We start from the raw sequence: 352,539 nt of genomic DNA on the forward strand, positions 1-352,539 counted from the left end.
TGGAGCTGGCGCTCCCATTTCGGCGCAGCCCGTCCGCCCGGGGGATCGGGCGGCATGAGCAGGGTCGCATCACCCTCCGGCGGGTGGGACGCCGCCCGCCAGACCCACAGCCGCCGGCCCTCGGGTTCGGTGGGGATGCGTTCCACGTCAGGTTCCGGCCACAGGTACGGGAGGTCCTCCGGAGTGCCGGGGAACCGGCTGCGGTAGATCTCCGGGGCCTTCTGGATCAGGTTGGAGCGGTGGCTCACGTGGAGTGCGGCTTCACCCAGCCAGGGAGGCATCGGCACGTCGGGGTCCTCGAGCACGTGCGGCGCGAACTCCAGGATCAGGCGGTGCGTGGAGTCCGCGTGGCCGCGGGAGACCCATTCGGACACCATCGCGAGCCCGTACAGCGTGAGGGCAGGCACGTGCCCCATCCACATCCGGATGGCGGGATGCCGACGCCACCCGTAGTCGGGGATCACGAGGGCGCGGAGGGCCTGCAGGGTCTCGACCCGCTGCTTGCCGAGCCTCGCCTGGTCGAGGACCCGTGCGCTCGCCCCGAAGTCCGGATACGGCAGGAAGGTCTGCATGGCGCCAGTGTTCCACGCGGCAGAGGCGCCCTGCCCGGAGGACTAGATCTCCCAGGGAGCCTTGACCGGGAAGTACTTCTCGAGGAAGTCCGTGACCAGATGGGCACGTTCCTCCGCCTCGACCTCGGGGAAACTGCCGTCGTTCAGGCAGAAGAAGTCGTGGTTGCGCTTGTCGAGCATCTTGTTCAGGCTCTTCAGCCCGGAGCGCTGCGTGGTGTCCACGTAGAGGACGCGGGCCAGCTCCTGCGTGACGGCACGGCCCGTGAGCAGCGCGTAGTAGTGGTAGAGCGAGTTGGTGACGGAGATGTTGTCCTTGGCGCGGAACCGGGACGCCGCCGTCGCCTCGAACTCCGCGGCGAATTCCGTCTCCATCTCCAGGAGGACGCTCTTGCGCAGCGGCGCGGCGGTGTGTTCGAGGTGGCGCGTCGTGATCCGGCCGAAGCGCTCGTGCAGCAGGCGCCGGTTGACCCGGGCGGCGTTCTCGAAGCCGCTGCGTTCGGCGTCGTTCTCGCCGAGGCCGATCCTCGTGTCCGCCTCGATGAACTTGGTGACACCGCCGGGGGAGAAGAACATGTCCGGTGCCACGGGCCGGCCGAAGAACATGTCGTCGTTGGAGTAGAGGAAGTACTCCGAGAGGCCCGGGATGTGCTGCAACTGGGCCTCGACGGCCTGCGAGTTGTGGGTGGGGAGGACCGAGGGGTCCTTGAAGTGCTCTTCCGAGCGGACGAGCGTCACCGAGGGATGGTCGGCGAGCCACGCGGGCCGGTCCGAGTCCGTCGCGATGAAGATCCGCCGCACCCACGGCGCGAACATGTAGACCGACCGGAGCGCGTACTTCAGCTCGTCGATCTGGCGGAAGCGGGCCTCGTGGTCGTCGCCCTCACCCACCACGACCCCCTGCATGCGCGCTGCCCGGGCGGCCCGGTACTCGGGGCTGCTGCCGTCCACCCAGGAGAAGACGAGGTCGACGTCGAAGTCGATGTCCGTGGCGTGATCGGCGAACATGTTGTCGATGGTCGGCCAGGTGTGGCCGTGGCGCTCCACCTCGCCGCGCACCACCTCGGCCGCAGGCAGGGTCCGGCGGGTCAGGGAGTTCTCCACGGGCAGTTCGATTGCGGTCTCGCCGAGCGCCCACAGTTCGATCTGCACGCCGGCGGAGGGGCCGTAGGCGAGCCCGCCGAGCGGTTCGATCCGGGGGCGGAAGAGGCGGAAGATCCGGGCCTTGCCGCTCTTGGAGAGCTCGCCGTCACTCACCAGGAGCGTGGTGCGGCGCTTGGTGTCCACGGTGCGCGAGTAGAAGGGCTCGTCGCGGCACGCCTCGACCAGGGCCGCGCGCAGTCGCTCCCGGTCGGCGAGGTCGACGGCGATGACGGGCCGCTGGTCGTTGCCCCGGACGAGGAGGAACCCGATGCCGGCGTCGTCGAGTGCGGCGCGGATGAAGAGGAGGTCCTCGACCATGGCCTGGTGCGGTGTCCGGTCCTGGTTGATGAGGGTGAAGCGCCGCTTGATGGTGGTGATGTCCGAGCGGCCCTCGAAGCGGGCCACCGCCGCGCGAGACGCCGATTCGAGGATCTCGGCTTCATTCTCCGGTTCGGGTGCACCGAAGTAGATGTCGTGTTGGGCAGCGATGTCGGTAATCGGATCCTCCTGGAGTGGGTTCGCTCCCATGATAGGGCCTGACGGCAGGGCCTGGATGCGGATGGGCACCCTACCCCTCCCGGGAGGCGCAGTCCAGCCTTCTGCGCCGGGTCCGCCTGCTCGCCCCACTCCTTCGACGTATGTCCCCGGTGCGATCCGTGCCCCGGGTGGCGCGCGACGGTGTCGATCCGGACGCCGACGCCGGCGCGGGGGAACCGTCAGGAGGCGCGGTAGAGCTCGCCCACCGGCACGTCGTCCGTCAGCCGGTTGTCCGGCCCGGGCAGTGGACAGGCCCAGGCCTCGTCGTAGGCGCACGAGGGGTTGTAGGCGAAGTTGAGATCCACCACGAGGCTGCCCGGAGTGCGTCCCTCGCCGAGGTGCGCACCCTTGACCGTGTCGAGGACGTAGCGCCCGCCGCCGTAGGTGCCGCCGGGCCTGCCCGCCGTACCGTCGCGCAGGGGGAGGAAGAGTCCGCCGCCGTAGGAGGCGAGCTTCCACAGGGCCAGCCGGCCGAGGCCTGGCAGGGTCAGCGTCCCGAGACGGCGGAAGGGGACGACGCCGTCGGTACCGGTCGCCACGTCCATGACCTCGCCCGCGCCGTCGTCGTCCACGGGCGCCTCGAACCGGAACGCCGGGTCGTAGGGCGCGATCTCGAGTCCCGGAAAGGACTCCTTCGCGGACGCCGAGAGCGCCGACGCGGGGTGGTCCCGGAACAGGACGTCGCGGCCCATCCGCCACAGCGTGTGCGCCGCCTCGGGGGACTCCGTCGCGGCGCGTTCCCGGACGTCGTCGTAGAGGCCGAAGACGCGGCGGCGCCAGTCCGCCGTCGCGAGGGCCGTGGTGAGAGCCGTCATGCCCTCAGGCTACCCCCGGCAGCGCGGCCCTTGGTTGCCCCGGCGTACTGTAACTGGGGTGACTCTCGGCATCTTCTTCATCGTGCTCGCCTCCATCCTCGTGGGGGCCGTGGCGCAGCGCATCGCCGGACTCGGGTTCGCCCTCCTGATCGCCCCGTTCCTCGTCATCATCCTGGGACCGCACGCGGGCGTCCTGCTGGTGAACATCTGCGGAGTGGTGTCCTCCGCGATCATCGTGGGCCGCGTGTGGAGGGACATCGACTGGAGCATGTTCCGCTGGCTCGTCGTCCCCTCGCTCTTCGGATCCGTCCCCGGGTCCTTCCTCGCCGTCGCCGTCCCCTCGGCGCCCCTGTCCGTCACCGTGGGCGCGGTGGTGCTCGTGGCACTGACCATCTCGCTGGTGCTGCAGCGTTCCGACGTGGTGGTGCGCGGCAACCCCCCGAAGGTCGTCGCCGGTTTCACCGCAGGCCTCACCAACTCGATGGCGGGCGTCGGCGGCCCGGCGGTCAGTGCCTACGCCCTGCTGTCGCGGTGGCCGCAGCGGCAGTTCGCAGCGACGCTCCAGCCGTTCTTCGTGTGCATCGGCACCGTCACGCTCGTCGCCAAGCTGCTGCTCGATCCGTCCCAGGCGCCCGTGCTGGCGCCCTGGATGTGGATCGCTATCGGGGTGGTGATCGTGGCGGGCATCTTCACGGGGGAGAAGCTCGCCCGGTTCGTCCGCGACGATCAGGCCCGGCTCTTCGTCGTCGTCATCGCCTTCATCGGCGCGGGCCTCGCCGTCATCAAGGGGCTCGCGGACATCCTCGGCTGAGGCACGGGCCCGCCTGCCGGCCCGTGCAACCCCGGACCGCTCCGCGTCGCTCGCCGGCCGCGACACCCGCCGGTGGCACCATTGGAGGTGATGAAACTCCCCACCAAACCCCGTGCCCTTCCCATGCCCCTGTGGCTGCAGGGAGTGTTCGAGCTCGGGCAGGCCGCCGTGATCTCGGCCCTGCTCGTCGTGCTCCCGGTCGCCGCGGTGTGGCTGACCGGGGGCTTCGCGGACCGCAGCCCCGAATCCGCCGCGCGGCTCGCCGGCCAGGGCTGGCTCGTGATGCACGGGGTGCCCCTGGTCCTGCAGTTCCCGGCCGGCGTCGCGGGGGACCGGGCGATGGCGGGACTGCTGCACGTGGTGCCGCTCGGGCTCGTCCTCATCCCCCTGCTGCTGGCCTGGCGGGCCGGGCGCCGGCTCGCCCGCGCCTCCTACACGGACCAGCTCTGGCAGGCACTGCTCGGTGCGCTCCTCACCTACGCGGCCATCGGGGCCGGTGTGGCGTACCTGTCCACCACCCCTGATGCCGCCGCGCCACTGGCTGCCGGCGCGCTGATCCCCCCGGTCGCCGCAGGGATCGGGCTGATCACGGGCGCCTACCGCGAGGCGGGGGCCTGGAGCCGCCTCGTGGGGGTGGACTTCGCCGCCTGGGTCGGGCGGACGAGCCAGCACTCCCGCTGGGCCGGTTCCTACGCCTGGTCGGTCCTCCGCTCCGGGTTCCTGGCCGTGCTGGTGGCCCTGTCCCTCTCCGCGACACTCCTCGCGGTGGCGATCGGCCTCAGCTGGGCGGGCATCGCGGCCGTCTACGAACGGCTCGACGGCGGGATCGCCGGCGCCTCCGTGGTGACCCTGTTCCAGCTCGGGCTCCTGCCCAACCTCGCTGTCTGGACCATGTCCTGGTCCACGGGGGCAGGATTCGCCCTCGGCACGGGCAGCTCCCTCACGCCGCTCGGCAGCGCTGTCGGGCCGCTGCCCGCCCTGCCGATCCTGGGGGCACTGCCGGCCGGAACGCTCGAGTACGGCTACGCGGCCCTCGCGATCCCCGTCCTCGCAGGACTCCTCGCGGGATGGTGGTTCTTCCGGGAAGGCGAGAACCACTTCGACGAATGGCTCGTCCTCCACAGTCCCCGCCGCTGGCTCACCGCGACGGCGTCCACCCTGGCGCTCGCGGTGCTGATCGGCATCACCGCGGGTCTTGGTGGTGCGGTCGTGGCGCTGCTGTCGCGGGCCTCGCTCGGGCTCGGGCGGTTCACGGACCTCGGCCCGGACCCGCTCGTCGTCGGTCTGTGGCTGGCCGCCGAGGTGGCGGTGGGAGCGCTTCTGGGCCACGCCGTCGGGCCCCTGCTCGAGCGGGAACCGCGCCGCCGCTGAGCCCGCCCGTGCTCAGCCCAGGCCGTCGAGCCGCTGCAGCCCGTCCTGGCATTCCTCCTGGGCCTGCAGGGTGAGGGCGCGCGCCATGCAGTCCTCGTAGGTCCTGGTCACGGACCAGAGCAGTACCGAGGCGGCTGTGCCCGCGGCGAGGAAGAGCGCGGCTGCGAGCCCCATCGAGGTGGCGAGGACCACGAGCCTCGGCAGCTTGAGCCTGATCGCCTTGACGAGCGCGACGACGCCGGCCGCCAGCGCGAAGAGCGAGAGCACGAGCGTGAGGACCTTCCACGGCAGCACGAGGCTGCTGGTCAGCACGCCGAGGAGGAGGGCCAGCAGGAAGAGCCGGAGCCAGAGCCGGGCGGACGCCATGGCACCGGCCGCGCCGCCGTCGTGCCCCGTCCCCCCGGTTCCCGACGGGCCCGCGCCCCGCTGTCCCGTGCCGTGCTGCGTCATCGTCGCTCCGTTGCCATGGTTCAACCCTAGGCGAGGCCAGACCCTAAGGTTGAGCCATGCGCATCGTCGTCCTCGTCTCCGGCACCGGATCGAACCTGCAAGCCGTCATCGACGCCGTCCGGGCCGGATCCCTGGACATCACCATCGCCGCCGTGGGTGCCGATCGTCCCGGCACGGGCGGGGTGCGACGGGCAGCCGACGCCGGCATCCCCACCTTCGAGGTGGACTTCCGGAGCCACGCCGAACGGTCCGGCTGGAACCGGGCGCTGACTGAGGCCGTCGCGGCCCACGAGCCGGACTACGTGGTGTCCTCGGGCTTCATGCGGATCGTCGACCAGTATTTCCTCGACCGCTTCCCGAACCGCTACCTGAACACGCACCCCGCACTCCTGCCGAGCTTCCCCGGTGCCCACGGCGTGCGCGACGCGCTCGCCTACGGGGTCAAGGTCACGGGCTGCACGGTCATGATCGCGGACGCCGGCGTGGACACGGGACCCATCCTGGCCCAGACCGCCGTCCCCGTCCTGCCCGGTGACACCGAGGAGACCCTGCACGAGCGCATCAAGGTGGAGGAGCGCGCGCTGCTGATCGAGACGCTGCGCTCGCTCGCCGCCGACGCCGACACCGGAGGACCGGCCTCCGACGACACGGTGGGTGCCTGAGGTGCCACTCGTTGCCAACGCCGTCTACGTCGACGGCCGGAAGCGCATCAACCCCGAGACCCTCGACCAGACGTTCGAGCTCATGCGGGACAGCGGCGGTATGGGCTGGATCGGCCTCTACCGTCCCGAGGCCGCGGAGATCAGCGCTGTGGCCGCCGAGTTCGGCCTGCACCCGCTGGCCGTCGAGGACGCCACCAACGGCCACCAGCGCGCCAAGCTCGAACGCTACGAGGACACCCTGTTCGTCGTCCTCCGGCCGGCCCGCTACCTCGACGCGGAGGAGAAGGTGGAGTTCGGCGAACTGCACGTCTTCATCGGCCGCGACTTCGTGGTGACGATCCGCCACGCCGAATCGCCGGACCTCGGGATCGTGCGCCGCCGCCTCGAAGCGGACCCCGAACTCCTCGGAACCGGCCCCCAGGCCGTGCTCTACGCCCTGCTGGACCAGGTGGTGGACGAGTACGAGCCGGTGGTACTGGGTCTGGAGAACGACATCGACGAGATCGAGAACGAGCTGTTCGGGGGAGCGCCGGACGTGTCACGGCGCATCTACGAGCTGCACCGCGAGGTGATCCTCTTCCAGCGTGCCGCGCAACCGCTGCAGAGCATGATGGACCTGCTGCTCCGGGGCTCGGACAAGTACCAGATGGACGCCGAGCTCAGCCGCAACCTGCGCGACGTGCAGGACCACGTGATCCGCGTCGTCGAGCGCATCAACACCTTCCGGACGCTGCTGCAGAATGCGCTGACCGTCCACTCCACACTCGTGGCGCAGCGCCAGAACGAGGAGATGACCCGGCTCACGGAGACCTCCCTCACCCAGGGCGAGGAGGTCAAGCGCATCTCCTCCTGGGCGGCCATCCTCTTCGCGCCGACCCTGATCGCCTCGATCTACGGCATGAACTTCGACGTCATGCCCGAGCTGCACTGGCTGCTCGGCTACCCCTTTGCCCTCCTGCTGATGGCGGCGATGGGCGTAGGACTGTGGTGGACCTTCAAGCGGAACGACTGGCTCTAGGACACCCCGGGGCCACCGCCCGATCGGCCTCCTGCTGCCTGCGCGCCAGGTCGGCGGGTACACCGGGACGCTCCGGCAGGAGCTCCTCGGGCCACCGCTTCAGGTGCCGCTCGGAGCCGACGGTTCGCCGTGTCCGCCGGCACGCCGGGTTCGACGCGGCCGTGTTCCACCTGCGGGCCGCGAGCCCGAGCCGCTCGTCGTCGGGCACCCCGTTCGGGAAGGCCCCCCGAGGGAGGGCGTCGGTGCACACGGGGACGGCCGGGACCCGAGGGCCCCGGCCGTGCTCCTGCCGCCGTGCGGGACGGTCAGCGCGTGCCGATCACCTTGCTCCGGTGGTCGTAGACGAAGGTGACCGGACCGCCCGGGTGCGTGAGGGCGATGTTGGCGCCGTCGAAGGCTCCGCCGGCGCCGTAGTTCTCGGTCCAGCTCCGATCGAGTGCCGCCTTGTACTCGTAGGACGCGGCCGGCAGGTCTGCGACCTCGAGGACCCAGGTCTGCGTGGCGTCGTCGAACGTCATCTGCGCCTCGTCGCAGGCGGGATCCCAGTCGTTCCCGCAGCCGAGCTCGGAGTCGAGGCTGCCGGCGACCGCCACGGTGCCCGGCTGGTCCACCAGGGAGCCAACGGTCACGGTCCTGACGTCACTCACCGACGTGCCGAGCACCGCCCGGTACTGCACCTGGGTGCCCTCCGCGAGGTCCAGTGCGGCGAGATCGTCGACCGCGGTGTAGGTCGGTGACGAGTCATCGGTGCCGATCGCTGCCCAGTCCCCGCCCGCGATGCTGCGTTCGAGCGTCACGGCGTAGTCGGAGTTCTCCGGGCTCGCGGTGGCGGTCACCTCGACGTCACCCTGTACCTGTGCGCCCTCGGCGGGCAGGCCCATCGTCAGCCGCGGCTGCGGCACGGTGGCCGGCGCCGTCGTCGAGGTCCGGGTGTGGCGTGCGTTGTCGAGGACCACGGCGCGGTACTCCACGGCCGATCCTGCGGGCAGGGCGCTCGTGTCGTGGTAGACGCTGTAGGGCGCGTTGTCGTCCGTGCCGATGTTCGTCCAGCCCGATCCTGGTGTCCGCGCCTCGAAGGTGACCTCGTAGAACGAGGAACCGGCGACGTCGGCGGCCACCCTCATGCGGCCGTTGTCCTCGGCGGCGGGTGCCGGCTGCTGCAGTCTGATGGCCGGCGCGGCCTTGGAGTTCGGGATCTTCCCCGAGAGCTCGTAGACCACGGAAGACAGCGCGGGGACGGTGACGCTGAGGGTGCCGTCAGCGGCGGACCGCACGCGCTTCGCCGCGTCGCCGTAGACGAGGCCGAAGGAGCGCTTGCCCGCGTAGGTGGGGATCGCGGCCGTCTTCGGCTCGGTGCTGTTGTTCAGTGCCACCACGTACTCGCGCTGGTCCGTCGCATCGGTGCGGGAGAACGCGTAGATACCCGGGCCGTCCGAGGCGTACCGGTGCTGGTGGGCGCCGTCGCGCAGGGCCGGATGCTCCGCCGTCACATCGGCCAGCGCCGCGATGCCCCGGTAGAGCGGATGGGTGGTGTCGAAGTTGTCGGTCGCGTGGGTGGCGTCGGTGCCGAGGAGGTCGTCGTCGAGGTACTCGCCGACCTGGCTCGCGAACAGCGTCTGGCGGGCGTCCTGGTCGCCACCCGGTCCGGTGAAGCCCTGCTCGTCGCCGTAGTAGATCACCGGGTTGCCGCGGGAGAAGTACATCAGTTCGTGGGCGAGTGTGTCCCGTGCCAGCAGCTCGTCCTCGGCGGCGCCCGGGTTGTCGGCCGCGATGAAGCCGCCGATCCGCCCCATGTCGTGGTTGCCGAGGAAGGTGGGCAGGCTGTACGCGTTGGAGTCGGCGTCGGTGTACCAGTCGTCGCCCCCGAAGAAGGTCTCGAGGTCTGATGCCGGGGCACCCTGCGATGCGTAGCCGCGGGCTGCCGCCTGGAAGGGGAAATCGAGGACGGACTGCATCCTGTTGCGCGTGGTGAACTGCGAGGTGAAGGACTTGGTGGTGTCGAAGACCTCGCCGAACATGAAGAACTCGTCCTTGCCCTGCTCCTGGGCGTAGGTGAGCACCTCGGGGCCGAAGGCCTGCCAGAACTCGTTGTTGACGTGCTTCATGGTGTCGATCCGGAACCCGTCGACGCCGAAGTCCGCGATCCAGGTCTTGTAGATGTCGATCATGCCGTCGACCACGCGCGGGTTCTCGGTGGCGAGGTCGTCGAGGCCGAAGAAGTCGCCGTAGAAGGAGTCCTCACCGGCGAAGGTCGTGTCGCCACGGTTGTGGTAGAGCGTCGTGTCGTTGAGCCATGCGGGTACCTTGAGGTCCTTGTCGGCCTCGGGGACCACCGGGACGTAGGGGAAGGAGGTTGCCGGGTCGAGCTCCGGGAACGTGTCGGTACCGGCATAGTCGCGGTCGTCGAACGCGTTGCCCTCGGCGTCGCGGTAGGGCACCTCGTCCTTCGAGACGTAGGGCGCCCGTTCGCCGGCGTCGTACGCGATCACGTCCGCGGTGTGGTTGGTGATGATGTCGAAGTAGACCTTCATCCCGCGCTGGTGGGCGGCGTCGATGAGGGCCTTGAGGTCCTCGTTGGAGCCGAGGTGCGGGTCGATCTGCGTGAAGTCGGTGATCCAGTAGCCGTGGTAGCCCGCGGAGTTGTCCTCGGGCTGGACAGCACGGTTCTTGAAGCTCGGGGTGAGCCAGATGGACGTGGTGCCCATGCCCTGGATGTAGTCGAGCTCCTGGAGCAGGCCCTGGAGGTCTCCGCCGTTGTAGTAGCCCTTGCGGCTGGGGTCGAAGCCGGACACCGACGGATCGGCTCCCAGCCCGCCGTCGTCGTTGGCTGTGCTGCCGTTCTGGAACCGGTCGGCCATGACGAAGTAGAAGTTCTCGTCGGTGACGGCGGTGCGGAGGGAGTGCTGGGCGGTGACCGGGGGATTCCCGGGCTCCTTCGGGGCGGCGGCGGCGGGCAGTGTCGTGATCGAACCGGCGACGAGGGCGGTCAGCACGACGACGGTGGCGTGGCGGGGTCTCACAGGGTCTCCTTCGTGGGGTGGGACCAGCGTGTCCCACGTCACAGGGGGAGTCAATCCTTGGGCGCAAATTACGTGAAACTTATCTCCAGCGCTGCGCGCGATAAGGTGCCTAAGGCTACTTTCCCCTTTCGACAGGACCATCATGAACAGCACGCGCCGCACCGTGGCCGCAGCCATCACCCTGCTCGCCCTCACCGGGTGCGCCGGAACCGCCGAGCAGGCACCCGCCGCCTCCGCGGACACCCGCCCCTCGCCGGCCAGCTCCTCCGCGGCCGCCGTCAACATCGAGCGGCCAGCGACGAACGACCTGGTGGGGGAGCCCACCGCCGACGGCGCCCGTGCGTTCCTCTACTACTACTTCGACCTGAAGGCCTACGTCCTGCAGACCGGGGACGCCGCGGCGATGCTCGAGCAGCTCGACGGCGCCGCCTCCGAGCAGGCGGAGGCGGAGCGGCTGCAGGGCGTGTACGACGACGGCGGCTGGGTCCTCGGTGGCCAGCCCAAGGTCGAGAACGTCCTCCTCACCACGCCCGAGGAGGAGGTCGTCGAAGGAGCGGAGGTCACCGCCCTGATCCCGGTGAACCCCGACGCCTACACCGAGTTCGCCGAGGACGGCTCCGTCGCCGAGCAGCGCCCCTTCACGCCGGAGGGCACCATCTACACGGCGACCGTCCGGTTCGACGACGGCGCGTGGAAGGTCGCGTCGCTCGAGGAGACGCCGGACGCGGAACTGCCCGAGGCCTGATCACGACGACGGGAGGCTGCCACCCGCGCGGGTGGCAGCCTCCTGCCTGTAAGGATCGGCCGCCCGTCAGGGAAGTGTGGCGTCGCGGGTCTCGGGGGCGTTGGACGCCATGGAGAGGACGGCCAGCAGTATCGGGCGACCAGTCAGGAAAGTGTGGCGGCGCGGGTCTCGGGGGCGTTGAACGCCATGAAGAGGACGGCCAGCAGCACCAGGCCGCCCGTCAGCGCGAAGGTGAGCGGCAGGCCGAGGTAGGGCCAGAGGAGGCTCCCGAAGATCAGCGGGACCAGACCGGCCCCGATGCGCGAGATGGTCGAGGCCCAGCCGAACCCGCTGCCCCGCAGGTCGGTCGGATACAGCTCCGACACGTACGTGTAGAGCACGGGGATGGCCACCTGCACCACGAAGCCGAAGGCCAGCAGCCATGCTGTCGCGACCGCGGGCAGGTCGAGCGTGAGCGCGAACACCACGAGGAGCGCCGCGGACCCGGGGCCCGTGATCGCGAGCAGCCACTTGCGGCCCACACGCTCCACCAGCAGCGCGGCCGCGATCACGCCGAGGAAGCCGACTCCGGTCATGAACGTGGTGGTGATGAAGGCGACGGACTGTGCGTAGCCGGAGGCGATGAGGATGCGCGGCATCCAGGTCAGTGCGCCGTAGTACACCAGCAGGATCGTGAGGAAGAGGCTCCAGGCGGTCAGGGTGATGCGCCAGTTGTACCGCCACAGGCCGGTCAGCTGCCCGGAGATGCTGCCGATCGAGAGCTTCGGTGTCTCCTCGGGCTCGGGCAGGCGCCACTCGCGCTGCCCGCCTCCCGTCCGGGCCACGAGCTCGTCGATGACGGCCCGCGCCTCCTCGCGCCGTCCCCGCTGGACAAGATAGAGAGGGGATTCGGGTACCCCGCGCCGTACCCAGAACACGAGGAGGGCGGGGAGCACCATGACGAGCATCGCGTAGCGCCACTCACCCGTCTGCGCCACGACCGCCGTCGTCACCACGCCGCAGAGGAAGGCGCCGATGGGCCACCAGGCGTCCATCGCCGTCAGGACGCGCCCGCGCTGGCGCCGCGGCGTGAACTCCCCGACCAGCGCGTAGTCCACCGGGATGCAGCCGCCCAGGCCGAACCCGGCGAGGAACCGGAAGATGCAGAACCACACGATGTCCGGGGAGAAGGCACCGAGGACGGTGAAGACCGAGAAGACGAGCAGCGTCAGGGTGAAGGCCCGCTTCCGGCCGATGAGGTCGGCCACCGACCCCCACGCGAAAGCGCCGACGGCCATCCCGATCAGGTTCGAGGTGGCGATCCACGCCGACTGGCCGGACGTCAGGCCCCAGTCGCCGATCAGCAGGGGGATCAGATAGGCGTTGAGGGTCACGTCCCACGCGTCGAACATGAAGCCGAGGCCGCCGATGAGGAAGATCTTCCCCTGGACCTTCCAGCGCCAGGGAAGATCCTGCACCACCTGGTCGCCGGTGGGGAGCTGCGTATTGATGCTCATGATGCCTTCGTGGAGGGGCCGGATACTGCAGAAACTGTACCGCCGCCGGTGGGAGCGGGCCGCCGGATGGCCGACGTCGTTCCTTGCCCGGGGCCGGTGCTGTCCGGGCCCGCGGCTGGGCCGAGAAGACAGACGTGACCGCCAATGACCCCTTGTGCCGGTCATGTCTGCCCTCTCGACGATGGCCGACGTCGTTCCTTGCCCAGCGCCGTTCCTTGCCCGGCGCCGTTCCTTGCGCCGGTGCTGTCCGGGCCCGCGGCTGGGCCGAGAAGACAGACGTGACCGCCAATGACCCCTTGTGCCGGTCATGTCTGCCCTCTCGACGGGCGATCACTGGGCCGACCCTGTGGAGAACGTCGATGCTCCGATGCGCGGGCGCACTATGGGGCGATGCCGACAGATCCTTACGCAACGGCCCTGCTGAACCTGACCTCGACGCGGTGCTTCTCGGTGGAGGCTGCCCGCGACCTCGGGATCCCCGCCAGTGTGCTCCGCCGCTCCCACTACCGGCGCACGACACGGAGCCTCCGTGTTCTCGATGCTGCACCCGCCGATCTGTCCGACGTCGTCGCCTGCCTCGCAGCGCTGACGCCGGGCACGGTCGCGAGCCACCAGACGGCTGCGGTCCTGTGGGGGCTGCCGCTTCCACGCCGATCGGTGGATGGACTCCTGCATCTCACCCGATCGACGGGGTGCTCGCGGCCGCGCAGGTCCGGCGTCGTGGGTCACGTCGCGAGGCTGGGCCCGGGCGACGTCGCCACGGCGTACGGGGTGCCGCTCACCTCGCCCGAACGCACCTGGTGCGACCTGGCCGCGACACTTCCAGTTCCGGAACTCGTCGCACTGGGTGACGCGCTGCTTCGCCGATGGGATGCTCCGCGGCGGCCCGCAGCCATCAACGCACCGGACCCTCTCAGCAGCGTCGAGGCGCTGGCGGCAGTCCTTGCCCGGCGATCGGGCGCGCGGGGACTGGCTACCGCGCGAAAGGCGCTGCCGCTCCTCCGATCGGGAGTCGACTCCGCGCCGGAGAGCCTGCTCCGGTTGCTCATCACCGACGCAGGACTACCCGAACCAGAGGTGAACCAGTGGATCCTGGACAGCGCTGGGCGGCGCGTGTCGCGACCGGATCTGCAGTACCGCGCGCGGTGCATCGCCCTCGAGTACGAAGGGGAACACCACCTCACCGACCCTCGCCAATGGGCGCGGGACATCGAGCGTGACGACCGCCTGCGGGCACTCGGATGGATCGTGCTGCGCTTCACGAAGAGACATCTAGGCGCCGGCCGCGACGACGGGCTGGAGCGGATCCGGCAGGCGCTGGCGCTGCGAGCGTGACCCGCGGCACCGACGCCGGCGATTTCCGTGTGGCTCCCTTACGACGTTCGCCAGGACGAGAGGACAGAAAAGACCGGGGGACGACGTATTCATCGGTCTTTTCTGCCCTCTCGACGCGAGACCCGGTGAGAGAAGCCCGGCGCGAGACCCGCACCTTGACGCTCACCGCCGGCAGGCCAGGAACGCTGCCGCGGCCCCTTCCATTCGACGCCGGGAGCGGCACCTATACACTTGTGGGCGACCCCCCAGCGAAGCAATGTGACGGAGATCTGCGTGAGCCTGACCCACCTCGACCGTGTCCCCATCCGCCGAGCACTGATCTCGGTGTTCGACAAGACCGGTCTGGAGGAGCTGGCGCAGGGCCTGCACCGCGCCGGCGTCGCCATCGTCTCGACCGGCTCGACGGCGCAGCGCATCGCCGCAGCGGGCGTGCCCGTGACCGAGGTGTCCGAGGTCACCGGTTTCCAGGAGACGCTCGACGGCCGGGTTAAGACCCTCCACCCGAAGGTGCACGCCGGGATCCTCGCCGATCGTCGCCGCCAGGAGCACATCGACCAGCTCGCCGAGCTCGACATCGAGGCGTTCGACCTCGTCGTCGTCAACCTCTACCCCTTCGTCGAGACCGTGCGGTCCGGCGCTGAGCCGGACGCCGTCGTCGAGCAGATCGACATCGGCGGACCCGCCATGGTCCGCTCCGCGGCGAAGAACCACCCCTCGGTCGCGATCGTCGTGGACCCCGCGCGGTATGCGGACGTCGTCACGGCCGCCGGTGAGGGCGGCTTCGATCTCACGGCACGACGCCGGCTGGCCGCGCTCGCCTTCGCCCACACCGCGGCCTACGACACCGCCGTCGCGTCCTGGACGGCCGAGCAGTTCGACACGGACGAGGAAGCCTTCACCTTCCCGGGGTACGCCGGTCTCGCCCTCGAGCGGTCCGAGGTACTGCGCTACGGCGAGAACCCGCACCAGCAGGCCGCGCTGTACGTCGAGAAGGGAGCCACGCCCGGCATCGCCCAGGCCGACCAGCTCCACGGCAAGGCCATGAGCTACAACAACTTCGTCGATGCCGACGCCGCGCTGCGCGCCGCCTTCGACTTCGACGAGCCCGCCGTCGCGATCATCAAGCACGCCAACCCGTGCGGTGTGGCCGTCGGGAGCGCAGACGCGGAGGATCCGATCGCGGACGCCCATGCCAAGGCGCACGCCTGCGACCCCGTGTCGGCGTTCGGTGGTGTGATCGCCGCGAACCGCGAGGTGACCGCGCGCATGGCCGCCACCGTGAAGGACATCTTCACCGAGGTCGTCATCGCTCCTTCCTTCTCCGGGGAAGCCGTGGAGATCCTCTCGCAGAAGAAGAACATCCGCCTCCTGACGCTGCCCGACGGCTACGGCCGCAATCCGGTCGAGTTCCGTCAGGTGTCCGGGGGAGTGCTCATGCAGGTCGCGGACACGCTCGACGCCGACGGCGACGACCCCGCACGCTGGACGCTCGTCGCCGGTGAGGCTGCCGACCCGGCGACCCTCGCGGACCTCGCCTTCGCCTGGAAGGCCTGCCGCGCCGCGAAGTCGAACGCCATCCTGCTCGCGTCCGACGGCGCGTCCGTCGGAGTGGGCATGGGGCAGGTCAATCGTGTGGACTCCTGCCGCCTCGCCGTCGAGCGGGCCAATTCCCTCGCCGGGACCGCGCGGGCCCGCGGGTCAGTCGCCGCGTCCGACGCTTTCTTCCCCTTCGCCGACGGATTGCAGATCCTGCTCGACGCCGGCGTCCGCGCCGTGGTCCAGCCGGGCGGCTCGGTGCGCGACCAGGAGGTCATCGACGCGGCGAACGCGGCCGGGGTCACGCTGTACCTGACCGGAGCCCGTCACTTCTTCCACTGACGCCTCAACGGGTCGCCGGGCGGACACCACCGCGCGGCGACCCGCGCCCGTCAACGCCGCCGTTCCGGGGCGCATACCGTTAGGTGATGCCCGAAGGACCTCGGTAGGTTAGAGCAGATGGGCAACCCCCAACCGACCGCACAACGCAAGAGCACCAGGGAGAAGCCACCCATGGCCAAGATCATCTACACCCACACCGACGAAGCGCCGATGCTGGCCACCTACTCGTTCCTGCCGATCATCGAGGCGTTCGCGTCCACGGCGGGCGTCGAGGTGGAAACCAGGGACATCTCGCTCTCCGGCCGCATCATCGCGCTCTTCAACGACCGCCTCCCCGAGGACCAGCAGGTGGCTGACGCGCTGGCCGAGCTCGGCGCCCTGGCGAAGACGCCGGACGCCAACATCATCAAACTGCCGAACATCAGCGCCTCGGTACCCCAGCTGAAGGCTGCGATCGCCGAGCTGCAGTCGCAGGGCTATGCCCTCCCGGACTACCCCGACCACCCCGCCACCGACGAGGAGAAGGACGTCCGCGCGCGGTACGACAAGGTCAAGGGCAGCGCCGTCAACCCCGTCCTGCGCGAGGGCAACTCGGACCGCCGCGCCCCGGCGTCGGTGAAGAACTACGCGCGCCAGAACCCGCACAGCATGGGGGCCTGGACGCCGGAGTCGAAGACGAACGTGGCGCACATGACGAGCGACGACTTCCGTTCCAACGAGCAGTCCGTCGTCATCCCCGCCGAGACGACCGTCAGTATCCAGCACGTCGCCACCGACGGCACCGTCACCGAGCTCAAGGGCGCCTTCCCGGTGCTGGCGGGAGAGGTGCTCGACGGCACGGTCCTGCGCGCCGATGCCCTCAACGCCTTCCTCAAGGCCCAGGTGGCCCGGGCGAAGGACGAGGGCGTACTGTTCTCGGCCCACCTCAAGGCCACCATGATGAAGGTCTCGGACCCCATCATCTTCGGCCACGTGGTTCGCGCCTTCCTGCCCGAGCTGTTCGAGACCTACGGCGAGCAGCTCGCGACGGCGGGCCTCAGCCCGAACAACGGCCTCGCCTCGATCATCGGTGGCCTCGACAAGCTCCCCGAGGACGTACGCGAGGGTGTCCAGCAGCTCATCGCCAAGGGCATGGAGGACGGCCCGGCGATCGCGATGGTCGATTCCGACAAGGGCATCACCAACCTGCACGTCCCCAGTGACGTGATCGTGGACGCTTCCATGCCGGCCATGATCCGCAGCTCCGGCCACATGTGGGGGCCGGACGGCGAGGAGGCGGACACGCTCGCCGTCATCCCCGACAGCAGCTACGCCGGGATCTACCAGGTCGTCATCGACGACTGCCGCGCGAACGGCGCCTTCGACCCGACCACCATGGGCACGGTTCCCAACGTGGGCCTGATGGCCCAGGCGGCCGAGGAGTACGGCAGCCACAACAAGACGTTCGAGATCCCTGCCGCCGGGAAGGTCCAAGTCGTCGACGCCGACGGCGCCGTGCTGATTGAGCACGACGTCGCTCCGGGTGACATCTGGCGCGCCTGCCAGACCAAGGATGCCGCGATCCAGGACTGGGTGAAGCTCGCCGTCACGCGCGCCCGCGCCTCGGCGACGCCGGCCGTCTTCTGGCTCGACAAGGGCCGCGCCCACGACGCCAACCTCATCGCGAAGGTCGAGGAGTACCTGGCAGCCAACGACAGCGACGACGTGACGCTCGAGATCATGACGCCGGTCGACGCCACCGCGTTCACGCTCGAGCGCATCCGCAAGGGCGAAGACACCATCTCGGTGACGGGGAACGTCCTCCGCGACTACCTGACGGACCTCTTCCCCATCCTCGAGCTGGGCACGAGCGCCAAGATGCTCTCCGTGGTGCCCCTCATGAACGGTGGCGGGCTCTTCGAGACGGGCGCCGGCGGGTCCGCTCCCAAGCACGTGCAGCAGCTCGTCAGGGAGAACCACCTGCGCTGGGACAGCCTGGGCGAGTTCCTCGCCCTCGCGGTCAGCTTCGAACACCTGGCGACGACGACGGGGAACGAGCGCGCGCAGGTCCTCGCCGACACACTGGACCGAGCCACGGGGACGTTCCTGCTCGAGAACAAGTCGCCGAGCCGCCGCGTGGGCGAGATCGACAACCGCGGCAGCCACTACTTCCTCGCCCGCTACTGGGCCGAGGAGCTGGCGAAGCAGGAGCAGGACGCGGCGCTGGCCGAGAGCTTCGCGCGCGTCGCCGAGGCGCTGACCGGCAACGAGGACACCATCGTGGCCGAGTTGCTCGAGGTCCAGGGCCGCCCGGCGGACATTGGCGGGTACTTCCACCCGGACGTCACGAAGGTCAGTCAGATCATGCGCCCTTCCGCGAAGCTGACCGAGGTCCTCGCGATCCTCGCCCCGTAACACCCCACCGAGGGATCGACAGCCGGTGGTCCGCTTGTGCGGACCACCGGCTTCTTCGTGAAACCCGTCATTTACAGGCCGCACTCCGCGGGTCTATGGTTGCACCACGGTCTCAGCCTGGGGGTGCATGTGCGATGAAGATGCGGAAGCGTCGGTCTCTCGCCACCTCTGTGCGCCTCTCACTCCTCGTCGGCGCCGGTGCCCTCGGATGGATGGCCCTCGGTGCGTCGGGCGCCTCCGCCGCCGACCTCCCCGCCGAGCGCGGCCTGCTCGGGTCCGTGACGGACGTCGTCGAAACGACGGCGGCTCCCGCCCTCGCTGCTGTCACAGAGCCCGCTGCCCCGCTGGTGGCCGCGACAGGTCTGCAGCAGACACCCGTGCTTCCGCTCGTCAGTGACGTCGCCGCCCGCGTGCCCCAGCTTCTCTCGGAGCCTGTCGGCTCGGTGCTGTCACCCGTGACGACGACGGTGGACCGGACCCTTGCGCAGGTGCCCGTCGTCGGACAGATCGTTCCGACGGGAACGGTCACCGGGATCACCACGCCGGTGACCGGCATCGTGGACGGCGCCGTCGGTGGCGTCGTCGAGCCCGTACTCGGGGTCGTTGCTCCCGTGACCGATATCGTGGCCCCCGTGGTCGAGGCGCTGCCCGTGCCAGTGGCCGTACCGCCGGTCGCCGTGCTGCCGTCCCCGGTGGTGACCGCTCCTGTCGCCGTCGTGCCGCAGGCGCCCGTCCCCGCCGAACCGGTTGAAGCCGTCGCAGTTCCGGAGCCGGCCGTGCCGACTGCCGGCTCCGCGCAGACTCCGGTCACCAGGGACGCCTCGGCCGATCCCGCGCAGGCGGCGAGCCGGATCGCGACCCCTGCGGCGATCGGAGCGATTGGCTCTCTTCCCGCTGACCTCGTTCCCTCGGCCCCGGTATCGACCGTTCTCGAGCGTCTGGTCGAGCCACTCACCAGCGTTGCGGGCGCGACCCTGACCGCCTGGGTCGCCTCGACCGACGAAACGTCCGGGGCCCTCCCGACCGTCCTGTCGTCCTTCTCGGGCGGGACGTCGTCCATGACGGGTGCGGGTTCGGCGGCACCGCTCGCGGCACTCGCTGCAGCCGCATTCCTCGTCGTCCTCCTGCTGACCGGACGGCGCGGTCACCCCGCGAACGCTGACCTTCCGTCCGGCCCCAGTTTCGATCCCGGCTCTTCTCCCGATTAGTGGTGGCCTCGCCGTGCTCTCGCGCGGCTGACGGCTCACGGTGCCACACGCACCTCCACACCACTTTCATCACCAGGGAGAACATCATGCGTACATGCGTGCAGCGAGGCCTCTACGGAGTCCTCCTAGCCGGGGGTGTCGTCGTCCTCGGAGCAGGAGCAGCGACAGCTGCGGACCTGTCATCATCGTCGACGACATCACTGACGGCGCCAACCACCGGGATATTCACAGCGGGGGCGGAGGCAGGCCTTGCCGCCGCCATCGTTGCGCCACTGCAGGCGGGTACGACCAGCGGGGCGATCATCGACATCACCGCGGTGGCCCTCGGCGCCTCATCCGGCGCCTCTCCAGGCCTCGCGGGCTCATCCGACGGTCTGTTGGACGGCGGCCTCCTCAATGGGGGCCTGCTGAACGGGAACGTGGTCTCTCCGGAGGTCGTGGTACCCGTGAACGTGTCGGGAAATTCGCTGTCGGTGGTCGGGGATTCATCGTCGACCGGGACGTCGGGTTCGACCGGTTCGACCAGCGGTTCTGCCCCGGTGCCTGCCCCGGCCCCAGTCGGGAACAGCCTCCTCGGCGGGGGTCTGCTGGATGGGAACGTGATCTCTCCTGAGATCGTGGTGCCCGTGAACGTGTCGGGGAATTCGGTGTCGGTGGTCGGGGATTCATCGTCGACCGGGACGTCGGGTTCGACCGGTACCGGAGGCACGGGTGGGACCGTGGGGGGTCCGACCGGTGGGTTCGTCGACGGCGGGATCCTCGACGGCGGGATCCTCGACGGCGGGATCCTCGACGGTAATGTCATCGCACCTGTGGTCACTGTTCCGGTGAATGTCAGCTGCAATGGCGTGACCCTGATCGGTGACAGCTCCTCGCATTGCACCACCGGCTCGGCCGGGGGCACGACGGGTGGCAGCACGGGTGGGACCGTGGGGGGTCCGACCGGTGAGCTCGTCGACGGCGGGATCCTCGACGGGAATGTCATCGCACCTGTGGTCACTGTTCCGGTGAATGTCAGCTGTAATGGCGTGAGCCTGATCGGTGACAGTTCCTCGGATTGCACCACCGGCTCGGCCGGGGGCACGACGGGTGGCAGCACGGGTGGGACCGTGGGGGGTCCGACCGGTGAGTACGTCGACGGCGGGATCCTCGACGGGAATGTCATCGCTCCAGTGGTCACTGTTCCGGTGAATATCAGCTGCAATGACGTGACCCTGATCGGTGACAGCTCCTCGGATTGCACCACCGGCTCAGCCGGGGGCGCGACGGGTGGCAGCACCGGCGGAAACACCGGCGGGAACACCGGCGGTGGCATCCTGGACGGCGGGATCCTCGACGGGAATGTGATCGCTCCTGTGGTCACCGTTCCGGTGAATGTCAGCTGCAATGGCGTGAGCCTGATCGGTGACAGCTCCTCGGATTGCACCACCGGCTCGACCGGGGGCACGACGGGTGGAAACACCGGTGGAAACACCGGCGGAAACACCGGCGGGGGCATCCTGGACGGCGGGATCCTCGACGGGAACGTCATCACACCGGTGATCACCGTGCCGGTCGTGATCGGATGCAACGGACTCACCCTGATTGGGGATAGCAACACCGAGTGCGGGACGGGCTCAACCACGCCGACGACGCCGACGACGCCGACGACTCCGACGACGCCGACGGCGCCGACGACGCCGACCACCCCGACGACGCCGACCACCCCGACGACGCCGACGACTCCGACGACTCCGACGACTCCGACCACGCCGACGACCCCGGCCAGTCCGACGACGCCGACCACCCCGACCGATCCCGCAGATCCGGGTACCGGCGGGGCCCCCACGGGCCCCACGACCCCCGGATCAGTCCCCACGGGAACAGGTACACCTGCACCGGGCACCGTCTCGGTCGCCAGCGGCACCGTGAAGGTCACCGCTGCGGCCGCGTCGCTGTCACCCGGCAAGACAGCCGGCCAGGCGGCGGGGGCAGTCACCGCCCCGACGGCGCTGGCTTCGACGGGCTTCGCCGAGCAGCACATCGTCCTGTTCGGCTCGCTCCTGGTGCTCGGTGGCCTGGGTGGGCTGGTGCTCGCGCGCCGCGGCAGGGCATCCGTCTAGGCGGATCTGACGGGACGAACGAAAGGACGGGCCCCGGCAGCAGTGGCTGCGGGGGCCCGTCCTTCGGCGCGCCGGTTGGCTCAGGCGTCGTCGTTGGCGTACCGGAGCCCGATCTGCGCCCGGACGTCATCCAGCAGGTGCATGGTCCTGAGAGTGTCACTGATCGGCATCGTCGGGCTCTCCGTCAGGCCCTCCTGGATGCAGCGGGTCACCTCGCGCAGCTCGTAGGTGTACCCGGCGCCCACCTGCTCGAAGTGCTCCACGCGGACCTTGTCGGGCCCTGCATTGATCGTCAGTTCCCGGGGGTTGTGCAGCGGTCCGCCGCCGGTCTTCAGCCAGCCCTCGGACCCGCAGACGGTGGCCTGACCCGGGCAGGACGCGATGAACGACGACGACAGCTGCGCATAGGCTCCGTTCCCATAGCTGAGCGTGACCGCAGCCTGCAGGTCGACGCCGTCGTCGTTGAGGGTGCCCACCGCAGACACGGAATCGGGGAAGCCGAGCGAGCCGAGCGCCCAGGTCAGCGGGTACACGGTGAGGTCGAGGAGGGCGCCGCCTCCGGCCTTCGGATCCCACAGCCGGCTCGTCGGATCCTCCGGCGCCGCGAAGCCCAGATCGCCCTGCACCCACCGGATGTCACCGAGCTCGCCGGCGTGGATGATCTCCCAGGCGCGGTTCACGCTCGGCAGGAAGCGGGTCCACACCGCTTCCATCATGAACAGTCCGCGCTCGGCGGCGAGGGCGGCGAGTTCCTCGGCCTCGACGGCATTGATCGTGAAGGGCTTCTCGCACAGGACGTGCTTGCCGCCGGTCAGTGCAGCCTTCGCAACGTCGTAGTGCTGCCCGTGCGGCGTGGTGATGTAGACGACGTCGACGTCGGGGTCATCCACGAGGCGCTGGTAGCCGGCCACGTCGCCGTCGTTGCCGTAGCTGGTGGCGAAGCCGAAGCGCTCGGCGAAGGCTGCTGCGCTCTCGGCACTGCGGGAGCTGACCGCGTGGAGCACGGCATCCTCGAGCAGGGCGATGTCCGCCGTGACCTTGGAGGCGATGCCGCCGGTGGCGATGACGCCCCACTTCAGGGGTCGGCCCGTCGCCGTGATCGGGCTGGGGGCGCCTGCTTCCGCGCAGGGGGGAACGGCGATTCTGGTCTGAGGGTTCATGGACCTATCCTTGCCGCTGACGGGTGCCGCGTCCATCGGCCTGCGCCGGATGGGCGAGGAACCGCACTCGCGTGCATCCTTCCCTCCGGCCGGTGCACGAAAAGATGCCCCGGCCGAAGCCGGGGCATCTCCTCAAAACTGCTGTCGCTCGAACCTGGACTACGGGTTCGTGATCGCCGACAGCGTGGGGTCGTCGGCGTAGGCGTCCGCCGCGTTGTCCTTGGTGACGATCTGCGGCTCGAGGAGGAATGCGGGAACGGTCTTCACGCCGTTCTCGTAGGAGTCGGGATCGTTGATCTCGGGCTCCTCGCCGGCCTGGAGGTTGCCGACCATGGTGATCGACTGCTCCACGAGTGCGCGGGTGTCCTTGTTGATGGTGGAGTACTGCTTGCCCTCCATGATGGACTTCACGGACTCGACCTCGGAGTCCTGGCCCGTGACGACCGGCAGGGTCTTGCCGGCACCTTCCACGGAGGTCAGGATCGCACGGGCGAGCGTGTCGTTGGGGGAGAGGACGCCGTCGAGCTCGGTGGAGCCGTAGCTGCCGGAGAGCAGCGTGTCCGCACGCTTCTGGGCGTTCTCGGCCTTCCAGCCCTGGGTGACAGCCTGCTCGAAGGTCGTCTGCCCGGAGGCGACGACGAGGTTGCCGTTGTCGATCTCGGGCTGGAGGATGCTCATGGCGCCGTCGAAGAAGACCTTCGCGTTGGCGTCGTCGGGTGATCCGGCGAAGAGCTCGATGTTGTAGGGGCCTTCGGGCTTGGCGGCCTTCATGCCGTCGAGGAGGGCCTGGCCCTGCAGCTCGCCGACCTTGAAGTTGTCGTAGGCAACGTAGTAGTCGACCGCGTCGGTGTTCAGGAGCAGGCGGTCGTAGGCGATGACCGTGATGCCGGCCTCCTTGGCCTGCGCGAGCTGGGTGCCGAGCTGGGCGCCGTCGATGGCACCGACGATCAGGACCTTCACACCGTTGGTGATCATGGAGCTGATCTGGTTCTGCTGCTCGGAGACACCGCCGTTGGCGAACTGCACGTCCGGCTCGTAGCCGGCCTCGGTCAGGCCGTCGTTGAACAGCTTCTCCGCGAGGACCCAGTTCTCCGAGGTCTTCTGGGGCAGTGCGACGCCGATGGAGGAACCTGCCTCGAAGCCCGTCGCAGCGGCGGATTCTCCGCCTTCCGTGGCCGGGGCCGCTTCTTCGCGACCGCAGCCGGTCAGCGCCAGTGCTGAAATCGCAGCGATCGCTGCGAAGGACTTTGCGAACTTACGCATTGCTTTCTCTTTCTGTTGCTCGTGCTCTGGTGGACGGGTGGAGCATTGGGTCCGGGTGCCCGGTAGTGGCGGGCGCCTAGACGTCGTGGGAGATGACTTCCTTCGTTCCGACGGCCTGCTCCGTGGGAGCGGGTTTCGGGGCTTCGGCGTCGGCCTTTCGGCTGCCGCCACCTCCGCCGAAGTTCCTGGTGAGCAGGCCGATGATCGACGGCTTGCCCTGGCTCTTGTTGTAGACGTCGAAGGCGACCGCGACGAGGAGGACGATGCCCTTGATGATCTGGGTGTCGTCGGCGCCGGCTCCGAGCAGCTGCAGGCCGTTGTTGAGGACGGCCATCACGAGTCCGCCGATGATCGAACCGACCACGGTGCCGACGCCGCCGGTCACGGCCGCGCCACCGATGAAGACCGCCGCGATGGCGTCCAGTTCCCATCCGACGCCGTCGGACGGCCCGGATGCCGTGGACCGGCCCACGAAGATCATCCCGGCGAGCGCCGCGAGGATCGACATGTTCATCATGACCATGAAGTTCACGCGCTTGCTCTGCACGCCGGACAGCTCGGCGGCGTGACGGTTGCCGCCGACGGCGTAGACGTGGCGGCCGAGGATGGTCTTGTTCGAGATGAACGCGTAGATGATGACCAGGACGCCGAGGATCAGGCCGGGGACGGGGAAGGAGGTGCCCGGACGGCCCGTCGCGAAGAGGTACGTCGCGTACAGGATGACGGCGGAGAGCAGGACGACCTTCACGATGGGCACCCAGGTGGGGGGCACCGTCGCGCCGATCTTCTCGAGCTTGCGACGGCCGCGGACTTCGCTGTAGACGACGAACGCGACGAGTGCGAAGCCGATCAGCAGGGTCAGGTTGTTGTAGCCGAGATCCGGTCCCACCTCGGGGAGGTAGCCCGCACCGAGGTAGCGGAAGCCCTCGGGCACCGGCACGGTGAGGGAGTTGCCGACCGACTGGTTGGCACCCCGGAACAGGAGCATCCCCGCGAGGGTCACGATGAAGGCCGGGATGCCGACGTAGGCCACCCAGAAGCCCTGCCAGATGCCGATGACCGCACCGAGCACGAGGCCGAGGAGGACGCCGAGGTACCAGGGGATACCCCAGTCACGCATCGCGATGGCGACGACGATGCCGACGAAGGCCGCGATGGAGCCCACCGAGAGGTCGATGTGCCCGGCGATGATGACGAGCACCATGCCGATGGCGAGGATCAGGATGTAGGAGTTGCCGTTGAACAGGTTCATCATGTTCACGGACGTGAGTGTCTTGCCGCCGGTCTGCCACTGGAAGAACACGACCAGCGCGACCAGGGCGAAGATCATCCCGAACTGGCGGGTGTTCCCGCCGAAGATTTGTTTGAAGGAATTCATGGTGTGTCTTTCCTAGGAGCGTCGGTCAGGCAGCGGTTCGGCTGGCGGTCATGCGTTTCATCAGGGACTCCTGATTGGCGTCCTCGCGGGTCAGTTCCCCGGTGATGGCGCCTTCGAAGATCGTGTAGATGCGGTCGGAGAGGCCGAGCAGTTCAGGCAGTTCGGAGGAGATGACGATGACGCCCTTCCCCTGGTCCGCCAGTTTCTGGATGATGCCGTAGATCTCGTACTTCGCACCGACGTCGATCCCGCGCGTGGGCTCGTCGAGGATGAGCAGATCGGGGTCGGTGAACATCCATTTCGCGAGGACCACCTTCTGCTGGTTCCCGCCGGACAGCTTGGCCACACCCTCGTTGACGCTCGGCGTCTTGGTGCGCAGCGACTTCCGGTATTCCTCGGCGACGCGGAACTCCTCGTCCTTGTCGACGACGAGGCCGTGCGTGATGCGCTGCAGGTCGGCCGAGACCGTGGTGGTCTTGATGTCGTCCAGGAGGTTCAGTCCCAGCGACTTGCGGTCCTCGGTGACATAGGCGAGGCCGGCCTTGATGGCCTGGGGCACCGAGCGCAGCGTCACCTCCTTGCCGTCGATGAGGATCTGCCCGGACTTGAAGTTCCCGTAGGAGCGGCCGAAGACCGAACGCACCAGCTCGGTCCGCCCGGCGCCCATCAGCCCGGCGAAGCCGACGATCTCGCCACGTCGGACGTGGAAGCTCGAGTTCTTGCAGACGAGGCGGTCCGCCACGGTGGGGTGGGCCACGGTCCAGCCGCGCACCTCGAAGAACGTCTCGCCGATGTTGGGCGTGTGGTCGGGGAACCTCGACTCGAGCGAGCGGCCCACCATGCCTCGGATGATGCGGTCCTCGTCGACGCCGTCGTCCTTGACGTGAAGCGTCTCGATCGACTTGCCGTCGCGGATGATGGTGATCGAGTCGGCGATCTGCTCGATCTCGTTGAGCTTGTGCGAGATCATGATGCAGGAGATCCCCTTGGACCGCAGGCCCGACATGAGGTCCAGCAGGTGCTGGGAGTCCGATTCGTTGAGGGCCGCCGTCGGCTCGTCGAGGATGAGCAGCTTCACGGACTTGTTGAGTGCCTTCGCGATCTCGACGAGCTGCTGCTTGCCCACCCCGATGTCCTTGACCTTCGTGATCGGGTCCTCGCGGAGCCCCACGCGGGCCATCAGCTCGAGAGTGGTCCGGTTCACGTAGTCCCAGTCGATCACGCCGAACCGGGTGGGCTCGTTCCCGAGGAAGATGTTCTCGGCGATGGACAGCTCGGGGATCAGCGCGAGTTCCTGGTGGATGATCACGATCCCGGCCGCTTCGCTGGAGCGGATGTCCTTGAACTGGACCTCCTGGCCCTGGAACACGATGTCGCCGGAGTAGTCGCCGTAGGGGTAGAGGCCCGAGAGCACCTTCATGAGGGTGGACTTCCCGGCACCGTTCTCGCCGCAGATGGCGTGGATCTCGCCGGCCCGGACCTCGAGCGAGACGTCGGAGAGGGCTTTGACTCCCGGGAACTCCTTGGTGATGGAGCGCATCTCCAGGATGGTGTGGTTGTTCATGGGGCCTCCCGCGGCGACGGCGTTGTCTTGGTGCAGGCCAACCTCGACCCGAAAGAATTGAACACGCTGGTATGCCTTGTCGTCAACTGTTGAACACAAAGCACGGAGAAAACAGAGGAAAACTTCAGGCTGAGCTGGCGAGCGCGGGAGCGAGCCCCTGCTGTGCCAGGACGACGGCGGCCGCTCCGAGGGCTTCGGCGCGATCGCCGAGCGAGGACATGCAGACGTTCGTCGTGTCACCGATGATCGGCACGGCGTGCCGGGCGAGGCCACGCCGCACGGGCTCCAGCAGGATCTCCCCGAGACCGGTCAGGGGCCCCCCGATGACGATCGTCTCGGGGTTGATGAGGTTCGCCATGTGCGCGAGTGCGCGGCCGATGGCCACGCCGGCGTCGTCGATCACGCGCAGCGCCGCGGTATCACCGGCGAGCACCCAGTCGATGATCCGCTGCGTGTCCACCGTCTCGTTGCTGCCCCGGCCGAGGAGTTCGATCATGGTGGACGTCGATGCCACCGTCTCGAGGCAGCCGCGGTTGCCGCACCGGCAGATGACACCCTGTTCGTTGATGGTCGTGTGGCCCAGCTCGCCGGTCACCCCGACGTTGCCGTAGTACAGCGAGCCGTTCAGCACCAGCCCGGCACCGATGCCCGATCCCACCTTCATGAACATCAGGTTGTCGACAGCACTGTGTGGGCCCCAGGTCACCTGTGCCAGGGCGCCGAGGTTCGCGTCGTTGTCGATGAAGACGGGAACCCGCAGTCGTTCGCTGAAGGTCTCGTGGATGTTGATGCCGACCCACTCCGGCAGGATGGCGCCCTGCACCACGGTTCCGGTGCGCCTGTCGATCGGCCCGGGGATGCCGATCCCGGCACCGAGGAGCGCGCGGCGGCGGATGCCCCCGTTCTCCAGGAGGGAATCCAGGAGGTCGGACGCCGCGGTCAGTCCGTCGACTGCACTGTGCCCGAGGGGGAGCGCGACGGACGCCTCCTGCAGCACGCGGTAGTTCGGGCTGGCGAGGACCACCCGGAGGTGGCGGCGCCCGATGTCGATCCCCGCGGCGACCTGCCCGTTGTCGTTGAGGATCACCGAGAGGGCGCGGCGGCCGGAACTCGTGGTGGGTGCGGTACTGACGATGCCGGTCGCCGCCATCACCTTGACGATGTTGGAGACCGTCGCCGTCGAGAGGCCGGTCTGCCGGGAGAGTTCGGCCTGGGTCTGCGGCCCGCCGCTCATCAGTGCCGCGATGACGCGCTGCTGGTTCTGCTCGCGCAGTGCGGACTGGGAGCCCGGCTTGGGAAGCGGGGCGCTCAGGCTTGTCCTCGCCGTCGAGGGGGAGTCTGCGGGCATGATCCCAAGGGTGCCGTAGCTCCCGCTTGTAGTCAAGAAGTTAACGCTTGGCGGTACTCATGGGCGAGAAGCCTGTAGTCGGCAGCGTTCGCTCGGACGCCGTCCACCTCGCCGTCGTCCAGCGTCCGGCGCACCTTCGCGGGGACACCGGCGACCAGGGAGCGGGGCGGGACCACCGTGCCCTCGAGCACGACGGCGCCGGCCGCCACGAGGGAGCCGGTACCGATGACGGCGCCGTTCATGACGGTCGCGCTCATGCCGATCAGGCAGTCGTCCTCGATGGTGCAGCCGTGCACCACGGCACTGTGGCCGACACTGACGCGGTCGCCGATGCGCGCCGGGAAACCCGGATCGGCATGCACCACCACATTGTCCTGGAGGTTCGTCCCCTCCCCGACGCTGATGGAGGAGGTGTCCGCGCGCAGGGTGGCGCCGAAGAACACGCTCGCGTGCCCGCCGATCGTCACCTCCCCGATGAGGGAGGCGGTGGGGGCGACGAAGGCGGAGTCGGAGACGCGGGGAGTCCTGCCGCGGAAGGTGTGGTTGGCCATGCCGCCAGCCTAGGCGACCCCTCCCGCGGCGGCGGGACGATCAGTTGAAGACGATGGTCCTGCGGCCGTCGAGGAGGACGCGCCGTTCCGCGTGCCACTGCACGGCCTGCACCAGGGCGCGGCCCTCGAGTTCCCGGCCGATCGCGGTGAGCTGCTCGGCCGTCCGCGCGTGGTCCACGCGGATGACCTCCTGTTCGATGATCGGGCCCTCGTCCAGGGCACCCGTGACGTAGTGGGCTGTCGCACCGATGAGCTTGACGCCGCGGGCATGGGCCTGGTGGTAGGGCCGTGCCCCCTTGAAGGACGGCAGGAACGAGTGGTGGATGTTGATCGCCCTGCCCAGGAGGTCCCCGCAGAGCCGGTCACTGAGGATCTGCATGTACCGCGCCAGGACCACCAGTTCGATGTCGTGCTGCCGCATCAGCGCACGCAGTGCGTCCTCCGCCTCGTCCTTGGTCTCCGGCGTGACCGGGATGTGGTGGAACTCGATGCCGTAGAAGGCGGCGAGGTCCTCGAGGTCCCGGTGGTTCGACACGATGACGGGGATGTCGATGGCGAGGGTGCCCGAGCGGTGCTGGAAGAGGAGGTCGTTGAGGCAGTGCGCTGCTTTCGAGACCATGATGAGGGTCCGGGTCCGGCGGGAGGCCTCGTTGAGCGACCACTCCATGCCGAACTCGCGGGCCACCGGTTCCAGGGCGGTGCGGAGCGCGTCCGCGGACGCCTCCGTGGTCAGGGCGACGCGCATGAAGAACGTGCCCGTCTCCGGGCTGCCGTACTGCTGGGATTCCGTGATGTTCGCGCCGAGTCCCACGAGGGCGCCGGAGACGCCGTGGACGATTCCCGGCCTGTCGGGGCAGGAGAGCGTCAGGGAGTAGGACGAGGGCGGACGGGAGGTCTCGGGGGAGGTCACCTACGCCAGATTACCGGCCACTGCCCGCCCGGCGCCCGCGCGGAGCCGTGTGACGGCGGCGACCGCCGCCGCGCGTCCGGCGCGGGAGGCCCCGAGGGTCGAGGCGGACGCACCGTAGCCCACGAGCAGGAGTCGGGGCTCCTTCGCCACATGGACCCCGTCCATCTGGATGCCGCCCCCGGGTTCGCGGAGGCGCAGCGGTGCGAGATGGTCCAGGGCGGCGCGGAACCCGGTGGCCCACAGGACGGCGTCGACGGGTTCCACCGACCCGTCCGCGAAGACTGCCGAATGCTCGCGGAGTTCGGCGAGGGGCCCGCGGGAGACCAGGATCCCGGCGTCGATCCCGGCCCGGTACTGCGCCGTGAGCGACAGCCCGGTGACGGAGACGACGCTGGCGGGCGGCAGCCCCGCGGCGGTCCGTGCGTTGACCGCCGCCTCGACCTCGCGACCCCACTCCGGATCGAAGGCGCGGCGCGTGAACGACGGCGGTCGGCGTGTCGACCAGACGGGTGCAGCTCCGGCCTCGTGGAGCTGCAGGACGAACTGCACCGCGGACGTACCGCCGCCGACGACCAGCACGCGCTGTCCCTCGAACTCCGCTGCCGAGCGGTAGTCGTGCGTGTGGAGCTGCCGGCCCGCGAAGACGTCCCGGCCGCGGTAGTAGGGCCAGTACGGGCGGTCCCAGGTACCGGTCGCACTGATGACGACGTCGGCGATCCATGTGCCCGCCGTCGTCGTGATGCGCAGCGGTCCGTCTCCGTGGCCGGACGAACCGGCCGGCCCGTCCTCCGGCTCCACCGCCAGGACGGAGACGGGACGGTGCACGGGGAGGTGGAAGGTCCGCTCGTACGCGCCGTAGTAGCGGGACACGACATCGGCCGCCGGTTCCTTCGGGTCCGGTGTTCCGAGCGGCAGGCCGGGCAGGTCGTGGAGCGCGTGGGCGGCGTCGAAGGTGAGGGCGGGCCAGCGGTGCAGCCAGGCGCCACCGGGCGCCGGATTCGCATCGAGGACGACGACGTCGCGCTCTGCCTCCAGCCCCCGGCGCAGGAGGTGGTAGGCACTGCTGAGGCCGGCCTGGCCGGCGCCGATGACGAGGACGCGCACGCGCCCGGCGCCACCGGTCCCTGCGCCCGCCTGCACCGGCGTATCACCGGGGGTTGTCCGGTCCATCGCGTCCCACCTCTCCTGGCGGTCCCGGTCTCCGGGCCCGCTCACTCTCAGCGAACGGCCGGGCAGTGGTGACTATTCCGGGCTCCGCGTCATCGCGTGGCGGTCGCCGCTCGGGAGCGGCTAGCATGGGAGCGTCGCGACTGGCGTAGGGTGGGCAACCACCAGGAAGCGGCGTGGAGCTGCCGCCGTCCTCCGGGCGCGGCGCGGACTTCCAGTGCAGACCACGGATCGCACGCCTGGGCCGCGGGTCACGTTTCATGAGCGGCCGGGGCACGGACCAGCGGTCCGACGCCCGCCCGCGACTCAAGCTGACCTCGTGCGAGACCCAGAGAAGGATCAACCGATGACCACGTCGCCCATGGCCCCGTCCCACTCCGCAGCGGATACCGTCACCAACGCGCCCCTGTCCGAGGTGGATCCCGAGATCGCCGCCGTCCTCCGGGACGAGCTCGCGCGTCAGCGCGACACCCTCGAGATGATCGCGTCGGAGAATTTCGCTCCGCGCGCGGTCCTCGAGGCCCAGGGCAGTGTCCTCACGAACAAGTACGCCGAAGGGTACCCGGGACGTCGCTACTACGGCGGCTGCGAGCACGTCGACGTCGCCGAGAACCTCGCGATCGAGCGCGTCAAGGCGCTCTTCGGTGCAGAGTTCGCGAACGTCCAGCCCCACTCCGGCGCCCAGGCGAATGCCGCCGCACTCTCCGCGATGATCAAGCCCGGTGACAAGATCATGGGCCTCTCCCTCGCCCACGGCGGACACCTCACGCACGGCATGAAGCTCAACTTCTCCGGGAAGCTCTACGAGGTCGCGGCGTACGGCGTCGAGGAGGACACCCACCGCCTGGACATGGACCGCGTGCGGGCCCAGGCGGTCGCCGAGAAGCCGCAGGTGCTGATCGCCGGCTGGTCGGCCTACCCGCGGCAGCTCGACTTCGCCGCCTTCCGCTCCATCGCCGACGAGGTCGGCGCTCTCCTCTGGACCGACATGGCCCACTTCGCCGGACTCGTCGCGGCCGGCGTCCACCCCAGCCCGGTGCCCTACTCCGACGTCGTCACCTCCACGGTGCACAAGACGCTGGCCGGTCCCCGCTCCGGGGTCATCCTGGCCAAGCAGGAATGGGCCAAGAAGCTCAACTCCAACGTCTTCCCGGGACAGCAGGGCGGTCCGCTCATGCACGTGATCGCGGGCAAGGCCACGGCCTTCAAGATCGCCGGATCGCCCGAATTTCGTGAGCGCCAGGAGCGTGTCCTCGAGGGCGCTCGCATCATCGCCGAGCGCCTCACCGGGTCCGACGTCGCCGAGCACGGCGTCTCGGTCCTCACCGGTGGAACCGACGTCCACCTCGTCCTCGTGGACCTCCGCAACTCCTCGCTCGACGGGCAGCAGGCCGAGGACGTTTTGCACTCCGTCGGCATCACGGTCAATCGCAACGCCGTGCCGTTCGATCCCCGCCCGCCCATGGTGACCTCCGGCCTCCGCATCGGCACGCCGGCCCTCGCGACCCGCGGCTTCGGCGCCGCCGAGTTCACCGAGGTCGGGGAGATCATCGCGGCCGCCCTGAAGCCGTCGCCCGACGTCGTGGCACTGCGCGCGCGCGTCTCCGCGCTCGCGGCGGACTTCCCGCTCTACCCGGGCCAGGAGGAGTGGTAGATCCGATCCCACGCGCCGCCCTCTCCTCGAGGGCGGCTGCGTCACCGGACTTCGACATCCCCGCCGCGGAATGCTGCTTCACCGGCTGCTGCGACCGCGGCAAGGCATTCCTGCTCGAACAGCTGGACGAGCGACCAGAGAAGGATCCCTCCCATGAACAACGCCCGCATCCTTGACGGCAAGGCGACCGCCGCACGCATCAAGGAGGAACTGACCGAGCGCGTGAGCGCCCTGCGCGAGCGTGGGGTGACCCCCGGGCTCGGCACCGTCCTCGTCGGCGACGATCCCGGAAGCCACTCCTATGTCGCGGGCAAGCACCGCGACTGCGCCCAGGTCGGCATCACCTCGGTCCGGCGCGACCTGCCGGACACCATCACCCAGGAGGAACTCGAGGCAGTCCTCGACGAGCTGAACGCCGACGACGCCACGACCGGCTACATCGTCCAGCTGCCGCTTCCCGCCCATATCGACACCAACGCCATCCTCGAACGCATCGATCCGGCGAAGGACGCGGACGGCCTGCACCCGACCAACCTCGGGAAGCTGGTCCTCAACGTCAACGCGCCGATGGACTCACCCTTGCCGTGCACCCCGCACGGCATCGTCGAGCTCCTGCTCCGCCACGACGTCGAACTGAAGGGCCTCGACGTGCTCGTCGTCGGCCGTGGTGTGACGGTCGGCCGCCCGCTCGGACTGCTGCTCACCCGGAAGCAGATCAACGCGACGGTGACGCTGGCGCACACCGGGACGGCCGACCTCGCCGATCATCTCGGACGGGCCGACGTCGTCGTCGCCGCGGCAGGGATCCCGCACATGATCGGCGCGGACCAGGTGAAGCCCGGGGCGATCGTCCTGGATGTCGGCGTGAGCCGGGTGGAGGACCCGGAGACGGGCAGGGCGAAGCTCACGGGCGACGTCGATCCCGCCGTCGCCTCGGTGGCGAGCTGGCTGTCGCCGAATCCCGGGGGAGTGGGGCCCATGACCCGTGCCATGCTGCTGACCAACGTCGTCGAGGCGGCGGAGCGTTCGGCTGCCGGCAGCTAGTCCGCGCAACACCCATTGGCTTCTACCAATGGGAGTTCTCGCCTAGGCTGGGCGAGTGCCCACACTCTCCGCCGGTCCGCCGGTCATCTCCGCCCGTCAGCTGAGCAAGCACTACGGTGACTTCAAGGCCGTCGACGGCATCTCCTTCGAGGTCCCCGCGGGGGAGTCCTTCGGTCTGCTCGGGCCCAACGGTGCCGGTAAGTCGACGACCATGCGCATGATCGGCGGGGTGTCACAGCGGACCTCCGGAGACCTCACCATCATGGGGCTCGATCCCGAAGAGCACGGCCCGGAGGTGAGGGCGCACCTCGGGGTGGTGCCGCAGCAGGACAACCTCGACGAGGAACTCAGGGTCCGCGACAACCTCCTCGTCTACGGCCGCTACTTCGGTCTGCCCATGAGCTACCTGAGACCGAAGGCGGACGAGCTCCTGGAGTTCGCGCAGCTCACGGAGAAGGCGTCCGCGAAGGTGGACGCGCTCTCGGGCGGGATGAAGCGCCGCCTGACCATCGCGCGGTCGCTCATCAACGAGCCGAAGATCCTGCTGCTCGACGAACCCACCACCGGGCTCGACCCGCAGGCCCGGCACATCCTCTGGGACCGGCTCTTCCGCCTCAAGGAATCCGGCGTGACCCTGATCCTCACCACGCACTACATGGACGAGGCGGAGCAGCTCTGCGACCGGCTGGTGGTCGTCGACAAGGGCCGGATCATGGCGGAGGGATCCCCTGCTCAGCTCATCCGCGAGCACTCGACGCGGGAGGTGCTCGAGCTGCGCTTCGGCTCGGAACGCAACACGACCGTCGCCGCCGAACTGCAGGGCATCGGTGCCCGGCTCGAGCCGCTGCCCGACCGCGTCCTCATCTACGCCCAGGACGGCGAAGCCGCCCTCGAGCAGGTCATCTCGCGGGGCCTCCGTCCGATCACCTCCCTGGTCCGCCGCTCCTCGCTCGAGGACGTCTTCCTGCGCCTGACGGGGAGGAGCCTCGTTGACTGAGCGGGTGCCCACCACCGACGGCGCGGTGACGGCTCCGCCGTACCGGCTGCACGCCCACAAGCCGGAGGTCTCGGCGTCCCGGGCGCGCGCGTTCGGCTCCTGGTACTACGCCGAGCACGTCCTGCGGTCCATGAACAGTTACCGGTGGACCCTCCTCGCCTCGAGCATCGGGACGCCGGTGATGTACCTCTTCGCCATGGGGATCGGCCTCGCGACCCTCGTCGACCGGAACTCGGCCGGCGCCTTCGGCGAGGTCAGCTACCTCGCCTTCATCGCCCCGGCCCTCCTGGCCTCCGCGACGATCATGACCGCGGCCACCGAGTTCACCTATCCCGTGATGGACGGCTTCAAGTGGCGGCGCGTCTACTACGGCCCGCACGCTTCGCCCCTGAACACCGACCAGATCGTGCAGGGCCACATCATCGCCGTCACCGTCCGGCTGACGGTCACCACCATCATCTACTTCGTCATCGTCGCGGCGTTCGGAGCCTCACCGTCCGCCGCCGGCCCCGTGGCCATCCTCGTCGCGGTGCTGAGCGGCCTCGCCTTCGGGCTCCCGCTCATGGCCTACTCGGCCCGGATCGAAGAGGACAAGGGGCAGTTCGCGCTCGTCATGCGGTTCATCGTCACGCCGCTGTTCCTGTTCTCCGGGACCTTCTTCCCGCTCGACACCCTGCCGGTGTTCCTCCGCTGGATCGGCTGGATCTCGCCGTTGTGGCACGGCACCGAGCTGGGCCGGGCGCTGACCTACGGCTACGAACTCCCCCTCTGGCTCGCCGCGGTGCACGTGCTGTACCTCGTGGTGCTCGCCGTTGTCGGACTGAAGCTGGCCCGCGCGGTGTACGCGAGGAGGCTGGGGAAATGAGCGTGCACCTCACCGCGCAGGACTACGCGCTGGAAGGGTCCAGGCGACCGCTGGCGGCGCTCTACTCCCGTAACGCCCGGGCCGTGATCGCGCGCGGACTGCTCGCCACGCGCAGCAGCAACTGGCTGGTCATGGTCTCCGGGTTCTTCGAACCCGTGCTCTACCTCGTGTCCATGGGGGTGGGACTGGGAGCGCTCGTCGGGTCGGTCGAGGGCCCCAACGGTGAGCCGATCAGCTATGCCGCCTACATCGCGCCGGCACTCCTCGCGGTGTCCGCCATGAACGGGGCGGTCTACGACAGCACGTGGAACGTGTTCTTCAAGATGAACTTCGCCAAGCTCTACCAGGGCATGCTCTACACGTCGTTGGGTCCGCTGGACGTCGCGATCGGGGAGATCTTCCTGGCCCTCCTGCGCGGCGCCATGTATGCCACCGGCTTCACCGCGGTCATGGCGCTCATGGGCCTCATCACCACACCGGTGGCGTTGCTCATGATCCCGGCGTCCGTCGTGATCGCCTTCGGCTTCGCGTCCTTCGGAATGGGTATCACGAGCTTCATGAAGACCTTCCAGCAGATGGAGTGGGTCAACTTCGTGATGCTGCCGATGTTCCTGTTCTCGGCCACCTTCTATCCGCTGAGCGTCTACCCGCAGGGAGTCCAGTGGTTCATCCAGGCCCTGCCGCTGTGGCACGGCGTGGAACTGCTGCGTCAGATCAGCATCGCCTCCTTCACCCCTGCCGCGGCGGTCCACCTGAGCTACTTCCTGGTGATGATCGCCGTCGGCATGCTGCTCACCACCCTCAGGCTGCGGAAGCTGTTCCTCAAGTAGGTCCGGCGGTCTGCGGTCAGGACGCCCGGGACGCAGGACGTGGGACACCGTATCGATCCGGAGTCCTGCCTTGGACGACGGCGGCGGCGGGGCTGTGGCCCCGCCGCCGGTCGGAGCGTCCTGATGCCGCCCGGGTAGCCGGCCCTAGAGAACCAGGGTGGCGTACACCACGTAGTTGTCGTCGAACTCGCCCGTGTCGGGGTTGTAGCCGTCGCACGTGATCAGCCTGAGCTCAGAGCCGGGCGTGTTCCCGTACACCGTGAGGGTCGGGAAGTCGTTCTTCTGGTACGCCTCGCCGCGCTGGAACTCGAACACCGCGGTCGTCCCGTCCTCGCGGACCACGGTGATCCGATCGCCGGCCTTGAGGGCGCGGAGATCGGCGAAGACACCCTTGCCACCGTCGGTCGCGTTGACATGGCCGAGCATGACGGCCGGTCCGCGGTCGCCCGGGGTGGGCGACTGGTCGTACCAGCTCGCGGGTGCTCCGGGTCCGTCAGGTGGCACCTCGAGACTGTTGTTCTCGCGGAGGCCCAGGGCCAGCAGGTCGGTGCGGACACCGATCGAGGGGATCTCCAGCGTGACCGGGGCGGAGGCGGGAAGGACGTCGGGACCTTCGGATGCGACCGGGGCGGGTGCCGCAGCGGGCGCGGAGGACGGAGCGGCAGTGGGCACGGCCGTGGGCGCGGGGCTCGGTGCCTCGATCGGTGCCGCGCTCGTCACCGCGGAGGACGACGACGGGGCCGGCGTCGAAGCGGGAGCATCGGCCGATCCGCAGCCGGCGAGGAGAAAGAGGGCGGCCACCGCCGGGGCCGTGAAGCCCCAGCGATGGCCGGTGTTCCTACTGATCATGTGGGATCAGGGATTATGCGTTGTGTGCTGCGCGGCGGCGCACTGCGAAGGTTCCACCGGCTGCTGCCGCGAGGACCAGGCCGCCACCGAGGGCGATCATGCCCGCGGAGTTGGAGGAGGACTCGGTAGCGACACCCGTGTCGGCTCCGCCGGCAGGCATGGCGCCCATCTGCGTCTTCACGAGCGTTCCACACAGGGCGGGGGAGGTCGCGCCGAGGGGGAGCTCGGGTGCGATCTCGGACGGGCTGCCGAAGACCTCGGAGGAGACGCCGGCGGTCGCCGGGTCCAGGCCGTGCACGACGACGACGGCTACGCCGGCCTCGAGCGACTTCTGGGTATCGGCGTCCAGGGTGATGGTGCGCTGGATCGAGTACGTTCCACCCTGGCCACCGAGCTGGAGGTTCAGGCCCTCTGCCGGAGTGGTGGCACCCGACGTGGTCAGCGTGGTCTGGATGGCGCCGTATCCGGGTACACCCTCGGCGACGTTGACGATGCCGTCGCCATTGGCGTCATCGGCGGGCGTGGGGCACTTGCCTGCCGCACCGCCGTGGATGTGCTGGACGTGGGGGTACGGGGCGTCCATGAAGGTCTGGGCGAGGCCCGAGACCTGCAGGTTGACCGTGGCCTGATCGCCCACGACGTCGAGGGTGATGGTGCCGGTGCCGGTCGTGCCGTTCAGCTGGCCGAGGGTCGAGGAGTAGGAGCCGTCAGCGGCCATCGCGGGGGAGCCCGCGAGAGCGACTGCGCCGATGGCGAGGGCCGGTACTGCGAGGAAGCGCATCTTCTTGTTCATGGGAAAGTCCTCCATAGTGCGAATGAGGCGCACCGTGGGGCGCGCACGACTGTACTTCGGGGTGATCCCGATCACGGATGGGAGCGGATGGGAAAAAACTTCGAAACCCCTGTGAGTTCGCCTGCGGTGGAAGACCGGGGGGTCGGTCGGCCGATGCGGGAGAATGGCCTGATGCAGTCTCTTGGAAGCAATGGGCGGCCTCAGGGCCGGGGTGTGAGCATGCGCATGGGCACGGCCGGGATGGCCGTCATGGTGGTCGTGTTCCTCGTGGCGGTCGTCTTCGCGGCCAACCAGAACGATGTGATCGGCTGGTTGGTCGCCATCATCTCCCTGGGCTGGCTCCTGATCTTCAGCTACGTGGTGCTGAGTCTCCGCTCCGCGGCACGGAAGGCCGCGGACCGGATCCAGGCGCACGGCGGGTTCGGCGGTGCCGGTGCGTCACCCGCGGGTCCGGTGGCCGTCGACAGGGCGAGGGACCTGAAGCTCGACCACAGCTTCAAGATCGTCCAGGTGCAGGTGGGCGTCGTGCGCGAGTACCTCGGCAAGGACGAGGGCATGGTGGAACGTGCACTCGAGACCATCGAGATCACCTCGCACAACGCGAGGTCCATGATGAAGGGCTCCACCGAGGGTCCGGTGGAGGGCACGGTCGTCGACTGAGCACCTCCCGACCGAGGTGAAGGGACACACCCTCCGGGGTAAGGTTGATCGAGTGAGTCCGGCATCGAACCCCCTGCAGGAACCCCTGCGTATCGCGTCCGTGAACGTCAACGGGATCCGCGCCGCCTACAAGCGCGGCATGCAGAAATGGCTGGACGGACGGGATGTCGACATCCTCTGCCTGCAGGAGGTACGGGCTCCCGACGCCGTGGTGCGGAGCCTCCTCGGCGAGGGCTGGTTCATCCTCCACACCGAGGCCGAGGCCAAGGGGCGGGCGGGGGTCGCGATAGCGTCCCGCCAGGAGCCTTCCGCCACCCGCACGACCATCGGTGACAGCTACTTCGACACGTCCGGTCGTTGGGTCGAAGCCGATTTCGAGGTGGGGGGATCGATCCTCACCGTCGTGAGCGCCTACGTCCATTCGGGCGAGGTCGGGACCCCGAAGCAGGATGACAAATACCGGTTCCTCGAGGCGATGGTCGCACGCCTGCCACAGCTCCGAGACGCAGCCGACCATGCCGTGGTCATGGGCGACCTCAACGTGGGTCATACGCAGCTCGATATCAGGAACTGGAAGGGCAACGTGAAGAACGCGGGCTTCCTTCCCGAGGAACGCGCGTACTTCGATCGTTTCTTCTCCGACGAATGCGGCTTCGTGGATGTCGCCCGGAACCTCGCGGGCGAGGTCGACGGGCCGTACACCTGGTGGTCCTGGCGGGGCAAGGCGTTCGACAACGACACGGGCTGGCGGATCGACTACCAGCTGGCCACCGAGGCGCTCGCGCAGAGTGCAGCCACCGCCGACGTCGATCGGGCACCGAGCTGGGATACCAGGTTCTCCGACCATGCCCCGCTCGTCGTCGACTACCGGATCCAACCCTCCAGGAACTCCTCTGATGACTGAACAGCACCACACGCCCGCCCCCGCCCGGCGGCAACGGATCCTCTCCGGCATGCAGCCGTCGGCAGGATCCTTGCACCTCGGCAACTACCTCGGTGCGCTCGTGCACTGGGTGCGCCTGCAGGAAACCCACGACGCGGTGTTCTTCATCCCCGACCTGCATGCGATCACGGTCCCGCAGGACCCGGCGGAGCTCATGCAGCGCACGCGGACGACCGCCGCCCAGTACATCGCTGCGGGGGTGGATCCCGACCGTGCCACGCTGTTCGTCCAGTCCCAGGTCCCCGAGCACGCGCAGCTCGCGTGGGTGCTCAACTGCCTCACGGGATTCGGCGAGGCGTCCAGGATGACGCAGTTCAAGGACAAGGCGTCGAAGCAGGGCACCGATTCCGCCAGCGTGGGACTCTTCACCTATCCCATCCTGCAGGCCGCCGACATCCTCCTCTACCAACCGGACGGAGTCCCGGTGGGGGAGGACCAGCGCCAGCACGTGGAATTGAGCCGGGACCTCGCGCAGCGGTTCAACACGCGCTTCGGCGAGACCTTCGTGGTGCCCCAGCCCTTCATCCAGAAGGAGACGGCGAAGATTTACGACCTGCAGAACCCGACGGCCAAGATGTCGAAATCGGCACCGTCGCCCGCCGGGCTCGTCAACCTGCTCGACGACCCGAAGGTCACGACGAAACGGATCAAGTCGGCGGTCACCGACGCCGGGACGGAGATCCGCTTCGACCGTGAGGAGAAGCCGGGCATCTCGAACCTGCTCGCGATCTTCTCGTCCCTATCCGGGCGAAGCATCGCCGAGCTGGAGGACGAGTACGCGGGCCGGATGTACGGGCACCTGAAGGTGGACCTCGCCGACGTCGTCGCCGAGACCCTCGCACCCATCCGCACCCGGGCCGAGGGGCTGCTCTCGGACCCCGCAGAGCTCGATCGGCTGCTGGCGAAGGGTGCCGCGAAGGCCCGTGAGCTGGCGGCGCCGACGCTCGCGGAGGTCTACGCACGCGTGGGATTCCTTCCCGCGGCGGGAGCCCGCTGACCCATGTGTGCTTCCACGGGTCTCCCCGGCCGGTTGGCGACGCCGTCGTCTCCGCCGGGACCGAGCGGCAGCTGCGTGGGCATCACCATTCCGATCCCCGAACCGCTCGCGGGTGACCTCGAGGCCTGGCGCGCGTCGTTCGGCGACCCCATGGCAGCCGTGGTGCCCCCGCACATCACCCTGATCACGACGACGCCGGCCTCCGACTGGGAGGCGACGATCGAGCACGTCCGGGCGGTCGCGCAGCACCAGCGGCCCTTCAGGGTCAGGCTCTGCAGCACCGGCTCCTTCCGGCCGGTCTCACCGGTGGTGTTCCTCAAGCTGACCGACGGCTTCGACGAATGCGTAGCCCTGCATGCGAGGCTGCAGACGGGCCCGCTCGAACGTGACCTCGAGTTCCCCTTCCATCCGCACGTGACCGTCGCGCATGATGTCTCGGAGGCAGGAATGGATGCGGCTGTGGAGGAACTGGAGTCCTTCGAGGCGTCCTTCGACGTCCGGTCCATGGGACTGTACGAACACGTGCCGTCGGGGTTGTGGAAACTGAGGGAGGAGCTACGTTTTGGCGAAGTCGCTGACGGCTCCGAAACCACCACCCGTTGAGCAGCCCTCCCCGGCGAACCTGGCGGATCTGCGCCGGAAGGTGATCGATGCCCAGGTCCGGGTCGGGAGGCTGAAGCGCTCCGGCGATGGCGGCGCGGGTCTCCTCCTGGCGAGGGTGGATCTTGCGATCTCGCGGTTCTACACGCTGAGGCCCGTGCGCGTGGTCCTGCTGTACAACGAGCGCCGCGGCCCGTTGATGGCGGCGGGGCTCGCCTACCGCCTGTTCTTCGCCATCTCCGCCCTGCTCGTCGTGGGATTCGCCGCGCTCGGGCTGGTGGTCGCCGGCGACGAGAGCCTGCGCGAACTGTCCGTGGACGCCCTCGATAAGGCGGTACCGGGGCTGATCGACCTGCAGGACGACGGGGGCGGCCTCGTCACTCCCACCCGCCTCTTCGACGCGACCAGTGGCCTCGGCTGGGCCATCGTCGTATCCTCGGCCGTCATGCTCGTGACGGCGCTCGGCTGGATCGGTGGCATGCGCCAGGCGATGCGCGGGATCTTCGCGCTGAAGCCCGTCGCCGCGCCGCCAGTGGTCCTCTGGGCGAAGGACCTCGGGACCCTCGCGGTCCTGGGTGTGATCATGGTCGTGACGACCGCCCTCGGCGTCGTGGCGACGAATACGCTGGGAGCCCTCCTGAGCTTCCTCAACCTGACGAGCGTGAGCCAGCTCCTGACACAGATGGCCGGATTCGCGGTGATGATCCTGCTGGACATCCTCGTGGCCGTGGTCCTGTTCCGGTCCGCGTCCGCCATCGAGATGCCGCGTCCGGTCCTGATCCAGGGTGCGGTGATCGCCGGAGTCGGCACCACGCTGCTCCGCACCTTCTCCACCCAGATCCTTGGAAGCTTCGGCAACAATCCGCTCCTGCTGTCCTTCGCCGTGATCCTCGCGCTGTTCGTCTGGTTCTTCCTCTTGAGCCAGGTGTACCTGGTGGCGACGGCCTGGTGCGCCGTCGGGACCGCTGACGCCGAGACCGACGCCGAGCGGCAGCACCACGCGAAGGGCGGCACCCTCCGTCAGCGCAGCCGCCGGGGGAACCGCACCTGACCGTCCGCACCTGACCGTCCGCACCTGACCGTCCGCACCGGACCGTCCGCATCTGCAGGGAGACGACGAAGGCGGCCCGTCGTGTGACGGGCCGCCTTCGGGCGGAGCATTGTGGTCAGGACCGGACGCCGCATCCGGCGTCGGTTCCCGAGCAGCGAGTCAGACCTTGCGGGTCAGGATCGCCTGCTTGACCTCCGAGATGGCCTTGGTGACCTGGATGCCGCGAGGGCAGGCCTCGGAGCAGTTGAAGGTGGTCCGGCAGCGCCAGACACCCTCCTTGTCGTTGAGGATCTCGAGGCGCATGTCCCCGGCGTCGTCCCGCGAGTCGAAGATGAACCGGTGGGCGTTGACGATCGCGGCCGGCCCGAAGTACTGGCCGTCCGTCCAGAAGACCGGGCAGGAGGAGGTGCAGGCTGCGCAGAGGATGCACTTCGTGGTGTCGTCGTAGCGGTCGCGCTCCTCGGCGGACTGCAGGCGCTCCTTCGTGGGCTCGTGGCCCTTGCTGACGAGGAACGGCATGATCTCGCGGTAGGACTGGAAGAACGGCTCCATGTCCACGATCAGGTCCTTCTCCACCGGCAGTCCCTTGATGGGTTCCACCAGGATCGGCTTGGACGTGTCGAGATCCTTCAGCAGCGTCTTGCAGGCCAGCCGGTTGCGGCCGTTGATGCGCATGGCATCGGAGCCGCACACGCCGTGCGCGCAGGACCGGCGGAAGGAGACGGAACCGTCGTGCTCCCACTTGACCTTGTGCAGGGCGTCCAGCACGCGGTCCGTGCCGTACATGGTCAGCTGCCATTCGTCCCAGTGCGCCTCGTCGGACACCTCGGGGTTGTAGCGCCGGACCTTCAGGGTGATGTCGAAGGTGGGGATCTCTCCACCGCCGCCGACGCCGGGCGCGAGCTCGACCTTGGAGGCCGGCTCCTTTTCCATCGTTTCGGTGCTCATCAGTACTTACGCTCCATGGGCTGGTATCGGGTGAAGATCACCGGTTTGGTCTCAAGGCGAACGCCACTGGTCTCGGTGGCGCGGGGGTCCTTGTAGGCCATGGAATGGGTCATGAAATTCTCGTCGTCCCGCTCGGGGTAGTCCTCACGGAAGTGGCCACCACGGGACTCCTTGCGGTGCAGGGCAGCGGCAGTCATGACCTTGGCCATGTCCAGGAGGAAGCCTAGTTCGACGGCCTCCAGCAGGTCGAGGTTGAACCGCTTGCCCTTGTCCTGCACGGTGATCCGCGTATAGCGCTCCTCCAGCGTATCGATCACGCGCAGGGCCTCGACGAGCGTCTCTTCGGTGCGGAACACCTGGACATTCGCGTCCATGATGTCCTGCAGCTCCTTGCGGATGAGGGCCACGCGCTCCCCGCCCTCCGAGCTGCGGGCCCGGTTCAGGAGCTCCTCCGTCTCGGTGGTCGGGTTCTCGGGGATCTCCACGAAGTCGGCGGTGAGGGCGTACTCTGCCGCAGCGAGGCCGGCGCGCTTGCCGAATACGTTGATGTCGAGGAGCGAGTTGGTGCCGAGGCGGTTCGAGCCGTGCACGGATACGCAGGCGACCTCACCGGCGGCGTACAGGCCGGGTACCACCGTGTCGTTGTCCGAGAGCACCTCCGCCTTGATGTTCGTCGGGATGCCACCCATCGCGTAGTGCGCCGTCGGGAACACGGGCACGGGCTCTGTGTAGGGCTCCACGCCGAGGTACGTGCGGGCGAACTCCGTGATGTCGGGCAGCTTCGCGTCGATGTGTGCGGGTTCGAGGTGGGTCAGGTCGAGGAGGACGTAGTCCTTGTTCGGCCCGGCTCCGCGTCCTTCGCGGACCTCGTTGGCCATCGACCGGGCGACGATGTCGCGCGGCGCGAGGTCCTTGATGGTGGGGGCGTAACGCTCCATGAAGCGCTCACCCTCCGAGTTGCGGAGGATCGCGCCCTCGCCGCGTGCGGCCTCCGAAAGGAGGATGCCGAGGCCTGCGAGGCCGGTCGGATGGAACTGGAAGAACTCCATGTCCTCGAGGGGGATGCCCCTGCGGAACGCGATACCCATGCCGTCGCCCGTGAGGGTGTGGGCGTTGGAGGTCGTCTTGTAGACCTTGCCGACACCGCCCGAGGCGAACACCACGGACTTCGCCTGGAAGACGTGCAGTTCGCCGGAGGCGAGGTCGTAGGAGACGACCCCGGCCACGCGCTTCTGGATGCGGGTGACACCGTCCTCGGTGACCTCCTGGTCGACCATCAGCAGATCGAGGACGTAGTACTCGTTGTAGAACTCGACGTTGTGCTTGACGCAGTTCTGGTAGAGCGTCTGGAGAATCATGTGACCCGTACGGTCCGCCGCGTAGCAGGAGCGCCGGACGGGTGCCTTGCCGTGGTCCCGGGTGTGTCCGCCGAAGCGTCGCTGGTCGATCCGGCCCTCGGGCGTGCGGTTGAAGGGCAGACCCATCTTCTCGAGGTCCAGGACCGCCTCGATGGCTTCCTTGGCCATGACTTCGGCCGCGTCCTGGTCCACCAGGTAGTCACCGCCCTTGACGGTGTCGAACGTGTGCCACTCCCAGTTGTCCTCTTCGACATTCGCGAGTGCGGCGCACATGCCACCCTGTGCTGCGCCGGTGTGGGAGCGGGTCGGGTAGAGCTTGGTCAGCACGGCGGTGCGAGCCCGCTGGCCGGACTCGATAGCTGCGCGCATTCCCGCGCCGCCCGCGCCGACGATGACGACGTCGTACTTGTGGACCTGCATGCTGGTCGCTCTTTCTGTTGAAACCGGTGAGGATGCATGAGGCCGCCCCAGTGGGCCTGTCATGCGGGAACTGCCGACCTGCGGCAGGGACGGACTGCGGGGTGGCGTCAGGGAGCGGGGCAGTAGTCCGCGACGTGAGCCACACCGTCGATCACGGGGCACGGATCGAAGGTGAAGATCACGAGGGTGCCGAGGACCACGATGACGACCGTCGAGGTGTACAGGACACCCTTGAGCCACATGCGGGTGCTGTTCTTCTCGGCGTAGTCGTTGATGATCACGCGGATGCCGTTGGTGCCGTGCAGCATCGAGAGCCACAGGAGCGTCAGGTCCCAGATCTGCCAGACCGGGTCGGCCCACTTGCCGGCGACGAAGCCGAAGTCGATCCCGCTGATGCCGTCACCCGCGACGAGGTTGACGTAGAGGTGGACGAAGATGAGTACCACGAGGATGGCTCCGGAGAGGCGCATGAACAGCCAGGCGACCATTTCGAAGTTCCCGCGGGAGCCCGGGGTGCGTGAGTAGCCGGGGGAGACGCGGCCGGAGCGCGGGCTCTCGATGGTTGGGGTAGCCATGGGTACTAACCTCCGAAGACGTGCGAGAGATGGCGGATCGAGAAGGCGATCATGACGACGGCCCAGAGGCCGATGACGCTCCAGAGCATCTGGCGGTGGTACTTGGGACCCTTCTTCCAGAAGTCCACGAGGATCACGCGGATGCCGTTGAAGGCGTGGAAGACGATGGCCGCGACCAGTCCGAGCTCCCCGAGACCCATGATGGGGTTCTTGTAGGAGGCGATCACGGCGTCGTACGCCTCGGGCGAGACCCGGACGAGGGACGTGTCCAGCACGTGGACCAGGAGGAAGAAGAAAATCACGACCCCGGTGATGCGGTGGGCGACCCAGGACCATTGGCCTTCGCGGCCACGGTAGAGGGTGCCCGCTGGTGTCAGCGACTTAGTCAGTGTCTTCGGCATTGAAATTACCTCCCTGCATCGCCTGGGCGTTAGCGCGCTATACGCAGGGATACGCCGGTGCGACAGCACTCTTCGATAAGAATAATCTAGGCCGGTGACACTCCTGGATCAATTTAGGGGCCCCTCACCTGTGACCTTGTTAACACCGGAGGGCGGCCGGTGGTTCCGGGCCGCCCGGGCGCGTCGGTTACCGTGGAACGGATGAGTACCGAGAGGGCGGCTGCCCGTACCCCTGACAATGTGTTGGAGCGCTTCCACGGCGTGATCCCCGCCGGAGGGACCGGCACCCGGCTGTGGCCTCTGTCGCGTGCCGCGGCGCCGAAGTTCCTCCACGACCTCACCGGCTCCGGGAGCACGCTGATCCGCGCGACCTACGATCGCCTGCGCCCCCTCTGCGACGGCCGCACCATGGTCGTCACCGGCATCGTCCACCGCCGGGCCGTCCTCGAGCAGTTGCCCGAGATCGAGGACATGAACCTCGTCCTCGAGTCCGAGCCCAAGGACTCCGGTGCGGCCATCGGGCTCGCCGCGGCCATCCTCCACCGGCGGGATCCGGGCATCATCATGGGATCCTTCGCCGCGGACCAGGTGATCGCCCCGGTCGAGGTCTTCCAGGATGCGGTGCGCGAGGCGATCCACACGGCCGCCGAGGGGTACATCGTGACCATCGGGATCAAGCCGACGCACCCCTCCACCGGTTTCGGCTACATCAGGGCCGGCGAGCCCCTGGCGATCGACGGCGCCCCCAGCGCGCGCGCCGTGATCGAGTTCGTCGAGAAGCCCTCACAGGAGGTCGCGGACGGCTACATCGCCGGCGGCGACTACTCCTGGAACGCGGGCATGTTCGTGGCGCCGGTCGACCTCATGCTCAAGCACCTCTCGGCGAACGAGCCCGACCTCTACGCCGGCCTGATGGAGATCGCCGAGGCGTGGGACACCCCGCAGCGCGTCGAGGTGGCCCGAAGGGTCTGGCCGACGCTGCCCAAGATCGCCATCGACTACGCGGTGGCCGAACCGGCTGCGGCGGCAGGTGACGTCGCCATGATCCCGGGTGAGTTCAACTGGGACGACGTCGGCGACTTCGCCGCGATCGGCCGACTGAACCCGGCCGAGGAGAACAGCGAGCTGACGGTGATGGGGGAGGGCGCACGCGTGTTCTCCGAGAACGCCTCGGGCATCGTCGTGTCGGACACCAAGCGCGTGATCGCCCTCATCGGCATCGACGACGTCGTCATCGTCGACACGCCGGACGCCCTGCTGGTGACCACCAAGGAGCACGCGCAGGAGGTCAAGAAGGCCGTCGAACGCCTGCGGGCCAGCGGCGACACCGACGTCCTGTAGCGGACAGGTCCCCGACCGGGCCGGCCTGGCCGGACGGCGTGACCCGTGGGAAGGGGCACACGCCCCGGGACGTGGCGTCGGGCGGCCGCCGGCCCTCGGAGGGGCGCGGAGGTCCCATGACGCGGCCCCGACACAGGAGTGCTGGTCGCCGCGCCACCGGTCGGTAGGCTGAGGACGTGGAAACGTCCAGCACCCAGAGCCCTCCGGCCTCCCGCGTCGGTGCCTCCCTCGATCCCCTGCTCGACGAGCTGACCGACATCCGGCGTGACATCCACCGTCACCCGGAACTGTCCTACAAGGAGCACCGCACCACGGACCTCGTCGTGGCCCGGCTCGCGCAGGCGGGTCTGTCCCCCCGGCGCCTCGAGGGGACCGGCGCGTGCGTCGACATCGGTAGCGGCCCCCTGCGGCTCGGTCTCCGCGCCGATATCGACGCGTTGCCGATCATCGAGGAGACCGGCCTGCCCTTCGCGTCCGCATCGACGGGCGTCACGCACGCCTGCGGCCATGACATCCACACCACCGTGATGCTCGGCGTCGCCCTGGTCCTCGCGGACATCGATGCCGCGACACCGCTCCCCGGCACGGTGCGCATCATCTTCCAGCCCGCCGAGGAGATGATGCCCGGGGGAGCGATCGACGTCATCGCCCAGGGCGTGCTCGACGGCCTGCCACGCATCCTCGCGCTGCACTGCGACCCGAGGATCGACGTCGGCCTGGTCGGCACGCGCATCGGTGCGATCACCTCGGCATCGGACACGATCCGGGTGGAGCTGAGCGGACGCGGCGGGCACACCTCGCGCCCGCACCTCACCGAGGACCTCGTCTTCGCGCTCGCGACCATCGCCGTCAACGTGCCGGCCGTCCTGTCCCGCCGGATCGACGTGCGCAGCGCCGTGTCCGTGGTGTGGGGCCAGATCCACGCGGGCTCCGCGCCCAATGCCATCCCCGCGCACGGCTTCATGTCCGGCACGCTCCGCTGCCTCGACGGCGAGGCCTGGGAGTCGGCCGGGGAGCTTCTCGACCGGGCCGTCCGTGAGGTCGCCGCGCCCTTCGGCGTCGACGTGAAGCTCGAGCACATCCGGGGGGTCCCGCCGGTGGTCAACCAGGAGGCGGAGACGGGCCTCCTGGAGGCGGCCGCCCGGGCCGAACTCGGGTCGGGCGCCGTCGTGCTCACACCGCAGTCCATGGGAGGCGAGGACTTCGCGTGGATGACGCAGGAGGTCCCCGGCGCCATGATGCGCCTCGGGACGAGGACCCCGGGCGGCGAGACGTTCGACCTCCACCGCGGCGACTACACGCCCGATGAGCGTGCCATCGGGTACGGCGTGAGGGTCATGGCGGCGGCGGCCCTGCAGGCGGTCCTCGAGCGCTGACCGCAGGCTGGGCGGCTGCGTGGGCTCCGTCGGGGCTCCGTCGGGGGTTCCGCCCGGGGCGCGGAGCGGCAGGTCCGCCGGACCCGGCTGTCCTCAGCGACCTGCGCATAACGAAAGCCGAACGATCGACCGCCCTGGACGGCCCGTGTAGTGTTCCGCGTCACTTGGCCCTTAGGATGTTCGCATACGTGCTGCACCGACGGTGTCGCGGCGCCACGGTCTTCAGTGAAAACAGAGCCTCGGATCAATCGTGACCCGTGATGGACACTCACTGGCAGTCGTCCCCGTGGCGCATTTCTTTCCTGGAGGCATTTTGAAGAACTCACTGCGCACTTTCTCGCGCGGAACCGGCCTGTCCGCCGCCGTCCTCGGCGTCTCGGCCCTCGTCCTCTCCGGCTGCGGTGCGCCGCCCGCCGAGGACGCCCCCGCCGCAGGCGGTAGCAGCGCCGCTGCAGGCACCGACTACCTCGGCTGCATCGTCTCCGACTCCGGTGGATTCGACGACCGCTCGTTCAACCAGTCGAGCTACGAGGGTCTGAAGAAGGCCGAGACGGACCTCGGCATCCAGACCAACCAGGCCGAGTCGCAGGCCGAGACGGACTTCGGCCCCAACGTCGACCAGATGGTCCAGGGCGGCTGCAACCTCATCGTGACGGTGGGCTTCCTGCTCGCCGACACCACGAAGGAGGCCGCGGAGGCGAACACCGAGACGAACTTCGCGATCGTCGACGACAACTCGATCGACCTCCCCAACGTCAAGCCGATCATCTACGACACGGCCCAGGCGGCGTTCCTCGCCGGGTATGCGGCAGCGGCGACGAGCGAGACCGGGAAGGTGGCGACGTACGGCGGCATCAACATCCCGACCGTGACCATCTTCATGGACGGCTTCGCCGAAGGCGTGAACTACTTCAACGAGGAGACCGGCGGCGAGGTCGAGCTCCTGGGCTGGGACAAGGAGAGCCAGAACGGCACCTTCGTCGGCAACTTCGAGGACCAGGCAGCCGGCAAGACCAACACCCAGAACTTCATCAACGAGGGTGCGGACATCATCATGCCCGTCGCCGGTCCGGTCGGTTCCGGCACGCTCGACGCCGTCATCGAGGCGAACGCGGGCGGCAAGGACGTCAAGGCCATCTGGGTCGACTCCGACGGCTACGAGACCGCCGGCAAGGGCGAGGAGTTCATCCTCACCTCGGTCATGAAGCTCATGGGCGACGCCGTCGAGGACGTCATCAGCACCGACGTCGACGGCGAGTTCGACAACACGCCGTACGTCGGCACGCTCGAGAACGGTGGAGTGGCCCTCGCGCCGTTCCACGACCAGGAGGCCAACGTCCCCGACGACCTGCAGGCCACGCTCGACGGTCTGACGGAACAGATCGTCGCCGGCGAGATCGCGGTCGACTCGGCCGCCAGCCCCCAGTAGGACCGCGCCACACGAGTACCACCGCACCGCCTTCCTCCCCGCGGAACCCCCGCCCGGAGGAAGGCGGTTTGCGTTTGTCCCGGCTGCGTGTCCGCAGGCCGCACCCGGTATCCTTCACGTGACTTCCGCTCGATTCCGACGCGAAGACAACAGAACAGAACAGGCTGGTTGAGTTGTGAAACTCGAACTGATCGGCATCACGAAGCGCTTCGGATCGCTCGTCGCCAACGATCACATCGATCTCGTCGTCGAACCGGGACAGGTCCACAGCCTGCTCGGCGAGAACGGGGCCGGCAAGTCCACGCTCATGAACGTGCTGTACGGACTGTACGACCCCACCGAGGGTGAGATCCTCGTCAATGACAAGCCGGTGACCTTCAAGGGTCCCGGGGATGCGATGGCCGCGGGTATCGGGATGGTGCACCAGCACTTCATGCTCGTCCCGGTCTTCACCGTCGCGGAGAACGTCGCCCTCGGCAACGAGGCCACGAAAGCCGGCGGCATGCTCGACCTCCAGGAGACGCGGACGCGTATCCGCCGGATCTCCGACCAGTACGGGTTCGACGTCGATCCCGATGCCGTGGTCGAGGACCTGCCCGTCGGGGTGCAGCAGCGCGTCGAGATCATCAAGGCTCTCGTGCGGGACGCCGAGGTCCTGATCCTCGACGAGCCGACCGCAGTGCTGACGCCGAAGGAGACCGACGAACTGCTCGGGATCATGGCGCAGCTGAAGGCCGACGGCAAGTCCATCGTCTTCATCTCCCACAAGCTCCGCGAGGTCAAGGCCGTCTCCGACGTCATCACCGTCGTGCGGCGCGGCAAGGTGGTCGGCACCGCGGACCCGAGCGCCCCGACCACGGAGCTGGCCTCCCTCATGGTCGGCCGGTCCGTGAGCCTCACCCTCGACAAGAAGCCGGCCACCCCCGGTGAGGTGACCTTCCGGGTGCAGGACCTCACGGTGCAGGCCCCCAACGGGCAGCACGTCGTCGACGGGCTCAGCTTCGAGGTCGCCGAGGGGGAGATCCTGGCGATCGCGGGCGTGCAGGGGAACGGCCAGACGGAACTGACCGAGGCGATCATGGGTCTCCAGGACCACGTGACCGGGTCCATCACGCTGAACGGCAACCAGTTGCTGGGCCGCAGCGTGAAGGAGGTCATCCGTGCCGGTGTCGGGTTCGTCCCCGAGGACCGGAGCGTCGAGGGCCTCGTGGGCACCTTCTCGGTGGCGGAGAACCTCATCCTCAACCGGTACGACGACGCCCCCTTCGCCCGGGGACTCTCGATGTCGCAGTCGGCGATGGAGCAGAATGCCCAGGCGAAGATCGCCGAGTACGACGTCCGGACGCAGTCCGCCCAGTCCGCGGCCGGGACCCTGTCCGGCGGCAACCAGCAGAAGGTGGTCATGGCGCGCGAGTTCTCGCGTCCCCTCAAGCTGTTCATCGCCTCGCAGCCCACCCGCGGCGTCGACGTCGGATCCATCGAGTTCCTGCACCGCCGCATCGTCGCCGAGCGCGACGGCGGCACCCCCGTCATCATCGTGTCCACTGAGCTCGACGAGGTCCTCGAGCTCGCCGACCGGATCGCGGTCCTGTACCGCGGTCGCCTCATGGGGATCGTGCCGGGCACGGTCTCGCGTGATGTCCTCGGCCTGATGATGGCCGGCATGCCCGCCGACGAAGCGCTCGCGCAGGCACACGACGTACAAGGAGGAGACCTGTGAACCGGCAGGACGACCGGCCGGTGGACCCGGCCACCGGCGGGGGAGCACACCCCACCCGACGCGACGCGAAGGACGCCGCCCGGCAGGACGAGATCCGGCTCGAGACGGCGGCCGAGACAGCGGGCGGCGAGGTGCCGCCCCCGGCCGTGCCGGCCACCACGGCGGGCCTCGGGGTCGGTCCGGGCGCCGAGGCACCCCTCATGCAGCGCATCATGACCGGCAACGCGCTCGTCGCCTTCCTCTCCGTGGTGCTGTCCCTCATCCTCGGCGGCCTGCTCATCGCGGTGACCGACCAGGAGGTGGCGAGTGCGTCGTCGTATTTCTTCAGCCGTCCGCAGGACACCATCGCTGCCGCCTGGACGGCGGCCTCGAGTGCCTACATCGCGCTCTTCCAGGGCTCGGTCTTCAACTTCGAGGGCGACACCTTCACCCGGATGATCTACCCGCTGACCCAGACCCTGACCGTGGCGACGCCGCTGATCTGCGCGGGCCTCGGCGTGGCGCTCGCCTTCCGCGCGGGCCTCTTCAACATCGGTGCGCAGGGCCAGATCCTCATCGGGGCGACATTCGCCGGCTGGGTCGGCTTCACGCTGCACCTGCCGGTCGGGATCCACCTGCTCCTGGTGATCCTCGCGGGAATGGTCGGCGGTGCCCTCTGGGGCGGCCTCGTCGGACTCCTCAAGGCACGCACGGGCGCCCACGAGGTGATCCTCACCATCATGTTCAACTACATCGCGACGAACCTGGTGCTGTACTTCCTGAGCACGCCGGCCTTCCAGCGGCCCGGTTCCACCAACCCCATCAGTCCGCAGCTGGACGCGACGGCGGTGTACCCGCCGTTGCTCGGGGCCTCCTTCCGCCTGCACTGGGGCTTCGTCGTCGCCGTGCTCGCCACGGTCTTCGTCTGGTGGCTGCTGAACAGGTCCACCGTGGGCTTCGAGCTCCGCGCCGTCGGTGCGAACCCGAGCGCCGCGCGGACCGCGGGCGTGAATGTCAGCAAGGGCTACATCCTCGCCATGGCGATCGCCGGTGCACTCGCGGGCCTCGCGGGTGTCGCCCAGGTCTCCGGCACCGAGAAGGTCCTGACGTCGGGCGTCGCGGCGAGCTTCGGGTTCGACGCGATCACGGTGGCCCTGCTCGGGCGGTCCTCCCCCTGGGGCACCTTCGCGGCAGGCATCCTGTTCGGGGCCTTCCGCGCCGGTGGCGTGGCCATGCAGGCCTCCACGGGGACGAGCATCGACATCGTCCTCGTCGTGCAGTCGCTGATCGTCCTCTTCATCGCGGCGCCGCCCCTCGTCCGGGCGCTCTTCCGCCTCCCCGCCCCGGGCGCCACGCGTGCCGGCAAGGGCGGCTCCTCCACCTCCACGACCCCGACGCCAGCCTCGACCGGAGCAGCAGCATGAGCACAGCAACCACCAGCGCACCGGCGCGCAGCGCGAGCGACGCGACCGTCCGGAGCTGGAAGAACCCGATCATCCTGTCCGTCGTGGCACTCTTCGCGCTCTTCGTCTTCGCCGTCGGAGCGCCGGGCAACGACGTCACGTTCCGGTTGTCCGAGGAGAACGATCCGATCGTCCTCCCGTCGATCGTCGTCTCGGCGCCCGTCATCGGGTGGGTCGCGGCCCTGGCCATGATCGTCCTCGCCGTCCTCGCGATCCTCCGGACCCGGTCCGGGCGGAAGATCCCGGTCTGGGTCCTGGCGGTCTTCGCCGTCCTGTTCCTGATCGCCTTCCTCACGTGGGTGGTCGGCAGCGCCCGGACACCGAATGTCGCCCTGTACGGGCTCCTCGCCGGCTCGGTGACCCTCGCGGTGCCGCTCATCTTCGGCTCGCTCTCGGGTGTGCTCTGTGAGCGCTCGGGCGTCGTGAACATCGCGATCGAGGGCCAGCTCCTCTTCGGGGCGTTCGCAGCCGCCGTCGCCGCGTCGCTCTCCGGCAGCGCGTTCGTGGGCCTCCTCGCGGCAGCGGTCGCCGGAGTCCTCGTCTCGCTCGTCCTCGCGGTCTTCAGCATCTGGTACGTCGTCAATCAGGTGATCGTCGGCGTCGTCCTGAACGTGCTCGTCTCCGGGCTCACGGGTTTCCTGTTCTCCGCCGTCCTCAGCGAGGACTCGGAGCGCTGGAACTCCCCGCCGCGCCTGCCCGTCATCGACATCCCGTTGCTCGCCGACATCCCCGTGATCGGGCCGATCCTCTTCCAGCAGACGATCGTCGGCTACCTCATGTACATCGCCGTCGCCGTCGTGTACGTGGCGCTGTACCACTCGCGGTGGGGCCTTCGGACCCGCGCAGTGGGCGAGCACCCCAAGGCCGCCGACACGCTGGGCGTCAACGTCAACCGCATGCGGTTCATGAACGTGCTGCTGGCGGGCGTCGTGGCGGGTATCGGCGGATCCTTCTTCACGCTCGTGGCCGTCTCCGGCTTCGGGCGGGACATGACGGCGGGGCAGGGCTACATCGCGCTGGCAGCCCTGATCTTCGGCCGCTGGAACCCGATCGGTGCGTTCTTCGCGGCGCTGCTCTTCGGCTTCGCCACCAACCTCTCCAATGTCCTCAGCCTGCTCGGCACCCCAGTGCCGGACCAGTTCCTGCGCATGCTGCCGTACGTGGTGACGGTGTTCGCCGTCGCCGGGCTCGTCGGCCGGTCCCGCGCACCGGGCGCGAGCGGCATTCCGTACATCAAGGGCTAGGAGGCTCCGCATGACCGAGAACGACATCCCCTGGGAGGACCTCGCCGCCGCCGCGCGAACCGCGATGGCGAAAGCGTACGTCCCCTATTCCACGTACCCGGTAGGGGCGGCGGCTCTGCTCGACGACGGCCGGATCATCTCCGGCTGCAACGTCGAGAACGCGTCCTACGGGCTGACCCTGTGCGCCGAGTGCGCCCTCGTCAGCGCGCTCGCGATGAGCGGGGGCGGACGCATCCGCGCCTTCAGCTGCGTGGACGGCGAGGGGAACACCCTCATGCCGTGCGGCCGCTGCCGGCAGTTGCTGTACGAGTTCCGGGCGCCCGACATGGTGCTCATGACCGTCAGCGGCATCCGCACCATGGACGAGGTCCTGCCCGACGCCTTCGGGCCGCAGCATCTCGCCTGACCCGGGCCCCGCCCGACCAGCGCCGCGAGGGGCGCGGCCCTTCCGGCCGCGCCCCTCGCACGTCACGGCCGCCCCATCGGCCGCCGGCACCATGTGACCCACGCCCGACCACCGCTCGACCAGAGGACACCACCATGACTGAAGCCTTCGACGCCGTCGACATCATCCGCATCAAGCGCGACCGCGGCACCCTGACGCCCGAGCAGATCGACTGGACCATCGACGCCTACACGCGCGGCGCCATCGCCGACGAGCAGATGTCCGCCCTGAACATGGCCATCCTGCTCAACGGGATGGACCGCGCCGAGATCTCTCGCTGGACCGCCGCGATGATCGCCTCGGGGGAACGGATGGACTTCTCCTCCCTGGGTCGGCCGACGAGCGACAAGCACTCGACCGGCGGGGTCGGGGACAAGATCACTCTTCCGCTGGCACCGCTCGTCGCGGTCTTCGGTGTCGCGGTACCGCAGCTCTCCGGTCGCGGCCTCGGTCACACGGGTGGCACGCTGGACAAGCTCGAATCGATCCCCGGCTGGCAGGCGCACCTCAGCAACGAGGACATGATGCGCCAGCTCGCGGAGGTGGGAGCGGTCATCTGCGCCGCCGGGACCGGCCTCGCTCCGGCGGACAAGAAGCTGTACGCCCTGCGCGACGTCACGGGCACCGTCGAGGCCATCCCCCTCATCGCCTCCTCGATCATGAGCAAGAAGATCGCCGAGGGCACGGGGTCGCTCGTCCTCGACGTGAAGGTGGGCAGCGGGGCGTTCATGAAGAACGTGGACCAGGCACGTGAACTGGCCGAGACGATGGTGGCGCTCGGGAAGGACGCCGGCGTCAACACCGTCGCGCTCCTGACCGACATGAGCACGCCGCTGGGCCTGACGGCCGGCAACGCCATCGAGGTCGAGGAGTCCGTCGAGGTGCTCGCGGGCGCTGGTCCGTCCGACGTCGTCGAGCTCACGGTCCGCCTCGCGGAGGAGATGCTCGCCTGCGCGGGTGTGCACGACGCCGATCCGGCCGCTGCGCTGAAGGACGGCCGCGCCATGGACGTCTGGAACCGGATGATCGAGGCGCAGGGCGGCGACCCTCGTGCCACGCTCCCGGTCGCGAAGGAGTCCGAGGTGGTCCTGGCGCCGACCGACGGAGTCCTCGTGGGTCTCGATGCCCTCGCCGTGGGCGTCGCGGCCTGGCGCCTCGGAGCCGGGCGTGCCCGCAAGGAGGACCAGGTGCAGGCCGGCGCGGGTGTGCGTCTGCACGCGAAGCCCGGTGCCACCGTCCGTGCGGGCGAACCCCTCATGACGCTGCTCACCGACACTCCCGACAAGTTCGATCGCGCCCGCGAGGCTCTCGCCGACGCCGTCCTCATCGCCCCCGAGGGATCACGGACCGCCCAGCAGCTCATCATCGACCGGATCGCCTGAGGGTCCCCGCCCGGTTCCCGCCCGGTTCCCGCCCGGTTCCCGCCCGGTTCCCGCCCGGTTCCCGTCCCGTCTCAACGCAGCACTGCTGGTCCCCGCTCCGGGGCGCGTCGGGGATGATCCCTAGGGGGTCCGACGGCCGGCCTCATCCCCAGGGGTGAGGCTCGCCGTCGCCGATGTCGGCCGGAAGGGCGACGACCCGGAGGTGGGCCCCCGGGTAGCGTCGACGGCAGGCGCACGGCAGCGTATCGCGGCTCGCCCCGAGCCGCGCCGCCCGGCGCCATGTCCCGTCCCGACCATCCCGCGGCATCCTCCGCCGGGACGGCGCCGGTGGGGCGGACGAGCGGCAGGAGCCACTGGATGGACGAGATCATCAGTGCACTGGACGGCATCAGCGGGTTCGTCCTCGCTGCGGCCGAGCAGCCCTGGGTCTATTTGCTGGTCCTCGTCTGCTGCCTCGTCGACGGGTTCTTCCCGCCGTTCCCGAGCGAGTCCGTCGTCGTCGGCCTCGCCTCCCTCGTCATCACGCAGGGCGTCCCCGATCCGTGGCTGCTGATCCTCGCCGCGGCCCTCGGGGCGTTCCTCGGTGACAACATCGCGTACATGATCGGCCGGGGGATCGGGACCACCCGGTTCCGGTGGATGCGGCGGCCCCGCCCGCAGCGCTCCTTCGCCTGGGCGGGCCGGGAGCTGTCGAAACGTGCCGCCTCACTCATCCTGGTGGCCAGGTTCATCCCGATCGGCCGGGTGGCCGTCAACCTGACCGCGGGAGCAACCGGCTACTCGCAACGGCGCTTCGTCGCCCTGACCGCGCTGTCCGGCATCGTCTGGGCGGGCTACTCCGTGGGCATCGGTGCCGTCGCCGGTACGTGGTTCCAGCACAACCACCTGCTCGGTGTGGCGGTGGCGATCGGGATCGCCGTGGTCATCGGGTTCGTCGTGGACCGGGTCATCGCGCTCGTGCGGGGATCGACGCCCCTGCAGGAAGCTGTCGAGGCGCACCAGGACGAGCCCGAACCAGCGCGCGAGACGAGCCCGCCCTGAAAGGGATCGCGTAGGCTGGTCGCCGTGACCCAGACCCAGAACGACGCCGTCCCCACCGCTGCCGTCGACATCCAGACCCTGCCGAAGATCTCCCTCCACGACCACCTGGACGGCGGCCTCCGTCCGGCCACCATCCTCGAGCTCGCCGCCGAGATCGGCCACGAACTGCCCGCCGCGGATGCCGAATCGCTCGGTGCGTGGTTCCGCGAGTCGGCGGACTCCGGCTCGCTGGTCCGGTACCTCGAGACCTTCGACCACACCATAGCCGTCATGCAGACGCGCGAGGGACTCATCCGGGTGGCCCGCGAGTTCGTCGAGGACCTCGCGCTCGACGGCGTCGTCTACGGCGAGGTGCGCTGGGCTCCCGAGCAGCACACGCAGAAGGGACTGTCCCTGGACGAGGCCGTCGAGGCCGTGCAGGAGGGCCTCGAGGCCGGGGCCGCCGCGGCGATCGCCGCCGGCCGGGTCATCCAGGTGGGACAGCTCATCACCGCCATGCGTCACGCGGACCGTGGCCAGGAGATCGCGGAACTCGCCGTCCGCCACCGCGACCGCGGTGCTGTCGGCTTCGACATCGCCGGAGCCGAGAACGGCTTCCTGCCCTCGCGCTTCGCCGAGGCGTTCACCTATCTCGCCTCCGAGCAGTTCCCGGTGACCATCCACGCCGGCGAGGCCGCCGGCCTGGACAGCATCAAGGACGCCCTCGTCGCGGGCCGTGCGCTGCGCCTGGGGCACGGCGTGCGCATCGCCGAGGACATCGAGATCGAGGAGTCGGAGGACGAGCAGGCCGGTGACAGCGAGGAGATCGGGATCGCGAACCTCGGGCGCGTCGCGTCGTGGGTCCGTGACCGGGGCATCCCCCTGGAGCTGTGCCCGTCGTCGAACCTGCAGACCGGGGCCATCGAGGCCTTCGGGACCACGATCGACAGCCATCCCTTCGACCTGCTCTACCAACTCGGCTTCAAGGTCACGGTGAACACGGACAACCGGCTCATGAGCGGTGTCACGCTGACCGGCGAGTTCGAACTGCTGGTCGACACCTTCGGCTACGACCTCGCGGACCTCCTCGATCTCACCCTCAACGCCGTGGACGCCTCGTTCCTCCCGCTCGAGGACCGCGATGCCCTCGCCGAGCACATCGCCGAGGCCTTCGACGCCGCTGCCCGCCAGGCATCCGCCTAGCAGCGCCGTGCAGCACGAGGCCCCGTCGACGCCGGCCGCCGCGACCGGACCGGGCGTGGCGGTCGAGCGGCTTGTCGAGGTGGTGGACCTCCTGCGCAGGCACTGCCGCTGGACGGCGGCCCTGACCCACGAAGCGCTGCTCGCCTACCTCGTCGAGGAGACCTACGAACTCTACGAGGCGGTCGACGACGTCGCGCGAGCGTCCGTGCCGTCACCCGGGCTCGTCGACGAACTGCGCGGCGAACTCGGTGACGTGCTGTTCCAGGTGGTGCTGCACGCCCGGTTGGCGGCCGAGCAGGACCACTTCGATCTGGCGGACGTCGTGGCGGGCCTGACGGCGAAGCTGGTGCGCCGCAACCCCCATGTGTTCACCGCGGACGGTGCCCTCCTGGAGCTGCCGGGAACTGCGGCGGGTCCAGGAGGTGCAGCGGGCGCGCCGGTTTCGGCCGAGGAGATCGTCGAGACCTGGCACGCCGTCAAGCGCCGCGAGAAGCCCTCGCGCACATCGCCGTTCGACGGTATCCCGCACCACCTGCCCGCCTTGGCGTTCGCCGCCAAGACGCTGGCCCGGGCGGGCGAATCCGCCGGGCCGTCGGAGGGTGCACCGGGCGGTCGACCGGAGGGTGGTCCGGAGAGCCGATCGGTCGGTACGCAGCAGGGAGAGGTTCCGCCCGGCGACGAAGCCACCCTGGGCCAGGCCCTCCTGGAGCTGACACGCCGGGCGGTCCACCTCGGCCTCGATCCAGAGCGCGCGTTGCGCCGGGCCGTGCTGGAGTACCAGGCGGGCTCGGAGCGAGGGTGAGACCGGCCGTGTCGCTGAGGCATCTTGATCGCCGCCTGACCGGTTCCCCGCACGCGCGGTGCAGCGTGGACGGGGCGATGCGGCGCCGCGTCACACGTCGGGTTCCCACCCGACGTCCGGAAGCCGCGTGAACTAGGCTGGGAGCAACACCTCCGTTGCTCCGACAAAGACGTCCCAACACGATGTGAATCCCGATACTCCAACGAAGAGGAGCAATTCCATGGCCATTATCGATGCCATCCACGCGAGGGAGATCCTCGACTCCCGCGGCAACCCCACGGTCGAGGTCGAGGTCCTGCTCGACGACGACACCTTCGGCCGCGCGGCGGTCCCCTCCGGTGCGTCCACCGGAGCCTTCGAGGCCAACGAGCGTCGCGACGGCGAGAAGGACCGCTACCTCGGCAAGGGCGTCCTGCAGGCCGTCGAAGCCGTCATCGAGCAGATCCAGCCGGCCCTCCTCGGCTTCGACGCCGCGGACCAGCGCGCCATCGACCAGGCGATGATCGACCTGGACGGTACGGAGAACAAGTCGAACCTGGGCGCCAACGCGATGCTCGGCGTGTCGCTCGCCATCGCCCGCGCTGCTGCCGAGTCCTCCGCCCTGCCGCTCTACCGCTACCTCGGCGGCCCCAACGCGCACGTGCTGCCCGTGCCCCTCATGAACATCCTCAACGGTGGTTCGCACGCGGACTCCGACGTCGACATCCAGGAGTTCATGATCGTTCCCCTGGGCGCCCAGACCTACTCCGAGGGCCTCCGCTGGGGCGTCGAGGTGTACCACGAGCTCAAGTCCGTGCTGAAGGAGAAGGGCCTCGCGACGGGTCTCGGTGACGAGGGTGGCTTCGCGCCGAACCTCCCGTCCAACCGCGATGCCCTGGACCTCATCACCACCGCCGTCGAGCGGGCCGGCTACACGCCCGGGACCGATATCGCATTCGCCCTCGACGTCGCCGCCTCCGAGTTCTACGAGGACGGCGCGTACCAGTTCGAGGGCAAGGCGCTCAGCACCGAGGAGATGAGCGCCTACTACGTGGAGCTCGTCCGCGACTACCCCCTGGTCTCCATCGAGGATCCCCTCGACGAGGACGACTGGGAGGGCTGGAAGCACCTGACCGACGCGATCGGCGACAAGGTGCAGCTCGTGGGTGATGACCTCTTCGTCACCAACCCCGTCCGCCTGGCCAAGGGCATCCAGAACCAGACGGCCAACTCGCTGCTGGTGAAGGTCAACCAGATCGGTACCCTCACCGAGACCCTGGACGCCATCTCGATGGCCCAGCGCGCCGGCTACACGACGATCACCTCCCACCGCTCCGGCGAGACCGAGGACACGACGATCGCGGACATCTGCGTCGCGACGAACGCCGGACAGATCAAGACCGGAGCGCCCGCGCGGAGCGAGCGCGTCGCGAAGTACAACCAGCTGCTGCGCATCGAGGAGGAGCTCGACGACGCCGCACGCTACGCCGGTCGCTCCGCCTTCCCGCGTTTCACCGCCTAGGTGATCCTCGGGTGAGCGGCTGGGCGGTTACCCTCGTTAGACGGGTTCCGCGAGGAATCCGACGCGAACCGACGCGACTGCACTGACGAGGAGCTCCATGACTGCCCGCCGCCCTAACGTGCCGCGAGCCGGCCGACCGACGCCAGTGGCGGACGATCGGCCGGTTCCCGGAGCGGCCAAGGGCCAGACCCCACCGCACGGAGATCACCGGTCCGGCGTGGCCACGCCCGGAGCCGGCTCCCGGCAGGGGACGCATCCGTCCACCTCCCGCGGGTCGGAGCCCCGGTCCGGGGGATCGTCGCAGCGGGCGCCCGGGGTGCCGCGGACGGTGGGCCCCTCCGCGACGAAGGATCCACGGGACGCTGCGAAGACTGTTCCGGCCCGGAAGGGCACGGCCCCTGCGGGGGCAGGCTCCACCCGGAAGCCCGCGACGACGACTCCCTCGGACGTGCGTGCGGCCGAGAGGTCCCAGCTGGCCGCGAGCATCCGCCGCGGCCGCCTCGGATCGCGCCGCGCGGAGTCGCCGATCCAGCCTGCCGAAGAGGCGACGCCCATCCCGGCGAAGTCGTTCTCCGGCCGGCTGCTGGCCCTCGCCGTCGTCCTGATCGCCGTGATCGTGCTGCTGGCACCCTCGGTGAGCCGTTACGTCCAGCAGCAGTCCGAGCTCGACGCCCTCCGCGCGGACATCGCCCGGCAGGAGCAGCAGCAGGCGGACTACCAGTCGGAACTGGCCCGGTGGGACGACCCCGCCTTCGTGAAGCAGCAGGCGCGCGAACGGATCTTCCTCGTGATGCCCGGCGAGACCCGCTACCTCGTCAAGGGCAGCGAGGGCATCGAGAAGGGGACGGGCGAAGGATCGGCCGCCGAGCCGGCCGATCTCCCCTGGGTCGATTCCCTGTGGAGCTCGGTGGAGCGCGCCGCGACGGATTGAATCCGGGTGGATCGGGCGTCGGGACGAGCGGCCGAACCGGTCGTGCCTGACCGGCACGGCGGAGACCCGGCACGGCCGGGAAGTGGCACGGCCGGGAAGTGGCACGGCCGAGAATCGGCGCTCGCGGAGCGCTCCCCAGGAAGGAACAGCGTGACCCAGCAGGACCACGACGACCAGCACGACCAGGACGGTCAGCCCGACGGGCGGGCCGGACAGTCCCGGCAGCCCGATCAGGGTGGACCCCGCGACGATCCCAGGCCCCCGAGTGAGCATGACCTCGACGTCCTCAGCCGACAGCTCGGACGCCCGGCGCGTGACGTCGTGGAGATCGGCGCGCGGTGCGTCTGCGGCAACCCGCTCGTCGCCACGACGGCACCCCGCCTCTCGAACGGCATCCCCTTCCCGACCACCTACTACCTCACCCACCCCGTCGTGACAGCGGCGGTGTCCCGTCTCGAGGCCGAGGGTGTCATGACCGAGATGAGTGAGCGCCTCACCGCCGATGCCGGTCTCGCAGCGGGCCACCGGAAAGCGCATGCGGCGTATCTCGAGGCCCGGAACGACGTCGGGGCGCGTGCCGGGACCGGCGCGGTTCCCGAGATCGACGGGGTATCGGCCGGCGGCATGCCGACGCGCGTGAAATGCCTCCACGTGCTGGTGGGCCACGCGCTCGCCGCGGGGCCGGGAGTGAACCCCCTCGGGGACGAGGCGATCGAGCGGATCGCCCCGTGGTGGACACGGGAGCGATGCTCCTGCGACGGTGCCTGGGACACCACCGGCCAGGCTCCCGACGCCGACCTCAGCAGGCACACCCGGACCCAGGGGCTGACCGCCGAGGAACTCGCCGCGAAGCGGGACGCCCGACGGCGCGGGGGAGCAGATGCGCCCGACACCACCCACACCCCCGACACGTCCGACGTACCCGGGACCATCGCACCCTCTGAGGAGACGTAATGCGCACAGCTGCCATCGACTGCGGGACCAACTCCATCCGGCTCCTGATCGCGGACATCGAGGACGGCGTGCTCACCGATGTCGTCAGGCTCATGCGGGTGGTCCGGCTCGGTGAGGGGGTGGATGCGACGGGGCGTCTCTCGGAGGCCGCACTCGAGCGCACCTTCACCGCTGCCGAGGAGTATGCGGCGCTGATCGAGCAGCACGGTGCGCCACCGGTGCGGTTCGTCGCCACCTCGGCCTCCCGTGACGCGGAGAACCGCCTGGTCTTCGTCGACGGCATCCGGGAGCGGCTCGGCGTGGAACCCGAGGTCATCACGGGCGACGAGGAGGCGCGGCTCTCCTTCGACGGAGCGGTCAGCGTCCTCGCGACGGCGGACGACGAGACGGTCCTGGTGATCGACCTCGGCGGCGGCAGCACGGAGTTCGTGGCCGGGACCGCCGGCGGCCTGATCGCGGCGCGCAGCACCGACATGGGCTGCGTCCGCTTCACCGAGCGCTTCCTCCAGGACGACCCGCCGACCGAGGCGCAGATCGCGTCGATGAGCACCGCGGTGGGCCTCCTCATGGACGAGGCAGCGGCACAGGTGCCCTTCGAGCGGATCACGAAGCTCGTCGGTGTGGCCGGGAGCGTCACGACGGTCACGGCGCATGCCCTCGACCTGCCCGCGTACGAGCCGGACTCGATCCACGGGGCGGAGCTGACGGTCGACGCCATCTCCACTGCCGCAGCGGACCTCCTGCACCTGGCGTGCGGGGACCGGGCGGCGCTTCCCTACATGCACCCCGGACGGGTGGACGTCATCGGTGCCGGCGCCCTCATCTGGATGTCCATCGTGCAGCGGGTGGCAGAGGCCACCTCCGGCCGCGTGTCGACGGCCGTCACCAGCGAGCACGACATCCTCGACGGGATCGCCCTGAGCGTTGCCGCGCGGGGCGTGTGACCTGATGGACACCCGGGCAGCCCGGGCGGCAGGCTCCGTCGTCCTGTCGTTCGCCCTGCTCCTGCCCGGAGCCGTGCAGGCCTCCGCCGACGACATCCGGGCCAAGGAGTACTGGCTCGAGGACTACGGCATCGCACAAGCCTGGAAGAGCACGCGAGGGGAGGGCGTCACCGTCGCCGTGATCGACAGTGGTGTCGACGGTACCCACCCCGACCTCGTGGGTGCGGTGGTGGGCGGGACGGACGCCTCGGGTGCCGGTGACCCCGGCGGGCAGCGCGGCCTCGGCGAGGTGCAGGGCCACGGGACCCTGGTCAGCACGCTCCTCGCCGGCCGCGGGCACACCGCTGCCACCGATCCCGACGTCCCGCGACCCGAGGGCTCCGGCGCTCCGACGGCCACCGCCGGAGCGGACGATGACCGGGACGACGCCGGCGGGGGTGCGGAGGATCCCGCGGCCCGTGCTCCGGAGACCCCGGCGCCCGGGCCCTTCGCCCAGTACGGCGAAGGTCCGGACGGTATCGTCGGCGTCGCGCCCGCAGCAGACCTGCTGGCGATCTCCCTGTGGATCGAGGGCCCCGGCAGCGGCCCCAACCCGGCGGGGATCCCGGTGGACGAGCAGGTGCCGAAGGCTGTCCACTGGGCGGTCGACAACGGGGCCGATGTCATCAACATGTCCCTGGGCAGTACCAGCACCGCGTGGCCCGAGAGCTGGGACGAGGCGTTCCTGTACGCCGAGCAGAACGACGTCGTCATCATCGCCGCCGCCGGGAACCGCGCCGGAGGACTGACGCAGGTCGGAGCGCCGGCGACGATCCCTGGTGTGCTCGCGGTGGCGGGACTCGACCGGGCGGGCCGCGCGAGCGCCGAGGCGTCGTCCGAGGGCATCAGCATCGCCGTCGCGGCCCCGTCAGAGAACCTCGTGGGAGGGCTGCCGGGCGGGCTGTACGCCGACTGGTCCGGGACATCGGGGGCCGCCCCGCTGGTGTCCGGGGTCGCCGCCCTCATCCGCTCGCGGTACCCCGAGCTGTCGGCTGCGGAGGTGGTCAACCGGATCGTCGACACGGCGCGGGACGCCGGCGAGCCCGGCTTCGACACGCTGTACGGCTACGGCGTCCTGGACGTCGCGGCGGCGGTCGGCGAGGACATCACGGTGCCCCAGGAGAGCCGCCTCGGCACCATGGCCGACTGGATCGAGCTGTACCGGCGCCACAATCTGACGCCCACTGCGCCACCTGCCCCACCGAGCGAGGAGCCGGCCGAGGTCATCCCCGCCCCGGCGCCTCCGCAGGCGCAGGACCCGCTGCGTCCGATGCACGATGTACCGGCCTTGGTCGTCCTGGGTTACGGCGGGCTGGCGCTCGCCGTCGTGCTCGCCGGGGCCCTCCACGTGACCCGCGTCCGACGGCGCCAGGCCGCCCTCCCGGAGGAGGTCGCCGATGACGCCGAGCCGGGCGGATCGGCGGCTAACGAGCGGGCCGACCGGGGAGTTCCGGAGGCACCCGCGAGCTAGTGAAGATTTTCACAAAGTCCGGTAGCATCGAGGAATGGCATCGAATCCACATTTCTCCGACCGCCCGCGCATCCTCGTCGTCGGCGGCGGTTACGTAGGCCTCTACGTCGCGCACAGGCTCCAGAAGCAGGTCAAGAACCACGGCGGCATCGTCACGCTGGTCGACCCCCTTCCCTACATGACGTACCAGCCCTTCCTCCCCGAGGTCGCGGCCGGCAGCATCGAGCCACGCCATGCGATCGTCTCGCACCGCAAGCACCTGAAGAAGACGGAGTTGATCTCCGGCAAGGTCACCTCGATCAACCACGCGGGCCGCACGGCCACCATCGCCCCGACGGGCGACGGTGAGCCCTTCGAGCTGGCCTACACGGACGTCGTCGTCGCCGCCGGCTCCATCACCCGCACCTTCCCCATCGACGGTCTCAAGGACCAGGGCATCGGGCTCAAGACCATCGAGGAAGCCGTCGCCCTGCGCAACCGCATGTTCGAGCGCATCGAGACCGCCTCCGTCCTCCCCGAGGGCCCCGAGCGGGACCGTGCGCTCACGTTCGTCGTCGTCGGCGGTGGGTTCGCCGGTATCGAGACCATCACCGAGATGGAGGACGCCGCACGCGACGCAGTGAAGGCCAACGCCCGGCTCGACCGGTCGGACCTCCGCTTCGTCCTCGTCGAGGCCATGGGACGCATCATGCCCGAGGTCACCGCCGAGCAGGCGGAGTGGGTCGTCGGCCACCTCCGCTCCCGCCAGATCGAGGTCCTCCTCAACACCTCGCTCTCCAGCGCGGTCGACGGCACCCTGAAGCTCATCAACATGCCGGACAAGACCCCGGCCGACCAGTTCGAGACCGACACCCTGATCTGGACCGCAGGTGTCCAGGCCAACCCGGTGGTGCGCTCCACCGACTTCCCCGTCGATGAGCGCGGTCGCGTCCGCGCCACTCCCGAGCTGCGCATCACCGGCGACGACGGACCCATCGACCATGCATGGACCGCCGGTGACGTCGCGGCGGTGCCCGATCTCACGGGTGGGGGAGTGGGGGGCTTCTGCGTCCCCAACGCCCAGCACGCCGTGCGCCAGGCGAAGCTGCTCGCCGCCAACATCCTCGCCGCCAACTACGGTATCGGCGAGGTCAAGGAATACCGCCACACCAACCTCGGCGCGGTCGCGGGCTTCGGCCAGTTCAAGGGTGTCGCGAACATCATGGGCTTCGGCTTGAAGGGCTTCCCGGCCTGGCTGGCGCACCGTGGGTACCACGGCTTCGCCATGCCGATGTACGAGCGGAAGGCGCGCGTCATCATCAACTGGAGCATGAGCTTCCTCTTCGGTCGCGACCTCGCCCCGATCTCGGACCTGCAGGAGCCGAGGCGCCAGTTCCGCGAAGCGGCCACCCCGCCGCCGAAGAAGGACACCGCCCTGCAGAGCCAGCCTCCGACGCCCGCCGGCAAGGCTGCTTCGGCGAAGGCCTCCGCCTGACGCACGGCCCGAGTACCCCTGCATGAAACGACGGCGGCTCCTCCCGAGGGGCCGCCGTCGCCGTGTCCGCCGATTGCCGTGCACGCCTGATCGGCGCCGCCCGGGCGGACGCCCTCACGGGGTAGGCTGATCCGGCGGCCGGCCCCAGTAGCCCAATGGCAGAGGCAGCAGACTTAAAATCTGTTCAGTCAGGGTTCGAGTCCCTGCTGGGGCACCGGAGGCTCCTCCCGGACCGGTAGGCGGGCGCCCCTCCATGGCGAGGCCTTGCACTCCGGCGGTGCCGACTGTCAAGAGTGCCGATCATCGCCTGTGACGAGCGTTACAAGGATGTAACCCGATTCGCTTACCTCAGACACAAATGTGGATTAGCTTTTCCTACAAGCCAGGAACACCTGGCGATCGCATCAAAGGCAGCAAGAGCCTTTCGGTCGAGGAGAACAATTCATGACTGCAACACGCAACTCCGCGCGGTTCGGCATCGGGGAGAATGCCCCGCGCGCGGCGAAGGTCGCTGCCCTGAGCCTGGGTATCGCGCTCTTCGCCTCAGGCTGCGGTGGCGGCGGGACCACGGGTTCCGAGGGTGAGGGTGGCGACACCGAGACCACCGCTGCGGCTGCCACATCGGCCCTGGCATGCCCCGAGAGCGAAGGCGGCACCGGCGAGGAGCAGGGCGAGAAGGGTGACCCTGCAGCCGTACCGGCCAGCACCACCACCAGCCCCACCCCGCTCAAGCTCGGCTCCATCCTGCCCACCACCGGAACGCTCGCGTTCCTCGGCCCGCCGGAGATCGCCGGCGTCAACCTCGCTGTCAACGAAGTCAACGAGGCAGGCGGCGTCCTCGGCCAGGACATCTCGATCACCCACCGCGATTCCGGTGACACCACGACGGACATCGCCACGCAGTCCGTCACGGACCTGCTGTCCCAGGACGTCAGCGCCATCATCGGTGCCGCGTCCTCCGGCGTCTCGAAGACCGTCATCAACCAGATCACCGGCGCGGGAGTCATCCAGTTCTCGCCCGCCAACACCTCGCCCGAGTTCACCGACTGGGACGATCAGGGACTGTACTTCCGTACGGCTCCCTCCGACGTCCTCCAGGGCCGCACGCTCGGCAACTACATCATGACCTGTGGTGCCCAGACCGTCGGCATGATCACCCTCAACGACTCCTACGGCACCGGTCTGCAGACCAACATCCAGGAGACCGTCGAGTCCGCCGGCGGCGAGGTCGTCGCGAACGAGATGTTCAACACCGGTGATTCGCAGTTCTCGAGCCAGGTGGACGCCATCGCGGCGGCCAAGCCCGACGCGATCGTCCTGATCAGCTTCGACGAGGCCAAGAGCATCATCCCGCTGCTGGTCGCCAAGGGCGTCGAGGCGAGCTCGATCTTCATGGTCGACGGCAACACCACCGACTACAGCAAGGACCTCGATCCCGGAACCCTCGAAGGGGCCCAGGGCACCATCCCCGGCCCGTTCACCGGTACCGGCTTCCAGGAGGCCCTGGCCACGGTCGACCCGGCCCTGACCAGCCTGGCCTACGCCGGGGAGAGCTACGACGCCGTCAACCTGATCTCGCTCGCAGCGGAAGCCGCCGGCAGTGTCGAGGGTGCCGAGATCGCCAAGCAGCTCGAGAGCGTGTCGAAGGACGGGACGAAGTGCTTCGACTTCGCCGGTTGTGTCACACTGCTGCGCGGCGGCGAGGACATCGACTACGACGGCATCTCCGGACCGGTCTCCTTCGACGCGAAGGGTGATCCCACCGAGGCTGCCATCGGTATCTACAAGTACGATGCCGACAACGTCCCCCAGCCGAGCCGTTCCGAGGTCGGACAGCTCTAGGGTTCGCGCCGGGGCACTGCCCCGGTCGTCGACAGCAGTACAGAGGCCCCGGCCGCTTCCGTGAAGCGGCCGGGGCCTCTGTCATGTCCTCGGGCAGTCAGGCGTCGCCCGGCGCACGCCTGGACAGGGCGTAGGAGGGCTCCCGCACCCGCCGGGCCCATTCATAGGTCCGGGCACCCGCGAGCGGGTGGAGGACGGCGTCGAAGCGCAGGTCCGTGTCCTCGGCAGCGGGACCGAGGGTCAGCGTGAGTGTTCCGAAGTGCTGCCATGGGCCACGCGGTGTCGCGAAGTAGAGGCCCAGGTGCCAGGACGATGATCCCAGCGAGCGGCGGAAGGCGGGTAGGGACGAGGGAAGGCCCGCGGGGCCGACGGTACGGGCGCCGAGCAGGACGGGGCCGTCGTCGCCCCGATAGGGCATCATCGTGCCCAGCGGCGCCCGTGAGACGCTGAGCCGCGGGAGGAGCAGGTAACGGCCCGGGACGGACCACCCCGTGGAGGACAGGAGGACGTCCGAGAACGTGGACGGTGCTGGACCCGACTCGGGGTGATGCAACCGCAGGGCGAGCCCGATCACGTCCGGTAACCTGTCGGGCGTTCCCGCGGAGCGGGAGATCCGGGCCGTCGCCGGGCTCCGGCCGGGCGCGTCGATCCAGGAGATACCGCTGCGGAGCCCGTGCGCATGCACCACCACGTGCCCCTCGAGCCGGAGCCCCCTCGTATGGATGGGGCGGTTCCTGCGCACCTGCTTGATGCCCCTGAAGAGGACCTCGAAGCCGGTGCCGATCGCGCTGCTGAAGATCCGTGCCATGTGCCGGGCGTCCCTCCCGAAGTGTCGCCTGTCGTCTCCTTCAACGTAGCGGGCCGGGAACGACGATGGGCGGGACCGTCTCCGGTCCCGCCCATCCTTGCCATCCGCCGCATCGTCCGCAAGCACCGGGCGTCCGGGGTTCCGTGACGCCCGCCCCGCCGGACGTCCCGCGGGTCGGCGACTCCCTGCCGTCAGGGCGTCGCCGTACCCCTCGGCTCCGCCCTAGGCGGTGTCGGCGAGTGTGCCGAGGTAGAGCTGGATGACCTTCGGGTCCTTCATGAGCTCGCGGCCCGTGCCCGTGTAGGCGTCCTTGCCCTGATCCAGGACGTACGCGCGGTCGCAGATCTGCAGGCACCGCCGGGCATTCTGCTCGACCATGATCACCGACACGCCCGCGCGGTTGATCTCGTGCACGCGGAGGAAGGTCTCGTCCTGCTTGACCGGGGACAGGCCGGCCGACGGTTCGTCGAGGAGCAGCACCGCCGGGTCCATCATCAGGGCCCTCCCCATCGCGACCATCTGGCGTTCGCCGCCGGAGAGCGACCCGGCGCGCTGGGCTCGCCGCTTGCCCAGCTCGGGGAACAGCCCGGCGACGAACTCGAAGCGCTCCTTGAAGTCCTTGGGCCGCTGGTACATGCCCATCTGGAGGTTCTCCTCGATGGTCAGGGTGGCGAAGACGTTGTTGTTCTGCGGCACGAAGCCCACGCCGCGGCTCACGAGCCGGTTCGCCTTCAGCCCGGTGAGATCCTGGCCGCGCACCACGACGGTGCCGGAGTGGACCTTGACGAGCCCGAACATCGCCTTGAGCAGCGTGGACTTCCCCGCGCCGTTCGGGCCGATGATGCCGATCAGCTCACCCCGGCGGGCCTCGATGCTGCAGCCGTTGAGGATGTTCACGCCCGGGAGGTAGCCGGCGACGAGGTCCGTGACCTTGACGACGGAGTCGCCCTCGAATTCTGCCTCGGTCATCGCTTCGTCTCCTCATCCGTGTGCGTGGGTCCGGCGGCGTGCGCGCCGCCGACCTCGGTGACGCCGTGCCCGAGGATTCCCTCGTCCTCGGTGCCGACCACCGACTCGGCGTCGTGGGCCAGCTCCTCCTCCAGGCGCTCGATCCCGGTGGAGTCACCGAGGTCGACGTCGTGGTGGGCGCCCAGGTACGCGTCGATCACCGCCTGGTCCTTCATGACGATGTCCGGCGGCCCTTCCGCCACGACCTTGCCCTCGGCCATCACGACGACCCAGTCCGCGATGTGCCGGACCATGTGCATGTCGTGCTCGACGAAGAGGACGGTCATGCCCTCGGCCTTCAGGTTCTTGATGTGGTCCAGCAGCGACTGCGTCAGTGCCGGGTTGACGCCGGCCATCGGCTCGTCGAGCATCACGAGCCGCGGCCGGACCATCAGGGCCCGTGCCATCTCGAGGAGCTTGCGCTGGCCGCCGGAGAGCGAGGCCGCGTAGTCGTCGCGCTTGGTGTCGAGCTTGAACTTGGTCAGCAGGACCTCCGCCTGCTCGGTGATCTCGCGCTCACGTCCACCCCAGATGCCCTTGAAGAGCGCCCGGGCCAGGCTCTCGCCCGGCTGGTCCGTGGCGCCGAGCCGCATGTTCTCCATGACGGTGAGCTTGCCCATGACCTTGGTGAGCTGGAAGGTGCGCACCATGCCCATGCGGGCCACCTTGTGCGAGGCGACCTTGGCCAGCGGCTTGCCGTCGAACTCCCAGTCCCCACTGTTGGGGACGTCGAAGCCGGTCAACAGGTTGAACAGCGTGGTCTTGCCGGCGCCGTTCGGACCGATGAGTGCGGTGATCTTGTGGCGGGGGATCTCGAGGTGCTCGACGTCGACCGCGTTGATCCCGCCGAAGCTCCGCGTGACGTTCCGTGCGATGACGATGGGATCCCGCTTGCGGCAGCCCGGACGGGTCTCCTCCTCGGTGATCGGCGAGGCGTCGGTCATGTAGTCGTGGCCGCCACCGACGGCGTCCACAGGGGCGTCGGCGGCGTGCGCGCCGGCGGGCTGGGTGCCACCGGCGGAGGGTCCGCCCGGTGCGGGATTGCCGTGCTCGTTGTCGGAGGTCATGCGAACGCCAACTCCTTCTTGTTACCCAGGACGCCCTGCGGCCTGAAGACCATGAGCAGCATCAGTGCCACACCCACGAGGATGTAGCGCAGCTGACCCGCCTGCGAGTTGGACAGGAACGTGATGGCGCCGATCTCGATGGCGCCGTACAGCAGCCCCTGCGTGAGGGAGAGGACCACCCAGAAGATCATCGCTCCGATGACCGGCCCGAGGACGGTGGCCATGCCGCCGAGGAGGAGGCAGGTGTAGAGGAAGAACGTCAGCTCCGTGGCGTAGTTGGCCGGCTGCACCGCGCCGCGCGGCAGGGTGAAGATGATGCCGGCCAGCGACCCGAGCACACCGCCGATGACGAGGGCCTGCATCTTGTAGGCGTACACGTTCTTGCCGAGCGAGCGGACCGCGTTCTCGTCCTCGCGGATGCCCTTGAGGACACGACCCCAGGGGCTCCGCATGAGGAGCCACACGACGAGGCACGCGACAATGACGACGGTCCAGCCGACGATGCGGATCCAGAGATCGCGCTCGTTCATGGCCAGGGGGCCGACGTTGTAGGTGCCCGGGGAGAACGGGTTGAGGGAGAAGAAGCCGCCCTCGAAGGCCGCGAGTCCGTTCGCGGAACCGGTCACGTCCGTGAGCCCGTTGGTGGTGACGATGTAGCGGATGATCTCCGCCGCGGCGATCGTGACGATGGCCAGGTAATCCGCCCTGAGGCGCAGGGTCGGGATGCCGAGGACGATCGCGAAGACGACCGAGGCGAGGATCGCCACCAGGACCGCCACCGGGAGCGGCGCGTTGAACGTCAGCGTCGAGATCGCGTAGCCGTAGGCTCCGACGGCCATGAACCCGGCCTGCCCGAAGTTCAGGAGGCCCGAGTAGCCGAAGTGGACGGCGAGTCCGAGGGCCGCAAGGGCGTAGGCCGCCGTCGTCGGGCTGATCAGCTCGCCGAAGGCGTTGATGAGGATGTTTCCGAAGTCCATGAAGAGTCCCTAACCTATGCGCTCTCGGCGGCCGAGGATACCCTGCGGCCGGAACAGGAGAACGAGAATCAAGATCAGCAGCGCTCCGACGTACTTGAGGTCTGCCTCGAGCCAGATCGTGGAGATCTCCACGAAGAGGCCGACGATGATGGAGCCGACGAGGGCGCCGAAGACCGTCCCCAGGCCGCCGAGCGTGACGCCGGCGAAGATGAGCAGCAGGATCTGCTGGCCCATGTTGTAGGAGACACCCGGCCGGTAGTAGGCCCACAGGACGCCACCGAGCGCAGCCAGCATGCCGCCGATGACCCAGACGATCCTGATGACGCGGTCGACGTCGATACCCGATGCCGCGGCCAGGGCCGGGTTGTCGGCGACGGCGCGCGTGGCCTTGCCGATGCGCGTACGCAGCAGCAGGAACGCCACGACCAGGATGATCACGAGGCTGACGACCAGCGACGTGAGGTTGTTGCGGGAGATGGACACCGAGCCGAGGTCGATGATCGGGCTCTGCGAACCCGGCAGCTGCTGCGTCGCACCGCCGAAGAAGAACTGGATGATGTACCGCAGGGCCAGGGCGAGGCCGATGCTGACGATCATCATCGGCACCAGGCCCGTCCCGCGCCGGCGCAACGGCTTCCAGAGCCCTGCATCCTGCACGTAGCCGAGAAGGCCTCCTCCGACGACCGCGAGGACGATCGACACCGCGATCGGCAGCCCCATCGCCGCGAAGGCGAAGGCGAGGACCGCACCGAGGGTGACCATCTCGCCGTGCGCGAAGTTGGTCAGTCCCGTGGTGCCGAAGATGAGGGAGAGGCCGACGGCGCTGAGTGCGAGGAGGAGACCGAAGCTGAAGCCCGCGAGGGCACGCTCGGCCAGCGTCTCGAGGAACGGCGTCTGCTGCGCGACGATGCCCTCGCCGAACAGGAACAGCGTCGAGGCGCTCGAGGTGTTGGCAAAGGTGACCTCACGCGGGTTCTCCTGGCCCTCCGCCAGGGCGATGCCCTCGGGCAGGGTCTCCTCGTCGATCGCCACCTCGTACGTCCCCTGCTCGGGTACGCCGATGCTCCAGGCACCGTTGGGACCGGACGTGGCCTCGCCGTCGAAGCCGTTGCCGGTCGCCGTCACGGTGACGTCCGCGATGGGGCCGTCGACGCCGCGCAGCACCCCGCTGATGCGATTGTCGAATTCCTGGGCCTGGACGCTCGTAGGGGTCTGCTGATGGACTGCCGTGGCGCTCATCGCGTGCGCGGGCGGGTGGGTGAACGCCTGCGCCGCGGGGGCGCCGACCAGCACGAGCAACAGGAGACCGAGCATCAGGAGCAACGACCTCCTGATCCGTGCAGGCGTCGATAGGGTGAACAAGATGGGAACCTCCACGGTGGGGGCAGACCCGGCGGCTGTGCACCGGGAGCAACAGTTGTGACGAGTGTCACGGACGTGGGGATCATGTTACTAGCGGCATGTTTCGGCAATTCGCAAAAGTGCCGGGACAAGGTAGCGATTCGGTAACGAAAGTTTTACCAAGGAGCCTTCCTGTTGTAATTCCGCAGCTCGACGGGAAGGCGTGCCGGTCGTCGAGGGAACAAAAAATGGGCCGGACCGTTGCCATTGGTAGGGTTGAACAACCACGCAGCCCCCTATTGGAGGACAAAGACACCATGGCACTTGGCGCTAATCCGGTCTTCAACGGAAAGACCTTCCGTTCCGCGACCCGAGGCAACCAGGCGGCAGGATTCGGCACCGCGACCTATGCCGGGCAGGCGGTCGCGAACCAGCAGCAGCTGGAGCACATGTACAACCAGCCGTCGGCGGGTCCGGCCCAGACCGGACGGATGACGTTCGACGACGTCATCGTGAAGACGCTGCTCTGCCTCGGTGTCGTCCTGGTCGGTGCGGCGATCCCAGCGTTCGTCCTGCCCGGGCTCGCGCTCCCCCTCATGGTGGTCGGAGCCCTCGGTGGATTCGTCCTCGGGCTCGTCAACGCCTTCAAGCGGGAGCCGTCTCCCGCGCTGATCATCGCGTACGCGGCCCTCGAGGGTCTCTTCGTCGGTGGCTTCACGATGTTCCTCGAGGCCCAGTTCCCCGGGATCGCGATGCAGGCCGTGCTCGGCACGCTCGTGGTCTTCGGCGTGACCCTCGCGCTGTTCAAGAGCGGCAAGGTCCGCGCGACCCCGAAGGCGATGAAGTTCTTCATGATCGCGATGATCAGCTACGCGCTGTTCTCGCTCGTGAACCTCGGGCTGATGCTGTTCAACGTCACCGACGATCCCTGGGGCCTTCGCGGCGCCGAGATCGCGGGGATCCCGGTCGGTGTGATCATCGGTCTCCTGGCCATCGGTCTGGCTGCCTTCTCCCTGATTATCGATTTCACCTCGATCAGTGAGGGCGTCCGTCAGGGCGCGCCGATGAAGTACTCCTGGACCGCTGCTTTCGGCCTGACCGTCACGCTGATCTGGCTGTACGTCGAGATCCTCCGCGTCCTCGCGATCCTCCGCGGCAGCGACTGAGGCTCACGCACCTGGCTCCGGGCAGATCCGGGGCCGAAGCGCTCTTCTACGACGAAGGACCCGCAACCGGAGGGTGCGGGTCCTTCGTCGTTCCCGGGCGGGATCCGACCGGGTCTGCTCTGCTCAGGCCACCCGCGCGGCGCCGGCGCCGGGAAGCACGCTGAAGATCACCGGGGACCGGAATCCGGCGGCGGAGAACGCACCTTCGACGGCGTCCCGGATGGCGGTGACGTCACCGACCCGCGCCAGCGCGATCGCCGCACCGCCGAAGCCGCCACCCGTCATGCGCGCCCCGATGGCTCCCGCGTCGAGCGCGGTGTCCACGGCGGTGTCGAGTTCGGCGCAGGAGATCTCGAAGTCGTCCCGCATCGATGCATGGCTCGCGATGAGGAGCGGGCCGATCTCCGCGGGTCCCTTCTCGCTGAGCACCCTCACGGTGTCCTCCACCCGGGCGTTCTCCGTCACGATGTGCCGGACGCGCCGGAACGTCTCCTCGTCCAGCAGCCCCGCGGCCTCCGCGAGGTCCTTGACGGACAGGTCCCGGAGCGCAGGGACTCCCATCAGCTCGGCGCCGAGTTCGCAGGAGCGGCGGCGGGCCGCATAGCCACCCGTCGAGTGCGAGTGGCTGACCCGGGTGTCGATGACCATGAGCTCCAGTCCGGCGCCCTCGAGGTCGAGCGGCACGAGCCGGGATTCGCCGGAGCGGCAATCGAGGAACACGGCATGCCCCGCCTCGCCGAGCAGCGATGCGGACTGGTCCATGATGCCGGTCGGCGCCCCCACCATGCGGTTCTCGGCGAGCTGCCCGATGCCCGCGAGTTCCCGCCGGGAGATGCCGGCGTGTGCGAGGTCATTGGCGGCGACGGCCACGGAGCACTCGAGGGCGGCCGAGGAGGACAGTCCGGCGCCCACCGGCACCGACGAGTCCACCAGGAGGTCCATGCCCTGGATCCGGTAGCCCGACTGCTCCATGGCCCACAGGACGCCGAGCGGGTAGGCGGCCCAGCCGTCCACGCCGCCTTCCTCGAGACTGTCGAGGTCCGCGGTCACGGGAGCCTCGTCCGGCGCGAAGGTCGAGGCGACGCGGACCAGGCGGTCGGTGCGCAGTGCCGCGGCGACGGTCGTCGAGTGGTTGATGGCGAAGGGGAGGACGAAGCCGTCGTTGTAGTCGGTGTGTTCGCCGATGACGTTGACGCGGCCGGGGGCGGCCCACAGGCCGTCCGGCTCCGTGCCGAACCGATCGGTGAAGGCAACTGCGAGGTCGTGCGGTGTGGAGGTCATGCCTGGTCCTTCCGGGCTGGTGCAGAGCGTGGTGCCGATACCTGAACCGGCGTGAGCGGCGTGGCTGCGCGGAGCGCGTCGGCGACCTTCTCGGGGGTCGTGTCGTTGATGAAGGCGCCCATCGCCGCCTCCGAGCCGGCGAGGAACTTGAGCTTGTCGGCAGCCCTGCGCGGCGAGGTCAGCTGCAGGTGCAGGTAGCTCGCGGGGCGGAGCACGTCATCGATCGGTGCCTGCTGCCAGGCGGCGATGTACGGCGTAGGAGTGGGGTAGAGGGCGTCGAGCCGGCCGAGCAGTTCGAGGTAGACGGTGGTGAGCTCGTCGCGCTCCTCGCCGGTGAGGCCGGCGATGTCCGCGACCTGGCGATGGGGAACCAGGTGCACCTCGAGGGGCCAGCGGGCCGCGAACGGCACGAAGGCGCTGAAGTGCTCTCCTTCGATCACCATGCGGTCACCGGATGCCCGCTCGGCCGCGAGGGCCTGGCCCATCAGGGTCTGCGTCCCGTCGGAAGCCTCGAAGAACGCGTGCGCCCGGGCGGCGAGGGTCGCCGCACGCGGCGGGATGAACGGGTAGGCGTAGATCTGGCCGTGCGGGTGGAGCAGGGTCACACCGATGTCGGCGCCGCGGTTCTCGAAGCAGAAGACCTGCTTGATGCCCGGCATCGCGGACAGGGCCTCCGTCCGGTGGGCCCAGGCGTCGATGACGGTCCTGGCCCGCTCGGGACTCAGCGACCCGAAGGACCCCTCGTGGGCCTGATCGAACGCGACGACCTCACACCGGCCGAAGGCCGTCGTCGTCGTACCCCATTCCGGTGCGTCCGGCAGGTGGCCGAGGTCGGGGCCGAAGGAGGAGAACCGGTTCTCGAACACCACCACCTCGTAGTCGGAGGCGGGGATCTCGGACAGGTTCGCGGGCGTCGTCGGGCACAGGGGGCACTGATCAGCGGGGGGCAGGTGCGTGCGCGACTGCCGGTGCGCGGCGACGGCGATCCACTCGCCGGACAGTGCGTCGAACCGGGCGGTGCCGGACGGGCCTCTCGGCGGGAGTCCGCGGGCATCGCGGACGGCGGCGGCGTCGCGGTGCCGCGCGGCGCTCTCCTCCCGCGCATCGAAGTAGATCAGCTCGCGCCCGTCGGACAGGCGGGTGGGGGTGATGTGGGTCATGGGCGTTCTTCCGGATCGGGGTCGGGGACGGGGTCGAAGAGGATGCGGGTCAGGGCGGTGTAGTCGTCACCGGGCGGATGGTCGGTGACGAGCACCGCGGCGGCGTTCAGCGGAGCCACGCGCGCGAGGCTCACGACGCCGATCTTGCTGGCGTCGGCGAGGACCACGAGTTCTCCGCAGGTCCGCGCGAACGCCTGGTTCGTGTCCGCCTCGGCGAGGTTGGGGGTGGTGATGCCGGAGGACGCGTCCACCCCGTGCGCCCCCATGAAGCAGAGGTCCGCCCGCAGGGAGGAGATGGCGCGCGTGGCGAGCGGACCGACGAGCGCCTTCGACGGCGTCTGCTGGCCACCCGAGAGCAGGACCTGAGGCCGGTCCCCGCCCGGCGCTCCGGCGTCGAGCCGGTGCAGTTCGTCCGCGAGCGGCAGCGAATTGGTGATGACGGTCAGACCTGGTACCCGGGCCAGGAGGGGTGCGAGGGCGTAGGTGGTACTGCCGCCCGTGATCGAGACCGTCATGCCCGGGCTCAGCAGGGACACGGCCGCCTCGGCGATCCGCTGCTTCGCCTCCCCGCCACGGGTCCTGTTGACGTCGAAGCCCGCCTCCACGGAACTCAGGCTCCCCGGGCGGACGGCTCCGCCGTGGACCCGGACGAGAGCGCCCCGCGCCTCGAGGACGTCGATGTCCCGCCGGACGGTCATCTCCGACACGCCGAGGTCGAGGGCCAGGCCGCTGACGCGGACCGCAGGACGCCGGACCAGCCGGTCGAGGATCATGGCGTGGCGTTCCGCTGCGAGCACGACTGTTCCTCCCGTCCTTCCTCTCCCGATCATCCGAACGAGTCCGCACGGAAACGAACAAAACCTATCATATGGCGTGACGCCACCACCAGAGCCGGGCGATCGGGATCACTGGGCGCAGTAGCATCGCTGCATGACCACGCCGGCCCCCGATGCCACCTCCGCCGTCACCTCCGCTGCCGTCTCCGACCCGTCGACCGGGCACTCCCCGCACGCGCCCCGACCCGCCAGCGGCATCAATGTCACCCTGCGGTCGGGACCCGCCACCGTCGTCGTCGCGAGCCTGGCGGCAGCCCTGCGCTCCTACGAGTACGACGGCGTCGCGCTGACGGAGACCTGGGGCGATGCCGACATCCCGGCCGGAGGCGGCGGGATCCTCCTCGCGCCCTGGCCGAACCGCGTGGCGGGCGGGCGCTGGATGCTGGACGGGAAGGAGCAGCGGCTCGACATCACGGAGCCCTCGAAGGGCAACGCGAGCCATGGGCTGCTCCGTAACACCGGCTACCGGGCGGTGGACGTCGGGCCGTCCAGGGCCGTCCTCGAAGCGGAGATCTTCCCGCAGCACGGGTATCCGTTCCACCTGATGCACCGCGCCACCTACGAGCTGACGGAGGAGCAGCTGACCGTGACCCAGCACCTGAGCAACCTCTCGGCCACCCCCGCTCCCTTCGCACTCGGAGCGCATCCCTACCTGAAGATCTCCGGCGTACCGACCGAGGACCTGACGCTGACGGTGCGCGCGGACAGCCGGTTCGAGACCGACGAGCGATCCATCCCCACGGGCAAGGTCGCCGTCGCCGGCCAGTACGACCTGCGGCACGGGCAGCGCATCGGCGACATCCGCTTCGACACCGCCTTCACCGACCTCGCATCCATGCGGGAGCGTCATGAGCACGTGCTCTCGGCTCCCGACGGCCGCAGCGTCACCCTCTGGGCCGAGGCCGCCTTCGCCTACGCCCACGTGTACATCAGCACCAGCTACCCGGGCGTGGACACCGCCGTGGCGATCGAGCCCATGACGGCACCGGCCGATGCGCTCAACTCGGGCGAGGGTCTCCGGTGGCTGCAGCCGGGTGCCTCCTTCGCCGCTTCATGGGGCATACTGCCAGGTCTCGAATAGGGGAGGGGCCGGCCTTCTATGGAAGGATTGGCCCCATGCAGCGCCTCCCCGGAGCGAAACCACAGCGCGTGCTCCAGCGTGCTGTGAGCCGCGGCGCTGCGGCACTGCCCGAGCCCCTGCCGCAGCCTCCCACCGGGCTGCGTCCCCGGCGTGTCGAGGACCGGAGCGACGTCCCCTTCGCCCTCCGCGTCGCCGCCTCCTGGTCCTGGCGCCTCGGGCTCGTGATCCTCGTGGCAGGAGTGCTCATCTTCCTGCTGAGCCAGGTCTCCCTGCTCGTCATACCCCTCATGATCGCGGGTCTGGTCGCGGCACTCCTGATGCCGCTGAAGAACATCCTGCGGCGTCGGCTGCCGAACGGACTGGCCGTCGGCGCGACACTGGTCACCTTCTTCGGTGTGATCACCGGTGCGCTGCTGCTCGTCGGCCAGCAGCTCGCCGTCGGGTTCGCCAGCCTGTGGAGCCAGGCGCGGGAAGGTCTCCAGCAGACGCTCGACAGCCTGGCCCAGGGTCCGCTCCGGCTCACCACGTCGCAGATCGACCAGTACCTCCAGGACCTCGGCGGTGCCGTGCAGAACAACAGTGCCTCGATCCTCAGCGGCGCCCTGTCCTTCGGCACGACCGCGGGGCACGTCGCGGCAGGGACCCTGCTCACGGTGTTCGCCCTGATCTTCTTCCTGCTCGACGGCGGTCGTATCTGGCGGTTCGTCGTCGGGCTCGCGCCCTCGAGGGCCCGCGCAGCCGTGGACGGCGCGGGCCGCCGCGGTTGGACGTCGATGGCGAGCTACGTCCGCGTGCAGATGCTCGTCGCGGCCGTCGACGCCGTCGGGATCGGGGTAGGCGCAGCCATCATCGGTGTCCCGCTCGCCCTGCCGCTCGGGGTGCTGGTCTTCCTCGGCTCCTTCATCCCGATCGTCGGCGCGCTCGCCACGGGATCCGTCGCCGTCCTGCTCGCGCTGGTGGCGAACGGCTGGGTGAACGCGCTGATCATGCTGGCCATCGTGCTGCTCGTGCAGCAGGTGGAGGGCCACATCCTGCAGCCCCTCATCATGGGACCCGCCGTCGCGCTCCACCCGCTCGCCGTCGTCCTCGCGGTGGCCGGAGGGACGCTGCTCGCAGGGATCCCGGGTGCGCTGTTCTCCGTGCCGGTCCTCGCGGTGCTGAACACGTCCGTCCGCTACATCGCGCACCGGGCCTGGGAGTACGATCCGGTCGTGACGGTGGAGGGCGGACCGTACACCGGTGGATCCGGGATTAGGGAGCCGGCGACGGCGGGGCACGAGAGCCCCGCAGCGCCGGCCAGCACCCCGGATCCCCGCGCCTCCGAGGCGCCCCTCCTCCAGGAAGAGACCGCACCGTGACCGACCAGACCGTCGCCCTCCGCACGAGCACCCCGGGTTCGCCCGACCCCACCCACGCCGGCAGCGCCGTCCGCACCCACCCCGACGCCGCCGTCCCGGCCCTCTCGGTCACGCTCGCCGACGTCGAGGCGGCCCACCGCACGCTCGACGGCGTCATCGCGCGCACACCCATCGAGCAGTCACGCGCGCTCGGACGGCTGACCGGGTCCACGGTGTCCTTCAAGTGCGAGAACCTGCAGCGCGCCGGATCCTTCAAGGTCCGCGGCGCCTACAACCGGATGGCGAAGCTGACAGAGGCCGAGCGAGCCCGCGGCGTGGTCGCCGCCTCGGCCGGTAACCACGCCCAGGGCGTGGCGGTGGCCGCCGCCCGCCTGGGCATCTCCGCACGGATCTACATGCCGCTCGGCGTCGCCCTGCCGAAGCTGGCGGCGACCCGCGGGCACGGCGCGGAGGTGATCCTGCACGGCCACACGGTGGACGAGGCGCTCGCCGAGGCGAAGAGGTACGCGGACTCCACCGGCGCCGTGTTCGTGCACCCGTTCGACAATGTCGACGTCGTGGCGGGTCAGGGCACCATCGGGCTCGAGATCCTCGAGCAGGTGCCCGACGTCGACACGATCCTCATGGGTGTCGGCGGCGGCGGACTGCTGGCCGGCGTCGCCGTGGCCGTCAAGGCGCGGGCGAAGGAACTGGGCCGCGAGATCCGCGTCATCGGTGTCCAGGCGGAGAACGCGGCGGCGTATCCGCCGTCCCTCGCGGCGGACGCGCTCGTCCCGCTCACCAAGGTCTCCACGATCGCCGACGGCATCGCCGTCGGCCGGCCGGGCCAGCTGCCGTTCTCGATCATCCGCGAACTCGTCGACGACGTCGTCACCGTCAGCGAGGACTCCCTGGCCCGCGCCCTGATCTTCCTGCTGGAACGCTCCAAGATGGTCGTCGAGCCGGCCGGTGCCGTCGGCGTGGCGGCCCTGCTCGACGGCAAGCTGACCGAGGACGGAGCCGATCCGGGGAACACCGTCGTCGTGCTCTCGGGCGGCAACATCGACCCGATGCTGATGCTCAAGGTCATCCAGCGCGGACTCGCGGCGGCGGGACGCTTCCTCGTGGTGCGCATGCTGCTCGACGACCGGCCGGGATCCCTGGCCACCATCTCGCGCATCATCGCCGAATCGGATGCGAACGTGACTGGCGTGGACCACACGCGCGTGGGCGGGTCGATCAGCATGGGCGACGTCGCCATCACCATCAACATGGAGACCAAGGGCGACGAGCACTGCGAGCAGGTCCTCAGCAACCTGCGCGCCGAGGGCTTCCAGCCGGTGGTCATCCAGGGCTGATCGACGGCACCATGACACTCCTCGCGCGTCGCGCCCGCACGGGCCTGATCACCGTCCTCGGACTCGTCGGCGTCATGTGGGCCGTGTTCTTCCTGAATCTCCTGCTCGGCAACCGTCTCGTGCGGACGCTCGGGATCGGACCACGCGAGGTGGACGGACTCGACGGCGTCGTCTTCGGCCCGTTGCTGCACGGCGGCGTGGAGCACCTCGCGAGCAATTCCTTCCCGCTCGTGGTGCTCGGCTTCCTGGCCTTCCTCGAGGGCGCGCGGCGTTTCGTGGTCGCGGTCGGGATCAGCTGGCTCGTCTCGGGCCTCGGCACGTGGGTGTTCGGCGGGGGACTGACCATCGGTGCGTCCGGCGTCGTCTTCGGCCTGTTCACCTACATGATCACGCGCGGCTTCTACAACCGGGACTGGAGGCAGCTCCTGCTCGCCGTCGTCCTCTTCATCGCCTACGGGTCCATCCTGTGGGGCGTCCTGCCGACCGTCGGCTCGAACATCTCGTGGCAGGCGCACCTGTCCGGGGCCGTCGGCGGGGTGATCGCGGCCTTCCTGCTCAAACGGAAGCGGCCCGCCCCGGTGGGGGCGGACCGCTTCGCGTCGGACCGGTAGCGCGCGGGGATCAGCCGGCGTACGGGGTCGCGGAGATGATCTCGACGGTGATCTGCTTACCGTTCGGCGCGGCGTAGGTGACGGTGTCGCCGGCCTTGGTGCCCTGGATCGCGGCACCCAGCGGGGACTTCTCGCTGTACACGTCGATATCGGTGTCGCCTGCGACCTCGCGGCTTCCGAGCAGGAAGTTCTCGACGTCGCCCGCGATCTTGGCGGAGACCATCATGCCGGGCTCCACGATGCCGTCGTCGGCAGGCGCCTCGCCGACGTGCGCGTCGTTGAGGAGTTGCGTGAGCTGGCGGATCCGGGCCTCGGACTTGCCCTGCTCCTCCTTGGCGGCGTGGTATCCGCCGTTCTCCTTGAGATCGCCCTCGGAGCGGGCCTGCTCGATGCGGGCCACGATCTCGGTGCGCCCGGGACCGGACAGGTGTTCGAGTTCGGCCTTGAGCCGGTCGTAGGACTCCTGCGTGAGCCAGGCGGCGGCGCTGTTCGTGGACACGGATAACTCCTTAGGTACGGCCTCCGCCTGGTGCGGCGTGGCTCATGGTCGCTCCGCCGGCGGTGACACGGGGTCACCGCCCGGCAAGCAAACACCCCGCCTCGTGGGACCGGTTGCCCGGTACGCCGGTGAAGCGGGGCGATACGTATCCGTCCATTCTAGAGCGGGGCGGGCCAGAACCCAAGAAGTACCGGTCTCTAGCTCAGTCCTCGACGACCCAGCAGGCGTTGACGCCACCGGAGACGCCCGGCGAATCCGTCCGCACGTCCGTCCGGTGCGCCGTGGTGCCGCCGCCGTTGGCGCCGTCGTCCGCGCTGTTCGGTCCGATGGTCACGACCGTCCAGCCGACCACCGCATAGTTCTCACTGAGGACCTGCACCGCGCACTGGGCCGTGGCCGCGCGGTCCTTGGTGACCTCGAAGTCCACGCTGGCCCGTCCGTCGCCGATCAGGGCGAACCCCACATCCTTGGAGGACACCTCGGGGCTACCCGTCGTCAGGGCGACGGCGGCGACGGCCGCCACGGCGGCGAGGAGCACGGCGACGACCAGCGTCCGCACGCGGCCGAGGGGTTTCCTCGGCTTTGGGGTGCCGTAGCGATTGGCTACTCTTGGTGGTGGCGCATAGGAGGAGCTCACCCCTCCATTTTACCGCCCACCGATGGCGTCCCGATCCGGTCGCCGTCCCACTCGCAGAGCCAGGAGCACGTGTTGCCAAGCCACGATCAATCCCGTGTGTCCCGCGAGGGCTTCCGCCTCCTCGCGGTCCACGCCCACCCCGACGACGAATCGAGCAAGGGTGCGGCCACCATGGCCGGCTATGTCGCAGCAGGTGCGGAGGTCATGGTCGCCACCTGCACGGGTGGCGAGCGGGGGGACATCCTGAACGCCGCCATGAACGACGATCCGCGCGGCAAGCGGGATCTGCCCGGGCTGCGACGGGTCGAGATGGCGAACGCCGCCGCGGAGCTCGGCATCCAGCAGCGCTGGCTGGGATTCACGGACTCAGGCCTGCCCGAGGGGGATCCGCTGCCGGACCTGCCGTTCGGGTGCTTCGCCCTCCAGCCCCTCGAGCGTGCCGCGGCGCCTCTGGTGAAGCTGGTCCGCGAGTTCCGCCCGCACGTGATCATCAGCTACGACGAGAACGGCGGGTACCCGCACCCCGACCACATCATGGCGCACCGTGTCGCCGTGGAGGCGTTCGAGGCCGCGGCGGATCCTGCCCGCTATCCGGGGACCGGTGAGGCGTGGGGCACGTCCAAGCTGTACTACGACCGCGCCTTCAACCCCGAGCGTTTCCGAGCGCTGCACTTCGCGCTGGAGGAGGCCGGGCTGCAGTCGCCGTACGCGGAACGCCTGGCGCAGTGGCTCGAGGCCGACGCCGAGGGCCACCAGCCCCCCGTCCCCGTCCACCCCACCACCACGCAGATCGACTGCGGCGACTACTTCGGTCACCGGGAGCGGGCCCTGCTGGCCCATCGCACGCAGGTGGATCCTGAGGGCTTCTTCTTCGCCGTGTCGGTCGAGATGCAGCAGAAGGTGTGGCCCTGGGAGGACTATTCGCTGATCACCTCGAGGGTGGAGACGCAGCTGCCCGAGGACGACTTCTTCACCGGCATCACCGCCGGCTCCTAGGCCCCGCAGAATTTCTATCGAGCGTAGAATTGCAGGCGGCGGATCACCCCGGCCCGCTGCGAGCTCCGAAAGTGGTACCTGTGTTCCTTGATCTCCGCCTGGCCGCGACGACCACGCCCTCGGGCGACCCGACCCTGCGGCCGGGGCTCGACCCCGCGTCGGTGACCCCGGGTACCCTCGGCTTCCTCGCGACCCTGTTCATCGTGGTGCTGGTGATCTTCCTGATCCGGGACATGGTCAAGCGCATCCGCCGCGTGCGCTATGCCGCAGAGGTGGAGCAGGCGCGCGCGGAGCGCACCGGACGCACCGGTGATCGTCCTGCAGAGCCGGGTCCGTCGTCGACCACCGACGGACCTGGCGACGGGCCCGCCGGTGGAGCTGCGGGACCTGCCGGCGGATCCTCGGAGCGCCGGGACGGGCCGGACCGGCCGATGCCCGGCGGGAAGCACGGCCCCGACCGCCAGGGGTAGTAGCGGTCAGCCCCCGACCGGCTGCAGGACGGCGCGCATGATCGCGATGAAGTGCGCCGCGAAGGCTGCGACGGTGAAGGCGTGGAACAGCTCGTGGAATCCGAAGACCCGCAACGAGAAGTTGGGTCGCTTGATGCCGTAGAACACCGCTCCCGCGATGTAGAGGGCACCGCCCACGCAGATCAGGATCCCGGCCGCGAGGTCGGCGGCGAAGAAGTCCGGCATGTAGAAGACCGAGCCGAGCCCCAGTGCCACGTAGATCGGCACGTACAGCCAGCGGGGTGCGTCCACCCACAGATTCCTGAAGAGGACCCCGGCGATCGCCCCGCTCCAGATGATCCACAGCAGCATCTCGGCCTTGCCGCGTTCCAGCAGCGCCCACGCGAGCGGCGTGTAGGACCCGGCGATGACCAGCATGATGTTCGTGTGGTCCAGTCGCTTGAGGACCACCCTCACCCCGGGGCTCCAGTTGCCGCGGTGGTAGACAGCGCTCACGCCGAAGAGCAGGATGCCCGTCAGGGCGTAGATGCCGGATGCCACCTTCAGCCCTGGCGTCGGTGCGAGGGTGATCAGCACGATCCCGGCGGCGATCGCCAGCGGAGTGGCGACGGCGTGGATCCAGCCCCGCCACAGCGGCTTGGTCGCCAGGGCATCGGCGAGCGGACCGGTCACCGAGGCGACGGTGTCCTGCAGGGTCGAGGGACGCGCATCGACGGGTTCCGAGGGGCCTGGGGCAGGGACCGGAGGGCGCGGGGTCATCCCCGGATTCTAGCCCACCGCGCCTGATGCCACCCGGCGGTAGCCCTGCCCGCGGCCCCCACGCTCGGCAGGAATGCAGCCCTTTGTCAGCCAACTGCCGGTACGGTAGGGACAGGTGCGCGGGGCGGATTCGTCCTGCGGGATGTGCAGCCTCCGGCCGGACCGGAGCGGGACCAGGGGAGGGCAGCCGGGCGTGACGTGGAACTTCCCCGAGGTCGGCTACAGCTTCTACGAGCGCAGGCTCCAGCGGAACCTCGCTCCCGAGCGGATCCCGCACCACATCGGCGTCATGGTGGACGGCAACCGGCGCTGGGCCAAGCTCGCGGGGGCTCCGACCAGTCACGGGCACCAGGCCGGGGCGGACAAGATCCACGAGTTCCTCGGCTGGTGCGAGGAACTCGGAGTCGACGTGGTGACGCTCTACATGCTGTCCACGGACAACATGGGCCGCCCCCAGGAGGAGATCGACCAGCTCCTGGACATCATCGCCAACACGCTGGACCGCCTCGGCGAGAGCAATCGTGTCCGTGTGCAGCCCGTGGGAGCGCTCGACCTCCTGCCCGAGGACCTCGGCGCGAAGCTCGTGAGCCTGGCGGCCTCCACCGCGACCATCGACGGCCTGCACGTGAACGTCGCCGTCGGCTACGGGGGGCGTCGTGAGATCGTGGATGCCGTCAAGGAACTCATGCGCGATGCCGCGGGCAAGGGGGCCTCGCTCGAGACCCTGGCCGAGGAACTGACCGACCAGCACATCTCCTCCTTCCTCTACACGCGCGGCCAGCAGGATCCGGACCTCGTGATCCGGACGTCGGGCGAGCAGCGCCTGTCCGGATTCCTGATGTGGCAGAGCGCCTACAGCGAGTTCTACTTCTGCGAGGCGCTGTGGCCGGATTTCCGGCGCGTCGACTTCCTCCGGGCCCTGCGTGATTTCGGTCGCCGGCAGCGCCGCTTCGGATCCTAGTGTTCACCGGGTCTTGACCTCCGACACGCTGGACAGGACCTGTGTCACGCGGATCGACGGCGTAAGGTCGAGCCATCGACGGCAGCCCAGAACCGTCGACGGAAGGCCGCTGATGACGCCGACGATGCTGACAGGCATCTCGTACGAGTCGGGGAGGCCGCGTCCGGCCTCCGGGCCGGAACGCACCACCTCAACCCTACGAATTCGGGGTGTGCCCACCCCGGAGCGGAGTCCACGTGGCCACACCGATCACCTCCCAGCAGGACCCCACCACCGGTACCGCCGCGCACGTGGCGCATGACACCGGCTCCGCTTCCACCTCACGCCGGAGCTACGTCATCGACACCTCCGTCCTGCTCTCGGATCCCCGCGCGGTCCTGCGGTTCGCCGAGCACGAGGTGATCCTGCCCGTCGTCGTCATCAGTGAGCTCGAGGGCAAGCGGCACGATCCGGAGCTGGGGTACTTCGCGCGGAAGGCGCTGCGCCTGCTCGACGATCTGCGCGTCGCGAACGGCGGTCTCGACCGGGACGTGCCCCTCGGCGACGAGGGCGGCACGCTGCGTGTCGAGCTGAACCATGTCTCGGCGGAGGTCCTGCCCGTGGGGTTCCGCAGCGGGGACAACGATGCCCGGATCCTCGCCGTGGCGAAGAACCTGTCCGTGGAGGGAAGGGCCGTCACCGTCGTCTCCAAGGATCTGCCGATGCGGGTCAAGGCGTCCGCGATGGGTCTGCAGGCCGACGAGTACCGCAACGAGTTCGTGAAGGACTCCGGCTGGACCGGCGTCGCCGAGCTCGACGCGACCGTCGAGGAGGTCAATGCCCTGTACGACCACGAGGCCGTCTTCGTGCCGGCCGGCGCCGAGCAGCCGGTCAACACGGGTGTCATCATGCTCTCGCCGCGCGGCTCCGCCCTGGGGCGCGTGGGTGCGGACAAGCAGATCCGGCTGGTCCGCGGCGACCGCGACGTCTTCGGGCTGCACGGACGGTCCGCGGAACAGCGCCTGGCGATCGACCTGCTCATGGATCCGGACGTGGGGATCGTCTCCCTCGGTGGCCGCGCGGGAACCGGAAAGTCCGCCCTGGCCCTGTGTGCAGGCCTCGAAGCGGTCCTGGAGCGTCGGGAACACCGCAAGGTGGTGGTCTTCCGGCCGCTCTACGCCGTGGGCGGCCAGGAACTCGGTCACCTGCCCGGGAGCGAGAACGAGAAGATGAACCCCTGGGCGCAGGCGGTCTTCGACACGCTCGGGGCCCTCGTTTCTCAGGAGGTCGTCGAGGAGGTCATGGACCGCGGGATGCTGGAGGTGCTGCCGCTCACGCACATCCGCGGACGCAGCCTGCACGACTCCTTCGTGATCGTCGACGAGGCGCAATCACTCGAGAAGAACGTGCTGCTCACCGTCATGAGCCGCATCGGGCAGAACTCCAAAATCGTCCTGACGCACGACGTCGCCCAGCGGGACAACCTGCGCGTCGGCCGGCACGACGGCATCGCCGCCGTCGTGGAGACGCTCAAGGGGCACCCGCTCTTCGGCCACGTCACCCTGACGCGATCCGAGCGCTCGCCGATCGCGGCCCTCGTGACGGAACTCCTCGAGGGCGCCGAGATCTAGGTGATGGCGGGGCGGGCCTCCTGTCCACAAGTGCGCGGGCAGGGGGCGACGCCGTCGGGCGGTCCCGTAGCGTGGGGGCGTGATCACCGCACTCGCCGCGTATCTGGGGGACGCGCCCGTCGCCTTCGGGCTGCTGGTCGCGGCGCTCACCGCCTTCATGGTCGTCGGCGTGCGCCTGAGCGTGATCGACCGCCGCACGCACCGGCTCCCGAACGGCATCGTCCTGCCGTCCTACCCCGCGGCGGCCCTCCTGCTCTCAGCGGCCGGTGGGAGCGCGGGTGAGTGGCACCGGGTGCTCGGCATGCTCGGCGGGGCGGCCGTGCTCTGGCTGGCCTTCGGGGCGCTGCACCTGCTGTACCGGCAGGGACTGGGCTTCGGCGACGTCAAGCTGGCCGGGCTGCTCGGTCTCTACCTGGGTTTTGCGGGCTGGGCCGCGGTGTGGTGGGGTCCGTTCCTCGCGCTCCTCCTCGGGGGCGCGTGGAGCCTTGTCCTCGTGGTCACCCGGAGGGCCACGCTGCGCTCCACGGTGGCCTTCGGTCCGTTCCTCGTCGCGGGTACGGCGCTCGCGCTGGCTGTACTACCCTGACAGCCGTGCCCACTCCAGACTTCGTCCTCGCCCTCCGCAGCAAGATCGGCCATGATCCGCTCTGGCTCCCCGGCGTGGGCGGCGTGGTGTTCGACGGCGACGGCCGGGTCCTCCTCGGCCAGCGCGCCGACAACCGGGCGTGGACCATCATCACGGGCATGGTGGATCCGGGGGAGGAACCCGCCGTCGCCCTGCGCCGCGAGGTCGAGGAGGAGACGGGGGTCCTCGTGGAGGTGGAGCACCTGCTGGACACCGGCGTCGTCGGGCCCATCACGTTCCCGAACGGGGACGTCTGCACCTTCCTGAACCTCGACTTCCGGTGCCGAGCGATCGGCGGGGAGGCGCGCGTCAACGACGATGAGTCACTCGACGTGCGGTGGTTCCACCTCGACGACCTGCCGGACCTCAATCCGAGGCACAGGGCCCTCGTCCTGGGCGCCGGGGACTTCGACGGCCGAACCCGGTTCGTGTCCTGATGAGGCGGCGCCGGGCGGCGCCGCCTCATGCGTGTCAGGGGTCCGAGCGGTGGGGCGCGCCCGCCGGGTCCGTGAGCGGGGCAGGAGCATCCGGTACGTCCGGCCCGTGCGGTGCGGTGGTTCTCGACGCCGCCACCCCCGCCAGTCGCTCACGCTCGAGCCGGACGGCCTCCTCGCCGCCGATGGCCTCGCCGCGGGCCACCATGCCCGAGGTCGCGGACAGCGGGATCTCCCGCAGCAGGAGCGCCAGGACCAGGGCGATCACGAGGAACGGCACGAGGTAGAGGAACACCGGCGCCAGGGACTCCGCGTAGTCGCTGACCACCGCGTTCCGCACCTGGTCGGGCAGGGCGTTCAGGGCCGCGGGATCGAGGGTCGACGTCGCCTGGCCGGCCGCCTCCGGGCTCGCGCCGAACGCTGAGAACGTCCCGTTCAGGCGCTCGGACAGCCTGCTGGTGAAGATCGCGCCGAAGACGGCGACGCCGAGGGACGCGCCGACCTCGCGGAAGTAGTTGTTCGTGCTGGTCGCGACACCCACCATGGTGGGTGCCACCGAGTTCTGCACGACGAGGACGATCACCTGCATGATCAGGCCGAGTCCGGCGCCGAAGAAGAACAGCATGGTGCAGATGATCCAGATCGGTGTGCTCGCGGTCAGCGTGGACATCCAGAGCAGCGTGGCAAGGGTCACGGAGACGCCGATGATGGGGTACTTCCGGTACCGCCCGGAGCGCGAGATGGCGATGCCCGAGTAGATGGACGTGCCCATGAGGCCCACGATCATCGGCACGAGGAGCAGCCCCGAGACGGCGGCCGAGGTGCCGGACGCCATCTGCAGGAAGGTGGGCATGAACGCGAGGGCGGCGAACATCCCGAGACCGAGCGTCAGGCCGATGCCCGTGCTGGTCACGAAGGTACGGTTCCGGAAGAGTTCCAGCGGGATGATCGGGTCCTCGGCGCGGCGCTCCACCAGCACGAAGGCCACGACGGCGATGACCAGGCCGGCACCGAAGGTCCAGGTGAGCGGCGACGTCCAGCCCTCGGCGGCGTCGCCGCCGAAGTCGGTGAAGAAGATGAGGCACGTGGTGGCGAGGGACAGCAGGACGACGCCGGCGATGTCGATGCGCTTGGTGGCCTTCTTCGACGGCAGGCGCAGCGTGAACCAGGCGATCGCGAAGGCCGCGATCCCCACGGGGATGTTGATGTAGAAGGCCCAGTTCCACGTGAGGTGGTCCACGAAGTACCCGCCGAGCAGGGGGCCGGCGATGGCGCTGAGGCCGAAGATGCCGCCGAGGGGACCCATGTACTTGCCGCGCTCGTTGGCCGGGACGATGTCCGCGATGATCGCCTGAGAGAGGATCATCAGTCCGCCGCCGCCGAGGCCCTGGATGGCGCGGAAGATCACGAAGGCCCAGAAATCGGTGGCGAAGGCGCACGCGATGGAGGCGACCGTGAACAGCGCGATGGCGAAGAGGAAGAGGTTCCGGCGACCGAGGATGTCGCCGAACTTGCCGTAGATGGGCATCACGATCGTGGTGGCGAGGAGATACGCCGTGGTGATCCACACCTGGTGTTCCACGCCGCCGAGTTGGCCGACGATGGTCGGCATGGCGGTGGAGACGATGGTCTGGTCGAGGCTGGAGAGCAGCATTCCGGCGATGAGCGCCGAGAAGATGATCCAGATGCGCTTCTGCGTCAGGAGGAGGGGGCCGTCCGGCGCCGTCGTCGTACTCATGCGGGGTCCTGGTTCTCGATCGGTTGGAGGGGGAAGAGATGGCGCAACGCATCGATGTTCCGGCGGAACACCGTCGCGTAGGTGTGGGTGTTGCCCTCGGCGAAGAACTCGTCGAGGGACCGGCGGGCGAGCCCGCCGAGGACGAAGGTGGCCACGCGGGGCATCGGATGGTCCGCGGGCAGGCCCTCCCGCTCGACGATGACATCGGTCAGGAGCTGGGCCTTGGCCTCGGCCCGGGCGAACATCCTCGCGAGGAGCTGCGGTTCGCGCTGCAGGACGGCGGACAGGGTGCGGTACTCCTCGCGGGAGATGGCCATCCTGTCCCCGAAGTCCGAGAAGAGGAGCGTCAGGGCCTCCAGCAACGGCACGGGCGGCTCGGCGCCGCCCGACGCCAGGAAGGATTCGAGGAGTGCCTCCTCCGGCCGGCCGTCCTCGGAATGACCGAGGACGGCGTCCTCCTTGGCGGAGAAGTAGTTGAAGAACGTGCGGCGCGAGATGCCCACCCGCTCGCACAACTGGTCGACGGTGAATCCGGTGAGCCCGCCCTCGAGCGTCAGCGCCCTGGCCTCCGAGACCAGGGCGGACCGGGTCTGGAGGCGCTTGCGTTCACGCAGTCCCGGTTCCGTGGTTGTTGCACTGTCAGGCATGAAGTACATATTTGCACTATGTGATTCAAGGTGCAAATCCTTGTGGTACAGAGAAGGGGTGCACCGCAGCAGCGGCGCACCCCTTCGATGGAAGCTCCGGGATCAGCCCTGGGGCGGTCGGGTCATCGAGAGCACGTCGAGGGCGGTGTCGAGCTGCTCCTCCGTGAGCTCGCCCCGCTCGACGAAGCCGAGGGCGATGACCGCCTCGCGGACGGTCAGGCCCTCGGCCACGGCCTTCTTAGCGATCTTCGCTGCATTCTCGTAGCCGATGTACTTGTTCAGCGGCGTCACGATCGACGGCGACGCCTCGGCGAGGAATCGGGCCCGCTCGACATTCGCGGTGATGCCGTCGATCATGCGGTCGGCGGAGACCCGCGTGGAGTTGCTGAGCAGGCGGATCGACTCGAGGACGTTGCGGGCGATCACGGGGATGCCCACGTTGAGCTCGAAGGCGCCGTTGGTGCCCGACCACGCGACGGTGGCGTCGTTCCCGACCACCTGGGCGCAGACCATGATGACCGCTTCGGCGATGACCGGATTGACCTTGCCCGGCATGATCGAGGAGCCAGGCTGCAGGTCGGGGAGGGCGATCTCGCCGAGACCGGTGTTCGGGCCGGAGCCGAGCCAGCGGAGATCGTTGTGGATCTTGGTCAGTGAGACCGCGATCGTCCGCAGCATCCCCGAGATCTCGACGAGGGAGTCGCGGTTCGCCTGGGCCTCGAAGTGGTCGCGGGCCTCGGTCAGGGGGAGACCGGTGTCCTCGGCGAGCAGGTCGATCACGCGGGCCGAGAAGCCTGCGGGGGTGTTGATGCCCGTGCCGACGGCTGTCCCGCCGAGCGGCACCTCGGCCACGCGCGCGAGCGAGGCGTGGATGCGCTCGATCCCGTAGCGGACCTGCGCGGCGTAGCCGCCGAACTCCTGCCCGAGCGTCACCGGGGTGGCGTCCATGAGGTGGGTCCGGCCGGACTTCACGACGGTGCTGAACTCGGCGGCCTTCCGCTCGAGCGCCTCGGCGAGATGCGTGAGCGCCGGGACCAGGTCCTTGACGAGTGCGGAGGTGGCGGCCACGTGGACCGAGGTGGGGAAGACGTCGTTGGAGGACTGGGACGCGTTGACGTGGTCGTTCGGGTGGACCGTCGTCGTGCTGCCCGCGGCCTCGAGCGCGCGGGTCGCGAGCGTCGCGATGACCTCGTTGGCGTTCATGTTCGAGGACGTGCCGGAGCCGGTCTGGTAGATGTCCACCGGGAAGTCGCCGTCGTACCGGCCCGACGCCACGTCCTCGGCGGCAGCCTCGATGGCCCTGGCGCGCTCCTCGTCGAGCACACCGAGCTCGGCGTTGGCCGTGGCGGCGGCCTTCTTGATACGGGCCAGCGCCTCGATGTGCGCACGCTCCAGGGTGGTGCCGGAGATGGGGAAGTTCTCGACGGCGCGCTGAGTCTGGGCGCGGTAGAGGGCATTGACCGGGACGCGCACCTCACCCATGGTGTCGTGCTCGATGCGGTACTCCACGGCATCCTCCGTACCCGGCGTCGCGCCGGTCGGGGAGCTGGGATCAGGACTGGCTGCAGGCGTTGGAGTCATGCCGCAATTCTCGCCGTTCGCGTTACGGTGCGCCAAATCCCGACACGAGCACGGCCTTGCCCTCGTCGAGGCGGTAGGAGACGCCGATGACGGCCACCTCTCCCCGCCCCACGGCATCGGCGATCACCCGGGAACTGTCCACGAGACGCTGTGTGGTCTGCTTCGTGTGCTCGATGACCGTCTCGTTGAGGTCCGTCACCCCGTCGCGCCGCGCGGTGAGCACCGAGGGTGTGATCCGCTCCACGAGGTCACGCAGGAACCCGGTGGGCATCTCTCCCGAGTCGACGGCCTGCATGGTGGCCGTCACCGCGCCGCAGCTGTCATGGCCCAGGACCACGATCAGCGGCACGCCGAGCACGCTCACGCTGTACTCGAGCGAGCCGAGGACGGCGTCGTCGATCACCTGGCCCGCGGTCCGCACCACGAAGACGTCACCGAGACCGAGGTCGAAGATGATCTCGGCGGCGAGGCGCGAATCGGAGCAGCCGAAGATCACCGCGAACGGGTTCTGCGTGTTCACCAGGGCCGTGCGGCGGGACGCGTCCTGGTTGGGATGCGAGACGTCCGAGGCGACGAAGCGGTCGTTGCCCGCCTGGAGGCGGGACCAGGCGGCGGCGGGGGTCAGTTGCTGGGTCACGCGCCCACTGTACTGTCCGCCCCTCGAGGCGGTGCGCTCAGGACCCGTCCGAGTCCGAAGATGACAGCCGTTCGGCCTCCTCGACGGCATTCCGCCGCACGTCGTCGATCACGGCCTCGCCCATGGTGTCGAACTCCGTGAGCGACGCCTCGCCGTTGAGGATGACGGTGGACCCGTCGATCTCCGAGGTCAGCACGCTGTCGCCGTTGGGGGCGTCGAGCAGCTCCCAGTCGAGTCCACCGATGGTCCGGGTGCCCGAGACCTGGGCGTCGCCGATCCGCTGGGCGGTCCATGTCGGGTTGGCATCGTCCGTCTGGGTGAGCTGGATGAACCCCGTGTCGGAGGTCAGGAAGCCGACCTCCCAGAAGTCGACGCCGTCGCTCCTGCCGGTGACCCAGCGCGCGTAGTTGGAGGACCAGCCCTCGGGGAGATCAGGAGAGGCCGGCAGATAGCCGGCGTCCCCGGCGGCCTGGCGGGCGATCGTGCTCACATCGATGTCCCGCTTGTAGGTCTCGGCCGTGTACGTCGGGTTGAGGAAGTAGACGGGGAGCACGACGGCGATGGTCGCGCCCGTGGCGATCAGCATCCCGCGCGCGGACGAGCTGGCACGCTTGGCCTGGTTCGGGGTGAGGGTGATGGGCGGTGCGTCGTCGTTCAGCTCCGCCTCGAGGCGCGCCTCGTCGGCCGCCCGCCGCGCACGGTCGCCGGCGCCGTCCTGTCCCTCGACCGGACCGTTCCCGGCCCCGGTGATGTCCCGTTCCCCGCCCTGAGTGCTCACCGATCCATTTTCGCTGATGCGGAGCGCCCCGCCTAACCGGCCGCCGCGTCCCGAGGTGCACGTATCCACCGTCACAGGGTGGGAGGCACGGGGCCCGCCTATGATGGCACCACGGAACAGGCACGCCTGCGCGCTGCCGAGCCACCTTCGACGATGAGGATAGACGTGTCCCAGAACGCGACCAATGCCCAGTATTCGACGCTGTCACCGGCCCTGGCGGTCGGGGACGACGAACCGGACCGGAACCTCGCCCTCGAACTCGTCCGCGTCACGGAGGCCGCCGCCATCGCCGGTGGGCACTGGGTGGGCTTCGGCGACAAGAACCTGGCCGACGGCGCCGCCGTGGACGCCATGCGCTCCCTCCTGCAGACCGTGCACTTCAACGGGATCGTCGTCATCGGCGAGGGCGAGAAGGACGAGGCGCCGATGCTGTTCAACGGCGAACGCGTCGGGGACGGCAGCGGGCCGGAGTGCGACGTCGCCGTCGACCCGATCGACGGCACCCGCCTGACGGCGCTCGGCATCAACAACGCGCTCGCGGTCCTCGCCGTGGCCGAGCGGGGCTCCATGTTCGATCCCTCGGCGGTCTTCTACATGGAGAAGCTCGTGACGGGTCCGGAGGCGGCCGACATGGTGGACCTGCGCCTGCCGGTCAAGCAGAACCTGCATCTCATCGCGAAGGCGAACAACAAGAAGGTCAGCCAGCTCAACGTCATGATCCTGGACCGCGACCGGCACAAGCCCCTCGTCGAGGAGATCCGCGCTGCGGGGGCGCGGACGAAGTTCATCATGGATGGCGACGTCGCCGGCGCCATCGCTGCGGCCCGGGAGGGCACCGACGTCGACGCCCTGATGGGGATCGGCGGCACGCCCGAGGGCATCGTCGCGGCCTGCGCCATCAAGTCCCTGGGCGGCGTCATCCAGGGCCGGCTCTGGCCCACCAGCGATGACGAGAAGCAGAAGGCGCTCGACGCCGGCCACGACCTGGACCGTGTGCTGTCCACCAACGACCTCGTCACGAGTGACAACTGTTACTTCGCCGCCACGGGTATCACCGACGGCGACCTGCTGCGCGGGGTGCGCTACAGCAAGGACAAGGTGCTGACGCAGTCGATGGTCATGCGCTCGAAGTCCGGGACCATCCGCGTGGTGGACGGCGAGCACCAGGCGCACAAGTGGGAGACCTACGCCCGCGTCAGGGACTGAGGCGCGGCCCCCGGGCCGGGCCGACTACGCCGCCGCGCCGCTATAGGCTGATCGGATGAGCCTTTCCGTCACGCCCTGCTCCGACCCCGATCTCTGGGACGCCACCGTCGACCGCCTCGGGGGACACCCGCAGCAGCTGTGGGGATGGGGCCGGACCAAGGCGGCGCACGGGTGGAGCGCGGACCGCGTGCTCGTCGCCGAGGGCGGCGAGGTGATCGCTGCGGCGCAGCTGGTCCTGAAGAAGCTGCCCGGGCCGCTGCACAGCCTCGCGTACATCCCCCGCGGCCCGGCGACGGCCGAGGGGCGGGGGGTGGAGGTGCTCCAGGCCGTGGCGGGATACGTCCGTGCCGCGCACCGGTCCGTGGCGCTCTCCGTGGAACCGGACTGGGACGCCGACAGCGAGGTGATGCGTGGCCTGGCCGCCGCAGGGTGGAGAAGCAGCACCAACACCATCCTCATCGGGCGCACCCTGATCCTCGACCTGTCGCACACCGAGGACGAGCTGCTGGCCGGGATGTCCAAGAAGCACCGGCAGTACATCCGGAAGTCCGGGCGCGAGGGCCTCGACATCCGGCGGGTCGGCCGCGGCGAGCTCGGTGCCTGCCTCGACGTCTACCGGCTGACCGCACAGCGCGCCGGCTTCGGCATCCACGAGGACTCCTACTATCTGGACATCTTCGACAACCTCGGCGACGCCTCGCCGGTCTACGCCGCGTTCCGGGGCGAGGACGTCGTCGCGTTCCTCTGGATCTCCGCGAGCTCCACGACGAGCTTCGAGCTCTACGGCGGCATGACCGACGAGGGGGAGCGGCTCCGCGCCAACTATGCGCTCAAGTGGTTCGCCATCCAGGCGATGAAGGCCCGCGGCGTGACGCGCTACGACTTCAACGGGCTGCTCAACGACGGCGTATCCCGGTTCAAGATGGGCTGGGCGGGTCACGAGAACCAGCTCGCGGGCACCTGGGACCTGCCGCTCTCGCCCTTCTACCCCGTCTTCAGCCGCGCCCTGCCGCTCGCCAAGCGAGGCATGCAGGTGGGGCGGCGCCAGGCGTCCCGAGCGCTGGAAGCGGTCCGCAAGGTCCGGGCCGGGCGCTAGGAGCAGGGACCTCCGCACCACCACGCGTGTCATCCATTGACGTCGCGGACGCGCAGGAGCAGGATGCACCCAGAGAACCGGGCCTCATCCGGGAGGTGTCGTGCGTCGACGGGTCTGCATCGTGCTGGTGATCCTTCTGGCATGCGCGGGATGCGGGTTCTTCCCGCCGGCACCACCGGTGGTGGAGGGCCCCCGGCTGCGGTCGGTCGACGGGGGGCCGGGCTACTACGCCGGGTTCGCCCCGACCCTGCCGACGTCCCCCGAGTACTTCCCGGTCGCGGTGTGGCTGGAGAGCGTCGTCGAGCCGGGCGATGTGCAGCTCGACCGCCAGATGGGCATCAACACCTATGCAGGGCTCACCACCAACTCCGACCTGGGACAGGTGGAGCGGGAGGGTTCCTTCGCCCTGACCGGCTGGACGGCATCGGGGGCGTCCGGGTTCATGCTCGCGGACGAAGCGGACATGTGGGCCGGGGCAGGATCAGCCCCGTGGAGCGGCATGTACCCGGGAGAGGGTGACATCTGCGTGCCTGCATCCTCGTCCTGCGGCTTCACGGTCCAGGAGTCCCTCGCCGGGACGGCGCCGCCCGGCATGCTGGTGTACACGAACTACGGCAAGGGCGTGACCTTCTGGCAGTCGGACAGCGACGCGGGACGGTTCGTCAACGAGTTCCAGGACGTGGTGTCGGCGGACAACTACTGGTTCACGGATCCGTTCATCTGCGGCCCGTCGGAAGGGGGCGCAGCGCTCAACGGTGGCCAGCCCCTTCCCGCCGAGGAATGCCGCAGCGCAGCCAACTACGGCTGGACGATCGACCGGATGCGCGAGCTGGTGGAACCTGAAGGCAGCCGCCCGGTCTGGGCCCTGGTCGAGGTGGGGCATCCGTTCCAGGAGCCGGCCGGCGGCTCGATCGAGGGGCCGGAGATCAGGGCCGCAGTGTGGAGCAGCATCATCCATGGTGCCCGGGGGATCGTGTACTTCAACCACAGCTTCGGTGGCGACTGCACCACCCAGCACGTGCTGAGGGGACCCTGCGGGGACACCGTCCGGCCCTGGGTCGAGGGCATCAACGCCCAGATCGCACTGCTCGCGCCCGTCCTCAACGCCCCGTTCGCCGACGGGGTCGCTGCAAGCAGCCAGGACGTCGACCTCGCGACGAAGCTCCATGACGGCGCCCTCTTCGTCCTGGCGGCCTCCACGGGGGACGGAGCCCAGGAGGTCACGATCGATGTCGCCTGCAGCGGTGCGCTCACCGCTGTGGTCATCGGTGAGGAACGGAGCGTCCCCGTGACGGACGGCGCGATCCGCGACGTCTTCACCGATGCCAACGCCGTACACCTCTACGAGCTCGTGGGCGGAGATACCTGCGGCCTCGGCGACGGATCATGACGACGCCGGGCACCTAGTCAAGCCCTGCGTTCGGGTCTACATTTGGTTCCACTTCAGGTAGTAGATGACCGGACCGATTCTGGGGGTCTGTCCTCTTCACCAAGGGGCCGGAATGCAGTGTGTGACGTTGGGTGGCGTTCGGATCGACCTGTTGGACACGGAGGACGCCGTCCGGCGCATCGCCTCCCATGCGCACAACACTCCCGCTGATCTGATCCAGGGGCCCCTGGCGGTCATCTCGGCCAATCTCGACCATATCGCCCATTTCGGGACGGAGGGGCGGTGGTTCGACACCCTCGATCTGTCCCGGGACGACGGACCCTCGAACACCCAGTGGCTGACACTCGTCGACGGCGCACCGCTCGCAGCCGAGGCCGAGCGCCTGACCGGACGGTCGTGGCCCCGCCTCGCCGGGAGTGACCTGATCGGTCCGCTGCTGGACCAGGCCGAGGCCGACGGGACGACCGTCGGTTTCCTCGGAGGGTCGGCACTGATCCAGCGACTCCTGTCCCGGACCCTCACCAGGACACGCCCCGATCTGGTCATCGCCGGCATGTGGTCGCCGGACCGCGCCGTCCTCGCCGACCCGGCCGCGTCACGCGATCTCGCGCAGTCGATCCGGGAGGCGCAGGTGCAACTGCTCGTCGTCGGGCTGGGCAAGCCGCGCCAGGAACTGTGGATCGCGGAGTACGGACAGCTCACCGGCGCCAACGTCCTGCTGGCCTTCGGTGCCGTCGTGGATTTCCTGGCGGGCGGCATCAGACGGGCGCCGCGCTGGGCGAGCTCGAGGGGCCTGGAATGGGCATGGAGGCTCGCCCTCGAACCCCGACGCCTCGCGCGTCGGTACCTCATCGACGATCCTCCCAGCTACTTCAGGATGCGCCGCGACAGTTTCGTGCCCGAGCCCACTCCCCATGCGACAGTTGCCGCTGTCCCCGTGTCCCCGCTGATCGGCGGCACTCCGGACGGCTCCTTCGCGCCTGCCGGGGAGGCGGTCGACGTCGTCGTCCAGGTGGTGACCTACAACAGTGCGGAGCAGCTCGAGGGCCTCATGGCGAGCCTGCGCCGCGAAGCGCGGCTCCTCCGGCTGCGGGTCGTGGTCGCCGACAACGACTCGACGGACGGGACCCTGGCCGTGCTCGCCGCGTACCCCGATGTCATCGCGCTCCCGACCGGTGGGAACCTCGGATACGCGACAGGCATCAACGCTGCGATGCGAGTGCCGGGCGACAGCGCGGCGGTCCTCGTCCTGAACCCGGACCTGACGGTGGGACCGGGAGCCATCAGCAGCCTGTATGCGCGGATGGTGCGGTCCGGGGCGGGCATCGTCGCACCCCTGCTGCTCGACGACGACGGAGAGATCTACCCGTCACTCCGCCGTGAACCATCGATCGCCCGCGCGCTGGGTGATGCTCTGTTGGGCAGCCGGGTCCGGGGCAGGCCGGGCCGGACGGCCGAGATCGACGCCGAGCCGGAGAGCTACCGTCACCCGCACCGCATCGACTGGGCGACCGGGGCGGCACTCCTCGTCCGGTCCGACCTGGCCTCGCAGCTCGGCGACTGGGACGATCGTTTCTTCCTCTACTCGGAAGAGGTGGACTACTGCAGGAGGGCCCGAGCCTCGGGAGCCGCAGTGTGGTTCGAACCTGCTGCCCGGATGACGCACTCCCGCGGCGGATCCGGGGCGTCGCCGGAATTGAATGCACTGCTGGCGGTCAACCGGATCAGGTACATCCGCAAGCACCATCCGCCGCTGTACGCGGCGGTGTTCAGGGCGGTGGTGGTGCTCTCGGAGATGGTGCGCGTCACCCTCCCGGCCCACCGCGGCGTCCTCGCGATCGTCATCGACGAACAAGGCTGGGATCTTCTGCCCGGACCGACGGGCTCGAGGCAGGACGCCCGGTCTGCTGACTTCCCCCGGGGGTCGGTCATCATCCCCGCCCACAACGAGGAAGCGGTCCTGGCCCGGACGCTGGCGCCGCTGGCGCCGCTCGCGGCCGCCGGTCGGATCGAGCTCATCGTGTCCTGCAACGGCTGCACGGATGGGACCGTGGGGATCGCGCGCAGCTTCGAGGGTGTGCGGGTGACGGAGGTCCCGGTCGCCTCCAAGACCGCTGCTCTGAATTCTGCCGACGAGGTGGCCACGGTATGGCCCCGCATCTACCTCGACGCGGACATCGAGGTCACCCCGGCCGCTCTGGGCCTGGTCCTCGATCGATTGACGACCGGGGAGGCCGTGGCAGCCCGACCGACCTTCCGCTACGACTCCTCCGGCGCGAGCTTTCCCGTCAGGGCGTATTTCCGGGCCCGCCAGCGGATCCCGGCTTTCAGCAAGGCGCTGTGGGGAGCCGGTGTCTACGGGGTGAGCGAGACAGGTCATGCTCGCTTCGGGACCTTTCCGGCCGTGACGGCCGACGACCTCCTGATCGACAATCTCTTCGGTGCCTGCGAGAAAGCAGTCGTCAACGGACCGCCGGTGCGGGTCAGGACGCCACGCACAGCCTCGACCCTGCTCGCCGTCCTGACGAGGGTGCACCGCGGTAACAGTGAACTCGCCCATCAGGACCTCCACGACCGTGGCAAGCGGGCGGACGACGCCGTGTCCTCGCCAGGGCGCACCCTGTTCGCTCTCGTGACATCGGTCCGCGGACCCGTCAGCGCACTCGACACCGCAGCCTACGTCGCATTCACGACGGTAGCCCGGGCCCAGGTGCTGGTACGGAGCGCGGCCCGACCCGCACGAGGAGGAAGGCAGGGGGCATGGGAGCGGGACGAGAGCAGCAGGCGACGGTAGGACCAGCAACCGGTGACGCTGTCACACGACCGGGCGGTCCCGACCGCCCGGTCCCGCTGCTCCTGCGGATCTTCGCCTTCAGCGTCTTCTTCTTCCCCTCGAGCATGGTGATCGGCCCCCTTGGCGCTGTCGGCACCGTTCCGATGATCCTCGGCGGACTCCTCCTCGCGCTCTGGTTCGCCTCCGCGGTGTTCGGTCTCCACGACCCCTTGGCCGCCCGACATCCGGCGCGCCTGGCCGTCGGGGTGCTCCTGCTGGCGACCTTCGCCTCCTACGTCGCCCTGTACTCGGGATGGTCCGGCACCAGTACCGTCGCCGGCCGGGCATCCGCCGATCGCTGGCTCATCCTGCTGCTGGTGAGCGCGGGGATCGTGATGGTCGTCGCGGAAACGGTCAGGACCCTCGACCACGCCCTCGTCCTCGTGCGGGCTGTCCTCGCGGGGGCCTACTTCTGCAGCCTGGTGGCGCTCGTGCAGTTCCAGTTCGGGATCGATCCCGTCCAGTGGCTGCAGCAGGCGATGCCGGGCTTCACCTACAACGGTGGTGACACGACCTTCCAGCTCCGAGGCGGGCTCGTCAGAGTCGCTGGAACAACGTTCTCACCGATCGAGCTGTCGGTCGTCTGCGCCGTGCTCCTCCCGCTCTCCATCTGGCGGGCGATCTACGACCACAGAGGGAGGATGTGGCTGCACTGGGTGGGAACCGGACTCCTGGTGTTTGCCATCGCCTCCACCGTGTCACGTTCCGGCATCCTCGGCCTTCTCATCGTGCTCCTGATATTCCTCCCGTTCCTGCCATCAGCAGCGCGCCGCTGGGCTATGATCGCCGTGCCGACAGGTTTGGCCGGTCTCTTCCTCGTGATGCCGGGGCTGGTCGGTACGCTGTTCGCGTCCTTCACGGCCGGTGCTGACGATCCGTCCATCAGCACGAGGACCAACAACTACCCACGTGTGGTTGCTCTCGTGGAGGAGCGTCCGCTCGTCGGTGCCGGGCCAGGGAACTATCTGCCGGACAACGCACTCCACATCCTCGACAACCAGTACCTCAACAGCCTCGTGACTATCGGGACACTCGGGCTGGTCGGCATCTCCTGTTATCTACTGGTCCCTGGCCTCAGTGCGCTCATGGTCGCTCGGACGGTAGGAAACCCTCAGCTGAAGGTACTCGCCGGGGCGGTCTCCGCCGGGACACTTGCTGCAGGTCTTTGCTCGCTGACCTTCGATTCGATGTCATTTCCGGTCTTCGCGCTGATCTACCCCGTACTCGTCGGTCTCTCGGGAGCCGTCTGGCTCCTGGCAGGATCGACGTCCGCTTCCGATGTCGGAGGAGACGCATGGACCCGATAGCCGTTATCAGGACGTTCTGGCAGTTCAAACTTCTGGTGCTTCCCGTCATCCTGGTCACGCTCGGGGCAGGTGTCTTCGTGTATCAATTCGGTCCTCGCTCCTATGAGGCCACCGCGAGCTACGCCTTGGTGAATCCGGCGATTCCCACGGACGCAGAACTGGTGGCGGATCCCCGGCTTGCGGAACTCAATGACGACAACCCCTACCTGAGGTCAGCGGACCCAAGCCTGGTGACGAACGTCCTCATCACCCGATTGAGTGCCGATTCCGTGAGTGATGCCCTCGAGGACGCGCGACTGGGGACGGAATACCTGGTGGCCCGGGGAGTAGGCGGCAACGGCTTCATCATCGACATCACGGGGGTCGGAGACAGCCCTCAACAGTCCCTGGACACCACCAACGCTCTGGGCGCCATGCTCGAGGACGAGCTCTTCACCCTTCAGACGATCAACGGTGCCGACCAGCGATATCTCTTCACGGCTCTTGCCGTGGCACCACCGGACCGAGCTACCGAACGGTTCTCCAGCAGGTTGCGGGCGGTCATCGTGGTCGCCCTCGGTGGAGCGGTGCTGCTGGTCGGCGCGGTATCCGTCGGCCGGGGGATGGCCAGCGAGGCGATCAGGCGACGGTCCGAGAGGGCGGTCGATCGGACGCCGTACCTCGGCCCGACCGGCTCTGACACCGGTGACGACCAAGGGAGCGTCAAAGCGACGGGACGGCGTTAGCGGTCAGCAACGGAGAAACGCTGAAGGGCGCGGCGTCGGTCTGCCAGGAGGGTGCGAGACTTCGCGGAAATCATCACTGCAACGTCAGTTGGGCGCACGCCGACGAGCAGGTCGTCGAGTGCTGGTGCGTCGAGTGGGACCTCCTCGTAGTGATTGAGGCAACGCATGTCGGCCGTCACGTCGATGCCGTCGAGTCCAAAGACCTCCTCGATGAAGACGCCGTAAAGGATCATCTCCGAGAAGTGCAGTTCGGCGCCGACGGCTGTCGCCCAGTCCGTGCCGGTCTCCCGTTCGATCCGAGTGAGCATCGACCGCACGACGTCCGGTACCCAGACGCACGGACAGCAGATGTAGTCAGGGAGTACCGTCCTGTCGTCCGGCGGCAATCCGAGGAGACGTCTGGCTGTCTGGTGCCACAGGCGGTGTCGTGGAAGTGACCCGTCAATCCCTGCATCCACCCTGAAGAGGGAGGCCGAACCGGAAGGAGTGAAGGTCGAGCCGCTGAATGGTCGGATGAGGACGATGTCGGAGTCGACCAGCAGGACGACGTCCGCCCGCAGGGAAGAAGCCAGGGACAGCTTGATGATCTGCTGGGCGATCCAGCCTCGGACCGGCGGATAGGGGTGGCGGACATTGATCCAGGCATTGATCGGCGGCACGCGGAGCATCGACCGCGGCAAGAAGTGGTCGGCGCAGTGGATCGTCGTCCGGTCACCAGAGAGGGAGCTGAACAGTGCCAGGTCCTGCTTCGGAACAACGATGTGGTGGTGGACGTTCTCCTGCGAGAACTGCAGCACCGATCGAACGAGGTCGCCGCAGAGCTCCCTGTCCGGCGCATAGCTTGGGGTGACGATAGCGAGGCTGGTGCTGTCGGGCCGGCTGCCTGCCGGGTGGTGATCAAGCTTCTGGTCCATCGCGCCGCCCTCCTATTTTCTTTGGATGTCCCGAAAGTCTTCGGGGGATGATTCCACTGTTGGTTGCTGGCGCCTCGATCATCTCCATCAGCTCGGATGCCCGTGCTTCCCAGGTGTGTCGAGCGGCAAAGTTGCGTCTGCGCTGCTCCTGATGTCCGTCGTGCCGGTTCGCGACCGCCTTCGTGACGAGATCGGCGAACGTTGATGGATCTCGCCCCACGGCCACCAGATCCGAGGCGAGCCAACGGACGGAGGGCAGGTCGGTGGACACCACACCGAGGCCGGAGGCGAGGTATTCGAGGGTCTTCAGGGGGAAGCTCGCCCGGTTGAAGGGGGTGTCGGCATAGGGCGTGAGTCCGGCGCCGAGCCGATCGAGGTGCCACGCCACCTGTGAGGGCGGGAGGCGCCCGGACCAGGTCACATTCGACGAGCGGAGCAGGGCGTCCAGGCGCACCCGACAGACACGGGTAGCCTCTACTCGTGGCCCGATCAAGGTCATCTCCACGCCCGTGTCCCGCACGGCCTCGAGTGCATCCAGGTCCAGTCTTTCGTTGAGCTGGCCGACGACGCCGGCTGTGGCTGCGCGGTGCGCCGGCGACCCCGTCCGGTCCTGCCGAGGACAGCCGTTGGCGAGGACCCTGGTCCTCGGCGCATCCGGTCGTGCACCGCCTACCATCGCATCGAGGGTCGCTGCGAGAACGGGAGAGACAGCGGCGACGATGTCGGCCATCTGCATATTGCGCGTCATCGTCGTGCGGACCGCGGTGAAGGAGAAGCCGAGCTGGCGGGAGCCTCCGAGCCAGTCGTCGGTGACGTACAGGACGCGTGTACCTGCGACGCCGCGAGGGAAGATTGCCAGGGGGAACGAGGTGAGCACTGCCGTCGACGTTCTTCCGAGATCGATCAATGCACCGCGTACCGCTCGCGCCAGCAGCGCTGCGGTGACCCGTCGGACGCCCTGTCTCGTCAATCCGGGCGGTGCGACGACCACGAGCCGAGCCATGCCTTCCGTGATGCGGGACAGCCGATAGGTCCTCCTCCCATCTGCCGGTCGCCAGGGCCGAGGCGGATCGACCCACAGCACGGGGATCTCCCGAGCCACCTCGGTTGCGAGGCGGCGGTCCGTCCCGGGCACGGGCGCGTCCCAGGAGGTGCCCGCGATCCACACGACAAAGCCCTCGCCCGGCATCGCGTCAGCCCGCCACCGGGGACGGCGCAGCGTCCTCCCGGCCGGCCACGGGATGCGCGTTGAAGTCCTCGTCCGCCGCCCTCCCGACCATGCGGCGGGCATACCGCGCCGCCGTGTGGTGAAGGAAGCGCGCCCCGGCTGCGGCGTCGTCGTACCCTGTTTGACCCGCGGGGCGGGCGAGTGCCTCCTCGTAGAAGCGGATCTGCGTTCGTGCCGCCTGCGTGAGGGAGAAGTGCTCCTGCACGGTGGACAGAGCGAAGGTACCCAGCCTCGTCCGGAGGGAGGGATCGATCAGGAGAGGCCCGAGGATCGCCCCCAGGTCATGCCCACGGCCCGGTGCGGACCCGACGCCGTACCAGCCCTGCCAGAGGAATTCCGGGAGTGAATCCTCCGAGAGGAGCTTCCAGTAGCCCTTCTCGCCCTGCACGATCAGCGGGGCGCCGAAGGCCATGGCGCGTAGTGCGGAGCCACCCATCCCCAGAGCGATGTCGGCCACAGCATACGCCGGCCTCGGGTCGTCGAGCGCCCCGGTGAGGATCACCGTCCGGCGGCCCGTGGAGCGGTTGATCAGGCCGGCATGACGGGCTACTTCCTCCTCCGCCGGCCCGTCGCCGACAATCACCAGCTGGAGCGGGACCATGGCGGAGAGCGCGGCGGCTGTGTCCATGGCGTTCAGGATCCCCTCGAGTTTCAGCTCCTGCGCGAGGCGGGTGACGAGGACGACCGTGGGCACCGAGGGCTGGATCGACCATCGGGCGCGGAAGGCATCCTGGCCGACCTGCAGTCCGGGCCTGTTCAGGGCCAGGTCGACGGGGGGCTCCATGAGACCGACCGTCGAGCGTCCGAAGGCCGTTTCGGCGGCCGCGATCTGTCGGGTGCCGACGAGCAGAGGCACCTGCCGGGGGATGAAGGGAGCGACGGCCATGGACAGCACGGTGGCGACGGCCGGCGTCGCCGGCCGGAGGCGCGAGGCCAGGACGCACTCGAGGGCAGGGGGCCACTCGTACCCGTGGAGGACATCCATCCCCACCCGATCGATCCGGTGCAGGAGGGCGTTGACCACGGCGGGTGAGGGACGCCGGCGGGGCTCGGGTGCCGGCAGGACCTCCAGGCCGAGGCTCGCGCATCGGCACACCAGCGGACCGTCCTGAGCGAACACCACCACCTCGTGACCGAGGTCCTGCACGGCCGCCGCGAGTTCCAGGGCGTTGAGCTGGCTTCCGCCCAGCGACATGCTGTGGGGGTAGACGAGGATCCTCATGATGGTCGGGACTCCTTCACATCACCGTGGGAAACATCGGATCGGCCGATCGCCTGCAGCATCCGCAGGGTGTCCCGCCGCCGGAGGAGGAGGGCCGCGGAGAGTGCGGCGGACACCAGTCCGCCGAGGGCGAGGGAGACGAGCGGTGGGAGGCCGGCGCCGACCAGGGCCGTCCCGGAGAGCCATGCAGCGCCGCCGGCCAGCATCGGTTGCCACGTGCAGGACAGGATGCCGAGGAGACTGACCCCGGTGAGCCGCAGACGCCAGAGATAGAGGGGCAGCAGTACCAGGGCGGAGACCGCTGCCTGTGCCCCGGCAAGCCCTGCGACGCCCCCGAACCGGGCTCCGAGCAGGAGAGCCGGCACAAGGGCCAGCAGGGAGGATGCCTGGATCCAGAACACCGTCCCTGACAGCCCGAGCACCACCAGATAGTCGTAGGCCAGCTCGTAGAACACCCTGCACACGGCAGAGGCGACGAGCCAGGACAGGGCGGCGGCGGTAGGGACCCAGGCGGTTCCGTAGACGAGATCCACCAGTGGCACCGCGGCGGCGGCCAGGAAGGCCACGAGGGGCACCGTCACGGCAGCGAGGGCACCGACGATCGCCAGCAGCGCGGCGCGCAGATGCACCGGATCGTCCTGGAGGGTCGCGAAGGCCGCCGGAGCCACCCTGCGGAGCGGCTGCGAGAAGAGACTCACGGGCCACCCGGACAGATTGAAGGCCATCACGTAGAAGGCGAGCGCGCTGGTACCGAGGACGGCACCGGCGGTCAGTTGGTCCGCGTATCCGACGAGGAACACGATGAGGCTGGTACCGGCCAGTGGAAGCCCGAAGCGCAGCAACCCTCCGACCCGCGTCCGGTCGAGACCGAACCGATAGGGCAGGGGGGAGGCCCGGACGAACATCACCGCTGAGATGAGCGATCCGGCCAGCCGCCCTACCGCCAGGGACATGGCTCCGGCACCGAGTAGGGCAAGTGCCACCGAGATCGCGGCTCCTACCCAGACGTTGGTCTGGTCGATGGCCATGCGGGTGCGTTCACGGAAGTGACGCTGCAGGAGGGCCGCCGGTGTCGCGGCGGCTCCGTTGATGACGACACTGAGGATCAGCAGCCGCACCACACCGGTGGCCTCGGGATCACCCATCACGCGCGTGAAGGCGGGCGCCAGCAGGAAGGCCGCCGCGAAGAACGCCGTGCTGCCCGCAACGGAGATCGTATTCACCGTCGACGCGATGAGCACCGGGTCTCCCCGCCAGCGGACGATCGCGAGGCTCACGCCGAGTTCGTTGAAACTGAGGACCGCGAGGAGCGCCACGAGGGCGACTGCGAAGGTGCCGAAGGCCTCCGGGCCGAGCACGCGTGCGAGCACGATGCCGATGCCGAAGGTGCCGAAGCGGGACACCACGGTGTTGAGCATGCTCCATCCGAGGGCTCCTGAAGCACCTGTCCCGTCCGTGGCCGGTGGTGCCGTCCGGCTCGTCATGCCGAAGCCCGATACCCCTCGGCCAGTGCCGAGCCCAGGACGTGCACCACGTACTCCTGCTGCTCACGGGTGATGTGGGGATGCATCGGCAGGGAGAGCATACGATCTGCCGAGGATTCCGACTCGGGGAAGGAACCTCGCACGTGATGCAGCTCCCGGTACGCCGCAGTGAGGTGGACCGGGACGGGGTAGTGGATGGCGGCGCCGACCCCCCTCGCCCTGAGACGGCGCGCCACCTCGTCGCGGTGGTTCACCCGGACGACGTAGAGGTGCCAGACGTGGACGTTCCCGGGGCTCGTCCGCGGCAGGACCAGCCCGGGGACATCGTGCAACAGTTCGGTGTAGTAGGCGGCTGCCGCTCCGCGCAGGGCGTTCCAGTACCGTAGGCGCCGCAGTTTGGCATTGAGCACCACGGCCTGGACCGTGTCGAGGCGGGAGTTCATGCCGATGACCTCGTGCACGTACTTCTCCCGGCTGCCATGGCTGGCCAGCAGGCGCACCAGGTCCGCCGTGGCTCCGCTGTCGGTGGTCACGCCTCCGGCATCGCCGGCCGCGCCGAGATTCTTGCCCGGGTAGAAGCTGGTCGCGGCCGCGAACGTGCCCGATCCGACACCCTGGCCGAAGCGCGTGGCACCCTGGGCCTGTGCCGCATCCTCGACGATGACGGCACCCCATCTCTCGGCGACGGGCGTCAGCCGTTCCACGGGTGCCATCTGGCCGAAGAGATGGACCGGGACGATGGCCTGGGTCCTGGTCCCGGCAGCCCGTTCCACGTGCGCCGGGTCCATCAGCTGATGCTGCGGATCGACGTCGACCAGCACCGGGACCGCGCCGATGCGGGACACGGCCTCCGCTGTGGCGATGAAGGTGTTGGCGGGCAGGATCACCTCACCGCCGCGTGTCACCCCGCCGGCTCGCAACGCCAATTCCAGCGCTTCGGTCCCGTTGCCCACGCCGACGCAGTAGGCACTGCCCGTGAAAGCGGCATAGGCGGTCTCGAACTGCCTCACCGCGGGCCCGCCGATGAAGGACGTGGTCGCGAAGACCTCCTTCAGGCCGAGCTGGATCTCCTCGTCGACCTCCGCCTGCTGTGCTGCCAGATCCATCAGCGGGACCGGACCCTGGAACACCTTCACAGCTGCACCCCTGCCCTGCTCCACCGTTCACGGCGGACGACGTTCCCGGCCCGCATCACGTGCCGGAAGCGCATCATCTCCACGGCGCTGCGGGTGAGGGACGGCAGGGCGGCGCTCCGCGTCACATGCCGGTCCGCGACCTCCTCGTAGATGGAGGCGAGATTCCGACCCGCATCATCCAGTCCGTACCTGTCCTCCACCAGCATCCTGCCGAAGGATCCGAGCTGCCGTCGCCTGGTCGGGGAGTCGAGCAGGAGGAGCAGCGCGTCCTTCAGATCCCGGGCACCCCGCCCCCCGTCACCGAACCAGCCGTCCTGGACGAACCCGCGGGCGGAGCTCGGTGTCAGAACCTGCCAGAAGCCCGCTGCACCCTGCACGATCAGGGGCTTGCCGAAGGCCATGCCCCTGATCGCCGACCCACCCATCCCGATCACCACGTGGGCGGCGTCGTAGACCTGGGCCGGATCCTCCTGGTAGCCGAGGATCTGCACGACCGTCCGCTGGTGATGTGTGTTGACGCGTTCCGCGCGCAGGCGCGCCTGGCGGTACCCCTCGCCGTCGCCGGCAATGAGCAGCCGGACGGGGTAGTGCTCCGCCAGCTGGTCCGCCAGGGCGATCACGGCGAGGACACCCTGCAGCTTCTCCAGCTCCGTGGTGAGCATGGACACCACGGAGATGACGAGCTCGCCCGGAATGACGCCCCACCGCGCACGGGCGGCGACGACATCCGACGACCGGTTGCGTTCCATGTCGACAGGCGGTTCGAGCAGGTGGACGCTGTGCCGTCGTCGCCCCTCCTCGGCGGCGAGGGCCGGTGTGCCGACGGTGATGGGGGTGTGTGTGGGCAGGAACTGCGGGACCTCCATCGACATCACGGACATGAGCACCGGTGTGTTGCGGCGCAGGCCCGCCCCGAAGGCGGCCTCGACGCAGGGCGCCCACTCGAAAGCATGCACCAGATCGATCCCGCGCTGCTTCACCACGTCTGCCAGCCGGGCGACTGCGTCGGAGCTGACGCGATCGGACCGAACGGCGCGGATGCGCTCGAGACCGGCGTCCTCGACGAGCTGCGCCAGGATACCGTCGGGCGCGTAGACGAGGACGTCGTGACCGTGGCGACGCACGGCCGCTGCGAGTTCGACGGCGCTGAGCTGGCTCCCGCCCATGCCCAGCTGGTGGGGACACACGAGCACCCTCATGATGCACCGACCGGGAACGACGGAGCGGACTGTGCCACCGGCCGCGCGGTGCGTAGCGGCCTGGCCGGCACCCCCACCCAGGTCTCACCGGCGGGAAGGTCATCGAGGAGTGCGGCGGCCATGCCCAGAGTGCTTCCCGGTCCGACGCATACATGCTGGCGCACCGTCGAGCCCATCCCGAGGTACGCGGCGGCACCGACGTGCACGGCGCCCCCGAGGCGGACGCCCGCAGCAAGCGTCGCGTAGTCGCCGACGACGTCGTCGTGCGTGAGGACCACCTGCGGCATCGCGACCACGTGGCGTCCGACGGTCACCGAAGCCGTGAGAACCACCCCGGCGAGGAGGATGCTTCCGGCGCCGACGACCGAGCCTGAGCCGATTCGCGCGGTCGGATCGATGACGGTGGCGAACCGGTCGCCGGACACCCCCTGGGCGTGCAGACGTTCCACGGCGGATTCCCTGCCGCGACCCGAGCCGATGCAGACGAGGAACTGCACGGCAGGAAAGGAACCGGCGTCGTCGAGCGTGCCGAGGACGGGGACTCCCTGCAGGTGCGCGTGCTGCAGGTGGGGCGCGTCGTCCAGCAGTCCGATGACGGTATGCGAGCCGGTGGCGGTCACCACGGCGAGGACCTCCCGGGCGAGGCCACTCCCTGCGACGAGGACCAGGCGTGTCACCGGGTACTCCGGGATGCTGATCGGACGCAGTCGATGACGCGCGCCTGGTCGGATTCCGTCATCCCGTGGAACAGGGGGAGGATGAGCGTCGAATCGGTCAGGCGGTCCGTCACCGGGAGGTGGGCCCCGGAGCCTTCGAAGGCAGGCTGCCGGTGTGCGGCCATGATCCCGCGACGGGCCGAGATGTCCGCCTGGGCGAGATCCTCGAGGAGTCCGTCCCTGCCCCGAGGGAAACCGTCCAGCAGTTCGATCCAGAAGGACTGGAAATTGCCCGTACCCCAGGCCGGATCGCGGACGGCCCGGATCCCGTCGAGGTCGTCGAAGGCCTTGGTGTAGGTCGCAGCCAGCTCCCGGCGTCGGCGGACGATCTCGGGCAGGCGGCCGAGCTGGACGAGCCCGATGGCGGCCTGCACGTCGGTCATCCGGTAGTTGTAGCCGATCTCCCCGTACCGCTCGGCCGGCGCGAGGATGCTGGCGTGGCGATCAGCGGCCGAGACACTCATCGAGTGTTCCCGGAGTCTTGCCGCCCGCGTCGCCCAGTCCTCGCGGGACGAGGTGAGCATCCCCCCTTCGCCCGTCGTCAGGACCTTCCGGGGGTGGAAGGACCAGACAGCCAGTTCCGCCCCTGACCCGACGGGGCGGCCGCGGTACGTCGCGCCGGCTCCGCAGGCGGCGTCCTCGATGACGGTGATCCCCCGGGGGTCGCACAGTGCACGGATGGGACCGAGGTCGACCGGCACCCCGCCCTGGTCCACCACGATCACCGCCTTCGCGCGCTCCGTGAGGACTGCTTCGAGGGTCTCAGCGGTGACGTTGCCCGTCGTCGGGTCGACGTCGGCGAAGACCGAGCGCGCTCCCGCATACGTGGGGGCATTCGCCGTCGCGATGAAGGAGAAGGAGGGGACCACCACGTCGTCGCCGTCGCTGATCCCGGCGACCACCAGGGCGAGATGGAGTGCCGCCGTGCAGCTCGACGTGGCGACGGCGTGTCCCGCCTGCATCGTTCGCGCGAAGCTGCCCTCGAACGCTGCCACCCTCGGTCCCTGGGCGATCCACCCGGAGTGGAGAACCTCCGTGACGGCGTCTATTTCCTCCTGGCCCAGCCAGGGGGTCATGACGTTGATGCGGCTCATCGTGCCTCCACCAGGTTCCGCCCGGCAGCAATCTCCTCGCGCAGGGGACGCCACCATTCGACGAGTGCCGTGAGACCCTCGACGAGCTGCACCCTGGGGGTGAAGGTCAGGTCCGTCCGGGCTGCGGTCGTATCGGCGAGTCGCCGCGCCACGCCATTCACAGCCCTCTCCGGACCGTGCTCCACCCTCAGGTCCGAGCCCATGACGTGGAGGAGGCACTGTGCGAGTTCCAGGAGGCTGGTCTCGGTCCCGCTCGCGATGTTGTAGACGCCCTCCCGGACCTCTCCGGCGGCGGCGAGGAGGTTCGCCCGCGCGATGTCCGTGGTGAAGACGAAGTCCATGGTCTGATCGCCGCTCCCGAAGATCAACGGCGGCAATCCGTCGTCGATCCGTTCCATCCAGCGCACCAGCACCTCTGTGTACGCGCCGTGCACATCCATGCGCGGGCCGTAGACGTTGAAGTAGCGCAGGACGCAGTAGTCGAGGCCGTACATGGACCGGAAGCTCCGGAGAATCCCCTCGTTGAACGATTTGGCAGCCCCGTAGAACGTGTCGTTGTTGTGGTGGTGGTGCCGTTCCCCGGTGGGGAACTGCTCGGCCAGGCCGTAGACCGAGGCGCTCGAGGCGGCGACGAGCTTTCCGACGCCCGTGGACGCAGCGGCCTCGACGACGTTGAACGTGCCATTGACCAGGACGTCATTGGCCAGGCGGGGATCCTCCGCGCACTGGGTGATGCGCAGCGCCGCCTGATGGAATACCAGATCCTTGGCGGCCGTCAGGGCATGGACGAGATCCCGGTCCCGGATGTCCCCTTCGACCAGGCGGACGCGCCCGGTCGCGAGGGCGCCCTCGAGATTGCTCCGCCGGCCGCGGACGAGGTTGTCCAGGACGTCGACCTGATCCGCACCTGCTTCGAGCAGGTGGTCGACGATCGTGGAACCTATCGTTCCGGCACCCCCGGTCACCAGTGCCCTTGCTCCTTCGATCCTTGTCATGGCCGTCCTTCCACCAGTCCCATGTGCTCCGGGCGCTCGGTGCGACCGGCGTTCGCCAGGCTTCTGCTGGCGGCTTCCAGTACCGACAGGACACGGAGACCGGCGTGGCCGTCCGTGAGTGCCGGTCGGCGTCCCCGGATCGCCGCAGCGAACTCGGAGACCATGTCCGCGAGGGCCTCGCGTTCGGGAAGGGCGGGAGACCACGTGTCGCCGAGCCGGTAGGAGACCTGTGCCGCTACCCGCCGACTGCCACTGCCGGAGGCGTCGCGCCCCAGGTCGACACCGCGGTCGTAGACACTCAGCCGCTGCTGGGGGTTGAGGTCGTCCCACACCAGCGTCCGTTCGGAGCCGCCGATGACCACCTGCCTGATCTTGGTAGGGCTCAGCCAGTTCACCTGCACGTGCGCCATCACGGAGTTCGGGAGCGGCATCATGAGGTGACCGAGGCAGGACCTCCCCGTACCCAGGGGGTCGCCACCGAAGGCTGACACGTCGTCCGGGTGGAGACCTCCGGGGAGGATGAAGTCGAGGATGGAGAGATCGTGCGGAGCGAGATCCCAGAACACGTCGACGTCGGGTTGCACGAGCCCCAGGTTGATGCGGGTCGAGTCGATGAACAGCAGGTCGCCGAGCCGTCCGTCGGCGATGAGGTCCCGGATCTTCGAGACCGCAGGCGTGTAGCAGTACGTATGGTCCGTCATGAGCACGAGGGAGTTCATCGACGCGGCGTCCACCATCTCGCGCGCGCTCCGCACCGTGTCCGCCAGAGGCTTCTCGACCAGGACGTGCTTTCCCGCGAGGAGCGCCGCCATGGCGATCGGGTGATGCGTCCGTGCGGGCGTGGCGATGGCGATGGCATCGACGTCGGACGACAGCAGGTCGGGCAGGGACGAGAGTGCCCGGACCCCACCGAGAGGATCGGCGACGCGGTGGGCACGTGCCAGGTCGAGGTCGCAGACGGCGGCCAGGTCCCAGTCCACGCTCGATGCGAAGTTACGGGCAAGGTTGGGACCCCAGTAGCCTGCGCCGACCACGGCGACCCGCAGGGGCCTCCCGCCCGGGGTCACTGGTCCACCGTCCGGCCGTGGCTCGGCGCGACGCCCCGCGACCGGTCTACCCTGTGACGATCGATCTGCATACGACGATGTATGGCTTGACGCATACCAACCCCTCTTGGTACGGGCGAATGGTGCAGTGGGGCAAGCATATGAATGGGCCGAGGTGCTCACACGAGTAGTAACTACGCAGGGAGCGCCTCGACGGTACTCGACCTGCGGCGGTGCACCTGCGCCGCCCTGTCGATCCCGGGTAGCCGGTGGGAGGCCGGCCGCGCCCGCGGCGGTCCGCTGGTACGGACGCATCCCGGGGACTAGGGTTCGGCACACCGGGAACCCAGGGGCGCTCCTGCAGGAGACGGGCCTCCTGCCAAGAGGTCCGGCCCGATACCACGAAGGAGTGGCCATGAACCGCATCGAGGACACCGCCGATGTCGCGGGTGACGCCGAGATCGGAGCCGGAAGCACCATCTGGCACCTGGCGCAGATCCGGGAACGCGCTCGACTGGGGGAGGGGTGCAGCGTGGGCAGGGGTGCCTACATAGGGCCGGGCGTGCGGGTGGGCAGGAACTCGAAGATCCAGAATTACGCCCTGGTGTACGAGCCGGCGGTGCTCGGCGACGGTGTCTTCATCGGTCCCGCCGTGGTCCTGACCAATGACACCTTCCCGAGGGCCGTCACCCCCGCAGGCGACCTCAAGGGCGCCGAGGACTGGGTGTCCGTCGGGGTCAGGATCGGAGACGGGGCCTCGATCGGAGCCCGGGCGGTGTGTATCGCCCCGATCTCGATCGGGGCATGGGCCACCGTCGCTGCCGGTGCCGTGGTGACGCGTGACGTCCCGGCACACGCGCTGGTCGCGGGAGTGCCCGCGCGCAGGATCGGGTGGGTCGGGAAGGCCGGGCGTCCGCTGACGACGTCGGACGGAAACCTCTGGACCTGCCCCGAGACAGGAGAGCGGTACACGGAATCCGACGGGGAACTGCATTCGGAGGCCTCCCTGGGCCGGATCCGCTCCGACGAGGGTGGCTGACGCCTCCGGTCCCGGTCGAGCGCCGCGGCCCGCCGCCGGCAGCTCCTACAGGGCCCGGCTGTCCCCGACCGTGACGGCGAAGGCGAGGACCGGGCCGTCCGTCGACCCGTGGGCGTCGGCGGCCGGCCGAACGATCAGGGGGGCCTCGCCGGCGGCAACGAAGGCGCTGGCGCCCCGGGGCACGAGGAGCGTCGCGTTCGGGGTGTCGAGCAGGACCGCCCCGCTGACCGCCAGGACCACCACGGGCCCGTTCTGCACGACCGGGACGTGCGCGGGGGTGAGGCTCTCGCCCGCCGGCAGCGCGCTGGTGGCGGAGCCGTCATCGGCGCCGTCGGCCGAGCGTCCTCCCGGACCTGCCGAGGGATCGGTCAGGAGGATCCGCTGGAGCTGGAACTCGTCGAACGGCGGGCGGTACAGCTCCTGATCGAGCAGCGTGAACTCGGCCACGAGCGACGGCGGCGCGAGCGGTTCGAAGACCACGGTGGCGAGGAGCTCGCCGGTGTCCACGTGCTTGGGGGTGAGCCCGCCGCGCAGGACGTTGTCCGACGACGCCATGACCTCGATCCCCAGGCCGCTGAGATAGGCGTGGATGTTCCCTGCCGGGAGGTAGAGGGCCTCGCCCGGATGGAGGGAGACGCGGTTGAGCAGCAGGGCGACGAGCACGCCCGGGTCACCGGGGTACTGCTCCGAGAGCTCTGCGATCGTCGCGAGGTCGCGGTCCACCGCGCCTGCAGGTTCCGCAGGGGATCCGGTGCCGGCCGCCCGGCGGGCGGATGCAGCGGCGACGTCCCGGACGATCTCCGCGGGCGCTTCGAGGAGTGTGGTGAACGCCGAGCGGAGCGACGTCTCGCCGCCCGTGGCGAGGAGCGCCGAGACGGCGTCGAGGAGGTCGTGCGAGCGTGAGCCCGGCGCGACGGCGGCGGCGAGCACGGTGAAGATCCCGACGGACTCGGGCAGGGGCCGGAACCCGCAGAGCGCCTCGAACGGCGAGAGTGCGTAGATCATCTCCGGCTTGTGGTTGCGGTCGCGGTAGTTGCGGTGGGGCGCGTCGGCGGGGATCCCGGCGGCCTCCTCGGCGTCGAACCCTGCGCCTGCCTGCTCGAGGCTCGGGTGGACCTGCAGCGACAGCGCGGAGCCGGCGGCGAGCACCTTGAGCAGGAAGGGCAGCCTGCCGTCGTACCGGTCCGCCACGTCGTCGCCCAGCAGTGCACGGGGATCCTCGCCGATGAGGTGGTCGAGGCCGCGGCGCGAGCCGTCCGCGCCGACGACGGCCGAAGGGGAGTCGGGATGCGCGCCGATCCAAAGTTCTGCCTCGGGGCCGCCCGACGGCTCACGGCCGAGCAGATCCGCGATGGCCCGCTCCGAGCCCCAGGCGTAGGGCCGGAGGGTGTTGTCGAGGAGGTGCATCGTCGGGGATCCTTCGGCTGGTGGGTCGGGCGGCGTCGTGCGGCGTCTCGGCGACGACGGCTGAGCTGGCTGGCTGCGGGCTGCGGCGGGTGGTCAGCCGCTCGGAAAGGGCATGCCGCGGTGGGCGGCCGTCATGCCGGGGAACACTGCCCGTTGTCCGAGAGCAGCTCGCCCAGCGTGAGGTCGTCGCCGATCGTCGCGAGTTCCTGCAGATACTCCTCGGTGATGCCGTCGTCGGTGCTCTGCGCGGGCACCTGAGCGGGTACCCGGGAGACGACGACGGCCCGTTCCAAGTGGAGTGGCGCCATGGCCGCGGAGTCGGCCCCCTGCGCGAACATGTCCTGCACGCGGCTGTGGATGGCGTCGACGTCGGGGTAGGTCACGAAGTTCTCCGCGGGGGTGCCGAAGTCGGGCGGGCCTATGGTGAGGCGCCTCGTCTCCTGGCCCTGTGCTTTGAGTCCGAGGTCCACGAAGCTCGCCAGCTGGTCCTGGGGGATGTCGGTCTCGACGATCTGCGTCCCCGCGGCGGCGATCGACTGGAACCGCGTCAGGACGGTCGCGGGGTCGAGCTGCGCGATCATGGCCTGCTGGACGCACTGCTGGCGGGCGATGCGGTCGTAGTCCGTCACGAACTCCCGCGACCGCGCGTACCAGAGCGCGTGGTAGCCGTCGAGCGTCTGCACACCCGGCTTGATCCAGCCGTCCGGTGGATAGTGGCGGATCGGATCGGTGCCGGGGATCTCGCCCGCGGTGATCGGGACCCACCCGCCGGCATCGATCCGGATGCCGCCCATCGCGTCGACGAGTTGCTCGAAGCCGCCCATGTCGACCAGGAGGTACGCCTGGACGTCGATGCCCAGCACGCCGCTCGCGGCGTCCATCATGGCCTCGGCCCCGGGGTCCGCCGCGTCGGGGTAGAGGTCCGTGTAGTTCTGCGCCACCTCGGTGTAGAGGCTGTTGATGATGCAGGGGTCACCGCAGTTGTACCCGTCCGGGTAGACGTCCCACAGGGGGGAGTCGGCGGAGAACGGGGCGTTCTGGAAGTTGCGCGGGATGCTGAAGGTGACGGTCGATCCGCTCTCAGCGTCGACGCTGATCACGGAGATGCTATCGGGTCTGCGCCCCGTCCGGTCCTCCCCGGCGTCCCCGCCCATCAGCAGGAAGTTGTACCGGCCGTCCACCGGGTCGAAGGCCGGCCCGGACTGGAAGATGGAGCCCACCGTCGACCGGCCGACGGTGAGGACATAGGCGCCGTAGAGGAGTGAGCCGCTGGTCAGCAGCATCAGGAGCGCCAGGGTGGCGGCGACCAGCGGACGGACCCCGCGCTCGAGCAGGGGCAGGCGGATCAGCCGCAGCGTGTTGACGAACACGAGCGCCCAGCCCAGGGCGATGCCGAGCAGGACGGCGATGAGGACGAGGGACCACCAGCGGTGGGTCACGATCCCGACGACGAGGGTCCGGTCCGTCACCGCGAGCACCAGTCCGAGGACGAGGAGTGCCCAGGCCGCGAAGGTGGTCCTCAGGGAGCGGCGTCCGAGCCGCCGGTCACCGGCGACGATCTGTGCCGAGCCCGGCAGGACGAGGGTCATGACGAGCAGGACGAACGCCCGCTTGGTGCGGACGGCCGGTGGCGCGGACTGCGGGTACCGCACCGGGTCGGTGAGCCCCCTCGTCCCCGTGCCGGGGGAGCCCTCGACCCGCGTCCCGGCGATCATGCGCCCTCCGCCGTCGAGCCGGCGATCCGGGTCCTGAGCGCGGCGCCCTTCTCCTCCGCACTCACGCGCAGGGCGTCCGCGAAATTGACGAGGCGGTCACGGAGCATACGCGCCTCGGCGTCGGTCCCGGCCGCGAGCATGCGGACGGCGAGGAGGCCCGCATTGCGGGCCCCCCCGATGGATACCGTCGCCACGGGGACCCCTGCCGGCATCTGCACGATCGAGAGCAGTGAGTCCATGCCGTCGAGGTACCGCAGCGGGACGGGGACGCCGATCACGGGCAGGGGAGTCACGGAGGCGAGCATCCCGGGGAGGTGTGCCGCGCCGCCGGCGCCCGCGATGATGACGCGCAGGCCGCGCTCGTGGGCGGTCCGCCCGTACTCGATCATGGCCGTGGGCATGCGGTGCGCGGATACGACGTCTGCCTCGTAGGGGATGCCGAACTCGGCGAGGGCGGCCGCTGCGGCCTCCATGACCGGCCAGTCCGAGTCCGAGCCCATCACGAGTCCTACCTGGGCGTTCGTCACTGCGTTCCCTTCGGTCAATCCTGGTGGGTCGAGGGCGGCGCCGTGCCGTCGCGGAGGATCGCGGCGACCGTCGTGGCCCTCTGACGGACGGAGGCGAGCGGTTCCCCCGGGCTCGCCAGCGCGTTCACGTGGCCGATCTTGCGGCCCGGACGGACGCCCTTGCCATAGAAGTGCACTTTAGCGGATGGTCCTGAGGAGAGTGCCGAGGCGTAGGCGGCGTAGATGTCCGTGTTCTCCCCGCCCAGGACGTTCTTCATGACGGTGTGCTCCGCCACCGGATCGGTCGATCCGAGGGGGAGGTCGAGGACGGCGCGGAGGTGCTGCTCGAACTGGCCGGTCAGGGAGCCGTCCATGGTCCAGTGGCCCGAGTTGTGCGGACGCATGGCGAGCTCGTTGACCAGGAAACCGGGGTCCGTACCAGGCGTCTCGAACAGCTCGACCGCCATCACCCCGGTGACCCCCAGCTGTTCCGCGAGCTGGAGTGCCGCCCTGGTGACGGCGTCCGCGATGCCCTGGGGGAGGTGCGGCGCCGGGGCGAGCACCTCGTCGCACACGCTGTCCACCTGGATGGACTCGACGACGGGCCAGGTCACGGCCTCGCCGGAGGGTCGGCGGGCCACGAGGACGGACAGTTCACGGCTGAAGGGGACGAACTGCTCGACGAGCAGTTCCCCGCCCGTGAACCACGGCTCCGCCGCCGTCAGGGCTTCCTCGTCGCGGAGGACCAGCACGCCCTTGCCGTCGTAACCGCCCCGTGGGGTCTTGAGGACCACGGGCCAGCCGGACTCGGCGGCGAACGCCGCAAGCTCCGCAGTTCCCGTCACCGCACGCCAGCGCGGGTTCGGCAGCCCGAGCTCCTCGACCGCCCGGCGCATCACGAGCTTGTCCTGCGCGTGCAGGAGCGCGGCAGGCGACGGATGGATCACCACACCCTCCCGGGCGAGCTCCTCGAGGAGCTCGCCCGGGACGTGTTCGTGGTCGAAGGTCACGACGTCCACCCCGGCGGCGAAGGAGCGGAGGGCATCAGGATCCCGGTAGTCGCCGATCTCCGCGCGCGCCACGGCGGCGACGGCGGAGACGTCCGGTCCTTCCGCGAGGACACGGAGTTCGAGGCCGAGTTCTGTGGCGGGGCCTGACATCATGCGAGCGAGTTGGCCGCCGCCCACCACGCCGATCACGGGAAAAGTCACCATCACAGGGTACCCACGCAGCCTTCGGACGCCTTCATCGGGCGTCCGGCGCATGCACTGTCGGAGGGCGGCAGTGCGGGCGGGGGCGGGGCGGCTCCCGGTGAGCTCCCAGCCGGTGTCCGGCCGATTCCTGACGCGGCGATGTCATGATGCCCGTAAAATGGTCCGAAACACGCCATGCAAGGGTCAGCCGGGCGGTCAGCCCAGCCGACCCCCATGTCGATCGATCCAGGGGAGCGCAGGAGCAGCACGCTTCCCGCGGTGCACGGTGTCCGTCCCCAGACCGCGGAGGTAAGCAGTGGCAGGAATCATGGACAGGATCAGGGGCCTCGCGTCCCTCTTCTGGCGCGAGGTGGCGAAGTTCGGCGCCGTCGGAGGTGTGGCCTTCGTCATCGACAACGGCCTGTACTGGTATCTGATCCACGGGCCGATGAGCGGCAGCGAGGTCAAGGCACGCTTCGTCTCGGCCGGCGTCGCGACGATCTTCGCGTGGGTGGCCAACCGGTACTGGACCTTCCGTCGGCGGCGTCAGCCGAATGCGGCGCGCGAGCTCGTCATGTTCGTCTTCATCAATGTCATCGGTATGGGCATCGCCGCGGGCTGCGTGGCGATCGCGAAGTACGGCTTCTCGGTGTCGGACACCAGGACCATCTTCGTCGTCGGCATCGCCGGCACGGTCCTCGCAACGCTCGTGCGCTTCGTCGCCTACCGCTTCTGGGTCTTCAACGTCGAACTCGACGAGGAACCCGAGTTCAGCCACGACCAGGAGATCCTGCACCCGCACGCCGCACCTGCCCCATCCACCCCGGAGGCGACCCGGCAGGGCGATCACCGCCCGGTCAGGAAGGCCCCAGCCGGTCAGTGACCCGCTCGCCGGCGAGCATGCGGTCGGTGACGGGGACGCCTTCCTCCACCAGCACGAGAGTCCCTTCCTCCTGCCACACCGCGAGGGCGACGGCGAGGGACCGCAGCGGATCGGTGCCGGCTTCGAGGAGCACCGTGGCCGGGCCCGCCGACCGGTCCGCGGTAGGGATGCCGGCCGGCGCCAGCAGTTCCGGAGCCGTGATCGCCCTCCCCGCGTGGACGACCAGGACGGGATCGACGGCGTCGTCATCCTGCGAGGACATCGGATCCCCGAAGAAGACGTCCCCGTGGGAGCGGACCTCCGCGGCGTAGTCGACCGCTCCGCGGGGGAGCGGCCCGTCCCAGCGCAGGGCGAGTGATCCCAGCGCGACGCAGGCCAGCAGCCTCGGCGGATCGAGCGGCGAGCGTTCACGCGAGGTCATGACGATGTCCGCATCGTCCGGGCCACTGCCTGTCGCCGGACCGCCGTCGCGCGCCTCCTCGGCACCGAGGACGACGACCGCCCCGACCTGCCAGCACGCAAAGGCCAGCGCCAGCGTCTTCCAGTGGGGCGGGAGGTCGAGCGCAATCCTGGTGGACGCGGTGGCATCGAGCTCGTCCACCAGCAGGTTGGCGCTCTTGGCCACCCAGTTGTCGAAGACACGGCCGGACAGCTCGATCCGGCCGTCGGTACCGTGCCAGACGAGCCGGGGTGACGAGGTGCTGATGGACCGCATCCTGGTCAGGACGTCGGCGGGTGTGCGTGGCATGAGAGCCTCTTTCGGAAGGGTCGGTCGACGGCGGCGGGCCGGCGCAGGGAGGGGCCGGACCGTTCGTCCGACGCGCCCGCCAGAACAGGTAGTCGGGTCGGCGTGGCGCCCGTGATTCTCCGGATCCGACTCTATAAGATCACCCCCGTCGCTTGACGTGCATCGACTTACACCCGTGTAATTAGACATCGGATTTGTTCCAGCAGCGGGGCGCGAGGGTCGACCCATGCTTGATGTTGGAACGGCAACACCGGGAAGGCTGACCATGGGGCAGGCAGAACGCACACAGGAACGACCAGACATCGCAGCGCAGGCTTCTGCCCGCTACGGCTCCAGGGGTGTTCCTGCCGACTGGTTCCTCGATCCCGCAGATCCGCTCGCCGGCGATCGCTACCGGGCGGGCTCGCTGTCCACGCTGGAGGACCAGGCCACCGCCTTCCTCGCCGCCCACGAGGCGCTCGCCGACCTCCCGGACATCGAGGAGGGTCCCAGCAGCCTGCTCGTCCTGCCGACCCCGGGTCCCGCCACCTCTCCTGTCCTTCCGGGCGTCCGCGAGGACGCCACGCCGTCGGCCGCACCGGCAGCCCGCCCCACCTGGATCGGGCTTCCCCTCGCGCCGGGCAACGTCGACGACGACGGCGAGCTGTCGTGGCAGGCAGACTCACTGTGCGCGCAGACCGATCCCGAGGCGTTCTTCCCCGAGAAGGGCGGCTCCACGCGTGACGCCAAGAAGGTCTGCGGGTCCTGCATGGTGAAGTCCGAGTGCCTGGAGTATGCCCTGGAGAACGACGAGCGCTTCGGCATCTGGGGCGGTCTCTCGGAGCGCGAGCGCCGCAGGTTGCGGAAGCGAGCGGTCTGATCCGGCACAACCTCCGCGTCACCGCCGTTGTCGTAGCCCACAACGGTGCCGAGTACCTTCCGGAGACCCTGGAGGCACTTGAACGCCAAAGCCGCCCGGCCGACTTCTGCGTCGGCGTCGACGCCGGATCAACGGACCGCTCCGCCTCGATCCTGCAGCTCGACCTGCCGGTCGGGAGCCCCGTGGTCGGCGCCCCGGCGCGAGCGGGCTTCGGCACGGCCGTCCGCTCGGCGGTCGCCGAGATCCCCTCCCGCCCGTCCGGTGTGGAAGCCGATGACGACTGGCTCTGGCTGCTGCACGACGACGCGGCCCCGGAACCGGATGCCCTCGCCGAGATGCTGCTCGCCGTCGAGCGCGCGCCGTCCGTGACGGTGGCGGGGGCGAAGCAGGTCGCCTGGGACGATCGACGCGAGCTGGTCGACGTCGGACTGTCCATCAGCAGATGGGCGGAGCGCCTGACCCTGATCGACGTGGACGAGCATGACCAGGGCCAGTACGACGCCCGCAGCGATGTCTTCGCGGTGAACTCCGCCGGCATGCTGGTCCGCCGCGACGTCTGGGACGAGCTCGGCGGCTTCGATCCCGCACTCCACGGCGTGGGCGACGACGTCGACCTCTGCTGGCGGAACCGCCTCGCCGGTCACCGCGTCGTCGTGGTGCCCTCCGCCACAGTCCGCCACGGGGTCGCGAGGCCCCATCCCGTCTCGACGCCGCACGCCGCACGCTCGGCCGAGGTGTACCTCAGGCTCAAGCACGCACCGTTCTGGGCCGTTCCCTTCCTCGCCGCCGGCGCCGTACTCGGCGGCGTGGGACGATTCCTGCTCGGCCTTCTGGCCAAGGACCCGGCGCATGGAGCAGGGCAGCTGCTGGGCAGCCTCGCCGGCGTCTCGCGGCCCGTCCTCCTGTTCCGTTCGAGGCGCTCCGTGGCCCGCACGCGGCGTCGGCCCCGTTCCATCGTCAGGCCCCTGATCACTGCGCGTCGCGACGTCTGGTCCCATCGGAGATCGGTTCTGGACGCCTTCACGTCGCGCGGTGCCGCCGGCGGTCAGCAGGCGCCCCAGCACCTGGAAGAGTACGTCCCGTCGGGCGACAGCAATGACGACTTCGCCGCCCTCGCGGCCCCTGCGAGGCCCTGGGTGGGCCTGGGAGCGGTGGCCGCCGTGGTGCTGCTGCTCGTCACGGCGTTCGTGGGCCTGCACAGCCTGATCGGTGCCCCGGCGCTGGCCGGCGGCGCCCTGCTCCCCGTCGCGGCGACACCGGGTGCCGTCTGGGACAGTGCGACGTCGTGGTGGACGGTCCTCGGCACCGGCATGGCTGCCCACGCGTCCCCGTTCGCGTTCGTGCTGTGGCTGCTGTGCCTGCTCGCGCTCGGTTCGGCCAACACTGCCGTGGTGGTCCTGGTCGTGTGCGCCTTGCCGCTCGCGGGCCTCTCCGCCTGGTTCGCCGCCGGCGGGCTCACGAGGTCACGAGGGCTCCGGCTGTGGGCGGCGCTGCTCTGGGGCGCCGCGCCGACCCTGCAGGTGGCGCTCGGCAGTGGCCGCCTCGGTGCGCTCATCGCGCACATCCTGCTGCCCCTGGCGCTCCTCGGGGCGGTCCGGGCCGTCGGCGCCGCGCTGGGGTCGCGTCCTGTTCCGGAGGGTGTCTCCGCGCCCGGGACCGGCGGGGTCCGCAGCTGGACCGCCGGGGCGGCGACCGGTCTGCTCCTGGCGCTCGCGACGGCGTCCGCCCCTTCACTGATTCCTTTCGTGGCCGTCGGACTGGCCTGTGCGCTGCTGATCGGACGGCGACGGACCCGCACGCTCTGGTGGGCGCTGCTCCCGATGGTCGCGCTGCATCTGCCCTACGTGCTGTCGGCGATCGGTGATCCCCGGGGGCTGCTCGGAGATCCCGGCGTCCCCACGCCCTTCGAGGCGGCAGCGCCCTGGCAGCAGCTCCTCGGGTTCCCCGTGGACTTCGACCCGATGCTGCCGCTCGCCGGAGCGGATCTCCTCGGGCAGGGTCCCTGGGCCCTCGTCGCGGCTGTCCTGATCGGTGCACCGGTGGTGCTCCTGGCCGCGGCCGCCCTCTTCCTCCCGGGGGGACGCGGCACGGCGGTCCGGTGGTTCTGGGTCCTCGCGGTGCTGGCCTTCGCGCTCGCGGTGGCCTCGTCCGCCCTGCCCGTGGCCGCCGGTGCGACCAGCCTGATCGGGATCTTCCCCGGACCGCTGACCTCCGTCCTGGTCCTGTGCCTGCTCGCTGCGGCCCTGTCGGGCCTGCCCGGGCGGCCGGACGACGTCGTTCCTCCGCGCCAGGAGTCTGCACGACGCCGCCGCCTCGCTGCTGTCGCGGGAGGGCTCGCCCTCGCTGTCGGGCCCGCACTCAGCCTCGGGCTGTGGCTCGCCCCGGAGCTCGCGGGTCCACCCGCCGGCGTCGTCGAACCCGTCGTCATCCCGGGCAGTCCCACCGAGGCGGCGCCGCTGCCCGGGCCGGGCACCACCGCCTTCGGCACCGCGCTCGGCCTCGAATCCGCAGCCGAACGTCCGCTGCCCGCCACTGCCGCGGACCGCGGGACCGGGGCCGACCGGACGCGCACGCTGGTCATCACGGTCGACGACGACGACACGGTGGGCGCCTCGCTGATGCGTGGTGCCGGGACGACCCTGGACGCGCTCAACCCGCTGTACGCCGCGAGGGACCTGCAGGGTGGCGGCCCCGTCACCGTGCGCGAGGACAGCGCGTCGGCACGGATCCTCCGCACGAGCGTCGCCATGATCGTCGGCGCCACCGGCGCGGATCCCCGGAACGACCTGCGGGACCTGGGAGTCGGCTTCGTGGTCCTCCAGCAGTCCGACACCGCAGGAGATTTCCTGAGTGCCCGGATCGACTCCGTGCCCGGCCTCACGGCCGTGGGGGACACGGATTCCGGCCGGCTGTGGCGTGTCACGCCCGCCACGCTCGAGGACGGGACCGAGGATGCCGGCGGCAGCACGGCCCGTGTCCGGGTGCTCGACGCCGACGGACTCACCCTTGCCGCGGTACCCTCCGGCCCGCTCCAGGCAGAAGGCGTCATCGATCCCGGGCCCGCGGGCAGGACGCTCGCCATCGCGGAGGAGGCCGATCCGGGGTGGCAGGCGACGCTCGACGGTCGACCGTTGGAGCGCTCGTCCGATGGCTGGCGCCAGTCCTTCGCGCTGCCGGCCGAGGGCGGGGACCTCCGGGTGACCTACGCGAGCCCGTACCAGCCGTGGTCCGAAGCCGTCCAGGCCGTCGTGATCGGCCTGACGCTGCTCCTTGCGATCCCGCTCCCGACGAGGCAACCGGTGACGAAGACCCGGAGCGCGCGCGGCGCCCGGAGGAATTCCGCCCGCCCACCGGTGGACGGACGCCCCGGATCCCGACCCGCGGACCGTGACGCCCGGACATCCGACGGCCAACCCGACGGCGACGGTGCGGGACGCGATGACGACAGGGTCCAGCCGGTGGCCAGTGGAAGTGGGTCCGTGTGATGTGGGGACGCAAGAGGCAGGCCGCGCCGACAGGCGACGCTCGCTCGGGAAGTGATGCGCAGGCTCCTGGCGGAAGGACCGAGGATTCAGCAGCGGACCGCCCGCCAGCGGGCACCGGGGCGACGGCCGCGTCGACGATCCCGTCGTCTGGTGCGGCGGTAAACGGCACCGCCACTGATCCTGCAGCCACCTCCCCTGACCGTGTCGCGTCCGCCGTCGAACCCGCCGTCGAACCCGTCGCCGAGCCCGTCGCCGGGCCCGTGGGGCGCGTTGATGACGCCGTCGAGCCCGTCGCCGACCGTGACCCTGACGCCCCCGATGCTCCGGAGCTCCCCGTCGTCGAGCCCCGGACCGTTGGAACCCCCTCCCCACCGGTCGACTCCGCGGTGGCCGCGCGCGCCGTCGCCCGGGACAGGGCGGCAGGAACCGGCACCGCCGCCGGTCGCCGGGCCCGACTCGGGGTCGCTGCAGGTGCCGCGACCGGCGTCGTCCTGCTGGCCGCGACGGCTGGCATCGCGTCCGGCGCCGTGGGAGACGTGCTCCCGCGTCCCTCGGCGCAGACCCTGGCCGTCCCGGCCGCTGCGGTGCCCGCGGGCGACTACTCGGCCGTCTGCCCGGCGCCGCCCCGTCTCCTCGAGGCGACGGTGGACGGCGGCGATCCGCAGTTCAGTCCGGCGTCCTCGACCGCGAAGACCACGGCGTCGGGCCTGGTGCTCAGCGACCTGAGTGCCACCGTGACCGGAAGCGGACTGGTGCCGGTGGGCGGTGAGGAGCCGCTCGCGCTCATCCAGCCGTTCGCGTCGGAGTCCTCGCAGGTGGGCGACGCGCCCGCCAGCAGCGGTGAGGACGGACTCACGACCCGGATCGCTGGGACGGTGGGCGCGGTGGCGGTCGACGCACCGTCGGTCCTCCGGGCCCAGCCCCAGGGTGGGCTCACGCCCGTCGCGGCGGCGACCACCACCTACTCGGCGAAGGACGGCGACCTGCGCGGCCTCGCAGCCACCGCGTGCCAGGTGCCGTCGAACGATTTCTGGCTCATGGGGGCGTCGACGACGGTGGGGGAGACCTCCGTGCTCACCCTCACCAACCCGACGGTCACCCCCGCGACGGTGACTCTCGAGCTGTTCGGACGGGAGGGCCCCATCGATGCGGCCGGCCTGCGCGGCCAGCTCGTCGCCCCCGGCGAGACACGGCAGGTCGTGCTCGCGGGACTCGCCGGCAACCAGGACCATGTTGCACTGCGCGTCCGCAGCGACGGCGGACGCATCGCCGGCATCATCCAGCAGAGCGTGCTCCGCGGACTCACGCCCGGCGGTATCGAACTGCTGTCACCGACCGCCACCGCCGGGGTCACGCAGGTGGTACCCGGCGTCGTCGTCCAGGATCCGGACACGGCCCGGCGCATCCGCGAGCAGGAGGGCTACGCGACCGCCGCCCCTGAGCTCCAGGTGCTCGTCCCGGGGTCGAGCGACGCGGTGCTCGACATCAAGGTGTACGGCCCGGACGGGGAGGTGCCCCTGCCCGACGGCGGTGTCGCGACCGCCGCTGCCGGCTCCGTGACCACGGTTCCGCTCGCCGCGTTGCCGGAGGGCAACTACACGATCGCGGTGACCGCGGACGTCTCCATCGTCGCCGGTGCGAGGGTCACGCGCGGCATCGACGACGGCGACGCGGTCGACTTCGCGGGAGCGCGCTCGGCCGTACGGCTCGGTAGCGACCATGCCGTGGCCCTGGCCGAAGGGGTCGACACCGCTCTGGTGCTGGGGGCACCGACGGGCAGGGGAGAGGTGACGCTGACGCCCGTCTCGGCCGACGGCGCGCTCGGTCAGCCGATCGTCATCGGCATCGCCGGGGGTACCTCGATCACGGTGCCCTCGTCCGCGCTCGGCGCGACGGCGGCGGGAGTGGTGATCAACGCGACGGGCGATCCGGTGTACGGCGCGCAGGTCATGACGACGCGGGGCGCCGTTGCAGGGCTCTCGGTCGCGAGCGTCGCACCCAGTGCCGGCGGACCGCTGAGCATTCCCGTGGAGCTGGGCTACTGACCGGGTGATCGCGCACGGAAGCGGTCCTGGTGACGCCCTCCGGGTGCGGCGGGGGACCCGCGTACCGGCGGGAAGCGGTAGCCGGGCGCCGGTGGACTCAGGCCTGCGAGCGCCCGTAGGCCGGGTCCACGGCTTCGGGAGAGAGACCCATGAGTTCCGCGGTCTGCTCCACCACGACATCGTGCACCAGCTCGTTGACCGGCATGAGCGACTTGGCAGCCATGAGGACCGGGTGCCGGTAGATGGTGATGACGGCGGGCCGGCCGGGAGCGGCCGGGGTGCACGAGCCGAGCAGGTCCTTCAGCTCGTCGGCGGTCATCTCCTCGAGGCCGTCCGGGATCTCCTGCACCACGATCTGGAGGTCGTGGATACGCTCGCCCCACAGCCGCTCGAGTCGCTGCGCGGACTCCATCACCCAGTCGTCGAACTGCTCGGACCGGGAGCGTGATCCCGGGAGGTGGGGCGGGAGCAGCGTCCCGCGCATCCCACGGCCCCGCCGGTTACGGCGGCGTTCGTAGAAGGACCTCGCGGGACGTCCCTCGGCGGACGACGGATCGGTCAGATTGACCGAAAAAGTGGGCTCATCCTGCATGTAAAGACTCTAAGCCTTCGATCACGGGCCCGCACTCCATCGGTCGGCGGACACCGGGCGGGTGCGCCGGTGGCGGCCGATGATCTCGCAGGCCGGTAGGCTTGCCGATCGTGGGATCACTCCGTCAATGCTCCAGATCAGCCTGCCAGCGGTCGGCGGTTGCCACTCTGACCTATGTCTACGGTGACTCCACCGCCGTCCTCGGCCCGCTGGCCACCTACGCCGAGCCGCACACGTACGACCTCTGCGCCATCCACGCTGAACGACTGACCGTCCCGCGCGGATGGGAGGTCGTCCGACTGACCCTTCCCGATGCCGTGCCCGAGCACAATTCGGACGATCTGCTGGCGCTCGCGGACGCCGTCCGCGAAGCCGCGGCGGAGCCAACCGCCGAGCCGGCCGTACCCCAGCAGCGGGGCAGCAGGGCCCCGATGGAACCGCCCGCGGGCGCCGGTCCCCGCCGCGGCCACCTCAGGATCCTCCGGGAGCCCTGAGGCAGGTCCCGCGGTCGTCGGACAAGGAGTCCGTCGATTGAGGCCGTCGGAAGGCCCCGCGGTAGAATCGACGGAGTGTCTCCATCCCCGAGCGAAAGCTGAACCATGGCGCATCTCCCAGCACGGCTGCTCGACGTCCTCCGGTGTCCCGTGACGGGCGCGAAGCTCATCCAGGACGGTGACGTGCTCAGGTCGGCTTCGCCGGGGCCCGACGGCGAGACCCCTACCTACGGGCTCGACGAAGGCATCCCGGTGCTTCTCCGCGCCGAACTACTGGACGGTGCCGCCCGCTCCTGACGACGGAAGCATCCCCGTGAGCAGCACGGCCCCGCACACTCCGAACCACAGCTAGGAACCGCAGACCATGACGTTCGACTTCAAAGTTGCCAACCTCTCGCTCGCCGAGGCGGGGCGCCACCAGATCCGCCTGGCGGAACACGAGATGCCGGGCCTGATGGCCCTCCGCGAGGAGTTCGCCGACGCGCAGCCCCTCGCCGGCGCGCGGATCGCTGGTTCGCTGCACATGACCGTGCAGACCGCCGTCCTCATCGAGACGCTGACCTCCCTCGGTGCCGAGGTCCGCTGGGCCTCGTGCAACATCTTCTCGACGCAGGACGAGGCCGCCGCAGCCGTCGTCGTCGGAACGGGCACCGCGGACGAGCCCGCCGGCGTCCCCGTGTTCGCCTGGAAGAACGAGACCCTCGAGGACTACTGGTGGACCGCCACGCAGATCCTCACCTGGCCCGGCCAGGCGCAGGGACTCGGCCCCAACATGATCCTCGACGACGGCGGGGACGCGACCATGCTGGTGCACAAGGGCGCGGAGTTCGAGGCACTCGGGGCGGTTCCGGCCAACCCGCAGGAGGGCGACGCCGACTACTCCCACGAGTACACCGTCTTCCTCGACACCGTCCGCTCGACCTTCGAGTCGGAGCCGCACAAGTGGACGACGATCGCCGCCGGCATCAAGGGCGTGACCGAGGAGACGACGACGGGCGTGCACCGCCTGTACCAGCTCGCGGCCCAGGGCAAGCTCCTGTTCCCGGCCATCAACGTCAACGACTCCGTGACGAAGTCGAAGTTCGACAACAAGTACGGCATCCGCCACTCGCTCCCCGACGGGCTGAACCGGGCGACGGACGTGCTCATCGGTGGCAAGGTCGCCGTCGTCTGCGGCTACGGTGACGTGGGCAAGGGCGCAGCCGAGGCGCTGCGTGGCCAGGGCGCCCGCGTCATCGTCACGGAGATCGACCCGATCTGCGCACTGCAGGCGGCGATGGACGGCTACCAGGTGACCACGCTCGAGAAGGTCCTCGACCAGGGCGACATCTTCATCACCACCACGGGCAACAAGGACGTCATCATGGCGCGCCACATGGCGGGCATGAAGCACCAGGCGATCGTCGGGAACATCGGCCACTTCGACAACGAGATCGACATCGCCGGGCTCGCCCGCATCTCCGGGGTCGAGAAGATCGAGATCAAGCCCCAGGTGCACGAGTGGGTCATCCCGGCGAACGAGGCCGAGGGTGTCGAGCAGCACTCGATCATCATGCTCTCGGAGGGTCGGCTGCTGAACCTCGGCAACGCGACCGGCCACCCCTCGTTCGTCATGAGCAACTCCTTCGCCAACCAGACCATCGCGCAGATCGAGCTGTACACGAAGTTCGAGCAGGATGACGCCGAGGGCAAGCGCGAGTACGAGAACGAGGTGTACGTCCTGCCGAAGATCCTCGACGAGAAGGTCGCCAGGCTCCACCTCGACGCACTCGGGGTCGAGCTGACGGAACTCACCAAGGGCCAGGCCGAGTACCTCGACATCGATGCCGCCGGGCCGTACAAGCCGGAGCAGTACCGCTACTGATCGCCGGATCCGTCCGGCGTATCGACGGGTCGGCAGCCGCCGGAGTCCGAGGGCTCTGGCAGCGGCCGAATCGTTGTCGGAAACGGGCCGGTACCTGCGGAACCCGGCAGCGGCCGTCGCGTAAAATCGCTGGGGGCAGCTACGGTGAGGGGCACACGCATGCGCATGAAACAGGAGTCCGGCAGGGATGCGGCACGCCGTAAGGGCTGGAAGGTCGCGGCGATCGGCGCTGCCGCGGTCGTGGTGATCGGCGGTGGCGTGGGCATCGCCACGGCGTCGCCCTGGGACGACGGGACGCCGTCGTCCTCGTCCGGCCCCTCGTCAGCACCTTCGTCGACATCGCCCACCTCGGCCGGAGCCGGTGCCGATCCCACGGCCGGCACCTCGCCGAAGCCCGCCGACCCTTCGGTGACCACAGCAGCCCCGGCACCGGACGCCGCGCAGCTCATCGTCGGTCTCACCCCGACCGATCAGGCCTACTCCGTGAATCCGGCCACCGTCGCCGCGATCACCGTCACGGGTGGCACCCTGGAGGCGGTCGAGCTCGTCCCGCGACTGGGCGGAACCGCTGTCGCCGGCGAGATCTCCGCGGAGGGCGGCTCCTGGACGGCGACCGAGCGCCTCGCCTTCAACACCGAGTACGTGTTCTCCTACACGGTCCGCGACTCCGCCGGCCGGTCCCAACGGCAGACCTCGTCCTTCGTGACCGTCGAACCCGCCAATGAAGCGGATGCCGCGATGTTCCCGCGTGACGGCAGCACCGTCGGCACCGGCCAGCCGCTCGAATTCACGTTCAGTGAGCCCGTCGTGAACCGGGCCGAGGTGGAGAAGGCCATCACCGTGACGAGTACGAGTGGCCAGCCGGGCGCCTTCTACTGGATCTCCGACACCAAGGTCCGCTACCGGCCGGAGACCTTCTGGGCCCCGAACAGCACCATCACGGTCACCGCGAACCTCTTCGGTGTCGACCTCGGCAACGGCATGATCGGCAACGGTGACACCGCCATGACGGTGAAGACCCACAACACGCGGCTCGCCGTCGTCGACAACGCCACGAAGACCATGAACGTCTACCTCGACGGGACGCTGGACCGCACCTTCCCCGTGACGCTCGGCACCGAGGACTGGCCGTCCACCGAGGGCTACATGGTGGTCATGGAACACTACGAGTCGACGAGGTTCACGGCCGAGTCGATCGGGTTGAAGCCGGGCGATCCCGCCTACTACCCGCCGACGGTGGTGAACCACGCCAGCAGGCTCAGCCTGGGCGGTGCCTTCGTGCACGAAGCGCTCCCCGCCGCGCAGGTGGCGCTCGGCAGCATCAACGTCTCACACGGCTGCATCGGCATGTCGCCCGAGGGCGCCGAGTACTTCTACAACACCTTCGGCCCGGGCGACGTGGTGCAGATCCTGAACACCGACTACGGACCCATGTACGTGTGGGACGGGTTCGGCGACTGGAACGTCCCGTGGAACGAGTGGGTCAACCAGCCCTAGGACCCGTCCACGGTCCTGCCGGAAGGCTCCGCGCGCTCGCCGAACGGCAGCGTGTGGAGCCTTCTCGCTGTCGCCTCCGCCCGCTCGCGCTGGCGCAGCATCGAGGCGTAGTCCCGGTCCCGACGCGCCGCGATCACGGCGTGCACGAACTCCTCCGGGTGCGTGTCCGACGGCGGTGCCGGGGAGACGTGGTGGCTCGCCTCGGCTGCCAGGTCGAGTGCGAGGGTGTGCCGCGCCTGCGGGGTCAGTTTGGGCGCCTGGGAGAGGAACTGCGACATCCGGCGGGCGAGGGCATCGGGCAGCCGCCCGATGTCCGCGGTCGCCGACCACTCCTGCAACCGCGGCGGCATGACCGCCAGGGCACGTGGCCTCGCGACAACCCGCTCCCGCATGGCGTAGGTCCCGGCCAGGAGGTCACCGAGCCGCTTCGAGCGCTCGTTGAACAGCGAGACGAGGAACGCGAGCGAGCCACCCAGCATGTAGATCTCGAGGATCGCCAGCATGCCCCGGATGAACGCGTGCCGGAACCGGATGGCCCCGCCGTCGTCGCGCACGATCCGCAGCCCCATCACCAGCCGACCCAGCGATTTGCCGCGCGTCAGGGTCTCCACGGTCACCGGCACGACGACGAGGAGCATGACCACGAGGACGAGCAGCAGGGCCGTGGTCAGCGCCTCGTCGAGCACACCCCCGAAGACGTTGCCCACCAGGAGGACCAGGAGGATCGCGACGACGAACTGGGCGATGATGTCGATGAGCACGCTCAGTCCCCGCGCCGCGAATCCTGCCGGCTTCAGTTCGAGGACGACGGCCTCCCCGGTGACGACCGAACTCATGACTACCCCCTGATCACCGGCCGCGGACGCGGCGTGTCCACCCAGCCTAGCGGCGCCGCCGACGGCGCCACCGTGCCCTCGCCGGCGACCCCCTGGCCCGCGCGTCCGCGGGCTATAGGGTGGGCGCATGGACGTTGACGCATTCATCGCCGTGCACCGCAGCGACTGGCAACGCCTGGACGACCTCGTGCGTCGCCGGCGGCTCGACGGGGCCGAGTCGGACGAGTTGCTGGTGCTCTACCAGCGCGTGTCGACGCACCTGTCGATCATCCGGTCCGTCGATCCGGAGAGTGCGCTGTCCGGTGCGCTCTCGACCCGGCTCTCGCGGGCCAGGACCCGCTTCACGGGTGCCCGCTCGAACGTCATGGAGGACGTGGCGCAGTTCTTCGTCATCTCCCTGCCTGCTGCCTTCTACCGCATCCGCTGGCTCACCGCCGCGGTGGGCGTGATCTTCATCGCCGTCACGTGGCTCTACGCCGCCTGGGTGGTGAACACGCCGGGCGTCATCCCCGCGCTCGGGACGGACGAGGACCTCCGACAGTTCGTCGAGGAGGACTTCGTCAACTACTACTCCGAGAACCCGGCGGCCTCGTTCGCCGGGCTGGTCTGGACCAACAACGCCTGGATCGCCCTGCAGGCCGTGGCCTTCGGCGTCACGGGGATCTGGCCTGCCTTCATCCTGTACCAGAACGCCCAGGGCATCGGTCTGGCCGCGGGCATGATGGCCTCCTACGATCGGCTCGACGTCTTCTTCGTCTACATCCTGCCGCACGGCTTCATGGAGCTCACGGCCGTCTTCATCGCCGCCGCCGCGGGCCTCCGGATCTTCTGGGCGTGGGTGGCACCCGGCCGTCGGCCCCGCTCCGCCGCCCTGGCCGAGGAGGGGCGCGCCCTGATCACGGTGGCGCTCGGGCTGGTGCTCGTGCTCCTCGTCTCGGGCCTCGTCGAAGGTTTCGTGACACCGAGCCCCCTGCCTGCCTGGCTCCGCCTCGGCATCGGGTTCCTCGTCTTCGCCGCCTACTGGGCGTACACGCTGATCCTGGGACGACGGGCCGTCGCGGCCGGGCACCGCGGAGACCTCGGCGTCGTCGACCGGGGAGACGCCGTCATCACCGCCTGATCCCACCGCAGTGGAGTGCCGGGGAGTCTCCGGGCCGCGCGCGGGCATGCCCGGTATGGTCGGATGACGCCGACCGAGTGCCGGCGGGCATCGAACGAGGAGACAGCGCAGTGGCAGAGACCGAGAGTACCCGAGCAGCGGCCGGCGAGCGGCGACCGGACCACGACGACGCCGGGGCGGGTCTCGGCACCGACGAGGCCTCGTCCGCGGCCGGCGATGACCGCAGCGCCGGTCCCGGTGCCGACGATGCCTCGTCCACCGGCCCGCGGTCCGGCGCCACCGATGCATCGGTGTCCGACTACGGCGGGATCGCCCAGCGTCACACCCTGCCCATGCGGAGGGCGTCGACCATGCCCGACGTCCCGGGCAGCCACGACGGGGAGGCGGAACGGGAGCGGGCGTCCGGTATCCCCGTTCCGGCTGATGCGTCGGCCATGGACGCGTCTCCGTCGACAGCCGTCACTCCGACCGTCGATCCTGCCGGCGAGGGAACGTCGTCGGGCGACGCCCCACGGGAGGGGCCGCCGGCTGACGACCGCCACACGGCCGGCTTGACCGGCGTCGCTCCGACCGCTGCAGGGGCGGCGGCAGGGTCCATCGCCGGTGCATCGACGGCCGCGGGGTCGCCCGCAACCGGGTCGCCTGCGACCGGGTCCCCGGTCGCCGGGTCGTCTGCTGCAGGGCGGGCCGTGAGCGGCTCGTCCGACACGGGCCGTGCATCGACGGCTGCGGCACAGACTGCACCGGACGATTCGCCGGACGACTCCCCGAACAACTCGCCGGACGGTCGGGAGCGGCCCCGATCCAGGGTCGAGCCCACGACCGACACCGGTGCGCTGTCGGTCCGGCCACCGGACGAGGACGTCGCCCGCCGGGCCGCGGTCCGGGACCAGGCCGTCTTGGCGAAGCCGGCCCTCCCGCGCTTCCTGCAGGTCGTCGTCGCCCTGTTCTTCCCCGTCATCGTCGTCGCTGCCGCCGTCCGCGCCGTCGCGACGTCGTCCTTCCTGTGGCTCGAGTACAACCGGCCGGGGTTCCCCGCCGACCAGTTCGGGTTCTCGCTCGACGATCGGATGACGTACGGCTCCTACGCGCTGGACTACGTCCTGAACTTCGCGCCGCCCCGCTACCTCGGCGGGCTCGTGACGCCCGAGGGGGAACCGCTGTTCCTCGAGTCGGAGGTCGGGCACATGGCCGATGTGAAGGGGGTCCTCGGGCTGTCCTTCTTCATCGCGCTGGTGATGTTCGTCCTGGCCGTGATCGCGTGCGTGTATCTCGCCCGGCGGTACAAGGGCGGCATCAGGCGAGCGCTGTTCTCGGGGGCGGTCCTCACGCTGGTCGGGATCGTCGCGCTCACGGTGCTGGCGGTCATCGGATGGCAGACGTTCTTCACCCAGGTGCACGCCCTGTTCTTCGCTGACGGGACGTGGACGTTCCGGGTCGACGACACGCTCATCCGCCTGTTCCCCGAACAGTTCTGGACCGATTCGGCCGTGACCATCGCGGTCCTCGTCCTCGCGGCGACGATCCTCACGCTCGTGGCGACGTGGCCGACGAAGGCGCGCCGTGATCGCTCGATGCTCGCCCAGGACGCCGCCCAGGCCAGGTACCGCGAGGCGCTGGAGAAGTCCTGACCCGTCGTCCTCGCCGGACGTGGCACGCCGCGTGCCGGACCCGGCCGGACTCCGCCGTGGACAGGGCGCACCCCTCCTTCGGGGCCGCGGGCCCCAAAGGGGGGGTCAGCGCTTCGCGTAGAGCTCGTCGAGTGCTGCTGCGTGGTCGGCGACGACGGCGGCCCGCTTCAGTTTCAGCGTCGGTGTCAGGTGGCCCGACTCGACGGTGAACTCCGCCGCCAGGACCGTGAACCGCCGGATCTGCTCGGCACGTGACACCGTCGCATTCGCGGCGTCGACGGCGGTCTGCAGTTCCGAGCGCACCTCGGCGTCCCGTGCGGCTTCCTCGACGGTCAGTCCCTTCCTGCCGCGGCCCGCGGCCCAGCTGTCCAGTGCTTCCCGATCGAGGCTGACGAGCGCTCCGATGAAGGGTCTGCCCTCGCCCACCACCACGGCCTGTGCGACCAGCTGGTGCTCCCGGAGCCTCTCCTCCAGCGGACCGGGTGCCACGTTCTTGCCGCCGGCGGTCACCAGGAGGTCCTTCTTACGGCCCGTGATGGTGAGGAAGCCGTCCTCGTCGAGCGATCCGAGATCACCGGTCCGGAAGTAGCCGTCCTCGGTGAAGGCCTCCGCCGTCGCCTCGTCGTTCCGGAAGTAGCCGGCGAAGATCCCCGCGCCCCGCACCTGCACCTCGCCGTCGTCGTCGAGCCGGACGCTCGTGCCGGGCATCGGGATGCCGACGGACCCGACGCGCGTGAGCGCCACCGTGTTCACGGTGCACGGCGCCGTGCTCTCCGTCAGTCCGTAGCCCTCCTGGATCATGATGCCCGCGCCGCGGAAGAAGTGTGCCAGGTGCTCGCTGAGCGGGCTCGCCCCTGACACGGTGTAGGTGACCTCGCCACCGAACACGGCGCGAAGCCGCGGGTAGAGGATGCGGTCGAACAGCGCGTGGGAGCAGCGCAGGAGGGGGGATGGACCGCGACCGCCCCGACCGCGCGCATCGAGGGCGCGTGAGTAGGCGACGGCGGTGCGCTCGGCCGCAGCAAAGAGCCGGCCCTTGCCGGACTCCTCGGCCCGCTGCGCAGCGGTCGCATGGATCTTCTCGAAGATGCGGGGGACGGCGAGGAGGAACGTCGGCCTGAACGTCGTCAGGTCCTCGAGCAGCTGGGCGGCCGACCCGGAATGGGCCAGCGTGATACCGCCGGTGAAGCAGACCACCTGGACGGCACGGGCCAGCACGTGCGCGAGCGGCAGGAACATGAGCGTCCGGGCGTTCTCCTGCTTGAGGAACTCCGGCAGGAACTCGAGGGTGTTGACGGCGAAGAGGGCGAAGTTGCCGTGCGTGATGACGCAGCCCTTGGGCCGTCCGGTGGTCCCGGAGGTGTAGACGATCGACGCGGCATCGGCCAGACCCCGCGAGGAGCGGGCGTCCTCGAGCCGTCCGTCGGCAACCGACGCACCGTCCGCCATCAGGGTACCGAGCGTCGGGGTGGCAGGATCGACCTGCGCGTCGCCGTCGGCTTCGCCCGGATCGACGGCGCCCAGGGTCAGCCGGACGACGGCCGTCGTCTCCGTGCGGCCGCTGCGCGCCGCGGCGTCGAGGACGACGTCCGCCTTCGCCCGGTCCTCCACGAGCACGACGGCGGGCCGGGCGTCCTCGAGGATCCAGGCCACCTGATGCGCTGACGACGTCTCGTACACGGGGACCGTGACGGCTCCCGCGAACCAGATGGCGACATCGGCGAGCGTCCACTCGTACCGCGTCCTCGACATGACGGCGACGGCGTCACCCGGCTGGACGCCGTGCGCGATCAGGCCCTTCGCCACCGCGGCGACCTGCTGGAGGAAGGACGCGGCGGAGACGTCCGTCCACGTACCACCGGTCCGCCGTGCGTAGAGCGGGCGCTGCGGATCGTCGTCGTGCGTCCGCAGGAGCAGGTCCGTCACGTTGCCGGTCGGGGGGAGGTCGACCAGGAGGTCGGTGATGGCTTCGCGCACCAGGGCTCGCTTTCGTTCCGCAGGCAAGGGGAGGGGTCGGTCCTAGATCCAGCTGGGCAGCCACATGCGTGATCGCCACTGGTCGTAGGGGATGATCTCGGCTGTCCAGATGGGCAGGAAGTAGGCCGACAGCGCGACGGCCGCGACCAGGAAGACCCCCACCAGCACGATACCCCGGCGGCGTCGGGCCGCGTCCGCTCCCGGTCCCCCCAGGACCAGGCCGAGGCAGTACACGAGCGCCAGCACGAGGAACGGCTCGAAGGCGACCGCGTAGAAGTAGAAGGTGGTGCGCTCCGGATACAGGAACCACGGCAGGTACCCTGCAGCGACGCCCGTCAGGATGGCTGCGGCCCGCCAGTCGCGGCGGCCGATCCAGAAGAAGAGCAGGACCACGAGGGAGAGCGCGGCGCTCCACCAGATCAACGGGTTGCCGAGCACGGTGACGGCCTGCGAGCAGGAGTCGGTGCCGCATCCGCCGGGCGTCTCGTAGAAGAACGACGTGGGGCGCCCGACCACGAGCCACGACCAGGCGCTCGCCTCGTAGGGGTGGTCGGAACCGAGGCCCTGATGGAACGTGTAGGCGCTGCGGTGGTACTCGGCGAGGGATCGCAGTCCGTCCGGCACCCAGCCCCAGCCATCGGCGGGGTTCGTCGCGGCCCAGGTGCGGTCGTAGGCGTCTGTGGAGCGGAACCATCCGGTCCAGGTGGCGAGGTAGGTCAGCAGCGCGACCGGCACGAGCGACACGAAGGCGAGCAACCCGTCCTTCAGCGCTCCGCCGAGCACCCAGTGATGCACTCCGGCGATACGCCGGGCGCTCATGTCCCAGGCGACGGTCAGGAGGCCGAAGGCCGCGATGAACGGGATCGCCGACCACTTGGTGCCGAGCGCCAGGCCCAGGCAGATACCGGCGGCAACCCGCCAGGGACGCAGCCCGAGGAACGGTCCGTAGGCGAGGTGCCGCGGGGCGGGGACGCCGTCGTCGCGCTGTCCTGCCAGCGAGGCGAGGCGGCGCGCGAGGCGCCGTCGTCCGTCGTCGCGGTCCAGCAGGAGCGCGGCGAAGGCGAGCAGGAGCCAGAAGCTCAGGAAGATGTCCAGCAGCGAGGTCCGGGACTCGACGAGGTGGTGACCATCCACGGCGAGCAGCAGCCCCGCTGCGCTGCCGAGCAGGGCCGAGCCGAACATGCGCTGCGCGACCAGGGCGAGCACCAGGACCGAGAGGGTCCCCACGAGGGCGGCCGAGAAGCGCCACCCGAAGGCGTTGTCGGAGCCGAACAGGAGCATCCCGAACGCGATCATCCACTTCCCCACCGGCGGATGGACCACGTAGTTGGGGGAGTCGAGCAGGACGTCGGGATTCCCCGCGTTGAAGGAGTCGTTGGCGTCCTCGGGCCACGCGCGCTCGTAGCCGGACTGCAGCATCGAGTAGGCGTCCTTGACGTAGTACGTCTCGTCGAAGACCAGGGTGCCGGGCTCGCCCAGGCGCACGAACCGGAGGACGCCGCCGAGCAGCGCCATGATCAGGGGCAGGATCCATCGGTGCGCCCCGCCGGGCGCCGCGAGGCCGAGGAGCCGGCTGCTCAGCGCGCCGTACCCGAAAGCAAGAGCCGGGGGCCTGACCCACGAGACGCCGCGGTGCGGAGAGTCCTCTCGGGGACGGACGGCGGTAGGGCTCACCCTGTCATGCTACCGGCGGTGCCTGCACGCTCCCGGCAGGCCGGGAGGTGCGGAGGACACCGCGGCATCTCCCGTCGTGGTGCGTCCCGCGGCGGCACCGTCAGGGCCTCTGCGGTGCGGCTAGGCTGGGGCCGTGAACCAGCCATACGACGACTCCGTGTCCGACCCGTCCGACGACGCCACCGAGGGGATCGCCGTCGACACCGCCCGGGACGAGACCGGGCAGGAGTCCGCCGGAGCTGGCGCCGACGCGCAGGAGGACGCGCAGGAGGACGCGCAGGAGGACGCGCAGGAGGAGCCTCAGGGACAGGACGACCAGGGACAGGACGACGACCAGGACGACGACGCGCGGCCCGACGACGGGACCACCGTGGCCCGCGCGCCCATCACCGCGTACCGCGGTACGGCGGGGGACGGAAGCGGCCGCGGTCGGATCGTGCTCGCCGCGACCCCCATCGGCAACATGGGCGATGCCACGGAGCGCCTGATCGGCCTGCTCCACACTGCCGACGTCGTCGCAGCCGAGGACACGCGCCGTCTCCACCGGCTCGTCCAGGCGCTCGGCGTGACCGTGACCGGGCGGGTCATCAGCTACCACGAGCACAACGAGGCCGAGCGCACCCCGGAGTTGCTGGACCTCGTGCGTGACGGCGCCACCCTCCTCATGGTGACGGACGCGGGCATGCCCTCCGTCTCCGATCCGGGCTACCGGCTCGTCGAGGCCGCCGTCGCGGAAGGGCTGGACCTGACCTCCGTGCCCGGAGCCAGCGCGGTGCTGGCGGCGCTCGCGCTGTCCGGTCTGCCGACGGACCGGTTCTGCTTCGAGGGCTTCCTCCCGCGGAAGCCGGGCGTGCGGGCGGGCCGGCTCGCCGATCTCGCCAGTGAGCGCCGCACCATGGTCTTCTTCGAGGCACCGCACCGGCTCGAACCCATGCTGCGGTCCCTGCAGCAGGCTTTCGGATCGGACCGTCGGGCCGCCGTCGCGAGAGAGCTCACCAAGGTGCACGAGCAGGTGGTGCGTGGTCCGCTCCTGGAACTGCTGCAGTGGGCCCAAGCCGGTGAGGTACGCGGCGAGGTCGCCGTCGTCGTGTCCGGCGCTCCCGAGACGGCGCCCACCAGGCCCGAGGACCATGTGGGCAGTGTGAATGCGCTGATCCAGGGCGGGATGCGGCTGAAGGACGCGGTGGCCGCCGTGGCCGCGAACGGACAGGTGAGCAAGCGGGAGCTGTACGCCGCCGTGATCGCCGCACGCTGAGCTCTGTGCATTCGTCCAAAGGAAGTGCCCCAGCGGGGTGCAGCCTCCACTGGACACCCCTCCGACGCCAGGTCTAGCGTGAGCGGGAATGCCCCTCGTGGCATACCCACCCACCGTCGCGAAGGAGAACCAGCATGGCCGTCACCGCCGACCAGGAGAAGGCAGTACTCGACAAGGTGCCCACGGGGCTCCTCATCGGCGGACAGTGGCGGGACTCCTCGTCCGGGGCCACCTTCGACGTGGAGGACCCCGCGACCGGCAGGACGCTCCTGACACTGGCCGACGCGACGCCGGAGGACGGCATGGCCGCGCTCGACGCCGCCGTCGCAGCACAGGCCGAGTGGGCACGCACGGCACCGCGTGAGCGCGGGGAGATCCTGCGGCGGGCCTTCGACCTCGTGACCGCGAGGGCGGACGAGTTCGCCCTCCTCATGACACTCGAGATGGGCAAGCCGCTGGCCGAGGCACGCGGTGAGGTGACCTACGGCGCGGAGTTCCTGCGCTGGTTCTCCGAGGAGGCCGTGCGCGCCAACGGCCGCTACTCGATGGCACCGGACGGCAGGTCACGACTGCTGGTCAGCAAGAAGCCGGTGGGCCCATGCCTGCTGATCACCCCCTGGAACTTCCCGCTGGCCATGGCCACGCGCAAGATCTCCCCGGCCATCGCCGCCGGCTGCACCATGGTGCTCAAGCCCGCCAACCTCACGCCGCTGACGTCCTCGCTCTTCGCGACGGTGCTGCAGGAAGCCGGGCTCCCGGACGGGGTGCTCAACATCGTGAACACCACCACGGCCGGTGACGTCACCGGGCCGCTCATCGAGGACCCGCGCCTGCGCAAGCTCTCCTTCACGGGGTCCACGCCCGTGGGACGCAGCCTGCTGGCTGCCGCGTCGAAGAACGTGCTCCGGACCTCCATGGAGCTCGGCGGCAACGCCCCGTTCCTGGTGTTCGAGGACGCCGATCTCGATGCCGCGGTGAACGGCGCCATGCTCGCGAAGCTCCGCAACATGGGGGAGGCGTGCACGGCGGCCAACCGCTTCATCGTCCACGAGTCCGTCGCGGACCGCTTCGCCGAGGCGCTGGCCGCGCGCATGGGGGCCGTGACCCCTGCCCGTGGCACCGAGGACGGGTCGACCCTCGGTCCCCTGATCGACCGCAGGAGCCGCGACAAGGTGCACGAGCTCGTGTCCTCCGCCGTCGGCGACGGGGCGACGGCGGTCACCGGTGGCAGCCCGATCACGGGTGACGGCTACTTCTACGAGGCCACCGTCCTCACCAACGTGTCCCGCTCCTCGCGCATCCTGAAGGACGAGATCTTCGGGCCGGTGGCCCCGATCGTCACCTTCAGCACCGAGGACGAAGCCGTGGACCTGGCGAACGACACCGAGTACGGCCTCGTTGCCTACGTGTTCACGAAGGACCTCAACCGCGGACTGCGCATCGGCGAGCGGCTGGACACCGGCATGATGGGCCTCAACGCCGGGGTCGTCTCCAATGCCGCGGCTCCCTTCGGCGGTGTCAAGCAGTCCGGGCTCGGCCGCGAGGGCGGCGCAGAGGGCATCGAGGAGTACCTGTACACCCAGTACGTGGGTATCGCGGACCCGTACGCGTCCTGATTCCGCGCTCCTTGAGCGTCAGGAGGCCGGCTCCCCGAGAGGGGGTGCCGGCCTCCGTCACCATGGGGCCCGGTTCCACCCGTCCGTCTCTGCGGGCGATGCGTTGCCGGCGGGCCGGCCCGGCTACCCGCGGCGCGAACCGGACCGGAAGCCGTTGAGCAGCGACTGCGGGAACAACCGGGCCTTGACCCTCGTGGACCAGGGGCTTCCACGCCGCAGCGCACGGGTGACGGTATCGACGTCGTCCCACCGCGGTGCGGAGGGACGCGCGAGCCTGGCCGAGCCACCGGTGCCGCCCGCGCCGAACCGCCGGCCCGGCGGGATCGCTCCGTCCGCCGCCGGGATCCGTTCGGCGTACTCCTCGTGCTCGTAGGCATTCCTGAGCCGGGCCAGCGACTCCGCAGGCTCGCCCGCGAGATCCGCCTCGCGGGTCAGGCGGGCTGCGAAGGTGCGCGGGGTGTCGGTCTCGTCGAGCGGGTGTCCGTAGTCGCCGGCGATCTCCGTCGTCTCGGCCCAGGCCGCGGTCGCGGCTCCGTCGACGGCCGACACGTCCGCGACGGCGACGGTCCGGCGGCGTGACCGGGTCCTGGCCGTGCGCAGCAGCAGGGGGACGAGGGCGAGCAGGGCGATCCCGCCGAGAGCGGCCGCGCCGGCGCCGGGCGAGGCCTCGTTCTGCGGTCCGGCACCCGGGCCGCCCGCCGCAGCATCCGAGGGTTCCGCCGACGCTTCGGCCTCCGCTCCGACCCGGGGAAGGCTTCCCGGGTTCAGGGCGTCGGAGTCGTCCGCACGGGGTCCCACCGGCGAGAAGGCCCGCTGCGCGTAGGTCGGCACCACGCCACGGGACGGCGTCGGTTCGAACTGGACCCACCCGATCCCCTCGAAGTACAGCTCGGGCCAGGCGTGGGCATTGCGGGAGTCGACGACGAACTCGTTGAGCTCGGTGCCGTCGGGGCCCTCCTCGGTGTCGCCGGTCGGGCTTCCCGGCGTGTAGCCGACGGCCACCCTGCTGGGGATGCCGGCCGCCCGGGCCATCACGGCCATGGTCCCCGCGTAGTGCACGCAGTATCCCGACTTCGAGTCGAGGAAGCGGGCCATGACATCCATGCCGCTGCCGTCGTACCCGCCCTCCACGGGGGCCTCGACCGAGTACGTGAACTCCGGTCCCCGCAGGTAGTTCTGGATGGCCATCGCCTTGTCGTAGGGGTTCACGTACTCCCCGGTGATCTCGTCGGTCCTGGTGCGGACGATCTCCGGGGTGTCGTCGGGCAGCTCGCTGAAGATCGCGGGAACGGACTCGCTGTCCGACGGCCCGATCGCCCCCAGCCCCTCCCGCGTGAGCGCCGCGGAGCGGGTTTCCACCAGGTACTCCTGCCGGGCCGTCGAGCCGCCATCCGTCGCGAGGATGGACAGATTCGCCGGATCCCAGGCCCAGCTGCCCGCGAGGTTCGAGACACCGACGGGTGCGTACGGAGACAGCAGCCAGGGGCTCGCATAGCTCTGCGTCGTGATGCGCGTGAAGACCTGCTCGGTACCGGCGCCAGCAGCAGGCGCCCCCGTCTCCGTGCCGATCTCCTCGACGCCCGCCTCGCGTTCGCCCCTCCGCTCGTCCGGCTCCCAGCGGCGTCCGCTGAAGTCCTCGAGCGTCACGGCCCGCAGGTAGACCGGGGTGTCCGCGTTGGTGGAGTAGGCGATGCGCCCGAAGCCCGTCGGGTTCCGGAGGTCGTTGCCGAGGGTGACGGCGGGATTCAGCCCCGTGGCATTGCCCCACAGGTTCAGGCGCGCGCCCTGCGGGAAGGCTCCCGAGGTGAAGCCGGGCACGAACATCGGCAGGACCACGGCGACGGCCAGGGCCGCGGCTCCGATCATCGCGCTGCGCCCGGCGAAGCCCGAAGACGCTCGCGCCCCGCCCGACGCGAGCCGATTCCCCCGCCACTGCGCGACGGCGAGGAGGAGCAGGAACGCGAGGACCGTGGTGATGAAGGCGAACATGCCCACACCGGTGGGCTTCACGACGGCCGGCGAGATCATGACCGTGATCAGGGCCAGGCCGCTGGCTGCGGGCATGCGCAGGGTGGTCGAGAAGAGGTCGACGACGATCGCGATGAGCCCGAGCGCGGCGCAGACGATGAGGAAGATCCCTGCACTCGGCAGGACGGGAGCGACCTGGGACACCACCGTCTCCTCGGCCTGGGCGAGCAGGCGCTGCAGTTCCAGCGAGGTGCCCGGACCGGGTACCACCCCGAGGATGCTCTGGCGCGGGAAGAACTGGGCGGTCAGGGACCCGATGAGGGCGAGAACCCCCACGAGAGCGGTGATGATGCTGCCGAGGCGGAGCGCCCGCGTGGCGGCCATCGCCACCAGGACGGGGACGAGGGTGCCGACCACGGGCGCGAGCCACGTCCAGGGTTCGACGACACCGTTGAGGCTCGTCGCCGCCGCGAGCACCGCGAGGAGGCAGGCACCCGTCACGGCCCAGTGCCACGGGTCGGCCGACGGCGACCGTCGGGGAACGGCCGGCGCGGTGCCCGGAGCCGTCGCGGGGCGGGTGAGAGTCAAGGTCATGCTGATCCCCTGGAGATGTCGCGTGCGGGTCGGTGCTGCTCGGACGGGCGCCCGGCGCCCGGGGCGGCGCCTGCTCCGGAAGGAACGGGACCGGCGAGCTGCTCGAGACCGGCCCAGACCGTGGGAAGGGATGCCATGGGTGACGCCGCGGTCGCATGCCAGCCCGCATCGCGCAGGATGTCGATCTGTCTCCGGGAGTCCGCGGGGCGCTCGGTCGCGATGATGGCGTACGACGGGGAACTGCCGTCCGCCGCAGAGGCGAGCGCCTTCGCTTCCTCGGTCGTCAGGACCCCGACGACGGCGATGAGGGGGCCGCGGTGCCGCGTCGCGGCGAGCTTGTCCAGGAGATCGTCGCCGTACGCCGCGTGGTGGGCTGTCTGGGCAGCTTCCGCCGTCGACCGCCGGATGCGTCGTGCCGCCGCCCGCGCGGCCTCGCCGGCCCGGACCGCGCTGCTACCGGTGCCGTCCTCTGCCGAGGACCGCCTCCCGGTTTCCGGCGCGAGTTCCAGGGCGGCCAGGCCCTCGGCGATGCCGGCGACCGCGCCCTGGCCGTGGTGCTCCTCGTCGGACGGGAACGGCGCGGAGGCGGAGTGCAGCAGTGCAGGCGCCCCGTGGTGGTCGAGGAAGCGCAGGGCGTAGTTACGCTCGAGGAGGTGCGCGCTGATGGACATGACAGCGGTGACCGCCCACTCGAACGTCGGCGACGTCGTCAGGCCCGTGCCGTCCCCGCTGCCGAAGGCGGCACTGAACCCCGTGGCGAAACCGTGGTGGCGCTGGTCCATCAGCAGGGTTGCCTGCGGCGTGGTCACGGATTCCTCCTGCCGGACCATCAGTTCGCTGTGGCGGGCGGTGGCGGCCCAGTGCACCCTCCGCATCGAGTCGCCGTGCCGGTATTCACGCGTCATGACGTCGTCGTCGCTGGGGTTGGCCTGCCGCCTGGTCGCCGCCATGCCGTCACTGCCCCGCGAGCCGGACAGCGCGGTGCCGAGCAGGTCCACCGGCGCTGGCGTCACGACCAGCGGATCGCTGCCGCCGAGGACATGGCGCGAGATGCACAGTCCGAACGGGTCCGTGAACTCGGCCGTCACGGGCCCGATCCCGTACACGCCCCGGGAGGCCGATCTGAGCCGGTACTCGTAGAGGGACACGCCGTCGCGCGTGGGGTTGCGTGACGGATAGGTGAATTGGGGGGCCTGCCCGAAGCGGGCCGGGAGTCGCTCCTCCATCGCAACCGTCGCACCGCCGGCCACCGAAGCGGTCAGCGAGAGGGTGACGGTCGTCGTCGCCCCGATCTCCATGGACTGCGGCTGGAAGCGTCGCGCCGCGGTGAAGCGCGGCTTGACGATCCGGAGGACGATCAGCGAGGCCAGGGGCAGGGCGAGCAGCAGCACGCCCACGTACAGGAGGTCACGCCGGCCCAGGATCTGCGCCGCCAGCAGAGAGACGATCGCGGTGAGGACGAAACCCCAGCCGCGCACGGTCAGGATGCGCGAGGGGAGCTTGTCGAGGAGGGCCATCGGAGATCCGCCGGATCTAGGAGGGGACCGAGTCGGGGGTCGCACGCGTCATCGCCGCTGCACCTCGCGGGCCACGGGGACGCGCGCGAGGACGTCCGCGACGATGGTGGATGCGGTGTCTCCGGCACTGGTGGCCTTGCGGTCGAGCAGGAGGCGGTGGGCGAGGACGGCGTCGGCGATCGCGGCGATGTCATCGGGCAGGACGAAGTCGCGCCCCTCGAGGGCTGCGCCCGCCTTCGCGGCGCGGAGGAGCTGGAGCAGGGAGCGGGGGCTCGCGCCGAGCCGCAGCCTGGGGTGCTCGCGCGTGGCGCGGCCGATCGAGACGGTGTAGTCCTTGACCGCGGGCGAGACGTAGACACCGCGCACCTGCCGCATCATGCCCGCGATGTCCGCGACGCTCGCCACCGGCCTGATCGCCTCGAGGGGCGAGACGGACTGGTGGGTCTCCAGCATGTCCGCCTCGGCCCGCGCATCGGGGTAGCCCATCGAGATGCGCGCCATGAAACGGTCCCGCTGGGCCTCGGGCAGGGGATAGGTGCCCTCCATCTCGATGGGGTTCTGCGTGGCGACCACCATGAACGGCGCCCCGAGCGGGTGCGTATGGCCGTCGACGGTCACCTGGTGCTCCTCCATGCACTCGAGCAGCGAGGACTGTGTCTTGGCGGAGGCCCTGTTGATCTCGTCGCCGATGACGATGTTCGCGAACACGGGTCCGCGCCGGAACTCGAAACGCCGCGAGTCCTGGTTGAAGATCGAGACGCCCGTGACGTCGGACGGCAGCAGGTCGGGGGTGAACTGGATCCGGTTCACGGTGCAGTCGATCGTCCGCGCCAGGGTCTTCGCCAGCATGGTCTTGCCCACCCCCGGGACGTCCTCGAGGAGCAGATGGCCCTGTGCCAGCAGAACCGTCAGGGCCAGCCTCGCCGCTTCGGGCTTCCCGTCGATCACGGTGTCGATCGCATCGAGGATGCGGGTGCTGATCTCGTGGAATCCTGCTCCCGGGACGTCCGGGGCCGCCGATCGCGGATCGTCGGCGACCTCGGCGATGTTGTGCTGGACGTCCATGGGTACCTTCCACGCGAGAGCCTGCACCGGGACCGTCGGCCGGGGCGGCCGGGATCGACGACACAGGGGACGGCCGCGACCGATCCGGCGCGGGGCAGGACAGACCGGGCTGCTGGATTCAACAGATTACTAGCTCAACTTGTCCCCGGGGCGATAAGTTCCGCGCGCTGGCTAGGCTTGAAGGTATGTGTGACAGTGCGAACGCGGCCGGCCGCGGCCTGACCGTCGGGGAGACCCCGCCCGCCTATCGGGAGCCCGAAGAGGCCGACGCGTCCGGCTCCGGCGAGCCCGCGGGGGAGGTGCGACGGCGACGGAAGGGTGGCTTCCCGCCCCTGCCGGAGCCGCTCGCAGTACCGGTGATCGACAACCACACGCACTTCGACGTCCGGGACGGGGCCGTCACGGTCCCGATCGGCGAGGCCCTCGACGCGGCCGAGGCGGCCGGGGTCCGCGGCGCGGTCCAGGTGGGGACCGATCTGGAGTCCTCGCGGTTCACGGCCGCCGTCGTCGAGCAGGATCCCCGCCTGCTCGGCGCGGTGGCGCTGCACCCCAACGACGCCCCGCTCCTCGCCGAGGGAGGGACGCTCGACGACGCCCTGTCGGAGATCGAGCATCTCGCGGCGGGCGACAGGATCCGGGCCCTCGGTGAGACCGGCCTGGACTACTTCCGGACCGGGGAGGAGGGACGCGGGGGCCAGCTGAGGTCCTTCCGAGCCCACATCGACATCGCCAAGCGCCTCGACAAGGCGCTCCAGATCCATGATCGGGAGGCGCACGACGACGTCGTGGCCACCCTGCTGTCCGATGGGGCACCCGACCGCGTGGTGCTGCACTGCTTCTCGGGCGATGCCGACCTGGCCCGTGTCTGCAACGAGCAGGGCTGGTTCATGTCCTTCGCAGGCACCGTCACCTTCAGGAATGCCGCGAACCTGCGGGAGGCCCTGCTCGTCGCGGACCCGGGGCTCGTCCTGGTGGAGACCGATGCCCCGTTCCTGACGCCGCATCCCCACCGCGGCCGTCCGAACGCGAGCTACGTCATGCCGAACACCGTGCGGGCGATGGCGGAGGTCGTCGGCTCCGGCGTGGACGCCCTGTGCTCCCGGCTCACCGCCAACACCGAAGCGGTGTACGGGAGCTGGGACGCTCCGTGACGGCCATGCTGCTCCGAGCCCGGCCGGCGGGTCGCATCACCGGAGGAGTCGGCGGATGATCGACGTAAGTAGCCCGATCCGGCGAACCGAGTAGCACCCCGCAGAAGGCGGGTGGGCGGCACTCGTGCCACGCCGCACACGCGCTCCGTAGCCTCGATGCAGGGACTCCCGCCCGCCTGTGCCAGCACGCCGGCCGGCGGGTATCCCCTCGCCGCCCTTCTTCTGAGACCGGAGGGGCCGGCGCACACGGTGGCCTCCCTTCCCAGCGAGGAGGCCGCTCCCGAGCGGGTCGGCGGCGCCGGGCACCCTCCTGAGACCAGGGTTCCCATCAGGCGTCGCCGACTCCCTCCACCGGATCTCCGCTCACCCGCCCTCGACCGTCCGCTTCGGCACCCGCCGGCTCCGGGTCCGGATACCGGCGGGTGCCGAAGCGGATGACCGCCGTCCGCCGGGCCGTCCGCCGGGCCGGATACGATGGCGGAGTGACTTCGACCCCTGCCGCGGGCCAGCCCGCGCCCCTCCTCGGCGCCGCCGACATCCGCCGACTGGCAGCAGAGGTGGACATCCGCCCCACCAAGACCCTCGGCCAGAACTTCGTCATCGACGGCAACACCATCCGCAGGATCGTCACGGCGGCCCACCTCGCTCCGGACGAGACGGTGCTCGAGGTGGGACCAGGGCTCGGATCCCTGACCCTGGGCCTGCTCGACGCCGCGGAGCGGGTCGTCGCCGTAGAGATCGATCCGGTGCTGGCCGGGAAACTCCTGGGGACGATCGCGCAGTGGCGGCCGGACCGCACGGCGGCCCTCGACGTCGTCCTCGAGGACGCCCTGCGCGTTACGGCACTGCCGCACGCGCCGACCGCCCTGGTCGCCAACCTGCCCTACAACGTAGCCGTCCCCGTGGTCCTCAACCTCCTCGCGCGTTTCCCCACGCTCCGGCACGGCCTCGTGATGGTGCAGGACGAGGTGGCCGACCGGCTGGCAGCCCCGCCGGGGTCGAAGGTGTACGGCGTGCCCTCGGTCAAGGCGGCGTGGTACTCCAGCATGACGAAGGCGGGGGTGATCGGGATGAACGTCTTCTGGCCGGCGCCGAAGATCGCCTCCGGCCTCGTCCGGTTCACGCGGCGCGAGCCCCCGGTCACGACGGCGACCCGGGAGCAGGTCTTCGCGGTCATCGACGCGGCGTTCGCGCAGCGGCGCAAGACGCTCAGGGCGGCGCTCGCCGGCTGGGCAGGGTCCCCGGTGCTGGCCGAGCAGGCCCTCCGCGCCGCGGGCGTCGACCCCACCGCGCGGGGCGAGGTGCTCGACATCACCGCTTTCGCGCGCATCGCCGAGGCCAAGGTCGACGCCACGGTCGACGCCGGAGCCGGAGCCGGAGCCGGACCCGACACCGACGCCGCGCCGACCGCGCCGACCGCGCCGACCGCGCCGGGGCCACCCGAGGCGTCCGCTGCGGGCTGACGCCGTCGGCTAGGTTGGTGGACATGGTCTCGGACAGAACTCTCGACATGCGCACGGACTTCGCCCGTGCGCGCTCCGTCCGGGTGAAGGCCCCTGGCAAGATCAACGTCTCGCTCCGGGTGGGCCCTCCCCGGGAGGACGGCTACCACGGCATCGCGAGCGTGTTCCTCGCCGTCTCCCTCTACGAGGAGGTGCTGGCGACCGAGACCCCGGGTCAGGGGATCAGCGTCACCGTGAACGGGCAGGGCACGCTGAACCTGCCCGCGGCGAGCATCCCGCTGGACCGCAGGAACCTTGCCGTGCGCGCGGCCGAGCTGCTGGCCGAGGTGAGCCCCGGCCACACCGGGGTGCAGCTGGACATCACCAAGCGCGTGCCGATCGCGGGCGGAATGGGCGGAGGATCGGCCGATGCCGCCGCGGCCCTCCTCGCTTGCGACGCCCTGTGGGGCAGCGGGTTCTCCAGGGACGAACTTGCGAAGATCGCCGTGGACCTCGGTGCGGACGTGCCGTTCGCGCTGGTCGGTGGCACCGCCGTCGGCCTCGGGGTGGGGGACCAGCTCACGCCGGCCATCTCCAAGACGCCGCTGCACTGGGTCCTCGTCACCTCCGACTACGGGCTGTCCACGCCGGAGGTCTACCGGACTCTCGACGCGATCCGGCTGCGGGACGGTGTGGAGCCCGACCCCCAGCCCGGCATCGATCCCGCGATCCTCGGCGCCATGCGGGCCGGGGACGCGTCGGGCCTGGCGCCCCTGCTGCACAACGACCTCCAGCAGGCCGCGCTCGAACTCGCTCCCGCCCTGGGAGATATCCTTGAGACCGGCAGGACCGCCGGAGCACTGGCCGGGATCGTGTCAGGATCCGGGCCCACCGTCGCCTTCCTCACCCAGAGCTCGGGTCACGCAGCCGAGCTCGAGGTGCTCCTCGCATCGGAGGGGCTGCAGGCGACATCCGTCCACGGTCCGGCCCACGGGGCCCGCATCTCGCAGGACCCCCAGGGCTGATCCGGGGCCACCCCCGGATCAGCACACCACACCGCTCAACCGAAAGCAGTATCTTCGTGGCACACCTCCTCGGCGCGGAATCCCTCAGCGTCGCCTTCGTCACCCGCACCATCCTCGACACCGTGTCCCTCGGGCTCGAGGACGGCGACCGTATCGGCATGGTGGGGCGCAACGGCGACGGCAAGTCCACGCTCATGCGCCTCCTCGCCCAGCGGAGCGTGCCCGATTCCGGCCGCGTCACCAAGCGGCGGGACGTGTCCGTCGGCTACCTCGACCAGTCGGACGTGCTCGACGGCGACCTCGAGGTGGGTCGCGCGATCGTGGGCGACCAGGCGGACCACGAGTGGGCCTCCAATCCGAAGATCCGCGATGTCATGGGCGGTCTCGTCTCGGAGGTCGACTGGCACGCCCGCGTCTCCTCCCTGTCCGGCGGGCAGAAGCGCCGCGTGGCGCTCGCGAAGCTCCTCATCGGTGACGACGACGTCATCATGCTCGACGAGCCCACCAACCACCTCGACGTCGAGGGCGTGGCCTGGCTCGCGAAGCACCTGAAGCAGCGGTGGCGCCCCACCGAGGGTGGGCTGCTCGTGGTGACCCACGACCGCTGGTTCCTCGACGAGATCTGCAACCACACGTGGGAGGTGCACGATGCCATGGTCGACGACTTCGACGGCGGCTACGCAGCTTACGTCCTCGCCCGGGCCGAACGCGACCGCATGGCGTCCGTCGTCGAGTCCAAGCGCGTGCAGCTGGTCAAGAAGGAACTGGCCTGGCTGCGGCGCGGCGCACCGGCCCGCACGGCGAAGCCGAAGTTCCGGATCGAGGCGGCGAACGAACTGATCGCGGACGTCCCCGAGCCGCGTGACTCCCTGGCGCTCAGCAAGATGGCCATGTCCCGGCTCGGCAAGGACGTGCTGGATCTCGAGGACGTGAGCCTCGCCATCACCGACGGCGAAGGCCGGGATCGGACGCTGTTCGACCGGATCACCCTGCGCCTGGCGCCGGGGCAGCGGCTCGGGCTCGTGGGCGTGAACGGTTCGGGCAAGACCACCCTGCTGCGCCTGCTCAACGGCGAACTGCAGCCGACGGCGGGCAAGGTCAAGAAGGGCAAGACCGTCCAGACCGCGGTCCTGTCGCAGGAGGTCCGTGAGCTCGACGACGTGAACGACCTGCGGGTCATCGAGGTCATCGAGTCGGAGAAGCGCGTGTTCGCCGTCGGGGGCAAGGAGGTCTCGGCGAGCCAGCTCGTGGAGCAGCTCGGCTTCACCAACGAGAAGCAGTGGACGCGGGTGAGCGAGCTGTCCGGCGGCGAGCGCCGTCGCCTGCAGCTGCTGCGCCTGCTCGTCGGCGAACCGAACGTGCTGATGCTCGACGAACCGACCAACGACCTCGACACCGACACGCTCTCCGCCATCGAGGACGTCCTCGACGGCTGGCCGGGGACCCTCGTAGTGGTCTCCCACGACCGCTACCTGCTCGAGCGCGTGACCGACTCCCAGATGGCGCTGCTCGGCGACGGGCGCCTGCGCGACCTCCCCGGCGGCGTCGACCAGTACCTCGACCTGCGGAACGCCGCGGGCCCGATGACCGCCACCGGCAGCGCCGCCTCCCCGGCCGTCAGCGGTGGATCGGCAGGGACGTCGTCCGAAGCGGATCTCCGGCAGGCGCGCAAGGACCTCGCACGGATCGAACGGCAGATCTCCAAGGTCGATGCCCAGAAGGGCAAGCTGCAGGCACAGATGGAGGAGGCCGGGGCGAAGTCCGACGCCGACTTCGGGGTGATCGCGGGGCTCAACACGCGCCTTCAGGAGCTCCAGGCCGAGATCGAGGACCTGGAAGGCCAGTGGATGGAAGCCGCCGAGGTCCTGGGGGAGTAGGCCGGCCTCTCAGGGGAAGCGGTGCCGTTCTGACCGGGGTGGGTACCGTCGAGCGTGGATTTCGCCCTGGGGCCTGCAGGTGCGCAGACCGTGGCGGATGCCCGCAGGCTCTTTCGGTATGTGGTTCTCGTGCCAGGAGTGTGGCTGGAGTGCGGCTGGAGTGTGGCTCGAGTGGGGTAGGAGTGAGGTCGGTGACGTCCCGCCAGGTAGCCGGAGGCTGCAGGGACGAGTAGAGGGGGATCGATGGCGCGTGGCGTTCACGCTCCTGCAGGAGCCCGATCACGCCTAGGGTCAGAGGCGACGTGCGGCACCAGTCCGTGTGCCGTTGGATGTACCGGTCCACACAACGCATCTCAGTGCGGTGTACCGGGTACGGGATCGACTCAGGGGACATCGATAGTGACCACCAGTGACAACTCCATCCCTACCGTTCGGCTGCCGTGGGCAGACGCCACGAGGGGAGCCGGCGTGATCGCCGTGGTGGTCTTCCATGTCCTCATCTGGGTCCATGACCCGGTGTTCGGCACCGAGACAGCGGCGGGTCCAGTCCTGTCCCGGGTGAACGCACTCCTCGGGACCCTGCGCATGCCCGTCCTGTTCGCTCTGGCGGGGATCCTGGCATCGCCGTCCCTGATCAGGGGAGGCGATGCGCGCAAGGCCCTGTCGAGGAGTGTCTCGAGCTACTACCTCTATGTCGTCTGGCTCCTCATCTATCTTCTTCTGTTCCTCCTGGTCGGGACTCCCGGCAGCCCGCACTACTTCGACAGCTTGAACGGCTTCCTGACCCAGCTGGTCGTACCGGATACGACACTGTGGTTCATCTTCGCGTTGGCTGTGTACATACCGGTCGTCCTCGCCGCGCGCGCCATCCGTCTTCCCCCACCGGTGTTGCTCGTCCTCGCCGTGGTGGTGTGGTTCGTCCTGCAGTCGGAGGGCGACGGCAGCCTCCTCGAACGGTGTGCGGAGCACTTCGTCTTCTTCGCCTCCGGCGTCTTCGGTGCTGCGGCCCTCAGGAGAGCCGCAGCAGCCCCGCTCTGGCTGGCGGGGCTGTTCTCTGCGGTGTTCCTGGCATTGATGGCCCTGCGGACCACTGATATCGGAGCGCAGAATGAGGCCCTCGAGTTCATGAGTTCGCTCGCCTCCATACCGGCCATGGCTGCCGTGGCGCATCAGGTGTGCCGGATCGCGCCGGTGGCGCGCGCTGCAGGGTTCATCGGTGCGCGCACCCTTCCGGTGTACGTGCTCCATCCGGTCGTGATCGTCTGCATCCTCGCTTTCGGGCGCCAGGAAGCGCTGGGGCCGTTCGTCGATTCGTTCGTCGTCGACGCCCTCTACCCCCTCGTCCTCTCGGCAGTGATCATCGTTGTCTGCCTCACCGCCGAGAACCTCCTTGCGCGAATTCCCGGCAATCCGCTGTTCGCCCTGCCCGAGTCCGTCCGACGGAGGATACTGGGCCCTCGCCGGCAGGACACCACGGCGACTCGCCGCCGGGGGAGGGCGCCGCTCGATGCCGGAGCCGGCGCCGCCGGCGGGTGATCGGCTCGCCGAAGGGTGCGGGGCGTGGCAAACTAGATAACCGTGCGCAGGTGCCCCGCGCCGGGGTCCAGCTGCCGCATGGTCCGCCCTGGTGTAATGGCAGCACCCCAGCCTTTGGAGCTGTGGAGTATAGGTTCGAATCCTATGGGCGGAACGGCGCAAGCCCCGGTACCGGTCCCTCGCGGACGGCGGATCCGGCCACCACACCACAGGTAGGAGTGCCCGCTTCGTGAGCCCCCAGAGTGAAGAGACGGTGACGCCGGCGGCGTCCACCGCCCAGAAGCCGGCGGCGGTCATCGTCCTCGCCGCGGGAGCCGGGACCCGCATGAAGTCCCGCACACCGAAGATCCTCCACCCGCTGGGCGGTCGGTCCATGATCGGTCACGCGCTCGCCGCGGCGCGGGGCCTGGACCCCCACCACCTCGCCGTCGTCGTCCGGCACGAGCGCGAGCTCGTCGCCGCGCACGTCGCGGGTGTCGATCCCGAGGCCCTGCTGGTCGACCAGGACGACGTCCCGGGGACCGGCCGCGCGGTGCAGGTGGCCCTCGAGGCGCTGGACACGAGGGAGGGCACCATCGGGGGCACCGTGGTGGTGACCTACGGCGACGTACCCCTGCTCGAGGCCGCGACCCTGCGGGACCTCGTCGAGGTGCACGTCCGGGACCGGAACGCCGTCACCGTGCTCACTGCCGAGCTCGACGACGCCACCGGCTACGGGCGCATCGTCCGGAGCCCGGACGGCACGGTACTCGGCATCGTGGAGCACAAGGATGCCTCCGAGGAGCAGCGGACCATCCGCGAGGTGAACTCGGGGATCTATGCGTTCGACGCCGACGTCCTGCGCAGCGCGCTCGGCCGGATCGACGCCGGCAACGCCCAGGGCGAGCTGTACCTGACCGATGTGCTCGGCATCGCACGGAACGACGGCGGCAGGGTGGCAGGACTGATCGTGCAGGACCGCTGGCAGGTCGAGGGCGCCAATGACCGCGTCCAGCTCGCCCGTCTTGCCGCCGAGCTGAACCGCCGCATCCTCGAACGGTGGATGCGCGCGGGCGTGAGTATCGTCGACCCCGGCAGCACCTGGATCGACGTCCACGTGGAGCTGGCCGAGGATGTCACGGTCCTGCCGGGAACGCTGCTGCACGGCACCACCACGATCGCCAGGGACGCCGTCGTGGGTCCCGACACGTCCTTGACGGACGTGTCCGTCGGGCAGGGAGCCCACGTGACCCGGACCCACGGCAGCGGCGCCAGGATCGGCGACGGGGCCAGCGTCGGTCCCTTCACCTACCTCCGGCCGGGAACGGTACTGGGCGAGGACGGCAAGATCGGCGCGTTCTACGAGACCAAGAACGTGGTGGTGGGCCGCGGCTCGAAACTCTCGCACCTCGGCTATGCGGGCGATGCGGAGATCGGTGAATACACCAACATCGGCTGCGGCAACATCACCGCCAACTACGACGGTGTCGACAAGCACCGCACCGTCATCGGGTCCCACGTCCGTACCAGCTCGAACACGGTCTTCGTCGCGCCGGTCACGGTGGGCGACGGCGCCTACACCGGTGCCGGCGCCGTCATCCGCAAGGACGTCCCCGCCGGGGCGCTCGGACTGAGCGTCGTGGCGCAGCGCAACGTCCCGGGCTGGACCTCGGAGAAGCGACCCGGCACAGCTGCGGACGAGGCGGCGCGCGCGAGCATGGCCGGAACCGACACATCAGGCCCACAGGCAACGAAGGAACCACAGGAAAGCGGTCAGTCATGAGCGAGATCACGGCACGCGGCGAGAAGAAACTGGTGCTCGCCTCCGGGCGTGCACACCCCGAACTGGCCGAGGAGATCGCGTCCTGGCTCGGCACCGAACTGCTGCCGGTCTCCGCCTACGACTTCGCCAACGGCGAGATCTACGTACGCTCCGGCGAGAGCGTGCGTGGTACCGACGTCTTCGTCATCCAGGCCCACCCGGCGCCCCTGAACAACTGGCTCATGGAACAGCTCATCATGGTGGATTCGCTCAAGCGGGCCTCGGCCAAGCGGATCACCGTCGTCTCGCCGTTCTACCCCTATGCGCGGCAGGACAAGAAGGGGCGCGGACGTGAACCGATCTCCGCCCGCCTCGTCGCCGACCTGTACAAGACGGCGGGAGCGAACCGCCTGATGTCCGTGGATCTGCACACCTCCCAGATCCAGGGGTTCTTCGACGGCCCCGTGGACCACCTCATGGCCATCCCGCTCCTCGCCGACTACATCCGGACGAGGGTCGACGCCGACAATGTCACGGTCGTCTCGCCCGACACCGGACGGGTGCGCGTCGCCGAGCAGTGGGCCGAGCGGCTCGGGGGGGCACCCCTCGCGTTCGTGCACAAGAGCCGCGATCTCACGGTTCCGAACCAGGCCGTGTCCAAGCAGGTCGTCGGCCAGGTCGAGGGCCGCACCTGCGTGCTCATCGACGACATGATCGATACCGGGGGCACGATCTCCGGGGCCGTGCAGGTGCTGAAGAACGCCGGGGCCAAGGATGTCATCATCGCGGCGACCCATGCGGTGTTCTCCGATCCGGCGGCGCGTCGACTGGCCGAGTCCGGGGCCCGTGAGGTCGTCGTCACCAATACTCTGCCGATACCCTCCGAGAAGCGCTTCCCCCAACTCACGGTCCTGTCGATCGCACCCCTGATCGCCCGTGCCATCCGCGAGGTGTTCGACGACGGATCGGTGACGAGCCTCTTCGACGGCAACGCCTGAACGGATGCCGTGCCCTGCTGAAGAGCAAGGGCAGGCGTCGAGAGCCCGGATACCCCTACGCACAAGGCCGACAAAGCCGAGTGCGTAGGGAAACGACGGAAGTCGAGTAGTGTTTCGTCGCCATACGTGGAAAAAACAAGTAAGAATACTGATGATTCCGTAGCAGCCACTCGTGCTGCCCCCATCCTCCCTTCCTACGCTGAGTTTCAGACACCTGTCACAAGCTGGGAAGAAGTAGGTCCTTCATGCGGTCTCACAGTCTCGTACACACCCTTGTCCCTCCACCTGCTGCAGCCAGGCCGACCAGGTGGCACCCGGTGCAGGCGCCACCGGGGCACCCGGTGCAGGTGCTACCAGGGGCCTCGGTGCGCTTCATCGGAAGGATGGCCGAGACGGAATCGGCCCTGCAGGCCGTCCGTGATCCGGATTCGTCGGGTGCTGTGGTCGTGGGCCCCCCTGGCGTCGGCAAGACCGCCCTGCTGCACCAGGTGCTGCGCTCCCTCGACGGCAGCTACGTGGTCCGCGTCCGCGGGATCCGGTCGTCCGCGTCCTTCTCCTACCGGGCGCTCGGTTTCCTGCTCTCCGAGGTACCGGGCACCGTGACGCATCCGGCTCTCGTCCTCTCGGCAGTCTCGGCACACCTGCGTGAGGAGGCGGGAGGTCGCCGCATCGTCTTCGCCATCGACAACGCGGAGCACCTCGACAAGGCATCCTCGACACTGATCGGTCAGCTTCTTTCCGGTGACAGTGCCTCCGCCGTCCTGACCGTGACCGATTTCGCCCAGGCGGACCCGGTGTTCATGGGCCTCTGGCGGGCCAGCTCGCTGCGCCGGATCGACCTGAGGCCGCTCTCCTTCGAGGACACGGTGCTTTTCGTCGCCTCCGAACTCGGAGCTCCCGTCAGTCGCGAGGGCGTGGAGGCGTTGTGGTCCGTAGCCGGTGGGAATGCGCAGGCCACCCGTGCGTCCCTGCAGGGTTTCGTGCAACGCGGCGTGTTGGCGCGGCGCGGTGAGGCGTGGGTCCTGTTGCCGAACCGGAAGGGGATCGGACACGACGTGGTGAGCACTTCACCACTCCTGCGCACCCTCACCCGCAACCAGCGGCGAATCGTCGATCTCGTGTCGCTGGCCGGCGGGCTGCCGTGGCAGGATGCCGCTCGGCTCGCCGATCCGTCAGAGCTCGACGCGCTGCAGGACGCGGGCATCCTCGTGGTGCTGGCGGATCCCGAACCCTGCGTGAGGCTCGCCGCCGATGGCCTGGCGGATGCTGTGGCGGAACAGGTCCCCGAGGAGGAAGCAGCCCGTCTGTACCAGGATCTCCGATCCCGGCCCGGAGCTGCCCGGTATCTTGCCGACGATCCGGCTCGCGAGGTGGGCTGGCTGATTCAGGCCGGTCTGTCCGTCGACGTCCAGCTGGGTGTCACTGCGGTCGAGACCCTGAACCGGAGCGGACAACACCGGCGAGCGGCCGATCTCATCCGCATGATCACCACTCGCCGGCAGTCACCCGAGCTGGCCCTCGAGGCGATGATCGCTGCCCTCGGTCAAGGACATCTCAAGGATGCCACCGTCGCATCCGCGACGCTCTCTGCTGCCGAGGTCGAACTCGACCGGGAGGTCTTGATCAGGTACCTGGTGGAGGAGAGCCGCCTGCGTCGGCTCCACGCCGTCGGCGATCCGGCCCTACCACTGGATCGGGCCGACGAGCGGCTCACATCGTGGGGGCTCGACCGGATCGGGCAGCCCCCTGGAGATGCGCAGGACCGCTCGGAGTCCGTGAGTCTCGGCCGACGCGTGCTCGTCGCCCGTGCCGAACTGGCGTCCTTCGAGGGTCGGTACCGGGACAATCTCGCCGACCTCGAGGGGGTGCGTCAGACGGAGCTGTCCTCGTCCAGCGGCCGCGAGGAGTGCGCGTCGCTGGTGGCCCTCCAGTCCCTGCTCCTCGAGGCCATGGTGCTGCAGGAGCCCACGGAGCCCGCACTGCGACTCGCGGGAGTCCTGGCCCGTAACCTGTCGCATCCCCAGGTGGCGCACCAGGCGGCGGATGCCGCTCTCCTGCGGGTGGAGGTGGCTTTCCTCGTCGCAGGCAACTGGGCCGCGGGGCGGATGATCTTCTCGGGCTCCCGACCCTCCTCCAGTTCGTGGTCGCTCCATCGGGGTTCCCTCGCCGATGTCGCTGTGGCGCTGGATCTCATAGCGCGCGAGCGCGTTCGGGACGCGACCGCGCTGCTCGAACCCGTCGTCGAGCAGCTACGCGTCGCCGATCGCTACGGACTGCTGCCCCTGGCCGAAGCTGTCCTCACCTACTGCGATGCCCTGACCCCAGCACTGGATCGCGGGGTGGCGCACCTTCCGCCGGCTGGTCGTGCGAAGGGCAGCCCCTGGATGGTCCGGCGCGCTACGCGGCACTACCAGTTGCTGTCGCAGGCCTTGACCGGGTCCCGTGCCGAGGTAGCCCTGCAACTTCAGGAGCGGGTCCCGAGCGATCGTCGCCGAGGAGCGACGATGTGGGCCGTCAGCAGCCTCCTCTCCGCCCTGCGACTCGGAAGCAGAGCGGCAGCCGCGGAGCTCGAGGCATTGTCAGAGAATCTCGACGCCCCTCTTGCGGAGGTATGCCTGCTCTACGCCAAGGCCATTCTGCAGGCGGACACGGGTCTGCTCATCCGGGCCGTGGAAGCCGCGGCCGCGTCCGGCGACTATCGTCTGGCAGCAGACATTGCCAGATCAGGGATCGATCAGGCTCTGGCCGATGACGACCGGACGGCGTATCGCCTCATCCACCGCAGGCTGAGGGAGGTGCTTCCCGAACGGCTCAAGGATGGACTCGGTGTCACAGCCCTCGGCCTGCTCACCGCCCGCGAGCGGGAGATCGCCGTGCTTGCAGCCACAGGACGCAGCAATCGAGCCATCGCGCAGCACATGTACGTGTCGGTCCGGACGGTCGAGGGGCACCTCTATCAGGTGTATTCCAAGCTCAGCGTCAACACCCGGGCCGAACTCGCCGAGCTGTTTCCCGCGGAGATCGATTCCTGATGTTCTCGGCGCTGTCCGGTGACGTGCCGCTCGTCGGCCGGAAGGCGCTCATCACGGCGATCGAGCAGGCCGTTCGCGAGGCGGACGTGTACGGCGCTTTCGTGTACGGCGAGATCGGGACCGGCAAGAGTGCGATGGCCCGCCATCTGCACGCTCGGCTTCAGGGTGAGTTCGTGCCGTTCCTCCTGTCGCCCGCCTCGGCGCTGGTCACCATCCCCTACGGAGCGCTCGCCCCCTTCCTCGTCGAGGCATCATCAGCGGACATGGCCTCGCCCCTCGCAGTCCTGCGCCGGGTCATGGCCTTTCTCCGAACCCGGGCGGCGGGTCGTCGCGTCCTCGTCCTCGTCGACGACGCCCACCTGCTGGATGATGACAGCAGTCACCTCCTGGCGCAGCTCGTCACGTCCCGGACCATAGCCCTCGCTGCATTCGCCCGCCCCATCACGCCGGTCTCCGACGAACTGGCATCGCTGTGCCGGGACGGCCTCCTCGAACGATTCGAGGTCGGTCCCCTCGGATCGGCCGACGCCCTGGATCTGTGCCGCCAGGTCCTCGGAGGTCCGATCGTCCGCGGCGCGAGCGAGCGTCTCCGCGACGAGGCGTCCGGCAATCCGCTGTTCCTCAAGGCGATCCTCGACGAGGCCCTGGCCCGGGGGAGCCTCATCCGTCCGGACGGCGTGTGGACGCTCGACGTGGAGGAGGTTGCCCTTCCCGCGTCACTCCTCGATCTGGTCCGCTCGATCGCCCTCGGGCTGAACGAGATCGAACGTAAGGCCTTCGACCTCGTGGCGCTTGCCGGTGTCGTTGCCTTCAACGATCTGGTCCGTCTCACCAGCGAGGGGGCCGTGTCCTCCTTACTGGATGAAGGGCTCATCAGGAGCGTCTGGGAAGATCCTGCCTACGCGACGCAGGCGTACTCGCTCTACGGACGGATCGGGCTGTCTCTCGTGCCCGTCGGTCGCAGCAGCAGTCTCCACGATGAACTTCGCTCCATCGTCGGCCCCGGCGGGAACCTGCCCGCATCGGCCGTGATCCGGGACGTCCTGTGGCGGCTCGACTGCGGTGAGCAGGTGCCCGATGAACACCTCCTCCAGACGGCGGAGTCGGCGCTGGCGGGCCTCGATGCCCGGGCAGCCCTCCGGTGCGTGAGTGCCGTTCGGAACGAGAACCTCCTCGGGCTCGCGGACATTCTCCGTGCTTCAGCGCTGATGGAACTCGGCCGGACCACCGAGTCCCGTAGCGCCGCGGACAGGTGCCCGGAGGCGACGGTCGGACCGAAGCAGGTCGCGGCCGCAGGAATCCTGGCGGTCCGCCAGGTGGTCGCGGACGGGGAGGACCCCGTCGCCCTGACGGACGTGCTCGACTGGTGGTCCTCCTGTATCCGCTCCTGGAAGGAAGGCCCACTGCCCGCGGAAAGGGGCAGTCCGGCAGAGGAGGATCCGGCGCTGACACCTCTTCGGGCGGGGGAGGGACCGCCTTCGGCCGATGCCGTGCGGGAGTGCGAACATCACCTCGTGGTGGCTCGCGCCTTCTCGTGGAACATCCTGGGCGAGTACTCCAGGACGGTCGAGGTTCTCGCCGGCTTCGTGACGGAGGGACACGCGAATCACCGCGTCACAGTCCTCGCCGAGGCCACCCTGGCTGAGGCCCTCGGCGCACTCGGACGCGGAGTGGAGGGGCGACGGCACAGCCTCGCGGCTGTGGCCGCAGCCGGCCGACACCAGCAGCCCATCCCTGACCTGCATCGTGGCGCCTTCCTCCGCCACGTGAGCCTGCTGGTGCACAGCGGTGACTTCCGGGCAGCGGAGGAGGCCCTCGCGACCTACACGCCGGGCGAGAGCCGTGACTACTTCTTCATCGGTGGTGGCCTCGCGGTCGTCGACGCAGTTCTTGATGCGCGGCGCGGCTTCTTCCGCGAGGCACTCGCCAAACTCGGTCCAGCCCTCGCCTCGCTGAGGGTGTCGGACCAGGAAGCCCTCCTGCCGTACGCGCTCGGGGTGACCGCGTGGACGGCGGCCGCCCTCGGTGAAATCAGTGTCTCGACCCAGTGCTCGAGGGAACTCGCAGTCCTGCGACACCGCGGCAGCCGCCAGTACGAGCTCTTGGGCCGCGCCTTCGACGCAGCTGCCCGGGCCTTGCTCCGAGCGGATGACGCGAGCGTCCACACGTTGTCGGGGCTCGCCCTTGCCGCTCGCCGACACGGATGGTCCAGTGCCGAGAAGGACATCCTCGAACTGGCCACTGCGCTCGGCGACGACCAGGCGCCCCACCAGCTCCGCGACGTGACCGTTGCCGTCGAGGGTATGGAGGCGGAGGTCCTGCACCACTACGCATCGGCCCTCGTCCGACGCGATGCGAAATCACTCGTCATCGCCGGCGACCGTGCCGAAGTCCTGCAGAAGTACCTGCTGGCGACCGACGCCTGTCGCAGGGCCATGGATGTCTATGGAATGCAGGGCGACGCCCGGTCGAAGCGGGTCCTGGCAGCAGTTCTTCGACGGCGACAGAGCCATATCGACGGCGGCCTGGCGGAGGAAGCCTACGACTCCGACGGCACCACGCCGCTCACCTCACGGGAGAAAGAGATCGCTCTCCTGGCCATCCGGGGCCTGTCCAATCGGGAGATCGCGCGTGCCCTGACGGTGTCCACCCGGACCGTCGAAGGCCACCTCTATCGCATCTACGTCAAGCTGGGCATCAGTCGGCGGGACGAGCTGACGGCGGAACTCGAGACCGTTCTGCGGGCCACCTAGCCGATGCGGTCTGCGCAGGTAATTCCCAGGACTGATCTGAGTAGTTCGACGATTGATTAGGGTCTGCACTACTCGTGATCACGTTTCTCTACGGACCTAAAGTAGGAGGTGTTGGACAGGATGTCATCGGATCACCCGAGCGTCCTGGACGGCCCACGTTCTGGGTCGGCGGCGTAGGAGTTCTCTTGAGACCAGGACTTCGTCCCCAGCCGCCGCCGACCCTCACTCTCACCCTATCGTCGGCACCACCTCCTCGCGAGGGCTGAAGATAACGAATTGACCCCCTGTTCACGAAGAGGGGGCTTTTCGTTGTCTTCGAGGTCCAGTGCTTCCTGCATCAGCTCGACGCGCTGTCGTCGCCGTCGCTGACCCTGTCGAACGACGAACACGAACCCGGGTCCTTGCCCAGAGCCCTGATCGTCCGGACGGTTGTCCGAGAACCGTCGTGTCAGGCCTCCGAGGGCTTTCCGCCGCGACGGGTGGAGAAGACGGCAAGGGTGCCGACGGTCAGGACGCCGAGGCCGGCAGCTCCCCACAGGGTCGTGAAGGATCCGAGGCCGGTGTTGGCCGGCCCCTGCGCCGACGCCGCAGCATGCGTGGTCACCCGGCCGGTCACCGTGACCCTGACCCGGAGAACGTCGGTGCGCCACACGGGCGGGGCGGTGCAGGTGCCAACGCCGCCGCGGGAGGAGGACGGCAGACGAGCACGGCTCCCGGATGCAGGCGTCCTGGTGCTCGAGCATCTCGCGGGTGAGCGCATACGGCAGCGGCCTGCTGTCGACGGAGGCGTGGAGGTCAGGAACACCCGGGGCCCAGGTCCGCCGTCTGCAGGACGTCCTGCAACCGCTGGACTGTGGGCGTGACGGAAACCGCGGGCTCGTCCTCCTGCGACACGTCGACGAAGGGGAGATCGACGATCGTCGTCTGTTGTGGAGCGAGGTGAGTGGTGATCACTCCTACGGGCCGGTCACCGTGGAGGAAGGAGGCCACGGGTACCTCGGCTCCGTCGACTGTCGCCGTGCCGAGCGCGGACCGCTCAGGGCCGTAGCCCACCACGTCGGTCCGGACGGTCCCCGGTTCCACTCCGAACGCTCCCGCTCCGGTGACGTAGGCCGGGAGGCTTTCCGCAGCATCCGCGGGGGCGGTATTGGTCATGGTCACTCGAACGGTGTACCCGCGGCTGCCGTCTGTCGTGCACGATCCGATGAGCTGCACCGTGCGCTCGACGTAGTAGTCCATCTTCGCTCCGGTGCCGTCGTTGAAATACACGCCGAACGCCGCGCCGTCCTTGGACGGTCCAGTGATCCGGCCGCCCAGTGCCGTCGGACCGATGACGTCCTGCTCGGCAGGCACATCCGACCAGACGTAGAGCCGCTGCTCCTGACTACTCCTCCTCAGGGAGTCGACGATTCCGGCGCTGTCGCCCTGGCCCTCGGCGAGGGCGGTGAAGACCTGCCCGGCGACCGACGCGAAGTATTCGTCCTGGACGGCCGGGTCCTCGATGCGGGCGTACACATCGGAGAGCAGGGTCGGAACCACGTTCTCCGACGTCAGCGAGGTCGGTAGCCCGGAGGGGACGATGAGGTCGACGAGTCCCCCTTCTCCCGACGCCGCGAGCTCGACGGGACCGGTGGACGCCAGGATGTCAGCGAGGACGACGGCGTCGAGCGCTATCACCCCGTCGATCGTGGATCCCGGATTCCGACGTTCCCACATGGCCTGTGCGGTTGTCGCGACGGTCGGGAAGTCAGGTGTGAGATTGGTGCTCTGGAAGAAGGTGCCCATCTGGCTGGAGTAGATGCGCTCCTGCTCGGCATCGACCTCGATGGGCGGATCGAAGCGGCCCAGGTCAGCACCACTGCCCTGCCCGATCAGCTCGATCGAGCCTGCGTCCGTCCGGATCAGGGCATAGGCGCCGGAGATCCCGCCGGTCGCCCGGATCTCCGCACTGTTCTGGATGAGGACGAGATACGTCCTCGGTCCGTCGGCCCCCAGCATGGGCGGGAGCACCTCGGCTGCGGCCGCGGCACTGTTGAGGGCCCGGCGTGCACCGTCCATGGTGTCGATCGCCTGCAGAAGAGGGTTGGCAACCTCCGGGAACAACTGCTCGCGATCGATGTCCTCCAGCCGCTCGTAGCTCAGCTGCGTGGTTCGAGCAGCCCCTGCCAGGGTGGGGGACACCTCCTGCAAGGGCGCCACGTCGATTCTTCCCTGGTCCGGGGTGAGGCTGTCCCAGTCGAGGGAGTCGAATCTCCCGAGCATGGGAGCGACCGCCTGCTGCACGATATCGTCGGCCGAGACGGTGACTTCGGTGATGGCCGAGAGGTTCGGGCCGAGGATGGGCATGATCGACGCCGCTCTCCAGAGCGGGTCAGTTCCTGCGCGGCGCGCCTCTGTCGTGTGTGACTGCAGCTGGTCGAGTGACCGCTGGGCTGCCGCACCATCTCCGGAGACGAGTTCCGTCTGCAATCGCGGCAGGACATCCGCCGCGGCCTCGAGGTTCGATCTCACCTGGTCCGCGCGGAAGGCGACCCAGGCGATGATCATCAGGGCCAGGAGGAGGAGGGCGAACAGAACGGCGGCGATCCGCACGAGGCGGTGCCTGGTCAGATGGGTGGACGCGAGCTTCGACCGGTTGTCCTCACCGAAGTAATAGGCACTTCCCTCGGCGTACTTCCCCGTGTTCCTGGTGTTGCGTACCACTCGGTAACCCCTTGTCTCGCCTGACGGACGTGCTGCCGAGAGGTGGTTGAGACAGGACCAGTCCCGGCATGGACAGCTCGGTCGATCCTGGCGGAGACAGTCCTTCGACAGGGGCGACCTCCTCACATAGTAGGTCCCAGCGGATGCCGCAGATCGCCGGCCATCCTCGAGAGGGTCCGATGAGGCGAGGGCCGCCCGATTCCCTTAGGGTCGACCGTCGGCGCGCCAGGCGGCCGGGTCGAGCACGTTCCGGCCGTCGACAACGATGCGTCAGCGCCCCGGCCGTCAAAGGAACGGGAGGCAGGTGGTCTATGGGTGAGAAGGCGCCGGCGGTTGGCCGGACGGATGATGACCGTCGCGGCTCGCGCTCCTGCGGCGCCGCCGCCCCCGCATCCGGAGCATGATCCAGGCGAAGAGGGCGCCCACCCCGGAGCCGGCCGTATTCGCAGCGACGTCGTAGGGGCTGGCGACCCGCTCGGGCAGGGCTGCGAGCTGTGTGAACTCTATTCCCGCTGACAGGGCCAGCCCCACCACGGGGCCGAGCCGGCGCCAGCCCTGCGGTGCCAGGATGAAGAAGAACAGTCCGAGCGGGACGAACATGATGACGTTCGCCACCGTCTCGACGAATCGGTAGTCGAACCAGGACGGCCACCCGGCTCGCTGCAGATCGGCGAGGGCTGCACGCAGGACCGTCCCGCCATCCCGGTCCACGGGTCGTGGTGAGAGCACGACCAGCCCGAGCGTGACCAGCCAGAGGATGCACAGTGCCAGCGTGATGCGTCGGTAGCGCGTCGAGGGCAGGGGTGCGGAGGACAGTGTGGTGATCCTTCGGACGGGGGCTGACGACGACGGTCGCGGCGCCCTGGGACATCGACCAGTATCGCAGGACCGCGGCCGGCGCGGCGCCGCGCACGGCGTGCGGTAGGATGATTGGCGATGCCTAGGCGAGGGAGCGGCCTGCGGATCCCGGTCTGTCCGGAGATCATGCGGCGAACTCCGTGATCGACGGTGGCTAGCGACGTCTCCCGGACTGCAGTGCGCAGCCCGAGCGGTGTCCTGGACCAGCCCGAAGCGCGTTCCTCCCGCCGTGGCTTGAGTCCCGACGGCGGTCCACCGGACTGCCGCCCACGTCACCAGGAGAATCCATGACCGATCAGAAGCTCGCAGCGCACGTCCGTACCGAATTCGGCAAGGGCGCTGCCCGCCAGGCCCGCCGCGCCAACATGATCCCCGCGGTCATCTACGGCCACGGCGCGGACCCCATCCACGTCCTCCTTCCCGCCAAGGCGACGACCCTCGCGGTGCGCACCGCCAACGCCCTCCTCACGCTCGACGTCGCCGGTGAGGACCACCTCGCGCTCGTCAAGGACATCCAGCGCAACCCGATCAAGCAGATCGTGGAGCACCTCGACCTCCTGACCGTGCGTCGCGGCGAGAAGGTCGAGGTCGATGTCGCCATCCACATCGAGGGCGAGCCTGCAGCGGACGTCGTCTCCAACCTCGAGGCCAGCACGGTCCTCGTCGAGGCCGAGGCGACCCACCTGCCCGAGACGCTCACCGTGAGCATCGAGGGACGCGAGGTCGGACAGCACGTCCTCGCCTCGGACATCGTCCTGCCGCAGGGCGTCACCCTGCTCACCGACCCCGAGACGCTGATCGTCAACCTCATGCCCCCCGTGGTCCAGGACCTCGGCGAGACCCCTGAGACGGACGACGACGTCGAGGGCACGTCCGAGGGTGCAACCGCGGCCGACGCCGACGCCGACGCCGTCATCACCGACGCCGACGAGCAGTAGGCAGGATCCGCACGGTGTCCACTGACACCTGGCTGGTAGCCGGGCTCGGGAATCCCGGGCCCGGCTATGCCGGCAACCGGCACAATGTCGGGCAGATGGTCCTCGATGTGCTCGCCGGACGCCTCCGTGGCAGATTCACGACGTCGAAGGTCCAGGCCGTCACCCTCGAGGGCAGGCTCGGTCTCGGCGGACCGCGCGTCGTCCTCGCGAAACCGTCGACCTACATGAACCTCACGGGCGGACCCGTCTCCGGGCTCGCCCGCTTCCACGGCATCGAGCCGGACCACGTGATCGCCGTCCACGACGAGATCGACATCCCGTTCAACACGATCAAGGTGAAGCTGGGTGGGGGAGAGGGCGGGCACAACGGCCTCCGTGACATCAGCAAGGCGCTCGGAACCAAGGACTACTACAGGGTGCGGGTCGGCGTAGGCCGGCCGCCCGGCCGCCAGGACGCCGCCGACTTCGTGCTGAAGGACTTCGGCACCGTGGAGAAGAAAGACCTCCCATTCCTCGTCGATGACGCCGCAGATGCCGTCGAACAGGTCATCACGGACGGTCTCCTCGCTGCTCAGCAACGCTTCCACCCTCAGAAGTAGGAGCGGGAGCAGCGCAGAACCTGCGCAGACCCTGCGCGCCGACCCAGCCCGTACGAGCCTCCCCACGCAGCGGCTGCCTGTAAAGTGAGCCCCTTGGGACGAGCGCTGTGGGGCGAGACTTCATGCTGAGGTGGAAACGGGGAGCCGGTCGAGGACCGATGACGTCGGTGGCTGGGCCGGCGTCGGCCGCACCGGAGCCTGCCCTGTGACGGTCATCGACGGCCGCTGGCCCTTCGCCGGACGAGAGGGTGATGTCCGGGATGCCATGACGGTCCTCGCGGCGGAGGCCGGTCACGGAGTAGTGCTCGTCGGACCGTCCGGCGTGGGCAAGACGATCATCGCGCAGCAGGTGCTCGCCGCCCTGTCCCGGCACTTCGATCACATCTACCTCCGCGGCTCCGCTGCCCACTCCACGACACCCTACGGAGCCCTCAACGTCCTGCTCGCAGAGCTCGACGAGGACACCGCGCGCAGTCCGCTCCTCGTCCTCAGCGCCCTGCAGCGCAAGTTCGCCGGCGCGACGGCCAAGCGCCCCACCCTGATGCACATCGACGGCGTCGAAGACATCGACGAGCTCTCCGCGACGGTGATCGCGCATCTCGCGCGGGTCGGCGCCGTGCGACTCCTGGTCACCTGCGAGGACCTCCTACGGGCGCCGGGGGAATTCTTCGACCTCTGGAAGGACGGCGTCCTCGAGCGCTTCGACATCCACCCGCTCACGCTCGCCGCGGCCACGGAACTGCTCACGGCAGCCTTCGGCGCCCCGGTGTCGCGCTCCGCCGCGCAGGAACTCTGGTCAGCCAGTGGCGGCAACCCCAAGTACCTGCAGATGGCGACGAAGGCCGACGTCGTCTCCGGCCACCTGTTCTTACGCGACGGGGTATGGGTGACGCAGGATGCGCCGCGTCCCGACTTCGGGCGGTCGGTCACCGACGGGACCGCCACAACACTTGCGGCGCTGCCCCCTGACGACCGCGCCGCGGTCGAGGTGCTCGCCGTCTCGGGCAGCCTCCCGGTCGTCGTCCTGCTGAAGGCAGTGCCCGCGGCCACTGTCGACGCCCTCCAGTCCGACGGTGTCATCACGGTCGACGTCGGCGCCGCACCCCTCGTCCGTCTCACCTACGGGGTGTTCGCCGATGTCGTTCGCGCGCAGCTGCTGTCCGGCGCCGGCAGGGAAGCGCTCAGGACCGTCGCGGGACTCCGCGACGAGCCAGAGGTCCCGGTGCAGGGCCGCATGACGCTCGCGCTCTGGGCCCTCGACAACGCCGACGCCCCCACGGCGGCGGAACTCGTGGGGCTGGCACACCTCGCCAATGACCACCGCATCGAGGGAGCCGCCCGTCGACTGCTCGATGCAGTCCCCGCCGACGACTTCGGCAGCACCGCCGTCGTCGAGCGGACGCGGCAGCTCTGGATCGAGGGACACCTGGCCGAGGCCCTCGGAACCGTGGAGGCGCTGCTGGCGGATGACGAACTGTCCCTCGGGGACTGGGTCGATGCTCGCCTGCTGGCTGCACGGTTGCGGGTCCGCACGCACGGACGGGAGCGCGGGACCGAGGACCTCCTGCACGACGTCACCTCGCGGCTCGACGGCGAGGCCGAGGATGACGTCGTGCTCGAACTCCGCGGCAGGACCGATGTGGTACGGCTCGAGCTGGATGTGTTCGAGGGTAGGTTCGATAAGGTCGCCGCGCGCGTTCCGGAGCTCCTCGCCACGTGGGCCGAGGACACGCGCTGGAACATCCGGATCCGGAGCCTCGTCAGTGTCGTCGATGCAACCCTCGGATCCCAGGAGCAGGGGGTCGCCGTCGCCCGCACGGTCACGTCGAGGCTCGTCAACTCCCCGTCCGACCCCCTGGACAGGGAGGCGGCGATCGCGCGTCTCTACGAATGCCTCTTCCTCGCGGGGCACTGGAACGAGTGTTTCGACCTCGCGACCGACGCGGGAAGCCGGTTCGATGGTCGACTCTTCGGCGGATCCCCCTGTGAGTTCGCGGAGGGCGTGCTGCTGGCCTACCTGGGCCGGAGCGGCCAAGCGCTCGAGAAGCTGCTGCCCGCCATCAGCCAGTTCCGCATCCGCGACCGGCACGGGTTCCTCCCCCTGGCCGAGGCCGCAGCCGCTTATGCCGAGGTGCTCGAGAGCGATCCCGAGGCCGCCGAGGACCACCTGCAAGCCATCGACCTGAACGGCCGACGCTACTCGTGGCACCTGCGCGAGGCCGTGCGGTATTTCAGCCTCCTCGCAGAGGCCTGGCTCGACACCCCTGGAAGAATCGCCACCGAATTCATGGAGCACGCCCTGGAGCTCGGCGCCAGGGGCTATCGCGGCGCGGAACTGTTCTTCCTCAGCCAGTCCGTGCAGCTCGGGCGGCACGAGGCCGCCGAGCTTCTCGCCGCCACGGCCGCGGCGGCCGACGGGCCACTCGCTGACCTGGCGGCGGGCTTCGCCGAAGGCCTGGCAACGCGGGATCCCGGCGCGCTGAAAGCGGTGGCACTCCTCGCCGTCGACGCCGGCAACCACAATCTCGCCGGAGACATCGCCGCCCTCAGCATCGAGCACCTCTCCGACAACGACGACCCCATGATCCGTGTGCACGCCGAGCAGATCCTCCGGAAGACCTCCACTCCGGCCCGACGCAATGTGCGGCGGAAGCTCCTCAGTGAGCGTGAACGGGCGATCGCCCGTATGGTCGCCCGCGGCGTTCCCAACAAGGAGATCGCCCAGCAGGAACACATCTCTCCGCGGACCGTCGAGGGCCACGTGCACCAGATCATGTCGAAGCTCGGACTCTCGAGCCGCAAGCAGCTCTCCCTCGTCTTCGGACAGCAGCAGTGACCGGCATGGGCGCTGCGATCGGCCTCGTGGGGAGGGAACGGCACGTCAGGGAGATCGTCGCCGCACTGGACGATGCGTCCGGTTTCGGTGCGATGATCATCGGCGAGGCGGGAGTGGGCAAGACGGCGGTGGCACGCGCCGTCGTCGAGCACCTGCGCTGGTCCGCCCCGGTGCTCCGGGTCACCGGCGGCTCGTCGCTGCGCAACATCCCGTTCGGTGCGCTCGCTCCTTACCTGCACACCCTCTCGGTCGCCGACGCCGACTCGCCGGTGGCGATCCTCCGTGCCGTGATGAGTCACCTGTCAGCGGAGCGGGCGCGCTCGCAGCGACCTCCGCTGATCATCGTCGACGACGCGCACGAGCTGGACGCCGGCTCGAGTGCCCTCCTCGCCCAGCTGGTCAGTGCGCGTCGGGCCAAGATCCTCGTGCTCACCCGTGCCAGCCCCACGCTTCCGCCCGAGTTCGTCGCCTTCAGCACCGACGGGCTGCTCGCTCGGTCCGAGCTGCACCCTCTCGGCGTCGAAGCCGTCGCCGAGCTCTGCGCCACGGTGTTGAACGGTCCCGTCCTCACCGGCACCAGCCACACCCTCGCCCTCATGACCGGCGGCAACCCCATGTTCCTCCTCACCGTTCTCGAGCAGGGCAGGACGGAGGGCTATCTCGAACAGCGCAACGGCTTCTGGCGTCTGTCCGACGAACAGCCCGTGGTGCACGTGCGGCTCGGCGACCTGATCCGCTCGCAGCTCCGGGCCCGCAGCAAGGACGAGGTCGAGGCCCTCGAGGTCGTGGCCTTAGCGGAGCCGATAGCTCTCGACGCGTTGGTGCACTGCGTCGATGCTGTCGCGCTCAAGAGCCTCCGGGACGATCGGCTCGTCACCGTCGGACCAGCGCCCGATCAGCCGGTGTCCCTCGAGCACCCGCTCTACGGGGAGGTTCTTCGCAGCCAGGTGCCTGTGGCGCGCAGCCTCGAGATCCGGCGTCGTGTCCTCGCCGCACTGGAACCCGGGACGCCATCGCTCAACGCCTTCCTGAGGACGGTGTCCTGGGGCCTCGACTGTGGCGTCCCGGCCGACGACCGCACGCTGCTGCGCGCAGCCGCCGTCGCCAACGCGCTGCGTGACCACGGCCTCGCCCTCAGGGCCGCCCGCGCCGTCTCGGCACCCGGTCTGCACGGGCACGCGCTCACGGAGATCGCACGGGTACAAGCCGGGCGCGGCAATGTCGGCTACGCCCAGGAGCTCGTCGGCGAGGCGCTGCGCGGCTGCACCGACCTGCGCGTCGCGAAGGACGCGACCTTGCTCTCCTTCGAACTCAAGCTCAGGACCGGGGCCCCGTACGCGGACCTGCGTGACGACGTCGACCGCTGGCGGTCCCTCATCGCCACCCTGGATCTGCGCGACGGCCTCCGGGTCACCGAGGACGCCCTCTTCCGTGCACGGCTCGGCATCCGCCTCCTCGAGACCCACGTCCTGATCCTCGAGGGTCACCTGGAGGGCGTGGAGGAGGAGCTTCGGGACATCATCGCCGAGCCACGGGGCTCGGCGGAGACCCGCCTGGGGGGTCTGGTCCTGCTCGCGGAGGTCCTCGGCAGCATGGGGCGATCAGTCGAGGGGAGTACCTGCTCGGGCGAGGCCCTCGCGATCATCGAGGCGGAGGGTGCCACCCTGCTCGGCTACCGCGAGTTCGCGGCCGCGCGGCACGTTCTCCTGCTCGCCACCAGTGGGCGCGCCGCCGAGGCGAAAGCCGTGCTGCAGACCTGCTCCCGCGCGCACCCCCGCAGTATCGTCTACTTCGCGGGATGGGGAGACGTCGTCGACGGCATCGGAGCGCTTCGGGCCGGCCACAACAGGCAGGCGCGCGACCACTTCCTGTTGGCGCTCGAGGCCCTGCAGGAATCGGATGTGATCCAGGTCATGACGTTGCTGCTCGGGCTGGCCGCCTATGCCTGTGCCCTCGCCGGCGACACGCCCCGAGCCGAGGCGCTGATGGTCGAGTTCGAGCGGACTCCCGGGCGTGGCTCACGATCCATGCGGCTCGGGGGTCGTATCTTCCTCACGGCGACTGCGGTGCTGCTCGGTGAGACACCCGGAGCACGCGCCGACCTCCTCTCCATCGCGGCGACGGCCGAGAAGGAGGGGCTCAAGGAGCTGGCGGGAACGGCCCTCCACGTCTCCCTGCTGCTCGGCGACCTCGGCGCGGTATCCCCCATCATCCGGGTGCTCGAAAGCGTCGAGGGCTCCGGCGCGTCGGACCTGCTCGATCTCGCCCTCGCCGCCCGGGCGAAGAACGCCGAGGCGATGGTCTCCGCAGCCACCATCGCCGGCGAGCACGGCAATACGGCCTTCGAGTTCGTCGGTCTCTCGCTCGCGCTGCAGCTGATGGGTGAACAGGGAGCAACCCGGCAGGCACGCAGCATCCAGCGGCGTGTCGTGACGCTCGGTGAGCAGCGCGAGGGGCCGGTCCCGACGCCCCTCGCCTCGGTCTCACCCGCCGCCAGCACCCCCCGGCTCACCCCGACGGAACGCAGGATCGTCGACCTCGTCCGGGAGGGCTATTCCAACCGTGAGATCGCTGACGCCAAGAGCGTCTCGGTACGAACCGTCGAGGGGCACCTCTACCGGATCTTCGCCAAGCTCGGTGTCAACCGGCGTGAGGACCTGAGGGACTCCTGAACGCCTGTTCCGCGTAGGTGGACGTGCTGCCGCGCAGTAGTGCCGAGTAGTGCACAGGTAGTCCACGCGTAAGCCGTCCAGGACAAACACGTAGGGCGTACTCGTGTGCGCTCCGATACCGATCCATAGAGTTTCCGCAAGAGCTTTGCAGGCAAAGCTGGGGAAATTTTTGAAGAATCGGGTCTCACTCATGGGTTGTCCATCCTGCGGAACCAGCCACTCCACTCAGGTAGGCGCTCTCCACCACTTCCTCCCGGAATCGGGGGACGCCCGTCGCTCGGTCGCGTCCCGCCGGTTCATCTGCGGGGCCGCCGCTACAGCGGTCGCCTCGCACCCACGAACGGAGCCGGCGATGTCAGGACCTTCTGAGACCAAGGTCCGTCCCCAGTCGTCGTCGGCTCCCCGGATCCATCCGCTGCGCCGTCAGGTCGCTCCCGTCGACTCAGGGGTATCGCGATGACGCAGATGCACAGCGCAGTCGGAAGCTTCACAGCGGTTCCCGGCCTGTCCACCGTCCAGGAACCACTGCCGATGTCGGGCGCCGCCTGGCGCCGCCGCTACCAGATCTCCCTGCTCGCGACCGACTCCGTCCTGATCCTCGGAATCCTCCTGCTCACCGTCAACGTGCTGACGCTCGACGCGAGCGGTGCCCGCATGGCCGATGTCCTCGGGCTCGGCGGTGCGATCGCCGCCGGCTGGATGACCATGATGGCATTGTTCCGCACCAGGGATTCCCGCCTGGTGGGAACGGGTGCGGGGGAGTACAAGAAAGTCATCCGTGCCAGCCTTGCCACGTTCGCTGCGACGGCTGTCGTCGCCGTGCTGCTGGACCTCGAGCACTACCGTAGCCTCCTCGTGCTGGCGCTTCCGGCCGGCACCGTCCTGCTCCTGTCCAGCCGTTGGCTGTGGCGCCAGTGGCTGCTCCATCAGAGCCGCCTCGGCCACCACCTCTCGAAGGTGGTCGTCGTGGGCCGGCCGAAGGACGTCCGGTACGTCGCAGCGCAGCTCGCCAAGAAGTCAGGTGCCGCCTACGCCGTCGTCGGTGCTGTCTACGAGGGCAAGTCGAACCCGGCGGCCCTTCACACGGGAAACCGTCTCGTCCCCGTGGTCAGCGGCCTCCGCAAGGTGGAGGACTTCGTGGCCCACACGGGCGCTGACGCCGTGATCGTGGCCGGGCACCTCCGGAAGGGCAGCTCCTACATCCGCGAGCTCGGCTGGAGGCTCGAGGCTTCCTCGACCGAACTGGTCCTGGCTTCGGCGCTCACCAATGTCGCCGGCCCGCGTATCACCATGCGCCCCGTCGAGGGGCTCCCGCTCATGCACGTGGAGCTGCCGCAGTTCGCGGGCGGCCGCCACCTGATGAAGCGGGCGCTCGACGTCGCCGTATCAGCCACTGCCCTCCTCATCCTCGCGCCCCTCTTCCTGGCACTCAGCATCGCGATCCGCCGGGACAGTCCGGGTGGGGCGTTCTTCAAGCAGGAGAGAGCGGGCAAGGACTCGGCCGTCTTCACCATGTACAAGTTCCGCTCCATGGTGACCACGGCCGAGGACGAACTCGAACTGCTCAAGGACCAGAACCAGGGCAGCGGTGTGCTGTTCAAACTGCGGGACGATCCCAGGGTCACGAGGATCGGGGCCGTCATCCGGAAGTACTCGCTCGACGAGCTGCCCCAGTTCTGGAACGTCCTGCGGGGTGACATGTCGCTCGTCGGTCCGCGGCCGCCCCTGTTCAGCGAGGTGTCCGGATACGAGGAGCACACGCGCCGCCGCCTCCTGATCAAGCCCGGGCTGACCGGGCTGTGGCAGGTCAGCGGCCGCTCGGACCTCGACTGGGACGAGAGCGTTCGCCTCGACCTGTACTACGTGGAGAACTGGTCGGTCGCCGGAGACCTGATCATCATGTGGCGCACCTTCAAAGTGATGCTCAAGCCCGTCGGCGCCTACTGATGACCGTCGACCCGACCCCGTCCGGCCTCACCACGCCGACGGGCGCCACCCTGGCGCCCGTCCGCACCAAAGGAACCTCCATGGGAATACGCATCGGTTACGCCGCCGGCGCCTTCGACCTCTTCCACGTCGGCCACCTCAATCTGCTTCGCCATGCGAAGAGCGAGTGCGACTTCCTCATCGCCGGTGTCGTCTCGGACGAGCTCCTCGAGAAGAACAAGGGCAAGCGCCCGGTGATCCCGCTCATCGAGCGCCTGGAGATCGTCCAGAGCGTCCAGTTCGTCGACCGCGCTGTCGCTGAGACCGAGCCGACCAAGTACGACATGTGGAAGCAGCTCGGCTTCAACGTCTTCTTCAAGGGGGACGACTGGAAGGGCACTCCGAAGGGTCTCGCCCTCGAGGAGACCTTCGGCCGGGTCGGTGTGGAGGTCGTCTACTTCCCCTACACAGTCCACACCTCCAGCTCCTTCCTGCGGCGGACGCTGGAGCTCCTCAACGCTCCGGCCGTCCACGAAGCCGCTCTCTGACGCTTCACCGTAGTCCCGGCTCCAACGCGGAGTCGTCACCGACCTGACTGGGAGTCAAACCATGTACCTGCTGTCCTCTCGATCGAAACCGCTGCGCATAGCCCTCGTCGGGACGCGCGGCGTCCCCGCCCGCTACGGCGGATTCGAGACCTGCGTCGAGGAAGTCGGCCAGCGCCTCGCCGCCCGCGGTCACGAGGTGGTCGTCTACTGCCGCACGACGGCGGAGACCAACCACGCCGAGACGGAATACAAGGGCATGACCCTGGTCTACCTGCCCGCTCTGAAGAAGCGTTCGCTCGAGACCCTGAGCCACACGGGCCTGTCCGCCGGACACCTCTTCTTCAAGCGCGCCGACGTCGCCGTCGTCTTCAACTCGGCGAACTCACCCTGGTTGCCCGTCCTCCGCGCAGCCGGTATCCCGGTGGCAACGCACGTCGACGGGCTCGAGTGGAAGCGCGCGAAGTGGGGCACGCTCGGGAAGCGCTACTACCGGGCGGCCGAGTCGCTCGCCGTCCGATGGTCGGACGCCCTCATCGCCGATGCTGCCGGGATCCAGGACTACTACCACCAGGAGTTCGGCGTCGAGAGCACCTACCTCGCCTACGGTGCACCCATCCTCGAGTCCGGTGCCTCGGATCGCCTGGCCGAACTCGACCTGGTCGTCGGGGGCTATCACCTGGTGGTGGCCCGGTTCGAACCGGAGAACCACGTCCACGTCATCGTCGACGGATACGTCCGGAGCAACGCCGAGCTGCCACTGGTCGTCGTCGGGTCCGCACCGTACTCCGACGACTACACGCGCCTCGTCGAATCCCTGGGTGACGAGCGGGTGCGCTTCATCGGCGGCGTGTGGGACCAGGAACTCCTCGATCAGCTGTACGCCAATGCCCGGATCTACTGGCACGGTCACTCGGTGGGAGGCACCAATCCGTCGCTGCTGCGCGCGATGGGCGCAGGGGTGGCCACCAATGCGTTCGACGTCAACTTCAACCGCGAGGTGCTGGGCGTCAACGGCGAGTACTTCGCCGATGCCGCCGCCATCCCGGCGCTCGTCCACGCAGCCGAGGAGGACGAATCGGAGGCGCTGCTCCGGGGCAAGAAGTCACAGTCCGATGCCCTCGCCTACGACTGGGACCGGGTGGCCGAGGGCTACGAACAGCTCTGCCTGTCGCTCGTCGGACGTCGGGGCGCCCGCGGCCGCCGTTCCGGTGCCTTCCCCCTCGACGCCGAGGTCACCGAGCACGAGTCGGTGCGGGCATGACGGCCACTGCTCCGGTCCGGGATCTCGCGGACGAGACCTATTGGGGCACGGTCGCACGCCTGGCGTCGGCGCAGAAGGGTGCGTCACGGACCGCTCCGGCGTACTCGCGCTTCGTCAACCGGAAGCTCGGCCGGCTCCTCGCTGCCTGGGCCTACCGGGCCGGCCTCACCCCCAATGCGGTCACCGGGATCAGCGCGACCTTCACCGCCGTGGCGATCCTCCTGCTTCTGGTCCTCCCTCCGTCGCTGCCACTGGGCCTGGCCGTCGCCGGCGCGCTCGTCCTCGGCTACGCCTTCGACTCCGCCGACGGTCAGGTCGCCCGACTCCGCGGCGGTGGAACACCGGCAGGGGAGTGGCTCGACCACATCGTCGACGCGATCAAGACCACGGCGCTGCCGATTGCCGTGTTCGTGTGCCTCCAGCGCACCGATCTTCCTCGGGCCTGGCTCGCAGTACCGCTCGTCTACGCCGTCGTGGCGAGCGCGACGTTCTTCGGGATGATCCTCACGGAACAATTGCGCAGGCAGAACGGACATGCGGGGATCACCGCAGCGTCCGGCGGCATCAAAGACCTCATCACCGGCCTCCTCGTCCTTCCCATGGATTATGGCGTCCTCTGCATCTCGTTCGTCCTGCTCGGCGCGCCGGGGCTGTTCCTCGCCCTGTTCTCACTTCTCACAGTGGGCAGTTTCCTCTTCCTCTGTCTTGCCCTGCGCAAATGGTTCCGCGAGATCAGCGGATTCAGGGGTGCGGGTCCCGTCCTTTCTCCCTCCGTCATCAGAGAGCAATCATGAACACCGAACCCAGCAAGCCCTCCACCAGGCGGACCAGGGGAGTGGCCCTAGGGGCCATCGCCGCCGGTGTGGCCCTCACCGGGTCCCTGGCACTCACGGGCGTGACACCGTCGTCCGCCTACGAGGCCGTCTTCGCAGCGCAGAACCAGCCGGCGAAGGTCGTTGCGGCAGAGACGCCGTCACCCGCACGAACACCGAGCCCGGCTGCTTCCAGGAATCCGGACAGTCCGGCGGACGCGGGCGCAGGGTCGGCTTCGTCCGACGCCGCCAAGAAGAAGGCCTCCGCGATGAACGAGGGCGTGGGCGTCGTCCCGCCGAAGCCGAAAGCGGATGACGCGGAGCTGGGAAGGACCCCCCAGAAGAAGAACAAGCCGGTCAAGATGACGGACAAGGTCCAGGTGCTCGACGGCTTGACCGTCTCGGTGGCCGGTCTTGCCGCCGTGCAGGGCGTAGCGGACGAGCCGGGCGAAGTGGCCGGCGACGCCGTGAAGGTCTCCGTCACCCTCTCCAACACGAGCGCGGAGGCAGTAGATACCTCCGGCGTCCTCGTGGACATGGAGGCGGGACCGGATGCCGTGCCGGGCCTCGCCCTCAGGGGCTCGGGGGCCACCACGCTTCCCGCCTCGATCGAACCGGGAGCATCCGCAACAGCGGACTACGTGTTCGTCGTCGAATCGAACAAGCGGGCCCGCGTGTCCGTGCTCGTCAACTACAGCGTCTCCGCGCCCGTCGCCGTCTTCGAAGGCACCGCGCCTCCAGCCAAGGGAAAGAAATGACACTCTTCGACCGCTCCAGGGTCGCATCATCGGCCGTCGTGCCCGCGCGCCGCTCGGTCCGCCTGATGTCCGGCATCGTCGCCGCACTGATGGGCGTGTCGTTCGTCGGTCTGTCCACGCTCCCGGCGGCGGCCGACAGTCGGCCGGCCGAGCCGACCAGTCCGAGCTCGCCGGTCACGGCGTCGCCCGACGTCCTGCCCACGGTCCAGGTGGACGGTGTCGTCTGGCAGCAGACCGTCATCGGGAACACCGTGTACGCGGTCGGGCAGTTCACGACGGCCCGGCCCGCAGGCTCCGCAGCCGGCGTCAACACGACTCCGCGAGCGAACATCCTCGCCTTCGACATCCGGACCGGAGCGCTGATCACGAGCTTCAACGCCTCGCTGAATGCGCAGGCGCGCAGCGTCACCGCCTCGCCCGATGGCAAGCGGATCTACGTCGGTGGCGCCTTCACCCAGGTCAACGGCACCGACCGTCGGTACGTCGCGGCGCTCGATGCGAGCACCGGTGCCTTGATCACGAGCTTCGCACCGCTGGTCGCCTCGAGGGTCAATGCCATCGTGGCCACGCCGGACGCGGTCTATCTCGGTGGATGGTTCACCGGCGTCGGTTCCGCACGGCGGGACAAGGTTGCCGCTGTGTCGCCGACCAACGCCGCGCTGCTTCCCTGGAACCCGACGGTCACCGGTGGCGACGTGACGTCGATGGTCGTCTCACCCGATCGCACGAAGGTCGTCGTCGGCGGAAACTTCACGACGGTCAACGGGGCCACCAATGCAGGGTGGGCCTCGATCAACGCCTCGACGTCCGCCGTCGAGCCCTGGGCCGTCAACAGCTTCATCAACAACTCCGGTACGGGTGCTGCCATCACCGGACTGACCTCCGATGCCGACTACGTCTACGCATCCGGCTACGACTTCAACGGAGTCGGCACGGCTTTCGAGGGTGTCGTGGCAGCACGCTGGTCCGACGGCGCCGTGAACTGGCTCGAGGACTGCCATGGCGACACCTACTCGGTCTGGAGCACCCAGGACGTGGTCTACTCGGCCGGCCATGCGCACTACTGCGGTAACGTCCAAGGCTTCCCCGAGACGAATCCCCGGAGCTACAACCACGCGCTCGCCTTCGGGAAGACGCCGGTGGCCACCATCACCCGCGACACCCAGGGGTACCGGAACTTCGAAGGCAACCAGCATTCAGCCCTGTTGAACTGGTGGCCCACCTTCACCGTCGGGTCCTTCACGGGCCAGTACCAGGCGACTTGGTCCGTCACGGGAAATTCCGAGTACGTCGTCATGGGTGGCGAGTTCCCGACGGTCAGCGGAGTCCGCCAGCAGGGCCTGGTGCGCTTCGGCATCGGGACGAAGTCGACCAACAACAAGGCACCGGAAAAGGCAGGAAAGGCGGCCAACCCGGCAGTCATCTCCGTCAAGGACGGGGAAGCCCGCATCACCTGGGCCTCGAACTGGGACCGTGACAACAAGAAGCTGACCTACCGTGTCTACCGCGACGGCAACTTGACAGCGCCCATTCACGAGACGACGGGCGAGTCGACCTTCTGGCAGATGCCGACGCTGAGCTACATCGACAAGGGCCTGGCTCCGGGGTCGAAGCACACCTACCGGATCTTCGCTCTCGATGCGTACGGGAACGAGGCACGCTCGGAGAGCGTCGAAGTGACGATCGCCGCCGCAGGCTCGGTCAGTCCGTACGCGACCTCGGTCCTCGACGACGGAGCCTCGTCCTACTGGCGCCTCGGTGAGGCAAGTGGGACGAACGTCGTCGACTGGGCCGGCTTCAACGACCTGACGGCCGCCGCCGGTGTGACCCGCGGTGAGGCCGGGGCCATCGCCCAGGACGCCGACAAAGCGAGCACGTTCAACGGCACGGACACCGGCGCCGCCGCGGGACGCACACCGCAGGAGGCACCGAACACCTACACGTCGGAGGCCTGGGTCAAGACGACCACGACGTCCGGTGGCAAGATCCTCGGCTACGGCGGATCCCTGACCGGGAACTCCGGCTCCTACGATCGTCAGACATACATGGACAACGAGGGGCGCATCTGGTTCGGCGTCTACCCGAACACCGTCCGTACCCTCAACTCGTCGAAGAGCTACAACGACGGACAGTGGCATCACGTGGTGTCGTCGCTCGGTCCGGCCGGAATGGCGCTGTACATCGACGGAGTCCTCATCGGCAAGCGTGCGGACACCACGAGGGGCCAGGGCTTCCAGGGGGTGTGGCGCGTCGGAGGTGACAACCTCGGTGGCTGGCCCAACCAGCCGGCGAGCTACTACTTCAACGGCGTGATCGACGATGTCGCGATCTACCCGACCGAGCTCACCCGCGCGCAGATCCAGGCACACTATTCGAACAGCGGTCGCGAGGTCGCTGGACCGAAGAAGCCTGCCGACGCTTACGGTGCTGCCGTCTACTCGGCTGAACCGGAGCTCTACTGGCGACTGAACGAGGCCGATGGTTCCACCGCCGCCGATGCTTCTCAGGCAGGCGTTCCCGGGACCTACGTCTCCGGCATCACTCTGGGGAAGGCCGGTGCCCTGAAGGACGTCTCCGACGGTGCCGCGGAATTCAACGGATCGTCAGGTCTGCTGTCGAGCACCAAGCGCTATGACAACCCCAGCGTGTACAGCCAGGAGCTGTGGTTCAACACCACGACGGCCAACGGCGGCAAGCTCATCGGTTTCGGTGACAACCCGAACGGCCTGTCGGGCAATTACGACCGACACGTCTACATGGAGAATGACGGACGCCTCACCTTCGGTGTGTGGACCGGCCGGACGAATCTCGCGCAGTCGACGGACGCCTACAACGACGGCAAGTGGCACCACATGGTAGCGACACAGTCCGGCGACGGGATGGTTCTGTACGTGGACGGCAAAGCCGTCGGGACGAACCCCCAGACAAGCGCCCAGGGCTACAGCGGGCACTGGAAGATCGGTAGCGACAACACCTGGGGGCCGCAGCCGTTCTTCGCCGGGACGATCGACGAGGTAGCCGTCTACTCACGGGCCCTCGGGGCCACTGAGGTCGCGGACCACTACCGCCTCGGCGGAGGGACCACCACCGTTCCGAACAAGGCTCCTGTGGCTGCTGCGTCGGTGACGGCGACGGAGCTGACGGTTGCTGCTGACGGGTCGGCGTCCTCGGATGCTGATGGGACGGTCGCGTCGTACAGCTGGAACTTCGGGGACGGTTCTGCTGCGAAGACGGGTGCGACTAGTTCGTGTGCGAGTTCACGCTGTTCCGAACAAGGCTCCTGTGGCTGCTGCGTCGGTGACGGCGACGGAGCTGACGGTTGCTGCTGACGGGTCGGCGTCCTCGGATGCTGATGGGACGGTCGCGTCGTACAGCTGGAACTTCGGGGACGGTTCTGCTGCGAAGACGGGTGCGACGGCGTCGCACACGTATGGTGCGGCGGGGACGTACTCGGTGGTGCTGACGGTGACTGATGACAAGGGTGCGACGGACACTGTGACGAAGTCCGTCACGGTCACGGCGCCTCCNCGCACACGTATGGTGCGGCGGGGACGTACTCGGTGGTGCTGACGGTGACTGATGACAAGGGTGCGACGGACACTGTGACGAAGTCCGTCACGGTCACGGCGCCTCCCGCCCAGACGGTTGCAGCCAAGGACCTGTTCGACAGGAGCACCGCGAATGCCTGGGGCACCGCGGAGGTCGGCGGCGTCTGGACCATCTCCTCGTGGGCGGCCGCCAAGTATTCGGTCGCTGCAGGATCCGGAATCATGGCGACGTCGGCCGGGGCCACCCTCGCCGCACAGCTCAATGCCGTATCGGTCCTGAATTCCACCACGACGAGCGTGTTCTCCGTCGACAAGGTGGCGGACGGCGGCGGTCTTCAGGTGAGCGTCATCCCCCGCAGGGTCCCGAATGCCGGCGAGTACAGGGCGAAGGCACTGCTGCAGAAGAACGGGGCAGTGACGATCGAGTTGAAGAAGAAGGTCGGCACGACGGAGACGCTCATGCTGGCTCGTGCAGTCTCCGGTCTGACCTATGCGGCAGGTGACGTCCTCACCATGAAGGTGGACACGTCGGGCGCCGGCAGCACGACGGTCGCCGCGAAGATCTGGAAGGCCGGGACACCTGAGCCCGCTGCCTGGCAGATCGTGTCGAGCGACTCCACCGCAGCCCTCCAGGCACGTGGAAGCGTGGGTGTCGAAACCTATCTGTCGGCTTCGTCGACGAACGGCCCGGTCGCGTTCCGGCTGCAGGATCTGGTGACAGTTCCTTCGCCATAACCGCACGATGACGACAGGGACCTCATCCCGGATCTCCGGGGTGGGGTCCCTGCCCTATGACCCGGGGACCCTTCCCCTATATTTGAAGAGCCCGGACCATCGCTGGCCGGCTGGAGCCGATGGGGTGGAATGTGATCCGCAGGGACGACGTAGGCCGGACGAGAACTGTACTCATCGCTCATCCGAGTGCAGATCTCTACGGCTCCGATCGAGTGCTTCTCGAGACGATCGCAGGATTGACCGCCGCCGGCCTGCACGTCGTGCTCACCGTTCCGGACCATGGCCCCCTCGTTCCGGAGGCGGAGCAGAGGGGCGCTACCGTGCGGCTCTGTCCCACCCCGGTGCTGCGGAAGGCTTTTCTCAGCCCGTCCGGGCTTCTCAGGCTCACCGGGGAATCGCTGGCGTCGCTTCTCGCCGGCGTCCGCCTCGTCCGCGAGACGCGTCCGGTCGGGGTGTACGTGAACACGATCACCATCCCGCTCTGGTCCGTCGTCGCTTCCCTGACGCGTACGCCGCTCCTGGTGCACATCCACGAGGCGGAGAGCACTGCATCCTCCGTCGTGCGGAAGCTCCTGGCCTCTCCGCTGTTCCTGGCCGACTCCCTCATCACGAACAGTCGTTTCAGCGTCGACGTTCTCGCCTCCTCCTTCCCCCGCCTGGCGCGGAAGTGCAGAGTCGTTGCGAACGGCGTGGCCGGCCCGCCCTCCGTCGACGCCGCCCGACCAGGCATTTCGGGACCCGTCCGCCTCGTCTACGTGGGACGGCTGTCCCACCGCAAGGGCCCGGACCTCGTGATCGAATCGCTGGCCCACCTCCGGAGTCGGGACATCGAGGCGGACCTGCAGGTGGTGGGCGCCGTCTTTCCCGGGAACGAAGCCTATGAAGCCGACCTGCGTCGGCGGATCGATGAGCTCGGGGTGGGCGACCGTGTTCACCTGCGCGGCTTCCAACCGTCCGTGTGGCCGTTCATCGCGCGATCAGACATCGTGGTGGTGCCCTCCCGTGTCGACGAACCCTTCGGTAATACGGCTGTCGAGGCGATGCTGGCCGCACGCCCTGCCGTCGTGAGTGATACGTCGGGTCTGCGCGAAGCGTCGGCAGGGTTCGGTTCGGTGCTGCGGGTCGCTCCCGACTCGGCAGCGGGCATCGCCGATGCGGTGGCGGACATGGTGGCGTCCTGGCCGACCTACCGCGAGGCCGCCGTCGCCGATTCGGTGGCGGCCGAGAGCCGGAACGGCATCGCCGCCTATCGGACCGAGATCGTCCGCGAGGTGGAGGCCTTGAGCCGAGGGAGGAAGCCTTGACGAACTGGGCCGGGACCAGGGCCATCACGCCCTCCCACCTCAGGGACCTGACCACGCACGACGACGTCGCGCGAGGACAAGCCTGGAAATTCCTCGAGCGTCTCGTGGCAGCCGCGGTGCTCATCCTTCTCGGCTACCGCTTCAATCTGCCCTACGGACTCACCATCGGGTACGTCGCCGCACTCGCACTCCTGCCGGTGTGGATCCGCGTCGCCACAGCGCAGCGGGCCGGCGCGCTGGTCTACTTCCTCGGCGCGGTCACCGCGATCAGCGGCGTACTCCTGGGCGTCTACTCGTCCCAGGACCACGTCATCAGTCCGAACGCCGGCATGATCTCCCTCATGCTGCTCGTGGGGATCCTGGCCGGCGCAGGTGCACTGCTGTGGGCCAGGACCCTCATGCGAACCGGCTGGGCCGTGACGTTCTTCGGTCTCGGCATGCTGTTGCACGTCACCCCTGGAAGCGAGAGCTTCGCCCTCAATCCCTGGAAGTTCGGCTTCGGTCTTCCCGCCATGGTGATCGCGCTCGGACTCGCATCGCTCACCGGCAGGCGCTGGGCGGAGGCGCTCGCGTTGATCGCCCTGTGCGCGACCTCAGCCCTCAACGATTCACGGTCGGCGTTCGCCATCCTGATGCTCACTCTGCTGGCGGTCCTGTGGCAGGGCCGTCCCCGTTCAGCGACCGGCAAGACCTCGTCTGTGGCGACGGTCATCGCGGTGGGAGCGATGGGTTACGTCGTCTACGCCTTCGGGCAGGCCCTGATCCTCGACGGCTACCTCGGTGAGGACACCCAGGAGCGATCCCTCCGCCAGGTCGAGACCTCGGGGTCCATCCTGCTCGGTTCGCGTCCGGAACTCGGTGCCACAGCCGGCCTGATGGGGGATCGTGTCCTGGGCTTCGGGCTCGGCGCCGTACCGACGCCCGGGGACATCCTCGCCGCGAAGGAGGGGATGACCCGTCTGGGGTACGACCCGAACAACGGTTACGTGGAGAGATACATGTTCGGCAGCAGGTTCGAACTGCATTCCGTCGTGGGCGATCTCTGGGCCGATTTCGGCATTCCCGGGCTGATCTTCGCCGCGGTGCTCATCGGCGTCATCATCGTCATGTTCAGTCGCCTGCTGACCGACGGCCGCGCCAGCGCACTCCTCGTCTTCGTCGTCGTGCAGTCCGCCTGGAACCTGTTCTTCGCCCCGCTATACAGCGCCGTCCCGACGCTCATGCTCCTGCTGGGGCTGCTTCTGGCACGCGAGGACACAGTGCGCCGTGACCGGACCTCCTGATCCGGTCACAGCTCCGGTAGGGAGGTGCGACACCGCCTCGGTGCAGCGCCGTGGCTCCTAGCGTGTGGGGCCTGGCTGCTCCTTGCTGCCGTAGTAGGCCGTCCGACTCGCGGCTTTCCCGCCGGTCAGGATGACTCCGAGCGCATCCGACCCCACGCCTTCGAGGGATTGCAGGGTCTTGGCCAACTGACCTCTCCTGGTGCGATGCTGACGCGTGACGATGACCGCGCCATCGGTCAGCCGTGCGAGCGGGAGGGCGTCCGCGACGAGAAGGATCGGGGGTGAGTCGATGACGATGAAGTCGTACACGTCCGACAGTTCCTTCACCAGATGAGCCATGCTGTCGGAGCTGAGGAGTTGATTGGGATTGGGGGGCACGACGCCGCAGGGCAGGACATCGATCGATTCCCAGGGCTCGATGACGCTGGACAGGCTCGCTCGGCTCGACAGGACCGTCGTCAGGCCCACACCGCCCTCGATGCTGCAGAATTCAGCCACGGAGGGACGGCGGAGGTCCGCGTCGATCAGCAGGACCTTGTGGTTCCGCTCCGCAGCAGCGAGAGCGAGATTGATCGCCGTCGTACTCTTGCCCTCACCGGGAAGCGGTGACGAGACGACGATCGACCGGAGTGACTTGTCCGGGTTCAGGAACTCGAGGTTCGTCGCCAGCAGCCGGTACGCCTCGGCCACATTTCCGTTCGGGTCGGACGTCAGCACGATCGACCCGGAGTCCGCCCCACGTGTGCGCGGGATCGTACCGAGGATAGGGAGATCCGTGAGTCGGGCGACGTCCCCTGCATCGTGGATCCTGGTGTCGAGGAGCTGTCGGGCGAGGGCCACGACGATACCGGCCACCAGGCCGACCAGTGCTCCGGCGGCGATGAGGAGACGGGTGTTCGGGGCGAAGGCGAAGGTCGGTGCCTGGGCGGTCGCAACGGTGCTGATGCTGATGGTGGGGCTACCCGACTCCGTCTTCGGGCTCATGTCCGTCACCACCCGGGCAAGCGAATCAGCGACGCCGTTGGCGATGTTCGCGGCCCCGGCCGGCGACTCACTGACGGCCGTGATGTTGATGAGAACCGTGTTGAGGGGTGTCTCCGCGCTGACGGCGTCCTCCAGCTGAGCAGCGGAGGAGTCGAGGTCGAGGTCCTCGATGACAGGGTCGAGGACGACCGGCTTGGTGGCCAGTTCGGTGAACGAGGCCACCAGATTCTGCGTATAGGTCGATCCCTGGACGAGTTCGCCCGTGGTCTCACCACGATTCGAACTCACGAAGACGCTGCTGACCGCGCGGTATTGCGGTGCCGAGAGGCTCGCGTAGGCGAACGCCGCAAGGGCGCCGAGCAGGCAGAGCGCCACGATCGTCACCCAGCGTTTCCTGAGGGCTGCAACGTAATCCCTGAGCTCCATGTATGTCGTCTCCCCTTCAACACCCCGGTCCGCGGGTGCACACATGCTCCCTACGGTGTACAACGTCCGATTCAGCTTGTCATACTTACCTAGCCTGCGGCCGAGACGCGTCCGTCATCACCCCGAAAGGAGTGATCCCGGCGTCCTGTCGCCGCCCATCGCCACCACGAGGAAGCCCTTGTTCACGATCCTTGTCGCCTGCACGGCGAACATCTGCCGCTCCCCCCTCGCCGCTTTCTCACTCGGGCAGCGGCTTGGGCAGGCGGGGCCGGACGGGCTCTTCGCGGTCACGAGTGCCGGGACACGAGCGCGCACAGGAGACAGGATCTGTCCCTGCGTCGGCGAGGAATTGGCCTCCGATCATCCAGGACGTCGGTATGCGGAGGGCCACACCTCCCGGCGGGTCACCGAAGCGGCGATCTCGGCGGCTGATTTGATCCTCCTGCCGGATTTCGAGAACAGGACCCGGATAGCCCTGCTTGACCCGGTTGCTCGCCACCGGTCCTTCACGTTCCGTGAGGCCGACAGGCTGCTCGCGTCGCTGGCAGTGGAGGGGATTCCACCCCTGCGCGATGTGGTGCCGGTGATGCACGCGATCAGGAGCAGGGCCGCGATGTCCGCGGGCAGTCGCCGGTGGCCTCAGCTCCGGAGGCCGTCCGACGGCCTCGACATCCTGGACGGCCACAATCTCGGTTCCCGTCGGCACCGGCGGACCGTTCGGGATGTCGGCCTGACGTCGTCCTCGATCGCTGCACGACTGGAGGAGTCAGCGCTGGTCGATCAGGTCTGATCGTCGCTGCCGTCGTCGGGCCGTCCGTTCCCGCGCGTGCAGCGCGAGGCCCGCGTACGTCCCGGTGACAGCCGCCCGCATCGGAGCGGCAGATCGGAGGAGTTGTCTGCGCCCGCCCTGCAGCAGGACGTCCCACGCCGCGACGGGACTGTTCAGGACCCACCGTCGGCGGTCCTTCGCCTCGAGGTGCTGTGCCGCGAAGAGCAGACGGTTGCGGATGTTGTAGAAGTAGTAGACGGAGGACTTGCCCCTCGCCGATCCTTGGTGTTCCTCCCCATGGGTGCCGCCCTCGTCGTGCACGGCGCGCGCCTCCTCGAGCAGGGTCAGCCTCCCGCCGTTCCGCACGACCCGCATCGACAGGTCGATGTCCTCCCAGTAGAGGAAGTAGCGTTCGTCGAAGCCGCCGACACGACTCCAGAGGTCGAGGGTGACCAGAAGGCAGGCGCCACTCAACCAGGGCTCGAAGCGTTCCCGGGGGTAGCCGGCCCTGTGCCGTGTTGCCCTGCTCCGGCCGAACCCGAGATGGAGGTCCGCGCCCGCGAACCACACCGCGCCGGACGATGTGAGGATCGTCGGAGCGACCAGGGCGAGCGGGTCCGCATCCACTGCCGACACCATCAGCCCGACGCTCTGACGATCGATCGTCGCGTCGGGGTTGAGAAGGAGGAATCGTGTGTTGCCCCGCCGGGTGGCTTCCTCGACGCCGAGGTTCATCCCCGCCCCGAAACCCGCGTTCACGGGGCTGGCGACCAGGGTCCATGTGTTGTCCGCGCAGAGGGCGGAAACCGCCGCCTGTTCCGTCGCTGACGTGTAGTTGTCGACGACGACGACGTCGGCTTCGGGAACGGACCGCGAGACCTGCACGAGGTTCGACGCGAGCAGGAGGTGCGACCCGTAGTTCACGACGACGATGGCCAGCGCCCCGCGCTCGGCTGGAGATGTCATGGCCCAACCCTATAGCGGACCACGGTCGCCGCCGATGTCCCCGGACCCTGCGCTAACGCGACGAACGCCGCGCCATCCGACGCGCGACGTCGAGGATCGCGAGTGCATCGCGTCGGAAGGGCGGGAGCGCCGCACAGACGACGGCGCACGCACTGCCGGCAGTGAGCAGGGCGGCCAGGATGGACACGATGGCCGCCTCGTCCTGGAGCCACAGGGTGGTCAGCCACGATGCGGCGACGGCCACCCCGGACAGGGCGACGATCCGGAGCGCGCCCAGGTACAGCCCCCTGGTGGGGATGGTGGTGAAGCGCGACAGCCACCAGAAGGTGGCGGGCCAGGTCAGGGCCGGGGCGAGCGCGTAGCCCACAGCGACACCGATCACGCCCCAGTGGCTGCCGACGAGGATGAGTGCGAGCCGGACCGACGACGAGAAGATGGAGTCCTGCAGGAGCCGGAACGTGAGGGCCCGTGTCACGTACACCCAGTAGCCCACGAACGCGAGGATCTGGAAGACGCCGGCCACGGCCAGGAGAGCGAGCAGGGGTGCGACGCCGCTCCATTCCTCGCCGCCCAGGAAGAGGACCGTGATCGGCGCCGCCGCTCCTGCTGCGACGCCGAGCACGAATCCGAGGCTGTGCCCCATCGCCACCTGTCCGCGGAGCAGAAAGGCTCCGTAGGCGGCGTCGTCGTCCTGGATCTTGGCGAGCACAGGTATCGCGACGCGGGTGATGGGCGAGCGGACCTGGTTCAGAGGATTCATCAGCAGCTGGAATGCACGGCTGTAATTGCCGAGAGCGACGGCGCCGGAGCGGAGACCGATGATGAAATAGTCGGCATTGTTGCTCACATAGTTGATGAGCTGTGTGACCACGATGTTCCAGCCGAACCGGAGCATGCCGTCCATCGGCACGGAGGTCCGGGGGAGCCCGGGCAACCACCGGGCACCCCACGCGACGATGACCAGCATGACGCTGTACTGGATGAGCTGCTGGCCGACGAGCGCCCACAGGCCGGCGCCGCTCAGGGCCAGCCAGACGGCTCCGCCGAGTGCGACGATCGGGCTGGCCACGTCTGCGACGGCGAGAGTGGAGAAGGCGAGTTTCCGGTTCAGATCCGCCCGGTACTGGGTGGCGACCCCATTCAGCACGAACGTGGCGGACAGTACCTGCGCGATGTCGACGAGGGCCGGCTGCCCGTAGATCGAGGCGATGACAGGGGCCAGGGCGAAGACGGCGACGGCCAGGATCAGCCCGATCCCGGAATTGATCCAGAACAGGTTGGTGCGTTGTGCTCGGGACAGGGTCTTCGCCTGGATGGCGGCGGTGGAGAGACCGAAGTCGCGGAAGATGTCTGCTACCCCGATGACTGCTGCGACCATGGCCAGCAGTCCGTAGTCGGTCGGGGACAGCAACCTGGCGAGAATTGCCACCGACAGGACCTGGACGGCGATACGCAGGACCTGCCCGGTCATGGTGACGAGGATGCCGCTCGCTGCGCTCTGTGCCAGCGACTTGCCCTGACCTTCTTCTCTGTCGGACACGTCTAGTGGAATCCCCTCAGACCTGGAACAACCGACGGACAGCTCGTAGCGGGCAGGCTCGGCGACATGGGCGCTGGAGATCCCTTCCTGGCTTCGGGCACCCCCAAGCCGCGCTCGAAGGGTTCTTGGTGCGTGCAGGCGAAGGACGTGCTGGGCCGGGGTCCAGGCCTGCCTGTGCTCCGATCAGACTAGCCGACCGGCCGAGTGGGACAGGCTCGAGCGGCCGGGTCGGACGAAGGACGGCGTCCGTCGATGGACGAGATGCCGCCGTCGCCCCGTCCTTCTGGCGCACGACACTCTGGTAGGGTTCTGTCCGATCACTGGCTCTTCATGCGGTAGGAGGAGCAGTTAGCGAGTCTCCAGGTCCGTCCGGGCGCGTCAGCCGGATTGGCCGCAGTCAGTGACAGTCCGTCGCGGGGAACGATCGGGCACACAGTCCTCCACAGCACCGCACCACGTCATCATCGTCGTAACTAAGAACTGGGCTTAGTTGCTGCACGCGCGCCCGTACTCCGATCAGGAGGCCGGGCGCGCGATCGCATCTACTAAAGGGTTCTTATGCACAAGACAGCCACTGGCTTCATCAGTACGGTGTCCGCTCTTCTCCTGTTACCTCTCGGCGTCCCCACTGCCTCAGCGGCCACGTCGGCCGACGTGTGTTCGGCCATGACGCAGGCGACCTACCGGAGCATCAACCCGACGTCGGGTGTCACCCTGCTCACGACGTCCCCTCGCGAGATCACCAACGCCGCCGAGCGGTACGGCTTCACGGAGGATCAGCAGGTCGAATTCGAGGCAGCCACCCGCGGGGGTGACGGCCTCGTGCCCGTCTACCGCCTCTACCGGGACGGGGCGTTCAGCTGGATGGCGGACCGCGAGGGCGAAGGTGAGTTCGAGAGCGCCCAGAGCAAGTATGGCTACACGAGCCAGCAGATCGACTTCTATGCCTCTCCGATGGCGCTCGACTGCACCGTTCCCGTTCATCGTCTGCTCAAGGGTGACATCCACCGTTTCGTCGCCGATGACGCTGAACGGGCGGCACTGACGGCGAACGGCTGGACGGACGAGGGTGCGAAATTCTGGGTGGCCGACGCCGATGCTGCCCCGGCACCCGCTCCGGCACCGGCGCCGGCGCCTGCTCCTGCTCCTGCTCCTGCTCCTGCGCCTGCGCCTGCGCCTGCACCGGCTCCTGCACCGGCTCCGCTTCCGTCCGGCCAGATCGCCTGGGCCAGTGTGGCGCGGGCCGGGGACGACATCAACGACGTCCTCGCCAAGCCCGAACTGACCGGCAAGGTGCTCAAACTGCCCGCCGGTGTCTTCGAGGTGTCGAACTTCCTCAACGGGTCCGAGGCGGTCGTCGTCCCTTCGAGGGTCAAGGGCATCATCGGTGAGGGCCGTGACACGATCATTCGCATCAGAGCCAACAGCTCGACCTACGGATGGACCGTTCCGGCGCAGGGGACCGGGCTGACCAATCAGCTGTACATCATGAGGATGTCGGACGGCCAGAACCAGATCTTGTCCGACTTCTGGCTGCAGGGTACGGAGCAGGGCCACCTGTACAACGGGCTGATGGTGGGCCGGTCCGGTCCGGGAACCAGGGTCGAGGACGTCCTCATCACCGGGATCCCGGGGAACAGCGGAGCGCCCCCCGGGGAGACCTTCGGCCTCAACTGGTGGAGGGGGTCCGATTCGGTCACGCGCAATGTCGAGATCGACGGATTCCGCTGGACAGGGAACTCGTTCGCCGCCCGGGCGAAGGGCGCCAAGGTCGGCGCCTCGCCGATCGGCTACAACAGCCACGACAATGCGCGCCTCTACGATGTGAACACCCATGACGCCGAGTACGGCATGCCCACGTTCTGGCTCTCGAACAATGCGGAGACCTGGAACCTCCAGTCCATCCGCAACGTGATCGGCATCAATCACGAGGAGAGCTTCGGGATCGTCCATCACCAGCCGGTCATGTACGGATCGAAGACGCGGCGCCATGTGAACTTCATGTCCAACAGGTCCGACGGTCGTCTGACGATCATCGGCTCCACGAACGACGAATGGATCAACCCGAGTGTCTCCGGCCCGGTCGGCAAGGGGAAGAAGATGCTCATCCAGACGCCGACGAACTACACCGGCTCGAACACGAACCGCATCTTCACTCCGCCGAAGATCGTGCTCGACGACGGCGTGACCTCGCACCCCTACCTCTGGGCACACTAGCTCCGGCTCGGATGATCGACCGAAGGGCTCCGACCGCACGGCGGTCGGAGCCCTTCTGCAGTCCCGGGGCGCTTCTTAGGCTCCACTGGGATGCCCCGCACCACCGCCGAGTGGCAGGATTAACGCAGACAATCCTTGCGTAATTGCCGCGAGGGTGCAGACGCATCCGAGGAGTATCCGTGCCCGTGATCGAAACCCCCGTCACGCTCACCCCGTCCGACGCCGGGCTGACGGACGCCGAGGTGCATCGCATCCGCAACGACTTCCCGATCCTCGGCACGGAGGTCAACGGCAGGCCGCTCGTCTACCTCGACTCGGGCGCCACGTCGCAGAATCCTGTGAGCGTCATGGAGGCGGAGCAGGAGTTCTACGAGCAGCGCAACGCCGCCGTGCACCGCGGCGCCCACTCCCTCGCCGTCGACGCCACCGACGCGTACGAGGACGCGCGCGCCGCCGTCGCCCGGTTCATCGGAGCGCGGACGAACGAGCTGGTGTGGACCTCGAACGCCACGGAGGGGATCAACCTGGTCGCCTACGCGATGTCCAACGCCTCGCTCGGCCGCGGAGGGGACACCGCGCGCCGGTTCGCCGTCGGGCCCGGGGACAGCATCGTGGTGACGGAGCTGGAGCACCACGCCAACCTGATCCCGTGGCAGGAACTCGCCGCGCGCACCGGCGCCGAGCTCCGCTTCATCCCGGTCGACGACGCCGGTGCGCTGCGCCTCGACGAGGCCCGGCAGGTCATCACCTCCTCGACGAGGATGGTCGCCTTCTCGCACGCCTCGAACGTCCTGGGGACCATCAGCCCGGTGGCGGAGATCGTGGGGCTCGCCCGCGAGGTCGGCGCCCTGACGCTCCTCGACGCCTGCCAGTCGGTGCCGCACCTGCCGGTGGACGTCAAGGCCCTCGACGTCGATTTCCTGGTGTTCTCCGGCCACAAGATGCTGGGACCCACCGGCATCGGCGCACTCTACGGACGCGCCGAACTGCTGAACGCGATGCCGCCCTTCCTCACGGGCGGCTCCATGATCACCACCGTCACCATGCAGGGCGCCGAGTACCTGCCCTCGCCGAACCGGTTCGAGGCCGGGACGCAGCGCATCTCGCAGGCGGTCGCCCTCGGTGCCGCGGCCAATTACCTGGCGGAGACCGGCATGGAGCGGATCGAGGCCTGGGAAGCCACGCTGGGGAGGCGTCTCGTCGCGGGTCTCGAGGCGATCGACGGCGTGCGGGTCCTCGGGCCACGGGCCGATCAGCCACGGATCGGACTGGCGGCGTTCGACGTCGACGGCGTGCACGCCCACGACGTGGGCCAGTTCCTCGACGACCAGGGCATCGCCGTCCGCGTGGGCCACCACTGCGCGCAGCCGCTGCACCGCAGGTTGGGGCTCACCGCCACCACCCGCGCCAGCACGTACCTCTATACGACGACGGACGAGGTGGACGCCTTCCTGGCGGCCGTCGCCCAGGTCCGCCCCTTCTTCGGAGCAGAGTAGATGAGCTCAGGACTCGAACAGCTGTACCAGCAGATCATCCTCGACCACGCGAAGGCGCGGCACGGCTCGCCCCTGGCAGCGTACGACGGCGACGGCAGGGTGGGGGAGTCCCACCAGCTGAACCCTGTGTGCGGGGACGAGATCACCCTCCGCGCCGCCGTGCTGGACGGCAGCGTCGCGGCGGTGACATGGGACGGTGCCGGATGCGCCATCTCGATGGCCTCGGCGTCGGTGCTCGCGGACCTCGTGCAGGGCCTGCCGCGTGACGAGGCCATCACGCTCGTCGATGCGTTCCGCGAGGTCATGCGGTCCCGCGGCCGGATCGAGGCCGACGAGGAGGTTCTCGGGGACGCTGCGGCCTTCTCGGGTGTGTCCCGGTTCCCTGCGCGCGTGAAGTGCGCCATGCTCGCCTGGGTCGCGCTCGAGGAGTCCCTGCTCGCCGCCAACGGCTAGGTCCCGACGAGCCGGCCCACGGTGGTGCGGGCAGGACCCCCGCTCACCGCGTGGGCTGCGGGATCACGACGGTGAAGCACGACCCACGGCCCGGCTCGCTGGCCACCGAGATGGAGCCGCCGTGCTCGCTGACGATGCTCTTGGTGATCAGCAGGCCCAGCCCGACGCCCGGCACCGCCGAGGTACGCACCGACGGGGAGCGGAAGAAGCGGTCGAAGACCTGGTGCAGTTCCTCGGCCTCGATGCCGATCCCCGTGTCCTCGACCTCGATGACGAGGCCGTCGTCCCCGAGGGAGGCGTCCAGCGTGATGCTTCCGCCGCGCCTGTTGTACTTCACGGCATTGGTCAGCAGGTTGTCGACCGCCTGGGCGAGGCGGGCCGGGTCCGCGACCGCCTGCAGGGACGAGGGCGCCCGGTTCTCGAGATGGACCCCGGCCCGCACGGCCCGCAGATGGCCGGAGGATGCCGCATCGGCGAGGATACGGCCGACGTCCGTGGCGATCGGGATGACCTCGAAGGTGCCGGCGTTGATCGCGAGCAGGTCCTCGACCAGCTGTTCGAGCCGGAGTGCATTCCGCCGGGCGATCTCGAGGTAGCCCTCCACGCCCTCGGGCAGCACGTCCCCCAGCTCCAGCGTCAGGTCGAGATAGCCGAGGATCGACGTGAGCGGGGTGCGGAACTCGTGCGAGACGTTCGACAGGAAGTCGTCCTTGGCCTGCAGGGCGAGGAGCAGTTCGGTGACGTCGTTGAAGGACACGACCGTCCCCGCGAAGGCGCCGTCGTCGTCGTACATGGACTGCGAGAAGATGCTGAGCGCACGCTGGGACCGTCCGGCGCCCACCCACACCTGTTCGCCCTGCAGGTCCTCGCCCATGATGGCCCGGCGCACCGGTCGGATCTCCGGCGGGATCGGCGTGGTCCTGTCCGCACCGAAGATGAGCAGCTCGCTCTCCCGCGGATCGGGCGTGTCCGGGGGTGCGGCTGCCGCATGGCCCTCGCGCTGGCGGGCATTCATCAGGATGTCGTTGCCGTCACGGTCCACGGCGAGAAGTCCCACGCTCACCGTGTCCAGCACGGTCCCGAGGAGCCGTTCGCGGTCGCGGCCGGCCTCGATGCTCTCCCGCAGTGCTGCCTGGGATGCCCGGAGTGCGTCCTGCCGTCGCCGGTTGTCCTTCGCCAGCGCACTCACGAACCCGGCCAGACCCGTGAGCATGATGGGCAGGAGGATGGGATCGATGAGGCCGCGGAGTGTGAGCACCTCGGTGCGGAGGAGGAACGGCAGCCAGATGACGAGGAGGGAGGCGACGACGGCGATCGTCACGGCGGTCGCGGTGCGGACCCTCGACGCGGCGATCCAGACCGTGGGCAAGGCGGCGAGGAGCCCGACGCCCGTGAGGCTGTCTCCAGCGGCCGCCCGGGTGAGCGCGATGGCGACGAAATCGACGAGCGGGACGATGATGACCCAGCGGCTGGGGATGCGCGACCACGGCAGCGTGCAGCACAGTGCGAAGACGGCCAGGTTCAGGATCCACCCTGCGACGAAGACGGGGACGGAGCGGAGCTCCTCGCTCTGCAGCAGCCCGAGCACGACCGTCATGGAGAAGGTGCTGGTGAGGGCCAGTTCGCTCAGGATGATCCGGCGCCTGTTACGCGGCCGGCGGGGACCCCGCACGGCCTCGACCGGACCATGCCCTGCCTGCACCACCCCCGGTTCGGCCATGGATCAGTCCGCGCGGTTCTCGAACACGTCGGGGACGCCGTCCGCATCGGTGTCGACCTTCTCCTCCTCCTCGATGCGGCGGTAGTGCTTGTTGCGCAGGCGCAGCACCACGCTCGCCAGGAGCGCCGCCAGGAGGGATGCCGTGAGGATGGCGACCTTCGCGTGGTCGTCGTGCTCGCTGCCCGCCCCGAAGCTGAGGTCGTTGACGAGCAGGGACACGGTGAACCCGACCCCGGCGAGGATCCCGACGCCCAGCAGGTCCCACCAGCTCAGTCCCGGATCGAGGTCGGCCTTCGTGGTCCTCGTGACGACGAACGTGGTCAGGAGCACGCCGATCGGCTTGCCGAGGACGAGCCCGAGCACGACCCCGATCAGGACCGGATCCGTGAGCGCGGACGCGAAGCCCTCCGCGCCCCCGATCGCCACACCCGCGGAGAAGAAGGCGAAGACGGGTACGGCGAAGCCCGTCGAGAGCGGGCGGAAGCGATGCTCGAGGACCTCGGCCAGTCCCGGCTTGTTGGGGCGGGGCAGCAGGGGCCTGCCCTCGGACCTCCGCAGGACGGGCACGCAGAACCCGAGCAGCACCCCGGCGACCGTCGCGTGCACCCCCGACGCGTGCATGAGCGCCCAGGTGGCGACACCCAGCGGCAGGAGGACGAGCCACGGACCCCGCGTGGTGCTCCCGAAGAACTTCGGCCGCCGCTGGGCGAGCAGGGCGAAGAGGCCCAGGGGGAGCAGCATCCAGAGGAGGAAGACGAGGCTGACGTCCTCCGAGTAGAAGAACGCGATGATCGCGATGGCGATGAGGTCGTCCACGACGGCGAGTGTCAGGAGGAAGACGCGCAGGGCACCGGGCAGGTGCGAGCTGATGACCGCGAGGACGGCCAGGGCGAAGGCGATGTCCGTGGCGGTGGGGATGGCCCAGCCGCGGAGCGTCTCGGGGGAGGACAGGTTCACGGCCGTGTAGATGAGCGCGGGCACGAGGACACCGCCGAAGGCGGCCGCGACGGGGACGATCGCGCGGCTGAGCCGCCGCAGGTCCCCGGCTACGAACTCACGCTTGAGTTCGAGGCCCGTGAGGAAGAAGAAGACCGCGAGGAGACCGTCGGAGGCCCAGGTACCCACCGACAGCTTCAGGTGCCATGGTTCGTAGCCGAACTCGAAGTCCCGGATCGCGAAGTAGGACTCGGAGAACGGCGAGTTGGCCCAGAGGATGGCAAGGGCGGCCGCGACGAGGAGCAGGATGCCCCCCACCGTCTCCTTACGCAGGATCTCCGTGATGCGGAGGTGCTCCGCATAGCTCGATCGCTGGAGGATCACCGGGTGGGCGCCTGCCGGCTTCGCTCGATCGTCCTGGGTCATCGGGTCTCCTCGGGGATGCAGCGTGCAGGCATGGTCCGGTCTCAGGCGATGAGGGCTCGCACCCCGATGACGGCAGTCGCCGCGCCGAGGATCATCGAGGTGGAGATCAGCATGAGGTGGACCGTGAGGAACCTGGTCGCCGCGCCCTTCTCGTCGCGGGCGCGCGGGTCCTTGAGGATGCGGCGCAGGAACGGCGGCCAGACGATCAGGGTCCAGACGCCGGAGAGGATGAGGATCAGGGCAAGGGGTGTGGGCAGCTGCATGGTGGTCGCGGAACTCTCGGGTGGGGTGGCTACGGTCGTGTCAGCGGTTCTCGAGCCAGGTGCGGGCCTCGGTCGCCTGCACGTTGAGGGCCTTGCCGATCATCGGCTCGGCGGCACCGGCGATCTTCCCGCCGAGGAACGGGATGGTGGAGGAGACGGTGCCCTGGAGGTCGACGACGGTCCCGCCGCCCTGCGCCGTGAGGCGCTGCACCGCTGCCACGGAGAGGGGGACGCCCGCGACGGTCATCTGCAGTGTCGCCTCGCGGGAACCGTCGGCGGTCGGCGCCGCCCACTGCTCGGTCTGGGTGACGGACAGGGTTTCGCCGACGAACTTGCGGGCCATGTCGGGGAGGCGATCGGTCGGCATGGTGCGGACCGCCGTCAGCGTGAACGCGCCGGCGGTGTCCCCGTCCACCGTGAGCGACTCCAGGGTGCCGCCGACATGCTCGCTCATGTGGCGGACAAAGCCCTCGTCGGTGAACACCCCGAGGACCGTCGCCGGGTCGTAGGGGAGCGTGGTCGATGCGTTCAGGGCCATGGGTTCTCCTGGGGTCGTCGAGATGCCGGGCGGGCAGGGTCTGCCAGCAATCCTACGGCCTGCCGGTCAGGGGGCGCCGGGCGGGCCCCGAAAGCGTCAGGCCCCCTTGGTAGTCTGGGAGTATCCCCGGGAACGATTCGTCTTCCCGGGCTTTCGTGCTGTCCCAGCCCCTCGGCAGCCGCGTCGAGCCGGCGCGGACCATGGGCCGGTGGCAGAGGAGACCACGCCTGAGGAGCCCCAGACAGATGAGCCTGAACGGATTGCGCGCGGCGCTCGCCGAGGACGCGTCCTACGCGCGCGTACGCACCAACGCCTCGCGCCCGGTCGACCAGCGCAGCGCCGACCTGCAGATCGGGGCGCCCGCGGGACTGCGCGCGCCCCTGATCGCGGAGATGGTCGACGGCCTGGCGGGCCTGTCGGCACCCGACGTCGGCGCTGCCACAACCCCCGATGCCGGCGCAGCGGTGCCCGTGGTGCTCGCGATCACGGCGACCGGCCGCGAGGCGGAGGACCTGGCCCAGGCGCTCCGCAGCTACCTGCCCGAGAGTGCCATCGAGGAGTTCCCCAGCTGGGAGACCCTGCCGCACGAACGCCTGTCGCCGCGCTCGGACACGGTGGGCCGCCGGCTCTCGGTCCTCCGGCGGCTCGCCCACCCGGGCGGGTCGCCGATCAGGGTCATCACCGCGCCCATCCGCGCGGTCGTGCAGCCACTCGTCGCCGGTCTCGGCGACCTCGAGCCCGTCGCGCTCAAGGTGGGCGACGAGATCGCCTTCTCCGAGGTGGTCACGGCGCTCGCCGACGCGGCGTACGCGAGGGTCGACATGGTCACGCACCGGGGCGAGTTCGCCGTGCGCGGGGGGATCATCGACGTCTTCCCGCCGACCGAGGACCACCCGGTCCGCGTCGACTTCTTCGGCGACGAGGTGGACCAGATGCGCTGGTTCGCCGTCGCCGACCAGCGCTCCCTGACCACGGGGGAACCTCCGGTGGCGCTGTATGCGCCGCCCTGCCGCGAGATCCTCATCACGCCGTCGGTCATGTCCCGTGCGGCGAAACTGCAGTCCGAGCTCCCCGCCGCGGCGGCGATGCTGGAGAAGATCGCCGGAGGCATCGCCGTCGAGGGCATGGAGTCCCTCGCCCCGGTGCTGGTGGACGCCATGGTGCCCTTCGCGGGCGAGCTGCCCGCGGGGTCCATCGCCGTCGTGATCGAGCCGGAGAAGGTCCGCGCCCGCGCGCACGACCTCGCCGCCACGAACGAGGAGTTCCTCGCCGCCGCGTGGTCCACGGCCTCCGACGGCGGCGCCGCCCCGCTCGACCTCGGCGGCGGTCTCGGCACCGACCTGCAGGAGGCGAGCTTCCGCTCGCTGACGGAGACGCGGTCGACGGCGCTCGCCCACGAGGTGGCCTGGTGGGGGATCACCTCCTTCGGCGCGGACGAGGAGCTCGCCGACGTCGACAGCTTCACGCTGCACGCACGCGAGCCGCGCGGATACCAGGGCGACGTCGCCGAGATGATGGACTTCATCGGCGGACGTGTCAGGGACCAGTGGCGCGTCGTGGTCGCGACCGAGGGACCCGGGCCCGCCCAGCGCCTCGCGGAGCTGTTCCACGACAACGACATCCCCACGAGCCGCGTCGACTCCCTGGACGCTCCTCCCCAGCCCGGCATCATCGAGATCACGACGGCGTGCGCCGGGCGCGGGTTCGTGGTGGACGGACTGAAGATCGGGCTGCTCACGGAAGCGGACCTGCTGGGACGCACCAGTGCCTCGGGTACGCGCGACATGCGGAAGATGCCCTCGCGGCGCAGGAACGCCGTCGACCCCCTGCAGCTGAAGGAGGGCGACTTCGTGGTGCACGAGCAGCACGGTGTGGCCCGCTTCGTCGAGCTGATGCAGCGCTCCACCGGTGCCGGCCCCACGCGGACCACCCGCGAGTACCTGGTCCTCGAGTACGCGCCGTCGAAGCGCGGTGCCCCGGGGGACCGCCTCTTCGTGCCGACGGACCAGCTCGACCAGGTGACGCGCTACGTCGGCGGGGACGCCCCGGCGCTGAGCAAGATGGGCGGCTCGGACTGGAGCAAGACCAAGAACCAGGCACGGAAGGCCGTCAAGGAGATCGCGGGCGAGCTGATCCGCCTGTACTCGGCGCGCATGGCCTCCCGCGGTCATGCCTTCGGTGCCGATACGCCCTGGCAGCGCGAGCTCGAGGAGGCCTTCCCCTACGTCGAGACGCCGGACCAGCTGACCACCATCAACGAGGTCAAGGCGGACATGGAGCGTGAGGTGCCGATGGACCGGCTCGTCTCGGGGGACGTCGGCTACGGCAAGACCGAGATCGCCGTCCGTGCCGCGTTCAAGGCCGTGCAGGACGGCAAGCAGGTGGCCGTGCTCGTGCCGACCACCCTCCTGGTGCAGCAGCACTTCGAGACGTTCTCCGAGCGGTTCTCCGGCTTCCCGGTCCGTGTCCGCGCCCTGTCGCGCTTCCAGACGGCGAAGGAGTCGCGGGAGACCGCCGAGGGACTCACCTCGGGTGCCGTCGACGTCGTCATCGGCACGCACCGCCTGCTGTCCAAGGAGATCACCTTCAAGGACCTCGGGCTCGTGATCGTCGACGAGGAGCAGCGCTTCGGCGTGGAGCACAAGGAGGCGCTCAAGAAGATGCGCACCAATGTGGACGTCCTCGCCATGAGTGCGACGCCGATCCCCCGGACGCTGGAGATGTCCCTCACGGGCATCCGGGAGACCTCGACGCTCGCGACCCCACCGGAGGAGCGCCACCCGGTGCTCACGTACGTCGGCCCGTACACGGACAAGCAGGCCTCCGCCGCGATCCGGCGTGAACTCATGCGCGAGGGCCAGGTGTTCTTCGTGCACAACCGGGTCTCGTCGATCGACCGGACCGCGGCGCACCTCAAGGAACTCGTGCCCGAGGCGCGGGTCGCCGTCGCGCACGGGCAGATGACGGAGTCCCGCCTGGAGCAGATCATCGTGGACTTCTGGGAGAAGCGGTTCGACGTCCTCGTGTGCACCACGATCATCGAGACGGGCCTCGACATCTCCAATGCCAACACGCTGATCGTGGACCGTGCGGACTCCTACGGGCTCTCCCAGCTGCACCAGCTGCGCGGCCGCGTGGGGCGGGGCAGGGAGCGGGCCTACGCCTACTTCCTGTACCCGTCGGAGAAACCGCTCGGGGAGGTGGCGCTCGAGCGGCTGAAGGCCGTGGCGTCCCACAACGAACTCGGTGCCGGCATGCAGCTGGCCATGAAGGACCTCGAGATCCGCGGCGCCGGGAACCTGCTCGGTGGTGAGCAGTCGGGCCACATCCAGGGGGTTGGATTCGATCTGTACATCCGCCTGGTCGGCGAGGCGGTGGCGTCCTTCCGCGGCGAGGCCGAGGAGAAGGCAGCGGAGATGAAGATCGAGCTGCCCGTCAACGCCCACCTACCGCACGAATACGTCCCGGGGGAGAGGCTCCGCCTGGAGGCCTACCGGAAGCTGGCCGCCGCCGTCACCGAGGAGGCGATCGACGCGGTGGTCGCCGAACTCGAGGACCGCTACGGGGAGCCGCCCGCTGCGGTCGTGAACCTGATCTCGGTGGCCCGCTTCCGGGTCGCGGCACGGGCCCTCGGGCTCACCGACGTGGCGCTGCAGGGCAATTTCATCAAGTTCGCCCCGGCCGAGCTGCCGGAGTCCAAGCAGATGCGGCTCACCCGCATATATCCGGGCGCCACGGTGAAGCCCGCCATGAACGCGGTGCTGGTACCCAAGCCGAAGACGGCGCGGATCGGCGGTCGGGACCTCGTGGATGCCGAGATTCTCGACTGGGCGAAGAACGTGCTGGAAGCGGTCTTCACCCCCTAGGTCCCCGGACCGACGCGAAGAGGCCGTCCCCCTCGGGGGACGGCCTCTTCGCATCGTTCAGGTCGTTCAGGCCGGTGTCGGCGCGGTGTGCCCGGAGCTCAGGAGCCGACGCCCGCCGATGTCTCCTTCTCGTCGGTCCGGTTGCCCTCGGCGAGGTTGTAGCCGGTGTCCGCGCGGCCGAGGATGCCCTGCGGGATGAAGAAGACGAGGAACGCGACGACGACGATCACGGCCATGGGCCAGATGTCCTGCGGCGTGAACCAGGTCAGCAGGTAGATGCTCAGCAGGAATGCACCGAAGATGACCACGAACCATACGATGTTGCTGACGAGGTGACCCTTGCCGGCGTGGGCGGGCTGGCTCTCGGCGTTGACCTGGTGTGACATGTGTTCTCCTAGCGTGCTGTGACGGCCGGTTCCGCGCTGTCCTGGCTGGTTCGCCGTCAGTAGCCTGCGGCGCCCTGTTCTCCCTTAACGATAGCGACTCCCGAGCTCGCTCCGATACGGGTTGCGCCGGCGCCGATCATCGCGCGGGCGTCCTCGAGCGAGCGGACCCCGCCCGAGGCCTTGACGCCGAGGTCCGGGCCGACCGTCCTCCGCATGAGGGCGATGTCCTCGACGGTCGCCCCGCCGCCGTTGAACCCGGTGGAGGTCTTCACGAAATCCGCTCCTGCCTCGACGGCCGCTTCGCAGGCCAGCACCTTCTGCTCGTCCGACAGCAGGGCGGTCTCGATGATGACCTTGAGGATGGCACCGTTCTCGTGCACGGCGTCCGCGACGGCCCGGATGTCCTGGACCAGGACGTCGCGTTCACCGGCCCGTGCAGCGGCAATGTCGATGACCATGTCGATCTCGTCGGCGCCGTCGGCCACGGCGCCGCGCGCCTCGACGACCTTGACCTCGGTGGTGCTGGCCCCGAGGGGGAACCCGATGACCGAACAGGTGAGGACGCCGGTGTCCTTCACCGCGGTGCGGACGGTACTGACCCAGAGCGGATTGACGCAGACGGACTTGAAGGAGTACTCGACCGCTTCCCGGCAGACGGTGAGGATCTGCTCACGGCTGGCTTCGGGCTTGAGCAGGGTGTGGTCGATGAAGGACGCGAGGGAGGCATCGGTAGACATGGCGTCCATCCTTCCATGCCGCCGCCCGTACCGCGGACGGCTGCCGCCCCCGCGGCAGGAGGGGTTCAGAGCCCGAGCGCCTCGCCGACGTCCCGGCGTACGGCCTGCAGCCGGAGGCGGGCCGCCTCCTTGGCGGCGGAGAGCTCGGCCGCAGAGCCGACCGGCTCGACGACCTCGAGGTAGCACTTGAGTTTCGGTTCGGTGCCGCTCGGCCGGATGATCACGCGCGTCTCGTCCTGCGTGACGTAGAGCAGCCCGTCGGTGGGAGGCAGGTGGGCCGAGCCCTGCGCGAGATCCTCGGCCGTGGTCACCGGCGAGTCGGCGAAGGACGACGGCGGGTTCTCGCGCAGCCGGTTCATCATGGCCCCCAGCAGTCCGAGGCTGCCGACGCGGACGGACAGCTGGTCCGAGGCATGCAGGCCGTGCACCAGGAAGGCGTCGTCGAGCAGGTCGAAGAGCGTGCGGCCGTCGGCCTTGGTGGCCGCGGCGAGTTCGGCGAGGAGGAGGCCGGCGGAGATGCCGTCCTTGTCCCGGACGAGCTCGGGAGCCACGCAGTAGCCCAGCGCTTCCTCGTAGCCGAAGGAGAGCCCGTGCACGCGCGCGATCCACTTGAAGCCGGTCAGCGTCTGGACATGATCGATCCCCGAGACGGCGGCGATCCGCCCGAGCAGGCGGGAGGACACGATCGAGTTCGCGAAGACCCCGCGTGCGCTGGCTCCTGCCGACGGGGTGTCCCGTCCACCCGAGCCGAGGCGGGCGGCGAGATGCAGGCCGAGCAGGGAGCCCACCTCGTCACCGCGGAGCATGCGCCAGACACCGGTGGACGGTTCCCGGGCGGCGAGGGCCACGCGGTCGGCATCGGGGTCGTTGGCGATCACGAGGTCCGCTCCGGTCTCCTGGGCCAAGGCGAGGGCGAGATCAAGTGCGCCCGGCTCCTCGGGGTTCGGAAAGGCGACGGTGGGGAAGTCCGGGTCCGGCTCGGCCTGGCGCCGGACGACGGTGACGTCGTCGAAGCCGGCTTCCGACAGGACGGCCTGCGCCGTGCGTCCACCCACGCCGTGCAGCGGCGTGAGGACGATCCTGAGCCCGCGCGCCGTCGACGCCGGATCGGCGAGGGCCGCGACGGCGGAGACGTAGTCGGCCTCGATGCTTCCGGGCAGGACGGTCCAGCCCTCCGGGGCCAGGACGATGTCCGAGAGCGCGCCGGCGGCGTCGATGTGCGCGGCGATACCCGAGTCGTGCGGTGCCACGATCTGGACGCCCCGGGCGTCCTCCTCCACGGCGCGTCCGCCGAGGTACACCTTGTAGCCGTTGTCCTGCGGCGGGTTGTGGCTCGCTGTGACCATGATGCCGACCTCGCAGGCCAGCGTGCGGATCGCGTACGCGAGCACCGGTGTCGGCAGCTCGGTCGGCATGAGGAAGGTCTCGATCCCGGCGGCTGTGAGGATCGCCGCCGATTCCTCGGCGAACACCCTGGAGTTGTGCCGGGCGTCGAAGCCGACGACGGCGCGCGGGACGTAGGCGCCGGCCGCGAGGTCGAGGACGTGGGCGGCGACACCCGCGGCTGCACGGCGCACCACGACCCGGTTCATCCGGTTCGGACCCGCGCCGAGTGCTGCGCGCAGTCCGGCCGTGCCGAAGGCGAGCGGACCGGAGAAGCGGTCACGCAGATCCTGTTCCGCGGCTGCCGCCGGCGCTCCGCCGTCCCGAACCCGCCCCACGAGGGTCCGAAGTTCGTCAGCCGTCCTCGGATCGGGGTCGGCGGCGGCCCAGTCGTCGGCCGTGCTGAGGAGGGTGTCCAGTTCCGGGGTGGTCATGCGGGTCCCTAACGGTGGATCGTCGACGGCGGCCGGACGGGCACCGGTCGTGCTGCGGTGGTCCGGCCGCCGAGCCCTCCAGCGGGGTGGGCGGGCGGACGGAAAGCGGTCAGATGGTCGCGACGATGTCGGCGAGCAGGCGCGAGATCCGCGGGCCGGCCGCCTGGCCCGCTTCGAGGACCTCGGTGTGGCTGAGGGGGACGGGGCTGATGCCGGCGGCGAGGTTCGTGACCAGCGAGATGCCGAAGACCTCCATGCCGGCATGACGTGCTGCGATGGCCTCGAGGGCCGTGGACATGCCCACGAGATCGGCGCCGATGCGCTGGGCGTACTGCACCTCGGCCGGGGTCTCGTAGTGCGGTCCGGTGAACTGTGCGTAGACCCCCTCGTCCAGCGTCGGGTCCACGGTGCGGGCGAGGGCGCGCAGCCGGGTCGAGTAGAGGTCCGTGAGGTCCACGAAGGTGGCTCCCTCGAGGGGCGACGACGCCGTGAGGTTGATGTGGTCGCTGATCAGGACGGGGGTGCCGGGCTGCCACTGCTCCTGCAGCCCGCCGCAGCCGTTCGTCAGGATCATCGTCGTCGCACCCGTCGCCGCTGCCGTCCGCACGCCGTGGACGACGGCGCGGACGCCCTTGCCCTCGTAGTAGTGGGTGCGCGCGCCCAGGACCAGGGCCCGCTTGCCGTTGGGGGTCAGGATGGAGCGGATGGTGCCGGTGTGGCCCACCACGGCGGGGGCGGAGAAGCCGGGGATGTCCGCGGCGTCCAGCGTGTGGGTGGTCTCGCCGATGAGCTCGGCCGCCTCGCCCCAGCCGGAGCCGAGGACGAGGGCCGTGTCATGCCGGTCGATGCCGGTTGCTCGGGCGATGTGGCCGGCAGCGTCGCGGGCCAGGTCGAAAGGGTCGGGGGAGGAGTCGGAAGTCACCGCTACAACTTACCCTCTGCCCATCCGCCGCACCCACAGGCACAGGGTGTCGCGGCCGGGTGGCACACGGTTCGCTGTTCCGACGTGTCGGTGGCATGCGCGATGATGGACGCGTGACCAATCAACTCGATCTCAGCTCACTGCGCCTGGCGATCCTGGGCGGCGGACCCGGCGGTTACGAAGCCGCGATGGTGGCGTCCTCGCTCGGCGCCCAGGTGACCATCGTCGAGAGCCAGGGACTCGGTGGTTCCGCTGTCCTGACGGACGTGGTCCCGTCGAAGACGCTCATCGCGACGGCCGACACCATGACGCGTTTCACGGACGCGAGCGGGCTCGGTGTGCGCTTCTCCGCCGACAGCGCGGTCTCGGCGGACCTCGACAAGGTCAACCAGCGCCTGCTCAAGCTCGCGGTCGAGCAGTCCTCGGACATCCGCGCAACGCTCGAGCGCCTCGGCGTGCGCGTCATCATCGGCACAGGGAAGCTGCTGGACAACCACCGCCTCGAGGTGGAGTCGGAGGGAGACACCCTGATCGTCGAGGCCGACGCCGTCCTCCTCGCGGTCGGCGCGACGCCCCGTGAGCTCCCCAGCGCCATGCCCGACGGCGAGCGCATCTTCAACTGGACCCAGCTCTACAACCTCCGCGAGATCCCCGAGCACCTCATCGTCGTGGGTTCGGGCGTCACCGGGGCCGAGTTCGCCAGCGCCTACAACGGCCTCGGGTCGAAGGTCACCCTCATCTCGAGCCGAGACCGCGTGCTGCCCGGCGAGGACGCGGACGCCGCGGAGGTCCTCGAGGGGGTCTTCAAGGACCGCGGCATGACCGTCCTCTCGCAGTCGCGGGCCAACGCCGTCGACAGGACGGAGAACGGCGTGGTGGTCCACCTCGCGGACGGCCGGACGGTCGAGGGAAGCCACTGCCTCGTGGCGGTCGGGGCCGTGCCGCGGACGGCCGGTATCGGGCTCGACGAGGCGGGTGTGGCCGTCAGCGAGTCCGGACACATCCAGGTGGACGGCGTCTCTCGCACCACGGCACCCAACGTCTATGCGGCAGGGGACTGCACGGGCGTGTTCGCCCTGGCGTCGGTCGCAGCGATGCAGGGCCGGATCGCCATCGCCCACCTCATGGGTGATTCGGTCAGTCCGATCAAGCTGAAGCAGGTCGCATCGAACATCTTCACCTCACCCGAGATCGCCACGGTCGGCGTGACGGAGGAGGACATCGCCTCGGGTCGGTACCAGGGTGACGTCGTGAAGCTGTCCCTGCACACCAACGCCCGGGCGAAGATGATGAACGTCAAGGACGGGTTCGTGAAGGTGATCTCCCGCAAGGGCTCGGGAACGGTGATCGGCGGTGTCGTCGTCGGGCCCCGTGCCTCGGAGCTGATCTTCCCGCTGGCGCTCGCCGTGACGAAGAAGCTGCATGTGGACGACGTCGCCAATACCTTCACGGTCTACCCGTCGCTCACGGGGTCGATCTCGGAGGCCGCGCGCAGGCTGCACGTCCGCATCTAGGGCGGGCGGCGGCGGGATCGGAGCGCCCGGAAGAGTTCCCATGGTCCAGAGTGTGGACACGCTTATCCAGCAGGTGGACACTGGTGGTCTGATATCCGGGTACTCCTGAAGCACGGGCTCCGGGCTGCGCCGCTCCTCGGGGTGCCTGCGGTCCGGTGTCCAGCCCGAGAAAGCCGACTCCATGACCTCCTCCACAGCCGCTGACCGAAGCGGAACCACGAAGCCCCTGAACTCCCGGGGGCGGGTGATCTTCGCCAGCCTCATCGGCACCACCATCGAGTTCTACGACTTCTACATCTATGCGACGGCCGCCGTCCTGGTGTTCCCGGCCCTGTTCTTCCCGAACCAGACGTCGGCGAACCAGCTGCTCAGCTCCTTCGCCGTCTTCGGCGTCGCGTTCGTCGCCCGGCCCCTCGGCTCCATCCTCTTCGGGCACTTCGGTGACAAGATCGGCAGGAAGGCGACGCTGGTCGCCTCGCTGCTGACCATGGGCATAGCGACCTTCCTCATCGGTGTGCTGCCGACCGCCGAGGGCGCGGGCTGGATCTTCTGGGCGCCGTTCCTGCTCGTGGTGCTCCGCTTCCTCCAGGGTCTGGCGCTCGGTGGCGAGTGGAGCGGTGCCGCCCTCCTGGCCACGGAGAACGCACCCGAGGGCAAGCGGGCCATCTTCGGGACCTTCCCGCAGCTGGGTGCACCGATCGGCTTCATCCTCGCCAACCTGCTGTTCGTGCTGCTGAGCACCACGCTCTCGGCGGAGGACTTCATGGCCTGGGGCTGGCGCGTGCCGTTCCTGCTGAGTGCTGTCATGGTGATCATCGGCCTGTACGTCCGGTTGAAGCTCATCGAGAGCGCCTCGTTCCAGAAGGTCCAGACCGAGGGCAAGGTGGTCAAGCTCCCGCTCGGCACCGTGTTCCGCTCCCACTGGCGTCCGCTCCTGCTCGGCACCTTCATCATGTTCGCCACCTACGTGCTCTTCTACTTCATGACTGCCTTCACGCTGACCTACGGGACGGCGCCGTCCTCGCTCGAGCAGGCGCAGGCCCGCGCCGAGGCCGCCGGCAAGACACTGACGCAGGCGCAGATCGACTCCTTCGTGCCCGGCCTCGGCATGAGCCGGCCGGACTTCCTGTGGATGCTGATCATCGGTGTGGTGTTCTTCGGGATCTTCACCATCATCTCCGGCCCGCTGGCCGAGCGCTTCGGCCGCCGGAAGATGCTGCTCGCCACCACCGTGGGCATCGGGGTCTTCGGACTGCTCTGGGCGCCGCTGTTCGCCGCGGGCACGGCGGGCGCCATGGTGCTGCTGATCGTCGGCTTCACCCTCATGGGCCTCACCTTCGGGCCGATGGCCGCCGTCCTTCCCGAGCTGTTCCCTGCCAACGTCCGCTACACGGGCTCCGCCGTCGCCTACAACGTCTCGAGCATGATCGGTGCAGCACCCGCCTCGTTCATCGCCGTGGCACTCTGGCAGGCCGCGGGCGGCAGCACCGTACTCGTCGGCGCCTACCTCAGCGTGGCCGCCGTGGCCACGTTCATCGCCCTCTTCGTCTCCCGCGAGACCCGCGACCACGACTACGAGAACAACGTCGCCTAGCTCGCACCGCATCACCCGACGGCGCCGCACCCACCAGGGTGCGGCGCCGTCGTCGTTCCGGGCTCGTGAGCCGACGGGTCGGCTTGCCCGGGGTGGCTGTGCTTGCGCGCCGCCGCCACGGCCCCCCTACACTGGAAGCACAGCAGGCTTAGCACCTGCCCGGACGCAGCCGCTGCTCGCCCGGAGGCGGAAGACGGGGTAGTAGGAACGGGCGACATGGAACAGCAGGCTCTGGCCGGGAGGTACGCGCTGGGTAAGCGCGTCGGCACCGGCGGCATGGCGGAGGTCTTCACGGCCCGGGACACCCGCCTCGGGCGGGACGTGGCCGTCAAACTGTTCAGGCCCGGCACCGCCGACGGCCTGGAACGCGGATCAGCGGAGGCGCGCATGCTGGCGCGACTCGATCACCCCGGGCTGGTGCGGGTCCTCGACATGGACAACGGTGAGGACGCGCAGGACGGCGCCTACCTCGTGATGGAACTCGTGGACGGCCCGGATCTCGGCGTCCGGCTCCGGACCTCCGGACCGCTCGGCCGCGAGGAGGTCCGGACAATGGCCCTCGATCTTGCCCGGACGCTGCAGTACATCCACGGCCAGGGCATCGTGCACCGCGACCTGAAACCCTCCAACATCCTGACGCGCGAGGCGGATCCCCACAGCGGGCTCTTCGGCTATCTGCTCACGGATTTCGGGATCGCCCGGTTCTTCGACGGAGGCCGTATGACGGCGACCGGGCAGGTCATCGGCAGCGCCGCCTACTTCAGCCCGGAACAGGCACGGGGCGACGGCGTGGGCCGGCCCTCGGACATCTACTCACTGGGGCTGGTGCTGATCGAGGCCCTCACGGGTGAACGTGCCTTTCCCGGCACCGGTATCGAGAGCGCCCTGGCCCGGCTCCACCGGAGCCCGTCCATCCCGCACGCCGCAGGGCCCGCCCTCTCGGCCCTGCTCATCTCGATGGCCCTGGACGACCCCGACGATCGACCGGACGCCGCAGGCGTCGTCCGTGCCCTCACCGTCATGGGCCCGCAGCGCGGAGCCGACGCGAGCGGCGCGTCGAGGGGGCCCGCCGGCACGTCGTCGACCGAGGTGCCGGCTGCTGCCTGGACGGCGCCCGGTCCCCGGGGCGCGGCCTCGCCGGAGCCGCGCACCGCGGCGATGCCCGTTGCCGCCGGGCCATCCGCGTCGCTCGACCCGCACACTGCGGTCCTCCCTCCCGCCGCCGAGCGCGCGCCGTCACCCGATGCACGCACGGCGGCCGTGCCCGCGGCCGTCGAGTCCCCGTCGTCGACCCATCCACGCACGGCGGTCCTGCCTGCCCCCGAGCTACCGTCGCCGTCGCCCCTGCCGTCGACGGCGGTCCCGGCACGGCCTGCACCTGCGGTGACAGCATTACCGGCGCCGTCGGACCGCGTCACGGACAGCGTCTCGGGCCTGCGTCGCGTCGGCGCTGCGGAGCGCCCCTGGAGTGACCGTGCCCCGGACACTGCGCAGCAGGCGCAGGGGGTTGCCCCGACCAGGGTGTCGGACGCCGTGGACCAGGACCACCCCGACGGCGCGGGCGAGACCCGGGATCCGCGTCCATCGTCCCGTCCCGTCCTTCGTCGCTCCGCCCTGCCGTGGGTCCTGGCTCTCCTCGCCGTGCTGGCCCTGGCGGCCGCAGGCCTCTGGATCATGATGACGATGACCGCGGACGGCTCCCCGCCCGGGATCGAGCCCCTGCCGGCGGTGCCGGGCGAACCGGGCGAGCGGCTCCAGGAACTCTACGAAAGCGTGCAGTGATGACCCGGTACAGGATCGGCGTCCTTCCGGTGCTCGCCGCTGCGGCACTGCTCCTCGGCGGGTGCGGCGCCGAGCCGATCGATCCCGCGACGGCGGGGGACCTCCAGGCGGAGGTGCGCACCATCGCTGCCACCGCAGCCGGAGGCGACAGCACCGGGGCGATCGCCCTGGCCGAACGCCTCCGGGCGGAAGTGGACGGCGCCCGCGACGCGGGAACGGTGAACGAGGACCGTGCCTCGCTCATCGGCATGCACATCGATGCCGTGATCGCCTCCCTCCGGGCCGCGGAGGAGCCGGCCGACGGTGCTCCCGCGGGGACCCCGGCGCCCGAGCCGGCCCCGACACAGACCTCGGGCCCTCCGGCGCCGGCAGGGACGACTCCGGCCCCGGCGGACCCGGCACCGGAGTCGCCGGTCCCGGCTCCGGTCTCGGAGGCACCGGCGGCACCTACACCCGGCGAGACGGACGAGAACGAAGCCGAGGAGAACGAACCGGACGAGGACGCGGGGGACGGGGGAGCGGTTGATCAGGGGGCAGTGACGCCGGGTGACGGCGGGCAGGGGGCTGACAAGGCCGCCGAGCAGCAGCGGAAGGCCGAGGAGAAGGCCGCCGAGCAGGCCAGGAAGGAGGCCGAGAGGGCCGCCGACAAAGCTGCGGACGAAGCCCGGGGCAAGGGTAACGGCGGCTGACGGTCCGGGACGGACCGGCTCAATCGCCGATGGTGGCGATCACCGATCCCGCCGAGACGGTGTCCCCGGGTGCCGCGGTGAGACCGGACAGGGTTCCGGACTTGTGGGCGGTCAGGGGTTGCTCCATCTTCATGGCCTCGAGCACGACGATCAGGTCACCCTCACGCACCGCATCGCCGTCGCTGGCGGCGACCTTCACGATCGTCCCCTGCATGGGCGAGGTCAGCTCGTCCCCGCTGACGGCCGTCTTCCCGGCCCGGGCACGGGCGGACTTCTTCGACTTGGCCGGCGTGCCGGTCCGGCCGTTCGGGGATGCTCCGAGGCCGGCAGGAAGGACCACGTCGAGGCGGCGGCCGCCGACCTCGACGGTGACGCGCTGGCGGGTGTCCTCCTCCGGCGTCGGCTCCGCCGGGCCGGTCCACGGCTCGATGGTGTTGGCGAAGCCGGTCTCGATCCAGCGGGTGTGCACGGAGAACGGCCCGCTCTCCGGGGCGAAGGCCGGATCGGCGACGACCGCGGCGTGGAAGGGGAGCACGGTCGGCATGCCCTCGATCACCATCTCACCGATGGCCCGCCGCGCGCGCTGGAGCGCCTGTTCGCGGGTGGCGCCGGTGACGATCAGCTTGGCCAGCATGGAGTCGAAGTTGCCACCGATGACCTCTCCGGCCTCGATCCCGGAATCCACGCGGACACCCGGTCCGCTCGGGAGCGTGAACGTCTGGACCGTGCCCGGAGCGGGCATGAAGCCACGGCCGGCGTCCTCCCCGTTGATCCGGAACTCGAAGGAGTGGCCGCGGACAGCCGGATCCCCGTATCCGAGTTCCTCGCCGCGGGCGATCCTGAACTGTTCCCGCACGAGGTCGAGCCCGGTGACCTCCTCCGAGACGGGGTGCTCCACCTGCAGGCGGGTGTTGACCTCGAGGAAGGAGATGGTGCCGTCCTGTCCCACGAGGAACTCGCAGGTGCCGGCACCCTGGTAGCCCGCCGCACGGAGGATGGCCTTGGACGCCTCGTACAGCCGGGTGTTCTGCTCAGCAGACAGGAACGGAGCCGGCGCCTCCTCGACGAGCTTCTGGTTGCGGCGCTGGAGTGAGCAGTCACGCGTCGAGACGACGACGACCGAGCCGTACGCGTCGGCGAGGCACTGCGTCTCGACGTGCCGGGGTGCGTCGAGGAAACGCTCCACGAAGCACTCGCCGCGGCCGAAGGCCGCCGTCGCCTCGCGGACCGCGGACTCGAACAGTTCGGGAATCTCCTCGTGGCTGCGCACCACCTTGATGCCACGTCCGCCGCCGCCGAAGGCCGCCTTGATGGCCAGGGGCAGCCCGAACTCCTGCGCGAAGTCGACGACCTCCTGCACGGATTCGACCGGGTCCTTGGTCCCCGGGACCAGGGGGGCGCCCACACGCTCGGCGATGTGCCGGGCCTGCACCTTGTCGCCGAGCTGCGAGATGGACTCGGGCGACGGCCCGATCCAGGTGATCCCGGCGTCGATCACGCGCTGCGCGAACTCGGCGTTCTCGGAGAGGAAGCCGTACCCGGGATGGATGGCGTCGGCCCCGCTGCGCCGCGCGGCGTCGAGGATGCTGTCCATGACGAGGTACGACTCCGCCGCGGTCTCGCCGCCCAGAGCGAAGGCCTCGTCGGCCATCCGGACGTGGAGGGCGTCCCGATCCGGATCGGCGTAGACGGCGACCGAGGCGAGGCCCTCGTCCCGTGCCGCCCGGATCACGCGCACGGCGATCTCCCCGCGGTTTGCCACCAGCACCTTCGTCATGGGCCTGAGTTCCCGCGAGCGACCGGCGGGGCTGCTCGGGGTACCGGTGTCGGACGACTCGGACGGGGCTGCGGGGGACTGGCTCATGGGGGATTGAACTCCTTCTTCTCAGATCGGAGCCTAGCCCGCCTTTGTCGCTTCTGCCCATGGATCGTGGTCCGAGGGAGTGTTGTGTGCCGATCCTTTGTAGGGAACCTACAACGCCGGCGCGTCGCCCCACAAAGCGGTGATGGGCACCCCGGCAGAGTGGAGCAACGCTCGCAGGGTGGAGATGCTGAGCCCGACGACGGCGTGCGGGTCCCCGTCGATGCGGTCGATGAACGCACCGCCGAGGCCGTCGAGGGTGAAGGATCCCGCGCACTGCAGCGGTTCCCCGCTGGCCACGTACCGCCGCACCTCGTCGTCGGTCATGGCCCCGAAGTACACCGTTGCCGAGGACACTGCGCCGATGGTCGCACCCGAACCGCCGTCACGCGTGTCCACGAGCCAGTGGCCCGTGTGGAGGACGCCCGACCGTCCGCGCATGCGGCTGATGCGCTCGATGGCCACGGCGGACTCGTAGGGCTTGCCGTGGGCCTCGCCGTCGAACTCGAAGACGGAATCGCAGCCGATCACCAGTGAGCCATCGGCGTCGGGCAGTGACGCGACCGCCTCCGCCTTGGCGCGAGCGAGGAGCAGTGATGTGTCGTGCGGGTCGAGCTCGCCGTAGGCGGCGACGACGGCGGGTTCGTCGACGTCCGAGACGAGGACGCGGTGCTCGATGCCCGCCTCGGCGAGGAGCTTGGTGCGGGCAGGCGATCTGGAGGCGAGGATCAGGCGTGCGGTCATGCCCCAAGCCTAGGGCCGGGGACGCCGGGGCCGGTCGCCGTCCAGGCCGGGGCCCGGTCCCGGAGCGACGGCGCGCCGGGACCGGTAGAAATCCTCACCACTGGTGTGCGACGTCGACCACCACCCTCGAACCGGTGCCCGGGCCGGGCAGGACCATGACACGGACGGGAAGGCGCGCCCGCACACCGAGGCCGAGCGTCGTCCGGCCCTCGTAGCTGCCGGCGAGGGCCACCTGGCGGAACGTGGAGTAGCCCGCCACGTCCGTGAGCTCCGTCCGGTTCGCCGGTGAGTAGGTGGCCCGTCCTGCGGCGTCGTAGGCCGGCGCGCGGACCGTGAGGGAGATGCGTGCACCACCCCTGAGGGGGACGGTGGCGCCCGAGCCCGGCTGGGCCACCTGGTCCACGTAGGCCACGCGGTACCCGGAGACGGGGCCGCGGGCATCGATGACGAGCCGGTCGAAGCACGTGTGCCGGCCGGAGCGCACGTCGGTGATGGGAGCGGAGGAGGAGGTGGGGGCGGTCTTGGCCGTCGAGCCCCACGTGATGCCGCAGTATGCGGCGGATGCCGGCGGCGCCCCCGCGAGGCCGAGGCCTGCGGTCAGGGCGAGGACGGCGAGTGCGGCGGGGATCTTCCCCGTCGTGCGCGATCGGTTCATGGCGCACCACCTTGTCGAGCTGGATAGGTGAGTCCATGGTCCGCCTACCGGGAAGGGAAAGCGCCGCTGTGCCGTCGAACGGCGCCGAATCGTTAGCGGGGAACGGCTGCGGCCCGCCCCGGTGGTCGGGGCGGGCCGCAGTCAGCGACCGGAGGGGGTATCCGCGGTCAGCGGGCCACCGAGATGCCGTCGTTCGTGGCGGAGGCGGCGGTCTCCACGTCGACCTCGTCGATCGTGCTGTCATCGGCGAATGGATCACCGTTGCGCTGCGCGTTGTAGAGACGGGTGTCCAGGATGCCCTCCCGCTTGGCGACGATCGTGGGGATGAGGGCCTGGCCCGCGACGTTGACCGCGGTACGCCCCATGTCGAGGATCGGGTCGACGGCGAGGAGCAGGCCGACGCCGGCGAGGGGGAGTCCCAGGGTGGAGAGCGTGAGGGTCAGCATGACGACTGCGCCCGTGGTCCCGGCGGTCGCGGCCGAGCCGAGGACCGACACGAGCGCGATCAGCAGGTACTGCGTGAGCGTCAGGTCGATGCCGAAGAACTGGGCCACGAAGATCGCCGAGATGGCGGGGTAGATGGCCGCGCAGCCATCCATCTTCGTCGTCGCACCGAGGGGGACGGCGAAGGACGCATAGGCGCGGGGAACGCCCAGGTTCCGCTCCGCCACACGCTGGGTCAGCGGGAGGGTGCCCACCGAGGAGCGCGACACGAAGGCGAGCTGGATCGCCGGCCACGCGCCGGAGAAGTACTGGCGGACGGACAGCCCGTGGGTCTTGACCAGCACCGGGTACACGGCGAACAGCACGAGGGCCAGGCCCACGTAGATGGCGAGGGTGAACTTGCCGAGCGAGCCGATGGTGTCCCAGCCGTAGACCGCGACCGCGTTGCCGATGAGCCCCACCGTGCCGAGCGGTGCGATGCGGATGATCCACCAGAGCACCTTCTGGATGACGGCGAGGGCGGACGCGTTGAAGGTCAGGAAGGGCTCGGCCTGCTTGCCGACCTTGAGCGCGGCGATACCGACGGCGATGGCGACCACCAGCACCTGCAGGACGTTGAAGTTCAGCGCCGTGGTGACCGAGCCCGATTCGGCGACACTGGAGGATGCCTGCAGTCCGAGGAAGTTCGCCGGGATGAGCCCGGTGAGGAACGCCCACCAGCTGCCGGTGGTCCCCGTGTACTCGTCCGGCTGGGTGGCGCCCGTGCCGGCTCCCGGCTGGAAGACGACTCCCAGCGCGATCCCGATGACCACGGAGATGAGGGCCGTGATGGCGAACCACAGCAGGGTCTGGCCGGCGAGGCGCGCGGCGTTGTTCACCGCACGCAGGTTGGCGATCGAGCTGACCACGGCGGTGAAGATGAGGGGGACGACGGCGGCGCGCAGCAGGGCCACGTAGCTCGAGCCGAGGGTGGCGAGCGTGGTGCCGAGTCCGTTGGGCGTCTCGGCCGTGTGGCCGGTGTTCTTCGCGAGGAGGCCGAGGGCCAGGCCGACGACGAGGGCGGCGATGATCTGCGGACCGAACGAGGTCACCCAGCGGGGCAACGGTCGCCGCGTGGGCACGGAGGTGGTTTCAGTAGACACGCCGGAAACACTAGGGGTCGGCGTATACCGGGACGAAGTGCAGGTTGCGAAATGTTACGCACCGTCTATCCGCAGCGGGACGAGGCCCGACCGCCGGCCGCCGCCATAACGGGCGGGCGGGCCTGCAGGCCCGCCCGCGTGTGACGAAGCTCGCGCTATGCGACCAGCGCTCGCCGCAGGGTGTCGAGTCCCACCGAGCCCAGGTTGAGGGCCCGGGTGTGGAAGGCGCGGAGATCGAAGGAGTCGCCTTCGGCGTCGCGCACCTCGTCCCGGACCTGCTCCCAGAGGCGCTGGCCGATCTTGTAGGCGGGGGCCTGGCCGGGCCAGCCGAGGTAGCGGGTGAACTCGAAGGCCAGCTGTCCCTCGCTGATGGCGATGTTCTCCTTCAGGAAGGCGTACCCCTTGTCCGGCGTCCAGGTGCCCTCGCCCCATCGCTCCGGCATCTCGAGTTCGAGGTGCACGCCGATGTCGAACACCACCCGCGCCGCCCGCATGCGCTGCGCGTCGAGCATGCCGAGGCGGTCGCCGGGATCGGACAGGAAGCCGAGCTCCTGCATGAGGCGCTCCGCGTACAGCGCCCAGCCCTCGCCCTGGCCCGAGACCCAGATGGCGTTGCGGCGCCACGGGTTGAGCAGGGCCCGCTGGTAGGTGGCGGTCGCGATCTGGAGGTGGTGGCCCGGGACCCCCTCGTGGTAGACGGTGGTGGTCTCCTTCCAGGTCGTGAAGGAGTCCTCGCCCTCGGGTACCGACCACCACATCCGGCCCGGACGCGAGAAGTCGTCGCTCGGGCCGGTGTAGTAGATGCCGCCCTCCTTCGTGGGTGCGATCCTGCATTCGAGGCGCCGCATGATGTCCGGGATGTCGAAGTGCACGCCGGCCATCGCGTCCACGGCTCTGTCCGAGAGGGTCTGCATCCAGGCCTGCAGGGCGTCGGTGCCCTGGAGCTGCCGGGCCGGATCGGCGTCGAGGAGGTCCATCGCCTCGCGGATGGTCGCGCCCGCCCTGATCTCCTCGGCCACCGCCTCCTGTTCGGCGATGACGCGATCGAGCTCCTCGACACCCCATCGGTAGGTCTCCTCGAGGTCCACGGCCGAGCCGAGGAAGCGCCGGGACATCAGGGCGTAGTGTTCGCGGCCGACGGCGTCCTTCTCGGGGGCATCCGGGAGCAGGTCGTCCTGCAGGAAGGCGGCGAGGGTGCGGTAGGCGCCGCGGGCTGCACCGGCACCCGTTCGGAGCTGCTCCCGGAGGGACTCCGGCAGCGGGCCGTCGTCGGCCCGGTCCGTCGCGCCGAGGGCGTCGAAGAAGCCGCCGTCCTCCGCGTACTTCGTGGACTGCTCGATCACGATCTCGACCTGGCGGCGGGCGGCGACGAGCCCGCGCTCGCGGCCCGTGCGCAGTGACGAGACGTAGCCGTCGATGGCGGCAGGGACGGCGGACATCCGGCCCGCGATGTGGCCCCACTGCTCCGCGGTCGCGGTGGGCATGAGGTCGAAGATGGCGCGGATGCCCTGGGCCGGGCAGGCGATGTTGTTCAGCTCGGAGTAGTCCAGCCCGGCCTCGTGGATCTCGAGGTCGAGGCCGAGGCGTTCGCGCATGGCGTCGAGGGTCACGGCGTCCACGTCGTCCGACGGTGCGAGGTCCTCGAGCAGGCGGAGCGTGGTTCCGGCGGCCTCGGTGAGTGCCTCGATGCCGGCCGGTGAGTAGTCGCGGTACTCCGTCTCGCGACCCGGGAGTCCCAGTTCGGTGGCGAAGTCGGGCATGAGCTCCAGGAGGGTCTCGTAGTACGAGGTGGCCACGGCGTCGATGGCGGTGGACGGGCGGTCGGGCTGCTCGCCCGGGGCGGGGGCTGGGGTGGTGTGGGTCACGTTCCGAGCCTACTGCCGACCGGTTGCCGGAGGCCACCAAGCCCGGCGCGAATCACCGCACGCGGGTCCGAGGGGCGCGACCGACCGGCTCGGTGGGTCGGGGGCAGGTGGAGCGGCAGGGCCACCCACCTGTAGGTTTGCCTTGAGCAGCTGTCGGACCGCGCCGACGACAGCGAAGCCTTGGTCTGTGCGCGGTGGAGATCGTCGACGGCGTGTACGGGTTCACTCGCTGCCGGAACGGGGGAAGGTCCTGAATGAGCGGCACGTTGAGGGTACTGCAGGTGTTCCCTGCAGGCAGAAGCACCACGAACCCCTATCTGGTGATGCTGGCGGACGCGCTGCGGGGCCATGACGGCGTAGCGGTGAGCAACTTCACGTGGCGCTCCTCGCTGCTGTCCTCCTACGACGTCGTCCACCTGCACTGGCCCGAGAACCTGGGCTCGGGGCACAGTCCCCTGAAGCGGGTGGTGCGCCAGGTCCTCACCCTCCTCCTCGTCGCGAAGTGGCGCCTCAGCCGGACCGCCGTCGTGAGGACCCTGCACAATGTGCACCCGCCCACCGGCATCTCGCGGCGGGAGAGGGGCCTGCTCCGCCTGATCGATCGCGTGACCGACCATTTCATCATCCTGAACGTCCACACCCCGGTGACACGCGGCCGTCCGGCGACGCTCGTCCCGCACGGCCATTACCGCGAGTGGTTCGATCGTCATACCCGGTCAGAACTGGTGCCGGGGCAGTTCGGCTTCGCCGGGCTCATCCGCGGGTACAAGGGCGTCGAACAGCTTGTCACGGCGTTCCGGTCGGTGGGGCAACCGGGTACGTCGCTGCTGGTGGCAGGCAATCCCAGCTCGCCCGACCTTGCGAGAGATCTGCGGGAACTGGCGGGAGACGCCCGGAATATCCATTTCGACCTGCGATTCCTCCCGGACGAGGACCTCGTACGGGTGATCGGGACGTCCGAACTGGTGGTCCTGCCGTACCGGTTCATGCACAACTCGGGCGGTCTCCTCGCGGCCCTGTCCCTGGAGCGGCCGGTCCTGGTACCGCGCAACGAGGTGACCGCGGACATAGCCGTCGAGGTCGGCCCCGGGTGGGTGCACCACTTCGACGGCGACCTCAGTGCCCACGACCTCGAGTCGGCGCTGCGCAGCGTCCGGGACACACCGCCGACCGCTGCTCCGGACCTCGGCGCGCGCGAATGGCCCGAAGCGGGTTCGCTGCACGTCCAGGCCTATCGATCCGCGCTCGCGCTCGTCCGAGGACGCCGGGCGAGCGCGCGCGGGACCGGTACGCGATGAGGACGCGCCTCGACGTCGTCGTCGGAGTCCTGACCTTCAAGCGGCCCGCAGCGCTCGATCTCACGCTCGAACGGATCCTCGCCCAGGTGACGGAGCTCGATCAGGTCGGCGGTGTGGACGTCGGTGTCCGGGTCGTCGTCGTCGACAACGACCCCCAGGCCTCCGCTCGGGGCGTGGCCGAGAAGTACCCGTCCATCACCTACGTCGTCGAACCGGTCCCCGGTATCTCCGCCGGCCGCAACCGTGCGCTGGACGAGGCCGCCGACGGTGACGTGCTCGTCTTCATCGACGACGACGAGACACCGCTCGAGAAGTGGCTGTCGTCGCTGATCGAGACCTGGCAGTCGACCGGCGCTACCGCCGTCATGGGGCGCGTGGTCTCCGTCTTCGAGACGACGCTCGACCCCTGGATCGCAGCGGGAGGCTTCTTCGTGCGGCGCAGCATGCCGTCGGGAACGCCGATCACCGTTGCGGCAGCAGGCAACCTCCTGCTGGACCTGCACCAGATGAGCCGCATCGGTGCCCGGTTCGACCCTGCCATGGGGCTCACAGGAGGCGAGGACACCCTGCTGAGCCGGCACATCATCGAGGGTGGCGGAACGATCGTCTGGTGTGACGAGTCGGCCGCCCTCGACCACGTGCCCGCGTCGCGGACCACCAGGAAGTGGGTGCTGACCCGGGCCTGGAGCCATGGCAACACGGCGACCCTGGTGGACCTGAAGATGAGCGCAACCCCCGGCTCCCGTTCACGGGTGCGGGCGAAGGCCCTGGTGAAGGGGAGCACCCGGATTGCCGGCGGTACGGCTCGCTGCGCGTGGGGGGCGCTTCGCGGGAACCTGCGCGATCGCGCGCGCGGCCGTCGGGCGATCTACCGCGGTGCAGGCCTCATGTCAGGAGCCCTCGGCATCGCCTACCTCGAATACGCGCGGGGTTCGCGCTGGAAATGGCGGCGGGACGTGGAAAGCGGGTCCGGGTCGTGACCGCACTCGGTGCGGTGCGCGGGTCACTGCTGGCGACCGCCAAGCGGCACTCGGGAGTCATCGGATCCACGGTGGCCGTCTCCACAGTGGCCCCGGAGATCGTCCTCACGTTCGACGACGGGCCGGCGCCACCTGTCACCGAGCAGTTGTCCGCGGTCCTCGCCCACGCCGGAGCGACGGCGACGTTCTTCGTCCTCATGACGAGGGTCGCCGCGCACGCGTCCGTGCTGCAGGAGCTCGTGAAGCAGGGCCATGAGGTGGCCCTGCACGGAGTCGATCACCGGCGGATCACCGGTCGCCCGTACCGGGAGCTGACGGAGGAGTTCCGCCGCAGCAAGGGTGACCTCGAGGACATCACCGGGGTTGCCGTCCACTGGTTCAGGCCGCCCTACGGCGCCCAGGGATCGCGCGCCTGGCTTGCTGCGCGCAGGAGCGGACTCGAGCCCGTGATGTGGAACCGCAGTACTCGCGATTCGGCGCACGTCGATGATGCGGAACGCTTCAGGGCCGCGACGGCCGGAGCGCGCGCGGGCGACATCCTTCTGGCTCATGACGGATTCGCCGCGCTCCAGGACGGGGTGGACGACGGTCCCGAACCCCACCTCGACCGGTCCGATCTGCTGGCTCGGGTGCTCGGCGAGTACCAGCGCCTCGGTCTCGCGGGCCGCTCGATGAGCGATGCCCTCCTGCAGGGCACCCCCGTACGTCGAGCATGGTTCAGTGCAGCTCTCTGACCCGGACTCCACACCTGAAAGGCCGCTCATGCCCGTCACCCATCCGCTCCTCGAGAACGACCACATGTCCGCCTGGCTCGGGATCTCCGTCGAGGCGGCGGAGTCCGGCAGCGCGCGCATCTCGATGGTGCTCCGCCGGGACATGGTGAACGGCTTCGGGATCGTGCACGGCGGCGTGCTCTTCGCCTTCGCCGATACGTGCTTCGCCCTGGCGTGCAACGACCCGGCGGGCACACCGGGGGTCATCACCGTCGCGTCCGGGGCCGACGTCACGTTCCTCGCGCCGGCCTACGAGGGCCAGACCCTCACCGCCGTCGGGTCGGTCCTGTCGAGCACCGGGCGGAGCGGCCTGTACGACGTCCACGTCACCTCGGCGGACGGGGCGGTCGCGGAGTTCCGCGGCCGGAGCCGCACCATCCCGGCGCGGTGACCTGATCCGGCCCGCGGTATCCCCGGCGCGGCCCGGAACGGGGCGCAGCCAGGGCCGCTGCCCCGACGCCGCGCACGCCCTCGGACGGGCTGCTCGGCGGACGGACGGACGCCGTCAGCGGACGCTGCGCCGCCATGAGCCGGGGCCGGGGGTCGGCCCGAGCCGCAGCAGGGCACGGCGCAACCAGGACCGCCCCTGGTCCGGGGCCTCCTCCACCTCGCCGGTATCCCGGAGGGCGAGGACGACGGCGGTGAGCGCCGCCAGCTCCTCGTCCGTCGGCGCACCCGAGACCACGGAGAGCACGGCGCCCTCGGCGTCGTCGACGGGATCGGCCGAGGCCGCAGCATCGCCGTCGTGCCCGTCCCGGTGGCCGCTCACAGCGGGATGTTCCCGTGCTTCTTGGCGGGGTTGGATGCCCGCTTGTCACGGAGCGCCCGCAGGCCGCGGACGATGTGGAGCCGGGTGTCCGACGGCGCGATGACGGCGTCCACGTACCCGAGCTCCGCTGCCTGGTACGGGTTGAGCAACTCCTCCTCGTACTGCTGGACGGCGTCGGCGCGCGCCGCCTCGACATCACCCCCTGCGTCGGCCACGGCCTTCAGCCGGCCGCGGTACAGGATGTTCACCGCGCCCTGCGCGCCCATCACACCGATCTGCGCGGTGGGCCACGCGAGGTTCAGGTCCGCCCCGAGCTTCTTGGAGCCCATGACGATGTACGCGCCGCCGTAGGCCTTGCGCGTGATCACCGTCAGCTTCGGCACTGTGGCTTCCGCATAGGCGTAGAGCAGCTTGGCGCCGCGGCGGATGATGCCCTGGAACTCCTGGTCCTTGCCCGGGAGGAATCCGGGCACGTCCACCAGGGTCAGGATGGGGATGTTGAAGGCGTCGCAGTGGCGGACGAAGCGGGCCGCCTTCTCGGAGGCGTTGATGTCGAGCGTGCCGGCGAACTGCAGCGGCTGGTTGGCGACGATCCCGATGGTGTGGCCCTCCACCCGGGCGTACCCGGTGACGACGTTCGGTGCATAGAGGGCCTGCAGCTCGAGGAAGTGGCCGTCGTCCACCACCGCGGCGATGACGGCGTGCATGTCGTACGGCTGGTTGGCGGCGTCGGGGATGAGCGCATCGAGGGCGAGGTCCTCCTCGGTGGTGTCCGGCTCCTCGACGAACTCCGTCAGCGGGGCCTCTGCGAGGTTGTTCGAGGGCAGGAAGTCGAGGAGCTCGCGGACGAAGCCGATGGCGTCGGCCTCGTCGGTGGCGAGGTAGGCGGAGGTTCCCGTCGTCGTGTTGTGCTGCCGGGCGCCGCCGAGGGTCTCCATGTCGACGTCCTCGCCGGTGACGGTCTTGATGACATCGGGACCGGTGATGAACATGTGCGAGGTCTTGTCCACCATGACCACGAAATCGGTGAGCGCGGGGGAGTAGGCCGCACCGCCGGCGCAGGGACCCATGATGAGTGAGATCTGCGGGACGACGCCCGAGGCGTGCACGTTGTTGCGGAAGATGTCCGCGAACATCGCCAGCGAGGCCACGCCCTCCTGGATGCGTGCCCCACCGCCGTCGTTGATGCCGATGACCGGGCAGCCGTTGCGGAGCGCGAACTCCTGCACCTTGACGATCTTCTCGCCGTTGACCTGGCTGAGGGATCCGCCGTAGACGGTGAAGTCCTGGCTGTAGACGGCGATCAGCCGTCCGTCCACCGTCGCGTAGCCGGAGACCACGCCGTCGCCCAGTGGCTTCTTCCGCTCCATGCCGAAGGCCGTCGAGCGGTGGACGGCGAGGGCGTCGAATTCGACGAAGGAGCCTTCGTCGACCAGCAGGTCGATGCGCTCGCGCGCCGTGTTCTTGCCGCGCGCGTGCTGCTTCTCGATGGCCTCGGGACCTGAGGGCTGCTCCGAGAGCGCGGTGCGCCTCCGGAAGTCGGCGAGCTTCCCGGCCGTCGTGGTGAGGTCGGGCTGCAGGTCCTGGTGCATTGGTACTCCGGTCGGCGGGTGGCGGGGGTATGCGCTGCGTCACTGGAGGTTTCCGACAACGTCCGGCGCAATTCACCCAGTCTAGTGACGCCCACGGCGCCCGCTGTTGTAGGAGCCCTACAGTTTCCCTCCCCATCGATTAGCCGGCCGAGCGATGTTACCCGCCGGTAACATCGGTGCGTCGCACGCCGCTCCCGCTGGGGGGAGTGCTTAGGCTGGTGCCATGACTGCACGCGACGAAGCTCAGGAATCACCCGCCACGGATGCCGGGGCGGACCGTCTCCCGACCCTCGCCGGACGCACCATCATCATGTCGGGCGGGAGCCGCGGCATCGGCCTCGCCATCGCCCTGAGGGCGGCCCGCGACGGCGCGAATGTCGCCATCATGGCCAAGACCGGCGAGCCGCACCCCAAGCTCGAGGGCACCGTGTACACCGCCGCGGAGCAGATCGAGGCGGCCGGCGGGGCCGCGCTGCCGTTCGTCGGCGACGTCCGGAACGACGACGACGTCCGCGCCGCCGTGGACGCCACCGTCGGTCGCTTCGGCGGGATCGACATCGTGGTCAACAACGCCTCGGCGATCGATCTCTCGAAGACCCCCGACGTCGACATGAAGCGCTACGACCTCATGGCGGACATCAACGTGCGCGGCACCTTCATGCTGAGCAAGTTCGCCCTCGACGCCCTGAAACGGTCGGCCAACCCCCACATCCTGACCCTCTCGCCCCCGCTGAACCTCGCCCCGAGGTGGGCGGGCCTGCACCTCGCCTACACCATGGCCAAGTACGGCATGAGCCTGACCACCCTGGGGCTCGCGGAGGAACTGAAGGACGACGGCGTCGCCGTGAACTCCCTCTGGCCCGCGACGTTGATCGACACGGCAGCCATCCGCAACATGCCCGGCGGGACCCGCATGGTGCAGGCCGCCCGCAGCGCCGACATCGTCGCCGACGCCGCGCACGCCGTGCTCGTGCGGGCCGCACGCGACTGCACCGGCAACTTCTACACGGACGAGCAGGTCCTCCGCGACGAGGGGGTCACGGACCTCACCGGGTACAGCCTGGGAGCGACCGAGGACCGGCTGGTGCCTGACATCTTCCTCTGATCCCTCTGATCCCTCTGATCCCTCTGATCCCTCTGATCCCCCTGATCCCCCCGACGCCCCGCTCCGGTGGGGAGGGCGCCCGGCCGGATAGGATCGAAGGCATGTCCTCCCGCTACTCCAATCTCGAGCGCCCCGGCCTCGACCCCGGTGCGCTGAGGACAGCCCTGTGCATGCCTGCCGGTCCGTTCCCGCGCCTCGACATCGTCGAGCGGACCGGGTCCACCAACACGGACCTCGTGGACCATGCCCAGCGGGAGACCGCTGGATGGCCGGATCTCAGCGTCCTGTGCGCGGAGGTACAGACCGCCGGCCGCGGGCGGCTCGACCGCAGCTGGACCGCGCCCGAGCGTTCCTCGCTCTTCGTCAGCATCCTGCTGCGTCCGTTCAACCGGCACGGGCGCCCCGTGCCGACCGCCGCCTACGCGTGGCTCTCCCTGCTGGCCGCGCTCGCCCTCGCCGAGAGTGTGGAGGACCGGACGGAGATCGCACCACAGCTGAAGTGGCCCAACGACGTGACGGTCGACGGCCGCAAGCTCGCCGGTGTCCTCGCGCAGTTCGTCCCGGGCGCGGGTGCCGAACCCCCCGCCGTCGTCGTCGGGGTGGGCCTCAACGTGAGCCTCACCGATGACGAGCTGCCCGTCCCGACCGCCACGAGCCTCCTGCTCGAGTACGCCGGCACCACCGACCGCAACATCCTGCTGAAGTCCTTCCTCCGCACGTTCGCCGACCGGTACCGGGCCTTCTGCGATGTCGACGGCGACGCCGACGCGGACTGGGACGGCGGACCCTCCCTGCAGGCCCGGGTCGCCGCCCGCATGGCGACGCTCGGCCAGGACGTCCGCGCGGACCTGCCCGGCGGGTCCCTGACGGGCCGCGCCCTGCGCCTCGACGGACACGGCGCCCTGGTGATCCGGGACGACGACGGCGAGCGGCACACCGTCTCGGCGGGCGACGTCGTACACCTCCGCCCGCAGGTGTAGCGGTGCGCATCAAGCTGCTGCCGGGGGAACGGGTCCTCGTCCGGACCCGGCCCTCGCCCCTGCCTCTTGTGGGGCCGGTGATCCTCGGCTTCGTGCTCCTCGCGCTCGGCGGGTTCGGCCTCGGCTTCCTCATGCGCCGCGACGTCGCGGATCTCGGGGACTGGCAGCCCGTGCTCCTGCTGGTGCTCCTCGCGGTCGTGGTCCTGCTGCTGCTCCGGGTGCTCGTCCGTCCGCTGCTCGGGTGGTCCAGCAACCGGTTCGTGCTCACGAGTATGCGCCTGATCCACCGCAGGGGTGCGGCCCGGCGGTCGGAGCACCAGATCAACCTCTCCGCCATCTCGCAGCTGCAGACCGAGCAGGGTCTCATCCAGCGCATGGTGGGCAGCGGGACCCTGATCGCCGACCTCGGGTTCGACAGGGCGCACGCCTACCGGGACGTACCGCAGATAGCCCGCTTCAAGCAGTTCGTGGTGCAGGCGATCAGCGACCTGCCCCTGACCCGCATGTTCGATGGTGTAGACATGGAAATCGATCCGCAGTACGCCCGGGGCGGGGCGGGGCGGAACCAGGACGGTCGGGCGCGCCAGGAATGGCCGCACCACGAGGGCAGGAGCGAGCGAGCGTGACAGTCGAGGACCGCCACGGCCCGGGCGCCGCCTCCGGCGCATCGGACCGCGCGCCGGTGAGGGCAGCGGACAGCGCCCCGGCTCCGGCCACCCCGCCGGGGGATACGCGCGACAGCGCCCCGGCTCCTGATCCGGCCACCGCACCTGCCGTCCCGACGGAGGCGCGGACGGACACGAGCCGCCTCGACGACGCGCCTGAGGCCGCGGCCTCGACGGCGTCGAAGGCGGTCTGGCAGCTGCAGCCGGACATGGCGACCGCCGGTCCGGAGGAGGCGGCGCCGGCCGGGCCCATCGAGCTCGACCGCGAGACCATCCGCCGGCTGGAGCGTGAACTGCTGGGAGCCGAGCGCACGCTGAAACGCCGTGACATCGCGGCGGGCGCAGGGGTCTCGCTGCTCTCGGCGCGGAAGCTGTGGCGCGCCATGGGCTTCCCGAACATCGGCGACGACGACATCGCCTTCACGGAGAAGGACCTCGGGGCCCTGACCACCATCATCGACATGGTGCGCCAGGAGCAGCTCACCGAGGACGCGGCGATCTCCATCACGCGAGCGGTCGGCCAGATGACGGACCGCATGGTCGTCTGGCAGATCGAGGCGATCGTCGAGGAGATGGTGGCCCAGCGCGGCCTCACCGACGCCGACGCGCGCAAGACCCTCGTCTCGGAGCTCCCGGACCTGATCGACCCGCTGGAGCGGACCCTCGTCTACGCATGGCGGCGCCAGATGAACGCCGCCGTGCAGCGGCTGGCCCTGCGCGCGGAGTCGGGGCTCGCGTCCAGCGAGGCGGGCCGTGACGGCGACGAGCAGGACGCCCCGCTGCCCCTGGCCCGCGCCGTCGGTTTCGCGGACCTCGTGTCCTACACGAGCCTGTCCCGCCAGATGAACGAGCGCACCCTGGCCCAGCTGGTGCAGCGCTTCGAGAACAAGAGTGCAGAGATCATCTCCGTCGGCGGCGGCCGCCTCGTGAAGACCATCGGTGACGAGGTCCTCTACATCGCCGAGTCACCCGAGGCGGGTGCGGAGATCTCACTGGCGCTCGCCAAGGCGTTCACGGAGGACGAGTTCCTGCCCTCCGCGCGCTGCTCCCTCGTCTGGGGACGGGTGCTCTCCCGGCTCGGTGACATCTACGGGCCGACGGTCAATCTCGCAGCGCGCCTCACGGCGCTCGCGGAACCCGGGGAGGTCCTCGTGGACGGGTCCACCGCCGCCACGCTCGACACCAACGAGAAGTTCGTCCTCACGCCCCACGCGCCCCGCCAGGTGCGCGGCTTCGGGGAGGTGCGTCCGGTCACCCTGGCGCGCGGGACCGGCAGCGGACTCGTCCTCGACTGAGCACCGGGCGCCTCCCCGGCCGAGCGTCAGCATGCAGCCGCCCGGCCGCCCGGAGCGGAAGCCGGTGTAGCGGCGACCGGACGCCACGCCTCCGCCCCTGGCGTTCCCGCCGGACGCCCCGCGTTGGCACAACCGGCACGCCGTGCGACACTGCTAGCGACCATCCATGCGCCCGTCGCCCGTCCTCCGGGGCGTGCTCGCCGCGCGTCGGTGGCCCGCAGTACCGATCAAGTGGGGCACAAGAGTGAAGTTCGTAGGTCTCAGACGCGCGCAGGCGAAGCATCGCCGCGCCCTCTCGACGGCGGTCGCCACTGCCGTGACGGGTGGCGTCGTCGCCGGTGCGCTCCTCTATCCGGGCTTCGCGACCGCCGATGTCGACCTGAACGACGGCGGCGTGTGGGTCACCAACGAGAACCTCGGAATGGTGGGCCACCTCAACTACCAGTCACGCCTGCTCGACGGGGGGTACGCGGCCAACAGCGACGCCTTCGACCTCCGCCAGGAGGCGTCGACGGTCTTCAACATCAACACCGACCAGTCGAAGGTCAGCCCCGTCGACATCGCCAACGTGGTGCGCGGCACGGAGGTGCAGCTGCCCGGAGCGGCCGAGGTGGCCATGGGCGGCACCACGGTGGCCGTCACCGACCAGACATCCGGGACCGTCTGGATCACCACCGCCGCCGACCTCGCAGGCTTCGACGACCAGGAGGAGGAACCCGTGTCCTCCGGGCCGGGCTCGGTGGCCGCCGTCTCCCCGACCGGTCGCGTGGCGGTCGCGAACCCCGAGGACGCCACCGTCACCACCTACGATGTCCGGCAGGACGGTACGTGGGAGGAGCCCGACGTCCGCGAGTTCCCTGAGCTCGCCGACTCCGGTGACCTGCAGGTCGCCGTGATCGGGCAGGACGCGGTGGTCTTCGACCCGGCGTCCGGGCAGGTCCTCCTCCCCGACGGGACGCTGGTGGCGTTCGACGGCACCGAGCGGGCCGAGTTGCAGCAGAGCGGGCCCGCGGCGGACGCCGTCGCGATCGCGACCGAGACCTCGCTCATCCAGCAGCCGCTCGACGGCGCCGACGCCGTGGTGACGGACATCGGCAACGGCCGGCCCGCAGCGCCCGTGGTGCAGGGGACGTGCCTGCACGCCGCGTGGGCCGGAGCCGCCACCTACCTCCGCGACTGCCGCGACGACGCCGACGACCAGCGCCAGGACATCCCGAACATCGGGGTGGAGTCCGAGCTGGTCTTCCGTGTCAACCGCGAGGTGGTGGTGCTCAACGACACCGCGGCCGGCGACGTCTGGCTCGTCCAGCAGAACCTCGAGCTGGTGGACAACTGGGGTGACATCATCCCGCCGAAGGACGAGTCCGACGAGCAGGACGAGGAGTCCGCGAGCGAGAACCCCGTCAACACGCTGCCCGACCGCTCGGGCGAGAACCGCCCGCCCGTCGCCACCGACGACAGCTTCGGGGCGCGGGCCGGCCGGACCACCATCCTCAACGTCCTCGACAACGACACCGATCCCGACGGGGACCTGCTGACGGCCACCCTGGCGGGCGAGCAGCCGGCGTCGGGCACGGTGCAGAGCATCTACGACGGCGCCGGCATGCAGATCGTGGTGCCCGAGGACGCGCCGCAGGGCAGGAGCACCTACCGGTACGAGATCGAGGACGGACGCGGTGGGACGGCCGGCGCGTCGGTCACGGTGGACGTCCGCGGTCCCGACACCAATGAGGCGCCACGCGCGAAGCGGCCCACGACCATCCTCGTGGAGCAGGGCCGGAGCGTCAGCCAGAACATCCTGAACACGTGGGAGGACCCCGACGGCGATGACCTGTTCCTGGTCAGCGCCGCGCCCACGCCCGACGGCGACCAGGTCCGGACCCGCTCCGACGGGCTCCTGACCTTCCGCGACGTCGGCAAGAGCCAGGGCGTCAAGGAGGTCGCCGTCGTGGTCTCGGACGGTGCCGAGCAGGTCGAGGGCACGATCGTCTTCGACGTCCGTGCCAACGGCGTCCTGCCCCCGGTCGCGAACTTCGACCACTTCACCGCCGTCGTGGGCCAGGAGGTGCAGCTCTCACCGCTGCAGAACGACCTCGACCCGGCCGGCGGGCAACTGAGCCTCGCGCGGGCGGAGGCCACGGGTGGGGACGCCCCGATCGCCCCCGACTACGAGACCGGGACGATCGCGTTCACACCGTCGGCCGCGGGCACCGCCTACGTCGAGTACCTGGTGACGAACGGCCCGCAGACCGCTACCGGTCTCATCCGGGTGGATGCCCGGACCAGCGGGATCGAGGGAGCGCCGGTGGCCGTCCGCGACGTCGCGCTCCTGCCCCGCAACGGCGACGTCCTGGTGGACGTCCTGGCCAACGACACCGACCCGACCGGCGGCGTGATGGTGGTGCAGTCCGTGAGCACCCCGGACGGGTCACCGCTGGACGTCGCCCTGCTGGACCACGACATCCTCCGTATCCACGACGTCCGCAGCCTCAACCAGCAGACCACCCTGACGTACACGGTCTCCAACGGCACCGCCTCCGCGACGGGCGAGGTCAGCGTGCTGTCCGTGGCGGGACCGGAGACCCTGCTCCCGCCGCAGGCCACGCCCGATGCCGCCACGGTGCGCGTGGGCGACGTCGTGAACATCCCGGTGCTCGACAACGACACGCACCCCAACGGGGACGCCCTCACCCTCGATCCGGTGCTGGCCCAGTCCGTGGACCCCGCCGACGGCCGCATCTTCGCGTCGGAGAACGTGCTCCGCTTCGTCGCCGGTGAGACCGCCAAGACCGTCTACGCGATCTACGACGTCAAGGACAGCACCGGGCAGGTGGACTCCGCGGAGGTGCGGATCACCATCAAGGCGCGCGACGACGCGAAGAACGCCCAGCCGGTCCCGCGGAACCTGGAGGGCCGCGTGATCGCGGGGTCCACCATCCGCATCCCCGTGCCGCTGGACGGCATCGACGCCGACGGCGACTCGGTGTTCCTCACCGGGATCGACAGCGCGCCGCGCCAGGGGGCCGCCGTCCCCGGTACCAACTACATCGACTTCACCGCTTCCGCGACGGGCGCCGGGACCGACTCCTTCACCTACCGCGTGCGGGACCGCTTCGGCCTGGAGAACACCGGGACGGTGCAGGTGGGCATCGCGCCTGCGGCGGAGTCCAACCAGCAGCCGGTCGCGGTCGACGACGGCGTCCTGCTGCGGCCCGGGCGGGCCATCGCCGTCGAGGCCCTGCGCAACGACTCCGACCCCGACGGAGATCCCCTGCGCCTGGTCCCGGAGGCGCTCTCCGCGGAGCCTGCCGGGATGGCGCCGGAGATCCGCGACGGCCGCATCCTGTTCACGGCGCCGGAGGAGCAGGGCACCTTCACGGTGCGGTACCGGGTCACGGACGGCCGGGGCGGGAGCGCCGACGCGGCGATCACCGTCACGGTCGACCAGAACGCCGAGCTGCTCCTGCCGATCGCCCGCGACGACCGCGTGGAGCCGTCCGAGACCAGGGGGGAGACCGCCGTCGTCGTCCCCGTCCTCGACAACGACGAGGATCCCGACGGTGTCCGCGAGGACCTCGAGGTGACCGTCGACCCCGCCTACGAGGGCGTCACGGTCGGCCGGGACGACGTGGTGACGGTCGATCTCACCGCCGAGGACCAGCTCATCCCGTACGAGGTCGAGGATATCGACGGGGGAGTCGCCCGCGCCGTGATCTGGGTTCCCCGCCTGGGTGAGCAGTACCCCACGCTGCTCTCCGACGCACCCCTCGACGTGACGGCCGGCGAGGACCTCGTCCTCGACCTCGGTGCCCTCGTCGAGGTACGCGAGGGGCGCACTCCGCGCGTCACCGTCGCCGAGAAGGTCGTGGCCATCGGGGTCGACAACCAGGCCGAGCTGATCCGGGACCCGGGCACGCTCGTGTACGGCGCCGACCTCGACTATGCGGGCCGCGGGTCGATCACGTTCGAGGTGACGGACGGCAGCGGACCGGACGACCCCGAGGGGCTCAGCAGCACGCTGACCGTCCTGACGAACGTCATCCCCGCCGCGGAACGGAACATCCCCCCGACGCTGACCTCCGGGTCGCTCGAACCGGCGATCGCGGAGCCGGCGGCATCCCTCGACCTCCGGCAGCTGGCCGGCGACGCCAACCCCGAGGACGTCGACTCGCTCGCGTTCGCGGTCGAGGGCGAGGTCCCGCCGGGGTTCGACGCCACGCTCGACGGGTCCGTGCTCGAGGTCCGCGCGACGGATGCTGCGCGCCCCGGGACGGTCGGCCGCCTCGGCATCTCCGTCACCGACGGCCAGGAGACGGCCATCAACGTCGTGGAACTCACCGTCCTCGCGTCCAGCCGCCCGCTCGCCGTCGCGAACACCGACGTGGTCCCCAAGGCCATCCAGGGTGAGCCCGTCACGGTGCCGGTCCTCGAGAACGACGCCAACCCGTTCGAGGACACGCCGCTGACCGTCGTGGACGCCACCGCCGACGGGAACGGCACCGCCACCCTGCAGGGCGACGCCGTCGTCGTGACTCCCGCAGCGGACTTCGTGGGCAGCATGACGGTCCAGTACACCGTGGGGGACAAGACCGGGGACAGCAACCGGTACGCGACCGGGCAGATCCGCCTCACCGTCGAGGGCACGCCGGGTGCGCCGGGCACGCCCACCGTCGAGTCCGTGCGCAGCAGGACCGCCGTGATGTCCTGGGATCCGCCGGCCAGCAACGGCTCACCGATCACCGGCTACACCGTGACGGGAACCAGCGGCGTGACCCAGGAATGCCCCACGACCACCTGCACCATCACGGGGCTGACCAACAACGTCGAGTACGTTTTCCAGGTCACGGCCACCAACGCGAACGGTACCTCCGACCCCTCGCCCGCGAGCGCCCCGGCCCGGCCCGACACCAAACCGGACCAGCCGGCCCCACCCACGCTGGTGTTCGGGGACCGATCGCTGACGGTCGACTTCACGCCGCCCACCAACGAAGGGTCCCCGATCGAGGGCTACGAGCTGCAGATCTCACCCGCCCCGCCCCGCGGCGCGACCCAGCGCTCCGTTGCGGGCAGCCCCGTGGTCTGGGAGGGCCTCGAGAACGGGACGGCCTACCGGGTCCGCGTCCAGGCGCGCAACGCCGCCCCCGACCCGTCCGACTGGAGCGACTACTCCGCCGCCGAGACGCCCGCCGGGCTGCCCGGGGTGCCGCAGGCGCCGACCACGACGCGCGCCCAGTCCGTCGGTGCACAGAGCCAGCTGTCCGTCGACTGGAACGACGCCGACCCCAACGGCGCCCCGGTGACGAAGTACCAGGTGCAGGAGTTCCGCGGGGGCGCCCTCGTCCGGACGCTCCCCGAGGCTCCCGCATCCCAGCAGACCATCACCGTGGACAACGCGGAAGCCGACTACTCCTACGCGGTGCGCTCCTTCAACCGGGCCGGCTGGTCGGAGTACGGTGCGCAGTCAGCGCCTCGGCGCGCGGTCGGCAATCCGGCACCACCGGCCCCGCCGCAACTGGTCGAGGCGGAGACCGGTGGAGCGGGCCGCGCCGTGACCATCACCTTCACCCCGCTCTCCGCCGCCCAGCGCAACGGCGCCCGCGCGGGCGAGGTCTCCTACGAGGCGAGCTTCAACGGTGGGGGCTGGCGGCCCCTGAGCCAGAACCAGACCGTGGGCGGCTTCGCCAACGGGGAGAACGTGACCGCGACCGTCCGGGCGCTCGTCGCCAGCGACGGTTCGAGCTACACGAGCGACCCGGGCGCGCCCTCCGCCGCCGTGCGGCCGTACGGCTCACCCGGTGCGGCCACGGCGTCCGGGCGGGACGGCCGGGCCGAGCAGAAGAGCCTCGAGCTCAGCTGGGGTGCTCCGAGCACCTCCGCGCACGACGTCCGCCAGATCCAGATCAGCATCGACGGCGGAAGCTGGGAGGACGTGGGCAACTCGGGCAGCAGGACCGTCAACACCAGCGGCTATGGCGAGCGCCATTCGATCAGGGTGCGCTCGCTCAACTCCCGCGACCAGCCGGGGCCGGTTGCCGAGGCCGCCGCACGGAGTGGCGAAGCCCCTCCACCGCCGCCCCCACCGAAGACCGAATGGACCATCACGGCCGGCGGTCCGGACCTGAGCTCGCGCAGCTGCATGGACCCGGCCAACGGCACGAACTTCAACGACGCGACCCGCGACTGCGCCGGGGAGCACTGGATGTACAACAACACCTCCATGACCTCCAACTGCTACATCAACCGGGCAAGCGGGCCCTGGTACCGGCAGAAGTCCGGTCCGAACCGTGACGCCAACAACGACGGCCTCTTCCTGAAGGGCATCCACACCACGGCGGGCAACAACCCGCCGGACGGGATGCGTCCGTGCTGACCGCGCCGTCGACGCCGCTCCCGTGAGCATCTGAGCTCCACCGACCGCCCCACCCACCCCACCCACCCCATTCGAGGACGCACCACATGACCATGACCGCAGAACAGGCCACCTGGTTCGCCGGCACCTTCGACAAGCTCGTGGAGAACATCGGCGAGGCCGTGCTCGGCAAGACGTACGTGGTCCGCCTCGTCCTCACGGCGCTGTTGACCGAGGGTCATGTGCTCCTCGAGGACGCCCCGGGCACCGGCAAGACCATGCTCGCCCGGTCCCTGGCCGCGACGGTGCGGGGCAGCCACTCCCGCATCCAGTTCACCCCCGACCTCCTGCCCTCGGACGTCACCGGCGTGACGATCTACGACCAGAAGACGCAGAACTTCGAGTACCACCGGGGCCCCATCTTCGCGAACATCGTCCTCGCCGACGAGATCAACCGGGCCTCACCCAAGACGCAGTCCGCGCTCCTGGAGGTCATGGAGGAGTCCCGGGTGACGGTCGACGGCGTCAGCTACACCAACGAGCGGCCCTTCATGGTCATCGCCACCCAGAACCCGATCGAGCAGGCCGGGACCTACCGGCTACCGGAGGCGCAGCTGGACCGCTTCCTCATCAAGACCGAGATCGGCTACCCCGACCACGCCTCCACCGTGAAGCTGCTGGGCGGCGCCGCCACACGGGACCGTTCGCTGGCGCTCACGCCGATCATCACCACGTCCGCCGTCGTGGAGATGGCGGACCTCGCCGCCGACACCCACGTGGACCCCGCCGTGCTCGACTACATCTCACGACTGACCGAGCAGACCCGCAGCGCGCCCGAGACACGGCTCGGCGTGAGCGTGCGCGGAGCCCTCGCGATGGTGCGCGCGGCGAAGGTCTGGGCCGCGGGGCAGGGCAGGCACTACGTGCTCCCGGACGACGTCAAGGAGCTGGCCCCCTTCGTGTGGACGCACCGCTTCGTCATGGACCCCGAGGCGGAGTTCGCTGGGGCGACGGCGGAAGCCGTCCTCCGCCGCGTCCTCGACGACGTCCCCGCGCCCCAGCAGCGCCTGTCCGCCTGACGGCTGCACCGACCGGATGAGGACAGCATGAGCTCCACCACGGCCCGCCGACCCCGCCGGTCCCGTGCGGCAGCGGACGGGACGACCGCGCAGCGGGCAGCGGCCGACCGCCCGCCGGCCGGCCGAGGGCAGGACCGGGCGGCACCTGGACGGCCGGCTGCCGGTCGAGGCGCGGTACGGGCGCCAGCCGGACGGACCACCGCCGGTCGCGTCGCGGCCTCCCGCATCGCTGCACTCCTGCGCCGAGCCCGAGAGCGCATCCGGCACGCCTCGGCACCGGTGACCGACGTCGTCGGGCCGCTCGGATGGTTGCTGCTCGGACTCGTCATGCTCCTCGCCACGCTCGGGACGGCCCTCGGCTGGGACGAGGCCGTCATCGCGGCGGTGCTGGGAGCCATGCTGCTGCTCCTCGCCGTGGCCTTCATCCTGGGCCGCTCCGCCTACGAGGTGGAGCTGGACCTCGCCCGCACCCGCGTGGCGGTCGGCGACCGTGCCGTCGGCGGCGTCACCGTCGCGAACGCCTCGGACCGCACCCTGCTCCCGGCGTCGCTCGAGCTGCCTGTGGGAGCCTCCACCGCGCTGTTCCACCTGCCCCGGCTGCGGCCGGGGCAGGACCACGAGGACCTCTTCAGCATCCCGACCCAGCGACGCGCGGTGATCGTCGTCGGGCCCGTCCGCTCGGTGCGACAGGACCCGCTCGGACTGCTCCGCCGGCAGGTGACCTGGACGGACCCGACGGACCTCTACGTCCACCCGCGCACCGCCCCGCTCACCGGCTCGGCGGCCGGTTTCATCAAGGACCTCGAAGGGCTCCCCACCAGGGAGCTCTCGAATGCCGACGTCTCCTTCCACGCGCTGCGCGAGTACGTGCCGGGCGACGACCGCCGTCACATCCACTGGAAGACCACCGCGCGCACCAACACCCTCATGGTCCGCCAGTTCGAGGAGACCCGGCGCTCGCACCTGGCCGTCGCCCTGTCGGTCACCACTGCCGAGTACGACGGCGAGGCGGCCTTCGAACTCGCGGTCTCGGTCGCCGCGTCGATCGGGCTGCAGGCGCTGCGCGAGCAGCGGAACCTGAGTGTCCTGACGCAGGACGGCCCGCTGCGCTCCGAGACCGGCCGTGCCCTGCTGGATGCCGTGACGCGTATCGAGGGCAGGGTCCTCCGCGCCACCGCCGTCGACCTCGCACGCACCACGGCCGACGCCGTCCCCAACGCCTCCGTGGTGTTCCTGGTGGTCGGCGCGTCGGTCACGCCGTCGCAGCTGCGCTCGGCCGCGGCCTCGATCCCGCCCGGCATCCGCTGCCTGGCGATCCGGTGCATCGACGGAGCACCCGCCGCACGGTCGTCCATCGGCGACCTGACGGTGCTGACCCTCGGGGACCTCGATGATCTGGCCCTCGTCCTGCGGAAGGCCGCGGCGTGAGTACCGTGCGGCCTGCCGGCCGCGCGGGGACGGATCTGCCCACCGACGTCAGGATCGAGGCCGGACGCGGCATCCCGGAGGGACATCCGGCCGACGGGCGATCCCCTGTCCCGCCCCTGCAGGGGATCATCGACGCCCTCGTGCTCCTCGTGCTCCTGGGTCTCGGTGTCCTCGCCCTCGGGCCCACCTTCGGCGACGACCCGCGCTACCTGGTCGCCGGCGTCGGGGGCGTGGTGCTCGGCCTCGCACTGGCGTGGGAAGGCGCCCGCCGGGGCTGGCGCGCCTGGCGCATGGCCAACGGTGCCGCGCTGACCTACCTCGTGGCAGGCAGCGCGCTGGCCGCACCCCAGGAAGCGCTGGGGGGTGTCCTGCCGACCCTGCAGTCGCTCCGCGTGATCGTGCTCGGCGTCGTCCTGTCCTGGAAGGACCTGCTCACCGTCGCACCGCCGGTCGGGACGGCGGGCGGCACGCTCGTGGTGCCCTTCCTGGCGGCGCTCGTGTGTGCGGCCGTGGCGGGGACACTGGCGTGGCGAGGTCGCGGGGCGGGCTGGACCCTGGTCCCGGTCCTCGTAGTGTTCGGCGGGTGCATCGCCCTCGGGACGGACCGGGTGTCCCTGCCGGCCGTCCGCGGCACGCTGCTCCTCCTGGTGGCCCTCGTCTGGCTGGCCTACCGGCGGGACCTCCAGCGGGTCGGTGCCACGCGCTCCCTCGTCCCGGCGGATCCGGTGGACCCGACCGGAACGACCGTGGGGCGGAACAGGCGCCTCGCCCTCGGCGCAGGCATGCTCGCCGTGGGGACGCTGCTGACCCTCGCCGTCACACCGCTCGTGACGGGCGGCTCCGATCGCCAGGTCCTCCGGGACGTCGTCGAGCCTCCTGTGGACCTCTACGCCTACCCGAGCCCGCTGACGAGCTTCCGCACCTATGTGAAGGACAGCACCAACGACGTCCTCTTCACCGTCGAGGGGCTCCCCGAGGGCGAACGCCTCCGCCTGGCCGCCCTGGACACCTACGACGGCGTGGTCTACAACGTGGACCCGCAGGCCGCCGGGAGCTTCTCGCGAGTGGGGGACGCGGCCCGGCTGAGCGGGGCCGGCGGTGACCCGGTGAGCGGCACGCGTGCGCGGCTGTCCATCACGGTGGGCGACTACTCCGGTGTCTGGTTGCCGGCCGCCGGCGACGTCGAGGGCGTGCGTCTCGGGGGACCGCGCGGAGAGGACCTGGGCCGCGCGCTGTACTACAACGACGACGCGCGGACCGCGCTGTCCACCATCGGCGTCCAGGAGGGGGATGCCTACGAGGTCGACGCCGTCTTCCCCGAGAAGCTGAGCGACGAACAGCTCGCCCAGTACGACTTCGCCCAGCTCTCCCTGCCGCGCGTCGTGAACGATCCGCCGGTGATCGCGACGAAGTCCGCCGAGTACATCGGATCGACCGCGGAACCCCTCGAGCGCGCCCGCAGCCTCGAGCAGGTGCTCAGCGCCCAGGGATACTTCAGCAACGGGAAGGACGACGAGGCGCGGTCCCTGCCCGGTCACGGGGCGGCGCGCATGCTGTCCCTGCTCGACGCCGACGAGATGGTGGGCGACGACGAGCAGTACGCCGTCGCCATGGCCCTGATGGCGCGCAAGGCGGACATCCCGGCCCGCGTGGTCATGGGCTTCTACCCGGACTGGGACGAGGTCCAGGACCCCTCTGCCCCCCTGCAGATCACCGGTGAGGACGTGCACGCGTGGGTGGAGATCGCGTTCGACGGCGCCGGGTGGGTCCCCTTCGACCCCACGCCCCCGGAGGACAACGAACCGGTACCGCCGCAGCAGCAGCCGAAATCCTCGCCGAAGCCGCAGGTCCTGCAGCCCCCGCCGCCACCGCAGGAACCGGCCGAACTGCCGCCGGACGCCGCCCCCGAGGCCCAGGACGCGGAGGACCGCGAGAAGGACCTCCTCGACGAGCTGGCCCCGGTGCTGACACTGATCGGCCTCGCCGCGATCCCCCTCGTCCTGCTGGTGCTGCCCCTCGTGGTCGTCGCAGGGCTCAAGGCACGACGCCGTAGGCGGCGCCGGTTCACGGGCGAGCCCGCCCAGCGGGTCGGCGGCGGCTGGAGCGAGGTCCTGAGTCTCGCGACGGACCTCGGTGCCGAGCCGGATCCACGGGCGACCCGACGCGAGAGCGCCGCCGCCCTCGGCGCCGCCTTCCCGTCCGGCCGGGCCGGCACGGCGGTCCTCGCCCGGCGGGCCGACGCGGGGATCTTCGCGTCCGGGCAGCCCTCCGAGGAGGAGGTCGAGGACTACTGGCGATCGGTCGACGCCTCCCTCGGCGACCTCAGAGGATCCGTCGGGTACTGGAAGCGGCAGCGCGCCCGCTACTCGCCCCGATCGCTGCGCCGGGAGCGGCGACTGCGCGCCGACGCGCGCCGGCGTGACGCGAAGGGTGCTGACGGCCCGCCGACGTCCTCCGCCCCGGGCCGACGGGCAGAGGGCAGAATGGGGTCATGACCGACCATCGAGCCCGCCCTGCCGCGACACCCCCTCCGCTTCGCCGGCCCGCTCCCGGGAACCACCATGAGTGAGCCGCAGGCCCACGGCTCGCACGCCGTCGACCTCGGAGCTGCGTCGGGCAGTGATGCGTCGAGCGGGCACGGCACCGCGGACCAGGGCGGAACGGCGTACGGCGCAGGTGGTGGCCCCGCTGTCCCGGCCGACGCCGACCCCGAACGCGACGACGCCCGCCGCTCCTCACCGAGCCTCGGCATCCGCCTGACGTACGGGTTCGGTACGGATCGGGGTCTCCGCCGCGAGCTGAACGAGGACTCCTTCATCGCCGTGGAGCCCGTCTTCGCCGTGGCCGACGGAATGGGCGGCCATGAGGCCGGCGAGGTGGCCAGCAGCATCTGCGTACGGACGCTGGGCGCCAGCAGCATCATCGGCAGCAGGGCGCCGCAGTTCAGCGCGAACGATCTCGAGGACCTCATCCGGGACGCGGACCAGCGCATCCGCAGCGAGGCGGGCGGCCACGCGGGCACCACGCTGACCGGCACCGTGCTCGTCGAGGAATCCGGCGCGCCCTACTGGCTCTTCTTCAACGTGGGCGATTCCAGGACGTACCGCCTCAGCGGCGGAACCTTCGGCCAGATCTCCGTGGACCATTCCGAGGTCCAGGAACTGGTGGACATCGGCCGCATCACGGAGGAGGAGGCGCGCACGCACCCGCGCCGGCACGTCGTCACGCGGGCGCTCGGGACGGGTGACGACGCCGAGGCGGACTTCTGGCTCATGCCCGTCGAGGAGGGCGACCGCATCCTCCTGTGCTCCGACGGGCTGAGCGGGGAGGTCACGGACGACGGTATCTGCACCATCCTCAGCACCGTGCAGGACCCGCAGGAGGCCTGCGACGAGCTGATCGCCGCGACCCTCCGGTCCGGCGCGCGGGACAACGTCACCGTGATCGTGATCGACGCGAGCGATCTCGGCGGCCACGACCCGGACGCCATCACGGTGCCGCGGGGCGGCCTCTTCGCCGCGGACGCGGACGCCCGGCTTCCCGGTGCGCCGGCGTGAACCCTGCACCGCTCGGCTACAGCCCGGGGGAGTGGCTCTGCCTCGTCCGGCACGGGCTCGTCGCCGTCGTCCCGCGATCGACGCCCGTCGAGGACCTGGAGCGCCTGTGGCAGGCGTTGCTTCCGGGCGTCTCGCTCGGACACCTGCTGCCGGTCGCCGCACGCGGGCTGGGTGCCGGACTCGACGCGGTGCCGCCCTTCGCGCTCCTGGCCGTCGGTGAGGACCTGCACGTGATGCTGCGGGGTCCGTTCGCTCTGACGACGGCGGAGCAGGGGGCGGAGACGGCGCGGGTGGCCGGGGGCGGACGCATCACCACGTGGACGGAGAGCGTCATCGAGGGTGGTGGCCGCGGGGCCTTCGAGCTCGCCTGCGGTGAAGCCGTGCCGCCGGGCCCGCTGTATCCGATGGAGTCGGGCATGGTGCTGGCCTCGGTCATCCGTGGCGGTACGCGCGTCCCGGGCACGCCCGACGTCGTCCGGGTCTCCGGTGCCGACGGGGTGTCCGGCAGCCCCGCGCGGGAGGCCGTGGTGCCCGTGACCCGCCCACCGGCTGCGGACCCACCCCGGCCGACCGACCCGGTGCCCGTTCGGCCCGCCCGTCCGGTGAAGACCCTGATCGACTCCATCCCCTGGCTGCGCGCCGACGCGGAGGGCGCGGGCTCCGGAGCGAGCGACGTCCGGACCACCGACGCCGGCACCGCCGCGGCCGCGAGGCCCGCCGATGCCGATATCGATGCCGATGCCGACGAGCCACGCTCCGCGCCGATCCCCGCAGGCATGAGCGATCACGACGGTGACACGATCATGGGCCCGCCCTCGCCCGATGCGGACTCCGACCAAGCGGACGTACGGATACCGGAAGTACCAGCACCTGCGGTGCCGGTATCTGCAGCGCCAGCACCGGAGGCTCCGGGTGAGGCGGAGGGCCGGAGGCCGACCGCCCCGCAGGCCGTGGGTGACGCCGACTCCGCGGACACGATCGTCCGGCCCGGCGCCGCTGGTCCCGATGCCCAGGAACGCTCGCTCCGGTCGCCGTCGAGCCCGGGTACGGGTCCGCTGGTCGTGGCACGCCTGTGCCGCAAGGGGCACGCCAACGCGCCCACCCGTACCGTGTGCAGCCACTGCGGATCCGGACTGAACGATGAGACGGAACAGGTGCGGCGCCCGAGCCTCGGACAGGTGCGGCTGAGCACAGGAGAGGTGTTCGAGCTCGACCGGTCGCTGGTGTTCGGGCGGCAGCCCTCCGTCTCGCGCGTCGCCGGCCGGGAGATGCCGCGGCTCGTGCAGGTGCCGAGCGGCGGTGGTGACATCTCACGCTCGCACGTCGAGGTGCGCCTGGACGGCTGGCACGTCCTGCTCTGCGACCTGCGGGCCACCAACGGCACGCTGCTGCTCCGGGCAGGCCAGCCACCGCGCCGGCTCGGCGAGGGCGAGACGGCCTTCCTGCTCGACGGCGACGTCGCCCAGCTGGCCGACGACGTCTCCCTGCGCTTCGAGGGACTGCCGTGAGCCCGAAGCGACTGCCGGCGCCGCCTCCCGCCCTTCCCGGGTACCGCTACGTCAGCCTCCTGGGCTCCGGCGGTTTCGCCGACGTCTACCTGTACGAGCAGGACCGCCCGCGTCGACGGGTCGCCGTCAAGGTGCTCCTCTCGGACCTGCGCACCGACGGCGCGCGCCGGGCCTTCGAGGCCGAGGCGAATCTGATGGCGCAGCTGTCCTCCCACCCGTACATCGTCACCATCTTCGAGGCGGACACCACGGCGGACGGGCACTCCTACCTCGCCATGGAGTACTGCTCCCGGCCCAGCCTCGACGTCCGCTACCGCAGCGGCCCGCTCTCGGTCGCGGAGGCACTGACGGTGGGCGTCCAGGTGGCGTCGGCGGTCGAGTCGGCGCACCGTGCGGGGATCGTCCACCGGGACATCAAGCCGGCCAACATCCTCGTCACGGACTACAACCGTCCCGCCCTCACCGACTTCGGGATCTCGGGCACCATCGGCGGGACGGGCGATGTGCAGGACCACGGCATGTCCGTCCCGTGGTCACCGCCCGAGGTGTTCGGGGACGAGGCGGTGGACGGCGTGCTCGCGGACGTGTGGTCCCTGGGTGCCACCGTCTACACCCTGCTCGCCGGTCACTCACCCTTCGTGCAGCCGGGGGCGGACAACGGGCAACTCGCACTGATGGACCGGATCGGATCTGCACCGTTGCGCCGGACGCACCGCGAGGACGTCCCGGACTCCCTCGAACTGGCGCTCGCCACGGCGATGTCCAAGCAGCCGTCGTCGCGCTTCCCCTCGGCCTACTCGTTCGGACTGACGCTGCAGCGCATCCAGACCGAGCTCGGATTCTCGGTCACGCCCTTCGAGGTCCTCGACGAGACCGGGGACACGGTCGGCGAGGACGACGGCGAGGAGGCGACGCGCGTACGGCGCGTCCTGTCGATCGACCCCGGCGCCGGCTCGCCCAGGCCGACCTTCGCCGACGCGCCGACCACCCGCCCCGCGACCCCCCGGTTCCTGCCCGTTCGGACGGGGCAGGACGCAGCGCAGGGGGATCCGGACGGGGGACGGACGGTTCTCCGCGGATCCTCCGCCGTTCGCGGTACCGGCACGTCATCCGGTCGGACGGGAGCGGATCCGGGCACCACGGGTCGCACGACGTCGTCGACCCTCCCGTCCGGGGCGGAAGCCACGCCGCCCGACGCTCCGCGACGCGGGGCACGGCCCGCACGCAGTACATCCGCTCTGCTCGCGGCGGGCGCCGCCGTCGTGGGCGGGATCGTCATCGCCGCGATCGCTTTGGGCGGGACGGACGAGGACACCGGGCCGCCGCCGGGCTTCACGCAACCTCCCGCCGACCCGCTCGCGGGCGTGGAGGGCAACGTGCCCCCGCCCGAAGCGGTGCAGGGCAGCGCGGACGGAGACTCGGTCACCTTCAGCTGGACCAATCCCGACCCGCGGGACGGGGACGTCTACCGATTCCGCACCGTCACGGTGCGGGAGACGTCCGACTGGACCCGGACGCTGCAGACCACCGCCTCGGTGCCGGCGGACCCGTCCGGTACCACGTGCATCGACGTCCAGACAGCGCGCGGCAACGGTCAGGGGTCGGAGCCTGCGGCCGCGTGCTGGCCCGAACAGCCCGAATGACGCGGAGAGGATGACCATGGGGGAGCTTGCGCTCGACTACTGCGGGGAGTGGCACGAGCCGCCCGACGACGCCGTGTTCAGCATCGGCAGGGAGGGTGACCTGGCGGTGGACGAGAACCCGTACCTCCACCGGCAGTTCCTGGAGATCGCCCGGCAGAACGGCATCTGGTGGCTGTCGAACGTGGGCAGCATGATCTCGGCGACCGTCGCGGACACCACCGGCGGCATGCAGGCCTGGGTCGCGCCGGGTGCGCGCATCCCCATCGTCTTCGGCCAGACGCGGGTCGTCTTCACCGCCGGACCGACCACCTACGAGTTCGACATCCACCTGCGGACTCCGGCCTTCCGGCAGCAGGCGAGGGCTGAGGACAGCGGCGGAGCGGCCACGATCGGACCCGTGCGGTTCACCGATGCCCAGAAGGCGGTGATCGTCGCGCTCGCGGAACCCCTGCTGCGGCGTGAAGGCACCGGCTACAGCGCCATCCCCTCGTCCGCCCAGGCTGCCGAGAAGCTCGGGTGGGCGCTGACCCGCTTCAACCGCAAGCTGGACAACGTGTGCGACAAGCTGGATCGGGTGGGTGTGGCGGGACTCCGCGGCGGAGCGGGCAGGCTGGCGACCAACAGGCGTGCACGGCTCGTCGAGCACGCGATCACCTCCCACCTCGTCACCGCCGAGGATCTCGGCCTGCTCGACGCCCAGCAGGGCCGCGCCGAGGACGAATGATCCCCCGGAGGGGTGGCGGAGGAACCGGCACCGCGCCCACCTAGAATCAGGACGGTCGGTGTCGCACGGTGAGGGGGACGTCCCTGCACGGCACCCCCAGGAAGACAGGACCCATCCCATGGCCCCGAAGCTCGTCAACGCCCTCGCCCGACAGCGTGTCATCGCCAAGGTCCTGGACGCCGTCCTGCCCGCGCTGGCGGTCGCGGTCGCCCTCCTGGTCAGTGGCGGGACCACGGCGGTGCTGACGGCCTCGGGTCTGGCGCTGCTGTACTGGATCGGCGTGCTCGTCTGGGAGTCGGTGTCGGGACGGACGCCGGGAAACGTGGTGGTGGGTCTCAGGACCGTCGGTCCCGCCGGTGGGCCCCCGGGATTCGGTCCCGTCCTCGTCAGGGCGCTGGCCCTGGCCGCTGCCTCGATCGTCCCGCTGGTCGGTCCCGTCGTGGTGCTCGTCTCCAACCTCTGGGACCGTGACGGACAGCGGAGGGGCTGGCACGACAAGCTGGTGGGGACCTATGTGGTGGATGTCCGCGCAGGCCGCGATCCGCTGGTCACCGGAGGCATCGACGGACCCCCTGCGCGCGACGTCGCGCACGGCGAGGATGCAGGCATCGGACCGGTACCGGTCCGAGCGGATGCGGCTGTCAGCGGCCGGTCCGGCGACGGGGTGGAGAACCTGGTGCTCGCCGGACGCAGGCTGCCGGGGCAACAGGTCGGGGGCCCGACGGACCGTTTCGCGCCGTCGAATCCGCCACCGGGATCGGGTACGACGGGAGAAGACCCGACCGGGACGACCGCCGCGGAGGCTGCAGCGGGACCGGCAACGACTCCGTCGGGAGACTCAGCAGCCGATCTCGCGGCCGGGGTCGTTCCGCGGGCACCCGCCGCGGAGGCTGCAGCGGGACCTGCCGATGGCGCTGACCGGGCCTTCGCCGGCGTCACCGCATCCGCACCCGCCGGCAGTGCTGCTGCGCCCGACGTCGCCGTCGGCACGACCTGGGCACCCGATGAGGGGCACGCGGGCGGTCGCTCCGCGCCCGGTCCTGACGTGTCGGCGGGCGACCCGGCCGTCCCCGTGCTGCGTGTGCTCGTCTTCGACGACGGCACGGAGGTCGAGATCGCCGGGCAGGCCCTGATCGGCCGCAATCCGGAACCGCGGGCCGGGGAGTCGGTCAACTACCTCATCAATTTCGCCGATCTCAACCGGTCCGTCTCCAAGACCCATGTGCATGTGGGCGTGGACGACGGTGCGGTCTGGGTGACCGACCGCGGTTCCACCAACGGCAGCTTCCTCCTGGACCAGACCGGGGTGGAGCAGCCGCTCCACCCCGAGGTACCGATGCTGCTGCCCTCGGGGTGCGGCGTCCGCTTCGGCGACAGACGGTTCACCGTCCGCTAGCTCTGCCCGGCCGGTCGACCAGTCAGCCGGTCAGCCCGCCGTCGGGCCCGCCAGCCGGTCAGCCGGCGGCACGAGGGCCAGCGCCCCCACCAGGGAGGCATAGGCCTCGAGGGAGTGCTGCCGTCCCGGGATCTCCTCCTGCGCATACTGCACGGCGAGGGACTGGGCGGGAGCAGCCCCGAGGGGCCGCGCATCCCCGCCGGACTCCGATGCGAGGCGCGCAGCGGGTGCGGCGCCGGTCGCAGCGAGTGCCTCCGGACCGAAGAGGGCGACGGCGGGAACTGTGGAGCCGGTGAAGCGCGCCGGCCGGGTCAGGCCCGTGTAGCCCACCCCGTGCCCGACGAGGGCCGTGCGTGCCCGTGCCGCGTGCAGCGCCCCGGCGAGTCCGGCCAGGTCCGCTGAGGAGAGGGGGTCGTCGCTCTCTGCCAGGATTTCGACCGATTCGACCACGGCGTCGGAGGTGCGCTCGACGGTCAGCACCCCGATCGCCGGGACGGGGCTGCTGCTGCCGGTGCGACCACGACCCCGCGGCACCGACGGGCGACGGCGTGCGCCAGGGCTTCCGCCAGCGGGTCGGTGCGGGGCACGTTGGCTGATGCATGCAGGTCCTGCCACCACACCGGCGTCCGACCGGCGTCCGACCGGCGACGGACCGTCGGCGGCGACCGGGGAGGTGAAGAGGTCCGGGATGCCGACGGATCCCTCCGGTGCCGAGACGTCGGCGCCGGGGTGCAGCCTCGCGAGCTCCGCCGGCGTGTGGACGAGCTTCGCCCGCTCGACGACGAGGAGCGTCACCGACCGGTCGTCGAGCAGTTCCAGACAGTGCCCGTCCTCGGAGGTCGTACGTCGACGGCGTCGACCACGTGACGCAGGGCCTCGATGACGACTTCTCCGGTTGGCTCGTCGACGGACAGCACGATCCAGTCACTGCTCATGCCTACCCCTCCTGTGCGTCCGGTGACACCGAGACCGCTGCCGGCTCGTTCCACAAGAGCTGCACCGTCTGGACCGGCCGTCCGGCCTGGACCAGTTGACCGCGCCCGGGCGGGAGCGCGCGAGCCCTGACCCCGCTGACCAGGGGGCCTTCGCCGCGGTCGCCGGAGAGGACGAGGGCCGCCGCCCCCGAGTCGCGGAGGGAGCTGGAGAAGGTCTCGTACAGGCCTCGCGACGAGCCCCGCACGCGTCGGGTGAGGACGGCATGGAGGCCGATCTCGCCGGCGAGGGGGAGATAGGGTGCCAGCCGCGCGAGGGGAGCCGAACCACCGGCGGTCAGGATGTCGTAGTCGTCGATGACCAGGACGATGCGCGGCATCGACTGCACGGCGGCCCGGCCTGCTCCGGTGCGCTTGTCCAGCTCGGTGGCGACGGCGGCCGCGAGCTGCTCTGCCAGGGCGGCGCTGGTCGCATAGCCGCCGAGGTAGGAATCCGGGACCTGGTCGGCCAGGGTGCGGCGGGGGTCGAAGACCGCGAGGACCACGTCGTCCGCCGTGTGCTGTGCCACCATGCTGCGGATGACGGAGCGGAGGACGTTGGTCTTGCCCGACCCCTCGTCGCCCAGGACCATCAGGTGCCGCTCGCGCAGCTCGAGGTCGAGGTACTCGACGTCGAGGTCCGCCTCGCGGAGGCCGAGGGGGACCAGCGCCTGCCGCTCGGGGACGGCGACCGTGGACGCGGGCACGGTCTCGGGCAGGACCCTGACACGCATGGCCCGCTGGTCCGTCGAGGACGCGACCGCGGCCACGAGATCGCGCATGCCCTGGACCGCCGTGTCCTCGTCGGAGACACCGTCGATGCGGGGGAGCGCGAAGTGCCCCTGGAGCCTGTTCGCGGCCAGGCCGCGCCCGGGACGTCCCAGGCTGACGGCGTCGGCGGTCTTCCGGCCGTGGGCGGACTCGCCCGGATCCGCGAGCCTGAGTTCGATCCGGTTACCGAAGAAGCTCTGCTGCGAGATGCGGATCTCGTTCATGCGCGAGGACGTCGTCACCACGTGCAGGCCGTATCCGCCGCCACGGGCGATGAGCGAGTGCACCTGCTTCTCGATGTCCTCGAACTCGTCCGTCAGCTGGCCGTAGCCGTCCAGGACCAGGACGACGTCGGCACTGGTCACCTCGGGGACCTGGCCCTGCGCACACATGCGGCGCAGGGTCGGCAGGGAGTCGATCTGGTACCGCTCGAAGAGCCGCTCACGCTCGGTCAGCATGGCGAGGAGCTCGTCGATGGTGCGGCGGATCACCTCGCGATTGCTGCGCACGGCCACCCCGCCCACGTGGGGCAGACCCTCGAGGGCCATCAGCGAGCTGCCGAGCAGGTCGATGCCGTAGACACCCACCTCGGCCGGGCTGTGGGTCAGTGCGAGGCCGGCCACGATGGTGCGGAGCGCCGTGCTCTTGCCCGTCTGCGGACCGCCTACGATCGCGAGGTTCCCGCCGTTGGCGGACAGGTCGAGCTCCCACACGCCCTGCCACTGGTGTGCCGGGTCGTCGAGGAGCCCGACGCCGATCCGGAGGGGGGCGGTCCGGGTCATGGCGTGGCCGAGACGGAGCCCCTGGCTCGTCGTCTGGATCCCCCCGGCCGCGGCGTCGAGCGAGATGCCGGCCGGCAGCGGAGGAAGCCAGATGGGGTCGACGGCGCGCGGGAAGGTGGACAGCGTCTCCATCAGGGTCGAGAGCACGGTGGGGCCCGTGGTCCGCTTCGATCCGCTGGTCGACTGCGGTGCCGGCGCCTCCCTGGCCGCCGGGTTCGAGGAGAGGAGGGTGGCGGCGTACCGCGGGACCTCGAGCACCTCGTCCAGCTCCCCGCCGTCGTCCTCGTGCTCCTGTTCCTCGAGCAGCGCGTCGAGCGGGCCCGAGACGTAGCCCGCCTTGAATCTCGTGTAGGTGGTGGTGTCCACCTTGAGGTAGCCGAACCCCGGCACAGGGGGCAGGTGGAAGGCATCGGGAGTCTCGAGCACGGTCCTGCTCTCGGCCTCGGACAGCGTACGGAGGCCGATGCGGTAGGACAGGTACGTATCGAGTCCCCGGAGCTTGCCGGCCTCGATGCGCTGGCTGGAGAGGAGGAGATGCACGCCGATGGACCGTCCGATCCGTCCGATGGACAGGAAGAGGTCGATGAAGTCGGGGCGGGCGGTGAGCAGCTCGCCGAACTCGTCGATGATGACGACGAGGTGCGGCAGGGGCGGCAGGTCCTCCCCGTGCGCCTTCCGCTCCTGCCGATGCAGCTGGTAGTCGGTGATGTTCGCGAGGTTCCCCGCGGACTTCAGGACTTCCTGGCGGCGCTGGATCTCGCCGGCGAGGCTGGCGTACACCCGCTCGATCAGGCTGAGGTCGTCGGAGAGGTTGGTGATCACACCGGTGACCTGCGGTGCCCGTTCGAAGGGTGCGAAGGTGGCGCCGCCCTTGTAGTCGACGAGCACCATGGCGAGCGTCTCGGGAGGGTGGGTGGCCAGGAGCCCGACGACGAGGCTCCGCAGCATCTCGCTCTTGCCCGATCCCGTGGCCCCGATGCACAGGCCGTGCGGGCCCTGGCCGAACTGGGCCGCCTCCTTGAGGTCGAGCAGCGTCGGTCGTCCGCGGTCGTCCGCGCCGAGGGGCACACGGAGGAAGTCGACCTCGCTGCGCGGCTGCCAGAGCCGGCGGATGTCTTCGGTCCCGAGTTCAGGGGTCAGTCCCAGCATCTCGAGGAACCCCACAGAGCTCTCGGACGCGTCGTGTTCGAGGGAGTCGGGGGACAGCCGCAACGGTGCCAGATCGCGGGCCACCGCCTCTGCCGTGGGAACCGGGAGGTCGTCGAGGATGCCGCGCTCGACGAGGGGGTCGACGCTGTCCACCCGGTAGTTCTCGACCATGAAGCCGTCCGGGGTCTCACTGATGCGCAGCGCCACCTCACCCGGCTCCTGCAGCCTGTCGGCCACCAGATGCACGGTGGTGATGCCGAGCTGACCCGGCGCGGCGTGGGTGTCGGGCAGGTGCAGTTCCACGGGTAGGCGTCCGTAGGCGTCCACCACCACGAGGAGGCGGGGCAGCGCAGCGCCGACACCGCCGCGGAGGAAGTTCTTGCGGGACTCGGCAGCGAGGCTCGACCGTTCGAGGAGATCCTCGCGGAGGAGGTCGGAGAGGTGCTCGACCGTCGGTGCGAGCCGGCGCACCGGTCCTGTCCGGTGGGTCTTCTGCTGGTCGGCGAGGTGCGGGAGCCAGGTCGCCCACTCCCAGTCGGGGCGCTCCTGTTCGTCGCAGGCGATCGCGAGGAGCAGGTCCTCGGGGGAGTGGAAGGACGCGGTCTCGGCGACGAGCAGCCGCCCGACCTGCAGCACGAACGCGCGGGAACCGATCACGCTGACGTTTCCGGCACAGTCGAGGGGCAGCGTGATGGGCAGGTCCGGGCTCGACTCGTAGCGCTGCCTGAGCAGCTCCAGCTCCGTCGTCATGAACGTGTCGGCCTGCTGCAGGGCGGACCGCGCGTCGGCGACGTGGATCTCGCGGTTGCGCCTCGGGCCCGTGCCGAGGCGCACACGCAGGAAGTCCTCGTTGGCACGCCGGCGTTCCCACAACCGCTGGGGGTTGCGGATGATGTCGAAGAGGGCGTCCGGCGGGGGACTGCCGACCCTGGCGACGCGCTCGGCGAGCTGCTCCTCGGCGCGTAGCTGGGTCCTCGCGCGCTCCAGGTACTCGAGGTAGTTCTCCCGCTGCTCCCGCCGCTGCCGGCCCTGCTTGCCCCGCTGGCTCACCATCATGACCACCGAGGCGAGCACGGTGACGATCATCATGAGTGCGCCGACGGCGGCCAGGGAGGATCCCCTGAAGAGCATCATCACGGTCATCGACAGGCCCGCGCCGAGCAGCGGCACGAGGGACATCATGTTCATCCCGCCCCCGCCGGATTCGACAGGTGGTGGGGCGTCCAGGCTGAAGGGCGGAAGCTGGCGGGCCGGTGGCGTGGTGCGGGCCGGCCGGTGCACGATCCGCACGCTCATCGGACGCCTCCGTCGATCGCCAGGTGCAGCGCGCGGGACGCGAGTTCGCTCACCTGCAGCCGCGTCCTCCGCGCGAGCAGCGCCAGGGCCAGTTCCACTCCGGCCGCGAGGTGCCGGTCGTAGTCGAGGTGGACCGCGGGGATGCCCGCCCCGCTCAGCCGCGCGGCCTGTCGTGCGGGGTCCAGGGCGGCGCGGTCATCCACGCGGACGACGACGACGAGCAGCGGCACGTACCCGGGCTCGCCCGGTTGCGGCCACCGGTAGGTGACGGCGAGGGCGTCCTCGATCCCTGCGACGGACGCCGGGGTCACGAGGAGGGCGGCGTGAGCCTGGTCGACGGCCCAGACGGTCGTGGGGAGCTCCATCCCCGCGCCGCAGTCGTAGACGGTGACGGGACAGAACCGGGAGACGGTGCGGGCCAGGCCCGTCGCGTCCTCCGTGCGCGTCCCGGCGAAGGGCGGCACCGTGAGGCGGGCGGCCCCGCTCCCCGCGACCAGGAGGTTCTCCTGTGCCCTGCCCATGACCCCTGCGAGCCCGTCGACGGTGACCACGGGTCCCGAGGCGATGAGCTCGGCGGCGGACGGCGCGGATTCGAGGCCCAGCCTGAGGCTGAGGGTGCCGAGACCGGTACCGGCGTCGATCGCCGCGATGGTGTCCGAGCGCATGGCCGCGAACACGCGTGCGAGGAGCGCGGCCGTCGTCGTCCTCCCGGCTCCGCCGCGCGATCCGATGACGGCGATACGCCGCCCGGTCGTCACGGGGGCCTGGGTGCCCGCCGCCGCCCGGGTGAGCTCCTCGCCATAGGCGTCGCTGCGGAAGAGGTCGGTGACGTTCTGCACCAGGGTCCGCAGCGGACCGTCCGCGGGACGCGTCCTGAGGACCCTCCGGAGGCGTTCCTCCGGCGTCTCGAAGGAGCCGGTGCCATGAGGGACGGGGTTGGAAGAGGTCGTCACGGCGTTCATCCGAAGCTTTCGAGGAGTTGGGCGAAGACGCCGAACATCCCCACGGTGAGGGGGACGGAGACGAGGATCGCCAGGGTCTCGAGGCGTTTGGCCTGCTGCCGGCCCCGCGCGGCGACATGGTCGGCCGGGGCGACAGCCAGCGAGACGGCACTGACCACACCGATCAGCAGCACGACGACGCCGACGAGCCAGGGCTGGTGGGGGAGGAACCGGAGGGCGCCGAGCGCGAGTGCGGCGAGACCGACGGCAGACGCGGCATACAGGGCGATCCGCTCGGCCGCGAGCGGGAAGGCACGGGCACGCAGGGCGGTCGCCACGATCAGCGCGGCCAGGAGCGGCAGGGTCCATGCCTGCGTGCTCGCATCGGTGCCGATGATCCAGAGGCCGGTTCCGATGGAGACGGCGGTGACGACCGATCCGAGGCTGAGTGTCGCGTGTGCGGCAGCGATCGCGTCGATCGCGTCGGTCCGTGCGATCGTGTCCCCTTTCGCCCGCTGGTCGTCGAGCGTCGCGAGCCCGGAGGAGGTCAGTGCGATCTTCGGCAGCAGCCCGAGCACCAGGACGCCGGCGAGGGCCGCGAGGGCGGCCGCCTTCGGCGGGTCGGGGGCGAGGACCGTCGCCGTTACCCAGACGAGGGACACGGTGGCAAGGGTGAGTGCCGCGCTGGTCATCGCCCGGCGCCTGTCCGCCACGATCCCGATGGCGAGGAACAGGACGATGGTCAGGACCGCGGTGAGGAGCGCGGCCACGGGTAGTCCGTCGTCCCGGTGGACGAACCCGGCGAAGGCGCAGATCCAGCCGGTGGCGAGCAGGGCGATTCCCACGGTCCGGAGGCGGGGGGCGGCACCGGCGAGCGTCCCTGCGCCGAGGAGGACGACCCCGAGGGCGCCCATGATCCACCAGGCGCTGTCCGCGGCGTAGGCCTCGAGCAGCAGCTCCGCGCCGGCCCACAGCCCGAGCGCCGTGAGGACGACAGCCGTCACCGATGCCAGTCCGGCGGTCCAGCGACCACGGACCTCCGGGCCGCCGTCCACCACGAGGTCGGTCACGTCGTAGACGACGGCGGCGGGCGGAGCCTCGGCCGCGTCGCACAGGAGGAGGGAGGACCCGTCGGTGACACCCGCGTCGTCGAGCGTGCCGGCGGCGTCGAGCGGTGCACCATCGGGGCGGACGAGCAGCTTGGCGGCGACGTCCTCGCTCGGCTCGTCCTGCAGGAGGTCGAGGACCTGTGGCATCAGGCCCCCCACGGGCCGGTCGGAGGGGAGGAGGAGGTCGAGGTGGCGCCTGGTGCCGATGAGGGTCACCCGGGTGAAGGCGTGGGCCATCCGGTCAGTCTCCAAGGGGTCGGTGGGGGAACCAGGGCGAGGCCTGGTTGCGGGGGTCGCCCGCGGGCTGGTGGACGATGCCGACGGCGCTGTTCTGCTGTTGCTGCTGGCGCTCGCGCTGCTCCTCGAGGAGGTTGCTGACGAAGGAGATGCCGACACACACCGAGGCGACGACGGCGGCGAGGGCGACGCTGAAGAGGAAGAGCCGCGCGGAATCCATCCACCGTCGCTGGTGCGGATTCGCACCGAAGAGGACCGCGTTGGTGAGGCGGTTCCTGCGGACGGTGACGGACTCGATGAGCTGGCTGTCGTAGTCGTTCGCCACAAGACCCCCCGGATTGTTCCTGAAACCGTTCATATACTCGCATCCTTTGACCCGCACGCCGTCCTCCGCGGGCCGGGATGGGGAGAACTACCCATCCTCCGACCTTGACCATCGGCCCCCAGGCCGGTTCGATGAGTACAGCAGGGCCCGCAGGCGTGATGTCGCCCGGGTCCGCGGTCCGCCGGGGCCGGCCCGCTCAGGGTGCAGCAGAGGCATCGAGAAGCGCCGGAAGGCGCCAAGGGGGTAATCGTGAAGTTCGACATGGGTTCACAGACACTGTCCACGCTGACACAGCAGACCGGTACGTCGAACGAGGACCTGGGCCAGCTGGTCCGCAGCCTCGTGGAGGCCGTCGCCCCGCTCGAAGGCAAGTTCAACGGTCAGGGCCGCGTCCGCTTCGACGAGTTCAAGCACCGTACGGACGTCGTCGCCAACGAACTGAACGCCTCGCTCGGCATCATCCTGCAGGGTCAGTCGGAGATGGACACCGCCTTCCAGACCGGCGACCAGGAATCGGCGGACAACGCGACCCAGCAGCAGGGGTCGGCCGCCTTCGACGCCGCGCGCTTCGGCGGGCGCTAGCCCAGCCGGTCAGCCGGTCAGGCCGCGCATCGCGGCTCCGCCCTGCGGGGCACCTCCACTTCTCCCGAGTACGGCGCCGGACCACCGGTGCGGAAGGACACACCATGTCACAGGATCGCGTCAGCTTCGATACAGATATCTCCGCCTCCGTCCAGGGCGACATCCAGTCGATCGTCGGGCGTCTCGAGGCCCTCATCGCCGACCGCGAGAAGGCCGTCAGCACGGCGATGTCGGATTTCCAGGCCGACGGCGTCTCGGAGGAGTACCAGGCGGTCGAGGTGCGCTTCAAGAATGCCGCCAACGAGACCCGCAACATCATCTCGCTGGTCAAGGAGACGCTGGGCCTGAACGACCAGACCGCCACGGGTGCTGGTTCCCGGGCGCGTTCCGCCGTGCAGAACATCGGCTGATGTGCCCCGGCACCACCGGGACACCTGCGTCGGCGGAGGGCCGGACGGGGGAGTCGAATGTCCTGTGACGTAGCGACCGGCGAGGTCGTCGCCGTCCTGAACAGCGTGAACGACGAGATGCAGGCCTAGGAGGCCCTCTTCACGACCCTCGGTGAGAACCTCTCGGCGCTGGCCACCGCGTGCCTGGCCGAGCCCGTGTCGGCGGAACCGGAGTCGCTGAGCACCGAGGTGGTGCAGCCGGCCCTGCAGAACGTGGCGGGACGGTCCGGCGCGGCCGTCGGCGCGGTGAACGAGGTGGCGACGATCCTGACGACGGCGGACATCGACAGGACGACCGCCGCGAACCAGGCACTCGTCCGCACCGAGCAGGCGAAGGTCGACGACCTGCCGGACGGCGGCGGGTCCGCCGCACCGGCCTCGCGCACCATCCCCCGCTGGGGGCGGCGCCCACCACGCGTGGGTCCGCAGCGGCCGCGGCCCTTCTCCGTCCGCGTCGATCCCGATGGGTCGCCCACACCTCCCGGACAGGTCTCCCATGACGATCGACATCGCCGGGTTCGACGCGGTGCTTCCTGATGCGGAAGACATCAGGACGGCCGCCGGAGCGTTCAAGGACACCGTCGGCTCGATCAACACCACCGCCACGGTCACCGGGCTGTCGACGGTGTTCCCCCATCATCCGGAGGGAGCCTTCGTCAGCCTGGGGTGGGGTGGGCGGCTGGAATCCCCGGCGGAGCTTGCTCCACGCTATGAAGCGATGTTCGCCCTGATCCAGCAGCTGGCAGGTGACTCCTTCCGCTTGTACGGGGGACGCCCGACCCCGGAGGCGGAGGTCGGGGAAGTACCGATGAACGGTGCTCCCCTGATCGAGTGGATCGCGTCATACGGTCGCGAGCCCGGAGCCGAGCGCGTGCCGTGGAGCACGACGTCCGCGTCACTGAGAGCAGACCCGGAGGCCACAGGACATCGGACGGCCTCCATCTCTGTGGCTGCCGGGGCTCCTACGCGGACGGCGAACACGGTCCTGCTTCGTCTGGCGCCGGACTTCCCGATCGGGACCGCCCAGGAATCGGTGGAACTCCTGCTGGCCCTGGTCCGCATCTGGCAGCCCGATATCGCGGTCCTCCTGACGTCCGACGCTGTTGCGTCGATGTCCCCGTCCACGCATGCGGCGTATGCGTCGTGGACGTCGACCCTGGCTCGGGGGGAGGAACCGACGGGCAGGGGGGAGACCGCCGTTCGCTACGGGGACGGGACGGTGCGGATCGCCGAGGAATGGTCGGTCGAGGCTCTGACAGCGCTCAACGGTGAACTGGTCGCGGCCGGTGCGCCTCGCCTGTCGAAAGGTCGCGCACTGCAGCTCCCGCCGACCCTTCCCCATGACGTGCCCGAGCATCTGGTGGACATCTGCCGGCACATCCGCGTCCCGAACCCACGTGGGAGGTGACGGATGGACCCAGGACTGCGGGCGTGCACGTCCATCGTTCCCGACCGACCGAAGCCCTGCGGTGGCGTTCCGGTCGACGTCGGACCTCCGCCGATCCCACCCGGCGGTGACGGACCCGTGGACGCCGCGGCTGCGGGCGGACCTCGGCCGAGGAAACACGTGAGGACGCTGCGGGAATCGATCGATCCTGAGGTGCTGGCGATCGTGGCGGAGTGGTTCGGGGGCAGTGCGCCGGTGTGGCAGGACGACGAGTGGGCCTGCTACGACGCCGAGACGGACGGGATCCTGATCACGGGTGAGCCGGGCGCCGTGTCGGTGTTCTTCACCCTTCATCAGGGCGACCGCGGTGGTGGCCCCGATGTGGTGTGCACGGATCCGGCCGACGCACTGCGGTATGCCCTGTTCACAGCGGGTGTCAGGTTTCGTCAACGGCATCTGTACGGGCGCCTGCTGGTTCCGTTCTCGCCGGCGCTCGCGCGTGCAGGGTTCACCGCCGCACCCCTCAACGGATTCGGGGCGACGCTGACGGTGGACGGCGGGGAGGATCCGGCGTCGGAGCGGCGATTGTCCTTCAGGATGCGAGGGGAGGCGACGGAGGCGACGTTCTACCTGGGTGCCGGCTTCCCGGACCTGATGGACTCGATGCGCGCGCCGGGCGGACAGCCCCTGTTCGGGGACGTGCGCCAGGTCCCGGCAACGAGCCTTGAGCGGGCCCGGCCCTGATCGGTGTCGTCGTCCCTGGTCCTTGTCCTTCGTCGCGGCGCTGTTCGGTGCCGGCAGTGAGAGTGGTGTGATGGTGCGGGTGAGTGGTGGAAGGTCCCGGTTCGTCCGGCCTGTCGGTTCGGATGTGGTGCGTCAGTGGTTCGACGCCGATGAGGGCGTGTCGGTGGCGAGCTTCCTCGAGCAGTGTGACCTGCCCCTGCAGTTCGTGGACGGCCAGGGCCTGTGGGCTGTGACGATCGGCGAGGCGGGTCGGGTGGAGGCGGTGGTTCGTCAGGCATCGGCGCCGGGCGCGCGGGGTGCCGTCCCGGACGTGCTGTACGCGACGGACCGTACGCTGGGCGAGTTCGCCTCCGATGACGGGGCGGTGCACGTGGTGTTCACGTCGACCCCTGGGCCGCTGGCCGAGGTGGTGGAGCGCGCGAAGGACGGTCGGGTCTGGACGGCGTCGTCCCCGGGCGGCGAGGTCCGCAACGGTCGGGCGGCCGACGCCGTCGTGCAGTTCGCGAAGAGTCCTGACCAGCGGTCGATGATCGAGGTGCTGCGTGGCTGCCTCGCCGGTGAGTTGCTGGTGGATGTGACCGGCTCCGACGCGGCGTCGCCAGCCCTGCGCGGTTTCCTGGGGGCCCGCGATGTTCCGGCGATCGGCGTGTTCACGGACCAGGGCGAACTCGCCCGGTTCCTGGCGGGCCAGGGCGACGGATCAGATGCGCCGCAGTCGCTCGCCCTGCCGGGTGTCCTCGCCCTGCAGACGGCTCTGGAGGATTCGAGGGTGGGCTGGGTGCACGTGAATCCGGCAGGTCCCACGTGTGCTCTGGCCCGTCCGGACCTCGAGTTCGCCCTGCAGGGGCCGCCGAACCAGGCGCTGCGCGAGGTGGTGGTGCGGCAGGGCTCGCAGCAGGAACTGTTCACGGCGATGCTGGGGGACACGAGGGTGTTCCTGGGTGAGATCGAGCGGGACGGCAGGAAGCAGCCCCTCACCGTACCGGTGGACCAGGACGGATCCATCGAGGTCCACCTCGCTGTGTTCACGTCTGCTGCCGAGGTCGCGGCGTTCGATGCCACGGCGGCGGTGCGGGCGTTCACGGCGGAGTGGGTGATGCAGCTGCTGTTCGGGCAGCGGCTCGCCGGGGTGCTGATCGACCCGGCCGGCCCGTCGGCCTCGATCGGGTCGTTCCAGATCTGGCACCTGCTCGACAATCCTCCGCTCGACGGCCGGCCAGGAACGTCCGGGGCGCGTCGTAGCCGCGGACGCCCTGCGCCGCTCCACGGGGGCTCGGGGGTCCTCGCCAGTGGCCCGTGTCGGAGCCGTAGGGCAGGATGGGCGAGTGACTTCCCCAGCAGACGATGCATCACCGGACAACCCGCGGACGGGTTCGGGCGGACCTCCCGAGGGCGATCTCCGGGAGGAGTACGCGTTGCTCGCGGAGGAGATCCGGAAACACCGGATCGCCTACTACCAGGAGGCGGCTCCCACGGTGTCGGACGCCGAGTTCGACGCCCTGTTCCGGCGCCTGGAGGAACTCGAGGCCCTTCACCCAGAACTCGTCTCGAATGACTCGCCCACCCAGGAGGTCGGCGGCGAGGTCTCCTCCGCCTTCACGCCGGTCGACCATCTGGCCCGCATGTACAGCCTCGAGGACGTCTTCTCCCTCGAGGAACTGAAGGTCTGGCTGGACCGTGCCACGGCAGGCGTCGAGCAGCGCAGCCCCGGCGCGGGCATCCAATGGCTCACGGAACTCAAGATCGACGGTCTGGCCGTCAATCTCCTGTACCGCGACGGCGAGCTCGTCCGGGCCGCCACCAGGGGGGACGGTGTCACCGGCGAGGACATCACGCACAACGTCCTCACCATCGCGTCGGTCCCGAAGCGACTCGCCGGTACCGATCACCCCGAGGAGGTGGAGATCCGGGGCGAGGTGTTCTTCCCCACCAAGGAGTTCGGCCAGCTCAACGAACGCATGGTCGCCGCGGGCAAGGCGCCCTTCGCCAACCCCCGCAACGCTGCGGCCGGCTCGCTCCGCCAGAAGGACCCGGCCATGACGGCCGAGCGTCCGCTGGACATGTACGTGCACGGGATCGGAGCGAGGACCGGCCTGTCCGCCGAGACCCAGTCCGGCACCTACGAGCTCCTGAAGGCCTGGGGACTGCCCACGTCGCCGTACTACAGGGTGCTGCAGGACCAGGCCGAGGTCGTCGCGTTCATCGAGCACTACGGCGACCATCGCCACGACCTGCTGCACGAGATCGACGGCATCGTGGTGAAGGTGGACAGCTTCGCCCTGCAGCGCGCGCTCGGTCACACCTCACGCGCACCCCGCTGGTCCGTGGCCTACAAGTACCCGCCCGAAGAGGTGAACACGAAACTGCTGGACATCCTCGTCAACGTCGGACGCACCGGGCGCGTGACCCCATTCGGCCTCATGGAACCGGTGAAGGTCGCCGGGTCCACGGTCGGCATGGCCACTTTGCACAACCAGGAGGTCGTGAAGGCCAAGGGCGTCATGATCGGGGACATCGTGGTGCTGCGGAAGGCAGGGGACGTGATCCCGGAGATCGTGGGTCCCGTCATCGCGCTCCGGGACCAGCAGGACCCGCCCGTGCGGGAGTTCGTCATGCCCACCGAGTGCCCGTCCTGCGGGACGGCGCTCCAGCCGGCCAAGGAGGGCGACGTCGACATCCGCTGCCCGAATGCGCGGTCCTGCCCCTCCCAGCTCCGGGAGCGTGTCTTCCACCTGGCCGGCCGTGGTGCCTTCGACATCGAGGCCCTCGGATGGGAAGCGGCCATCGCGCTGACGCAGCCGGTCGAACCGGAGCTACCGCCCATCACCACCGAAGCGGACATCTTCGACCTCACGCCCGAGAAGCTCGCCGATGTGAGGATCGAGCGGGACAAGAAGGTCAAGGGCGTGGTGACCGGCCGTGAGCTGGTGCCGTACTTCTACTCGAAGGGCACGGCCAAGAAGCCGTCCGAACCGAGCGCCACCACCCGCAAGCTCTTCACCGAGCTGGAGAAGGCGAAGCGGCAGCCGCTCTGGCGCGTCCTCGTCGCGCTCTCCATCCGCCACGTCGGTCCGACAGCCTCCCGGGCCCTGGCGACGGCGTTCGGCTCGATGGGACGCATCCGCGCGGCCACCGAGGAGGAACTCGCCGACGTCGACGGCGTCGGTCCGACGATCGCGGTGGCCCTGACCGAGTGGTTCGCCGAGGACTGGCACCGGGAGATCGTGGACCGGTGGACCGCCGCGGGTGTCCGCATGGAGGACGAGGTGGACGAGAGCACCCCCCGTACGCTCGAAGGCCTCACCGTCGTGGTCACCGGATCGCTCGAGCGGTACAACCGCGACGAGGCGAAGGAGGCCATCATCACCCGGGGCGGCAAGGCAGCGGGCTCGGTGTCGAAGAACACGAGTTACGTGGTGGCGGGTGAGAACGCGGGCACCAAGCTGGAGAAGGCGGAAGCACTCGGTGTCGCCGTGCTGGACGAGGAGGGGTTCATCGCGCTGCTGGAGCACGGGCCCGCCGCGCCGGCGGGCACCGCCGACGGGAGCGGCTCGGCCGCCGACCCGGCCGGGGAGTCCGGCCAGGGCCACGCTGCCGGGGAGCCGGATCCCAGCGAGGACGAGGACGTCGCAGGGGATCTCGACGCCGGCGCCGGCACCGATGCGACGACGGCGGCAAGGCCCGAGGGATGACCGCGGTACCCGGCCCGGTGGGAGCGGTGTCGGCATCCGTCCCCGCGCTGCTCCACCTCGCGCGCCAGGCAGCCGCTGCCGGGGCCGCCGTCCTCGCGCGCCGTGATCCCTCGGCCTTTGAGGCCGGCAGCAAGAGCTCGGACAGCGACTGGGTGACGGCGTTCGACGTCGCTGCGGAGCGGGACGTGCGGGGCGTCATCACCGATTCCCGGCCGCACGACATCATTTCGGGAGAGGAACTGGGCACCACCGTGCCACCGGGCCCGGCGGCCGCGTCCGACCGCATGCGGTGGTCCATCGACCCGCTCGACGGCACCACGAACTTCATCCGCGGGATCGTCTACTACGGAACCTCCGTGGCCGTCGCCGACGCGAAGGGTGAGTGGCTCGCGGGCGTCGTCCATGCGCCCGCCCTGCGCCGGGTCTACTGGGCGTCCCGGGGTGGGGGAGCCTGGCTGAACGACGACGGCGCCGTCCGACGGCTCTCGGGTCCGATCGTCGGACGCGGCGGCCTCCTCGCGACGGGCTTCTCCTACGACCCCTCGACGCGCAGCCACCAGGTGCGCGAGCTCGCGGACCTGCTCGACGGGTTCGGGGACCTGCGGCGGCTCGGCTCGGCGGCGCTGGACCTCTGTCTGGTGGCCGACGGCACGCTCGACGCGTTCGTCGAGCGTGGGCTCAACGAACACGATTATGCCGCGGGCGCCCTGATCGCGGCGGAGGCCGGTGTCGCGGTGCGCCGCCCCGACCTCACCCCGATGCTCGACGGCGGACCGGGCGACGCCGAGCGCCTCGGAGCCGTCACCGTTGCCGGACCGGAGGACTTCGTCCACGCCGTCACCGGAGCTGTCGCCCGCTCGACCGAGAGGCCGCGATGACCACGCCGTCCTGGCAGAAGGTGTTCTCCACGCTGGCCGGAGGTCGATCGCGCGAGCTGTACGCCAGGGCCGTCCTCGGACAGCCGCTCGAGGCGACGCAGAAGGAGCTGCAGCGTCTGAGGGACGCGGGGCTCGTCCTGCCGGACGGCACTGTCGACGAGCACCTCTTCAAGGCTGTCCTGGCGGCCGCGGCACCGGGAACGCCGAAGGGCGCGGACAGGTTCTTCCACGAGGGCCGGATCCACGGGTTGCCGCGCGCCGGCCAGGATCGTGCGGACCTGCTCTCGCACCTCGCGGAGCGGCTCCTGCCGGCTGACCAGGAGATCAGTGAGCCCGAGGTCAACCGGTTGCTCGCCACGGTGACGCGCGATGTCCCGACGCTCCGCCGCGCGCTGGTGGATCACGGCCTGATGGAGCGCTACCCGGACGGCACCGGATACCGACGGGTGAGCGCGGCGGCCTGATCCGACGGTCCGGTGGGCCGACCACCTGCAGGTGCGTGGAGGCAGTTCCGGGACGATGCGACAGACAGAAGGACTCCCGCACGGGTGCGGGAGTCCTTCTGTCCGAATGGATCCGAGCGTCCTCAGCCGGCGGCGGGGGGCGTGAGGACGGCGTCGATGAGGTAGACGACGGCGTTGGCGGTCTGGACGCCGCCGCAGATGACGTTGGCGTCGTTGACCTTCAGTTCCTGGCCGGATCCGGTGATCTCGAGGTCGGCGNCGGGCTGGAGCGTGGCTGGAGGCAGTGCGCGTCCTTAGCCGGCGGCGGGGGGCGTGAGGACGGCGTCGATGAGGTAGACGACGGCGTTGGCGGTCTGGACGCCGCCGCAGATGACGTTGGCGTCGTTGACCTTCAGTTCCTGGCCGGATCCGGTGATCTCGAGGTCGGCGCCCTGGACGGTGGTCTGGGTGGTGCCTTCGAGYTCGGTGGGCTGGATCTTGCCGGGGACGACGTGGTAGGTGAGGATGCTGGTGAGGCCCTCGGTGTCGGTCTTGAGGCCTTCGACGGTCTCGGCGGGGAGGGCTGCGAAGGCGTCGTCGACGGGKGCGAAGACGGTGAATTCGTCGCCGTTGAGGGTGTCGACGAGGTTGACGTCGGGGTTGATGCCKCCGGAGACGGCTGCGGTGAGCTGGGTGAGGATGGGGTTGGCGCCTGCGGCGTTGGCGACGGGGAGCAGGGACATGCCTTCGACGGAGCCGTCGCCGGAGGGGACCTGYTCGGCGTAGCCGGCGCAGCCGGGGCCGACGAGGTTCGCGGCGGGGTCCATCATGGCGTCGGCCGAGGCGGAGGGGGCCATGCTGGCCTCTGCCGACGGCGATCCTACGGCGGCGGACTCTTCCTCCCCCNGCGTAGCCGGCGCAGCCGGGGCCGACGAGGTTCGCGGCGGGGTCCATCATGGCGTCGGCCGAGGCGGAGGGGGCCATGCTGGCCTCTGCCGACGGCGACTCGCTCTCCATGGGGGCTTCGCTGGCCATGGTGGCCTCGCTGCTCGGAGCGGACTCCGACGCTGCGTCGTCGCCGCCGCCACAGGCTGCGAGACCGAACATCGAGACTGCTGCGATCCCGAGGATCGAGAGGTTCCTGCGCTTGGTGATTCCCATGAGAATTTCCTCCATAGATATGACCCGGCGGGTGCCTGCGGTCTGGGGTATTGGGTGAAACACATCGTGTCGATGTCTCGGAGGTACTTCGGGCGCCCTCGGAGGGTGGATGGGTGGGATCACCAAAGAAAATCTCGGCGGGCCTGATCCGCCCGCTGGTTGTTACCTGCCCGTGACCTGCGGCGATGTCGCAGCACGCGTGGGGCGCACGCCCGACCGTGGTCCGGACAGGGTCGCGGCGGCCGCCCTGGGCGGGATGACGGGGTGGTGCAGGAGGTACGGATGGGACTGGGGGCGGCGGCCGCCGGAGTGTCACCGGCGTGCGGTCTCCAGCGCGCTTCACCCCGCGGTCACGACCGTGCGGAAAAGAGGCCGGCGTAGACCACGAAGGCCCCCGACGGAGTCCTCCGTCAGGGGCCTTCACCGTGCGCAAGAGGGGACTTGAACCCCTACGTCCGAAGACACTGGAACCTAAATCCAGCGCGTCTGCCAATTCCGCCACTCGCGCGCCGACGTCCCCGCGCGGGGGCTTCGTCGTCGCCCTACTCTACCGGGCCGGATCCGGACGCGGACCGGCGGCGGCGGCGGGTGCTACTGGTCGATGCCGAGGTCACGACGCAGCTTCGCGACGTGACCCGTGGCGCGCACGTTGTACTGGGCCAGCGCGACGTCGCCGGCCTCGTCGACGACGACGGTGGACCGGATGAGGCCCTCGTAGGTCTTGCCGTAGTTCTTCTTCTCGCCCCAGGCGCCGTAGGCCTCGGCGACGCCGTGGTCCTCGTCGGAGAGGAGGGGGAACGTCAGGGCTTCCTTCTCGACGAAGGAGGCGAGCTTGCCGACGGGGTCCGGTGAGATGCCGAGGACGGAGTAGCCGGCTGCGTCGAGGGAGGCGAGGTTGTCGCGGAAGTCGCACGCTTCGGTGGTACAGCCCGGGGTCGCCGCCGCGGGGTAGAAGTAGACGACGACCTTCCGCCCCCGCAGGGAGGACAGCGTGACGCTGGTGCCCGCGGCGTCGCTGAGCGTGAAGTCGGGGGCACTATCACCGGTGGCGAGTCGTTGCGACATGCATACTCCTGAGGATCGGTCGGGTGGCCGGGCGGATCCCTGCGGGAGCAGGCCCTGTTCGGCCGGCCGGCGATGGTTCACTAGCCAGCCTAGCTATCATAGGTGGAAGATCCGACGCCGACGGCGGCTGCCGGTTGCGCAAGCGAGAGGAAGTGCACTGTTCTATGCCCGATCTGGAGCAATGGCCCACCGGTCGACTGCTGACGACGGCGGCGCGTCTCGTCGAGCACGCATGGAACGAGCGTCTCGTGGACATCGGGGTGACGCACGCGGGTGTGATCGCGCTCGGTGTCCTGGCCGATCAGGGGGCCATGACGCAGGCGAGCCTGGCGCAGATCGTCCGGGTGCAGGCGCAGACCATGGGGAAGACCCTGTCCAGGCTCGAGTCGCGGGGACACGTCACCCGTGTCCGGAACGATCTCGACCGCCGATCGCACCTCGTCTCCATTTCTCCCGCAGGCAGGCAGGTCCTGGATGCCGCGGACGACATCGAACGCACCCTCGTGGCGGGGGGCGGGCTGGTCTCGGACGAGCTGAGGGCCCACCTGCAGGTCGTCATCCGGGAGCTGGGCGCTCCGCGGTGGAACTGGGCGGCCACGGCCGCTCCCGCAGGCGCATCCATCGGGACACCGGACGCCACCGATCCGGCCGCTACGGTCCACAGCTGACCTGCGCCTGAGCGGCTGAGAGCTCCGCACCCCCTGCTCACCCACCCCCTGCCGGTCCGGCAGGGGGTTTTTCGTGCGCCAGGAGCCCGCGTTGCGACGCCGACGGTATACCTGACAGAAGCAGGCAAGGAAAGACCTCCGAGGAAAAGGATCGAGGAGGAGAAGGTGGTTGCGTACTAAGCAGGCTGATGTTTTGTTGGGGACGTACGTGTCCACCGCCCGACGGAGATCAGCATGCAGAGTACCGCCACGTCCAGGCCGACCGATGGAGGCCCCCTGCGCCCGCCCGCAGGGACGCGCGACGTCGGCGTCCGGCCGGGCGGCTGCAGCGCCACGGAACAACCCCTCAAAGCGGCTCTGCAGGACGACATCGCGCTGCGGCACATGGATCTCGCGGAATCCGTGGCCCGCTCCTTCGCGGTGACGGGCCCCGAGGCCTCCGATATCCGGCAGGTCGCCTACCTCGGCCTGATCAAGGCCGTGCAGCGCTTCAATCCGGGGCGCGGCGTCCCGTTCGCCTCCTTCGCCATCCCCACGATCGCGGGTGAGATCAAGCGCTACCTCCGTGATTCCTGCTGGGTCATCCGGCCTCCGCGGGAGGTCCAGGACCTCCGCACGGAGATCGCGCGGACGGCGCCCGCCATGGCGCAGCGGCTGGGCCGCGAGGCGACGGCACGCGAACTCGGGGTCGAGCTCGGCTGGCCGGAGCACAAGGTCCTCGAGGCGCAGGCCTCCCACTCCAGCCTCCGCCCCGATTCCCTCGACGCTCCGTTCGAGGGCCGGAGCTGGGCTGACATGCTCGCCACCGACTCCAACGGCATGGACCGCAGCGATGACATGATCTCCCTGCGTGGAGCCGTCAACGAGCTCGACGGCAGCGAGAAGGAGATGCTCTACCGGCGCTATTTCATGGAGCAGACGCAGCAGGTCATCGGCGACGAACTGGGGATGTCGCAGATGCAGGTCTCCCGGATGCTCGCCCGTATCCTCGTGAAGCTGCAGAAGCGCCTGCTGGGTGCACCTGCCCCCGAGCACGCGCGCGGTGTGCGGACGAATATCGCCTGAGTCCGCAGCATCGTCCGCCGGTCTGCAACCGACTCCCCGGGCGGCCGCCCGGATCCCGGGCCGTCCGGCTAGGAGATGCCGTGCGCCGCTGCCGCCGCCAGGACCTGGTCGGCGGTCACCGCCATCAGAGCGGGGTCGGGTGTGGGCGAGAACGTCTCCCCGACGCGCAGCGACTCGTCGGTCAGGACCGTGTGCGGACCGGGGGGTGGTCCCCACTCCGAGGCCGGCGCCGGCCCGAAGAGCACCACGGAAGGCCTCGCGTACGCCGAGGCGAGATGCGCGGCACCGGTGTCCGCCGAGATGACGAGGGATGCGCCCGCGACGAGGCGGGCGAACCTGTCGAGGGGGAGGTTCCCGGCCGCGACCGTGTCCTCGGGCAGTCCCGCGGCGTCGGCCACGGCGAGTGCCCGGGGCCGCTCCTTCCCGCTGCCGGTGAAGACCACCCGGTGGCCCGACGCCGCCAGGGCGCGGGCCACCGCCGCGAACCGTTCGACGGGCCACAGGCGGCTTCCGTACGCCGCACCCACGTGGACGACCACGGCGTCGGGCGCGGGGCTGTCGCCGTCGGGCACGCGCAGCCTGCAGTCCAGGGGGTCGGCGGGTACGCCGTGCCAGCTGACGAGGCGCGCCCACCGCTCCCGCTCCAGCACGCCGTCCTCCCACTCCGGACCCTCCCAGCCGGGTGAGCGGTGACCCATGCGGCGCTGCGCACCGATCTCCTCCAGGCGCGCGCGGCTCTCCTCGCCGTTGCCGTGCAGGTTGACCGCGAGGTCGATCCGCCCGTACTCGATGGGCAGCGGATCGTCCAGCCCGTGGGTGGGCAGGAGGTCGTCGATCGCATCCGTCAGTCCGACGACGGGCCGGAGCCACTCCTGGGCCGCGTAGAGGATGCGGTGCTCGGGGAAGGCCCGCCGGAGGCCCTTGAGGGCGGGCACGGCGACCAGGAGGTCGCCCAGCTTCAGCGCACGCAGCGCGAGGATCTCGGGCCGGCCGTCCGGCGCCGGCGTCGAAGGGGACGCAGCCCCTGGACGTACGTGGGGGATCGGCTGCTGCGCGCCGGCGGTGCTGGAGCCCTCGGAAGTCATGCGGATCATCCTGCCAGAGGAAGCGGGCAGGCCCGGCCGGACCCGTCGCCGCCGCAGCCCCACGGGCAGCGGCGGAGGTACCACCCGGTGGAGCAGCGGCAGACGGAAGGAGAAGCAGGAGGAGGAGAAGAAGTTCGGCGAGAAGTGTTTAGTCCTGCTGCTTCCCGGGAACTAAGCCTGTATGCATACTTCGGCCGAGCGACCACGGACCGCCCCCAGCGCCGTCCTGTTCGACCGCGACGGGACGATCGTCGTGGACGTCCCCTACAACGGTGATCCGTCCCTGGTCCGGCCCATGGCCGGCGCCAAGGAGGTCCTCGACGGCCTGCGCTCGCGCGGCATCCCCGTCGGCGTCGTCACGAACCAGTCGGGCATAGCCCGCGGCCTCGTCACGCGCGGGCAGGTCGACGCCGTCAACGCCCGCGTCGAGGAACTGCTCGGACCATTCGACGTCTGGGAGGTCTGTCCACACGGCAGCGGGGACGGCTGTGCCTGCCGCAAGCCCGAGCCCGGCATGGTGCTCTCGGCGACCGCGCGCCTCGGGCTCGAGCCCGGCGAGGTGGCCCTGATCGGTGACATCGGGGCGGACATGGGTGCGGCAGCCGCCGCGGGAGCCCGCGGGGTTTTGGTGCCGACGGACATCACGCTGCAGGACGAGGTCCGTGACGCCCCTGCGGTGGCCGGGACGCTCGCCGGAGCCGTGGACCTCCTCTGGGCGGGCACCGCATGAGGCGCACGGTGCTGGTGGCACGCCTGGACAGCGCCGGGGACGTGCTGCTCGCCGGCCCCGCCGTCCGGGCCATCGCCGCCGGTGACCACGGGGACTCGCCCAACGACGTCGTCATGCTCTGCGGACCGCAGGGGGCGGCGGCGGCACGCCTGCTGCCGGGTGTCGTCGACGTCGTCGTCTGGCGTGCGCCGTGGATCATCGATCCCGCACCCGAGCCCACACCGGAGCTCGTGCAGGACCTGCACGACGCCGTGGTGGCCGCGGACGTGGACGAGGCAGTGATCCTCACCTCGTTCCACCAGTCGCCGCTGCCGCTCGCCCTGCTGCTCCGCCTCGCAGGGGTTCGGAGGATCGCCGGTGCGTCCGTCGACTACGCCGGCTCCCTGCTCGATGTCCGGCTGAAGCCGGGCGAGGACTTCCCGGAGGACCAGCCGGAGGCCGAGCGTGCGCTCGGCATCGCCGAGGCGGCGGGGTACGCACTGCCCCCGGGCGACGACGGCCGCCTCCGGGTCACCCATCTCGCCGACGCCGCCGAGCTCGTCGGGCGGGGGCCGTACGTGGTCGTCCATCCCGGCGCGTCCGTGCCCGCCCGGGCCTGGCCGCCGCTGCACCACGCGGCCGCCGTCGAACTCCTGACGGCCGCCGGCTTCCGGGTGGTCGTCACCGGCGGCCCCGACGAGACAGAGCTCACCTCGACGGTCGCAGGACCGGAGGCCCTGGACCTCGGCGGCCGGACCGACCTGCCGGCCCTCGGTGCGGTCCTCGCCGGAGCGACCGTGGTGATCACGGGGAACACCGGCCCGGCCCACCTGGCAGCAGCAGTGGGCACGCCCGTCGTCTGCCTGTTCTCACCCGTGGTCCCGGCGGTCCGGTGGGCGCCCTACCGGGTGCCGGTGGAACTGCTGGGCGACCAGGACGCGGCCTGCGCGCTCAGCCGCGCGCGCATCTGCCCCGTCCAGGGACACCCGTGCCTGTCCGACGTCTCGCCGGAGGACGTGGTGGACGCTGTCCTGCGGCTCGGGTCCGGAATATCGTCACTCGGCTCGCGCCGCAGCATCGGCCGCACCGACGGCCGCAAAACGAGGGGAAACCGATGAGGATCCTGGTATGGCACGTCCACGGCGGATGGACCGACGCCTTCGTGCGGGGCGAGCACACCTACGTGCTGCCCACGACGCCCGACGGCGGTCCCTGGGGGCTCGGCCGGGCAGGCCGCGACTGGCCGTCCTCCGTGATCGAGGTGGCTCCCGCCGATCTCGCGGACGCCGGCATCGACGTCGTCGTCCTGCAGCGTCCCGAGGAGATCGCCGAGTGCGAGCGCCTCCTCGGCAGGACACCGGGACGCGACCTTCCCGCCGTCTTCCTCGAGCACAACACGCCCCGCCGCGACATCGTGGGCTCCGTCCACCCCCTCGCCGGGCAGGACGAGATCCCGATCATCCACGTGACGCACTTCAACGAGCTCTTCTGGGACAACGGGGGAGCGCCCACCACGGTGATCGAGCACGGCATCGTGGACCCGGGCTACCTCTACACGGGGGAGCTGCAGCAGCTCGCCGCGGTGATCAACGAGCCGGTCCGGCGCGGACGCATCACCGGTACCGACCTGCTGCCCCGTTTCGCGGGCATCGCACCGCTCGAGGTGTTCGGCATGGGCACCGACGGGCTCGGCGACTCCCTCGACCTCGGGCCCGGCGAACTGCGGATCGGCGGCGACCTGCCGACGGCCGAGCTGCACGCGCGGCTCGGGCGCTCCAGGGCCTACGTGCACCCCCTGCGCTGGACCTCGCTCGGTCTCTCGCTCCTCGAGGCCATGCACGTGGGCCTCCCGGTCCTGGTCCTGGCGACGACGGAGGCGGCACGCGCGGTGCCGCCGGGGGCCGGGGCCGTCTCCACGCGCGTCGACGACCTCGTCCGCGTGGCAGCCGAACTCATCGACGACCCCGACGAGGCCCGCGCACGCGGACTCGTGGCACGGGACGCGGCCCTGGAACGCTACGGGCTCGCCCGGTTCCTGGCCGATTGGGACGACGTCCTGGGACAGGAGCCCACCCGGCACCGCGTCCTGGCGGTTACAGAAAGGAGAGCGCAGTGAGGATATCGATGGTGTCTGAGCATGCAAGTCCACTCGCGGCACTGGGGGGCGTCGATGCCGGCGGACAGAACGTCCACGTCGCCGAGCTGTCCCTGGCACTCGCCCGGCGCGGTCACGATGTCACCGTGTACACGCGCCGCGACGACCCCGCCCTCCCGGACCGGGTCCGGACCGACGCGCGGCTGGAGGTCGTCCACATCGACGCCGGTCCCGCCCGCCACGTCCCCAAGGACATGCTGCTGCCCTTCATGGGCGAACTCGCCGACGGGATCGTCCGGGACTGGGGACAGGAGCCGGCGGACATCGTCCACGGCCACTTCTGGATGTCCGGGCTCGCCGCGCTCGATGCCGCCCGCCAATCGCGCAGCGTGGGCCGGGACGTCCAGGTCCTCCAGACCTTCCACGCCCTCGGCACCGTCAAGCGGCGGCACCAGGGCGTCGAGGACACCAGCCCGTCCGAGCGGCTCATGCTCGAGGCCATGGTGGGGCGCAGCGCCGACCGCGTGGTGGCCACCTGCTCGGACGAGGTGTTCGAGCTCAAGGCCATGGGCGTGCCCGCTAACCGCGTCTCGATTGCGCCCTGCGGCGTGGATCTCGACCTCTTCGGTCCCCACGGACCGGTGGAGGAGCGGGAGCGGCCGCACCGGATCGTCAGCGTGGGCCGCCTCGTGCCGCGGAAGGGCATGGACCTCGTGATCCGGGCGCTCCGTGAACTCGCCGACACCGGACGCGACGACGTCGAACTCCTGATCGTCGGCGGGGGCGGCAACACGTCCGTCCTCGAGGACGATCCGGAGGCGCAGCGGCTCGTCGCGCTCGCCACGGAGCTCGGCGTCGCCGACCGCGTGGTGCTCCGCGGCCAGGTCTCCCGCGCCGAGATGCCCGCCCTCCTCCGCAGCGCCGACGCCGTCGTCTGCGCCCCGTGGTACGAGCCGTTCGGGATCGTCCCCCTCGAGGCCATGGCGTGCGGGGTCCCTGTCGTCGCGGCCGCCGTCGGCGGGCTCGTGGACACCGTGGTGGATGGCAAGACCGGCCTGCATGTCCCGCCCCAGGATCCTGCGGCGATCGCTGTCGCCGTCGCCGAGGTGCTGGCCGATCCCACCTGGGCGCGGGAACTCGGGGACAACGGCCACCGGCGCGTCCGGGCACGCTACTCCTGGAGCCGCATCGCGGCCGACACGGAGAAGGCCTACCAGCTGGCGCTCGGGGCGGCAGTCCCCGCAGCACCGGCAACAGCGCGGCGGAGCGCCGCGCGTCGACTCGAGAGCACAGGAGGCAGGGCACTGTGACCACGCACCTTTCCGACATCTCCACCGTTCGTGCGGCACCGGCCGCCCCGGCCCGGGAGGGGGTAGCCCTCGCCCCGGCGCACCGGGACCAGGAGCGTCGTCCGCAGGACGCCGTCCAGCAGGACGCGCGCCGGATCGTCATGGAGCACCTCCGCGCCGTCAGCCCGGCGGTCGAGTCCCTCGCGCAGAACGCGGGGACCCTCGCCGGGTGGGGCATCGAGATGGCGACCCGGCTCATCGCGGGCCAGCGGCTCCTCGCCGCCGGCAACGGCGGCTCCGCCGCCGAGGCCCAGCACCTCACCGCGGAGCTGGTGGGCCGGTTCGACGGGGAACGTGAGCCCTTCTCGGCCATCTCCCTGCACGCCGAGAGCTCCGCGGTCACCGCGATCGCCAACGACTACGGCTTCGACCAGCTGTTCGCACGCCAGGTTCGCGCCCACGGCCGTCGCGGCGACATCCTGGTGCTGCTCAGCACCAGCGGCAAGAGCCCGAACCTCCTCGGCGCCGTCACCGCAGCCCGCGAGGCGGGCATCACCACGTGGGCGCTCACGGGAGCGGGGCCCAACCCGCTGACCGAGTGCGTGGACGACTTCATCGCCGTCGAGGCGCAGTCCGCCAACGCGCAGGAGGGCCATCTGATCGCGCTGCACGCCATCTGCCGCGCCTTCGACGCGGAGGTCCGCCGCCGTCGCCAGGAGGAGCAGCGATGAGGATCGTGGTGGTCGGCGACGTGCTGCTCGACACGGACCTGTCCGGCGGAGCGGGCCGCCTGTCACCCGACGCTCCGGTGCCGGTCGTCGACGTCGACGCGGTCCGGCGCCGCGCCGGTGGTGCCGGGCTCGTGGCGCGCATGCTGCAGGACGACGGCCACGAGGCCGTCCTGGTGACGGTCCTCGGGGATGATGCCGCCGCCGGCCTGCTGCGCGCGGAGCTTGAGGGCATCACCGTGATCGCCGGTCCCTCGGGGGCGCCCACGCCGGTGAAGACCCGCGTGCGGGCCTCGGGCCAGCCGGTGGTGCGCTTCGACGAGGGCTGCGCCACGCCGCCCGTCCCCGGGTGCACCGCCGACATGCTCGCGGCCCTGGCGGACGCGGATGCCATCATCGCGGCCGACTACGGCCGCGGGCTGCTCGCCGACGAGGAGCTCCGCGGCCGCCTGGAGGCCCTGACGGCCTCCACGCCGGTGGTGTGGGATCCGCATCCCGCAGGTGCCCGTCCGGTCCCGGGCGTCGCCGCGGTCACGCCGAACCTCGGGGAGGCACTGCGCTTCGCCGGCGTGGCGGGTACCGGCACCACGGGGGCGGCATCGGCCGCCGAAGCCCTGCTCGCGGACTGGGGGAGCCGCGCCGTCATCGTGACGATGGGCGAGCACGGTGCCCTCGTCGCGGCGTCGGGGCTCCTGCCCCAGGTTGTCCCCGCGCCGCGCGTCACCGCCACCGATCCGTGCGGTGCCGGCGACCGTTTCGCGTCGGCGCTCGCCCTCGGCCTCGCCGCGGGGATGACGACCGACTCCGCTGCCCAGCAGGCGGCAGAAGCTGCCGCGCACTTCCTCGCCGCCGGCGGTGTCGGTGCGATGGGAGGGCCACGGGAGGACGCGCCCCGGCAGCTGCCCGTGGACGGTCTGGACGCCCTGACCGTCGCACAGCGCACGCGGGATGCGGGGGGCACGGTGGTCGCGACCGGCGGATGCTTCGACCTCCTCCACGCCGGCCACGCCCGGACGCTCGCGGCTGCCCGCCGGCTCGGCGACTGCCTGATCGTGTGCCTGAACTCCGACGAGTCGGTCCGCGGACTGAAAGGCGAGCACCGGCCCATCATCAAACAGGAGGACCGCGCCGAACTGCTGTCCGCCCTCGAATGCGTCGATGCCGTGCTCGTGTTCGGCGAATCGACGCCGGAGAACGCCATCTCCCGCCTGCAGCCCGACATCTGGGTCAAGGGCGGCGACTACGCGGCCGAGGACCTCCCGGAGGCCGCCCTCGTGAGCAGCTGGGGTGGACGGACGGTCACCGTCCCCTACATCCCGGCCCGCTCCACCACGAAACTTGCAGCCGCGCTCGCACGCGTGGGCTGACGAGCTGCACATCCGCACGCGATCCGATCCGATGGGCCGCGTGCACGCGACGAAAGGAACAGCATGAGCGAGAACATGAGCGAGACCAGCAGCCGGACCACGAGCGGCACCGGCGTCAACCCCGGCCGCGTCCTGGTCACCGGGGGAGGCTCCGGTCTGGGCGCGGCCATCGTGCAGGGCGTCCTGGCCGCGGGAGGCACCCCGGTGGTGCTGGACCGCGACATCAGCCGCGTCACCGGCGTGAAGGCCTTCGAGGTGGACGTCGCCGACCGCGAGGCGGTCGAGAAGGCCGTGCGCGAGGCGGCGGAGACGATGGACGGGCTCGACGCCGTCGTGACCGCAGCCGGGATCGACCGCTGCGGCGCGCTCGACACGGTGCCCGCCGAGGAGTGGGAGAAGGTGATCGGCGTCAATCTGATGGGGACGGCGTCGACGGCGCGAGCCGCCCTGCCGTACCTCAAGCAGACGCACGGGCGCGTGGTCACCATCGCCTCGACCCTCGGCATCAAGGCCGTGGGGGATGCGACGGCCTACTGCGCCTCGAAGTTCGGGGTCATGGGCTTCTCGCAGGCGCTCGCCGCGGAGACAGCAGGGCAGATCGGCGTCACGACGATCATCCCGGGCGGCATGAAGACCCGCTTCTTCGACGACCGCGACGAGCAGTACAAGCCGCAGGACGACTCACGGCTCAACGACCCCGAGCGCGTGGCCGAGGCCATCCTGTTCGCGCTTTCGCAGCCCAGGAGCTGCGAGATCCGCGAGATGGTCATCGCCCACGCAGAAGAAGGCTCGTGGCCCTGAGTTCGGCCACGTCCGCGTAGACGGCATCGGGCTGGACGGTCGCGACGAACGAGTCATCGTGCTCGCAGCGCTCCGCCGTCCAGCCCACCTGCGTGACGTCCACCCCGCACACGGGGCACTGCGACACCCAGGAGAAGTGGACGCGGTGGAGCGTGCGGCCGATCGCGCCCGCGTTGATCACGTTGCCGATCCAGTACACGCCGACGGTCGGGGTGCCCACCGCCTGTGCGAGGTGCCGCGGGCCGCTGTCGTTGCCCACCATCACCGCGCTCCGGTCGAGGACACCCGTGAGCTCGCCCAGCGTGAGCTGCCCCGCAAGGGACCGCACGTTCGCGGCGGGCGCCGCCGCGCGGGCGAGCCCTACGATCTCCTCCGCCGTGCCGGCGTCGCCCGCGTCACCGACCACCACCACCTCGCAGCCGTCCGCGGCCGCGCGCACGGCCACCTCCGCGAAGGACGACGACGGCCACCGCCTCCGCGGATCCGTCGCACCCGGATGCAGGGCGATCACGGCGCCGTCGCCCGTGAGCCGCCGGGCGTGGTCCGCCTCGGCCGCCGTGACCTGCACACGCGGCTCGAGATCCACCGGCACGGCACCGGCCAGTCCCACGACCTCGAGAGCCCGGAAGACCTCGTGCTGGTAGTAGACGTAGGGGATGGTGCGTTCGAGTGCGGCGGCGTCGGGCGTGCGCGTACCGATGGTGTGGCGGGCGCCGAGACGCAGCACGAACGGATTGGAGTTGCGTCCGCCGCCGTGCAGCTGCACCGCGAGGTCGAAGGAGCCGGACAGCTCGTCGAAGAAACCGTCGACGGCGGCCGTGTCCGCCATGCCGTCCACCCCGCCGTCCACCCCGCCGTCCACCCCGCCGTCCACCGCGCCGCCGGGCCGGACGCCGGGGGAGAAGGGCAGCTCGACGATCCGCGACACCGGTCCCGGCCTGCCCCCGAGCAGGGCGGCATGACCGGGCATGCCCAGCAGGGTGATCTCCGCGTCGGGGTAGCGGGACTTCAGGGCGGCGATGGCCGGCAGCGCGAACATGAGGTCACCCAGCCCGCCGCCGCGCAGGACGGCGATGCGCCGGACGTCCTCGAAGGGCGGGAGCACCGGGCCCACGGCCCGTGCCGTGTCCTGCCTGCCGCCGAAGTCCGCCGTCGTCTGTCCCTGCCCCATGCGTGTGTTCCCCGTTCGTGTCGTGTCGTGTCGTGTCGTCGGCACCGTGCACCGTGCACCGTGCACCGTGGTCATGCGTCGTGGTCCTGACCCGGTCGGGCGACGGATGTGCCTGCCTCCAGCTGTACACAGCAGCAGGGGTGCTGTCCATGCCTTTCACGGACCCGATCCATCGATCGCACCTGCTGCCGCAACCATATGCTAAGCGTGCTGATGGTCACGCGGGAGCGGCGTAGAAATCGGCCCCTGTGCTGTGTGAAGCAGCGGGAGCGGGGTATGGAACCAGCAGCGGCGGCCGTCGTGCCCGGATCCCATCGGCGATCAGGGCGGAACAGCCGCAGCAGACCAGCAGCACGCCGAACGCCAAGGAGCGCAATGTCCATCCAGTCCCAGGCACCCACCCTGCTTGATGCGCAGGACGACGCGTCCATCACGATCACGAGCCCCCTGGACGGGTCGGAGGTGGGCTCCCTGCCCTGCACCACCCGCGAGCAGATCGGCCGCGCCGTGTCCCTCGCCCGCGCCGTCCAGCCCGAATGGGCCGCCACGAGCCCGGCCGATCGCGGAGCCGCCCTACGTCGGGCAGCAGCAGCACTGCGCGCCGGTGCCGAGGAACTCGCGGCCCTCAATACGCGGGAGACGGGCAAGCCCCCTGCCGACGCGCTCGGCGGGATCGAGGCCGGCATCTCCACCTTCGAGCAGTACGCGGAACTCGGTCCCGTGCACCGGGGACTGAGTCTCCGCGGCGCGGCCACCGCCAGCGACTACACCGTCGCCGAGCCCCGCGGGATCGCCGTGCTCCTCACCCCCTGGAACGATCCCGTGGCGGTCGCAGCGGGCCTCATCGGCGCAGCCCTCGTCACCGGCAACACGGTCATCCACAAGCCGAGCGAGCGCTGCCCGCACGTGGGCGAGATGCTCGGGCGGCTCCTGCAGCCGGCCTTCCCCGACGGCGTGCTCACCACCCTGACCGGGGACGGCGACGTGGGCCGGCTGCTCACCATCGAGACCGACGTCGACGTCGTCGCGCATGTGGGCTCGAGCGCCACGGGCGGGCGGATCGCCCGCGCGGCCTCCCTCACCGGTGCGCACGTGATCCGCGAGAACGGCGGCAACGATCCCCTCCTCGTCGACGCCGACGTCGATCCGGTGTGGGCCGCAGGCCAGGCGGCGCTCGGCGCCTTCGCCAACGCCGGCCAGATCTGCACCTCGGTGGAGCGGATCTACGTCCACCGCGACATCGCCGAGCCCTTCCTCGCCGCGCTGACCGAGGAGGCGCAGGCCTGGACCGGCAGCAGCGGCTTCCCGCCACTGGTCGACGAACGCATGCGCGACGCCGTGGAGGCGCAGGTCGGTGAGGCCCTCCAGCTCGGGGCGCGCTGCCTGGCCGGGGGCTCGGTGCCGGACGGACCCGGCGCCCACTACCCGGCGACGGTCCTGGCGGACTGCACGGGATCGATGACCGTGATGACGGAGGAGACCTTCGGGCCCGTGGCTCCCGTCACCGTGGTGGACAGCTTCCACGACGGCCTCCGCCTCGCCGCGTCCGGACCGTACGGGCTCGCCGCCTCGGTGCTGACCGGGAGCATCGCCCACGCCCAGCAGGCCATCGCGGCGCTCGCCGTCGGAACCGTCAAGGTCAACGCCGTGTTCGGTGGTGCGCCCGGCGGGGCCGCCCAGCCGCGCGGCATCAGCGGCGCCGGATTCGGCTACGGCCCGGAGCTGCTCGACGAGTTCGCTCTCGTCAAGGTGGTCCACATCAGCTCACCACCGCAGGGGGACGCCTGATGGCCGGCACGGGCGGGCCCGTCGGGGTCCCGGACGGCGAACTGTCGGAGGTGCGGGGCCTCGCGGCCTGGCTCCCGGCCGCCATCGCCGACCGCGCACCGCGCATCACGGTGGTGGGGGACGCGATGCTCGACGGCTGGTGGAGCGGCACCATCGAGCGGTTCTGCCGCGAGGCGCCCGCACCCGTCGTCGACATCACGCGCCGCGACTACGCCGCGGGCGGAGCGGCGAACACGGCGATGAACCTCGCTGCCCTCGGCGCGCGGGTGCGGATGTGCGGCCTGATCGGCGACGACGACGCCGGCCGCCGGCTCCGCGGGATCCTGGACGGGGCGGGCGTGGACACCACCGACCTCGTCCAGGACGCCCTGGTGGGCACCACGACGAAGTACCGCATCCTCGGCGGCGACCAGGTCATGCTCCGCCTCGACGACACCCATGACGGCCTGCCCGCCGCCGCGATCACGGCCCTCGCTGCCCGCGTCCCGGACGCCGTGGCCGGCGCCGACGCCGTGATCGTGTGCGACTACGGATCGGGAGCCCTCGGAGACGAGGTCCGCGCGACGCTCCGGCCCGGGGCAGGCCTGCACCCGGACACCCTCGTCGTCGTGGACGCCCATGACACGGCCGCCTGGGCCGGGGTGCAGCCGCACATCGTGACACCGAATGCGGGCGAGGCGGCACAGGTCCTCGGTATGCGACTCGATCCGCGCTCCGACCGCGCGTCGGTGGTGGCGGCGCGGCGGAGCGAGCTGCTGGCCGCGACCGCCGCCGCAGCCGTCGTCGTGACGCTCGACCGGGACGGGACCGTCCTGCTGACCCCGGACGGGGAGGCACACCGCACGTGGGCCCAGCCCGTGACCGAGAAGCAGGCCTCAGGCGCCGGGGACACCTTCGTGGCCGGCCTCACCGTGGCCCGCGCAGCGGGACTGCCGCTGACCACGAGCCTCGACCTCGCCCAGGCCGCCGCGGATGTCGTGGTACACCGGCCCGGCACCTCCGTCTGCACGACGTCGGACCTCACGAGCCACCTGCAGCAGTTCGCGGACACGGCCCTCCCCACCGTCGACCTGCTGCGGCGGCTCGAGGAGGACCGCGCGGCCGGCCGGCGGATCGTGCTCACGAACGGGTGCTTCGACGTGCTGCACCGCGGCCACACGCGCTACCTCAACCAGGCCAAGCAGCTCGGTGACGTCCTCGTGGTGGCCCTCAACGACGACGCCGGTGTGCGGCGGCTGAAGGGCCCCGACCGTCCGATCAATCCCATCGCCGACCGCGCAGGGATCATCGCCTCGCTGAGCTGCGTGGACTACGTCACCGTCTTCGACACGGACACCCTGGTGCCGCTGATCGAGCTCGTGCGCCCCGACGTCTACGCGAAGGGCGGCGACTACACGGCCCAGATGCTGGAGGAGACCCCGGCCGTCGAGGCGTGCGGCGGGCGGGTCAGCATCCTCGACTACGTGCCGGAGCGCTCCACCGCGGCCGTCGTCCGGCGGATCCGCTCGGCGCCCCTCGCGGGTGACGCGCCGTGACGCCGCGCTGGTCGGGGGAGTGGGCGCTCGAGGTCCTTGGCGAGGAGCCCGCCGTCGACGTGCTGATCCCCTCCTTCGGGCGTCCGGCGGAACTGGCGGTCACCCTCTCGGGGCTCGCTGCCCAGGAGGGCGTGCCCTTCCGCGTGACCGTGAGCGACCAGACGGAGGGTGACGCCGCGTCCTTCGTGCAGCCGGCGGTCCGGGCCATGCTACGGGTGCTCGAGGCGCAGGGGCACCCGGTCCGGCTGGAGCGGCACCTGCCGCGCCGGGGCCTGGCCGAGCACAGGAACTACCTCCTCGGTCTCGCGACGGCGCCGTTCGTGCTCTTCCTCGACAACGACGTCTGGCTCGAGCCGGGCTCCCTGGACCGGATGAGCAGGGCGCTCCGCGGCGCCGGGTGCGGGTTCGTGGGATCCGCAGTGCAGGGCCTGTCCTACCTCGGCGACCGGCGGCCGCACGAGCGCAGCGAGCTCCGGCTGTGGCCGGACAACGAGGTCCTGCCCGAGCGCATCCGCCGCGGCACGGAGGGCTTCGCCCGGTGGCCGCTGCACAACGCCGCCAACCTGGCGCACGCCGCCGTCGAGCTCGCGATCCCGCCCGGTGAATGGCGCCTCTACCGCGTGGCCTGGGTGGGCGGGTGCGTCCTGTTCGATCGCGACGCCCTCGTGGAATGCGGCGGGTTCGACTTCTGGGACCGGCTCCCTTCCGGACATGCCGGCGAGGACGTCGCCGCGCAGTGGCGCGTGATGGAGCGCTACGGCGGCGCGGGCATCATCCCGTCCGGCGCGGTGCACCTCGAGGCACCCACCACGGTGACAGACCGTGACACAGACGCTGCCCACGTGATCCTGGGCCAGTGACGGTGCCCCCACCCGGCACGCACCTGCAGAGCATCGAACCGACACGAAGGAGCACCACATGGCAGATCCGAGCCCGATCGACATCCAGAAGGCACTGGGCGGCCTGGACTACCCCGCCTCCAGGGACGACCTCGTGAAGCACGCCGAGGACAAGGGCGCGGACGCGTCGGTCCTCGACACACTGAAGAACCTGCCGGACCGCGAGTTCGACTCGCCGACGGATGTGAACAAGGAAGCGTCGGCCTGAGGACAGCACCGGCGGCGGTGCCCGACCAGGGTGCCGCCGCCGGCGCCCGGCGTCCGGAGGGGACGACATGAAGCAGGACAGTGGGACGACGGCCAGGTCGACGGGCAGGCCGACCGCGGAGGAGAAGGACGGGGGCGCGTCCGGCGGGGAGCGACCCGTGACGGTCATCATCGCGTTCATCGCGAACCTGCTCGTCGCGGTCGCGAAGACCGTCGCAGCGATGATCACCGGTTCCGCGTCGATGACCGCGGAGTCCGCCCATTCGTGGGCCGATACGGGCAACCAGGTGTTCCTGCTGGTCGCCGAGCGGAAGTCGAGACGTCGCAGGGACGCCGCGCATCCCGTCGGCTACGGCCGCGAAGCCTACGTGTGGTCGATGTTCGCCGCCTTCGGGCTCTTCACCGCAGGCGCCGTCGTGTCCATCACGCACGGCATCCAGCAGCTCCTGAAGCCCGAGCCCGCCGGCGACTACGGGATCGCCTACGCCGTCCTCGCCGTGGCGTTCGTGCTGGAGGGGATCTCGTTCGCCCAGGCGTTCCGCCAGGCACGCACGGCCGGGCGGAGCACCGGCACGTCCACGCTGAGGAGCGTCTCGACCACCTCCAACCCCACGCTCCGGGCCGTCTTCGCGGAGGACTCCGCCGCGCTGATCGGGCTCGTCGTCGCGTTCGCGGGCATCCTCCTGCACCAGCTCACCGGCTCCCCGGTCCCGGACGCCGTCGGATCCATCCTCGTCGGTGTGCTGCTCGGGGTGATCGCCGTCATCCTCATCGACCGGAACCGCCGCTTCCTCGTCGGCCAGGCCGTGTCGCCGGAGCTGCGCGCATCGGTCGCCGGGCGCCTGGGTGCGCATCGGAGCATCGAGCGCGTCACGTACCTGCACCTCGAGTACGTGGGGCCCGACCGGCTCTACCTGGTGGCAGCGGTGGACCTGGTCGGCGATCGGGCGGAACACGAGGTGGCAGTGGCCCTGCGCGCCGTCGAACGCGACATCGAGGACCACGAGCGCATCGAGGAGGCCGTGCTGACCCTCTCGACGCCGGACGAGCCGGCCCTGACGTTCGCGGCGCACGGCCCCTGAGCCGCGTCCGCGCCGTCCCGCTGCCCGGTCCCTCTTCCCGGCTCCGCCCCGGCTGCCCGGCCGGACCGGCTAGCCGCCCACCTCGGCGTCCTCCACGGTCGGGGCGGACTCACCGCCGCCCGGACCCGCGATGTTCACCATCCAGGAGACCCCGAAGCGGTCGACGCACATGCCGAAGCTGTCGCCCCACGGCGAGGCGGCGAGCGGCATCACCTCCGTACCGCTGCCCGCCAGGGCCGCCCAGTAGCCCCGGAGCTCCGCCTCGTCATCCCCGCTCAGGGACAGCGAGTGGCCGGCGGGGGCGCGGTACTCCATGCTGTTCGGCGTGTCCGCAGCCATGAGCACCTGACCCGACGGGGTGGTGAGCATCGAGTGCATGACCTTGTCCTGCTCGGCCGGGTCCTCGCTCACCTGGTACTCGGCGAACGTGCTGCGCTGCAGGTCACCGCCGAACACCGACCGGTAGAAGTCCATCGCCTCGGCGGCGGTGTCCCTGAAGCTGAGATAGGTGTTGATCGTTGCTGCCATGGTGCTCTCCCGTCGTCCGCGCCCTCCGACGCTGCCTGTGGGAGCGATTATGGCCGAGCACACCGCGCCAGGGAAGGGGTGCGGACACGCTCAGGAGGGCGACGGCTCCGGACGTGGACCGATCGCGCCGGCCACACTCTTCTCGAGCGAGGTGATGGTGGCGTCCGGCAGCACGATCAGCCCGTCGAGCTCCCGGCGCGCCCGCCGGTAGGCCGTCTGGCGTTCGGCGGCCGTCGCGGCGTCGTCCACCGCGACGGTGACGAGCTTCCTGGCCGTCTCGAGGCGCGCGCGCTCGTCCGCGGTGAATCCACTGGCCCGCACGCGGCGCGCCTCGGTCTCGGCGACCTGGAATGCGACGTCGTAGGACGTGACGGCCGAGCGGTACGCGGTGAGCTCGTCGGGCAGGACGTCGGACGGGTCCTGGGGCCGCAGTGCGTCCGCCTCACGCTTGGCACGGAGGAAGGCGACCGTGAGGGGCTCCCTGACGTCCGTCATGGTCGGGTAGTCGATCAGCTTCGCCGCGTCCAGCTCGTAGGAGAGCCAGCGCCGGTCCACGTCGTCGTGCATGCGCCCGATGTGCAGGACGTCCCGTGCCCGGCCCGAGAGTGCCTGAGCCGATGGCGTACCGGCGAGCTCCGGTGGTGCCGCCGGGGCGGGTGGCATGGCCGGGTTCTTCAGCCGGTACAGCTCCATCCTGCGCTGGTGGCGCCGTTCGCCGGCCTCGGACCAGGACCTGCCCCAGACGGCGAAGACACCCGAGAGGGGGAAGACCAGCCACCAGTAGTTCCCGGCGAAGGACAGGATTTCGTTCACGGCTCCATGGTAGGCCCGGACTCCTCGCCGCCGCCGTCTCCGGCGCGGTCGCGGTCAGGGCTGGTACCGGCCGTGGTGTCCGCAGCTCAGACGGTCGTGTCCTCGCGCGGCCGCCGGGACCTGCGCGTGCGGCGGAAGACCGACACGAGGATCAGGGTGCTCACGAGGAGGTGGAGGATCGAGAGCGACGGGAGGACCGTCAGGAGCAGGAGTGTGACCAGGACGAGGAGGACGGCCGTCCGCGTGAAGGGGAGGAACTCCGGCGGGATGGGACGAGGCCAGGGGTGGTAGTCGAAGGTGGGCGCGTCATCCGCGGCTTCACGGGCCATGGTCGTCCTTCCGGCGTACGGGACCTGCGCCTGGGGCGCTCCTGCCATGGTGCTGCGGCGGGGGTCGCGCAGGCAACGGCGGGCGGGCCGCGCGACGGCTCTTGACCGCTGCAGCGGCATGCGGGCGGGGGACGGAAGGGCCCGGACATAACGAAACCCCGCCGTGCAGGCGGCGAGACCTGGACGACGGGGTAACGAGGTGCACCCCTCGGGACTTGAACCCGAAACCCATTGATTAAGAGTCAATTGCTCTGCCAATTGAGCTAGAGGTGCGAGGCGCTTCACCGTCCGATTTCACTCGGTCGGGTCAACCGCAACAGCATGAAACTCTACCAGCACTTCTGCCCAAACATGAAACCGGGGCGCTCAGTCCGCCTGCGCGACGGCCACCCGCAGCAGGCGCGCTCCGCCCGTCTCGTTGGTCGCGACGAGCAGTGACCCGTCCGCTGCCGCCGCCACGTCCCGGAGCCGCCCGTGATCACCGTCCAGGTGGCTGACCGGCTCACCCGCGGTTCCTCCCCGCAGGGGCACCTGCCACAGGCGCTGTCCACGCAGCCCGCCGATGTAGGCGACGTCGTCGACGATCGCCATGCCGCTGGGCGACGACGACGCCGTCGACGGCCACACCACCTGGGCGTCGACGAAGCGGGCGTCCCCCGGCGCACCGGTCACCTCGGGCCAGCCGTAGTTTCCGCCCGCCCGGATCAGGTTGAGTTCGTCGTCGACCTCCGGGCCGAACTCGGTGGCCCACAGGGCACCGTCGGTGTCCCAGGCCAGACCCTGCACGTTGCGGTGGCCGAGACTGTAGACGGGGGAGCCGGGCGTCGGGTTGTCGGGCGGGACCGCACCGTCGCGTTCGATGCGGAGGATCTTCCCGGCGAGGCTTCCGGGGTCCTGGGCGTCCTGACGTCGACCGGCGTCGCCGGTGCCGACCCAGAGGGCGCCGTCCGGGCCGACGGCGATCCTCCCGCCGTTGTGGATGTCCCCCTTCGGGATCCCGGTCAGGATCGGTGCGGGCTCACCGAGAGCACCGCCGCTGTACGGCAGGCTGACCACCCGGTTGACGGCCTCGGCCGTGTAGTAGGCGAAGACGGCGTCCGGAGCGCCCACCGGGTCGACCGCGAGCCCGAGCAGCCCGCCCTCGCCGCCGGCCGCCGCGGCTTCCGGGATGCTGCCGATCACCCCGTCCGTGGTACCGCTGATCCGTCGGATCTCTCCGGTCTCGCGGTCGGAGACGAGCAGCGAGCCGTCGTCGAGGGCGACGACGGACCACGGCACGCCGAGCCCCGTGGCAGCGTCCCCCTCGTAGGAGAGCGAGGGAAGGGCGGCGCCGGCGGGGGCGGGGGAGGCCGAGGCTCCGGCGAAGAGCGGCCGGGGTCCGCCGGAGTCCGCCGAGCAGCCGGCCAGGACCAGCAGCGCACAGGCCGCAAGGAAGGCCCGGGCGCAGATGCGGGCGTCCCGCCGGCGTGCGGTGGCTGGCATGGTCCGACCCTAGGTCCGTGCCGGTGAGGTGTCCACACCGCCGGTGTCGCCGTCCACGACCGGGCGCCCGGGCCGGCCGGCGCTAGGCTGGCGCCATGACCCCCTCGGCCGCATCCGCCTCGTCGTCGCCCTCCGCACGCATCCCCGTCGTCAGCACGCTGAGCGTACCGACCGCCGATCTGCGCGATGCCCTCGCGGACATCTCGCCGAACGTCGAGGTGGTGCTCTGGGACTTCATCGGCGCGCCCGTCGGCGCCGATCCCGCCGGGATCCAGGCCGCGGTCCTCCCGTACACGGGCCGCGCTCATCTCGACGGCGCGCTCGATGCCGCGCCGAACCTCGTCCTCGTCCAGACGCAGTCCACGGGGTACGACGGCGTGGCCGACCTCGTGGGAGGCGGGGTGGCGATCGCCACGGCGTCGGGCGTGCATGCCGCGGCCACCGCCGAACTCGCCGTCGGGCTGGCCCTCGCGTCGCTCCGGGGGATCGACGACGCCGTGCGGCAGCAGGCCGACGGCCGGTGGTCGCCCGCGCGCCACCCGGGCCTCGCCGACCGGCGGGTGCTGCTCGTCGGCGTCGGCGGGATCGGCGAGGAGATCCGGCGCCGCCTCGTGACCTTCGAGGCCACCGTGACGAGGGTCGGCAGCACGGCTCGCGAGGACGGGATCGGCCATGTGCACGGCGGCGACGAGCTGGCCGCGCTCGCTCCGGACCACGACGTGGTGGTCGTCATCACGCCCCTGAGCGACGCGACGCGCGGACTGATCGGGCGCGAGGTCCTCGCCGCACTGCCCGACGGCGCGCTGGTGGTCAACGTGGCGCGCGGCGCCGTCGTGGACACCGACGCCCTCACGGCCGAGGTCCTGACGGGCCGCCTGAGGGCCGCCCTCGACGTCGTCGACCCCGAACCGCTGCCGGCGGACCACCCGCTGTGGCGTGCGCCGGGCGTCATCATCACGCCGCACGTCGGTGGCAACACCGAGGCTTTCCCGCCCCGGATCCTCGCCCTGCTCGAGCGCCAGGTCGCGCTCCTCGGCGAGGGCCGGGCTCCGGAGAACCTGGTGGCCTGGGGCCCCTGGGCCTGACGGCCGCCGGAGCCGGTCCGGCCCCGATTCCCGGGAGTCAGGCCATGGCGATGAAGGCGTCCATGAACGCCGTGAAGTCGAGGCAGTCGTCCTCTTGGTCGAGGAGCAGGGGCGTGCCCGGCCCGATGTCGAGCACGGGTTCCGCAGCGACGTCGAACCGGAAGATCCGGCCCGTGCTGGTGCCCACCTCGAAGCTGTCGTCGTCGTCCCACTGCAGGGCGTGCGCGAGGTTCGTCATGTTCACCTCGACGGGGACGCCCGCACCGGTGATGGCCGCCAGATCCACGGGGGCGATCATGAGTTCCATCGGCTTCCAGCGGTAGCCGACCACGAAGGCGGACGGCGCGGGGGGCTGCGTGGCCGGTACCCTCGTCGACCGCCGGCTCCCCGCAGCGGTGCGGCGGGCCGCGAACACGAGGTTGTAGTCACCGTAGTTCGGGATCTGGCCGTCGAAGACACGGCGCAGGGCGTTCTTCAGACCCTGGCCCCCGTCGAACGGGAGGGCGGTCTCGTGGGGCTCTTCGGGAGTCATATCACGCCGTTGCGGTAGGAGGCTGTCGGACCGGTCCCGACGGCGGGACCCTGAGCGGAGCACCCGGCCCGCAGGCGGGTCGGTTCGCCCGCGAAGACCACACTGTACCGGAGCGTCGAGGGCCCGCACGAGGGGCCCGCCGGGGCCGGGAGATGCCTTCCGCGCAGGCCACGACGGGCTGTAACAGGAGGGTCACATGGCGAAACGTGCCTGCAACACCGGCCTAGACTTCCACCATGACCGTGGACACAACGCCGGAGACAACACCGCAGACAACGCCAGACATCAAACCCCGGAGCCGCGTCGTCACGGACGGCATCCATGCGGCCCCCTCCCGCGGAATGCTCCGTGCGGTGGGCATGGGCGACGACGACTTCGCCAAGCCCCAGGTCGGCGTCGCGAGTTCGTGGAACGAGATCACCCCCTGCAACCTGTCCCTCAACCGCCTGGCGGAGGGCGCGAAGGAGGGTGTCCGGGACGCGGGCGGGTTCCCGATGCAGTTCGGCACCATCTCGGTCTCCGACGGCATCTCGATGGGCCACGAGGGCATGCACTTCTCCCTCGTCTCGCGCGAGGTGATCGCCGACTCGGTCGAGACCGTCATGCAGGCCGAGCGCATCGACGGGTCCGTCCTCCTGGCCGGTTGCGACAAGTCCCTGCCGGGCATGCTCATGGCGGCGGCCCGCCTCGATCTCGCCTCCGTCTTCCTGTACGCGGGCACCATCATGCCGGGCTTCGCGAAGCTCGAGGACGGGACCGAGAAGGAGGTCACCCTAATCGACGCCTTCGAGGCCGTCGGCGCCTGTGCGGCCGGCACCATGAGCCTCAAGGACCTCGACAGCATCGAGCGCGCCGTCTGTCCCGGCGAGGGTGCCTGTGGCGGGATGTACACCGCCAACACCATGGCCTGCATCGGCGAGGCCCTCGGGATGTCCCTGCCCGGATCCGCCGCTCCTCCCTCCGTCGACCGGCGGCGCGACGCGTTCGCCCAGAAGTCCGGCGAGGCCGTCGTGAACCTCCTGCGCCTCGGCATCACGGCGCGCGACATCATGACCAAGAAGGCCTTCGAGAACGCCATCGCGGTCACCATGGCCTTCGGCGGTTCGACGAACGCCGTCCTGCACCTGCTGGCCATCGCCCGTGAAGCAGAGGTGGACCTCACGCTCGACGACTTCAGCCGCATCGGTGACACGATCCCGCACCTGGGCGATCTCAAGCCCTTCGGCCGCTACGTGATGTTCGACGTCGACAAGGTGGGCGGCGTGCCAGTCATCATGAAGGCTCTGCTCGACGCCGGCCTGCTGCACGGCGACTGCCTCACCGTCACCGGCAAGACGCTCGCGGAGAACCTCGCGGACATCAACCCGCCGGACCTCGACGGCAAGATCCTGCGCGCTCTCGACAACCCGATGCACAGGACCGGCGGGATCACCATTCTCCACGGGTCCCTGGCGCCCGAGGGTGCCGTGGTCAAGAGCGCCGGGTTCGACGCCGACGTCTTCGAGGGCACTGCCCGCGTCTTCGAGCGTGAGCAGGGGGCCCTGGACGCCCTGGACGCAGGAGCCATCCACGCGGGCGATGTCGTGGTGATCCGCTACGAGGGGCCGAAGGGCGGGCCGGGCATGCGTGAGATGCTCGCGATCACCGGGGCCATCAAGGGGGCCGGACTCGGCAAGGACGTGCTCCTGCTGACGGACGGCCGCTTCTCGGGGGGCACCACGGGCCTGTGCATCGGGCACGTCGCCCCGGAAGCGGTCGACGGCGGTCCCATCGCCTTCGTGCAGGACGGTGACCGCATCCGCGTCGACATCGCCGCCAAGAGCTTCGACCTGCTGGTCGACGAGGCCGAGCTCGAGGAGCGGAAGGTGGGCTGGGCGCCGCTGCCCGCCCGCTACACCAAGGGCGTGCTGGGCAAGTACGCGAAGCTCGTGCACTCGGCGTCGACGGGCGCCTACTGCGGCTGAGCGACCGGCCGGCCACGCGGGGAACCGCGTGGCCGGCACCCCTGGTTAATGTCCACTAACTGGACATGGTGTCCATCATGTGAGACAGCAGGGGGTGCGGTTGACACCCTTTCGAGGGGGCGTGGAAACTACAGGTATGCAGCTCGAACCCGTAGTCGTCGTCCTTACACAGCGCGTGGCCTGAAGCCCGTCCACCCGACGACTGCAGTCACGCGCAACCCCTCGCAGAGCCCGACCAGGCTGAGGGGTTTTTTTGTTGACACGACCTGTCGACGAAGAAGCCCGCGGATGTCCATCCGCAGTCACAGCTGCAGCAGTGCAGCGAACGTTCCGAAGGAAGTCTGAGATGTCCAAGGGATCGCCCATCAGCCCCGCGCTGTTGGCAGCAAGGCCAGCACCTCCCGCAGCACCTGCGCGCGAGACCGTGCCCGTCGTCCAGGCGAGCGCCGTCCGCGGACCCAATGCCGTCGTCGCGCCCACCCGCATGCTCGGGTCGGCCGCGATCGTGCGGTCCCTCGAGGAACTCGGCGTCGACGACGTCTTCGGCCTTCCCGGCGGAGCCATCCTCCCGACCTACGATCCCCTCATGGCGTCGACCAAGCTCCGCCACGTCCTGGTGCGCCACGAGCAGGGTGCCGGCCACGCCGCGCAGGGCTACGCCATGGTCACCGGTCGTCCCGGCGTCTGCATCGTGACGTCCGGCCCGGGCGCCACGAACCTCGTGACCGCCATCGCCGATGCCCACATGGACTCCGTGCCCATGGTGGCCATCACCGGGCAGGTCTCGAGCGCCTTCATCGGCTCGGACGCCTTCCAGGAGGCGGACATCGTCGGCATCACCATGCCGATCACCAAGCACTCCTACCTCGTCACCGATGCGCAGGACATTCCGCGCGTCCTGGCCGAGGCCTTCCACATCGCGACGACGGGCCGCCCCGGGCCCGTGCTGGTGGACATCGCCAAGGACGCCCAGCAGGCCACGATGACCTTCTCCTGGCCGCCCCGGGTGGACATCCCCGGATACCGGCCCGTGCTGCGCGGACACGCCAAGCAGGTCCGCGAGGCGGCCCGCCTCATCAGCGGATCCCAGCGCCCCGTCTTCTACGTGGGCGGTGGCGTGGTCAAGGGCCACGCCTCGTTGGAACTGAAGGAACTCGCCGAACTCGTGGGCGCCCCCGTCGTCACCACCCTCATGGCCCGCGGCGTCTTCCCCGACTCCCACGAGCAGCACGTGGGCATGCCGGGGATGCACGGCTCCGTCTCCGCGGTGACCGCCCTGCAGCAGGCGGACCTGCTCATCACGCTCGGCGCCCGCTTCGACGATCGCGTGACGGGCGTGCTCTCGAGCTTCGCCCCGAACGCCAAGGTCATCCACGCGGACATCGATCCCGCGGAGATCTCGAAGAACCGTGCAGCGGACGTGCCGATCGTCGGGTCCGTGAAGGAGATCATCCCCGAACTCACCGCCGCCGTGCGGGAGAGCTTCGCGACGCAGGAACGCCCGGACATCTCCGCCTGGTGGAAGACGATCAACCACCTGCGCGACACCTACCCCGTGGGCTTCAGCCAGCCGGAGGACGGCCTCTCGGCGCCCCAGCAGGTCATCAAGCGGATCGGCGAGCTGACCGGTCCCGAGGGCGTCTTCGTCTCGGGTGTCGGCCAGCACCAGATGTGGGCGGCGCAGTTCATCCAGTACGAGCGCCCGCACGCCTGGCTGAACTCGGGTGGGCTCGGCACCATGGGCTACTCCGTGCCCGCGGCGATGGGCGCGAAGGTCGGCAACCCGGACCGGGTGGTCTGGGCGATCGACGGCGACGGCTGCTTCCAGATGACCAACCAGGAACTCGCGACCTGCGTCATCAACAACATCCCCATCAAGGTCGCCGTCATCAACAACTCCTCGCTCGGGATGGTGCGGCAGTGGCAGACGCTCTTCTACGAGGGCCGCTACTCCAACACCGATCTCAACACGGGCCACGACACCGTGCGCGTGCCCGACTTCGTGAAGCTCGCCGACGCCTACGGCTGCGTGGGCCTGCGCTGCGAGCGCGACGAGGACATCGACGCCACGATCGAGCAGGCCCTGGCGATCAACGACCGCCCCGTCGTGATCGACTTCGTGGTCAGCCGAGACTCGATGGTCTGGCCCATGGTCCCGTCCGGCGTCAGCAACGACCTCATCCAGATCGCCCGCAACATGACCCCGACCTGGGAGCAGGAGGACTGACCATGGCACGGCACACACTCTCCGTCCTCGTCGAGGACGTCCCCGGCGTCCTGACCCGCGTCGCCAGCCTCTTCGCCCGGCGCGCCTTCAACATCAACTCGCTCGCGGTGGGACCGACCGAGGTCGCGGGGATGTCCCGCATCACGGTCGTCGTCGAAGCCGAGGGAGACCTCCTCGAGCAGGTCACGAAGCAGCTCAACAAGCTCATCAACGTGATCAAGATCGTGGAACTGACCACCGAGCTGTCGGTCCAGCGCGACCACATCCTGATCAAGGTCAGGGCCGACGCCGCGACCCGACTGCAGGTGACGCAGGCCGCGGATCTCTTCCGTGCATCCGTCGTCGACGTGGCGACGGACTCGCTCATCATCGAGGCGACCGGCACACCGGAGAAGCTCTCGGCGCTCCTGTCCGTGCTCGAGCCGTTCGGCATCCGCGAGATCGTGCAGTCCGGCACGCTCGCGATCGGCCGCGGCGCCAAGTCGATGAGCGACCGAGCCCTGCGCAGCGCCTGACCGCGCCTCCGGCACGCCGGAGGCGCCCCCCTTCCTGTACCACTCCACCCCTATCAAGGAGAACCACCCGTGACCGAGCTGTTCTATGACGACGATGCAGACCTTTCGATCATCCAGGGCCGCACCGTGGCCGTCATCGGCTACGGCAGCCAGGGCCACGCCCACGCCCTCAGCCTCCGTGACTCCGGCGTCGACGTGCGCGTCGGACTGAAGGAGGGCTCGGCGTCGCGCGCCAAGGCAGAGGCCGAGGGACTGCGCGTCCTCTCCGTCGCAGACGCCACCGCGGAGGCGGACCTCATCATGGTCCTGACCCCGGACCAGGTGCAGCGGCACGTGTACAAGGACGACATCGCGCCGAACCTGCAGGCCGGTGACGCCCTGTTCTTCGGGCACGGCTTCAACATCCGCTACGGCTACATCCAGCCGCCGGCCGACGTCGACGTCGCCCTCGTGGCGCCCAAGGGCCCGGGGCACATCGTGCGCCGCGAGTTCGAGGCCGGCCGCGGCGTGCCGGACCTGATCGCCGTCGAGCAGGACGCCTCGGGCAAGGCCCGCGACCTCGCCCTGTCCTACGCGAAGGCGATCGGCGGCACCCGGGCGGGCGTCATCGAGACCACCTTCACCGAGGAGACCGAGACCGACCTGTTCGGCGAGCAGGCCGTGCTCTGCGGCGGCGCCTCCCAGCTGATCCAGTACGGCTTCGAAACCCTCACCGAGGCCGGCTACAAGCCCGAGGTCGCCTACTTCGAGGTGCTCCACGAGCTCAAGCTGATCGTCGACCTCATGGTCGAGGGCGGGATCGCGAAGCAGCGCTGGAGCGTGTCCGACACCGCCGAGTACGGGGACTACGTCTCCGGCCCGCGCGTCATCACGCCGGAGGTCAAGGAGAACATGAAGGCCGTCCTCGCCGACATCCAGAACGGGGCCTTCGCGCAGCGCTTCATCGACGACCAGGACGCCGGAGCGCCGGAATTCACGGAACTCCGGAAGAAGGGCGAGGACCACCCGATCGAGAGCACGGGCCGCGAGCTCCGCAAGCTCTTCTCGTGGATCAAGACGAACGACGACTACACCGAGGGTTCCGTCGCGCGCTAGCGCACCCCCCTCCCCGGCAGGGCACGTGCTCGACGCTCAGTGACGAGCAGGTGCCCTGCCGGACCCATGTCCGGCCCGCCCGATCCACCTGCCACCCGAAGGAACACCGTGACCAGCAAGCCAGTCGTCCTCCTCGCCGAGGAACTCTCACCCGCCACCGTCGAGGCGCTCGGTCCCGACTTCGAGATCCGCACCACGGACGGCGCCGACCGCGGCCTGCTCCTGGCCGCACTGGCGGACGTCGACGCCGTGCTGGTGCGTTCGGCGACGCAGCTGGACGCGGAGGCCATCGCCGCGGCACCGAGGCTCAAGGTGATCGCGCGTGCGGGAGTGGGCCTGGACAACGTCGACATCAAGGCCGCGACGCAGGCCGGCGTGATGGTCGTCAACGCTCCGACCTCCAACATCATCTCCGCCGCGGAACTGACGGTCGGGCACATCCTCAGCCTCGCCAGGAACATCCCCCAGGCGAGCGCAGCCCTGAAGGCCGGGGAGTGGAAGCGCTCGAAGTACTCCGGCTCGGAGCTCTACGAGAAGAACATCGGCATCATCGGCCTCGGCCGTATCGGCGCCCTGGTCGCGGCACGCCTCCAGGGCTTCGGCACGCAGATCCTCGCCTACGACCCCTACGTGACCTCGGCGCGCGCGGCGCAGCTCAACGTCCGGCTCGTGACCCTCGACGAGCTGCTCCGCGAAGCGGACTTCGTCACCATCCACATGCCGAAGACCCCGGAGACGGTGGGCATGCTCGGCGCCGAGGCGTTCGCCCTCATGAAGGACACCGCCTACGTGGTGAACGTCGCGCGCGGCGGGCTCGTCGACGAGGCCGCGCTGCACACGGCCCTCGAGCAGGGCCAGATCGCCGGCGCCGGGGTCGACGTCTTCGTCCAGGAACCCAGCACCGACCTGCCCTTCTTCGCCCACGACAGCGTCGTGGTGACCCCGCACCTCGGCGCCTCGACCGACGAGGCCCAGGAGAAGGCCGGCATCTCGGTCGCCAAGTCCGTCCGGCTGGCCCTCGCCGGCGAGCTCGTCCCCGATGCCGTCAACGTGGCCGGCGGCGTCATCGACCCCGCGGTCCGCCCCGGAATCCCGCTGATGGAGAAGCTGGGGCGCATCTTCACCGCGCTCACGCACGACTCCCTCACGCAGATCGACATCGAGGTGGCCGGCGAGATCGCGTCGCTGGACGTGAAGGCGCTCGAGCTGGCCGCGCTGAAGGGCGTGTTCACCGACGTCGTCTCGGAACAGGTCTCCTACGTGAACGCCCCTGTCCTCGCGGAGCAGCGCGGCATCACCTCGCGGCTCATCACCACTCCGGAGTCCGAGGAGTACCGGAACGTGCTCCGCCTGCGCGGGGCGCTCTCGGACGGCTCGCAGATCTCCGTCGCGGGAACCCTCACCGGACCCAAGCAGGTCGAGAAGCTGGTGGGCGTCAACGGCTACGAACTCGAGATCCCCATCAGCGACCACCTCCTGGTCCTGCTCTACACCGACCGGCCGGGCGTGATCGGCACGCTCGGACGCCTCCTCGGCGAGCGTGGCATCAACATCGCCGGCATGCAGGTGGCACGCAACAAGGAGGGCGGCCAGGCCCTGTCCCTCCTCACGGTGGACAGCTCGGTCCCGCAGGACGTCCTCGACGCGATCCGCGCGGAGATCGGCGCCACGGTCGCGCGGGAGGTCGACCTGCAGGACTGACCCGCGAGGAGCCGCCATCACCAGCCCGGACGGGCGCGACACCCGAGCGAAGGACGCCGATGACCACGCACCACCTGCCCGCCGAGGAATCGACCGCGACCCAGGTCCTCTCCCGGGACACCCCGCCCGTGCTGCGGATGGCTCCGGGGGACCGGGTGGTCGTCAGTTCCCTCGACGCCTGGGGACACCTCGAACGGCAGGAGACGCCGGGGGCGGTGACGCCCTACCGCTTCCCGGATCGCCGGGGGCATGCGCTCACCGGTCCCATCGAGGTCGCAGGTACGGAGCCCGGCGACGTGCTGGCGCTCCGGTTCGAGCGGTTGGAGACGGCCGACTGGGGCTGGACGGCGGCAGGCCGGCGGGACGATGCCTTCGCCCAGAGCCTCGGCCTGGCGGGTACCGACCCCGCCTGGCTCCTGTGGGACCTGGACCGCGACGCCGGGACGGGGACCAACCAGTACGGCCAGTCGGTGCAGCTGGCGCCCTTCCTCGGCGTCGTGGGCCTGCCGCCCGCGGAGCACGGCGAGCACTCCACCACGCCGCCGCGTGCCGCCGGGGGCGGGAACATCGACTGCCGCGAACTCACGGCAGGAGCGACGCTCTTCCTGCCCGTGACGGTTCCCGGGGCGCTCCTGCACGTGGGCGACGGCCACGCTGCGCAGGGCGACGGCGAGGTGGGCGGCACCGCGATCGAGTGCGGCATGACGACGACGCTCACGGTGGACGTCCTCCGTGACGCTCCGGTGGCGGGCATCCACGCGATCACCCCGACCTCCCGCATCACCTTCGGCTTCGACGCCGATCTGAACCGGGCGACGGCGGAAGCCCTCGGTGCCATGCTGACGTGGCTGCAGCGATTGTACGGACTGGAACGGAAGACCGCCCTCGCCCTGGCGAGTTCCGTCGTCGACCTCCGTGTCACGCAGATCGCGAACCGGACGTGGGGCGTGCACGCGGTGCTGGGGATGGACGCCGTCCGTACGCCGTGACGCCCGCGCTTGGGTAAATGCGCACCGGGCGGGGTAATTTCGTAGGGTGACTCCCGCAGCCGGCGCAAAGCCCCCGTTCTACATCACCACCGCCATCTCCTATCCGAACGGCGTCCCGCACATCGGACACGCCTACGAGACGATCGCCGTCGACGCGATGGCGCGCTTCAAGCGGCTCGACGGGTACGACGTCATGTACCTGACGGGGACGGACGAGCACGGCCTGAAGATGCAGCAGGCGGCCGACCGCGAGGGCATCCCCGTGCGTGACCTGGCCACCCGCAACGCGCTGGCCTTCCAGGCGATGAACGACGTCGTCGGGACGTCCTACGACCGCTTCATCCGTACCACCGACGAGGACCACTACGCCGCCGCGACCGAGATCTGGAAGCGCATGGAGGCCAACGGGGACATCTACCTCGACACCTACGCGGGCTGGTACTCGGTGCGCGACGAGGCGTACTGGGGCGAGGACGAGACCGAGGTGCGTGACGACGGCGTCAGGTACGCGACCCAGACCGACACCGAGGTCACCTGGACCGAGGAAGAGAGCTACTTCTTCCGCCTCTCCGCCTACCAGCAGAAGCTCCTGGACCACTACGCGTCACAGCCGGACTTCGGCGCTCCCCAATCCCGCTTCAACGAGGTCATCTCGTTCGTGCGCCGGGGGCTCGAGGACCTGTCCATCAGCCGCACCACCTTCGACTGGGGTGTGCCCGTCCCGGGGAATGACCGCCATGTCATGTACGTCTGGGTCGATGCCCTCACCAACTACCTGACCGGTGTTGGTTTTCCCGACACCGGGTCGGAGGCCTTCACGCGATTCTGGCCCGCCGACGTGCACGTGATCGGGAAGGACATCTCGCGTTTCCACGCGATCTACTGGCCGGCCTTCCTCATGTCCGCGGGCCTCGAGCTGCCCAGGCGTGTGATGATCCACGGCTTCCTGCACAACCGCGGCGTGAAGATGTCGAAGTCGCTCGGCAACACCGTGGCTCCCGCGGACTGGGTGGAGCAGTACGGCCTGGACCAGGTGCGCTTCTTCCTGCTGCGCGAGGTGCCGTTCGGGGCGGACGGCTCGTACAGCCACGAGGCCGTGGTCGGCCGCATGAACTCCGACCTGGCGAACAACTTCGGCAACCTGGCCCAGCGCTCGCTCTCCATGGTGGCCAAGAACTGCGGCGGAGCCGTGCCGGAACCGGGGGAGTACGCCGCGGCCGACACGGCGATCCTCGACCAGGCGCACGCCCTGCTCGACGCGAGCCGCGCCGCCTACGACCGACAGGAGTTCTCCAGGGCCCTCGAGGGGATCTGGACCGTCCTCGGCGACACGAACGCCTACTTCGCGGACCAGCAGCCCTGGGTGCTCCGGAAGACCGACCCGGAGCGCATGAACACGGTGCTGCACGTGACCCTGGAGGTGCTGCGGGTCGTCGCGATCCTCGCGCAGCCCGTCATGCCCACGAGCGCGGGGGAGATCCTCACGGCGCTCGGGCAGGGGACCGCGGCGGACGACGACCTCCGCCTCTTCGCGGCCCTCCACCAGCGGATCCAGCCCGGCACCGCCCTGCCGGCGCCCTCGCCCGTCTTCCCGAAGTACGAGGAGCCCGCGGGGGAGTAGGACGGCCCCGCACGCTCGGTTCAGCGGAGGAAGCGGTCCGGCGCCGTGGCGGTCATGATGCCTGCCACGGTCTCCTGCTGACGCCTGGACGAGTCCAGCAGCTGGTGCAGGACCGGCCGGTCGACGACGGGCCCGCCCGGACGGCCCTCGGAGTCGGGGCAGACCGCCAGGAGGGTCGACCACAGGGCTTCCTTGCCCTTGAGCAGCGACTGCAGGGCTTCGAGTTCGAGCTGCGCGCCGGCGGTGTCCTTCCGACGCGCCGGATTCAGGGGATCCATGCGGGCGATCGCCGAGAGCATCCGGGCGAGCGTCATCTTGACCGCGCCCGGACGGTGACCGAGCCCCTTGATCAGCCGCTTCAGGAACGCGCGTTCCTCGCTGATCTCCCGCCGCAGCCGCGCGAAGTCCTCGGCGTGCGGGGAGCCGGCCCAGGCCGTCTCCGCCGCGCCGAAGAGTCTGACCCCGTTGGTGGCGCCGACCAGGTGGAGGTCGAGATAGGGCAGGAGGGTCTCCAGGTCCAGCTGGCGGACCGGTGAGCGGTTCGCTGCGGCGGTCATGAGCGTTCCTTCCGGGCTGTATTCCGGCTCATCAGCCTACGGCAGCGTGGCTCAGGAGGGGTAGCGTGACGACGACCGACGTGCCGACGCCGAGCTGGGACTCGATCGTGATACTCCCGTGGTGGTCCTCGAGCGTCCTCTTCGCGAGGCTGAGTCCCACTCCCGCCCCCGGGAGGGCCTGGGTGGCGTTCGATGCCCGGTGGAACGAGTCGAAGAGGCGCGGGAGATCGTGGGCGGGGATGCCGATCCCCGTGTCCTGGACGGTCACGACGGCGCGCCCGTGATCCCGCTCGTCGAGCAGGCGCACGATGACGCTGCCCTCTTCCTGTGTGAACTTCAGGGCGTTGGACAGCACGACCGTGAGCGCTTCGGACAGCTGGTCGCGGTTCCCGGGTACCGTCACCGAGGTCTCGGGAAGGACGCATTCCAGCGTGACGCCGCCGTTCGCCGCCTCCAGCACGAGACGGCTCGTCAGTTCCGAGACCAGGTGCACGATGTCGACCGGACCGTGCTCCGACGCGTCCGCCTCGCGCGCGTTGAGCGCCGAGATGTTCTCGATGAGATGGCTCAGGCGGGTGGTGTTCCGTTCGACGGCCTGCAGCATCGTCTGGGCCTCGGTCGGCAACTCCCCTCCGACACCGTCGATGATCATCTCCAGGTAGCCGGCGATCGAGGCGAGCGGCGTCCGGAGCTCGTGGTTGACGGTGCCCACGAAATCGCTCTTCGCCTGGTTGAGGGCGCGGAGCTTCCGGACGGCCTCCTGCTGGCGGCTGATGAGCTGCGCCTGGATAAGCCCGTGTGCCAGGTTGCCGAGGACGTGCTGGGTGAGGGCGGCCTCGACGCCGGTCCACACGAGCGGGGTCTCCGCCCGGACCACCCAGAGCAGGCCGAACGGGGTGTCACCCTCGCCGAGGGCTGCGACGACACCGTGGAGCGTCCGGTCGGCCGTCCAGGCGGCGGGAAGTCCCGGTGCGGTGTGCTCGCGCGAACCCCGCAGCAGCCAGTCGGGCGCCGGGATGTCCCCGGGGCGGGGTGTCGCCGCAGGACCGGCACTGAACGACGCGGCCGCCGTGTCCTCCCACAGACCCAGGGCGAGGGCGAAGGCGGACTCCTGGTCGGACCGCCGGGGGCCGGCGACGTCGGCCGCCCTGCCCGCCCCGGCGTGCCCGTCGTGCCCGTCGTGCGTGGCGGGCGCACCGTGCGCACCGTGCGCACCGTCCGTGTCGTCGGTGCTCCCGGTGCTCCCGGTGCTCCCGGTGCTCCCGGTGCTCGCGGTGCTCTGCGTGCTTGCTGGACTCCCCGTGCCGGGGCCCCGGTTCCACGTGCTGCTCCGTGCGGCCACGCGGTCGTCGTCGAACATCTGGAGCGTCACGCGGTCCGCGCCGAGCGACCGGCCGAGGTGGGGCAGGAACTGGTCCACCATGGCGACGGGGTCATTGGTCGACCGGATGCGCGCCGAGATCCTGCGCATGTCCTCCCGAAGACGCGCGGACGAGGCGCGCTGCGCCTGGTGGCGGCGGCGGCGCGCCATGGCCGACCGCGACCGGTGCAGGACCTCCTCGGCGGCCACGGGCCGGAAGACGACGTCGGAGACATAGGGGGCGAGGCCGTCCGGGAGCTGGGCCACGCCGCCGTCGGGCAGCAGCAGGATCACCGGGAGCCCGGCGAGCTGGGGATGCCGGTCGACGACGTCGGACAGGGCGTCCGCGTAGTCGAGTGCGATGTCGAGATCGACCAGCAGGAGGTCCGGGCGGTGCGTGAGGACGTCGTCGAGGAGGGATGCGGCCGTGGTCACCGTCCTGGCGCGGAGGCCGCCCGCGTCGAGCACCCCGCGCAACCGGTCGCAGTCCTCCGCGGACGACGACGCGACGACGGCCAGGGTGGCGTCGCGATTCCCCTGTGCTTCGTCCTGCGCCACGATGTCCTTTCCGGCGTCCGCTGCAATCCCCCCAATATAGGCGGCGCACGGGGGTGCCGGGAGATCGGCCGGTCGACCCGCTGAAGGGGACCGGCGCAGCACGAGGAGTGGATCGCGCCGCCGCCGCAGCAGAACGCGCCTCCGTCACGCGCGTGCGGCGGCACCAGGGTGCGCCGTCAGGGACGGACGATGCCCGTCTCGTAGGCCATGACGACGGCCTGCACGCGGTCGCGTGCCTCGAGCTTCGCGAGGATGTGCCCCACATGGGTCTTGACGGTCGCCTCGGAGAGGAACAGCCGGGCCGCGATCTCCGGATTCGAGAGTCCCTGGGCGATCAGCTCGAAGACCTCGCGCTCGCGCGAGGTGAGGCGTGCCACGGCGGCGGCGTGGGCGGATTGTTCGGGGGAGGGCTGGCGCAACAGCGGTGCCACGTGGTCGAGCAGGCGCCGGGTGGTCGAGGGCGCGATCACGGCGTCGCCGCGGTGCACGGTGCGGATGGCTTCGAGGAGCTCCTCGGGCGGCGCGTCCTTCAGGAGGAACCCGCTGGCTCCGGCGTGGATCGCGGACAGCGCGTACTCGTCGAGGTCGAAGGTCGTCAGCACGACGATGCGCGGCCCGGCATCCCGACCGTGTCCGTCCGGCGTCATCCCGGCATGTGCCGTAAGGATGCGGCGCGTCGCCTCGATGCCGTCCATGCCGGGCATCCGGACGTCCATCATGACGACGTCGGCCCTCGTGGCCGCGAGCGCGCGCACGGCCTCCTCGCCGTTGGCGGCCTCGCTGACCACGGTCAGGTCCGGCTGCGAGTTGATGAGCATCGCGAAACCGCTGCGGACCAGGTGCTGGTCGTCGACGATCACGATGCGGATCGGCGCGGGAGCCTCCGCGTCCGCCGGTGCGTGCCTGCGGTCCGTGCTGTCCATGCCGGTACTCCTCGGGTCCAGGGGTGAAGGACGATCTATGCCTGTGTGTAGGGGATGAAGGCCTCGACGCGGTAGCCGCCTCCGATGCGCGGAGCGGCCACGACCGTCCCGTCGTAGAGGCGCACGCGCTCCGTCATCCCGGTGATGCCCTGACCCGCTCCTGCCGTACCGGGGTCCGGTGCGGCACCGCGTCCGTCGTCGTCGACGGTGACGGTCAGGCCCCTCGGCCCGTACTCGAGCGCGACCTCCGTGCTGGTGTCCGCCCCGGCATGCTTCAGCACATTCGTCAGGGCCTCCTGCACCACGCGGTAGGCCGTCAGCTCGGCGCCCAGGGGGAGTTCCCGGCGGGGCGTGCCGATCCGGCGGCAGGAGACGCGGACGCCCGCGCGGCGGACCGACTGGATGAGCGCATCGATGTCGTTCAGGGTGGGCAGGGGACGGGTGGAGGCGCTCTCGTCGCCCCGCAGCACTCCGAGCAGGCGCCTCATCTCCCGGAGGGAGCCGCGGCCCGTGTCGGCGATGGTGCCGAGCGTCTGCACCGCGAGTTCCGGTGCGTGCGCGCTCGCGTAGCGGGCACCGTCGGCCTGCGTGATGATCACGGACAGCGAATGCGCCACGATGTCGTGCATCTCGCGGGCGATGTGCGTCCGTTCGTCCGCCGCGGCGAGATCGCGCTCCTGCTGGCGCTCCACCTCCAGCCTCCGCGTCCTGTCCTCGAGCGCCTGGAAGGTGAGGCGGCGTGACCGTGCGAGGTCGCCGCTCGTCCATGCCAGGAGCACGAGCGACTCGACGAAGAACAGCAGGATGAGGAACAGGGGGACGGTGGTGAGCACCGAACTCCCGCCGCTCACTCCGAGGAGATCCCCGAACCGTACGAGTCCGACGGCGCACCCGGCGACCGCGACGCCCAGCCCGGCGAGGCTCGACCACCGCGGGCCGTGGGCCGCGAGCGTGTAGAGCGTGATCAGGATGACGAACTGTGCCGGCACGGGCTCGGTCCCCGTGAGGAGCTGGAGCACGGAGACACCGGCGACGACCGCCGCCGAGGGAACCACGAACGCGCGGCGCCAGGCCAGCGGGACCACCAGGGCTGCGGACACGACGACGATCCCGCCGTATCCCTCGACGCCCCCGGCCGCGAAGGGGAGCACCAGGCCCACGAAGATGGCCAGGGCCAGGCCCGCATCGATCCTCCCCGGGTGCAAGCGAACCCAACGCGCGAGCCTCAGGTGGATGTCCATGGTGACCAACTCTAGGTGGGCGTCCCCTGCCGCACATCCGACCACGGGTGGAGCCGTCTCATCCTGCGGACGGATTGTGACGCTCCCCGGTGCCTTCCTACGCTGGAGCCATGACTGATGCCCCGCGCCGTATCGACCTCGCCGTGATCCCCGGCGACGGGATCGGACCCGAAGTGACCGCCGAGGCCGTGAAGGTGCTGCGCGCCGTGACGGGTGACGACGTCGATCTCGCACTCACCGAGTACTCGCTCGGCGCGGAGCACTGGCTCGCGACGGGGGAGACCCTCCCCGACAGCACGCTCGAGCGGCTCCGGACGCACGACGCCATCCTCTTCGGCGCGGTCGGGGCGGCTCCCGGTGACACCCGTATCCCCTCGGGACTCATCGAGCGCGAGTTCCTGCTGAAGCTCCGCTTCTCGCTCGACCACTTCGTCAATCTCCGGCCCTCCCGCCTGTACCCGGGTGTGCCGAGTCCGCTGGCCGATCCCGGGACCATCGATTTCGTCGTCGTCCGTGAGGGTACCGAGGGTCCCTACACCGGCAACGGGGGGACACTGCGGGGCGGGACGCCGCAGGAGGTCGCCACCGAGGTGTCGCTCAACACCGCCCACGGGGTCGAGCGGGTGGTACGGGACGCCTTCGCCCGCGCGTCCGTCCGCCGCAGGAAGCTCACCCTCGTCCACAAGCACAACGTGCTCGTCTACGCGGGCCACCTGTGGAAGCGCACCGTCGAGGCCGTGGCCGCGGAGTTCCCCGAGGTGACCCACGACTACCTCCACGTGGACGCGGCGATGATCTTCCTCGTCACCGATCCCGCGCGCTTCGACGTGATCGTCACGGACAACCTGTTCGGCGACATCGTCACGGACCTCGCCGCCGCGGTGTCCGGGGGTATCGGGCTGGCGGCCTCCGCGAACCTGAACATGGACCGGACCGCGCCCTCGATGTTCGAGCCGGTCCACGGGTCGGCGCCCGACATCGCCGGGCGCCAGGTCGCCGATCCCACGGCGGCGATCCTCTCGGCCGCCCTGCTGCTCCGGCATCTCGGCCTGGATGCACTCGCGGCAACGGTCGAGGCGGCCGTCGAGGCGGACATCGCCGCCCGCACCGGCGCCCGCAGCACGGCCGCCGTCGGCGATGCCATTGCCGCTGCCGTGTCCTAAGGTGGTTAGACATCATTAACCCAGTGCCGGAGCACTGACCACCGACGGGCGACGGCGGCCCTGCCGCGAGCAGCCCGCGTGAGCGCGGAGGAACCATGACAGCCACCGATACCCAGTTCGCCCAGCACCTGTCCACGCAGCGTGTCCCCGCGGAGGAGCGGGCGGCGATCCTGGCCGATCCCGGCTTCGGGAACTTCTTCACCGACCACACGGCGATCGTCGACTTCCGCACCGACGGGTCCGGTGCGGGCGGCTGGCACGACGCGCGGCTCGAGCCGTACGGTCCGATCGCCCTGGATCCCGCCGCGGCCGTGCTGCACTACGGCCAGGAGATCTTCGAGGGCATGAAGGCCTACCGCCACGCGGACGGCTCCATCTGGACCTTCCGTGCGGACGCCAACGCCGCACGGCTCAACCGGTCCGCCGTCCGCCTGGCCCTGCCGCAGCTCCCCGAGGAGCTCTTCCTGGAGTCGCTGCGCCAGCTCGTCGGTGCCGACCAGGAGTGGATCCCCTCCGGCGACGGCGAGAGCCTCTACCTGCGTCCCTTCATGATCGCCACCGAGGCGTTCCTCGGCGTGCGGCCCGCCCGCGAGGTCTCCTACCGGGTCATCGCGTCCCCGGCCGGCAACTACTTCGGCGGCGAGGTGAAGCCCGTGGACATCTGGGTCTCCCGCAACTATGCGCGGGCAGGACGCGGCGGTACGGGTGCGGCGAAGGCGGGTGGAAACTACGCCTCCTCGCTCGCGGCGCAGCTCGAGGCCGAGGCCCACGGCTGCAAGCAGGTGCTCTTCCTCGACCAGTTCAACGACAACGCCGTCGAGGAACTGGGCGGGATGAATGTCTTCTTCGTCTACCGGGACGGCTCCATGGTGACCCCGGCACTCTCCGGCACCATCCTCGAGGGCGTCACCCGGTCCTCGGTGATCCAGCTCGGGCGCGACCGCGGGGCCGAGGTCACCGAGCGGACCATCACGCTGGACGAGTGGCGTACGGGTGTGGAGAGCGGCGAGATCACGGAGGTCTTCGCGTGCGGCACGGCCGCGGTCATCACGCCGATCGGTCGCCTGCGCGACGGCGACGACTTCATCGGGGCCGAGAACGCACAGGCGGGCGAGGTGACCATGGCCATCCGGAGCCAGCTCCTCGGCATCCAGACCGGCGCCGTCGAGGACACCCACGGCTGGCTGACCCGCCTGGTCTGAGGCCCGTTCCGCCCGTCCGCCCCTCTGTCAGGGAGGGGCGGACGCGGGCCCGCTGCGTCAGCGCGCGGGCGTGCTCCCCGCGCCCTCGACGCCTTCGCCGAGGCGGAGGTAGTGGGTCGAGGCGAGCAGCGTCCCGGCCTCGTCCGCGGGGAGGGGCCGGCTGAAGTAGTAGCCCTGGCCGCTGGCACAGCCCATGGCCCGCAGCTGGTCCGCCTGTTCCCGCGTCTCGATGCCCTCGAACACGGCCTCGAGCCCGGCCGCACGGATGAGCTGCAGGATCGCGGCGACGAAATCCAGCTGACCCGCCCTGGTGTTCAGTTCGACGAGCAGGGAGCGATCCACCTTGACCATGCTGACCGGTAACTCACGCAGGTAGCTGATGGACGAGTAGCCCGTGCCGAAATCGTCGATCTCGATGCCGACGCCGAGCTGCTGGAGGCTCAGCAGCGAGTACATCTCCACCTCACCGCGCGTGACGATCGCCGTCTCGGTGATCTCGACGACCAGGTTGCGCGCCGGCAGGTGCAGTTCGCGGAGCAGGGTGCGGATGTGGTCCACGAGGTCCAGCTGCTTGAGTTCGACGGCGGACAGATTGACCCGCAGCTGGAAGTCCGGGTCGAGGTCGAAGTCCTCGCGCCACCGGGCGAGCTGCCGCAGGGACGCCGACATGACCCAGCGGTCGAGATCGTGGATGACCCCGATCTCCTCGGCGAGGGGGATGAACGTGTCGGGCGGGATGAGCCCGCGCAGCGGATGCTGCCAGCGCACGAGGACCTCGACGCCGAGGATGCGGTTCGTCGCGAGTTCGACGACGGGCTGGTAGTGGAGCACGAGCTCGTCGGCGCTGATCGCCCCGCGCAGCTCCGTCGCCATCTGGCTGCGCAGCTGCCGGGAGTAGAGCATGACGGGCTCGAACACCTTGATGATGCTCCTGCCCTCCCGCTTCGCGGCGTACATGGCGGTATCGGCGTCCAGGAGGAGTTCCTCGGCGGTCTGGCCGGCCGTCCCGAGCCGCACCCCGATGCTGGCGCGGGAGTGGACGTAGAGGGAGTCGAGCCGGATCTGCTCCCCGAGCACTGCGAGCGCCCTGCGGGCCACCTGCATGGCGATGTCCATGGTGGCCGCGGGCAGCAGGACGGCGAACTCGTCGCCACCGAGCCTGGCCACCAGGTCGCTCTCGCGCACCACGCCGTTGAGCCGCGTGGCGACCTCCTGGAGCACGCGGTCGCCGGCGTCGTGGCCGAAGCGGTCGTTGACGTTCTTGAAGCTGTCGAGGTCCAGCAGGAGGAGGGCCGGAGGGGGCGCGCCGTTCGCCGCCTGGCCGAGCGCTTCCTCGATGGCGTCCATGAGGGCCACCCGGTTGGCCAGACCCGTCAGGGCGTCCGACATGGCCATCTTCATCATGTCGAGATGTGCCTGGCGCAGCATCGCGGTGCGGCTCTCCACGCGCTTCTCGAACTGCTCGTACACCTGCTCGAGCTCCTCGGCGAGGAGATTCACCCCGGTGATGACGGCGTCGACCTCGTCACGTGCGTGCGAGGGTTCGATCCGGCTGCTGAGTTCGCCCCGCGAGAGCCGGACGATGCTCTCGACCAGCATGGCGAGCCGGGGGTCCTTGTGGTCGGCGTTCATCGGGACCAGCGTACATTCCGGGGGGCCGGGAACGGCTCGGCCGGACGACGGCGCCCTGACGGCGGATTCGCGGTCGTCCCGGCGGTCCGTGGGGCTCGGGTGCGGAGCGATGAAGCCTGTGGCATGGCGCCCTACCCCCGAAGTTGTCGCCGTCGAACGGATCACGGATCCGCGTGGAATCACGCTGCGGCGCCGCACCGCCCGGAGCGGTGGTCGGCGACCGGCATCGGCGGCCCGGAGAGGACGGCCGACGGAGAAACCCTAGCACCGGGGAGGGACATCTCCGGTAGGCCCGGGTATCGGCAGCGAGGGGGCGCGTCCCTGCCGGGGGACGGTGCTTCCGGTCCGCCGTCCGACAGCCACGTCCGCACACGCAGGAGCCCCGGCCGGGGTGGGAGTAATGGGGGAAAACGCCCAGCCCGACCAGGGCCTGAGAAGAACTGTACGGCACGGCCAGCAGGATGAGCCACCGAGGACGCCCGCGATCGGTCCTTGACGTCCGCGGGCACGGTGGGAGCGTCCGCTCAGCCCAGGGCGGCGTCCATGCCCTGGAGCAGACCGCGGGCGGTCGCCGCGCGGTCTGCGGCACCGGACTGCAGGAACAGCCCCTCGCTGACTTCGAGGTTCCCGATCGCTTCGGCTCTCGCGCCGGTGGCCAGGAAGGCCTGCCCCATGAGGAGATGGGCCTGGGCGGCGATGTGGAAGGCCAGAAGATCCTTGTGATCGACGATCGCCGTCAGCCGGTCGATCGCCAGATCTGATTGCCCGGTCAGGACGAGCCACTGGGCACGACTCAGGCTCAACTCGAGCCGGTCACGTTCGGTGCCGCCGACGATCGACCCCGCCATCTCCGCCCGTTCGATGCACTCGAGCGTCTCGGGTCCGGTCAGGCCCGCATCCATCCTGAACTGTGCGGACCCGAGGTTGAAGCGTGCCCACAGGGCCAGATCATTGCTGGGGGAGAGGTCCCGGGCAGCGAGCTGGTGGTAGGACACGGCCTCGCTGATGTGGCGCTGGAGGAAGGCGACGTTCCCGATCGCCCAGTACCCCAGCCCGGTCGTCTGACTGCTCGGCTCTGCGGACAGCAGGTCGGCCAGGCGCTGGCACTCCTGCCATGCCTCCTCCAGCTTGTCACTGTCGGCGAGGGCGGCGATGAGCGCGTTCTGGGCCTCGATCTCGATGGCGCGGCCGTCGGGCGCCGCCCGCGCGAGCTCGACCGCGCGGGTTGCTGCCTCGACCGCTGATCCGAGGTTGCCGCTGCCCTGCAGGGCGAAGGATTTCAGGGTGGCGACCTTGGCGCTCAGGGCCTGGGACCCGACCGTCAGGGGATGGCTCTCGAGGCCCTCGGCGATCTCGGTGGAATCCTGCATCAGGCCCTGTTTCCTCAAGGCCTCGGCGATGAGGAATGTGGCATTCCACCAACTCGTCTCGTCGCCGATCGTCCGTGCAAGGGCCGCTGCATGGCCTGCGAGACTTTGGGCGGTTGCATAATCGCGCTGGTTCCAGGCCTCCCGCGCCTGGAGTTCGATCATGAGCTGTTCACTCCGGCCGTCCTGCAACGCCACGATTGACCCCCGCCGTCGATTTCTTCCACCTGTGACCACCATATTGGTTCCTTTTCGTCGCCAAATCATCGAAACCAAGGAAAAGGGCAGTTTTGACGCAAGAACTGTTACCAAAGTGACTGGAGTGGCTTACGATGTTTTCATAGCAGGCTGTGGTACCGCAGGCACCTGCTTCAACCACTGTTATCCCCCGAAGGATGTCCACTATGAAGCGCCTCGTTTCCGCCCTCATGCTCTCCGTGTTCCTCGTCTCCGGCACCGCGGCGGTCGCCACGGCCGCCCCCGCCAAGTCGGGTGCCGTTGCCCCCGTCTCGTCGACCGATCGCGTCAACTACTGGCCCTACTGAGCGCACTCGCTCTTTCCCCTGATCCTCATCGGACAGCGGAGCGAGTCTGCAGAGTAGACCTGATACCGCGGGCACCCTCTTGTGGGGAGGGAGTGCCCGCGGTATCGCCTTTTAACGCCCGGTCGACGACGCGCGCAGGGTGTCGTCGACCGGGCGCACACATCGTGGATGAACCGTGGAGCACGCTCGGCGGTACCCGCCGCACGGCCCGTGGCGATGGCTCAGGCTAGGCTGGCGGCATGCGAATTGCACGTTTTGTCGTCGACGACGATCCCATGTTCGGTGTGGTGGACGGTTCCGCCGGCAACGAGGAGGTCGCCGTCATCCAGGGCGACCCCTTCTACAGCGGCGTCCAGCTCACGGGTGCCCGCCATGCGCTCGAGGACGTCCGGCTGCTGGCACCGGTGATCCCGCGGAGCAAGGTCGTGGGCATCGGACGGAACTACGCCGACCACATCCAGGAGATGGGGAGCGAGACACCGGCCGCGCCGCTGATGTTCCTCAAGCCGAACACCTCCGTGATCGGCCCCGGCGATCCCATCATGCTGCCGTCGTTCTCGGACCAGATCTCCTACGAGGCCGAGCTCGCGGTCGTCATCGGCCGGATCTGCAAGGACGTCCCGCTCGAACGCGTCGACGACGTCGTCTTCGGCTACACCTGCGCGAACGACCTGACGGCGCGCGACGTGCAGAAGACGGACGACCAGTGGGCCCGGGCCAAGGGCTTCGACACCTCGTGCCCCATCGGTCCCTGGATCGAGACGGAGCTCGATCCCGAGAACCTCACCGTGCGCGGCACCCTCGACGGCGACCTCCGCCAGGACGGTTCCACGAGCGACATGATCTGGGGGGCACGCGAGCTCGTGGCCTACGTCTCCCAGGCCTTCACCCTCCTGCCCGGTGACATCATCCTCACCGGAACCCCCGCCGGCGTCGGCATGATCACGGACGGCCAGAGGTTCGACGTCGACATCGAGGGCATCGGCCGGCTGTCCAACCCGGCGCGCCGCTGACGGGCCGCGTCGTCGCGCCCAACCGGCCCGACGACGCATCCGCGACGGGAGGTCCCGCCTAGACTGGGACCATCATGACTACTGCCGCAGACCTCCCCACCGTCACCGATGCCACGCCCGTCAGGGTCCGATTCTGCCCGTCGCCGACGGGGACGCCCCACGTGGGTCTCATTCGGACGGCCCTCTTCAACTGGGCCTACGCGCGGCACACGGGCGGCACGCTCGTCTTCCGCATCGAGGACACCGACGCTGCGCGCGACAGCGAGGAGAGCTACCAGCAGCTGCTGGAGGCGATGACCTGGCTCGGCATCGACTGGGACGAGGGCGTCGAGGTCGGCGGTCCGAACGGACCCTACCGCCAGTCGCAGCGCGGCGAGCTCTACCGCGACGTCATCGAGCGGCTGACCGCAGCAGGGCATCTCTACGAATCCTTCTCCACCCCGGAGGAGGTCGAGGCGCGCCACCGCGCCGCCGGCCGAGACGTGAAGCTCGGGTACGACAACCACGACCGCGACCTCACCGAGGAGCAGAAGGACGGATTCCGTGCGGCCGGCCGTCCTGCTGTCCTCAGACTCCGCATGCCGGACGAGGACATCACCTTCACCGACCTCGTGCGCGGGGAGATCACCTTCCGTGCCGGCAGCGTCCCGGACTTCGCCGTCGTCCGCGCCAACGGCGCGCCCCTCTACACGCTGGTCAATCCCGTGGATGACGCCCTCATGGGCATCACCCATGTCCTGCGCGGCGAGGACCTGCTCTCCTCGACCCCACGCCAGGTCGCCCTGTACCGTGCCCTGATCGACGTCGGGGTGGCGCAGTACATGCCGCTGTTCGGACATCTTCCCTATGTCATGGGCCAGGGCAACAAGAAGCTCTCCAAGCGCGATCCCGAGTCGAACCTGTTCCTGCACCGAGAGCGCGGCTTCATCCGCGAAGGGCTGCTCAACTACCTCTCGCTGCTCGGCTGGAGCCTGTCCGCCGACGAGGACATCTTCTCCGTGGAGCAGCTCGTCGAGAAGTTCGACGTACGCGACGTCCTCGCCAACCCGGCCCGCTTCGACCTGAAGAAGGCCGAGGCCATCAACGGGACGCACGTCCGCCTGCTCGATCCCGCCGAGTTCCGGAGCCGCCTCCTGCCGTATCTGGCAGCGGCCGGCGTCATCGGTGCCGAACCGACGGATCAGGAGCTGAGGATCATCGCGGCCGCCGCGCCACTGATCCAGGAACGCATCACGCTGCTCGGTGAGGCACCCGAGATGCTCGCCTTCCTCTTCAAGGCCGACGACGCGATCGACATCGCCGACGATGCGCGGAAGGGGCTGCCGGAGAACCTGGGCGAGGTGCTCGGCGCGACGCTGGAGGCGCTCGAGGGGTGCGCCGAGTGGCAGGCGGAGCCAATGCAGGCAGCGTTGCGGACCGCCCTCGTCGACTCCCTCGGGCTGAAGCCGAGGGTCGCGTTCGGTCCGGTGCGCACCGCGATCTCGGGGCGCAGGATCTCGCCGCCGCTGTTCGAATCGATGGTGATCCTCGGACGCGAGTCCTCGATCGCCCGCGTGCGCGCCCTGCAGGCGACGGTCCAGCAGGCGTGATGACGTCCGCTCCCCGCGGCGGGCAGGGCCCTGGGCCTGCGCCGGTGCACGGCGTCCTCTTCGACATCGACGACACGCTGGTCGATCTCGAGCGGGCCATGGGGCAGACCCTGCAGGCCATCCCCGATCCGGCGCTCGACCACCTCGGCGACGACGACTGGGTCCGCTACAAGGCCCTGTACACCACGGACCCGCAGCGCCACTACGACCGCTTCCTCGCCGGCGAGCTGACGTTCGAGGAGCAGCGCGTGCACCGCGTGCGCCATGCCCGGGCCGGGTTCACGCCCGAGCCCTTCCTCGGGCGGATGGCCGACGCGTGGGTGCGGGCGTACGAGCAGACGCTCCCGCTGCACTTCAGGCCGTACGACGACGTGGCGCCCCTCCTCGACGCCCTGGACGCCAGGGTCATCCCCTACGGTGCCGTGAGCAACAACGTGCACGGCTACCAGCGGGCGAAGCTGGACCGCGCGGGGCTCGAACGGATCCGGGTCCTCGTCGGCATCGACACGGTCGGCGTCGCGAAGCCGGATCCGGCGATCTACCTCGAAGGCGCGCGCCTGCTGGGCACGGATCCCGCACGGACGCTGTACGTGGGCGACAATCGGCTCATCGACGCCGTCGGCGCTCAGCACGCCGGGCTGCGCGGGATCTGGCTGGACCGATCGGGGACCGGTACGGGAGTCGCCGATGCGCCCGACGGACCCGACCTCCCCGTGCCGTGGATCAGCGGGCTGGCGTCCGTTTTGCAGTTCCTGCCCTCCGTCCGGTAAAGTTATATCTCGGCGCGGAGCGGTTACGCGAGCGAAACCCGGCAGGTTCAGGGCTTCGAGAAGTGCCATTGGGGTATGGTGTAATTGGCAACACACTGGTTTCTGGTACCAACATTCTAGGTTCGAGTCCTGGTACCCCAGCGCACTCCGGCCCTCGCGGGCAGGATGGCACAAGCAGTCAGAAGTTCGAGTAAGATGGAAAAGTACTGGCCCCATCGTATAGCGGCCTAGTACGCTGCCCTCTCACGGCGGTAACGCGGGTTCGAATCCCGCTGGGGTCACAGCAGTCCTCACGGACATCACGGAAGGTCCCGGACATCACCACGATGCCCGGGACGTTCTGCTTTAACCACAACCGCGCGCCGGGGGAGACAGCGGGCGGATGTCCGATGGCCGCGCGCCCTGCTCCAGCCGGCCCCGGGGGCGGCTGGCATGATGGGTCCATGAGCGCACCCTCTCCCGCCGGCGACGCCCGCGGGCTCCCAGCCCTCCTCCGGGAGGTCCGTGGAGCACTGGAGGAGCTCACCTTCCCCCTGGACCTGCCGACCTCGGTCGGGGCGCGATCCTCCGCCGCCGCCGCTCGTGCCCAGCTGAACGACTACATCCTGCCTCGGCTCGCCAGCCTCGATGCACCCCTGGTCGCCGTGGTGGGGGGATCGACCGGTGCGGGGAAGTCCACGCTGGTGAACGCGCTCGTGGGCCGACCGGTCTCCGTCACGGGCGCCGTCCGGCCGACCACGCGGCAGCCACTGCTCCTCCACCATCCCGACGACGGCGCGTGGTTCGACGACGCGCGGATCCTGCCGACCCTGAGCCGGGTACGCCTGGCCGCCGACGAGGGCCTGCAGGAAGGAAGCCCGGCCATCGATCCGGGCCGCGCACAGCTCCACCGGGCCACGGGGGCGGACACCCTGCTCCTGCGGCCCATGCCCGGCCTCCCCGCAGGACTCGCGCTGCTCGACGCCCCCGACGTCGATTCCATCGCCGATGAGAACCGCCGGCTCGCGGGGCAGCTCCTCGCCGCAGCGGACCTGTGGATCTTCGTCACGACGGCGAACCGCTATGCGGATGCCGTGCCGTGGAAGCTGCTGGCGGAGGCGGGACGGAGGGACGTGCTCGTGGCCGTCGTGCTCGACCGCGTACCGAGCGGTGTGGAGGAGGAGATCCGCGGTGACCTCCTCACCCTGCTCGCGGCAGAGAACCTCGGTCATGCCCCCATCTTCGTCGTGCCCGAGGTGCGGCTCGACGCGACACGGATGCTCCCGCCGGAGACGGTGGAGCCGATCTCCCGCTGGCTGCAGGCCCTGGCCGCCGACGCGGAGGGCCGCCGCGACATCGCCCGAAGGACCGTCGGGGGAGCCATGCGCGCCCTCGCCGGACGGATCGATGCCATCGCGGACGCGGTCCTGCAGGAACAGGCGGTGGGGGACTCCCTCCGGGCGTCGCTGGATGCCGCGTACCGCGATGCGCTCGCCGACGTCCTCGCTGCGACCGAGGACGGCAGGCTGCTCCGCGGGGAGGTCCTGGCCCGCTGGCAGGACTTCGTCGGGACCGGTGAGTTCATGCGTGGCCTGGAGACGAGGATCGGCCGCGCACGGGACCGTGTGACGGCCTTCTTCACCGGCAGGCCCGCGCCCGCCTCGACGGTCGCCGAGGCGATCGGCAGCGGTCTGCAGACCGTCATCACGGAGCAGGCGGCCCGGGCGGACGAGGCCACGCGACGGCGGTGGCGCTCGGACCAGGCCGGTGCCACACTGCTGCGGGATGTCCCTCCGTGGCGTGCGGACGACGTCGGCGTGCAGGTGGCGCGCGAGATCCGCGCCTGGCAGCAGGACCTCCTCCGCCTGGTCCAGGCGGAGGGCGCGGACAAGCGCTTCACGGCGAGGATGCTCTCCTTCGGCGTCAACGGGATCGCCGTCGCCCTCATGGTGGTGGTCTTCGCCTCGACCGGTGGATTGACCGGCGGTGAGCTCGGGATCGCGGGCGCCTCGGCCATCGCCGGACAGAAGCTGCTCGAGGCCGTCTTCGGCGACGACGCCGTCCGGCGCCTCACGGCGACGGCGCGCACGAACCTCGCCGCCCGTGTCGAGGGACTGTTCCGCGAGGAGCGCGCTCCCTTCGAGGCGTCGCTGGCGCCCCTGACGCACCAGACCCCGGCGGAATCCCTCCGGGTGCTCACGCGCAGGCTGCGCACGGCGTTGCCCGCAGGGCAGTACCCGTCGGCGGAGGGTGAGGCGTGAGCCGGCACGGAAATACCGCGGTGGAGGCGCCGCTCGCCACGACGCTCACCGTCGTCCTGGACCACCTGCAGGACGCGTACGAGCTCGGTCTGGACCGATTGCCGGAGGACCACCTCCAGCGGCTCTCCGTCGCCCTGGACCGGGCCGGCGTGCGCCGCTCGCTGTCCGCCGACCACACCGTCGTCGGGGTGTTCGGTCCGACCGGCAGCGGGAAGTCCTCCCTGGTGAACGCGCTGAGCGGCACGGCTGCGGCCCGCGTGGCCGCCCGTCGCCCGACGACGTCGGAACCCCTGGCCCTCGTCTGGGGGCGGCACGGGAGCGACGAACTGCTCGACTGGCTCGATGTGCGGCAGCGGGTGGAACTACCCGAAGGGACGCCGCTGGTCCCGGGGGCCGCGATCGACGACGGGCACGACGACGTCGGGGCCGGCGCTGCTGTCCGCAACCACGGCGACCGCGATCAGCCCTCCTCCGATGCAGGTACCCGTGCGACCGGTGGCGCGGGCAGTGGCGCGCGCGCGATCGGGACGAAGGCGGCACGACGGGATTCCGGCGGCGCGGATGGTGCCCCCCGCAGGGGCTTCCTGCGCCGGCTGCGGCGCCGTCCGGCTGCGCCGTCGACCGTCCACACGGCGCCACCGGCGCCACCTGCCGAGCCGTCGGACAGCATTCCGGGGCTGATCCTGCTCGATCTGCCGGACTTCGATTCCACAGCCCTCGCGCACCGAGGAGTCGTGGCCCGCCTGACCGGGCAGGTGGACGTCCTGCTGTGGGTCGTGGATCCGCAGAAGTACGCGGACGCCGCCCTGCACCACGACTTCCTCCGCGACCTCGCCACCCATGAGGCGGTGACCCTGGTGGCGCTCAACCAGGTGGACCGCCTCGAGCCGGAGGACGTCGGGGCCGTCACCGCGTCCCTCTCGGCCATCCTCGCCGGCGAGGGGCTGCGGAATGTCGTGGTGGTGCCGGTCTCGGCCAGGACAGGGCTCGGCATCGATGTCCTGGCGGACCAGATCCGTGCGCTCGCGGAGACCCGCGCCGCAGCGACACGCAGGATGGCCGCCGATGCCGCCCGATCCGCCGCCGAGCTCGTGCCCTTCGCCCCCGATCAGCCGATCCGGCCGCCGTCGGAGGCAGCGCGGGAGGCACTGGGCGACGAACTCGGAACGGCAGCCGGCGTGCAGGTCGTGGTGGACGCCGTGCGCAGCTCCTATCGCCGTGACGCCCACGCCATTGCCGGCTGGCCCGTGACCCGCTGGATCGCCGGGCTACGCCCCGATCCGCTGCGCCGCCTGAACCTCCGGTCCCGCGACCTCGCACCCGAGCTGCGGACGTCCTCGCTGCCGTTCGCGCAGCCGGCACAGCGCGCGCGCGTCGACCACGCACTGCGGGTCTTCGGGGATGCAGCGGCGGGGGACGCCGTCGAGCCGTGGCGTACGTCCATCCGCGATGCGGCCCGCGGCACCGCGGACCACGTCACCGACGACCTCGATTCTGCCGTCACCGGTACGGACCTGGAGACCGGCCGGCGAGCCTGGTGGAGCGTCTTCGGGGTCCTCCAGTGGGTGGCCTTCGCGGCCCTCGTCGCCGGCCTGGCCTGGCTCGGGGTGCTCGCCGTCCTGGGGTTCCTCCAGCTGCCCGCCATCGACGTCCCGCGCGTCGAGGGCTTCCCCGTCCCCACCCTGCTCATCCTCGGGGGACTCGCCGCGGGACTCCTGCTCGCGGTCCTGGCCGCACTCCTGGCGCGCTGGGGTGCAGCCCGGCGCGCCTCCCGCGTGCGCCGGCGACTCCTCGCAGCCTGTTCACGCGTGGCCGACGACGTGGTGCTGCTCCCCGTCGCCGGGGAGGTGCAGCGGTGCAACGCCTTCGGTTCCGCCGTGCGGGCCGCTTTGTCCGGCGCTGAGAACCGGCGCTGGGGACAGCGGGTGGGGTCGGCCGGTGGGGTCGGCCGGTGAGGACGCCCGGTGAGGACGACCAGTGAGGACGACCAGTGGAACCGGCCGGTCGGGACGCGCGCAGAAGACCAGCGCGCCCCCGGTATCAGGAGGACGCGGTGCGGGCGATCGGGCTGTGGCCGGAGCAGACCCACTCGACCGACCTCGTGCGGATCCGTTCGGCGAGGAGCTGCACGGTGCGGGCGGCGACCGCCCGGTCGTTGATCAGCGGGGCGTAGAAGTCGCGGAGCGTGCCGTCCGCTCCGACCAGTGCAGCATCGCCGGTGAACAGGATCCCACGCCACTGGTAGGCGTAGTGGCCGGGTGTGTGACCCGGCGCCGGCAGGTACTCCAGGCCCGAGAAGATCTCGCCGGAGCCGTCGAGCTCCCGGGCACCCTCCGGGAGTGTCACGCGGGCGATCCTCTGCAGGAGCTTCCGGAACAGGGTCTTCGGCGCCAGCCGTCCGCGGAGCACGTCGGCGTCCGCCGCACCGATCCACACGGTCGCTCCGAGGGCCGCCTGGAGCTTGGCGGCCACCTGTGCGTGGTCGACGTCGTAGTGGGTCAGGACGATATCGGTGATGCGGCCCGTCATCTCCTCGTTGGCGCGCAGCTCCGCGAGGACGCCGTCGAACCCTGACGTCATCCCCGGGTCGATGACGGCAGCGCGTCCCGCACCTGCGACGACGAAACCGTGCGACCCCTTCTGGTGTTCGAGGCGGTAGCAATCCTGGGCGATGAGGCGCATGTCTGTCCTTCTGCTGGTTCTCCGGGGTTGGCGCGGGCGGAGGGATCCGCGCGCCGGCTCGTACATCCGGACGCCGCTCGGCCCTCCGGCGACAGGTCCCATTGTGCCGCTCCTCGTCGACCCGGTGCGTCCTGGCGTCCCGTCACGCGTCGAGCAGCCGGAGGACCCTGTGCACGGTGTTGATGTTGCGGGTGGTCGAGACGGCGGCGTAGCGGGACCGCGCCAGGATCCTGGCGAGGGGGACGTCGGTGGAGCTGCCCTTCGGTGAGCACCAGGTGACCGCGGGAGCGCCCTCGAGGAGGACGGGGCGGTCGGCGAGATCGCGCGCCTCCGCGAGGAGTGCGTCGCGCTCGGCAGGGTCGGTGAAGAAGGTCACGTACGTGTGCTGATCGGGAGTCGCGGCACGAGCCGTCCGATCGCCTCCGGGGTCGGCGGCCCCCACCGGCACGGATGCCGCCAGGGTCACCAGGTCGCCGTGCTCGACGACGACGACCCACGCCTCGTACGCGAAGCGGCGGCGCAGGGCGTCCTGGACGGCCGTCCTCAACGCCTGCGGGTCGAGATCCGAGGTACAGGTGGCATTGCCGCTCGCGAGGACCGTCGCAACGTCCCGGAGCGGCAACCCGGCGAGGAGTTCCCGCAGATCCGCCATCCGCAGGGTGATCCCGCCGACATTGACGCCCCGCAGGAAGACGGCGTAACGGTGGGACGGCGCCGTCCCACCCGGGAGGTCCGTCCCGGAAGCCGGCGCCGTGCCGTCGCTCCCGAGGCCGGGGGCCGGCAGAGGAGGGGCCGTGTCCTGCCGCGGGGAGTCCGCTGGTGTCTCGGCGGCCATGTCAGTCGGAGGCCTTGCCCACGGCCAGGGTGAGTTGCCGGGCGGCATCGGAGACGACTTCCGCATGGATCCGGCCGGGCTGCCGCGTCAGCCGTTCCATGGGTCCCGAGATCGAGACGGCGGCGATGACCCGGCCGGAGGGTCCCCTGACCGGCGCGGACACCGAGGCGACTCCGGCCTCCCGCTCGCCGAGGCTCTGTGCCCAGCCCCGGCGTCGGACCCCGGCCAGGACCGTCGGCGTGAAGCGGGCGTTCTGCAGGCCCTTGAGGAGGCGGTCGTGGTCCTCCCAGGCCAACAGGCACTGGGCCGCCGACCCGGCGCGCATGGACAGCTGTGTGCCGACGGGGATGGTGTCCCGCAGGCCCACCGGCCGCTCGGCGGAGGCGACGCAGACGCGCCAGTCGCCCTGCCGCCGGAAGAGCTGCGCGCTCTCCCCGGTCGCGTCGCGGAGACCCAGCAGCACCGGCCCCGCGGCGGCGATCAGGCGGTCCTCACCGGCTGCCGACGCCAGCTCGACGAGCCTGCTGCCGAGGACGAAGCGGCCCTGCATGTCACGGCCCACGAGCCGGTGGTGGGTGAGGGCCAGCGCGAGACGGTGGACCGTCGGCCGTGCGAGGCCCGTCGAGGACACCAGCTGGGCGAGCGTCGTGGGTCCGGCTTCGAGGGCGTCGAGTACGAGCGCGGCCTTGTCGATGACGCCGACGCCGCTAGAATTGTCCATAGGATGATATTGCCGTCTCATTATCTGAGACGCAAGCCGTCCGGCTGGCCCTGACCCGCCGGCGCTGGTTGAGTGGGTGGCACCGGGGCCCCCTTGCGACCAACACGTTCGGGGAACAGCCCGGGGAGACATCGAGGAACAGAGTGAGGACGACCGTCATGGGCAAGACACTGGCAGAGAAGGTCTGGGACGCGCACGTGGTCCGCAAGGGTGACGTGGTCGGCGCCGAGGCCCAGCCCGACCTCCTCTACATCGACCTGCACCTCGTGCACGAGGTGACCTCCCCGCAGGCCTTCGAGGGTCTCCGCCTCGCCGGGCGACCGCTGCGACGTCCAGACCTGACGATCGCCACCGAGGACCACAACACGCCGACGATCGACATCGACAAGCCGATCGCCGATCTCACGAGCCGCACCCAGATCGACACCCTGCGGGCCAACTGCCGCGAGTTCGGCGTCCGCCTGCACTCGCTGGGCGACGCCGAGCAGGGCATCGTCCATGTGGTGGGTCCGCAGCTCGGCCTGACCCAGCCGGGCCTCACCGTCGTCTGCGGTGATTCGCACACCTCCACGCACGGGGCCTTCGGTGCCCTCGCCATGGGTATCGGCACCTCGGAGGTGGAGCACGTCATGGCCACCCAGACGCTGTCCCTGAAGCCGTTCCGGACGATGGGCATCACGGTCGAGGGGACGCTGAAGCCGGGTGTCACCTCGAAGGACATCATTCTCGCGGTCATCGCGAAGATCGGCACGGGCGGCGGCCAGGGCTACGTGCTCGAGTACCGCGGCTCCGCCATCCGGTCGCTGTCCATGGAAGCGCGCATGACCATCTGCAACATGTCCATCGAGGCGGGAGCCCGTGCCGGGATGGTGGCGCCGGACGAAACCACCTTCGACTACCTGAAGGGGCGGCCGCACGCACCGCAGGGCGCGGACTGGGACGCCGCCGTCGCCGACTGGCGAGAACTGCGCACGGACGACGACGCCGTCTTCGACGCCGAGGTGTTCCTCGACGCGAACGATCTCGAGCCCTTCGTCACGTGGGGCACCAACCCGGGTCAGGGCGTCTCGCTCTCGCAGTCCGTCCCGGCACCGGAGGACTTCGCCGACGAGAACGACAGGGCCGCCTGCAGCAGGGCCCTGGAGTACATGGCCCTGGAGCCCGGAACGGCCATGAAGGACATCCGCGTGGACACCGTCTTCCTCGGCTCCTGCACCAACAGCCGGATCGAGGATCTCCGGATCGCTGCTGACATCATCCGGGGACGCGAGAAGGATCCTGCGATCCGGATGATGGTGGTGCCGGGTTCGGCCCGCGTCCGCCTGCAGGCGGAGGCCGAGGGGCTGGACCGCGTCTTCAAGGACTTCGGCGCAGAATGGCGCTTCGCCGGGTGCTCGATGTGCCTGGGGATGAACCCCGACCAGCTCGCCTCGGGGGAGCGTTGCGCCTCGACCTCGAACCGCAACTTCGAAGGACGCCAGGGCAAGGGTGGGCGCACGCACCTCGTTTCGCCCGTCGTCGCCGCTGCGACGGCCGTCCGAGGCACCCTGAGTTCGCCGTCGGACCTCGGCCCGCTACCCGGCGGCACCGGTGTCCACGTCACGACCCCGTCCTCCGTCCCTGCTGCCTAGGAGCCGTTCCATGGAGAAGATCACCACGCACACCGGGATCGGCGTGCCGCTGCGCCAGAGCAACATCGACACCGACCAGATCATCCCCGCGGTCTACCTCAAGCGGATCACCCGCACCGGATTCGAGGATGCGCTCTTCGCCGAGTGGCGCAAGGACAGGGAGTTCATCCTGAACCGCGAGCCGTACACGCGCGGCTCGGTGCTCGTCGCCGGCCCGGACTTCGGCACCGGGTCCTCCCGCGAGCACGCCGTCTGGGCGCTGAAGGACTACGGGTTCCGTGCCGTGCTCTCCTCCCGGTTCGCGGACATCTTCCGGGGCAACTCGGGCAAGCAGGGGCTCGTCGCGGCGCAGGTTGCCCAGGACGACATCGAACTCATCTGGAAGGTGCTGGAGAACGAACCGGGCACCACGGTGACCGTGGACCTCCAGGCCCGCACCGTCCAGTGCGGCGCGGTCAGCGCACCCTTCCAGCTCGACGACTACACGCGCTGGCGGCTCCTCGAGGGCCTCGACGACATCGGGCTCACCCTGCGGCAGGAGGAACACATCACGTCCTTCGAGGCCCGGCGCCCCGCCCACAAGCCCCTGACGCTGCCCGCGCGCTCCTGAGCGGCGCGTCCCGCCCGGCGGCAGCGGCTGCGGCGTGGGTCGCTGCGCCGGCTCGGACTGTCGGCCCGGGGTGTCGGGCACGTCACGGGTCGCCGACCGGCGGACAGGAATGACGACGCACCCTCACCGGTTGCTCTCACCGAACAGGGAGTGCACCAAGTACCCTTGTATTTCTGTCTGCTCCGTGGTGCTCCTATGCTTGTAACGGGCATTTTCGAGTCCGCGGGGGTTCAACGTATGAAGAAACTAGGTATCCATGGGTAGCGTTCTGACCATTCGCGGCGGCATTCCGTTGAGGGGCAAGGTATCCGTTCGCGGTGCGAAGAACCTCGTCCCGAAGGCCATGGTCGCCTCTCTCCTCGGCAACACGCCGTCGGTCCTTCGGAACGTGCCGGAGATCAAGGACGTCGACGTCGTCACCAGCCTCCTGCAGCTGCACGGTGTGAAGGTGACCAAGGATCCCGTGACCGGGGACCTCACCATGGACCCCAGCGACGCGAAGATGGCCCGCTCCAAGGACATCGACGCCCACGCCGGTGACTCGCGCATCCCCATCCTCTTCTGCGGTCCACTGATGCACAGCATCGGTGAGGCGTTCATCCCCGATCTCGGCGGCTGCAAGATCGGTGACCGCCCCATCGACTACCACCTCGAGGTGCTCCGCAACTTCGGCGCCGTCGTCGACAAGCGTCCCGGTGGCATCTCCATCTCCGCTCCCAAGGGCCTCCACGGCGCGAAGCTGACGCTCCCGTACCCCAGCGTCGGCGCGACGGAGCAGGTGCTCCTCACCGCGATCCGCGCCGACGGCATCACCGAGCTCTCCGGTGCCGCCGTCGAGCCCGAGATCATGGACCTCATCGCCGTCCTGCAGAAGATGGGCGCGATCATCACGGTGCAGACGGACCGCGTGATCCGCATCGAAGGCGTCAAGGAGCTCACCGGCTACAACCACAAGGCCATCTCGGACCGCAACGAGACCGCGTCCTGGGCGTCCGCCGCCCTCGTGACGCAGGGCGACATCTATGTCGAGGGCGCCCGTCAGCTTGACCTCACGGCCTTCCTCAACACCTACCGGAAGATCGGCGGCGCGTTCGACGTCGACGACGACGGCATCCGCTTCTACCACCCGGGCGGTCCGCTCTCGCCGCTGGTCCTCGAGACCGATGTGCACCCCGGCTTCATGACCGACTGGCAGCAGCCCCTCGTCGTCGCGCTGACCCAGGCGGCGGGAGTGTCGATCGTGCACGAGACCGTGTACGAGAACCGCTTCGGCTTCACGGAGGCCCTCATCCGGATGGGCGCGAACATCCAGGTGCACCGCGAATGCCTCGGCAGCGTGCCGTGCCGGTTCGGGCAGCGCAACTTCCTCCACTCCGCCGTCATCTCCGGACCCACCCAGCTCCGCGGGGCCGACATCGACATCCCCGACCTGCGGGGCGGCTTCAGCCACCTCATCGCCGCGCTCGCGGCCGACGGCGTCTCCCGGGTCACCGGGATCGAGCTGATCAACCGCGGGTACGAGCGCTTCCAGGACAAGCTCGAGGGCCTCGGCGCCGACTTCGACATCACGGAGGATGCCCCGGCTGACGCCGTGGCAGTCTCCTAGGCGGTTCGGGCACATGGGGGAACCACGGGGTTCGCGCGCCATGTTCACCTTCCTCGCCTCCTGGGTGAGGCCGGTCATGAACGCCATGATGGCCAAGGAGTGGCGGGGCCAGGAGCGGCTCCCCCGGGGGACCGGCATGATCGTCTGCCCGAACCACGTGACCGAGATCGATCCGATCGTGGTGGGCCACTTCCTGTACAACCAGGGTGTCATGCCGCACTTCATGGCGAAGGCGTCGCTCTTCTCCGTGCCCGTGATCGGGTCCATCCTGCGCGTCATCCGCCAGGTGCCGGTGGAGCGCAGCTCCGCCGGGGCCAACCGATCGCTGGAGGCCGCGCGCGAGGTGCTCGCGGACAACGGCGGCATCATCATCTACCCCGAGGGCACGCTGACCCGGGACCCCGACCTGTGGCCGATGAAGGGGCGGACGGGTGCGGCGCGGCTCGCCCTGCAGACCGGGGCGCCCGTCGTGCCGATCGCCCAGTGGGGGGCCCACGAGGTCTTCCCCCGCTACGCCAGGCGCTTCCACCTGGTCCCACGCAAGCGTGCCCGCGTCCTGGTCGGTGAACCCGTGGACCTCAGCGAGTTCCGAGGTGCCCCGCTGACCCGCACCACCCTCGACGCCGCGACGGAGCGCATCCTCGATGCGATCACGGAGCTGCTCGCCGAGCTGCGCGGTGAATTGGCGCCCACGGAGCGCTGGGATCCGGCCGCGAAGCAGCAGACGTCGACCGGCCGTGATATCGGTGCGACGGGCGGGAACGCCGGGGATCCGCCGTCCGCCGAAGAGTCGGGAGCTGCATCGTGAGCGATTCGGAGACCGGCGCGCCCGGCACTGCCCACCACGCCGTCGCGGTACGCCCCGACGGTGCCCCCCGGAAGATCGCCGTCCTCGGCTCCGGGAGCTGGGGGACCACCTTCGCGAAGGTGCTGGCCGATGCGGCTCCGGACACCGACGTCGTGCTGTGGTCCAGACGCCCGGAGGTGGCGGAGGAGATCTCCGTGCACCACCGCAACTCGCGGTACCTCGGGGACACCCGGCTCCCGGGCAACGTCTCCGCCTCGGCGGAGATCGACGCCGTCCTCGTGGACAGCGACCTTGTGGTCCTCGCCGTCCCCGCGCAGACGCTGCGCGCCCAGCTGCCCGCCTGGCGGCCCCTCATCCCGTCCCACGCCGTCGTCGTATCCCTCATGAAGGGCCTCGAGGTCGGTACGGACGCGCGCATGAGCGAGGTGATCGCCGAGGAGCTCGCGCTGCCGGCCGAACGGATCGCCGTGCTGTCCGGGCCGAACCTGGCCATGGAGATCGCCCGGGAGGAGCCGACGGCGTCGGTCGTCGCGTGCCCCGACCACGACACGGCGACCTGGATCGCCGCCGCGTGCACGGCCTCCTACTTCCGCCCGTACACCTCAACGGACGTGATCGGGGTGGAGATCGGCGGCATCGTCAAGAACGTGATCGCGCTGGCGGTCGGCATCTGCGAGGGCCGCCGCATGGGTGACAACACCAAGGCCTCCGTCATCACGCGCGGCCTCGCCGAGACCACGCGCCTCGCCGTCGCCCTGGGCGGGCGCCCCGAGACCATGGCCGGACTGGCGGGCATGGGCGACCTCATCGCCACGTGCTCCTCCGCCCTCTCGCGCAACCACACCGCCGGGCACCTGCTCGGCCAGGGCCTGACCCTCGACCAGGTGACGGTGCGCATGAACCAGACCGCGGAGGGCATCAAGTCGGCGCATGCCGTCCTCGACTCCGCGACGAAGCTCGGTGTCGACATGCCCATCACGGCGAGCGTGGTGGCCGTGCTGCAGGGACGCCTCTCCGTCAACGACCTCGGGCCGCGGCTGCTGGCCCGCAACCTCAAGCCGGAAGGCGATCACGCACCGTGACCACCGAGACTCCAGCCCCGTCCAAGCCCCGCGTCCTCGTCCTGTTCGGCGGCCGGTCGAGCGAGCACGCCGTCAGCTGCGTGACCGCGGCGGGTGTCCTCGAGGCGATCGACCGCTCCCGCTACGACGTCATCCCCGTGGGCATCGCGAAGAGCGGCCAGTGGTCGCTCGTCTCGGCCGATCCTGCGGCCTGGTCGCTTCGTTCCGATGTCCTGCCCGAGGTGACAGCGACCGCGCAGGCCGTGGTGATGGGTACCGCCGACGGTGGTGCGGGACAGGAACTCCTCGTGGCCGCGCCCGGGTCCGTGCCCGAGAGCCTCGGCGGAGTGGACGTGGTGCTGCCCCTGCTCCACGGCCCGTTCGGCGAGGACGGCACCCTGCAGGGCCTGCTCGAGATGGCGGACATGCGGTACGTCGGCGCAGGGGTGCTGGCCTCCGCGGTCGGCATGGACAAGCACTTCATGAAGGTGGTGTTCGCCGCCGCGGGCCTCGAGGTGGGTCCCTACGCCGTGGTCTCGGACCGGCAGTGGCGCACCGCCCCCGACGACTCCTGCGAGCGGGCCGCAGCCCTCGGCTTCCCCCTGTTCGTCAAGCCGGCGCGTGCGGGCTCCTCGATGGGCATCAGCCGGGTCGAGGACGCCGGCGGGCTCCGCGCCGCGATCGAGAAGGCGCGGGCCTTCGATCCCAAGGTGGTGATCGAGGCCGGTATCGAGGGCCGCGAGATCGAGGTCGCCGTGCTGCAGGGCCGGGGCCTCGACGGCCCCCGGACGTCCCTGCCCGGCGAGATCGCGATGCAGCCGGGCGATCACGCGTGGTACGACTTCGAGGCAAAGTACGTGGACGGTGCAGCCGCGGAACTGTCCTGTCCGGCTGATCTCCCGGGCGACATCATCGATCGCGTCCGGGTCCTCGCCGGGGAGGCGTTCGACGCGATCGGCGGCGAGGGGCTCTCACGCGTTGACTTCTTCTACACGCCGGACGGTCGGCTGGTCATCAACGAGATCAACACCATGCCGGGCTTCACGCCGATCAGCATGTATCCGCAGATGTGGGCGAAATCGGGTCTCGGCTACACCGAGCTCATCGACGAACTGATCGGGCTGGCGCTGGAGCGGAGCACCGGGCTGCGCTGACGTCGCGGTGCACGCTGCGCCGACGTCGCGGTGAAGGGTCGGCCCTCAGGTGAGGACGACGACGCCCAGGAGTGACAGCCCCGCCAGCAGGGTGGTCGCCGCGGCACCCACGGCGGCGAAGCGCCCGCCGGTGCGCAGCAGTCTCCGCAGGTCGATGCCCGCCCCCAGGCCGAACATGCCCGCAGCGAGCAGGATGGTCGTGACGGTCCGGCCGATGTCCAGGGCGGGCTGCGGGAGGACCCCGAGCGATCGCAGGACCACCATCGCGAGGAAACCGACGACGAAGAGCGGAACCACGGGTGTGGAGCGACGGGCCGCGCCCGTGTCCGAGGAACCCGCCACCATCCTCCCGCCGGTCGTCGGACCGGGCGTCGAGGCGTTCGGCCACACGGTACCGGCCTCGGTCGTCGCGGCGTGCAGGCCTGCGGAGGAGCGACGTCGCTCACCGATGCTGGCGATGGCGGCCACCGGCGCGAGCATGAGGACGCGACCGAGCTTCACCACCGTGGCCGACGCCAGCGCCACGGTGCCCGCCGTGCTCGCCACCGCGACGACCTGCGCGACCTCGTGGACGGCCAGCCCGGACCAGACCCCGAAGCGGGTCGCATCGAGGCCGATCGCGGCGTTCGCCAGGGGCAGGACGATGATCATGAGGGAGCCGTAGAGGGTCACCATCGCGACGGCGGAGGCCACCTCGTCGTCGTCCGCCTCGACGATGCCCTGCATCCCGGCGACGGCCGACGCTCCGCAGATCGAGAAGCCGGCCGCCATGAGCAGGGATCCGGAGCGGCTCAGTCCGAAGCGCCGCCCCAGCCAGAGGGTTCCGTAGAAGCTGAGGACGACGCACGCGACGATCAGCAGGATGACCTGCGGCCCGAGCGCGAGGATGTCGGGCAGAGCCAGCTGGAGTCCGAGCAGCACCACGCCCGCGCGCAGGAGCCGCTTGGTCCCTCCGCCGATCCCCGGGCGCAGGGAGGCCGTGTACAGCCCGGAGTTCCCGAGGAGGATCCCGAGGAGCAGCGCGATGACGAGGGCCCCGAGGAGCGTCTGGAGGGATGCTAGGAACAGCGTGATGGCAACGCCGCCCGCCATGACGAGGAGACCCGGGACCCACGCCCGACGCCGTGGATCCCGGGGTGGGGTGCTGCTGGCATCTCCCACGGGGCAGATCCTTCCGGCCGCCCTGGACGGGCTCGAGTAGTGTCGGACCGATTCTGCCAGAGGCGGTGGGCTACACCGACCGCTCCCGGTGGGACGGGATGATTCCCTCCGTCAGCGCGTTCGGCGTACCGAAGCGGTGAGCGGTGATGCTGATCGCCTGTTCCTGCAGGAACGGCAGGAGTTCCACGCGCCCCGACTCCGTCACCGGCTGTGCGTAGACCGCGAGGTCCGGGCGTCCGCCCGTCGCGGCGGCGAGCTCGGACGCGCCGGCTCCGATGAGTCGGACGCGGCGTGCCGCCGAGGTCGACGTAGTGGCGAGCCAGGCCGCATCGTCCTCCGTCGTGAGGCTCTCGGCCTGCGCGGCGACGACGGGGCCGAGCGCCGCAGGCAGCTCGACGGCGCTCGAGACGGAGACCGGGGCGCCGGCGGCGCGGGCGGCCAGCAGCACGCGGACGAGATCGGAGACCGGCGCACCTTCCGCGAGCCGGACGGTGACCGGGTGGGCGACGTACCTGAAGAGGTTGCGCTCGGCCGAGAGCGCGGAGACGTCCCGCACGGCACCGAACTCGCCGGTCCACGCCTCGGCGTCCGACGCCGCCGAGCGCGCCAGCCGGGCGAGGTCCGCCTCCGGCAGTCCCGCGGACCGGGCCGCCGTGAGCAGGGGAGCGGCGCCGGCCAGCGGCGCGGCGTCGGCGGTGGACTCCCTGGCCGACCAGGAGCCGAGACCCGCGAGGTAGTTGGGGCCTCCGGCCTTCGTCCCTGCGCCGACCGCCGACTTCTTCCACCCGCCGAACGGCTGTCGCTGCACGATCGCGCCGGTGATCCCGCGGTTGACGTACAGGTTCCCGGCCTGGACATCGGCCAGCCAGATGGCGATCTCCTTGCTGTCGAGGGAGTGGATGCCCGAGGTGAGGCCGTAGTCGATGTCGTTCTGCAGCGCGATGGCCTCCTCGAGGGTGGCGGCCGTCATGATGCCGAGGATCGGCCCGAAGTACTCCGTGAGGTGGTAGGTGGACCCGCGCTTCACGCCGTCACGGACGCCGGGGCTCCAGAGCCGACCGCCGGCATCGAGCTTCTGCGGTTCGATCAGCCAGGACTCACCCTCGCCGAGGGTCGTCAGCCCGTCGAGGAGCTTGCCCGCGGCCGGTTCGATGACGGGCCCCATCTGCGTGGTGGGGTCCTCGGGGTAGCCCACGGTGAGGGAGGCGACGGCGTCCAGCAGCTGATTGCGGAAGCGGTGCGATGTGGCGGCGCTTCCCACGAGGATCACGAGCGACGCCGCCGAGCACTTCTGCCCTGCGTGCCCGAAGGCCGACTGCGCCACGTCCTTCGCCGCGAGGTCGAGGTCGGCACTCGGCGTCACGATCACCGCGTTCTTGCCCGACGTCTCGGCGAGTAGCGGCAGGTCCGTCCGGAAGGAGCGGAAGAGTTCCGCGGTCTCGTATCCACCGGTGAGGATCACCCGGTCCACGCGCGGGTCGGCGATGAGCCGGCGGCCGAGCTCGTTCTCCTCGAGCTGCACGAGGCGCAGGACCTCGCGCGGCACACCGGCCGCCCAGAGGGCGTCCACCATGACCGAACCGGAGCGGCGGGCCTGGGAGGCGGGCTTGATGATGACCGCCGAGCCGGCGGCGAGGGCGGCGAGGGTGGAGCCGGCCGGGATCGCGACGGGGAAGTTCCACGGCGGGGTGACGACGGTGAGCCGTACCGGGGAGAAGGCGGCACCGTCGACGTCGTCGAGGTCGCGGGCACGCTCCGCGTAGTAGTGGGCGAAGTCGACGGCCTCGGAGATCTCCGGGTCGGCCTGGTCCAGCGTCTTGCCGGTCTCGGCGGCCATGACCTCCATGAGCTCGGCACGCCGGGCCTCGAGGGCGTCGCCGGCCCGGTGCAGGATCACGGCCCGCTCGGCACCGGTCAGGGAGCCCCATTCACCCGACGCCGCGACGGCACCGGCGACGGCGTCCTCGAGGTCCTCGGCGCGGGTGAGCGTCGTCGCTGCCACGAGGTCGTTCCCGAGCTGCGAGGTGGGGACGCGATCCAGGATGGCCCGGCCCCAGGCGCGGTTTGCGGGGAGCGAGGGATCGGTGTCCGGGGTGTTCACGAAGCCGGTGCCCGGGTGGGCAGGCTCGGGACGGGTGCGATCCTGCCGGCGGTTCGGCGCCGGAACGGTGTCGTCGAGATCGCCCAGCGAGGCGAGGAACCGGTTCTTCTCGCGCTCGAACAGGGCCTCGTTCTCGGTGAGCTCGAAGACGGCGGACATGAAGTTGTCCTGGCTCGCGCCCTCCTCCAGACGGCGGATCAGGTAGGCGATGGCGACGTCGAACTCGCTCGGGTGCACCACGGGTGTGTAGAGCAGGAGGGAGCCCACATCGCGCTTGACCGCCTCGGCCTGCCCCTGGGCCATGCCGAGGAGCATCTCGAACTCGATCCCGTGCCGCACGCCCCGGTCGCCGGCGAGGAGCCAGGCGAAGGCGAGGTCGAAGAGGTTGTGGCCGGCCACGCCGATCCGGACGTTCTCCACCCGGCCGGGCTGCAGTGCGTAGTTGAGGACGCGCTTGTAGTGGGTGTCGGACTGCTGCTTGGAGCCCCAGGTGGCGAGCGGCCAGTCGTGCAGCGAGGCTTCCACGGTCTCCATGGGCAGGTTCGCGCCCTTGACGACGCGCACCTTGATGCCCGCTCCACCGCGCGCCCGCCGGGCGGCGGACCACTCCTGGAGGCGGATCATCGCTGCGAGCGAATCCGGCAGGTAGGCCTGCAGCACGATCCCGGCTTCCAGGTCGAGGAACTCGGGACGGTCCAGGATCTTGGTGAAGACCGCGATCGTCAGGTCGAGGTCTTTGTACTCCTCCATGTCGAGGTTGATGAACTTCCTCGACCCGGACCGTGCGGCCAGGGTGTAGAGGGGCGTCAGCTTCTCGGCCACGTGCTCCAAGGCCTCCTCGAACGCCCACGCGGGGTGCGGAGCCACGGTGGAGGACACCTTGATGGACACGTAGTCGACATCCGGGCGCTCGAGCAGGCGGACGGTCCCCTCGAGGCGGCGCTCGGCCTCACGGTCGCCCAGCACGGCCTCACCGAGGAGGTTGACGTTCAGGCGGACCCCCTCGCGCCGGATCTTCGCGATCGAGCGGCCGAGCTTCGCCTCCGAGGCGTCGATGATGAGGTGTCCCACCATCTCGCGCAGCACGCGCCGCGCGATCGGGATGACCACCTGGGGGAGGACGGGGGCGACGCCGGCGCCGATCTTCACGGCGGCGCGCATGTACCAGGGGAGGAAGCCGGGCACCATGGGCGCGATGGCGCCGAGGTTGCGCGCCGCGACCGAGAGGTCCTCCGGACGGATGACGCCGTCCACGAAGCCGACCGTGAAGGCCAGTCCGTTCGGATCCTTCAGGACGCCTGCCAGTTGCTGTGCGGAGGCGTCCACGGGCACCTTCGACGCCTCGGTAAGCCAGCGCCGCACGAGCGCGACGGATTCCTCGGGCAGCGTCGCCGGGATCTCGGTGGTCCCGCCGGGCACGGCGAGGAAGCGGGTGGGGCCGCCGTCGTTCACCGGGTGGGTGTCGACGGACGGGTCGGGGGTGGCCGCTGTGGCGGCGAAGCCCTCGCGGGGCGGGATCTGGGTTGTCATGGCAACGGCTCTCGGTCGGTCGGCTCACGCCGGGCACAGGATGAAGCAGCTACTTCACGTCCCAGTATCGACCGGCCGTAGGATGGGGAAAAGCGATGAATACCGAAGGGTATTCGTCAGCGGAACCGAAGAACCGGGACCGCGGGAACGACCCCTGGAGGCACGGTGCTGGACCTGCGGAGACTGCGCCTGCTCAGGGAGCTCAAGATCCGCGGCACGCTCGCCGACGTCGCCGCGGCCCTCAGCTACAGCCCGTCCTCCGTGTCGCAGCAACTGGCCCTGCTGGAGAAGGAAGTGGGCGTCGAACTCCTGCGGAAGACCGGACGGCGCGTGGTCCTGACGCCGCAGGCCGAGGTGCTCGTCGCGCACACGGCGGAACTGCTCGAAACCCTGGAGCGGGCCGAGGCCGACCTCGCGGCGTCGCTGACCACGGTCTCGGGGACCGTGCGGGTCGCCGTGTTCCAGTCCGCGGCGCTCGCGCTGATGCCCGACGCCCTGACGGCCATGAACCGGGACTACCCCGAGGTCCGGGTGGAGATGGTGCAGCGCGAACCGGAGAGGGCGCTGTACGAGACCTTCGCCCGCGACTTCGATCTCGTCATCGCCGAGCAGTACCCCGGGCACGCCGCCCCGCGCCATGCGGAACTGGACCACGTACCGCTCACCCAGGACGCGATCCGCCTCGCCGTCCCGCGGGCAGGGGAACGCGCCGTCACGGCCATCACCACGGTGGCGGATGCCGCGGACGCGGCCTGGGTGATGGAACCGAGGGGTGCCGCGTCCCGCCACTGGGCGGAGCAGGCATGCCGCCGTGCCGGGTTCGAACCGGACGTGCGCTACGAGACCGCCGATCTCCAGGCCCAGATCCGGCTCATCGAGTCCGGCAACGCCGTCGCGCTCATGCCGGATCTCGTGTGGACCGGGCGGAGCGTCCCCGTCCGGCTCCTCGACCTCGACGAGGACCCGCGGCGATCCATCTTCACCTCGGCACGCCGGGCCGGCGCGCGCAGACCCGCCGTGCTCGCCCTCCGCGACGTCCTCGGACGAGCCGCGGCCGGCGTGCGGCGGCCCGCGCAGGAGCAATAAACCGTCCGCCGATCCCGTTCAAAGCATGACGCACGTTTTCGCCCTGTTCCGCACCGCTCCTAAGGTTGTTGCATGCCCGCCCAGCCCGTCCGCTCCTTCCCGTCCGCGTTCCCGTCCGGGTCCCCGTCCGTCCCCGCCAGCGTGGAGCGGGTCGCGGAGACCGTGCTGCCCACGCGGCACGGGACCTTCCGGCTGGTCGGGTACCGCGACGGCGGCGGGACGGAGCACGTGGTGCTCGCTCAGGGGATCGACGACGACGCGACCGACATGTCCGCGGCGCCGCCGCTCGTGCGGGTCCACAGCGAGTGCCTGACCGGGGATGCCCTCGGATCATGGCGCTGCGACTGCGGGGAGCAGCTCGACGCTGCGCTCGCGGAGATCGCCCGCGAGGGTCGTGGCGCCGTGGTGTACGTCCGTGGACACGAGGGTCGCGGGATCGGCCTGCTCGCGAAGCTCAAGGCGTACGCACTCCAGGACCAGGGGATCGACACCGTGGATGCGAACACCGCGCTCGGTCTGCCGGTCGACGCGCGCCGGTACGACCAGGCCGCCGAGATCCTGCAGGACCTCGGGATCAGGGCCGTGCGCCTCCTCTCCGGGAATCCCGCCAAGGAGGAGGCCCTGGCGGACCTGGGGATCCGTGTCGTCGAGCGGCGGGGGCTCGTGGTGTCCGAGCGCTCGGAGAACGCACGCTACCTGGCGACGAAGCGGGCCCGGATGCGCCATGACGCCGCGCCGGTCGCCGACGCCTGGGACCTGCTGCTGGACGGCATCGTGCCCGCTGCACCGCCGCCCGGTGAGGCCGAGGAGCTGGCCCACCGCTACGGCTACGTGGCCGGTGCCACCGGGCAGCTCGTCATCGGGCAGCTGCGGCAGAGCCTCGACGGGTTCATCGCCTCGCGGACGGGTGACGCCGGGCTGCACGAGGACCGGGGCGATCACGGCCACCTGCAGCGCCTGCGGGCTCTCGTGGACGCCGTCGTGGTCGGGGCGTCGACCGTCCTCGCGGAGGACTGCTCGCTCGCTGTCGAGGACGTCTCCGGCACGAGCCCCGTGCGCGTGGTGCTCGACGCCGGCGCGAAGGTCGGTGTGCAGGCACGCGTCCTCGCCGACGACGGCGTCCCGACCCTGTGGATCACGGGATTCGGAGCGGTGGTCCCGACGGGCCTGCCCGCGTCCGTCGAGGTGGTCCGGCTCGCGGAGGACGATTTCGCTCCCCGGCGCGTCCTCGACATCCTGCAGGCGCGGGGGCTGCGGAAGGTGCTGATCGAGGGGGGCGGGAAGACGGTGTCCCGTTTCCTCGACGCCGGGCTGCTCGACAGGCTCTACCTCACCACCGCGCCCGTCCTCGTGGGCGACGGCGTGCCGGGCATCCGGTTCAGCGGCTCGGATGCCCTCGACGAGGCCCGCAGCGCCCCCGTGCGGCGCTTCGTGTTCGGACAGGACATCTGCACGGAGTTCAACTTCGCCGCGGTGCGCTGACGAGGGTGACGGACGCCGGACGAACGAATCCCACGGCGCCGCGGCTGGAAGCCGCTGCACCGTGGGACCCGATCGGTACCGAGGCGTGCCGGGAGATCAGGATCCCTCGTCGAGCCTCTTGCTCTTGCCCTGGAGCCTGTCGATGTGCTCGGACGCCTCGGCCTTGTTGATGTCTGCGGGGATCTCCTCGCCGGCCTCGCGGGCGAGGGTGTCGAGGTAGCTGCGCTGAGCCGCGGTCATGGGCTCGTCGCCGGTGACCCAGTCGGAGGGATCGCGCTCGAAACCGCCGTCGGGCTCGGAGGTCGGGCTTCCCAGTGTGTCTGCCATGTGTGTTCCTCTTCGTCGTGGGGCGTGAGCCATCAGTCTACTTACCGTCACCGACACCCTTGTAGGGTGGTGCCATGATCACCGTCAGAGGATCCATCAGCACCGTCCTTCCTCCCGAGCGGGCCTTCGCCTTCCTCTCCGAGTTCGAGAACACGAGCACCTGGGATCCCGGGACTCCCGTCGTCGGGAAGCGGTCCGACGGACCGGCTGCCGTGGGGCACCGCTACCACGCCGAGGCCGAGTTCCGTGGCAAGCGCCGGCCGATCGAGTACGAGATCATCGAGCTGCGGCCCGGGCACATCCGGTTGCGCGGGGAGAATAAGACTCTCGTCGCCTCCGATGCGATGGACGTGGTCCCCTCGACGTCCATCCCGGGCGGCAGCGATGTCACCTACACCGCGGAATTCGACCTGAAGGGGATGCTGAAGATCGCACAGCCCCTCCTTCGGCCGGCGTTCGACGCGCTGCGTGATCCGGCGTTGAACGGGATGAAGGGGAAGCTCGACAGCCTGGCCGGCTAGCGCGGTTCCGGGCCCACGTCGGCGATCCACCGCCCGACGGGTGGGGGCTCCTGTGGTCCGTCCGGCCGGCGGATCGCCGGGACGCGTCTGCGCACCTGGCGCTCGGAGTGCGCTGCCAGCCGCATCCGTCCGCTGGTGTACCGCACCCCACCGCGCGCCCTGCTCAGGACGGCGAGCCAGCTGTACATGGACCGCTCCGCGAGCCACAGCGGTGCCCACAGCGCAGCAGCGGGTGGATGCACCGCCCGCCCACTCCGCCGTCGCCGGCCCAGCTCCGCAGGGCGGCGACGCCGCAGGCCAGCCCGGCGAGCTGCAATCCGTCGGGACGGATGAGGACCAGCGCGGGCAGGACGCCGAGTTCCGCCAGAAGGCGCGCCGGCTGCGCCACGCTGTCATAGGCCTGCCGCACGGGCTGCCGCAGGACGTGCTGCGCGGTATAGAGAAGACGACGCACGAAGAGATCGTCCGCCCGGGCCTCCCTCCCACTGGCAGCACGGATGGTCCGGACCAGTTCGAGGTTCTCGAACAGGGCGTCGGTACTGTACCCACCGGGCGCGACGCCGGAAGGACGCGTCGGCGGATCCATCGACCACCGTGACGTCGACCCACCGCATCAGCCGGGACAGGTAGCGGGCCAGCTCATCGGGGGGCCCCGTCGGTCCACCTCAGCGGCAGGATGTACTCGGCCGGCTGGTGCATGGCTGCTGCGGGTCCTCCTGCGCAACGGGTTCCCGGACCTGATATCCGCTTCTCCTCAACTACTAAGGCTGCTTATGGTGAGGGGGCAAGGAACGTGCGCTACCGGTCTCCGATGGACAGGGAGTGCCCGCGGGAGAAACCCAGCAGACACCAGGAGGAACAGTGAGCCAGTCAGTGCAGCAGCAGGACCCACCCGGAACCACCGATGCGATGCAGCCCGCGCCCGATCACGGCGAACAGTCCTATCGCGGCTCGGGCCGCCTCGCCGGCAAGAAGGCGGTCATCACCGGCGGTGACAGCGGCATCGGTCGCGCGGTCGCCATCGCGTATGCGAGGGAGGGCGCGGACGTCCTCATCAGCTATCTGGACGAGGACGACGACGCCCGCGAGACCGCGCGCTGGGTCGAGGAGGCAGGCAGGACCGCTGTCCTCTTCCCCGGCGATCTGGCCGATCCGGCGACGTGCAGGGGCGTGATCGACACGGCGGTGCAGGAGTTCGGGCGCGTGGACATCCTCGTCAGCAACGCCGCCTTCCAGATGACGCACGAGAGCATCGAGGAGATTCCGGACGAGGAGTGGGACCGCACCCTGGCCATCAACCTCAGCGCGTTCTTCCACCTGACGAAGGCGGTCCTCCCGCACATGGGCCCGGGCGGCGCGATCATCGGGTCCAGTTCGGTGAACTCGGACAACCCCGTCCCCACCCTCATGCCCTATTCGGCCACCAAGGCCGGCATCGCGAACATGACGGCCGCCATGGCGCAGCTCCTCGCCGAGCGCGGCATCCGCGCTAATTCGGTGGCGCCCGGACCGATCTGGACACCGCTCATCCCGGCGACGATGCCCGAGGACCAGGTGGAGAGCTTCGGGCAGCAGGTTCCGATGCGGCGCGCAGGCCAGCCGGCGGAGCTCGCCCCGGTGTACGTGCTGCTGGCCTCGGACGAAGCGAGCTACGTCTCCGGTGCACGCATCGCCGTGACGGGCGGACAACCCATCCTGTAGCGTCCGTCCGCGCCGTCCGGGACGCACCCATCCACAGCCGGAGCGGACACGAACATGTGGGGGACAAGCCTCCCTCGGACGCATAACAGTGGTCGTCCGCGGGAGGCTGTCCTCCCCACGCATCATCGCTCCGGAGGCGGATCGGACCGGGGACTCAGCCCCGGAACATCGGCAGCGGTGCTCCTGCCACACCGGGCGTCACCGCGAAGAGGGCGCCCGCCAGTGGCTCCGACCCGGCCGGGATGTTCTCCTGCGTGGTCGTGATGAACAGCGTCGAGAGGTCCGCTCCTCCGAAGGCGCACGCCGTCACGTTGGTGACGGGCAGGGGGATGTGCTCCGACAACCTGCCCGACGCATCGAAGCGCGCCACGGCGCCCCCGCCGTACAGCGCGGTCCAGACACCGCCCTCCGCGTCGATCGCCATGCCGTCCGGCATCCCCAGCGCGGGCTCGACGACGGCGAAGGTGCGGCGGTCCGTGAAGCTCCCCGCCTCGACGTCGTACCCGAGCGCGTCGATCCGGCCCGTCGGGGTGTCGCTGAAGAAGGCGGTGCCGCCGTCGGGGGAGAAGTGCAGGCCGTTGGACACCGTGATCCCGGTGAGCAGCGTCGAGACCGAGTGGTCGCCGTCCAGCGAGTACAGCGTGCCGGCGCCGAAGCCGCCCTCCCAGCCCATCGAGCCGCAGAGGAACCTGCCGGCCGTGTCGCAGCCGCCGTCGTTCATGCGGACGGCGGGGTCGTCGAAGGCCTCCGGCCCCTGCTCCAGGTCGGAGAGCGACTCGTCCGCGAACACGAAACCACGCTCCACGCCGATGACGTAGCCGCCCGAAGCGCGGCCGCGGATCACGCCGGCCAGGCGGGGATGCACGTCGTGCCGGTCGATGCTGCCGTCCTCGTGGCGCAGGAGGACGTCGCCCTCCATCATGTCGACGAGGAGCAGTTCTCCCCGCCGCGGATCCCAGTAGGGTCCCTCGCCGTGGAAGGTGCAGACATCGGAGATCTGTTCGGCTTTCACTGTGCCTCCTGGCGGTTCGCGGCTGGTGCGGTCGGTCCGGCGTCAGCCGCCGGTGGGTACGGGGGTGGCCTCGGACAGTCCCACGCAGGCCCGGGTCTGCTCGACGCGCGAGACGGCGTCGCCCAGCTCCACGAGGACCGTGCTGGAGGCCACCTCCTCCGGATCGAACAGGACCTCGACGGCGGGATCCCGCCCGTAGGTGGTCGCGGTCCACGCAGGATCGCCCTCTCGGACCACCCAGTCGACGTCGTTCACGGTCACGCAGGGATCGGTGGTCGGCCCGGGGACGACGACGCCGCAGCGCAGCACCACCCGGGACGGATCGCCCCAGGCCGACGTCGCCTGGCTGTTCGTGTCCCGCTGCTCGTTCTCGGCGACCAGCGGCGGCAGGGCGATCATCACGTCCGCGCAGTCGGCATTCGCGGCGTCCGCCGCGGGGTCGACGTCGACGACGGACGTGCAGCCGGGCAGCACGACCAGCAGGGTCGCGGCGGCGGCCAGGAGGGCCACGGCACGGGGGAGAGCACGCATGGAGCCAGCCTAGTGCGTGCCCCCGGCCTTCCCGCGCCGCGCGGTCGGCGCTTCATCGGCTTGCGGCCGCAGCCTCCGATTCGATCCCCGGCCCCCGCCCGCTGCGACACGCGGCCGCCGCCGGACCCGGCCGACCGCGCCGACGAGCCGACCGCCAGTAGGATTCGAGAGCCGCAGCGCTCAGGCTGACGGTCCCACGCGTGACCGGTGCGCTTCCCCAGCATCCCGGCGCAGATCGAGCCGAGGACGAATGACAGCGCCCTACCCCCCTGACCCCCGTACCACCGTCCGTCCGCGGGTCGCCGCCGCGTGTGCACTCCTCGTCGTGGCCGCGGCGGTCGCGGTGGCCGTCCCGTCCGCGCCGGCCGTCGCCGTCGCGCCCCGTCCTGCGGTCGTCGCCCAGCAGCAGCCCGACGTCGTCGAGCAGCCGCGACCGAACGTCGTCGAGCAGCCGCAGCCGGACGCGACGTTCGGCGAACCCGCACCGCCCGTGCCGGATCCCACCGCCACGGCGGGGATCGACCCCGCGACGGGATTCGCGATCAACGCCCGGACAGGCTTCCTCGTGCATCCGGGGACCGGCCACCTGATCGAACCCGACACCGGGTACCTGCTCTTCGCGGACACGCTGATCTACACCAACGAGCGGTACGACGCCGCAACCGACCAGGTGGTACCGATCGAGGACGAGGGGCCCGTGCCGTCGCCGACCGCCGCGCAACCCACGGCGACGGCCACCCCGAGTGCGACGGCCACCGCCTCCGTGACAGCAGCCCCGCCGTCGTCCGCGCCCCCTGCCGTCGTCCCGCCTGCGACCCTGCCCTCCGCCACCCCGGAAGCGACGGTCACCGCGACGCCGCGGACGACCACCTCGCCGACCCCTTCGCCCAGCGGCAGCACGGTGGCGGTCGAGGAGGAGCGCACCTCCTCGCTCGCTCCCGCGGTCTGGATCGGCGCGGGTCTCGTCGCCGCCGTCGTAGCCGTCGTGGTGGTCGTCGCCCTCCGCAGGAGGGGCCGCCACCAGTCGTGAGTGACGCGACGGGAGGGCGCGCCCCGGGTACAGTGCAGGACGTGAAGAATCTCCTGGTGACCGGCGGAGCCGGCTTTATAGGGTCCAATTTCGTGCACTACCTGATGGAGCAGACGGACGTCTCCGTCACGGTCCTCGACAAGATGACGTACGCGGGCAACCACGCCTCCCTCGAGGGACTGCCCGCCGACCGCTTCGAACTCGTGGTCGGTGACATCGCCGATGCCGCCGTCGTCGATCCGCTGATGCAGCGCGCCGACGCCGTGGTGCACTACGCCGCGGAGTCGCACAATGACAACTCCCTGCACGACCCGCGGCCCTTCCTGGACACCAACATCATCGGGACCTACACCCTGCTCGAGGCCGCCCGCCGCCACGGCACGCGCTTCCACCACATCAGCACCGACGAGGTCTACGGCGATCTGGACCTCGACGATCCCGTACGGTTCACCGAGGAGACGCCCTACAACCCGTCGAGTCCCTACTCGTCGACGAAGGCCGGCTCCGACCTCCTCGTGCGGGCGTGGGCCCGGTCCTTCGGCGTCGAGGCGACCATCAGCAACTGTTCGAACAACTACGGCCCCTACCAGCACGTCGAGAAGTTCATCCCGCGCCAGATCACCAACGTCATCGACGGTGTCCGGCCCAAGCTCTACGGTGAGGGGCTGAACGTCCGCGACTGGATCCACGCGAACGACCACTCCTCCGCTGTGTGGACCATCCTCGACAAGGGCGAGATCGGCCAGACCTACCTGATCGGTGCCGACGGGGAGCGGAACAACAAGGACGTCGTCGAACTCGTCCTCACCGAGATGGGACAGCCTGCCGAGGCCTACGACCACGTGGTGGACCGGGCGGGCCATGACCTGCGGTACGCGATCGACTCCACCAAGCTCCGGACCGAGCTCGGCTGGGCGCCGGAGTTCCACCACTTCGAGCAGGGCCTGCGCGACACCATCGCCTGGTACCGCGACAACGAGGCCTGGTGGCGGCCGCAGAAGGCCGTGACCGAGTCCAAGTACGTCGAACTGGGGCAGTAGACCGTGGGCCCCACCTTCTCGAAGCCCCTCGGCTCGCGCGGGACGCCCATCCCCGGCGTCGTGCTCTTCGACCTCCCGGTCCACGGTGACAACCGCGGCTGGTTCAAGGAGAACTGGCAGCGGGCCAAGATGACGGCCGCCGGCCTCGCCGACTTCGGACCCGTGCAGAACAACATCTCCTTCAACGAGTCCGCCGGCACGACCCGCGGCATCCATGCCGAACCCTGGGACAAGTTCATCTCGGTGGCGACAGGGCGCGTCTTCGGTGCCTGGGTGGACCTGCGCGAGGGACCCTCGTTCGGTGCGGTCTTCACGGCCGAACTGGACCCCTCCACCGCCATCTTCATCCCCCGCGGCGTGGGCAATGCCTTCCAGACCCTCGAGGACGGCACGGCCTACACCTACCTCGTCAACGACCACTGGTCGGCCGACGCGCAGGACCAGTACGTGTTCCTCAATCTCGCGGACGAGACGGCGGCGATCGACTGGCCCATCCCGCTCGCGGACGCCGAGCTGTCCGACAAGGACCGGAAGCACCCCCGGCTCGCCGACGTCACACCGCTCGCGCCGCGCCGCACGCTCGTCGTCGGCGCCGACGGACAGCTGGGACGGGCGCTGCGCACGGCCCTCGACGGGCACCCGTCGGTGGAGTTCGCCGGCCGCGCCGAGCTGGACCTGCTCGGCGGCGGGCTCGACGACGCCCGAGCGTGGACGGGCTACGACACCATCATCAATGCGGCGGCCTACACCGCCGTCGATACCGCGGAGACCCCGGAGGGCCGCGCGGCGGCCTGGGCGGTCAACGTCTCGGGGGTCGCGGCCCTGGCGCGCGTGGCCACCGCGCACCGCATCACCCTCGTGCAGGTCTCCAGCGACTACGTCTTCGACGGATCGCGGGAACTGTATGACGAGGACGAGGCCTTCAGTCCCCTCGGTGTCTACGGGCAGACCAAGGCCGCAGGTGACGCGATCGTCGCGACCGTGCCGCGCCACTACATCGTGCGCACCAGCTGGGTCATCGGTGAAGGCGGGAACTTCGTGCGCACCATGGCGAGCCTCGCGGGCCGCGGCATCTCGCCGAGCGTGGTGGACGACCAGATCGGCCGCCTCACGTTCACCGAGGACATCGCCGGGGCCATCCTGCACCTTGTCGGCACCGGCGCACCGTACGGCACCTACAACGTCACGAACGACGGCGACGCACAGAGCTGGGCGGAGATCGCTGCGGAGGTGTTCGCCCTCTCCGGCCGGGAGCGGGAGGACGTCACGGGCGTCAGCACGGAGGAGTACTTCGCGGGCAAGGAGGCGGCCCCGCGCCCGCTGCAGAGCACACTCGACCTGGCGAAGCTCAAGGCGGCGGGCTTCACGCCGGCGCTGGCGGCAGACCGCCTCGCCGCCTATGTCCGAGCGCTCGTCCCCTAGGGGTTCCCGGTTCGGCTGGGCGGCCCTCCCGGGTGGGCCCCGTATCATTGGTCCGAATCCGACCCGACCACAGCTCCTCGACGGGGGACCCCGATGGCACTGAACGATACCGACGCGCGCGTGACACGGAGGCGCCAGCGCCATCCCGTGCGCACCACCCTGCTGGTCTTCGGTGCGCTCGTCGTCGTCGCCGCCCTCGTGGCCGGCGGCTACCTGTTCTCGCTCGCGCGTTCCTTCGATGCCGGCTCCGAGACGATCGAGACAGCCTTCCCTGCGGAGGAATCGCGCCCCGCGGTGGCGCCCGAGGCCGAAGGGGCGGTCAACATCCTCCTGCTCGGCACCGATTCCCGGGCGACGCCGGAAGAGCTGGGCGATACCGCCTCCACTGATCCTGTGGACAGTCGCGCGGACACCATGATGCTGATGCACGTCCCCGCGGACCGCCAGGACATCCAGGTCATGTCGATCATGCGTGACACGTGGACGGACATACCGGGACACGGCGAGGCCAAGGTCAACGCGGCCATGGCGCTCGGCGGCGTCCCGCTCGTAGTGCAGACCGTCGAAGGCCTGTTCGGCACGCGCATCGACCACGTGGCGAGCATCGACTTCGAGGGGTTCAAGGGCCTGACGGACGCACTCGGCGGCGTGCAGGTGGACAATCCGGTCGCGTTCCAGTCGCGGGGCAGTCAGGGGGAGTCCTTCGGTGCCGGACCGATCACCCTGCAGGGGGAATCGGCGCTCAAGTTCGTACGCGAACGCTATGCGTTCAGCGACGGCGATTACCAGCGGGTCAAGAACCAGCAGCTGTTCGTCAAGGCCGTGATGGGCAAGCTGTTGACCGCCGACACCCTCACCGATCCTTGGAAGGTCTACGGCGTGGTCGATCGGACGTCCCCCTTCGTGGCGGTGGACTCCGGTCTCGACTCAGCCACCCTGGGATCGCTGGCCGTCTCGCTGCGCGGGGTCCGCTCCGGTGACATCGACTTCTTCACCCTTCCCACGTCGGGTACCGGGACCTCGGCGGACGGACAGTCGATCGTTGTCAAGGATGACGCCGCCATCGCCCGGATCGCCGAGGCTTTGCAGACCGACACCCTGCGCGACTACGTGTCGTCGGCGCCGAATGGTGGATCGTGAGCGGGAAGCGCAGATCCGTGCGGCTGACCGCTCCTGCCGCCGTCGCGGGTGCCGTCCTCACGCTCGGCGTCATGGCCGGTCCGGGGGTTGCCGTGGAGACACCGGGCCCCACACCCGTCGTCACGCCGCCGCCGGCTGCTGCGACCCTGGCACCTGCTCCGTCGCTCAGTCCCGCTCCGGAGCCGGCCCCCACATCCCCCGACCCGGGGCCGGCGGTCCCGGAGCCTGCACCCGTTCCGCCCGCACCAGCTCCGGAGCCCTCGCCGGCCGCGGAGCCTCCTGCGGAAGTCCCTGTTCCGGGCGTCGATCCGGGGACAGGCTTCCTGATCGACCCCGGGACCGGGTGGCTCGTCCACCCTCCGACGGGGTACCTCATCGAACCGGGGACGAATCTGCTGGTGATCCCCGGATCGCTCGCGTACTCGTCCTTCCGCTGGGATCCGCTGACCGATCTCGTCGAGGACCTGCGGGAGGAGGAGTTGCCGTCTCCGTCCGCCTCGCCGTCGACCGAGCCGAGGACGACGTCGCCCGGACAGCCGACCGCACAGCCGACCGCGAAGCCGACGGCGGAGAGGCCGACCACGACAGCCTCCGCCCGTCCGTCCGCGACACCTACAGCGCCCGCAACGGACGAAGCGGTCTCCGGCTCGGCAGAGATGGACCAGGCGTCCAGCCGATCGATCGGCACGCATCCGGCGACGCGGGTGCTCGTCATCGTCCTGCTCCTCGGGCTCGGGGTGCTGTACTACCGGCGGCTGCGCACGGGCCGGACCGTCTGATGACGCGTCCATGCAGCTTGACGCTACGATGGGCGGAATGATCAGGTCGCAAGCTCCGCTGGGGGGTGGTCCCGTTGCGCGTCATGCTCCTCACGCACTCCTATTCGCCTGAGCACAGCCCGCCCCAGCGCAGATGGACGCAGCTCGTGCGATCCTTCAGGGCAGAGGGCTGGGACGTCGACGTGGTGACCCCGGTGGCGCACGCGCCCTACGGCCGCAGGACCCTGACCAGTCATCAGGCGGGCCGCGTGTTCCGGACGGACCGCGGTGCATCCGGCGAACAGATCCGCCGTGTCCCGTTCCTGTGGCACCGGACCACGCGCAGCGGACGCCTGATCAACCACCTGTTCTCCGCCGCCATGAGCATCCCTGCCTCGGCTTTCGCCCCCCGCCCGGATGTCGTCGTCGTGACCGTGCCGAGCCTACCCATCCTCGGCGCGGGATTCGTGGTCTCGCGCATGCTGAGGAGGCCACTGGTGGTCGACATGCGCGATGCCTGGCCGGACATCGCCCGCGATGCGCGCATCGTCCAGGGGAACGCGAAGAGCCTCGCGGAGCGGATCATCATCGCGATCCAGGACCGCGCGAATCTCGTGGTGACGGTGACCTATGGTTTCGCCCACACACTGCGCGAGAGGGGACTGAAGAACGTCGCGACGGTCACCAACGGTATCGACATGGCCTCCATCCGGGACATGGCGCCCCCGGCCGGTCGGCAGGACCGCCTCGAGGTCCTCTACCTGGGCAACCACGGCGAGAGCCAGCGCCTCGACGTGCCGATCCGCGCCGCTGCGCTCGTCGGACCGAAGATGAGACTGACCCTCGTGGGACACGGGGTGGAGCGGAACGAGCTCATGGCTCTCGCCCGACGGCTCGACGCGCCCGTCGAATTCCACCCCCCGGTCCACGGACCGGAGATCATGGACTACTACGAGCGTGCCGACACCTGCATCGTGACGCTGCGGGACGACTGGAAGTCGTTCGACACCACCATCCCGTCGAAGACCTATGAGGTGCTCTCGGTGGGACGACATGTCACGGGCATCGTCCGCGGAGAGGCCCGCAGCATCCTGGAGGAAGCCGAGGCAGGGCACATCGTGCCCTCGGAGGCGACGGCGGTCGCTGAGCTCTGGAACACCCTGGCGGACAACCGGCACCTGCTGAGGATCGGCGAGCAGGGACGGACCTGGGTCCGGAACAATGCCAATGTGCACGCGCTGGGCCGCACCTACATCGACCTCATCACCGAGGTAGCGGGACGACCGCGCCGGTGAGGATGCTCCGCCTGCTCGGCAACCTCCGGCTCGCCGGGGCCACGGCCCGCACCCATGTGAAGGACGATCCGGTCATCCTCGCCATCCAGGTGAGCCGCAGGCTGCCGCCCGGTCTCGTCCGTCGACTGGCAGGCACCATCGGATCGTCGGCGGGGGACCGGGGGAGCCGCCTCCCGGTGGTCCGGGCGCTCGCGGCCCATCTGCTCGGGCGAGCGTCCGGCGTCGAATCGATCCTCTGCAGCGCCCTGGACGCCGGGATCAGCGCGCGCTCCGCACGCCGGTTGGCCGACGTCGCCCTGGCGGCGGGCATGCTCGACGAGGCCGCCGCCTTGCTGGCCCGGGCCGGTTCCGGAGCCGGGACGGCGGGGCAGCGGGCACGCCGTCGGTGGTACGACGGCGACATGAGCGGCGCGGTCGGGGTGCTTAACGAGGCGGGCCGGCATCACCACGCAGAGCGGCTTGCCGGGGAGGTGCGGGTCTACGAGGGCTGGACGCCGTCCGTCCCCGGGGTCTCGGGCTACACGCCACGGGGGAGAACCGTCCTGCACCTGCTGACCAACTCGCTGCCGCACACGGGAAGCGGCTACGCGCAGCGCACCCATTCGCTCCTCAAGGCCCAGGCGGAGGCCGGGTGGACGGTCCACGCCGCGACGAGGATCGGCTACCCCGTCCAGGTGGGGAAGCTCTTCGCGGCTGACGTCGACGTGATCGACGGCGTCACCTACCATCGACTGCTTCCGGTCCCAATGTCCCGGGGATTCGATGAGCGCCTGCAGCAGCAGGCCGACGAGTTGCTCCGACTCGCTCTGGACCTCGAGCCCTCCGTCCTGCATGCGACGACGCCCTTCACGAACGGGATCGTCGTGGAGCAGGTGGGGCGCGCCCTGGGCATACCGTGGGTGTACGAGGCCCGCGGTCAACTCGCGGACACCTGGGCGTCGACCCGCCCGGCATACGTGAAGGCGAGCGAACGCTATAGGCTCTTCACTGATCGTGAAGCACAGGTGATGCGCAATGCCAGCCTCGTGGTGACGTTAGGTGAGGCTATGAGACAGGGAATTGTGCGCAACGGAGTCCCGGAGGACAAGATCCTGCTGAGCCCGAACGCGGTCGGCGACGAGTATCTCGACGATCCCCTCCCGCCGGCGGAAGCTCGCCGTTCCCTGGGGCTGCCCGGGACCGGTGTCTTCGTCGGCACGGTCAGCAGCCTCGTCGACTACGAGGGTCTGGACACCCTCCTCCGAGCCGTCGCCCTCCTGGCCCCGGCCCGACCGGACCTGCACTGCCTGATCGTGGGCGACGGTGCCGCAGCTGCCTCCCTCACGTCGCTGGCCCTCGAACTGGGCATCGCCTCGCGCGTGACGTTCACCGGCCGGGTCCCCCGGCACCAGGCACGGTCCTACCACCAGGCTCTCGACATCTTCGTGGTGCCGCGCAGGGACCTCGACGTGACGAGCGCCGTCACGCCGCTCAAACCGGTGGAGGCCATGGCCTGCGGCCGCGCCGTCGTCGCCAGCGACCTGCCGGCGCTGCGGGAGATCGTCACGGACGGCGTCACCGGTCTCCTGGTCGAGCCCGAGAGCCCCGACGCGCTCGCGAAAGCCATCGCGCGTCTCCTGGACGACCCGTCGGAGCGTTCCGGCCTCGGCACTCACGGCCGGGCGCAGGCACTGGCGACCCGCGTCTGGTCGCACAATGCCGCCGAGCTCTCCGACGCCTACCGGCTCCTGGAAGCCACCTCCTGATGGCCGACGACGGCCAGGAGGAGCAGGAAACCCGGGAGTCGGCCGGAGTCAGGGTGATCCCCGTCTCCACGCGCGGATTGCTCCGGATCGGCGCGCGGCCCGGATTCCTCGACTACCTGAAGCAGATCTGGGACCATCGCGCCTTCATCGTCTACGATGCGCGAGCGCGGGTCAGCAGCGGCAACCGGAGGGATCGACTGGGCAGCGCCTGGATGATCCTCAACCCGGTCCTCAACGGGCTCACGTTCTACCTCATCTTCGGCCTGCTGCTGAACACCAGCCGCGGCATCCCGAACTTCATCGGCTACCTCGTCATCGGAGTGTTCCTCTTCCAGATCAGCGCTCGGGCCATCACCAACGGAGCACGCTCGGTCCAGGCGAACAAGGCGGTCATCCAGGCGTTCAACTTCCCTCGCGCCACGCTTCCCATCTCGGTGAACGTGCGGGAGATCCTGGCCTCCGTGCCGGTGCTCATCACCATGCTGATCCTCATCCTGATCTTCCCGCCGGTGGAGGACATCACCTGGCGCTGGTTCCTGATCCTCCCGGCCCTCTTCCTCCAGGCGGTCTTCAACCTCGGCGTCGGGCTGATCCTCGCCCGGATGATCTCGCGCATCAACGACATCACCCATCTCCTGAGCTTCGCGCTACGGGTCTGGATGTACGCCTCCGCCGTGTTCTTCTCGTACGAGCGATTCATCGACCACGAGGTGCTGTTGACCATCGTCCAGCTCAATCCCCTCTTCAACGTGCTCGACATCGTGCGGGACTGCGTGCTCTATGCGACGCTGCCGTCCTGGGGCTCCTGGGGTGTCCTCTCCGCCTGGGCGTTCGGCTCGCTGATCCTCGGCATGGTGTTCTTCTGGAAGGCCGAGGAATCGTATGTCCGCGAATAGGCAGGACGACGGCGGCGAGGGAGTCCTGCCCACGGTGGTCGTCAGCGGGGTCAGCATGCGCTACCACGTCCCTTCGACCGACGCGCGGAGGGCGGAGGTGCCCGCCGGAGTCGGCGGGCTGGTCCGCAGGTTGCTCGGTCGCCCTCCGCTCGTTCCCGTGGACGCACTGAACCCGTTGTCCCTCGTGGCGGAACACGGCGAGGCGATCGGGATCGTGGGGCGGAACGGATCGGGGAAGAGCACCCTCATGCGGCTCATCAGCGGTCAGAGCAATCCGACCGCCGGAGCGGTCTACGCCTCCAGCGTCCCCGTGATGCTGGGCGTCAATGCCGCGCTGGTCCCTGAACTGTCCGGCGACCACAACATCATCCTGGGATGCCTCGCCATGGGCATGACCCGGCCGGAGATCGACGAGAAGTTCGCATCGATCGTCGACCTGTCCGGGCTGGGTAAGGCGATCCACCTCCCCATGCGGTCCTACTCGTCCGGGATGTCGTCCCGGCTCCGCTTCGCGATCGCCGCCAGTGTCGATCCCGAGATCCTCCTCATCGACGAGGCGCTCAACACGGGCGATGCCCAGTTCCGGGAACGCAGCAAGGAGCGGATGAACGAGCTCCGGGCGAGCGCCGGCTCCGTCTTCCTGGTCAGCCACAGCCTGGGCACCATCAGGGAGATGTGCACGCGAGCGCTCTGGCTGGACGAGGGTGACCTCCTGATGGACGGGGACCCGGCGGCGGTCACTGCGGCGTACCTGGACTACACGCGCCATCTCACCAAGGGCAATCTCGACAGCGCCGCCGCGCTTCGCGAGGAAGCACGCAGCACGCTGGTCGTCACCGAGATCGAGGCCCAGGCACCGGGACGCAGGAAGGCATGATCAGCGGTGCTACGGGTTCGCTGGTGCGCCTGAGGCGCGGATTCTGGCACCTGCGCCGCGGTGGTGTCCGGCAGCTACAAGCCTGGAGCCGCAGGGAGCGCGCCCAGCAGCGTCATCTCGTCCCGGGGGGCGTGCGGGGAGCCGAGGGAGCGTGGCTCGGCCATGGCCGCCGCAGGCACCTGACCTTCGCTCCCACCTCTTCCGTGGCGCGGACGGCCCGCCGGAGTGAGCTGCGTGTAGGTGTCATCCTCGACGAGTTCTCCTCTGCCGCCTTCGCCTTCGAGTGGACCGTCATCCCGCTCGATCCCCGCCGCTGGCTGGAGCAGTGCGAGGGGGAGCGTCTCGATTTCGTCTTCGTCGAGTCCGCCTGGTCCGGGAACAACCGTCTGTGGCGAGGGAAGGTCGGGGGGCCGGAGGGTCCCTCACCCGAGTTCCGTGACCTCATGGGCTGGTGCACGGGGCATGGCGTGCCTACAGCGTTCTGGAACAAGGAGGATCCGCCCCACTACGGGGACTTCCTCCAGGCGGCAGGGCTCGCAGACTGGGTGTTCACCTCTGACGAGGGCCGCCTGCCGTCCTACCGGGAGGATCTGGGGCACGACCGTGTCGCAGTGCTTCCCTTCGCTGCCCAGCCCGCCCTCCACAATCCCGTCCGCCCTCCGCACGGCCGGCACGCCAGGGACGTCGCCTTCGCCGGCATGTACTTCGCCCACAAGTACCCCGAGCGTCGGGAGCAGCTCCAGATGCTCCTCGGCGGCGCGATGGACGCCGGTACCGGGATGAGGTTCGGGCTCGAGATCTTCTCCCGCATGCTCGGCGGCGATCCCGAGTACCAGTTTCCCGCGCCACTGGACGCCCGCGTCGTCGGAAGCCTCCGGTACGACCAGATGCTGACCGCCTACAAGGCCTTCAAGGTGTTCCTGAACGCCAATTCCGTCGTCGACTCACCCAGTATGTGCGCACGGCGCATCTTCGAGATCTCGGCCAGTGGGACACCGGTGGTCTCCGCCCCGAGCGCGGCCATCCCGGAATTCTTCACCGCGGACGAAGTCCCGGTCGCGGCGACGCGCGCCGAGACGGCCCACCTCGTCCGCGCCCTCGTGCGCAATCCCGAGTTCAACGACCGCACCGCCCATCGCGCGCAGCGTCGGATCTGGGCCGGGCACACCTACGCGCACAGGGCCGAACGCGTCGTCGAGGCCGTGCTGCCCGACCACCGGGACCCCGTCACCCGCCCCACGGTCTCGGCCCTCGTCCCCACCATCCGCGCGGGGCAACTGGAGCACATCTGCCGCACCCTCGGCGGACAAGCGGGCGTCCAGGCGCAGCTCGTGCTCCTCGCCCACGGGATACCGCTCCTGGAGCGGGAGGTCCGCGCCACCGCCCTCGCCCACGGGATCCACGACGTCGTGTTCCTGTCCGAGGTGCCGGGCACCACTCTCGGCGCATGCCTCAACCGCTGCGCCGACGCTGCGGACGGTCAGGTGCTCGCCAAGATGGACGACGACGACCACTACGGGCCGCAGTACCTGAGCGACCAGCTGTTCGCGCTCGAGTACTCCGGTGCGGACGTGGTGGGCAAGCAGGCCCACTACATGCATCTCACCTCGTCGGACGCGGTGATCCTGAGATCGGGCGAACGGGAGCACCGCTTCACCGACTTCGTCATGGGCCCCACCATCGTCGCGCGTGCCGAGTTCCTCAGGGCCGAGCGGTTCCCCGACCGCCGGAGCGGCGAGGACACGGAGTTCCTGCGAAAGGTGTCGACGAGCGGTGGGACCATCTACTCCGCAGACCGATTCAACTACGTCCAGATCCGGAACGCGTCCGGCCATACCTGGCAGATCGGCGATTCCGAGCTCCTTGCACAGGGCGATCTCAAGTTCTACGGAAGGCCACATGAGCACGTTGATATCTGAGCGTACGTCCGGGTCCGATCGGGCCGACGTCGCCGTCGTCGGTCTCGGGTACATCGGGCTGCCCACGGCCGCGATCCTCGCCACCACCGGTCTCTCCGTCGTCGGTGTCGACGTCAACCAGGGAACCGTGGACGCGGTGAACAACGGCCTCGTTCCCTTCGTGGAGCCCGACCTCGGCATCCACGTCGCCGGTGCCGTGAGCCAGGGCGCCCTTCGGGCGGCCACTACCACGCCGCGCGCGGCCGCCTATATCGTGGCGGTCCCGACGCCGTTCATGGCGGACAAGAGCGCTGATCTCTCCTACGTCAGAGCTGCTGCGGAAGGAATCGCGCCGCAGCTCCTGGGCGGGGAACTGGTCATCCTCGAGTCGACCTCGCCTCCGGGTACCACCCAGCGTCTCGGTGACTACCTCCTCGAACTCCGGCCGGATCTGAGCCTGGACGGATCGGACGGTAAGCCCGTGGTGCACCTGGCGCACTGTCCGGAGAGGGTGCTGCCCGGCCGGATCATGATCGAGATCGTCACCAACGACCGCGTGGTCGGTGGCCTGACGCGTCACGCCTCGGAAGCCGCCCGTCAGCTGTACCAGACGTTCTGCCAGGGCGAGATCCACATCACCGATGTGGCGACGGCCGAGATGAGCAAGCTGGTGGAAAACGCGTACCGGGACGTGAACATCGCCTTCGCCAACGAGCTGAGCGTTATCAGTGACACCCTGAACATCGATGTGTGGGAGCTCATCCGGCTCGCCAACCATCATCCGCGCGTCAACATCCTTAGCCCTGGACCGGGGGTGGGCGGACACTGCATCGCCGTGGATCCCTGGTTCATCGTCGCCGCGGACCCGGAACACGCCAACCTGATCCGGACGGCCCGTGAGGTCAACGACAGCAAGCCCGGACACGTGGTGGACAAGATCCTCGCCGCGATCGAGGGGATCGAGGCGCCGGTCATCGCCTGCCTGGGTCTGGCGTTCAAGGCCAACATCGACGACATCCGGGAATCGCCGGCCGTGGAGATCGTGCAGCGCCTGGCCGCGGCCGCAACTCATGCGCAACTCCTCGTGGCTACGCCGCTGCGGGACCGACGGAACCTGCCATCGGTGGTGTCCGGGATCGCCAACGTGGAGTGGCGCGAGACGCAGGACGCGGTCGACGCCGCAGGGGTGGTCGTCCTCCTGGTGGATCATGACCGGTTCCGGGAGATTCCAACCGAAAGTCTCGAGGGCAAGGTAGTCGTTGATACACGAGGATTCTGGGGGAAGAAACATGTCTAAAGCAGCGGACGGAGAACACGTCGCAACGGTGTTGCCGGCGGGTCGGCACTTTGCGGTGACGTGGAGCCTACCGACGGAGTTCGCAGGGCGAACCAATGCGATGCTCCACAGGTCGCGCGCATTCGCCGAGTTTGGCGGACGACCCGTGGATATTCTCACCTTCGACGATTTTCGTGATTACGCGGAGATCCGGTCCCGGTTGTCGAAAGAAGGCTTCCTTTCGGATGGCACGTCGGTGCTGAATTTGTGGGAGGACCTGCCAACCATGGTCGAGGGACTCGACGTCCCGGACGTGGGTCAGGACTTCGTCGATTTCGCACCGCTCGCGACGTGGTCCGGACCTGTCAAGGAACTCGACGGCCCCCACACCCGCCGCGCTCGGTACGCTGTCGACGGTACTCTGCTGCAGGTCGATCATTTCCGGACGGACGGATCGCTCCTTCTCTCAGATCGCCACGATGCCCAGCAGCATGGAGTCCACGGGGGGCGTTCACTTATCCTCTGCAACGACGAGGGCCTGCCCCTGAGGCACTTCGGCTCGTCGTGGGGTCTGTATCGCGCCTGGCTGGAGTTTCTCATCGGGGATGCGGCCGCCTGGTTCGTAGTCGACAACAAGAACACGGCACGGTTCATGGCCACTTTTAGGCGCGATAGCGCCGTGGTGCTCTACGTCGTCCACGAATCGCACCTGATGTCCCACGCTGACGGTTACGCCTCCGAACTGACTCCATCGGCACAGGAGGTGTTTCCTCACCTTGACCGTTTCGACGGCGTCGTTTACCTGACCGAGCACCAGGCTGCGGACGTTCATCGGCGCTATGCGGACGCGGGTAATTCCTTCGTTCTACCGAACAGCCGGAGCATCGACGCGGAGGCTGATCGCAGCAGGCGTCGAACACCAGGCCGTGGTATTCAAGTGGCGACTCTGAGTCGCCGGAAACGCGTCGACCACTCGATCCGGGCAATCCATCGCGTCCGCTCGTCGTCCGATCTCGCGGTACAGCTGGACGCCTTCGGGGACGGCTCCCAGCGCGACGCCCTTCAGGGTCTTATCAGCCAGCTGGGCGTTGGCGACTTCGTGCGATTGCGCGGGCACAGCAAGCAGATCCGCTCAGAATTTCAGACCGCGTCCTTCTCCCTGCTGACGAGCACCTCCGAGGCGATGGGGCTGGTGCTCGTAGAATCCATGGCGGCGGGATGCATTCCGATCGCCTACGATGTCCCGTACGGTCCGGCAGCGATCATCGATACAGGCGTGAACGGCTTCATCGTCGAGTACGGAAATGTCGAGAAGCTGGCCGAATGCATCGAATCTTTCCTGGCCCTGCCCGAGGACGAGCAACTTACCCTCCGCGTCGCCGCCATGGAGCGAGCGCGCGATTTCTCAGATCACTCGATTGTCTCGAGATGGGCCGAGGTGATGCGGGAGGCGTGGGAACGCAAGCACCGGGCGCCCGTAGCCTTGACCGTCTCAATTACTTCCACCGACTACTGCGTCCGATCTGGTGGGCGGCTGGGAATCCAAGTCCTGGCCCAGGTGTCGTCGTCTGACACAGCTCTTCCAGAGACACCGTCCTTCTTCTGCGCGATGCGGGCCCGCCAACAGCAGAACTTCTTCCGGGTCGAGGCGAGCGAAGCAGTCGTGACAGGGGAGGGCGCATACCGCCTGCAGTTCGATTTCGATCCTGCAGTGACACGGTCCCTCCGGCCCAGTACGGTCGACTTCACGCTGGAAGCAAGATGTGCCGGTAGCCACGCTACGACGAGGATGCCGCTCCACGGCGACCCCGTGTCACTTCAGGTTTACGCCACCCGCCACGGCAGCATGAGCATGGTTCTCAGCTAGTCCCTGACGGCAGCGCACGTCTCAGGACCTACCACGAAAGGCAACTCACTCCTATGCTGCACTCCGGCGCGGTCACCGGCCAGCACGTCCTACCCGATGGATACCACTGCGCTGTCACCTGGGGCATACCCTTCGACTACGGCGGCATGACCAGCGCAATGCTCCGTCGTTCTAGAGCCTTCGTCACGGAGGGCGGGCAGCACGTCGACGTACTCACCTTCGACTATCAACCGGATTATCCCGATATCGCCTGCGAACTCGAGGTAAGCCGGGAATTGATCCCAGGTATGCAGCTGCGCAATCTCTGGGACGAGCTTCGGTCGCTTCCTGACCCGGCACTCGATTCAGCCCGATCTGGTCCGCGCGTGAAGGGCGAGTACCGGCCCGTCGCGTTGAACGAAGGCAAGGACGAGCTCTTCGCAGGAGAGCTCCGGAGGCGGGTACGGTACGACCAGACGGGTGCTATCGTCCTTCAAATCGACTACCTGAGAGCAGACGGGTCGGTATACGCGTCCGACCGCCGGGATCTTACCGACTTCGGCACGGAGGGCGGTCGCCTTGTCACGCTGTGCGATAGCAACGGGCTTCAAGTGGCCTCCTGGAATCAGATGTGGCCCCTGTACTTGTTCTGGCTGGATGTCGTGGTCGCCGGTCGGGAGACCTTCATGATCATCGACAGCAAATCGACGGCCAACTTCATCACGCGCTACCGCAGGCCCAACGTCATCACCATGCATCTGGTGCACAATTCGCACATGGCCGCAGGCCAGTTGCCGCCGCACGGGGAGCTGAGCCGCGTCCGCCGCTACACCTTCGAGCGGCTGTCCTCGTTCGACGCCGTGATCTTCCTGACGGCAGCGCAGAAGAAGGATGTCGATGACGTGTACGGTGCCTCGGCCACGACAGGGGTGGTGCCGAACAGCACGGAACTCGTGCCGTTCGACGTCGATCAGGAGCGCGACTCCGGCGTTGGCGTCATGCTCGCGAGTTTGAACGGACGCAAGCGTGTGCAACATGCCATTAAGGCGGTGAAGATCGCGAGGGACTCGGGGGCCGACTGCAGTCTCATGATCTTCGGTGACGGGCCCGACCGCGGCCGGTTGGAGCAATTCGTCGATGAATCGGGGTTGTTGTCCTCGGTTCACCTACCGGGCTTCAGCGAGACTGCACGGCAGAACCTTTGGGCGGCGTCGTTCACGCTGCTGACGAGCACCACGGAGGGTCTGCCCCTCGTCCTGCTGGAAGCGATGAGCGGAGGCTGCCTGCCCATCGCCTACGACATCCCCTATGGGCCGGCGGATCTCATTGAGGACGGAGTCAATGGCTTCCTCGTGCCGCCTGGTGATGTGGAGGCTGTGGCACAGCGCATAGCTAAGATCTCGTCCTCGTCGGCAGATGAATTGCGCGCCATGCGGGCGGCCGCTCGCGGTACGGCTGAACGCTTCTCGGATCCTGCGGTCACGGCCCGGTGGGGACGCGAGATGCACCTTGCCGTGGACCGCAAGCTCGAGGAGAGCGTAGACACTTCCTAGGACAACCCGCTGCGGAGGATGGCTCGAGCGTCCTTAGAGGGGATCAGATAAAACGGCGCACCCTCCATGCAGGAGGGTGCGCCGTCCCGGCGAGCCGGCGGGGACTAGGGCAGTCCGACGTCCACCCGGATCATGTTGTGGTCCGAGGGGATAACGCCTACGAAGTTCCCGTAGGCATCGACGTTCACAACCGTCTCCCATTCGGCAACCCTCATCTTCGACGTGAAGATGTAGTCGAGGTATGTCCCGTTTCCGGAGTCGTTCCGCGCGTTGGCCAGGCGGTTGAAGGCATTGAAGCTGTCATAGAACGTCCCGATCCGCGATTCTGCAGTAGCACCAGAACTCGGCTGATCCGTCGCATACGTATTCCCCAAGGGGTCTACGTAGCCCGCTGCCGTGAGGACGTCGTAGGGTACGTTCGCCGGATCCGTCCACTTGTGTGAGTTCAGGTCCCCGGTGATGAGAACTGGAAGGTTCTCCGTATTCCTAAGCTTGATCTCGGCGAGGACGCTCTTGGTTTGCTGATCGCGGAGTGTCTGGTATTCGGCTCCACCCCCCGGCTGCAGGTGGGCATTGGCTACGAAGAACTTCTTCCCGGTGGATTTCTGCCGAAAGGTCCCCCAGGCCACGTATCGGCCGTTGTCCTCGCCTGACAGTGACGGCAGGGCGAGTGAGCCTTCGGTGACCAGTTCGACGGTGTTGGTGTTGAAGAGGAGCTTGGTGCCCTGCGAAGCCCCCTGGTACTGGTAGACGCAGTTTGTCGGCGTCGCGTGGTTCACGCAGTTGTTCCGCTTGGTGTTCGTCAGCTTGTAGGGAGCGCCGCTGGCGACCAGGCGCTCGGCGAGGTCCTCGAACTGTGAAATCCCGCCTGGTCGAGAGTCGTCCTTCAACCAGCCCTGTGAGGCCTCTTGGACGCCGAGCACATCGGGGAGCTGGCTCTTGATGCTCGAGACTACAGCGCTTCGACGATCCGACCACGGGAGCTCGTTCGGATCGCCAGCAAAGCAGTTTGCGCATTTCACGTTGTAACTGGCAACCCGGAGCGGATTGGCGACGGGGGCCAGCGCAGTCCGTGCGGTGGTTTTGGCGGTGATGGCGGTGGAGTAGGGGCTGAGGCTGGTGGTTCCGTCGGCGGAGATGGCCGAGACCCGGAAGTAGTAGGTGGTGTTGGGNCAGTGGGGGCAGCGGCGGTGGTTTTGGCGGTGATGGCGGTGGAGTAGGGGCTGAGGCTGGTGGTTCCGTCGGCGGAGATGGCCGAGACCCGGAAGTAGTAGGTGGTGTTGGGGGTGAGGCCGCGGATRTCGGCGGTGGTGGTGGTGTAGCGGTAGTACGTGGCGCCGGACATGTCGGGCGTGGTGGAGAACTGGACGCGGTAGCGCGGCGCGTTGTTCCAGGCGTTCCAGGCCAGCTTGATGCCGAATTCGCTTTGCTCCGTGAACTTCAGGCCT

289 protein-coding genes, 6 tRNA genes and 2 pseudogenes (1 of these 297 cut by a window edge) are annotated in these 352,539 nt (G+C 69.9%); 183 read left to right on the forward strand and 114 right to left on the reverse strand.

Annotated features, from left to right (window positions below):
* The 3 genes from ASF21_RS09395 to ASF21_RS09405 form a co-directional block, all read right to left on the reverse strand.
* Positions 1-572, reverse strand: the 5' portion of a protein-coding gene (locus tag ASF21_RS09395; RefSeq protein ID WP_055769982.1) for an MSMEG_6728 family protein. 226 nt of this gene lie to the left of the window's left edge; only the first 572 of its 798 coding nucleotides appear in the window; it begins with the start codon at positions 570-572; the stop codon falls past the left edge of the window.
* Between the two features lie 42 nt (positions 573-614).
* A complete protein-coding gene (locus ASF21_RS09400; protein WP_055770749.1) occupies positions 615-2,240 on the reverse strand; it encodes a stealth family protein in 1,626 nt (541 codons plus the stop codon).
* A 188-nt stretch (positions 2,241-2,428) separates the two neighbouring features.
* Positions 2,429-3,064, reverse strand: a complete 636-nt coding sequence (locus ASF21_RS09405) for a DUF1684 domain-containing protein (protein WP_055769984.1) — start codon at positions 3,062-3,064, stop codon at positions 2,429-2,431.
* A gap of 58 nt (positions 3,065-3,122) precedes the next feature.
* On the opposite strand from ASF21_RS09405, the gene ASF21_RS09410 reads away from it, so the two are divergent.
* Positions 3,123-3,875, forward strand: a complete 753-nt coding sequence (locus ASF21_RS09410) for a sulfite exporter TauE/SafE family protein (protein WP_055769987.1) — start codon at positions 3,123-3,125, stop codon at positions 3,873-3,875.
* Between the two features lie 90 nt (positions 3,876-3,965).
* Positions 3,966-5,246, forward strand: a complete 1,281-nt coding sequence (locus tag ASF21_RS09415) for a DUF6350 family protein (RefSeq protein WP_055769990.1) — start codon at positions 3,966-3,968, stop codon at positions 5,244-5,246.
* A gap of 12 nt (positions 5,247-5,258) precedes the next feature.
* On the opposite strand, the gene ASF21_RS09420 is transcribed toward ASF21_RS09415, so the two are convergent.
* Entirely contained in the window at positions 5,259-5,696 is a 438-nt protein-coding gene (locus tag ASF21_RS09420; RefSeq protein ID WP_055769993.1) for a hypothetical protein, read from the reverse strand.
* Positions 5,697-5,752: 56 nt separating this feature from the next.
* Here ASF21_RS09420 and purN point away from each other — a divergent pair, with 56 nt between their 5' ends.
* Entirely contained in the window at positions 5,753-6,358 is a 606-nt protein-coding gene (gene purN / locus ASF21_RS09425; RefSeq protein WP_055769995.1) for a phosphoribosylglycinamide formyltransferase, read from the forward strand.
* Position 6,359: 1 nt separating this feature from the next.
* Entirely contained in the window at positions 6,360-7,376 is a 1,017-nt protein-coding gene (gene corA / locus ASF21_RS09430; RefSeq protein WP_055769998.1) for a magnesium/cobalt transporter CorA, read from the forward strand.
* Between the two features lie 305 nt (positions 7,377-7,681).
* Here the strand turns inward: corA and ASF21_RS09435 are convergent, their stop codons facing one another.
* Positions 7,682-10,396 carry an alpha-amylase family glycosyl hydrolase gene (locus tag ASF21_RS09435; protein ID WP_235498736.1) on the reverse strand — a complete coding sequence of 905 codons (2,715 nt, stop codon included), beginning with the start codon at positions 10,394-10,396 and terminating at the stop codon, positions 7,682-7,684.
* A gap of 142 nt (positions 10,397-10,538) precedes the next feature.
* Here ASF21_RS09435 and ASF21_RS09440 point away from each other — a divergent pair, with 142 nt between their 5' ends.
* Positions 10,539-11,141 (forward strand): DUF6318 family protein, encoded by a 603-nt coding sequence (locus ASF21_RS09440; RefSeq protein WP_055770000.1) that lies wholly within the window; start codon positions 10,539-10,541, stop codon positions 11,139-11,141.
* 143 nt (positions 11,142-11,284) lie between these two features.
* Here the strand turns inward: ASF21_RS09440 and ASF21_RS09445 are convergent, their stop codons facing one another.
* Positions 11,285-12,637, reverse strand: a complete 1,353-nt coding sequence (locus ASF21_RS09445; RefSeq protein WP_055770003.1) for an MFS transporter — start codon at positions 12,635-12,637, stop codon at positions 11,285-11,287.
* Between the two features lie 390 nt (positions 12,638-13,027).
* On the opposite strand from ASF21_RS09445, the gene ASF21_RS09450 reads away from it, so the two are divergent.
* From ASF21_RS09450 to ASF21_RS09470, 5 genes are all read left to right on the forward strand, one after another.
* Positions 13,028-13,972 (forward strand): endonuclease domain-containing protein, encoded by a 945-nt coding sequence (locus ASF21_RS09450; RefSeq protein WP_055770005.1) that lies wholly within the window; start codon positions 13,028-13,030, stop codon positions 13,970-13,972.
* A 273-nt stretch (positions 13,973-14,245) separates the two neighbouring features.
* The gene (gene purH / locus ASF21_RS09455; RefSeq protein ID WP_055770754.1) at positions 14,246-15,850 is read left to right on the forward strand and encodes a bifunctional phosphoribosylaminoimidazolecarboxamide formyltransferase/IMP cyclohydrolase; all 1,605 of its coding nucleotides are present in this window, start codon (positions 14,246-14,248) and stop codon (positions 15,848-15,850) included.
* Positions 15,851-16,021: 171 nt separating this feature from the next.
* Positions 16,022-18,244: an NADP-dependent isocitrate dehydrogenase gene (locus ASF21_RS09460; RefSeq protein WP_055770008.1), complete on the forward strand. Its 2,223-nt coding sequence runs from the start codon at positions 16,022-16,024 to the stop codon at positions 18,242-18,244.
* Positions 18,245-18,414: 170 nt separating this feature from the next.
* Entirely contained in the window at positions 18,415-19,452 is a 1,038-nt protein-coding gene (locus ASF21_RS09465; protein ID WP_055770011.1) for a hypothetical protein, read from the forward strand.
* A gap of 599 nt (positions 19,453-20,051) precedes the next feature.
* Entirely contained in the window at positions 20,052-21,554 is a 1,503-nt protein-coding gene (locus tag ASF21_RS09470) for a hypothetical protein (protein WP_157365833.1), read from the forward strand.
* Between the two features lie 80 nt (positions 21,555-21,634).
* On the opposite strand, the gene ASF21_RS09475 is transcribed toward ASF21_RS09470, so the two are convergent.
* From ASF21_RS09475 to ASF21_RS09510, 8 genes are all read right to left on the reverse strand, one after another.
* Positions 21,635-22,714, reverse strand: coding sequence for a Gfo/Idh/MocA family protein (locus tag ASF21_RS09475; protein WP_055770018.1), 1,080 nt, complete (start codon positions 22,712-22,714; stop codon positions 21,635-21,637).
* Between the two features lie 159 nt (positions 22,715-22,873).
* Positions 22,874-23,977 carry a sugar-binding protein gene (locus ASF21_RS09480; RefSeq protein WP_055770021.1) on the reverse strand — a complete coding sequence of 368 codons (1,104 nt, stop codon included), beginning with the start codon at positions 23,975-23,977 and terminating at the stop codon, positions 22,874-22,876.
* A 76-nt stretch (positions 23,978-24,053) separates the two neighbouring features.
* Entirely contained in the window at positions 24,054-25,355 is a 1,302-nt protein-coding gene (gene mmsB / locus ASF21_RS09485; RefSeq protein WP_055770024.1) for a multiple monosaccharide ABC transporter permease, read from the reverse strand.
* A gap of 25 nt (positions 25,356-25,380) precedes the next feature.
* Positions 25,381-26,919, reverse strand: a complete 1,539-nt coding sequence (gene mmsA / locus ASF21_RS09490; RefSeq protein WP_055770027.1) for a multiple monosaccharide ABC transporter ATP-binding protein — start codon at positions 26,917-26,919, stop codon at positions 25,381-25,383.
* A gap of 124 nt (positions 26,920-27,043) precedes the next feature.
* Entirely contained in the window at positions 27,044-28,267 is a 1,224-nt protein-coding gene (locus ASF21_RS09495) for an ROK family transcriptional regulator (protein WP_055770029.1), read from the reverse strand.
* Positions 28,268-28,299: 32 nt separating this feature from the next.
* A complete protein-coding gene (locus ASF21_RS09500) occupies positions 28,300-28,818 on the reverse strand; it encodes a gamma carbonic anhydrase family protein (RefSeq protein ID WP_055770032.1) in 519 nt (172 codons plus the stop codon).
* A gap of 40 nt (positions 28,819-28,858) precedes the next feature.
* A complete protein-coding gene (purU, locus tag ASF21_RS09505) occupies positions 28,859-29,728 on the reverse strand; it encodes a formyltetrahydrofolate deformylase (protein WP_055770035.1) in 870 nt (289 codons plus the stop codon).
* Complete coding sequence (locus ASF21_RS09510) at positions 29,729-30,898, reverse strand: FAD-dependent oxidoreductase (protein WP_082471408.1); 1,170 nt, start codon at positions 30,896-30,898, stop codon at positions 29,729-29,731.
* Positions 30,899-31,241: 343 nt separating this feature from the next.
* Here ASF21_RS09510 and glyA point away from each other — a divergent pair, with 343 nt between their 5' ends.
* From glyA to ASF21_RS09535, 5 genes are all read left to right on the forward strand, one after another.
* Positions 31,242-32,549, forward strand: coding sequence for a serine hydroxymethyltransferase (gene glyA, locus ASF21_RS09515; protein ID WP_321166891.1), 1,308 nt, complete (start codon positions 31,242-31,244; stop codon positions 32,547-32,549).
* Between the two features lie 153 nt (positions 32,550-32,702).
* Positions 32,703-33,593, forward strand: coding sequence for a bifunctional methylenetetrahydrofolate dehydrogenase/methenyltetrahydrofolate cyclohydrolase (locus ASF21_RS09520; protein WP_055770039.1), 891 nt, complete (start codon positions 32,703-32,705; stop codon positions 33,591-33,593).
* A gap of 55 nt (positions 33,594-33,648) precedes the next feature.
* Complete coding sequence (locus tag ASF21_RS09525; RefSeq protein WP_055770042.1) at positions 33,649-34,590, forward strand: ABC transporter ATP-binding protein; 942 nt, start codon at positions 33,649-33,651, stop codon at positions 34,588-34,590.
* Positions 34,583-35,455: an ABC transporter permease gene (locus ASF21_RS09530; protein WP_055770046.1), complete on the forward strand. Its 873-nt coding sequence runs from the start codon at positions 34,583-34,585 to the stop codon at positions 35,453-35,455. Before ASF21_RS09525 ends, ASF21_RS09530 begins: the two co-directional genes overlap by 8 nt.
* Positions 35,452-36,285 (forward strand): ABC transporter permease, encoded by an 834-nt coding sequence (locus ASF21_RS09535; RefSeq protein ID WP_055770049.1) that lies wholly within the window; start codon positions 35,452-35,454, stop codon positions 36,283-36,285. Before ASF21_RS09530 ends, ASF21_RS09535 begins: the two co-directional genes overlap by 4 nt.
* 144 nt (positions 36,286-36,429) lie before the next feature.
* On the opposite strand, the gene ASF21_RS09540 is transcribed toward ASF21_RS09535, so the two are convergent.
* Together ASF21_RS09540 and ASF21_RS09545 are read right to left on the reverse strand one after the other, a co-directional pair.
* Positions 36,430-37,134 carry a class F sortase gene (locus ASF21_RS09540; RefSeq protein ID WP_055770052.1) on the reverse strand — a complete coding sequence of 235 codons (705 nt, stop codon included), beginning with the start codon at positions 37,132-37,134 and terminating at the stop codon, positions 36,430-36,432.
* Between the two features lie 13 nt (positions 37,135-37,147).
* Positions 37,148-37,927: a hypothetical protein gene (locus tag ASF21_RS09545; protein ID WP_055770055.1), complete on the reverse strand. Its 780-nt coding sequence runs from the start codon at positions 37,925-37,927 to the stop codon at positions 37,148-37,150.
* 171 nt (positions 37,928-38,098) lie between these two features.
* On the opposite strand from ASF21_RS09545, the gene ASF21_RS09550 reads away from it, so the two are divergent.
* The 5 genes from ASF21_RS09550 to ASF21_RS09570 all read left to right on the forward strand — a co-directional run bounded on the left by ASF21_RS09550 (position 38,099) and on the right by ASF21_RS09570 (position 42,178).
* A complete protein-coding gene (locus ASF21_RS09550) occupies positions 38,099-38,587 on the forward strand; it encodes a hypothetical protein (protein WP_055770762.1) in 489 nt (162 codons plus the stop codon).
* A 52-nt stretch (positions 38,588-38,639) separates the two neighbouring features.
* Positions 38,640-39,491 (forward strand): exodeoxyribonuclease III, encoded by an 852-nt coding sequence (locus tag ASF21_RS09555; protein WP_055770059.1) that lies wholly within the window; start codon positions 38,640-38,642, stop codon positions 39,489-39,491.
* Positions 39,484-40,527 carry a tryptophan--tRNA ligase gene (trpS, locus tag ASF21_RS09560; protein ID WP_055770063.1) on the forward strand — a complete coding sequence of 348 codons (1,044 nt, stop codon included), beginning with the start codon at positions 39,484-39,486 and terminating at the stop codon, positions 40,525-40,527. The genes ASF21_RS09555 and trpS overlap by 8 nt, the downstream gene beginning before the upstream one ends.
* Positions 40,528-40,602: 75 nt before the next feature.
* The gene (locus ASF21_RS09565) at positions 40,603-41,130 is read left to right on the forward strand and encodes a 2'-5' RNA ligase family protein (RefSeq protein WP_321166892.1); all 528 of its coding nucleotides are present in this window, start codon (positions 40,603-40,605) and stop codon (positions 41,128-41,130) included.
* A complete protein-coding gene (locus tag ASF21_RS09570) occupies positions 41,090-42,178 on the forward strand; it encodes a YihY/virulence factor BrkB family protein (RefSeq protein ID WP_055770069.1) in 1,089 nt (362 codons plus the stop codon). The genes ASF21_RS09565 and ASF21_RS09570 overlap by 41 nt, the downstream gene beginning before the upstream one ends.
* Before the next feature lie 159 nt (positions 42,179-42,337).
* On the opposite strand, the gene ASF21_RS09575 is transcribed toward ASF21_RS09570, so the two are convergent.
* From ASF21_RS09575 to sdhC, 4 genes are all read right to left on the reverse strand, one after another.
* Entirely contained in the window at positions 42,338-43,126 is a 789-nt protein-coding gene (locus ASF21_RS09575; protein ID WP_055770072.1) for a succinate dehydrogenase iron-sulfur subunit, read from the reverse strand.
* The gene (sdhA, locus tag ASF21_RS09580) at positions 43,126-44,904 is read right to left on the reverse strand and encodes a succinate dehydrogenase flavoprotein subunit (RefSeq protein WP_055770074.1); all 1,779 of its coding nucleotides are present in this window, start codon (positions 44,902-44,904) and stop codon (positions 43,126-43,128) included. Before sdhA ends, ASF21_RS09575 begins: the two co-directional genes overlap by 1 nt.
* Positions 44,905-45,011: 107 nt before the next feature.
* Positions 45,012-45,479, reverse strand: a complete 468-nt coding sequence (locus ASF21_RS09585; RefSeq protein ID WP_055770077.1) for a succinate dehydrogenase hydrophobic membrane anchor subunit — start codon at positions 45,477-45,479, stop codon at positions 45,012-45,014.
* 5 nt (positions 45,480-45,484) lie between these two features.
* On the reverse strand, positions 45,485-45,880 hold the full coding sequence (gene sdhC, locus ASF21_RS09590; RefSeq protein ID WP_055770080.1) for a succinate dehydrogenase, cytochrome b556 subunit: 396 nt from the start codon (positions 45,878-45,880) through the stop codon (positions 45,485-45,487).
* A gap of 201 nt (positions 45,881-46,081) precedes the next feature.
* Between sdhC and ASF21_RS09595 the strand changes: the two genes are divergently transcribed.
* The 19 genes from ASF21_RS09595 (at position 46,082) to ASF21_RS09690 (ending at position 68,440) form a co-directional block, all read left to right on the forward strand.
* Complete coding sequence (locus ASF21_RS09595) at positions 46,082-47,221, forward strand: mannose-1-phosphate guanylyltransferase (protein WP_055770083.1); 1,140 nt, start codon at positions 46,082-46,084, stop codon at positions 47,219-47,221.
* A gap of 176 nt (positions 47,222-47,397) precedes the next feature.
* On the forward strand, positions 47,398-48,597 hold the full coding sequence (locus ASF21_RS09600) for an amidohydrolase (protein WP_055770086.1): 1,200 nt from the start codon (positions 47,398-47,400) through the stop codon (positions 48,595-48,597).
* Positions 48,598-48,910: 313 nt separating this feature from the next.
* Positions 48,911-50,026, forward strand: coding sequence for a BMP family lipoprotein (locus ASF21_RS09605; protein ID WP_055770089.1), 1,116 nt, complete (start codon positions 48,911-48,913; stop codon positions 50,024-50,026).
* 175 nt (positions 50,027-50,201) lie between these two features.
* Complete coding sequence (locus ASF21_RS09610; RefSeq protein WP_055770091.1) at positions 50,202-51,746, forward strand: ABC transporter ATP-binding protein; 1,545 nt, start codon at positions 50,202-50,204, stop codon at positions 51,744-51,746.
* Entirely contained in the window at positions 51,743-53,149 is a 1,407-nt protein-coding gene (locus ASF21_RS09615; protein ID WP_414826621.1) for an ABC transporter permease, read from the forward strand. The genes ASF21_RS09610 and ASF21_RS09615 overlap by 4 nt, the downstream gene beginning before the upstream one ends.
* The gene (locus ASF21_RS09620) at positions 53,146-54,432 is read left to right on the forward strand and encodes an ABC transporter permease (protein ID WP_055770093.1); all 1,287 of its coding nucleotides are present in this window, start codon (positions 53,146-53,148) and stop codon (positions 54,430-54,432) included. The genes ASF21_RS09615 and ASF21_RS09620 overlap by 4 nt, the downstream gene beginning before the upstream one ends.
* Before the next feature lie 10 nt (positions 54,433-54,442).
* Entirely contained in the window at positions 54,443-54,838 is a 396-nt protein-coding gene (locus tag ASF21_RS09625) for a cytidine deaminase (protein ID WP_055770097.1), read from the forward strand.
* Between the two features lie 134 nt (positions 54,839-54,972).
* On the forward strand, positions 54,973-56,259 hold the full coding sequence (locus ASF21_RS09630; protein ID WP_055770100.1) for a thymidine phosphorylase: 1,287 nt from the start codon (positions 54,973-54,975) through the stop codon (positions 56,257-56,259).
* Between the two features lie 357 nt (positions 56,260-56,616).
* Positions 56,617-57,300 (forward strand): DedA family protein, encoded by a 684-nt coding sequence (locus tag ASF21_RS09635; RefSeq protein ID WP_055770102.1) that lies wholly within the window; start codon positions 56,617-56,619, stop codon positions 57,298-57,300.
* Positions 57,301-57,324: 24 nt separating this feature from the next.
* A complete protein-coding gene (locus tag ASF21_RS09640; RefSeq protein WP_055770105.1) occupies positions 57,325-58,482 on the forward strand; it encodes an adenosine deaminase in 1,158 nt (385 codons plus the stop codon).
* Between the two features lie 7 nt (positions 58,483-58,489).
* Positions 58,490-59,284: a MazG nucleotide pyrophosphohydrolase domain-containing protein gene (locus ASF21_RS09645; RefSeq protein ID WP_235498737.1), complete on the forward strand. Its 795-nt coding sequence runs from the start codon at positions 58,490-58,492 to the stop codon at positions 59,282-59,284.
* Positions 59,285-59,504: 220 nt separating this feature from the next.
* Positions 59,505-60,785 (forward strand): phosphopyruvate hydratase, encoded by a 1,281-nt coding sequence (eno, locus tag ASF21_RS09650; RefSeq protein WP_055770108.1) that lies wholly within the window; start codon positions 59,505-59,507, stop codon positions 60,783-60,785.
* 448 nt (positions 60,786-61,233) lie between these two features.
* Positions 61,234-61,716 (forward strand): FtsB family cell division protein, encoded by a 483-nt coding sequence (locus ASF21_RS17325; protein WP_235498738.1) that lies wholly within the window; start codon positions 61,234-61,236, stop codon positions 61,714-61,716.
* A gap of 150 nt (positions 61,717-61,866) precedes the next feature.
* Positions 61,867-62,670 (forward strand): DUF501 domain-containing protein, encoded by an 804-nt coding sequence (locus ASF21_RS09665; protein WP_082471412.1) that lies wholly within the window; start codon positions 61,867-61,869, stop codon positions 62,668-62,670.
* On the forward strand, positions 62,670-63,614 hold the full coding sequence (locus tag ASF21_RS09670; protein WP_055770113.1) for a Ppx/GppA phosphatase family protein: 945 nt from the start codon (positions 62,670-62,672) through the stop codon (positions 63,612-63,614). The genes ASF21_RS09665 and ASF21_RS09670 overlap by 1 nt, the downstream gene beginning before the upstream one ends.
* A gap of 4 nt (positions 63,615-63,618) precedes the next feature.
* Positions 63,619-65,124, forward strand: coding sequence for a S8 family serine peptidase (locus ASF21_RS09675; protein WP_055770117.1), 1,506 nt, complete (start codon positions 63,619-63,621; stop codon positions 65,122-65,124).
* A gap of 34 nt (positions 65,125-65,158) precedes the next feature.
* Positions 65,159-66,598 carry an NAD(P)/FAD-dependent oxidoreductase gene (locus ASF21_RS09680; protein WP_055770119.1) on the forward strand — a complete coding sequence of 480 codons (1,440 nt, stop codon included), beginning with the start codon at positions 65,159-65,161 and terminating at the stop codon, positions 66,596-66,598.
* Between the two features lie 141 nt (positions 66,599-66,739).
* A tRNA-Leu gene (locus tag ASF21_RS09685) sits at positions 66,740-66,812 on the forward strand.
* Between the two features lie 230 nt (positions 66,813-67,042).
* Positions 67,043-68,440: an ABC transporter substrate-binding protein gene (locus ASF21_RS09690; protein ID WP_055770121.1), complete on the forward strand. Its 1,398-nt coding sequence runs from the start codon at positions 67,043-67,045 to the stop codon at positions 68,438-68,440.
* A 97-nt stretch (positions 68,441-68,537) separates the two neighbouring features.
* Here ASF21_RS09690 and ASF21_RS09695 read toward each other — a convergent pair whose 3' ends face one another.
* The 5 genes from ASF21_RS09695 to ASF21_RS09715 form a co-directional block, all read right to left on the reverse strand.
* Positions 68,538-69,248: a hypothetical protein gene (locus tag ASF21_RS09695; RefSeq protein ID WP_082471413.1), complete on the reverse strand. Its 711-nt coding sequence runs from the start codon at positions 69,246-69,248 to the stop codon at positions 68,538-68,540.
* 222 nt (positions 69,249-69,470) lie between these two features.
* Positions 69,471-70,217 (reverse strand): ABC transporter ATP-binding protein, encoded by a 747-nt coding sequence (locus ASF21_RS09700; RefSeq protein ID WP_055770124.1) that lies wholly within the window; start codon positions 70,215-70,217, stop codon positions 69,471-69,473.
* A complete protein-coding gene (locus ASF21_RS09705) occupies positions 70,214-71,200 on the reverse strand; it encodes an ABC transporter ATP-binding protein (RefSeq protein WP_082471468.1) in 987 nt (328 codons plus the stop codon). The genes ASF21_RS09700 and ASF21_RS09705 overlap by 4 nt, the downstream gene beginning before the upstream one ends.
* Before the next feature lie 119 nt (positions 71,201-71,319).
* Positions 71,320-72,300 carry a branched-chain amino acid ABC transporter permease gene (locus tag ASF21_RS09710; protein WP_055770127.1) on the reverse strand — a complete coding sequence of 327 codons (981 nt, stop codon included), beginning with the start codon at positions 72,298-72,300 and terminating at the stop codon, positions 71,320-71,322.
* A gap of 9 nt (positions 72,301-72,309) precedes the next feature.
* On the reverse strand, positions 72,310-73,614 hold the full coding sequence (locus ASF21_RS09715) for a branched-chain amino acid ABC transporter permease (protein ID WP_082471469.1): 1,305 nt from the start codon (positions 73,612-73,614) through the stop codon (positions 72,310-72,312).
* 344 nt (positions 73,615-73,958) lie between these two features.
* Here ASF21_RS09715 and ASF21_RS09720 point away from each other — a divergent pair, with 344 nt between their 5' ends.
* On the forward strand, positions 73,959-74,807 hold the full coding sequence (locus tag ASF21_RS09720; protein ID WP_055770130.1) for a Bax inhibitor-1/YccA family membrane protein: 849 nt from the start codon (positions 73,959-73,961) through the stop codon (positions 74,805-74,807).
* Between the two features lie 123 nt (positions 74,808-74,930).
* Here the strand turns inward: ASF21_RS09720 and galK are convergent, their stop codons facing one another.
* Genes galK through ASF21_RS09735 form a run of 3 tightly spaced genes read right to left on the reverse strand, consistent with a single transcriptional unit; the run spans position 74,931 to position 78,045 of the window.
* Positions 74,931-76,088, reverse strand: coding sequence for a galactokinase (gene galK, locus ASF21_RS09725; RefSeq protein ID WP_055770133.1), 1,158 nt, complete (start codon positions 76,086-76,088; stop codon positions 74,931-74,933).
* On the reverse strand, positions 76,085-77,248 hold the full coding sequence (gene galT / locus ASF21_RS09730; protein WP_055770137.1) for a galactose-1-phosphate uridylyltransferase: 1,164 nt from the start codon (positions 77,246-77,248) through the stop codon (positions 76,085-76,087). Before galT ends, galK begins: the two co-directional genes overlap by 4 nt.
* Positions 77,245-78,045, reverse strand: a complete 801-nt coding sequence (locus ASF21_RS09735) for a DeoR/GlpR family DNA-binding transcription regulator (RefSeq protein ID WP_055770140.1) — start codon at positions 78,043-78,045, stop codon at positions 77,245-77,247. Before ASF21_RS09735 ends, galT begins: the two co-directional genes overlap by 4 nt.
* Before the next feature lie 133 nt (positions 78,046-78,178).
* On the opposite strand from ASF21_RS09735, the gene ASF21_RS09740 reads away from it, so the two are divergent.
* From ASF21_RS09740 to ASF21_RS09755, 4 genes are read left to right on the forward strand one after another with little or no spacing between them, the layout of a single operon-like run.
* Positions 78,179-79,165: an aldose 1-epimerase family protein gene (locus ASF21_RS09740; protein ID WP_055770142.1), complete on the forward strand. Its 987-nt coding sequence runs from the start codon at positions 78,179-78,181 to the stop codon at positions 79,163-79,165.
* Positions 79,166-79,200: 35 nt separating this feature from the next.
* A complete protein-coding gene (locus ASF21_RS09745; RefSeq protein ID WP_055770144.1) occupies positions 79,201-80,523 on the forward strand; it encodes an AI-2E family transporter in 1,323 nt (440 codons plus the stop codon).
* A complete protein-coding gene (ilvA, locus tag ASF21_RS09750; protein ID WP_082471414.1) occupies positions 80,520-81,860 on the forward strand; it encodes a threonine ammonia-lyase in 1,341 nt (446 codons plus the stop codon). Before ASF21_RS09745 ends, ilvA begins: the two co-directional genes overlap by 4 nt.
* A gap of 11 nt (positions 81,861-81,871) precedes the next feature.
* Positions 81,872-82,471, forward strand: a complete 600-nt coding sequence (locus ASF21_RS09755) for a rhomboid family intramembrane serine protease (protein ID WP_055770147.1) — start codon at positions 81,872-81,874, stop codon at positions 82,469-82,471.
* A gap of 10 nt (positions 82,472-82,481) precedes the next feature.
* Here the strand turns inward: ASF21_RS09755 and greA are convergent, their stop codons facing one another.
* Positions 82,482-82,970: a transcription elongation factor GreA gene (greA, locus tag ASF21_RS09760; RefSeq protein ID WP_055770150.1), complete on the reverse strand. Its 489-nt coding sequence runs from the start codon at positions 82,968-82,970 to the stop codon at positions 82,482-82,484.
* A 202-nt stretch (positions 82,971-83,172) separates the two neighbouring features.
* Entirely contained in the window at positions 83,173-83,607 is a 435-nt protein-coding gene (locus tag ASF21_RS09765) for a DUF4307 domain-containing protein (protein ID WP_235498739.1), read from the reverse strand.
* Positions 83,608-83,676: 69 nt separating this feature from the next.
* Here ASF21_RS09765 and mca point away from each other — a divergent pair, with 69 nt between their 5' ends.
* Positions 83,677-84,603: a mycothiol conjugate amidase Mca gene (mca, locus tag ASF21_RS09770; protein WP_414826622.1), complete on the forward strand. Its 927-nt coding sequence runs from the start codon at positions 83,677-83,679 to the stop codon at positions 84,601-84,603.
* 80 nt (positions 84,604-84,683) lie between these two features.
* Positions 84,684-85,073 carry a hypothetical protein gene (locus ASF21_RS09775; protein ID WP_235498741.1) on the forward strand — a complete coding sequence of 130 codons (390 nt, stop codon included), beginning with the start codon at positions 84,684-84,686 and terminating at the stop codon, positions 85,071-85,073.
* A 6-nt stretch (positions 85,074-85,079) separates the two neighbouring features.
* Here ASF21_RS09775 and trhA read toward each other — a convergent pair whose 3' ends face one another.
* Positions 85,080-85,832 carry a PAQR family membrane homeostasis protein TrhA gene (gene trhA / locus ASF21_RS09780; RefSeq protein ID WP_082471416.1) on the reverse strand — a complete coding sequence of 251 codons (753 nt, stop codon included), beginning with the start codon at positions 85,830-85,832 and terminating at the stop codon, positions 85,080-85,082.
* A 193-nt stretch (positions 85,833-86,025) separates the two neighbouring features.
* Here trhA and ASF21_RS09785 point away from each other — a divergent pair, with 193 nt between their 5' ends.
* From ASF21_RS09785 to ASF21_RS09805, 4 genes are all read left to right on the forward strand, one after another.
* Positions 86,026-86,793, forward strand: coding sequence for an isoprenyl transferase (locus ASF21_RS09785; protein ID WP_055770156.1), 768 nt, complete (start codon positions 86,026-86,028; stop codon positions 86,791-86,793).
* Positions 86,794-87,083: 290 nt separating this feature from the next.
* Positions 87,084-88,403, forward strand: coding sequence for a PhoH family protein (locus ASF21_RS09795; protein WP_055770791.1), 1,320 nt, complete (start codon positions 87,084-87,086; stop codon positions 88,401-88,403).
* A gap of 79 nt (positions 88,404-88,482) precedes the next feature.
* Positions 88,483-88,989 carry a prepilin peptidase gene (locus ASF21_RS09800; RefSeq protein WP_055770162.1) on the forward strand — a complete coding sequence of 169 codons (507 nt, stop codon included), beginning with the start codon at positions 88,483-88,485 and terminating at the stop codon, positions 88,987-88,989.
* Between the two features lie 5 nt (positions 88,990-88,994).
* Entirely contained in the window at positions 88,995-89,465 is a 471-nt protein-coding gene (locus ASF21_RS09805; protein ID WP_055770165.1) for an NUDIX hydrolase, read from the forward strand.
* 34 nt (positions 89,466-89,499) lie between these two features.
* Here ASF21_RS09805 and ASF21_RS09810 read toward each other — a convergent pair whose 3' ends face one another.
* The 5 genes from ASF21_RS09810 to ASF21_RS09830 form a co-directional block, all read right to left on the reverse strand.
* A complete protein-coding gene (locus ASF21_RS09810) occupies positions 89,500-91,200 on the reverse strand; it encodes an MDR family MFS transporter (protein WP_055770168.1) in 1,701 nt (566 codons plus the stop codon).
* Complete coding sequence (locus ASF21_RS09815; RefSeq protein ID WP_162237527.1) at positions 91,197-91,847, reverse strand: TetR/AcrR family transcriptional regulator; 651 nt, start codon at positions 91,845-91,847, stop codon at positions 91,197-91,199. The genes ASF21_RS09810 and ASF21_RS09815 overlap by 4 nt, the downstream gene beginning before the upstream one ends.
* Before the next feature lie 102 nt (positions 91,848-91,949).
* Positions 91,950-93,428 (reverse strand): class II fumarate hydratase, encoded by a 1,479-nt coding sequence (locus ASF21_RS09820; protein WP_082471419.1) that lies wholly within the window; start codon positions 93,426-93,428, stop codon positions 91,950-91,952.
* Positions 93,429-93,450: 22 nt separating this feature from the next.
* On the reverse strand, positions 93,451-94,065 hold the full coding sequence (locus tag ASF21_RS09825; protein WP_055770173.1) for a carbonic anhydrase: 615 nt from the start codon (positions 94,063-94,065) through the stop codon (positions 93,451-93,453).
* A gap of 37 nt (positions 94,066-94,102) precedes the next feature.
* Positions 94,103-94,843 (reverse strand): DUF4245 domain-containing protein, encoded by a 741-nt coding sequence (locus tag ASF21_RS09830; RefSeq protein ID WP_235498742.1) that lies wholly within the window; start codon positions 94,841-94,843, stop codon positions 94,103-94,105.
* A 153-nt stretch (positions 94,844-94,996) separates the two neighbouring features.
* On the opposite strand from ASF21_RS09830, the gene glpX reads away from it, so the two are divergent.
* The 6 genes from glpX to ASF21_RS09860 all read left to right on the forward strand — a co-directional run bounded on the left by glpX (position 94,997) and on the right by ASF21_RS09860 (position 103,400).
* Positions 94,997-96,049: a class II fructose-bisphosphatase gene (gene glpX / locus ASF21_RS09835; protein ID WP_055770177.1), complete on the forward strand. Its 1,053-nt coding sequence runs from the start codon at positions 94,997-94,999 to the stop codon at positions 96,047-96,049.
* Positions 96,050-96,104: 55 nt separating this feature from the next.
* A complete protein-coding gene (locus ASF21_RS09840; protein ID WP_055770179.1) occupies positions 96,105-97,145 on the forward strand; it encodes a lipid II:glycine glycyltransferase FemX in 1,041 nt (346 codons plus the stop codon).
* A gap of 127 nt (positions 97,146-97,272) precedes the next feature.
* Positions 97,273-98,535, forward strand: a complete 1,263-nt coding sequence (locus tag ASF21_RS09845) for a hypothetical protein (RefSeq protein WP_235498743.1) — start codon at positions 97,273-97,275, stop codon at positions 98,533-98,535.
* Positions 98,536-98,686: 151 nt separating this feature from the next.
* A complete protein-coding gene (locus ASF21_RS16490; RefSeq protein ID WP_162237528.1) occupies positions 98,687-101,329 on the forward strand; it encodes a WecB/TagA/CpsF family glycosyltransferase in 2,643 nt (880 codons plus the stop codon).
* Positions 101,296-102,675 carry an O-antigen ligase family protein gene (locus ASF21_RS09855; RefSeq protein WP_055770182.1) on the forward strand — a complete coding sequence of 460 codons (1,380 nt, stop codon included), beginning with the start codon at positions 101,296-101,298 and terminating at the stop codon, positions 102,673-102,675. Before ASF21_RS16490 ends, ASF21_RS09855 begins: the two co-directional genes overlap by 34 nt.
* Positions 102,663-103,400 (forward strand): hypothetical protein, encoded by a 738-nt coding sequence (locus ASF21_RS09860; protein ID WP_055770186.1) that lies wholly within the window; start codon positions 102,663-102,665, stop codon positions 103,398-103,400. Before ASF21_RS09855 ends, ASF21_RS09860 begins: the two co-directional genes overlap by 13 nt.
* On the opposite strand, the gene ASF21_RS09865 is transcribed toward ASF21_RS09860, so the two are convergent.
* From ASF21_RS09865 to ASF21_RS09910, 10 genes are all read right to left on the reverse strand, one after another.
* Positions 103,397-104,314 (reverse strand): DUF6492 family protein, encoded by a 918-nt coding sequence (locus ASF21_RS09865; protein ID WP_055770189.1) that lies wholly within the window; start codon positions 104,312-104,314, stop codon positions 103,397-103,399. The genes ASF21_RS09860 and ASF21_RS09865 overlap by 4 nt on opposite strands.
* On the reverse strand, positions 104,298-105,191 hold the full coding sequence (locus ASF21_RS09870; RefSeq protein ID WP_162237529.1) for a glycosyltransferase: 894 nt from the start codon (positions 105,189-105,191) through the stop codon (positions 104,298-104,300). Before ASF21_RS09870 ends, ASF21_RS09865 begins: the two co-directional genes overlap by 17 nt.
* Before the next feature lie 316 nt (positions 105,192-105,507).
* Complete coding sequence (locus tag ASF21_RS09875) at positions 105,508-106,764, reverse strand: glycosyltransferase (protein ID WP_055770195.1); 1,257 nt, start codon at positions 106,762-106,764, stop codon at positions 105,508-105,510.
* Positions 106,761-108,182, reverse strand: a complete 1,422-nt coding sequence (locus ASF21_RS09880) for an oligosaccharide flippase family protein (protein ID WP_055770199.1) — start codon at positions 108,180-108,182, stop codon at positions 106,761-106,763. Before ASF21_RS09880 ends, ASF21_RS09875 begins: the two co-directional genes overlap by 4 nt.
* 62 nt (positions 108,183-108,244) lie before the next feature.
* Complete coding sequence (locus ASF21_RS09885) at positions 108,245-109,354, reverse strand: DegT/DnrJ/EryC1/StrS family aminotransferase (RefSeq protein WP_055770802.1); 1,110 nt, start codon at positions 109,352-109,354, stop codon at positions 108,245-108,247.
* Positions 109,355-109,380: 26 nt separating this feature from the next.
* Entirely contained in the window at positions 109,381-110,583 is a 1,203-nt protein-coding gene (locus tag ASF21_RS09890; protein ID WP_082471423.1) for a glycosyltransferase, read from the reverse strand.
* Positions 110,580-111,260: a NeuD/PglB/VioB family sugar acetyltransferase gene (locus ASF21_RS09895; RefSeq protein ID WP_055770204.1), complete on the reverse strand. Its 681-nt coding sequence runs from the start codon at positions 111,258-111,260 to the stop codon at positions 110,580-110,582. Before ASF21_RS09895 ends, ASF21_RS09890 begins: the two co-directional genes overlap by 4 nt.
* Positions 111,257-112,393, reverse strand: a complete 1,137-nt coding sequence (locus tag ASF21_RS09900; protein WP_055770205.1) for a DegT/DnrJ/EryC1/StrS family aminotransferase — start codon at positions 112,391-112,393, stop codon at positions 111,257-111,259. The genes ASF21_RS09895 and ASF21_RS09900 overlap by 4 nt, the downstream gene beginning before the upstream one ends.
* Entirely contained in the window at positions 112,390-113,388 is a 999-nt protein-coding gene (locus tag ASF21_RS09905) for an NAD-dependent epimerase/dehydratase family protein (RefSeq protein ID WP_055770207.1), read from the reverse strand. The genes ASF21_RS09900 and ASF21_RS09905 overlap by 4 nt, the downstream gene beginning before the upstream one ends.
* Positions 113,385-114,455 (reverse strand): Gfo/Idh/MocA family protein, encoded by a 1,071-nt coding sequence (locus ASF21_RS09910; RefSeq protein WP_055770209.1) that lies wholly within the window; start codon positions 114,453-114,455, stop codon positions 113,385-113,387. The genes ASF21_RS09905 and ASF21_RS09910 overlap by 4 nt, the downstream gene beginning before the upstream one ends.
* A 394-nt stretch (positions 114,456-114,849) precedes the next feature.
* Here ASF21_RS09910 and ASF21_RS09915 point away from each other — a divergent pair, with 394 nt between their 5' ends.
* Positions 114,850-115,473 (forward strand): acyltransferase, encoded by a 624-nt coding sequence (locus ASF21_RS09915; RefSeq protein ID WP_055770212.1) that lies wholly within the window; start codon positions 114,850-114,852, stop codon positions 115,471-115,473.
* 45 nt (positions 115,474-115,518) lie between these two features.
* Here ASF21_RS09915 and manA read toward each other — a convergent pair whose 3' ends face one another.
* From manA to ASF21_RS09935, 4 genes are all read right to left on the reverse strand, one after another.
* Entirely contained in the window at positions 115,519-116,880 is a 1,362-nt protein-coding gene (gene manA / locus ASF21_RS09920; RefSeq protein ID WP_055770214.1) for a mannose-6-phosphate isomerase, class I, read from the reverse strand.
* Positions 116,881-117,011: 131 nt separating this feature from the next.
* Positions 117,012-118,595, reverse strand: coding sequence for an LCP family protein (locus tag ASF21_RS09925; protein WP_055770216.1), 1,584 nt, complete (start codon positions 118,593-118,595; stop codon positions 117,012-117,014).
* Positions 118,592-119,095, reverse strand: coding sequence for a 5-(carboxyamino)imidazole ribonucleotide mutase (purE, locus tag ASF21_RS09930; protein WP_055770805.1), 504 nt, complete (start codon positions 119,093-119,095; stop codon positions 118,592-118,594). The genes ASF21_RS09925 and purE overlap by 4 nt, the downstream gene beginning before the upstream one ends.
* Before the next feature lie 41 nt (positions 119,096-119,136).
* Positions 119,137-120,315 carry a 5-(carboxyamino)imidazole ribonucleotide synthase gene (locus ASF21_RS09935; protein WP_200914805.1) on the reverse strand — a complete coding sequence of 393 codons (1,179 nt, stop codon included), beginning with the start codon at positions 120,313-120,315 and terminating at the stop codon, positions 119,137-119,139.
* Positions 120,316-120,622: 307 nt separating this feature from the next.
* Between ASF21_RS09935 and ASF21_RS09940 the strand changes: the two genes are divergently transcribed.
* A complete protein-coding gene (locus ASF21_RS09940; RefSeq protein WP_055770219.1) occupies positions 120,623-121,177 on the forward strand; it encodes a GtrA family protein in 555 nt (184 codons plus the stop codon).
* Here ASF21_RS09940 and ASF21_RS09945 read toward each other — a convergent pair.
* Entirely contained in the window at positions 121,152-121,925 is a 774-nt protein-coding gene (locus tag ASF21_RS09945; protein WP_055770222.1) for a TIGR03089 family protein, read from the reverse strand. The two genes, ASF21_RS09940 and ASF21_RS09945, sit on opposite strands and share 26 nt — an antisense overlap.
* A 265-nt stretch (positions 121,926-122,190) precedes the next feature.
* On the opposite strand from ASF21_RS09945, the gene ASF21_RS16495 reads away from it, so the two are divergent.
* The 3 genes from ASF21_RS16495 (at position 122,191) to ASF21_RS09960 (ending at position 128,314) form a co-directional block, all read left to right on the forward strand.
* The gene (locus ASF21_RS16495; RefSeq protein ID WP_082471426.1) at positions 122,191-122,784 is read left to right on the forward strand and encodes a WhiB family transcriptional regulator; all 594 of its coding nucleotides are present in this window, start codon (positions 122,191-122,193) and stop codon (positions 122,782-122,784) included.
* A complete protein-coding gene (locus ASF21_RS09955) occupies positions 122,784-126,269 on the forward strand; it encodes a glycosyltransferase family 2 protein (protein ID WP_235498847.1) in 3,486 nt (1,161 codons plus the stop codon). The genes ASF21_RS16495 and ASF21_RS09955 overlap by 1 nt, the downstream gene beginning before the upstream one ends.
* A 260-nt stretch (positions 126,270-126,529) precedes the next feature.
* Positions 126,530-128,314, forward strand: a complete 1,785-nt coding sequence (locus ASF21_RS09960; RefSeq protein ID WP_235498762.1) for a DUF5719 family protein — start codon at positions 126,530-126,532, stop codon at positions 128,312-128,314.
* Positions 128,315-128,411: 97 nt separating this feature from the next.
* Here ASF21_RS09960 and ASF21_RS09965 read toward each other — a convergent pair whose 3' ends face one another.
* Complete coding sequence (locus tag ASF21_RS09965; protein ID WP_055770225.1) at positions 128,412-128,906, reverse strand: metallopeptidase family protein; 495 nt, start codon at positions 128,904-128,906, stop codon at positions 128,412-128,414.
* Between the two features lie 110 nt (positions 128,907-129,016).
* Here ASF21_RS09965 and ASF21_RS09970 point away from each other — a divergent pair, with 110 nt between their 5' ends.
* The 4 genes from ASF21_RS09970 to ASF21_RS09985 all read left to right on the forward strand — a co-directional run bounded on the left by ASF21_RS09970 (position 129,017) and on the right by ASF21_RS09985 (position 132,761).
* Positions 129,017-129,400 (forward strand): DUF3499 domain-containing protein, encoded by a 384-nt coding sequence (locus ASF21_RS09970; protein WP_055770817.1) that lies wholly within the window; start codon positions 129,017-129,019, stop codon positions 129,398-129,400.
* Positions 129,401-129,505: 105 nt separating this feature from the next.
* Positions 129,506-129,697, forward strand: coding sequence for a hypothetical protein (locus ASF21_RS09975; protein WP_055770227.1), 192 nt, complete (start codon positions 129,506-129,508; stop codon positions 129,695-129,697).
* A gap of 67 nt (positions 129,698-129,764) precedes the next feature.
* Positions 129,765-131,264, forward strand: a complete 1,500-nt coding sequence (ahcY, locus tag ASF21_RS09980; protein ID WP_055770231.1) for an adenosylhomocysteinase — start codon at positions 129,765-129,767, stop codon at positions 131,262-131,264.
* 159 nt (positions 131,265-131,423) lie between these two features.
* Entirely contained in the window at positions 131,424-132,761 is a 1,338-nt protein-coding gene (locus tag ASF21_RS09985) for a L,D-transpeptidase (RefSeq protein WP_055770232.1), read from the forward strand.
* Here ASF21_RS09985 and ASF21_RS09990 read toward each other — a convergent pair.
* The gene (locus ASF21_RS09990) at positions 132,758-133,597 is read right to left on the reverse strand and encodes an RDD family protein (RefSeq protein WP_055770235.1); all 840 of its coding nucleotides are present in this window, start codon (positions 133,595-133,597) and stop codon (positions 132,758-132,760) included. The two genes, ASF21_RS09985 and ASF21_RS09990, sit on opposite strands and share 4 nt — an antisense overlap.
* Before the next feature lie 127 nt (positions 133,598-133,724).
* On the opposite strand from ASF21_RS09990, the gene ASF21_RS09995 reads away from it, so the two are divergent.
* Together ASF21_RS09995 and ASF21_RS10000 are read left to right on the forward strand one after the other, a co-directional pair.
* On the forward strand, positions 133,725-134,717 hold the full coding sequence (locus tag ASF21_RS09995; RefSeq protein WP_055770238.1) for a stage II sporulation protein M: 993 nt from the start codon (positions 133,725-133,727) through the stop codon (positions 134,715-134,717).
* A gap of 110 nt (positions 134,718-134,827) precedes the next feature.
* Positions 134,828-136,348 (forward strand): TIGR01906 family membrane protein, encoded by a 1,521-nt coding sequence (locus ASF21_RS10000; RefSeq protein ID WP_082471427.1) that lies wholly within the window; start codon positions 134,828-134,830, stop codon positions 136,346-136,348.
* Positions 136,349-136,453: 105 nt separating this feature from the next.
* On the opposite strand, the gene ASF21_RS10005 is transcribed toward ASF21_RS10000, so the two are convergent.
* Positions 136,454-138,325, reverse strand: a complete 1,872-nt coding sequence (locus ASF21_RS10005) for an AMP-dependent synthetase/ligase (RefSeq protein ID WP_055770241.1) — start codon at positions 138,323-138,325, stop codon at positions 136,454-136,456.
* A gap of 42 nt (positions 138,326-138,367) precedes the next feature.
* Positions 138,368-139,840: a dolichyl-phosphate-mannose--protein mannosyltransferase gene (locus ASF21_RS10010; protein ID WP_055770244.1), complete on the reverse strand. Its 1,473-nt coding sequence runs from the start codon at positions 139,838-139,840 to the stop codon at positions 138,368-138,370.
* Positions 139,841-140,384: 544 nt separating this feature from the next.
* On the opposite strand from ASF21_RS10010, the gene rsmI reads away from it, so the two are divergent.
* Together rsmI and ASF21_RS10020 are read left to right on the forward strand one after the other, a co-directional pair.
* Positions 140,385-141,254 carry a 16S rRNA (cytidine(1402)-2'-O)-methyltransferase gene (rsmI, locus tag ASF21_RS10015; protein ID WP_055770822.1) on the forward strand — a complete coding sequence of 290 codons (870 nt, stop codon included), beginning with the start codon at positions 140,385-140,387 and terminating at the stop codon, positions 141,252-141,254.
* Positions 141,255-141,388: 134 nt separating this feature from the next.
* Positions 141,389-142,870, forward strand: a complete 1,482-nt coding sequence (locus tag ASF21_RS10020) for an NAD-dependent succinate-semialdehyde dehydrogenase (protein ID WP_055770247.1) — start codon at positions 141,389-141,391, stop codon at positions 142,868-142,870.
* 123 nt (positions 142,871-142,993) lie between these two features.
* On the opposite strand, the gene ASF21_RS10025 is transcribed toward ASF21_RS10020, so the two are convergent.
* The 3 genes from ASF21_RS10025 to ASF21_RS10035 are packed head-to-tail and all read right to left on the reverse strand — an operon-like array spanning position 142,994 to position 148,014.
* The gene (locus tag ASF21_RS10025) at positions 142,994-145,432 is read right to left on the reverse strand and encodes a DUF3488 and DUF4129 domain-containing transglutaminase family protein (protein ID WP_055770248.1); all 2,439 of its coding nucleotides are present in this window, start codon (positions 145,430-145,432) and stop codon (positions 142,994-142,996) included.
* Positions 145,429-146,949, reverse strand: coding sequence for a DUF58 domain-containing protein (locus ASF21_RS10030; RefSeq protein WP_055770253.1), 1,521 nt, complete (start codon positions 146,947-146,949; stop codon positions 145,429-145,431). The genes ASF21_RS10025 and ASF21_RS10030 overlap by 4 nt, the downstream gene beginning before the upstream one ends.
* A gap of 48 nt (positions 146,950-146,997) precedes the next feature.
* Entirely contained in the window at positions 146,998-148,014 is a 1,017-nt protein-coding gene (locus tag ASF21_RS10035) for an AAA family ATPase (RefSeq protein ID WP_055770257.1), read from the reverse strand.
* Positions 148,015-148,199: 185 nt separating this feature from the next.
* Between ASF21_RS10035 and ASF21_RS10040 the strand changes: the two genes are divergently transcribed.
* From ASF21_RS10040 to ASF21_RS10085, 10 genes are all read left to right on the forward strand, one after another.
* A complete protein-coding gene (locus ASF21_RS10040) occupies positions 148,200-149,165 on the forward strand; it encodes a TatD family hydrolase (protein WP_082471429.1) in 966 nt (321 codons plus the stop codon).
* A gap of 434 nt (positions 149,166-149,599) precedes the next feature.
* Entirely contained in the window at positions 149,600-150,628 is a 1,029-nt protein-coding gene (gene rsmA, locus ASF21_RS10045; protein ID WP_082471474.1) for a 16S rRNA (adenine(1518)-N(6)/adenine(1519)-N(6))-dimethyltransferase RsmA, read from the forward strand.
* 23 nt (positions 150,629-150,651) lie between these two features.
* Positions 150,652-151,632, forward strand: coding sequence for a 4-(cytidine 5'-diphospho)-2-C-methyl-D-erythritol kinase (locus ASF21_RS10050; protein WP_235498781.1), 981 nt, complete (start codon positions 150,652-150,654; stop codon positions 151,630-151,632).
* A 56-nt stretch (positions 151,633-151,688) separates the two neighbouring features.
* Complete coding sequence (locus ASF21_RS10055) at positions 151,689-153,509, forward strand: ABC-F family ATP-binding cassette domain-containing protein (protein WP_055770260.1); 1,821 nt, start codon at positions 151,689-151,691, stop codon at positions 153,507-153,509.
* A 399-nt stretch (positions 153,510-153,908) separates the two neighbouring features.
* Entirely contained in the window at positions 153,909-155,045 is a 1,137-nt protein-coding gene (locus ASF21_RS10060; protein ID WP_162237530.1) for an acyltransferase family protein, read from the forward strand.
* Positions 155,046-155,127: 82 nt separating this feature from the next.
* A tRNA-Gln gene (locus ASF21_RS10065) sits at positions 155,128-155,199 on the forward strand.
* 171 nt (positions 155,200-155,370) lie between these two features.
* Entirely contained in the window at positions 155,371-156,807 is a 1,437-nt protein-coding gene (glmU, locus tag ASF21_RS10070) for a bifunctional UDP-N-acetylglucosamine diphosphorylase/glucosamine-1-phosphate N-acetyltransferase GlmU (protein ID WP_235498873.1), read from the forward strand.
* Positions 156,804-157,784, forward strand: coding sequence for a ribose-phosphate diphosphokinase (locus ASF21_RS10075; protein WP_055770265.1), 981 nt, complete (start codon positions 156,804-156,806; stop codon positions 157,782-157,784). Before glmU ends, ASF21_RS10075 begins: the two co-directional genes overlap by 4 nt.
* A 245-nt stretch (positions 157,785-158,029) precedes the next feature.
* Positions 158,030-160,816, forward strand: coding sequence for a LuxR C-terminal-related transcriptional regulator (locus ASF21_RS10080; protein ID WP_082471432.1), 2,787 nt, complete (start codon positions 158,030-158,032; stop codon positions 160,814-160,816).
* Complete coding sequence (locus tag ASF21_RS10085; protein ID WP_055770269.1) at positions 160,816-163,569, forward strand: helix-turn-helix transcriptional regulator; 2,754 nt, start codon at positions 160,816-160,818, stop codon at positions 163,567-163,569. Before ASF21_RS10080 ends, ASF21_RS10085 begins: the two co-directional genes overlap by 1 nt.
* Before the next feature lie 448 nt (positions 163,570-164,017).
* On the opposite strand, the gene ASF21_RS10090 is transcribed toward ASF21_RS10085, so the two are convergent.
* From ASF21_RS10090 to ASF21_RS10100, 3 genes are all read right to left on the reverse strand, one after another.
* Entirely contained in the window at positions 164,018-164,173 is a 156-nt protein-coding gene (locus ASF21_RS10090) for a hypothetical protein (RefSeq protein WP_157365835.1), read from the reverse strand.
* A 191-nt stretch (positions 164,174-164,364) separates the two neighbouring features.
* Positions 164,365-166,272: a DUF4012 domain-containing protein gene (locus ASF21_RS17330; protein ID WP_235498783.1), complete on the reverse strand. Its 1,908-nt coding sequence runs from the start codon at positions 166,270-166,272 to the stop codon at positions 164,365-164,367.
* Between the two features lie 309 nt (positions 166,273-166,581).
* Positions 166,582-166,983, reverse strand: coding sequence for a VanZ family protein (locus ASF21_RS10100; RefSeq protein ID WP_055770278.1), 402 nt, complete (start codon positions 166,981-166,983; stop codon positions 166,582-166,584).
* Positions 166,984-167,417: 434 nt separating this feature from the next.
* On the opposite strand from ASF21_RS10100, the gene ASF21_RS10105 reads away from it, so the two are divergent.
* The 14 genes and pseudogenes from ASF21_RS10105 (at position 167,418) to ASF21_RS10165 (ending at position 186,350) form a co-directional block, all read left to right on the forward strand.
* Complete coding sequence (locus tag ASF21_RS10105) at positions 167,418-168,068, forward strand: 50S ribosomal protein L25/general stress protein Ctc (RefSeq protein ID WP_055770280.1); 651 nt, start codon at positions 167,418-167,420, stop codon at positions 168,066-168,068.
* A gap of 14 nt (positions 168,069-168,082) precedes the next feature.
* A complete protein-coding gene (gene pth / locus ASF21_RS10110; protein ID WP_055770283.1) occupies positions 168,083-168,667 on the forward strand; it encodes an aminoacyl-tRNA hydrolase in 585 nt (194 codons plus the stop codon).
* Positions 168,668-168,872: 205 nt separating this feature from the next.
* Positions 168,873-171,503, forward strand: coding sequence for a helix-turn-helix transcriptional regulator (locus tag ASF21_RS10115; RefSeq protein ID WP_055770286.1), 2,631 nt, complete (start codon positions 168,873-168,875; stop codon positions 171,501-171,503).
* Positions 171,504-171,508: 5 nt separating this feature from the next.
* Positions 171,509-174,175, forward strand: a complete 2,667-nt coding sequence (locus tag ASF21_RS10120; protein WP_157365837.1) for a helix-turn-helix transcriptional regulator — start codon at positions 171,509-171,511, stop codon at positions 174,173-174,175.
* A gap of 456 nt (positions 174,176-174,631) precedes the next feature.
* Entirely contained in the window at positions 174,632-176,122 is a 1,491-nt protein-coding gene (locus ASF21_RS10125; RefSeq protein WP_055770291.1) for a sugar transferase, read from the forward strand.
* A gap of 80 nt (positions 176,123-176,202) precedes the next feature.
* Positions 176,203-176,649: an adenylyltransferase/cytidyltransferase family protein gene (locus ASF21_RS10130; protein ID WP_055770836.1), complete on the forward strand. Its 447-nt coding sequence runs from the start codon at positions 176,203-176,205 to the stop codon at positions 176,647-176,649.
* A 61-nt stretch (positions 176,650-176,710) separates the two neighbouring features.
* Positions 176,711-177,910, forward strand: a complete 1,200-nt coding sequence (locus ASF21_RS10135) for a DUF1972 domain-containing protein (protein ID WP_055770294.1) — start codon at positions 176,711-176,713, stop codon at positions 177,908-177,910.
* Positions 177,907-178,704, forward strand: a complete 798-nt coding sequence (locus ASF21_RS10140; RefSeq protein ID WP_055770297.1) for a CDP-alcohol phosphatidyltransferase family protein — start codon at positions 177,907-177,909, stop codon at positions 178,702-178,704. Before ASF21_RS10135 ends, ASF21_RS10140 begins: the two co-directional genes overlap by 4 nt.
* A complete protein-coding gene (locus tag ASF21_RS10145; RefSeq protein ID WP_157365838.1) occupies positions 178,701-179,480 on the forward strand; it encodes a hypothetical protein in 780 nt (259 codons plus the stop codon). The genes ASF21_RS10140 and ASF21_RS10145 overlap by 4 nt, the downstream gene beginning before the upstream one ends.
* Positions 179,477-182,809, forward strand: coding sequence for a LamG-like jellyroll fold domain-containing protein (locus tag ASF21_RS10150; protein ID WP_055770302.1), 3,333 nt, complete (start codon positions 179,477-179,479; stop codon positions 182,807-182,809). Before ASF21_RS10145 ends, ASF21_RS10150 begins: the two co-directional genes overlap by 4 nt.
* On the forward strand, positions 182,778-183,007 hold a 230-nt coding region (locus ASF21_RS17335; RefSeq protein ID WP_235498881.1), incomplete at its 3' end, for a PKD domain-containing protein. The genes ASF21_RS10150 and ASF21_RS17335, both read left to right, overlap by 32 nt.
* A gap of 1 nt (position 183,008) precedes the next feature.
* Positions 183,009-183,763, forward strand: a pseudogene (locus ASF21_RS17340) (hypothetical protein); the annotation flags it as partial.
* 212 nt (positions 183,764-183,975) lie between these two features.
* A complete protein-coding gene (locus ASF21_RS10160) occupies positions 183,976-185,067 on the forward strand; it encodes a glycosyltransferase family 4 protein (RefSeq protein ID WP_162237532.1) in 1,092 nt (363 codons plus the stop codon).
* Positions 185,064-186,350 (forward strand): hypothetical protein, encoded by a 1,287-nt coding sequence (locus ASF21_RS10165; protein WP_055770311.1) that lies wholly within the window; start codon positions 185,064-185,066, stop codon positions 186,348-186,350. Before ASF21_RS10160 ends, ASF21_RS10165 begins: the two co-directional genes overlap by 4 nt.
* 57 nt (positions 186,351-186,407) lie before the next feature.
* Here the strand turns inward: ASF21_RS10165 and ASF21_RS10170 are convergent, their stop codons facing one another.
* Positions 186,408-187,760, reverse strand: a complete 1,353-nt coding sequence (locus ASF21_RS10170; protein ID WP_162237533.1) for a polysaccharide biosynthesis tyrosine autokinase — start codon at positions 187,758-187,760, stop codon at positions 186,408-186,410.
* Positions 187,761-187,815: 55 nt separating this feature from the next.
* Here ASF21_RS10170 and ASF21_RS16500 point away from each other — a divergent pair, with 55 nt between their 5' ends.
* Complete coding sequence (locus ASF21_RS16500) at positions 187,816-188,550, forward strand: hypothetical protein (protein WP_162237534.1); 735 nt, start codon at positions 187,816-187,818, stop codon at positions 188,548-188,550.
* Here ASF21_RS16500 and ASF21_RS10180 read toward each other — a convergent pair.
* The gene (locus ASF21_RS10180) at positions 188,527-189,495 is read right to left on the reverse strand and encodes a glycosyltransferase family 2 protein (RefSeq protein ID WP_082471435.1); all 969 of its coding nucleotides are present in this window, start codon (positions 189,493-189,495) and stop codon (positions 188,527-188,529) included. The genes ASF21_RS16500 and ASF21_RS10180 overlap by 24 nt on opposite strands.
* Before the next feature lie 52 nt (positions 189,496-189,547).
* Complete coding sequence (locus tag ASF21_RS10185) at positions 189,548-191,035, reverse strand: lipopolysaccharide biosynthesis protein (RefSeq protein WP_200914806.1); 1,488 nt, start codon at positions 191,033-191,035, stop codon at positions 189,548-189,550.
* 666 nt (positions 191,036-191,701) lie between these two features.
* On the opposite strand from ASF21_RS10185, the gene ASF21_RS17040 reads away from it, so the two are divergent.
* The 3 genes from ASF21_RS17040 (at position 191,702) to sufU (ending at position 195,201) form a co-directional block, all read left to right on the forward strand.
* Positions 191,702-193,252, forward strand: a complete 1,551-nt coding sequence (locus ASF21_RS17040; RefSeq protein ID WP_055770324.1) for a hypothetical protein — start codon at positions 191,702-191,704, stop codon at positions 193,250-193,252.
* Between the two features lie 179 nt (positions 193,253-193,431).
* A complete protein-coding gene (locus ASF21_RS10195) occupies positions 193,432-194,748 on the forward strand; it encodes a cysteine desulfurase (RefSeq protein WP_055770327.1) in 1,317 nt (438 codons plus the stop codon).
* On the forward strand, positions 194,749-195,201 hold the full coding sequence (gene sufU, locus ASF21_RS10200; RefSeq protein WP_055770329.1) for a Fe-S cluster assembly sulfur transfer protein SufU: 453 nt from the start codon (positions 194,749-194,751) through the stop codon (positions 195,199-195,201).
* Positions 195,202-195,244: 43 nt separating this feature from the next.
* Here sufU and ASF21_RS10205 read toward each other — a convergent pair whose 3' ends face one another.
* Genes ASF21_RS10205 through ASF21_RS10220 form a run of 4 tightly spaced genes read right to left on the reverse strand, consistent with a single transcriptional unit; the run spans position 195,245 to position 199,084 of the window.
* Positions 195,245-196,921, reverse strand: a complete 1,677-nt coding sequence (locus ASF21_RS10205) for a sensor histidine kinase (protein WP_055770331.1) — start codon at positions 196,919-196,921, stop codon at positions 195,245-195,247.
* A 3-nt stretch (positions 196,922-196,924) separates the two neighbouring features.
* On the reverse strand, positions 196,925-198,283 hold the full coding sequence (gene nhaA / locus ASF21_RS10210; RefSeq protein ID WP_055770334.1) for a Na+/H+ antiporter NhaA: 1,359 nt from the start codon (positions 198,281-198,283) through the stop codon (positions 196,925-196,927).
* Between the two features lie 41 nt (positions 198,284-198,324).
* On the reverse strand, positions 198,325-198,546 hold the full coding sequence (locus tag ASF21_RS10215) for an SCO4848 family membrane protein (protein ID WP_055770337.1): 222 nt from the start codon (positions 198,544-198,546) through the stop codon (positions 198,325-198,327).
* A gap of 40 nt (positions 198,547-198,586) precedes the next feature.
* Complete coding sequence (locus ASF21_RS10220; RefSeq protein ID WP_055770339.1) at positions 198,587-199,084, reverse strand: DUF2505 domain-containing protein; 498 nt, start codon at positions 199,082-199,084, stop codon at positions 198,587-198,589.
* A gap of 245 nt (positions 199,085-199,329) precedes the next feature.
* Between ASF21_RS10220 and mfd the strand changes: the two genes are divergently transcribed.
* Positions 199,330-202,950: a transcription-repair coupling factor gene (gene mfd / locus ASF21_RS10225; RefSeq protein ID WP_055770341.1), complete on the forward strand. Its 3,621-nt coding sequence runs from the start codon at positions 199,330-199,332 to the stop codon at positions 202,948-202,950.
* Positions 202,951-203,048: 98 nt separating this feature from the next.
* Here the strand turns inward: mfd and ASF21_RS10230 are convergent, their stop codons facing one another.
* From ASF21_RS10230 to ASF21_RS10245, 4 genes are all read right to left on the reverse strand, one after another.
* Entirely contained in the window at positions 203,049-203,336 is a 288-nt protein-coding gene (locus tag ASF21_RS10230; protein ID WP_055770343.1) for a hypothetical protein, read from the reverse strand.
* A gap of 56 nt (positions 203,337-203,392) precedes the next feature.
* On the reverse strand, positions 203,393-204,073 hold the full coding sequence (gene deoC, locus ASF21_RS10235) for a deoxyribose-phosphate aldolase (protein ID WP_055770839.1): 681 nt from the start codon (positions 204,071-204,073) through the stop codon (positions 203,393-203,395).
* 65 nt (positions 204,074-204,138) lie between these two features.
* Complete coding sequence (locus ASF21_RS10240) at positions 204,139-205,890, reverse strand: phospho-sugar mutase (protein ID WP_055770344.1); 1,752 nt, start codon at positions 205,888-205,890, stop codon at positions 204,139-204,141.
* Positions 205,891-205,999: 109 nt separating this feature from the next.
* The gene (locus ASF21_RS10245) at positions 206,000-206,812 is read right to left on the reverse strand and encodes a purine-nucleoside phosphorylase (RefSeq protein ID WP_055770347.1); all 813 of its coding nucleotides are present in this window, start codon (positions 206,810-206,812) and stop codon (positions 206,000-206,002) included.
* 95 nt (positions 206,813-206,907) lie between these two features.
* Between ASF21_RS10245 and ASF21_RS10250 the strand changes: the two genes are divergently transcribed.
* The 4 genes from ASF21_RS10250 (at position 206,908) to ASF21_RS10265 (ending at position 212,391) form a co-directional block, all read left to right on the forward strand.
* Positions 206,908-208,326 (forward strand): NAD(P)H-quinone dehydrogenase, encoded by a 1,419-nt coding sequence (locus ASF21_RS10250; protein WP_157365843.1) that lies wholly within the window; start codon positions 206,908-206,910, stop codon positions 208,324-208,326.
* A gap of 181 nt (positions 208,327-208,507) precedes the next feature.
* Positions 208,508-209,920: an MFS transporter gene (locus ASF21_RS10255; RefSeq protein WP_055770354.1), complete on the forward strand. Its 1,413-nt coding sequence runs from the start codon at positions 208,508-208,510 to the stop codon at positions 209,918-209,920.
* Positions 209,921-210,136: 216 nt separating this feature from the next.
* Positions 210,137-211,702 carry a serine/threonine-protein kinase gene (locus ASF21_RS10260; RefSeq protein WP_055770357.1) on the forward strand — a complete coding sequence of 522 codons (1,566 nt, stop codon included), beginning with the start codon at positions 210,137-210,139 and terminating at the stop codon, positions 211,700-211,702.
* Positions 211,702-212,391 (forward strand): hypothetical protein, encoded by a 690-nt coding sequence (locus ASF21_RS10265; protein ID WP_055770359.1) that lies wholly within the window; start codon positions 211,702-211,704, stop codon positions 212,389-212,391. The genes ASF21_RS10260 and ASF21_RS10265 overlap by 1 nt, the downstream gene beginning before the upstream one ends.
* Before the next feature lie 19 nt (positions 212,392-212,410).
* Here the strand turns inward: ASF21_RS10265 and ASF21_RS10270 are convergent, their stop codons facing one another.
* The 5 genes from ASF21_RS10270 to ASF21_RS10290 all read right to left on the reverse strand — a co-directional run bounded on the left by ASF21_RS10270 (position 212,411) and on the right by ASF21_RS10290 (position 219,102).
* On the reverse strand, positions 212,411-214,168 hold the full coding sequence (locus ASF21_RS10270) for an acetyl/propionyl/methylcrotonyl-CoA carboxylase subunit alpha (protein WP_235498889.1): 1,758 nt from the start codon (positions 214,166-214,168) through the stop codon (positions 212,411-212,413).
* 195 nt (positions 214,169-214,363) lie between these two features.
* Positions 214,364-214,996, reverse strand: coding sequence for a Maf family protein (locus ASF21_RS10275; RefSeq protein ID WP_055770364.1), 633 nt, complete (start codon positions 214,994-214,996; stop codon positions 214,364-214,366).
* A gap of 94 nt (positions 214,997-215,090) precedes the next feature.
* Positions 215,091-215,651 (reverse strand): hypothetical protein, encoded by a 561-nt coding sequence (locus tag ASF21_RS10280; protein WP_055770367.1) that lies wholly within the window; start codon positions 215,649-215,651, stop codon positions 215,091-215,093.
* A gap of 167 nt (positions 215,652-215,818) precedes the next feature.
* Positions 215,819-217,237: a dicarboxylate/amino acid:cation symporter gene (locus ASF21_RS10285; RefSeq protein WP_055770370.1), complete on the reverse strand. Its 1,419-nt coding sequence runs from the start codon at positions 217,235-217,237 to the stop codon at positions 215,819-215,821.
* A 155-nt stretch (positions 217,238-217,392) separates the two neighbouring features.
* On the reverse strand, positions 217,393-219,102 hold the full coding sequence (locus ASF21_RS10290; RefSeq protein WP_055770373.1) for a DUF885 domain-containing protein: 1,710 nt from the start codon (positions 219,100-219,102) through the stop codon (positions 217,393-217,395).
* Positions 219,103-219,356: 254 nt separating this feature from the next.
* On the opposite strand from ASF21_RS10290, the gene ASF21_RS10295 reads away from it, so the two are divergent.
* Genes ASF21_RS10295 through ASF21_RS10310 form a run of 4 tightly spaced genes read left to right on the forward strand, consistent with a single transcriptional unit; the run spans position 219,357 to position 222,544 of the window.
* Positions 219,357-220,400, forward strand: coding sequence for a glycosyltransferase (locus tag ASF21_RS10295; RefSeq protein ID WP_055770376.1), 1,044 nt, complete (start codon positions 219,357-219,359; stop codon positions 220,398-220,400).
* Entirely contained in the window at positions 220,397-221,380 is a 984-nt protein-coding gene (locus ASF21_RS10300) for a glycosyltransferase family 2 protein (protein ID WP_055770379.1), read from the forward strand. The genes ASF21_RS10295 and ASF21_RS10300 overlap by 4 nt, the downstream gene beginning before the upstream one ends.
* Entirely contained in the window at positions 221,377-222,114 is a 738-nt protein-coding gene (locus ASF21_RS10305; RefSeq protein WP_162237535.1) for a polysaccharide deacetylase family protein, read from the forward strand. The genes ASF21_RS10300 and ASF21_RS10305 overlap by 4 nt, the downstream gene beginning before the upstream one ends.
* Before the next feature lie 28 nt (positions 222,115-222,142).
* A complete protein-coding gene (locus ASF21_RS10310; RefSeq protein ID WP_055770386.1) occupies positions 222,143-222,544 on the forward strand; it encodes a hotdog fold thioesterase in 402 nt (133 codons plus the stop codon).
* Between the two features lie 114 nt (positions 222,545-222,658).
* On the opposite strand, the gene ASF21_RS10315 is transcribed toward ASF21_RS10310, so the two are convergent.
* Together ASF21_RS10315 and ASF21_RS10320 are read right to left on the reverse strand one after the other, a co-directional pair.
* Positions 222,659-222,922 (reverse strand): acyl-CoA carboxylase subunit epsilon, encoded by a 264-nt coding sequence (locus ASF21_RS10315; protein ID WP_235498785.1) that lies wholly within the window; start codon positions 222,920-222,922, stop codon positions 222,659-222,661.
* Complete coding sequence (locus tag ASF21_RS10320; protein WP_157365866.1) at positions 222,919-224,502, reverse strand: acyl-CoA carboxylase subunit beta; 1,584 nt, start codon at positions 224,500-224,502, stop codon at positions 222,919-222,921. Before ASF21_RS10320 ends, ASF21_RS10315 begins: the two co-directional genes overlap by 4 nt.
* A 235-nt stretch (positions 224,503-224,737) precedes the next feature.
* Between ASF21_RS10320 and ASF21_RS10325 the strand changes: the two genes are divergently transcribed.
* The 13 genes from ASF21_RS10325 to ASF21_RS10385 all read left to right on the forward strand — a co-directional run bounded on the left by ASF21_RS10325 (position 224,738) and on the right by ASF21_RS10385 (position 246,243).
* A complete protein-coding gene (locus tag ASF21_RS10325; protein ID WP_055770393.1) occupies positions 224,738-225,619 on the forward strand; it encodes an SDR family oxidoreductase in 882 nt (293 codons plus the stop codon).
* 101 nt (positions 225,620-225,720) lie between these two features.
* Entirely contained in the window at positions 225,721-226,599 is an 879-nt protein-coding gene (locus ASF21_RS10330) for a biotin--[acetyl-CoA-carboxylase] ligase (RefSeq protein ID WP_055770396.1), read from the forward strand.
* A gap of 2 nt (positions 226,600-226,601) precedes the next feature.
* Complete coding sequence (locus ASF21_RS10335; protein WP_055770399.1) at positions 226,602-227,225, forward strand: PH domain-containing protein; 624 nt, start codon at positions 226,602-226,604, stop codon at positions 227,223-227,225.
* Between the two features lie 248 nt (positions 227,226-227,473).
* Positions 227,474-228,559 (forward strand): adenylate/guanylate cyclase domain-containing protein, encoded by a 1,086-nt coding sequence (locus ASF21_RS10340; protein WP_055770844.1) that lies wholly within the window; start codon positions 227,474-227,476, stop codon positions 228,557-228,559.
* A 244-nt stretch (positions 228,560-228,803) separates the two neighbouring features.
* A complete protein-coding gene (locus tag ASF21_RS10345; protein ID WP_055770402.1) occupies positions 228,804-234,929 on the forward strand; it encodes an Ig-like domain-containing protein in 6,126 nt (2,041 codons plus the stop codon).
* Between the two features lie 86 nt (positions 234,930-235,015).
* Positions 235,016-235,987: an AAA family ATPase gene (locus tag ASF21_RS10350; RefSeq protein WP_055770405.1), complete on the forward strand. Its 972-nt coding sequence runs from the start codon at positions 235,016-235,018 to the stop codon at positions 235,985-235,987.
* 27 nt (positions 235,988-236,014) lie between these two features.
* On the forward strand, positions 236,015-237,415 hold the full coding sequence (locus ASF21_RS10355; RefSeq protein ID WP_082471437.1) for a DUF58 domain-containing protein: 1,401 nt from the start codon (positions 236,015-236,017) through the stop codon (positions 237,413-237,415).
* Complete coding sequence (locus tag ASF21_RS10360; protein WP_235498804.1) at positions 237,412-239,910, forward strand: transglutaminaseTgpA domain-containing protein; 2,499 nt, start codon at positions 237,412-237,414, stop codon at positions 239,908-239,910. The genes ASF21_RS10355 and ASF21_RS10360 overlap by 4 nt, the downstream gene beginning before the upstream one ends.
* 66 nt (positions 239,911-239,976) lie before the next feature.
* Complete coding sequence (locus tag ASF21_RS10365) at positions 239,977-240,972, forward strand: PP2C family protein-serine/threonine phosphatase (protein WP_082471438.1); 996 nt, start codon at positions 239,977-239,979, stop codon at positions 240,970-240,972.
* Entirely contained in the window at positions 240,969-242,480 is a 1,512-nt protein-coding gene (locus ASF21_RS10370; protein WP_055770408.1) for a hypothetical protein, read from the forward strand. The genes ASF21_RS10365 and ASF21_RS10370 overlap by 4 nt, the downstream gene beginning before the upstream one ends.
* Positions 242,477-244,123 carry a serine/threonine-protein kinase gene (locus ASF21_RS10375; RefSeq protein ID WP_055770412.1) on the forward strand — a complete coding sequence of 549 codons (1,647 nt, stop codon included), beginning with the start codon at positions 242,477-242,479 and terminating at the stop codon, positions 244,121-244,123. Before ASF21_RS10370 ends, ASF21_RS10375 begins: the two co-directional genes overlap by 4 nt.
* Positions 244,124-244,139: 16 nt before the next feature.
* The gene (locus tag ASF21_RS10380) at positions 244,140-244,847 is read left to right on the forward strand and encodes a hypothetical protein (RefSeq protein WP_055770849.1); all 708 of its coding nucleotides are present in this window, start codon (positions 244,140-244,142) and stop codon (positions 244,845-244,847) included.
* A gap of 118 nt (positions 244,848-244,965) precedes the next feature.
* A complete protein-coding gene (locus tag ASF21_RS10385; RefSeq protein ID WP_055770415.1) occupies positions 244,966-246,243 on the forward strand; it encodes an RDD family protein in 1,278 nt (425 codons plus the stop codon).
* Positions 246,244-246,273: 30 nt separating this feature from the next.
* On the opposite strand, the gene ASF21_RS10390 is transcribed toward ASF21_RS10385, so the two are convergent.
* Genes ASF21_RS10390 through ASF21_RS10410 form a run of 6 tightly spaced genes read right to left on the reverse strand, consistent with a single transcriptional unit; the run spans position 246,274 to position 253,857 of the window.
* Entirely contained in the window at positions 246,274-247,038 is a 765-nt protein-coding gene (locus ASF21_RS10390; protein WP_055770418.1) for a DUF6177 family protein, read from the reverse strand.
* The gene (locus tag ASF21_RS16840; RefSeq protein ID WP_157365845.1) at positions 247,035-247,178 is read right to left on the reverse strand and encodes a hypothetical protein; all 144 of its coding nucleotides are present in this window, start codon (positions 247,176-247,178) and stop codon (positions 247,035-247,037) included. Before ASF21_RS16840 ends, ASF21_RS10390 begins: the two co-directional genes overlap by 4 nt.
* Before the next feature lie 2 nt (positions 247,179-247,180).
* Positions 247,181-251,212, reverse strand: a complete 4,032-nt coding sequence (gene eccCa, locus ASF21_RS10395) for a type VII secretion protein EccCa (protein ID WP_055770421.1) — start codon at positions 251,210-251,212, stop codon at positions 247,181-247,183.
* Entirely contained in the window at positions 251,209-252,165 is a 957-nt protein-coding gene (locus tag ASF21_RS10400) for a hypothetical protein (protein ID WP_157365846.1), read from the reverse strand. Before ASF21_RS10400 ends, eccCa begins: the two co-directional genes overlap by 4 nt.
* A 5-nt stretch (positions 252,166-252,170) precedes the next feature.
* Positions 252,171-253,499, reverse strand: coding sequence for a type VII secretion integral membrane protein EccD (eccD, locus tag ASF21_RS10405; protein ID WP_055770427.1), 1,329 nt, complete (start codon positions 253,497-253,499; stop codon positions 252,171-252,173).
* A gap of 4 nt (positions 253,500-253,503) precedes the next feature.
* Entirely contained in the window at positions 253,504-253,857 is a 354-nt protein-coding gene (locus ASF21_RS10410) for a hypothetical protein (protein WP_055770430.1), read from the reverse strand.
* Between the two features lie 228 nt (positions 253,858-254,085).
* Here ASF21_RS10410 and ASF21_RS10415 point away from each other — a divergent pair, with 228 nt between their 5' ends.
* The 8 genes from ASF21_RS10415 (at position 254,086) to ASF21_RS10450 (ending at position 262,020) form a co-directional block, all read left to right on the forward strand.
* Positions 254,086-254,406 (forward strand): hypothetical protein, encoded by a 321-nt coding sequence (locus tag ASF21_RS10415; protein WP_200914819.1) that lies wholly within the window; start codon positions 254,086-254,088, stop codon positions 254,404-254,406.
* Between the two features lie 104 nt (positions 254,407-254,510).
* Complete coding sequence (locus ASF21_RS10420) at positions 254,511-254,816, forward strand: pore-forming ESAT-6 family protein (RefSeq protein ID WP_055770437.1); 306 nt, start codon at positions 254,511-254,513, stop codon at positions 254,814-254,816.
* A 195-nt stretch (positions 254,817-255,011) separates the two neighbouring features.
* Positions 255,012-255,392, forward strand: a complete 381-nt coding sequence (locus tag ASF21_RS16845; RefSeq protein WP_157365847.1) for a hypothetical protein — start codon at positions 255,012-255,014, stop codon at positions 255,390-255,392.
* Positions 255,352-256,263 carry a hypothetical protein gene (locus ASF21_RS10430; RefSeq protein ID WP_055770444.1) on the forward strand — a complete coding sequence of 304 codons (912 nt, stop codon included), beginning with the start codon at positions 255,352-255,354 and terminating at the stop codon, positions 256,261-256,263. The genes ASF21_RS16845 and ASF21_RS10430 overlap by 41 nt, the downstream gene beginning before the upstream one ends.
* A 159-nt stretch (positions 256,264-256,422) precedes the next feature.
* On the forward strand, positions 256,423-256,986 hold the full coding sequence (locus tag ASF21_RS10435) for a hypothetical protein (RefSeq protein ID WP_055770447.1): 564 nt from the start codon (positions 256,423-256,425) through the stop codon (positions 256,984-256,986).
* A gap of 1,325 nt (positions 256,987-258,311) precedes the next feature.
* Entirely contained in the window at positions 258,312-260,678 is a 2,367-nt protein-coding gene (gene ligA / locus ASF21_RS10440; protein WP_055770450.1) for an NAD-dependent DNA ligase LigA, read from the forward strand.
* Positions 260,675-261,556 carry an inositol monophosphatase family protein gene (locus ASF21_RS10445; protein ID WP_055770453.1) on the forward strand — a complete coding sequence of 294 codons (882 nt, stop codon included), beginning with the start codon at positions 260,675-260,677 and terminating at the stop codon, positions 261,554-261,556. The genes ligA and ASF21_RS10445 overlap by 4 nt, the downstream gene beginning before the upstream one ends.
* The gene (locus ASF21_RS10450; protein WP_055770456.1) at positions 261,553-262,020 is read left to right on the forward strand and encodes a DUF2087 domain-containing protein; all 468 of its coding nucleotides are present in this window, start codon (positions 261,553-261,555) and stop codon (positions 262,018-262,020) included. Before ASF21_RS10445 ends, ASF21_RS10450 begins: the two co-directional genes overlap by 4 nt.
* A 122-nt stretch (positions 262,021-262,142) precedes the next feature.
* Here the strand turns inward: ASF21_RS10450 and ASF21_RS16505 are convergent, their stop codons facing one another.
* The 4 genes from ASF21_RS16505 to bcp form a co-directional block, all read right to left on the reverse strand.
* The gene (locus tag ASF21_RS16505; RefSeq protein ID WP_414826626.1) at positions 262,143-262,265 is read right to left on the reverse strand and encodes a fasciclin domain-containing protein; all 123 of its coding nucleotides are present in this window, start codon (positions 262,263-262,265) and stop codon (positions 262,143-262,145) included.
* A gap of 48 nt (positions 262,266-262,313) precedes the next feature.
* A partial coding sequence (locus tag ASF21_RS10455) for a fasciclin domain-containing protein (RefSeq protein WP_157365867.1) occupies positions 262,314-262,905 on the reverse strand: 592 nt, incomplete at its 5' end.
* A 681-nt stretch (positions 262,906-263,586) separates the two neighbouring features.
* A tRNA-Leu gene (locus tag ASF21_RS10465) sits at positions 263,587-263,668 on the reverse strand.
* A gap of 83 nt (positions 263,669-263,751) precedes the next feature.
* Entirely contained in the window at positions 263,752-264,225 is a 474-nt protein-coding gene (gene bcp / locus ASF21_RS10470) for a thioredoxin-dependent thiol peroxidase (protein WP_055770462.1), read from the reverse strand.
* Between the two features lie 164 nt (positions 264,226-264,389).
* Here bcp and ASF21_RS10475 point away from each other — a divergent pair, with 164 nt between their 5' ends.
* Positions 264,390-264,893 carry a MarR family winged helix-turn-helix transcriptional regulator gene (locus tag ASF21_RS10475; RefSeq protein ID WP_082471440.1) on the forward strand — a complete coding sequence of 168 codons (504 nt, stop codon included), beginning with the start codon at positions 264,390-264,392 and terminating at the stop codon, positions 264,891-264,893.
* Between the two features lie 234 nt (positions 264,894-265,127).
* Positions 265,128-265,958, forward strand: coding sequence for a sigma-70 family RNA polymerase sigma factor (locus tag ASF21_RS10480; RefSeq protein ID WP_055770467.1), 831 nt, complete (start codon positions 265,128-265,130; stop codon positions 265,956-265,958).
* A 68-nt stretch (positions 265,959-266,026) separates the two neighbouring features.
* Here ASF21_RS10480 and ASF21_RS10485 read toward each other — a convergent pair whose 3' ends face one another.
* Entirely contained in the window at positions 266,027-267,043 is a 1,017-nt protein-coding gene (locus tag ASF21_RS10485; RefSeq protein ID WP_082471441.1) for a glycosyltransferase family 9 protein, read from the reverse strand.
* Here ASF21_RS10485 and ASF21_RS16855 point away from each other — a divergent pair.
* The 8 genes from ASF21_RS16855 (at position 267,042) to ASF21_RS10520 (ending at position 274,032) form a co-directional block, all read left to right on the forward strand.
* Positions 267,042-267,218, forward strand: a complete 177-nt coding sequence (locus ASF21_RS16855; RefSeq protein WP_157365850.1) for a hypothetical protein — start codon at positions 267,042-267,044, stop codon at positions 267,216-267,218. The two genes, ASF21_RS10485 and ASF21_RS16855, sit on opposite strands and share 2 nt — an antisense overlap.
* A 6-nt stretch (positions 267,219-267,224) precedes the next feature.
* Positions 267,225-267,773 (forward strand): D-glycero-alpha-D-manno-heptose-1,7-bisphosphate 7-phosphatase, encoded by a 549-nt coding sequence (locus ASF21_RS10490; protein WP_055770469.1) that lies wholly within the window; start codon positions 267,225-267,227, stop codon positions 267,771-267,773.
* Positions 267,770-268,870, forward strand: a complete 1,101-nt coding sequence (locus ASF21_RS10495) for a glycosyltransferase family 9 protein (RefSeq protein ID WP_055770471.1) — start codon at positions 267,770-267,772, stop codon at positions 268,868-268,870. Before ASF21_RS10490 ends, ASF21_RS10495 begins: the two co-directional genes overlap by 4 nt.
* Positions 268,867-269,868 carry a glycosyltransferase gene (locus ASF21_RS10500; RefSeq protein ID WP_055770473.1) on the forward strand — a complete coding sequence of 334 codons (1,002 nt, stop codon included), beginning with the start codon at positions 268,867-268,869 and terminating at the stop codon, positions 269,866-269,868. Before ASF21_RS10495 ends, ASF21_RS10500 begins: the two co-directional genes overlap by 4 nt.
* Positions 269,865-271,157 (forward strand): glycosyltransferase, encoded by a 1,293-nt coding sequence (locus tag ASF21_RS10505; RefSeq protein ID WP_055770476.1) that lies wholly within the window; start codon positions 269,865-269,867, stop codon positions 271,155-271,157. Before ASF21_RS10500 ends, ASF21_RS10505 begins: the two co-directional genes overlap by 4 nt.
* 140 nt (positions 271,158-271,297) lie before the next feature.
* Positions 271,298-271,867 (forward strand): SIS domain-containing protein, encoded by a 570-nt coding sequence (locus ASF21_RS10510; protein WP_055770859.1) that lies wholly within the window; start codon positions 271,298-271,300, stop codon positions 271,865-271,867.
* Positions 271,864-273,231, forward strand: coding sequence for a PfkB family carbohydrate kinase (locus ASF21_RS10515; RefSeq protein ID WP_055770479.1), 1,368 nt, complete (start codon positions 271,864-271,866; stop codon positions 273,229-273,231). Before ASF21_RS10510 ends, ASF21_RS10515 begins: the two co-directional genes overlap by 4 nt.
* 63 nt (positions 273,232-273,294) lie before the next feature.
* The gene (locus ASF21_RS10520; protein WP_235498806.1) at positions 273,295-274,032 is read left to right on the forward strand and encodes an SDR family oxidoreductase; all 738 of its coding nucleotides are present in this window, start codon (positions 273,295-273,297) and stop codon (positions 274,030-274,032) included.
* Here the strand turns inward: ASF21_RS10520 and ASF21_RS10525 are convergent.
* On the reverse strand, positions 273,998-275,203 hold the full coding sequence (locus tag ASF21_RS10525; RefSeq protein WP_055770482.1) for a glycosyltransferase family 9 protein: 1,206 nt from the start codon (positions 275,201-275,203) through the stop codon (positions 273,998-274,000). The two genes, ASF21_RS10520 and ASF21_RS10525, sit on opposite strands and share 35 nt — an antisense overlap.
* A 375-nt stretch (positions 275,204-275,578) precedes the next feature.
* On the opposite strand from ASF21_RS10525, the gene ASF21_RS10530 reads away from it, so the two are divergent.
* The 5 genes from ASF21_RS10530 (at position 275,579) to ASF21_RS10550 (ending at position 280,714) form a co-directional block, all read left to right on the forward strand.
* Positions 275,579-276,991 carry an aldehyde dehydrogenase family protein gene (locus ASF21_RS10530; RefSeq protein WP_055770485.1) on the forward strand — a complete coding sequence of 471 codons (1,413 nt, stop codon included), beginning with the start codon at positions 275,579-275,581 and terminating at the stop codon, positions 276,989-276,991.
* Positions 276,991-278,526, forward strand: coding sequence for a PfkB family carbohydrate kinase (locus ASF21_RS10535; RefSeq protein ID WP_055770488.1), 1,536 nt, complete (start codon positions 276,991-276,993; stop codon positions 278,524-278,526). The genes ASF21_RS10530 and ASF21_RS10535 overlap by 1 nt, the downstream gene beginning before the upstream one ends.
* Positions 278,523-279,386 (forward strand): glycosyltransferase family 2 protein, encoded by an 864-nt coding sequence (locus ASF21_RS10540; RefSeq protein ID WP_055770490.1) that lies wholly within the window; start codon positions 278,523-278,525, stop codon positions 279,384-279,386. Before ASF21_RS10535 ends, ASF21_RS10540 begins: the two co-directional genes overlap by 4 nt.
* A gap of 58 nt (positions 279,387-279,444) precedes the next feature.
* On the forward strand, positions 279,445-279,633 hold the full coding sequence (locus ASF21_RS10545) for a DUF2795 domain-containing protein (protein ID WP_055770494.1): 189 nt from the start codon (positions 279,445-279,447) through the stop codon (positions 279,631-279,633).
* Between the two features lie 67 nt (positions 279,634-279,700).
* Positions 279,701-280,714: a cation diffusion facilitator family transporter gene (locus ASF21_RS10550; RefSeq protein ID WP_055770497.1), complete on the forward strand. Its 1,014-nt coding sequence runs from the start codon at positions 279,701-279,703 to the stop codon at positions 280,712-280,714.
* 69 nt (positions 280,715-280,783) lie between these two features.
* Here the strand turns inward: ASF21_RS10550 and ASF21_RS10555 are convergent, their stop codons facing one another.
* The 5 genes from ASF21_RS10555 to ASF21_RS10575 form a co-directional block, all read right to left on the reverse strand.
* Positions 280,784-281,242, reverse strand: coding sequence for a VOC family protein (locus ASF21_RS10555; protein WP_055770500.1), 459 nt, complete (start codon positions 281,240-281,242; stop codon positions 280,784-280,786).
* A 90-nt stretch (positions 281,243-281,332) separates the two neighbouring features.
* Positions 281,333-282,055 carry a hypothetical protein gene (locus ASF21_RS10560; RefSeq protein WP_082471442.1) on the reverse strand — a complete coding sequence of 241 codons (723 nt, stop codon included), beginning with the start codon at positions 282,053-282,055 and terminating at the stop codon, positions 281,333-281,335.
* A gap of 86 nt (positions 282,056-282,141) precedes the next feature.
* Complete coding sequence (locus ASF21_RS10565; protein WP_055770503.1) at positions 282,142-282,384, reverse strand: hypothetical protein; 243 nt, start codon at positions 282,382-282,384, stop codon at positions 282,142-282,144.
* 200 nt (positions 282,385-282,584) lie between these two features.
* A tRNA-Lys gene (locus ASF21_RS10570) sits at positions 282,585-282,657 on the reverse strand.
* Positions 282,658-282,750: 93 nt separating this feature from the next.
* Entirely contained in the window at positions 282,751-283,866 is a 1,116-nt protein-coding gene (locus ASF21_RS10575; RefSeq protein WP_082471443.1) for a PQQ-dependent sugar dehydrogenase, read from the reverse strand.
* Positions 283,867-283,961: 95 nt separating this feature from the next.
* Between ASF21_RS10575 and ASF21_RS10580 the strand changes: the two genes are divergently transcribed.
* Complete coding sequence (locus ASF21_RS10580; RefSeq protein ID WP_055770506.1) at positions 283,962-284,951, forward strand: 2-hydroxyacid dehydrogenase; 990 nt, start codon at positions 283,962-283,964, stop codon at positions 284,949-284,951.
* A 37-nt stretch (positions 284,952-284,988) separates the two neighbouring features.
* Here the strand turns inward: ASF21_RS10580 and ASF21_RS10585 are convergent, their stop codons facing one another.
* Complete coding sequence (locus ASF21_RS10585) at positions 284,989-285,483, reverse strand: hypothetical protein (RefSeq protein ID WP_055770509.1); 495 nt, start codon at positions 285,481-285,483, stop codon at positions 284,989-284,991.
* A gap of 236 nt (positions 285,484-285,719) precedes the next feature.
* Between ASF21_RS10585 and ilvD the strand changes: the two genes are divergently transcribed.
* The 7 genes from ilvD to metG all read left to right on the forward strand — a co-directional run bounded on the left by ilvD (position 285,720) and on the right by metG (position 295,595).
* Positions 285,720-287,447, forward strand: coding sequence for a dihydroxy-acid dehydratase (ilvD, locus tag ASF21_RS10590; protein ID WP_055770510.1), 1,728 nt, complete (start codon positions 285,720-285,722; stop codon positions 287,445-287,447).
* A gap of 346 nt (positions 287,448-287,793) precedes the next feature.
* Positions 287,794-289,674, forward strand: coding sequence for an acetolactate synthase large subunit (locus ASF21_RS10595; RefSeq protein ID WP_055770513.1), 1,881 nt, complete (start codon positions 287,794-287,796; stop codon positions 289,672-289,674).
* 2 nt (positions 289,675-289,676) lie between these two features.
* Entirely contained in the window at positions 289,677-290,189 is a 513-nt protein-coding gene (ilvN, locus tag ASF21_RS10600) for an acetolactate synthase small subunit (protein WP_055770516.1), read from the forward strand.
* 69 nt (positions 290,190-290,258) lie between these two features.
* Entirely contained in the window at positions 290,259-291,284 is a 1,026-nt protein-coding gene (gene ilvC / locus ASF21_RS10605) for a ketol-acid reductoisomerase (protein WP_055770519.1), read from the forward strand.
* A 108-nt stretch (positions 291,285-291,392) separates the two neighbouring features.
* Positions 291,393-292,985, forward strand: a complete 1,593-nt coding sequence (gene serA / locus ASF21_RS10610) for a phosphoglycerate dehydrogenase (protein WP_414826623.1) — start codon at positions 291,393-291,395, stop codon at positions 292,983-292,985.
* Between the two features lie 59 nt (positions 292,986-293,044).
* Positions 293,045-293,974 carry an acetamidase/formamidase family protein gene (locus ASF21_RS10615; protein WP_055770525.1) on the forward strand — a complete coding sequence of 310 codons (930 nt, stop codon included), beginning with the start codon at positions 293,045-293,047 and terminating at the stop codon, positions 293,972-293,974.
* Positions 293,975-294,020: 46 nt separating this feature from the next.
* Positions 294,021-295,595: a methionine--tRNA ligase gene (gene metG, locus ASF21_RS10620; protein ID WP_055770528.1), complete on the forward strand. Its 1,575-nt coding sequence runs from the start codon at positions 294,021-294,023 to the stop codon at positions 295,593-295,595.
* A 20-nt stretch (positions 295,596-295,615) separates the two neighbouring features.
* On the opposite strand, the gene ASF21_RS10625 is transcribed toward metG, so the two are convergent.
* The 4 genes from ASF21_RS10625 to ASF21_RS10640 all read right to left on the reverse strand — a co-directional run bounded on the left by ASF21_RS10625 (position 295,616) and on the right by ASF21_RS10640 (position 300,234).
* Positions 295,616-296,152, reverse strand: coding sequence for a hypothetical protein (locus tag ASF21_RS10625; protein WP_055770531.1), 537 nt, complete (start codon positions 296,150-296,152; stop codon positions 295,616-295,618).
* 31 nt (positions 296,153-296,183) lie between these two features.
* A complete protein-coding gene (locus tag ASF21_RS10630; RefSeq protein WP_055770533.1) occupies positions 296,184-298,070 on the reverse strand; it encodes an ATP-binding protein in 1,887 nt (628 codons plus the stop codon).
* Positions 298,071-298,246: 176 nt separating this feature from the next.
* Positions 298,247-298,993, reverse strand: a complete 747-nt coding sequence (locus tag ASF21_RS10635; RefSeq protein WP_200914807.1) for a response regulator — start codon at positions 298,991-298,993, stop codon at positions 298,247-298,249.
* 35 nt (positions 298,994-299,028) lie between these two features.
* On the reverse strand, positions 299,029-300,234 hold the full coding sequence (locus ASF21_RS10640; RefSeq protein ID WP_055770536.1) for a sensor histidine kinase: 1,206 nt from the start codon (positions 300,232-300,234) through the stop codon (positions 299,029-299,031).
* A 110-nt stretch (positions 300,235-300,344) separates the two neighbouring features.
* On the opposite strand from ASF21_RS10640, the gene ASF21_RS10645 reads away from it, so the two are divergent.
* Entirely contained in the window at positions 300,345-301,397 is a 1,053-nt protein-coding gene (locus tag ASF21_RS10645; RefSeq protein WP_055770538.1) for a 3-isopropylmalate dehydrogenase, read from the forward strand.
* 95 nt (positions 301,398-301,492) lie between these two features.
* Positions 301,493-302,599, forward strand: coding sequence for a branched-chain amino acid aminotransferase (locus tag ASF21_RS10650; protein ID WP_055770541.1), 1,107 nt, complete (start codon positions 301,493-301,495; stop codon positions 302,597-302,599).
* A gap of 57 nt (positions 302,600-302,656) precedes the next feature.
* On the opposite strand, the gene ASF21_RS10655 is transcribed toward ASF21_RS10650, so the two are convergent.
* Both ASF21_RS10655 and ASF21_RS10660 read right to left on the reverse strand, forming a co-directional pair.
* On the reverse strand, positions 302,657-304,231 hold the full coding sequence (locus tag ASF21_RS10655) for a putative bifunctional diguanylate cyclase/phosphodiesterase (RefSeq protein WP_055770544.1): 1,575 nt from the start codon (positions 304,229-304,231) through the stop codon (positions 302,657-302,659).
* Positions 304,232-304,755: 524 nt separating this feature from the next.
* Positions 304,756-305,763 carry a hypothetical protein gene (locus ASF21_RS10660; protein WP_055770547.1) on the reverse strand — a complete coding sequence of 336 codons (1,008 nt, stop codon included), beginning with the start codon at positions 305,761-305,763 and terminating at the stop codon, positions 304,756-304,758.
* Positions 305,764-306,002: 239 nt separating this feature from the next.
* On the opposite strand from ASF21_RS10660, the gene ASF21_RS16860 reads away from it, so the two are divergent.
* From ASF21_RS16860 to ASF21_RS17160, 8 genes are all read left to right on the forward strand, one after another.
* On the forward strand, positions 306,003-306,143 hold the full coding sequence (locus ASF21_RS16860; RefSeq protein WP_157365851.1) for a hypothetical protein: 141 nt from the start codon (positions 306,003-306,005) through the stop codon (positions 306,141-306,143).
* Between the two features lie 239 nt (positions 306,144-306,382).
* Complete coding sequence (locus tag ASF21_RS10665) at positions 306,383-307,156, forward strand: fumarylacetoacetate hydrolase family protein (RefSeq protein WP_055770550.1); 774 nt, start codon at positions 306,383-306,385, stop codon at positions 307,154-307,156.
* A gap of 74 nt (positions 307,157-307,230) precedes the next feature.
* Positions 307,231-308,745, forward strand: a complete 1,515-nt coding sequence (gene gltX, locus ASF21_RS10670) for a glutamate--tRNA ligase (RefSeq protein ID WP_055770554.1) — start codon at positions 307,231-307,233, stop codon at positions 308,743-308,745.
* Positions 308,745-309,515 (forward strand): HAD family hydrolase, encoded by a 771-nt coding sequence (locus tag ASF21_RS10675; protein ID WP_055770557.1) that lies wholly within the window; start codon positions 308,745-308,747, stop codon positions 309,513-309,515. Before gltX ends, ASF21_RS10675 begins: the two co-directional genes overlap by 1 nt.
* Before the next feature lie 69 nt (positions 309,516-309,584).
* Positions 309,585-309,656, forward strand: a tRNA-Gln gene (locus tag ASF21_RS10680).
* Between the two features lie 67 nt (positions 309,657-309,723).
* Positions 309,724-309,796: transfer RNA gene (locus ASF21_RS10685), tRNA-Glu, on the forward strand.
* 162 nt (positions 309,797-309,958) lie between these two features.
* Positions 309,959-311,755: a dynamin family protein gene (locus ASF21_RS10690; RefSeq protein ID WP_055770560.1), complete on the forward strand. Its 1,797-nt coding sequence runs from the start codon at positions 309,959-309,961 to the stop codon at positions 311,753-311,755.
* 134 nt (positions 311,756-311,889) lie between these two features.
* Positions 311,890-313,710 carry a GTPase gene (locus ASF21_RS17160; protein ID WP_414826627.1) on the forward strand — a complete coding sequence of 607 codons (1,821 nt, stop codon included), beginning with the start codon at positions 311,890-311,892 and terminating at the stop codon, positions 313,708-313,710.
* 85 nt (positions 313,711-313,795) lie between these two features.
* On the opposite strand, the gene ASF21_RS10700 is transcribed toward ASF21_RS17160, so the two are convergent.
* The 3 genes from ASF21_RS10700 to ASF21_RS10710 all read right to left on the reverse strand — a co-directional run bounded on the left by ASF21_RS10700 (position 313,796) and on the right by ASF21_RS10710 (position 315,993).
* A complete protein-coding gene (locus tag ASF21_RS10700; protein WP_055770565.1) occupies positions 313,796-314,437 on the reverse strand; it encodes an MBL fold metallo-hydrolase in 642 nt (213 codons plus the stop codon).
* Between the two features lie 142 nt (positions 314,438-314,579).
* On the reverse strand, positions 314,580-315,272 hold the full coding sequence (locus ASF21_RS10705; protein WP_055770567.1) for a DUF1697 domain-containing protein: 693 nt from the start codon (positions 315,270-315,272) through the stop codon (positions 314,580-314,582).
* Position 315,273: 1 nt separating this feature from the next.
* Positions 315,274-315,993, reverse strand: coding sequence for an IclR family transcriptional regulator (locus ASF21_RS10710; protein ID WP_055770569.1), 720 nt, complete (start codon positions 315,991-315,993; stop codon positions 315,274-315,276).
* A 158-nt stretch (positions 315,994-316,151) separates the two neighbouring features.
* On the opposite strand from ASF21_RS10710, the gene leuC reads away from it, so the two are divergent.
* The 6 genes from leuC to ASF21_RS10740 all read left to right on the forward strand — a co-directional run bounded on the left by leuC (position 316,152) and on the right by ASF21_RS10740 (position 322,863).
* Positions 316,152-317,624 carry a 3-isopropylmalate dehydratase large subunit gene (gene leuC, locus ASF21_RS10715; protein WP_055770572.1) on the forward strand — a complete coding sequence of 491 codons (1,473 nt, stop codon included), beginning with the start codon at positions 316,152-316,154 and terminating at the stop codon, positions 317,622-317,624.
* A gap of 10 nt (positions 317,625-317,634) precedes the next feature.
* A complete protein-coding gene (gene leuD / locus ASF21_RS10720) occupies positions 317,635-318,234 on the forward strand; it encodes a 3-isopropylmalate dehydratase small subunit (RefSeq protein WP_055770574.1) in 600 nt (199 codons plus the stop codon).
* Between the two features lie 256 nt (positions 318,235-318,490).
* Complete coding sequence (gene murA / locus ASF21_RS10725; protein WP_055770578.1) at positions 318,491-319,840, forward strand: UDP-N-acetylglucosamine 1-carboxyvinyltransferase; 1,350 nt, start codon at positions 318,491-318,493, stop codon at positions 319,838-319,840.
* A gap of 13 nt (positions 319,841-319,853) precedes the next feature.
* Positions 319,854-320,648 carry a lysophospholipid acyltransferase family protein gene (locus ASF21_RS10730; protein ID WP_055770581.1) on the forward strand — a complete coding sequence of 265 codons (795 nt, stop codon included), beginning with the start codon at positions 319,854-319,856 and terminating at the stop codon, positions 320,646-320,648.
* 74 nt (positions 320,649-320,722) lie between these two features.
* Positions 320,723-321,730, forward strand: a complete 1,008-nt coding sequence (locus tag ASF21_RS10735) for an NAD(P)H-dependent glycerol-3-phosphate dehydrogenase (protein WP_235498918.1) — start codon at positions 320,723-320,725, stop codon at positions 321,728-321,730.
* On the forward strand, positions 321,727-322,863 hold the full coding sequence (locus ASF21_RS10740) for a D-alanine--D-alanine ligase family protein (RefSeq protein ID WP_055770587.1): 1,137 nt from the start codon (positions 321,727-321,729) through the stop codon (positions 322,861-322,863). Before ASF21_RS10735 ends, ASF21_RS10740 begins: the two co-directional genes overlap by 4 nt.
* Before the next feature lie 45 nt (positions 322,864-322,908).
* Here ASF21_RS10740 and ASF21_RS10745 read toward each other — a convergent pair whose 3' ends face one another.
* Both ASF21_RS10745 and ASF21_RS10750 read right to left on the reverse strand, forming a co-directional pair.
* Positions 322,909-324,024 (reverse strand): YeiH family protein, encoded by a 1,116-nt coding sequence (locus ASF21_RS10745; RefSeq protein WP_055770590.1) that lies wholly within the window; start codon positions 324,022-324,024, stop codon positions 322,909-322,911.
* A 70-nt stretch (positions 324,025-324,094) separates the two neighbouring features.
* The gene (locus ASF21_RS10750; protein WP_082471447.1) at positions 324,095-327,655 is read right to left on the reverse strand and encodes a bifunctional proline dehydrogenase/L-glutamate gamma-semialdehyde dehydrogenase; all 3,561 of its coding nucleotides are present in this window, start codon (positions 327,653-327,655) and stop codon (positions 324,095-324,097) included.
* Between the two features lie 165 nt (positions 327,656-327,820).
* On the opposite strand from ASF21_RS10750, the gene ASF21_RS10755 reads away from it, so the two are divergent.
* Both ASF21_RS10755 and ribA read left to right on the forward strand, forming a co-directional pair.
* Positions 327,821-328,741, forward strand: coding sequence for a LysR substrate-binding domain-containing protein (locus ASF21_RS10755; RefSeq protein ID WP_055770593.1), 921 nt, complete (start codon positions 327,821-327,823; stop codon positions 328,739-328,741).
* 72 nt (positions 328,742-328,813) lie between these two features.
* A complete protein-coding gene (gene ribA, locus ASF21_RS10760; protein ID WP_055770596.1) occupies positions 328,814-330,223 on the forward strand; it encodes a GTP cyclohydrolase II in 1,410 nt (469 codons plus the stop codon).
* 96 nt (positions 330,224-330,319) lie between these two features.
* Here the strand turns inward: ribA and ASF21_RS10765 are convergent, their stop codons facing one another.
* Positions 330,320-330,550 (reverse strand): DUF3072 domain-containing protein, encoded by a 231-nt coding sequence (locus tag ASF21_RS10765; protein WP_157365852.1) that lies wholly within the window; start codon positions 330,548-330,550, stop codon positions 330,320-330,322.
* A 74-nt stretch (positions 330,551-330,624) separates the two neighbouring features.
* On the opposite strand from ASF21_RS10765, the gene ASF21_RS10770 reads away from it, so the two are divergent.
* On the forward strand, positions 330,625-331,071 hold the full coding sequence (locus tag ASF21_RS10770; RefSeq protein WP_055770602.1) for an SRPBCC family protein: 447 nt from the start codon (positions 330,625-330,627) through the stop codon (positions 331,069-331,071).
* 163 nt (positions 331,072-331,234) lie between these two features.
* Here ASF21_RS10770 and ASF21_RS16870 read toward each other — a convergent pair whose 3' ends face one another.
* Positions 331,235-331,657, reverse strand: a complete 423-nt coding sequence (locus ASF21_RS16870; protein ID WP_157365853.1) for a hypothetical protein — start codon at positions 331,655-331,657, stop codon at positions 331,235-331,237.
* A gap of 275 nt (positions 331,658-331,932) precedes the next feature.
* Here ASF21_RS16870 and ASF21_RS10785 point away from each other — a divergent pair, with 275 nt between their 5' ends.
* Positions 331,933-332,772 (forward strand): SDR family oxidoreductase, encoded by an 840-nt coding sequence (locus tag ASF21_RS10785; protein WP_235498818.1) that lies wholly within the window; start codon positions 331,933-331,935, stop codon positions 332,770-332,772.
* Positions 332,773-332,926: 154 nt separating this feature from the next.
* On the opposite strand, the gene ASF21_RS10790 is transcribed toward ASF21_RS10785, so the two are convergent.
* Positions 332,927-333,784: an SMP-30/gluconolactonase/LRE family protein gene (locus ASF21_RS10790; protein ID WP_055770611.1), complete on the reverse strand. Its 858-nt coding sequence runs from the start codon at positions 333,782-333,784 to the stop codon at positions 332,927-332,929.
* Positions 333,785-333,826: 42 nt separating this feature from the next.
* Positions 333,827-334,315 carry a DUF3515 family protein gene (locus ASF21_RS10795; RefSeq protein WP_055770615.1) on the reverse strand — a complete coding sequence of 163 codons (489 nt, stop codon included), beginning with the start codon at positions 334,313-334,315 and terminating at the stop codon, positions 333,827-333,829.
* 250 nt (positions 334,316-334,565) lie between these two features.
* Here ASF21_RS10795 and ASF21_RS16875 point away from each other — a divergent pair, with 250 nt between their 5' ends.
* The 13 genes from ASF21_RS16875 to ASF21_RS10860 all read left to right on the forward strand — a co-directional run bounded on the left by ASF21_RS16875 (position 334,566) and on the right by ASF21_RS10860 (position 351,091).
* Positions 334,566-335,345, forward strand: coding sequence for a hypothetical protein (locus tag ASF21_RS16875; RefSeq protein WP_055770619.1), 780 nt, complete (start codon positions 334,566-334,568; stop codon positions 335,343-335,345).
* A gap of 41 nt (positions 335,346-335,386) precedes the next feature.
* The gene (gene rfbB / locus ASF21_RS10805) at positions 335,387-336,385 is read left to right on the forward strand and encodes a dTDP-glucose 4,6-dehydratase (protein WP_055770877.1); all 999 of its coding nucleotides are present in this window, start codon (positions 335,387-335,389) and stop codon (positions 336,383-336,385) included.
* 3 nt (positions 336,386-336,388) lie between these two features.
* The gene (locus tag ASF21_RS10810; protein ID WP_055770622.1) at positions 336,389-337,807 is read left to right on the forward strand and encodes a sugar nucleotide-binding protein; all 1,419 of its coding nucleotides are present in this window, start codon (positions 336,389-336,391) and stop codon (positions 337,805-337,807) included.
* 93 nt (positions 337,808-337,900) lie between these two features.
* Positions 337,901-338,947, forward strand: coding sequence for an LCP family protein (locus ASF21_RS10815; protein WP_055770625.1), 1,047 nt, complete (start codon positions 337,901-337,903; stop codon positions 338,945-338,947).
* Positions 338,944-339,726: a hypothetical protein gene (locus ASF21_RS10820; RefSeq protein WP_055770628.1), complete on the forward strand. Its 783-nt coding sequence runs from the start codon at positions 338,944-338,946 to the stop codon at positions 339,724-339,726. Before ASF21_RS10815 ends, ASF21_RS10820 begins: the two co-directional genes overlap by 4 nt.
* Before the next feature lie 65 nt (positions 339,727-339,791).
* Positions 339,792-341,000, forward strand: a complete 1,209-nt coding sequence (locus tag ASF21_RS10825) for a glycosyltransferase family 4 protein (protein ID WP_055770631.1) — start codon at positions 339,792-339,794, stop codon at positions 340,998-341,000.
* Positions 341,001-341,002: 2 nt separating this feature from the next.
* Entirely contained in the window at positions 341,003-342,745 is a 1,743-nt protein-coding gene (locus tag ASF21_RS10830) for a glycosyltransferase family 4 protein (RefSeq protein WP_055770634.1), read from the forward strand.
* Positions 342,745-343,641, forward strand: coding sequence for an ABC transporter permease (locus ASF21_RS10835; protein ID WP_082471448.1), 897 nt, complete (start codon positions 342,745-342,747; stop codon positions 343,639-343,641). Before ASF21_RS10830 ends, ASF21_RS10835 begins: the two co-directional genes overlap by 1 nt.
* Complete coding sequence (locus ASF21_RS10840) at positions 343,628-344,518, forward strand: ABC transporter ATP-binding protein (RefSeq protein WP_055770638.1); 891 nt, start codon at positions 343,628-343,630, stop codon at positions 344,516-344,518. Before ASF21_RS10835 ends, ASF21_RS10840 begins: the two co-directional genes overlap by 14 nt.
* Positions 344,515-346,437: a glycosyltransferase family protein gene (locus ASF21_RS10845; RefSeq protein ID WP_055770641.1), complete on the forward strand. Its 1,923-nt coding sequence runs from the start codon at positions 344,515-344,517 to the stop codon at positions 346,435-346,437. Before ASF21_RS10840 ends, ASF21_RS10845 begins: the two co-directional genes overlap by 4 nt.
* A complete protein-coding gene (wecC, locus tag ASF21_RS10850; protein WP_055770645.1) occupies positions 346,418-347,713 on the forward strand; it encodes a UDP-N-acetyl-D-mannosamine dehydrogenase in 1,296 nt (431 codons plus the stop codon). The genes ASF21_RS10845 and wecC overlap by 20 nt, the downstream gene beginning before the upstream one ends.
* 145 nt (positions 347,714-347,858) lie before the next feature.
* A complete protein-coding gene (locus ASF21_RS10855; RefSeq protein WP_162237536.1) occupies positions 347,859-349,559 on the forward strand; it encodes a glycosyltransferase in 1,701 nt (566 codons plus the stop codon).
* A 53-nt stretch (positions 349,560-349,612) separates the two neighbouring features.
* Positions 349,613-351,091, forward strand: a complete 1,479-nt coding sequence (locus ASF21_RS10860; RefSeq protein ID WP_055770650.1) for a glycosyltransferase — start codon at positions 349,613-349,615, stop codon at positions 351,089-351,091.
* 104 nt (positions 351,092-351,195) lie between these two features.
* Here the strand turns inward: ASF21_RS10860 and ASF21_RS10865 are convergent.
* The coding region (locus ASF21_RS10865) for an endonuclease/exonuclease/phosphatase family protein (RefSeq protein ID WP_268753686.1) at positions 351,196-352,263 on the reverse strand (1,068 nt) is incomplete at its 5' end.
* A 1-nt stretch (position 352,264) separates the two neighbouring features.
* A pseudogene (locus ASF21_RS17560) lies at positions 352,265-352,535 on the reverse strand (fibronectin type III domain-containing protein); the annotation flags it as partial.
* Positions 352,536-352,539: the final 4 nt, after the last annotated feature.

It is taken from the genome of Arthrobacter sp. Leaf234 (genome assembly GCF_001422665.1).
Lineage (GTDB): Bacteria > Actinomycetota > Actinomycetes > Actinomycetales > Micrococcaceae > Arthrobacter_D.

Coding starts and splice junctions, on each gene's coding strand:
- purE (WP_055770805.1), bottom strand. CDS start 119,095: ATGGGCTCGGACTCGGACTGGCCGGTCATGGAGGCCGCAGCGGCCGCC.
- sdhA (WP_055770074.1), bottom strand. CDS start 44,904: ATGCAGGTCCACAAGTACGACGTCGTCATCGTCGGCGCGGGCGGCGCG.
- deoC (WP_055770839.1), bottom strand. CDS start 204,073: ATGTCTACCGATGCCTCCCTCGCGTCCTTCATCGACCACACCCTGCTC.
- ASF21_RS09940 (WP_055770219.1), top strand. CDS start 120,623: ATGGACAGGATCAGGGGCCTCGCGTCCCTCTTCTGGCGCGAGGTGGCG.
- ASF21_RS10265 (WP_055770359.1), top strand. CDS start 211,702: ATGACCCGGTACAGGATCGGCGTCCTTCCGGTGCTCGCCGCTGCGGCA.
- ASF21_RS10515 (WP_055770479.1), top strand. CDS start 271,864: ATGAGGATCGTGGTGGTCGGCGACGTGCTGCTCGACACGGACCTGTCC.
- ASF21_RS10655 (WP_055770544.1), bottom strand. CDS start 304,231: ATGAACGCCGACCACAAGGACCCCCGGCTCGCCATGCTGGTCGAGAGC.
- ASF21_RS10490 (WP_055770469.1), top strand. CDS start 267,225: ATGCATACTTCGGCCGAGCGACCACGGACCGCCCCCAGCGCCGTCCTG.
- eno (WP_055770108.1), top strand. CDS start 59,505: ATGGCCATTATCGATGCCATCCACGCGAGGGAGATCCTCGACTCCCGC.
- ASF21_RS10580 (WP_055770506.1), top strand. CDS start 283,962: ATGACCCCCTCGGCCGCATCCGCCTCGTCGTCGCCCTCCGCACGCATC.
- manA (WP_055770214.1), bottom strand. CDS start 116,880: ATGCACCTCCTCGACAACACCCTCCGGCCCTACGCCTGGGGCTCGGAG.
- glpX (WP_055770177.1), top strand. CDS start 94,997: ATGAGGATAGACGTGTCCCAGAACGCGACCAATGCCCAGTATTCGACG.
- ASF21_RS09420 (WP_055769993.1), bottom strand. CDS start 5,696: ATGACGCAGCACGGCACGGGACAGCGGGGCGCGGGCCCGTCGGGAACC.
- ASF21_RS10770 (WP_055770602.1), top strand. CDS start 330,625: ATGATCACCGTCAGAGGATCCATCAGCACCGTCCTTCCTCCCGAGCGG.
- ASF21_RS10860 (WP_055770650.1), top strand. CDS start 349,613: ATGCTGCACTCCGGCGCGGTCACCGGCCAGCACGTCCTACCCGATGGA.
- ASF21_RS10625 (WP_055770531.1), bottom strand. CDS start 296,152: ATGACCGCCGCAGCGAACCGCTCACCGGTCCGCCAGCTGGACCTGGAG.
- ASF21_RS10040 (WP_082471429.1), top strand. CDS start 148,200: ATGTGTGACAGTGCGAACGCGGCCGGCCGCGGCCTGACCGTCGGGGAG.
- ASF21_RS09445 (WP_055770003.1), bottom strand. CDS start 12,637: ATGAGCATCAATACGCAGCTCCCCACCGGCGACCAGGTGGTGCAGGAT.
- leuD (WP_055770574.1), top strand. CDS start 317,635: ATGGAGAAGATCACCACGCACACCGGGATCGGCGTGCCGCTGCGCCAG.
- ASF21_RS10550 (WP_055770497.1), top strand. CDS start 279,701: ATGAAGCAGGACAGTGGGACGACGGCCAGGTCGACGGGCAGGCCGACC.
- ASF21_RS10365 (WP_082471438.1), top strand. CDS start 239,977: ATGAGTGAGCCGCAGGCCCACGGCTCGCACGCCGTCGACCTCGGAGCT.
- ASF21_RS09855 (WP_055770182.1), top strand. CDS start 101,296: ATGGGAGCGGGACGAGAGCAGCAGGCGACGGTAGGACCAGCAACCGGT.
- ASF21_RS16855 (WP_157365850.1), top strand. CDS start 267,042: ATGCGGATCATCCTGCCAGAGGAAGCGGGCAGGCCCGGCCGGACCCGT.
- ASF21_RS10840 (WP_055770638.1), top strand. CDS start 343,628: ATGTCCGCGAATAGGCAGGACGACGGCGGCGAGGGAGTCCTGCCCACG.
- ASF21_RS09495 (WP_055770029.1), bottom strand. CDS start 28,267: ATGCCCGCAGACTCCCCCTCGACGGCGAGGACAAGCCTGAGCGCCCCG.
- ASF21_RS09900 (WP_055770205.1), bottom strand. CDS start 112,393: ATGAGCCGCATCAACGTCATGACCCCCTGGCTGGGCCAGGAGGAAATA.
- ASF21_RS09620 (WP_055770093.1), top strand. CDS start 53,146: ATGAGCACAGCAACCACCAGCGCACCGGCGCGCAGCGCGAGCGACGCG.
- ASF21_RS09510 (WP_082471408.1), bottom strand. CDS start 30,898: ATGGACCGGACAACCCCCGGTGATACGCCGGTGCAGGCGGGCGCAGGG.
- ASF21_RS10240 (WP_055770344.1), bottom strand. CDS start 205,890: ATGACCACCCCGGAACTGGACACCCTCCTCAGCACGGCCGACGACTGG.
- ASF21_RS10035 (WP_055770257.1), bottom strand. CDS start 148,014: ATGGACGTCCAGCACAACATCGCCGAGGTCGCCGACGATCCGCGATCG.
- ASF21_RS10170 (WP_162237533.1), bottom strand. CDS start 187,760: ATGGAGCTCAGGGATTACGTTGCAGCCCTCAGGAAACGCTGGGTGACG.
- ASF21_RS10495 (WP_055770471.1), top strand. CDS start 267,770: ATGAGGCGCACGGTGCTGGTGGCACGCCTGGACAGCGCCGGGGACGTG.
- eccD (WP_055770427.1), bottom strand. CDS start 253,499: ATGGCCCACGCCTTCACCCGGGTGACCCTCATCGGCACCAGGCGCCAC.
- ASF21_RS09630 (WP_055770100.1), top strand. CDS start 54,973: ATGACTGAAGCCTTCGACGCCGTCGACATCATCCGCATCAAGCGCGAC.
- trhA (WP_082471416.1), bottom strand. CDS start 85,832: ATGACCCCGCGCCCTCCGGTCCCTGCCCCAGGCCCCTCGGAACCCGTC.
- ASF21_RS09925 (WP_055770216.1), bottom strand. CDS start 118,595: ATGATCGCCGGGACGCGGGTCGAGGGCTCCCCCGGCACGGGGACGAGG.
- ribA (WP_055770596.1), top strand. CDS start 328,814: ATGCCCGCCCAGCCCGTCCGCTCCTTCCCGTCCGCGTTCCCGTCCGGG.
- ASF21_RS10645 (WP_055770538.1), top strand. CDS start 300,345: ATGACTGATGCCCCGCGCCGTATCGACCTCGCCGTGATCCCCGGCGAC.
- ASF21_RS09415 (WP_055769990.1), top strand. CDS start 3,966: ATGAAACTCCCCACCAAACCCCGTGCCCTTCCCATGCCCCTGTGGCTG.
- ASF21_RS09475 (WP_055770018.1), bottom strand. CDS start 22,714: ATGAACCCTCAGACCAGAATCGCCGTTCCCCCCTGCGCGGAAGCAGGC.
- ASF21_RS16840 (WP_157365845.1), bottom strand. CDS start 247,178: ATGAGCAGTGACTGGATCGTGCTGTCCGTCGACGAGCCAACCGGAGAA.
- ASF21_RS09740 (WP_055770142.1), top strand. CDS start 78,179: ATGACCACGCCGGCCCCCGATGCCACCTCCGCCGTCACCTCCGCTGCC.
- ASF21_RS09675 (WP_055770117.1), top strand. CDS start 63,619: ATGGACACCCGGGCAGCCCGGGCGGCAGGCTCCGTCGTCCTGTCGTTC.
- ASF21_RS10415 (WP_200914819.1), top strand. CDS start 254,086: ATGGGTTCACAGACACTGTCCACGCTGACACAGCAGACCGGTACGTCG.
- ASF21_RS09875 (WP_055770195.1), bottom strand. CDS start 106,764: ATGAGGATCCTCGTCTACCCCCACAGCATGTCGCTGGGCGGAAGCCAG.
- purN (WP_055769995.1), top strand. CDS start 5,753: ATGCGCATCGTCGTCCTCGTCTCCGGCACCGGATCGAACCTGCAAGCC.
- ASF21_RS16870 (WP_157365853.1), bottom strand. CDS start 331,657: ATGGATCCGCCGACGCGTCCTTCCGGCGTCGCGCCCGGTGGGTACAGT.
- ASF21_RS10480 (WP_055770467.1), top strand. CDS start 265,128: ATGCAGAGTACCGCCACGTCCAGGCCGACCGATGGAGGCCCCCTGCGC.
- ASF21_RS09985 (WP_055770232.1), top strand. CDS start 131,424: ATGCGCATGAAACAGGAGTCCGGCAGGGATGCGGCACGCCGTAAGGGC.
- ASF21_RS16860 (WP_157365851.1), top strand. CDS start 306,003: ATGAAGCGCCTCGTTTCCGCCCTCATGCTCTCCGTGTTCCTCGTCTCC.
- galT (WP_055770137.1), bottom strand. CDS start 77,248: ATGACCCACATCACCCCCACCCGCCTGTCCGACGGGCGCGAGCTGATC.
- ASF21_RS10025 (WP_055770248.1), bottom strand. CDS start 145,432: ATGACCTTGACTCTCACCCGCCCCGCGACGGCTCCGGGCACCGCGCCG.
- ASF21_RS09460 (WP_055770008.1), top strand. CDS start 16,022: ATGGCCAAGATCATCTACACCCACACCGACGAAGCGCCGATGCTGGCC.
- ASF21_RS10355 (WP_082471437.1), top strand. CDS start 236,015: ATGAGCTCCACCACGGCCCGCCGACCCCGCCGGTCCCGTGCGGCAGCG.
- ASF21_RS09945 (WP_055770222.1), bottom strand. CDS start 121,925: ATGCCACGCACACCCGCCGACGTCCTGACCAGGATGCGGTCCATCAGC.
- ASF21_RS10105 (WP_055770280.1), top strand. CDS start 167,418: ATGACCGATCAGAAGCTCGCAGCGCACGTCCGTACCGAATTCGGCAAG.
- ASF21_RS16875 (WP_055770619.1), top strand. CDS start 334,566: ATGACAGCGCCCTACCCCCCTGACCCCCGTACCACCGTCCGTCCGCGG.
- ASF21_RS10020 (WP_055770247.1), top strand. CDS start 141,389: ATGGCCGTCACCGCCGACCAGGAGAAGGCAGTACTCGACAAGGTGCCC.
- ASF21_RS10690 (WP_055770560.1), top strand. CDS start 309,959: ATGAGCGCACCCTCTCCCGCCGGCGACGCCCGCGGGCTCCCAGCCCTC.
- ASF21_RS10500 (WP_055770473.1), top strand. CDS start 268,867: ATGAGGATCCTGGTATGGCACGTCCACGGCGGATGGACCGACGCCTTC.
- ASF21_RS10615 (WP_055770525.1), top strand. CDS start 293,045: ATGACCACGCACCACCTGCCCGCCGAGGAATCGACCGCGACCCAGGTC.
- ASF21_RS10660 (WP_055770547.1), bottom strand. CDS start 305,763: ATGATCGAACTCCAGGCGCGGGAGGCCTGGAACCAGCGCGATTATGCA.
- ASF21_RS10150 (WP_055770302.1), top strand. CDS start 179,477: ATGACACTCTTCGACCGCTCCAGGGTCGCATCATCGGCCGTCGTGCCC.
- ASF21_RS09710 (WP_055770127.1), bottom strand. CDS start 72,300: ATGGACTTCGGAAACATCCTCATCAACGCCTTCGGCGAGCTGATCAGC.
- ASF21_RS10340 (WP_055770844.1), top strand. CDS start 227,474: ATGGCGACCGCCGGTCCGGAGGAGGCGGCGCCGGCCGGGCCCATCGAG.
- trpS (WP_055770063.1), top strand. CDS start 39,484: ATGACTGAACAGCACCACACGCCCGCCCCCGCCCGGCGGCAACGGATC.
- ASF21_RS10140 (WP_055770297.1), top strand. CDS start 177,907: ATGACGGCCACTGCTCCGGTCCGGGATCTCGCGGACGAGACCTATTGG.
- ASF21_RS16495 (WP_082471426.1), top strand. CDS start 122,191: ATGGGGCAGGCAGAACGCACACAGGAACGACCAGACATCGCAGCGCAG.
- ASF21_RS10010 (WP_055770244.1), bottom strand. CDS start 139,840: ATGGCGCTGCTCGGCGGCGTCCTCCGGTTCGTGCGCCTGGGCGAGCCC.
- ASF21_RS10410 (WP_055770430.1), bottom strand. CDS start 253,857: ATGAACGGTTTCAGGAACAATCCGGGGGGTCTTGTGGCGAACGACTAC.
- ASF21_RS10280 (WP_055770367.1), bottom strand. CDS start 215,651: ATGAACCGATCGCGCACGACGGGGAAGATCCCCGCCGCACTCGCCGTC.
- ASF21_RS10325 (WP_055770393.1), top strand. CDS start 224,738: ATGACTGCACGCGACGAAGCTCAGGAATCACCCGCCACGGATGCCGGG.
- ASF21_RS09705 (WP_082471468.1), bottom strand. CDS start 71,200: ATGACCGACGCCTCGCCGATCACCGAGGAGGAGACCCGTCCGGGCTGC.
- ASF21_RS10135 (WP_055770294.1), top strand. CDS start 176,711: ATGTACCTGCTGTCCTCTCGATCGAAACCGCTGCGCATAGCCCTCGTC.
- ASF21_RS10255 (WP_055770354.1), top strand. CDS start 208,508: ATGACCTCCTCCACAGCCGCTGACCGAAGCGGAACCACGAAGCCCCTG.
- ASF21_RS10430 (WP_055770444.1), top strand. CDS start 255,352: ATGACGATCGACATCGCCGGGTTCGACGCGGTGCTTCCTGATGCGGAA.
- ASF21_RS10310 (WP_055770386.1), top strand. CDS start 222,143: ATGCCCGTCACCCATCCGCTCCTCGAGAACGACCACATGTCCGCCTGG.
- ilvD (WP_055770510.1), top strand. CDS start 285,720: ATGACCGTGGACACAACGCCGGAGACAACACCGCAGACAACGCCAGAC.
- eccCa (WP_055770421.1), bottom strand. CDS start 251,212: ATGAGCGTGCGGATCGTGCACCGGCCGGCCCGCACCACGCCACCGGCC.
- ASF21_RS09595 (WP_055770083.1), top strand. CDS start 46,082: ATGAGTACCGAGAGGGCGGCTGCCCGTACCCCTGACAATGTGTTGGAG.
- ASF21_RS09755 (WP_055770147.1), top strand. CDS start 81,872: ATGACACTCCTCGCGCGTCGCGCCCGCACGGGCCTGATCACCGTCCTC.
- ASF21_RS10220 (WP_055770339.1), bottom strand. CDS start 199,084: ATGGCCCTGAACGCATCGACCACGCTCCCCTACGACCCGGCGACGGTC.
- ASF21_RS09880 (WP_055770199.1), bottom strand. CDS start 108,182: ATGCTCAACACCGTGGTGTCCCGCTTCGGCACCTTCGGCATCGGCATC.
- sufU (WP_055770329.1), top strand. CDS start 194,749: ATGAGCTCAGGACTCGAACAGCTGTACCAGCAGATCATCCTCGACCAC.
- ASF21_RS10180 (WP_082471435.1), bottom strand. CDS start 189,495: ATGACATCTCCAGCCGAGCGCGGGGCGCTGGCCATCGTCGTCGTGAAC.
- ASF21_RS09915 (WP_055770212.1), top strand. CDS start 114,850: ATGAACCGCATCGAGGACACCGCCGATGTCGCGGGTGACGCCGAGATC.
- ASF21_RS10380 (WP_055770849.1), top strand. CDS start 244,140: ATGGGGGAGCTTGCGCTCGACTACTGCGGGGAGTGGCACGAGCCGCCC.
- ASF21_RS10485 (WP_082471441.1), bottom strand. CDS start 267,043: ATGACTTCCGAGGGCTCCAGCACCGCCGGCGCGCAGCAGCCGATCCCC.
- ASF21_RS10080 (WP_082471432.1), top strand. CDS start 158,030: ATGCGGTCTCACAGTCTCGTACACACCCTTGTCCCTCCACCTGCTGCA.
- ASF21_RS10730 (WP_055770581.1), top strand. CDS start 319,854: ATGGGGGAACCACGGGGTTCGCGCGCCATGTTCACCTTCCTCGCCTCC.
- ASF21_RS09820 (WP_082471419.1), bottom strand. CDS start 93,428: ATGACTCCAACGCCTGCAGCCAGTCCTGATCCCAGCTCCCCGACCGGC.
- mmsB (WP_055770024.1), bottom strand. CDS start 25,355: ATGAATTCCTTCAAACAAATCTTCGGCGGGAACACCCGCCAGTTCGGG.
- ASF21_RS10230 (WP_055770343.1), bottom strand. CDS start 203,336: ATGTCACACCAGGTCAACGCCGAGAGCCAGCCCGCCCACGCCGGCAAG.
- ASF21_RS10450 (WP_055770456.1), top strand. CDS start 261,553: ATGACCACGCCGTCCTGGCAGAAGGTGTTCTCCACGCTGGCCGGAGGT.
- ASF21_RS10295 (WP_055770376.1), top strand. CDS start 219,357: ATGAGCGGCACGTTGAGGGTACTGCAGGTGTTCCCTGCAGGCAGAAGC.
- ASF21_RS09745 (WP_055770144.1), top strand. CDS start 79,201: ATGCAGCGCCTCCCCGGAGCGAAACCACAGCGCGTGCTCCAGCGTGCT.
- ASF21_RS09550 (WP_055770762.1), top strand. CDS start 38,099: ATGCAGTCTCTTGGAAGCAATGGGCGGCCTCAGGGCCGGGGTGTGAGC.
- ASF21_RS10475 (WP_082471440.1), top strand. CDS start 264,390: ATGCCCGATCTGGAGCAATGGCCCACCGGTCGACTGCTGACGACGGCG.
- rsmA (WP_082471474.1), top strand. CDS start 149,600: ATGACCGCCGTCCGCCGGGCCGTCCGCCGGGCCGGATACGATGGCGGA.
- ASF21_RS09995 (WP_055770238.1), top strand. CDS start 133,725: ATGGACGTTGACGCATTCATCGCCGTGCACCGCAGCGACTGGCAACGC.
- galK (WP_055770133.1), bottom strand. CDS start 76,088: ATGACCTCCACACCGCACGACCTCGCAGTTGCCTTCACCGATCGGTTC.
- ASF21_RS10275 (WP_055770364.1), bottom strand. CDS start 214,996: ATGACCGCACGCCTGATCCTCGCCTCCAGATCGCCTGCCCGCACCAAG.
- ASF21_RS10595 (WP_055770513.1), top strand. CDS start 287,794: ATGTCCAAGGGATCGCCCATCAGCCCCGCGCTGTTGGCAGCAAGGCCA.
- ASF21_RS09935 (WP_200914805.1), bottom strand. CDS start 120,315: ATGGTGACTTTTCCCGTGATCGGCGTGGTGGGCGGCGGCCAACTCGCT.
- ASF21_RS17040 (WP_055770324.1), top strand. CDS start 191,702: ATGACGCAGGCGACCTACCGGAGCATCAACCCGACGTCGGGTGTCACC.
- ASF21_RS10445 (WP_055770453.1), top strand. CDS start 260,675: ATGACCGCGGTACCCGGCCCGGTGGGAGCGGTGTCGGCATCCGTCCCC.
- ASF21_RS10120 (WP_157365837.1), top strand. CDS start 171,509: ATGGGCGCTGCGATCGGCCTCGTGGGGAGGGAACGGCACGTCAGGGAG.
- ASF21_RS09860 (WP_055770186.1), top strand. CDS start 102,663: ATGGACCCGATAGCCGTTATCAGGACGTTCTGGCAGTTCAAACTTCTG.
- ASF21_RS09635 (WP_055770102.1), top strand. CDS start 56,617: ATGGACGAGATCATCAGTGCACTGGACGGCATCAGCGGGTTCGTCCTC.
- ASF21_RS09700 (WP_055770124.1), bottom strand. CDS start 70,217: ATGACCGAGGCAGAATTCGAGGGCGACTCCGTCGTCAAGGTCACGGAC.
- ASF21_RS09540 (WP_055770052.1), bottom strand. CDS start 37,134: ATGATCAGTAGGAACACCGGCCATCGCTGGGGCTTCACGGCCCCGGCG.
- ASF21_RS10050 (WP_235498781.1), top strand. CDS start 150,652: ATGGTCTCGGACAGAACTCTCGACATGCGCACGGACTTCGCCCGTGCG.
- ASF21_RS09695 (WP_082471413.1), bottom strand. CDS start 69,248: ATGGCACGGATCTTCAGCAGCGCGATCGGCACCGGCTTCGAGGTCCTC.
- ASF21_RS10650 (WP_055770541.1), top strand. CDS start 301,493: ATGACAGCCACCGATACCCAGTTCGCCCAGCACCTGTCCACGCAGCGT.
- ASF21_RS09810 (WP_055770168.1), bottom strand. CDS start 91,200: ATGAGTACGACGACGGCGCCGGACGGCCCCCTCCTCCTGACGCAGAAG.
- ASF21_RS09575 (WP_055770072.1), bottom strand. CDS start 43,126: ATGAGCACCGAAACGATGGAAAAGGAGCCGGCCTCCAAGGTCGAGCTC.
- glmU (WP_235498873.1), top strand. CDS start 155,371: ATGAAGTCCCGCACACCGAAGATCCTCCACCCGCTGGGCGGTCGGTCC.
- ASF21_RS09585 (WP_055770077.1), bottom strand. CDS start 45,479: ATGGCTACCCCAACCATCGAGAGCCCGCGCTCCGGCCGCGTCTCCCCC.
- murA (WP_055770578.1), top strand. CDS start 318,491: ATGGGTAGCGTTCTGACCATTCGCGGCGGCATTCCGTTGAGGGGCAAG.
- ASF21_RS10795 (WP_055770615.1), bottom strand. CDS start 334,315: ATGCGTGCTCTCCCCCGTGCCGTGGCCCTCCTGGCCGCCGCCGCGACC.
- ASF21_RS09500 (WP_055770032.1), bottom strand. CDS start 28,818: ATGGCCAACCACACCTTCCGCGGCAGGACTCCCCGCGTCTCCGACTCC.
- ASF21_RS10205 (WP_055770331.1), bottom strand. CDS start 196,921: ATGGCCGAACCGGGGGTGGTGCAGGCAGGGCATGGTCCGGTCGAGGCC.
- ASF21_RS10260 (WP_055770357.1), top strand. CDS start 210,137: ATGGAACAGCAGGCTCTGGCCGGGAGGTACGCGCTGGGTAAGCGCGTC.
- ASF21_RS10675 (WP_055770557.1), top strand. CDS start 308,745: ATGACGTCCGCTCCCCGCGGCGGGCAGGGCCCTGGGCCTGCGCCGGTG.
- gltX (WP_055770554.1), top strand. CDS start 307,231: ATGACTACTGCCGCAGACCTCCCCACCGTCACCGATGCCACGCCCGTC.
- ASF21_RS10705 (WP_055770567.1), bottom strand. CDS start 315,272: ATGGCCGCCGAGACACCAGCGGACTCCCCGCGGCAGGACACGGCCCCT.
- ASF21_RS09625 (WP_055770097.1), top strand. CDS start 54,443: ATGACCGAGAACGACATCCCCTGGGAGGACCTCGCCGCCGCCGCGCGA.
- ASF21_RS10555 (WP_055770500.1), bottom strand. CDS start 281,242: ATGGCAGCAACGATCAACACCTATCTCAGCTTCAGGGACACCGCCGCC.
- ASF21_RS10420 (WP_055770437.1), top strand. CDS start 254,511: ATGTCACAGGATCGCGTCAGCTTCGATACAGATATCTCCGCCTCCGTC.
- ASF21_RS10125 (WP_055770291.1), top strand. CDS start 174,632: ATGACGCAGATGCACAGCGCAGTCGGAAGCTTCACAGCGGTTCCCGGC.
- ASF21_RS09815 (WP_162237527.1), bottom strand. CDS start 91,847: ATGCCTGACAGTGCAACAACCACGGAACCGGGACTGCGTGAACGCAAG.
- mfd (WP_055770341.1), top strand. CDS start 199,330: ATGAGCCTGAACGGATTGCGCGCGGCGCTCGCCGAGGACGCGTCCTAC.
- ASF21_RS09990 (WP_055770235.1), bottom strand. CDS start 133,597: ATGAGTTCGGTCGTCACCGGGGAGGCCGTCGTCCTCGAACTGAAGCCG.
- ASF21_RS10575 (WP_082471443.1), bottom strand. CDS start 283,866: ATGCCAGCCACCGCACGCCGGCGGGACGCCCGCATCTGCGCCCGGGCC.
- ASF21_RS09975 (WP_055770227.1), top strand. CDS start 129,506: ATGGCGCATCTCCCAGCACGGCTGCTCGACGTCCTCCGGTGTCCCGTG.
- ASF21_RS09480 (WP_055770021.1), bottom strand. CDS start 23,977: ATGCGTAAGTTCGCAAAGTCCTTCGCAGCGATCGCTGCGATTTCAGCA.
- ASF21_RS10520 (WP_235498806.1), top strand. CDS start 273,295: ATGAGCGAGAACATGAGCGAGACCAGCAGCCGGACCACGAGCGGCACC.
- nhaA (WP_055770334.1), bottom strand. CDS start 198,283: ATGACCCAGGACGATCGAGCGAAGCCGGCAGGCGCCCACCCGGTGATC.
- mmsA (WP_055770027.1), bottom strand. CDS start 26,919: ATGAACAACCACACCATCCTGGAGATGCGCTCCATCACCAAGGAGTTC.
- ASF21_RS09670 (WP_055770113.1), top strand. CDS start 62,670: ATGCGCACAGCTGCCATCGACTGCGGGACCAACTCCATCCGGCTCCTG.
- glyA (WP_321166891.1), top strand. CDS start 31,242: ATGACCACGTCGCCCATGGCCCCGTCCCACTCCGCAGCGGATACCGTC.
- ASF21_RS10030 (WP_055770253.1), bottom strand. CDS start 146,949: ATGGCCCTCCTCGACAAGCTCCCCTCGCGCATCCTGACCGTGCGCGGC.
- ASF21_RS10300 (WP_055770379.1), top strand. CDS start 220,397: ATGAGGACGCGCCTCGACGTCGTCGTCGGAGTCCTGACCTTCAAGCGG.
- bcp (WP_055770462.1), bottom strand. CDS start 264,225: ATGTCGCAACGACTCGCCACCGGTGATAGTGCCCCCGACTTCACGCTC.
- ASF21_RS09890 (WP_082471423.1), bottom strand. CDS start 110,583: ATGAGGGTGCTCGTGTGTCCCCACCAGCTGGGCATGGGCGGGAGCCAG.
- ilvN (WP_055770516.1), top strand. CDS start 289,677: ATGGCACGGCACACACTCTCCGTCCTCGTCGAGGACGTCCCCGGCGTC.
- ASF21_RS10845 (WP_055770641.1), top strand. CDS start 344,515: ATGATCAGCGGTGCTACGGGTTCGCTGGTGCGCCTGAGGCGCGGATTC.
- ASF21_RS09400 (WP_055770749.1), bottom strand. CDS start 2,240: ATGGGAGCGAACCCACTCCAGGAGGATCCGATTACCGACATCGCTGCC.
- ASF21_RS10815 (WP_055770625.1), top strand. CDS start 337,901: ATGGCACTGAACGATACCGACGCGCGCGTGACACGGAGGCGCCAGCGC.
- ASF21_RS09440 (WP_055770000.1), top strand. CDS start 10,539: ATGAACAGCACGCGCCGCACCGTGGCCGCAGCCATCACCCTGCTCGCC.
- ASF21_RS09905 (WP_055770207.1), bottom strand. CDS start 113,388: ATGACAAGGATCGAAGGAGCAAGGGCACTGGTGACCGGGGGTGCCGGA.
- ASF21_RS10585 (WP_055770509.1), bottom strand. CDS start 285,483: ATGACTCCCGAAGAGCCCCACGAGACCGCCCTCCCGTTCGACGGGGGC.
- ASF21_RS09520 (WP_055770039.1), top strand. CDS start 32,703: ATGAACAACGCCCGCATCCTTGACGGCAAGGCGACCGCCGCACGCATC.
- ASF21_RS10525 (WP_055770482.1), bottom strand. CDS start 275,203: ATGGGGCAGGGACAGACGACGGCGGACTTCGGCGGCAGGCAGGACACG.
- sdhC (WP_055770080.1), bottom strand. CDS start 45,880: ATGCCGAAGACACTGACTAAGTCGCTGACACCAGCGGGCACCCTCTAC.
- ASF21_RS10640 (WP_055770536.1), bottom strand. CDS start 300,234: ATGGACATCCACCTGAGGCTCGCGCGTTGGGTTCGCTTGCACCCGGGG.
- ASF21_RS10535 (WP_055770488.1), top strand. CDS start 276,991: ATGGCCGGCACGGGCGGGCCCGTCGGGGTCCCGGACGGCGAACTGTCG.
- ASF21_RS10215 (WP_055770337.1), bottom strand. CDS start 198,546: ATGCAGCTGCCCACACCCCTTGCCCTGATCCTCATCCTCTCCGGCGTC.
- ASF21_RS10565 (WP_055770503.1), bottom strand. CDS start 282,384: ATGGCCCGTGAAGCCGCGGATGACGCGCCCACCTTCGACTACCACCCC.
- ASF21_RS10710 (WP_055770569.1), bottom strand. CDS start 315,993: ATGGACAATTCTAGCGGCGTCGGCGTCATCGACAAGGCCGCGCTCGTA.
- ASF21_RS10765 (WP_157365852.1), bottom strand. CDS start 330,550: ATGGCAGACACACTGGGAAGCCCGACCTCCGAGCCCGACGGCGGTTTC.
- ASF21_RS09545 (WP_055770055.1), bottom strand. CDS start 37,927: ATGAACAAGAAGATGCGCTTCCTCGCAGTACCGGCCCTCGCCATCGGC.
- ASF21_RS10530 (WP_055770485.1), top strand. CDS start 275,579: ATGTCCATCCAGTCCCAGGCACCCACCCTGCTTGATGCGCAGGACGAC.
- ASF21_RS10510 (WP_055770859.1), top strand. CDS start 271,298: ATGGAGCACCTCCGCGCCGTCAGCCCGGCGGTCGAGTCCCTCGCGCAG.
- leuC (WP_055770572.1), top strand. CDS start 316,152: ATGGGCAAGACACTGGCAGAGAAGGTCTGGGACGCGCACGTGGTCCGC.
- ASF21_RS09715 (WP_082471469.1), bottom strand. CDS start 73,614: ATGCTCGGTCTCCTGTTGCTCGTGCTGGTCGGCGCCCCCGCGGCGCAG.
- ASF21_RS10145 (WP_157365838.1), top strand. CDS start 178,701: ATGAACACCGAACCCAGCAAGCCCTCCACCAGGCGGACCAGGGGAGTG.
- ASF21_RS10830 (WP_055770634.1), top strand. CDS start 341,003: ATGCTCCGCCTGCTCGGCAACCTCCGGCTCGCCGGGGCCACGGCCCGC.
- ahcY (WP_055770231.1), top strand. CDS start 129,765: ATGACGTTCGACTTCAAAGTTGCCAACCTCTCGCTCGCCGAGGCGGGG.
- ASF21_RS09865 (WP_055770189.1), bottom strand. CDS start 104,314: ATGGACCAGAAGCTTGATCACCACCCGGCAGGCAGCCGGCCCGACAGC.
- ASF21_RS09965 (WP_055770225.1), bottom strand. CDS start 128,906: ATGCAGGATGAGCCCACTTTTTCGGTCAATCTGACCGATCCGTCGTCC.
- ASF21_RS10635 (WP_200914807.1), bottom strand. CDS start 298,993: ATGGACAGCACGGACCGCAGGCACGCACCGGCGGACGCGGAGGCTCCC.
- ASF21_RS10130 (WP_055770836.1), top strand. CDS start 176,203: ATGGGAATACGCATCGGTTACGCCGCCGGCGCCTTCGACCTCTTCCAC.
- ASF21_RS09405 (WP_055769984.1), bottom strand. CDS start 3,064: ATGACGGCTCTCACCACGGCCCTCGCGACGGCGGACTGGCGCCGCCGC.
- ASF21_RS09720 (WP_055770130.1), top strand. CDS start 73,959: ATGGCACTTGGCGCTAATCCGGTCTTCAACGGAAAGACCTTCCGTTCC.
- ASF21_RS10270 (WP_235498889.1), bottom strand. CDS start 214,168: ATGACGAAGGTGCTGGTGGCAAACCGCGGGGAGATCGCCGTGCGCGTG.
- ASF21_RS10085 (WP_055770269.1), top strand. CDS start 160,816: ATGTTCTCGGCGCTGTCCGGTGACGTGCCGCTCGTCGGCCGGAAGGCG.
- ASF21_RS10385 (WP_055770415.1), top strand. CDS start 244,966: ATGGCCCCGAAGCTCGTCAACGCCCTCGCCCGACAGCGTGTCATCGCC.
- ASF21_RS09450 (WP_055770005.1), top strand. CDS start 13,028: ATGCCGACAGATCCTTACGCAACGGCCCTGCTGAACCTGACCTCGACG.
- ASF21_RS10545 (WP_055770494.1), top strand. CDS start 279,445: ATGGCAGATCCGAGCCCGATCGACATCCAGAAGGCACTGGGCGGCCTG.
- ASF21_RS10075 (WP_055770265.1), top strand. CDS start 156,804: ATGAGCGAGATCACGGCACGCGGCGAGAAGAAACTGGTGCTCGCCTCC.
- ASF21_RS10665 (WP_055770550.1), top strand. CDS start 306,383: ATGCGAATTGCACGTTTTGTCGTCGACGACGATCCCATGTTCGGTGTG.
- ASF21_RS10350 (WP_055770405.1), top strand. CDS start 235,016: ATGACCATGACCGCAGAACAGGCCACCTGGTTCGCCGGCACCTTCGAC.
- ASF21_RS10835 (WP_082471448.1), top strand. CDS start 342,745: ATGGCCGACGACGGCCAGGAGGAGCAGGAAACCCGGGAGTCGGCCGGA.
- ASF21_RS10750 (WP_082471447.1), bottom strand. CDS start 327,655: ATGACAACCCAGATCCCGCCCCGCGAGGGCTTCGCCGCCACAGCGGCC.
- ASF21_RS09885 (WP_055770802.1), bottom strand. CDS start 109,354: ATGGATCTGGCAGCACAGCAGGCGGAGGTCGACGAGGAGATCCAGCTC.
- ASF21_RS10250 (WP_157365843.1), top strand. CDS start 206,908: ATGCGCGATGATGGACGCGTGACCAATCAACTCGATCTCAGCTCACTG.
- ASF21_RS09690 (WP_055770121.1), top strand. CDS start 67,043: ATGACTGCAACACGCAACTCCGCGCGGTTCGGCATCGGGGAGAATGCC.
- ASF21_RS10700 (WP_055770565.1), bottom strand. CDS start 314,437: ATGCGCCTCATCGCCCAGGATTGCTACCGCCTCGAACACCAGAAGGGG.
- ASF21_RS10330 (WP_055770396.1), top strand. CDS start 225,721: ATGTCCTCCCGCTACTCCAATCTCGAGCGCCCCGGCCTCGACCCCGGT.
- ASF21_RS09840 (WP_055770179.1), top strand. CDS start 96,105: ATGAGCCTTTCCGTCACGCCCTGCTCCGACCCCGATCTCTGGGACGCC.
- ASF21_RS09535 (WP_055770049.1), top strand. CDS start 35,452: ATGAGCGTGCACCTCACCGCGCAGGACTACGCGCTGGAAGGGTCCAGG.
- ASF21_RS09680 (WP_055770119.1), top strand. CDS start 65,159: ATGGCATCGAATCCACATTTCTCCGACCGCCCGCGCATCCTCGTCGTC.
- wecC (WP_055770645.1), top strand. CDS start 346,418: ATGAGCACGTTGATATCTGAGCGTACGTCCGGGTCCGATCGGGCCGAC.